Source organism: Stenotrophomonas sp. YJH_SMC_79, from assembly GCF_059367995.1.
This window is the reverse complement of record NZ_JCAFRK010000001.1, coordinates 390,731-840,935: the sequence shown is the minus strand read 5'-3', so window position 1 is coordinate 840,935 and position 450,205 is coordinate 390,731. Positions and strand designations below refer to the sequence as shown.

Sequence of the window (450,205 nt, the reverse complement as noted above, 5' to 3'; positions counted from 1 at the left end):
GGCCAGGCCTGCGCCGTAGAACGGGGCGGTATCGAAGTAGCGGGTGCCCTGTTCCCAGGCCGCGTCCACCGTGGCCTGGGCCTCGGCTTCCGGGATGTCACGGAACATGTTGCCCAGCGGCGCGGTACCGAAGCCGAGGGTCTTGCCAGCCAGCAGAGTGTTGATGCTCATGGGGTTCCCCTTGGGGAGGTTGTTGAGGTTGAGGCATAGGCTAGGCTTGCCCAATAAGACCGTCCAAGACATAATTTATCAATCTTGAGTCCCGGATGGTCTTATGCTCGATCTCCGCCAACTGCGCTATTTCGTGGCCGTCGCCGAAGATGAACACGTCGGCCGCGCCGCCGAGCGCCTTCACATTTCCCAATCCCCGCTCAGCCGCCAGATCGCCCAGCTGGAGGAACGGCTGGAGCTGCAACTGTTCGAACGCTCGCAACAGCGCATCCGGCTGACCGCCGATGGCCGCACCTTCCTCGCCGAGGCGCGCGCCCTGTTGACCCACGCCAACCGACTGGAATCGCTGGCGCGCCGGCTCGGCCGCGGCGATGAAGGCGGCCTGTGCATCGGCTATCTGGAATACGCGATGCACTCCGGCGTATTGCCCACCGCCCTGCGCGAACTGCGTGGCGACCGTCCTGCCGTGCACATCGCGCTGTACAACCAGCAATCGGACGTGCAGCTGGAAGGCCTGCGCCAACGCAGCCTGGACATCGCCCTGGTCTGCGAACCACCCGCGTTCGACGATCCGGACCTGGAAGCCACGCAGGTACTGAATGACCCGATGCTGCTGGCGCTGCCGGCCGGCCACCCACTGGCCAGCGCAGAGACCATCACGCCCGAGGATCTGGCCAGCCAGCAGTGGATCGGCGTGATGCACAAGGAAAGCGCGCTGCGCCATGACACCTTCATCGCCGCCTGCGCGAAGGCCGGTTTCACCCCGACCATCGCCATGGAAGCGACCGAACCACTGGCCGCACTTGGGCTGGTCGCCGCGGGGCTGGGCCTGACCACCATCCAGCGCAGCCTGGACCACCAGGCACCGACGGGCGTGGTGCTGCGCGAGCTGCCGTGGTTCAGCTACCGCACGCCGCTGTGGGCGGCCTGGCACCGCATCAACCTGCGTCCGCTGGTCGAGACCTTCCGCAGGACGCTGGTGCAGACCGCTACCGAGGGCAAGCCGGCCTTCGTCGACTGAACCGATCGCGCTATGCCGGGCCTGCTTCGGTGTAGCGCATCACCACAAAGCCCTCTTCTGCGGCCGGTGCAACGAAGTGGCGGGTGATCTGCTCGAATTCCTCGTCACTGGCCTGGAACGGATGCTCGCCGAGTGCATTGCGCGCGTGCAGCCGCGCCTTGCAGACCTCGTCGGCCACATCGAGGAAATGCAGTTGATGTGCAGCGCCAGCCGGCGAGAACACTTCACGTGCCCACGCGCGGCTGGCGGGCGTATTGAATGGAAAATCGAGCACCACCGAAACACCCGCCTGCAGCAATGCGCGCAGATGATCGGCCAGCACAGTGCGCAACGTGGCTGCGCGCTGCAGATAGTCGGCAATGGAATGGATTTCGCCCGGATAGAGCGCCGCCAGCCATGCGTCCTCGCTGATCAATACGTGACGCGGCTTCAACGCCAACTGCTGCGACAGAGTGGATTTGCCGGCACCGATCTTGCCGCACACCAGGTGCAGGGTCGGCACAGGGTCGTTCGATGAAAGGTCGTGCATCTGCGTTCTCCTTGGTGGATTCCATTACCCGGGAGAGTGCTGCATGCAACCCGCCTTCCCGGGCGGGTTGCATGGCCGTGATGACCGCGCGCTACCCCGCCTTCCCGTGGGGAATGCGGATAATCGACGCGATACTGTGCAGGGCCATGCCGCCAGCGTAGAGCGCAGCACGGCCGGCCGGCAATGCCCTGCGGCAGTGCAGCGCGCGCAAGGTAGTGCGGGGATCTATGCTCGGCGCCATTCCCGCATGGAATGACCACGATGCGCCCCCTGCTTCGATGCGCTCTTGCCCTCTGCCTGCTGTTGCCTTCGACGACCTTGCTGGCCGCAGCGCCCACCGCGCCGCGCACGCTCAGCGGCGAGCTGCAGGGCGCCCCCTGGCGGCTGGATGTACCGGCAGACTGGAACGGCGACCTGGTGATGCTGGCCCATGGTTATGAGCCCGTGGGCGTGCCGCGCACCACGCCGATGGCCGCCAGTGACAGCACCGCAGCACTGCTGGCTGCGGGCTACGCCGTCGCGCAGAGCGCGTATTCCAGCCAGGGCTGGGCGGTGGCCGAGGCGATCACCGACATGGAACACCTGCGACAGCATGCGCTGGGTGAACTCAAGCGCGTGCGACACGCCTGGATGCTGGGCTTTTCGATGGGCGGTGCCGTGACCATCGGCAGCCTCGAGCGCTTCCCGCAGCACTATGCCGGTGGTGTGTCGCTGTGCGGCGCCAATCTCAGTGGCGAACAGATCGCGGCCGACCTGCTGACCACACTGGTCGCGTTCGATTATTTCTTCCCCAGGGCCGAGGGGCTGCCGGGCACCGGGTTGGCATCGCGTGATGCAGCCATGCTGCCGCAGGGTGAGCTGTACCAGGGCATCGCCACTGCGCTGCAACGCGACCCAGCGCATGCCGCGTTGCTGGCGCAGCGGCTGCAGGTTTCCCCCGACGAAGTGGCCGGCACGATCAGCCTGCACGCCCTGGTCCTGCATGAACTGGCCACACGCAGCGGTGGCATGCCGGTCGGCAACATGGGCGTGGTCTACAGCGGCTTCGGCGATGACTCCGCATTCAACGCCGGGGTGCGGCGCATCGATGCTGTACCTGCCGCGCAGGCCAAGGTGCGCGCGACGCTGGCGCTGACGGGCGCACTGAAGCGACCGCTGGTGATCCAGTTCAACCACAACGACCCGACCATCGTGCCGCACATGCAGACGGTATATCCGCAGTTGGCCGCACACGCCGGTGCGCGGCCGGTGCCGCAGGTACTGCCATCGGTGGGCGAAGGGCATTGTGGCTTTTCGGAAGCACAGGTGGTCAACGCTTTGAAGGCGGTACGGCCCTGAGTCCAACGCGTGCCGCAGCGCGTCAGGACCGACCAGGAAGTGCTGCTATGGTGGACCGGCCCATTGACGGGCACACAAAGGACTGACGTGATGATCAAGATGACCTTGAAGACCGTGATGCTCCTTGGCATGGCCGTGACCGGCCTGGCCTTCGCCGCAGACTCCTGCGAGTTCTGCACCTTGCGGTACGAGCAATGCCTGCGTGCAACCCATGGACCGCTGGGCAAGACCTCCGAGCAGTGCCTGGCCGAGTACAAGCTGTGCCGTGAAACGGACTGCCCGTCGCCCTGACCGGTGTCCGGCCGGCTCCTTCGGGGGCCGGCTCGGCCCGTCACGTTGCCAAACGCTTACGATGCAGGGGCCGGTGCAACACCTGCCGCCTCCCTCCCTGCTGAAGCAATGCATACGATGGCCTTCTTCGAACGTCTGAGCGACACCCGCTACCTGCCGACCGAACACACCGGCGGCGCCTGGAACATCCGCGAACAGCACATCGCGCCTGCGATCGGACTGCTGGCCCACCATCTGGAACGCGACGCCGCCGCACGTGGCCACGGCTTCCTGATCGCGCGCCTGTCCTACGACATTCTCGGCACCATTCCGATCGAAGCGATGGAGGCCGACGTGCAGGTGCTGCGTGGTGGTCGCACCATCGAACTGGTCGAAGCCACGCTGCGCCATGACGATCGCGCGGCGCTGCGCGTACGTGCGTGGCTGATGCGCCCGAACGATACGCAGGCCATCGCCGGAACGCCGATCGCTGCCATCGCGCCACCGGAATCGATGCCGGCGTGGGACCCGGGCACGGTCTGGCCCGGCGGATTCATCAGGAGCGTGGAGATCCGCCGGCACGATCAGGGTCCCGGCCGTGCCACCTACTGGGCGCGCGCGAAGCATGCGCTGCTGGAGGGCGAACCGGTCAGTCCGCTGGCGCGTGCCGCCACCCTGTTCGATCTGTCCAATGGCATGGCCGTACGCGCCGATCCGAAGGAGATCGCCTTCCCCAACCTCGATCTGACCGCCCACCTGTTCGGCACGCCTGAAGGGGAATGGCTGGGCTTCGATACGTCAGTCTCATTCGGCCGCCAGGGGCTTGGCTTGACCAGCACGGTGCTCCACGATGCGCGCGGTCCAGTTGGCACGCTTGGCCAGGCCTTGACCGTGCGCCCGTAGCCGCAACAGGCCGGATCAGCCGCCCAGCGTGCCCATCGTGAAGGTGTAGCCGGAGCTCATCAGGAATTCGCGCATGCGCATCTCCGCGCGCCGCGGCGAGGCCAGGTTGGCCGGCGCATACAGCGCGTAGACCACGCCTGCGCCTTCGATGGCTTCGCGGCGTACGCCGCAGTGCCGGGTTTCCGAAGCGATCACCCAACCGTCCTTCAAACGGTCCGGCCCGATGGATTGGCCATTCATCAGCCGGAACGTCAGCCAGCGCACTTCCGCAGAGGATTTGCTCATTGCCCGCGTACCGGCTGCGTACCACGGTCGTTCATGTCCCTGCTCGCCATTGCAGCTCCCTAAGACTTGGAACCTGACCATAGCGCCTTGCCATGTCGTGGGTGACTGAGACTGACCGGGCGCCTCAGGTCGCCAGGTTGAACAGCCGCCACAACGCCTCGCGCCCAGGTGGCGTCAGCCGCAGTTCGCGTCGGCCCTCGACGCGCCGCAGCCAATCGTTGTTCACGAAACTGTCCAGCATCGCCTCACCGACCAGCCCTGCCAGGTGCGGCCGCCGCTCGGTGCAATCCAGGCAACCACGGCAGTAGCGCGCCGGCTTGGCCGTCACCGGCTGCTGCAGGAGCTCGCGCAACGGCAGGCCCAGCCCGGCAAGGAATCCGGCGCCCCCAGCGCTGATCTGCCAATGCCCTTCGTACGGCAGCACATGCCCCGCCTGCAGCAGGCGATCGGTGATGGCTACCGCGTGCACGCCGGCCAGGTGCCGATAGCAGGAACGTGCCTCGCGCAGCGCCGGCATGCTGCGTGAGGCCGCCGCGGTGCACGAGGGCGTGCGGTCGGCCACGCGCAGGATGCCTTCGAGCATCTCTGCCACCTCGCTTGAGGCCAGCCGGTGGTAGCGGTGGCGCCCCTGCGCGACAGCGACCAGCAGGTCGCCCTCGACCAACCTGCGCAGATGCGTGCTCGCCGTCTGCGGTGTCACCCCGGCCACGCGTGCCAGCTCCGTCGCGGTATACGCCCGTCCATCCATCAGCTGCAGCAGCATGGCCGCGCGCGCCTGGTCACCGACCAGGGCACCGACGCTGACAAGGGAACCGGAGGTGTGGACCATGCCCGCATTGTGGCACGCCGTTGCCGGCCGACAGTTCGATGCAGGCCGAAGCGTCTGCACCTGCTGCCAAGGCACAGTGCGCACCCCGATACCGCAAGGCCTGCCGTGAAAAACGCCCCGATTCCCCGCCGCCGCATCACCCCTTCGGTCCTGTACCCAGGCACGCCCGTGCTGCTGATGACCACGTTGAATGACGATGGAAGCAGCAACATCAGCCCGCTTTCTTCGTTCTGGGCGCTGGGCAACCGGGTGGTGCTGGGCCTCGGTACGCAGGGCCAGGGCTATCGCAACCTGCAGCTGCGCAACGAGTGCGTGCTGAACTTCCCCTCATCCGCCCAGGCTGCACAAGTCGAGGCCATCGCCAGAGCGACCGGCTGCAACCCTGTGCCGGCCGCCAAGCAGGCGATGGGCTACGTGCACGTGCGTGACAAATTCGCGCTGGGCGGGTTCAGTGCCGTCGCGTCGACGCACGTTGCTCCGCTGGCCATTGCCGAGTGCCCGCTGCAGGTGGAGGCCAGCGTAATGGCGATGCATCCACCCGGCGAGGATGACGGCCAGGGCTTCGTGATCGTCGAAGCCCGCATCCGCTGCGTGCATGCGCACGAAGACATCACCGTGGACGGCACCCAGCACATCGACGTGGCGCGCTGGAAACCGTTGATCTACCTGTTCCGGCACTACCTGGGTGTAGGAGAGCCGGTCGGGCGCAACTTCCGTGCGGAAATGCCCATGCGCGCGTCTGCCTCGCAGTGAGCAGTCAATTCGCAGGGGCGGTCGAACTGCTGAACTTGTCGCGCACCGTCCGCTCACGTTCGCGCCGGACCGATGCACACTGTTCGCGCGCATTCGACATCTGCGTATCTGCTGCAACACGCTCAGCGCTCAGCGACTGCTGCAGGCTGGCGATCTGCGCACGGATGCCGGAGTCCTGTGTTGCGCCGGCCAGGCTGGTGCCCGCCGCGGCCAGTTGACGGTTCAGCTCGGCGACCTGCCGGCCAACCTGCTGGCTGCGGGACTCCAGCGGACCGTAGATGCGCGAGCGCTCGCCCTGCACGCAGTTGCGCTCGGCGATGCCGGCGTCGGCCAGTTCGGTGTTCTGGTACACCGCCGCGCGGTTCGATGCCTCCCCCGCCGTTTCCGTGGAGGAACGGCTGGAACGCAGCTTCATGGGTTCAGCGCCGGCAGCACAAGGATTCTGGCTGTATACCGTTTCCCCGGAAGCACCCTTGCACTTGTAGACCTGGGCCGATGCCAGCGGGGCACACCCCAGCAGGATCATCGCCATCACTACCTTCCGTTTCATCCTGCACCGCTCCCTGGTTCATTGGACAACCGACACGATACGGTGGTTTGGGGGCGACTGCACGATGGCGCCGTTCAGACCGTTTCGCCCTGCAGATCGAGCACGGCCGTGGTCCAGCGGCGCGCCCCCAGCATGGCCACCATGCCGCCGCGATAGACGAACCGGCGTGCATGGCCGTCTTCAATGAAGCAGGTCTCGTTCTGCATCGGCACATAGCCCGCAGAGGCATAGTGCCGATGATCCAGGGCGAACAACACCGCGAAATCGATCCCGCGCTGGCGCAGTTCAGCGTGCGCAGCTTCGATCAAGCGCGAGGCAACGCCTTGCCGGCGAACGTCGGCACGCACCACCACGCCGCCGATCAAGCCGATGCGTTCCGGCTCGCCGTCCAGCAGTACATTGCGTTCGTACAGTGCGAGGTGTGCGACCACCTGATCACACTCCATTGCCAGGACCAGAGCGACCGGCCCCGGGATGGCGTAGCCCTCGCCCTGCATGTCTGGGAAAGCCTGGCGGAGCAGATCCACCGCCTGCTGACGGTGTTCCGGCGCCACACGCTCCCTGCTGGATACCTGAACGTGCATTGCCCCGTCTTCCTGGAACATGTGTCCAGCCTCATCGTGCCACGGAAACATGACCGGGCCCGCGGCAAGGTTTCACTCTCAGTGCAGTGTGATCCCGTACGAGACGATATCCGTGTAGGTGCCCTCGCGCTTGACTGCCCGCGGCTCCCTGCCGAGTACGCTGAAACCCAGCGATTCATACAGCCCGCGCGCAGCAGCATTGTCCGCCAGCACCGTCAGGGTGACCGATTCAATGCCCTCGGCGCGCGCAGACGCAAACGCAGCAAGAAACAGCTGGCGGGCGACGCCCTGGCCACGATGGCCGGTGCCCACATGGACACTGTGCACTTCCGCCGTATGCCATCGCGCCATCCGCGTCGGGCGTACGTAGCGCAGGAAGCCCGCAAGCATGCCGTCGATGAAAGCGCCGAAATAACGCGTGCCGGGATCGGCAAGCTGGGCGCGCATCACGTCTGCCGTCTCATTCTGCGCCTCGGCCAGCGTGGACAGGAACGCAGCGGGCGACTCGCGAAGCGCCTGCAACCGTGCCTGCCAGAGAATGTCGGCGTCGTCAGCACCAAGTTGCCGGATGAGCATGCGACCCACCTGCGAGGTTGTTGATGTGCAGGTGCCCAGCCTAGCGCGGGTTCGCCCGATACGGCGTGCATGCAAGAATGAAGACTGCCCTTTCTTCATTCTCCGCCATGACTGAACTGCAGATTCCCCGCGTTGGATGTGGCGCCGTCGTCCGTGATGCCGACGGCCGCATCCTGCTGATCCAGCGCGGACGCGAGCCGGAGCGCGGGCATTGGGGCCTGCCCGGTGGGAAAGTCGACTGGATGGAAACGGTGGAGGCCGCCGTGGTCCGCGAAGTCCGCGAGGAGACGGCGTTGGAAGTGACGCTGCTGCGCCTGCTGTGCGTGGCCGATCATTTCGAGCCGGCGCTTGCGCAGCATTGGGTCGCGCCGATCTACGAGGCACGGGCACCTGCCGGTGCCGAAGCCTCCGTCCAGGAGCCGGGTGTGCAGACCGGGCTGGGCTGGTTCGCGCTGGATGCCCTGCCCCAGCCGCTGACCCAGGCCACGGTGCAGGCGCTGGCAAGGCTGTAGCTGCTCAGACCACGATGAAAGTCAGCACAGCTGCCGGCCTGGCTTGCGGTTCACTCGATCGGAAGGCCATGCATCTTCAGGAACGAGAGTTTGTCCCAGTAGCCGCGCTGGAACGTGATCAACCCTCCATCAACCGTGAAGAAACCGCATCCTCGCAGGCCAAGAGGGTCGCGCCATTCCAGCGCAGCGACATTGCCGGCCTCATGGATGACTTCGGGAATGCAGACCATTTCGGCGTTGTTGAACTCACGCTCGAAGGTGGCACGGATCGCATCACGGCCCTTGATCGGGTCCTGGGTGACCTGGTGATTGATCGCGTCGGGGTGATACAGCTCCGCCAGGCCAGCAGCATCGCCTGCGTTGAAGCGCTCGATCCAGGTTTCCACGATATGCCGGGGAGTCATCCGCATGAAGTCCGCTAAGGCCCAGACCCGATCATAGCGCTCGTACAGCACATTCCAGACCGCAGAAAAACAAAAAGCCCTGACCGGAGTCAGGGCTTTTCAATTGGAGGCCTCAAGCGGAATCGAACCGCTGTAAACGGATTTGCAATCCGGTGCATAGCCACTCTGCCATGAGGCCAACGTACTGCGCGCCAGGAACGTAGCCCTGACAAGACAAAACCCCAAGATGGGGCCTGTCGGAACATGGAGCGGGAAACGAGACTCGAACTCGCGACCTCAACCTTGGCAAGGTTGCGCTCTACCAACTGAGCTATTCCCGCGTAAGCCACCATGGTACCGGAAATCCGGAACACACACCAGCGATTTCACCTTTCTGACTGCGCGTAAAGCCTTGTGGCCCAACGTGCCCCGCCTTGCCGTGGCGGGAGAAAAACAAGGCCCCTACCGGGGCCCTGTAGAATCTGGAGCGGGAAACGAGACTCGAACTCGCGACCTCAACCTTGGCAAGGTTGCGCTCTACCAACTGAGCTATTCCCGCAGATTCCGTTCGACCTGCGTCGAAGGAGCGCTATTGTGTCCAAATTCCTTCACGCCGTCAACAGTCTTCACATCATGCGGTCACGGGCGTCCGCGCTGGGGTACGCTGCCCCGCCCGGCTCCATTCGCCCATGCTCCTTCGCGGCACGCCCATGTTGATCGCCCTGCTGCTGCATCTGCTGGTGGCCCTGCTGTACTGGGCACTGATACCGCTGGGAATGAACTGGTATCGCGACCATTTCGGCTTTGCTTCACATCGTGACATCGGCCTGGGCATCGCCCAGTTCTATCTGTTCTGGATGTTCATTGGCGCCCAGCCGCTGATCGCAGTGCTGCGGCCGCTGTTCGCCAAGCTGCTGGTGCTGGCGATACCCCTGGCGTTCGCGAGCTGGACACTGATGCACAACCACCCGCTGCGCCTGCTGTACTTCACCGTCGGGCCCGGCTTGCTGGCACTGGCCGCGATCGCCACATCCGTGTGCCTTGCATCACGTAGCCGCTTGCCCAACACCCCGGACACCGCCGATGCCTAGACGCTACATCCGCCTGTTCTGGCTGCTGGTCGCGCTCACCTGGCTGGCGCTGATCGCCGCACTGGTCAATGCCGGCTTCACCCCGGACTACTGGCTGCTGCATCGCCTGGAAGGCGCCGAGCTGCCCTACCCGACCAGCACCGTCATCGTGTTCGCGCTACTGGGAACGGTCGAGCTGGTGGTGGCTGCCTTGATCGTGCGGCCCTGGAAACTGAAGCGGCTGTGGTTGCGCCTGCTGATCGCCTTCGCGCTGCTGCTGGCGTGGTCGGTACCGTGGATGCTGTCGGCAATGCACCAACCGCCGGTACATGGCACCCACCTGCTGTGGTTATTGCTGCTGGATGTGGGCCTGCTGCTGGCGCTATGCCTTGTCTCGGTGGTGAGCGCATGGCGCACGCTCCGGCATCGCAGAGCCCATGAACCAGCCCCGCCACTGGGCTGAAGTTACTTCCGGAACTCCACGCGCACGTGCTGGCCGAAGCGCGCCTTGGCCTCGCCATCGAACTCCAGCACGCACTCCACCACCTTGGCCACGCCACGCCCTGCGTCTTCAGGCAGGCGCGCCTGCGCGAACACCGGGCTGATGCGCACCACGCGTGCCGGCGGCAGCGTGCCGGTGTTCTCGGCGCCATCGCTGTCCGGCACCACGGTGGCCTGCATGCCTACCTGCACCGCGTCGGCGTAGGCGGCACTGAGTTCGGCACGCACCTGCAGCGGGCGCGCCGGCAACAACGAGATCGCCGGCTTGCCAGCCTGCACGAAGGCGCCGAGTCCCGGCACCTGGCCGACCACCGTGCCAGCCTCCGGTGCGCTCAGCGACATCTGCTGCAGTTTCAGTTTGGCGTGTTCCAGCTTGTGCTGGGCCATGTCGACCTGCGCACCGGCAACCTCGACATCGGCACGCACACCGGCCAACTGCTGCTTGGCCGCATCGGCCTGCTGGTTCGAGGACACGCCTTCGCTGGCGCCGGTAGACAGGCGGGTGGCGTTGCGCTCCAGTTCGCGCAGCTGCGCCTGGCTGCCCTTCAGGCGGTCATTGGCCAGCGTCAGATCCGCGGTGGCCATCGCCACCTCCTGCTGCAGCAGGGCGCCATCCAGCGACAACAACAGCTGCCCCTTCTTCACCGTGGCGCCCTCCTTCACCGGTGCGGCGGTGATCGAGCCATCCACCGGCGGTGCCAGCGCGATCAGGCCACCCTCGACATCGATGATGCCGCGCGCGACCGCAACCTTGCCGGCGGTGGCAGCGCTGGCCTTACCTGCAGGTGCTTGGGCAGGCGCGTCCCTGGAACAGGCGCCGAGCAGCAGTGCTGCGGACAGGGCCAGGCTGAGGGGAAGCAGGTGCGACGTCTTGGTCATGGGGCGGACTCTACAGTTTCGTTCTGGCGGCGGTCATCACGGACCATGCCGTCTTCCATGGCGATCACCCGATCGGCATGCCGGATCAGGCGCGGATCGTGGCTCACGCACAGCACGGTGGCGCCATGCGCACGTGCGTAGCGATGCAGGATGTCGATCACGCGCTGGCCGTTCTCGGCGTCCAGCGCGCTGGTGGGTTCGTCGGCGAAGATCAGCGTCGGCGACTTGGCGAAGGCGCGCGCAACGGCTACACGCTGCTTCTCACCGCCGGACAACTGCGCCGGTCGCATGTGGCTGCGATGGCTGAGGCCCACTTCTTCCAGCGCCTTGCGGGCCAGCGGTTCGCTTTCACGATTGCGCATACCGCGGTAGCCCAGCGGCAGCTGCACCTGCTCCAGCGCGGTCAGTGCCGGGAACAGGTTGAAGCCCTGGAACACGAACCCGACATGGTGCAGGCGGAAACGCTCCACTTCGCTGCGGCTCATGTGGCCCACATCCTGGCCGAGTGCATGCACGCGACCACCATCGGGTGCGGACAGGCCGGACAGCAGCGACAACAGCGTGCTCTTGCCGCAGCCGGATGGGCCGGATACCAGGGTCAGCTCGCCGGGATAGATGTCCAGCGACAGGCCACGCAGCACCGGCACCTGCACATCGCCGGACATGAAGCCCTTTTCCAGTGCGTCGGCCTGCAGGGTCGGGGCGACAGCGCGAGTAGAAGTCATCGGCCGGCCCTCAACGCAGCAGCAACGATGGATCGGAGCGGACGACACTGCGTACCGCCATGATGCTGGAGAGCATGGCCATCACCGCGACCAGCGCCACGCAGCCGAAGATCACCATCGGTGTCAGCTGCACCGGTACGCGCTGGGTCTGCGCGACCAGCAGTACCACCGTACTGAACGCGGCGGCCAGCAACATGCCCACGCCGCCGATCAGCAAGGCCTGCTCGAACACCACGCGCGCCAGCGCATAGCGACCCGCACCGAGTGCATTGAGCGTGGCGTACTCGCGCACCGAGCCGGCCACTACCGAGGCGAACGACTGGTTGGTGATCACCGCACCGACGAAGCAGACGATCACGGCCATGAACAACACCGCGATACCCGCGCCGGTATCGAACAGCCAGTACTGCTGCGAGCGGCTGGCGAATTCCGGCGCGGTCCAGAACTCGACCGGTGTGGCCTGGCCCATCGACGCCGCCAGTCGATCACGCACGCGGTCGGCCAGGTCCGACGAGCGCAGGCCGGCCACGAAATAGGTACTGCCCTCATGCGGGTCAGTGCCGGCGATGGCACGCGCGGTGTCGAGCGAAGCCAGCACGTTGACGCCACCAAGGCCACGCAGGCCTGGCTGCGCGGCAACCACACGCACGGCCTTGCCGTTGATCCAGGCACGATTGTTCTGCAGATCCACGCCCAGCGTATCCAGGTCGGCGCTGTCCACGATCACGGCGCCCGGTTCGCGCAGCTGTGCACGCAGGTCGGCGGGCAGGATGTGCGCGAACATCATCGCGTCGTCGCGGGTGGAGATGCCGGACAGATACACCGACACGTTGCCCGTACCCTGCGCGCTGGAGCGCCATTCGCCATCAACCCACTCATAGGGTTCGACGCGGGAGACATCCGGATCCATGCGCAGGTGGCTTTCGACGTCGGCGCTGATTGCATGGCCGTAGTTGACGCTCTGGGTGCCGGGGAAACCGGCCCATATATCAGCCGACGATGCTTTCACGTAGATCGCCGCGGTGCCGAAGATGCCCAGCACCAGTGCAGCCTGCACGATCAACAGCACGCCGGCGAAACACATCGCCAGCACTACCGGCAGGAACCGGCGCCACTCGTAGGCCAGGGTCTTGCGGGCCAGCGCGATCATTGCTGTTCGCCCTCACCCTCGACCGGCAGCGGTGCGCCGCCAAGCGCGCGGTACAGCGACGCAAAGGCGAGCACGCGTGCGCCCTGCGCACCGATCAGGTCGGCCTGCGAGGCCAGCGCGGCACGCTGCGTGTCCAGCCCGTCGAATTCGCTGGACAGGCCCAGCTGCACCTGCCGCGCCTGGCGCTTGACCTGCTGTCCGGCTGCATCGTTGGCCGCGCGCAGCGACTGGATGCTGCTGTCCTGGCGTGCAAGGCTGCCGAGCGCACCTTCCACTTCGCTCACGCCTTCCAGCACGGCCTTGCGGTAGCCGAGCAATGCGGCGTCCAGTTGCTTCTCATCGGCATGGAAGCGCGCGCGGCGTTGGCCCCAGTCCCACAGTGGAATATCGACGTACGGGCCGATCGACGGACTGGAATCGGAATTGGAGCGGGCGTTCTGGGTGAGGTTGTAGGCGTACAGGATCGAACCACCCAGGCTGATCCGCGGATACATCGCAGCGCGCGCCGCGCCCTTGCTGGCCGCGGCCTGCATCACCTCCGATTCGGCCAGCAGGATCTGCGGACGGTGGCGCAGCAGATCGGCGGGTACCTGCTGCAGCGAGAACGTGCCCAGCTTCGGCGGCGTGCGGTAGGCGCGCCAGGCCGGGTCCGGACCGTCACGGCCCAGCAGCAATGCCAGCGCGCGGGCCGCGTTGTCGGCGTTTTCCCGAGCCTGTGCGATTGCGGCGCGGGTGGCGGCCTGGCGTGCACGCAGGCGATCCAGCTCGCCCGGCTCATCCAGGCGCAGGCGCTGGCGGACCAGGGCCAACTGTTCGCCACGGTCATCCACGGCCTGCTGCTTGGCCAGCAGGTCCTGCTGGGCCTGTGCCACGGTCAGGTCCAGATAGCTGCGCACCACGTCGGCAATCACCGCCACCTGCGCGGCATTGCGCAGCGCCTCGGCATTGCCGGCCGAGGCCTGCGCGCTCAGCTGCGCACTCTCGGCGGCGCCGAACAGGCCCAGGTCCCAGATCGCTTCGATGCCGGCATGGAAGTAGGTATCCACTGCGGCGGCGTCCTGCACCTGCTTGGCGCTGGCCGAGATTTCCGGCAGGAAACGCGAGTCGGACGTACCGGCGACGATGCGTACGGCCTGCAGGCGAAGCGTCGCCTGCTGCAGGTCCAGGTTGCCGGCGACCGCCTGATCGACCAGGCCATCCAGCGCCGGGTCGGACAGCACTTTCCACCACTGCCTGGCATCCACCGCCACGCCCTGCCCCTGCGGCACCTGGGTCCAGGTACTGGGCGTGCGGTCAGGCAGGTCCGGCACCGGCACCGACATGCAGCCAGCCAGGGCCAGGCTTGCCAACAACGCGCCAGGGCGCAGCACTGCCTGCAGGGAAAATCCGCGCCCGGTCCTGGGCACTGCCACTGGAGTGATACGCCTGACCACCAGCCCGCCAACGTGTAGAAGGAGCATGAAGGCTACCGTGCGATTGTGGAGCGAACATGGAGAAATCGTCCGAAAAAGGTCACAGCACGCGTGCGGTTCAGGCAACGCCGACCCAGTCTTTCACTACGCTTTCAATGCGTTCCCGGCACGGAACACTGGACGACTTTTACGGCGTATTGCACATTGCAGCACTGTCCTGCTTCGATGCTGCCCGACCGTGAAACACTCCCGCCACCGGCTGCTGATTGGCTCGATCACGACAGCGACTGTCGGTGTGATCGTGCTCGTCCTGACCACCCCACTGGTCTCGAACGCCCTGCAGTTACGGATGGAGCGCAGCAACTTCATCCCCGGTGAATCCTCGATCTTCACCTTCGAGCCGTATGCCATCAACCAGGGCTCGTCGAACTACTGGTTGTACGGGAAGGACCGGAGCTACTACTACCACTTCACCTACGAAGATGACGTCCCCTACGTCTACATTCCGCAGGACAACCGCTGCCCCGGTTTCGACCGGCAGGATGCCCGGACCTGGTGCAGCGCCCTGCCCGGCAAGCCACGCTAGCGCGGCAGTGGTGCAACCGGAGTGACAAACGAAAAACGCCCCCTTGCGGGAGCGTTCTTCTTGAATCTGGAGCGGGAAACGAGACAGGCACTAGGGCGCTAAATCCTTGTTTCCCAATCACATTCTTCGCCGCCGTGAGCAGCGAAGGCCTGAATTATAGCCTTGTTCTTCGCCCTCGGCAACAAAACTCATCCAACAACTTCCATCAGCGTCCAAGGACTGCCATTTCATCCCCTGACAACCGACGCAGAATACACGGCTACCAGAGGCCCGCCCCTGCAACGCCGCTCGACACTCAGGTCTCCTTGCGTCAGGAATGGCATCAGCATCGAACGTTGAGACCGCGCTTGGTTTGATGCCGTGCGCACCACAGCCCAAGGCTGTTCGTGATGAAGGCCAAGCGGCGAGCAAGGAAAGATGGGGCGCATGTTCACATCACCTGGTCAGCTGGCGACCGTGTGGGAGCGGCGCGCAACAGCCTCAAACTGGCCACAGCCCAGGATCGCTGGATGCTATGTCGATATATCAGGATGCCAGAACAAGCATCACACGCGCGGTTTTCTCTGCGTCCCTCTGGACGTTGAGCAACGACTGCGCCCCAGCGCGACTTGTGAAACCGTAGGGATATCAGACCATAGCGAATCGGTCTTGATACGCCTGACGCACCCCATGACGCTGGCACCGTGAGCGCCATTGTCGAGCGTGCTTCTTCCTTGTTACTCGACGGGCCGGCAACTGGTCGATTCTTGCACATTGAGCAAGAGAGGGCCACCTGTGGCGGATGCCATGATCTCGTCCGCCCACGTTCCGGGGCATTCGTCCCTGGCATCCGCCACAGGCATAACGACACAACAGCCCTTGGCAGGGCGAGAAAGGAGCCGGTGATGTAGCGCTTCCGAAAGGAGACGAAAACATGCACAAGGAGCCACCATTATCAAAGGTGTTCTATCGTCCCATCGAAGCTGCCATACGGTGGGCTGGGTTGTTGCGGTACAAGGCGTCGATCCTCGCCTCGATCGCATCACCGCGGTGCCTGCCGCAGACATTGGACTGCCCGCGATGGAACGAGTGTCGGCTGTACTCGGAACGCATCTACGACGGCATCCTCAACTCGGAACTGCCCTTTGGCAAGAACGGGATCACGCTCAATGACCCAGAGTTGGTGAGTTCACCCGATCTGACCATCCGCCACGTCGATCTGAAACGCTGGATGCGCACTCACTATCCTGAGCATCGACCCGGATTCCTGTTCAGCCGCAGCGAGCGCATGGCGCATCCCTCCATCACCCTGGAAACAGGACAGGCAATCCTGCTGGAACGGCAGGCTCTGCAGGCCGCGCTGGACCATAGCCGGCGTGAGATGCGCAAACTTCAAGCGCAACACGAAGCCTTGCTCAAGCAGTCCGCGGTGCTGTTGGCATCCAAGCAGTGCGCGATCAGTGATCGAGCGGAGACCACGTACCTGAACATCATCGGTGGCATGCTGACGCTGATGCTGGGTCAATCCCCATCGGGTGTGCCGTACTCCAGCTTCAAGACGCAGGAGGCAATCGTCACCGCATTGCTCGCCCACTATGGCGGCACCATGGGCATCACGGAGCGAACCTTGAACGGCAAGTTCGCCAACGCCAGGAAGAATGTGCGTAGCGCAGCCGCGTGAATTCTTCCATCTTGTATGTGCAGTCTCGGAGATTGCATTTGCAATGTCTTTTTGCAGCCATGTCTATTGAATAGAGGTCACGCCAACAAACGCCACTGAGCGTTCAGGAGTGACCGCCATGTCGCAAGTACCTGTACTGCCACCGCACGAGCGCCGCATCCTGCGGCTCGATGAAGTTGAAGCGAAGTCCGGCTTCAAACGCGCCCACATCTACAACCTGATGAAGAAGCGCCAGTTTCCACAGGCGTTGCGCCTTGGCGTGCGCGCGGTGGGCTGGGATTCGGTCGAGATCGATCAGTGGATCGCCGAACGCCTTAACAACCGCACCTGACTCGCTCCCCCTCGGACTTCCCATCGCCAAACGGAGAGCGCCATGCAGGTCGTATCCATCATTTCAACGAAAGGTGGCGTCGGCAAGACGACCACGGCCGCCAACCTCGGCGGGCTCGCCGCGGACGCGGGGCTGCGCGTGCTGCTGCTCGATCTCGACGTGCAGCCCACCTTGTCCTCCTACTACGATCTGGCTCACCGCGCGCCCGGCGGCATCTATGAGCTGCTGGCGTTCAACGAGCGCGGTCTCGACCAGCTCGTGTCCCGCACCATCATCGCGGGCCTGGACCTGGTGCTCTCGAACGACCACCGGGGTGAACTGAACACCTTGCTGCTGCACGCGCCAGACGGGCGCCTGCGGTTGCGCCACCTGCTGCCGGCGCTGGCGCCGCTCTATGACCTGGTGCTAATCGACACCCAAGGCGCGCGCTCGGTGCTGTTGGAGATGGCGGTGCTCGCCTCCGGCCTGGCGCTGTCACCCGTGACCCCGGAAATCCTTGCGGCCCGCGAACTGCGGCGCGGCACCATGCAGTTGCTGGAGGACATCGCGCCGTATCGGCACCTTGGCATCGAACCGCCACCGCTGCACCTACTCATCAATCGTGTCCACCCCGTGTCCGCCAACGCACGCATGATCCAGCAGGCGCTGCACGACCTATTTCAGGATCACACGGGCATCCGCGTGCTGGGCACCGACGTGCCGGCCATCGAAGCCTATCCGCGCGCTGCAACCCGCGGCATGCCGGTGCATCGCGTCGAGTATCGACAGCCACCAGGCAGAGTTGCGCCCGCTGCGCTCGACACCATGCGCACGCTCGCCGGCGAACTGTTCCCGCAGTGGCAAGACAGATTCGCCCGCGTGTCCGGCCGTCCTCCACGTTCTATTGAAACCGGGAGGTCCCGTGGCGAGCGCACATGAACTGTCCCGTGGCCACAAGCGACTGCGCGCCCTGATCGAGTTTGCGGTGAGCGAAGGCTGGCACGTCAAACGTACTCGGGGTGGACACCTCAAATTCACCAAGACCGGCTGCGCCGCCATCTACACCAGCTCGACAGCGAGCGATTACCGGGCAGACCTCAATGCCCGTGCGCAGATCCGCCGAGCCGAGCGCGAGGCCCGCATGGCCCGGCCCGCCAACGCCGAGGGATGCGGCCATGGCTGAGATGACCTCCCAGGACATGGCCGGCAAGCTGCTTGCCGCCGGGTTCGAGCGCAGTGGGCCATCGGCCACGGCTTTGAGTGACCCCATCGCCGACACGCCGATGGTCGTGACGCTGGACCAGTTGCGGCCCTACGACCACGATCCCCGCAAAAAGCGCAACTCGGCCTACGATGAAATCAAGGCCTCCATCCGCGAGCGCGGCCTGGATGCGGCGCCAGCCATCACACGCCGTCCTGGCGAGGCGCACTACATCATCCGCAACGGCGGCAACACCAGGCTGGCGATCCTGCGCGAACTCTGGACAGAAACGAAGGACGAGCGCTTCTTCCGCATATCGTGCCTGTTCCGGCCGTGGCCTGCGCGCGGGGAGATCGTCGCGCTGACCGGGCACCTCGCCGAGAACGAACTGCGTGGCGGCTTGACGTTCATCGAGCGCGCCCTCGGCGTCGAGAAGGCGCGCGAGTTCTATGAAGCGGAAAGCAGCACGACCTTGAGCCAGTCCGAGCTGGCCCGTCGCTTGGGCGCCGACGGCTTCCCCGTGCAGCAGTCACACATCAGCCGCATGGCCGATGCGGTGCGCTACCTGCTGCCTGCGATCCCGACCGTGCTGTATGGTGGCCTCGGTCGCCACCAGGTCGAGCGGCTGTCGGTCATGCGCAAGGCCAGTGAGCGCACGTGGGAGCACTATGCCAAGGGCCGCTCCCTGCCGCTCGACTTCGACAGTTTCTTCCAAGAAGTGCTGTCGCAGTTCGATACCCAGGCCGACGAGTTCTCGCCGCAGCGTGTGCAGGACGAGTTGATCGGTCAGATGTCCGAGCTGCTGGGCATCGACTACGACGTGCTTGCCCTGGACCTGACCGAATCCGAGAGCCGCCACCGCGCCCTGGTCAGCGACCCAACCCCGCCATCGGCGCCGCCGGCATTGCCTGAGCCTGGGGCCATCGCACGGCCGCCGATTGAACCGGCACCGTCCCCCGCCACAGCAGCACATTCTGCAGGCCACTCTGCCGCCGCGCCGACAAGGCCCCAGGACGATGCGGCCCCGCGTGAGGCATCCGCAGCCACCCCTGCGGCAGCGGCTGGCGATCTACTTGACGAGCACATCGTCTCTCCGGCACCCACGACGCAGCGGCTCCAGTCCATCCAGCGCATGGTCGCCGACCAGTTGGGCGATGCGCTTCCGCCCGACTTCTCGGCCAACGTGCTGCAGTCGATTCCCGTGCAGGCCGGTGGCCTCTATCCCATCTCGGACATCTGGCATATCGACCCAGGTCTCGACGCACCCGGCCGCCTGCGCGTCCACATCGCGCAGTTCGCGCGCGAGATCGCGGGCGAGGTCGACCTGGACGCGTGTGTCGAGGATCGTTCAGATGGCATCGGGTTCGCGTGTCGTGCCCCGACCCAGGTTTCGTCGCCGCTCGCACGTGCCGTGCTCGCGCTGCTGGTTTCCCTGGCCGGTCAGCAGTCGGCCGACGTGGGCTTGGACGGCGGGCACTTCGTCACCGACCTGCCAGCGCTGTTGCACGGCCAAGGCCAACGTCATGCCGACGGGGCCCGGCGATTGAGCGACACCGCGCTGGTCAAGCTGTTTCGTCTGCTGCGGCTGGCCCGGCGCCTGCTGGATCTGGAAGCCGGCGCTCTCGGTCCTGGGACCTGAGCGAGGGAGGCCCGCATGTCCGCACCTAACCCACTCAACCAGGCCGTCATCGCGCAGGCGCTCTACGATCTGCGCAACGGGCAACTGCGCCGCTGCAAGGCGATGGGATTCGGTGAGGAAGAATTGGATGCGCTCAAGCATCCGGCGCTGATCAGCGTACTGGCCAATGCCAGCGTCTCGTGGTGCTCTGTCTCGGTGAACCGGGAAGTGCTCCGGCGATTGCTCAAACAGGCGCAGGACGTGGAGAAGGAGATCGCCACCGTCGATCGCATGTTGCGCCTGGGGGCCAGTACGGAAATGGCGAGCCGTTTTTATGGGCTGACGCACCAGGAAGTCGCGCTACGGCGTGAAGTTCTCGGCCTGCCCAAACGCAAGGGGCGCCATCCGGTTCTGGACGAGGAGCAGGACACCGAGCTGTGGCGACGCTGGAAGGCCGTGACCAGCAGCAGGAATGTCGAGCTGGAGGATGAGACCTCGGTTCTTGATGCGGCAATGGACCTCGCCGAAGGCATGGAACTGCCGCTGTCGGTGGTCTGGGCTGCGATCAAGAACTGGATCGATCAGGGATTGGGTTGAGTCATGGCCGTGGACGACGCTGCACCACGAGCACCACGCCAAGGCCCGGTCGCCCTCGCTGATCTGTTCGACAGCGCGCTGAAAGACCTTGCACCGAAACCTCGCCCGCCCGCGTCCGCGCCAGCTCCCGCATCCGCAACATCTCCTGTCTCCGCAACCGGCGACGGTTTTCTGTTCAGCGGCAATCGGCACGAGAGCGTGCCGCGACGGCTGTTCCTGGACCGACGCCTGACGCCGCTGGAACGCAATGCCTGGCAAGTCTTTCGGATGATGCTCAACGAGGATGGGGTCACGGCGTTTCCGACGTATGAGCAACTTCGCCCGTGGCTCGCGTCAATGCCCTGCGCCGGACAGGCCTCTCACGAGACCGTGGCACGGGCGCTGACGCTGTTGCGCCTGACTCGCTGGTTGAGTCTCGTGCGCCGCAGGCGTGACCCCAAGACCGGGCGCATCCTCGGCAACCTCTACGTCCTGCACGATGAGCCCCTGACGCCTTTCGAGGCGATGCAGCTCGACCCGGACTACTTGGAGCTCGTCAGCCAAGCCCTGGGCCATTCGGCCAAGGCCGTCCAGGTCGTGGGCTTGCACACCCTCAAGGAAATCGCCGAAGACCCGTTGTTGTCTGGCCGCACGTTGCCCTCGCGGCTGCAGGTCCTTGCCGAACGCCTCGCGAGCCAGGGCATTGGGTCGCAGGAGAGTTATCCACAGAAGGATAGGGTTCACGATTCCGAAGAAGGGGCGCCGAGCCTTCTTCGGAATTCTGATGACCCCTCTTCGGATTCCGAAGCAGGGCCGAAACCCGCGTCAGACGGCGCTCTTCGGAATCCGAAGCAGGACCGTACTGTACGTAGTAGTCGTATGAATGAAGTACGTACTACCGCGCGTGAGCGTGGGCAGGCGCGTGCGATGCCAGGAGTTCGCCTGCCTGATCGCTTTCTCGGCTTGAAGGAAGAGCAGCAGGCCGCCGCCATCGTGGCATTGCAGCAGGTCGATGCTCCGCTACGCCAGGCCGTGCTGGACGAATGGGCGGATCGCTGTCGCGGCAGCACCATCCGCAACCCGGCAGGCTACCTGTTCGGCATCATCCAGCGCGCCATCCGTGGCGAGTTCAACGCCTGGGCCAAGCAAGCCGGGTCAGCACCGCCACCTGCCCCTGCACGAGATGCACCGCCTGAACCACCGCGCAATGTGGTTCCACCCGAGGTGGCCCGGCAGCACATTGACCGGCTGCGCGACCTTCTGCGCAGTAGCTGAGCGCGACGAGCGACAAGGGCGTGAAGCAGACGTCGATGGCCGTCAGTAGAGCTATCCCCAGGGGATAGATGTACTACAAGCTGTAACGCCGACAGGCACGGCATGGCACTTCGGTCCAGGGGGGCCGTAATGGCGTCGGTTGCATGAGCGCACGCACCATTTGCGCGAGCAGCGCTCCATGGCTTTCGATGGAGCTATCCCCTGGGGATAGCTCGTGTCACAGGCCACCGCTGCCACGACAACCGGGTCCCGGTTCATTTCGGTTTGTTGACTGACTGCCTTCCGTTGCGTGCCGATCCTGACCGCTCCTTTTCCCAAGCGAGCGGACGCCATGGCAACCAACGAACCTCTGCAACTCAATCTCGGCTCTTTGCGCAGCGCGATGTCGCTGACGCTTCACACCCACCACGCCTCGCGCATCTGGCATGGCCGCGCCGCCGCCGAGGGGCGACCCGGCATCGTCGGCCTGAACGGCTACATCGCCGTGATGAACAAGATGAAGCGCGGCTCGGAGCAGGACGACCCGTACAGCGACTGGTGGATGTTGCGCATCGAGGAAAAGCTCGACCAGACCAGGACCACGTTGCAATCGCTGCGCGAGCAGGTTGACCAGGCACTGGCCGGCGTGCCTGCGGCGTTGAGCCTGGGTGAGAACCTCAACGTGCAGCCGGTGAAGCTCCCCTTGTTCGTGAACGCGCAGCTCGGCTTTGCCGCCGTCTATCTGCTGGCCGACTACGACGACATCGCCCGCAAGCTGATCCTCGCCCACCACACCGCGCTGATCGATCGCTCGACGTTGGAGCGCTGGCTCAACGAAGGTGCCCACGCGCTGCGCAGCCTGTTCAGCCTGGCCCAGCAATACCGCTACTCGGGCTGCACCCGCGACGACTTCGCGGCCAAGAACGCCGCAGCTCGGGCAGCATTGGAGAAGTTCGGCGAACTGCCGCAGGACGTGCTCGAAGGCATGCGCCGCTCGAAGTTTGCGCCGCCCGTCGTGCGCCGTGGTCTGCAACAGCGTGGTGATAGCGCTGCCGCAGCCGCATCTCCCACCGACGAAGGCGCTGCCGCCGATTCGGCCGAGGCCAAGTCCACAGCCGCCGGCGAGGACGAACCGGCATGAGCGACCCGAACCGCGAACCGCGCTACTTCCGTCGTCTGGAACAGCCAGCCTTCATGCGGCTGGAACACGCGGCCTCTCTAAAAGGCCTTTTAAAGCCTTTTAAAGGTAAAGGGGACTTCGAGGCCTGGGCCAGCCAGTGCTTCGCCATGCGCGACGAGTTGATTGCCCTGGCGCAGCGACAGGTGCTGCCACAGGCGTGCGGGCATCCCTTCCACCTGCTTCCCGTCGAGCTGGCCCAGCAGACCACTGGCGCAGGCACGACCTTTCTTCGCTGGCGCAAGCACGATCGATCGGCCATGGGCGTGGCGTTGTGGCAGGAGCTGATGGCGAGCCCCAGCACGCCGGTCAACCTGCTGCACGACCTGCACGAGATCGAACTGCAGCGCGTCATGCTGAACATGCAGATCAGCCTGCTGCACACCCTGGGCAGGCAAGCACAGGAATGCGCCAGCAAGGCCGCGCAGGCGGACAACACCTACCTGCGCCGGCTCGCGTCCGTTCCTGCCGCAGTGCGCGATCGGTGATTGCGCCTGCCATCCGAGCACGCGCCCGAGCCCAACGAGGCACGGGTATTTCAACCACCACGGAGATTCCAACATGAGCACACAATTCATCGGCGAGGGCAACATCGGATCGCCTCCCGAGTACCGCGAATTCCCCAATGGCAACGACGATCCTCGCCGGTTGCTCCGGCTGAACGTGTACTTCGACAACCCCGTCCCCACCAAGGGCGGCGAGTTCGAGGACCGCGGCGGCTTCTGGGCGCCGGTGGAACTCTGGCACCACGACGCCGACCGCTGGCAGCAGCTCTACCAGAAGGGCATGCGGGTGCTGGTCGTCGGCCGCATGGAGCGCGACCCCTGGACGGACAACGAAGATCAGCCGCGTGAGACTTGGCAGGTCAACGCGCGCAGTGTCGGCATCCTGCCGTACCGCATCGAGTCTGTGGCCCTCAGCCCGAAGCCACAGGAGGCAGAGCCGAAGCCCCAGGCCACCCAGGAATCGACGGCGCCGAAAGAGACCAAGCGCAGGAAGTGATCGGGCATGGAGGGCGGCTGCCGCAGTGCTTCGCCGCCCTCCATGCGCTGCGAATTATCCCCAGGGGATAGCTCCACCAACGTCCACCGAGTTCCACGCGCGCTCCCGGAAATCGCGGCTCTCGGCCCGCACACTTCCGGCCACGCACCTTCCCCGCACTCGCCATTTCATCGGCGTGAAAGCGGTCGCTGCCGCATGCGGCTTGTTTGCTGCTGCCAGGGGCTGCGCTCGGCATCCTCGATCCCAGCAACTCCATGAACAACAGGAATCGGGATGGACGGATATGCGGCTGTTCTTGTGCGAGAAGCCCTCCCAGGGCAAAGACATTGGCCGGATTCTCGGCGCCACGCAGCGCGGTGAAGGCTGCCTCAACGGTTCCGGCGTCACGGTCACCTGGTGCATCGGCCATCTCGTGGAGGCGGCGCCGCCCGAGGCCTACGACGAGCAGCTCAAACGATGGTCCGTTGAGCAGTTGCCCATCATTCCCCAGCACTGGCGGGTCGAGGTCAAACCGAAGACCGCCACGCAATTCAAGGTCGTCAAGGCGCTCTTGGCGAAGGCGACTCACCTGGTTATCGCCACCGATGCCGACCGCGAGGGCGAATTGATCGCCCGCGAGATCGTGGAGCTTTGCGGCTACCGCGGCCCCATCGAACGCCTGTGGCTGTCGGCGCTCAACGATGCGTCCATTCGGGCGGCACTGGGCAAGCTGCGGCCTTCGGCCGAGACGCTTTCGATGTACCACTCGGCGCTGGCGCGCTCCCGTGCGGATTGGCTCGTGGGCATGAACCTGAGCCGGCTGTTCACGGTGCTGGGGCGACAGGCGGGTTACGACGGCGTGCTGTCGGTCGGCCGCGTACAGACCCCGACGCTCAAGCTCGTTGTGGACCGCGACCGCGAGATCGCGCGCTTCGTGTCCGTACCATACTGGGCCATCGCCGTGTCCCTGTTCGCAGGCGGTTCGACTTTCGCCGCGCAATGGGTTCCACCCGATGCGTGCACCGACGACGCAGGCCGCTGCCTGCGGCAGCCGGTCGCACAGCAGACCATGCAGCAGATCCGCGCTGCGGGCAGTGCCCACGTCGTGTCGGTGGAGACTGAGCGTGTCCGCGAAGGCCCGCCGCTGCCGTTCGACCTGGGCACCTTGCAGGAAGTGTGTTCCAAGCAGCTTGGGCTGGACGTGCAGGAAACCTTGGAGATTGCCCAAGCCCTGTACGAGACGCACAAGGCCACGACGTACCCCCGCTCGGACTCCGGCTACCTGCCCGAGAGCATGTTTGCCGAAGTGCCCACCGTTCTCGACAGCCTGCTCAAGACCGATCCCTCGCTGCGCTCGATCATGGGCCAGCTCGACCGCTCGCAGCGCTCGCGCGCCTGGAACGATGGCAAGGTCACGGCGCACCACGGCATCATCCCGACGCTCGAACCGGCGAAGCTCTCCGCCATGAGCGAGAAGGAACTGGCCGTGTACAGGCTCATCCGGTCGCATTACCTGGCGCAGTTCCTCCCTCACCACGAGTTCGACCGCACTGTGGCCAAGTTTTCGTGCGGGGGGCAGAACCTGGCGGCCACGGGCAAGCAGGTTGTCATCCCGGGTTGGCGCCAGGTGCTCGCCGAGCCGCAGGCCGAAGACGGTGATGGCGAGGGCGATACTGCGGTCCGCGCCCAGGTGCTGCCCGCGCTGCCGAAACTGTATGAGGGCCTGGCATGCCAGGTGGCCGACGTCGATCTCAAGGCACTCAAGACGCTGCCGCCCAAACCGTACACGCAAGGCGAGTTGGTCAAGTCCATGAAAGGCGTCGCCAAGCTGGTGTCCGATCCCCGCCTGAAGCAGAAGCTCAAGGATACGGTTGGCATCGGCACCGAAGCGACGCGGGCCAACATCATCGGCGGCCTGATCGCTCGCGGCTACCTCGTGAAGAAGGGGCGCGCCATCCGCGCCTCGGATGCGGCTTTCACTTTGATCGATGCCGTGCCTGCGGCGATTGCCGACCCTGGCACCACCGCCGTCTGGGAACAGGCGCTCGACATGATCGAGGCCGGACAGCTCACCCTGGACGTGTTCATCGGCAAGCAGGCCGCGTGGATTTCGCAGTTGATTGCGCAGTACGGCAGCGCCTCCCTGTCCATCAAGGTTCCCCAAGGGCCGGCATGCCCGCAGTGCGGCGCACCCACGCGCCAGCGCAGCGGCAAGAGCGGCCCGTTCTGGTCGTGCAGCCGCTACCCGGACTGCAAAGGCACGCTGCCAGTCGAATCCGGCAGCTCCAAGCGCGGCGCCTCGCGCCCGCGCCGTAGCGGCCGCAAAGGCTCCTGACCGCCCCCGTTCCCCGTGAGCCGTGCCCGCCTTCGGCGGCGTGGCCCCTGTCCCGCACTCCGCCGCATGCCCTGCGGGACGCCCAGCGCGCAACGCCTTCTTGATCCGTGTGCGCGTCCCGCCCAGCCGTCCCCGGCCGCGGGACCTGAAGGTAGCTTCTCTGCGAGCCGCACCACGCGCGTTCTGTTGATCTGCGTTTCTTCCGCCCTCTGCGAAGGGTCTCCCGGTGGCTTGCCAGGCTGCACGAGCCACCGGGAGACCCTTCGTGGTCAGCGGTAATCGGTGCCGGTGCCCGCCGGTGCAAAAACGGGCTCCCTTTGTGCGCGGATGTGCGCCAGACGATGCCGGCCCCAGCCACGACATGGGCCGGGTGTGATTGCTTGATGAGCAGACGGTTCTAGCGACGACCGGGCCTGCCAATCAGCCCACGGGTGGTTCCTCTTTTCTCCCGAGCCGAAGGCCGTTGGGCCTTCGGCGCCATTCTCCTGCCCATCAACGTCCCGGCCCGGCCATTGGCCTGGGCCACACGAACAGGAGAGACGACATGCACCCTCAACCTTGCGCACCGCTGCTGTACGGCAGACGGAGGTCGAGAACGGCATGCCCGCCTATCGCGCGGCCATCGCCAATGGTACGCTCGGCTGCAGCCGAGGCCGTAGCCCAAAGGCTGGACTACCTCTTTTGCAGAGGTAAACCTCGGGATGAACTGGGCGAAAACATGCCTTATGTGCCCGCCTTACGGCGAGCTGTTTCCGATGCTTCGCGCAGGATTTCCCGCCCCCCATTCGCTGCGATTGCGGCCACGATGACGCCCAGCACCAGATCCGGGATGTTCGACCCGAACCCCATCACCAGCACCCCGGACAGCACAATCGCACCATTGACGATGGAGTCGTTGCTGGTAAAGATCGCTGACGCCTTGAAGTTCACATCTTCCCCGCGATGGCGGCGCAGTAGTCTGAGGCACACTAGGTTCAAAGCCGCGTTCAGCGCGGCCATGGCCATCATGGCTGGGCCGACAGGCTCTTCCCCTCCAGCGAAGCGGCGTAGGACTTCCAACAGCAGCAGCGCGGCCAGGCCGATTAGCAAGAAACCCGACAAGCGGGCCGCGCCCACCTTGACCGTTGCCGCACGACCGACGGCATACAGGCTAACCGCATAGACCGACGCATCGGCGAGGTTGTCCAACCCGGCGCCCATCAGCGCCGTAGAGCCAGCCCAGATGCCAAGGGCAATGCCGGCGGCGGACTGCGTCAGGTTGATCAGCAACACAGTCAGAAGAATCTTTCGGTCCTTCGCATCGCTCGCATCTAGGCGGCCCAACTCGTCGTTTTCGTGATTTCTGTGGTTTTCAGCCATGCATTGTTCCTTCCAAATCGATGGATGCTGAAGCCTGTAGCGGCTGGAGAGTCAAGGCGCAGATGCAACGAACTTGCCACAGGGTCTTCCCGGACGCCCTTGACTCTACCGTAGCTAGAAGGTTTTCCAATCCAGTCAGAGCTTTAGGACAGAACAGATGAGCACCAATGCGCCCCCTTCATTGCGACTGTCATCCGGTATGGCTGCTATCCACTGATCCGTGGCGCCACTGCGGTTGTGCTCTTCGGCGAGCTCGCGACCGGCCGGCCGTCTTTTCCGACGGAGCTACTCACAGTGATCGTCGCGCTCGCTTGTGCCGCCTTGCTAGAGGGCGGGCGGCCTTTCCACTCCCCGTTGAGCCAGTAGCGGCGTTCCAAGCTGTGGTTGGCCGTCGGCGCATGGCTCGGCTTCTTGGTCGTGCATCTGGCCTTCCAGCACTCCAATCTGGGATACCGGGTCGGGCCGTTGGGATTGTTGATCGGGGTGGCTGAAGCCCATCGCTGGCATCACAAGCGTGAGCACGAAGACGCCCAAGTCAACTACGGCGATTTCTGGATGCCCGGGGGCCACTTGTTCAGCGCTTTCCGGTCGCAAAAGCACACGCTGGGCGCCAAAGAGTGACACTCAAGAAAGATGGACTTTCCAATGGACTACGGCCCGCAGCTTGTCTATCCCTTCCGGAGCCGGCCAGCAGCGGCAAACGCTTGCGCTGCTGGCTATACGATCTTGCCCACGTCGCATTCTTGCGCGAGTCGGGCCTTGCGGCTTCTTGCGAAGCGATCGCGAGTTGCGTGGCGTGCCCATGAGTCGGGCCGCGTCGTGGCGCACTGCTACCTTGGCCTGCACCTGCACCTGCGCAGCCACGCCGCGATGCTCGGTCTGGCCTGGAGAACCCGTAAGGTGGCGGAGATTGCGGCGCGCAGGTCGTCCGGCTCGCGCTGGCTCCTGTGGGCCACGCCCTCGGTCGCACGCCGTCTCAAAACGTCAGAATCGCGCGCTTTCGCATGATGGAGCGCGGCACGTGGCTCTCAGAACTGGACCCGATCACTTCCAGCACCGATGACACGCTCGAGCTTCAGGCGGGCTCGGCCAAGCTGTTGAGAATGCCGCACTCGCGCGAGGTTCGGGCGCTATCGCAGGAGCGTCGCAGATCCATTAACTCGCGCTCCAAGGCGCGCAATTCCTTCATCTTGGTCCGCACTTGCGCGATATGAGCGTCGACCAGCGCGTTCACCTCGCCGCAGCCCAACTCTGGCCGATCCCGTAAGTTCAGCAGTTGACGGATCTCATCCAGCGTCATGTCCTTCGCCCGGCAGCGGCGGATGAACAGCAAGCGCTGCAAATGGACTTCGTCATAGAGCCTGAAGTTGCCCTCGCTACGTGCAGGCTCGGGCAGCAAGCCTTCTGACTCGTAAAAGCGCACGGTCTGCACCAAGCAATCTGCCTTCTTGCCCAGTTCACCGATCCGCATCATGGTTGCTTCCTATAAAAAACTTGACTCTATATCTACTAGAGGTTTTCTAATGATGGCATCCGGGGAAAACCTTGTCAATGAAGAGCGATCTATGAACAAAGAACCTTCCAGCCCATGCGCCTGCTCCGGCGGCAATGGCCAACAGACGGCGTGCGCCAGTGAGCAGGCCAGCACTGAAACCACCGTTTTCCACGTGAGCAACATGGATTGCCGCAATGAGGAAGCACTGGTGCGGCGAACGCTGGAGGGCATGCCCGGTGTCGAGCGGCTCCTGTTCGATCTTCCGCAGCGTTTGTTGACCATTTCGCACCGCGAAGTCTCGGCCGATGCCTTGGAGCAAGCGCTGAATTCGGTGGGCATGAAGGCTCAGGCTGTCCGAGACGCCGCCGTGTCGACCACCTACCGCATCGAGAACATGGACTGCCCGAGCGAGGAGAAACTCATCCGCTCGCACCTCGGGGCAGTCGAGGGAATTCAGGACCTCGACTTCGACCTCGCTGAGCGCACCCTGTCGGTGAAACACCTCGCTCAGGCACGCGCGCAGATGGAGCAGGTCCTGGCCTCGATCGGCATGCGCGCCAAGGAGCAGACCTTCGGCCACACGGGGCCGATCGAAGCCGCGGCTGTGATCCCATCCTCGGCCCTGCAGCAGCAACCAACCGCTGCCGTTTCCGCGCCGCCGATCGGCGAGCGGGTGACGTACCGGATCGAGAACATGGATTGCCCGACGGAAGAAGCGCTGATCCGCGACCGGCTGGGCAAGCTGCCGGGTGTGACCGCGCTCGACTTCAATCTGATGCAGCGTGTGCTGGGAGTCCAGCACACGCTGGCGACCTCAGCGCCGATCGAGAAGGCGCTTGCTTCCATTGGAATGCAGGCTGCGCGGCAGGACATGCAGACAGCCACCACGGTACTTCGCATCGCGAAGATGGACTGTCCGACCGAGGAAAGTCTGATCCGCGGCAAGCTGCAAGGCATGCCGGGCGTGCAGGGAATGGATTTCAACCTGATGCAGCGCACGCTCACGGTTCGGCACACACCCGACGCGATCAAGCCGGCAGTCGAAGCCATCGAATCGCTGGGCATGGAAGCCGAGGTCCAGAGGACTGATGAGCCGCGCGATGCCCCGGTGGCCGCGCACAAGACCAATTGGTGGCCGATGGCGGTTTCGGGCGTTGCGGCGGTGGCCGCCGAAGGCGTGTACTGGGTCAACGACGGCAATCATTGGGCCGTGATCGTGCTGGCACTGGTTTCGATCTTCACCGGCGGCCTCAGCACCTACAAGAAGGGCTGGATCGCGCTGAAGAACCTCAACCTGAACATGAACGCCCTGATGGCCATCGCGGTCACCGGCGGCATGGCGATCGGCCACTGGCCGGAGGCCGCCATGGTCATGTTCCTGTTCGCGTTGGCGGAAGTGATCGAGGCGAAGTCGCTGGACCGCGCCCGCAACGCCATTCGGGGGCTGATGGACTTGGCGCCCGAGACCGCGACCGTGCGGCAGGCCGATGGCTCATGGACAGAGCTGCCGGCCAAGGAGGTCGCAAAGGGCGCGGTGGTCCGCGTGCGTCCTGGCGAGCGCATCGCACTGGACGGCCTGATCACCTCGGGTCGATCGGCCATCAACCAGGCGCCCATCACCGGCGAGAGCCTGCCCGTCGAGAAGGCCGAAGGTGACCAGGTCTTCGCCGGAACCATCAATGAGACCGGCTCTTTCGAATACAAGGTGACCGCAGGCGCCAGCGACTCGACGCTCGCGCGCATCATCCATGCCGTGGAGTCCGCGCAGGGCAGCCGTGCGCCCACGCAGCGCTTCGTCGACCAGTTCGCCCGCGTCTACACGCCGGCGGTGTTCGCGGTGTCCGTGCTGGTTGCCGTCGTGCCGCCGCTCGCCTTCGGCGGCGCATGGTTTGACTGGGTCTACAAGGCCCTGGTACTGCTGGTGATCGCCTGCCCCTGCGCTCTGGTCATCTCCACGCCGGTCACCATCGTCAGCGGCTTGGCCGCTGCCGCCCGACGCGGCATCCTGATCAAGGGTGGCGTCTACCTGGAGGGCGGGCGCAAGCTCAAGGCGTTGGCCCTGGACAAGACCGGCACACTCACACATGGCAAGCCCGAGCAGACCGACTTCGTGCCGCTGATCGGCGAGGCGCAGGAAGTTGCCGCCTGGGCCGCAAGCCTCGCGGCACGCTCGGACCATCCTGTGTCTCAGGCCATCGCCCGCAAGGCGAACCGTGACGGCATCGCGCTGCACGAGGTCGACGACTTCGCGGCGCTGCCTGGCCGCGGCGTGCGCGGCCGCGTCGCCGGGCGCATGTTGCACATGGGCAACCACAGGCTCGCCCAGGAGCTGGGCCTGAGCGAAGCGACGCTCCAGGCTCGGCTGGAGACCCTGGAGCGCCAAGGCAAGACAGCGATCCTGCTGATGGACGATGCGACCGTGCTCGGCATTTTTGCAGTGGCCGACACCGTGAAGGAAACCAGCCGTGAGGCGGTGGCCGACCTGCAGGCGCTGGGTGTGCGCACGCTGATGCTGACGGGGGACAACCAGCACACGGCCGCGGCCATCGCTGCCCAGGTCGGAATCTCTGAAGCCCGTGGTGACCAACTGCCCGAAGACAAGCTCAAGACCATCGAAAGCCTGGTCGGCGGCGAGGGCCAGGTGGGCATGGTGGGCGACGGCATCAACGATTCGCCCGCGCTCGCCCGTGCCGACATCGGCTTCGCCATGGGCGCGGCCGGCACCGACACCGCGATCGAAACAGCCGACGTCGCCCTGATGGACGACGACCTGCGCAAGATCCCCGCCTTCATCCGGCTGTCGCGTAGCACTGCGGCGATCCTCACGCAGAACATCGTTCTGGCCCTTGGCATCAAGGCGGTGTTCCTTGCGTTGACGTTCACAGGGCATGCCACCATGTGGATGGCTGTGTTCGCTGACATGGGGGCAAGTCTTTTGGTTGTCGTCAATGGGCTGCGCCTCCTGAAGTTCAAGGCGGCATGAACAATGGATGAACCATCTCTTCGCAAGACGCAGTGGTACTCACTCGCGATCGTTATATTCGCCGGCGATCAGGCAGCTAAGAGCTACATTGACGCGACAACTCCCTTGGGTTGGTCGCACGAGGTGGCGTCATTCTTCAACCTAGTTCACGCTCTCAATCCCGGCGCGGCGTTCAGCTTCCTTGCTGGCGCGGGCGGCTGGCAGCGGTGGTTTTTTCTGGCGATCGCGTTCGCAATATCGGCATGGCTCGCATGGCTGCTCTCCCGGCCGCTGCGCAAAACGGAAGGCCTTTCGTACAGCCTCATTCTGGGCGGCGCATTGGGCAACGCGTTCGACCGCGCCACGCGCGGGCACGTTATCGACTACATCGACTTTCACCTGCACGGCTGGCACTGGCCCGCCTTCAACATCGCTGACATGGCCATCGTGGGCGGGGCGATCGCGCTGGTGGCCCAGTCGTTCATGAGCGTGGAGAACCCGGCCGCCACAAAGGAGTCCCAGTGACATTGGGACGATCCGGAAATTCGCAATGCACACGGTGCAGGACACCAATCTGAAGAGAACGGCCCCCAGCATGAGCGGCCGCGGCTTGGCCCTCATGCTAGCGCCCACCGCCGCTTTTGCTGCAACGCCCTGTTGCGATGGCGGCGATTGCTGCAACGACGTCGCAATGCCTTGCTGTGAATAAACAGCACGCAAGCCAGTTGACCTGGCAATTATGAAAGTCCATCACGGCGATGCTGGCCTTTTTCGTTCCAATGAGCCGTCACGGAGAGGTGATGATGAAGCTATGCCGGGATCCTGCAAGCTTTAGGACGGTCTTCTTTACCGCATAGCGATATGCTGATGTCACCCGTTCGCCTCGCCTGGCAAGTACAAGTAGTTCGTCGCGGTTTTCTGGCCGTGTCCGCCCGCTTCGCTGGCCCTTTTGCCCCAAACAAGCGCAATCATGCCTGCGTTACCACCAAAGTTCGCCCCCGCCAGTTGCTGTTCCTAAAGGGCATCAAGCTCAACGCCATCGCCGACCGGCCAGCGTATTTCGCATCGCTGCGTGCCCGTCGGGGCCAGCCCATCGTCATCCTCGCAGAGCTGGGACCGGACGAGGCATTCGCCCTGTGGAAGCAGCATGTACTGGGCGACAGGCCTCGCTGACCCAGTTTCGCCTCATCCTCCTGACAGCCCCGCACTTATTGCGGGGCTTTCTTTTTTCCGCGTTCGCCAATCGGGGCTGTTGCAAATGCCGATTTCCGGCTGACGCGGCTCGCCTCGCGCATGAAGCTGCCCGCATGTGTCGCTGATTCGTCAGCACCATGCCAGCAGCCAGAGTTTCCAGGCTGCCGCGGATTCTTTCCGCGCTACCCGCCAGTCCGCCATCGCATCGAGTCTGCGGACGCGCGTCACCCGTGACGCCGATGCTTTTTTCTCAACCGCGTGCGGGAGCTGCCATCCCGTGAGGGACGAGGCCCCGCTTTTTCCAAGGAGCCCGTCCATGTCCCAGCAAGCCTCTTTCGGCCAGTTGGCCTTGATCCATTGCGGCAAGTTCCTGCCGCTCGAAATCCTGCATAGCGCCGCCGGCCACTACATCGGCACGCGCGATACAGAAGGTCCCGTTTCGCGGGAATCCTGCCAGTACTTCCGCAGCTATGCCGCGGCTCAACGTGCCCTCGAAAGAGGCGGCTGGTCCCAGCTCGCCACACCCTGATCCAACTGGAGGAACCACGTCATGAACCAGCTTTTGCCCCAGGAAGTCGTCGATCAGATCATGCGGGAAGAGCAGCATTTCGCCGCCGCGCCCCAAGCCTTCTTCGAGGTCTGGAAGCGCGGCGTCGAGATCGCAGGCCCGCAATGGTTTGGCGACGGCACGCGCGAAGGCCTGAACCAGGCAAAGAGCAAGTGGGATCTGCGTCCCGACATGCTGCGTGCCAACGACGCACTCGGCGTCCTGAGCAGCGGGGAACGCATGTTCCTGTCCGCCATGTTCAGCTTCTACAACGCGCGCGAGGGCGGTGCCATGCTCAAGCGCTGCCACTTCCAAGGACTGTCGGACTTCGATGGTCTCGATCTGCAACGTCGCCAGGTGATCGCCGACCTGCTGCTGAACTACAGCGGTTGGTGAGCCGGTCCCTGGCACACCTTCATCACTGCGTTCACGGGACCCCATGAGGGACATGCGCCTCGTTCGAGGCCATGTCCCTCGCGTTTTCTCCCCGCCCAGCGCCATCCGGCATCAGGCGGTTTCCCCTGCGGATGCCATCGTCCGCAAGGGCTGGCTCCGTTCATTCATCGAAAGGAGCCTTCATGGCCAACAACTACTACGAAGCCACCGGCGTTCTCGTGCTCGACCGTGTGACGCCCGTCATCCAGGCGCTGTTCGGCGCCTTCGCGCTGGACGAGAGCCACCCCGGCAACGGGCAGGCCTACATCGCCCAGATCGCCGAGACCACCAATCCGCAATGGCCGGACGTGCTCGATGGCCTGGAAGACCTGGCCACGCAACTCGGTATTCCGATGCCGGACGACGAAGGGCTGTCGATCCCGCCGCTGCTCGAACTGCTCGCCGTGCACTTCCGTGCCGATGAGGACGAAGAGCTGGGGAACTTGATCGACCGTCATTCGTTCGAGGACACCGCCGATCTCGACGCATTGTTTCTGATCGCCACCCGGTTCGATGACGGGCACCACCTGACCGCCATCCAGTTCGAGGGCTGCTGGTACTGCAGCAAGCCGCGGCTGTTCGAGTTCGGCGGCAACGGCTGCTACCTGAGCCGCGAGGTCCGCTTCATCAGCTCCTCCTCCCAGGCCCTCCAGCTCGGCGACCAATTGCGCAAGACCATTGTGGCCGCCGACATCGAAGAGGCTTCGGCCCTGATCGCGCTGGAGACCATCAATCTGCTGGCGGGCGTCAGCGACGAGCCATTCCGCATGAATTTGCGCCGGCGCGTCGCCGAGCGATTGGCCCAAACGCCAACGATCAGCGTCACCTGACGCTGTTTCCTTTCTTTCCACCCACCGGGGTCAATTCCCGGTGGCGGGGATTTGCTCCATCATTATTCTGTTGGAGAAATCCCATGTCCCAGAATCCCAATCCCTTTCTACGCGGCTACTGGAATCTGAAAATCGTCCGCACGCTGTCCATCAGCTACGAGGACGGAAGCCCGCATGTTTGGCGAAACATCCACCCGAGCCAGCAGCACCTCTGCGACGCGGCGCTGGTTTCTTCTCCTTGCATCATCACCAGCGACTTCGCGGTGGTCAGGACTGGCACCGAACCTGTCGGCGCCGCACTGATCGCCGAATGCGACGCGGCTGAAGGGGGCAGCGGCGAAGGCATGGTGGGTGCCGTGGTGTACGCGATCCACGGCGACGACTTCGACGGCCGCCCCGTCCACATTGGCGACACCTATTCGGCCGAGGCCGCACGGGAAGTCGTGCAGCGGTTGAGCTTCGAGACCGGCTACTACAGCCGGTGCTGGGAAATCAGCAGCGCGCACATCAGCCGCGAAACCGGCCAGTACCTGGCCAACCTGGCTGACCTCGCGACGCCGGAGGCCTTTTTGTTCATCGCGTTCCGGATTCCCTACAGCCCGGCGATCGGCGTCAAGCTGATCTCCACGCCCTGGACGGACCAGCACCTGCAGGACGTCGAGGGGATCGCCGCCGAGCAGCTTCGGCAGGAGCACCGCAGCAAGGGCATGCCGGACGAGCTGGCACAGATCCTTGAACTGGCCGGCCAGGCCGACGTGCGCATCCTCATCCTCGATGCCGACGCACCCGTGTTGCCGGGCCTATCGCTGGCCGGCGAATAGCTGCCACACACATCCCCGGCCTTCCTTGTCCTCACCGCATGCCGGCCCGGTCTCCCGCCAGAGAGCCGGGCCGGCGCACTTTCACAGGAGCGATCCCATGTTCCCCGACCTCATCACACCCGCATCCGACTTCGAGCACCAACTCGGAGCCTGCGTCAACGCCATGAGCCAGGAAGATGCCATCGGCCAGATCCTGGTATTCGAGCGCATGAGCGGCACGCTGCACATGCGCCATATCGCCAGCGCCGACCTGGTGGACACCGACGTGGACGACTACGAAATGGTCGTCTTCGACGGTGGCAACACAAGCGGCGACACGTGGAAACACGTGTTCTTTCCGCGTCAGCGCGAGCACTACTTCGTGTACCAAGCCTGATTCCTCCAGCCCCTTTCGAGGGGCTTTTTCTTGCCCGCAGCACAGGAAAACGGTTGTGGTGCGGTGCCGTTTCCTGCGGGCAGGCAGACCGCCCCAGGGCCATGCTTGCCCCATGTTCGTCGGCGTTGCCGGCACATGCCCAGGCAGTCGAGACCTTCGAGGCTGCAAGCGCGGGAAACCGTGCTGGTCGTTTCTTCCTACGGACCTACCGCGTCCATCCACGCCACCCACAAGGGACCTCTCCCTTGCGGGCGGGGAATCCCTTGTTTTTCCTCAAGGAGTTTCCCCATGGATCGTTCCCTCATCAAATCCATGATGCCTTCGCTGGTCGCAGGCCATGTGCCCCGCAACGTGCGGTCGTTCAAGTACCGCGTGTTCGATGATCAGCCGCTGTCCTCAACGCTGGGCTTCGCCATCGACCCCCAACCCTTCGACGGCAAGGTGGTCGCCGCGACCGACGATGCCATCGTCGTCAAGCTCAAGCCTTCCGAGTTCGCGGTGCTCGATCCCAGCCTGGTGACCACGGTTCCTGCCGAAGGCGCCAAGGTGCATGTCCAACCCTATGCCCGTCGTCGCTTCGACGGACTGCGCGCGGACACGCCGGAGGTCATCACCGAGGAGACTTCGGACGGCACGCCGTACACCATCACGAGGCACATCCTCGGCTCGGCGCCGGCCAAGCTGCCCATTCCCACGCCGCAGTGCATGGAGTTGGGCCAGCTCATCGAGCAGTTGGAGGAGATGCCGGCCCCCGATCGCTTCCGGCGCATCACCCACATGCTGGTGGATGCCGGTGCCCGCGACTTCACCTGGGTCGATCCCACGCCCTCCAAGATCATCGAGACGCCGCCGGCGATCAGCTTCACGGTCTCGACCGCGAAGTTCGAGGGCCGGGTGACGATCCTCTACGACCGCGGCGGAGACACCTACGTGGTGGAACTGCACCGTCAGAACGGTGAATCGGTCGAACTGGTCGATCGGCACGACGAGGTGTATTTCGACATGCTCGGCGAAGTGCTGGAGAGGCTCATCGACGACGGGCGCTGGCGCCAGATCGACGTGAGCATCCTCGACGCGAAAGCGGCCCGCAAGCGCCAGGCCGTCCCGGCATGACGCCCCGCAGCGAAACCGGGCGGTCCTGCGGCTGACCCGAGGCATCCGCCACGGCGTTCCAGCCGTTCCGGCCGCGTGCACTACAGGCCCTTCATCCCATCGGATGGAGGCCTTTCTCATTCTTCCACACAGGAGATTTCATCCATGTCACTGCGATTCAAAGGCGCTGACCTGCGCCCCGTGCTGACCGAAGCCATCGCCAATCAGGGGTCGTCTCAGAAAACGGAAAAAAATCGTACGCTAAGAGCCGAAGTGGGCCCTTTAGCAGCAATGCAAAGCTGCGATCAACGGGCAGGAAACATTGCCATGGTGCGCGTTGCACTCTCTCACTAGCGTCGACAGGGCCTCTTCCATCCGCGTGAGGTCCGCCATGCGTGCGCGCACATCGGCCAGCCGGTGAGCAGCCAGTTCGGCCGCCTCGCTGCAATGGGTGCCGTCCTCCAGTTTCAGGAGCTGGCCGACTTCATCCAGGCTGAATCCCAGGCGCTGGGCTGACTTCACGAACTTCACCCGCGCCACGTCCGCCTGCCCGTAGCGGCGGATGCGACCGTAGGGCCGCTCCGGCTGGGGTAGCAAGCCCTTGAGCTGATAGAAGCGGATCGTCTCCACGTTGACCCGGGCTGCCTTGGCGAAGGCCCCGATGGTCAGATTCTCTTGAGCGTTCTCCATGGCGCTTGACTCCGTAGTTGACTACGGAAGTAACGTTACAGCATCAAGCGAAGTCCCGGAAGGAGAACCTTATGTCGGAACCCAAGAACGGCTGCGGCGCACTGGCGACCGGCGGCGTCGCGGCCGTCCTCGCCTCGGCCTGCTGCCTCGGCCCCCTTGTCCTGGTCGCGCTCGGCTTCTCTGGCGCGTGGATCGGCAACCTGACCGTGCTGGAGCCGTATCGGCCGATCTTCATCGGCGCAGCGCTCATCGCGCTGTTCTTCGCCTGGCGCAGCATCTTCCGACCAGCCCATGCCTGCAAGCCCGGCGACGTTTGCGCCGTGCCCCAAGTGCGGACTGCCTACAAGGTGATCTTCTGGATCGTGGCCGCCCTGGTTCTGGTTGCCCTCGCGTTTCCCTACGTCCTGCCGCTGTTCTACTGAAAGGAGATCACCATGAAGAAATTCACCACCCTCACCACCCTCATCGCCCTGGCCGCCGCTCTAAGCGCGCCCGCCTGGGCTGCCACCAAGACCGTCACCCTGTCGGTGCCCGGCATGACCTGCGCCGCGTGCCCGATCACGGTCAAGACGGCTCTGTCCAAGGTCGCCGGCGTCGAGAAGGCCGAAGTCAGCTTCGAGAAGCGGGAGGCCGTCGTCACCTTCGACGAGGCCAAGACCAATGCCGACGCCTTGACCAAGGCCACCGCAAACGCGGGTTACCCGTCCAGCGTCAAGCAGTGAGGGCGTAATCATGGCCGAGGCGATCACCCTCCACATCGAAGGCATGACCTGCACGTCGTGCGCCGAGCACGTCCAGCAGGCTTTGACGAACGTGCCCGGCGTGCGCGCGGCCTCGGTGTCCTATCCGCAGCGGCAGGCCGAAATCGAGGCGGATGCAGGCGTGAGCGTGGCCCCGCTGGTTGCCGCAGTGGCCACGCTCGGCTATCGCGCACGGCTTACCGACACGCCGAACAAGCCTGCCGGCCTGCTAGACAAGGCGCTGGGCTGGCTCGGTGGCGAAACGAAGCATGTTGGCGGTGAACAAGCGCTGCACGTGGCTGTGATAGGCAGCGGCGGCGCGGCGATGGCGGCTGCCTTGAAGGCCGTGGAGCAAGGCGCCCGCGTCACGCTGATCGAGCGCGGCACCATCGGCGGCACCTGCGTCAATGTCGGCTGCGTGCCGTCCAAGATCATGATCCGCGCCGCGCACATCGTCCACCTGCGCCGCGAAAGCCCGTTCGATGCTGGCCTGCCGGCCGCAGCGCCCGCTGTACTGCGCGAGCGGCTGCTGGCCCAGCAACAAGGCCGCGTCGAGGAGCTGCGCCATGCCAAGTACGAAGGCATCCTGGCAAGCACTCCGGCCATCACCGTGCTGCGCGGCGAGGCCCGGTTCAGGGACACGCGCACGCTGACCGTGGCGACCGCTGACGGCGGCACGCACGAGGTGAACTTCGACCGCTGCCTGATTGCCACCGGCGCGAGCCCGGCGCTTCCGCCAATCCCGGGCCTTGCGGACACACCCCACTGGACCTCCACCGAGGCGCTGGAAAGCAGCTCGCTCCCCGAGCGGCTGGCCGTGATTGGTTCCTCCGTGGTGGCGGTCGAGTTGGCGCAAGCCTTCGCCCGGCTGGGCAGCCAGGTCACGATCCTGGCGCGCAGCACGCTGTTCTTCCGAGAAGACCCGGCCATCGGGGAAGCCGTAACAGACGCCTTCCGCGCCGAGGGCATCGAGGTGCTGGACCACACCCAGGCGAGCCACGTTGCCTATGCGGGCGGGGAATTCGTGCTCACCACCGGGCAGGGGGAAGTGCGCGCCGACAAGCTGCTGGTCGCCACCGGTCGCGCGCCGAACACGCGCAGCCTGAACCTTGAAGCGGCAGGCGTCGAAGTCAATGCGCAGGGAGCCATCGTCATCGACCGCGCCATGCGCACGAGCGCACCGCACATCTTTGCTGCCGGCGACTGCACCGACCAGCCGCAGTTCGTCTATGTGGCGGCGGCGGCCGGCACGCGCGCCGCGATCAACATGACCGGCGGCGACGCGGCGCTGGACCTGACGGCGATGCCGGCGGTGGTGTTCACCGATCCGCAGGTGGCGACCGTGGGCTACAGCGAGGCGGAAGCGCACCACGACGGCATCGAGACCGACAGCCGGCTGCTGACGCTCGACAACGTGCCGAGGGCGCTCGCCAACTTCGACACGCGCGGCTTCATCAAGCTGGTGGCGGAAGCTGGCTCAGGGCGGCTGATCGGCGTACAGGCGGTCGCGCCGGAAGCGGGCGAACTGATCCAGACGGCCGCGCTGGCGATCCGCCACCGGATGACCGTGCAGGAGCTGGCCGACCAGTTGTTCCCCTACCTGACCATGGTCGAGGGACTGAAGCTCGCGGCGCAGACCTTCAACAAGGACGTGAAGCAACTGTCCTGTTGCGCCGGATGAGGAAAAGGGAGGTGTTCGATGAACGCCTACAGCCGCGCCAACCGCCGCATCTACGCGGCCTTGTCCAATCCCCTGTCGGCCACCCACCGGCACCGCCTCGACGATCTGCTCAAGCGCCACGACAACGGCAAGACGACCTGGCTGGCCTGGCTGCGCCAGTCGCCCGTCAAGCCGAACTCGCGCCACATACTCGAACACATCGAGCGCCTCAAAGCCTGGCAGGCGCTCGACCTGCCTTCCGGCATCGAGCGGTCGGTGCACCAGAACCGCCTGCTCAAGATCGCCCGCGAAGGCGGCCAGATGACGCCCGCCGATCTGGCCAAGTTCGAGGCACAGCGCCGCTACGCGACCCTGGTGCGCTCGCCATCGAGGGCATGGCCACCGTCACCGACGAAATCATCGACCTGCACGACCGCATCCTGGGCAAGCTGTTCAACGCTGCCAAGCACAAGCATCAGCAGCAGTTCCAGGCGTCCGGCAAGGCGATCAACGCCAAGGTGCGGCTGGCCACCTCGATCAAGCAGGGCACGGTGACGGCCTCGCTGATGCTCAGGAAACTCGGCAGCTACCCGCGCCAGAACGGCCTGGCCGTGGCGCTGCGCGAGCTGGGCCGCATCGAGCGAACGCTGTTCATCCTGGACTGGCTGCAAAGCGTCGAGCTGCGCCGCCGCGTGCATGCCGGACTGAACAAGGGCGAAGCCCGCAACGCGCTAGCCCGCGCCGTGTTCTTCAACCGGCTGGGCGAAATCCGCGACCGCAGTTTCGAGCAGCAGCGCTACCGGGCCAGCGGCCTCAACCTGGTGACGGCGGCCATAGTGTTGTGGAACACGGTCTATCTGGAACGGGCCTCAAACGCCTTACGCGGTCACGGCCAGACTGTCGATGACGCCCTGTTGCAGTACCTGTCGCCGCTGGGCTGGGAGCACATCAACCTGACCGGCGATTACCTCTGGCGCAGCAGCGCCAAGATCGGCGCGGGCAAGTTCAGGCCGCTACGACCGCTGCAACCGGCTTAGCGTACGATTTTTTCCGTTTTCTGAGACGTCCCCAATCAGTGCCGCATTGTCCTGGTCAAGGATCAGGGCGTGTACTTCCTCGCCGAGCGTGGGGAGCGTCGCCCGGATGGGCGCCAGGCACTGCTCGCCTACGCCGTCGGATGCAACCCGGACACCGACCCGTTCGATGACTGGTGGCACCTCGCCGGCCGCGAGCTGGGCGGCGATGACTTCGCGGAGTATTTCGACCCGAAGGACGGCCTGTTCACGCGCCTCCAGCACTCGGCGGACGATCTCGTGCTTTCCGCCACCGCCACGCACCTGTCCTTAGCAGTGGTGCCTCCCGCCTGACGCGGCAACCGCCTCGCAGCCCCCGCATCGGGGGCCTTCTTTTGTTCGCACCGCCGCCATCGCCGCGCGTGCGCGTTTGTCTCCAGCCGCCGAGGCACGCCCCGCCGGCCACAACGCCGGCATGCCACCGGAGACAACCGCATGAACACGCCATCGACCTCGCCGAGGCTGCACCTCCTACCGGTGTCGCTGCGCACGGCCAATGCATTCGTTCTGTCGCACCATCGCCACCACCGCCCGGTCCAGGGCGCGAAGTTCGCCCTGGCCGTCACGCTGAGCGACAGCGACCTGATCCACGGCGTGGCCATTGTCGGCCGCCCGGTCGCGCGGCACCTGGACGCTGGAAGTCACGCGGCTGTGCACCGACGGCACACCCAGCGCCTGCAGCAAGCTCTACGGCGCGGCCTGGCAGGCGGCAAGGGCGCTGGGCTACATACGCCTGCTCACCTACACCATGCCCGACGAAGGTGGCGCCAGCCTGCGCGCCGCCGGCTGGCGGCTGATCGGCGCGCGCGGTGGCGGCGCCTGGAGCCGTCCCGGCCGTCCGCGCGCCGATACCCCCGAGCACCTGCGCGGCGCCAAGTGCCTGTGACAGGCGCCGGGTGGCGCGGACAAAGGGAAGCGCCCGGGTGCCGATTGATTGCTGCCGCGCGCGCGAGGCCCCGCCATGCTGGCCCCATGCCTGCTGACGTCGTCAGCGACATGCCAGGCAACCATCGGTCTTCGAGGTTGCGGCGCAGTTCCCACTGCGTGACCGAGCCAGCTCGCACCGCATCCTTCCGCGAGCGGCCACCAGCCTCTGGTGGCGGATGCTTTCGCCTTATCAACCCACCGCGGGGTCACGCACCTTCCCCGCATGCGTGGGCCGGTGTGTCTCCGCTTCATCCCAATGGAGATTCACCATGAACACCACGTCCAACGAGAAATCGTATTTCGACCTCCACACCTCGGGCATCGGCTACATCCAGCGTGTCCGTGAAGTGCCCGTCCGGGGCGGCCGCCGTGCGCAGCCTTTCCTGGCATGCACCATCGCCGCGCTGGTCGGCCCCGCCCGGGACCCCAGCTACCGCTACTTCGACGTCAAGGTCTCGGGTGCCGAGGCCAAGAAGCTCGTTCAGCGCTACATCGGCGTTGACGATCCCAAGCAGCGCCCGCTGGTGCGCTTTCGCCTCGGTGACCTGTGGGGCGATGTGTACATCCGCGACAAGGGTGAGCAGAAGGGTCAGGCCGCCGCGTCCCTCAAGGCGCGACTGCTCAAGGCCGAACTGATCGACCGGGCCGAACTGGCTTCGATCGAGCAGCACGAGTTGATCACCCGCGGCATCGGCTATCTCAATCGTGTGAAGGACGTCACCCCAAAAGCTGGCGACTCGTTCCTCTCTTGCACCGTCGCGGCACTGGCCGGGCCTGTCGATGAACCGGAGTATCGGTACTTCGACACCATCGTCGCCACCCCGGAAGCCGAGCACCTGGTTCGCCGGTGCGTTCAGGCCGTCGAGGGTGACCGCAAGGTGCTGATCGCCTTCCGTCTGAACGACATGAAGATCGATCCGTACATCCGCACCAAGGGTGAGCACGCCGGGGAACCGGCCGCCAGCCTGGAATCGACGCTGGTCCACATCGGTCTCATCAAGATCGACGGCACCCAGGTCTATCCGACGAGCCAGGCGCAAGCCGAGGCGCCGCCGGCCGAAGACGCATCCGCGTCCGAAGCCGACGATGCCATCGACACGGCCACCGAGCCCGCCGAGCGCGAGCCCGAGGCGCAAGTCCAGGAGCAGGAGCCGGCATTGGCTGCTTCGTTCTGATCCGGCACGGCCTCTCACGGGGCCTTGTCGCTTTTCCTCCCCACGTACGCCGCGTCCCCAGGACGCGTGCTTGCGCATTTCATCCCCCGAGTTCCGCGTGGTCTCACGGCCACGCGGTTGTCGAATTTCTCAAAGGAGATCAGCCATGTCTCTGGTATCCCGCTTTGCTCCGCAATCCCCGATCCTGCGCTCTGATCGCCCACTCTCGGACGACCGCATTCGTGCCGTCGTTCCGTCGATCTTCGCCGACGCTCCACATGGGAGCCGGTCCGATCGGTATGCCTACATACCGACCTCGACCGTGCTGACCAAGCTGCGCCAGGAGGGCTTCGAGCCCTTCATGGTGTGTCAGACGCGCGTGCGCAACGAAGACCGGCGCGAGTACACGAAGCACCTCATCCGACTTCGCCATGCAAGCCAGATCAACGGCGACGAGGCGAACGAGATCATCCTGCTCAACAGCCATGACGGCACGAGCAGCTATCAGATGCTCGCCGGCATGTTCCGGTTCGTCTGCCACAACGGCCTGGTTTGCGGTGACACCACCGCAGACATCCGCGTTCCCCACAAGGGCGACGTGGCCAGCCAGGTGATCGAAGGTGCCTACGGAGTCCTCGAAGGTTTCGAGCGCGTGCAGAACGCGCGCGATGCGATGCGCACCATCACCCTCGATGAGGGCGAAGCGGAGGTCTTTGCGAACTCTGCGCTCGCACTCAAGTACGACGATCCGGCCAAGTCCACGCCTGTCACCGAGAGCCAACTGCTGGCCCCTCGGCGATGGGACGACCGCAAGAACGACCTGTGGGCCGTCTTCAACCGCGTCCAGGAGAACCTAGTCAAAGGGGGCCTGAACGGACGCACGGCCAACGGCCGCAATCAGCGCACCCGTCCGGTGCAAGGCATCGACCAGAACCTGCGCCTGAACCGGGCGTTGTGGCTGCTGGCCGAAGGCATGCGCCAGCTCAAGGCGTGATGCCACGCGGACCTCGCCCACCTCGGGCGAGGCCATTTCCTCTCATCCACCGGGTGCCGTCGGCGGCCCGTCATTCATCATCAGGAGAACCATCATGGCAACCCCATCGGCTTCCGAGAAATCTGTTGCGCCCATCGTCGTCCCCGGCCAGCTCACGCTGCGTACCATCCGCGGCAAGAACGGCCCGTTCACGGTTGGCCGCCTCGCGACGCACCTCGGTACTTTCGAGGTCAAAGACCCGGAGCTGGAGCAGTACCCCGAAGGCAAGTACGACGGGGAATTCATCATCAGGTACATCTTCCCGAAGTCCTATCCGGTCGGCGGCGGCATGCGGTTCGAGATCCGTGCCAGCCTCGACGGCATGACGCTCAACGGCATCGACAAACTCAGCCGCGACGAAGCCCGCAGCTTCGCCACCCAGGACGTCGATCCGCTCGATGAAGAGCAAGGGGCGCAGCCTGCGGCAACGCCGGCCAAGCCCACCAAAGCGTCCAGGCCCGCCAAGCCCGCACCCGTGCAGGCGTCCGCGGACCCGCTGGTCGATACCACGCCCTTCGGCGTGGATGCGCCACCGCCTGCTACGGCCGCTGCCCCCGGCAGCACCGAAGACGGTGACGCCGCGCTCTTCGGCCTGCTGTGGCCGCTGGGCGAGTCCGTGAAACTGGATTCGACCATCGACCGCCGCACCCTGCGCGCGCAGATCGCCCGCCTGGGCGAGCTGGGCTACGCGCTGGACTTCAAGACGCAGGAGTGGAGCCGCCAGGCCGAACCAAAACCTGCGTGATCGCAGACGCCGCATGCGCGGTGTTCTTCATCCACCCGCCGGGGTTCCTTTCCCATGCGGGGGAGGCCCTGGCCATTTTCTGGAGGTCTCCATCATGTCCACCATCGCTTCCGATACCCCGCGTTCAACGCTGGATGAACCCGCGTGGCGGGACCTTTGCAAAGCGGCCGCCGCACACGCCCAGCGCGGTTGCGGCTTGTCCTACGACCACTACGTGACGCTCTTCAGTTCGGCGATCGACGCACAGGCCAATCGTTTGCCGGATGAGCAACGTGCTCAGGCTCTCGAAATCGCGGCCCAGGAATGGGACTACGCAACACCTGCCGAACGGCAGGAAACCCAGGACTGGAATGCGGAGCATGGCTATTGCTCGCACGGGATCGAGTTCGGCTACTGCCCGGCCGGTTGTGATCGAGACGATGACGACTGGGATTGAGGGCGACGCATAGGTTCCTTCGCCGCAGATGCGGCATTCCATCACCCGCTGGGGGTTCTTCCCCACGGGGAGGCCTTCAGCTCAACTTTTCGAGGAGGCCTCTCATGGGCTGGTATTTCTCAAACCAATCGCGGTCCGAACTGATCGCGGAACTGATCGCACCGCAAGAGACCGAGCGCGCCAGCGTCAAGGTCATCGCTCACACCCTGCGCGGCAACGTGCTGTGGTCCGTCGCCGAAGTGACCGCCAAGGTCGAAGGCGTGCATCGTGATCTCGCACCGGGCCAGTCCCTGCGCTACATCCGCTGCGATCTGCTTGAACGAAGCGGCGGCCAGTGGGGCTACAAGTCCTTGGACGAGTCCATGCACCCGTACTACTACACGTGCCCGCTGTCCTATCTGGACCTCGCACCGGAGCAGTCCGCCGACTGGCGTGCAGGCGTTCGCGCCTACCACGCCCGGCGGCGCACACCCACGGCATCCGCGGCATCCGCCGCGGCGTCGATGGCCTGAGCCAGGAGGAACCGACATGGACCCGATCCTGGCAACGCTTCCGCCCTCGTTGCTGGCACTCGTTGAAGGGAGTTTGTCCAACGACGAAGTGTCCTCCGACGAGGAAATGCTGGCGTACTTCATCGACAACGGCCTCACCCAGGACCAGGCACGGCAGGCACTGACCTACCGCGACCAGTACCTCAACAACATCTACCTGGAAGGCTTCACGCCGATCACTTCGGCGGACGAGCCGCTTCACTTCAACCCGCACACCCGGCAGTTCGAGCCGGACTGAGCGGTTTTCTTCCACCCCCTGGGGCAGTACTTGCCCCAGCGGGCGGTGCTGTTCCCGTTCATCCGAGGACACCACCATGCCCGCAAACACTTCTTCCACGCTGTACCGCATCGACGAATGCCCGGACGTGATGGCCGACGCCTGCGTCGGCGATGACCAGGGCAACCTGATCTTCCTGTCCATCTGGGCGCGGGACACCGCCGTCCAGCAGTTCCTCGCTCGCCTGACCCTCGGGCGCGACGAGCAGGGACTGGACCAGTTCCACGTCATCACCGACCAGGGCGGCAGCGTCCCGGTATTCATCGGCAACGTCGATCGCCTGGAAAAGCGCATCACGCGCGCGTACCGGCGGACGCTGTTCGGCTCGCTGTCCAACGTGTGGCTGTTCGACCGGCGCTGCGTCAAGCCCGACAAGGCCAACGCCAGCGCATTGGCACTGCTGCCACGCGACAGCGCCCACAGGCTTGACCGCCTGTGGATGCTGGTGCGGGACACCTGCCCGTTGCCGCTGCTCGATCACTGGCGCGAGACCGTGCTGGAACTGCTGCAAACCCGCGAGATGCTGGCCCGCCTTCCGTTCGCCCTCGGGCCGCTGGAAGGCCATCGGCTCGCCATCGACGTGCCGGCGCTGACCCTGGCGCTCGGCTCCCTGATCCGCAGCGACGCGCTCACCGCCTATCCGTATCCGGCCAAGATTTGGACGCCGGAAGCGGTAGCGGCTTGACCCACCCTCGGAGGCACGCCTTGGCGTACTTCCGTGTTTCATCCCCGCCAACCAGGAGACTTCCATGGCCCTCATGTTCCCGCGGCTCGCCCGCAATTTCGTCAAGAACGGATATTTCCCGACCGACGAACCCACGCTCGAAAGAGCGCTCAACGCACTGATGCCCAGCGACGGGCCGATGTGCATCCTCGATCCCTGCGCCGGCGAAGGCGTGGCGATCGCCGAAGCCGCCCATGCCCTCGGGCGCGAGCAGGCAAAGGCGTTCGCCGTCGAGTTCGACGCGGAGCGGGCGCGCCATGCCCGCGGCCTGGTCGATCACTGCCTGCACGCGGACCTGATGGACACGATGGTCTCCAAGCAGTCCTTCGGGCTGCTCTGGCTCAACCCGCCGTATGGGGACCTGTCCAAGGACGTCAACGGCAACATCGGCTATCAGGGCCAGGGCCGTGCCCGCCTTGAAAAGCTGTTCTACCAGCGCACGCTCTCGCTGCTGCAATACGGCGGCGTGCTGGTTTTCATCGTCCCCGGCTACGTGCTCGACGCGGAGTTGGTCGGCTGGCTGACGCGCCACTACACGGACCTGCGCATCTACCGAGCGGTGGAGACGCAGTTCAAGCAGGTGGTGATCTTCGGACGCCGGGTGCGCCAGCGCGAGCAGGTGCCCGATGGCGTCAAGGCCGTGCGCAATCTGCTGTTGCAGGTAGGGCAAGGCGAAGTCGAAGCCGAGGAACTGCCGAGCGAGTGGCCGTTCCTGCCGTACATCGTCCCCGCCAGCCCGGCCGAGCCAGAGCATTTCTTCCGCGTGACGATGGAGCCCGAGCAGTTCGCCGATGAGGTTGGCAGGCTGCAAGGCTTGTGGCCATCGCAGGACACGCACCTGGGGGCTGCGCAGCAATCGCTGCGTCCACCGGCGCGGGCCTTGTCCCGCTGGCATCTCGCCCTGGCTCTGGCCGCGGGTGCGATCTCGGGGGTTGTGCGCTCCAAGACCGGGCGCGTGCTCGTCGTCAAAGGTGACACCCACAAGGACAAGACGCTCCAGCGGGAGTTCACCGAACGCGAAGACGGCTCCATCGCCGAGACCCGCATCCTCACCGACAAGTTCGTTCCCGTCATCCGCGCGTGGGACATGACACCTGGCTCCGCGACACGGGGCGAGGTGTTGACCATTCGCTGATCCACCGGACGCGCTGCCGTCCTGCTGTACCAACTCGAAGGAGAAACACCATGATCCCCAATCCGTTCAAGCGGCCTGCGCCGCACAAGCAACCGTTGTTCGCACCGAGTACGTTGAAGTTGAGCGAGAAGGTGCATTGGCTGGCCCGGCGAGGCCTGATCGACCCCTTGGCCTATGTCCAGCGCCATGTGCGCGGGGACTGGGGCGAGATCGATGAGGCCACACGCCAAGCCAACGACGTGGCGATCCAACAGGACAACCTAATGATCTCGCAGTTCAGGATCACGCCGGACCTGGCGCTGATCGTCAAGACCAGCGAGGACCACCAGACCACGGTGGTCCAGCTTCCCGAAGAGCGGGACCTGATCTGAGGCCCCACATCGTCATCCTCATCCACCTGACGGAGCCACTTCACTCCGGCAGGGGTGTCGTGGCTCAATGACTCATCAAGGAGGAGCCCATGGCATCGCATCGCATCGAAACCTACTGCCAGCGGCTGGCGTTCCCCATCGGGGCGCTCATCTTCAGCAGAGGTGTAGACCGCCTGGTCCGCGCGGGTCGCCTGGACCCGATCCCGTACTTCAGGCGCCACACCCGTGGCGACTGGGGCGACGTCAACATCCAGCAATGGCAGACGAACAGCAGCGCGCTTCAATCGGGCGCGTCGCTGGAATCGCACTACGTGATCCATCCGGGGCTCGCCATTCGCATCGTCACCGATTCGCAGCGCTGCGCAACCGTCATCGTGCTTCCGTCCGAAGACTGAGCACGGTTCACCTGCGGGCCGCCCAGGCCAGCACCTTCAACCACCCTCAGCCACGCGTCGATTCTCTTCCCACCACGGGGCATGCCATTGCCCCGCTGGGGGTGGTGCATGCCCCATTTTTCTTTGGAGCATCACCATGTCCCTCGATCTCGAAACCACTGCCGCTGAATCCGCGCCCGTACAGGGCGAACTGCTCGACGCGGAATCTTCCCCTCTGACCCTGAGCCTTCAGGATTTTGTCGGCGAGTTCGGCGACGAACTACTCGACGCCCTCAACAGCGCTAATCCGCCGGTCTATACCGGCCAACCGCAGGCGCACCGGCAACTGGTGGTCGCCAGCCTCAAGCGCAAGCTGTTCCCAGCCCAGGCCGAAGTCGTCCACGCCGCCGCCGAGCTGCTGATCGACCGTGGCGAACGTGCTGCGATCGTCAATGGCGAGATGGGCTGCGGCAAGACGACCGTCGGCATTGCCACGGCCGCCGTGCTCAACGCCGAAGGCTATCGCCGCACTCTGGTGCTGTCGCCGCCCCACCTGGTTTACAAGTGGCGGCGCGAGATCCAGGAGACGGTGGCCGGTGCCAAGGTGTGGGTACTCAACGGGCCGGATACGCTCGTCAAGCTCATCAAGCTGCGCGAGCAGTTGGGCGTGCAGCCCACGGGCCAGGAGTTCTTCGTCCTGGGGCGCGTCAGGATGCGGATGGGCTTTCACTGGAAGCCTGTCTTCACCACGCGGCGCACCCGCCACGGCGACGTGGCGGCCTGCCCGGACTGCGGCACGGTCATCACCGACCTCGACGGCGAGCCGGTCAACCCGATCGCGCTCCAAGCCGAGGAGTGCCGCAGGAAGTGCGGCCACTGCGCCGCGCCCCTGTGGACACTGATCCGCCCGCGCAGTCTGTCCGGCAGCGACCAGTCCTCGGCCGTGCTCAAAGCCTTAAAGCGCATACCGACCATCGGAGAGGTCACCGCGCAGAAGCTGATGCAAAAGTTCGGTGACGGGTTCCTGGCGTCGATGCTCGGCGACAACATCCATGAGTTCATCAACCTCATGGATGGCAACGGCGAGCTGGTGTTTTCCGACCGTCAGGCCACGCGCATGGAACGTGCGATGGCCAACATGGAGTTCGGCTTTGGCGAGGGCGGCTATCAGCCGTCCGAGTTCATCAAACGCTACCTGCCGCAAGGCACGTTCGACCTGCTCATCGCCGATGAGGCACATGAGTACAAGAACGGGGGCAGTGCCCAGGGCCAGGCCATGGGCGTGCTGGCGGCGAAGGCTCGCAAGACCTTGCTGCTGACCGGCACGTTGATGGGCGGCTACGGGGACGACCTGTTCCACCTGCTGTTCCGAGCCCTTCCGGGGCGGATGATCGAAGACGGCTACCGCCCGACCACGAGCGGCAGCATGACCTCGGCTGCGATGGCGTTCATGCGCGATCACGGGGTGTTGAAGGACATCTACTCCGAGAGCACCGGCACGGCGCACAAGACGGCCAAGGGCACCAAGGTATCGGTGCGCACGGTCAAGGCCCCGGGGTTTGGCCCCAAGGGCGTGCTGCGCTGCATCCTGCCGTTCACGATCTTTCTCAAGCTCAAGGACATCGGTGGCAACGTCCTGCCGCCGTATGACGAGGAGTTCCGTGAAGTCGCGATGGACACGGCGCAAGCCGCGGCCTACCGCGATCTGGCGGGTCGGCTGACCGCGGAGCTGAAACAGGCTCTGGCGCGACGCGATACGACCTTGCTGGGTGTGGTCCTCAACGTGCTGCTGGCCTGGCCGGATTGCTGCTTCCGGTCGGAGACCGTGGTGCATCCGCGCACGCGCAACACCTTGGCGTTTGTCCCGGCTCAGTTCAACGAGTTCGAGATCAGCCCCAAGGAGCGTGAGCTGATCGACATCTGCAAAGCGGAGAAGGCGCAGGGCCGCAAGGTTCTGGCCTACACGGTCTATACCGGCACGCGGGACACCACGTCGCGCCTGAAGGTGCTGCTGGAGCAAGAAGGCTTCAAGGTGGCGGTGCTGCGCGCAAGCGTGGATGCCAGCCGCCGCGAAGACTGGATCGCTGAGCAACTGGATCGTGGCATCGACGTGCTCATCACCAATCCCGAGCTGGTCAAGACGGGATTGGACTTGCTGGAGTTTCCGACGATCGTGTTCATGCAGTCGGGCTACAACGTGTACTCGCTCCAGCAGGCGGCACGCCGCTCCTGGCGCATCGGGCAGAAGTTGCCGGTGCGCGTGATCTACCTCGGCTACGCCGGTTCTTCGCAGATGACCTGCCTGGAACTGATGGCCAAGAAGATCATGGTCTCGCAGTCCACCTCGGGCGACGTGCCCGAATCGGGGCTGGATGTCCTGAACCAGGATGGTGATTCCGTCGAGGTCGCACTGGCCCGGCAACTGGTCGCCGCCTGAACTTCACGCAATGCCGACGACCGAGAGGTCGTCGGCTCTTTTTTCAGCGCCTCGCAGCGTCAAATTGCACCTTGCCGTACACGCCTGGACAGTGATTCAGCGCTTTCCTTGCGCTCGCTGTAACGATCCACCAGATACGGCGCCACGTCGCGCGTGAGCAGCGTGAACTTCATCAGTTCTTCCATCACGTCCACCACGCGGTCGTAGTAGGCCGAGGGCTTCATGCGTCCGGCCTCGTCGAACTCCTGGTACGCCTTGGCGACCGAGGACTGGTTCGGGATGGTCAGCATCCGCATCCAGCGGCCCAGCACGCGCATCTGGTTGACGGCGTTGAACGACTGCGAGCCGCCCGATACCTGCATCACCGCCAGCGTCTTGCCCTGGGTCGGGCGCACCGCGCCGACCGACAGCGGAATCCAGTCGATTTGGGTCTTCATCAGGCCGGTCATCGCGCCGTGGCGCTCCGGCGAACTCCACACCATGCCCTCGGCCCATTGCACCAGTTCGTGCAGTTCCTTGACCTTCGGGTGATCGGCCGGCGCATCGTCCACCAGAGGCAGCCCGGACGGATTGAACAATCGGGTCTCGCCGCCCAGCGCCCGCAAGATGCGTGCGGCTTCTTCGGCTGCGAGGCGGCTGAACGAGCGTTCGCGCAGCGAACCATAGAGCAGCAGGAAGCGCGGCGCGTGCGTGGCCCGTGCCGGCGCGAACAGATGTTCGGTGTCCGGTTGCTGGAACAGCGCCGTGTCGATGTTCGGCAGGTCGAGACGAGATTCAGACACGGCGGCCGTCCTGATCGACCACCGGCTCGCCGTCTTCCTTGTTGAACGCGCCGCGCTGCGGCTGCGGCAGCAGGTCGAGCACGGCTTCCGAAGGCCGGCACAGGCGCGTGCCTAGCGGCGTGACCACGATAGGCCGGTTGATGAGGATGGGATGCTGGAGCATGAAGCCGATCAGGTCGTCGTCGCTCCACTTCGGGTTGCCCAGGTCGAGGTCGGCATAGGGCGTGCCTTTCTCGCGCAGCACGTCTCGCACCGGCACGCCCATCGCCGCGATCAGCGCCTGGAGCGTGTCGCGGTCGGGCGGCGTTTTCAGGTACTCGATGATGGTCGGTTCCTCGCCGCTGTTGCGGATCAGGCCCAGCACGTTGCGCGAGGTGCCGCAGGCTGGGTTGTGGTAGATCGTGATGGTGCTCATGGATGCCTCTTGGAGGTTACGAAGTGGTCGCGCGGCGTTCGTACCAGCCGCGTGAGCGATTGACCACGCGCACCACCAGCAGCATGACCGGCACCTCGATGAGCACGCCGACCACTGTTGCGAGTGCTGCGCCGGAATGGAAGCCGAACAGGCTGATGGCGGCGGCCACGGCCAGCTCGAAGAAGTTGCTGGCACCAATCAACGCGGATGGCCCAGCGACGCAGTGCTTTTCGCCCACCTGGCGGTTGAGCCAGTACGCCAGACCGGAATTGAAGAACACCTGGATCAGGATCGGCACCGCCAGCATGGCGATCACCAGCGGCTGCCGGATGATGGCCTCGCCCTGGAAGGCGAACAGCAGCACCAGCGTCAGCAACAGCGCGGCGATGGACAATGGGCCGATGCGTTCCAGTGCCCTGTCGAACACGGCCTGCCCCTTGCGCAGCAGCGCCCGGCGCCAGAGCTGGGCCAGGATGACCGGAATGACGATGTACAAACCCACCGACACCAGCAAGGTGTCCCACGGCACCGTGATCGACGACAGGCCCAGCAGCAGGCCGACGATGGGTGCGAAGGCGAACACCATGATGGTGTCGTTCAAGGCCACTTGCGACAGCGTAAATACCGGATCACCGCCAGTCAGCCGACTCCAAACGAAAACCATTGCGGTACACGGTGCAGCAGCCAGCAGGATCAGGCCGGCGATATAGCTGTCGAGCTGATCGGCGGGCAGCCAGTCGGCAAAGACGTGGCGGATGAAGATCCACGCCAGCAACGCCATTGAGAACGGCTTGACGGCCCAATTGATGAACAGCGTGACCCCCATGCCCCGCCAATGCTGGCGCACCTGGCCAAGCGCGGCGAAGTCCACCTTCAGCAGCATGGGGATGATCATTACCCAGATCAGCAGGCCGACCGGCAGGTTGACCTTGGCAATCTCCATGCGGCCGATGGCCTGGAATGCGGCGGGCGCGAACTGGCCCAGAGCGATCCCCGCGATGATGCACACCGCCACCCATAGCGTCAGGTAACGCTCAAAGCCGCTCATGGCGGAGTTTGCTGGCGCGGGGCCGGCAGTATCGGTTGCGCTCATCGGGCGGGCCTCACTGGCGGCCGATGTCGCGCAGTTCACGCTGCAACGACATGGCATCGAGACTCTTGATCGGAAGCGACAGGAACAACTCGATACGTCGGCGCAGCGTCATGGCGGTATCGAAGAACGCCTTGCTTTGTCGTTCCAGGGTGCCTTCCACGGCTGCCGGGTCAGGCACGCCCCAATGCGCCGACACCGGCTTGCCCGGCCACAGCGGACACGCCTCGCCGGCTGCGTTGTCGCAGACGGTGAAGATGAAATCGAACACCGGCGCATCGGGCTTCACGAACTCGTCCCAGCTCTTGCTGCGGTAGCCCGTTGTCGGAAGGTGCAGCCGCTCCAGCGTGGCGAGTGCCAGCGGGTGAACTTCGCCTTTCGGATGGCTACCTGCCGACCAGGCGTGAAACCGCCCTTGGCCCATGTCGTTGAGGATGCCTTCGGCGAGGATGGAGCGGGCCGAATTGCCCGTACAGATGAACAAGGCGTTGTAAGTGGTATCGGTCATGGTCAGCAGCAGGTCTTGGATGGAGAAACCTCGCATACGCCACCTTGGCAGCAATGCTCGGTCAGGTAACCGATCAGACCGTCCATGCGGCCGTACTCGGCGCGATAAATCAGGTTGCGGCCCTGCTGCTCGATGCTGACGAGGCCAGCATGGGCCAGTTCCTTCAAGTGGAAGGACAAGGTGTTGCGGGCCACGTCGAGCTGGTCAGCTAGCGTGCTCGGCGTCAGTCCGCCCGGGCCAGCAACGACCAAGGCGCGGAACACGCGCAGGCGCTGGGTGTGAGCCAGGGCGTTTAAGGCGGAAATGGCTTGATCCTCTTTCATGATTCGATAATACAACATTTATAGAATTAATGTGCAAACCACAGTTGGATTTGCGGGTTGCGCTATGTGTTGGACTGCAAAAGCGGGCACCCCCCAGTTCGCATTTCTGACTGACCGCGCAGCCGCGCGCAGCCAAGGTATCGGCATCGCAACAGAAGAGCCGATGCCATGCCTGCAATCCATGTATCCCGGTGTCTGGTCGGTACCAGCCTCCTGGCCGCAGCCTTGGCCAGCGGCTGCGCGACCACGCCACCGCCGCTGGCCGCCAGCACCGTCGAGGACGTCCCACCCGCGCCCGAGGCTGCACCGCCCGAGTTCATTCCCGTCGTGCGCTATGGCCGCTACACCCTGGTGGAGCTGGCGCCGATGGCGGCGCAGCGCGATCTGCTGGTGCAGACCATCGACGTGTCCATGCCCAAGGAGGTCCGCGCCACGGTCGGCGACGGGCTGCGGCATGTGCTCAAACGCAGCGGCTACCAGCTTTGCGAGACCCCGCATGCGGTGATCGAGCTGTACGCGCTGCCGCTGCCGGCGGCGCACTTGCATCTCGGCCCCATGACCTTGCGCGATGCACTGCTCACCCTGGCCGGTCCGGCTTGGGAACTGCACGCCGATGACCGGACGCGGCAGGTCTGCTTCGAGCGGCCTGGTCGCGACACCGGTGCCGAGCCGGTGTCCGAGCCGCCTGCTGCCGAGGCCGTGCAGACGTTCCCCTTTGCGGGAGGCCAGCCATGAACGCGGCACAGCCGCTCCGGCGCCCGACCGCCGCCGTGGTGTTGCAAAGCCTGCTCTGGCTTTGGCTGCTGGGTCTCAGTGTCTTCGCGATCCTGGGCCACCAGACGATGACCGATCAGGCCGACCAGCAGCAGCTCGATGTCCGGTTGCAGCGCCTCGAAGCCCAGGTGACCGGGCTGGCCGAGACCACGCGGGCCTTGCAGCAGCAGCCCGCAGCCGCCACCGCCGCAGGCCTGCAAGACGCTCGGCAGGCAATGGAGGCGCGCATCGTTCAAGCCGAACAGGCGCTGGGTGGCTATGCCACCGCCGAGGACGTTCAGGCGCTGCGTACCGAAGTCGAGCAGATCAAGGTGCGCCAAGCGACTGCGCGTGCAGCGGCGCCTACCCAGCGGCGCACCCCGAGCCAACCGGCCACCGCCAAGTCCGAACCGCCGCCGCTGCCATTTCGTGTCGTCGGCGCTGAGCTGCGCGCGGGTCAGCGCAGCGTGTCCGTCGCCCCGAGTGCCGGAGATTTCACGCCCGATCAGCTCCAGGTGCTGCTGCCGGGTGATGCGCTGGGTCCGTGGCGCCTGCAGGCGATCGAGGGCAATGCCGCGGTGTTCCAGGCCGGCGACCAGACCCGTCGCGTGGCGATTCCTTGACCGGAGCCCACCACATGAAGCCGTCGATCATCCTGTACGCGTTCCTGCTGGGCTCCATGCAGTTGCCCGCCTGGGCGCAGCAGCCCGCCACGACCCCCGCCCGCAATGCGCAGAGCCAGGAGCGCCCGCTGGCCGCCCGCATCCTGGACGACCGGGTGGCAGGCGAATGGGGCCTGCAACCGCAGGAATGGGCGCGCTATCGCGACTTGATGGATGGGCCGCTGGGCATCTACTCGCCAAATCTGGACCCGCTGTCCGCCCTGGGCATCGAGGCGCGCACCGACGAAGAACGGCGGCGCTACGCAGAGCTGCAGGTGCAAGTCGAAGCGCGCCGCGTGGAGAAGCTGCTCGCGTACCAGCGCGCCTACGACGAGGCCTGGCAGCGCCTGAACCCCGGCATGCAGCGGGTGAACCTGTCTGACGAGAGGCCAGGCGCCGCCGCTGCGCGGGGCAGCGGTCGCACGGCAGTGTTCATCAAGGACGGCTGCGCGGCTTGCGGGCAACTCGTCCAACGCCTGCAATCCTCGGGTGCCGAGTTCGACCTTTACATGGTCGGCAGCCGCCAGGACGATGCGCGCATCCGCGACTGGGCCAAGCGCGCCCAGATCGACCCGGCCCGGGTGCGCAGCGGCGGCATCACGCTCAACCACGACGGCGGCCGCTGGCTGTCGCTGAGCCTGCCCGGCGATTTGCCTGCGGTTGTGCGCGAAGTGAACGGCCAATGGCAACGCCAGCCGTAACGGCGCTGCTGCGCGCACTGGCGCTCACTGCGGGCCTGTTCGCCTGCGCCGCCCATGCCCAGGAGGTTCCGCCACCGGCCTACCAGCTTGCCGCACAGCGCGCGGGCATTCCCTCGACGGTGCTCTACGCCGTGGCCTTGCAGGAGAGCGGCATGCGACGCAATGGACGCATCGTCCCATGGCCGTGGACCCTGAATGTCGCCGGCCAGTCGCGGCGCTTCGCCACCCGTGCCGATGCCTGCGCCGGTTTGCAGCAGGCGATGCGATCTACGCCACCCACGCGCATCGACGCGGGCCTGGGCCAGATCAACCTGGGCTACCACCCGCACCGCTACACCCATGCCTGCGACTTGTTGGACCCGTACCGCAATCTCGCCAGCGCCGCCGAGATCCTCAAGGAGCAGTACACCCCCGGTGAAGACTGGCTGCTGGCCATGGGCCGCTACCACCGGCCCGCGGGCGGTGAGCCTGCCGCCCGCTATCGACGCAGCGTATCCCGACACCTCGCCCGCGTGCAGGGCACGCACTCAATCGCCACGGCGCGAGCCGTGCGTCAGGAGTCGACCCCATGACGAAACCGCTCTGGACCCTGCGGGGCCTGCTCGCGCTGCTGGCGGCGCTGCCGTTGGTCGCGCATGCCGCCGAACCGCTGATCGTGGTCGAGGACCGCGGCGGCGCGTCGGCGCTGCCGTACTACGAAGCGCTTAACCTGCAGCCACGCGCCAACAGCGCGTTGCGGCCTCCCATTCCGACGCCGCAGATTCCCGCCACCCCCGCTGACGAGGCAGCGATGCTGCCGGTACGCAGCGCGAAGCTGATGCCCGGCTTCGTCGCGCGGCGCGTGATCGAGGCACCGGGCCTGCGGCCTTTCGTGGTCATCGGCGACGATGAGACCTCGCAAGCCTGGCTGCGCCGTCACGCGGCGTCGCTGCACGACCGCGGCGCGGTCGGCCTGGTGGTCAATGTCGAGACCGCGCAGGCTTTGGCGCGGTTGCGCGCACTGGCGCCTGGCGTGCCGATGGCCCCCGTGGCCGGCGATGATCTGGCCGAACGCCTGGGCCTGCGGCACTACCCGGCGCTGATCACGGCGACCGGCATCGAGCAATGAGGCCATGTCGGGGAAACAGCCCGTCGAAGTCCTGTTGCGCCCAGCGGTGGAGCTATACACCGTCGCGGCATGTGCGGGCGCCGCGTTTCTGTCCCTGGTGGCCCCGTGGTCGCTCGCGCTGAGCCCAGCCATGGGCGTCGGTGCCGCACTGGCGTTCGGCGCCTATGGCGCGATCCGCTACCGCGATGCGCGGGTGATCCTGCGCTACCGCCGCAACATCCGGCGCCTGCCGCGCTACGTGATGACGAGCAGGGACGTGCCGGTCAGCCAGCAGCGCCTGTTCGTGGGGCGCGGTTTCCTGTGGGAACAGAAGCACACCCACAGGCTGATGCAGACGTACCGGCCGGAATTTCGCCGCTACGTCGAGCCAACACCGGCATACCGGCTGGCGCGACGCCTGGAGGAGCGGCTGGAGTTCGCACCGTTTCCACTGTCTCGCCTCGTACGGCTCACGGGCTGGGATGTGTCATTCAACCCCGTGCGGCCACTGCCACCGGTAGGCGGCCTGCCGCGATTGCACGGCATCGAACCCGACGAGGTCGACGTCAGCCTGCCACTGGGTGAGCGCGTCGGCCATTCGCTGGTGCTGGGCACCACGCGCGTGGGGAAGACGCGGCTGGCCGAGTTGTTCGTCACCCAGGACATCCGTCGCACGAATGCAGACGGTGAGCATGAGGTCGTGATCGTCATCGACCCCAAGGGCGACGCGGATCTCTTGAAACGCATGTACGTCGAAGCCAAGCGAGCGGGTCGCGAGGGCGAGTTCTACGTCTTTCACCTCGGCTGGCCCGAGTTCTCTGCACGCTACAACGCGGTGGGGCGCTTCGGACGCATCAGTGAAGTCGCCACGCGCATTGCCGGGCAACTCTCCGGCGAGGGCAACAGTGCAGCGTTCCGCGAGTTCGCATGGCGCTTCGTCAACATCATTGCGCGCGCATTGGTGGAACTGGGGCAGCGCCCGGACTACATGCTGATCCAGCGGCACGTAATCAACATCGACGCGCTGTTCATGGAGTACGCCCAACACTACTTCGCCAAGACCGAGCCCAAGACCTGGGAGGTGATCGTCCAGATCGAGGCCAAGCTCAACGAGAAGAACATCCCAAGGAACATGATCGGGCGCGAGAAGCGTGTGGTGGCGCTGGAGCAATACCTCTCCCAGGCGCGCAACTACGACCCTGTGCTCGATGGCCTGCGCTCGGCGGTGCGCTACGACAAGACCTACTTCGACAAGATCGTTGCATCGCTGCTGCCGCTGCTGGAAAAGCTCACCAGCGGCAAGATCGCCCAACTCCTGGCGCCGAATTACTCCGACCTGTCTGACGCGCGCCCGATCTTCGACTGGATGCAAGTCATCAGGAAGCGCGCCGTGGTCTATGTCGGCCTGGATGCGCTGTCGGATGCTGAAGTCGCCGCGGCGGTCGGCAACTCCATGTTCTCCGACCTGGTGTCGGTAGCCGGGCACATCTACAAGCACGGGATCGACGACGGCCTGCCGGGTGCCTCGGCTGGCACGCGCATTCCCATCAACGTCCATGCCGACGAGTTCAACGAACTGATGGGCGACGAGTTCATCCCCCTTATCAACAAGGGCGGCGGTGCCGGGCTGCAGGTGACCGCGTATACGCAGACGCTCTCGGACATCGAGGCCCGCATCGGCAACCGCGCGAAGGCCGGCCAGGTGATCGGCAACTTCAACAACCTGTTCATGCTGCGGGTTCGGGAAACCGCCACCGCGGAATTGTTGACCCGTCAATTGCCCAAGGTGGAGGTCTATACCACCACCATCGTCTCCGGCGCGACCGATGCCTCGGACATCCGCGGGACGACGGACTTCACCAGCAACACGCAAGACCGCATCAGCATGTCGAGCGTGCCGATGATCGAGCCATCCCACGTCGTCGGCCTGCCCAAAGGCCAATGCTTCGCGCTGCTGCAGGGTGGTCAGCTCTGGAAGGTCCGGATGCCACTGCCAGCGCCTGACCCCGATGAAGTGATGCCGGCGGACTTGCAGCAACTGGCTGGGTACATGCGTCAGAGCTACAGCGAGGCCACGCAATGGTGGGAGTTCACCAGTTCCCCAGCCTTGCAGGAGGCTGCCTTGCCCGACGACCTGCTGGATGACGCCGCTCCGGCCGAGCCTGACGCGGTGGCCACCGGCGCCGACGACAGCACCGGCGAGGCCGCACCATGAAGGATGCCGCCTCGACCGCGCAGCGGGAGCAGAACCAGCGCCAGGGGCTGATCGTCGGCACCATCACCTTGCCGTTCAGGCTGCTCGGGGTGCTGATCGGTTCGCTGCTGTTCTCGATCGTGGTGGAGTGCGTCGGCATGCACCTGTTCTGGAAGGACCAGGGCTGGCGCCACTCCCAGCAGATGCTGCAGTACGAACTCGGGCACCTGTCGAACCACTTCACGCGCAGCGTGGTGGTGCAGGAGCCCGGGCGCACGGCGCACGAGCTGGTGGATACCGGGTACGGGTGGGTGTTCGTGCGCTCGGGGTTGCTGGAGCGCATGAGCCAGACCGCCGAGCGCGCCCGTGCGCCCAGCCGCGAGCCGACGCGCAACTTCCGCTATTACATCAGCCAGGCCTATGTCTGGGCCGAGAGCTACCTGATCGCCGCGGCCTTCACGACGCTCACGTTCCTCGTGCGCCTGCTGGTCCTGGTGCTCACGCTGCCGCTGATCCTCACTGCGGCATTCGTCGGCCTGATCGACGGCCTGGTGCGGCGGGACGTGCGGCGGTTCGGCGCGGGCCGGGAATCCGGCTTCATCTACCACCGCGCGAAAGCGAGCCTGATGCCGCTGGCCGTGCTGCCCTGGATCACCTACCTCGCGCTGCCGATCTCGGTGCATCCGCTGCTGATCCTGCTGCCCAGCGCAGCCTTGCTGGGACTGGCCGTGAGCCTGACCGCGGGCAGCTTCAAAAAGTACCTCTAGGCCATCAATCCGGTCGCTTCCGGGTTCCTATTGTTTGCGGCCTGAAACAGCCCTGATCTCCACGATCAACCCATTGCTGATCACACAGGAATGGCGCGATGTTGGCTTCGATCTGGCTGCGCGCCGCGCATCGCGGCGTGCCCACTTTTCTCGTGACGGCCCTCGTGCTGGGCCGGTCCCCGATGGCCTTGGCCGAGTCCCCGGCGCAGCGCCAGGAGTTGGTCGCCGCGCTGCGCCAGCTCGACGCGCTGGAACGCACCGTCGCGGACAGCGCCGCGCATACCCCCATCACACCGGGCGAGCGCTACCACTTCGATTACCCGCGGCTCCAGGCTGACTTGGCGCGCGTGCGCGCCGGCATCCAATTTCACCTGACGCCATCGCGCGCTCAACCGCGCGCCCCCTCCGAACTGGCCGGCGAATACCGCACCGAACGGGCGACCGAGCCGCTGCCGGCGACGACTGCGGAGGGCAAGCAATGAACGGCGCCCAGGTCTCGGCATTTCAAGCCAACAGCGGTATCGCGCCTTCCGCGATGGCGACCGTTCTGGTCGGCGTCGTGTTCGCGGTCCTGCTCGTGTGGGGCGTCTGGGCCATCCGAACGGCCTACGTGGGGTGGTCCGAGAGCCGCCTCAACCAGCGCCAGTTCCTCGGCGTCTGCATCCGCTTCGTCGCGATGTACCTCGTCCTGAGTTTCTTCCTTCTGTCCTGACCTGAAAGGCCCGACCATGCACAACCGCAACCTCACTTCCCGTTTTGCCCAGCGCGCCGCCGTGGCCCTGGGCGCCGCCGCGCTGCCGGCGCTGTCGTTCGCGCAAGGTCTGCCGCAATTGGAGAACCCCACGCGCGGCACCGGCAACGGCATCATGGAGACGATCCGCAACTACGGCTACGACATCATCATGCTCGTGGCCCTGCTGGTGGTGGCGTCGATGTTCATCGGCGTCTGCTACCACGCCTACGGGACCTACGCGGAGATCCACACCGGCCGCAAGACGTGGGGCCAGTTCGGCCTCACGGTCGCTATCGGCGCCGTGCTGCTTGTGATCGGCATCTGGCTGCTCACCGAAGCCACCGGCATCCTGTAAGCGAGGCCGGTATGTCCGAGCAGCAGCACGTCCGTGCGGACGGAACGGTCACCTTCCTTCCGCACCGGCTCAACCGCCATCCCGTTGTGGTGCGCGGCCTCACCGCTGACGAACTCTGGATTTGCTGCGGCCTGTCCGGTGCCGCCGGCCTGCTGGTCGGCGCGCCGCTGTCCTGGGTGTTCCGCACGATCGCGCTGGCGCCGACCTTCGTCGTCCTGGGCGTGGCGCTCGGCGTCTTCATCGGCGGCGGCATCCTGCGCCGCCTCAAGCGTGGGCGTCCCGACACCTGGCTGTATCGGCAACTGCAATGGCGCATCGCCACGCGCCATCCGCTGATGGCCGGCTGGGTGGGTGGCCATGTGCTGATCTCGCGCTCGGGCTTCTGGTCCACCCGCAGGAGCATGCGATGAGCCGCTTCAAAAACGAGATCACCCACCTGCAGGCGCACATCAAGACCTTGCGGCTGGCCGCGGGCGCGCTGGTCGTCGTCGCCCTGGTCATGGGCGGCGGCTGGTGGAGCGCGCCGCGCGACCTGACCATCCACGTCCCGCCCGACCTGCGCTCTGGCAGTACCCGCAAGTGGTGGGAAGTGCCGCCCGAATCGGTCTATGCGTTCACGTTCTACGTGTTCCAGACGCTGAACCGCTGGCCAACCAATGGCGAGGAAGACTACTCGCGCAACCTCCACACGCTCTCGCCGTACCTCACCCCGTCCTGCCAGGCCTTCCTGCGGGCGGACTATGACTACCGCCGCTCCACGGGCGAGCTGCGTCAGCGCGTGCGCGGCATCTACGAGATTCCCGGCCGCGGCTATGGCGACGACCCCACGGCGCGCGTGCGCACCGTGTCCGATCGCGACTGGGTGGTGACGCTGGACATCACGGCGGACGAGTACTACGGCGCCGAGCAGGTCAAGCGCGCCCTGGTGCGCTATCCGATCAAGGTCACGCGGGTGGACGTCGATCCCGCCCGTAACCCGTTCGGCCTGGCGCTGGACTGCTACGACGGCGCGCCCCAGCGCATCAGTGCACCGGAGCCGACGCGCCCGGCGCCGAGTGGCCTGTCTCCGCAAGCGCCTCAAGGAGGAAACACCCCATGAAGCACCCTGTACTCGCGCTGCTGGGGCTACTGGCCGTGGCCGCGGCACCCGTCGCCCATGCAGTGGAAATCCTGCGCTGGGAACGCATGCCACTGGCAGTGCCGCTGAAGGTCGGTCAGGAACGCATCGTGTTCATCGACCGCAACGTGCGCGTGGGCGTGCCCGCGGGCGTGGGCGAACGCCTGCGCGTGCAGAGTGCGGGGGGCGCGGTGTACCTGCGCGCCAGCGAGCCGATCGAGCCCACGCGGTTGCAACTGCAGGACGCCGACACGGGCGCGCTGATCCTGCTGGACATCGCAGCCGAACCACCCAAGGACGGGGAAGCCGAGCTGGAGCCGGTGCGCATCGTCGAGGGTGACAGCGCACCGGGACGCTATGGCGAGCAGGCCGACAGTGCCGAGGCCCCGGCACGCGCCCAGGGCCAAGCAGGTGCGCGGACCGCGCGGCGCGAAACTCCGGTCCCTGTCGTGCTGACGCGCTTCGCCGCGCAGAACCTCTACGCACCGCTGCGCACCGTCGAGCCGCTTCCGGGCGTCATGCGGGTCAACCTGCCCCGCGACCTCGACCTGGACACACTGATGCCAACGCTGCCCGTGCGCGCGGTCGCACTCGCGTCGTGGCGCCTGGAGGACCAGTGGGTCACTGCCGTGCGCCTAACCAACGGCAGCGGCGGCTGGATCACGCTCGACCCGCGCGTGCTGCAAGGCGATTTCCTCACCGCCACCTTCCAGCACGAGGCGCTGGGCCCGCGCGGCACGCCCGAGGACACGACCGTCCTGTACCTGGTCACGCGCGGCCGCGGTCTCGCGCAGTCGCTGCTGCCGGCGATTCACCGCTTCGACCCGGCCGTGCATCTGCCGCAGCCGGACGGCGACGAGAACACCAAGGAGGCCCGCCATGCGCAGTAACGGCCTGCTCAAGTGGCTGATGATCCCTGTTGCCATCCTGGTGCTGTTCGTCGGTATCCGGCTGTTCTCGGGTGGAGGCAGCACGGCGCCACCCGCGGCGGACAACGGCGCCCAGCTCACGCCCGATGAAATGAAGGCGCTGGGCATCGAAGGCGACACCCCGCGCGACACCGTGGCGACGCTCGTTGCCCAAGTGAAGCAGTTGCGCACCGAGCTTCAGACCGCGCTCTCGGACAACAAGTCGCAGCGTGAAGAGAACCAGCGACTGCGCCAGCGCGAGAACTCCATCGACCAGCGCATCAACTCGGCGCTCGAATCCGAGCGGTCCAACCTGCGCCGCGACCAAGAGCAGGCGGCCAGCGCGCGCCAGCAGACCGAAGGGCTGCTCGCCGACCTGCAGCGGCGTCTGGACAGCATCGGCGGGCGCGGCGGCGGCCATGCGGACCTGCCCGTGGGCCTGGGGCTGCAGGGCGGCGACGAGGCAGGCATGGAGGGCGGCGTGCGGTGGGTCGAGCCGGACGACGCAAAGCCCGCCGAGGGGCGCAACGGGGGGCGTGGCGCGAGCGGCGGCATGAGCTTCCCCACGAGCTTCGGCCCGGCGCAGAGCACGCTCGAAACCACTGCGGAAACCGTGGCCAACGCGGGCGCCCGCGCCGCCGGGGTCAAGAGTGCCAAGCCGGTCTACACCGTGCCGACCAACTCCACGCTCATGGGTTCGGTCGCCATGACAGCGCTGATCGGCCGCGTGCCGATCGACGGCACGGTCAACGATCCCTATCCGTTCAAAGTTCTGGTCGGGCCGGACAACCTGACCGCCAATGGCATCGACATTCCCGACGTGGCCGGCGCCGTGTTCAGCGGCACCGCTTCGGGCGACTGGACGCTCTCGTGCGTGCGCGGCCAGGTGCGCAGCATCACGTTCGTCTTCCACGACGGCACGATTCGCACGATCCCCGAAGACCGCGAGGGCAACCAGCAGAACAACCAACAGCGCGATGGCTTGGGCTGGATCAGCGATCCCCACGGCATTCCTTGCGTCAGCGGCGAGCGGCGCAGCAACGCCCAGCAATACCTCGGCTCGCAGGCCCTGATCACCGCGGCCGGCGCCGGTGTGGCCTCACTCATCGAGAGCGACAGCGGCCGCATGTCCTATGTCGGCTCGGACGGCTCCATCGGCACCGTGGGCATCACCGGCCAGGAAGCGGTCGGCCAGATTCTGGCGGGCGGCGTGCGGGACATGTCGGCCTGGGTCAACAAGTTGTACGGCCAGGCGTTCGCCGCCGTCTATGTCCAGCCCGGCGCCAAGGTTGCCGTCCACCTCGAAAAGCCGCTCGCCATCGACTTCGATCCCGAAGGCCGCAAGGTCGATCACCGCGCAGGAGAAAGCCATGCACTCGAACTTGACTAACCTGGCCCGTGGCCTGGCACTGGCCCTCGCCGTCGCGGTGCTTGGCGGCTGCGCCACCAGCAAGGAAAAGCTGCTGACCCACGGTGACCGCACGATGATGGACATCTGGCAGCAGGAGGCCGGCGACGGCGGTGGCGCAGCCGGACGGAACGCCGGCCGCCAGCTGCTCGATGCGCGCCAGAGCCTGCGTCGGCCCCTGACCGACGCCGACGTGCAGGTCGCACCCGTCGAGCAGATGCGCTACACGCGCACCGCGCGCAATGAGGTCCACCGCCAGTTCCAGCGTCTGCCCAATCCCGATCTCGTCATGTACGTGTATCCGCACCTGGCGGGCACGGACCCCGTGCCGGTGCCGGGCTACACGACGGTCTTCCCGCTCAACCAGCGCATCCAGTACGCCATGCCAGGCGAGCGCGTGGAGGCCTACTGATGCGGTGGAAACTTCCCTGGCCTAAGCCGGCCGCGCCGAAGCTGGCCGCATCCGGCGCTGGTGATGATGAGCAGCCGGACGGCTGGCAGCGCCACGTCGAGGCCTTGCGGCAGGTCGGCATCCCCGAACCCGGCTCGGCAGTCCGGGGCCGCAAGCCGGCGACGGAGGCCGACGAGCAGGCGCTGTACGACGTCGCACCGTCCTTCGTGGAACTGCTGCCCTGGGTGGAGTTCTTGCCCGAGTCGAAATCGATGCTCCTGGAGGACGGCCAATCGGTGGCCGCCTTCTTCGAGCTGGTGCCGCTGGGGACCGAGGGCCGGGAACCCGGCTGGCTCGCGCACGCCCGCGACGCCTTAGAAAACGCGCTCCAGGACAGCTTCGATGAACTGGACGAGAACCCCTGGGTGTTGCAGCTCTACGCCCAGGACGAACCGAGCTTCGACCAGTACATGCAGACGTTGCGCGACTACGTGCAGCCGCGCGCCCGTGGCACGGTGTTCACGGAGTTCTACCTGCGGTTCTTTGCCCACCATCTGCGCGCGGTGGCCAAGCCCGGTGGCTTGTTCCAGGACACGGTGGTCACACGCTTGCGCTGGCGCGGCCAGACGAGGCGTGTGCGCATGGTCGTCTATCGCCGCGTGACCGGACAAGGACAGGGCCAGGCAAACCGCCGGGGCCAGACACCCGAGCAGATGCTGAACATCGTCTGCGACCGCCTGTGCGGCGGGCTGGCGAACGCCGGCATCCAGGCTCGCCGCCTGGGTGCGGCAGACGTCCATGACTGGCTGCTGCGCTGGTTCAACCCGCGTCCGACGCTGCTCGGGCCTGGGGTCGAGGACCGGGAGCGCTTCTATGCGTTCGCGCGCTACCCCGCCGACACCGAGGCTGGCGAGATCGAACTGGCGAGCGGGCGGGATTTTAGCCAGCGGCTTTTCTTCAGCCAGCCACGCTCGGACGTGGAGCATGGCACCTGGCACTTCGACGGCATACCGCACCGTGTGTTGGTCACTGACCGGCTGCGCATGCCGCCCGGAACGGGACACCTGACTGGCGAAACCCGCAAGGGCGATGCGATCAACACGCTGTTCGATCAGATGCCCGAGGACACGACGATGTGTCTGACCATGGTGGCGACGCCCCAGGACATTCTCGAATCGCACCTGAACCACCTGGCGAAGAAGGCAGTCGGCGAAACACTGGCATCGGAGCAGACGCTCAAGGACGTGCAGGAGGCGCGCTCGCTCATCGGCAGCGCGCACAAACTCTACCGCGGCACGCTGGCCTTCTATCTGCGCGGACGCGACGAAGCCGAGCTTGACCGGCGCGGTCTGGACCTCGCCAACGTGATGCTCAACGCGGGGTTGCAGCCCGTTCGCGAGGACGATGAAGTCGCGCCGCTCAACAGCTATCTGCGCTGGCTACCGTGCTGCTACAACCCCGCGCAGGATCGGCGAAACTGGTTCACCCAACTGATGTTCGCCCAGCATGTGGCGAATCTCTCGCCGGCGTGGGGTCGCAGCCAGGGTACGGGCCATCCGGGCAACACGTTCTTCAACCGCGGTGGCGGGCCGATCACGTTTGATCCGCTGAACCGCTTAGACAGGCAGATGAATGCCCATCTATTCCTGTTCGGCCCCACCGGCTCGGGCAAGAGCGCCACGCTCAACAACCTGCTGAACCAGGTCACGGCCATCTACCGGCCGCGCCTCTTCATCGTGGAAGCCGGCAACAGCTTCGGGCTGTTCAGCGACTTCGCCAGGCGCCTGGGCCTGACGGTGAACCGGGTCAAGCTGGCCCCCGGATCGGGCATCAGCCTGGCACCGTTCGCGGATGCCCGCCGGCTGATCGAAACACCCAGCGACGTGCAGACGCTCGATGCCGATGCGTTGGACGAAGACCTGCCACCGGATGCCTCGGTCATGGAGGCAGACGAACAGCGTGACGTGTTGGGCGAGTTGGAGATCACGGCACGGCTGATGATCACCGGCGGCGAGGACAAGGAGGAAGCCCGGATGACGCGGGCCGACCGTTCGCTGATCCGCCAGTGCATCCTCGACGCCGCCGAACACTGCGTGGCTGAGAAGCGCACGGTGCTCACTCGCGACGTGCGCAACGCGCTGCGCGCCCGCGGTCAGGACTCGACGCTTCCCGAGATGCGGCGCATGCGGCTGCTGGAGATGGCGGACGCGATGGACATGTTCTGCCAAGGCACCGATGGCGAGATGTTCGACCGCGATGGCACGCCGTGGCCCGAGGCCGACATCACGCTGGTGGATCTGGCGACCTATGCCCGCGAGGGCTACAACGCGCAGCTCTCCATCGCCTACATCAGCCTGATCAGCACGGTGAACAACATCGCCGAGCGCGACCAGTACCTGGGTCGTCCGATCATCAATGTGACCGACGAAGGCCACATCATCACGAAGAACCCGTTGCTCGCGCCCTACGTCGTGAAAATTACCAAGATGTGGCGCAAATTGGGCGCCTGGTTCTGGCTGGCGACCCAGAACATCGACGACCTGCCGCGTGCCGCAGAGCCCATGCTCAACATGATTGAGTGGTGGATCTGCCTGTCGATGCCGCCCGATGAGGTCGAGAAGATTGCACGCTTCCGTGAACTCTCACCAGCGCAGAAAGCGCTGATGCTTTCTGCGCGCAAGGAGGGGGGGAAATTCACCGAGGGCGTGATCCTGTCGAAGTCGATGGAAGTGTTGTTCCGCGCGGTGCCGCCGAGCCTTTACCTCGCGCTTGCGCAGACCGAACCCGAGGAGAAGGCCGAGCGCTACCAGCTCATGCAGCAATACGGCTGCACCGAGCTGGAAGCCGCCTTCAAGGTGGCCGAGAAGATCGACCAGGCACGCGGCATCGAGTCGCCCGCCTTGGAACTGTCGTAAGCCGGAGAACGCCATGGAACACAAACATCCTTCCATCCCGATGCAGGTGCAGGCGTTCCGCCGTCGGCGCTGGGGGACCCGCTGGCCGTGGGCGTTGGCTGCAGTGCTGGTTGCGCTGCTGCTGATCTGGCTCGTGTCCCGTTCGCCAGGCGGGTCCACACCTCAGACTTCGGCGCCAGTCAGCGAGACACAGGTGGCAGGGCCTCCGTGGCAGATGGGCAATCCGGAAGGTCGTTTCACACTGACGCTGTACGCGGACCTCGAATGCCCGTTCTGCCGGTCCTATTTCCCTGTGCTCAAACGTTGGGTGGCCGGCAATGCCGACGTGGCCTTGCAATGGCACCACCTGCCGTTGGCCGCACATGAACCGGCCGCTTCTGCCGAAGCGCGTCTGGCGGAATGCGCCGGCGAAGCCGGCGGGCATGCCACCTTCTGGCAAGCCGTCGAGTGGGTATATGCCCACACGCGCAGCGACGGCCAGGGCTTGCCCGAGGACCTGCGCTACCCCGACCTGACGCCAGCCATCGAGCAGTGCATCGCGAGCGAGCGGCCCGACGCGGCGATTCGTACCCAAACTGCGGAAGCCACGAACAGCGGCGTGACCGCCACGCCGTCGCTGCGGCTGCACGATCGCGAAAGCGGCAAGGCGATCCTGCTGCAGGGTCCGATCGAGGGCGATGCCTTGCTGTCAGCCATGGACATGCTCGCCGCCGGCGATCCCGCCACCACACCCACATCGGAAATGCCTGCCGACGTCGTCGGCGACATGCCCAGGTAGCCCCGGTCTTCAAGGCTACGGCGCAGTCCGCTGCGCTGACCGCAACCCGTTCGCCTCGCGTCCTGGCCGCGAACGATCACCGCTACCGCGGTGATGGATGCACCTTGTTCGTTCCCCAGGAGGGCTTGCCCTCCCAGGGCGCGCGCCCTCCGATCTCACCGTCTGGAGGTTCGCCATGTCTTTCGTCGTCAATGACTCCTACCTGGAGTCGCTTTCCGCCATCGCTACCCAACACGAGGACTGGATCATCCAGCAAGCCATCGTGCTGCTGGAGAGACGGATCTTCAAAGCTGGACCGTGCCTCAGCCGACCGGCCGCTGTGCGGGACTACCTGCGTCTGAAACTGGTCGCTGAGCCCAATGAGATATTCGCCGCTGTGTTCCTGGACAGCATGCACCAGGTGCTGGCCTACGAGCCGTTGTTCAGGGGCACGATCAACTCGACATCGGTCTATCCGCGTGTCGTCGCGCAGCGTGTGCTGGAGTTGAATGCCGCCGCGGTGGTCTTCAGCCACCAGCACCCCTCGGGCATCTCCGAACCGTCGAGCGCGGATCGCATGCTGACCCAGCAACTGCAGGTCGCGCTGGCGCTCATCGATGTGCGGGTACTGGACCACATCATCGTCGGCCAGGGTGCCCCGTTCTCCTTTGCGGAGTCCGGCCTGCTGTAAAGGTTGCACTGCTTCGTTGATCAGCGCGGAGGCTTCGGCCTCCGCTTTTTCTTCGCAGCGACGCAAGCAGGTATGCGGGGTGGCCGCGATGCGCATTGTTTGTTGGGGCCGCGTGGGGTTCGGCGTTTGACTATGGCCCTGATCAACTTCCGGGGCGCATGACATGCCAGCAGCTTTTACCCGGTTCGCACCAGGCTGGCGAACCCTTGGCCTGGCCGTGGCGCTGCCGGCATCTCTGGCCGTGTTCAGCCCGGCCACCTTCGCCGCCGACGTGGTGGTCGTCACCGACAGCCGCCACCCGGTCAAGACCGCCGGCGGCGAGCGGCTGATCGAGTTGGACGAAGCGCCCCGGATCGAGGCCGAGCTTTCCGCGGATCTGCCGGCCGACCCCGAGCGGGCAGCAGCCATCGTCCGGCAACGACTGAACCAAGGCGGCACCGATCTTCAGCGCCGCATCGGCACCGCCTACCAGGGCGTCGCCGATGCATGGAGCCTGGGCGTCGCCGCCATCCCGGCCGTCGTGGTAGATCAACGCTATGTGGTCTATGGCGAGCCGGACGTGGCCCGGGCGGTGTCCCGCATCGAGCAGTACCGGAGGACGCAGCCGTGACCCATCGCCCATTCGACTTGCTGCGCCGCCTGCGCGTCGCCGTGGCCTCGCTGCTGTTGGTCAGCGCCACCGGCAGCTACGCCCTGAACACCGCCACCATCGTGTCCTCCGTCATGTCGCCGGACTGCCTGGAATACCGGGTGGTGGGCATCTGCTACTGGCTCTACTGCACCTGGACGGGCTGCACGGTGCGCACGTCCACCAAGGTCCGGCACTACGTGCCCGATGCGGTCGTCTCCAGCTACAGCAACACCGGGGAGAACCCCTGGGTCGAAGTGCAGGCGATGAGCACGCCCAACCCATCCGCACAGGCAGGTGGGGATGGGACCACGAACGAAGACCACGAAAACAACCTCGCCAAATTCAAGAACAGCGATGTCATCGGCCATCCTGGCGGCGAGGTATTCAACCAGTTCGCATCGTCGTCGGGCTATTTCTGCCAAGGCGCGGGCACGGCCTTCATGCCGTATCTACTCAGCACGCTGGACACGCTGGCTTGGCGCTACAACGTGCCTGAAATGGCCTACCCGGAGGCGTTGATTCCGGGCATGCGCGAGGTCGGTGCGCGCACCACGATGAATCTCTGGGGCAACGTCTATCCGCGCGGCGGCTTCCTGCACCAGACCGACGACCAAAAATCCGGGGCTGTGGTGGCCCAGCGCGCGGGCGATGTCGTCACGCGCCGCGGGCAGATCCACGTGTACCAGCCGCTGCTTGCCAACGCCCGCGACGGCTACTGGCCGGCCGGCGAGCTGATGGAGGGTGATGCCTCTACGGGCAAGTGGCAGGAGCTGACGCCGCGCCTGTCCAACACCTGCGTGATGTTCCCGCACAGCGGCACGCTGACCCAGGCCCAGCAAGGCGACTACGCCTGGGCGCTGTGGCGTCCCTATGCGTGCTGCGAACGCCGCGGTCAGGTGTTCCTGGGCAGCGTCGATTTCCTCTGAGGTGCCACGATGAAGCGTCCTGAACCGATGAACCTTTCCGCCAAGGCGTGCCGCCTGCTGCGCCCGACGGCGCTGGCCGGCACGCTCGCTCTGGTCTGCGGCATGGCGTGGGCGCAGGTCGGATACCAGAACAGCGGCCCCGTCCTCGGCGATGACGTCATGTACTCGATCGGCGGTGGCAGTGCGGTGTCCATGGGCCGCGCGGCCGGCATGCGTTCCATCGGGGTCGGCGTGGGGTGGAACAGCAACCTGATCTGCGGCGACATGAGCATCCAGACCACGCTGCGCAATCAGCTTAACGGCATCACGAACGGCTTTCAGCAGATCATGAGCAACGTGATCCAGAGCGCGACCAGCGCGGTTGCATCGCTGCCGGCGCTGATCATTCAGCGCGCCGATCCGGGCCTGTACAACCTGCTGACTAACGGCGTGCTGCAGGCGCGGCTGGACTTCGACCGCTCCAAGCTGACGTGCCGCGCCATGGCGGAGAAGATGGCCGAGACGGCGGGTGGCCAGCTTGGCTGGAGCCAGATGGCCGAAGGCATGGCCCTGCGTGACGCGGTTGGCAGCAACGATGCCGTATCGGCCGTCGAGCAGGCCGAGACGCGCCGCGGCAACGACGGCGTGCCCTGGGTGGGCGGCAGCAATGCCGGTGGCGCGGGCCAGTCCGCCATCCGGGTGGTCGGCGACGTCACCCGCGCGGGCTACAACCTGGTCAACGGTCGCGGCGTGACGGACACCTCCTCCATCGCGTCCACCAGTTGCGCGAGCCTGTCCTGCCAGACCTGGACGTCGCCGCAGCAGGCGACCGAATGGGCCACGCGCGCCCTCGGAGAGCAGGTGCAGCGCACGTGCGACTCCTGCACTAAGACCGAGACGGTGCCCGGCGTCGGGCTGACGCCGCTGATCCAGGAGGAGTACGAAGCCAAGCTGGAGGTCTTGCAGGAGCTGGTTTCCGGCACGCGTAATACCACCTTCGAGAACTTGCGCGAGGCCGGCAGCACGTCGCTGCCGATCACCCGCGGCGTGATCGAGGCGCTGCGCGACGAGCCGGACCAGGACCTGCTGGCGCGGCGCCTCGCGTCCGAAGTGGCGCTGTCATCGGTGCTGGAGAAGGCGCTCCTGCTCCAACGCACGCTGCTCACGGGCAAGAAGGAGCCCAACGTCGCAGCCAACGAACTTGCGGTGCAGGCCGTGAACCATGAGAGCGACACGCTCGACCGGGAGATCCGCAACCTGAAGACGGAATTGGAGCTGCGGCGCGAACTGGCGAACAACTCGCCGATGGCCATCATCCAGCGCCACGGCACGCGGGCGGCCGGCTCGCGCGGCATCTACGAGGGCGATCCGGTACCCGACCGCCTTGACCAGTTGCAGAAGGGCAATCCCGGAGCCAGGCCATGAACGCGGAGCGCATGGCCTGGCGCCCCTTGCGCTGGCTCTTCAGCCGGCGCGCGGCGACGGCGCTGCTGTGGGCGGTGGTGCTCGTCGCCGCTGCGGTGGGTGCCAACATCGCCGGCATCTACCTGGTCGGCAGCGTGGCCGGATGGGAGCGGTGGCTCGCGGCCGCATCGGGCTACTTCTTCGTGTGGCGGCTGTGTCTGTACGGGGCCACGGTTTACGGGTGGCTCTGGATGCGCCGCCGGCTGCTGGCGCGCGAAGACCAGGACGGGGCAGATGGGCAGGCACGGCGCCGCCTGATGCGCAGCGAGATCGCGGGCGTCGTCGCCATCGTCGTGCTGGAAGCCAGCTTGTTGATGCAGGCCGCTTGAGGGGATCGAGGCCATGACGCTTTTCACGACCGACTACCTGGAGTACTACCTCACACTCGTTTCCTGGATCGTCAACAACGGCATCTGGGCGGCCCTCGTATCCAGCGGGGTATTCGCGCTGCCTTTCGTCGCCATCGTCGTGCAGGAGTGGTTGAAAGCTCGTGCTGAAGGCGCCGACGAGGGCAATAAAGGCGTGCTGAGCGCCGCCCGCATCGAGAACCGGGTCTTCGTCGCCATCGTGGTGGTGATGTTCGCCGGCATTCCGTTCATCGACGTGGACCTAAACACCATCCAGTACGACAGCTCGCGCTCGGCCCAGTGCCAGGTCAGCGTGGCGCAGCCCGCGGATACCGGCTGGTCGCAGTCCTTCAGCACCATCAACAACCAGTCGGCGAAGGTGCCGGTGTGGTGGGCGTTCATGCACGCGCTCTCGCGCGCCGTCACGGGCGCTTCGGTGGCGGCAATCCCGTGCGGCACGGACCTGCGGCAGATGCGCATGGAGATCGACGCCACGCGCATCGATGATCCGGTGCTGGCTCAGGAAGTAGCGGATTTCTCTCGGGATTGCTATGGGCCTGCACGGGCCAAATTGTTCATGCAGCGCCCTCAACTTGATGAGCAGCAGATGCACGACGTGACCTGGATCGGATCGCGGTTCTTCACCGACACGAACGGGTACTACGACACGTATCGCTCCAGCACGCCGCGCGATGACTGGCCCTATGACAGCAACCGCGACGCTGGGCTGGCCCAGGTATCCAGTGGCGGTGGCTACCCGACCTGCAGGCAATGGTGGGCTGATGGCAGCAATGGCCTGCGGGCACGGCTGCTGGGACAGGTGGACCCGAGCCTGCTCAATCGCCTGGCGGGCTGGGCTGGCTTCCTGAGCCGGGCCGAGGTGGACAATTCGGTGATCCGCGCGATCGCGTCACCGCGGCAGCAGAAGCTGAACCAAGGCAGCGTCTATACCGACTACGGCGGCCAGATCGACAAGACCTTGCCAAACATCGTGACGCGGGCTACGGGAGACGTTGGAATGGCAGTTGGCGCGATTGCCTCGTTTCCCGCGATGGACGTCGTGCGGCAGGCGCTGCCGATGGTGCTCGCCTTGCTCAAGATGGCATTGGTAATCTGCATCCCGCTCGTGCTGGTCGTGGGCACCTATGACTTGAAGACGGTCGTCACGGTCAGCGTCGTGCAGTTCGCGCTGTTCTTCACGGATTTCTGGTTTCAGCTTGCGCGCTGGATCGATTCGACGATCCTGGACGCACTTTATGGCTGGGGGTTCGGCTGGAACCGGCCGCACACCAACTTCGACCCGCTGGTGGGGCTGAACAACGCCTTCGGCGACATGCTCCTGATGTTCGTCACAGGCACGATGTTTCTGGTCCTGCCGACGTTTTGGGTCGCTGCTTTGGGGTGGGTCGGAGTTAAGGCTGGGGTGATTGCTCAGAACCTTGCTGTCGGCTCCAAGGAAGCGCGTGATAGCGCCGGGTCAGGTGTAAACAAGGTAGCCGGCAAGGTTCTGTGACAAACAGGCCAAACCTCAGTCATCGAACGGATCGTTCGGGTCGTGAGGGTCGAGCCGCTGGCCATTGGAAGAATACAGGCCAAAGCCCGCCTCGCCATTGCGCAATTCATCCTGTTGCGTCCAGCGGTCTTCATCTCTAGCCGAATTGCCAGCCATCCATACCGCCGCAACGCCCAGCAGTAGCAACACCGCCAGCCAGAAGGTGGTGTACAGCAGCACCCCGAGCGCAACCAGCTTGACCACCCACACGAGCGCGGTGGCACCGGCCGCCGCCCCCCCCTTTGACACCAACCAGCTCGATGCCCGGCGTTCGCCGCGCACGTAGGCACGCCATCCGCGACCCAAGGTGCGGCCGAGTCGTTCTGCGGTACGGATGCGTGTCGTGGTGTTCATGGTCGTCTCCTGCTATTGAGCGATGCCTATTCCAGTTTGCTCCAATCCTGCTTGCTTGCCTGTATCAGCGCATGCCAGTCGTCTGGTGGGTTCCCGCGCCCGAGCATCTTCTCGAACACGACATACGGGTCCGATTTGCTACCCGAAGACCGCAGGGTCTGTTCATCGTTGACCCAGGCGTACACGATGACCTTCGCCTTCGAGTCATACCGGAAGAACAGCCGGAACCGCCGTCCGATCTTGGCCCTTCGCCAGTGGCGGTGGGCAGGTCCCAAGGTGTTGCCCTGGCGGTACTCGTCGCGTGCCGGATCGCCTGGCACCACATCCAAGATCAACTGGCTCAAGGCCCGGAAGAGCTTGACGTTGGCATTGGACTCGAAGCCCGTCGGGTCGTTCTCCTGCGCGCGCCTCGCGGTCGCATGCAGTTTCTGCAACTGCTCGATCACGCAGTCGTGGAAGAGCAGCGTCCAGCCATGCCGTTGCATCAGAGTTCCACTTTCCCGTCGATCTCCTCGTCCAGGTCCAGACCGTGGCCAGCATGCTCCAGCATGGCGCGGGCCAGATCCTCGGGCAGGCCCTGGACGTTCCGGCCAGCTTCGATGTCGCGGGCCAGCAGGCTCAGGAATGCGCCGATGGCGGGGTCCTCATGCTCGGCATCGACGCGGGTGACGACGACTTCGCTGCCCCGCAGATCGAACGCGAGCTTGCCACCGGCATCGACGCCGAGCGCCTGCCGGATGGGCTTGGGCAGCGTGATCTGGCCTTTGGAGGTCAGCGTGGCAACTTCGTGGATGGCAGGCATGGCGGCTCTCCTGATTGCGATACCCGCATGGTAAGGAAATTTCCTTACTTTGTCAACGTGAAGCCTCACGGCGTTCTCCGAGTCCAAGAATCGGCCCATCGTAGGGCGTGAACAGCCAGCCTTCCTGCATCAATCCGGCCCTGCTGCAACCCGCATTGGCGGTGGACGGTCAGCACCCGTCGCCCTATACCCAAAGGCTGTAAAGGGTCGAAATGGCAAGGGAATGGGGTGCAAGGGGAAAGGCTCTATCCCGAAAAGGCAAAAAGGCCTCCCCGCTCGGCCCGCGACAGGACACCCGCATGCTCTCTCTGTTCCAGCGAAAACGGCCCGCGGTTGCTGCTGCTCCGACGCCACCATCGGTCACCGACCTCCCGAAAGGGTTGATGCGGCCCGAGTCGGCCGCATCGCTGCTGGCCACCCCGCGCCGGCAGAAGCTGCTGGAGCACATCTGGCAGCGCACGTCGCTCTCACGTAAGCAGTTCGCCACCTTGTACCGGGCGCCACTGGAACGCTACGCCGAGCTGGTCCAGGCTTTCCCGGCTTCCGAGGCGCATCATCACGCTTACCCCGGCGGCATGCTGGACCATGGCCTGGAAATCGTCGCCTACAGTCTGAAGCTGCGGCAGTCCCATCTGCTTCCCATCGGCGCAAGCCCCGAGGACCAGGCTGCGCAGGCTGAGGCCTGGACTGCTGCAGTCGCCTATGCCGCGTTGTTGCACGACATCGGCAAGATCGCCGTCGATCTGCACGTCGAACTGGCCGATGGCTCGCTGTGGCACCCGTGGTACGGTCCGCTGCACCAGCCGTACCGCTTCCGCTACCGCGACGATCGCGAATACCACCTGCACAGCGCGGCGACGGGCTTGCTCTACCGCCAACTGTTGGACACCCAACTCCTGGACTGGCTCAGTGGCTATCCCGACCTGTGGGGACCGCTGCTCTACGTCCTGGCCGGCCAGTACGAGCACGCCGGTGTGCTGGGCGAACTGGTCGTGCAGGCCGACCGCGCTTCCGTGGCCCAGGAACTGGGCGGCGATCCGGCGCGCGCCATGGCCGCTCCCAAGCACGCGCTGCAACGCAAGCTGCTCGACGGGCTGCGCTACCTGCTCAAGGAACAGTTGAAGCTGAACCAGCCGGAAGCCTCCGATGGCTGGCTCACCGAGGACGCGCTGTGGCTGGTGAGCAAGACGGTATCGGACAAACTGCGTGCGCACCTGCTGTCCCAAGGCGTTGACGGCATTCCTGCGAACAACACCGCGGTGTTCAACGTCCTCCAGGATCACGGCATGTTGCAGCCGACGCCCGACGGCAAGGCGATCTGGCGCGCGACCGTGACCAGTTCCACCGGCTGGTGTCACTCGTTCACGCTGTTGCGCCTCGGGCCCGCGCTGATCTGGGAGCCAAGCGAGAGGCCGGCGCTGTTCGCCGGCACAGTGGCGATCGACGCGGCGGCCACGGACAAAGGGCCCGATGTGTCAGCCACTACTCCGCCGGCCGGAGCGCAGTCAGCCTCGGAGGGCCAAGAGGTTCCGCCATGGGAGGGAGGTAACCCCTCTCGTCCAGCGAAAGGTGAACCGCTGCCCGACGCCATGGAAGACATGCTTTCGATGGTGGGCATGGTGAATTCACCCGCAACCCGGCAGGACGCTGAAGCACCTTCGGAGCCGGTGTCTGCCGCGCGTACTGAAGCGACGACCTTGACCGCACCTCAGCGTTCGTCCCCAGCGCCCAAGCCCACGACAGCGCCATCCGGAGAGCACTTCATGGCGTGGCTGAAACAAGGCATCGCTTCCCGCCGGCTCATCATCAACGACGCGAAAGCGCTCGTGCATACCGCGAGCGGCACCGCCTACCTGGTCAGCCCCGGCGTATTCCAGCGCTATGCGCAGGAGCATCCGCAAGTCAGCGCGCTGGCCAAGCAGGAGAGCCAGCAAGACTGGCAGTGGATACAAAAGCGCTTCGAGAGGCTGCAGCTGCATCGCAAGCAACCGAACGGCCTGAACATCTGGACCTGTGAAGTAACCGGGCCTAGAAAATCCCGCCGTCTGCATGGATACCTTCTGGAAGATCCGAGCCCGCTTTTCTCGGAAACGCCTCCGAGCAATCCCTATCTATCCCTGTTGGGTGAGACCAGACACTGCGAACAGACTTCAGGAAAGCAAGGGGCGTCAACATGACCTCCTCAATTTCGCCGGGGCAGTCTATTGCCGCCAAAGCGCACCTTTATTCAGACAGAGCCAAAGGCCCGATGAGCGCAGCGATGATGGAACAAGGCAGCGCCTCTCCCGTCTCTGGGCTGCACTACGCCGGCAAGAAGCATAAGGTCATCGCTCCCGACCGGGAGATTGTCTTCGAGTTCTCGCAGGACTGTCTGGACTCGGGCCGATTCGCTCCTTGACACCACAAATACAGCTAACAGGAAAGAGCATTCATGAAGTCGATCAACGTTGAAGTCGGAGGGCTTGTATCGAGCCTGAGCGGTGAGGGAGTGCGCCGCAAGCTGCTGTATCTTCACGGCGTCCATAATGCGGATGCCAACTATGTTGCGGGAAGCGCAACGATTCATCTCGACGAGCGATGCCTCAGGGTCAAGGATCTGCGCCATTGCATCTCCGAATGCGGCTATCCGGCACCGAAGCTCACCCGGACTACTGCCGCAGATGGGGCAGTGCCAAGTCAAATCTTGTGACAAGCTCGCTGGAGGTCACGGCAACAGAACCACCATGCGCCTCCGCAATCGATTTCACGATGGCAAGGCCAAGACCGGCGCCCGCCGTATTTCGTTGCCGTGCCGGATCAACTCGGTAGAATCGATTGAAGAGCTTTGGTAGATCGGGCTCAGGAATTTTCTCACCGGGATTGACCACACTGATCGTTGTCCACTGCTCATCCTGCGAGAGCAAGACCGTGATGCTCTTCCCGCGAGGAGTGTGTCGAATTGCGTTCGAGAGAAGATTGTTCAGCGCCCGGGTGAGCATTTCCCGATCCGCCGCTATGCTGCCGATCGCCCCTTTAACGCCAAGCGTAATGCCGCTATCTTCTGCCAGCGCCTCGAAATAGTCGAACAGACTCCGCACCAATTCGGACAGATCAATTGTAGACAAGCGCAAGTTGCGGGGATCATTTTCCGTTTGGGCAAGAAACAGCATGTCTCCAATCATGCGTCCCATCCGATCAAACTCTTCCAAATTTGAATAGAGGATTTCTCTGTATTCCTCGTTGCTGCGCGGCTGGCCAAGCGCTACGTGAGTCTGCGTGACCAGGTTGGTGACGGGCGTGCGCAACTCGTGCGCTATGTCTGCGGAAAAGTGTGATAGCCGGGTGAAGCCTTCCTCGATTCTCGCCAACATATCGTTGAAGGCAAATACCAGTTCCGCCAGTTCGATCGGCACATCCCGAGGATCCAACCTCACATCCAGCTTTGAAGAGCGAATCGCCCGAATCTCTTCATTGACCTTGCGAATCGGCAGATGGCCCCACTGCACCGCCAGCCAAGCCACACCGAGCGCCAGACACATGACCAAGCCGGTTGCCCACCAAAGCATGCGCTTGAACTCCGCCAGGAAGTCGAGATGAAAGCCGATGTCCATGGCGGCGACGATGCGGTAGCCGGACGCCGCTGAATCGTCAGCAGGCAGTTGTACCACCACACCTCGATATGACCTCTGATCCTCGTGCCACACGATCAAATCGTCAGCGGTGATGCGGTTCACCAACTTTTTGTTACTGTCAAGTTTCGACAGGTCAGGACCGGGCGTGGCATAGATGCTATTGCCAGACCCATCGTAGACGCCGTACGTCATCCCATGATGTCCTGCGACTGCGTTGGCCAAGTGTTGCTTCAGTTCGTCGCTTGCGATGTCACTTGCAAGCTGGTGCAAGGGCTGAGCCAAAGCGGCTGTCACTGCCTCCAGTTCGTGGGCATCCTGTTGAGCAAAGTGGTGCTCCAACGACCGGAGAATGACCCAGTTGAACACAAGAAACACCAAGGTCGTGGCGATACCAACCAGGGCCGTGACCCTCAATGCAAGCGACGCTGGACGGCTTTGCCGCGGCTTATGGCGCAGGGGCATCATCGGGCGCATCGAGCGTGTATCCCATTCCACGCACGGTGTGGATGAGCTTCGGATTGAACGCATCGTCTATCTTCGCGCGTAGGCGGCGGATGGCTACATCGATGACGTTGCTGTCGCTGTCGAAATTCATGTCCCATACCTGCGACGCGATCAGAGAACGTGGAAGGACTTCCCCCTGGCGACGGGCCAGGAGCTCAAGCAACGCGAACTCCTTGCTGGTGAGATTGATGCGTTGGCCAGCGCGCGTTGCACGTCGGCGCGCCAAGTCCAGTACCAAATCGGCAACCTGGATGCGATCAGGCTGGCTCGGAGCGCTTCCGCGTCGCAGCAGCGTCCGCACCCGCGCCAGCAACTCAGAGAAGGCGAATGGCTTGACGAGGTAGTCGTCCGCTCCCAGTTCCAATCCCTTGACACGGTCGTCCACACCGCCACGCGCCGTCAGAAAGAGTACAGGGACCTGTTTACCGGCATCTCGAAGGGCACGCACGATGCGCCAGCCATCGACATCCGGCAGCATGACATCCAAGACCACCAGATCGTATGTCTCGCCCATGGCCAGGTGGTGTCCGTCCAATCCGTTGCGCGCCAGATCCACTACGAATCCCGCCTCCATGAGACCTTGGCGGACGTAATCCGCCGTCTTGTTCTCGTCTTCAACGACCAGCAGTTTCATCGCATGTCCCATGAAATCGCTGCGGCGCAGAAAAATAGCCGCTCACGATGTACGCATTCATCCACTTCAATCAGCAATTTACTGGTTGCCAGCTTCCACGAACATGACACGAACATTACATGAATGTAATTCAAGGGTCATTCGGTGGAAAGTGCCCAACCCATAGCATGACCTGCATTGCGTCGAACTGTGCCGCTCAGGATGGGGTGGCGTTTAGAACGACTTCCGAGTCATCTATGGAGGATTTCAGGCCATGCCGCCTCGTTCACCCTTTTTTATCGTGCCCCCACAGGGCCTTTCTCGTCGGCGTTTCGTCCAAGGGTTAGCCGCCGGCGGCGTTCTCGCTGGGCTGTCCACGCCGGCGTTCAAGGCATTTGCCCAGCAAGGCTCCGCGACGCGCGGTGCCGCCCCTGTGCTAAAAGGCACCGAGTTCGACTTGGTGATCGCCGAATCGCCCGTGAACTTCACGGGCAAGCCAGGCGTGGCTACGACCATCAACGGCTCGCTGCCGGCACCGACATTGCGTTGGCGCGAGGGTGACACCGTCACAATCCGTGTGACCAACAAGCTGCGTGAAGCCACATCCATCCACTGGCACGGGATCATCCTGCCGTATCAGATGGATGGCGTGCCGGGCATTAGCTTCAAAGGCATCGCTCCCGGCGAGACCTTCACGTACCGCTTCAAGGTTCAGCAAAGCGGCTCCTACTGGTACCACTCGCACTCCGGCTTCCAGGAACTCACGGGCATGTACGGGGCGATCATCATCGACCCCGCTGGCGCCGAGACCATCCGCGCCGACCGTGACCACGTGCTGCTGTTCTCGGATTGGACCGACGAAGACCCGATGCGGGTGTTCACCAAGCTCAAGTCCCAAAGCGACTACTACAACTACAACCAACCTACCGTCTTCGACTTCTTCCGGGACGCCTCGCGCGACGGCATGGCCGCTGCGATCGACAAGCGCAAGATGTGGAACGAGATGCGGATGAATCCGACGGATCTCGCCGATCTGTCCGCCGCCACGCTGACCTATCTGGCCAACGGCGTCACCCCCGCCGGCAATTGGACGGCGTTGTTCCGACCGGGGGAGCGCGTGCGGCTGCGCATGGTCAACGGTGCGGGCAACACCTTCTACGACGTACGCATTCCCGGACTGAAACTCACGGTGGTGCACGTCGATGGTGTTGACGTGGAGCCGGTGACGGTCGATGAGTTCCGATTCGGTCCGGGCGAAACCGTCGATGTGATCGTCCAGCCACGGGATGACGCTTACACGATCTTCGCCCAGGCGATGGACCGGACAGGCTACGCGCGTGCCACGCTGGCCGTGCGTGAAGGTCTTCAAGCTCCCGTGCCTGCCCTCGATCCGGTCGAATGGCTGACCATGAACGACATGATGGGCGGCATGATGGGGGGCATGGACCATGGCGGGTCCGGCCAGGCCATGGAGATGACCGGGATGACGGGCATGACGGGCATGACGGGCATGACCGGGATGACCGGGATGACCGGGATGGGCTCGGGTTCGATGTCCGGGATGGATCATGGGGCGATGGCTGGCATGAACCACGGTGGCATGGCGATGGATCACAGCCAACACGCCGCGGCTGCGGGGGGACTGGCCGTGCCCAGCACTACTGCCCGCCACGCTCGCACCGAGTATGGTGCCAGCACGGACATGCGCGTTGACATGGCGCGCACCAACCTCGATGACCCCGGCATTGGACTGCGCAACAACGGTCGGCGCGTGTTGACCCTCGCGGATCTGCATACCCCGTCGGGGCCGCTGGACAAGAGAGGCCCTGGCCGGGAGGTCGAATTGCACCTCACGGGCAACATGGAACGCTACGCATGGTCCCTGGACGGGCTGGAGTTCGGAAAGTCCACGCCGGTGCACTTCAAACACGGCGAGCGGCTGCGGGTCATTCTGCACAACGACACCATGATGACCCATCCCATGCACCTGCACGGCATGTGGAGCGAGCTGGAAAGCCCCGACGGTCGCTTCCTTGCGCGCCGCCACACCCTGCCGGTGCAGCCGGCACAACGCATCAGCTTCCTGGTGACAGCCGACGCGCTCGGCCGCTGGGCGTGGCACTGCCACCTGATGTTCCACATGGATGCCGGCATGTTCCGCGAAGTCGTGGTGTCTTGAACCCAGCGCACAAGGAAGACCAAGAATGTCCAAAGCACTCCCCACTCGCGCACTGGCCACGACGCTACTGGCCCTGGTAAGCGTCGCCGCACAGGCACAAGCACAGAACGACCATGCTGCGCACGGCCAGGCCGACTCTCAAACGGCCGCGCCATCCACTCAGACCGTGGCTCCTGCCGCCGACCCGCACGCGGGTCACGCGGCGTCGGCGAGCGGCTCGACCGCGGCCCCGGCCATGGATCACGGCAACATGCAGATGCAGGGCGGGTCGGCGCCTCCTGACGCCCGCGATCCGCATGGCTACTCCAATGGCCTGACATTGGGATCGGGCGACTACGCCGTACCCGGTGTGCCGCGGCTGATGCTGGCCGACGAACACAGGTTCTTCTCGTTGCGCGGCGAAACCCTGGAACGCCGCTTCACGCGCAAAGGGGACGATTCCACGGCCTACGACCTCCAGGCGTGGTATGGGACGACCTACAACAAGGCCGTCGTGAAGGCCGAAGGCGATATCGCCAAAGGAAAGCTCGAAGAATCGCGTACCGAGCTTCTCTGGGGGCACGCCGTCGCACCGTACTGGGACACCCAGCTCGGCATTCGGGTGGATAACGGCGAAGGCCCGAGCCGTCAATGGTTGGCTTTCGGCATCCAGGGCCTCGCCCCCTACTGGTTCGAGCTGGAGGCGACGGGCTACGTGGGAAGTGGCGGACGTACGGCGCTGCGTGTCGAAGGCAGCTACGAGCTGCTGCTGACCCAGCGACTGATTCTGGAGCCTCGCGCCGAGTTGCAGTTCTATGGCAAGGACGACCCGGAACGCGGTATCGGCAAGGGCTTGGCCGAAGCGTCTGCTGGCTTGCGCCTGCGCTATGAATTCAGTCGCCAGTTCGCCCCCTATATCGGCGTGGAACGGGCGGGCAGCTTCGGACGCACCGCGGACTATGTGCGTGCCGAAGGCGGCCGCGCGCAGCAGACGCGCTGGGTGGCTGGCGTGCGATTCTGGTTCTAGAACCTAGCGGGTTTGATCATCTGATGAGAGGCAATCTATGAACATGCACTACGACAGAAGCCAGGGCAAAGTGCCGAGACGCCAGGCATTGATCGCTGGCTTGTTGGTGATGGCACTCGCAGGACCGAGCCTGGCGCAGAGCCGACCGATTGCCAAGGTCTGGAAGGACCCGAGCTGCGGATGCTGCAAGGACTGGGTCTCACACCTGCAAGGCGCAGGCTTCGATGTGCAGGTTCTCGACACCGGGAACACGGCAGCGCGCACGCGGCTGGGCATCCCGCAGAAGTACGGTTCGTGCCACACGGCGCAGATCGGCAGCTATGCCATCGAGGGTCATGTGCCTGCCTCGGACATTCAACGCTTGCTGCGCGAAGCCCCGCAGGCCATCGGCCTTGCGGCGCCCGGCATGCCGGTCGGTTCGCCCGGCATGGATGGTCCGGCCTATGGTGGACGCAAGGACGCCTACGACGTGCTGCTGATCGGGAAAAACGGTAGCAGCACGGTCTATCAGTCGCATCGCTGACCATCCATCAACCCTTCTCCGTGGAGATATGCCATGCAGCATCAGCACACACATACCCCCAGCGATCGTCCCCGGTTCTGGCGATCGCGCTACGGCGTGGCGTTCCTCATCATCGCCGCTGTCGCCGCGTATTTCCTGCTCAAGGAGCACACGGCACATGTTGCCGGCTATCTCCCCTTCCTGCTGCTGGCGGCTTGTCCGCTGATGCACCTGTTCATGCACTGTGGTCACGGCCACGGCGGACACGATCATGCCGCGCGTCAGGGTGAGGAAGGTGCCGCAGCCTCCAAGGAGCAGAAGCAATGAGTCGAGGCACTCGCACCGTGCGAGCACGCGACGCCGCGCTTGTCTCCTTGCGCGCGTGCGGCCTGCTGCGATCACCAGACACCAACGGTTAACGGCGGAGGGCACTTGTCACTATGAATTCACCCAGCAAGTCTTCAGGACATGAGCACGCAGGCATGGCGGCGGGTGCCACAACGTCCGGCACGCATACCCACCACCATCACGCCAGCCATGCTGGAAGTGACGATGCGGGCGGGCCCTCAAGCCACTCGCAGCCCGATGCCTCGACACGAGATCCGGTGTGTGGGATGGCGGTCACGGCGGCGTCGGAGCACCGCTCCACGCACTTGGGGAACACGTACCTGTTTTGCAGCACCGGATGCAAGGCCAAATTCGACGCCGATCCGGCGCGATATGCCAGCGGTGGCGCGGGCATAGGCACAGGCAGCGGCCATGCACCGCATCACCATGCCAGCACCGCGATTTCACCGGCCCCGGCGGCATCGCCAACCGCACCCGGAACAATCTACACCTGCCCGATGCACCCGGAGATCCGCCAGGATCATCCGGGAATCTGCCCCAAGTGCGGGATGACGCTGGAGCCTCTGCTGCCCGACCTCGACGACGACAACCCGGAGTTGCGTGACTTCTCGCGTCGCTTCTGGTGGACCTTGCCGTTGACGCTCGTGGTCCTGGCGCTGGCGATGCTGGGCGAGCGGCTACACCTGATGGACATGGCTACACAGAGCTGGGTCGAGTTGGTGCTGTCGTTGCCGATCGTGCTGTGGGCCGGCTGGCCCTTCTTCTCCCGCGGCTGGCTGTCCGTGGTCAACCGCAGCCCGAACATGTGGACACTGATCGGCCTGGGAACGGGTGCGGCATTCATCTACAGCGTCGTGGCAACCGTTGCGCCGGAAGTGTTTCCAGCTTCCTTCATGTCCATGGGACGGGTCGGCGTGTATTTCGAGGCCGCCGCCGTCATCATCTCGCTGACACTGCTCGGCCAGGTGCTGGAACTCAAGGCGCGCTCCCAGACTTCGGCGGCCATCAAGTCGCTGCTGGGGCTGGCGCCCAAGACCGCGCGGCGCATCAATGCGGACGGCAGCGAGGAAGACGTGCCGCTCAGCCATGTGCACGTCGGCGATCTGCTGCGCATCCGACCCGGCGAGAAGGTGCCGGTGGATGGCATCGTGCACGAGGGCAGCAGCTCGATTGACGAATCCATGCTGACCGGCGAACCGCTGCCCGTAAGCAAGCGCGCGGGCGACAAGGTCATCGGGGCCACACTCAACACCAGCGGCGCGCTGGTCATGCGTTCGGAGCGGATCGGCTCGGACACCGTTCTGTCGCAGATCGTCCAGATGGTCGCCCAGGCGCAGCGTTCCAAGGCGCCGATGCAACGCATGGCCGATGTCGTTGCCGGCTACTTCGTGATGGCCGTCGTTGCCATTGCGGTCACGACGCTCTTTGTATGGGGATTCTTCGGGCCGCAGCCCACCTGGGTCTATGGACTCATCAATGCGGTGGCCGTTCTGATCATCGCCTGCCCGTGCGCGCTGGGTCTGGCCACGCCGATGTCGATCATGGTCGCAACGGGCCGTGGCGCCACGCAGGGCGTGCTATTCCGCGATGCCGCGGCGATCGAGAATCTTCGCAAGGTCGATACCCTCGTCATCGACAAGACAGGAACCCTGACCGAAGGCCGACCTGCTTTCGATCAGGTCGTCGCAGCACCCGGCTTTACGAACGATGAGGTGCTGCGTCTTGCGGCCAGCCTGGACCAGGGCAGTGAACACCCCCTGGCCGACGCCATCGTGCAGGCCGCGCGTGCCCAGGGCCTCCAACTCGTGAAGCCTCAGAGCTTTGAATCGGGAACCGGCATCGGCGTGCGCGGAAAGGTTGAGCACCGGCAACTCGCGTTGGGCAACACAGTGCTGATGGAACAGTCTGGCGTATCGGTGGAACCGCTCGTACCCCAGGCCGAAGCTCTGCGCGGCGAAGGGGCAAGCGTCATGTACTTGGCTGTGGACGGGCAGCTCGCGGGCTTGCTCGCCGTATCCGATCCGGTCAAGGGCAGCACCCCCGAGGCCCTGGCCGCGTTGAAGGCTGCGGGCCTGCGGGTCATCATGGCCACCGGGGACGGGCAGACCACCGCCAAAGCCGTCGGTGCACGCCTAGGCATCGACGAGGTGCATGGTGAGGTCAAGCCGGCGGACAAGCTCATGTTGATCGAGCGGCTGCAGAAAGAAGGACGCATCGTCGCCATGGCCGGAGACGGCATCAACGACGCGCCGGCCTTGGCGAAGGCAGACGTGGGCATCGCCATGGGAACGGGGACCGACGTGGCGATGAACAGCGCCCAGGTCACGCTGGTCAAGGGCGACCTGCGTGGCATCGCTGTCGCTCGCACGCTCTCGGTGAGTACCGTGCGCAACATGAAGCAGAACCTCATGTTCGCCTTCCTCTACAACGCGCTGGGCATCCCCATCGCCGCCGGGGTTCTCTATCCCCTCACGGGCTGGCTGCTGTCGCCGCTGATCGCAGCATTGGCGATGAGCCTGAGTTCGGCGTCGGTCGTTGGCAACGCCTTGCGCCTGAGAGCGAGCCGACTGTGACCGGATTTTCTTTCTGAACCTACAGGAGCCTGCTATCGCCCAGCGAACCGTTTCTTTCGTTCCACGCCGTTGCGAAGGTGCAAGCCTTATCTCGGCACTTCGTTCTTAAACCACTCCTCACACATCAAGGTAGAAATCTCTATGACCCGTTCACATTTCATCGCCAAGCTCGTCGCGCCGATCGCTGCTGGTCTGTTCGCCACCGCCGCATTCGCGCATCCTTCGCTGGTGTCTTCAACGCCAGCCGACAAGTCGCAGGTTTCCGCGCCAGCCACCATCGAGCTGAAGTTCTCCGAAACGCTGGTGCCGCAGTTCTCCGCCGCGAGCCTTGTCATGACTGGCATGCCGGGAATGGCGAGCCATGGCCCGATGAAGATCAACGCCAGCGTCGCGGGTGCCGGCGACGGCAAGACCATGGTCATCACGCCAGCACAGGCGCTCCAGCCCGGCGACTATCGCGTCGAATGGCGTGCCGTCTCCTCGGACACGCATCCGATCACGGGTAACGTCACCTTCAAGGTGAAGTAAGCCCATGGCCGGGGATTGGTTGACCATCGTCCTGCGCCTGGCGCTTTATCTGGACCTGGCGGCGGCGTTTGGCGTCGCCATGTTCGGACTCTATGCTTTGGGCAACGACGAGCGATCCTCGACGATCTCGCGCCGCTATCGCGTCCTCATTGGCGCATCCGCTGCCATCGGCATTGCCCTGTCGATGTGGGGCATGACGGTCATGGCCAAGGCCATGTCCGGCGCCCAAAGCTACGCGGAGCTGTCAACGCACGTTTTCGACATGCTCATTACGGGCACGCACATGGGCATCGCCTGGTGCATTCGCATCCTCGCGCTGTTGGTGTGTGTGCTCGTCGCAATGTTGAAATTGAACGCTACCTTGCGATTTGCAGTGATGGCGCTCTCCACCGGCGTGGCGCTGGCGACCCTTGCGTGGGCAGGCCACGGCGCCATGGACGACGGCGTTCGCGGCTACATCCATCTTGCGTCGGATATCACCCACCTCTGGGCAGCGGGCGCTTGGGTGGGCGCATTGTTGGCGTTCTTGATGCTGGCATCCCACAAGCGGGATGTCGCGCAAGACCCGGTAGCGGTCCTCAGTCGGACGTCGAATGGCTTTGCTCGCATAGGTACAGCGATCGTGGCTGCACTCGTCGTGAGTGGAACTCTCAATTACCTGTTGATCGCCGGACCATCGTTTGATCCGCTCATCTCGACGCTGTATGGCCGGCTGCTGATGGTAAAGCTCCTGCTTTTCGCAGGCATGCTGGCGTTGGCTGCTGCCAATCGGTATCGGTTGAGCCCGAGCCTGGAGGCAGCTTTGAAGGCAGGCAATCGCGCACAGGCAGTCATCAAGCTTAGGCAGAGTCTGTTCACGGAGGCAACCTTGGCCGTTTTGGTTCTGGCGAGCGTTGCATGGCTTGGCATCTTGTCTCCCACTGGAACCTAATCCTTCATGGGCGGCAGATGACAGCGCATGAATTGAATGTAATGCACGGGTAAGCCCTCTGTAGACCGCCTGCTTCTACATTTAACGACGCGGCGCAAGTTGTCGTCGTTTTTACAAAGGAGTCGATCATGAAATCGCAAATTGTCATTGCCGCCCTGTTGAGCGCTCTCTCCGTGCCAGCCTTCGCCGGTCATGCAGCAGCCCAAGCAGCCAAGGAGATGGTTCCCTTGGCTGACGGGGGAACGCTGTACATCTTCAAGGACGGAAAGATGGCACAGGAAAGCCGCTTCGGGCGCGCCGTCTATCTCAATGTCGGGGCTTCGGTGTCGACGAAGGATGGGCGCAACATCGCGATCACCAGCAATGAAGTCGCTCGCCTCGGCTCGCTGCTACAAAAAGAGCACGGCGGATGACGCCGCGGGTGTGCGGTGCTTTTCAAAGCTTCTGCACAGTGTGACAGAGACGCGCGCCCCGATTGGGCGCGCGCGATTGGGACGCGTCACGAGCAACCACGAGCGCTCAAGATGCCAGTTTTTGCGATGTCAAGCGCATCAACTTCCCTGGAATGGATCCAGCCTCCACATCCACCGTGATTCGTCCACGGGACATCTTGCGCGAATGAGAACCTGCGAGGAGCCCGATTTATGGAGTTGCGTCATCTACGATGCTTTGTCGTCTTGGCAGAGGAGTTGCATTTCACGCGGGCGGCCGAGAGGCTGCATATAGAGCAACCCCCCTTGTCTCGCGCGATCAAGGAATTGGAAGATGAGCTTGGGGTCACGCTGTTTGACCGCGACCGCAGGGGTACACGGCTGACCGTGGCGGGGGCGGCATTCTTGCAGGACACCCGCCGACTCTTCACTGTCCTGGAGCAAGCGCGTGAGAATGCCAGAGCCATTGCCGCGGGCCTGAGGGGCAGCCTGCGCATTGCAATTTCCGATGGTGCGATGGACCCACGACTATCGGCGTTCCTAGCTCGTTGCCGCGCGGAAGAGCCCGAGGTCGAGATACGTCTCTCCGAGGTACCGCTGACCGAGCAGATACGGGGCCTACGGTCTGGCGACTTCACGATCGGATTTGCACACGCGGCGGATGTTGGCGAAGGCATCGTGGCTGAACCGATCTGGCGAGACCCGATTGTGATCGCCGTGCCAGCGCGGCACTCGCTTCTTGCGCACAAGCAAGTTCCGCTCAACGAACTTCAGGGTCACCCACTGGTTCTGTGCGACAAACTGGCCTGCGAAGGCTACTGCCGAGAACTAAATCGGCTGCTACAGGTTCTGGAACACAGGCTCAACGTTGTCGAAGAAGTGTCGTCGCTGGACATGATGCTAACGCTGGTCGGCGCAGGCTATGGGATTGGTTTCATGACAGCGACCAAGATTCCCATCAGCCAGAGGCCGGACGTGGTGATTCGCCCTCTGGCGCAGGACACGGCGGTAATCACAACCTATCTGCTTCGGCCAGAAAGCAGCAACTCATCGGTTTCGCTGGATCGCTTCATGGAACGTCTGCGAGGACCTCCGGATGACTAAAGCGTCAATGCCCATCTGAATCGTGCGCCGCAGCACGAAGATTGCGTTCGGCTGCGCTGACGAGTTCCGCAGCACTAAGCTTGAGTCCGGCGGCGATTCTTAAGATCAGAGCGAGAGTGGGCATGTGCTCCCCACGCTCTATTTTGCCCATGTGCGATCGCTCGATCCCTGCTTTCGCAGCCAGTTCTTCCTGAGCAATACCTTGCGTCAGGCGGGCGACACGAACGGCCGCTCCGAATGCCAACGCTGGCTCGGCGTCGAAAGTGGTAGTGCCTGGGGGACGGCCTCGTCGGACAGTTCGCTTCTCCATCCTTGGAAGCGTCGAACAGTCCCGACAATTTAACCACGTTAAGTTTAACTCAAACTAGCTATCATGAAGACTTTCCATCCTTGTCTTATCGCTTCTTGGGGCCTCTCATGCACGACGCCACCAGCCCACGCCCACAGCTCAGGCTCGCCATAGCGCCTGGTGTGGCCTCTTCGAACCTAGCTGCATTGCTTGCCCTGCAGCGCGCGGAGGAGCCCGAAGTTTTTATGGAATTTAATGAGGTTACGACGAGCGATCTCATTACAGGCCTCTACAAACGGCGCTTCGACGTCGGCCTTTCTCTGAAGCAGGTGAGCGATTCTTCGCTGAAGAGTCTTTCTCTTTGGTTTGAGGCGACAGCTCTTGCCACGCCGCTGGGATACCCACTGCTCCGGCAGCAGTCAATCAGAATAGACGAACTTAAGGAGCACTCCGTGTTTCGATGGAAGGCCGAATATTCTCCTTCGCTGGACCAGTACCTGTCCTCCATGTCATCAACGGAAAGGCCGAATGTCCAGCATGTCAGTTCTTTTGAGATGTTGTTGCTCTGGGTCGCAGCTGGATATGGCGTAGGGATTTCTTCGCGATCACGCATCGAAACCGCTAGCCAGTGCGGAATCTGCACGCGTCCAATAGCCGATGGCCCCTACGAGGTCATTACGCACCTGCAGCGACTCTCGGGACAGACGAATCTTGTAGCTGATCGATTTGAGCTTAGAGCCTTGCGAGTTGCCGAGGCGCGTAAAGCATGACAGCCACGTGCGGTGCCCGCCCTTGCCGGTGGATTTGCAGTGGATGCCGGTTCGGGCCAAGGCGCCGTCCAGACGCATCAATTCATCCTGGAAACTGACCTTGATCAATTCAACTCCCCACAACTTCCAATAGTATGTCCACATGATCGGCTTAAGGCGCCTTCTCGCAAGATGGAGCCGCTGGATTACCAGCGGCCTAGTCGTAACCTTGCTTTTCTCGCAGGTTGCGATGGCGATGTACGTCTGTCCCAAGCCAGACCCGAGGGCATCTGTGGAAACCACGCAAATGCGTGCCACGATCTCGATGCAGCAGGCTGACAAGTTGCCAATGTCGGATTGCACCGGCATGCCTGATTCCATGGACAGCGAAGCGCCACAGTTGTGCCACGCTCATTGCAGTGGCGATCGGGAGTCGGCGCTTTCATGGCAGGGGCTGGACATTCAGTTTCTCGCGGCGCACGTGATGTGGCTCGCCAACTCGCTGCCCGGGTTGGTTCTCGACCGGGTAGCCCTCAGGCGGCACGTTACCTACATTCCTCCCAATCCCCGCGCGGGCTTTCCGCCGATCTACCTCACGTTCCAAGTCCTGCGGAATTGATTTATGTGTCCGTGCTCGCCGCGCACCGATGCGGCAGACCACGTGATTTCGTGAACACCAATTCCGAGGACAACCATGTTTACTCCCTTTTTTGGCGCCCCCGAGGGATGCTCTGAACAATTCCTCGGCGACAATAGCGCAAGGTTCGACGGATGACGACGATGCAGCTGAGCTTCGGGGACGCGGAACACACGGGCAAGCGGAAGAAGACGCGACGCGAGATCTTCCTGGCGGAGATGGAGCAGGTTGTGCCGTGGAACGCATTGCTGGCGCTGATCGCACCGCACTACCCGAAGATGGGCCAGCGTGGCCGGCAGCCGTACGCGCTGGCGACGATGCTGCGCATCCACTTCCTGCAGCAGTGGTACGCGCTCAGTGACCCGGCCATGGAAGAGGCGCTGTACGACACGGCGGTGATGCGCCGCTTCGCCCGCCTCAGCGGGCTGGACAACATTCCGGACGAGACCACGATCTTCAGCTTCCGCCGGCTGCTGGAGACGCATGATCTGGCGCCGCAGCTCCTGGAGCGCGTGAACGCGCACCTGGCGCGCAAGGGCCAGAGCTTGAAGGCCGGCACGATCGTGGACGCCACGATCATCGCGGCGCCGAGTTCGACCAAGAACAGGGACGGCAAGCGCGATCCGGAGATGCACCAGACGAAGAAGGGCAACCAGTGGCACTTCGGGATGAAGGCGCACATTGGCGTGGACGAGGAGTCGGGCCTGGTGCACCACGTGGAGTGCACGGCGGCGAACGTCAACGACGTGACGCAGGTGCACAAGCTGCTGCACGGCAAGGAAGACACAATCTGCGGCGACAGCGGCTACACGGGCGCGGACAAGCGCGAGGAGCTGCAAGGCGTGGAGGCTGCGTTCTGGATCGCGGAGAAGCCGTCGAAGCTTCGTGCGATGAAGAACAAGCGTGATCGCAAATACGCCGAACGCTGGGAGCACTTCAAGGCCAGCCTGCGGGCGAAGGTGGAGCATCCGTTCCGAGTGGTGAAGCGGCAGTTCGGTTACACCAAGGTGCGCTATCGCGGGTTGGCGAAGAACACGGCGCAGGTGTTGACGCTGTTCGCGCTGTCGAATCTGTGGATGGCGCGGCGACGTCTGTTGCTGCCGACGGGGTAAATCCGTCTGTTGGACGGGGAAAGCCGTCGAAAAGCGTCAGAAACGGCGCAAAATCCATCATATCGAGGTCGACTTGGCGCCTTGACGCTGAAATCCAAGCATCAGAGCGCTTTGATCAGACCTTCCCGAGGGGCGCCCGTCAGCGTACGGCCGAGGCACAACGCCGGCCTCGATGCGATTGCATCGTCTGAAAGCTATCAGCATCGCGTTGGCAGGCAGTGCGCTTGTTTCGCCTGTGGCCTACGCCCTCGATTTTGCTGAGGCACGCCTTATCGCGGAGCAGCAGAGCCCGCGCATAAGCGCGCAGCAGTTGCAGGTCAACGTCGCCGAATCCGTGCAGAAGGCAGCAGGCTCGCTGCCCGACCCCAAGCTCTCGCTCGGCATCGAAAACTATCCCATCAGCGGCATGGATCGCTGGAGCATGACGCGCGAATCCATGACGATGCAGCGCCTGGCGCTCATGCAGGAAGTGCCCAACAGGGCCAAGCGCGACGCCCAGGTCGCCAGTGCGCAGGCGCGTGTGGATCGAGAGCGCGCGGCGCTGGTTTTGCAGCGATTGCAGATCCGCCAGGAACTCAGCCTGGCGTGGATCGCCGCGCAGGCGGTGGAGCAACGGGAGATACTGCTGACGGAACTGCTCGCGGAGAACCAGCGCCTGCAAGACAGTCTCCCCGCTCGCGTCGCCGGCGGCACGGCCCAGACTGGCGACCTGTTGGTCGCGCAACAGGAGGCGCTGACACTCACGGACCGCCGTGACGATCTACAGCGGGACCGGGCCAAGGCCAGGGCCGCATTGCGGCGCTGGGTGGGCTCCAGGGCCGACGAAGCACTGCAAGGCGATCCAGGCCCGCTCACTCACCCCGTCGCGCAACTGCGCACAGAACTGGCGAATCACGCGGAGCTTGAACTCTATCCGGCGATGCAAAGCATGGCCCGGGCCGAGTCCCGCGAAGCCCAATCAGAGACCCGCGGCGATTGGGCCTGGGAGATTGCCTATAGCCGGCGGGATCGCCGATGGGGCGACATGGTGTCATTCCAGGTGACATTCGATCTGCCATGGCAGAAGGATCGACGCCAAGTGCCCATGATCGAGGCAAAACGGCACGAGTTGGAGCGTCTGGACGCCGAACGCGAAGACGTGGCGCGGCGTCATTTGCAGGAGCTGGACGACAGCGCCGCCGAACTCCAAGCGTTGAACAGCCAGATCGACCGCCTGCAGACCGCAGGCTTGCAGCTGGTACGGAACCGAGCGGCGCTTGCGTTGAGCAACTACCGATCCGCCAAGGGGGACCTGAGCGCTGTGCTCAGTGCACGCGCCCAGGTACTGGAGACGCGCATGCGTCTGATCGACCTCGGAGCGCAGCGCGACAGCCTCGTCGCCCGACTGAACAGCCTGATCGCGGACTGAGTGGAGACCCTCGCCATGAACACCTCTTCGAGAAACATCCTTGCCGGCTTGACGCTGATTGCTGCCGGTATTGCCGTTGGATGGAGCGTCGCCCAATGGCGCGCCGGCCACCTCAGCGGCTCCCCCGCTGCCACCATTGCAAGTGCTCCGACCGAGCGCAAGGTGCTGTATTGGTACGACCCGATGGTGCCGGCCCAGAAGTTCGACAAGCCCGGCAAATCGCCCTACATGGACATGGCGTTGATGCCGAAGTACGCAGATGAAGACACTCAGGACAGCACGGGCCTGAGCGTGTCGGCGCAAGCGGTGCAAGCCCTGGGCCTGCGTACAACCGAAGTCGTGCAAGGCAAGATCGGCGCAGATGTGAACGTCGTGGGCACCGTGCTGCTCAACGACCGCGACGTCAGCATCGTGCAGGCGCGGACCGCTGGCTTCGTCGAGCGTGTCTACGCACGGGCTGCGGGCGACGTGATCGCAGCAGGGGCACCGCTGCCTGACCTATTGCTGCCGGAGTGGATCGCCGCACAGCGCGAGTTTCTCTCGGTTCGCGCGATGGGCGACGCACCGTTGACCGCAGCTGCCCGCCAACGGCTGCTGCTGCTCGGCATGCCGCAAGCCCTGATCGCCCAGGTGGAGCGCACAGGCGAGCCCAAGGGGCTGTACACGGTCACAACACCTCAAGGCGGCTTGGTGGCCGAACTGATGGTGCGTCAGGGCATGACGGTTTCCGCCGGGGAAAGCCTGGCCCGGGTGAATGGCTTGGCCACGGTGTGGATCGAAGCGGCTGTCCCCGAAGCACAAAGCGGGCCATTGCAGGTCGGCCAAACGGCGCAGGTCCGGCTGGCGGCGTTTCCCGGTGAAGTGCTCCAGGCGCGCATCGTGAGCATCCTGCCCGAAGCCAACCGCGACACCCGTACGGTGCGAGTGCGGCTTGAAATGGCCAATCCCGGCCAGCGCCTGAAGGCCGGCATGTCCGGCCAGATCGCGCTCAAAGGCAACGAACAGCCCGCGCTGCTTGTTCCCAGCGAGGCGGTCATCCGCACCGGCAAGCGCGCACTGGCCTATGTGGTCGATGGACCCGGCAAGTTCCATCCCGTGGAGGTCCAGGTGGGCGCGGAGGTAGGCGATCAACTGGTGGTCAACGGCGGGCTCGCGGCGGGACAGCAGGTGGTGGCCTCGGCGCAGTTCCTGATCGATTCGGAAGCCAGCCTGCGGGGCGTGCTGCCTGCAGGTGCCGCGGCGTCCGCGCCTGCATCGCCGCACAACGGGCACGGCACCTCGTCGCCACCGGCCGCGGCCACCAACGCTTTCGTGGTGCGCGGCGTGATCGAGGAGATGTCGCCCACCGAGCTGACGCTGGCGCACGAGGCCGTGCCAGCCCTCCAATGGCCGGCCATGACCATGGGCTTCAAGCTGAGCAGCCCGCAGCTCGCCGCGGGTCTTTCGGTTCGGCAGCAGGTGCGATTCACCTTCTCCAAGCAAGGTGAGGACTACGTGATCACCGCCATCGAAAAGGTGCAGCCATGATCGCCAAACTGATTCGATGGTCGGTGGCCAATCGCTTCCTGGTGCTGCTGGCCACCGCCATGCTCACGGCATGGGGCGTGTGGGGCGTTCGCAGCACGCCCGTGGATGCGCTGCCGGACTTGTCAGACGTGCAGGTCATCATTCGCACCAACTACCCAGGACAGGCGCCGCAGATCGTCGAGAACCAGGTCACCTACCCGTTGGCCACCACCATGCTGTCGGTGCCAGGGGCCAAGACCGTGCGCGGCTTCTCGTTCTTTGGCGACTCGTTCGTCTATGTCTTGTTCGAGGACGGAACCGACCTGTACTGGGCCCGCTCACGGGTACTGGAATACCTGAACCAGGTCCAGGGCCGATTGCCCGCCACGGCGAAGCCGGCCCTGGGTCCGGACGCCACAGGCGTCGGCTGGATCTTCCAGTACGCGCTCGTGGATCGCACGGGCAAGAACGATCTGGCGCAACTGCGTGCGTTGCAGGACTGGTTCCTGAAGTTCGAACTCAAGAGCCTGCCCAACGTGGCCGAAGTGGCATCGGTGGGGGGCATGGTCAAGCAGTACCAGGTCGTGCTCGACCCGATCAAGTTGGCGTCCTATGGCCTCAGTCAGGCTCAAGTCCGCGATGCCCTGATGGGGGCCAACCAGGAGACCGGCGGCTCCGTCCTGGAATTGTCAGGCGCGGAGTACATGGTCCGCGCGAGCGGATACCTCAAGACCCTGGACGAGTTCCGGGAGATCCCCTTGACGGCACGCGGCGGTGTGCCGGTGCGGCTGGGGGATGTGGCGACGCTCCAGATAGGCCCGGAGATGCGGCGTGGCATTGCCGAACTCGACGGAGAAGGCGAGGTCGCCGGCGGCGTGGTGGTGCTGCGCTCCGGCAAGAATGCCCAGGAGACGATCGCTGCCGTCAAGGCCAAGCTCGCGGAGCTGCAGGGCAGCCTGCCGCCGGGCGTCGAGATCGTCACCAGCTACGACCGCAGCGCGCTGATCGAGCGGGCCATTCGCAATCTCACGACCAAGCTGGGCGAAGAGTTTCTGGTGGTGGCGCTGGTCTGCGCACTGTTCCTTTGGCATCTTCGTTCTGCGCTGGTGGCCATCATCTCGCTACCTCTGGGCGTGATGACGGCGTTCCTGGTCATGCGCTACCAGGGCATCAACGCCAACATCATGTCGCTGGGGGGGATTGCCATCGCCGTGGGGGCGATGGTGGATGCAGCGGTGGTGATGATCGAGAACGCCCACAAGAAGCTGGAGGCTTGGCAGCACGCGCACCCGGATCAACGACTGCAGGGCAAGGAACGGTGGGACGTGATCACACAGGCCGCAGAGGAAGTCGGTCCTGCGCTCTTCTTCTCGCTGCTCATCATCACGCTCTCGTTCATCCCGGTCTTCACCCTAGAAGCGCAGGAAGGCCGGCTGTTCGGCCCGCTGGCGTTCACCAAGACCTACGCGATGGCCGCGGCCGCAGGGCTGTCAGTGACGCTGATTCCCGTACTCATGGGCTACTGGATTCGCGGGCGTATCCCGGATGAGCAGAAGAACCCCATCACCCGCATCCTGATTGCAGCCTACCGGCCAGCACTGGAGTGGGTACTGCGCCGGCCTAAGGCGACGCTGCTGATCGCCGTGCTGGCCTTGGCGACCACGGCCTGGCCCTTGGCGCGGCTCGGCGGTGAGTTTCTGCCGAGGTTGGACGAAGGGGACCTGCTCTACATGCCCTCGGCCCTGCCGGGACTCTCGGCGCAGCGCGCCACGGAGTTGCTGCAGCTGAGCAACCGCATGATCAAGACCGTACCTGAAGTGGACAAGGTGTTCGGCAAGGCAGGACGGGCCGAAACTGCGACCGATCCGGCGCCCCTTGAGATGTTCGAGACCACGGTGAAGCTCAAGCCCAGGGAACAATGGCGTCCAGGCATGACGCCCGAGAAGCTCGTGGAAGAGCTGGATCGTGCCGTGAAGATCCCGGGCCTGTCCAATATCTGGATTCCCCCTATCCGCAATCGCATCGACATGCTGGCTACCGGCATCAAGAGCCCGATCGGGGTGAAGGTGACCGGCAACGACCTGGGCGTGATCGATCGCATCGCTGCAGAGGTCGAGCAGGTCGCCAAGGGCATTCCCGGCGTGACGTCATCCCTCGCGGAGCGCTTGACGGGCGGGCGCTACGTGGATGTTCAGATCGACCGCGTAGCCGCCGGTCGCTACGGCCTGAACATCGCCGATGTCCAGGCCGTCATCGCCGGCGCGGTGGGTGGCGAAAACGTCTCGGAAACGGTCGAGGGGCTTGCCCGCTTTCCGATCAATCTGCGCTACGCGCGAGAATGGCGTGATTCACCACAACGGCTGGCAGAACTACCCATCTTCACGCCGATGGGTCAGCAGATCACGTTGGGGACCGTGGCACGCATCGCGATCACCGATGGGCCGCCCATGCTCAAGAGCGAGAACGCACGGCCCTCCGGTTGGGTCTATGTCGATGTGCGCGGCCGTGATCTAGCCTCGGTGGCCAACGAACTGCGCGATGCCATCGGGCAGCAGGTCAAGCTGGAGCCGGGTGTGAGCATCACCTACTCCGGGCAGTTCGAATACATGGAGCGGGCCAATGCACGCCTGAAGGTTGTGGTGCCTGCCACCCTGTTGATCATCTTCGTTCTGTTGTACCTGACCTTCGCGCGTGTGGACGAAGCGGGCTTGATCATGGCGACCTTGCCCTTCGCGCTCACGGGGGGCATCTGGTTCCTGTACCTGCTGAACTACAACCTGTCCATCGCCACCGGCGTGGGATTCATCGCGCTGGCAGGTGTGGCGGCGGAGTTCGGCGTGGTGATGCTCATCTATCTGAAGCAGGCCTTGGCGGAACGTTGCCCCGATGGACGCGACCCGACGCGAGAAGAACTGCTCGATGCGATCCGGGAGGGTGCCGTGCTGCGCGTGCGGCCCAAGGCGATGACCGTCGCCGTCATCCTGGCGGGCCTGGTACCCATTGTCTGGAGCAGCGGTACGGGCTCGGAGGTCATGAGCCGCATCGCAGCCCCGATGCTTGGAGGGATGGTGACCGCTCCGTTGCTGTCGCTCTTCGTGATTCCGGCTGCCTACATGCTGATGCGTAAGCCGCGCTAACGTTGCAACGCGGCAGGGTCTCATAACCAAGGCCCTGCCGTTTCCGGTGCGGCCTATCGGCACCCGAGCGAATAACCATTCGACACATGCGCTTTAGCCGGCGTAAGAACTGGCCGAAGGCGCGGAGGCACGACTAACCGCTTGGCAGTGACGAGCCATATCAGGGAACAAAACCTGACCCCGGCCGTTCAGACAGAATCGTCAGCATTTCTATGACAGCCCGAACCTTGGGCTGCAGGTAACGCGATTGCGGCCACACTGCATGGATAGGCATCTCACCACCTGCCCAGTCCGGCAGCAAGGGGATCAAGCGCCCCTGCCGTATATCTTCGGCCACCAGCCATGTCGGCATCTGCATGATGCCGCAGCCGGCCAGACCCGCCGCCAACATTGCTTCACCATCACTGAATTCATGGCGCGGATAGATTTCCTGCCGACGTACGCGCTGGTCCGATACGCGGAGCAACCAAGTGGGTCTCTGCCGTCCCCGAGGACCAGTGATGCAGTCCCGATGCCTTACCCCATTACTTCTCGGTAATTACTGCGGCGCGCTCACTAATACGACCACTACATTCTGGGACGACGTAGGGGCTGACTCAGTCCGGTTGTAGGCGCTCAGAAGGCTATGGCCTTCAGGATGGCCGCACGCCTCATCGCGCCGCGCCGTATGCGCTGCGGACTGCAAAGGCCCGCATCCTGTAGCTCACTTCCGACGGCCAAAGCATCCATCTTTGGCCGTCGGCCAGCGTCAGGCACTTTCGAGCATTGCCGCATCATTTAGCAACCGTTGAATGCGCTGGCGAATCTCCTCTGGAATACCTTGCGCAGACGAATCAGGTCCGGGCCTGTTTGGCTGCTGCTGGGTGCCCGCGATGACCCGCACGACCATGCCCAAATTTCCGGGTGTCACGATGTCGATGGCCGCGCGATCACCCAGATCCGGGTGTACGCGGGTCAGCATCCGGTACAAGTCCCACGAATCCGCGTGCGGACACTGGTTCATGAGCACCTGGGCCAGTTTGTGCTTGAGCGGCACCAGTTGCCAGTCGGGCACACGTTGCCCGCGATTGCCCAAGCTGATGGACAGCAGTTTGCCCGCCTTCAGCTCGCGGTTTATCTGGTCCTTGGACTTTCCGGCCAGCTTACCGAACAGCGGAACCGGCAAACTGCTCGGCGATTCGTAGATGGCGAGCATTTCCTCGCGCTCGCGCTGGATGGCGGATACTTCCGGCGCCGGCGCCGGCGCACGCGTCGGGGGCGGTGGCACCTGCGACAGCCGCTGGAAGGTGATTCCCGCGTCGTTTGGCGTCACGACAATGGGGGTGACCACCACGGGCGGAGCCGAAGCCGCAGAAGTGCCTGCAACGATGGCGTCGGGGTTGTCCTCCCCTGCGATGGCTGGCACGCCCTCGATATGGATGGTGAGGTGGGCGCTGGCCGCTTCGACCTGGCCCTGTTCGAGTAAGTCGAGGCGATCCGCCCAGTCCTGCATCATCCGACGGCGCGGCTCAACATACTTGGCGTGGTTGTAGGCCGAACTCACCTTGTTCGGGTCCGAGTGCGAAAGCTGCGCGTCCACCCAAATCTTGGGATAGCCGATCTCGTTGAGCGCCGTCGAGATGGTTCCGCGGATGCCGTGCCCGGTCAGTTGATCCTCGTAGCCCATTCGTTTCAAGGCCGCGTTGAGGGTGTTCTCGCTGATGCGCTTCTTGAGTTCGCTGCGGTGCGTGAGCAGATGGACCTGGGCCGGCTTCATCACACCCAACAGGTAGCGCACGATCTCGATGGCCTGCACGGACAACGGCACGATGTAGGGCGGAACGTCCTGCGGGCGCTTGCCGGCCTTGCGCATCTCGTCCTGGAGTTGTTTGACAATCTGCGGCGGGATGATCCACAGGCCACGGTCGAGATCGAACTGGTCCGGGGTCGCCAGCCGCAGCTCGCCGGTACGCACGCCGGTCAGGAACAGCAGCCGGATGCCGAGTTGGGTCTGCCAACCACGAGGGTTGTAGAGCCTGAGCTTGTGCAGGAACTCGGGAAGCTCCCGAAGATGCAGGTAGGGGTTGTGGTTCACCGGGGGCTTGGGCTCGGCCACCACGTCCAGGTCGGAGGCCGGATTGGCTTCCAGCCCCTCCACGATGACGAGGGCATAGCGGAACAACTGCCCCAGCCAGGTGCGGACCTTCTCGGCAGTGGTGAACGCCTTGCGCTCCTCGATCCTCGCCAGGACGCCCAGGAGTTGGGGCCGGCGAATGTCGTAGATCGACATCTGCTTGAGGCTGGGCAGCACGTCCTTGTTGAAGATCCGCAGGATCTGCGACAGCGTGCTGTTCCTGCCCTCCTTGATTTCCTTGCGGCGATGCTCGACCCACGCATCGAAGACGGCCTTGAAGGTGTAGTCGGCCGCAAGCTTGACCGCGTGTCGCTTCTGTTTGCGATCGGTATGGGGGTTGATGCCCTTTGCCAGAAGCGCCCGGGCTTCGTCGCGCAAGGTGCGCGCTTCGCGCAAACCGATCTCGGGGTAGTTCCCCAGGGAGATGCGCTTTTGCTTGCCGAGCCAGTAATAGCGCAAATGCCACGACTTGCCGCCGGTGGGGGCGACCACCAGGCCGAGGCCATCGGTGTCGGGGATGCTGTACGTTTTCTCGGCGGCCTTGGCTTGCCGCACGGTCAGATCAGAGAGTGTCATCATCAAGCTCCTAAGTCTTGGACTTAGGCCCGATGCTGCTTGTCATCCCGATCCAACCCCAGCAACAACCCGGAACCGGCACCACCCGCATTCTTTGGCCTTGTTTTTGGCCTCAAAAACGCTGGCTGTCAGTGGATTTCCGTGGCTTTCGCTGGAATGAAAAAAGGAGCCGAAGCTCCTCTTTTCAACGACTTACAGACGTCAGTGGAAGTCCGTAGATCATAACTTGGAGCGGGAAACGAGACTCGAACTCGCGACCTCAACCTTGGCAAGGTTGCGCTCTACCAACTGAGCTATTCCCGCAGATTCCGTTCGACCTGCGTCGAAGGAGCGCTATTGTGTCGATATTGCTGCACGGCGTCAACAGGAATTTTCACGTGAAGTGAAGGGCGGCGTTCAGGCCCCCAGGACCGACACCTCAGGTCCGCAGGCCACGGCGGTGGAAGTAGACCTGTTCGGCGACGCGCCGCGTGGCCGCCGTATGCAGCAGTGCATTGAGAGGCCAGTCGGCCTGCAGATGATCCATCGCCCAGCGCAGCAGCCGCTTGCCATGGAATGCCGGCGCTACCTGCCGCGCCACCCGTTCGGCTTCCGGCCCCCGGCCACGCAGATGGCGGGCAATCGCTTCGCCGACTGCCCAGCCGTGCCGCCATGAGGAGTGGATGCCGCCCGCCGAGAGCGGCGAGACGATGCCCGCCGCGTCACCGGTCAGAATCAGGCGGCGGCCCGTGATTGGGCCAACCGGTCGGCCGCACGGGACCAGGCCGGCGCGGGTACCCGTAGGGCGCGCCGAAGGCGGAATGCCGACCACGTCGCGCACGTGGTCGAGGAAACCATCGATGTCCGGCGGCCGTACCTGTTGCGGGTCGTGACGCAGCGCCAACCCGACCTGCAGGCCGGTCGGATTCTGCGCGACCCAGCCGATGTAACCCGGCGCATAGCGCTTGCTGACGAAGCAATGCAGCGCGTCACCCTGCGGCAATTGCAGGCCGGCGAACTCGCGCTCAACGCCGTAGAGATTGTCACGCACCTGGCCGAGGCCGGCGCGCTGGGCAACGCGTGAGCGTGCGCCATCTGCACCGACCAGGTAGGCGCAGCGACCTGCCCCTTCCACCTGCCAGCCATCGCCGCTTCGATGAGCGTCGGTAAAGGACTGCTGCAGGCGCAGGTCGACACCATTCGCGCGCAGTTCGCTGGCCAGCCAGCGCATTAGGTTCGGCGTATCGGTAGTGAGGAAGAAGTAGCCCGGTGCGGCCAGCAATACGCTGCGCAGGTTGGGCGAATACAGGCGCACGTTCGCGACCCGCTGCACCAGATGCTCGGGCATGCGCCCCAGCCAGGTCTGCTCCATCGCCTCTTTCACCACGATGCCAGTGGTGTGCAGGCGCTCGCCAGGGTCGGCCTTGCGGTCAAGCACGCAGACGCGCAGGCCGTATTGGGCAGCGGCTAGGGCGCAGGCGGCACCGGCGAAACTGGCGCCGACGATGACCACGTCGTGGTCGTAGGCGGAGGGAGTGTGAGGCATTGCTGCATCGTCCTGAAGGAACGGAGATGCAGCTTCGAACTGCCGCGTGGTGAGGCGAAGGAGTGGCGGTGAAGTGGGGATGAAGCGATCAGTACGCAAACGAAAAACGCCCCCTTCCGGGAGCGTTTTTCTTGAATCTGGAGCGGGAAACGAGACTCGAACTCGCGACCTCAACCTTGGCAAGGTTGCGCTCTACCAACTGAGCTATTCCCGCTTGGGAGGCGAAATTCTACCTATTCCCAGGAGCGCGTCAAGCGCTTTTTTTCAGGGAATGCGGGATGCCTGGCGCCGCGTATCCACGCATGGCGTGGATCTACTACAGCATCCCCGCAAACCGATGGATCCGCATCATCCGTGGATGCAGCATTTCCAGTAGATCCACGCCATGCGTGGATGCCAGCATCGATGGCGTCAGAGCCCCTTGCTTCGGAAAGGGATCCGACCCCGGCGCTCAGTTGCCCAGCTTCTTCTGCCGCGCACGCTCACGCGCGGCGCGCTCGTCATCGCGCAGGCTCGGCCAGGCGGCGTGCAGGTACTGCAGGCCCGACCACAGGGTCAGCACCGCGGCAATGGCCAGGGTCCAGTCGCCGATATGGAACACCGGCCAGCCCATCCAGATGTCTTCCACCGGCACGTTCGGGGCCACCGAGTACAGCAGGCACAGCAGCGCGACCATCTGCGCGGTGGTCTTGACCTTGCCGATCATCGCCACGCGCACCTTGGCGCGCTGGCCCAGCTCGGCCATCCACTCGCGCAGCGCCGATACTGCAATCTCACGACCGACGATGACCGCCGCCCAGAACGCCATCCACGGCGTCGGGTGGCCCTGCACGATCAGGAACAGCGCCACTGCCACCATCAGCTTGTCCGCGACCGGGTCGAGGAAGGCGCCGAAGGCCGACTCCAGCTGGTAACGGCGTGCGATCCAGCCATCGAGCCAGTCAGTGATCGCGGCCAGGCCGAAGATCGCCGCCGAAGCGAAGTTGGTCCAGGTGTAGGGCAGGTAGAACACCAGCACCAGCACCGGGATCATCACGATCCGCAACAACGTCAGCCAGGTGGGCAGGGTCAACTTCATGCTTGCGTGCTTCTCTCTCTACTCGGCCGCATCAGGCGTGGCCAACCCGTGCAGGTTAGCGTAGATACGTGCCGCGAGGGCGTCATTGATGCCTTCCACCTTGGCGATTTCCGCTTCGCCAGCGGCTTTCAGCCCCACCAGGCCCCCGAAATGCTTGAGCAGGCTGGCGCGTCGGCGCGGCCCGATGCCGGGGATGTCCTCCAGCTTGCTGGTCATCCGTGCCTTCTGGCGGCGGCCGCGGTGGCCGGTGATGGCGAAGCGGTGCGCCTCGTCGCGCACCTGCTGGATGAACTGCAGCGCCGGGTTGGCCGCGCCCGGGCGCAGCTCGCGGCCATCGGGCATCACCAGCGCTTCGTGGCCCGCGCGGCGCTCCACGCCCTTGGCCACGCCCACCAGCAGCACGCCTTCCACGCCCAGGTCGGCCAGAGCGGCCTGGGCCTGCGCCAACTGGCCGGCGCCACCGTCGATCAGCAGCACGTCCGGCAGCACGCCCTGCTCTTCCACCGCACGGCGGAAGCGGCGGTCGATGGCCTGGCGCATGGCGGCATAGTCGTCGCCCGGCTCGATGCCACTGATGTTGAAGCGGCGGTACTGCGCGCGCACCGGGCCTGCCGCGTCGAACACTACACACGACGCCACGGTGGCCTCGCCCAGGGTGTGGCTGATATCGAAACATTCGACACGCTTGACCGGCTCGGCAAGACCCAGCATGTCGCGCAATGCATCGCTGCGCGCGTGCTGCGCGTTGCGGCTGTTGAGTTCGGTGGCCAGGGTCAGCTGCGCGTTGCGGCTGGCCAGCTCCACGTAGCCGGCACGCTCGCCGCGCACGTTCCACTTCAGCTGCACCTTGCGCTCGGCCGAGGCCGACAGCGCGGCGACCAGCAGGTCGGCGTCGGGAATCTCGCGGTCCAGCAGGATCTCGCGCGGCGGCTCGAATTCGATGTAGTACTGCGAGACGAACGCGGCCAGCACTTCCTCCGGGCTCTCCTCGCCATTGGTACGCGGAAAGAACGGGCGGGTACCGAGGTTGCGGCCATCACGGAAGGCCAGCAGCAGCACGCAGGCCTGCGAGCCCTGCATGGCCACTGCCAGCACGTCCAGGTCGGCGGCACGGCCGTCCACATACTGGCGGGTCTGCATGCTGCGCAGCGAGGAAATCAGGTCACGCAGGCGCGCGGCCTGTTCGAACTCCAGCGCCTCGCTGGCGGCCTGCATCTGCTCGCCCAGTTCACGGGTCAGCTCGTCGCTCTTGCCTTCCAGGAACAGCGCGGCGCGGCGCACCGATTCAGCGTACTCGGCAGGCGCCACCAGCTCCACGCAGGGCGCGCTGCAACGGCCGATCTGGTACTGCAGGCACGGCCGCGAGCGGTTGCGGAACACGCTGTCCTCGCAGCTGCGCAGCTTGAACAGCTTGTGCATCAGGTTCAGCGTTTCGCGCACCGCAGTGACGCCGGGATACGGCCCGAAATAGCGCCCGGGAATGGCACGCGGGCCGCGATGCAGGGCGATGCGGGGCCAGTCCTCGCGGGTCAGCAGCACATGCGGATAGGTCTTGTCGTCGCGCAGCGAGACGTTGTAACGCGGCGACAGCGACTTGATCAGCTGGTTTTCCAGCAGCAGCGCTTCGGCTTCCGAGCGCGTGACGGTCACGTCCATGCGCACGATCTGCGAGATCATCGACATGATCCGCGCATTCTTCGGGCTGCCGTTGAAATAGCTGCCGACACGGTTGCGCAGCGCACGCGCCTTGCCGACATACAGCAGGGTGTCGTCGGCAGCGTACATGCGATACACACCGGGGGCGGTACTGAGCTGGGCCGCGAAGGCCTTGCCGTCGAAGGCCGGGGCGGGAACGTCGGTCATTCGCTGATCGGCACTTCGCTGAGCACGCCGCTTTCGGGGTCGAATCGCAGCACGGTGTGGGCGTCGGTCTCGGCGATCCATACCGCACCGGCACCCACGGCCAGTCCGGCCGGGCCATGCAGGCGGCGCGGCAGCGGCTGGGTCGTCAGTTCGCCACCGCCCAGGCGCAGCGTGCGCAGGCGGCCATTACCGGTATCGGCAATCCACAGCAGCGGTGCATCCGGACTCAGCGCGATCGCCTGTGGGAACTGCAGGCTGGCCTGCGCGCGTGGGCCATCTTCATCGCCGAAACGCCAGGGGCCCTGCCCGACCAGCGTCTGCACCAGATCCCCACGCAGCTGCAGTGCACGGATCGAGGAGCCCAGCGCATCGGCCACGTACAGCACCTGCTGCACCACGGCCAGTGCGGTCGGCTGCGCGAACGCAGCCAGATGGCCGCTGCCATCACGCTCGTCGATGGCACCGCTGCCAGCGCGCCATTGCAGGCTGCGCTGCCCGAGGTGGTAGCTCCAGATGCGGTTGTCGCCGGCCATGGCGATGTGCAGCTGGTTATCGGCGATGGCCAGACCGACCGGGTGGTCCAGCGAGACCTGCCGCGCCTGCGCTACCGGGCCCTCCACCGGCGCGCCGGGGCGGCCATTGCCGCACAGCGTGTCGACGATGCCGGTCAGCAGGTTGATGCGGCGCACAGCATGGTTGCCGGTGTCGGCCACGTACAGCGCGTCGCGCTCCAGCACCAGCGCCTGCGGACGATGGAACGCCGCTTCGGCGAGGTTGCCGTCCATGAAATCGGCCGTCCCCAACCCGAACTGGCGCAGGATGCGCCCGCCGTGGCTGCATTCGAGGATGCGGTGATGGCCACTGTCGGCGATGTACAGGCGTTCGGTGCTGACCGCCAGGCCCAGCGGAAAACGCAGTGCCTGCCGCGGCTCCGGGTGCAGCTCGGTACCGCCGCGCGGCGGTGCCGACGGCGCGCCGTGGCACAGCGCATTCAACGCGCGCTCAAGGTCTCCCGGAGCACCCAGCCCGACAAGCCGTTGCTGTTCGCGCCCCTGCGCATCCAGCAGCACCACGGTCGGCCATGATGTGACGCCGAAGCGACGCCAACCATCCCAGTCGGCATCGAGCAGGACCGGCATTGACAGCCCTTGGCGACGCAGCAGTTTCAGTGCGGCGCCGGCGTCACGCTCGAAATCGAAACGGGGTACCTGCAACACCAGCGGTTGCAGCATGCCGGGGTGACGCGACAGCCATTGACCGAATTCGGCCAGGCGCTGCGCGCTCCAGGCAGAGGCGGCGTTGACGAACAACAGCGCCACCGGCCGACCGCGCAGTTCGGTCAGGGTGCAGGGGGCGGCGTTGAGCCAGGTGGCGAACTCGGGCAGGTCCGGGACGGGCTGGACGTTCATGGCCCGATTATGCCGGAGTCGGCGTCATGCAACAGTCGTGCCACTGCACGTTTTGCAGCATTGTCGACCAGCGTCCAGACCTGCTCGAAGTGATCGCTGCCGCCGGTATAGGGATCGGGGATCGCCACCCGCCCCTCCCCGCCCGACCAGGGCAGATACAGCGCCAGCCGCTCACGCTGCGCAGGCGTGGCCAGGCGGCCGGCGTCCCGCAGGTTCGCCTCGTCGGCGCACAGGATCCAGTCGAAGCGGTCGAAATCAGCGGCTTGCAGCTGGCGCGCACGCAGGCCGCCGATGTCCACGCCATGCCCGGCCGCACAGGCGATCGCGCGCCGGTCCGGTGGCTCGCCGACATGCCAGTCGCCGGTGCCGGCCGAATCGACCTGCACCCGCCCCGCCAGCGGCGAAGCGTCCAGGCGTGCGCGGAGCGCACCCTCGGCCATCGGCGAACGGCAGATGTTGCCGAGGCAGACGACCAGCAGCCTCATCGCGCGGCCAGCGCCTGCAGCAGCGCTTCAGCGCGTTCCAGATCTTCGGGCGTGTCGATGCCGGGCGGGAACGGTTCCGGCGAGATCGCCACACTGATCGGATGGCCCGCTTCCAGCACGCGCAGCTGCTCCAGCGATTCGACCTGCTCGAGCTGGCCCGGGGGCATCGCCGCGAACTGCTGCAGGAAACCGGCGCGGTAGCCGTAGATGCCGATGTGGCGCAGCCAGGCATGCCCTTCCGGCAGCGTGTCGCGGCTGCGCGCGAAACCATCGCGGTGCCAGGCGATCGGTGCGCGGCTGAAGTACATCGCCTGGTTGCGCACGTTGCGCACCAGCTTGACCACGTTCGGGTCGAACAGCGTCTGCGCGTCCTCGACGGAGGTGGCCAGGGTCGACATGGGCGCGTTGCCGCCGACCAGCGCTTCGGCCACCGCACGGATGCCGGCCGCAGGCGCGAACGGTTCGTCCCCCTGCAGGTTGACCACCACGGTGTCGTCTGCCCAGCCGGCGATACGCGCACATTCGGCCAGGCGGTCGGTACCGGACGCATGCGATGTGGCGGTCATCGCTACCTTCACCTCGGCCAGCCCGGACAGCGCGTCGGCAATGCGTTGATCGTCGGTAGCGACCCATACCTCGCCAGCGCCTGCCTGCAGCGCGCGGCGCGCCACGTGCAGCACCAGCGGCTCACCACCCAGCAGACGCAGCGGCTTGCCCGGCAGCCGCGAGGCGGCATAGCGGGCCGGGATGGCGACAACGAATTCAGTCATGGGGCGATACTCGGCAGGCTCGTTACAACGGGGATGCGGCCGGTGGCGCGTGAATGCAAGCGCCACCGCGCCACTCAGTTCGGTCGCAGCTTGTCCAGGCGGTCAGTCAGCGCCACCCAGAACGCGGCAGGCAGCTCGGCACGCAACGGCACCGCGTAATGCCAATCGTTGCCGAATGCGCGGCATTTCACCGCATCCTTCTCGGTCATCAGCACCGGCAGCTGGCTGCCGAAGGACAGGTCCTGCGGCTGGTAGGCCTGGTGGTCGGCGAAGGCATGCGGCACCACGCCGATGCCACGCGCGCGCAGCATGTCGAAGAAGCGCTGTGGATGGGCGATGCCGGCCACCGCGTGAACACGCTGGCCCTTGAAGTACGACAACGGGCGCGCGCGGCCACCGGCCAGCGGCTGCGCGCTGTCGATGTGCAGGGCCATCGGCCACTGGCCGAAACCGCAGGCCTGGGCCGCAGATTCCTCATCGGCCTGGCCGAGATTCACCACGCGGAAGTCGCACTCGCTGGCACGGCTGATCGGCTCGCGCAGCGGTCCGGCAGGAATCATCCGGCCGTTGCCGTAGCGACGCTGGGCATCGACCACTTCGATCTCGATGTCGCGCGCCAGCCGGTAGTGCTGCAGGCCGTCATCGCAGACGATCACATCGCATCCGGCCTGGATCAGTGCCTTGCCTGCGGCAACCCGGTCACGGTCCACGCGCACCGGCACGCCGGTCTTCCAGGCGATCAGCACCGGTTCGTCACCGCCCTTGGCGGTCGGCGTGTCGGCCTGCACCCACAGCGGCTTGTCGGCGTCTTCGCGGCCATAGCCACGGCTCGCGACGCCCGGCTTCCAGCCGGCCGCACGCAGGCGCTCGACCAGGGCAATGGTCAGCGGCGTCTTGCCGGTGCCGCCGGCGGTGATGTTGCCAACCACGATGACCGGCACCGGCAGCGCGTAGCGCTTGCGCCATCCCCGCCGATAAGCGCGGCGGCGCAGCGCGGTGACGCCGGCATACAGCGGCGCCAGCAGGCGCATCGCCCACGGAACCGGGCTGCCGTCGTACCAGTACGGCGGGGTCTGGGTACCCTTGCCAGCCATCAGTCCTGCCTTTCGCGGAACTGCATGCTGTGCAGATGCTGGTACAGGCCACCCATGGCAAGCAGCTCCTTGTGGGTACCCCGCTCAACGATGCGGCCGTGGTCCATCACCAGCACCAGGTCGGCATGCTCGATGGTCGACAGGCGGTGCGCGATGACCAGCGTGGTGCGTTCGGGCATCAGGCGCTGCAGCGCATCCTGCACCAGTCGCTCGGACTCGTTGTCCAGCGCCGCAGTGGCTTCGTCGAGGATCAGGATCGGCGCGTCACGCAGGATCGCGCGGGCGATCGCCAGGCGCTGGCGCTGGCCGCCGGACAGCAGTGCACCGTTCTCGCCGACCGGGGTCTGCAGCTGCTGCGGCATGCGCGCGATGAACTCCCACGCATTGGCCGCTTCGGCCGCCGCACGGATCTGCTCCTCGCTCGCTTCCATGCCATAGGCGATGTTGGCCGCGATGGTGTCATCGAACAGCATGACCTTCTGCCCGACCATCGCCACCTGGCGACGCAGGTCGGCCAACGGATAGTCATCCAGCGCGACGCCATCGAGGGTGATGACACCACCGCTGGGCTCGTAGAAGCGCGGCACCAGCCGGATCAGGCTGGTCTTGCCACTGCCGGAACGACCCACGATGGCGGTGACCGTGCCCGGCTTCGCCACGAAACTGATGTCGTCCAGGGCAATGCCGCTGTCCTCGCGGTAGCGCAGCATGACGTGGTCGAAGGCCAGCTCGCCGCGCACGCGCTGCACGCTGTTGCGGCCCTCGTCACGCTCGACCTGCATGTCGAGGATGCCGAACAGGCGCTCTGCGGCGGCCACACCGCGCGAGATCGAGGTCTGCACGCTGGTCAGGCGGCGCAGCGAAGGAATGATGGCCATCATCGAGGTCATCAGGCCCATGAACTGGCCGGCGTTGAGGCGACCGGCCAGCGCTTCGCGGGTCGATACCCAGACGATCACCGCCAGCGCCAGTGCGGCCAGGAACTGCACCACGCTGGACGCCGCCGCACGGGTGACTTCCACCTTCATGTTCAGCGACAGCATGCGGTTGGCCAGGCGCGAGTAGCGCGAGATCTCATGCTGCTGGGTGCCGTGCACCTTCACTTCCTGCTGCGCCGCCAGCGACTGTTCGGCGGTCTGCGCCATCGAACCCATGCCGTCCTGGATGCCGCGGCTGATGCGGCGGTAGCGCTTGCCCACGTAGGACACGATCACGCCGATCAGCGGCACCACCACCAGCATGGCCACGGTGACCTTCACGCTCATCTGCAGCATTACCGCCAGCATGGCGATGATGGTCAGAGTGTCGGCCACCACGGTCTTGAGTGCGTCGGCGCTGGCCTGGGTGACCTGCTCGGTGTCGAAGTTCAGGCGGCTGACCATCACCGGCGTCGCTTCGGTATCGAAGTGCGAGGATGGCAGGTGCAGGTACTTGGCCAGCACCTGTTCGCGCAGGTCACGCACCACGCTGCGGCCGGTCTTGGCCAGCGCGTAGTCGCTCACCCAGGTGGCGAGGCTGCGCATCAGGAACAGGCCGAGGATGGTCAGCGGCAGGATCACCGCCATGCGCGGTTCCGGGTTGACGAAACCACGGTTGACCAGCGGCTCCATCAACTTGGTGAAGTGGTAGCCCGCCAGGGCTTCGACCACCATGGCGATGACCGCGGCCACCATGAACACCCAGTAGGCGCGGGTGTACCCCAGCAGACGTTTGTAGATCGGCCACACCGGCGCGTGATTGGAACTCATGGACGCACCTCGGGTGCTGTTGCAATGGCAATACGGCGGAAACCGAGCTGACCCAGCGCATCCTGCGCGGTCACCACGGCCTGGTAGGGAGTGCGCGCGTCGGCGCGCAGCAGCACGGTCTGCTCGCGATCGCTGCCGGCCACGGCGGCGATGGTCTGCTTGACCGACTCGACGTCGCTGCGCAGCACTTCCTGGTCATTGATGAAGTAACGGCCTTCGGCGTTGATCAGCACGCTGAGCGAGCGTGGCGGCTCGTTGGTCTGCTGCTGGCTTGCGGTCGGCAGCTGCACCTGCAGCGTAGAACGCGCGTCGAAGGTGGTGGTGACCACGAAGAAGATGATCAGCACCAGGATGACGTCGATCAGCGGCACCAGGTCGATATGCGGCTCATCCTGGGATCGGTCGTTGCCGATACGCATCGATCAGGCCTTCGCCGTGGCGGCGCCGGCCTGGCGCGCGGCCGGGGCCGGGTTCATCACCCCGGGGCGGCCATCGAGCGTATCCAGCAGGGCGCTGGCTTCCTGCTCCATCTCCACCACGTAGCCGTGGATGCGGCCCTTGAAGTAGCGATGGAACATCAGCGCCGGGATCGCCACGATCATGCCGGTGGCCGTGCACACCAGCGCCTTGCCGATGCCGCCAGCCAGCTGGTTCACGTCGCCCACGCCGTGGTCGAGGATGCCCAGGAACATCTGGATCATGCCGATCACCGTGCCGAGCAGGCCCAGCATCGGGCCGGCCGAGGCAATGGTGCCCAGTGCGTTCAGGAAACGCTCCATGCGGTGCACCAGGTGGCGGCCGGTGTCTTCGATGCGCTCGCGGATCTGGTCGCGCGGGCGGTTGCGGGCTTCCAGTGCGGCAGCCAGCAGCGCGCCCAGCGGCGAATTCGCCCGCAGGGTCTGCAGGTGGGCCGGGTCGAGCTTGCCGCGAGCGGCCCAGTTGCGCACTTCCTGGCCGAGGCCGGGCGGCAGCACTTCAGTCCGCCGAAGGGACCAGAAACGCTCCAGGATGATCGCCAAAGCCAGTACGCCCAACAGCAGCAGCGGCACCATCGGCCAGCCACCGGCCTTGACCAGTTCCCACACGTTTCAACCCTCCGGCCCAACGGCCGCTTGTTCGATCGGCGATAGGATAGCAGCCGACCGCGCCCGCCCAGCGGCATCCCACCACCGGGATGCATGGATGCGCTGTTCACGCAGCTGCAGGCCTTGTGCGCCAAGCCATACGCGGATCGCCCCGGAGTCGGCCGTGGCCAGCACTTCCGCGCCTTGCGCCTGCCAGCGCTGGACCACCTCCTGGCGCGGGTGGCCGAAGCGGTTCCGGTGCCCGGCAGAGACCACCGCCAGCCGCGGCGCCACCGCCGCGACCCACGGCGCACTGGAGCTGCCGCCGCTGCCATGGTGCGGCACCAGTACCACGTCCGCCTTCAGCGCGTGCGGATACCCCTGCAGCAGCGCCGCCTCGGCCGGGCGACCAATGTCGCCGGGAAGCAGCACCACGCCGTGGCGGCTGGCAATGCGCAGCACGCAGCTGTCCTCGTTTTCGGCTTGCCGGCTGCCCGGCGCGGGGTGCAGGACCTGGAAATCGACCCCATCCCACTGCCAGCGCGTCCCCTGCTGGCACGGGGCAGCCCCGGCGATGGCGCTGCCGGGCGGCGCCAGCAGTTGCAGCCCGGCCAGCTGCCGGCGCAGGCCGGGCAGGCTGCCGGTGTGATCCAGGTGGTCATGGCTGAGCATCGCCTGCTGCGGCGGCCCCTGACCGAGCGCACGCAACGCCGGAATCAGGATCCGCTCGTTGCCGTCACCACCGGTCGGTGGCCCAACGTCGTACCAGAGCGCGTGCCGGGCCGTGCGCACCAGCACCGCCGTGCCCTGGCCGACATCGTGCACCAGCAGCTCCAGTTCGCCCTCGGCAGGGGCATGCCGGGCCAGCCACAGCAGCGGCAGGCACAACAGCAGGCCAGCGAGGCCACCGCCGGCGCCGCGCGGCAGCAGCCACCAGAACACCCCCAGCAAGGCCACCGGTACCGCCCAGCGCGGCGCCTCGGCCAGCCACCACATCGCCTGCGGATGCAGCGCCAACGGCTGCAGGGCCTCCCAGCTGAGCTCGAACAGCCAGGCCGCGGCGCGCCAGGCCCAACGCCCCGCGCCGTCATGCAGCACGTGCAGGCCGGTACCGAGCAGCGACAGCGGAACAACCAGCATTGTCCACCACGGGATGATCGGCAGATTGACCAGCGGCCCCAACCGCGCGGTCCCGCCGAACAAGGCAACGCACAGCGGCAGCAGGCCGAGGCTGGCAACACCCTGCGCGGCAAGGAACCCGCGCAGCCCACCACCGATGCCCTCCGGCCCCGTCCTCGGCAGGCACCAGAGCAACCACAGCACGCCACCGAAGCTCAGCCAGAACCCGGCCGAGAGCACCGACAGCGGCGCCGGCAACAGCATCACCATCGCGGCCAACGCCAGCCCCTGCCCTGCACCAACCGGGCGACGCCCGGCCCTGGCCAGTGCGACCAGCCCGATCATCAGCGCCGCGCGCACCGTCGGCAGTGCACCACCGGCCGCTACGGCATAGGTGGCTGCGGCCAGTGCCGCTCCCCATGTGGCCGCCTGCGGCCGCGGCCAGTACCGTCCCAGCAGCGGGCACAGCCACCACGACAGGCGGCACAGCAGCACGCCGAAGCCAGCGACCACGCCCACGTGGAAACCGGAAATGGCGACCAGATGGGTCAGGCCCAACGCGCGCAGGTGTTCCCAGTCGGCATCGGACAGACCACGGGTATCGCCCAGTGCCAACGCCTGCACGAACCGTGCGGCAGGATGTGCCACCTGCACGGCGATCGCGGCACTGCTGCGTTCCCGCCAGGCCTGCAGGCCCCGCGCCGGCAGCCACTCGCGCGCGCTGGCCGGATCACGCACCGAGGCATTGCCGGAGATGCCCCGCAGCACGGCGTGGCGTTCGCCATCGAAGCCACCGGGATTGATCCGTGAACGCGGCGCCCGCACGCGCAACGACAGTTCCCAGTACGCCCCGGCGCGAACCGCATGGCGTCCAGCGCCCAGGCCACGTTGTGGAGGCCCGCGCCACGGATCGTTCCAGGTCACCTGCAGGCGCTTGCCACGCAGCGCTGGCAGCGCGTCGGCCTCTTCGACGTGCAACACGAAACGCGTGTAGCCCGGCCCACGCTGCGGAAGGTCGGCAACCCGGCCCCGCACCTGCACATCCTGCGGCGGCGCGCCGGGCACAAGCTGGCCGTGCAGGACCCAGTGCCCGTGCAGTGTTGCCCATGCCAGGCCGAGCAAGGTCGCGGCCCACGCACGGCCGCGCCAGCGCAGCAGCCAGCCGCTGGCGCCGGCGACTGCCATCGGCGCGCTCAGCCACAGCGGCAGCAACATCGGCATCTGCACGCAGGCCAGCGCCCCCAGCACCAGGCCGGCGGCGCAGCCGGGGCCAAACAGGGCCGGGGCGGATTGTTCGGGAGCCATTCCCCCAGCCTGCCGCCGGAGGTGGCAGGCTGCCTATCGGGCCTTTCCTCGCGTCGCTGTCAGCGCCGTACGGTGCCGCGGTGGAAATTGACCCTGAAACTGGCGCCGCCGCCAGCCGCTTCACCCACGCTGACCGAGCCACCGTGGTGCTGCACGATTTCCTTCACCAGGTGCAGGCCCAGGCCGCTGCCGCTGCCGGCAGCACGCAGGCGGTGGAAGGGCTCGAAGATCGCTTCGCGGTCACCGACCGGAATGCCGGCGCCCTGGTCGCTGACCTCCAGCAGGCCACGTGCATCCAGGCGCACGCAGATGGTGCCGCGCCCGCCGCCGTGGACGATGGCGTTGTGCACCAGGTTGGCGATCACCCGCCCCAGCGCCAGGCTGTCACCATGGATCCACACCGGCATCTCGGGCGCATCCACCTCGAAGCCATAACCGGCACCGACCACCAGCGGCGCCAGATCGGCGGCCGCCTCGCGCACCAGCAACGCCAGGTCCAGCCGCTGCAGCGCGCCAACATTGCGATCGAGCCGCTGCAGGTCGAGCAGGTGCTCGGCCACGTTACCGAGGCGGGCGACATCGGTCAGCAACTGCGATTTCAGTTCACCCTGCGGCAGCTGCGACAGGCGCGCCTGCACCACCGCGATCGGTACGCGCAGCTCATGCGCGGCATCGGCGAGGAACTTGTCGCGCGCTGCATAGCCCTGCTGCACCTTGTCGATCGCATCGTTGAACGCTTCCACCAGTGGTGCGACCTCGGTCGACACCAGCTGCGCATCCAGCCGCGCGCCCGGCTGGCCGATGTCCAGTTCCTTGGCCTGCTGCGCGGAGCGGCGCACGCCGCGCATCGCGCGATGGATCACCGTCGGCATCACCAGCAGCGTCACCACGATCAACGGCAGGAAGAACCACAGGCCGATCAGGCGCAGCACCATCAGCGCGCCATCCAGCAGCCCGCCCTTCGGTGCCCCGCCCACCATCACCGTGATGCGCCGCCCATCCTCGTTGCGGATCATCACCCGCGCCACATCCAGGTACGGCGGCACCAGCGAACCGAGTTCGGTCGCGCCCAGCGTCGGCAACCGCGCCAGCAGCGGCGCGTGGATCGCCGGAATCGTGCCGCGCTCCAGCCAGCCTCCCTTGTCGTCGACTGCCGCGAACCAGAGGTTGCCGCCTGCACTGGCATCGAGTTTTTCCCAGCGCGCCTGGTCCAGCACCAACCGGCCACCCTCGCTGTGCACCGCCTTGGCCACTGCCTCGGCCATGAACATGTCCATGCCCCAGGTGTCCTTGTCACCCCAGGTCAGGATCAGCGCGACCACCGCGAACAGCACGGTGAAGGCTTGTGCAAGGAACAGGCGCCAGGCCAGGCCAAGCGTGATGGAGCGGATCGGACGGGCCATCTCAGGCCTCCGCCAGCAGGTAGCCGACGCCGCGGATCACGTGGATCTCCACACCGGCCCCGGCCTGCTGCAGCGCCTTGCGCAGCTTGGAAATGTGCGCATCGAGCGCATTGGACTGGATCTCATCATCAAAACCGTACACCGCCGCCTCCAGTGCGCTGCGGGTGACCGTGCGCCCCTGGCGCATCGCCAGCGCCTGCAGCACCAGCACCTGGCGCCGGGGCAGCGCCAGCAGCTGGCCCTCCACCTGCGCCTGCAGCGATTCGAAGTCGAATTCCAGCCGGCCCAGATGCAGGCTTGGCGTCACCATCGCCGAAGGTCGCCGCGAGACAGCCCGGATCCGCGCCATCAGCTCCTCGATCGCCACCGGCTTCACCAGGTAGTCATCGGCACCGACATCCAGGCCCTCGACCTTGTCCGACAGCGTGCCCTTGGCGGTCAGCATGATCACCGCCAGGTTCGGGCGCAGCGCACGCGCGGTGGCGACGAAAGCCACGCCATCGCCATCGGGCAGCTGGCGGTCGAGCAGCATCAGCTGGTGCACCGGCTCACGCAGCGCGACCGCAGCTTCGGCCAGGCTGCCGACCACGTCGGCGACCACGCCCTGCCGCTCCAGGCCCGATTGCAGGGCACGGGACAGATCGGGATCGTCTTCGACCAGGAGGATGCGCATCAGGGGCTCGGCTACCGGAAACGGTGCCGATCATAGTGCCTGGCGCCGGGTTTGGGCGCCTTCGCGTGCCGATTGCCAAGGCGCAATGTTCTGACAATGTTGTGCCCCCACCATGCACAGCCATCCCCCGCAAAGTGGCTGATCGATGCCGTCGCTGTCCCCGACCCTGCTGCGCCCGTTGCTGTTCTCCGCTGCCATCGGCCTGCCGTTGATCGCCCACGCCGCCGACCAGAACCCCGGGGTGCAGGCCGGTATCAGTGCCGGCGCGACCTCAGGGGCGTACGCCCACTACGACGTCAAGCCGCTGGTCGTGCCGTCCATTGCCTGGCAGGGCGAGCGCTTCTTCGCCAGCCCCGGCTCGCTAGGCATGTACCTGTACAAGCGCGAGGGCCTGCGCCTGTCGGCGGCGGTCACGCCCTACACGCTGCGCTTCAAGACCGACGACGTGAACGATCCTCAGCTGCGTCGCCTGCACAGCCGGCAGATGTCCGCCATGGCCGGCATCAATGGTGAATACAGCGCCGACTGGGGCATCGTCGAGGCCAGCGTGATGCGCGAGGTCACCGGGCACGGAGGTGGCATGGAGGCGCGCCTGCACTACAGCTATCCGATCCAGGCCGGTCGCTTCACCTGGGTGCCCAAGGTCGGCGTAGTGCACTCCAGTGCGCGCCTGCTCGACTACTACTACGGCATCACCGACGAAGAAGCGCTGCGCTCGGGACTGGCCGCCTACAACCCGGGCAGCGCGACATCACCGAGCCTGCAGATCGCGGTCAGCACGCCCCTGGGCACGAAGTGGCGCGCGACCGGCGTCGTCGCCAACCAGTGGTTCGGCGATGCCGTAAAGGACAGCCCGATGGCCCGTCGCGGTACGCAGACGTCGGCCTTCGTTTCCCTGATGCGCTCGTTCTGATCGAGCGCCCGCAACGGACAAGGACCCCCCATGGCCTCCGTCTCCCCTGCTGCTGAAGCGCACGCGATCCTGCGTGCCCCGGACCTGGACAGCGCCGAGCGCGCCTACCTGGGGCTGCTGCCCGACCTGGAACACGTGAACGCGCTGACGCGCCGCGCACTGGGCCTTTCGCGTGCTGCCGATGCGGCACGCGGCTATGCGTTGTCGATGACGCTGGTGGGATTGCGCCTGCAGGAACTTGAGATGGGCGAGGCCAGCGCGAAGGAGCATCGGCAGGCCACCCTGCGCAGCCTGCGCCAGGCCTTCAGCGCCTGAGCACAGGCCATCGGCAACGGTGCCGCAGCACCGCGCACCCGCTCAGCGGAACGTGGTCCAGGCCAGCACAGCGGACAACAGGGCGACCCAGATCACCGCCTTGAACGTACCTTCCAGCATATTGCCGCCGAACAGCAGTTCAAAGAACGGATTGGGCCTGGAAACCGGCACATGATCGCTCATGGGTGAAAGATCCTGGTGATGGGTGGAGGGAATGCACGCATGTCTGTGCGGGCACCACTCTAGTACAGGTGCGCCGTCGGCGGATGTGCCGGGAACATCCGCTTAACACCCTCCGCGCCAGTTCGGGTATGTTCAACCCAACGCTGCGTTCAAGGATGATCGATGCTCAAGCGCGTCCTGCTCCCTGTTGTCGCCCTGCTGCTGTCCGTGCTGGTCATCGCGCTCGGATGGCAGAACCGCCAGCTGCGGCAGATCAACGAGCAGATGGCCACGCAGCTGCAGGACATGCGCCTTGAAGCACATGGCCTCGAGCTGGGCAGTCGCCCGGATGCACTGGCGCTGCGCACCACGCAGCAGACCTTCGTCGATATCGGCGGTGCGCGCGAGGTTCCGCAGATCCTCTATTTCTTCTCCACTGCATGCCGCTACTGCCTGGCCTCGGTACCGCAGCTGCAACAGATCGCCGCGGCCCGCGGCAACAGCGAACTGGTCGGTGTCGGCCTGCCGCCATACGACCAGCTGGCGGACTACGCCGGCAAGCATGCACTGCGTTTCCCGATCGCCATCGACAACGAAGCCGCTGCGTCCACGCGTTATCGCGCCACCGTCACGCCGATGCTGATGGTGCTGGCCGCCGATGGCCGCGTTGCCTACAAGCATGTCGGCCAGCTCGACGCCCAGGTCGTGCAGGCCGCCGTGGCGTCGCTCGCACCGAAGCCGGCGCTGCCCTGATCCCGCATGCCGCGCATCACGTCGCGGCGCCCTGTTACTGCATTCGCGCCACAACCGGCACTCCCGTGCCTTCGGCAACTGCAACTCCACAACGCCAACCAAGGAGATACACATGATCGGAAAGAAAGTGCTTTCGTCCGTCGCCGGTATCGTCGTTGTCGCGGCCATGGCCTTCGGCGCCAGCCAGGCCTTCGCCGTCTCGCCCAAGACCGGATATGCACCGGGCTGCGAACCGCACCCGCAGTGCCCGTTCGGTAACGCTGGCAAGCACGGCCAGCTGCTGTGCTGCGACCCGCTGTAACCGGATCCGCGCATGGGGTCGGCATCGCTGACCTGCCTCACCCGCCGCGGAGCTGAGCCAGCGCCGCGGCCATGACCGGGCCACCCCGCAGTGACCCACCACGCCGGGCCGCCTTGAAGCGCGGCCCGGCACTTCCCGGCCCGGATTCATCCTTCCCGCAGCGACTTGACGCGCGCTTTACCGGCTTTCGTCGCATACCGGTTTCACACCGCAGGGGGCAGTGCCACGCTGGATTCCCTTCTCCGGAGCACCGTGCCATGCCGATGCTTGCCCTGCTGCTGTTGTGCGCTGGCCTGTTCGGCCGCGATCCCGACGCCGGGGATGCCTCCCTGCGCAGCCAGATCCTGCAGGCCGACACCGGGCATGCGGCCATGTCCCCAGCGCATGACCAGACACCGGAGCCGACGGCCCTGCAGTTGTATCGGTTGCGCCAGGACCGCGTGCTGCGCGTGGGTAACCAGCGCCTGCCTGCAGGCGGCCAGCAGCATCAGGCCGGTTCAGCACGCTTCGCGCAGGTCTGGGAACGCGTGGACGGCCACTGGCGGCTGCAGCGCATGATCAGCATCGACGAATGGGTTGCCCAGCGCTGACTCTGGGGCGCCGGCGACCGTCGCAAACGAAAAAGCCGGCCCAGGGCCGGCTTTCATCGTGATCCACCGCTGCACCGGCAATGCCGGGAGCCAGGTGGTGGGCGGTACAGGGTTCGAACCTGTGACCCCTACCATGTCAAGGTAGTGCTCTACCGCTGAGCTAACCGCCCATCTTGTTCTTGCCGCCCGAAAGCTGGCCCTGCTACGTAAAAACCCGGCGCCAGGGCCGGGCTCTTCAGTTCACGACAGCCCCCTTCCGGAGACTTCGTGGTGGGCGGTACAGGGTTCGAACCTGTGACCCCTACCATGTCAAGGTAGTGCTCTACCGCTGAGCTAACCGCCCGTTTTTTGCTTCTGAACGTCCGCGATTGCGTCGGTGCAGGCCGCGTATATTACGGATGCCGGCCGTGAAGCGCAACACTTTTGTGAAGAAGATGCTGCACCGCCGCGTTCAGCCCAGACTCGCTTCCTTCAGCTGCCGGATCTGGTCACGCACGCGTGCGGCATCCTCGAATTCCAGGTCCTTGGCGTGCTGGTACATCTGCTGTTCCAGCGCCTTGAGACGGGCCGCCAGCTGGGCCGGGCCGAGCGAACGGTAATCGGCTCCTTCCTCGGCAACACCCGCCCTGCCCTTGCCCTTGCCCTTCTTGGCCTCCTTCTCTGCGGCGTCCGAACGCGCGCCTTCGAGGACGTCGACGATCGGGCGCGCGACCGAGCGCGGCACGATGCCATGTTCTTCGTTGTACTCGACCTGCTTGGCGCGGCGGCGGTCGGTCTCGTCGATCGCTGCCTGCATCGAGCGGGTCACCTTGTCCGCATACAGGATCGCCTTGCCGCGCACGTTGCGGGCGGCGCGGCCGATGGTCTGGATCAGCGATCCGGTGGAGCGCAGGAAGCCTTCCTTGTCGGCGTCGAGGATCGCCACCAGCGACACCTCGGGCATGTCCAGGCCCTCGCGCAGCAGGTTGATGCCCACCAGCACATCGAACTTGCCCAGGCGCAGGTCGCGGATGATCTCCACGCGCTCGACCGTGTCCACGTCCGAGTGCAGGTAGCGCACGCGGATGCCGTGTTCGGTCAGGTATTCGGTGAGGTTCTCGGCCATGCGCTTGGTCAGCGTGGTGACCAGCACACGGTCACCCGCCTTGATGCGCGCATTGGCCTCGCTCATCAGGTCGTCGACCTGGGTGCCCACCGGGCGGATTTCCACCACCGGATCGATCAGGCCTGTCGGGCGCACCACCAGTTCGGTGATCTCGTCGCCGGCCTCGCGGTACTCGTACGGGCCTGGCGTGGCGGACACGTAGATCGCGCGCGGGCAGCGCTCCTCCCACTCCTCGAAACGCAGCGGTCGGTTGTCCAGTGCCGACGGCAGGCGGAAGCCGAACTCGACCAGGGTTTCCTTTCGCGAGCGATCACCCTTGAACATGGCACCGATCTGCGGAATGGTCACGTGCGATTCGTCGATGACCAGCAGCGCGTCCGGTGGCAGGTAGTCGAACAGCGTCGGTGGCGGTTCGCCGGCGTTCTTGCCGGTCAGGTGCCGCGAGTAGTTCTCGATGCCGTTGCAGAACCCGACCTCGGCCATCATCTCGATGTCGAACTGGGTGCGCTGCGCCAGGCGCTGCGCTTCGACCAGCTTGTTTTCCGCGTACAACTGCTCAAGCCGCTCCTTCAACTCCACCTTGATGGTTTCCACCGCGGCCAGCACGCGCTCGCGGGTGGTGGCGTAGTGGGTCTTGGGGTAGACGGTGAAACGCTGCATGTTGCGCATCGTCTCACCGGTGAGCGGGTCGAACATGGTGATCTTCTCGACCTCGCCGTCGAACAGCTCGATGCGCAGCGCCTCGCTGTCCGACTCGGCCGGGAACACGTCGATCACTTCGCCACGCACGCGGAACGTGCCACGCTGAAGCTCGTACTCGTTGCGCGTGTACTGCAGCTGGGTGAGGTGATTGATCAGGTCGCGCTGGTCGATGCGCTCGCCCTTGGACAGGATCAGGCGCAGCGACAGGTAGTCCTCGGGCGCACCCAGGCCATAGATCGCCGACACCGTGGCCACCACGATCGCATCCGGGCGCGACAGCAGAGTCTTGGTCGCGGCCAGCCGCATCTGCTCGATGTGCTCGTTGATCGAACTGTCCTTCTCGATGAAGGTGTCCGACGAAGGCACGTAGGCCTCCGGCTGGTAGTAGTCGTAGTAGCTGACGAAATACTCGACCGCGTTGTGCGGGAAGAACGCCTTGAACTCACCATACAGCTGCGCCGCCAGCGTCTTGTTCGGCGCCATGATCAGCGTCGGCTTCTGCACGTTCTGGATGACGTTGGCGATGGTGTAGGTCTTGCCCGAGCCGGTGACGCCCAGCAGGGTCTGCTTGGCGATGCCCGCTTCGAAGTTGCTGGTCAGCTTCGCGATGGCATCAGGCTGGTCGCCCGCCGGCGAATACGGCGAGACGAGTTCGAAACGGTCGCTCATGGTGTTGCCAGTTCCCGGGAAGGACAAGTATACGGGGCAAGGGGTGACGGCCGGCTGAGGGGTTTCCGGGCAGGCCGGCGCGGCGGTGCCTGATGGCGGCACTGCCGCCGGGGCGCGAGGCTTGAAGCCATGCACCGCATCCCCCGTCCCGATCGTTCGGCGCCACGCGGCATGCATCTGGTCGAGATGCTGGTGGTGATCGCCGTCCTTGCCGTTCTGGTGGCCGTGGGTTGGCCAGCCCTGCATCCGCTGCTGTTGCGGCATCGCGCCGACGCCCTGCAACTGGCCCTGCATGCCAGTCTTTCCAGCGCCCGAAGCGAGGCCCTGAAGCGCCGCGAACTGATCGGGCTGTGCGCCAGCGACGACGGTGAGCAGTGCTCCCGCGACTGGAGCGCCGGGTGGATCATCTATCGCAGCGGCAGGCACCGTGGGACACCGGCATCCGCCGAGGACATCCTGACCCACCACCAGGGCCGGACCGACATCGCGATCGTCGCCCAGGCCAGCAGTGGACGGCCGTTGCTCTTCTTCCAGCCTGATGGCCGCAGTCCCGGCGCCAATCTGACACTACGCATCTGCGCAGGAAACCGGCTGCATGGCAGGTTGGTCATCAACAACGGCGGCCGCATCCGCAGCGAGCGTGTCGACCGCACCCTCCCCTGCTGACAGACCAAAAAGACAAAAGCCGCGATTTCTCGCGGCTTCTGCAGTATCTGGCGCCCGAAGTTGGACTCGAACCAACGACCCCCTGATTAACAGACGGCACGAGCGCGCTTTGCCATGATTTGATTTTCGGGGCAAAAACGCGCTTACACGGTTGAAATTGCTCGACATGATGGCGTCGAGTCTGAGGGTTTGAGCGTGCACAGCTTGGCGTTGTTGTGCGCAAGAACCGTGTTCAGACGGTGTCGCAAACGTCGAGGAACCAACCCATGAAAGCGAAGATCACTCAGGCGCTCGTCGAGCGGGCGCCGCCGGTGGAGCGTGGCCGCACGGCCTTGTACGCCGACCCCGAGCTGCGGGGCTTCTACCTGATCGTCTCCAGCACCAAGCGCTCGTACTACACGCAGAGCCTCGTGCGCGGGCGGCAGGTGCGGACCAAGATCGGGGAGCACCCCGCGCTTGCGGCGAAGGACGCGAGGGCACTTGCCGCCAAGACGCTGGTCGCCATGCGTGCGGGCGTCAACCCGACCGAGGAACGCAGGAAGGCGCGTGCGCGGGGCATGACGCTCAGGCAGGCGCTGGACCTGCACATCGCGGCGAAGAAGCTGTCGGCGAAGACCGTCGAGGGCTACCGCTACAACTGCGATCAGTACCTGCCCGACTGGCTCGAAAGGCCGCTGGCCGAGCTCGGTGCGGATCGCGCCAGCGTCCGAGAGCGCCATGCGCGCATCACCAAGAAGAACGGTGCCACCACCGCGGACGCGGTGTTCCGCATCTTCCGCGCCGTCTACAACCGAGGCCTGCGCGAGCACCCGGACCTGCCCGCGAACCCGGCGATGAACGTGGACTTCCACGGCCAGAAACGCAGGAAGGTGGACGTCGATGCGGATCGACTCAAGGCGTGGGGCAAGGCGGTGCTCGGACTGTCGCCGGTGAGGCGCGACCTCAACCTCTTCATGATGCTGTCGGGGATGCGGCGCACGGCGGCGTGCGAGGCGCGGATGGAACACGCCAGCGACGATGGGCTCGCGCTGCACGTTCCATCACCCAAGGGTGGCGCAGCACGAGCATTCGACCTGCCGCTGTCGTCTGCGCTGGCTGACCTCGTCGTCCACAGAGCCGCCGCCAACCCCGCGATCAATCGAAGGAGCCCGTGGCTGTTTCCTTCGGACAGCAGGAGTGGGCACGTCGCCGAGGTGCAGCAGCCCGAGCTGGACGGCCTGACGGGGCACGCGCTCCGCCATGCCTATGCGTCGCTGGCATTGCAGGCGGGCATCCCGCTGCTGGAGTTGAAGTTCCTGCTGAACCACAGTGCGTCCAGCGGTGGCGTGACCATGGGCTACCTGCACCCCTCGCTCGACCACCTGCGCGAGCATCAGGAGAAGGCGTCGGCCTACATCCTCGACGCGCTGGGCATGGTCCACGAGCCCGGATCGTGGCCGCCGCGGCTCAAGGAATAGCCGCACGGTCTCACCAGGTGGACCGTGTCGCTTCCGGCGGCTTCGGCCTTGGTGCTGAGCAGCCCGAGGTCGTCCGGACGCGACACGGAGCCACCTGAGAAGACTGACAATGTAATGGTGTTTTTGGCATGGTTTAGTCGGTAGTATTCGAGTCAATCGGGCCAGCAACTGACCCGAGGATCGTCGGTGATAGCCCTGACGGTCAGAAGTGCTTTCGGTGGCAAGAAAAGCCGAGGCCCCCTCCGGATGACAACGGAGACAAGGGCCCTATCTGCGGAGAAAGGCCGCGGATGTCCCCGGCGACATGTCGTCGCTGCGGGAACGGCTGACGAGGATGCCACCATGAAGCCTTACGAACCCAAGACCCTCACGCCGCAGGAGCTCGCGGCGCTGCACGCACTGCCCGACGACGCCGTCGTCACGAGCACCGAGGCCGCCGCCTTCCTGCGGCTGACGCCGCGCACCATGGCGTGGAACCGCACCCAGCGCCCCGAGAATCACCCGCCGCACCACGTCGTCGGCTCTCGCACAGTCCGCTACCGGATGGGCGACCTGCGTGCCCACATGAAGCGCCGCGGCGCGAACCCGGAGGGCTGACCATGGGCGCGAAAGAAAACGCCCGCGTGCAAGGCGGGCGCAAGGTTACGACTGACCAGAGGAGTGAGCTGTCCAGGACTCACGGGGTCAATGATGCCGCGGGGTCCTCCGGCCCGACGCCATCGTTCGACGTCGACGGTCTGATCCGCGCGGGCCTCACGCTGATCCCGCTGCACAGGTGGGACGCCAAGGACGCGAGGGGCCGCGACCGCGGGAAGACCCCGCGCGACGGTGCCTGGCAGGCCAGGGACTACGACAGCCGCGAGGTGCTGGAGCAGGCCCGACGCGACGGCCGCAACGTCGGCGTGCGCCTGCCACCGACCTGGATGGTGCTGGACGTGGACCCGCGCAACTTCGGCGGGAAGGACGACCCCGACAACGTCGCCGGACGCGACCCGCTGGCCGATCTGGCGCGGGACGCGCGGCTGGACCTGTCAGCGTGCCCGCACACGCTGACAGGTTCCGGTGGGCACCACTTCTGGTTCAGGAAGCCCGCCGACGTGCAGGTGCTCGACAGCCTGGAGGACTACCCCGGCGTGGAGTTCAAGAGCCATGGCAGGCAGGTCGTCGCGCCGGGGTCGGTCCACCCGAACGGCAGGCGATACGAGTGGGATGACCTGGCACCTTTCCCCGAGGAGGCGCCGCAGGTACCCGACACGCTGCTGCGCCTGATCCGCAGGCCGACGCGGGCGCACGGCGAGGCCGCGGGCCTCGGCGAGCTGACGCCCGAGATGCTGGCCGATACGCTGGAGCAGCTCGACGCCGAGGCCTTCCAGGACCACGACAGGTGGCGCGACCTGATGATGGCCTGCCACCACGCCACCGCAGGCGAGGGACGTCAGGAGTTCATCGACTGGAGCACGCAGGACCCGAAGTACCAGGACGACGCGTGGGTCATCGGCCGCCGGTGGGACTCGCTGCACGCCACCGCAGGCAAGGGCGGGAGGCCCATCACCGCGAGGCTGCTGCACAAGGTCGTCCAGGAGGCGGGCGGCCACGTCGCAGTGGCCGACGCAGTCGACGACTTCGACGCGTACGAGGACCCCTCCGAGCTCGGCCGTGGCGTGGACGACGCGGCGCTGCGCGAGCCGCCGAAGGCGACGGGCATCGAGGCCGTGATCGACGAGCTCAACGAGAAGCACTGCGTCGTGATGGAGGGCGGCAAGTTCAGGGTGTTCACCGAGGAGCGCGACCCCGTCCTCAACCGCCCGTTCTTCCAGCGATCCACCAAGGAGGACTTCCAGAACCTTTACCTCAACCAGCTCGTCGAGCGCCCGAACGAGAAGCCCCAGCCAAAGGCGCACTTCTGGCTGAAGCACCCGAGGCGCCGGCAGTACCACGGGGTCATCTTCGACCCGAGCCAGAACCACGACGGCTGGCTCAACCTGTGGCGCGGCTGGTCCGTGCAGCCGAAGAAGGGCGACTGGTCGCTGCTGCGCCAGCTCATCCTCGACGTGCTGGTGGACGGTGACCGCGGCCACTTCGAGTACGTCATGGACTGGATGGCGCACATGGTGCAGCGTCCCGCCGAGGTGGCCGAGGTCGCACTCTGCTTCAAGGGAAAGAAGGGCACCGGCAAGGGAACCCTCGGCCGCGCACTCGCCGCACTGGCCGGATCGCACGGCCTGCACATCAGCTCGCCGGAGCACCTGGTCGGGCGGTTCAACTCGCACCTGCAGAACTGCGTGTGCCTGTTCGCCGACGAGGCGTTCTGGGCGGGCGACAAGGCAGGCGAGTCCAAGCTGAAGCAGCTCGTCACCGAGCCGACCATCGCCTACGAGGGCAAGGGCCGCGACGCCGTGATGGGCAAGAACCTGGTGCACATCGTGATGGCATCCAACAACGACTGGGTGGTCCCCGCGGGCCTCGGGGACGAGCGGCGCTTCGCGGTGTTCGAGGTGAACGACAGCAGGCGCGGGGACAAGGACTTCTTCAACGCGCTGAACCGCCAGCTCAAGAACGGCGGGCTCGCGGCGATGCTGTTCGACCTGCTGGCCCGCGACATCGACGGCTGGGCGCCGCGCGACAACGTGCCGAGCAGCGCGGCGCTCGCGGACCAGAAGATCCGCGGCCTGGACCTGGAGCACGAGTGGTGGCTGTCGCTGATCCAGTCGGGCGAGCGTCCGACTGACGACCTGGAGGGCGCACCCGCTGACGAGGCGGTGGGCGCGCCGACGGCCTGGGGCGACGAGCCGACGCGCGTGCTGTGCTCCACGCTGCGCGACTCCTACCAGGCGTACGCGAAGGACAAGCGCCGCTCCCCGAAGTCGGACGACGCCCTGGGCAAGATCCTGGCGGACCTGGGGGTGCAGCGTCGCCAGGTCGGGACGAAGCGGCACAGGAACAGGTGGTGCTACGTCCTGCCCACGTTCGGCCACGCGCTCGACGCGATGGCAGACGCCCTCGGCGTGGATGCCGACAGGCTGCTCGGCAAGCGCGGCTAACGCACCCATGCACCGAGGGAGACAGCAAACCGCAACCGGGCCTCGGTTGCGGTTTTTTCTTTGCAAGACAATCACTTAGGCTGTTCGCAATCGCTGCACTCAGAAAATCGACGTCCGAGTTGTCACCGTAAATCGTCCTGACGTTGCCCTACGAAACGCGCCTGACTCGCCCGGATCGATCTTTTTCTCTTTCTTCTTTTTTTAGTAGTTGCAGTAGTTGCAGTAGTTGCATTGAAAATAAGTCTTTGATTCAAAAAGATTATTTACGATTATTGACGCACCCGAGGGGAAGCCGACGCAATCGGCCCCTTGGGTGCAAAGCAATTTGACGGCCCAAGGCCCGAACAACCGTGGCCGACTTCACGGGCGTGGCGATCAATGCGGGGGAATGCGTTGGATTGCCCTTCCGACCGTGAGTGCCGTGTCCCTCGCGCGCGAGGCGAACAGGCCGAGCGATCCCACCGACGCGCGCCACCTAATCGAGCATCGGATGGCCGTCGCCATCCAAGCCGTTGATCCGACTACTTGAACGATGGCATGCCTGCGCACGTAAGCACGACACCATCACAACGTAAGCCACTTTTCACCCGGAGGCGACCGTGCTTTCCATCCCGAACACCTTCACGCCCGAGCGGCGCGAGCTGTTCTTCCAAGTGCTGGAGGACACGTGCTCGCCCAAGCAGGCCGCCGCCGCAGCGGGCATCAGCAGGCAGACGGCCTTCTACCACAAGGCCAACGACATCGAGTTCCGCACCCGGTGGGAGAAGGCCATCGAGGTCGCCCTGGACTCCCTGCTCGACGAGGCGTACAGGCGCGCCGCGATCGGCTACGACGAGCCGGTCATTCACCAGGGACGCCTCGCCACCACCGCGGACCCTACGACCGGCGAGGAAAGGCCGCTCACCGTCAGGAAGCACAGCGACAGGCTCCTGGAGGTCCTCCTGAAGTTCCGCTACGGCGAGCAGATGGCCGACAGGCTGCGCGTCAGGGTCGAGGACACGGGCCTCTCGGCCGACGCACTACTGGCGATGCCCGCCGACGAGCGAGCCCAGCTCGTGGCGCTGCTCTCCAAGTACAACGCGGCGCGGCCGCACGACGAGGATCAGGACGATGAGTGACAAGCTGACGGTGGCCGAGGCCCTGGCCAAGGCGGAGCAGATCGAGGTCATGCTGGGCGCTATCGAGGGCACCGCGCCCGAGGCGGTCGAGGCGATGGGCGGGCGCGACGCCCTGGCCCGCCGCAGCGAGATGACGTGCCTCGGCCCGGTGCCGCGCCTGGACGCGGACGAGTGGGAGCGCATGTCGCTGGAGTACGAGGCGCGGCGCGAGCATGGCAGCGTCAACCGGGGCCACTAACGGGCACGCGGTCGCCGTCGAGGTGGACGGGGTGCGATACCCCTCCGTCAGGCAGGCGGCACAGGCGCTCGGGGTCGGGTACAGCACCGTGACGGCGCGCTGCCACGACCCGGGCCAGCCCGACTACCGGTGGCTCGGCGCGACGCCCGGCCGGCGGGAGCTGTCGCCCGAGGACAGGCGCATCGCCAGGGCGCTGGTCGAGCCAGTCCGCCGGCCCTGCGACGGCGGCAGACGGCGCGCCGACGTGCTGGACCTCAACGAGGTTCCGCCCAAGGTGGTGCGCCGCAGCTGCATGTGCTGCGCCCGCTTCACCTTCTCCGACGACGTGGTGCGCGTGCGCATGTGCGAGGAATGCGGCAGCCTGGGCAGCGTGCCAACCAAGGACGCCTAGCCTGGGCTCCTTACTTGAACCCCGCCTTGCGGAGCATGTCCTTGAGTTGCTTCTCAACGGCGGTCTTGGCCTGCGAGGTCGCCTGCCGCATCACGTTGCCGTAAGTGCCGCTCGCTCCGCACCTGGAGCACTTGATGGTGTCCGATGCCTTCGGGTTCTTGGGCATCTCGAACTTGTCACTTCCACAAGAGCATTTGACGCCGATTTGAGTGGTGCTCATTGCAGGGTCCTGTGCAGGGTCGGCAACGGAATGTTGCAGGTGCAGTGAAGCGCGTCACCGTCGCAAATCCTGCGACCACTTCAGCCCTCCGACATTCCATCGGTGGGCGGCGAGACGCCAAGCCCATGAATCGCAAGCCGCGGTGACGGCTGCAGCTCCGAGGGAAACACGTCCGGGAAACGATGGCGTTCGCGCCCAACGCTCCGCGACACATTGCAGGCATCCGGTCAGCGCATTGGCGCGCAGACCACCCCACGGCTGGGGATGCGCTCGTGACAGGCGACCGGAGGACCAACCTCACAGGAGCCAACGAGCATGAAGATCACCCTCAGCGACACCCCTCTCCTCAGCACCCAGCAGATCGGCGAACTCGCCTCGACCCTGGACCTGCTGCACAAGCGCACCCTCGCCGCGATCGAGCGCCTGAACAAGGACATCGCGACCCGCAAGCAGCAGATCGCCGCGCGCTGGAAGACCGCCCCCGGCCTCGGCGGGGCGGACGTCGCCCGCTTCGCCGAGCACGAGACTGTCGCCACCGTCCGCGAGATCAAGGACAACTCCAAGGCCGAGCTGGACAAGATCCTGAAGGACGCGGGCGCGCCGCACGCGCAGCTGATCGGCCAGCGCCAGTTCTACGACTCCCCGGCGAAAGTCCTGGCCCGCGCGGCCCTGGGCGACCCCAAGCGCACCGAGTACCTCCAGCAGCTCCAGCACGCCGGCCCCGCCGAGCTCGGCCACATGGCCCAGGTCGCCGTCGGCACGCGCAACGTCGCCCTGGCGTCCGCCGTGCTGTCCCTGATCGACCGCATGCCCTCAAAGGACCGCCCGGTCGGCCCGGTGGAGCTGGCGTCAGCGATGAGGCAGGACGACTTCCTCAAGGTGCATGAGTACATCAAGCTGGGCGACGCGCGCCTCCAGGGCATCCTGGTCACCATCCGCGCCTGGAACTCCGGCAAGTCGAACCCGCTGAGCTCGGTCCAGCTCGCCATGCGCGAGCAGGAGATCGACCACGACCTGATCGGGGGCGACGGCGATGACTGACCGACGCACCCACTATCCACCGTGCCACCCGGCGATGCTGGCACTCGCCGCCCTGGTCGCGGCGATCCAGCACAGGTGCGATCCGTTCCCTGAGCTGGAGGCCGCCGCCGCCCGCAACGGCGTTGCCGTCGGCTCCGAGGAGTTCGACGAGGCCGCGGCACTGGCCGGGCAACCCTACTGTCGCGCGCTGGACCTGTACGTCGACCGCGAGACCAAGCGCAGGGCGAACGCCCTGGGGGCGGGGATGGCGCACCTGGCCTTCCTCCCGACCTGACCCGAGCAAACCCGGCCGGGTTGGTTAGGTGCGCAGAGGGCAACGGGTGGCCCGGCCGTGTTTCGGAGGGGATGTCGTCATGGCATCCCCTTCTTTTCATGCGCTTGTGGACCTTCGCGCTCAGACGGTCGATTAGGTGATTGGGCCTATCTTTTCAACTCGGCGACGGTCACCAGCTCCTGAACCACCACCCTCAGGTCCTGCACGAGCTTGTCAATATCCTTCCGCTGCGCGATGTAACGCCGACTGTGAGCTGAGAGATCGCCCACGTCCTTCAGGCGCGGGAGTGCTTGCTTGGTATTCCTACTCAAATTCCAAGACGTTTCCGCGAGTGTGACGGATATCAAATCGCGCAAGAACAGGAAGTCGCCGCTTGTCCCCTTGATCTTGTCCGAGATTCCGTGCCTCTCAAACGACTCAATAATGAGCGTCTCCACTAGCCTCCGAATCATCACCGCGCAAGCGTCGTACCAGCCGTTGGCGTATGCGCCATTGATCTGGTGCACAACTCGTTCAATGTACCCGCGGGTGTTCCGAACCAGCGAGAAAATGATGACGAAGTCATCTGGGCTTGGTGCCCCCTCTTCCGGAGGAGGGTTCTTTTCCCGGATTGCATCCCTCAATTGCCTGACGCTGCCCAGCGTACTCTCGATATCCATTCAACCTACCCCTTGAAAGGGAGGTGCTTCGCCATACTCTCGAAAATCTTCTCAATCTGCTCGGGGCTACTATCAGGAGAGATGTGGATTTGAATGTCCAAGTGCAGCTTCGGACTGAAAGCTGGCCTGCTCCCGGCCACGGGCATCTCAACAATGGGCTGAGGCGGTGGTGAGGTCTTCTCTGTTGGGGGTGGAGCTACCTTCTTCGCGGTAGAGGGCGTCTTCACTGCCTTAGGCTTATCTGCGCCGTTTTTCTGTTTGGAGGCCTTCTGCTCCTTCGCCTTAGACACGTCTGCCTCAAGTAGCATCGAGAACGTCGCGCCATAAGCCCTCGCTGCCGCCTGGCCCACTTTCGCATCCCTAGCAAACCAAGCCTCGACGGACTTGCTATCGATGCTCTGCGGATCGTGGAAGATGTCCCGGAGCTCCTGCGGGTAGACCTTTTCGAAGATCTTCTCGCACACACCCGCGTACTTTGTGTCATCTCTCCAGTCATAGGCGAGATCGGTTGGTTTGTTGTCCTCGCCGATCAATCCGAAGGTCCTGAGCGGCGGGATGATGTTCGCACTTGCCGACGCCTCGCTCATACCTAGGGCCGTGGCCACGTAGCTTGGCGACACCTTCTCGGGCGTCCGCTGCTTAAACTTGTCCCGCAACAGGAACCAGTTGTTACGCGGGATCTTCGGGTAACTTTTCTTCTCGTCAGCCATTCCTTGCCCCCTTGGCGTCGTGGGCCACCACGGCCCGCTAATTTCTTATTTTTATCACGTCTGCATTTTGCATGCAGGATGTCTCAATAGCTGAGAAAAATTGCCTTCTTGAGGGGGGGGCGGGGGCTCCCGAACTGGGGAAGCCGCGACCTAATGCCTACGTGCCCACCAACACGTAGGAGAACGCCATGAAGCTGGAAAAAATACCCACCAAGGAACTGCTGGCCCTGCACAACCGGATCGCCGACAAGCCCGCAGGCCCCAAGACCTTCGCGACCCGGACCAAGCTCGTCGCCCGGATCGAACAGGTCGCGGCCGACAAGAACATCGACCTGAGCTCGTTCGGGCGGCCGAAGAAGCCCAAGGCGGCCGAGCAGCGCACACAGCCGAAGGCCGAGGCCACCGAAGCGCCGGATGCGACCGAGAAGAAGTCGCGCGGCCTTGGAGTGGGCGCACTCGCCCGCGCGATTCTGATGGACCCCGCAGGTTACCCGCACGCTCTGGTGGCAGACATGGTCAACGCGCAGATCGAGGGCGCGGCGACGACGGCGAAGTCGGTTCGGTGGTATGCCAACGACATACGCAAGAAGGGCGTCGAGGTGCCGCCCCGTCAGAAACACCACCCGGCAGACATGGACGAGGAGCAGTCGGCCGAGGCGATGTCCACCATTCGGGTGGTCGGGCCCACACCATCCGACGATTAACGCCGTTCTCCCGCCGTGTATGAGAAAGGGCCACCGTGACGGTGGCCCTTTCATTTCACGCTCTTGTGTGCGATCGCGCACTGACCAACGGTCAGTAAACTTGCTCGGCACGTATCTGCTGGCTTGCCTCTATGCCGCGCTCAGCGAGATAGGTCCGCAACGCCTCATACTGTGTTCTGTAAATTGCGGCACGAACAGCAACGGGGCTGAAGTGCAACCCGATGCCCGAGACTCTTCCGTCATCATTCCTGATGAACAGTGGCGCTAGCAGGCGGAGGATTGTGTCACCTGATTGTCTCCTGGCCTCGTCACCCCTAGTGAATGCGTTGACTGCAAAGCGAAAGGAACCGAGCACGATATCGATGAGCGATCCGAAATGCGCCTGGCCGATTGCCGCGTAGTGGAAGCCAACGATGTTCTGCAATCGCATTGTCGGTGAGTAGGGCAGTCCACGGACGCCAACCGCGAATCTGTCGCGGAGTTGTTCATCGAGTTGCGCGTCTGTGAACCTATCTATCAAGACCAATCCGTGGGTTCCCCGCGCATTGAGGAAGCCATCGAAGTGATACACGATAGTGTTGATCGCAAACCTTCTCGCCTCGTCAGAGTTTCTAGCGATACTGTGTAGGGTGAGCGTTGCGATGAACTGGCAGCCATGCTCGATCGCCAACTCAACCACGGCTTGTTTTAGAGCCTTAAATTGATCGTGATTCAGCCCCGCTGGAGCTGGATTGAACTTCAGCATCGCGCCGGGAGGAAGTCCGAACCTGGTGCGAAGGGCATCCATCGCCTCGCTTAGCTGCCTCGCGCGGTCTGAGGGCACGGTTAGGCCGCCGTAGACGAAGAAATCGGACTGGGCTGGATCAAGGTTGGTTTCGTCAGTATAGAAAAGGTACACGCTAACGCTCCCTCGCAGCTATGTCGCAGCCAGCTTAGCGGTATTCATGTCGTTTTCGTATTATCCGCGTCCATGTAAAGGAAAGACTCTCCTGCCGCGAAATCAGAGACAGGCCCCTGTCCACGCATCGGCAACGTTATCCCGACCCTCAAGGATCACGCTCTTGCCGCTGGACACGAAGCGCCGGAAGCCTGTGTATCCGCCGAACTCGTTTTGGGCGTTGACCCGGCCGCAGGCGACCACACCGAACTCCTCGGTGTAGTTGGCGCGCACATCCCGGAACTGCGCGGCGTCCGGGTCCTTCATCTCGCGTCTAACGGCGCGCTCGGCCGCGACGATGGTGTCGGCGCCGAACCACTTCTCCTGCTGCGCCTTCTTCTCCGCGGCCGTCATGGGGCGCTCCGGCTCGGGCTTCGAGGTCTCAGGCTGCTGGGCCTGCCTCCGCGGCGCCTCGGCCACTGCTGCGGGTAAGGCGACGGCAGCGGGCTCGCTGCGCGGCACCAGCTTCGACCCGATCCAGGCCAAGGCCATCACAACAACCAGAAGAATCCCTATCCGCCTCATTCACTCCCCCTAAGCTTGCGTCAGCTAATAGTCTATTTTGGACTAATCCAACACGGACTCTAGCGTGCGGTGAGCTTCATGTCACCGCGCGATGGCCCAATCGACCCACAACCGCGATTACCAACTCCTGCTGGCCGTCCTGAAGGCGGCTCGTAAGCGGGCGCGCGTGACGCAGATCGAGTTGGCCGAGCGCCTGGGTAACACGCAGACCTTCGTGTCCAAGTGCGAGCGTGGGGAGCGGCGTATCGACGCCGTTGAGCTGGTGGAGTTCGCCGAGGCCATAGGCGTCGCCCCGCAGGAGCTGCTGGACGAGTACCTGACGCAGCGCGGGCGTGCGACGTCACCGAAGACGCGGAAGGGGTCTAAGCAGCGAGGGTGACGCTTCTGTGTTGCTTTCGTGTTTTCAGCAACCCACAAAAGACAAAGGCCGCGACAATGCGCGGCCTAAGTACATGCTGTATCTGGCGCCCGAAGTTGGACTCGAACCAACGACCCCCTGATTAACAGTCAAGTGCTCTAACCGGCTGAGCTATTCGGGCGGGGAGGCGCATTGTACTGGGCGTTCAGAGGAAGATCAACACCTGATTTACCAGCAATCGGAAACCGTGCCGCTGGCCGTTTTGCGGTTGGCCTGGTCCACGCTCAGCGTCCCGCAGCTGTCCTTGGTCTGGTTGCCCTGGGGCGTCGCCGTCAGCGTGAACGAGGACGCCTTGCCATCGAACGTGACTGCGTAGCGTGTGGTCCCGCCCTCGCGCGGCGACACCTTGCTGGGCAGCGCGAAGCCCGAGTAGGTGTTGTTCACCGAGTAGTAGCGCTCAGCGCGCTGCGCGTACTCCACCAGGTCCGCCTTGGCCACGCCCCGGTGTGACTGGCGGATGTACTGCTGGTAAGACGGAACGACAATCGCGGCCAGGATGCCGAGCACGATCACTACGATCATCAATTCGATGAGGGAGAAACCGTGCTGCTTGCCGGGACGACGCAGGGTGCGGGAAAGAGTATTCAGGCTCATGGGAATGTCTTCGTTACTGAATCTGGCGCCAGGATTGGCGACCGCAGGGATAAGGTACGTACATCGTCGGAGCACCCGCCACGTTGACCGCCATCCAGCAGGCGCGTCCGCCTCGATCGGCACCCTTTGCCAGGCGCGGCATCACCGAGACATTGACGTCCTTCACCGGTGCGGTGCCGCCGGTATCGAGACTGACGCCGGCCGTGCCCGCTCCATAGGGCGTGCCGGTAATGGACCCGACCCGCGCCTGCTCCAGCGATGCAACACCCGAGATCGGATTGAGGCCAAACAGCCAGTTGCTTCCCTCGGTCGAACAGCCACGGCCACCCGCGGTGGGCATGTAGGTCGGCATGAACACCGTTCCCGACGCCACTGCAGGATTACCAACAAAGCGTTCACCTGCGCCGGGCAATGCAATGCTCCACCCGCGCGCCGCCCCGGAGAAGGGGGTGGCCGTGACCGTGCGCAACTTGTTGGTGGTGGTCACCGTATAGGCCAGCAGATTGGCGGGCACGATCGTGGCCTCCGGCTGGTCCTTGCTGGTGTCGTTGACACCGTACAGCGACTGCGCGGTGAGATCCTGCGGGTCATTGTCGAAGGAGAAGCTGCCGGTACCCAGCACCAGCATCACGCCACCACCGGGTCCGGTCACTGCGGTCATGCCACCGGTAATCGGCTGGCGGTACACCTGGTTGTTGTTGTTGGTCTGGCGCGCCGTGGTGAACACCGGCGTGGTGACCGAGGTCGCCGTGCTTTCCAGATCGAACTTCCACAGCGCGCCGCGCTGGTCGGCCGCATAGATCGTGTCCGCCAGTCCGTCACGGCCACGTACACGCCCGGTCCCACCGGCGCTGTCGGCGCGCCAACGGTCGACGGCCACGATGTTGCCCAGGCCATTGTCACCGGCAGGTGCGGTTGCCGCGGCCTCGGTAGCAGTGATCATCCGCACCGCGCCCGATCCCAGGTCGACCACGAACAGCACAGCCTTGCGGCTGAGGCTGTTGTAACCGTTGCCGAAGATCGCTTTCCACGCCACCCCGGTCCCTTCCTTCACCGGCACGATCACCGGCTTGCCAAGGACATGACCGATATTCGCCTTCACGGTGCTATCGAGCCCCGGCGCCACGTCACTGATTTCCCACAGGCGGTTACCGGTGCCGAAGCTGGACGGCGTGGTTACATCCAGCGCGAACACCGAGCGCCCACCGGCGCCCGCCGTACCCACCAGCGCCGTGGCCCAGTTGCCACCGATCTGTGCGTCCGCCACCGCGATCGGTCCATCCACGTAGTAGCGATGACGGAAGCGCTGGTCGGACTTGTTGGCCGCCACGTAGGGGTACAGAAGGTTGGCCATGTGGCCCAGCGCCGTGCCAGGAACGTAGGCGAAGGTCTCGCTGCCACCGGCACTGTCACTTACGCCGTTGCCGTTCATGCCACCGTCGAAGGCATGCAGCATGCCGTCGTTGGCACCGACATAGACCATGTAGCGGCCATTGTTGCGCTTGCGGGTCAGATACGTGGCATACGAGGTCGCCATCGCGGTGCTGATGCGCTGGTAGCCATAGTCGTCGCGGGGCGAACTGATCACCGGACTGGAATTGACGATGTCGCCCAGCACGGTGGTACGGGTGCGATAGATGCCCCCCGAGTTGCGTACTTCGCGTGATGCGTCGCCGCGCAGATAAGCCATGGCCGTGGCGATGTCGCCGCCCAGCTTTTCAGCCTCGGTCGCGGAACAGCGCGCAATGCCCGGATACTGCTTCTCGTCCTTGTTGCAGAGGTCGGTGAAGGCGATGTTGGTGCTGCTGAAGTCAACCGCAGCATTGCCCTTGGTGGCGACGATGGTGCGCGAACGCTGCGCCCCCAGCTTCTCGGCCGCTTCCCATACCTGCGTGTACTCGGTCTGCTGCGTCTTGTCGTTGACCGCGAGCTTGGATGCCTTCAGGCGGCTGAACCAATCGGTTTCCTCGTTGGCCACTTCGAACTGGGGCGTGACCGCCAGCGATCCGGTACCGATACGCGCGCCGGTCAGGCCCTGGCTGCCCGAAGGCGCTGGCCCGGAGGTGACCGACGACAGCACCCGGCGCATGGCCGTGGTGATGTCTGCCGGAGTACGCGCGTTGATGTACTCACCGCGGGTATTGGTCGCGGCATGCCAGATGTCATCCACGGTACTGGGATTGTCGTTCTGGCGACTCGGCCAGTTGCTGTAGACCGCCGAATCGGTATACGGGTTCTGCTGCCTGTTCGGGTCGAACAGATTGCCACGCGCACCCAGCGTGATCCCGTAGAAGTTGATATGCAGGTCCTTGTTGCAGTCCAGCGACTTGTCGGTACTGGTCGCACATTGCTCCGGTACCGGCACCTGTCCCCGGGGCATCCGATCATCGGTTCGCAACGGGTTCACGTAGTAGTACGCGGCAATATCACCCATGGTGTTGGAATTGCCATCCGAGAAGGGAGTCCCCATGTCTCCGTCCACGTTGCCCGGGGCAGGCGCCAGGGATGACGAAAGGTTGTTGCCATTGTTGCTGTAGCCGTCGGTGAACAGCATCACCGCATTCTTCTGGCAGGACAGCTTGATGGGGGCATTGTCATCGGTCCGCATGAACTGCAGGCCCGCGGCGTTGACGGCATGTCGATTCGGCGTACCACCACTGGCCGTCAGCGCGATCATGCTGGTGTAGAGCGCGGACTTCTGCCCGATCACGCTCATGTCCCGGATCGCAAGCCGTTTGTTGGAGTCCGTCGAGCTGTTGTAATCCTGGAAATCGTTGATCCGGAAGTAGCCGACATACATGTCATTGACATTCAATGCACGCGTCATGCCGGCGATCATCGCCCGGTTGCGGTTACCGTAGTACGAGTACCAGTTGGCGAAGTTCTGCAATGCGGCAGCATCACCGGTGCCGATGACGTACTTCCACATGTCACATCCCGAACCGCAGGCGCCGGTGACCTTGGTTCGCTGGATACCTGCATACGCATTGGCAGTGCCCGGCAACTGCGGATAGGCGTCGCCCTCACTTGTGTATGGCATGTAGAACGTAGCGGGCACATAACGCAGCGACGCATAGCCCGCCGAGTTCCAGATCGCGCCTCTCGTATTGGCGTTCTCGCTGCCAAAACCACCATTGGCCCTGCTTGCAGTCCTGTAGGTCTGCCCGGCCGGTACCGTCATCCCTTCCTGCATCCTCTGGACGTCCCAGGACGAGGTACCCAGATAGCTGCTGGCGATCGCCAGTGTATCCGTCTCACGAGGATCGATGAGGGTGGCCGACGTACTCGCCACTGGATACGACTGCACTTCTTCGTTCACGATCCGCAGCCAGGGCTCGTACTTGATGGCAGGGTCGTAGTAGGTCGGGTTGTAGGCCGCCGATCGGGCAAACCCGAAGACATCCAGCGCCGGGATGCCGTTGTAGCTGTTGATCCGTGCGCCGGGCAGCACATAGAAGTAACTGCACTCACCAGTCTGGATGGCATTTCCCCACCGGTCATAGGTTACGGGCACGTCTTCAGGCGTATTGAGCACCCCGGCCGATCGGAAGAAACTCCTTCTTCCGTAGTGCCAGCACGCCGTACCATCCTGCCCCGGGAACTGGGTCTGGAAGGTCATCGAACCCGAATCATCCACCGCCATGATGAACGACGGCGGTGCGGAGACCTTCAGGTTCATCGGGTGCTGTGACAACGTTCCCTGCGCCTGCGCGGCGAACAGGTTCATCGCAAGCCAGGTACCACCCGCCACCGCCAGCAGCAGCCCGGAGCCGGCCAGGATCTTGATCTTTCGGGTCGCCATGACCGGATTCCTCAAAGCTTGAAAACAGTGTCGACAGCCGCCGAGGAGGTACCCTCGTTGCTGGTGGCGGCATCGCGATCGGAGCCGAACGCGGTGATCTGGTAGACGCGGGTGGGCTCTTCGCTTTCCGGCGTGCCCATGCCCAGCGTCGATTCGCCCTGGATGCAGGCGTCGATGCGGCGCACGCTGACCACCGGCGCCGCCGACAGCTTCTGCTCACCCACCCAGCGGGTGGGATCGAAGCCGTCGTCGCAGATGCGCTTGATGGCGTCAGCCTTCAACGCGCCGCCATCGCCGGTATTGTTGTCAATCTCCTCGATCGACCGCTCGGCATCACGTACCGCTCGTTCGCTGGCCTGGAACGCCACGTTGGCGGCCCGGTAGTTGGAGGACATGCGCTCCTGCATGCTGGCCACCTGCATGCCGACCACGCCGATCAGCGACAGCAGGATCAACAGCATCAGGGCCACGTACAGCACCGCGCCGCGCTGCTGCGCGCGCCCCTGGAATCGACGGGAGACGGAGGGCTTCATGGGTCAGTTCCCGAACAGTCGGTTGCGCAGCGCCACGGACACCTCGTAGGAGGCACGGTAGCGATCGTCGTAGGTCGTGGGCGGATTGAAGCCAACGCCGAGCACACCCAGCTGGGCCACCGCCGTATTGGCCTGCTCCGCAGCGGCCCGCTGCGGGCTGCGCACCAGCAGCCCGAACTGCACCATGCCAACCCGCCGCCACGCAGCGACAGCGGCGGCATCGGTACCGGTGCTGACCCCGCTGGCAGTCTTCTGGAAGGCGATTACCCCGGTCGGCGGCGCGGCGCTGCTGATCGCCGTCTCGGTATCCTGTCCATAGAGGAACTGCAGGCTCTCGATGCCTTCCACCAGCTCCTCACCGGTGGCGAAGGTGTTGTCGCCAGCGCCACGCGCGCGGTACAGCGCGGGTTCGCCGGCGGTATTGGTGGCCACGTAGTACGCCATCGATTCCACCCGATAGACCATGGTCACCGCGTTGTTGGCCGAATACGCCGAGAGATCGGCTTTGCTGGCCGTGATCGTGCTGCCGGCGATTTTTCCGGCGAACACGTCCACCTTGCTGCAATCGGCCACGGCAAACGCCGAGGGCGTGGTGACGGCACCGGCCGACAGGCGGGCCGCCGCGTCACTGGCGATCGTGATGTCCGGCGAAGTACCGGAACCGATGGACAGCACCGGCGAGCCTTCCGGCGCCAGGTAGCGCATCACGATGATGTCGCTGCCGCCAAGCGGTTTGGGCTTCAGATTGGTGATCGCCGACGGCGTGCTGCCGGCCGCCCCCCAGCTCGCGCCGAGGGTCAGCTTGTTGCCAGGCGCGGTACCCTGCGCCTCGTAACCCTGGATCGGCACCGAAAAGTCCATCGGGCTGCCATCACCCGACTTCACGCCGGCAATGTTGACCTTGACACTGTCCTGGGCACGCACCAGATGCGCCTGGTCGTTCACGCAGCCCATGTGCCCGGCCATCCGGATGTCGCGCTCGAGGAACTCCAGTGCGAATCGAGCGTTTTCCTGGGTGCGCGCGACACCCTCGGACAGCTGCGAGGCCGCCCGCGAGGCCATGAAGATCTGGGTCACGCCCAGCATCAGCACCAGGCCGATGACCAGCGAGATCAGCAGTTCCACCAGCGAAAGGCCTGCCGCATGGCTGGCAAGGGAAGGCGCGCGCTTCATAGACGGGTAACCAGGGTGAACGTGGTGATGCTGTCGGGATTGGCTGCGTTCCATCGCTCGTCTCCCCAGCCGATGCCCACCGTAACCAGGCCATCATTGACGGTCACGTTGGCGCTGGCCTTGCCTCCCAGCACCTTGACGACCTGGCATTGCCAGCGCGCCACGTTCGCCTTGGAGGCTGTGACGTTGGCACTGTTGGGCCAGGTGCAGGGGCCGGCAGGTGCGGTGACCGAGCCGGCGGTGAACGAGGCCTTGGTGTATTCGCCACCGTTGAGGGTTTCGCTGCGCTGCACGCGCATCAGCTCGATCAGGTCGTAGGCCAGGCTGGTGGCATGGGTGCGCTGGCTGGCGCTCTGCACGAACCGCACGTTCATGGTCTGCAGCAGCGCAAAGCCAAGCAGGCCGAACGCCAGCACCAGCAGCGCGATCAGCACCTCGATCAGGCTGAAGCCACGACTGCGGGCAGGCCCGCCCATGCCGGAACGACGACGTTTCATTTGCAGGTTCCTGCGGTGGAGCGGACCTGGCCCGAGAACAGGACGGTCAGGGTCCGCATGGGGTCACCCGCCTTGCAGCCTTGCGGCACCAGGCTCACGATCTGGTCGGCGGACGCGCGGCGGCGCCCCTGGGAATCGAAGGTTATGACGGTTGGGCTGGGAGCCTCGACCGCCAGGCTGCTGCTGCCCTTGGAGAAGCGCAGCACGCTTTCGCTGCCACTGATGGAGCCATCGCCATCGGCATCGCCCCAGGCCAGCATGCCCTTGCTCCACTCGCCGTCGCAGGACGTTCCGTTGCTGCTGCCGCAGACCCCGCCACCGTGGCGGTTGCGGATGGCCTCGCTGCGGGCGAGCGACAGCAGACCGATCACCTCGTTGTTGGTGGTGGTCAGGCGATTGGAGCGCATCGCGGTGCGGAAGCTGGGATAGGAGATGCTGGCCAGAATGACCAGGATGACCAGCGTGATCATCAACTCGACCAGCGTGAAGCCGTTTTGCCGGCGCAAAGACATTGGACGCTCCCCAGCGTGTTGATGGCCACGATGGGCCATCGTCCTGCCACCGGCAAGCGGCGGCAGGATGAACGGTCAATCCGGGGCGACGGGCGTCAACGCCTTGACGACCCGCCCTCCCCTACCTGTCCCGGCGCGATCCCCATCGCGCCGGCGCGGGCTCAGGCCAGCACCTGGTAGCAGGGCTGGTACTCGCCGGAGATCTTCATCCGGCGCTGCTCGACGAAGGCACGCAGCAGCCCGTCCAGGGCCTGCATCATGTCCGGGTCGCCATGGATCTGGAACGGCCCGAACTGCTCGATGCGACGCATGCCGTCTTCCTTCACATTGCCGGCGACGATGCCCGAGAACGCCCGGCGCAGGTCCGCCGCCAGCGCATGCGGCGCACGCCCGTGGTGCAGGTCCAGCGCCGCCATCGCCTCGTGGGTCGGCACGAACGGCTGCTGGTACTCCCACGGAATCTCGATCGACCAGTTGAAGAAGAACGAGTCCTTCTGCGCCAGGCGGTGCTCGCGCACGCGCTTGATGCCATTGGCCATCTTCTTCGCCACCGCAACCGGGTCGCCGATGATGATCTCGTAGCGCTCGGCGGCTTCATCACCCAGGGTCAGGCGGATGAAGCGGTCGATCTGCTCGAAGTACGGCGCCGCCACCGTCGGGCCGGTCAGGATCAGCGGGAACGGCAGGTCCTTGTTCTCCTCGCGCAGCAGGATGCCGAGCAGGTACAGGATTTCCTCGGCGGTACCGACGCCACCGGCGAACACGATGATGCCGTGGCCGATGCGGACGAAGGCCTCAAGGCGCTTCTCGATGTCCGGCATGATCACCAGGTGGTTGACGATCGGGTTCGGCGACTCGGCGGCGATGATGCCCGGCTCGGTCAGGCCGATGTAGCGCGTCACGGTACGGCGCTGCTTGGCATGAGCGATGGTGGCCCCCTTCATCGGGCCCTTCATCGCACCCGGGCCGCAGCCGGTGCAGATGTCCAGGCCACGCAGGCCCAGCTCATAGCCCACCTGCTTGGTGTACAGATACTCGTCGCGCGAAATCGAGTGGCCGCCCCAGCAGACCACCAGGTTCGGGTCGCCCGGATTGAGGATGCGCGCATTGCGCAGCAGGCCGAACACGGCATTGGTGATGCCTTCGGACGACTCCAGTTCGGCCGCGTAGGCCGGGCCCATCTCGATGGCCATGTAGGCCAGGTCACGCACCACCGCGAACAGCAGTTCGGCGACGCCGCGGATGATCTCGCCATCGACGAAGGCCATCGCCGGCGCGTTGACCAGGTCGATGCGCACGCCGCGATCCTGCTGCGCCACCTGGATGTCGAAATCGGGATACAGATCGCGTGCCGCGCGCGGATCGTCAGAGGCGCTGCCACTGGTCAGCACGGCCAGCGCACAGCGGCGCAGCAGCTCGTGCATGCCGCCGGCAGACGCATCGCGCAGGCGGGCCACTTCGGCCCGCGACAGCACATCCAGCCCACCGCGCGGGTAGATCCGCGCGTCCTGCACCGGCAGTGCGCGGGCTGATTTTTCGTTCGTGGTCATATCCAATTTTTCGCTTCCTTCAAGGTTTCCGACTGTACTGCCGCCCCCTTAAAAAGCAAAACGGCCGGGAAGCCCGACCGTTGGATGTGTGCTCCCCGCGTTCGCCTTTCCGGGACCGCATCGGCGGCGTTGGCACCGCGCACATTTCTGGATGCTACGCCGATGCAGAGTGGCCTGCAAGGGCTTTCGCCTGAACGGAAAACGGCCGGGTTTCCCCGGCCGTTTTCACTTACTGCGTCAGGCTCTGACGGATCAGAACTTGTACTTCAGGGTCAGCTGCATCGACCAACGCGACACGGCGGTGTTGCCCTTGTCGTTGTTGTTTTCCTGGATCGAGGAATTGTCGGTACGGCCGGTGAAGTTGTACAGGTACTTGCCGGTAGCCGGGTCGATACCCGAGTAGTTGGCAACGCGACGGGTGGCGTAGAAGCCGTAGTCGTCGATCAGGCCCCACTTCTTGTTCAGCAGGTTGCCGACATTCATGATGTCCAGGGCGACTTCACCCTTGTGACCCTTCACGAAGCCCGGGAATTCCTGGCTGATACGGACGTCGAAGCTGTTGACCCACTTGGCGCGGTGCGAGTTGGCCGGGACCACGCTGCCACGGTAGGCCTCGAGCTCCGGATTCTGCGCCAGCCATTCGAAGAACTTCTTCTCCATGTCGGCACCGCCGGTGAAGATCACGTCACCCGGGCCCTTCGGCACGTAGAACAGGTCGTTGGTACCGGCACCGTCGCCATTCACGTCGTTGTAGTAGACGTAGCTGTACGGACGGCCCGAACGGCCTTCATAGAACAGGCCAACGCGGGTGGCATTGTCACCGAAGAAGTTGTGCTTCCACTCCAGGGTGCCGGTGATGCGGTCCTTGATCGCGTAGCGCGAGTTGTACGCAACGTTGTCGTTGGCATTCAGGCTCAGCGTGTTGTTCCAGTTCGAGGTGTTCTGCGAGCTGGACAGCGGGCTCACTTCCTTGGACTGGGTGTAGGTGTAACCCAGCGACCAGCCCCAGTTCTCGGTCAGCGGCTTGGCCAGCGAGAAGGTAGCCTGCGAACCACGACCCTTGTCGGTGTTGCGCAGCAGGATCACGTCGCCGATGTCACCCGGACGGTTGACGCGGTCACCCGGGCAGGTCAGATCGGTCGCCGAGCAGGCGCGACCATTCTTCTGGCCAGCCTGCATGCCGTTCGGGCCGGCATTGGCACCGTTCATGCCGTAGTCGTTCCAGTACAGCGCGCGACCATCCTGACCGACCGAACGCTTGGCATTCGGGGACATCACGTCCAGGCGGTCGAAGTACAGACCATCCTTGACCTTGGTGAACAGCACTTCAGCCGACGCCACGATGCCGTACCACGGCAGCTCATGGTCGAACGCCAGGTTGGCCTTCCACACCGACGGCAGGCGGGTGCCCGGAGCGATCAGGTCGACGTTCTGGCGGGCCGAGGCCAGCGACGGGTTCGGGATGTACGGGTTGTCAGCGTCGAAGCTGAAGCCACCCGGGTTGCGGGTCAGGTTGTACTCGGAGTAGTTCAGGCCGGTGTTCTGGTAGGCACCTGCCAGCCACACGTTCGGAGCAGCGCCGCCGAACAGGCCAACGCCACCGCGCAGCTGGGTCGGACGATCGGTGTCGAAGGTGTAGTTGAAGCCGACGCGCGGCTGGAACAGCTTCTTGTCGACCAGCTGGGTGTTGTTGAAGCCGTACAGCTGTTCGATGCGCGGGTTGTACAGGCGCTGGGTGCTGAAGTCCGGCATGTCGATACGGATACCGAACATCAGGCTCAGGTTGTAGTTGATCGCCCAGGTGTCCTGGATGAACAGGCCGGTGTTCTTCAGGTGGAACTTGGCCGGAATGTCGTCAACGCTGCCGCCGGCGCGCGGCACGCGCACCTGGTAGGCCGACGGGGTACCGGCTTCAAACGCAGCCAGGTCGGCGAACTCGTACGCGCCGTACAGGTTGCGGCCGTAGAAGTTCATCAGGTCGTTGTCGGTATAGTCGAAACCGAACTTGACGGTGTGGTCACCGATGTACCAGGTACCGGCACCGAAGGCGCTCAGTTCCTTCGACTCGACGATGTTGGTGTGGGTGTTCTGCTCGGTACCCAGGTACAGCGAGTTGTTGCCGAAGCGCACGCGGATCTGCGGCAGGTGCGAGGCAGCAACGCGGTTGGACGAGTAGTCCTTGTGCGAAACCTTGAACTCGGTCGAGAAGTTCTCGGACCAGTCACTGAACAGTTCACCCATCCAGGTTTCGTACTGGGTCGGCTGGGTGTACCAGAAGTCGCTCAGCGAGATGGCGCTGTTGTTGACCTGCGGGAAGCGGACGACGTCCTGCTTCATCTTGTTGTAGCGCAGGGCCGCGCGGTGGTTCTCGTTGATGTTCCAGTCGAGCTTGATCGCGTATTCTTCGATCGAGGTCTTGTTGTCCAGCGCACCGATGCCGCCAACCGGGTAGCCCAGATCGGACATGCGCTTCTGCACGCGGGCGATGTCGGCGTCGCTGATGCCGTTCGGCTTGTTGTACGGGGTTTCGCCGAGGCTCACGCCGCCGCCGCTACGCTCGTACTTTTCATAGTTGGTGAAGAAGAACAGCTTGTCCTTGACGATCGGGCCGCCCAGGGTCATGCCGTAGGTCTTCTCGTCCTTGAAGCCGTTGAAGTCCGTCGTGTCACCTTCCAGGCGCGTGCGGATCATGTCCTTGTCGCGGTACGAGCCGTACACGGTGCCGTGGAACTCGTTGGTACCCGACTTGGTCACGGCGTTGATCACCGCACCGGTACCACCGGCGATGGTGGTGTCGTAGTTGGCCAGGTCGATGTTGATTTCCTGGATGGCGTCCATCGACACCGGCTGACGCTCGGTCGGCAGGTTGTTGGAGCCCAGGCCGAACGGATCGGAGGCGCTGATACCGTCGATGCGGATGGCGTTGTAGCGGGTGTTCTGGCCACCGGCCGAGATCGCGCCGTCAGCCTTGCTGACCTGCGAGATGCGCGGGTCCAGGCGGATGTAGTCCTGGATGTTGCGGTTGGCCGACGGCAGCGCGTCCATCGTTTCGCGGGTCACGTTGCTGCCGGTGCCCATCTTGTTGGCGCTGAACAGGTCCAGGCCGCCAGCGGTCGCAACAACGTTCACCGCGTCCAGGTTGGTCGCAGCCAGGTCACCGCCCAGGTTGGCGTTGACGGTGTTGACCTGGTTCAGGTTCAGGTAGACACCCTCTTCGGTCTTGGTGCCTTCACCGGACTTGGTGATGGTGATGGTGTACGGACCACCCACGCGCAGGCCGCGCGCGTTGTATCGACCCGACGCATCGGTGGTGGCACGCGAAACAGTGCCCGACTCGGTGTGGGTGATGGTGACTTCAGCGCCGGCGACAGGCTGGCCTGCGGCGGACATCACCTGGCCGCCGACACCGGCAGAGGTGCTCTGGGCGAAGGCGGGAGCGGCGGCGAGCGCAGCCACGAGACCAAGGGTGAGCTTGGACATCCGGAGTGGGTGGGTCATTTTTCGGTAGCCTCGATGCGAGTTGGCGATGGCGGAAAAAAAGCGCATCCAAACAGCCCTGCGGGTGGCTGGTCGGAGATTTATCTGGGGTTCCCTACCGCTTGGCTGAAGGCAGCCACAACGGTTAACACTAGATTAACACGCTACGCCATCAATGTGACGGTTGTGCGACAAACGGCACCGGATCGCAACGCAATCGTGACGGGTTCTTCACTCCGTCTTTCCCCGGGGCTCACTCGCCGGGAATTGCCCCGCTGGCATCGAGAATCTGGCCCCGCCAGGCGCTGCCAGCACTGGACAGCAGCGCCACGGCCGCAGCGGCGGCCACCTCCGGGCCCTGCGCGGCCGGGTCCTGGTCGACGGAATAGGCGCGGGCGCGCAGCGCCGTGCGCAGGGGGCCCGGATACAGGCCGCTGACCCGCACCGGGCTGCGGCCGAGTTCGTCATGCAGGCTGGTGATCAGCCCGCGCAGGCCATGCTGGGCCACACCGTATCCCCCCCAATAGGCCTGCCCCACCCGTTCGGAGGCATCGACCGCAAACACCAGGGCCGCGTCCTCGCGCTGCCGCAGCAGCGGCAGGCAGGCCTGGGCCAGCCACGCCGGGGCAGTGAGGGTGACGTGCACCGCGCGGGCGAAACTGGCCGGGTCGGCCAGTTCGAACGGGGTCAGGCCCGGGAAGTGAGCGGCACAGACCAGCAGGCCGTCCAGCCGCCCGAGCTCGCGCTGCAGGGCCTGGGCCAGTTCGGCATAGTCGTCGGGTCCCGCGCCTTCCAGGTCCAGCGGATACAGCAGGGGCTCCGGGCCGACCGCCTGGACCTGGGCGTAGACCCGGTCCAGGCGGCGCGGCTTGCGGCCCAGCAGGACCACGGTGGCCCCGGCGGCGGCGGCGGCAACGGCCGCCGCACTGCCCAGCCCACCGCCGGCGCCGGCAACCAGCACCACGCGATCCTGCAACGGGCGGCCATCGAGCGCCCCGTTGGTCGGTGACGTCGATGGCCAGGCACTCATCCCTGGGTCGCCTCTTCGACGATGCGCTTGAGCTCGCCGGCTTCAAACAGTTCCAGGACGATGTCGCAGCCGCCGATCAGCTCTCCATTGATGAACAGCTGCGGGAAGGTCGGCAGGTTGGAGAACCGCGGCAGGTTGGCGCGGATCTCGGGTTCTTCCAGCACGTTGACGGTGCGCAGGGTGACCGCGCCGGCTGCCATCAACGCCTGTACGGCGCGGCTGGAGAAGCCGCACATCGGGTATTGCGGGGTGCCCTTCATGAACAGCACGAGCGGGTAACGATCGACCTCGGCCTGGATTTGCTGCATTACCGCCACAACCTCACTCCTTGCTTCGCCGGACAAACCGACCGCGGTGGTCGGCTAGACTGCCCACGGTAGCCGCCATTGTAAGCGGATGGAACCGGCTGCCGCCGCCCCTCTGGCCACGAACCTGTCCATGCCTGTCGAATTGCCTGCCCTGCCCTACCTTTCCGGCTCCCTGCAGCCGCACCTGTCCGCACAGACCCTGGAACTGCACCACGGCCGCCACCATCGCGCCTATGTGGATGCAGTCAATGCCGGCATCCTCGGCACCGAGTGGGAAGAAGCGTCACTGGAGGAGATCGTCCGCCAGGCCCAGGGAAAGCTGTTCGATGCGGCCGCCCAGGCGTGGAACCACGGCTTCTACTGGCAGTGCCTGCGGCCCCGTGGCGGCGGCGAACCGCAGGGCCGCCTGGGCGAGCTGGTGAAGCGCCAGTTCGGCGACGTGCAGCGCCTGCGCGAGGAATTCAACCGCACCGCGCTGGGCCTGTTCGGCTCGGGCTGGGTGTGGCTGGTGCAGCATCCTGGCGGGCAGCTGGGCATCCAGGCCACCCGCAATGCCGGCACGCCGCTGACGGGTGAAAGCACGCCGCTGCTGTGCTGCGATGTCTGGGAGCACGCCTACTACACCGACTACCAGAATGACCGCGCGCGTTACCTGGACGCGTTCTGGCAGCTGGTCAACTGGGAATTTGCCGAAAGCCAGCTGCGCTGAGGCAGGAACCCGAGCGCGGGTAGTGCCGGCCGCTGGCCGGCAACCCCGGCATCGTTGGTACGCCCAGAGGGTTGCCGGCCAGCGCCCGGCACTACCGGGAAGCAGAGCGTGGCATCACGCGCTTTCGTGTGCGGCCACTGCGTCCATCACCCGTGCCGAGTACACCAGCGCGGCGCCGGCGTTGAGCGACACCGCCACGCCCAGCGCCTCGGCGATTTCCTCGCGGCTGGCACCATGCTTCAGCGCCGCGTCGACGTGCACGGTGATGCAGCCGTCGCAGCGGGTGGTCACCGCCACCGCCAGCGCGATCAGCTCGCGGGTCTTCGCATCGAGGTGGTTGGTCTGCGCGCCAGCGTTAGCCAGGGTTGCGTAGCCCTTGACCGTGTCCGGCGAGAGCTTGCCGATCTCACCGATGCGGCCCTTCAGTTCCTTGCGGTAGGCATTCCAGTCGAGCATGGGGGTGACTCCTGAGAAAGGAGCTCCACGCTACCACCGGGAATGTTGCGCCGATGCCTGCACCGGCGCGTCACAGCGTTGCACTGCCGGCCAGCGGCCGGCACTACCGGGCTCAGCGGTTGCGCAGCGCGTGCACCGCCGGCGCCACCTGGGCCTGGCGGTCCAGCTCCAGGCCAACCTGGTCCAGCGCATCGGCCAGTGCAGCGGCATCATCGTCGCGCAGGGTGGCGTGGCCGACCTTGCGGCCTTCGCGCGCTTCCTTGCCGTAGTCGTGCCAGTGACCGCTGGCCTGGGCCAGCACCGGCAACGGGTCGGGCATCTCGCCCAGCCAGTTCAGCATGCAGGCATGACCGAGCATGCGGGTGCTGCCCAGCGGCAGGCCCAGCACGGCGCGCAGGTGGTTTTCGAACTGCGAGGTCTCACTGCCTTCGATGGTCCAGTGGCCGGAGTTGTGCACCCGCGGCGCCATCTCGTTGGCCAGCAGCTCGCCATCGCGGCAGAACAGCTCCAGCGCGAACACGCCGACGTACTGCAGGTGTTCGGCGACACGGCGGGCATAGCCGATCGCGGCCTGCTGCTCGGCATCGGCCAGCACGGCCGGGGCCACGCTGGCCGACAGCACGCCGTCGACATGCCAGTTGCCAGTGACCGGCCAGGCCTCGAAGCTGCCATCGCGGCCACGCACAGCGACCACACTGACCTCGCGCTGGAACGCCACGAAGCCTTCCAGGATCAGGCCGGTACGCTCGACCTGCGCACCCAGTGCATCCCACGCGGCGTCGATGTCGGCCTCGCTGCGCAGGCGGAACTGGCCCTTGCCGTCGTAACCAAGGCGGCGGGTCTTGAGGATGCACGGCAGGCCGAACTCAGCCGCCTTCGCAGCCAGCTCGTCACGGCTGCGGATATCGGCAAAGGCCGGCAGCGGGATGCCCAGCTGCTGGAACAGGGTCTTCTCGCTCAACCGGTCCTGGGCCACCGCCAGTGCGGCCGGCGGCGGATACACCGGTACGCGGTCGGCCAGGAACTGCGCGCTGTCAGCGGGCACGTTCTCGAAATCGAAGGTGACCACATCGACCTTGGCAGCGAACTCCGCCAGCGCCTGGCGGTCATCGAAGGCACCGACGGTAAGCGGCGCCAGCGGGCCGCTGCAGGCGTCGGCTGCCGGGTCGTACAGTTCGAAGCGCAATCCCAGCGGCGCACCGGCCAGGACCATCATGCGGGCGAGCTGGCCGCCGCCCAGGATGCCGACGGTCAGGCTCATTGGCGCGGATCGTCGTGGGCCATCACGTCTTCGGTCTGGCGCGCACGGAACGCGTCGAGCGCCTGGCCGATCGCCGGCTGGTCGCTGGCCAGCATCGCAGCGGCGAACAGCGCGGCGTTGGACGCGCCGGCATTACCGATGGCGAAGGTGGCGACCGGGATGCCGGCCGGCATCTGCACGATCGACAGCAGCGAATCCATGCCGTTGAGGGCCTTGGACTGCACCGGCACGCCCAGCACCGGCACGGCGGTCTTGGCGGCGATCATGCCCGGAAGGTGCGCGGCCCCGCCGGCACCGGCGATGATGGCGCGCAGGCCACGCGGGCCCGCCTGCTCGGCGTAACTGAACAACACATCCGGCGTCCGATGCGCGGACACCACCTTCACTTCGAACGGAACACCCAGGGCTTCAAGCTTCTGGGCGGCGTGCTGCATGGTTTCCCAGTCGGAACGGGAACCCATGACGATGCCGACAAGCGGCGCGATCGGGTTGGGGGTCATTGGCCGTCACCTGCCTTAAAGACGTATTCTAGCCATCTTCCACGCAAGACGAAGAACCATGGATCGCAAGCTGCTCGACCTGCTGGTGTCGCCGGACACCCGCCAGCCCCTGTCCCTGCTGGATGGCAAGGGTCTGGAAGCCCTCAACAAGGCCATTTCCGCCGGCGCGGTGAACAAGGCCGATGGCAACCCGCTGGCGCAGCCGCTGCGCGAAGCGCTGGTCACCCGCGACCGCAAGCAGGTGTTCCGCGTTGACGACGGCATTCCGGTGCTGCTGGCCGAGGAAGCCATCCCGACCGCCCAGATCACCGACTTCCCGGCCGCATGAGCGCGCTGCCGACGCCGGATGCGGCCGTTGTCGCCGCCGATGTCGCGCGTGCGCTGGCCGAGGACCTGGGCAGCGGCGACGTCACCGCCGCCCTGCTGCCCGACCAGGCCGACAGCGCTTACCTGCTGTGCAAGCAGGATGGAGTGATCGCCGGCCGCCCATGGTTCGACGCCACCCACCGCGCGCTCGACCCGGACGTGCGCATCGAATGGCGTGTCTCCGAAGGTGACGCGGTCACTGCCGGCACCGTGCTGGCCCTGCTGCACGGCCGCAGCCGCAGCCTGGTCAGTGCCGAGCGCACCTCGCTGAATTTCCTGCAGACGCTGTCCGGCACCGCCACCACTACGGCCCGCTACGTGGCCGCCGTGGCCGGTACCGGCACGCGCATCCTCGACACCCGCAAGACCCTGCCCGGCCTGCGCCTGGCGCAGAAGTACGCAGTGCGCTGTGGCGGCGGCGAGAACCACCGCTTCGGCCTCTACGACACGGTGATGCTGAAGGAAAATCACATCCGTGCCGCCGGTTCGCTGGCCGCGGCGGTGGCCGCCGCGCGCCGGCAATGGCCCGCGCTGCCGCTGGTGGTCGAGGTCGAGGACCTGGCCCAGCTGCGCCAGGCGCTGGAAGCCGGTTGCGAGCGCATCCTGCTGGATGACTTCAGCCCCGACCTGCGCCGCGAGGCAGTGCGCATCACGGCGGGCCGCATTCCGCTGGAAGTCTCCGGCAGCGTGGGACTGGGTGGCCTGCGTTCGATCGCCGAAGACGGCGTGGACTGCATCTCCATCGGTGGACTGACCAAGCACGTGCAGGCCATCGATCTTTCCCTGAAGCTGGGCCCGCCGCCGGGTTGAGGCCTGGCCCGGGGTCGGATCCCTTTTCCCGTGGAAAAGGAATCTGACCCCGTTCTCACACCCGGCGTTCACGACGGCGCTGCGACGCTGCGGTCATCCCCCACAGGAGCCGCGCATGCGCCGGATGCTCTTGCCTGCCTGCCTGCTGCTGGCCGCGACCCCGCTGTCTGCGGCTGCCGCCGAAGCCTGCGATGTGCCACCGCGCTTCGGCCTGAGTCCGTTGGCGGTGGCCATCCGCAACACCGCGTGCAACGAGCACCGGTTGTGGTTCCGCCCCTTCATCGATCGTGATGGCCGTGCGGCCAGCCTCAGCGTCACCGAAGCCGAAAGCGATCACCTGGCCGACAACGGCCTGATCGCCTGGCGGCGAGTGGCCGGCTACTGGCGCGACAGCGGCACGCTCAATGCAATGGGCAGCATCGCCGGTGCCAGCAGCTGCCTGGCCCCCTTGGGCACGCGCTACACCGACAGCGACTGCCGGGCCTTCCTGGTCGACAACCCGTGGTCGGCCGCCTTCATTTCCTGGGTGATGGTGCGTGCCGGTGTTCCGGGCTTCAACACCTCGCCACGCCATATCGACTACATCCGCGCGGCCTACCAGGGCGGCCCCTCGGGCGTACCTTACCGGCTGGTCGACCCGGCCACCGCCAAACCCGCGCCCGGCGACCTGCTGTGCTTCCTGCGCGACCGCAGCACCACGCTCAGCTACAGCGGGCTGGTGCAGGCACTGGGCAATGGCTCGGTGGGCCACTGGAAATCGCATTGCGAAGTGGTGGTGGCCGCCAACCTCGGTGGCGACCAGACGCTGTATCTGGTTGGCGGCAACGTGATGAACACGGTGGCGATGCGGTTGCTGCAGCTTGATCGTACCGGGCTGATCAAGCTGCCACCGGCGCGCGAACGCAACAGCACCGGCATCGACCCCAGCTGCACCCCGGGGCGTGAGGAAGAATGCAGTTTCAACCGCCAGGACTGGGCCGCCCTGCTGCAGCTGACTGCAACCTCACCGCTGGTAATGCCCTCGCCCACTGCCACGCCGTTGCAACCCACTCCTTCACCGCAACCGGTCATCGTGCCCGCGCAGCCGATGTCCAGCGAACCGCAGACGCGGCGGTGAATGCAGCGCTTGATCCAGCGCGCGTTCGCCGCCATCTTTGCGGGATCGACCTCTGACGGCTGACGCCATGCCCACCCTGCTGCTGTTGCTGATTGCCGGCGGAATCATCTATTTCTTCTGGAACGCGGCGCGTTCGGCCGCCGAGCGCGCGGTCGAGCTGGGGCGCAATGCCTGCCGCGCAGCCGACGTGCAATGGCTGGATCAGGCGGTACATGCCACCGGCCTGAGACTGTCGCGTGGCGAGGATGGACGGCTCGGATTCGAGCGCACCTTCAAGTTCGAGTACTCCTACGATGGCATCGATCGCCATGTAGGCCGCATGGTGCTGCGCGGCGACCAGCTGATCTCGTTCACCGGCCCGGGGGCGGCGCGGATCAGCCAGATCCGGCCGGATGTGGATGATGCCGAGGATGTGTAAGGGCTTTGAGTGCCGACCAACGGTCGGCACCCACCGGTAAATCCTGCAAAGGAAAACGCCGCCCATCGGGGCGGCGTCGGAAACATTACTTGACCACGCGCAGGTTCGGGCGGCCCTTGGGCGGCGGATTGGCCGGCGGCGTATCGTCCGGCGGCGTACCTTCATCGTGCAGCAGCTCGTCGCTGGTCGGCGCGGTGTCGTTGCCTGGAATATCGTCCGGCAGCGCCATGCCCTGCCCGGTCTCGCGGGCGTAGACGGCCAGCACGGCGCTGATCGGTACCTGTACCGGATAGCTGGTGCCGGAGAAGCGCGCCGAGAAGCTCACCATCTCGTTGTCGATCATCAGCCGTACGACAGCACGTTCGGCGATGTTGAGCACGACCCGGCCATCCTTGACCGCCGAAGGCGGGACCTGCACGCCGGGAACGCCGGCGTCGACCAGGATGTGCGGGGTCAGCTGGTTGTCGTTGATCCATTCCACCAGCGCCCGCAGCAGGTACGGGCGGTGGCTGGTCATGTGGAAGAAGTCTTCGGTCATGCGTGAAGTGTACGCGCCCGGCGGCCCGCCGGGGCGGATCGCCTGCACGCCGGTCGGCGTGCAGACGGGTAACGCGTGGCTGGATCAGACCGGCAGATCGCGTAGTTTCTTTTCCTGATCGGTCAGGCTGCGGACGAAGCCGGGGTGGCGGAAGATGCGGTTGCCATAATCCTCGATCGCCTTGCCGTCCTTCGGCAGCGGTACATCCAGCGACTGCAGGCGCCAGATGATCGGCGCCATCGCGCAGTCGGCCAGGCTCATTTCCGGATTGAGGAAGAACTTGCTGGCCTTGAACAGCGGCAGCGAGGCGGTCAGCAGCTCCTTCAGGCGCTTGCGACCGGCCTCGGCCTGGGTCTTGTTGCCCAGCTGGATGGCCTGCACCTGCGGCACCCAGTCGTGCTCGATGCGCAGCATCGCCAGGCGGATGCGTGCACGCGAGAGCGGATCGACCGGCATCAGCGGCGGATGCGGATAACGTTCGTCCAGGTACTCGCTGACCACCGATGCGGCGTACAGCACCAGCTCGCGTTCGACCAGGGTCGGCACCGAATGGTACGGATTGAGGTCGATCAGGTCTTCAGGCGGGTTCTGCGGATCGACCGGAACGAAGTCGAACGTGACCCCCTTGGCCGCCAGGACCAGACGTACACGGTGGCACAGTACATCGTCGTTCGAGGAAAACAGCGTCAGTGTATTGCGCATGCGTACGCTCGCCGCCATCAAAGGCTCTCCCACGACAGGAGACCGCCTGCCGCATCGGCGCCGCCGGCACCGTGCCGGCGATCGACTCCTCCCCGAGTGTGCAACCGACCATCACAAAAGCCAATAGGCCCATGCGATGGCCGGCAGCAGAATCAGTGAACGTCCTTCCAGTATTCCTTCTTCAACAGGTACAGTAGGAAGGTCAGCAGGGCCAGGAACAGGATCACCCACACGCCCAGCTGCTGGCGCTTGAGCGCGGCCGGTTCACCGGCATATTCGAGGAAGTTGGTGATGTCCCGCACGGCCTGGTCGTATTGCCCGGCATCGACCGAACCCGGCGTTTCGATCCTCAGGCCGGTCACCGGCGGGTCCATCCCCGGCGCTTCAGGCTTGCCATGCACGGCATGCTGCAGGCCCTGCATCTCCCACAGCGGGTTGGGCATGGAAGCGTTGGCGAACAGCGCGTTGTTCCAGCCCAGCGGCCGGCTGCTGTCCAGGTAGAACGACTTGAGATAGGTGTAGACCCAGTCACTGCCGCGCACGCGCGCGATCAGGCTGAGGTCCGGCGGCATCTTGCCGAACCACTTCTCCGCGTTCTCCTTGGGCATCGCCACCGGGATCGGGTCGCCGATCGCCGAGCCGGTGAAGTTGAGGTTGTTCATCACCTCCTCTTCGGTCAGGCCCAGGTCCTGCGCCATCCGCGAATAGCGCAGGTACTTCAGCGCGTGGCAACCGGAGCAGTAGTTCATGTACAGCTGAGCGCCGCGCTGCAGCGAGGCACGGTCACCCAGGTCGTTGCCGGCCTGCAGAAGCTTGGTGCCACCTTCGGCGGCGGAGGCCAGGAAACTGCCCAGCATCAGGGCGGCCGTCAGGGCCAGCCGGACCATCCAGCGATCAGTCATGGGTGGTCACCCTCTCCGGTACCGGTTTGGTCTTGTCCAACCGTGTCCATAGCGGCATGGTGATGAAGAACGCGAAGTACAGGAAGGTCAGCACCCGCCCGATGTAGGTTTCGTGCACGTCGGTGCCCGGACCGGAGCCGATCACGCCCAGCCACACGAAGCACACCGCCAGCACGCCCAGCATCACCTTCGAGATCCAGCCGCGGTAGCGCACCGACTTCACCCGCGCCTTGTCCAGCCACGGCACCAGGAACAGGATCGCGATGGCCGAGAACATCACCAGCACGCCGCCCAGCTTGTTCGGCACCACCCGCAACATCGCGTAGTACGGCGTGTAGTACCAGACCGGCTTGATGTGTTCCGGGGTCACCAGGCGGTTGGCCTCGGTGAAGTTGTCATGCTCCAGGAACAGGCCACCGAAACCGGGCGCGAAGAAGATGATGAAGGCGGCGATGATCAGCAGGAAGCCCGCACCGACGCCATCCTTGAGCGTGTAGTACGGGTGGAACGGAATGCCGTCGGCCGGCGCGTTCGGCGACCAGCGGTTGCCCTTCGGCCCCTTCTTGATCTCCACGCCATCGGGGTTGTTCGAACCCACTTCGTGCAGCGCACCCAGGTGCAGTACCACCAGCAGCAACAGCACCAGCGGCAATGCGATGACATGCAGCGCGAAGAAGCGGTTGAGCGTGGCGTCACTGGGCAGGTAGTCGCCCATGATCCATTCGGTCAGGCCGTTGCCGATCACCGGTATCGCGCCGAACAGCGAGATGATCACCTTGGCGCCCCAGAACGACATCTGGCCCCACGGCAGCACGTAGCCCATGAAGGCTTCGGCCATCAGCACCAGGTAGATCAGCATGCCGAGGATCCACACCAGCTCGCGTGGCTTCTGGTAACTGCCGTACAGCAGGCCGCGGAACATGTGCAGGTAGACCACGATGAAGAACAGCGAGGCCCCGGTGGAGTGCATGTAGCGGATCAGCCAGCCCCACTCCACATCACGCATGATGTATTCAATGGAGCCGAACGCCTCGGCGGCGTTGGTCTTGTAGTGCATCGTCAGGAAGATGCCGGTGACGATCTGGTTGACCAGCACCAGCAGCGCCAGCGAACCGAAGTAGTACCAGATGTTGAAGTTCTTCGGCGCGTAGTACTCGCTGACGTGCTTGCGGTAGACCGGCATCAGGCCGGGCGCGCGGGCGTTGACCCAGTCGGCCACGCCGCTGGCGGTACGGCTGAGGATATTGGCCATCAGGCAGCCCCCTGCGGATCGACACCGATGATGATGGTGTTGTCGTCCTGGTAATGGTGCGCGGGCACCTTCAGGTTGATCGGCGCCGGCACGTCCTTGAAGACGCGGCCGGACATGTCGAAGCGCGACTTGTGGCAGGGACAGAAGTAGCCGCCCTTCCACTGCGGGTCGTAGGGTTCAGGCCGGATCTCGGCGACCATTTCCGGCGAGCAGCCCAGGTGCGTGCACAGGCCGACCAGTACGGAGATGTCCGGCTTGATCGAGCGCAGCTCGGGGTTCTGCTTCAGCACGTAGTCCGGCTGCTGGTCCTTCTCGCCGGACTCGGGGTCCTTGAGACGGCCATCCAGCCCATGCAACGCATCGAGGATGGCCTTGGACCGCTTGACGATCCAGATCGGCTGGCCACGCCATTCCACGATCAGGCGTTGGCCTTCCTGCAGGGCGCTGATGTCGGCCACCACCGGTGCGCCGGCAAGCTTGGCGCGGGCACTGGGGTTCCAGGATTTGATGAAAGGAACTGCGGTGAATCCGACGCCGACGGCACCCACCACGGCTGTGGTGGCAGAAAGAAAACGCCGACGTCCGGTGTTGACTGGATCGTGTACCCCATCGTTGGCCATCCGGCACTCCGATATTGATTAGGTAGCTTTAAGGCTGCCAGCGGATCCGGTGGGGGCCAGAGCCGCATTGAATCACGGTCGAGTGTAGCGGAACCGTCGCGCGCCACACAACGCATTGCAACAACATTGATTGCGGGGTTGCCGGCCAGCGGCCGGTCAGTACCGGCCATTGCCCTGGGATTGCCGGCCAGCGGCCAACACTACTGGTGCGTCAATGCGGTGCGGTAACGTTCGGCCAGCTGCCCGACCCGGCGTACGTAGTACTGGGTCTCGCTGTAGGGCGGCACGCCACCGTGGCGGTCGACCGCGCCTTCGCCGGCGTTGTAGCCGGCCGCGGCCAGGGTCAGGTCACCATTGAAGCGTTTCAGCAACCACGCAAGATACTGCACGCCACCACGGATGTTCTGCCCGGCATCGTAGGAATCGCTGACCCCGAAGCGGGCTGCGGTTGGCGGCATCAGCTGCATCAGGCCCTGCGCGCCGGCACGGCTGAGCGCGGTCGGGTTGTAGGCCGACTCGGCATGGATGATGGCGCGTACCACGGCTTCGTCGACGCCGAACTCGCGTGCGGCCGAGGTGATCTCGGTCTGGAACGCGGTAGTGTTCAAGCGCACCGAACCGAAGTCCACACGCGGGTTGACGCCGCAGGCGTAGCAGCGCTCCATGAAACTGTAACGGATGGTGCGCACCGGGCCGAGGTTGGCCACCTGGGTCGGCCGCGCACTGGTGTAGTGGCGCACGCCATCCTTCATGAAGGAATAGACCTGGCCGCTGACCATGCGACCGGCCCGCGAGGCCGCCGGTGCCGCGACCGGGGCTGGCGCAGCCGGCGTCGGTGCGACCGGGGGCGGCGCAGCGGCGCTGGCCGCCACGGCGACCGGATTGCGTTCGATGCTGGCGACAGTGGTCGGCGCAGGCTTCGGTGCAGCCACAACCGGGCGCGGCGCCGGGCGGGTGTCACGGCTGTAGCTGATGGTGCTGCAGCGCGCGCCGACCACCCGCTTGCTCACATAACTGGTGACGCCGTCCGCCCCCTGGCACTTGTACAGGGTTCCAGCGCTGGCCGGCGCAGCGGTCAGCGCAGCGATGATGATCGCCGTTGTCCCCAGTATCCCCTTCATGGCGGCGAGTGTCCCAGCTTCGCCGGGGCTTGCCAAGCGATGTGGCTCAGCCTGTGACCGGCGGCACAGCCAGCAGCTGGCCGAGGCCTGCCAGGCGCTGTGCCAGTTCGTCGCGCAGCCCCGGCGGGGTGGTCCAAAGCGCCACAGGTATGCGGTCCAGGCTGAGAATCTGCGCCAGCATCATGCCGCGGCTCTCGGCGCCCATGCGCAGCAGGCAGTGGTCGGGGCCATCCGCTTCCAGTACTCCACACCACGGCGGGATGCGGCCTTCCAGCTCGGCGTGGCTGCCGGCCAGGCGGAGGATGGCCTGCAACGCGAACGGCGCCTGGCTGACTGCCTGCCGCACCATCACGTCCGGGGGCGCTGGCGTGCGCCGATGCAGGCCCGGCCCGGTGCATTCGCGCACCGCGCCCATCCGGTCCACGCGCAGGGTGCGCCAGTCCTGCCGTCCCAGGTCCCAGGCCAGCAGGTACCAGCGCCGGCCATAGTTGACCAGGTGCTGGGCCTCCACCTCGCGCTGGGTGACCGCGTCCTGCGCACTGCGGTACTCGAAGGCCAGCCGCGACGCCTGCCGGCAGTGCTGGGCCAGCCGCCCGAGCAGGCGTGCATCGGTGGACGGAAGATCGGACAGGGTGGCCGTCGCCGCATGCACCTCGCCGGCCTGCTGGCGGCGACGGGTCGGCACCAGCGGGTCGAGCTTGGACAACAGGCCACGGGCGGTGTCGTCGATGCCGGCGACGGTCGCGGACGCGGCACGCAGCGCGATCGCCAGAGTGGTCGCCTCCTCCTCGTCCAGCAGCATCGGCAGTACCGGTGCCCCGGCCCCCAGCTGGTAGCCGCCCCCTACCCCGGCCGAGGCCTGCACCGGATAGCCCAGTTCGCGCAGTCGCTCGATATCGCGACGGATGCTGCGCCGGTCCACACCCATGCGCTCGGCCAGCTCGGCCCCCGACCACTGGCGGCGGGCCTGCAGCAGGGCGATCAGGCGCAGCAGTCGATGGGCGGTATGGCGCATGAAGGATCGAGGACAGAAGTCGTCCGCAATAGTGCCCCAGGATGGCCTCCAGTTCACCACCCACCGCAAGGAGCAATGCCATGAATTCCCGTCAGATCACGCTGTACCACGCCGCCCGTTCCCGCTCGAGCGGCGCCGTGGCCCTGCTCGAAGCGCTGGGTGCCGACTACCGCATGCAGGTGCTGGACCTGAAGGCCGGCGCCAACCTGGCCCCGGCCTATCTGGCCATCAACCCGATGGGCAAGGTGCCGGCCATCGTCCACAACGGCGCGCTGGTGACCGAACAGGTGGCCATTTATCTGTACCTGGCCGACCTGTATCCGGAAGCCGGACTGGCCCCGCCGATCGGCGACGCCCTGCGCGGGCCCTACCTGCGCTGGATGGCCTTCTATGGTGCTTGTTTCGAGCCGGCAATGATCGACAAGGCGATGCACCGCGAGCCGCCGCCGCGCCTGATGTCGCCGTACAACGACGCCGAAACCGTGCTGCAGGTGGTCGAGGCCCAGCTGGCGCAGGGCCCCTACCTGCTCGGCGAGACGATGAGCGCCGCCGATGTGCTGTGGGGCAATGCGCTGGCCTGGACCACGGCCTTCGGCCTGGTGCAGCCTGCGCCGGCCACGGCTGATTACATTGCACGGATGAGCGCGATGACCGCCTTCGACCGTTCCCGGCAGATCGATGCGGAGCTGGCGGCGGCGTAAGGGCGCCCACCGGGCACCGCCCGGCGCTACCGGGGCCGGCGGGATGCGGGTAGCGCGGGGCCGTGCCCCGCGAGCGCACAGCGCGGCGGGTGGCGCGGGATGCGGGTAGAATTGCCGGCTTTCCCGCCACCCGAATGGATTAAGCGCCATGACCGGGACGCCAGACGTCTTTCCGCCCGCCACGCCGGGCGGTACCCCGCTCGTTGCCCTGCCCGCTGGTCCGCGCAAGCCCGACCAGGTCAAGGGCAAGCTGTACATCAAGACCCACGGTTGCCAGATGAACGAGTACGACTCGGCCAAGATGGCCGACGTGCTCGCCGCCAGCGATGGCCTGGAACTGACCGACAGCCCGGACGACGCCGACGTCATCCTGGTCAACACCTGCTCCATCCGCGAGAAGGCGCAGGAGAAGGTGTTCAGCCAGCTCGGCGTGTGGAAGGGCCTGAAGAACAAGGGCCGTGAGGTCATCATCGGCGTGGGCGGCTGCGTCGCCTCGCAGGAAGGCGAAGCGATCATCAAGCGCGCGCCGTTCGTCGACCTGGTGTTCGGCCCGCAGACCCTGCACCGCCTGCCGGAGCTGATCCGCGCCCGTCGCGAGCAAAAGCGCCCGCAGGTGGACATCAGCTTCCCCGAGATCGAGAAGTTCGACCGCCTGCCGGAACCGCGCGCCGATGGCGCCTCGGCGTTCGTGTCGATCATGGAAGGCTGCTCGAAGTACTGCTCGTTCTGCGTGGTGCCCTACACCCGCGGCACCGAAGTCAGCCGCCCGTTCGAGGACGTGGTGGTGGAAGTGGCCCAGCTGGCCGCGCAGGGCGTGCGCGAGATCAACCTGCTCGGCCAGAACGTCAACGCCTATCGCGGGCCCTATGGGGATGGCGAATTCGCCGACCTCGGCCTGCTGATCCGCACCATCGCCGAGATTGATGGCGTTGGCCGCATCCGCTTCACCACCTCGCACCCGCTGGAGTTCAGCGATTCGCTGATCGATGCGTTCCGCGACGTACCGCAGCTGGCCAACTTCCTGCACCTGCCGGTGCAGGCCGGCAGCGACCGCGTACTGTCGGCGATGAAGCGCGGCTACACCGCGCTGGAATTCAAGTCGAAGATCCGCAAGCTGCGCGCGGTGCGCCCGGACATCTCGATCAGCTCGGACTTCATCGTCGGCTTCCCCGGCGAGACCGATGCGGACTTCGAGAAGACCATGAAACTGATCGAAGACATCGGCTTCGACCACAGCTTCTCCTTCATCTATTCGCGTCGTCCGGGCACCCCGGCTGCGGATCTGGAGGACACCATCAGCGATGCCGAAAAGCATGCGCGCCTTTCGCGCCTGCAGGAGCGCATCAATGCACACGCCGCCGGCATCTCCGAGAAGATGGTCGGCACCGTGCAGACCGTGCTGGTGGAAGGGCCCTCGCGCAAGAACCCGAACGAGCTGACCGGCAAGACCGAGAACATGCGTTCGGTGAACTTCCCGGCGCCGGCGCGGCTGATCGGCCAGTTCGTGGATGTGGTGATCACCGAAGCGCTGACCAATTCGCTGCGCGCGCGGGTGGTGGCGGAGTAAGGTCTGGGTGTGCCGACCATTGGTCGGCATGCCTCAATCCAGCCGCTTGCGGAAACGCAGGATCGCCAGCGTCATCATCACCACGATGAAGGCCAGCAGCGCCAGTGCGTCGTGCCATAGCTCCCACAACGAGGCGCCGCGCAGCATGATGCCGCGTACCAGCCGCAGGAAATGGGTCAGCGGCAGTACTTCGGCCAGCCACTGCACCGGCCGCGGCATGCCGGCGAACGGGAACATGAAACCCGACAGCAGGATCGACGGCAGGAACAGGAACAACGTCATCTGCATCGCCTGGAACTGCGAGCGCGCGCGCGTGGAGATCAGCAGGCCCAGCGCGAGGTTGGCCAGCACCAGCAGCACCGCGGCCAGGTAGATGTCCAGCAGGCTGCCGCGGATCGGCACCTGGAACAGCCAGGTGCCCAGCACCAGCACCAGCGTGGTCTGCAGCAGGCCAATCGCTGCGTAAGGGAGCACCTTGCCCACCATCAGTTCGCTGCGCGATACCGGCGTGGCGATCAGCAGCTCCATGTTGCCGCGCTCGCGTTCGCGCACCACCGCCACCGCCGTGAACATCACCAGGGTCATGGTCAGGATCACCCCGATCAGGCCCGGCACGATGTTCACCGCCGAGCGCCGCTGCGGGTTGTAGAAGCTGGTCACGCTGACCTGCCCACTGGCGATGCTGCCTTCGCGCAGCGGCCGGGCATTGCTGGTCGGGCGCGTATCCAGCGGCACCTGGGCCAGCTGGATCGCCGCGCTCTGCACCACGGTGTCGCTGCCATCGACCAGCACCTGTACCGCTTCGCGCCCATCGAAACGGCGACGCTCGAAATCGGCCGGCACCACGATGCCAACGCTGATCTCGCCCCGGCGCAGCGCCTGCATCAGCTGGTCAGGCGTATAGGCTTCGCTGCGCGGCGTGACCACGCCGGTGGCGACCATGTCCTGCACCAGCGCGCGCGAGGCCGCACTGTTGGCCTGGTCGGCGACACCGGCATCGAGGTGGCGCAGGTTGAGGTTGATCGCATAGCCGAACAACAGCAACTGCATCACCGGAATGCCGACGATCATCGCCAGCGTGATGCGGTCGCGGCGCAGCTGGCGCAGCTCCTTGAGCATGATCGCCCACAGCCGGCGCAGGTTCATGCTGCTGGCTCCCTGCCACGGCCGCGGGTGGCAGCGACGAACACGTCTTCCAGGTTCGGGGCCACCGCATCGATGCGGGCCCGCGGATCGGCACCAGCCAATGCGTGCTGCAACGTGGGCATGTCGGCCGCGCCTTCACTGCACAGTACGCGCAGCTGCGTGCCGATCTGTGCCACGCTCAGCACGCCAGGCAGTTCGGCCAGCGCGCGGCTGGCCTGGCGCGGCTGAGAAGATGTCACCTGCAACGTGCGCCCTTGCAGCCGGGCACACAGTTCGGCCGGCGTGCCATCGGCCACCAGCGCGCCACGATCAAGGATCGCCAGCCGGTGGCAGCGCTCGGCCTCATCCATGTAGTGGGTCGAGACCAGCACGGTGGTGCCCGCATCGGCCAGTTCGAACAGGGCCTCCCAGAAATCGCGGCGCGATTCCGGATCGACCGCGCTGGTCGGCTCGTCCAGGAACAGCAGCTCTGGCGCATGCACGACGGCACCGGCCAACGCCAGGCGTTGCTTCTGCCCCCCACTGAGCGTGCCAGCCAGCTGCGGCTGCCGATCCTGCAGCCGGTACTGTTGCAGCAGTGCATCGACGCGCTGCCGCGCCTGCGTGCGCGGCATGTCCTGGATGGCGGCGAGGAACTCCAGGTTCTCGCGCACCGACAGGTCTTCATACAACGAGAAACGCTGGGTCATGTAGCCGATGCGCCGGCGCAGCGCTTCGGCCTGCTCCGGCACGGCCAGGCCCAGCACCTCGATCTGGCCGGCACTCGGTTCCAGCAGGCCGCACAGCATGCGGATGGTGGTCGACTTGCCCGACCCGTTCGGACCCAGGAAGCCATACACCTGTCCGCGCGGTACGGTCAGGTCGACGTTGTCCACGGCCAGCAGGTCGCCAAAGCGGCGGGTCAGGCCCTGCGCATGCACCGCAATGTCGTCACCGGTGTTCAGAAGCTCACCTGTACCGGCATTCCCGCCGGCAGCTTCTGCATGTCGGCGGCGCCGTCCACTTCGATCTCGGCGAGGTAACTAAGGCGTGCGGCATCGTCACCGGTCAGTGCGTAGTACGGAGTAAACGAAGGCTCGCTGCGGATCGAGCGCACATGCCCCTTAAACGCAACACTTTGCCCTTCCAGATGCACCTGCGCGGCCTGCCCGACCTTGACCTGCAACCGCAATGGCTGCGGCAGGTAGACGCGCGCATAGGGGCGCTCGCCGACCAGCATCACCGCCAGCGGTGCGCCGATCGGCGCCTGGTCGCCCTGCCGGTAGGGCAAGGCATCGACGACGCCATCGCGGGGCGCGCGCAGCTGCAGCTTCTGCAGGTTGACGCCCTGCACCACCTGCTGCGCCTGCGCAGCGTCAGCCGCAGCCTTGCCCTGGGCGATGTCCTGCGCCCGGCTGCCATGCACCAGCTCCAGCCAGGCCTGCTCGGCGGCACGCGCACTGGCTTCGGCATTGCCGGCCGCAGCCCGTGCGCGGTCCAGCTCGGCGGCGGCGACCAGGCGCTGGCGTGCCAGCGGTTGCACGCGGCGGTAGTAGGCACTGGCTTCGGCAGACTGCGCCCGTAACGCGGCCAGCTGTGCCTGGGCCTGTGCGATCTGTTCCGGGCGCGGCCCGATCTTCAATTCCTCCAGCTGCGCCTGCGCGCGCACCGTGTCGGCCTGGGCGGCGACAAACTGCGCATCGCCGCGCGCCGGGTCGAGCTGCATCAGCACGGCACCGGCCGTGACCTGCTGGCCCTCGCGCACATCCACCGTAGCGATCACCTCGGCCGCCGGTGCCGGCACTGTGATCCGGTCCCACTCCAGTGTCCCCAGTGCAACCGGAGGCGCCTTGCCACAGCCTGCCAGCAGGGCAAGGCCTGCCAGTCCGATCCCACGTGTCCAGCTACCGGTGTCCATGCCATCCCCTCCTGCGACGGCGCCACGGTGCCATGCGCCCCGTGCACCCACAATGATTGCAATCAGCCATGGTGTTTTTTTCACCACCGGCTGCCCGGCCTTTTACCGCAAGGCTCTGCGCCACCTATCCACAGCTTGGTTCAGCATCATTCCACAGCCGGTGTGGAAAACCGGCAGGCGGTGTCCGTGTTGGGTGCCTGGCAGCGGAACATGCGCTGCCGTCACACGGGCCGACCGACCGTGACGGTTTTTTCACCACCACCTCATGGTCCTTGTGGCACAAGCACTGCGAGGGCCTATCCACAGGTTTTCGCGCACCCCGTCCACACCGGGTGTGGAAAACCGCGTATCGGCCCGCTGCTGGCCGCGCGCCCCGTGTGCGCGCTACCCTTGTCTCCCCTGAATACACTGCGGTGGAAGGCGTCCGCCCCACCCGAAGCAATGAAAAGCATCGAGCATCGAGACTTCACCCTGTCGCCGGAAGACAACGAACGGCTGGCCAACCTGTGTGGCCCGTTCGACGGTCATCTGCGGCAGATCGAACTGAAACTCGGCGTGGAAATCGCCAACCGTGGCTTCGTGTTCCGCATCAGCGGGCCGAACGAGGCCATCGTCGAGGCGCAGAAGCTGGTCGAGGCACTTTACGCCGAGACCACCGAGACCACCTTCGACAACCACGCCATCCACCTGCGCCTGGCGCAGGCCAATGTCGAGCAGATCGCCGAGCGCTCCTACGAAGCACAGGAGGTGGCGATCAAGGTCAAGCGCGGCACGGTACGTGGGCGCGGTGCCAACCAGGCCCGCTACCTGCACCAGATCGCTACCCACGACATCAACTTCGGCATCGGCCCGGCCGGCACCGGCAAGACCTTCCTGGCCGTGGCCAGCGCAGTCGAAGCACTGAACGAATCGCGGGTGCAGCGGCTGATCCTGGTCCGCCCCGCAGTGGAAGCCGGCGAGAAGCTGGGCTTCCTGCCCGGCGACCTGAGCCAGAAGGTCGATCCCTACCTGCGACCGCTGTACGACGCCCTGTACGAGATGATGGGCGTGGAGAAGGTGGTCAAGCTGCTGGAGAAGAACGTCATCGAGATCGCGCCGCTGGCCTACATGCGCGGCCGCACGCTCAACGATGCGTTCGTGATCCTGGACGAAGCACAGAACACCACCATCGAGCAGATGAAGATGTTCCTGACCCGCCTGGGCTACGGCTCCACCGCGGTGGTCACCGGCGACCTGACCCAGACCGATCTGCCCAAGCACGTGAAGTCCGGCCTGCGCGACGCCATCGACGTGCTGCGCGAGGTCGAGGGCGTCAGCTTCACCTTCTTCGAATCCCGTGACGTGGTCCGCCACCCGCTGGTCGCGCGCATCGTCAGCGCCTACGACCGCCGCGACCTGCATCAGATCCAACCTGGAGCAACTCCATGACCCGTGGTCCCGTGCGACTGGACGTCGCCGTCAGTTATGCCCTGCCGCGTGCCGGCCTGCCGGCGGCAGTGAGTTTCCGCAAGTGGGTGGCCGCCGCGTTGAAGGGCCGCATCCGCGAGGCCGATCTGGCCATCCGCGTGGTCGATGCCAAGGAAGGACAGTCGTTGAACCGCCATTACCGCGGCAAGGACTACGCCACCAACGTGCTCAGCTTCCCGGCCGAAGTGCCCGAAGGCCTGCCCAAGGGCGTCAAGTTCCCGCTGCTGGGTGACCTGGTGATCTGTGCTCCGGTCGTGGCACGGGAGGCCGACGAACAGGGCAAGGCGCTCAATGCCCATTACGCGCATCTGACCGTACACGGCGTGCTGCACCTGCTTGGCTGGGACCACGAGGACGACAAGGAAGCCGAGGCTATGGAGCAGCTGGAACGGGAGATCCTGGCCGAGCTGGGCATCGCCGACCCCTACGCCGGCGAGCGCTGACACCGGGCCCTGTTCCGAGCCCACGCACTCACGGAAGAGGAGCGCAGCATGACCCTGCCCGCACTTGTGCTTGCCGCGCTACTGCAGTCCGGGGCAGGCCTGATGCCCGATCCTGACCGTCCCTCACCGTTCCCCACCAGCGACAGCGAGGCCGACATCGCCGCAAAGATCGCCGAACTACGGGCGTTCTTCGGCAGCAGCGAGCGCGACACCCGCAACATCGTCGCCACTGCCCAGCAACGGGCACTGATCGAGCGCTTGGAAGCGCGGCACGCGGCACGTCTGGCCGGCATCTGGGTGGACAATGCGAGGGGCTGGAACGTTGTCGTGCGACTGGCAGGCGCCGCACCCGAGGCGGATGAGACACATCCAGGGGCGGATGGCCCGCAACGTGTGCGCTACATCACCGGCGCCGCGATGACCGAAGCGGAGATGACGCGCCGCCTGCGCGCACAGCGGGACTGGTTGCGGGCCCAGCTGCCTGACCTGTTCGGCTATGGCCTGGATGTCACGACCGGGGAGCTGGAGGTGGAGCTGCGGGATACCCCAGCCAACCGCGCGACGGCGGCGGCCGTGCGTGACCACCTGCAGGCGCGACTGGGCTACCCGGTCAGGCTGCGCTGGTACCCGGCGGCCACGCGCTGGAATCCGCCCTGACTGCGCCACGGCTGGAGTGCCATGAGCTACTGTTCAACACCGGCCAGGACGCGGAAGGAAAAAGGATGAACCCAGGGAACAGCTTCACGACGTTTGCGATGGGCGCCGGCCTGTTCGCCACCCTGCTGGTGCTGGGCGCTTACACCGTGCGCCGCCTCAGCGCCCGCGACCCGAGCGGCAGGCACTGGCTGCTGCGTAGCCTGGCCCTGCTCTCGCCCGTGTGCCTGCTGGCCGGGCTGGCGATCGGCATGATCGGCCCCCACCTCACAGATAGAGCGGAACCCGCCCACCTGCCCGGGCTGTGGGAAACGTCGATGGTACTGGTACTGGTCGGTGCCTTGACCCTGCCGGTGCTGTGGCGAACGCTGCTGCAGCAGCGGCTTGGCAGGCCGGTCAACGCGCTCCCGTTCTTCCATGCCAGCCGCACCTCGCTGCTGGTGCTGTTCGTGCTGGCCGTGATCTACATGAAAGTGGGCAGGACCGCCGCAGCGGAACTGATGCCCTGGCTGACCAGCCCGGGCCTGTGGCCGGCGGTGGCGCGCATCGCGGGGCAATCGATGCAGGTCGCCATGCTTGCGGTCGTGCTGACCCTCTCACTGATGGTCGTGCGGCTGGCGATGACCGGTTTCCTGCGCCTTCTCAGCGGGCTGTTCAGGCGCTCGCCGGGGCTATGATGGCGGCCCTTCGCCTGCGGAAACCGACCGTGTCACTGCGCTGCTGCCTGCCCCTGCTCTGTGCCCTCGCCGCTCCCTCCGCCTTCGCCTCCAGCCTGGACCTCCCGGCCCTGATCGAATGCCGCCAGGGCGTGGCCGACCAGGCCGCGCTGGCACCATTGCTGTCCGACCCGCTGAAGGCCGTGGCCCAGGGCCTGCAGCCGCTGCCGCAGGGCAACCAGTTCATGAGCGAATACCGGTTGGCCCAGCCGATCAGCGTATTCGGCGTGAACACCGAGCGGGTGGCGGTGGCGGGTGCCAGCGTCATGGCCGTCCTCGACCAGGCCGACCCACGCCCGCTGGCCAAGCGCCTGGCGCTGGAGACGGGCTACGACCAGGACGGCAAGTTCATGGCCGGCCGCGAGGTGGTCAGCCGCGATGTGACCGACCCGAGGACCGGCGAGGCCCAGATCGAGTCGATCATCCTCAGTGTCTCCACCGTGGCCTCCCACCCCGGCAAGACCCTGGCCGGCTGCACCTACAGCCTGGACCTGCCCGAAGAGGAGCCGGCCACGGCCGCCCCAGGCCCGGCCACCGGCAGTCACTGACAGGCCGTCACATCCTGCTAGACTTGGGTCAACGCCCGGCCTGCCGGGTGCCTTTTTTCCAGAGATGTCAGAAGACGACAGTAGTAGCTCCCCTGCGGAGCACAGTGAAAAGAAGCGCGGCTGGCTTGAACGCCTGACCTCCGCCTTCTCCGGCGAACCCCATACCCGCGACGAGCTGGTCGCTGTCCTGCACACCGCGCAGGAGGAGGGCCTGATCGCCGCCGATACCCTGAAGATGATGGAAGGCGCCATTTCGGTGGCCGAGCTGACCGTGGGCGACGTGATGATTTCGCGCTCGCAGATGGTCTCGCTGCCGGTCGAAGCACCCTTCCTGGAACTGATGAAGCAGGTGGTCGAATCCGGCCATTCGCGCTTCCCGGTGCACGGCGAGAACAAGGACGACATCCTCGGCATCCTGCTGGCCAAGGACCTGCTGCGCGGCGTGGTTGCCGACAACGGCCCGGCCAACGTGCGTGAGCTGCTGCGCCCGGCGGTACTGATCCCGGAGGCGAAGAAGCTCAACGTGCTGCTGAAGGAATTCCGCCTGTCGCGCAACCACATGGCCATCGTGGTGGACGAGTACGGCGGTGTCGCCGGCCTGGTCACCATCGAGGACGTGCTGGAACAGATCGTCGGCGAGATCGACGACGAGCATGACGAGGCCGAGGATCCGTCGGCGCAGATCGCGATCCAGTCCGACGGCCAGTACGTGGTCGACGCACTGACCCCGATCGGCGACTTCAACGAACGCTTCGGTGCCACCTTCTCCGACGAGGACTACGACACCATCGGTGGCCTGGTCACCGAGGCCGTGGGCCACCTGCCGGAAGTCGGCGACGAACTGGCGCTGGACCGCTTCATGTTCCGCGTGGCCCGCGCCGATGCGCGCCGGGTGCAGGCCTTCCATGTGACCGTGCTGCCGCCGGACGCGCAGGACGACGCTTGAAGCGCCGCGGTCTGATCCTGACGCTGTGGCTGGCACTGTGGGTGCTGGCCATGGCCCTGCCGCTGGCCGCGTTCGCGCAGCCGGCGGCGGCCACACCTGCAGCGTCCATCGCAAGCGTCGAGTCCCCTGCGCCTCGTATCGGCGTGGTGACCATGCAACCGGGCACGGTGTTCTTCGAGCGATTCGGCCATGACGCCATCGTCGTGGTCGATCCGCTCAGCGGTGAAGCGACCTCGTACAACTTCGGCTACTTCGATCCGTCCGAAGACGATTTCATCAGCCGCTTCGCACGCGGCGACATGATGTACTACCTGGTGGCGCTGCCGCTGCAGCAGGACCTGTCCTACTACGACGAGACCGGCCGTGGCGCCAGCGTGCAGTGGCTGGACCTGCGCCCGGACCAGGCCCGCTCGCTGGCCGCCGACCTGGCCGAACGGGCCAAGCCGGAAAACGCGCGGTACCACTACGATTACTACACCGCCAACTGCGCCACGATGGTGCGCGACACGGTGGACAAGGCACTGGGTGGCGGCCTGCAGTCGCAGCTGGCCGGTCGCTCGCGCGGCAACACCTACCGCAGCGAGTCGGTGCGCCTCGCCTCGCCGGCCCCGTGGATGTGGCTGGGCTTCGACGTCGGCCTGGGGCCGTTCGCCGACCAGCCACTGTCGCGCTGGCAGGAGGCGTTTGTGCCGATGCGCCTGGCCGATGCCCTGCGCCAGGCGCGCAACAGCGATGGCCGGCCGCTGGTGCAGTCCGAACAGGAACTGCTGCCGCACCGCATCGCCCCGGAGCCGAAGGAGTTCGCGCGCCGTTGGTGGCCGTGGCTGCTGTGCGGCCTGGTGATCGCCGCCGGCGTGCTGGCGCTGCGCCGCCGTCCGCGCCTGCTGGCCGGGCTGGCGTTGCCGTTCTGGCTGTTGTGTGCCCTGTTCGGCGGCGTGCTGGTGTTCCTGTGGGGCTTCAGCATCCACTACGCCGCGTGGGCCAACCGCAACCTGCTGCTGCTTTCGCCACTGGCCGTGCTGCTGCTGCCGGGTGCGATCGCCCTGCTGCGCCGGCGCGTGCCGGGCCGCATGTTCAGGGTGGTGCTGTGGCTGCTGGCAGTGCAGGCCGTGGCCGCGCTGGTGCTGCACTGGCTGAGCCTGCAGGCGCAGTACAACGTGCAGTGGATCGTGCTGCTGCTGCCGGTGCACGTCGCCCTGGCGTGGGTGCTGGCGCGTCGTCCTCACTTGTCCGAAACACGGCCCTGACGCACGATGGCGGGCATGTCATTGCCCGCCTCCGCTTCCGCCCCGGCTTCGGCCAACCCTACCTGCGTCATCAACTGCGTCCACTACGATGACGAAGGCAAGCGCCACGACATCAGCCTGGACGCCATCAGCGATGTCATTGCCAGCGGCAACGGCTTCGTCTGGGTCGGCCTGTACGACCCCAATGAAGACGTGCTGTTGAAACTGCAGGAAGAATTCTGCCTGCACGACCTGGCCATCGAGGATGCGCGCAATGCGCACCAGCGGCCCAAGGTCGAGACCTACGGCAATTCGCTGTTCGTGGTGGTGACCACCGCGCAGATGGTCGACGAACGCATCCAGTATGGCGAAACCCATGCCTTCCTCGGCCCGCGCTTCCTGGTGACGGTGCGCCACGGTGCCTCGTTGTCCTACGCCCCGGTACGTGCGCGCGTGGAGCGCGAGCCGCAGCTGCTGAAGATGGGCCCGTCGTACTGCCTGTACGCGGTGACCGACTTCGTGGTCGACAACTACCTGCCGATCGTGCACCGCTTCCGCGACACCCTGGACCTGCTGGAAAAGGACATCTTCGCCGACACCTACAAGCGCAGCACGGTGGTGCGGCTGTACGAGCTCAAGCGCGAACTGAACAAGATGCGCATGGCGGTGGCACCGCTGCAGGATGTGCTGGCCCAGATCCGCCGCTACCAGGGCGATCTGATTCCCGACGAAGTGAAGCTGTACGTGCGTGATGTGCATGACCATGCGGTACGCATCAGCGATGTGATCGACACTCTGCGCGAGATGCTGGGCACCGCGCTGAGCGTGAACCTGTCGCTGGTGACACTGGCGCAGGGCGAGACGGTGAAACGACTGGGTGCCTGGGCTGCACTGCTGGCCGCGCCGACGCTGATCACCAGCTGGTACGGCATGAACTTCAGCCACATGCCGGAGCTGAGTGAGCCGTGGTCGTACCCGCTGATGATCGTTGGCGTGGGCGGTGTGTGCGTGGGGTTGTACCGGCTGTTCAAGCGCGCGAAGTGGTTGTAGCGCGTTTTCTGTAGAGTCGAGCCATGCTCGACTGCTCTGGCAGGCAGCAGTCGAGCATGGCTCGACTCTACAGAAGCGGGATCAGGCCACGTAGACGGTCTTGATGTTCATGAACTCATGGATGCCGTGGTCGGCCAGTTCGCGACCGAAACCCGACTGCTTGCTGCCACCGAACGGCAGCCGCGCATCGCTCTTGACGATGGCGTTGACGAATGCCGCACCGCATTCCATGCGCTGGGCAAACCCTTCGCCGCGCACCGGGTCGCCGGTCCACACGCTGCCGCCCAGGCCGAAGCGGGTGTCGTTGGCCACGTGCAGCGCTTCGGCTTCATCCTTGACCCGGATCACCGCCGCAACTGGTCCAAACAGTTCCTCGTCGTAGGCCGGCATGCCAGGACCCACCTGGTCGAGCACCGTGGCCGGATAGCCGGCATGGGTGCCGGCAATCGGCTCGCCGCCGATCAGCACCCGCGCGCCCTTGGCCACGCTGGCCTGCACCTGCTTGTGCAGTTCGTCGCGCAGGTCGGCGCGCGCCATTGGCGCCAGCGTGGTGCCCCGCTCATCAGGATCGCCGTACTGGCGCTCTGCCGCCGCTTCCACAAAGCGACGGGTGAATTCATCGGCCACCGCCTCGACCACGATGAAGCGCTTGGCCGCGATGCAGGTCTGGCCGCTGTTGTCGAAACGTGACTTCACTGCCGCCGCCACGGTCTTGTCGAGATCGGCATCGTCGAGTACCACGAAGGCGTCACTACCACCCAGCTCCATCACCGACTTCTTCAACTGGCTGCCGGCGTTGGAAGCGATCGAGCGCCCTGCCCGCTCGCTGCCGGTCAGCGTCACCGCCTTCACCCGTGCGTCGCGCAGCACCTCGGCAGCCTGGTCGTTGTCGATGTGCAGCACGTCGAACACACCATCGGGTAGACCCCCGTCACGGCACACGGCCAGGATCAGGTCGGCGCACTGCGGTACGTTGCTGGCGTGTTTCAGCAGGGCCACGTTGCCGGCCATGAACGCCGGGGCCAGGAAGCGGAACACCTGCCAGATCGGGAAATTCCATGGCATCACCGCGAACACGCAGCCGATCGGTTCGTAGCGCACGTAGCTGCGCTGGGCTTCGGTGTCGATCAGCTGCGGCTTGAGATAGTCGGCTGCGTGGTCGGCGTAGTACTCGCAGGCGGCAGCGCACTTGTCGACCTCGGCCAGCGCCTCGGCCTTGAGCTTGCCCATCTCGTGGGTCATCGCCTGCTGCAGATCGTCGCGGCGCGTGCGCAGCTGCTCGGCGATCCGGCGCAGGATGGCACCACGATCCTGCAGCGAGTGGTCGGCCCAGCCGGGGAAGGCATCGGCAGCGGCCTGCAGGCGCTGCTCGATATCGGCAGCGCCCATCAGTTCATGGCGGTAGGTCACCTGGCCGGTGGCCGGGTCGATGATCTCGACGGTCATGGGGGATCTCCCTCTGGAAGACCCCCATTGTGCGCCGCCGGCCGTGAGCCGGGTGTTGCCGGCGCTGTCGCCAAGCCGTGTGCTCAGCCGTTGTCCTGCCTCGCCAGCTGCAGGTCGCGCTGGCGCCGCTTCTCCGCCCGCGCATTGATGTACCAGCCGATCACTGCGGCGATCGACACCGCCGACACCAGCAGCGTGGCCAACGCGTTGATCTTCGGGCTGATGCCCATGCGCACCGAGGCGAACACCTTCATCGGCAACGTGGTCGAGCCCGGCGTGGCCACGAAACTCGCCACCACCACGTCATCCAGCGACAGGGTGAAGGCCAGCAGCCAGCCCGCCACCAGCGCCGGCGCGATGATCGGCAGGGTGATGCGGCCGAACACGGTCAGCCGGCTCGCGCCCAGGTCCATCGCCGCTTCTTCCAGCGACAGGTCCATTTCCTGCAGGCGCGAGGACACCACCACCGTGACGAAGCACAGGGTGAAGGTGACGTGGGCGATCCAGATGGTGGTCAGGCCGCGTGCCGGGAAGCCGGGAATCGCGCCCATCGAGGCCAGCAGCGCCATGAGCGAGAAGCCCAGGATCACATCCGGCATCACCAGCGGCGCGGTCACCAGCGCACCGAACAGCGGCTTGCCGCGGAAGCGCTTGAAGCGGGTCATCACCATCGCCGCCAGCGTGCCCAGCACGGTGGCGGTGCAGGCGGTCCAGAACGCCACCACCAGGCTGGTCCACATCGCGTCCATCAGCGCGCGGTCGGCGAACAGGTCGCTGTAGGCGCGGGTGGAGAACCCGGCCCAGACCATCGCCAGCCGCGAGCTGTTGAACGAGTAGAACATCAGCAGCAGGATCGGCAGGTACAGGAAGGCGAAGCCGAGCAGCAGCACGCCCAGCCCCAGGCCCTTGGCGGTACGCGGGCTCATGCCTGCTTCCCTTCCAGCAGGCGCTGCTGGGAACGGTTGAACAGCAGAATCGGCACCAGCAGCAACAGGATCATCGCCACCGCCATCGCCGAGGCGCCCGGCCAGTTGCGATTGTTGAAGAACTCGTTCCACAGCTGGCGGCCGACCATCAGCGTTTCCGACCCGCCCAGCATTTCCGGGATCACGAATTCACCGATGGCCGGAATCATCACCAGCATGCAGCCGGCGATGATGCCCGCCTTCGACAGCGGCAGGGTAATGCGCAGGAACGCCTGCCACGGCTTGGCACCGAGGTCGTAGGCCGCTTCCAGCAGCCGGTGGTCATGCTTGACCAGGTTGGCGTACAGCGGCAGCACCATGAACGGCAGGTAGCAGTAGACGATGCCGATATAGGCGGCGGTCGGCGTATCGATCAGCTGCAGCTTGGGCAGGCCCAGGCTGGTCATCAGCGTCTGCAGGCCGGTGAACTGCAGGAACTGGTCGAGCAGGCCGTTGCGGTCCAGGATCGCCTTCCACGCATACACGCGGATCAGGAACGAGGTCCACGAAGGCAGCACCACCAGCATCATCGCCACATTGCGCGCGGCCGGTGACAGGCGGGCGATGGCATAGGCCATCGGGTAGCCGATCAGCAGCGTCAGGAAAGTCGAGATCGCCGCGATCCTGATCGAGCTCAGGAAGGCCTGGGCATAGATCGAATCGCGGAACAGCGCCAGGTAGTTTTCCAGGTTCAGCTTCAGCGAGAAGCCGCCGTCCACGTACTGCAGCAGCCAGGTGTACGGCGGCGAGCCGACCCGGCTGAGCGAGAAGCTGATCATCAGCACGATCAGGAACGGCACTGCGAAGAACAGCAGCAGCCACAGGTACGGAATGCCGATCACCGTGGCACGCAGCCCCGGCAGCCAGCGCTTCAGGCCGGCCGTGCTCATGAGGTCAGCACCACGCCGTCGTTGTCGCGCCAGTGCACCCACACCTCATCGCCCCAGGTGAGGCCATCGCTGGCCCAACGCTGCGAATTGGCGAAGTTGGCCAGTACCTTGGCGCCGCTGGGCAGGCGCACGTGGTAGACCGAATGGCTGCCGAAGTAGGCGATGTCCTCGATCACGCCCTGCGCTTTGTTGGTGTGCCCTTCCGGCTCGTCCTTGCCGATCATCACCTTCTCCGGGCGCAGCGCGAACGCGACCGGCTGACCTTCATAGCCGGTGATGCCATGGGCGATGTAGATCGGCGCCGGGAACAGCGGCGAGCGCACGGTGACGTACTCGGGCAGGTCCTCGTCGATCACACCGTCGAACAGGTTGACCGAACCGATGAACTCGGCGACGAAGCGGTTGGCCGGCTGCTCGTAGACCTCGTCGGGCTTGCCGACCTGCTGGATCCAGCCGGCATCCATCACCGCGATGCGGGTGGCCATGGTCATCGCTTCTTCCTGGTCGTGGGTGACCATCACGCAGGTCACGCCCGACGATTCGATGATGCTGACCAGTTCCAGCTGCATCTGCGAGCGCAGCTTCTTGTCCAGCGCGCCCATCGGCTCGTCCAGCAGCAGCAGCTTCGGCCCCTTGGCCAGCGACCGCGCCAGCGCCACGCGCTGCTGCTGGCCGCCGGACAGCTGGTGCGGCTTGCGCTTGCCCAGGTGTCCCATCTGCACCAGGTCCAGCATCTCGCCGACACGCTTGCTGATCGCGTCCTTGCCCAGGCCGTCCTGTTTCAGGCCGAAGGCGATGTTCTGCTCGACCGTCATGTGCGGGAACAGGGCATAGGACTGGAACATCATGTTGACCGGCCGCTGGTACGGCGGCAGCGCGTCCAGGCGCTGGCCATCAAGGGTGATGCTGCCCTTGGTGGGTGTCTCGAAGCCGCCGAGGCAGCGCAGCAGGGTCGATTTGCCGCTGCCGGAGCCACCGAGCAGGGCAAAGATCTCGCCCTTGCGCACGTCCAGATTGACGTCGTCGACGGCGACAAAACCGTCGAATTCCTTGCGCAAATCACGAATGGAGAGATAGCCGGGCGCACCGGTCGTGTCGACGACGGCGGCTACCGGCTGGGCTTCAACGGGCATGGGGGCTCCGGGAGCGGGCGGTGGACAGCGGCCGCCATTCTAACGGCCGGGGGCCGCAGGGGATATGACGGCGACGGGCGGAAGCCGCCAGCGGCCCGCTCCCGGGCCGGAAGGGGTGTCGGCTTTACCCCGCCATCAGGGCCCGTCCGCGCAAAAGGCCGGGGCTGCCCGGTCGAGCCTACGGCGTCCCGGCCAGACACCACGGGCAACGACCCGATCTGCAACGTTTTTCGGAGCGGGATCTGTTGAAGGCCCCGGGGCATTCCCCGCGCAATGCCTCCGATCAAGGCCTTGCATGGACCCATCCCGTTGATTCCCCCCGTCAGCCCCTCCCCTCTCCCTTCCCGTCCGTCGTCATCCGTGCCCCCAGGGCTGCCGCTGGCCATCATCGGCGCCGGCCAGGCCGGGTTGTCCCTCAGCGCACTCCTGCAGGAGGCCGGCGTCGAGCATCGCGTGCTGGAGGCCGAAACCGTGGGTGCCAGCTGGCAGCGGCGCTGGGATTCGTTCCAGACCAACACCGCCAACGCGACCATGGCCCTGCACGGTCATGCCTATGCGGGCGATGACCCGGAAGGCTTCATGGGCGCCCCGGAGGTGATCCGTCGGCTCCGCGACTATGCCGACGAGCGCGTGTTGCCGATCAGCGAGGGGTGCGCGGTACATCGGGTCGCACCCGAGTGCGGCGGCTATGCCATCGACAGCAGCGAGGGGCTGATCCATGCCCGCGCGGTGGTGGTCGCGACCGGTGAGTACCGCCGTGCGCGGATGCCCCGGGTCCCCTTCGCGCCCGCGCCCGGCCTTGCCGTGCTGCACTCGGGCAACTACCGCAGTGCCCACCAGCTGCCCGATGGAGCAGTGCTGGTCATCGGTGGTGGGCAGTCCGGTGCGCAGATCGCCCAGGACCTGCGCGACAGCGGTCGCAGCGTGCACTGGTCACTGGCCCAGCGTCATTCGCATACCCGCCGGCTGCGCGGCAAGGACTCGATGACCTGGTGGGACATGGCCGGGCGCATCCACCAGCATGTGAGTGAAGCGGCCGCCGTACTGGCCGGACAACCGGATGCGCTGCGCAAGGCCCGCACCGCGGAGTTCCCGCTGATCTCCGGCAAGGGAAGTGCCGGCCTGGGCAGCTCTATCAGCCTGCTGGCGATGCACCGCGCAGGCATCAGGTTGCTGGGCCGGTTGCAGGAATTCAATGGAAACATCGCCCGCTTCGCCGATGTCCGCCCGCAGCTGCGCACCGCGATCGAGGCGACACGGACCGAATACGACTATCTCGATTCGCTGGCCAGCGCGTACTACGCCACGCGTCCCGAGCCACGCACCGACGATGCCCGCTACATTCCGGAGGAGGTCTATCTGCACTGGGAACCGGACGCATCCCCGCGCGAACTGGATCTGCAGGCCGCGGGCATCCGCTCGGTGGTGCTGGCCACCGGCTTCGTCGCCGAATGGCCCTGGCTCGACGTACCGGGCGCGCTGGATGCACACGGCTACCCGCTCGGCGAATTCGGTGTTTCACCACAACCGGGGCTGTTCTTCATCGGCATGCACAACCTGCAGCGGATGAGTTCGTCATTCCTGTGCAACGGCGGTCGCGATGCACGCGACCTGCTGCCTGCCATCCTGCATCACCTTGGCCGGAGCGACAGGGCCGACTCCGACGCAGGGTAAGGCAGCCGCCGGGCATGGCCCGGCGCTACCCGGGCCGCTTACCGGCCGGTCTTCACCTCGGTCCACAGCCGGGTGTAGAGCTTGTCGGTCTCCGGCGTGTTGATCGAGTACGTGAACATCTTCTCGGCCACATCGGCCGGCGGGTAGATGGTCGGGTCGGTACGGATCGCCTCGTCCACCAGCGGGGTCGCGGTCGGCACCGGGTTGGCGTAATGGATGAAGTTGGTGTTGGCCGCGGCAACCTTCGGCTGCAGCAGGTAGTTGATGAACGCGTACGCGGCTTCCGGATGCTTGGCGTCCTTCGGGATGGCCAGCATGTCGAACCACTGCGGTGCACCTTCCTTCGGGATCGAATAGGCCACGTGCACGCCATTGCTGGCTTCCTCGGCACGGTCACGGGCCTGGATGATGTCACCCGACCAGCCGACCACCAGGCAGGTACCGCCGTTGGCCAGCGAGCCCACGTACTGCGAGGAGTGGAAGTTCTGCACGTACGGGCGGATCGACTTCAGCAGGTCGGCCGCCTTCTGCAGCTCGGCCGGATCGCCGCTGTGCGGGTCCAGGCCCAGGTAGTGCAGCGCGATCGGGATCATGTCCGCCGGCGTGTCCAGGATGGTCACGCCGCAGTCCTTCATCTTGCTGATGTTCTCCGGCTTGAACACCAGGTCCCAGCTGTTGGCGATGTCGGTGCTGCCACCGAAACGCTGTTTCAGCATCTCCACGTTGTAGCCGATGCCGGTGGTGCCGATCATGTACGGCACGCCGTACTGGTTGCCAGGGTCCTGGGTGGCAATGCGCTTCATCACCGCCGGATCGAGATTGGCCAGGTTCGGGATCTTGCTCTTGTCCAGCGGCAGGAACACGCCGGCCTGGATCTGGCGGCCGAAGAAGTTCAGGGTCGGCACCACCACGTCGTAGCCGCTGTTGCCGGCCAGCAGCTTGGTCTCGACCATCTCATCGCTGTCGAACACATCGTAGGTCACCTTGATGCCGCTCTCCTTCTCGAAAGTCGGGATGGTGTCCTCGGCGATGTAATCGCTGTAGTTGTAGACGTTCAGGACCTGGCTGTCCTGCGCGCCGCCGTTGCCACCGCCACAGGCGGCAAGCATGGCGGAGGCCAGGCCGAGCGTGAGGATACGCAGCTTCATCGGGTGCTCCAGAATGCGGGAAGGGGGGCCGGCGGGAGCCGGCGACGGGTGCCAGCCTACCCCCCGGCGGCGGATTTTTCTATTCCAGATGCTCAGACGTTCAGCAGCAGGAACTCACGCTCCCACGAGCTGATGACACGGAAAAAGGTCTCGTATTCCTTGCGCTTCACCGAGATGTAGGCCCGGCAGAAGCGCTCGCCCAGCAGGGCCTGCAGCTCGCTGCACTGCTCCAGCCCGTCCAGCGCCTCGCCCAGCGAGCGCGGCAGGTTGTAGCCCAGTTCCTTGGCACTGCCGGTCACCGGCGCATCCGGTGCCAGCCGCTCGCGGATGCCCAGCAGGCCGCAGGCCAGGGTCGCCGCCATCGCCAGGTAGGGGTTGGCGTCGGACCCGGCGAAACGGCTTTCCACGCGCATGTTCTCCGGCGTGTCCAGCGGCACGCGCAGCCCGCAGGTGCGGTTGTCATAGCCCCAGTGCACGTTGCTCGGCGAGACCTCGCCGAACACCAGTCGCCGATAGGAGTTCACGTTCGGCGCGAAGAAGGCCATCGCCTGCGGCACGTACTTCTGCAGGCCGCCCAGGTAGTGGCCGAACACCGGACTGAACTCGCCCTCGGCATCGGTCTCGCCAGCGAACACATTGCTGCCGTCGCTCACCCGCACCAGGCTCTGGTGGATGTGCATGGCGCTACCCGGCTCGTTCTCCATCGGCTTGGCCAGGAACGTGGCATACACGCCGTGGCGCATCGCGGCCTCGCGCATGGTGCGCTTGAACAGGAACACCTGATCGGCCAGGTCCATCGCATCGGCGTGGGTGAAGTTGACCTCCAGCTGCGCCGCGCCGGATTCGTGGATCAACGTGTCCACGTCCAGCTTCATCGCATCGGCGTAGTCGTACATCAGGTCGAGGATCGGGTCGAATTCGTTGACCGCGTCGATCGAGTACGACTGCCGCGCGGTCTCCGGGCGCCCGGAGCGGCCGGCCGGTGGCAGCAGCGGGAAGTCCGGGTCGGTGTTCTTCTGCACCAGGAAGAACTCCAGCTCCGGCGCCACCACCGGGCGCAGGCCGAGCTCGGCGTAGGCCGCCAGCACGCGGCGCAGCACGTTGCGTGGCGCCAGCTCGTGCGGCTCGCCGTTCTTGGTGTAACAGTCGTGGATGACCTGCGCGGTGGCGTCGGCCGCCCACGGCACCATGCGCACCGTGTCCGGATCGGGGCGCAGCATCATGTCCGAGTCCGACGGCGAGGTCAGCTCGTAGTAGTCATCAGGGAACTCGCCGGTGACGGTGGTGGCGAAGATGCCTTCGGGCAGCCGCGTACCATAGTCGTGCGAGAACTTGTCGGCGGGAATGATCTTGCCGCGCGCGTTGCCGGTGATGTCCGGCACCAGGCATTCGACCTCGGTGATGCGTCGCTCCTTCAGCCAGCGCAGCAAGCTGCTTTCCTGCGGTGCGGGGGGCGTGGCCGTCTTGCGCGGGCGCGTTCGGGAACTCATCGGGAATCCAGTCGGTTCTGTTGGTGCTGCCGGCAAGCTTGGCCGAACGCACGGAAAATAGCGTGATAGAACGGCGAATCCATGACACGCCACTCCGGGTGCCACTGTACGCCGAGCACGAAACGATGGCGTGTGCTGCGCGCCGCCTCGACCAGTCCATCATCGGCCACGGCCTCGACCTGCAGCCCGTGTGCCAGTCGATCGATGCCCTGCCCGTGAACCGAATTGACCTGTGCGCGATCACCACCCTGCCACTGCGCCAGCCAGCCATCCGCCGCCAGCGCGACCGCATGGGCCGGCCCATACTGCACCTCAACCGGCGCCTGTGGGTCTTCACGATGATCCGACAGGCCCGGCACCGCGTGAACCTGCGGATGCAGCATGCCACCCAGCGCAACGTTCAGCTCCTGGAAGCCGCGGCAGATCGCCAGCACCGGCAGGTCCAACGCCAGCGCCTCGTGCAGCAGTGCGAAGGCGCTGGCATCACGGGCCGGATCATGCGGGTTCCCCGGCCAGCTGCGGCCACCTTCGTAGTGCTGCGGTTCGATGTTGCTGACCGCACCGGTCAGCAGCAGGCCATCGAGCCCGCGCAACCACTCCGCAGCCGGCAACGGCGGCTGCAGGCTGGGCAGGACCACCGGGGTTGCTTCGGCCGCCACCACCAGCGCGCGCACGTACTTCTCGCCGACCACCGCGAAACGATGATGGCCGAGTACGGTGCTGTCGGTGGGCAGGCCCACCCAGGGCAGGCGGCGCATGGGAAAACTCCTTGGCGTGCCGCCACGTTACCCGTCGCCCGGCGAATGCGGCAAGTCGTCACCGTCACGCCACGGCCGTCGCGCATCGGCGAAACTAGACGCGTGAACGCTGATCGTCCTGCCCCGCACCGTCCTGCCGCCCTGTGCCCGCGAGGCCCGCAGTGAGCGCCGCCTTCCCGCCCAGCTGGTACGTGGCCAGCCTGCCCGAGCCACCCGCACTGCCTCCGTTGCAGGGTGATGTGCAAGCCGATGTCGCGGTGCTCGGCGCCGGCTATACCGGCCTTACTGCTGCCCTGGAACTGGCCGCGCGCGGCCAGCGCGTGGTGCTGCTGGAAGCGCAGCGGATCGGCTGGGGCGCCTCCGGCCGCAACGGCGGCCAGGCACTGGTCGGCTACGGCTGCGAGGTGGACGAACTGGAGCGGCAGCTGGGTCGCGACGATGCACGCCATCTGTTCGACTGGTCGCGCGACGCGGTGCAGGCGATGCGCACGCGCATCGATCGCCACCGCATCGACTGCCATTGGGTGGAAGGCCACGCCAGCGTCGCCATCCGTGAACGCCACGAGCGTGACCTGCAGGCCAACTGCGAGCACCTGCAACGCCATTACGATTACCCCATGCAGTGGTGGAGCCGAGACGCCCTGCGCGCGCAGCTGGACAGCCCGCGCTATCGAGCCGCGATGTTCGACCCGCTCAGCGCGCACCTGCACCCGCTGGCGTATGCACGTGGCCTGGCCGATGCGGCGCGCGCGGCGGGGGTGGTCATCCACGAGGATTCGCCCGTGGTGCGCATCCAGCGCGGAGCGCAGCCAACCCTGCACACTGCACAGGGTCGCGTGCACGCCGCGCATCTGGTGGTGGCCGGCAATGCCTGGCTGCAGGGCCTGCTGCCCGAGCTGGAGCGGCGGATCATGCCGGTGGGCACCTACATTGGTGCCAGTGAGCCACTGGGCGCCGAACGCGCCCGTGCCCTCATCGGCAACAACATGGCCGTGGCCGACACAGCCTGGGCACTGGACTACTTCCGCCTCAGCCACGACCACCGCCTGCTGTTCGGCGGCCGCGCCAGCTACTCGGCACTGCCCCCGCCCGGCCTGCGCGGGGTGATGCAGCGACGCATGCACGACGTCTTCCCGCAGCTGGCCGACGTGGTACTGGACCAGGTCTGGGGTGGCTACGTGGACATCACCCGCAACCGCGCCCCGCACTGGGGCCGGCTGGACGGCAACCTGTACTTCGCGCAGGGATTCTCGGGGCATGGCGTCGCTGCCGCCGGATTGGCCGGCGAGGTGATCGCCGCCGCCATCGCCGGCCAGAGCGAGCGCCTGGACGTGTTCCAGCGCCTGCGCCATGCGCCCTTCCCCGGCGGCCGGCTGCTGCGCACGCCCCTGCTGGTGGCGGCGATGTCGTGGTACAAGCTGCGGGATGCGTTGTGGTAGCGGGACCCTTCCCAGCCACATAATCGGCGCAGGAGCTGGGGAGCACGTGGATGCAGTGGTGGAAGGACGGCCTGCAGGTGAGGATACGCGTCAGCCCCGAGGGGCTGGTGCTGGCGCTGCTCTATGCCTTCGCCTGCTGGGGCGCGCGCAAGCTGTCATTGGACCAGTTCTTCCTGCCTGCCGGCGTGCGGGTGGCCGCGCTGCTGCTGTGCCCGCCCCGTCTTTGGCCCTACCTGCTGATCGGTGAATACGCCTACTTCGCGCATCTGCGCATCCCCCTGATCAGCAAATACAACCTGACCTGGGTGATCCTCGCCTCGGTGTTCCTGATGCCTGCCGTGATGCTGATCGTGCGCCTGCACCGGAAGCTGCTGGCGCGCACCACGGTCGTCGGCGTGATATCCATTGCGGTATGCGCCGCCACGGTCATCAGCCTGCTCAACCTGGGGATCTCGTACCTGATCTGGGAACCGTTGCATGAAGAGACATTTCTCACCAACGTGCTGCGCTATGCGCTGGGCGACTTCACCGGCATCCTGATCCTGGCGCCTCTGGCACTGCTGTGGATCCGCCGCGCCGAAGAAAAATGGACAACCCGGTCTGTAGTGGCCACGGTCGCAGCACTTGGCACCATGCTGGTCATTGGCCTGCAGGCAACGCCGGTACCTGCCTCGATCACGGCCCCTGGCTCGCTGCAGCTGTTGCTGATCCTGCCTATTCCCGCGATCGCCCTGACCTGCCTGCTGGGATGGCGCGGTGCGGCCATCGGTGTCGCCGCCGTGAACATGATCCTTGGCCTGAGCGCCCCGGCCGACCATCCGACGGCATTCGACCCGGCCACTTTCGCCACCCAGCAGGCCATGGCCGTCGCCAGCATCGCCCTGCTGCTGCTGGGCGCGCGCATCACCCACTTCCAGAGCCAGCACCGGTTGCGCGAGGAAGATGGCAAAGCGGCCCTTCAGCTTGCCCGCAATTCGCACCTGGCCGGCGAGATGGACCTGCGTGAACGGGCGGCTCACCTGCGCCAGCTGGGCGATGGCATGGACCTGTCCCTGAACGAGATGGTGAACTGGCTGCATGCCCAGGGTCATCACGCCGTGGCCGACAGCCTGCGGCATACCTCGGAGGTGCATTCACGCTTGTTCCGGGCCCAGGCCAGCATGATCTATCCCGCCGCCCTGGAACAACTGGGCCTGTACGTGGCGTTGCAGGCAGGCGGGGTGCGCGAGGCGTGGAATGCTACGCATCGAATCGGCCAGCCGAGGTTGACGGGTGACCCCTGCGCGCTCGGGGTCGGCCTGCAGCTTGCTGCCTATCGACTCGTGGTCGATGCGGTCTCGCTTCTACTGAAATGCGAGGCAGGGCAGATCTCGGTCAGCATCCGCTGCGGAAGTTCCATCCGGAAGCGTGGTGCCTTCATCTGCGTGGCTCTTCTGGACCGCCACGAATCACTGGGAAGCAGGGCGAAGGAACTGGCGAACGAGCAGCTGCTGGGCCGGGTCCTCGCACACGCGGGCCACATGGACGTGAGTGGCAACAGGCTCAGGATGGTGTTGACCGAAGCACGGGATGCTCCCCGCCAGGCAGGCGCTACTGAAGCGTTGAGGGAACGCACACGTTCCATTGACCCAGGCGCCCCCCGGGCCGCGATCTGACTTTCCCGATGAAAGGAGATGCAGATCACTACTCGAAAGTAATCCCTGGTCGATGCCGAACCCACCCCGTCAGGATCTGGCGCCGGCGTGCAATTGCGCCCCCATGCTTCTATCGATACTGTCCATCCAATGGCGCGTCATGGCGCGTTCAAGCAACCCGCACGGCCGCTGCCATGTCACGAGCAAGGGAGGCTCGGGTTTGGACCGATTCAAAAAGGCAGTTGAACTGAGCTTCCGTATCCGGCCAGCCGGGATCGCACTCGCGGCCGTCTATGCGCTGAGCTGCCTCGGCTCGCGTCAGTTCTCGCTGGATCAGTTCTTCCTGCCGGCGGGCATCCGCGCAGCGGCACTGCTGATCGTCCCGACCCGCCTGTGGCCCTACCTGCTGCTGGGCGAGTACGCGTACTTCGCAACGCTGCGCATCCCCATGATCGACACCTATGGCCTGGATTGGGTCATCCTGGCTTCGACGCTGCTGATGCCGATGGCGATGCTGGTGGTCTACCTGCATCGGTTGAGAATGCCGTCCGAAGCAGCCACCGGTCTCTGGCTGCTGTCGCTGTCCTTCTGCACGGCCCTGTTCGTCCCGGGTCTCAACCTGGGCATTTCATATGTCCTATGGTCGAACCCACCACCCAGCAATCTGCTGGACGCGGCCGACCGGACGATCTTTGGTCACTTCGCCGCCATCATCACCCTGGTGCCGTTGGCATTCCTCTGGTCGCGACGGCAGGCCGATCCCGGTTGGACCGACCGTTTCGTCGCCCCTACCGCATCGGCGATCCTGGTGATGCTGGTGCTGGGCCTGTGCATGCAGTTGACAAGCGCCGGCGCCCACACGACGCGGACGCACATGGTGCTGCTGGCCGCCCTGCCCGCCATCGCCCTGACCTTCATGCACGGGTGGCGTGGCGCAGCCATCGCGATTCCGTTGTTGAACCTCCCCCTGCACGGTGCAACGCCCAGCACCGGCCTGCCGTCCTCATTCGACCTGGGCACGTTCGCCACCCAACAGAACATGGCGGTGATGAGTGTCGCACTGCTGGCACTCGGTTCCAGCATCAGCTATCACCATCAGCGCGCCCGGTCCCGCGGCCTGGCCGAGGCAACCACGCTGCGCCTGGCACGCGGCTCGCATCAGACCAGCGAGCGCGAGCTGCGTGAACGGGCCGTCCACCTGAAGCACCTGGGCGAGGGCATGGACAGTTCGCTCGGCGAGATGGTCAGCTGGCTGAAGTCCCAAGGCCACCATGCGGTCGCAAACAGCCTGCAGCACGCGTCGTCGGTACATTCACGGCTGTTCCGTGAACAGGCCAGCCTGGTCTATCCCACTGGACTGGAGCAGGTCGGGCTCTACATCGCGCTGCAAGCCGGCGGTGCATGCGAAATCTGGAACAACACGCATCGTGTCATTCCGCCCCGGCTGGCGGGCAATCCCTGCCTGCTGACCGTGGATCTGCAACTGGCCATCTATCGCTCGCTGATCGAGGCGGTTTCACTTCTGCTGGAACTGGAGACCGGGCAGGTCTGCGTGCGCGCCCGAAGCGGCCGGGCAGGCAAACGTCGCGGCATTGTTGCTGTGGTGAGCCTGCTCGACCGTGGTTGCACGCTGTCCACGCGCACTACCCACCAGGCCGTCGAGCGCCTGGCCGGGCGGATGCTTGCCTACGGCGGAACGGTCCACTGCCGCGGCAATCGGCTGCGGCTGGTCCTGCATGAACCAATCACCCACGCGTCGCCCGCGGTGGCCTGACACGCAATCCCACCCGGCCAGTGGCGTTCGCAGCTAAAGTTGCAGCCGAAACCGCCGCTATCCGTGCCGAGCCCCTCCCTCGTGAGCCACCGCATCATGCCCGTCCTGCCGCAGGCCGCCGTCGATGGCGACCTGGCCGATCCGCTGCCGCAGCGGATCCTGCTGGTCGAAAACTCCCGTGCCTTCACCGGCATGCTGCGCGAGGCCATCGAACAGCGCCTGGAGCTGCCGGTGGTGATCGCCTCCACCCTGGCCGAGGCCGACCGCCTGCTGAGCGAAGGTGGCGGCTGGTTCCTGGTACTGACCGGACTGGTCCTGGCCGATGGCGACCGCGACGCGGTGGTCGAGTTCTTCCTCAAGCGCGATCTGCCCACCGTGGTGGTCAGCGGTGTCTACGACGAGGACCTGCGCAAGCGCGTGCTGCAGCAGCAGATCATCGACTACGTGCTGAAGAACACGCCCGGCAGCATCGATTACCTGGTGTGGCTGGTGCAGCGGCTGGAGCGCAACCGGCGCATCGCCGCGCTGGTGGTGGACGACTCACCGTCCGCGCGCGGTTATGCCGCAGCCTTGCTGCGCATGTATGGGCACGAGGTACATGAGGCGGCCGATGGCAATGAGGGCCTGGCTGCGATCGAAGCGCATCCTGCGATCCGCCTGGCGGTGGTCGACCAGGAGATGCCGGGCATGCAGGGCGTGGAGTTCACCCGGCGCCTGCGCACCCTGCGCTCGCGCGACAAGGTGGCGGTGATCGGCATCTCCAGCAATACTGATGCGTCGTTGATCCCGCGCTTCCTGAAGAATGGCGCCAACGATTTCCTGCGCAAGCCGTTCTCGCGCGAGGAATTCTTCTGCCGTGTCTCGCAGAATGTGGACCAGCTGGAGCTGATCGGCACGCTGCAGGACCTGGCCACCCGTGACTTCCTCACTGGCCTGCCCAACCGCCGCTGCTTCCTGGAGCAGAGCCAGCGCCAGCTGCCGCAGCTGCAGCTGCATGGCCAGTGCGTGGCGGTGGCGATGATCGACATCGACCACTTCAAGCACATCAATGACACCCATGGTCATGAAGCCGGCGACGATGCACTGCGGGCGGTGGCCGGCGCGGTGGCCGCACACGCGCGCAGCCAGGACCTGATCGCACGCTTCGGCGGCGAGGAGTTCTGCCTTCTGGTGCCGGACATGGAGCAGGACGAGGCGCTGCTGTACTTCGAGGAACTGCGCCAGCGCATCGCCGCGCTGGAGGTCGACATCGGTACCGCGACTCTGCGCATGACCGTCAGCATCGGCCTGTGCTGCCTGCGCCCGCAGCGCGATGCACTGCACCGGCTGATCTCCGAGGCCGACCGCCAGCTGTACCTGGCCAAGGCCGGTGGCCGCAACCGGGTCAGCTGCACCATGGTGGCCAGCCCGCTGCGCCCACGCGAGCCTGCCCTGCCCTGACCGCGGCGCCTTGATCCAGATCAACGCCATCGAGGGGTGGCGGTCCTACAGTCGGCCCCGACATACGCATGAAGGGGAGCCGGGATGGCACTACTGGTCTGGCAGGACGATCTGAACATCGGCATCGATGTGATCGACCAACAACACCGCCGCATCATCGAGATGCTCAACCACCTGCACGTGGCCCAGGCCAGCATGCAGCGTGCTGCGGTGGGTGAAGTGATCGACGAGGTGGTGGACTACACCATGTCGCACTTCGCGTTCGAGGAAGAGTTGATGGAGGAAGCGGGCTACCCATTCTGTGCGGCGCACAAGCGCGTGCATGAGGTCTTCATCAAGCGGGTATCGGAGTACCGCATGCGCTTCCAGGCCGGAGAGGACATCAGCGACGAACTTCGCACCATGCTCTCGCGCTGGCTGTTCAACCACATCCGCGGCGACGACCAGGCCTATGCCGAGCAGGTCAAGGCGCACCTGAACCAGTTCGCCCGCGAACACCAGGGCGGTGGCTGGCTGGGTCGCACGCTCAAGCGCTTCTTTGGTTGAGCCTCAGCGCGCGCCGGTGCAGTGCGACCAGCGCGCAGAGGGTCGCCACCGCGGTCAGGCACAGGTAGTAGCCGACCGCGACCAGGCCGAAGCGTTCGGCCAGCCAGGTCGCCAGGTACGGGGCCGGTGCCGCACCGAGGATGCCGGCCAGGTTGAATGACAGCGATGCACCGGTGTAGCGCACCTCCACCGGGTAGATCTCGGCCAGGAAGGTGCCGCAGGGGCCGTAGGTCAGGCCCATCAGGAACAGGCCCAGGCACAGGAAGGCGGTGACCAGCCATGGGCTGTGCGGCTGGAACAACGGCGCGAACAGAACGCCGAAGCCGACGATCAGCACGCTGGCGACGATCATGGTGCGACGCGTGCCCCAGCGGTCGCCATAGCGTGCCGACAGCGGGATGCCCAGTGCGAAGAACAACATGCCGACCATCTGCATCAGCAGGAACTGCTCGCGGCTGTAGCCCAGCACCGCAGTGCCGTGGCCAAGGCTGAACACCGTCATCAGGTAGAACAGCACGAAGGTGGCGAACGCGCCCAGGGTGCCCAGCAGCATCGGCACCGGATGGTCACGCAGCACCGTCCACATCGGCAGCCGCACTGGCGCCTTGCGCTCCAGCGCCTTCTTGAAGTCGGGCGTCTCGTGGATGTTCAGCCGCACCCACAGTCCCAGACCCACCAGCAGCGCGCTGGCCACGAACGGAATGCGCCAGCCCCACTGCAGGAAGTCGTCCTGGCTCAGGCAGCGGCCCAGCACCAGGAAGATGCCGGCCGACAGCAGGAAACCGATGGGCGCGCCCAGCTGCGGGAACATGCCGTACCAGGCGCGCTTGCCCGGTGGGGCGTTCTCGGTGGCCAGCAGCACCGCCCCCCCCCATTCGCCACCCAGCCCCAGCCCCTGGCCGAAGCGGCACAGCGCCAGCAGCGCCGGTGCCCACAGGCCAATCTGAGCGTGGGTAGGCAGCAAACCGATCAATACCGTGGACAGGCCCATGGTCAGCAACGCGGCGACCAGGGTGGCCTTGCGGCCGATGCGGTCGCCGAAATGACCAAACACCGCCGAGCCGACCGGCCGGGCGATGAACGCCACCGCGAAGGTCGCCAGTGACTGCAGCAGGGCCGCCTGCTCGCTGCTGTCCGGGAAGAACAGATGCGGGAACACCAGCACGGCGGCCGTGGCGTAGATGTAGAAATCGAAGAATTCGATGGTGGTGCCGATCAGGCTGGCCAGCAGGACACGACGGGGGGAATTCACGGGTGGCGCGGCAGCAGCGATCGTCGACATCGGCAGGACGGATAACGGTAGATCGGCCGATTCTGCCACGTGACGGTGGCCACACGGGGCGATGGTTTCAGCCGACACCGATGCCAACGGAATTTTTCTGGTCACCCGCCAGGCTGCGCCACCGGTCCCTGCTTGGATGCTTTGCCGATGGCTGCAGTTGCGTTGTCGTGGTCCGATTCGCCGAAGCTGCCGCGCATTGCGGCGTGGCTGGTGGTGCTGCTGGTACATGGCCTGATGGCGCTGTGGTTGCGGGGCAGTGGCCGGGTCGTGCGATGCATCCCGCGTTCGCACCGCGCCGCAACTACTTCCGCATCCGCCGGCAGATGACCCCGGAGCAGATCGTGCATGGCGTGGCGCAGCTGCTGGGGCTGTGGCCGCCGGGGTACATCGTCGACCCGTGCGAACTGGGTAGACAGGACATGGATCATTTCCAGAATGCCGTCGATGAAGCCGACCGGGATATGCTGCGTGCGGCGGTGCTGCAGGTGAGCGCACGCTGCAGGTAGCTCGACGGCTGTCTGCCTTCTAGCGAAGGCAGCCGAGCATGGCTCGGCGCCACAAAGAGCGAATGGCCGTCCAGCAAGCTCGTCGTTACAACTGAATCCAGGTGGCCTTGATCTCGCTGTATTTGTCGAACGCGTGCAACGATTTGTCGCGCCCGTTGCCGGACTGCTTGTAACCACCGAACGGGGCGGTCATGTCACCACCGTCCCAGCCGTTCACCCAGACACTGCCGGCGCGCAGCTGGCGTGCGACACGATGGGCGCGACCCAGATCACGTGTCCACAGGCCCGCCGCCAACCCATAGCGGCTGTCATTGGCCACGCGCACCGCTTCGGCCTCGTCGTCGAAACCAAGCACGGCCAGGACCGGCCCGAACACTTCCTCGCGTGCCAACGCGTGGTCCGGACGCACCCGGTCGAACACCGTGGGCTGCACGTAGCAGCCGCCGGCCTCCACCTCGGCCCGATGGCCGCCGAGCAACAGGCGGGCGCCGTCGCTTTCGGCCCGTGCGATATCGGCCAGCACCTTGTCCACGTGCGCGGCATCCACCAGCGCGCCCATCGGTGCATCGGCGTCCAGTGGATGCCTGGGCTGCATGTGCTGGCCATAGGCAATCACCTGGTGCACGAAGTCCTCACGGATCGAACGCTGTACCAGCAGCCGCGAACCGGCGGTGCAGACTTCGCCCTGGTTGAAGAAGATGCCCTGCGCCACGGCCTTGGCCGCTGCGTCCAGGTCCGGGGCGTCGGCAAACACCACGTGCGGGCTTTTGCCACCGCATTCCAGCCAGACCCGCTTGAGGTTGGACCGACCCGCATGCTCCAGCAGCTTCGCGCCGGTGGCGGTGGAACCGGTAAAGGCCAGCACGTCCACATCCATGTGCAGCGCCAAGGGCTCGCCCACGCGCGCGCCATGACCGGGCAGCACGTTCAGCACCCCGTCCGGCAGGCCTGCCTCGGCCGCCAGCGCCGCCAGCCGCAGCGCGGTCAGGGGCGATCGCTCCGAGGGCTTGAGGACCACCGAATTGCCCATCGCCAGTGCCGGCGCGATCTTCCAGCAGGCCATCAGCAGCGGGAAGTTCCACGGCACGATTGCGGCCACCACGCCGGCCGCTTCCCGCGTGACCAGGCCCAGCTCGTGCGGCCCGGTGGGTGCGATCTCGCCGTACAGCTTGTCCACCGCTTCGGCGGTCCAGGCCAGGCAGCGCACCACGCCAGGCAGGTCGATGCGGCGTGCATCGCGTACTGGCTTGCCCATGTCCAGGGTTTCCAGCAGGGCCAGCTCGTCGGCGTATTTTTCCACCAGCCCCGCCAGCGCCAACAGCACGCGCTTGCGATGGGCCGGGCTGGCCTGCGACCAATGGCCCACATCGAAGGCACGCCGTGCCGCCCGCACCGCGCGCTCCACGTCCTGTGCATCGCAGTCGGCGACCGCCCCCAGCACGCGGCCATCAATCGGGCTGATGCAGTCGAAGCGGGCGCCGCTGGCAGCGTCGGTGTAGCGGCCATCAATGAATGCCTGTCCGGGCATCGAAAGCTGCTGGGCCAGTGCCTGCCAGTGGCTGCGGTCGGGAAAGTCGGCCATGTCGGGCTCCTCGGAACAGTTTCCCCGGTTATACCGGCGTGGCCGCGACTCCGCCGTGACGTGGCTGCGCTACATTCTCCCCATCGGACCTGATGGAGCTGGCATGAAGCGTCCCGCGAGCGACCTGCACGATCTGGCTACCCAACGCCCGCAGTCACTGGAGGCGTACTGGATGCCGTTCACCGCCAACCGCCAGTACAAGGCAGCGCCGCGTGTACTGGTGCGTGCCGAGGGCATGCACTACGAGGATGTCGACGGCCGCCAGATCCTCGATGGCACGGCCGGCCTGTGGTGCTGCAACGCCGGCCACGCGCGTCCCCGCATCGTGGAAGCCATCGTCGAGCAGGCGCGCACGCTCGACTACTCGCCGGCCTTCCAGATGGGCTCGCCGCCCGCATTCGCGCTGGCGCAGCGGCTGGCCGCATTGGCACCAACGCCACTGAACCATGTGTTCTTCACCAGCTCCGGCTCGGAGGCGGTGGATACCGCGATGAAGATCGTGCTGGCCTACCACCGCCAGCGCGGCGAGGGCCAGCGCACGCGCTTCATCAGCCGCGAGAAGGCCTACCACGGCGTCGGCTTCGGCGGCATGGCACTAGGCGGCTTGCCCAACAACCGCAGGGCGTTCGGCCTGCAGCTGGGCGGCGTGGACTACCTGCGCCACACCCTGGACCTGCAGCGCAATGCGTTCAGCAAGGGCCTGCCGCGCCAGGGCGCTGAACTGGCCGACGACCTGGAGCGGCTGATCGCGCTGCATGACGCCTCGACCATCGCGGCGGTCTTCGTCGAGCCCATCGCTGGGTCCGCCGGGGTGATCCTGCCGGCGCCGGGCTACCTGCAGCGCCTGCGCGAGCTGTGCGATCACCACGGCATCCTGCTGGTGTTCGATGAGGTCATCACCGGCTTCGGCCGGGTTGGCATGCCCTTCGCCGCACAGCGCTTCGGGGTCACACCGGACCTGCTGACCTTCGCCAAGGCGGTCAGCAACGGCGCGGTGCCACTGGGGGGTGTGCTGGTCAGCGATGCGGTGCACGCTACGCTGATGCAGGCGCCGCCGCAGGCCATCGAGCTGTTCCACGGCTATACGTGCTCTGGCCACCCGCTGGCCTGTGCGGCCGCGCTGGCCACGCTGGAGGTCTACGCCGAGGAGCGCCTGTTCGAGCGGGCCATCGAACTGGGCGAATACTGGCAGGAACGGCTGCATGCGCTGCAGGGTCTGCCCAACGTGATCGACATCCGCAACTTCGGGCTGGTCGGCGCCATCGAACTGGCACCACGTCGCGATACCCCAGGCAGCCGCGGCTACGAGGTATTCCGGCGCTGCTTCCACGACGGCGGGCTGCTGGTGCGCTGTACCGGCGACATCATCGCGCTGTCGCCGCCGCTGATCGTGGACAAGGCGCAGATCGACCAGATCACCGGCACGCTGGGCGAGATGATCCGGGCCACCGCCTGAGCCCGGGCCGGCGGCGGCGAGCGGGTACAATGGGCGGTTCCGCTCCTGCTCGCTGCCGTGCCCATGGATATCGTCGTCAAAGAAGAACTCAAGGCCTATATCGACCCGCTGACCGCGGACGAACATGACGCGCTGGAGCGCAGCATCCTTGCCGAAGGCTGCCGCGATGCACTGGTGCTGTGGGGCGACGTACTGGTCGATGGCCATAACCGCTTCGGTATCTGCCAGAAGCACGGACTGCCCTTCAACACCGTGCAGAACACCCGCTTCCAGAGCATGGAAGACGTGCACCTGTGGATGATCGAGCAGCACCTGGGCCGCCGCAGCGTATCCGACTTCCAGCGCGGCGTGCTGGCGCTGCGCAAGCGCGACATCCTGGCCGCCCGCAAGCAGGTCGAGCAGGCCCAGCTGCAGCGCGAGAGCGATGGCACGGCCGAGATGGCCGATGAGGCTGGTGAAGACGGCCCGCCGTGGGAGCCGGCACCGAAGGTCAGCCGCGCCGAACTGGCCCGCGAAGCCAAGCTGAGCACCAGCCAGGTCGGCATGATCGAACGCATCCATGCCCAGGCCGCGGCCGAGGTGGTGGAAGCGGTGAAGGCCGGCATGATCTCGATCAGCGCCGCCGCGGCCGTGGCCGACCTGCCCGAAGAAGAACAGCGCGCCGCCGCCGCCGGTGGCAAGGACGAGCTGAAGCAGGCCGCCAAGCGCGTGCGCGAGTCCAAGCGCAAGCCGCGCGCGCCGAAGCCTGAACCGGCCGAGATGGATTTCGAGGAAGCGGATGAGGACGAGATCGCCAGCCGCGATGCCGAAGTGCTGTCGGCACTGGAACAACTGGGCGAGGATGCACCGGCGCTGCGCCGTCGCGTGGTCGCCCTGACCCGCGAGAACGACACCCTGCGCGCGCAGCTGGCCGCGCTGCGCAAGCAGCTCGAAGCGCTCTGAACCAACGGGTAGTGCCGGCCGCTGGCCGGCACCCCCATGAACGTTCCGGGTGCGTTGAGGATGCCGGCCAGCGGCCGGCACTACCAGATGCTCATGCCGTGCCGGTTAGACTCCCCGCATGACGTCTGCCATCGATCCGCGCCGCGCTCAGCTGCGGCGCCTGAAAGCCCTCGCGCTGGGCCTGCTGCTGTTGATGCTGGCCGGTTTCGCGGTCAGCCACTGGCAGGGCGAGCGCGGCATCTGGGCCTGGGTTTCGGCTTTCTGCGAAGCCGCGGCCGTGGGCGCGCTGGCCGACTGGTTCGCCGTGGTCGCGCTGTTCCGGCGGCCGATGGGCCTGCCGATTCCGCACACCGCGATCATCCCGCGCAGCAAGGAGCGCATCGGCGACAGCCTGGCGCTGTTCGTGCGCGACCAGTTCCTGGAGCCGGGCGTGCTGCTGGCCAAGCTGCAGGTATTCGATCCGGCCAGCCGCCTTGGCAGCTGGCTGGCCGACCCGGCACGCTCGCGCATGCTGGCCGACATGGCCCGCGGCTGGGCGCTGCAGGCGCTGGATTTCTTCGACGAAGCCGCCGTGCGCCGGCAACTGCACGGCTTCGTGGTACAGCAGCTGCGGCAGTGGAATGCAGCTGCCACTGCCGGTGAACTGCTGGCCCTGCTGACCGCCGATGGTCGCCATCAACGCGTGCTGGACGAGGGCCTGCAACGGCTGGGCCGCTGGCTGGAGCAGCCTGAGGTGAAAGAACGCGCCTCGCAGCTGATCGTGCGCTACATCCAGCGCGAATGGCCGACGCTGTCGAGCACGGTGAACTGGGTCAAGCCGATCGATGAGATCGGCGACAGCCTGGCCGAACGCCTGGCCCGCGCGGTGCTGGAAGAGCTGCAGCAGGTGCTGGCCGAGCCGCAGCACCCGCTGCGCCAGGACTACGAGACCTGGTTGCAGAACTACGTGCAGCGCCTGCGCGAGGATCCGGCGCTGGCCGAGCGCATCGAGCAGCTCAAGCAGGAAATGATCGACCACCCGGCCCTGCAGGAGTACGTGCAGGGGCTGTGGGCGCGCATCCACGCCAGCCTGCGAGCGAACCTGCAGCGCGAGGATTCGGCGCTGGTCGGCCACCTGCAGCGCAGCCTGGGTTCGCTCGGTGCCAGCCTGCAGGCCGACCCGGCGCTGCGCGAGGCACTGAACCAGCATCTGATGGAAGGTGCGCAGCGCCTGACCGGGCGCCTGCGCGAAGGCGTGACCACGCATATCGCGCAGACTGTGAAGGGCTGGGACGAGCGGCACCTGGTCGAACAGCTGGAACTGAGCGTGGGCCGTGACCTGCAGTTCATCCGCTTCAACGGCACCCTGGTCGGCGGGCTGATCGGCCTGCTGCTGCACGCTGCGACGGTCCTTTTCCGCTTCTGAAGCCTCCCTGCACGGGAGCGGGCGCCGTCACGCTTGATTAACGAAATGCGAATGCCTATCATTTGCTAATCGGTTGTACGCTTAGCCAAGCGGGGCACGGAAGCACGCACCCACCCGCCCCTTCGCCCGTGTACATCCCCCGACTACCGGGTCACCCGCATTGCGCGGGTGGCGCACCGTCGATGGGACTCGCTGGGCGACGTGCGCGGAGCGCACGGCTGCTGCGTCCGCGCATTCCATCGCCTGTTTCGTCCTGCATGGAATCGCACCGATGGCAATGCCGCTGAACCTCCCTCGTCCCTCTCTGCTGGCCCTGGCCGTGACTGCACTGATGATCGCTCCGCTGGCACACGCCGACGGCACCGCCGAATCTTCCGCGCGCACGCTGGACACCGTAAAGGTGACCGCCGATGGCGAGATCCCGAACAGCTACACGGTAAAGAACGCGCGCAGCGCGACCAGGCTGGACCTGTCGTTGCGCGAGACGCCGCAGTCGGTGACGGTCATCACCCGCCAGCGCCTGGACGACATGGGCCTGTTCTCGCTGTCGGACGTGATGGGCCAGGTGACCGGCGTCAGCGTGTCGGTCACCGACAGCGAGCGCATCAACTATGTCTCGCGCGGCTACACCATCGACAATTTCCAGATCGACGGCATGCTCAACACGTTCGGTGGCTCGGTCAAGACCAATACCGACAACGTGATCTACGATCGCATCGAGGTGATCCGTGGCGCCACTGGCCTGACCACCGGCGCCGGCGATCCCTCCGGCACCATCAGCATGATCCGCAAGCGCCCCACCGATACCTTCCAGATGGGCGCCAACCTCACCGTGGGACGCTGGGGCAACCGCCGCCTGGAAGCCGACCTCGGTGGTCCGGTTGCCTGGGACGGACGCATCCGTGCGCGCGTGGTCGCGGCCAAGCAGCAGAGCGATTCGTTCCGTGATGTCTATTCGCTCGACAAGGATGTGTTCTACGGCATCGTGCAGGCCGACCTGAGCGACAACACGCTGTTCGAAGTGGGCTACGAATACCAGTCGCCCCGTACCACCGGCGTGACCTGGGGCGTGGTGCCGTACTGGGGTGCCGATGGCACGCCAGCCAACCTGCCACGCTCGACCAACCTGTCGGCCTCGTGGAGCGCCTGGCCGATCGTGGAGAAGACCAGCTTCGCGCGGCTGGAGCAGCAGCTCGGCAACGGCTGGTCGGTGAAGGGCAATATCAGCCACGCCGTGCGTGATACCGACGGCAGCGTCTGGTACGGCGCAGCCGGCAATCCGCGTGCCGATGGAACCGGCGTCACCGCCTACATCTCGCACTTCAACGAGCACAGTACGATGGACGTGTTCGACGTCAACGTCGGTGGCCCGTTCCAGCTGTTCGGTCGCGAGCATGAACTGGTGTTCGGCCTGGGCCAGTCGGTGCGCAAGGGCGAGTCGGAAGGCATGGACTTCGACTACGACGATGCCTATGCCATGGTGCCGGACTGGCGCCACTGGACCGGCAATGTGCCGGTGCTTCCGGTAACCCGGCTGGGCAGGCTGTCGTCGCAGAATGAACTGCGCCAGCGCGCAGCCTACGTTGCCGCGCGCCTGCGCCTGGCCGACCCGCTGCTGGCGGTGGTCGGCGCGCGCTACGGCAGCTGGGAAACCCGCAGCTGGGCTTATGGCTACGATGCCAATGGCAACCGCAACCGCACCACCCGCACCGGCTACAGGCCGGACGACATGCTCACCCCGTATGCCGGCCTGGTCTACGACTTCAATTCGATCTTCAGCGGCTATGTCAGCTACACCGACATCTTCAAGCCGCAGAACTACCGCGACCGCAATGGCAACTACCTGGAGCCGGTGGTTGGCAACATGTACGAAGCGGGCGTCAAGGCCGAGTTCTTCGGCGGCCTGCTCAATGCCTCGGCCGCCGTATTCGAGGGCAAGCAGGACAACGTCGCCGAGATCGATGATTCGGTGCCGGTGAACTCGCTGCCCGATGGCAGCCAGGCCTACCGCTCCACCGGCAAGGGCAACAAGGTCAAGGGCTGGGAGATCGAAACCCAGGGCAGCATCGGCGAGCAGTGGAACGTCTCGGCCGGTTTCGCCCATACCGTCATCCGCAACAAGGACGGCGTCCTGCAGCGGACCACCGCCCCACAGGACACCTTCCGGCTCAACAGCAGCTGGCGCCCCGGCGGTATCGACGGTCGCTTCTGGCTGGGTGGTGGCGTGACCTGGCAGAGCAGCATCTGGAACAACAGCACCAAGGCCGATCGCAGCAAGGCCAGGATCACCCAGGACGCGTTCTACCTGGTCAACCTCGCCGGCGGCTACCGCTTCAACGAGAACTTCAGCGCCCAGCTGAACATCAACAACCTGCTGGACAAGAAGTATTTCAACAACGTCGGTTTCTACAACGGCGTGTACTGGGGCGAACCACGCAATGTCACCGTGACGCTGCGCTGGAAGCTCTGACCCTGATGGATGGCACCGGTTCTGCGACCAGTGCCAGGCCAGGGATGGCCTCCTCCGGCGCACAGTGGTGCGCCGGCCTTCTTCCACTGAAACCTGCAGGAATGCCGTGGACCGCTCGCCCGCAACCGCCAGCCCCCGCACCTTCTTCTCCAACCCGCGCTGGGGCGTGCTGTCACGTTCGTTGGCCGCGATCTTCGGCGGCTATGCGCTGGCCTCGGTGACCAGCGTGTTCTGCGCGGTGGCGCTGCCCGGCGCGCGCGGGCAGACCGTGCTGACCGGCATGCTGCTGGCGATCCTGGTCGCCGCCTGTGCCGCACTGTGGGCATTCGCCACCCGCAGCGCGCTGCGCGCATGGGTGGGCATCCTCGTCCCGGCCCTGCTGATGGCAGGCATTGCGCGCCTGATGGGGGCCTGGGCATGAAGAACGGATTCCGCCAATCGATGGCCTGGCTGCACACCTGGACCGGACTGCTGGTCGGCTGGTTGCTGCTGCTGATCTTCATGGCCGGCACAGCCAGTTACTACCGCGAGGAAATCAGCCGCTGGATGCGCCCGGAGCTGCCGGCCAACAAGGTCAGCATCGATGTGTCCGCGCAGCGCGCGGTGGACTACCTGCAGGCCAATGCCGGCCAGGCCGAGAACTGGTTCGTCACACTGCCGCAGCCGCGCAACCCGGCCATGCAGATGTTTTGGCGGTTGCCACCGGAGCTGGCCGACCCCAGCCGTGGCCGCCGCGGTGGCTTCGGCGACGCCACGCTGGACCCGAACACCGGCCAGGAGTTGAAAGCGCGCGAGACCCGCGGCGGCGACTTCTTCTACCGCCTGCACTTCGACCTGCACTACATCCCGGTGCTGTGGGCGCGCTACCTGGTCGGCTTCTGCGCGATGTTCATGCTGGTGGCGATCATCACCGGCGTCATCACCCACAAGAAAATCTTCAAGGACTTCTTCACCTTCCGCAAGGACAAGGGCCTGCGCTCCTGGCTCGACTTCCACAACGTCAGTGCGGTGATGGCGCTGCCGTACCACGCGATGATCACCTACACCGGCATTGTGACGTTGATGATCATGTACCTGCCGTGGGGGGTGAAGGTGGCCTACCCGCAGGATGAGGACAAGTTCTTCTTCGAGGCCTTCGGTGGCATGCCGGAGGTGACCGCACCGGCCGAAGGCCGCGCCGCGCCGCTGCCGATCGCACAGCTGCTGGACAGCGCACGCGCGCATTGGCACGGCGTGGAAGTGGCCGGCTTCACCGTGTCCAATCCGGGCGCGGCCAATGCGGTGATCGATATCCGCCAGCGCGACGGCAAGCGACTGTCCACCGACACCCCGGCCGTGCGCTACAACATGGTCAGCGGTGCGCTGCTGGAAGAAACACCGCCCTCCGGTGGCGCCACCGCCACCCGTGGCGTGCTGTACGGCCTGCATCTGGCACGTTTTGCCGACTGGGGCCTGCGCGCGTTGTTCTTCCTGTCCGGCCTGGTCGGCTGCCTGATGGTGGCCAGCGGCGTGGTGCTGTGGGCGGTGAAGGAACGGCCGAAGCATGCCAAGAGTGGACACACCGGCTTCGGCCTGCGCCTGGTCGATGCGCTGAACATCGGCACCGTCGCCGGCCTGCCAATCGCCTTCGCAGCCTACTTCTGGGGCAATCGCCTGCTGCCGCTGGACATCGCCGAGCGCTCCAGCGCCGAGGCCAACGTGTTCTTCTATGCCTGGGGCGCGGCACTGCTGGCGGCCTTCATCTGGCCCAAACGGATGATGTGGGCGTGGCAGCTGTACCTCGGTGCGGCGGCGTTCGCGCTGGTGCCAGTGGTCAATGCCCTGACCACGCACGCCCACCTGGGCGTCACGCTGCGCAGCGGTGATTGGGTGCTGGCCGGCTTCGACCTGTCGATGATCGCCTTCGGCGCGATGCTGGCACTATGCGGCTGGCGCATGCAGCACTGGACGCCACCGCTGTCTGCGGCCGAGAAGAAGAAGCGCGCCGCTGCAGCAGCAGCGCCGAAGGCATCAGTCGAAGCGACCGAAGCGGAGGCCAGCGCATGATGCTGCTCGCTCTGACGCTGTCGTTCTCTGCGTTCACCGCCCTGTCGCTGGCGATGGAAAAGCACCAGCACGACCTGCATGGCAAGGCCGCTGCCGCACCCGCACGGCGGATGCAGTGGCGGGTGCTGGGCTGGGCGCTGCTGACGGCGGCGTTCGCACTGTGCGTGGCCGACCACGGCTGGGCGATGGGCCCGGTGCTGTGGCTGGGCGCGATGACCGTGGCCGGCGTGGCACTGTCGTTCGGGCTGTACCCGTACCGCCCGAAATGGATCGCGGTGTTGGCGATCGTGCTGCCGGTGTTGGGGCTGGTGGTGGCGGTGCTGTAGCCGCCATCCACGCATGGCGTGGATCTACTGAACAACCATCCACGCGTGGCGTGGATCTACCGGCCAGATATGGGTAGTGCCGGCCGCTGGCCGGCATCCCATGAACCCTCTGCGGATCTGACACCGTTGCCGGCCAGCGGCCGGCACTACCGGAATTACCCCAACCGCTTCAGCTCCCACGCGCGGTGGATGCGCGCGTTGCGCTCGAAGTCCGGACCAATCGTGCGCGCGGTGATCTCGCGGCACTGGGCGAACTCGGCGATGGCGTTCTCTTCCAGCTTGAAGCGTCGGAAGTTGTTGGAGAAGTACAGCACGCCGCCCGGCGCCAATCGTGCCACCGCCGCGCGCAGCAGCTTCAGCTGCTCGCGCTGCACGTCGAAGTCGTCGGCACGGGCGGAGTTGGAGAAGGTCGGCGGATCGCAGAAGATCACGTCGTACTGCCCACGGTCGCCCTCCAGCCAGGCCATTGCATCGGCCTGCACCAGCAGATGCTGGTTGCCGCCCTGCCCGTTCAAGGCCAGGTTGTCGTAGCACCACTGCAGGTAGGTCGCCGACAGGTCGACGCTGGTGGTGCTGGCGGCACCGGCCACGGCGGCCTGCACGCTGGCCACGCCGGTGTAGCAGAACAGGTTGAGGAAGCGCTTGCCGCGCACCTGCTCGGCCATCATCCGGCGCAGCGGGCGATGGTCGAGGAACAGGCCGGTATCGAGGTAGTCGAACAGGTTCACCTGCAGCAGCGCGTTGTTCTCGCGCACCACGATGAATTCGTCGCGCTGCTCGAAGCGGCCGTACTTGCTGCCGCCCTTGCCGCGCTCGCGCGACTTCATCGAGACCTGCTCCGGCGGTACGCCGAACACTTCACGCGCGGCGGCCAGCAGTTCGTTGCGGCGACGGCGCACGTCGTTCTCCGGAATCGCGGCCGGTGCGGCGTACTCCTGCACATGCAGGAAGGTGCGGCGCTTGCCACCCTCTTCCTCGTAGACATCAATGGCGGCCGCGTATTCCGGCAGGTCGGCGTCATAGGCACGGAAGCAGGTGATGTCTTCACGGGTGCGCCAGCTCTTGAACTTCTTCAGGTTCTTGCGCAGGCGGTTGGCCACCATCTGCGCACCTTCGCTCAGTTCGCGTGGCTGCGCCGGGTCGCGGCCCGGCACAGCGATCGGGTCGCAGACGATCAGCGCGCATTCCAGCGCACCGTTGAACATCTGGTACTTCTTGCCGGCGCGCAGGCCGGTGGCAAAGGCCAGTTCGTCGTTGCCACACAGCAGGCTGGCGCGCCACTGCGGCACGGCCTTCTGCAGGGCATTGCCCAGTGCACGGTAAAGCGCCGGATCGGCGGCCAGGCGTTCGTCGTACGGCGGATTGCAGACCACCGCGCCGATCTCCTGTTCGGGCGCAGCCAGGTCGGCCACGTCGGCGCGGGTGAAGCGGATCGCATGAGCGACGCCCGCGACCTCGGCGTTCTCGCGCGCCGCCTGGATGGCGGCCGGGTCGATGTCGCTTCCGTGGATGACCGGCTTCAGCGCGGCCAGGCCAGCGGCTTCGCGATCACGCGCTTCGCTCTGGATGGCCTTCCAGGCGGCCTTGTCGAAGCCCAGCCAGCGGCTCGGCGGCAGGCTGCCATGGCGCATCAGGCCGGGAGCGACGTCGGCGGCCATCAGCGCGCCTTCGATCAGCAGCGTGCCGCTGCCGCACATCGGGTCCAGCAGGCCACCGCCGGCGGCATGCAGGCGCGGCCACTGCGCGCGCAACAGCAGCGCGGCGGCCAGGTTTTCCTTCAGCGGTGCCTCGTGGGCGGCGCCACGCCAGCCACGGCGATGCAGCGGGCCACCGCCGAGGTCGATCGACAGCGAGGCACGGCCCTTGCGCAGCGACAGGTTCACGCGCACGTCCGGCAGGTCGGTGTTGACCGACGGGCGCTCCAGGCCTTGGTCACGCATGCGGTCGACGATGGCGTCCTTGATCCGCTGCGCGGCGAAACGCGCATGGGTGATCTTGTCGCCGGACACGTGCGCGTCCACCGCCAGGGTCATCTCCGGCTTGATGTGCTCCTGCCAGGGCAGCGCACGCACGCCGTCGTACAGGGCCTGTTCGTCCGGGCATTCGAATTCGTCGATCGGCCACAGCACGCGGCTGGCCAGGCGCGACCACATCACGATCCGCAGCGCCTGCTCCAGTTCGCCCTCGGCGTTGACGCCGGCAATGGTGGCAGTGGCCTTGCCAAGGCCCAGGGCCGACAGTTCATCGGCAAGCAGGTATTCCAGGCCCTTGGCGCAGGAGACGTAGAATTTCACGGGATCGGTTCGCAGGTGGTCGGGCGCGGCACAGGGGCCGGGCCGGTCGGAAAGGAGGGCCGCAAGCACGGCCAGCAGGCCCGCGCCGGGGGCGGCGGGGCTGCCATTGTAGTCAAAGCGGGCGGGCGCGCCGTGCGCCCGGGCTTCACAGTTGCCGTAGCAGGCGCTCGAAGGCCTGCGCGGAGGCCTCCACATGGTGTTCCAGGCGGTGGCCGTCATCGACCAGCAGCAGCTGCGCGGCGCGCGCCTGTGCCCAGGCGATGACCCCGGCGGCCGGGACCACATCGTCATGCCAGGCCTGCACCACCGTGGTCGGCACCGCGGCGGCATCCAGTGCCGGCATCGGGCCCATGGTGGTCGGCGGCACCATCAGGAACAGGCCGGCCACCGGCACCTGCAGCGAGGCGATGGCGGAGATGTAGGCGCCCAGGCTGGAGCCGGCCAGCACCACCGGGCCCTGCCGGGCGGCAAGGGCGGTGCGTTCGACCAGGCGGCGCAGGCGGGTCGGCACGTCGCCTACCCGGCTGACCTCGCTCATGGCGTCCAGGTCGGTGTAGTCGGGGCGCTCGTGGGTCCAGCCCAGGCGCTGCGCCACCTCCGCCAGCGCGGTGACCTTGGTCGCTTCCGGGCCGCTCTCGAAGCCGTGGGACAGGATGCAGTGGCCGCGGCTCACGCGCAGGCTCCGTGCGCGCGGTTCGACAAGGAAAGGGAAGGCAGGTTCATGCCGCAATGCTAGCATCGCCGGATGCCCAACCCGCTCCTGCCCGGCCTGCAGCTGCAGCCCCTGCCCTACGAAGACCGTCTGCCGCTGCGCGACCCGGCCACGCTGGAGATGGTGGTGATCCACTGCACCGAGCTGCCCGATCTGGTGATGGCGCGGGAGTACGGGCAGCGCGTGCTGTACGACAGTGGCGCCGGCAACAGCGGCCATTTCTACATCGACCGTGATGGCCGCGTGGTGCAGTACGTGGCACCGGAACGCGTGGCCCACCACGTACGCGGCATGAACGCGCATTCGCTGGGCATCGAGCTGGTCAACACCGGGCGCTACCCGCACTGGTTCGACAGCCGTCACCAGGCGATGGACGAGGCCTACACCGAGGCGCAGCTGGTAGCGCTGGAGGCGCTGCTACTGGCGCTGGTGGCGCGCTATCCGTCGCTGCGGCGGATTGCCGGGCACGACCAGCTGGATCTGGAGCAGGTGCCGGCCAGCGACGACCCGACGCTGATGGTGGCGCGCAAGCGTGATCCGGGGCCGTTGTTCCCATGGGCGCGGGTGCTGGCGAAGGTGCCGTTGCAGCCTGTTGGGTAAGCGGCAGGGCTGCGCCCTGCACCCGCAGAAGCAACGTCAACGTCAAAAGCCGGCATTCGGTGGGATGGCGGGGTGGATCCGGTTGCGGGGGACGCCGTAAACCCGTCCCTGGGGCTTGGCCGCGGCATCCATGCCGCGGACACCCCCGCAACCGGACCCACCCCGCCTTCGACAGTTTCCCGCTGCTGTTGGTGGGTGCCGACCGTTGGTCGGCACGGGGTCGAATCGATCGGAGGGTGCCTTTGTAGAGTCGAGCCGCGCTCGACTGCGTTTTGCCCGGATCGCTCAGGCGCCGGTCGCCACCGGGCGGCTGCTGTCGCTGACCCACCCGCTCCACGAATCGGCGTAGACACGCGCGCCGGACAGGCCGGCCGCTTCCATCGCCAGCAGCAGATGGCAGGCGGTCACGCCGGAGCCACACATCAGCACCACCTGCTGCGGATCACGGTTGCCGATCACGCCCTGCAGTTCGGCGCGCAGCGCCTGTGCGTCGCGCAGGCGGCCGTCGAGTACGTTCAATGCGAACGGGCGGTTGACCGCGCCAGGCACGTGGCCGGCGACCGGGTCCAGCGGCTCGACTTCACCGCGGAAGCGCTCACCCGCGCGCGCGTCGACCAGCCAGCCCTGCGCATGCTTCAGCCGCGCGGTGATTTCATCGGCATTGGCGATCTGTGTGGTGTCGAAGCGGCCCGGGTAGGCAGGCAACGCCGTCACTTCAGTCTGGCCGCTCGCCAGCGCGTGACCAGCCGCCTGCCAGGCGGCGATGCCGCCGTCGAGCACGGCGACCCTGCTGTGACCCATCAGGCGCAGCAGCCACCACAGGCGCGAGGCGGCCATGCTGCCGTCGCTGCCGTCGTAGACCACCACCTGGGTGTCGGGGCCGATGCCCCACTGCCCCAGCTTTGCGGCAAAGGCATCGCTGTCCGGCAGTGGATGGCGACCATGGCCGACGCGCGACAGATCGGACAGGTCACGATTGAGATCGGCATACACCGCACCCGGGATATGACCTGCCAGATACTGGCCGCTTCCCGCCTGCGGGTCGGCCAGCGAGGAACGCGCATCAACCACGCGCACCGCGGTGCTGGCGGTGGCGCGTGCGTCGACCACGCGGATGCCCTCGCCCAACGTGGCAGCCAGGGGGGCGACATCGACCAGGGTGGTCCACGGCGGATCGATCAGGTTCATTGCACTTGCTCCAGGCGGCGACGCAGGTTGTAGAGAATGGCCGCGGTGGCGCCCCAGATGCGCTGGCCGGGCCAGCCGTACTCAAGGACGTGGCGGATGCGGCCGCGATGGTTGATTTCGACCTGACGCAGGTTGTCGGCCGCCATCAGGTAGTCCAGCGGCACCTCGAACACCTCGGCCACTTCGCTGGGCTGCGGCACCGGCACGAAGTCCGGATCGACCACCGCCACCACCGGGGTGACCCGATAGCCGGTGATCGTCACGAAGGGATCCAGGTAGCCCAGCGCCTGCACCTGGCCGGGCGCCAGTGCGATTTCTTCCTGGCTCTCGCGCAATGCCGCCGCCAGTGCGTCGCGGTCGTCGGGCTCGGTGCGGCCGCCGGGGAATCCGACCTGGCCACCGTGCGTGCGCAGGGTTTCGGTGCGGCGGGTGAGGATCACCTGCGCGCCATTGGCACGCGGCACGATACCCGCGAGCACGGCCGCCTCCACCGGAGGGCCGGACGGCAACAGGTCGATCAGCTCGCTGCGGTTCCAGCCGTCGCCGGCCGGCGGTTCGGCCAAGGGGTGCAGCGCGCGCATCAGTCGTTCGTGGTCGGCCAGCGAGCCGCGCAGTGATTGCTGGAGTTGCGCGCGCAGCGGCTGCACGCGATGCAGGATGCGACTGCGTTCGTCGTGGCTCATCGACGACCACCGTGCGATTTCATCGATATGCCGCCCGCAGCCGGTGCACTGCCGGTGCGGATCCAGCGTGCACACTCCGATGCAGGGACTTGCGACAACACGCGCCGATTCTTCCATTGTTTGCACCCGCCAACAGTAGCGCGAATGGGCTGGATTTGTGCGGGTGGCCCGGCCGGACGGTAGAGTCGACTGTCAGTCGACGCGCGCGCAGCGCGGGCGTCTTCTTGATGTGACCCAAGTGCAGTCGACTGACAGTCGACTCTACCGTCAGGAACTGCGCAAACAAAAACGCGCCGGTGGAATCACCGGCGCGTTTCGTTTACGACTTCGATTTACTTGACGCTGACCAGCTTGATCTCGAACTGCACAGCCACGTTCGGCGGGAACGGGGTGCGCGGGTCGGCACCGTAGGCCTGGTCCGGCGGCAGGGTGACTTCCCACTTCGAGCCTGCCGGCATCTGCAGCAGGGTCTCGCGCATGGCCTTCATTTCGACTTCGCTGACCTTGATCGACGGGATCTGCTGGGCCGGGCGGGCTTCGGTCGGGCGCTGGCCGTACGGGAACGGACCGGCCACTTCCAGCTGCACGGTGCTGGCCTGGGTCGGCTTGGCACCCTTGCCGGCCTCGATCACGCGGTACTGGACGCCGCTCGGCAGCGACTGCACACCGGCCTTGGCCTTGTTCGCCGCGATGAACTGATCGCTCTTGGTCTTGTTTTCGGCAGCAGCCTTTTCGTACTCGGCCTTGGCAGCCTGGGCACGGCCCTGCTCGCGCTTCTGGAACGCTTCAACGGCCGGCTTCAGCTGCTCGGCGGTGATCGCCGGCTGCTTCTTGGCGTAGGCATCCTGCAGGCCCTTCACCACCGAGTTGATGTCCAGCTGCTCACCACGACCGGTCAGCTCCGCCAGGTTGTTGCCGTAGTCGTAACCGAAGTAGTAGCTCAGCTTGCCCTTTTCGGACGAAACGTCCTGGGCGAAGGCATTGCCCGTCAGGGCCAGGGCCGCGACGGCGACCGCGATAGAACGCAACTTCATCAAACAGTTCTCCAGGGGTGGTAACTCAGGGACGTTCTGCGCCGCCCTGAGGCGACGGGTTAGGATAACGGGCGCAACGTGTAACCGCTACTCACGATGCAGGCTATGACCCGTCTGCGTTCGCGGAGTTCAATATCACTTTTTTTTAACGTTCCAGGAGTTTCCCCGTGGCCGATGCCCTGATCGCTGTCACCGACGACGGTGCCATCCGCACCGTGACCGTCCAGCGCCCGGACAAGCTCAACGCCCTCAATGCCGCGACCCTGCAGGCCCTGGCCGAGGCCTTCAGTGCTGCCGCCGCAGACCCGGGGGTGCGCGTGGTGGTGCTGACCGGCGCAGGCCCGAAGGCGTTCGTGGCCGGCGCCGACATTGCCGAGATGAACACACTCAGCGCGGTTCAGGGACGTGATTTCTCGCTGCTGGGCCAGGCCCTGATGCGCCAGATCGAGCGCATGCCCAAGCCGGTCATCGCCCGCGTGAACGGTTTTGCCTTGGGTGGCGGCCTGGAACTGGCCATGGCCTGCCACCTGCGCATCGCCGCCGATACCGCCAAAGTCGGCCAACCGGAAATCAATCTCGGCCTGATTCCCGGCTTCGGCGGCAGCCAGCGCCTGCTGCGCCTGTGCGGCCGCGCCGCCACCCTGGAGCTCTGCCTGCTGGGTGCACCGATCAACGCCGCACGTGCGCTGGAACTGGGGATTGTCAACGAGGTGGTGCCGGCCGACGCGCTGGACAATCGCGTGAATGACGTCGCCCGCCAGCTGGCGCGCTCGGCGCCGCTGGCCCTGCGCGGCCTGCTGGACGCGGTGCACGTGGGTGGCGAATGCAGCCTGGAAGCCGGGCTGGAATACGAAAGCGCGCAGTTCGGCCTGCTGTTCGCCACCGAGGACATGCGCGAGGGAACCAGCGCCTTCCTGCAGCGCCGTCCGCCGGCCTTCCAGAACCGCTGACGCCATGGCATCCCGACCCAACCCCGCGCAGCTGTTCGCCCGGGTCCAGGCAGACGATCTCGATGGCGCCCTGCAGGCCGGTCTGATGGACTATGTCGCCCGCGCCGACGACGCGCAGTTGCTGCCCGGCCACCCGGAACTCCCGCAGCGGTTGCAGCAGGCCCAGCAGCTGCTTCAGGCCGCCTGGGCGGCACGCGAACGCTACCGCGCCCGTGCGGTGCGACTGGCCCGCCGGGAAGCCGAACGCGACGCGCGGCGCACGCCGGCCCCGGCGCCGGACGTGAAGCCCGCCCTGCCCGCTGCGGCGGCCGCCATCCTCGCCCGGGCCAAGGCCCGCGCCAGCGGCAAGGAGCAGTAATGGCCACCACGAAGAAGACCCCACGCGCCCCGGCGCTGCGTGGCGGCACGATGCCGCGCGCCGACGTGGTGGAAATGTTCACCCGCCTGCGTGAACTCAATCCGCACCCCAAGACCGAACTGGAGTACAGCTCGCCGTTCGAGCTGCTGGTGGCGGTCGCGCTGTCGGCGCAGGCCACCGACGTCGGCGTCAACAAGGCCACGCGCCGTTTATTCCCGGTCGCCAACACGCCGGCGAAGATCCTTGCGCTTGGCGAGGACGGGCTGAAGCAGTACATCGCCACCATCGGCCTGTTCAACGCCAAGGCCAAGAACGTGATCGCCACCTGCGCGATCCTGCTGGAAAAGCATGGTGGTGAAGTGCCGCGCGATCGCGATGCGCTGGAAGCGCTGCCGGGCGTGGGCCGCAAGACCGCCAACGTGGTGCTCAACACCGCGTTCGGCGAGCCGGTGATGGCGGTGGACACGCATATCTTCCGCGTCTCCAACCGTACCGGCCTCGCCCCGGGAAAGAATGTGCGCGACGTGGAAGACAAGCTGGTGAAGGTGATTCCCGCCGAGTTCCTGCTCGACGCGCATCACTGGCTGATCCTGCACGGTCGTTATGTGTGCAAGGCGCGCAAGCCGGATTGCCCGGGGTGCGTGATCGCCGATCTGTGCCGGTTCAAGGAAAAGACCACAGCCGAGGCATGACGCAGTCTCTGTTGTGACCAAACGAAGACGGCGGGCACGAGGCCCGCCGTCTGTGTTTCAGGACAAGCGTGCTTCAGGAGATCAGAACGACAGGTCGCCCCATACGCCGAATTCCTTGGTCTTGTCGTTCTTCTTGTCGCCTGCGTTGGCCAGGTGCGTGTACTTGTACACGGTCGACAGCTTGAGGTTCTTCATGACCGGGAACTCGACGCCGACGTTCCAGTACTTGTCGCTCAAGGTCGGGTCCAGGGTCTTGCTGACGTCGGTGTCATCGTAACGACCGAACACGTTGATGCCGCCATCGGTCACGCGCACGCTGCCCCACACCGACCAGCCGCTGGACTTGTCGGTGGCAACGGTCATCACGTTGTTGAGGTTCTTGGCCTGGAAGTACTCGCCACCGACGCGGAAGTCGCTGCTGGCGTAGGCCACCATCGCGTTGGCGCGGGTGTAGGTGTTCTCGGAACTCTGGATGTCGGTTTCCTTGCCCAGCTTGCCGCTGTAGCCACCGACGGCAACCACGAAGTTCTCGTTCGGGGTGTAGGCCACGCGGCCTTCCACGTCCATGCCCTTGCTGCGGGTCGGGTTCTTGTAGCCGGCGCCGGACACCACCGAGACGGCGTAGTTGAAGTTGTTGCCCAGGTTGCCGAAGCCATGCAGGCCCCAGTCGGACGAGTTGCCATACTTCAGGCGGTCGGTCAGGGTGTTCTCGACATAGCGCATGCCGTAGAACTTCTCGACGTACGGGATCCACGGCATGTCGGCGGCACCGACGCGCAGGTTGAAGGCCGGGTCGAAGCTGCCCTGCACGTAAGCCTTCTTGACGAACAGTTCGGTGTTGCCGATGGCCGAGCTGTACTGGAAGTCGGTGGTCAGGTTCGCCGACCAGATGTCGTTGAACTTGTGGTCGACGGTCAGGTAGAAGCGCTTGACGTCCAGACCGGTGCCGCTGGCGGCGGTGTCCTTGCCGTTGCTGGTCTTGTCGATGTTGGTCAGGTCGAAGAACATGCGACCGCCGATCTTGTTGTCATTGACCAGCTTGGCCAGCTTGTCGACGCTGGTCTGGGTCTTCTGTGCACCTTCCAGCGCCTGCGCCTGGGTGATGTTCACTTCGGACTGCGCGTCGGACTGCGCCTGCAGCGCCTGCGAATCGTTCTGCAACTGCTGGACCTGGGCCTGCAGCGCGGCGATCTGTGCCTGCAGCTGCTGCAGCTGTGCCTGGGATACGCCCGAGCTGGCGGGGGCTGCGAAGGCGTCGGCGGAAACCAGACCGAGGCTTGCAACGACCGCGGCGGCGAGCAAATGGGAACGCATTTTGGATCTCTCCAGAGGGTTGGAATGGCTTGGGCAGAACGCCACGCCGGCAGGCCGGTCAAGCGTTTTGCGAACGTTCCGTTAAAACCATGACAGTCGAATGACAAACTGCGCACCAAACACAGGTTTCTTCGTGCGGTCATGCGGACGACGCATTTGCGCCGGCATCTGTGTCGAGGCCTTGCGGCACATGGCGTGATGTATCCGCTTCAACGCGCAACGCGGCACCATGCATCCCGGTGCGGGACATGGCATCGCTGCCGGATGCCCATTCCCGGGATGCGTGCGCGTCAGCGTGGAGGCTCCGACAGCGACATATAGAGGATGGCGGCGCGCCCCCCTGCCGCCCCTCGACCGCGCGCCAATCCTTCACGGACACCGCCGCAGCTGCAACGGCCAGCGCTGTAACGGTTGCGTCATACAACGGTCCCTGCGCTGTCATCGAACCGTTATGGAATGTGCGCCGGGCGGGTAACCCCGCATCCCAATCAACCCAGGAGCCACCCCGTGATCCACGCCTTCAAGTCGCGCGTTGCCGTTGCCGTCTTCGCAGCGTCGTCCGTGTTCGCCGCCAACGCCGCTGAAATCACCGGCGCGGGCGCCTCGTTCATCTACCCGGTGATGTCGAAGTGGTCGGCCGACTACAACGCCGCCACCAGCAACAAGGTCAACTACCAGTCGATCGGCTCCGGCGGTGGTATCGCCCAGATCAAGGCCAAGACCGTTGATTTCGGCTCCTCCGACGCCCCGCTGAAGCCGGAAGAACTGGCCGCTTCGGGCCTGGCGCAGTTCCCGTCGGTGATCGGCGGCGTGGTGCCGGTGGTCAACGTGGCCGGCATCGCCCCGGGCGCACTGAAGCTGGACGGCACCGTGCTGGCCAATATCTTCCTGGGCAAGATCAAGACCTGGAACGACCCGGCCATCGCCGCGCTGAACCCGGGCGTGACCCTGCCGAGCGCCAAGATCACCGTCGTGCACCGTTCGGACGGCTCGGGCACCACCTTCAACTTCGTCAACTACCTGTCCAAGGTCAGCCCGGAGTGGAAGAGCTCGGTCGGTGAAGGCACCTCGGTCCAGTGGCCGGCCGGCATCGGCGGCAAGGGCAACGAAGGCGTTGCTGCCTACGTGAAGCAGATCAAGGGCGGCATCGGCTACGTCGAACTGTCCTACGCGCTGCAGAACAAGCTGTCGTACACCGCGATGAAGAATGCCGCCGGCCGCTTCGTGCAGCCGAGCGATGCGTCGTTCGCCGCCGCCGCTGCCAGCGCCGACTGGGCCAGCGCCAAGGACTTCTACCTGGTGATGACCAACGCCCCGGGCGCCGAGTCCTGGCCGATCACCGCCACCAACTTCATCCTGGTGCACAAGAAGCCGAAGAACGCTGCCAACGGCAAGGCCACCCAGGAGTTCTTCCGCTGGGTCTACAAGAGCGGCGACGCCCAGGCCCGCCAGCTGGACTACGTACCGCTGCCGGACAGCCTGGTCCGCCAGATCGAGACCTACTGGTCGCAGAACCTGAAGTAAGCGTTCCCCCCGCAGGAACGGGGTCGGCGGGTCCTCTCTCCCCCGCCGGCCCCAACCGGGCGCGAGATCCTCGAGATCTCGCGCTCTTCTTGTTTTTGGGGGTTGATCGTGAAGAGCGCTGCGCTTCCAATCTACTGCCCGGAGTCGGCGCAGGGCCCAGCCCGGGACACGCCGTAAACCCCGCTCCGCGGTCCGGCCCAGCCGCTGGCGGCTGTGCGTTCGGGCGCTTGCGAGGCAGTGCCTCGCAGGCAAACGGCCCTCACCCTTGGGGGCTCGGCCACGGCATCCATGCCGTGGACGTTCCTGCACGCCCTGGCCCACCGCCTCTCGACAGTTCATCGGGGGCGCGGTGGGGTCATGGAAGGCAGGAGCAAAGGCAGGAGCGTTTGTAGAGCCGAGCCCATGCTCGGCTGGGTGCTGGAGCGTGCGGACCAACGGTCCGCACCTACCGAGGGCAGGGAGCAGTCGAGTATGGCTCGACTCTACAAGGGCCAACCGACCGTCATATCGGTGCGCAGATCGGGGGTTTCCCGGCACCTGCCGGATCGGCGCCAACCCCGTGAAACCCTTGTCAGAACGTGATCCAGGACACCTCTGTCATGGTCGTAATACGGCTGTAACAAAAACATCATTTCATAGCCGCATCCGCCGACCACGTCGGCTCTTCCCCGCTATGGAGTGACCATGAAACTGCACTCGGCCGGCCTTGCCGCCCTTTCCCTGGCCATCGCCCTGGGCCTGTCGGCCTGCGGTGGCGACAAGCAGGCCGCGCAGCAGCCGGCTGCCGACGGTGCCGCTGCCCCGGCCGCTGCCGGTGCCAAGGTGACCGCCGAAGTGTCCGGCGCGGGCGCGTCCTTCATCTTCCCGCTGGTCTCCAAGTGGTCGGCTGACTACAACACCAGCACCGGCGCCAAGATCAACTACCAGTCGATCGGCTCGGGCGGCGGTATCGCCCAGATCAAGGCCGGCACCGTCGACTTCGGTTCCTCCGACAAGCCGCTGAGCAGCGAAGAGCTGGCCCAGGCCGGCTTGGCGCAGTTCCCGTCCGCCATCGGCGGCGTGGTGCCGGTGGTCAACATCGAAGGCCTGGAAGCCGGCAAGCTGCGCCTGAGCGGCGCCCTGCTGGCCGACATCTTCCTGGGCAAGGTCAAGACCTGGAACGACCCGGCCATCGTCGCCGCCAACCCGGGCGTGAAGCTGCCGGACGGCAAGATCACCCTGGTCCACCGTTCGGACGGTTCGGGCACCACCTTCAACTTCTCCAACTACCTGTCCAAGGTCAGCCCAGAGTGGAAGAGCAAGGTCGGCGAAGGCACCTCGGTGCAGTGGCCGGACGGCGTTGGTGGCAAGGGCAACGAAGGCGTTGCTTCCTACGTGAAGCAGATCAAGGGTTCGATCGGCTACGTCGAACTGGCCTACGCGCTGCAGAACGGCATGCCGTACACCGCCATGCAGAACGCGGCCGGCAACTGGGTCGAGCCGAGCGCGGAAACCTTCGCCGCTGCAGCCGCCAGCGCCGACTGGGCCAGCGCCAAGGACTTCAACCTGGTCATCACCAACGCACCGGGCGAGCAGGCGTGGCCGATCACCGCCACCAACTTCATGCTCATGCAGAAGCAGCCGAAGGACGCCAAGCGCAACCAGGACACCCTGGCCTTCTTCAAGTGGGCCTTCGAAAACGGCCAGGCCCAGGCCAACGAGCTGCACTACGTGCCGCTGCCGGCCGAACTGGTCAAGCAGATCGAGGCCTACTGGGCGTCCGACCTGAAGTGATGGACACGACGGTGCCCGCCCCGCGCGGGCACCGCCGCTTCCACGCCGTGCCGCCCCGCCCCTTCCTGGCCCTGCCGTCCCCATGAATGCCATCGCCCAGCCTGTAGCCGCCCCGTCCACGCGTGATGCGCGTGATGCCCGCAACGACAAACTGTTCCGATGGGTGCTGGTCGGCACCGTCATCTTCGTCCTGATCGCCCTGGCCTGCGCCGCGCTGTCGATGCTGTGGGGCGGCCGCCATGCCCTGCAGATGCAGGGCCTGAGCTTCTTCTTCTCCGCCGACTGGAATCCGGTCGAAAACAAGTTCGGCGCCCTCGCCCCGATCTACGGCACCCTGGTCACCGCGCTCATCGCGATGGTCATCGCCGTGCCAGTCAGCTTCGGCATCGCCTTCTTCCTCACCGAAGTCGCGCCGCGCTGGCTGCGTGGCCCGGTCGGTACCGCCATCGAACTGCTGGCCGGCATTCCCTCGATCATCTACGGCATGTGGGGCCTGTTCGTGCTGGTGCCGGTGATGACCGAGTACGTCACCCCGTTCCTCAACGAAACCCTGGGCGAATGGCCGATCATCGGCCCGATGTTCCAGGGCCCGCCGCTCGGCATCGGCATGCTCACCGCCGGTTTCGTGCTGGCCATCATGGTCATTCCGTTCATCTCCTCGGTGATGCGCGAAGTGTTCCTGACCGTGCCGACCCGCCTGAAGGAATCGGCCTACGCGCTGGGCTCCACCAAGTGGGAAGTGAGCTGGGACATCGTCCTGCCCTACACCCGCTCGGCGGTGATCGGCGGCATCTTCCTCGGCCTCGGCCGCGCCCTGGGCGAGACGATGGCGGTGGCCTTCGTGATCGGCAACAGCGTGCGCCTGTCGCCGTCGCTGCTGGAACCGGGCACCACCATCGCCGCGCTGATCGCCAACGATTTCGGCGAAGCCACTGAAACCTACCGCTCGGCCCTGCTGCTGCTCGGCTTCGTCCTGTTCATCGTCACCTTCGTGGTGCTGGCCATCGCCCGCCTGATGTTGATGCGCCTGTCCCGCAAGGAGGGCAACTGATGTCCACCACCGCTGATTCCTTGTACCTGCGCCGCCGCATCGGCAATGTCGTTGCGATCACCGCCTCCTGCGCCACTGCGCTGTTCGGCCTGTTCTTCCTGGGCTGGATCCTGTTCACCCTGGCCTCCAAGGGCCTGGCCGGCATCAACTGGGATCTCTTCACCAAGATGACGCCGCCGCCGATGCAGGAAGGCGGCCTCGCCAACGCCTTCTTCGGCAGTGCGGTGATGTGTGCGCTGGCGATCGGCATCGGCACCCCGCTGGGCGTGCTGGCCGGCACCTGGCTGGCCGAGTACGGCAACGCCCGCAAGGCCGGCACCGTGGTCCGCTTCGTCAACGACATCCTGCTGTCGGCCCCGTCCATCGTGCTGGGCCTGTTCGTCTACACCCTGTACGTGATGCAGACCGGCGGCAACTTCTCGGCGTTTGCCGGTGCCCTGTCGCTGGCCTTCATCGTGCTGCCGGTGGTGGTGCGCACCACCGACGAGATGCTGCGCCTGGTGCCCTCGCAGATGCGTGAGGCGGCCCTGTCGCTGGGCATCCCGCAGTGGAAGGTGATCGTGCAGGTGCTGTACCGCAGTGCCTCGGCCGGCATCATCACCGGCATCCTGCTGGCGCTGGCCCGCATCTCCGGCGAAACCGCGCCGCTGCTGTTCACCGCCTTCGGCAACCAGTACTGGAACAACAACATCTTCCAGCCGATGGCCTCGGTGCCGGTGGTGATGAACCAGTTCGCCGGCAGCCCGTATGAATCCTGGCAGGTTCTGGCCTGGGCCGGTGCCCTGGTGCTGACTGTCTTCGTGTTGCTGGTCAGCCTTGCCGCCCGCGGCATCCTGCTGCGCAACCGTATCTCCCATGACTGACCTTTCCGTGGATAACGCCATGAACGACCTTTCCAACGCCGTGCCGATGCAGCGCATCGCCGTGCCGTCCTCGCACGAGAGCCTGCACACGCCGTCGCCGGTGAAGCTGGCTGCGCGTGGACTGGACTTCTACTACGACAAGTTCCACGCCCTGAAGGGCATCAACCTGGAGATTCCGGAAAAGCGCGTGACCGCGCTGATCGGTCCCTCCGGTTGCGGCAAGTCGACCCTGCTGCGCATCTTCAACCGCATCTACGCGCTGTACCCGAAGCTGGAAGCGCGCGGTGAGGTGCTGCTGGACGGCGAGAACATCCTGTCGCCGAAGTACCCGATGAACCGCTTGCGCAGCAAGGTCGGCATGGTGTTCCAGAAGCCGGTGCCGTTCCCGATGACCATCTTCGAGAACGTGGCCTACGGCATCCGCCACCACGAGAAGCTGAGCAAGGCCGACATGGCCGACCGCGTCGAGCAGGCGCTGCGCCAGGGCGCACTGTGGGACGAAGTGAAGGACAAGCTGGGGCAGAGCGCACTGGGCCTGTCCGGTGGCCAGCAGCAGCGCCTGTGCATCGCCCGCGCCGTGGCCCTGCGCCCGTCGGTGCTGCTGCTGGACGAGCCGACCTCGGCGCTGGACCCGATCTCGACCAGCCGCATCGAACAGCTGGTGGAAGAGCTCAAGCACGAGTACACCATCGTCATCGTCACCCACAACATGCAGCAGGCCGCGCGCGTGTCCGACTACACCGCCTTCATGTACCTGGGCGACCTGATCGAGCACGACCGCACCGAAGTGATCTTCTCGCAGCCGTCGCAGCGGCAGACCGAGGACTACATCACCGGTCGCTTCGGCTGATCGACGCTGTTTCTTCGCCATATGTCCCAGCCAGGCATGGCCTGGCTCTACCCGGATTGCAGACCATGAACCTTCCCAACGACCACATCGTCAAGAGCTACGACGAAGAGCAGCAGCGCCTGGTGGCCGAAATCGTGCGCATGGGCGAGATGGCCGTCGCCCAGCTCGAAGCGGCGATGGACGTGATCGAGAAGCGCGACGAGAACGCCGCCCATCGCATCATCGCCAACGACGAAGCGATCGATGCGCTTGAGCAGCAGATCAGCCATGACGTGATGCGTCTGGCGCTGCGTGGGCCGATGGCGCGCGACCTGCGCGAGATCCTGGCCGGCCTGCGCATCCCGGCCGACATCGAACGCATCGGCGACTATGCAGCGAACGTGGCCAAGCGTTCGATCGCGCTGGGCAAGGTGCCGCCGCTGCCGCAGATCCAGGGCCTGCGTGCGCTGGGCCGCCTGGCCGCGCAGCAGGTGCGCCGCGCCATTGCCGCCTACCGCGACAACGACGCCGACGCCGCGCTGGAACTGCGCGAGGACGACGCCCGCCTGGACGCGCAGTACACCGCGTTGTTCCGCGAGCTGCTGACCTACATGATGGAAGACCCGCGCAACATCACCCCGTGCACCCACCTGCTGTTCATGGCCAAGAACCTGGAGCGCGTGGGTGACCACGCCACCAACATCGCCGAGAACGTGTGGTTCCTGGTGCACGGCGAGCAGCCGCTGCCGCCGCGCGAGAAGCGCGACGAGACCTCCAGCACCGGCCAGCCCTGACGCTGCACTGCAACACCGGAGTCCACTCCAAGGTGGCCGCTGTCCTGGTGACAGCGGCCTTCTTTTTTGGGTTTCTCCGTGAATTCATCCACGCATGGCGTGGATCTACCGGGCCGCGCGTGGCGTGGATGCGCTGCCGCGGCTACCGTTCTCCGCTTCTGTAACAAATCTCACGAAAATTTGAGTTCTTGGCGAGGATTCGTTGAGTAGGATCGCTGCACCATCGATTCACCCCGGGCACCTGCCCACCACCCAGGAGTAAGACCGATGAGCAGTTCCAACAAGACCCTGTCCCTGCTGACTGCTACCGCCCTGGCCGCCGGCCTGGGCATGACCGCCAGTGCCTCGGCCCTGAGCATGAGCGACCTCGCCCAAGGCTACCTGGTGGCCGGACAGGCAGCCAAGGCCAGTACCGACGCCAAGGCCGCCGACACCAGGATGGCCGCTGACGCGACCAAGCATGCCGAAGGCAAGTGTGGTGCCGACGGCAAGACCGCCGAAGGCAAGTGCGGTGCTGACAAGGGCAAGGCTGCCGGTGCGGCCGCTGGCGCCAAGGCCAAGACCGGCGACAAGAAGGCGGCCGAAGGCAAGTGTGGCGAAGGCAAGTGCGGTGGCAAGCACTGAGGTCCGCGCCAGCGCCGTCAACCCGCGGTCGCCGCTTCGTGCGGCGGCCGCCGGGTTGGGGCTGCGCCGGGCGCTGCTGCAGGACCTGCGTGATGCACCGGCGGACGACTTCGATTTCCTCGAATGCGCGCCGGAAAACTGGATCAATGTCGGCGGCCCCGCCGGGGATGCGCTGGCCGAGCTGGCACAGCGCCATCCGCTCAGCTGCCACGGCCTGTCCCTGTCGCTGGGCGGTAGTGCGCCGCTGGATACCCGGCTGCTGGAGCAGGTCGGCCAGTTCCTGGAGATGCACCGCGTGCCGCTGTACAGCGAACACCTGAGCTACTGCAGCGACGACGGCCACCTGTACGACCTGCTGCCGATTCCGTTCACCGATGAAGCAGTGCGCCACACCGCCGCACGCATCCGTCAGGTGCAGGATCTGCTGGGCCGCCGCGTCGCGGTGGAGAACGTGTCCTATTACCTGGCGCCGGAGCCGGCGATGGACGAACTGGCCTTCACCAATGCCGTGCTCGCCGAGGCCGACTGCGATCTGCTGCTGGACGTCAACAACGTCTACGTCAATGCCTGCAACCACGGTTACGACGCCGACGCGTTCATCGCCGGCCTGCCCGCAGACCGCATCGTCTGCCTGCACGTGGCCGGGCACCTGGATGAAGCGCCGGACCTGAAAATCGATACCCATGGCAGTGCGGTGATCGACCCGGTCTGGGAGCTGCTGGCACGCACCTATGCGCGCATCGGCGCTCGCCCCACCCTGCTCGAGCGCGATTTCAATTTCCCACCCTACGCCGAACTGCGCGGCGAACTGCAGACCATCCGCCGCCTGCAGGCCGCGCACGCGGAGGCCCCGCATGGCTGATGCCCCCGCCACGCTGCGTGCGCAGCAGCACGCGTTCACCGCACACCTGCGCGATCCACAGGCGGTGGCCTCACCCGCCGGGCTCGAACCGCGCCGCGTGGCGGTGTACCAGCGGCTGCTGTTCAACAACCTGCTCGGTCTGTTGAGCAACGGCTTCCCGGTCTGCGTGCGCCTGCTCGGTGAACCGACCTGGAGCGCGCTGGTCCGCCACTACTTCAGCATGCACCGCTGCCAGACCCCGCTGTTCACCGAACTGGCCGCTGAGTTCGTGCAATGGCTGCAGGCGCAGCCGCAGCTGCCACACCCGGCGCTGGCCGAGCTGGCCCACTACGAGTGGGTGGAAACCGCGCTGTACCAGCTGCAGGCCGAGCCACTTCCTGCGCCTGGCGGCATCGACCCGCTGCGGGTGCCGCTGCAGCGCTCGCCGCTGGCGTGGCCGCTGCTGTACCAGTGGCCGGTGCACCGCCTCGGCGCCGAGGATGCACCGACCGAGCCACCCGCCGAGCCGACGGGCCTTCTTGTGCGCCGCGATGCCGACGGCGAGGTGCGGTTCGCCACGCTCAGCCCGCTGGCGGTGTACCTGCTGTCCAGCATCGGTGAACAGCCTGGCCAGGAAGGGCATATCTACCTGCAGCAGCTGGCTGCTGCACATGGGCTGGCCGAGGATGCGCTGGCCGAACCCGGTGCCGCGCTGCTGCAGCAGTTCCTGCAGGCCGGTGTGATCGGCCCGCTTGCATCCCCACCCTGACGCCCCTTCCACCGGAGATCCACCGATGAACCTTCCGCTCCTGGCCGCCGCGCGCGGCCAGCTGGACCGTCTCGCCCCCTGGTTGGCCCCGCTCGGCCTGCGCCTGCTGCTGGCCTGGGAATTCTTCGAATCCGGCCGCGAGAAGCTGCACGGGCAGAACTGGTTTGCCGACCTGCAGGACGCCTTCCCGTTCCCGTTCGACCAGCTGCCGGCCGGCCTGAACTGGCAACTCGCCACCTGGTTCGAACTGATCGGGGCGGCCTGCCTGCTGGTCGGCTTCGGCACCCGTTTTGCCGCCGCCAGCCTGCTGGTGCTGACCGTGGTGGCGACGTATGCAGTGCATTGGCCGATGGAATGGCATTCGCTGGGCGACCTCGCCATGGGATATGCCATCAGTGACCAGGGCTTTGGCAACTTCAAGCTGCCGGTACTGTTCATGGCGATGCTGCTGCCGCTGCTGTTCACCGGTGCCGGCAGGCTGAGCGTGGATGCGTGGCTGGCACGGTGGCAGCCATCGGGCACGACGGCACGGCCCGCAGTCCGGTAGATGCCGACCTTGGTCGGCGCGTCGTGTGCCAACCAAGGTTGGCACCTACCGGGTGCCACCACGGTGGCTGGCATGGGCTGCGTGGCCGGGCGCTCAGGATCGCTCTGCTAGAATTCACGCATGACTGACCCCACTCCCGCACCTGCCGCCGCTCCCGATTCCGCAGTACCCCAGGCGCAGCGCGCGATGTCACAACGCTTCCGCGGGTTCCTGCCGGTAGTGGTGGATGTGGAAACCGGCGGCTTCGACAGCCAGCGCAACGCGCTGCTGGAAATCGCTGCGGTACCGATCGAGATGGACGAGAACGGCCTGCTCTACCCCGGCCAGACCGCCAGTGCCCACGTGGTCCCGGCCGAGGGCCTGGAGATCGACCCGAAGTCGCTGGAAGTGACCGGCATCATCCTCGACCACCCGTTCCGGCTGGCCAAGGAAGAGAAGGCCGCGCTGGACCACGTCTTCACCCCGGTCCGCGCAGCGATGAAGAAGTACGGCTGCCAGCGCGCGATCCTGGTCGGGCACAACGCCCATTTCGACCTGGGCTTCGTCAACGCCGCCGTGGCCCGGACCGGCCACAAGCGCAATCCGTTCCATCCGTTCAGCGTGTTCGACACCGTCACCCTGGCCGGCATCGCCTACGGGCAGACGGTGCTGGCGCGTGCAGCCACGGCTGCCGGGCTGGGCTGGGATGCGAACGAAGCGCACAGCGCGGTGTATGACACCGAGCAGACCGCGCGGCTGTTCTGCACCATCGCCAACGCCTGGCCGCGGTAACGCAGCCAACGGCGGAGCCCCTCGTGGCGTGAAGCGAATCATCGGTTGGGCCGGACGGGTGGACTGCGCAGGGGACGCTGCAAGTACGTCCATGTAAGCTCGGTCGCCGCATCCATGCGGCTCACGCCCCTGCGCAGCCCACCCGTCCAGCCACGGACACGTTGCTGGGCGCCACGGAAAGATCAGAAAAGCAGGAGCAACAGCGGGTCGCTGCGCTCGTTGGGGGGCTGCCGACGACCTCTGTGGTGGGTCACTTCTTTGGTGGGTGCCGACCATTGGTCGGCACCGCCAGTTGGTACGGCACTCCAGTAGATCCACGCCACGCGTGGATGTGATCAACCGATGCTCGTGCGGTCGCGGCCGTCACTCTTGGCGCGGTACAGCGCACGGTCGGCGCGCTGGTACAGCAGCGCCGGGGTGCGGTCATCGGCATCCAGTTCCACCAGCCCTGCACTGAAGGTCACGCGCAGGCCCGCCACGCCGGCCCAGTCGGGGTGGTCATGGAACAGGCCGCGCAGGCGCGCGCACAGCTGCGCGGCTTCTTCCAGGCGGGTGTCGTTGAGCAGCAGCGCGAACTCCTCGCCTCCGGTGCGCGCGGGCAGGTCCGAGTCGCGGCTGGCGGCGGCGATCAACCGCGCCACCTGCACCAGCACGGCATCGCCGATGCTGTGGCTGTGGCGGTCGTTGACGTCCTTGAAGTGGTCGATATCCAGCACCACCAGGCACAGCGGGTGGCCACTGCGCTGCGAACGCGCGAAGTCGCGGGCCAGGGTTTCATCAAAGGCACGGCGGTTGGCCAGGCCGGTCAGCGCATCCTCGCGGGCCTGCCGTTCGAATGCCTCGGCCTGGCGTGCCAGGCGCTCGGCCAGTTCGGTCTTTTCCTGGTTCAGCGCCTGCAGGTGCACGGTCTTGGCCTGCAGGTCAAAGGTGGCTTCATCCACCCGCCGTGCCAGGCGCAGGTTGCTGGCCTTCAGCTGCTGCAGCAGCAGGCGGTACAGCACAACCAGCCCGACCAGCAGCAACAGCCCGCCCAGCAGCTGCACGCTGCGGCGCTGCCACCAGAACGGCTCCACCGTGAAGCTCCATACGGCTTCCTGCTGGCCCCAGGCCCCACCTGGATGCGCCGCCGACACGTGCAGGGTGTAGTCACCCGGCGGCAGGCCGACGAACTCGACACTGCGCTGCGGGCCACGCTCGACCCAGCCCGCATCCAGGCCATCAAGCCGCGTGCGGTAGCGGATCCGGTCGGACATCAGGTAGCTCAGGCCTACATAGCTCACCGCCAGACGTCGGCCGCCGGGGATGTAGTTGCGATCAGGGCCTTCCCAATGCACGGGTGCGCCATCCACCTGCACGCTCTCGATCGCTGCCGGCGGTGATGGGCGCTCACGGAAGCGCTGCAGGCGCTGCGGGTCGACGGTGCTCAGGCCACCGGCGGTGACCACCCAGAACGTGCCGTCCTGGCGCAGGATCGCCGATGGTCCGGAGCTGCCGTTGGCCTGTGCGTTGGCCATGCCGTCGATCTCGTTGTAGCGCTCCACCACTACGCGCGGTGCGCGGCCATCGGCCACGGCGTTGAGGGTGGCCATGTCGGTGCGCAGCACGCCGCGGTTGCTGCTGATCCACACATTGCCCAGGCGGTCCGGCACCAGCTGGAACACCGCATCCACCGGCATGCCCTGCTCCAGGCCGACGCGTGCCAGCTTTCCGTCGCGCCAGCGGTACAGGCCGCGGTCGCTGCTGACCCACATCGCATCGCCCAGCTGATGGAAGCCGAACACGCTGCGCCCCCCGCCCATCGGTGCCAGGTCGATCGACTGCACGTGGTCGCCACGCAGCACGCGGATGCCCTCGATGGTGCCGATCCACAGGTTGCCCTGGTGGTCATGCTCGAGTGCGGTGATGAGACCACCGGGCATGCCCGGGGCATTCGGCACCTGCACCCGGTCGCCGTCGATGCGTACCACGCCCTTCTGCGTACCCGCCCAGACCCTGCCCCGCGGGTCGACACTGATCGCGCGGATGTTGCCACCCGGCATGCCGTCGGCCGCCGCATAGTTGTGGCGGAGACTGCCATCGCGGCCCAGCCGGTAAACGCCATCGCCGAACGTACCGACCCACAGGTCGCCGTCCGGCCCCTGCGCCAGGCTCAATACCGATGGCGCCTTGCCACCGCGGTTGTGCAGGGGAACCGCGCGGAAGCGGCCATCAGGCGTCTGCAGATCGAGGCCACTGGCACTGCCGACCCACAGCTGGCGGTCGCGGTCCTCCAGCACCGTGCGCACATAGTCGCCACTGAGGCCATCGCGCTCGGTGTAGCTGCTGAACAATGTTTCGCGCAGGCGGTACAGGCCACCGTTGGCCCCCACCCAGATGCTGCCTTCGGCATCCTCGCGCAGACTGACCACGCGCCCGCCTGGCAGGTTCAGGCCGGCCGGCAATCGTTCCAGACCATGCGCCGAGATCCGCAGAAGGCCCTGGTTCTCGGTTCCCAGCCACAGGTCGCCGTGCCGGTCCTGCAGCATCGAGGTCATGTGCAGCTGTCCCGGCAACCGGTGCACAAGCACCAGCTGATCATCCTCCACGCGGTACAGGCGCTCGCCAGCGACGATCCACAGCGCGCCATCCGGAGCCCGGTACGGCCATGACAGGCCGGTGCCGGCCCCCAGGCCCCACGCGGCGGGCGCGCGCTTGAGCACGCCGTCGTTGTCGCGCAGCACCAGCCCGTCAAGCGTGCCGACCCACACCCGGTCCTGCGCATCGACCACCAGCTTGGTGAAGCTCATCGCCATCGGCAGGTCGGCGGCCGGGGCCTGGTAGACGATGCCGGTGTCCGGCGTCAGATAGCCGATGCCCTTGCCTTCATACAGCAGCCACAGGCGGCCCTGGCTGTCCATCTGCATGGACTGGATCAGTACCTGCGGGGTATCGGCCTGGTGCTCCCAGACACGCCACTGGCCGTCGTTGCCGCGGTGGCTGACGTTGCCGCGCGAATCACTGATCCACAATCCGCCCTGGCGGTCGACGAACAGCGCGCCGATGCCGTTGTCGCGCAGCCCCGGGCGGGTGCTGCGGTCGAACACGGTGAAATCGAGGCCGTTGTAGCGCACCAGGCCTTCCCAGGTGGCAAACCACAGGTGCCCCTCGGGGGTCTGCGCGATGTCGCGCAGCGAGTTGTGCGGCAGGCCATTGCGCGAGGTCCACACATCGATGGCGTAGTCGCGCAGTGGCGGTGCCCCCTCCTGCGCTGCCGCCGGCACTGCAAGTGCCAGCAGCAGCCACAGCAGGCCCTGTCGCAGCCATCGACCGATATCTGATCCGCAGCGCTCCGCCCAGCGCCCGATGTCCCCCTGTCCGGCCATCAGTGCAGCGGCGGCGGCCAGGCAGGGCTGCCGGGCCTGGCAGCATGCGGGAACTGCCGGGCAGCGCGGAACGGCATGCCGGCGGGAACGGGCTGGCTCATCGGGGGGAAACTGGGAAGATGCGCAGATGATAGGCCAAACCCGGCCCACGGCGTCACCATCGCCAGCCGCGAAGACTCAGCCCGCGCGCCCCGGCGGCGTCACCTGTGCACTGGCCGGCCACTGCACGACCGCCTCCAGTCCGCCTTCGGCCCGGTTGCGCAGCCACAGCCGCGCCCCATCCTTCTCGGCCAGCGCGCGCGCGATGGTCAGGCCCAGCCCGGCGCCGCCGGTTTCCCGCGAACGCGAGGTTTCCACCCGCACGAACGGGTCGAACACGGCCTCCAGCTGATCTTCCGCCAGGCCCGGGCCATCGTCGGACACCATCGCCGTGATCGCGCCGCCGCTGCGCTCCACCCGCACGCGCACGCGGTGGGCATACATCACGGCGTTGTCCACCAGGTTGGAGAACAGCCGATGCATGGCCAGCGGGCGCAGCATCAGCACCGCACCGGTGCCGCCTTCAAAGACCACATCCGCACCGCCCTCGGCGGCGTCTTCCACGATGCTTTCCAGCAGTGAATCCAGATCCAGCGCGGCGCGCTGCTCGGCGCTCTCGGCGCTGCGGGCCAGCTCCAGGCCTTCGCGCACCAGTGCCTGCATCGCCGCCAGATCGCCGATCAGGCGTTCGCGCAGCACCTCGTCGCTGACGTTCTCCAGGCGCAGGCGCAGGCGGGTCAACGGGGTCTGCAGGTCATGGGTGATCGCCGCCAGCATCTGCGTGCGTTCGGCCAGGTGCCGCTGCAGGCGGTGCTGCATGGCATTGAAGGCCTCGGCGGCGCGCTGCACCTCGCGCGGCCCGCGCAATGGCAGTGGATCGCGCTGCAGATCGTCGCCGAGATCCTCGGCGGCGGCCGCCAGCTCCTGCAGCGGCGCGCTGGCCATGCGCGCGACGATGTAGGCCAGCACCGCGATGGCCAGCACCAGCAGGGTCAGGAACCACGGGTCCACGGCCAGAATGCCGTTGTGGGCCACCGCCGGCGAATCCAGCGCCAGCTTCAGCAGCGTACCGTCGTTGAGCGTCACATCGACCGCGCGGCACTTGGGCGGAATGAAGGCCGGATCGCGCTCGCGCGGATGCCGCCGGTGCCCCGGCGGCGGTGGCGGCAGCAGGTCCTGCAGCTTGGGAATGCAGGAACGGAACGAGGTGAAGTGCACATGCGCGCGCGACACCGGGCCGGGCCGGTCATCCAGGACTTCCATCAGTGCGGTATCCGCCCGCCCCAGGCGCGCGCCGGGCTGCAGCGCACGCACGCTGGGCCCGCCGACCTCGAGCAGGCGCTCGCGCAGTTCGGGATTGCCATCGAGCAGGTTGACGTAACCCTGCAGGCGGTCGGCAATGCGGTTCAGGTTCTGCCGCTCGAACTCCTGCTGGCGTTTGGAGGTGGCCAGCATGGTTGCGCCGATCGCAGCCACGCTCATGCCCAGCAGCAGGATGACGAACAACCGCCCGACCATCGAGGACAGGAAATGGCGCAGGCGCTTCATGACGGCCTATTCCAGGTTCACCGAGGAGGCCAGCACGTAGCCTTCGTTGCGCACGGTCTTGATCAGGCCATCCGGACCACCATCATCGCCCAGCTTGTTGCGCAGGCGGCTGACCTGCAGGTCGATCGCGCGGTCCTGCGCCTCGTAGTTGCGGCCACTGCTGAGCGCCACCAGCTGCTCGCGCGACAGCACCTTGTTGGCATGGGCGATGAACACCCGCAGCAGGCGGAACTCGGCGCCGGACAGCACCACCACGCGATCGTCCGGGTCCACCAGGTGGCGATGCTCCAGGTCGAACACCCAGCGCGAGAACCGCGCGCGGCGCACCGCCAGCGGCTCCAGGTTGGCCGGCAGCGCCTCGGTCCGGCGCAGTACGTTGCGGATGCGCGCCAGCAGCTCGCGCGGTTCGAACGGCTTGGCCAGATAGTCGTCGGCACCCATTTCCAGGCCCAGCACGCGATCGATCGGCTCGGCGCGCGCGGTCAGCATGATCACTGGCGTGTTCGAGCGCGCGCGCAGGTCGCGGCACAGGGTCAGGCCATCTTCGCGCGGCAGGTTGAGGTCGAGCACGATCAGGTCCACGTGCTCGCGGTCCAGCAGCTGGCGCATGGCGGTGCCATCGGCGGCCGTGCTCACCTGGTAGCCGGCACGGCCGAGCTGTTCGGCCAGCAGGGTGCGGATGTCGTTGTCGTCGTCGACGATCAGCAGTCGATGCATCGTGTTTTCAGTCTCCATGTCGCGATCATCCCGTGTCGGCAGCTGAACCGCATCCGGGGCAATGCGTACCAGTGTATCCAGCCGCGGGCGGGATACCCGTGGTTACGCGTATTCACCGACAGTGTTACATAGAGACATACCCCGAGGATTGAGCGGCCCATCGCCCGGTCTTCACAATGCCCACCAACGCCGCCCGTGCGGCCCCGAGAGTGAAGCCACGACGTGACGTTCCGCCTGTTGCCCGCGACCCGCCGGGGTCGCCTGATACTGATCGCCCTGCTTGCCCTGATTGTTGCCGTGGCCGCCTGGTGGCTGCTGCGCAGGCCCGCCGCCCCGGCCGTAGCGACCACGCCGGTCAGCCGCGGCGACATCGAGCAGACCGTGGACGCCACCGGCGTGATCGACGCCTACAAGCTGGTCAGCGTCGGTGCGCAGGCCTCCGGCCAGATCAAGTCGCTGAAGGTGCAGCTGGGCGACACGGTGAAGGAAGGCGACCTGATCGCCGAGATCGACGCCACCACCCAGCAGAACCAGGTGCTCAACGCGCAGGCCTCGCTGGACCAGGTCACCGCCCAGCGCGCCGTGCAGCAGGCCACCCTGCGCCAGGCCGAACTGGAGTTCGCGCGCCAGCAGCAGATGCTGGCCGCCGAGGCCACCTCGCGCCAGGAATTCGATGCCGCCGAGGCGCAGCTGAAGACCGCCCGCGCCCAGCTGCAGTCCTACGAGGCGCAGATCAAGGGCCGCGAAACCGAGCTGGGCACCGCCCGCGCCAACCTGGCCTACACCCGCATCACCGCGCCGATGGATGGCACGGTGGTCGCGGTGGTGGCCGAGGAAGGCCGCACCGTGAACGCCAACCAGACCGCGCCCACCATCGTGATGCTGGCGCGGCTGGACGTGGTCACGGTCAACGCCGAGATCTCCGAGGCCGACGTGGTCAAGATCAAGGCCGGCATGCCGGTGTACTTCACCACGTTGGGCGACCCGGACCGCAAGTACCACGCCACCCTGCGCCAGATCAATCCGGCGCCGGCCTCGATCGCCAACGAGAATTCGTCCAGCTCCAGCAGTTCGTCCAGCTCCAGTTCCAGCAGCGCGGTCTACTACAACGCGCTGTTCGACGTGGAAAACCCGGACGGCACGCTGCGCATCGACATGACCGCGCAGGTCTCGGTACTGCTCAAGCAGGCCAAGGGCGTGCTGATGGTGCCAGCGGTGGCGCTGGGGCCGAAGCGTCGTGGCGATGAGCGCATGGTGCGGGTGCTGGACGACAAGGGCCAGCCGCAGCCGCGCAAGGTCACCGTCGGCATCAACAACGGCGCCTCGGCCGAGATCCTGTCCGGGCTGAAGGAAGGCGAGCGCGTGGTGGTCGGCGAGGCCAACGCGGCTGCGGCCGGTGCCGGTGGCGGGACCCGTGGCGGCATGCAGATGCGGGTCGGCGGCCCGGGCATGGGTCCGCGCCGATGAGCACGACGGCGCCGCTGCTGCGCCTGCGCGACCTGCGACGCGAATTCCCGGCCGGCGACGATGTGATCGCCGTGCTGCGTGACGTCAACCTCGACATCCACGCCGGTGAGATGGTGGCGATTGTCGGCCAGTCCGGCTCGGGCAAGTCGACGCTGATGAACATCCTCGGCTGCCTCGACCGCCCTACCCGCGGCAGCTACCAGGTGGCCGGCCGCGAAACCGGCAGGATGGAGCCGGACGAACTGGCTGAACTGCGCCGTGAGCATTTCGGCTTCATCTTCCAGCGCTACCACCTGCTGGGCGACCTGGACGCGCGTGGCAACGTGGAAGTACCCGCGGTGTATGCCGGCAGCCCTGGCCCGGTGCGCAACGCGCGCGCCGAGCAGCTGCTGCAGCGGCTGGGCCTGGGCGATCGCATGCACCACAAGCCGGGCCAGTTGTCCGGCGGCCAGCAGCAGCGCGTCTCGATCGCGCGTGCGCTGATGAACGGCGGCGAGGTGATCCTGGCCGATGAGCCCACCGGTGCGCTCGACACGAAATCCGGCGAGGAAGTGATGGCGATCCTCGGCGAACTGCATGCCGAAGGCCACACCATCATCATCGTCACCCACGACATGAGCGTGGCCCAGCACGCGCAGCGCATCATCGAGATCCGCGATGGCGAGATCATCGCCGACCGCGCCAACCCGGAGGCGCCGACCTACCGTGCGCAGCGCGAAGCCAGCACCGGCGTTGCCCACGGCAACAGCTGGCGGGCGGCCCGGGATCGTTTCACCGAGGCCTTCCGCATGGCCCTGCTGGCCATGAACGCGCATCGGCTGCGTACCTTCCTGACCATGCTCGGCATCATCATCGGCATCGCCTCGGTGGTGTCGGTAGTGGCGCTGGGCAATGGCTCGCAGCAGCAGATCCTGCAGAACATCAGTGCGCTGGGCACCAACACCATCGACGTCTATCCCGGCCGCGGCTTCGGCGACATGCGGTCGGCGCGCGTGCAGACCCTAAAGGCCAGCGATGCCGATGCCCTGGCCAAGCAGAGCTACGTGGACAGCGCCACCCCGAGCGTATCGACCTCGGTCACCGCGCGCTACCGCAACCAGTCGTCCACCGCGCAGGTCAGCGGTGTCGGCGAGCAGTTCTTCCGGGTCAAGGGCGTGACCCTGCTCAGTGGCAGCTTCTTCGACAGTGACGCAGTGAAGGGCCTCGGCCAGGTGGCGGTGATCGACGAGAACACCCAGACCCAGTTCTTCCCCGATGTCGATCCGGTCGGCCAGGTGATCCTGCTCGGCAACGTGCCGGCACGCGTGGTCGGCGTGGCCAAGCGCCAGAGCTTCGGCTTTGGTGGCAGCACCAGCCTCAGCGTATGGGTGCCGTACACCACGGTGATGTCGCGCATGCTCGGCCAGAGCCACGTCTCCAGCATCACCGTGCGCGTGGACGACAGCACGCCGATGGATGCGGCACAGGAAGCGATCACCCGCCTGCTGACCCTGCGCCACGGCACCGAGGATTTCTTCCTCAGCAACAGCGCCGAGATCCGCGAGACCATCGAACAGACCACGCGCACGATGACCCTGCTGATCGGCGCCATTGCCGCCATCGCGCTGCTGGTCGGCGGCATCGGCGTGATGAACATCATGCTGGTGTCGGTGACCGAGCGTACGCGCGAGATCGGTGTGCGCATGGCCGTGGGCGCGCGGCAGAGTGATATCCGCCAGCAGTTCCTGATCGAAGCGGTGCTGGTGTGCCTGCTCGGCGGCGTGCTCGGCATCGGCCTGGCCTTGCTGCTGGGCTCGATGATCGGCCGCTTCGCCAGTGACTTCCAGGTGCTGTTCTCCACCGCCTCGATTGTTGCCGCATTCGCTTGCTCGACGCTGATCGGCGTGGCGTTCGGCTTCCTGCCCGCGCGCAATGCCGCGCAGCTCGACCCGGTGGAGGCCCTGGCCCGCGAATGAAGATGATGACCCGACTACCCTTCCCTGCTCCCTCGCGCCTGCTGCTGGCCGGCGCCGTCCTGCTCGCGCTGTCCGGTTGTGCGTCGGTCGGCCGCTATCCCGTGCACGATCCCGATGTGGCGGCCACCTACGGGCGTGGTGATGCCACGCTCAATGCACCGGCCGACGACCCGCGCAGCAGCCTGGATACCCCCGGCCGCGACATTCGCCAGGACAGCTGGTGGACCGGCTTCGGCGATGAGCGGCTGGACCGCCTGGTAGCGCAGGCATTGGCCGCCAACAGCGACCTCGCTGCCGCCGGCCTGGCCGTGCAACGCTCGCGCCTGCAGGCCGGGCTGGCCAGCAACGCGCTGTGGCCACAGCCTTCGTCGTCCGGCATCAGCGGCAATACCAGCCGCGCCACCGACCAGGCCGACGACTGGCGCCGCAGTTATTCCACTGGCGTCTCGCTGGGCTGGGAGGTCGATCTGTGGGGCCGCCTGCGCACCCAGCGTGACATCGCCCGCTGGGAAGCCGAGGCCAGCGAGGAAGACCGGCAGAACACCGCGCTGCTTGTGATCGGCGACACCATCACCCAGTACTGGAACCTGGCCTACCTCAATCAGTCGATCGCCACCGGCCAGGCCAACCTGGAGCGCCTGGAGCGCACCCGCGAACTGGTGCAGGCCCGCTTCGAGGCCGGCGCGGTATCGCGCCTGGAAGTTCGCCAGGCATTGCAGAACCTGCAGTCGCAGCGCTCGGCGCAGAGCGCGCTGGAACAGCAGCGGGTGGAGGTGCGCAACGCCCTGACTGTGCTGCTGGACGGCACGCCGTGGCCGCAGCAGGACGAACCGCAGGACCTGCTGGGCGCACACAGCCCGGGCATCAGCGAAGGCCTGCCGACCGACCTGCTCGGCCGCCGTCCCGACCTGCGCGCGGCCGAACTGCGCCTGCGCAACAGCCTGAAGACCATCAAGGTGACCGCCACCCAGTACTACCCGGCCCTGAGCCTGACCGGCAGCCTCGGCTCCAGTGCGACCTCGCTGGGGGATGTGCTGCGCAACCCGGTGGCCACGCTGGGCGCGGGCCTGTCGCTGCCGTTCCTCAACCTGCAGCGCGCGCAGCTGGATACCGATATCGCCGGCACCGCCTACCAGATCGCCGCCACCAACTTCCGCAAGACGCTTTACACCGCGCTCTCGGAAGTGGACAACGCGCTGTCGGCCCGCGAGCAGCTGGTGCGCCAGGTAGCCGCCTCGCAGGCGTCGTATGACGAGGCGGTGGAAGTGGAGCGCGCACAGGAAGTGCGTTACCGCGTGGGTGCCACCGATCTACGGACCTGGCTGGAAGCGCAGCAGACCCGGCGCGACGCCGAGCTGTCGCTGGCACGCGTGCGCCAGGGGCAGCTGAACAACGACGTCACCCTGTTCAAGGCGCTGGGCGGCAGCGCGGGGTAAGGCGATGCGGGGCAGCGCCCCGCACCCGCCGAAGCGACGGCAACGGCAACGTCAACGTCAAAAGCTGGCTTCCTGTGGGACGGCGAGGCGGGTCCGGTGGCAGGGGACGCCGTGAACCCGTCCATGGGGGCTTGGTCGCCGCATCCATGCGGCTCACACCCCTGCCACCGGACCCACCCCGCCCTCGACCGTCTCCGCGAGCTGTCGGAATCTGCTGCTGATGCTTGGTGCCGGCCGTTGGTCGGCACGGGCCCTGATCCGGTTCTGCTCTGGTAGGTGTCGACCTTGGTCGACACGATCCTTCCGATCAAAAAAATGGGTCAGATCCCTTCTTCCGTAGGAGAGGGATCTGACCCCGATCACGTCGCGCCAGCCGATCAACCGCGCTGTCGCACGGCCTCGAACAGGCTGACGCCGGCGGCGACGGACACGTTCAGGCTCTCGATCTCGCCCGGCATCGGGATCTTGACCAGGCCATCGCAGTTTTCGCGGGTCAGACGGCGCAGGCCATCGGCCTCGCCACCCAGCACCAACGCGATGTTGCCCTTCAGGTCCAGCTGGTACAGCGAGGCGGTCGCTTCACCGGCCAGGCCATAGATCCAGACGCCCTGCTTCTGCAGGTCCTTCAGGCAGCGCGACAGGTTGGTCACCGCCACCACCGGGATCAGATCGGCGGCACCGGCCGAGGTCTTGCGCACGGTGGCATTGACCGTGGCCGACTTGTCCTTGGGAATGATCACTGCGGTCGCACCGGCCGCAGCGGCCGAGCGCAGGCAGGCGCCGAGGTTGTGCGGGTCCTGTACCTCATCCAGCACCAGCAGCAGGGCCTTGCCCTCGGCTGCAGTGACCAGGCCTTCCAGCTCGTTCTCGCTGTAGGTACGGGCGGCGGCATAGCGCGCGGCCACGCCCTGGTGGCGCACCGAACCGCCCACGCCATCCAGCGCCTGGCTGTTCACCTTGCGCACGTCAATGCCCTTGCGGCGGGCGTTTTCCTCGATCTCGGTCAGGCGCGGGTTCTTCGCACCGGCCTCGACCAGCACTTCGCGGACGTTCTCGGCGTCGTTCTCGATGGAGGAGGCGACGGCGTTGACGCCGACGATCCACTGGCTGTTCTTGCTCATGCGGGCGGGGACCGGAAAGGGGGTGGCTATGGTAGAGCATCGGCGGGCCGGGTGCTGCGGCAGCCCAACGGCCGCCGGGCATGGCCCGGCGCTACCCGCGCGTGCGCGGCGGCCAGTGCGGGGTGTCGTGGTCGGGGTGCTGGTGGGACACGATCGTGGCCAGGAAGTCCAGGGCCGCGATGTCCTCCTCGGTACGACGGGCCGGCAGGCTGGACAGCGTATCGACGAAAGGCAGCTTGCGCTCGACTCCGTACTGGATCGTCGGCGGCAGCCGCTCGGGTTCGTCAAAGGCACCGGCGGCCACCGCCACGCCGTCCGGGGCCTCGTAGGTCAGCGGCGTACCGCAGTCGGCGCAGAAGCCCCGGCGTACCACGTTGGACGACTGGAAATAGCGCGGCTGGCCGCGTGTCCAGCTGAACTGCACGCCGCGCACCGAGACCAGCGGAGCGTAGTAGGCACCGAAGGCTTTCTGGCACATCCGGCAGTGGCAGATCGAACTGTCGGTGAGCGCGCCGCGCGCCTGGAAGCGGATCGCGCCGCACTGGCAGCCGCCGCTGTATTCGGGTTGGCCCTGCATTGCTGCTTTCCTCCGGAAGATCGTGTCGACCAAGGTCGACACCTACCTGATGAGCGGTGCCGATACGGTGGGTGCCAACCTTGGTTGGCACACCGCGAATGTTCAGCCGAGCATGGCTCGGCCCTACCGATCAATACTGCTTCTTGGTGCGCTTGGCCGGCTTGCCACGCTCGGGCAGCGGCGGCAGGTCATCGCCTTCGTCCTCGCCCTTGTGTTCGACCAGGCGGAAGTCGATCTTGCGCTCTTCCATGCTGGCCTTCAGCACCAGGATGCGCACGCGGTCGCCCAGCCGGTAGCTGCTGCCACGGCGTTCGCCGGTCAGCGTCTTGCGGGTGGCGTCGAACTTGTAATAGTCCTGCGGCAGCTGGGTCACGTGCACCAGGCCCTGCACCTTCGACTCGTCCAGTTCGACGAACAGGCCGAAGCTGGTCACGCCGCTGATCACGCCGTCGAACTGCCCGCCCACGTGCTTTTCCATCCACGCGGCGCGGTAGCGCTCGTCCACCTCGCGCTCTGCCTCGTCTGCCCGACGCTCGCGCTCGGAACACTGCAGCGCCAGCGCAGCCATTTCGCGGGCGTTGTAGGTGAACTTGTCCAGCGACTTGCCGGACAGCGCGTGCTTGATCGCGCGGTGCACCAGCAGGTCGGGATAGCGGCGGATCGGCGAGGTGAAGTGCGCGTACGCCTCCAGTGCCAGGCCGAAGTGACCGTGGTTTTCCGGGCTGTAGATCGCCAGGCTCTGGCTGCGCAGCAGCACCGATTCCAGCAGCGTGGCATCGGGGCGGTCACGGATCTTCTTCAACAGCTTGGTGTAATCGCCCGGGCGCACCTTCGACCACGGCGGCAGGCTCAGCTTGAACTCCTTGAGGAATTCCAGCAGGTCGGCGTACTTGGTTTCCGGCGGCTTCTCGTGGATGCGGTACGGGGCCGGCACGTGGCGCGACAGCAGGTACTTCGCCGCCTCGACGTTGGCCGCGATCATGCATTCCTCGATCAGCTTGTGCGCATCGTTGCGCACCAGCATGCCGGCCTGGGTGACTTCACCGCGGTTGTCCAGCACGAAGCGCACTTCGCTGCTTTCGAACTCGATGGCACCCCGCTTGGCGCGTGCCTTGGACAGCACCTTGTACAGCTGGTGCAGGCGCTGCACCTGCGGCAGCAGGTCACCCATCCAGGCCTTGGTATCGGCATCGTCCTCGCCCACCGCCTTCCACACCTGGGTGTAGGTCAAGCGCGCGTGCGAGTTCATCACCGCTTCGTAGAAGCGGGAATGCGTGACCAGGCCGTCGCGGTCGATCTGCATGTCGCAGACGAAGCACATGCGGTCGACCTTCGGCATCAGCGAGCAGATGCCGTTGGACAGCGTCTCCGGCAGCATCGGCACCACGAAGCCCGGGAAGTACACCGAGGTGGCGCGCTTCTGTGCTTCCTCGTCCAGCGGCGTGCCCGGACGAACGTAGTTGGAGACATCGGCAATCGCCACCACCAGGCGGAAACCATCGGCATTCGGCTCGCAGTACACCGCGTCGTCGAAGTCCTTGGCATCCTCGCCATCGATGGTGACCAACGGCGTGCTGCGCAGGTCGACGCGGCCGCCGATCATCGCCGGCTCGACCACCAGCGGCACCGAGGCGGCTTCGTCCAGCACCTCCTGCGGGAACTCGAACGGCAGCTCGTGGCCATGGATGGCGGTCTCCACCACCAGCGAGGCGGTCAGCTTGTCGCCGAGCACGGCGATGATGCGGCCGATCGGCGGGCGGCGGCTGTCCGGCGCCTGGGTCAGCTCGCAGACCACCAGCTGGCCGTCACGCGCGCCGCCGGTCTGGTCTGGCGGCACCTGCACGTTGCGCTGCACGCGCTTGTCGTCGGGCACCACGTAATTGATGCCCATCTCGATGCTGAAGCGACCGATCAGGCGGGTCATGCCGCGTTCGAGCACGCGGGCGATGCTGCCTTCGCGACGGCCACGGTGGTCGATGCCGGTCACGCGGGCCAGCACCTTGTCGCCGTGCATCACCTTGCGCATTTCATACGGCGGCAGGAACAGATCGTCGCCACCCTCGACCGGGCGCAGGAAGCCGAACCCTTCCGGGTTGGCGATCACCACGCCGGTCACCAGGTTCAGGGTCTGGATCGGGGCGAAGCCGCCACGGCGGTTCTGCACCAGCTGGCCATCACGGACCATGGCGCCGAGCCGGCGCGACAGCGCCTCGGCACGGTCCGGTGCGGTCAGTCCCAGGCGTGCGCCCAGTTCCTCGGCGGTCTGCGGCCCTTCGCAGCGCTCCAGCAGGGCCAGGATGGCCTCGCGGCTGGCGATGGGTTGTTCGTATTTCTCCGCTTCGCGCGCGGCGTAGGGATCGTCGATCACCTTGCCGGTCGGCGGCAGCTTGCGGCCCGGGGCCGGGCCCGGTGCGTCGCTACTGCGGACCTTGCGGCCACGCGGTGGTGCGCCGCCTTCATTCAATTCAGGGAACCAGCCCGGCAACGGCTTGCCCGGCTTGGTGGCGCGGGCTGTGCCCGCCTTGGCGCCCTTCTTCGGGGCCTGGCTGCGGGAGGTGCTCCCGCCCTTGCTTGGTTTTTTGGTAGTCATCGCCCTACATGGTAGCCGTTGACGGCGTGCAGAACGGGTCAGCGGCCGTCTTGAAGGCCTTGCGTGAAAAATGTTCAGGAAGTCGTTGACAGCCTGCGGATTCATCTTCACAATTGCGCCTCTGGAACGCCCAGGTGGCGGAATTGGTAGACGCACTAGTTTCAGGTACTAGCGGGTAAAACCGTGGAGGTTCGAGTCCTCTCCTGGGCACCAACGAAAAAACTCCTCGCTTCGGCGGGGATTTTTTTTGCCTGTAATCCAGCAATGGGGTCGGATCTCTTTCCAAAGGAAAGGGCCCTGACCCCAAGCAGGTTGGATGGGGTCGGAGCCCGTTCCGCACGCGAAACGGAATCAGACCCCGGATCCAGAAAAAGTGTTGACACCTCCATAACAACACCCCATAATCTCGCTCCTCGACGCCCAGGTGGCGGAATTGGTAGACGCACTAGTTTCAGGTACTAGCGGGTAAAACCGTGGAGGTTCGAGTCCTCTCCTGGGCACCACGTCGAGAATGAGAAAAGCCCGCGAAAGCGGGTTTTTTCATGGCCGGAATCCAGCATCAGAACAGCGGCCGCAGCACCAGCTCCAGCCCGAGCAGCAGCAGGAACCCAAGGAAACAGGCGCGGAACACCCGCGCACTGATCCGCTGCCGGATCACCTGCCCCAGCCACATGCCCAGCAATGCCGGCAGCACCGCCAGCGCACTCAGCCCCAGCTGCTGGATGCCGAATGCGCCGTGCAGCACCAGGCCGGTGGTCAGCGAAATCGTCGACACGGTGAAGGCCAGTCCCAGCGCCTGCACCAGCTCCTCGCGCTGCAACCCCAGCGACTGCAGGTACGGCACCGCCGGCATCACGAACACGCCGGTGGCGCCGGTCACCACGCCCGACAACGCGCCCACCAGCGGCCCCAGCCAACGCTCGCGCCGCTGCGGCACGCGGAACACCGGCGCAAGCAGGGCATAGGCCGCATAGACCACCAATGCCACGCCCAGTGCAACGCGCGACCAGGTGCGATCCACCCGTACCAGCAGCGCGGCCGAACCCAGCGTCACCACCACCACCGCCAGCATCATCGGCCACAGGCGCCGCACGATGTGGCCCAGCGATGGCCCGGACAACAGCTGCCATGCATTGGTGACAAAGGTGGGGATGAACAGCATCGATGCCGCCGCCACCGGCGACAGCGTACTGCCGAGCAACCCCATCGCCACGGTCGGCAGGCCCATGCCGGTCACGCCCTTGACCACGCCGGCCAGCACGAACACCACTACCAGCAGCACGTAGAAGTACATCGATTCATTCATACCTTCATTGGATCGACCGACCACCCGGCGCACAATGCGGTCTTCCCGGCCACGCCTTCGGCTGATCCGAAGGCTCAGGCGTTGCAATGAGGGCATCACATGCGGATGGATATCGCCGACCTGCGCCTGTTCCTGGCCATTGCCGAAGCCGGCAGCATCACGGCCGGCGCGGCCCAGGCGAACCTGGCACTGGCTTCGGCCAGCGAACGCCTGCGCACGATCGAAGCCGATGCCGGCACCCCGCTGTTGAACCGGCATCCACGTGGCGTCAGCCTGACCGAAGCCGGTGCCGCCCTCGCCCACCATGCACGCCTGATCCTGCAGCAGCAGGCACAGCTGCGCGGTGAACTGCAGGCGTTCGCACACGGTGCGCGCGGCACCCTGCATCTGTATGCCAACACCGCAGCGCTGACCAACTACCTGCCCTCGCGGCTCGCGCCATGGCTGGCCGAACGCCCGCGCCTGCACGTGGAACTGCTGGAGCGCACCAGCCCTGAAGTCGTGCGTGCGATCAGCGCTGGCCAGGCCGAGGCCGGCATCATCAGTGATGCGGTCGACGCCGCCGGCCTGCACCAGCATGTGGTCGCGGAAGACCCGCTGGTGATGCTGCTGCCTGCAGACCACCGCTTCGCATCGCGGCCAAGCGTGGCCTTCGCCGATGCTGCCGGCGAGACCTTCGTTGCCCTGGCCGATGGCAATGCACTGCAGACCTACATCGAAGACCAGGCGCGCGACATCGGGCGTCGCCTGGACGTGCGCATCCGCATGAAGACCTTCGAGGGAGTCTGCATCATGGTCGGCCACGGCATTGGTGTCGGCATCGTGCCGCGTACCATTGCGCGCCAGCATCGACGCAGTACGCGTACCGTTGCGGTGCCGCTTGCAGATGCGTGGGCACAACGCCGCCTGTGCGCCTGTTTCGCCGAGTGGGCACAGCTGTCACCGGCGATGCGCAGCCTGCTGCATCACCTGGGCGTGCAGCCGCAGAAAAAAGTGTGAAATGTTGTTGACACACTCTCTGCCGTACCGCACAATTCATCTCCTGAGTCGCCCAGGTGGCGGAATTGGTAGACGCACTAGTTTCAGGTACTAGCGGGTAAAACCGTGGAGGTTCGAGTCCTCTCCTGGGCACCACGACTCAAGATGATCAAACCCGCGAAAGCGGGTTTTTTCGTTTCCGGTGTTCGGCGAACCTGGCATCGCATCTACCGCTCGGACTGTCGTATCTCGCACCACCCGGGAGTCGCCTGCTGGTGCATACATCCTCTCAGCGCGTCGTTACCCGACCTTGAACGGCCCCCTTTTGGGCCGCACTTCACGTTACCCGTTCAATTCGTACTTTTCCTAGTCGAGATCCACCCGATTTCTTTTCGGTGGGAGGCAGATTTACGGGAGCCGGTTGCAGGTGTATCGCCACGACCTGACCAGCGCCCCCTTCCCCCAAGGACGCACCAATGCAGCGCAGCATCATCTGCCCTCACTGTCATACCGTCTCGAACCACGGCGTACGCGTATGCGTGGGATGCCAGGCCGAGGCCCACTACGGCGCATCGAAGGAGGCCGTAATGCTTGTCGTTGTCGCCGCCATCATCTGCGGCGCACTGGTCGGCAGCCGATTGCAGGCCACTGCCGGCTGGGTCACATGCGGCGCCGTACTTGTGGCGGGAATGTGGGCCATTTCCCGATTGTTCTGCGACCGGGTGGTGTTCAAACGCGTCTATCGCACACGCTGAGCCTGCGCCGTTGCACTACCCCATCGACATGGCCCGTACGACCCGCGTTGCACAAACAAAAACCCCGCCTTGCGGCGGGGTCAAAATACAGCACGTGTTTCCAGGGAGTTTTCAGTGCCCGCCACCGGCGGCCGCACCCGCACCCGCGCCGAACGGCGGCTTGGCCAGCCACAGGAACGCGATGATCGCCAGGAAGATCCAGCCCAGCAGGAAGAAGATGTCGTTGAAGCCCATCTGCGATGCCTGGTGGTTGATCATGTTGTTCAGTACCGCCGCGCCATGTTGCAGGTCGCCCTGCCCCATCGCCGTCACCTGGTCCTGCATGCCCGGCTGATAGGCCGAGATGTGCTCGGTCAGGTCGGCATGGTGCACCTGGGTACGCCGCGCCCACAGCCACGTTGTCAGCGACGCCGCGAAACTGCCGCCCAGCGTACGCAGGAAGGTGGCCAGGCCGGAGCCCGCCGCGATCTCGCGCCCATCCAGGTCCGACAGCAGGATCTGCAGCACCGGCATGAAGAACAGCGCGACGCCGATGCCCATGATCAGCTGTACGCCCGCTACATGGGTGTAGTCCACCTGCAGGTTGAAGTTCGAACGCAGGAAGCTGGTCATCGACAACACGATGAACGCAATCGTAGCCAGCATCCGCATATCGAAGCGCGAGGCGTACTTGCCCACGAACGGGGTCATGATCACCGGCAGGATGCCGATCGGCGCCGTCGCCAGGCCCGCCCAGATCGCGGTGTAGCCCATGTCACGCTGCAGCCACTGCGGAATCAGCAGGGCCACGCTGAAGAACGCCGCGTAGGCCACCACCATCGCCAACGTACCGGCGCGGAAGTTGCGGTGCCGGAACAGCTTCAGGTCGACGATCGGATCCTTGTCGGTCAGCTCCCAGATCAGGAACACCGTCAGCGTCACCACCGCCACGCAGGCCAGCACCACGATCTTCATCGACGAGAACCAGTCCTCGTCGTTGCCCAGGTCGAGCACCAGCTGCAGCGCACCGACACCGATCACAAGGGTGACCAGGCCGACGTAGTCCATCTTCGGCTTCTCGATGTGCTCCGGGCGCCCCTTCAACTGGTTGCCTACCACCAGCGCGGCAAAGATGCCCAGCGGCACGTTGATCAGGAAGATCCATTCCCAGCTGTAGTTGTCGGTGATCCAGCCACCGAGGATCGGGCCGCAGATCGGCGCCACCACCGTGATCATCGCCAGCAGCGCCAAGGCCTGCCCACGTTTCTCGCGTGGATAGATCGAGACCAGCAGCGACTGCGTGATCGGGTACATCGGGCCGGCCACGAAGCCCTGCAGCGCACGCGACAGCACCAGCATGCCCATGCTCTGTGCCAGGCCGCACAGCAACGAAGTGATGACGAAGGCCAGCGTGGCCCAGACGAACAGCTTGCGTTCGCCGAAACGGCGGCTGAGCCAGCCGGTCAGCGGCAGCGCGATGGCCGTGCTGACCGCGAACGAGGTGATGACCCAGGTCGCCTGCTGCGAACTGGCACCGAGGTTACCGGCGATGGTCGGCAGCGAGACGTTGGCGATGGTGGTGTCGAGCACCTGCATGAACGACGCCATCGCCAGGCCGACGGTGCACAGGGCGACGCTGGGCGGCAGGAACCCGGAGGCCGCACCCGGCGCCGCCGGTGCGCCCGGAGCGCCGGGCGCGGCTGGAGCTTGTGCGGACATGGCGACCTCAGCCCACCTTCGCCTGCTGCGGCAGGTTGCCCTGGATGATCGTATGGATCACCTCATCGGCATCATGCAGCTGCTTGGCATACACGTCGGTGTCGAACACCGTGCCCTTGGCCGGCGTGCTCGGCAGCACTTCGCCCTTCTGGTCGCGCAGGCTCACTTCAGCCTTCATCGACAGGCCGATGCGCAGCGGGTGTTCGGCCAGCTGCTTGGCATCGATGGCGATGCGCACCGGCACGCGCTGCACGATCTTGATCCAGTTGCCGCTGGCGTTCTGCGCCGGCAGCAGCGAGAACGCCGAGCCGGTGCCCAGGCCCAGGCTCTGGATGCGGCCCTTGTACTTCACGTCGCCGGCGTACAGATCCGACTTCAGCTCCACTTCCTGGCCCAGGCGCATGTGGCGCAGCTGGGTTTCCTTGAAGTTGGCCTCGACCCACATCTGCTCGGTCGGCACCACCGCCATCAGGGCATTGCCCGGCTGCACGCGCTGGCCGACCTGCACCGAACGACGGGCAACGTAGCCGGTCACCGGCGCGACGATGCCGGCGCGGGCGTTGTTGAGGAAGGCCTGGCGCAGCTGCGCGGCGGCGGCCTGCACGTCCGGCTGGGTGGCGATCACGGTGTCGTCGACCAGCGCGCGGTTGCGCTCGACGGTCTCGCGCGAACCGGCCACGGCGGCTTCGGCAGCGGCCAGCTCGTCACGGGCATGGGCCAGTTCTTCATTGGAGATGGCACCGGTGGCGGCCAGGTCCTTGCGACGGGCGAAATCTTCGCGCACGCGCTTCAGGGTCACCTGGCGGGCGTTCAAGTCCGCCTGCGCGCCCTCCACGCTGCGGTACAGGCCACGGGTCTGGCGCACGGTCTTGGCCAGGTTGGCTTCGGCCTGCTGCAGTGCCACCGAGGTGTCGGACGGATCCAGCTGTACCAGCAGCTGGCCGCGCTCCACGCGCATGCCGTCATCGGCGTTGATGGCGACCACGGTACCGGCCACCAGCGGGGTGATCTGCACCTGGTTGCCCTGCACGTAGGCGTCGTCGGTCTCTTCGAACCAACGGCCGAACATGAAGTACCACAGCGCCAGTGCTGCAAGCAGCAGCACGACGATCACGAACAGGCCGCGCAGCAGGTTGCCGCGGCGGTTGGGGGCGGCCGGGGCCGCGGTGTCTTGGGTCTGGCTCATGGCAGGCGTCTTCAGGAATGCGAGGAATTGGAATGGGAGGCGATCGGTGCGAGGTCGGCTTCAGCGGGCTGGAAACCACCGCCCAGCGCCTTGCTCAGGCGCACCGAGGACTGCACCTGCTGCGACTGCAGCCCGGCCAGCTGCTGCTGCGACTGCAGCAGGGTGGACTGCGCGGTCAGCACGTCCAGGTAGCTGCCGATGCCGGCGCGGTAGCGCTGCTGGGCCAGATCGAAGGCCGAGCGCGCGGTGTCCACCGCCTGCTGCTGCGAGTGCGCCTGCTGCGCCAGCGAACGCACTGCATTGACCTGGTCGGCAACGTCGCGCAATGCGTCGAGCACGGCCTGGTTGTAGTTGGCCACCGCCAGGTCGTACTGCGCATCGGTGTTGGCCAGGTTGGCGCGCAGCTTGCCCCCCTCGAAGATCGGCAGGCTCAGCGCCGGGCCGATGTAGGCGAAGGTGGAGCTGCTCTTCAGCAGGTCGCCCACGTTCGGGGCGACCACGCCGGCCAGCGCGGTCAGGTTGAAGCTCGGGTAGAACTTGGTCTTCGCAACCTTGATCTGCTTGTCGGCCGCTTCCACGCGCCAGCGTGCGGCGACGATGTCGGGGCGACGACCCAGCAGTTCGCTGGGCAACACGCCCGGCAGTTGCAGGGCCATCGGATTCAACGGCTGCGGGCGCTGGATCGACAGGCCGCGGTCCGGCCCCTTGCCGACCAGCGCGGCCAGCGCGGTGCGGGCGGCATCGATGCGCTGCTGCGCGGCCTGCACCTGCTGCTGCGCGGCGGGCACGCGGGCCTCGGCCTGGCGCACCTGCAGATCACTGTCGATACCGGCGCTGCGACGCTGGCGGGTCAGTTCCAGCGACTTCTGCGAACGGGCCAGCTCTTCCTCGGCCACGTCGTTGAGCTGCCACGCATAGGCCAGGTCGGCATAGGCCTGGGTGATGCCGGTGGACAGGTTCAGGCGTGCAGCCTGGGCTTCGACAGTGGCGGCATGGGCGCCGTCCACGGCCGCTTCCCAGGCAGCGCGCTTGCCACCCCACAGGTCCACGCCATAGCTGAAGTCGAAGGCGACCTGGCTGCTGCCGGCGTAGTGGCCACCCATCTCGCTGCCTGCCATCGACTCAGGCAGGCGCAGGCCGGTATAGCCACCGGACACCGACAGGCTCGGCAGTCGATCGGCACGCGCGGTACCCACCTGGGACTGGGCCTGGCGCAGGCGCGCATCGGCGGCGGCCAGGCTCGGGTGACCGGCCAGGCCTTCGGCAACCAGGGCGTCCAGCTGTGCATCGCCCAGCGCCTTCCACCAGTCCTGCGCCGGGAAGCCGGTGGCGCTCAGGTCGGTGTCGGCCAGGGTGCGTTCGCTGTGCAGGCTGTCCACGTCGAGCACGTGGCCCTGCGGGTTGAGGCCACGACTGCTGGCGCAGGCGGCCAGGGCCAGGGCCAGCGCTGACACCAGCAGCGCGCGCCCGGACCGGCGGAGAGTGGAATGCGGGATCGGGTTCATGGGGTCGTCAGGGAATCGCGGATTCGGGTAAGGAGGGACAGCAGCAGCGTGCGCTCGTCGGCGGAAAGATCACGCAGGGCGTAATCCATCACCGCGTCGCCGCGCAGCTTCAGCCGCGCCCACAGTGCGCGGCCTTCATCGGTCAGCACGATCTGCAGCGCACGCCGGTCCTGGGCATGCGGTTCGCGGCGGACGCAGCCCAGCGACTCCAGCTTGTCCAGCAGGCGGGTCACCGCACTGGGCACCTGGTCGATGGCCTGGGCCAGCTCGTTGGCCGTGCACGGGGCCATGTTGGAAAGCACCTTCAACCCGATGTAATGGGTGAAGCCGATACCCAGGTCTTCTTCAGCCATGGATGCGTCGAGTTGACGGACCAGGCCGTCGCGCACCTGGCGCAGCAGCAGGCCGAAGCTGGGGGGAGTGGTTGCAGGACAGATCATGGGGGAGCATTCTCTTCCAAAAAAAATATTTCTCAATGGAAATATTCGATCTGGCATCGAATGCTGTGTTGCAGCAGCGGGCTGGATCAATGAAGGCGCCTACCTTAATGATCTGGTCAGGTGGCCCGGTAGTACAATTCAGCCAATGGATGACACATTTCAGCCAGCGGATATGATGAACAAGGCAGAAATCCCCCCTTCCAAGCGGTTGTTGCGCGACGACGCGCTGGATTGGTTCGAGCGCAATGACGGGCCACCGGTTGTCGCTTTCCGCTTCGACAGCCCCTTGGGCCTGGTCCGTGAAGTGGACTGGCACCACCACCAGCGCGCGCAGCTGATCTGCGTCGAACGCGGCCTGCTGACCACCCGGACCTCGCACGGCACGTGGTCACTGGCGCCGGGCTCGGCCGGCTGGATGCCGCCGCTGGAGCCGCATACGGTCACCCTGGACGGCCCGCTGCGCGGCTGGGGCATGGCACTGGCCGCGCCAGCCTGCGCCACCCTGCCCGCCGATCCCTGCGTGCTGGGCCTGTCTAAGCTGGCGCAGGCGCTGGCCGACCGCATCTGCGAATGGCCGCTGGGCTATGACACCACGCCCGAGCGCCAGCACATCATCGAGGTGCTGCTGGATGAGATCCGCACCGCGCCGCGCCAGCGCATGCATCTGCCGATGCCGCATGACCGGCGCCTGCTGAAGATCGCCTCGCAGCTGCTGGCCGACCCGTCCGACGAGCGCAGCCTGGCCGAGTGGGCGCACTGGGCCGGGCTGTCGCCGCGCAGCCTGACCCGCCACTTCCGCGACGAGACCACGCTCAGCTTCGCCCAGTGGCGGCAGCAGGCCCGGCTGTCCGAAGCCCTGCGCCAGCTGACCGACGGCCGCAGCGTCGCCGACATCGCCCATGCACTGGGCTTCAGCAGCGCCAGCGCCTTCGTCACCGTGTTCCGCCGCCACTTCGGGCTGCCGCCGGGGCGCTACCTGGCGCGGGCCGGACATGGCCTGGAAACCGGGCTGGACCCTGCGCGCGGCTTGGCATCCCCCGCCGCATCCGGATAATCACAGGATTGCGAGCGGCGACCGCCGTCGCCGCCTCCCGACAACAGGTAACAACGCCGCATGACCGAACTTGCCCGCCCCGTGTTCCACGGATTCGAACAACTGCCGCTGCGCGAGTACGCCGAACGCGCCTACCTCGACTACTCGATGTACGTGGTCCTGGACCGCGCCCTGCCGTTCATCGGCGACGGCCTGAAGCCCGTGCAGCGCCGCATCATCTATTCGATGAGCGAGCTGGGCCTGAATGCCGCGTCCAAGCCGAAGAAGTCCGCGCGCACCGTCGGTGACGTCATCGGTAAGTACCACCCGCACGGCGACAGCGCGTGCTACGAGGCGCTGGTGCTGATGGCCCAGCCGTTCTCGTACCGCTACCCGCTGATCGAGGGCCAGGGCAACTTCGGCTCCAGCGACGACCCGAAGTCGTTCGCCGCGATGCGTTACACCGAATCCAAGCTGACCCCGATCGCCGAAGTGCTGCTGGGCGAGCTGGGCCAGGGCACCACCGACTGGGCACCGAACTTCGACGGCACCCTGCAGGAACCGACCTGGATGCCGGCGCGGCTGCCGCACCTGCTGCTGAACGGCACCACCGGCATCGCCGTGGGCATGGCCACCGACGTGCCGCCGCACAATCTCAACGAGATCGTCAGCGCGCTGCTGCACCTGCTGGACAACCCCGATGCCAGCGTGCGCGACCTGTGCGAGCACGTGCAGGGCCCGGACTACCCCTCCAGCGCCGAGATCATCACCGCCGCCAACGATCTGCGGAACATGTACGAGACCGGCAACGGCAGCGTGCGTGCGCGTGCGACCTTCACCAAGGAAGCCAACAACATCGTGGTGACGGCGCTGCCGTTCCAGGTGTCGCCGTCGAAGGTGATCGAGCAGATCGCCGCACAGATGCGTGCCAAGAAGCTGCCGTGGCTGGAGGACATCCGCGATGAGTCCGACCACGCCAACCCGGTGCGCGTGGTGCTGGTGCCGCGCTCCAACCGTGTCGACGCCGAGCAGCTGATGGGCCACCTGTTCGCCACCACGGACATGGAGCGCAGCTACCGCGTCAACCTCAACGTGATCGGGCTGGACGGCCGTCCGCAGGTGAAGAACCTGAAGATGCTGCTCAGCGAATGGCTGACCTTCCGCAGCAACACCGTCACCCGCCGCCTGCAGCACCGCCTGCAGAAGGTCGAGCGCCGCCTGCACCTGTTGGAGGGCCTGCTGGTCGCCTTCCTCAACCTGGACGAGGTGATCCACATCATCCGTACCGAGGACGAACCGAAGGCCGCGCTGATCGCGCGCTTCGGCCTGTCCGACGACCAGGCCGAGTACATCCTGGAAACCAAGCTGAAGCAGCTGGCCCGCCTGGAGGAGATGAAGATCCGTGGCGAGCAGGACGAGCTGGCCAAGGAGCGCGAGAAGATCCTCGGCATCCTCGACAGCAAGGCCAAGCTGAAGAAGCTGATCCGCGACGAACTGACCGCCGACGCCAAGAAGTTCGGCGACGCACGCCGCTCGCCGCTGGTGCAGCGCCAGGCCGCGCAGGCCATCGACGAGACCGAGCTGGTGCCGAGCGAGCCGATGACCGTGGTGTTGTCAGAGAAGGGCTGGATCCGCGCGGCCAAGGGCCACGACGTCGATGCATCCGCGCTGTCCTACCGCGACGGTGATGCGCTGCAGGGCGCGGTGCGTGCGCGCAGCACCCAGCAGGTTGCGTTCCTCGACAGCGAGGGCCGCGCCTACTCCACGCCGGTGCACACCCTGCCCTCGGCGCGCGGCAACGGTGAACCGCTGACCGGCCGCTTCTCGCCGGCACCGGGCACCAGCTTCGTGACCCTGGCCAGTGCCGAGCCGGATGCCCGCTTCGTGCTGGCCTCCAGTCATGGCTATGGCTTTGTCACCCGCTTCGAGAACCTGATCGGTCGCAACAAGGCCGGCAAGGCGATGCTGAACCTGTCGTCCGGTTCCTCGGTGCTGACCCCGTCGGTGCTCGCCAACGTGGCCACCGACCGCATCGTGGCGGTGACCAGTTCGGGCAACCTGCTGGCGATTGCTGCCAACGACCTGCCGGAACTGGACAAGGGCAAGGGCAACAAGATCATCGAGATCCCGAAGGCCAAGCTCGCCACCGAACGCGTGGTCGCCATCGTGGCGATCAGCCCGGGGCAGACCCTGCAGGTACGCAGTGGCCAGCGCACCATGGGCCTGAAGTTCAATGAGCTGGACGCCTACCTCGGCGCCCGCGCCACCCGCGGCCACCTGCTGCCGCGCGGCTGGCAGAAGGTGGAAGGGTTGTCGGTGGAGTGAGGGCTGGGGGTCGGACCCCGTTCCAACGGAACGGGCTCTGACTCCGGACACGAAAAAGCCGGGGAATTCCCCGGCTTTTTCGTTGTCGGCTGGCGGGCGGTGGAGCAGCTGGCGGGCGAAGGCTGGCTGGCGGTGCTCCGGTGCTGGCGGGCGACAGAACGCTGTGCTTCGTCTGGTAGATCCGACCGCTGGTCGGCTGCCTTTTGAAGTGCAGCCGACCAGCGGTCGGCTCTACCGGGTGGTCGCCGGGAATTGCCCGGCGCCCCCTGCGGCTCAGTGCGCCGGGGCGCCGTTGCCGTCGATCTTGCTCAGCTGGTACAGCTCCAGGCCGATGCGCTTGATCAGGCCCAGCTGCTGCTCCAGCCACCAGGCGTGGTCTTCCTCGGTGTCCTTCAGCTGCGCCAGCAGGATGTCGCGGCTCACGTAGTCGCCGTTCTCTTCACACAGCTTCATGCCGGCGGCCAGATTGTTCCGAACGGCGTATTCAGTATCGAGATCCTTCTGCAGCATCTCTTCCACGGTCTTGCCCGGCTCGGTGGCATGCGGGCGCATGTCCGGGTCGCCGCCGAGGAACAGGATCCGGCGCAGCAGCGCATCGGCGTGCTGGGTTTCCTCTTCCATCTCGTGGTTCAGGCGTTCGTACAGCGCGAACAGGCCCTGGTCCTCGTAACGGCGGGAATGGATGAAGTACTGGTCGCGGGCAGCAAGCTCGCCGCGCAGCAGTTCCTTCAGGCAGGCGATGACGTCCGGGTTGCCTTTCATGGGGGGGCTCCTGTGAATCGATGCGGCATAGGGTGCCCCATTTCAGAATACGGTGATCTAATCGGAATCAGTCGCAGTTGCGCCTGCGGCTACAATCGCCCCTCGAGTGCTGGAAGGACCTGCAATGCGACGTAGATGGCGTTGGATACTGGCTCTGCTGATCGCCATCGTGATGGCTGCGGTCCTGACAATCTGGCTGCTGCTGCGTGGCAGCCTGGCCGACCTGGACGGCGAGCATGCCCTGCCGGGGCTGGCCAAGACGGTCACCGTCGAGCGCGATGCGCTGGGCGTGGTCACCATCACCGCCGGCAGCCAGGCCGACGCCATGCGCGCATTGGGTCGCGTGCATGCGCAGGAACGCTATTTCGAAATGGACCTGATGCGCCGCAGTGCCGCCGGCGAGCTGTCGGCGCTGTTCGGGCCGAAGGCCATCGACGCCGACAAGCGCATGCGCGTGCATCGGCTGCGCGCGCGCACCGAGGCGAACATGCGGGCTGCGCTGGGCGACAACATCGAAGCCGTGAGCGCCTATGTCGGTGGGGTCAATGAGGGCCTGGCCGATCTCTCCGTGCGCCCGTGGGCCTACCTGCTGCTGCGGCAATCACCACAGCCCTGGCAGGCCAGCGACAGCGTGCTGGCCGGGCTGGCCATGTATGCCGACCTGCAGGATCCGGGCAACCAGACCGAGCTTGCGCTGAGCCGCATCCGCGCGGTGGTGCCACCGGCGCTGTATGCGCTGATCGCCCACGACGGCACCGAATGGGATGCACCGCTGTTCGGCGAACCCACCGGCAACGCCGCCCTGCCCGATGCCAGCCAGCTTGACCTGCGCACATTGAAGGCAACATCCGGCACCGCGCAGGAAGAGGCGGACGCCGTCGGCAGCAACAACTTCGCGGTGGCCGGGGCGCTTACCGCCGATGGCCGCGCGATCGTCGCCGACGACATGCACCTGGGCCTGCGTGCACCGGGCCTGTGGTTCCGCGTGCGTCTGCGCTACCCGGACCCGCAGGCTGCCGGCGGCCAGGTCGATGTCACCGGTTTTTCGCTGCCCGGCCTGCCCGCGGTGATCGTCGGCAGCAACGGTCACGTGGCCTGGGGCTTCACCAACAGCTACATCGACACGGCGGACTACCGCACTGAACCGGCCAACGCCCCGGCGACCGTACATGAAGAACGCATCACCGTAGCCGGCCAGGCCGATGTGGTGTTCCCGGTGCGCGAAACCGCCTGGGGGCCGGTCCTGCATACCCACGCCGATGGCAGCGGCGACGCGCTGCGCTGGGTCGCCCAGCTGCCCGGCGCGGTGCGTCTGGACTTCGGTGACCTGGCCCGCGCCGGTGACCTGGACACTGCCCTGCAGTTCGCCGACCACGCCGGCATCCCCGCACAGAACCTGGTGGTCGGCGACCGCAGCGGACGCATCGCCTGGCGCCTGATCGGCGCCCGCCCGGACCGCGGCCCCGGCTGTGCGCCTGCGGGCTTCACCGCCGCCAACAACCAGGACTGCGCACCTTGGCCGATCCGCAGCGATGCCTCACCGGCACTGATCGACCCACCCAACCATCGCCTGTGGACCGCCAACGGCCGCGTTCTGGACGGCGAGGCACTGGCCGCCGCCGGCAACGGTGGCTATGACCTCGGTGCACGGGCGCGGCAGATCCGTGACCTGCTGGCGATCCAGGAGCGCTTCGACGAGCACGATCTGCTGGCGATCCAGCTCGATGACCGCGCCGTGTTCCTGCAGCGCTGGTGGGCCCTGCTGCACGACGTCATCGAACGCAGTGACGACCCTGCGCTGAAGCGATTGAAGGCGGTCAGCCATCAGTGGGGCGGGCGCGCTTCAGCCGACTCGGTCAGCTACCGGGTGGTGCGCGAGTTCCGCACGCAGGTGATGGAGACGCTGTCCGATGCGCTGCTGGCACCGGCCAATGCGCAGCTGGGTGAGGACTACCTCGATCCGCGCCTGGCGCAGCTGGAAGGCGTAGCCTGGCCGATGCTGCAGCAGCGCCCGGCCAACCTGCTGCCGCCGGCGTTCGACAGCTGGGATGCGCTGCTGATCGATGCAGCACGCCGCACGGAAGCCGAGCTCTCCAGGCAGGGCCCACTGGCCAGGCGCACGTGGGGTGAACGCAACACCGCGGCGATCTGCCATCCCATTGCTCGCGCACTGCCGGACATCGCCAAGCGCTGGCTGTGCATGCCCGCCGACCGGCTGCCTGGTGACCGCGACATGCCGCGCGTACAGACGCCGAACTTCGGTGCTTCCGAGCGCATGGTGGTGTCGCCCGGCCACGAGGCCGACGGCTTTGTGCATATGCCCGGCGGCCAGAGCGGGCATCCGCTGTCACCTTACTGGGGTGCCGGCCACGAGGACTGGGTGCATGGACGCCCGACCCCGTTCCTGCCTGGCAAGGCACAGCACGTGATGACGCTGGTGCCGGCGCGTTGACGGCCGGGGTCAGATCCCTTTTCCAGAGGAAAAGGGATCTGACCCCACCTCCACGCCTGCATGGATGCCCCCCAGCGCTCAGGCCCTGCGCCGCTCGATCAGGTTCAGCAGCGGCCCGGTCATCGCCGTGGTCACCAACGCCATGATCACCAGCACCGCGAACAGGCGGTCGCCGAGCAGGCCCAGCTCGTAGCCCAGGTTGAGCACGATCAGCTCCATCAGGCCACGGGTGTTCATCAGTGCACCCAGCCGCCACGCCTCGCGCGTGGGCATGCCGGCGCTGCGTGCAGCACTGAAGGTGCCCAGCAGCTTGCCGGCCGTGGCCACCACGATCACCACCGCGCACAGCACGATATCGCTGGCCTGCAATGCATCGGCGCGCATGCGCAGACCGGTCATGGCGAAGAACAGCGGCAGCAGCAGCGTCACTGCGAACGGTTCGACGCGGGCCATCAGCAGCTCGCGCAGCTGCACGTTGGACGACACTGCCACGCCCGCAGCAAAGGCACCGAACAGCGCATGGATGCCGAGCATCTCGGTGACCAGCGCACTGGCCAGCGACAGCAGCAGGATGCCCAGCAGCCAGCGCCCCTCACGGCCCGGTGCGATCTGCTGGCGGGTGAACCAGGGCTTCACCAGCCCCAGCATCAACGCCACGAACGCAACCACGCACAGCAGGTTGAGGCTGGCCGGTAGCCAGCCACTGGCCTGGGCCGCTGCGACGATCAGCGCCAGCAGGCACCACGCAGTGGCGTCGCCCAAGGCGGCGCAGGCGATGGCGGTCTGGCCCAGCGATGTCTGCGTGATGCCGCGGTCGGCGAGGATGCGCAGCAGCACCGGGAACGCGGTGATGCTCATCGAGATGCCGACAAACAACGCGAACGCGGTGAAGCCCACACCTTCGGGGCCGTGCTGCGGATACAGCCAGATCGCCAGGGCGACGCCGAGCACGAACGGCACCGCGATGCCAGCATGGCTGACCGTGAAAGCAAAACGCCGGCGGCCACGCAGTGCCGCCAGGTCCAGCTCGGCACCGGCTACCAGCAGGAACATCAATACGCCCAGCTGGCTGAGCATGCCCAGCGGGCCAAGCGAGCTGGCCGGGAACAGGGCGCCATGCAGCTGCGGCAACAGGCTGCCGAGCACCAGCGGCCCCATCATCAGGCCGGCGGCCATCTCGCCGATCACCGCCGGTTGCCCAAAGCGCTTGAGCAGCGCACCTGCGCCCTTGGCCACCAGCAGCAGCACCAGCAGCTGCAGCAGGAACAGGCCCAGCGGTGACGCCAGATGCTGCGCCCAGCTGCCTTCGGCAGCAGCCGTGGCACGGGCGACCGCCTCGGGCGCCGCCGGCCCGGCATACCGCGCCAGCAGCACGCCGACCAGCAGCGGGACACCGGCCCAGGCCAGATAACGCCATCCCCAATTCGTGGGCGGCGCGTTGCCGCCTGCCTGTACGTCCATGAACATTCCCCAATGCGCAGGGGGGCGATGATACAAAAAGGGGACGGAGGGGATTAAGTCGTTTGTGCCACTAACGACTTAATCCCCTCCGTCCCCTTTTTGGGGCTTAGGCCAGGGCCTGCGCGTGCACGCCGGCAATCGCGCGTCCGGAAGGGTCGGCAGCTGCGGCGAAGCTGGCATCCCAGGCGATCGCCGCCGGCGACGAACAGGCGATCGACTTGCCGCCCGGCACGGTCTCCGCCGCCGCGCGGCTCGGGAAGAACTGCTCGAACAGGTGGCGGTAGTAGTACGCCTCCTTGGTCTGCGGCGGGTTGTGCGGGAAGCGCTTGTCGGCCGCCGCCAGCACACGGTCGCTCACCTGCGCCTCGGCATGCGCTTTCAGCCCGTCGATCCAGCCGTAGCCGACGCCATCGCTGAACTGCTCCTTCTGACGCCACAGGATGCTGTCCGGCAGGTAGCCATCGAATGCCTCGCGCAGCACCGCCTTCTCGATGCGGCGGCCACCGAACCCGGCACCGACCATCTTGTGCGCGGCATCGAAGCGCATCGCCACGTCGAGGAATTCACGATCCAGAAACGGCACGCGCGGCTCCACGCCCCAGGCCATCATCGACTTGTTGGCACGCAGGCAGTCGTAGTTGTGCAGGGCGTCGAGCTTGCGCACCAGCTCATCGTGGAATTCGCGCGCGTCCGGCGCCTTGTGGAAGTACAGGTAGCCACCGAAGATCTCATCGCTGCCCTCGCCGGACAGCACCATCTTCACCCCCATCGCCTTGATCCGCCGCGCCAGCAGGAACATCGGTGTCGATGCACGGATGGTGGTGACGTCGTAGGTTTCGATATGGCGGATCACTTCCGGCAGTGCATCCAGGCCTTCTTCGAAGGTGTATTCGAACCCGTGGTGCACCGTACCCAGCGCTTCGGCGGCGATCGCAGCGGCGGCCAGATCGGGCGAGCCCTTCAAGCCGATCGCGAACGAGTGCAGGCGCGGCCACCAGGCTTCGGTCTGCCCGCCGTCTTCGATGCGGCGGCGTGCATAGCGCGCGGCCACCGCCGCCACCAGCGACGAGTCCAGGCCACCGGACAGCAGCACGCCGTACGGCACATCGCTCATCAGCTGGCGTTCCACCGCATGCTCGAAGGCCTGGCGCAGTTCGGCCAGATCCGCCTGGCGGCCCTGCACGTCGGCGTAGTCACGCCACGGTTGCTGGTAGTAGCGCACCAGCTCACCGCTGGCGCTGTCGAAATAGTGGCCCGGCGGGAACTGCGCGACATCGGCGCAGGAATCGACCAGCGCCTTCATCTCCGAAGCCACCCGCAGGCGCCCCTGCGCATCGTGGCCCCAGTACAGCGGCACCACCCCGATCGGATCGCGCGCAACCAGCACCCGGCCGGCATCACGGTCCCACAGCGCGAAAGCGAAGATGCCGTTGAGCTGTTCCAGCCACTGCGCCGGCGCGCCGCCCTGGCGGTACAGCGCGTTGATCACCTCGCAGTCCGAGCCGGTCTGGAAGTCGTAGGTGGTGGTCAGCGCGGCCTTCAGCTGCTGGTGGTTGTAGATTTCGCCGTTCACTGCCAGCGCCAGCTGCCCATCGGCCGACAGCAGCGGTTGCGAGCCGCCGGCCGGATCGACGATGGCCAGCCGCTCGTGGACCAGCAGTGCGCCTTCGTCCAGGTACACGCCGCTCCAGTCCGGACCCCGGTGGCGCTGGCGCTGCGACAGTTCCAGCGCATGACGGCGCAGGGCGGGAAGATCGTCACCGGCCTGCAGGCCGAAGATTCCGAAGATCGAACACATGGCGGAGCTCCTGTTGGGGAATTTCACGAGGGGAAGGTGTTCGACCGGCCATCCAGGCCCGGGAAGGCTGCGCCCGGGCACAAAAAAACCCGCATCGGCCGATGCGGGTTCTCTGGTGTCCGGGCGTGTATTGCTGTCTATCTACCCAGGGCGCAGTCCCGCATCGGCCGCGCACGATTATTCGCGCGCAGATTATTGCGGTTGTTGTTATTGACGGCGGTGGCCAGGCGGATCGACATGTGATCGACCGTACCCCGGTTTCCGGCGCGACGCAACAGTTGCGTTGGCAACCACACGTGAGGCGCATAATGGCGCGCCCCGCAATGTGTAATGGAAATGCAACACCGCACTGGATGCACCGCCGTACTGGCCGCCCTGCTCTGCCTGGGCCTGACGGCGTGCCAGACCCTGCCCCCGCCGTCCAGGCTGCCACCGGCACAGCAGCAGGCCCTGGAACAGCGCGGCAGCGACGGCAGCTTTGACGGCGCCTGGGATACCGCAGAGACCTTCGAGCGCTTCAACGATCCGCGCGCGCTCGCCTACTACGAGCGTGCCGCTGCGATCACGCCATGGACCTTCCACAACACCAAGGCGGAAGAGGCACTCGGCCGGATCTGGACCTCCGGCATGCTGCGGCATGCCGACAGCCCCCGCATCGATCCTGCACCGGTGCTGCGTGCGTCCTGGCGACGTGGCGAACGCGCCTATCTGGCGGCCGCCAACCACGGCAATCCCTATGCGTTCTACGGGCTCGCCAAGGCCTATCGCCAGCGGGGCGACGCGCAACAGGCGCTGCGCTGGGACCTGCGCGCGATGATCTACCAGCGCTATCCAAGCCGTTCCTCGCAACTGCCGGATGCAGTGGCCGCGCAGGGCGACACCGTGCATCCGCTGGTTGCGCGCATCCAGCGTCGCGCGGCGCGTGGCGATGCCGAAGCGCAAGTGGATCTGGGCGCACTGCTGGAGAAAGGCATGGGACTGCCGCGCGATCCGGCACGTGCGTTGCAGCTGTACCAGCGTGCCGGGGAACAGGGCAATGTCTTCGGCCAGTACTTCGCCGGGCTGCTGCTGGGCCGGAGTGCGCCGGGCGTGGAGAAGGACACCGAGGCGGCGGCACGCTGGTTCGCGAAGGCCGAGGCACAGCGCTTCTACAATGCAGCGCCGAGTTACTGGAAGAAGGCGGTCGAGCCGCCGTTCTTCATTTTTTCGGAGTAGTGCCGGCGGGCGGCGTGCCGACCAACGGTCGGCACCCACCGTCGCAGGCTCACACCAGCAGCCGTTCCACCAGCCGCTGGTACAGCCCGGGCAGTGCTTCCAGTTCGTCCACGCGCACGTTCTCGTCCACCTGGTGGATGCTGGCGTTGACCGGGCCTACTTCGATGCACTGCGCACCCAACGGCGCGATGAAGCGCGCATCGGACGTGCCGCCGCCGGTGCTTTCCTCCGGCGCACGGCCGATGTGCTCGGCCAGCACCGCCCGTGCGGCGGCGCGAAGCGTGCCTTCCGGGGTGTAGAACGGCTCGCCGCTGCGGTGCCACTTCAGCGTGTACTGCAGGCCATGCCGGTCCAGCAGTGCGGCGATCTCTGCTTCCAGCTTCGGCGCGTCCCAATGCGGGTTGTAGCGGAGGTTGAAATCCACTTCGAGCTCGCCGGGAATCACGTTGTTGGCACCGGTGCCGGCGTGGATGTTGGAAATCTGCAGGCTGGTCGGCGGGAAGCTCTCGTAGCCATCGTCCCAGCGTCGCGCACTCAGTTCGGCCAGTGCCGGCGCCGCCTGGTGGATCGGATTGCGCGCCTTCTCCGGGTACGCCACATGCCCCTGCACCCCCTGCACGCGCAGCTTGGCGGACAGGCTGCCGCGGCGACCCACGCGCAGCAGATCGCCCAGCGCCGCGGTCGACGACGGCTCACCGGTGATGCACCAGTCGATGCGCTGCCCGCGTGCGGCGAACAGGCGTGCAACGTGGCGCACCCCATCGATGGCATCACCCTCTTCGTCGCTGGTCAGCAGCACCGCCAGCGTGCCGGGATGGTCGGGATGGGCGGCGACGAACTGCTCGGCGGCGACCACGAACGCAGCCACGCTGCCTTTCATGTCGGCGGCACCGCGCCCGTACAGCACGCCATCGCGGATCTGTGGGGTGAACGGGTCGCTGGTCCAGGCTTCGCGCGGGCCGGTTGGCACCACGTCAGTGTGGCCCAGCAGGACCAGCACCGGTGCGCCCTGGCCATGGGTTGCCCACAGATTGTCGACCTCGCCCAGGCGCAGGTGGTCACAGTGGAATCCAGCCTGCTTCAGCCGCGCCGCCAACAGCGCCTGGCAACCTGCATCGTCCGGCGTCACCGAAGGCCGTGCGATCAGCTCGCAGGCCAGGTCGAGGACGGCACTCATGCGTCGCCCACGCCGAAGCGTGCCTTGAAGCCATTGTCACTGAAACCCTGGCTGGCCCTGCCATCGGCGGTGACCACCAGCGGGCGCTTGATCAGCTGCGGGTACTCGCGCAGCAGCAGCTTCCACTCGGCCTCGGAATCGGCGGCCTTGCGGTTGTCGGGCAGCTGCCGCCAGGTGGTGGAGGACCTGTTGACCATCGCCGCCAGCCCCCCCAGCTGTTCGGCCCATTCCAGCAGCATTTCCGGGCTGGGTTTGTTCTCGCGGTAGTCGACAAAGGTGTACGGCACGCCGAAGCGGTCCAGCCACTTGGTCGCCTTCTTGCAGGTATCGCAGTTCTTCAAACCGTAGACAGTGGTGCTCATGGCCATCTGTGATGCTGGAAAACAGGGGGCCAGAATCTCACAACAGACGCTCGGACACGACCCGGAACGGCACCCTCGGCAAACGGAAGGCGAGGCCCGATTCAAGCGCCACGCCCATCGCCTGCAGGCGCGGGCAATGCAGTTCGCCTTCCAGGCGCAGCGGCTGCAGGCTGTCGACGTCCACCGGCAGCGCGATACGGGTGCTGGCCCAGCGGCGATCACAGGTGCGGGCGATGGCTTCGTCCTGGCAGGTCAGGAAGCGTAGCAGGGCCTGCTGGCCACCGAAGGCCGCCGCCCACGCGGCATCCGCGCAGTCGGCAGCAACCCGCCACTGCAGGCGAAGGTCTGGTGCACTGCCCTGTCCGCCTTCGATCAGCGTGTGGCCACGACCGGCGGCATCCAGCACATGTTCGAAGCGGGTGGAAAGATGCGGCTGCATGGCATCACTGAACGCACGCGCCCCGGCGACGAAGGCCAGTTGGTCCATCACGTTGCGATCAAACAGCACCACCGGCGTGGCGTCCGGATCGTCGTCACGGCACAGGTACCAGCGCCAGTTGCTCTGCTGCGGCGACGGCATCAGCGCGCGCAGCGGCCCGGCCAGCGCGGGCCCGAAGTGCCCGTGACGGTAGCTGAGGATGGTGTACGGCGTGCGCCCGGCATGCACCACGTAATGATGGCCCGGTGGCGGCGTTGGTGCGTGACGCACGTCGACCCACCAGCTCGCGTAGACCACGTCGCGCACATCGCTGGCCAGTGCCGGCATCGGCCAGCGCCGCGACAGCGCGCGACGCAGCCGGCTCCAGCGGGATGCATGCAGCAGGCGCGGCAGCATCCGCCCGAACGCGTTGTCGGACGGATGCCGGTAGATCGCGGACTGCGCCAGGTCTTCCGGCGCAGCCACCTTCAGTCGGCCAGGCCGCGCAGCAGGTCGTTGACGCTGGTCTTGCTGCGGGTCTTGGCATCGACCTGCTTGACGATCACTGCGCAGTACAGCGAGTGGGTGCCGTCCTTGCTCGGCAGCGAGCCGGACACCACCACGCTGTACGGCGGGATGTAGCCGTAGCTGATCTCGCCGGTGGCGCGGTTGTAGATGCGGGTGCTCTGGCTGAGGAACACGCCCATGCCGATCACGCTGTGGTGGCCAACCACCACGCCTTCCACCACTTCCGAACGCGCGCCGATGAAGCAGTGGTCTTCAATGATGGTCGGGCTGGCCTGCAGCGGTTCCAGCACGCCGCCGATGCCGGCGCCGCCGGACAGGTGGCAGTGCTGGCCGATCTGCGCGCAGGAACCCACGGTAGCCCAGGTATCGACCATGGTGCCTTCGCCGACGTAGGCGCCGATGTTGGTGAAGCTCGGCATCAGCACCACGTCCTTGCCGAAGTACGTACCACGGCGGGCAATCGCACCCGGCACCACGCGCACGCCACCACGGCGGAACCTGGCTTCGTCATAACCGGCAAAACGCGATTCGACCTTGTCCCAGAACGGCGCCGGGCGCGCATCGACCACAGCCATGTCGTTGACACGGAAGTACAACAGCACCGCCTTCTTCAGCCACTCGTTGACCTTCCAGCCACCGTGGCCGTCCGGTTCGGCAACGCGGAATTCGCCGCTTTCCAGGCCATCGATCACACGGTTGACCAGCGGCTTGGTCGAGCCTTCCAGTTCGTGCAGGGTCAGCGTGGCGCGGCGTTCGAAGGCACTTTCGATACCGAACTTCAGTTCTTCCACGCCCGGCGCGGCCGGCTTGCGCAGCGACTTGCGGGCGATGGTTTCGGCGCGTGCGGCTTCTGCACTCTTGGCCGGGGCCTTCTTGGGTGCCGCCACCTTCTTCGCCGGCGCCTTCACCGCTGCGGCTTTCTTCGGCGTGGCAGCCTTCTTCACGGCCGGCACGGCGGCAATTTTCCTGGCCGCTGCGCTCTTGGCGGTGGCAGCAGTCTTCTTAACGGGCTTGGTGGCCATCAGGCGGGGTCTCCGGCGTTTCGATCAGGGTCCAGGCAGGCCAGCATCGCGTCATGCAGCTGCTGCCGGGCAGGTTCAGTCAGGGGGAGGTCGTGTTCGTCACTGATCACGAAGGTGTCTTCGGCGCGTTCGCCGAACGTGGCAATGCGCGCATCATGCACGCGCAGGCCCTGGTTGCGCAGCACGAACGCCACGTCGGCCAGCAGGCCGGGGCGGTCGGGCGCGACCAGGGCAAAACGGGTTGCGCCCGGTTCATCGCGGAACTCGATGCGCGGGGCGAAACGGAAATGGCGCAGCTGGCGTGGCACCACCCGGCGCGACGGGCGCAGGCGCGACAGGTCACCACTGAGTGCCTCGCGCAGCGCGGCCTCCAGGTTGGCGCTGCTGCCATCGGCGAAGCTGTCGGCCGGGTTCACTTCGAAGGTATCGAAAATGGTGTCGGCCGGACCATCCAGCACCCGCGCGCGATGGATGCCGTAGCCCTTGCGGTCCAGGGTCATCACGATGGCAGCGAACAGGCCGTCGCGGTCCGGCGAATGCACGAACACTTCCAGTGCCGGGTCGTCGACGCTGATGCGGCGCACCTTCACCAGCGCCTGGCCCTGTTTCACCGGTACCAGTGCGGCAGCCTGCCAGGCCAGCTGCTCCGGGCGCAGGCGGATGAAGCCTTCGTCGGGCATCACGGCGAACTGGCGGTCGATGGTGGCATCGTCATACCCCTGCTCGCGCACCAGCGCACGCACGCTGTCACGCGCCTCGGCCACGCGCTCGGCGGCAGGCACCGGGTGCTCGAGGCCTTCACGCAGCGCGCGCCGGGTCGCGAAATACAGGTCGGCCAGCAGGCGGTCCTTCCACGCGTTCCACAGCTTCGGGCTGGTGCCGGCGATATCGGCGCAGGTCAGCAGGTACAGATAGTCGAGGCGGTCGCGACTGCCGACCAGGGTCGCAAAGCGATGGATCACCACCGGATCGGCGATGTCCTGCTTCTGCGCGGTCACCGACATGCGCAGGTGCTGTTCGACCAGCCAGGCCACCAGTTCGGTGTCGGAGATGCTCAGGGCATGCGCCTGGCAGAACGCGCGTGCATCGACCGCGCCCAGTTCGGAGTGGTCGCCACCGCGACCCTTGGCAATGTCATGGAACAGGCCGGCCAGCAGCAGCAGCTCCGGCTTGCGCAGGCGCGGCCACACCTCATGTGCGATCGAGAAGCGCTCGTCGGCACGGCTGCTGGCGAACTGGCCGATGTTGCGCAGGACCATCAGCGTGTGCTGGTCCACCGTATAGACATGGAACAGATCGAACTGCATGCGCCCGCTGACCTGGGCGAATGCCGGAATCCACTGGCCGAGCACGCCCAGCCTGGCCATGCGCGAAAGCGTATCGACCGGGCGCTGGCCACGCAGCAGGGCCAGGAACTGCTCGCGCGCGTCGGCGTCGGCCTGGTCGTAGGCCGGCAGCAGCGGCAGCGATTCGGCCAGCGCGCGCGCGGTCAGCGAATGCAGGCCGCGCACCTGCGGGTTGTTGGCCCAGCTGGAGAACAGCGCGAACACCTGGCCGATATCGCCACGCGGCCAGTCGGCATCATTGGCCGCCAGGTAGCCGCGTCGCAGGGAAAAACCCACGGTCAGCGGTTCCGGCTGCGCCTCGCCATCGAACTGTTCCTCGAAGCGCTGCAGCAGGCGGTCACTGATCCGGCGCACCACCAGAGCGGCGCGGTAGAAGCCCTGCATCATCTTTTCGACACCGAGATTCTCGGCATCGTCTTCGAAGCCCAGGCGCGCGGCCAGGGTCTTCTGGTAATCGAAGCGCAACCGTTCTTCCGGGCGCCGCGCCACCAGGTGCAGGCCAAAGCGCAGACGCGCCAGCACCGCACGCTCGCGCTTCAGCGCGGCCGCTTCGTCGGCACCCAGGTGGCCCAGGCCGACCAGCGCTTCCAGGTCGCGCACGCCGAAGGCGCGCAGCGCCATCCAGCCCAGCGTGTTGAGATCGCGCAGGCCGCCAGGGCCATCCTTGAGATCCGGCTCCAGGTTGTCGGCGGTGTCACCGAAACGCTGGTGGCGGTTGCGCAGCTCTTCCAGCTTGGCCAGGAAGAAGGCACGTGCAGGCCACAGCTCCCGGTCGTCGATGGCCTCGCGCAGCGCGCGTCGGGCAGCGTCCTCAGCCAGGATCGGACGCGCCTCGATCAGCGCGGTCAACACGGTCTGGTCGGCAGCAGCCTCGCGGCACTGCGCGGCACTGCGCACCGCATGGCTGACTGCCAGCCCGCAATCCCACAGCAGCGCGAACAGGCGCGCCAGTGCGGATTCGTGCGCCAATTGTGCCGGCGGATCGCCGAACACCAGCAGGTCGATGTCCGAGCGCGGGAACAGTTCACCGCGCCCATAACCACCCACTGCGAACAGCGACAGGCCGCTGTCGACCGGCAGGCAGCGCTGCCAGGCCAGGCGGATCAGATGGTCGGCGGCACGCGCGCGCAGCGCCAGCAGGCGCTCGATGTTGTCGCCCTGGTCGAAGCGGCGGTACAGGCGCGCGTCGGCCTGCTGCAGCGCCTGGCGCGCGGCAGCAGCCCAATCCGGGTCGTTGAGCGACGCGGCCGGCGTGTCCAGCAGCGAACTCGCCGGCAGCATCCTCAGGAGACCTGCGACTCGCCCGGCGACAGGGTCAGCACGTCGACGCCGGTCTCGGTGACCGCGATCATGTGCTCCCACTGCGCCGACAGCTTGCGGTCCTTGGTCACCACGGTCCAGCCATCCGGCAGCACCTTGTTGTAGCGGGTGCCCTCGTTGATCATCGGCTCGATGGTGAAGGTCATGCCGGGCTGCAGCACCAGGCCCTGGCCCGGGCGGCCGTAATGCACCACCTGCGGCTCGTCGTGGTAGACCTTGCCGATGCCGTGGCCGCAGTACTCGCGCACCACGCTGAAACGCTCGCCTTCGGCATAGCTCTGGATGGCATGGCCGATGTCACCCAGGGTTGCGCCCGGACGCACCGCACGGATGCCGCGCCACATGGCTTCGTAGGTGGTTTCCACCAGACGGCGGGCCATTACCGACGGGGTGCCGACGAAGTACATGCGGCTGGTGTCGCCGTGCCAGCCGTCCTTGATGACGGTAACGTCGATATTGATGATGTCGCCATCCTTGAGCACCTTCCCTTCGCTGGGAATGCCGTGGCAGATGACGTTGTTGACCGAGGTGCACACGGTCTTCGGGAAGCCGCGGTAGCCGACGTTGGCCGGAATCGCGCCCTGCACGTTCACGATGTGGTCGTGGCAGATGCGGTCCAGCTCCTCGGTGGTGACACCGGGCTTGACGTGGGGGGTGACGATGTCGAGCACTTCGCTGGCCAGGCGGCCGGCGATGCGCATCATCTCGATTTCCTGCGGGGTTTTCAGATTCACGCTCATGGCGCCCATTATCGCCGATCCGGCTGCAATCTGAACGAACGCCACCCAACTGGCGATCCGGGGCATGCACGGTTCCGGCAAGGAAAGTGAAAGCGTGACGACCTCCACCCTTTCGCATGCCTATTTATCACGGATTACAGACACTTACCCCCACAAGCTGGCCATGACTGTCGTCAAAGCGGCCCCGAATGCGCCGCCTTCGCCTTGTTCAACAGACCTTCGGGTCAGGGAGGTTGTCCATGCGATCCACGCTCCGCTCACCGCTCGCCTGGGCCCTGACCGGACTGTTGCTGGCCGGCCCCGCACTGGCGGCCGATACCACGACCTTCAACGTCACCCTGGTGGTCACCAAGGCCTGCACGATCACGGCAGCGGCCGCCACCAACGTTGACTTCGGCACGGCGGCCTCGACCACGGCGACCCCCACCCTGGGCCAGGGTACAGTGACCGCCCAGTGCTCGGCCCTGACCCCGTACACGATTTCGCTGAACGCGGGCGCCAATGCCAGCACCGCCAACGACGTCACCACCCGCCGGATGAAGAACACCAATGCCGCGGTGACCGCCAACAATTTCGTCGGCTACCAGCTCTACCAGGACGCCGCGCATACCCTGGTCTGGGGTGCCACCTCAGGCACCAACACCCAGGCCGGCATCGGCACCGGCCTGGCCGTGCCCTACATCGTCTACGGCCAGATCCTGAACCTGAGTACCAACAACCCGGCCACCGGTAACTACCTGGATACGGTCACCGCCACGATCACCTATTGATGGAGCACGCCCGCATGGCCGGACCCCGCCCGTGGCGCGCCACCGGCGTGGCGCTGCTCGCGCTTTTCCTGCTGGCCACCGCCGCTGCCAGTGCCACCAGCCTCCAGGTCGCCCCCACCAGCCTCCAGCTTGAGGCCCGCCAGCGCGCCGGCGAACTGTGGCTGACCAACAGTGGTACCTCGCCGGTCAGGCTGCAGGTGCGGGTCTTCCGCTGGGTGCAGCAGGATGGCCAGGAACAACTGCTGCCCACTGATGAACTGCTGGCCACCCCGCCGATGCAGGAACTGGGCGCTGGCCAGCAGCAGCTGGTACGGGTGATGCGCCCGAACCACGAACCGCCTGCGGCACAGCAGTACTACCGGCTGATCGTCGACGAGGTGCCTGATCTGGCGACCCGTGCCAACGGCATGCAGTTCGTGCTGCGCTATTCGATTCCGGTGTTCGTGCAACCCTCGGGCGGCAAGCTGGCGCCGCGCCTGCAGGCCAGCCTGGTCCGGCTGGAGGACGGACGCAACGGCGTGGAGGTGGCCAACACCGGCAACAGCTATGCACAGATCGCCGACCTCGCACTGGGCAGCGTCCAGCGTCCGCGCATCGTGCACCCCGGCCTGCTGGGGTATGTACTGCCCGGGCAGGTGATGCGCTGGCCGATCGAGCGCACGGCCATCGACCGCGACAACGACCAGATCACGGCCAAGCTCAATGGCGAGTCGGAACAGACGCCGCTGTCGCCACCACCGGCTCGCTGAGGCGTTGATGGGCGCGCTGTTGGCTGCCCTGGCTCCTGCGGCGACCGAGGCCGCCGATGTGCCCGGCATGGCTGCTGCCGGGGCTGCGGATGTCTCCGGGGTGTCGGCCGATGCGATCCTGCCTGCCCCCACGCCCCTGACCGCCAGCCAGACGCTGTACCTGGACGTCTCGCTCAACAGCACGCCGCGCGGCCTGCTGCCGTTCACCGAAAACCATGGCCGGCTGCAGGCCAGTCCGGAAGTGCTGCGCCAGCTCGGCTTCAGCGCCCGCGGCGATGCGCCGGTCTATCTGGACCAGATCAGCGGGGCCGTGGTGCGCTACGACGCGCATATGCAGACCCTGGCCCTGGACGTGCCACTGGACCAGTTGACCCTGCCGACCACCGTGCTCAGCCAGCCACAGACCCGCGCGCTGGCCGGAAGCGCCTCGCCCGGCCTGCTGCTGAACTACGACGTGTATGGCAGCCGGGTCGACACACTCGGCAACCTCAGCCTCAGCTCGGAGCTGCGCCTTTTCGGGATCGGCAACGGCACCTTCGAAAACACCGCGATCAGCCGCCGCTACCAGCAATCCGGTGACCGCCGCTGGCGTGGCGAGAGCGTGCGCCTGGACACCCGGTGGAGCCTGGACTTCCCCGACAGGGCGATGACCCTGGACGTCGGCGACTTCTACAGTGGTTTCGTCGACTGGACCCGGCCCGTGCGCATGGGCGGCGTGCAGATCGGCCGCAACTACGGCCTGCAGCCCTACCGTGTGCTCACGCCTACCCCCAGCTTCCTCGGCCAGGCGGTGGTGCCGTCCACGGTCGAGCTGTACGTCGATGGGCTGCGCCAGTACAGCGGGCAGGTGCCGGTCGGTCCATTCCAGCTGGCCGCGCAACCCGGCATCAGCGGCACCGGCAGTGCGCAGGTGGTGGTGACCGATGCGTTCGGCCGCATGCAGACGCTGGATTTCAGCTTCTACGGCACCCAGCAACTGCTTGCCAAGGGCCTGTCGGACTGGTCGGTCGGTGTTGGCCGCCTGCGTGAGGATTTCGGCCAGCGCTCCTTCGCCTACGACGATCGCACCGTGGCCAGTGCCAGCTGGCGCGGCGGCGTCAGCGACGCCTTCACCGGCGAAGCACATGCCGAAGGCGGCGGCGGTCTGGCCCAGGCCGGCATCGGCGGCTGGTGGCTGCTCGGCGGCGCGGGCGTGTTCAACGCCGCCTATGCGCACAGTGACTATCACGGCCTGCAGGGCGGGCAATGGGCACTGGGCTACAGCTGGAACAACCGCCGGCTCAACTTCAATCTGCGCACCGTGCGCAGCCATGGTGATTACCGCGACCTGGGCGCACTGCAGGGCAACCTGCCGCCGAGCATCAGCGAACAGGCCACGGTCGGCGCCGATCTGCTGCGGCTGGGCACACTCAGCGCCAGCTACCTGCGCCTGCGCTATCCCGACGGCGAGGACAACCGCTACGCCAGCCTCTTCTGGTCGCGCACCTGGAGCCAGCGCTGGTCGGCTTACCTGTCGGTGAACCAGAACCTGGACAAGAGCGATGACCGCAGCATCTACCTGTCGGTCACCGCCAGCCTGGGCAACAACCGCCAGGCCAGCCTGTCCAGCCAGCGCAATGGCGACAGCCAGAGCTGGGTGGCCGATGTCACCCAGCCGGTGCCCGGCGACGGCAGCGCCGGCGGCGTCGGTTGGCGTGCGCAGGTGCGCCATGGCGAGGATGGCAATGGCGGCCTCGCCGAAGTCGGCATCCTCAATGCTATCGGTCGCTACTCATTCGGCGCCTCGCGCCAGGGCGGCCTGAACTACGCCTACGCCAGCGCCAGTGGCAGCCTGGTGTGGATGGGCGGGCATGCCTTCGCCACCCGCGAGGTCTCCGATGCATTCGCGGTGATCAGCACCAATGGCATCGGTGGCGTGCCGGTGCGACTGGAAAACCGGCTGATCGGCGTGACCGATGATCGCGGCCTGCTACTGGTCAGCCCGTTGCTGTCCTGGCAGCGCAACCGCGTCTCCATCGATACCCTGGACCTGCCCGAGGACATGCGCGCCGACCGCATCGAAGACTGGGTGACACCACGCCAGCGCGCCGGTACCCACGTGACCTTCGCACTGCGCTCGCGGCCCTCGCTGAGCCTGACCCTGCACGGCATGGACGGGCAACCGCTGGAGGTCGGCAGCGAGGTGCAGCTGCCGGACGGGCGCCAGGCGCTGGTGGGCTATGACGGCCTGCTGTACCTGGAAGACGTGGCCGCCGGCAGCGTGCTGTACATCACCACCAGCCGCGGCCAGTGCCGGGTGAAGGTGCCGGACCTGCCCAAGGTGGTGGCCACCGGTGCACGCCCCAAACCGGCGCCGCTGCAGTGCATTCCGGAGGTGGCGCCATGAAGGTGCTGCTGCTCGGATTGCTGCTGATAGCCGGCCTGCTGGCGGCGGCACCGGCACGTGCCACCGCGGTCTGCACCGCCATCGCCGATCCGACGCTGCCGTTCGGCAACGTGAACAGCAATGCGCCAGGCGCAACCACCGGCACGCTCAACATCACGGTGTCCTGCACCACCGCTGCGTTGAGCCTGCTGGCCACCACCGGCGTGCGGGTCTGCGTGGGCATCGGCGCCGGCAGCGGCGGCGGCAGCAGCTCCAGCTGGCGCACGATGAAGACCAGCGCCAGCGACAGCATGAATTTCCAGCTCTACAACACCTCCAACTTCAGCCAGGTAACCGGGCTGACCCCGCGTGGCACTCCGCCGGCACAGGAACTGGCCATGACCTACAGCGTGCCGTTGCTGACCGGTGGCAGCGGTGCGCAGTCGACACAGCTGTTCGCGCAGATCCCGGCCAACCAGATCCTGGCGTCGGGCGCCTACAGCAGTACGTTCAGCGGTGCGAACGTGGTGCTGACCTGGGCCTGGAACGAAGTGCTGCTCGGCACGGCCACCGTGCCCGCCACCTGCAACGGCGGCGCCACCGGTACCAACAGCGCCAGTGCCGCCTTCAGCTTTACCGCCACCGCCAACGTGTTGCCGCAGTGCGGAAGCTATGTCACCACCAACATGAACTTCGGCAACGTCACCGGCAGCATTCCCGCCAACATCGACCAGACCGCCACCTTGACCCTGACATGCCTTAAGAACACGGCCTACCAGGTCAGCCTCAACAACGGCCAGAACAACCCCACCGCCACCAGCACGCGGCGCATGGCCACCACCATCGGCGCCAGCACCTACTACCTCACCTACGAGCTGTACCGCGATTCCACGCGCACCCAGCGCTGGGGCAACACGCTGACCGTCGATACCGCCAGCGGTACCGGCACTGGCAGCGCGCAGCAGCTGACAATCTATGGCCGGGTGCCGCCGGTCACGGGCCAACCACCGGCCGGCACCTACAACGATGTGGTGCAGGTGACGATCACCTATTGACCTGCGTGCCGACCAACGGTCGGCACCCACCAGGCAGGTTTCGGACGATCGACGCCCACCGGGGCGGGTTTCCGTAGATCCACGCCATGCGTGGATGCGCGCATCACGCCTGCGCCAGGAGCAGCCGACTGACAGTTCTACAGATTCGGCCGATCCAGCCGATACCGCGCAGCGATATCTTTCAGCACGGTGGTTTGCAGGTGGTTCGCGCAATTCTGATCGGGGCGATGCTGGTCGCCAGCACGCCGGCGTGGGCTGAACCCAGTCCCGCGCCGCTGCAGATTCGCCTGACCGTGGTCGAAGCCTGCCGCGATGATCCCGGCAGCGCCCACTGCCCCGCCCCCCACCAGCGCAGCGACGCACCGCAACTGCCTCCCCAGGTCCGCGAGCTCGCACCTCCCGCCGACGACGAAGACTCGACGTCCGCCGTGACCGTCATCTACTGATGCGGGCACTTCTGACTCTGCTGGCGATGCTGCTGGCGTTGCCTGCCGCGGCACTGGACCTGTTGCCGACCACACTGCAACTGCCCGCCGAAGGTGGTCAGGGCGAACTGTGGCTCTACAACCCCGGTCCCGGCCGCTGGCAGGGCCGGGTGCAGATCATGGCGTGGGAACAGCAGACCGACGCCGAAGTGCTGCGTCCCACCGACCAGGTTGTCGCCAGCCCGACCCAGCTCGACATCCCACCCGGCATCCGCCAGCGCATCTGGCTGCTGCCACGCCAGCCGGCACCCGCTGTCGGTGAACAGGCCTATCGGATCGTCCTGGCCCCCACCACGCCAGGCCTGCAGCGTTATTCGCTGCCGTTGTTCCGCGGGCACGCCACACCAATGACCCAGCCGCGGCTGCATGCATGGATTGAACCTGGCCAGTCGCATACCGTCCTGCGAATGAACAACGCCGGTACCCTGCACGCACGCCTGAACGATCTCGCCTACATCGCCAGCGACGGCCGACGCACCCTGCTGCTGCCGGGGCTTGCCGGCTATCTGCTGGCCGGCCGTGAGCGCCGCTGGGCCCTGCCCGCCCACCCTGATGGCTACGCCGGCGGTCATTTCCAGGCCCTGCTGCAGGATGGCCGCGTGGTCGATCTGGTCGCTCCAGACCCGGCAATTGCAGCCAGCGCACCGAGCGGGCTATAATCGACCGGATTCCTGCCGCCTGCGTGCGCGGGAGCCCGTCCACACCGGACGTCACCGGTGAATCCACACCTGCTGCCCCCATCCGTGCCGGGGTGCTCCGCAAGGAGTTCGGCCACGGAGGCAACAGGGAAGCCCAACCCCGGAACCGATCGCGCTTCCACGCGTCCCGCATACCTATCCCCGCGGGCGGAATCGCTGGTTCCATATCAGGAGTATTGCAATGCCCCAGGTCACCATGCGTCAGATGCTGGAAGCCGGCGTCCACTTCGGCCACCAGACCCGCTACTGGAACCCGAAGATGGCTCCGTACATCTTCGGCGCCCGCGGCAAGATCCACATCATCAACCTGGAAAAGACCGTCCCGCTGTTCAACGACGCGATGAACTTCATCTCGTCGGTGGCCCAGAAGCGCGGCACCGTCCTGTTCCTGGGCACCAAGCGCAGCGCCCGCGAAACCATCAAGGAAGAAGCCGAGCGTTGCGGCATGCCGTTCATGAACCAGCGTTGGCTGGGCGGCACCCTGACCAACTTCCGTACCGTCAAGCAGTCGGTTGCCCGCCTGAAGGAACTGGAAGCCGGTGAAACCGACGGCACCTTCGAGAAGCTGGTCAAGCACGAAGTGCTGGGCCTGCGTCGCGAGCGCGACAAGCTGGAAGCCTCGCTGGGCGGCATCAAGGACATGAACCGTCTGCCGGACGCCATCTTCGTGATCGACATCGGCCACGAAGACATCGCGATCAAGGAAGCCAAGAAGCTGGGCATCCCGGTCATCGCCGTGGTCGACACCAACTACAACCCGGAACTGGTGGACTACGCCATCCCGGGCAACGACGACGCCATCCGCGCTGTGCAGCTGTACGCCCGCGCCGCTGCCGATGCCGTGCTGGAAGGCAAGGCCGCTGCCCCGCACGCCGCTTCGGTGCGCGAGGAAGAGTTCGCTGAAGCCGCTGCCGAAGGCGAAGAGAAGCCGGCCCGCCGCGCTCCGGCCAAGAAGGCTGCCAAGAAGGGCGACGACGCCCAGGCCTGATCCAGGCCCCGGGGTGGACGCCCGGCGTCCACCCTCCCTGCGCGCAGCCCTTGGCGCGTGACAGGACCGTGTCACACGGGCCGGCCACCATGCCGGCCCTACCCCTTTCTTTCGTGAGGTAATCCCGTGGAAATCACTGCTTCCCTGGTCAAGGAACTGCGCGAGCGCACCGGCGCCGGCATGATGGAATGCAAGAAGGCGCTCACTGAAGCCAACGGCGACATCGACGCTGCTGCTGAAGCCATGCGCAAGTCCGGCGCCGCCAAGGCCGACAAGAAGGCTGACCGCGTGGCCGCCGAAGGCCGTCTGGGCCTGGCCCAGGACGGCGGCAAGGCCGTGCTGGTCGAAGTCAACTCGGAAACCGACTTCGTCGCCAACGATGACAACTTCAAGTCCTTCGTCAACGCCGTCGCCGCTGCCGCCCTGGCATCGGGCGCCAGCGACGTCGAAGCCGTGAAGGCTGCCAAGCTGGCCGATGGCCGCACCGTTGAAGAAGCCCGCGCCACCGCCGTGCAGACCCTGGGTGAGAACATCCAGATCCGTCGCATGGTGAAGGTTGATGGCAACAACACCATCGGCGCCTACGTCCACACCAACGGCAAGGTTGGCGTGCTGGTCGACCTGGTCGGCGGCGACGTCGAGCTGGCCCGTGGCCTGGCCATGCACGTGGCTGCCCTGAAGCCGCCGCACAACAAGGCTGCGGACGTCCCGGCCGAGTTCGTCGAGAAGGAAAAGGAAATCGAGCTGGCCAAGATGTCCGAAAAGGACAAGGCCAAGCCGGCCGAGATCCTGGAAAAGATCATCAGCGGCAAGATCAACAAGATCGTCAGCGACGTGACCCTGTACGGCCAGACCTACGTGCTGGGCGACACCACTGTCGAGCAGGTGGTCAAGGCCGCCGGTGCCGACGTGGCCGGCTTCCAGCTGCTGATCGTCGGCGAAGGCATCGAGAAGGTGGTGGAAGACTACGCCGCCGAAGTTGCCAAGGCGATGCAGGTCTGATTCCAGCCCTCGGGCCGTGAAACGACCAGAAGGAGCCGCGGGAAACCGCGGCTCTTTTTTTATGCCCGGGACAATGGGAGGCCCATGCTCCAACCGTGGGTGCGCACGCTCGGTGCGCACGCCGGCGCCGGGCACACCGGCACCTTTGCGTTGCGCGCGAATCAAGCCGATACTCGGCACAGGGAATCAACAGTCATTTAGCAGGAACGAAAATCGCGGACTGTGATGCATTCCTAGGTATTCTTGTCCCAATGGAATTGAACGACCCGACATGCCTCCCGAGCTGACAGCTGCCCTGGCGCTCTGCCGCAACCTGCCCTCGCCACCCGGTATTGCCCTGCGCATCATCGAACTGGCACAGGACCCGGAAGCGGATATCGCCACCGCCGCCGACATCATCGCCATCGACATGGCGCTGAGTGCTCGCATGCTGCGCATCGCCAATTCGCCGCTGTACGCCAGCCGCCGCCGGATCGAGAACCTCGGCCAGGCACTGACCATGCTCGGGCTGAATGCCACGATCAGCCTGGCCCTCGGCTTCACCGTCACCCAGGGACTGACCGGCGGTACCGGCGCCGACCACGACCTGCGCCAACGCGCCTGGAAGCGCAGCATCCTCAGCGCACTGGCCGCCAGCCAGCTGGGCCAGGCCCGCGGCCTGCGCCGGCTGGAAGAACTGATGCTGGCCGGCCTGCTGCAGGACCTGGGCGTACTGTGCCTGGCCCAGGCCGAATCGGAGCGCTACCTGCCGTTGCTGCGCGAAGCGCGCGACAACATCGATCTGGTCGCGCGCGAGCGTGACGAACTGGGCTGCAGTCACGCCGAGGTGGGCGCCTGGGTGGCCGAGCAGTGGGGCCTGCCGCGCTACCTGGTGGAAAGCATCAGCCACAGCGAAGACCTGGACGCCGCAGAATCGCCGTTCCAGGCCTGCGTGCAGCTGTCCGGCGCGGTGGCCGACATCTGGCTGGATGATGACGCCGATGCCGCCCGCGAACGCGCCCTGCAGCAGGTGCATGACCGCCTTGAACTGGACAGCGCCCGTTTCGACCAGGTCCTGACCCGCATCAGCGAGGCGCTGCCGGACATCGCCAGCCTGTTCGAGGCCGGCCTGAATTCCCCCTCGCGGGTGCGCGAACTGATCGACCATGCGCAGGAGCTGGCAACCCTGCGCAACCTGCGCGAGCTGCAGGATGCCGACCAGGCCCGTCGCCGCGCCGACGAATTCGAAGCCCGGGCCAAGCGACTGGCAGACCAGGCCCATCGTGACGCCCTCACCGGCGTGCTCAACCGGCGCCAGCTGGAAGCGGTGCTGGAGCAGGAGTTCCTGCGCGCCGGGCGCCAGGGTTGGCCGCTGTCGGTGGCCTTCATCGACCTGGACGACTTCAAGAAAATCAATGACGCCCACGGCCACCTGACCGGCGACGAAGTGCTGCGCGCCTTCGCCGGCAAGCTCCAGGGCCAGCTGCGCAACAGCGACACCGTGGCCCGCTTCGGCGGCGAGGAGTTCGTCGCGCTGCTGCCCAACACCAGCGAAACGGTGGCACTGGACGTGATCCGCCGGGTGCTGGCCAACATCGTCGCCACGCCGATGGCCGAGCTGGAAGGCGGCCCGCTGTTCGTCACCTTCTCCGCCGGCGTCGCCACCCAGGGCGGCTACGAACGCTTCGCCGACGTGCAGGACCTGCTGCGCGCCGCCGACGACGTGCTGTACCGCTCCAAGAACCTCGGCCGCAACCGGGTGATCGCGCGCTCCCCCGGCGCCCTCGGCCACGACGAGCTGTCAGCGACCGCCGGCGCCGAGCTGGGCTGAACGGGAAGCCCCGGATGACCGGGGCGAACGCCGGGATTTTACGCCGCAGTGCACAAAACACTATGGCCTGACGCCGCATGCGCGTAGAATCGCCCGCGATTTCCACGCACCCGAGGTCCCCATGTCCAAGCTCGCCTATCGCCGCATCCTTCTGAAACTGTCCGGGGAGGCGCTGATGGGAGATGAGGACTACGGCATCGACCCGAAGATCATCAACCGCCTGGCCCGTGAGGTCATCGAAGCCCAGCAGGCCGGTGCCGAAGTGGCGCTGGTGATCGGCGGCGGCAACATCTTCCGCGGCGCTGGCCTGGCCGCGGGCGGCATGGACCGGGTCACCGGCGACCAGATGGGCATGCTGGCCACCGTCATCAACGCCCTGGCCATGCAGGACGCCCTGGAGAAGCTGGGCGCCAAGGCCCGCGTGATGAGCGCGATCAAGATCAACGACGTGTGCGAGGACTACATCCGCCGCCGCGCCATCCGCCACCTTGAAAAGGGCCGACTGGTCATCTTCGCCGCCGGCGTCGGCAGCCCGTTCTTCACCACCGACTCCGGTGCCGCCCTGCGCGCGATCGAGATCGGCGCCGACCTGCTGCTGAAGGCCACCAAGGTCGACGGCGTGTACGACAAGGACCCGAACAAGCACAGCGATGCGGTCCGCTTCGACAGCCTGAGCTACGACGAAGTGATCCGCCGCGGCCTGGAAGTGATGGATACCGCCGCCTTCGCACTGGCCCGCGACAGCGACCTGCCGATGCGCGTGTTCGACATGGGCCAGCCGGGCGAGCTGCTGAAGATCCTCAACGGCGAGAACATCGGCACCCTCGTCCAGGGCCGCGATCCGGCCTGAGCCTGAGCGCGCGGCGACAACCGGGCCGATTCAGGCCCGGCAGCGTCCCGTATTCGCCTATAATCGCCCGATTCCAGATACATCCAGGACCGGGCGATGCTCAACGACATCAAGAACAACGCGCAGACGCGCATGGCCAAGAGCATCGACGCTCTGAAGCACACCCTCACCTCCATCCGGACCGGGCGTGCCACGCCGGCCCTGCTGGACCGCGTGACGGTCAATGCCTACGGCAATGCCAGCACCCCGCTGAACCAGGTTGCCTCGATCTCCAATGCCGACGCGCACTCGCTGCTGGTCACCCCGTTCGACAAGGGCATGATCAAGGAGATCGAAAAGGGTCTCTACAACGCCGAGTTCACCCCGAACACGCTGGGCACCGCGATCCGCATCAACATGCCGCCGCCGACCGAAGAGCGCCGCAAGGAACTGGCCAAGCAGGTGCAGAAGGAAGGCGAAGGCGCCAAGATCGCGATCCGCAACATCCGTCAGGACGCGAACAAGGAAATCGCCAAGCTGGTCAAGGACAAGGCGATCAGCGAAGACGAAAAGAAGCGCGGCGAAGACGACATCCAGAAGCTGACCGACGCCAACATCAAGGACGTCGACAAGGTCGTCGCCGACAAGGAAAAAGAACTGCTGTCGGTCTGAAGTCGATGCCTTCAGTCCCGCCTCCGTTGCCGGCCGCCCTGCCCCGCCACGTTGCCATCATCATGGATGGCAACGGGCGCTGGGCACAGCAGCGCCGCCGCCCGCGCGTGATCGGCCACCGCGCCGGCGCGCGCGCGGTCAACCGCACCATCGAGCGCTGCCTTGAACTGGGCATTCCGGCGCTGACCCTGTTCGCGTTTTCCAGCGAGAACTGGGGCCGGCCGCAGGAAGAAGTCGACGCCCTGATGAAGCTGTTCCTTGGCGCGCTCGATCGCGAAGTGGACGAACTGCACCGGCGCGGCGTGCGCGTACGCTTCATCGGCGAACGCGAGCGCTTCGGTGCCGGACTGGTCAGCCGCATGCAGCTGGCCGAGCAGCGCACCGCCGACAACACCACTCTGACCCTGTCGATCGCCGCCAGTTACGGCGGGCGCCAGGACATCGCCCGTGCCGCGCGCGCGCTGGCCGCTGAAGTCGCCGCAGGCCGCCTGCTGCCCGAACAGATCGACGAATCGCTGCTGGGCAGCCAGGTGGCCCTGGCCGACCTGCCGCCGCCGGATCTGTTCATCCGCACCGGTGGCGACACCCGCATCAGCAACTTCCTGCTGTGGCAGCTGGCCTACACCGAGCTGTGGTTCACCGAGGCGCTGTGGCCGGACTTCGATGCCGACCTGCTGCAGCAGGCGCTGGATGCCTATGGCAGCCGCGAGCGTCGTTTCGGCCTGACCAGCGCCCAGATCGCCGCACTGGCCACCGAGACCTCCAGCCCATGACCAAGACCCGAGTCCTCGCCGCGCTGATCATGGCGCCGGTCGCCATTGCCGCGATCCTGCTGCTGCCGACGCAATGGCTGGCCGCCGCCGCCGCCGCCGTACTGCTGATCGGCCTGTGGGAATGGCTCAAGCTGGCCGGCATCGAAGACACCCTCGCGCGCACCGTGCTGCTGGTGCTGAACCTGCTGTTGATGGTGCTGCTGGTGTGGGCCGATGGCAGCACGCTGGTGCTGTTCCAGATCACCACATTGGCGGGGGTCGCCTGGTGGCTGGCGGCGCTGGTCTGGCTGCGCTTCTTCAACTTCGGCGCCCAGCCGACGGCCCCCTCCCGTATCGTGAAGATGCTGGCCGGCACCCTGGCCATCGTTCCTGCCTGGGCTGCGCTGGTGCTGATCCACGCCGGCGGTGACCCGCCGGGCAAGCAGGGCCACCTGTGGCTGCTGGCGGCACTGGCACTGGTCTGGGCAGCCGATTCGGGCGCCTATTTCGCCGGCCGTCACTTCGGCAAGCACAAGCTGGCGCCGCGGATCAGCCCCAACAAGACCTGGGAAGGCCTGTTCGGCGGCCTGCTGGCTGGTGTCGGCGTGGCCCTCGGCCTGGGCTGGCTGGCCGGCATCGACATCGCGCACCTGCCGGGCCTGCTGATCACCTCGGTGGTGGCCGTATTCGCGTCTGTGCTGGGTGATCTGTTCGAAAGCCTGATCAAGCGCCACGCCGGTGCCAAGGACTCGGGCAACCTGATTCCGGGCCATGGTGGCGTGCTCGACCGCGTCGACGGCGTCCTCGCCGCCGTGCCGGTGTTCGCGCTGGGCAAGGAAATCTTCGGGTTCTGACCATGAATGCTGTCGCAGACCTGCGCCGGGTCGCCGTATACGGCGCCACCGGCTCGATTGGTGCCTCCACGCTGGACGTGATCGCCCGCCACCCGCAGCGCTACCAGGCCACGGTGCTGGCCGCCGGCCGCCAGGTGCAGGCGCTGCTGGCGCTGTGCCGCCAGCACAAGCCCGCGCACGCGGTCATCGCCGACGAAGCGCTGTTCACCGAACTGCGCGACGGCCTGCGCGATGCCGGGCTGTCCACCGAGGCCCACGCCGGTCATGCCGCACTGGACCAGCTGGCAGCAAGCGATGCCTGCGACACCGTCGTCGCAGCCATTGTCGGTGCTGCAGGGCTGTCCTCGACCCTCGCCGCCGCTGCGGCCGGCAAGCGCATCCTGCTGGCCAACAAGGAATCGCTGGTCCTGGCCGGTGAACTGCTGACCCGCACCGCCGAGCGCGCCGGCGCCGAGATCATTCCGATCGACAGCGAGCACAGCGCGATCTTCCAGTGCCTGCGTTCGCGCGACGCCAGCATCGACGGCGCCGGCGTGCGCCGGATCCTGCTGACCGCGTCGGGTGGCCCGTTCCGCGGCCGCAGCCGCGCCGAGCTGGCCGAGGTCACCCCGGCCCAGGCCGTGGCCCACCCGAAGTGGTCGATGGGCCCGAAGATCTCGGTCGATTCGGCGACGTTGATGAACAAGGGCCTTGAAGTGATCGAGGCCCATCACCTGTTCGCGGTGCCCGGCGAGCGCATCGAGGTACTGGTGCACCCGCAGAGCCTGGTGCATTCGCTGGTCGAGTTCGTCGACGGCTCCACCCTGGCCCAGATGGGCCTGCCGGACATGCGCACCACCCTGGCGGTCGGCCTGGGCTGGCCGCAGCGCATCGAATCAGGCGTGGCCGGGCTGGACCTGCTGGCGCAGGGCCGGCTGGATTTCGAGGCGCCTGACACCGACGCCTTCCCCTGCCTGGCGCTTGCGTGGCAGGCGATGCAGGCCGGTGGCACCTCCCCGGCGGTGCTGAACGCCGCCAATGAAGAGGCGGTTTCAGCATTTCTTCAGGGCCGGATCGGTTTCCTGACCATCCCGGAGCTGGTTGCTAACGCTCTTTCAACACTGCCGACGCAAGCAGCCGATACACTGGAGGTCCTGTTGTCCGCCGACCAGCGGGCACGCCAGCTCACCCTGAACGCCATCGACGCCGCCTGAACGACCGCCTCGCCCAGCATGACGCCGCCGCCCCTGCCCGCCACTGTGAGCCTGCATGACTGACTTCATCGGATCGGTCTGGTGGATGATTGTCAGCCTCGGGCTGCTGGTCACGTTCCACGAGTTCGGGCATTACTGGGTCGGCCGCCTCTGTGGGGTCAAGATCCTGCGCTTCTCGGTCGGCTTCGGCCGCCCGCTGTGGTCGCGCCGCGACAAGCACGGTACCGAGTTCGCCGTTGCCGCCATCCCGCTGGGTGGCTACGTGAAGTTCCTCGACGAGCGCGAGGTCGAGGTCCATCCCCACGAGCGCGGCCAGGCCTTCAACCACAAGACCGTGTGGCAGCGCATCGCCATCGTTGCTGCAGGGCCGATCGCCAATCTGCTGCTGTGCATCCTGCTGCTGTGGGCGATGTTCGTGATCGGCAAGCAGGACTACTCGCCGACGATCGGCCGGGTTGACGGCATCGCCGCCAGTGCCGGCCTGGTCAGTGGTGACCGCGTTCTGCGGGTGGATGACCGCCAGGTCGCCACGCTGGGCGAGGCCAGCATGGCGCTGACCGCCGCCGCGATGGATCGCCGCGACGTCACGCTTGAAGTACTCGACCCCGCGGACCAGGTACGCGTGCGCACCCTGCCGCTGTCGCAGCTGCCCGCCGGTTTCGATGAACGACGGGTGCCGATCCTGGCCGGCCTGTATTGGCAGTCGTGGCTGCAGCCGGCGCTGGTCGACTCGCTCACCGCCGATTCGGTGGTCACCGGGCTGCTGCAGCCGGGCGACCTGATCGTGGCGATCGACGGCCAGCGCATCGACAGCGTCGACCAGGTGATCGGCGAGATCCAGGCCCTCGGGCGTGCCGGAGGCCCTGGCATGATCGAGGTCCTGCGAGGCGGTGAACGCCTTGCACTGGAAGTCACGCCCCGCCAGGGCAAGGATGGCAAGGGCAACCCGGTCTGGCAGATCGGCGTCGGCTTCCCCACCACCTACAGCCCCTCCTACGACACCCTGCTGCGCTATGGGCCGCTGGATGCAGTGACCGTCGCCGTGCGTGAAACCGGCCGGCTTGCCGCCGATTCGCTGGGCATGATGGGCCGCATCGTCACCGGCAAAGCCTCGCTGCAGAACGTTTCCGGGCCCGTCACCATCGCCCGCGTGGCCAATGTCTCGGCCAAACGCGGCCTCGACTGGTTCCTGCAGTTCCTTGCCCTGCTGTCACTCAGCCTGTGCATCATCAACCTGTTGCCGATCCCGATCTTGGACGGCGGGCACCTGCTGTATTACCTTATCGAGTTGGTCAAGGGCAGCCCGCTGAGCGAGCGTGCCATCGCCGCCGGCCAATACATCGGCCTGGCGTTGCTGGCCGGGCTGATGGGGTTGGCGTTCTACAACGACATCCTCGGCCTGGTCCCGCGATGAACTTTTCCACGTTGTTGCCGTCTACAGCGTCGGCATCCCGCACCAATGAAATCGACCTTCCTACCGGACGTGACATGACGCGACTCCCCAATCGCCGCCTGCTGGCCCTCGCCCTCGCCGCCGTCACCGGCGCTCCCGCCCTGGCCCAGGCAGCCGAGCCCTTCACTGTCAGCGACATCCGCGTCGATGGCCTGCAGCGCATCAGCTCGGGCACGGTGTTCACCTACCTGCCGGTGGAACGTGGCGAGACGATCACCGACAACAAGGTCGGCGAGACCATCCGCGCCCTGTACAAGACCGGCTTCTTCGAAGACGTGCAGCTGGACCGCCAGGGCAGCATCCTGGTGGTGACCGTCAAGGAACGCCCGGCGATCAACAAGCTGACCGTGACCGGCAACAAGGACATCAAGTCCGAGCAGCTGCTCAAGGGCCTGTCCGACATCGGCCTGACCGAGGGTGGCACCTTCGACCGCCTGAGCCTGGACCGCGTGACCCAGGAACTGCGCCGCCAGTACAACGACCGTGGCAAGTACACCGTCGAGATCACCCCGACCGTGAGCCCGCTGGACCGCAACCGCGTGGACATCGCGATCGCGATCAAGGAAGGCAAGGCGGCCAAGATCCGCCACGTCAACCTCGTCGGCACCGAGAAGTTCGAGAGCAAGGACATCCTGGAGACCTGGGAGTCCAAGGAGCACAACTGGGCGTCGTGGTACCGCCGTGACGACCAGTACTCCAAGGAAAAGCTGTCCGGCGACCTGGAAAAGCTCAACTCCTGGTACCTGGACCGCGGCTACGTCGACTTCAGCATCGATTCCACCCAGGTCTCGATCAGCCCCGACAAGCGCGACATGTTCCTCACCGCGGGCGTGACCGAGGGTGCGCAGTACAAGATCTCCGAGATCAAGGTCAGCGGCGACACCATCCTCCCGCAGGAGGACGTCGAGCGCATGGTGATCCAGAAGTCCGGCGACACGTTCTCGCGTGCCCTGCTGGAATTCAGCTCGGACACCATCACCAACTCGCTGTCCAACATCGGCTACGCGTTCGCCAAGGTGAACCCGATCCCGACCACCAACCGCCCCGACCAGACCGTGGCCATCAACATGCAGGTCGTTCCGGGCCCGCGCGTGTCGGTGCGCCGCATCCTGTTCCGTGGCAACACCCGCACCTCCGACGAAGTGATGCGTCGCGAAATGCGCCAGTTCGAGAACAGCTGGTACTCGCAGGCCGCGATCGACCGCTCCAAGATCCGCCTGCAGCGCCTGGGCTACTTCGAATCGGTGGACGTGGAAACCCCGGCCGTCAGCGGCAGCAACGACCAGGTCGACGTCGTCTACAACGTCAAGGAAACCACGTCCGGCAGCTTCGTGTTTGGCCTGGGCTATTCGCAGTCCTACGGCATGACCACCTCGGTGCAGCTGTCGCAGAACAACTTCCTCGGCGGCGGCAACCGCGTGTCGGTCGAAGCCTCGCGCAGCAGCTACCTGCAGCGCTACGGCTTCAGCTACACCAACCCGTACTTCACCGATGACGGCGTGTCGCTGGGCTACAACCTGTCCTGGCGTGAACTGGACTACTCCGACTTCAACACCGCCCAGTACAACAGCACCAATGGTTCGGCGCAGGTGGTGTTCGGCGTGCCGCTGACCGAGACCGACACCGTCTCGCTGATGTTCGGCATCGACAGCAACCAGATCACGACCTACCGTGGCTCGACCCCGGCCTCGATCATCGATTACATCGATGCGGTCGGTTCGCGCACCTTCCATGCCTGGCGTACCGAGCTCGGCTGGGCGCGCGACTCGCGCAACGATTACTTCATGCCGACCCGCGGTACCTACCAGCGCGTCGGCCTGGAAACGACCCTGCCAGGTTCGACCATCGAGTACTACAAGCTGAACTACCAGATCAGCAAGTACTGGCCGATCATGCCGTCGCTGGTGATCAACACCCGCGCCGAAGTGGGCTACGGCGATGCCTACGGCAAGGACTACACCCGCACGATCACCGACGCCGACGGCAAAACCCGTACCGTCACCGCCAGCGGCCTGCCGTTCTTCGAGAACTTCTACGCCGGCGGTACCAACTCGGTACGCGGCTTCGAGGACAACACCCTCGGTCCGCGCGAAGTGACCCAGGGTTACCCGGAAGGCCAGCCGCTGGGTGGCTCGCTGAAGACCGTCGGTTCGGTCGAAGCCTACTTCCCGCGCCTGTTCGACAGCCCGTCGGCCCGCGTGTCGGCCTTCGTCGACTTCGGTAACGTCTACAACGGCACCAAGAACTTCAAGGCCAACGAGCTGCGCGTGTCCTCCGGTGTCGCCCTGTTGTGGCGTGCTCCGGTCGGCCCGATCTCGATCAGCTACGCGTTCCCGCTGAAGAAGGAAGACGGCGACAAGATCGAACGCCTGCAGTTCACCTTCGGCGGCCAGTTCTGAGGAACGACGTTCCTCAGAACTGATCCACCTCCGGTGAATTGCCCGCGCATTTCACCTATCCCCCGCGCCGCTGGCGCGCCCCCCTTAACAAAAGGGGGGCTCTCCACCAGACGGGGCGCGAAGCGCCGGGCTCTGCCCGGCGTTTTCGTTTGGCCTGGACGCCGGAAGCGCCCGCTCTGCTTTTGATCTTTTCTGTTTTTCCGTGGCTGGCACTCGCGCCAGGCCGTCGGAGGTCGGACGGGGCGGGGCTGCGGGGGTGTGAGCCGCATGGATGCGGCGACCAAGGCTACATGGACGTACTTGCGCCGCCCCCCGCAGCCCCGCCCCGTCCGACCCAGCCCATGACACTCGCTCTGCCGGCCGCGAGGGGCCCTGCCGTTGGCTGCATGTGCCCCCCGCATGACCGCAATGGCGTCACACGTTAAACTCCCGCCGTGAATACTCCCACCTACACCGCCCAGCAACTCGCCGAGCAGTTCGGCCTGCAGGTCCATGGCGACCCCGCCACCGCCATCCATGGCGTGGCCACCCTCGCCCATGCCGGCCCTGGCCAGCTGACCTTCCTCGCCAACCCCCGCTACCGCGCCCAGCTGGCCGACAGCCAGGCCTCGCTGGTGGTCCTGCGTGCCGACGACGCCGAGGCCGCCCCCGGCGCCGCGCTCGTGGCCAAGGACCCGTACACCACCTTCGCCAAGATCGCCGCGCTGTTCGACATCGCGCCGACGCGCCCGCCGGGCATCCACCCCAGCGCCGTCATCGATCCCAGCGCCCAGGTCGCCGCCAGCGCCCATATCGGTCCCTTCGTCTCCATCGGCGCGCGCAGCGTGGTCGGTGAGAACTGCATCATCGGCACCGGCAGCGTGATCGGCGAAGACTGCAGCCTGGACAACGGCTGCGAACTGATCGCGCGGGTCACCCTGGTCACCCGGGTCAAGCTCGGCAAGCGCGTTCGCGTGCATCCCGGTGCCGTGCTCGGCGCCGATGGCTTCGGCCTGGCCATGGATGCCGGCAAGTGGATCAAGGTGCCGCAGCTCGGCGGCGTGCGCATCGGCGATGACTGCGAGATCGGCGCCAACACCTGCGTCGACCGCGGTGCGCTGGAAGACACCGTGCTGGACGACGACGTGCGCCTGGACAACCTGGTGCAGATCGCGCACAACGTGCAGATCGGCGCGCACTCGGCCATCGCCGGCTGCACCGGCATCGCCGGCAGTGCCAGGATCGGCCGCTACTGCCTGCTCGGCGGCCACGTCGGCGTGGTCGGCCACCTCGAGATCTGCGACAAGGTCGTGATCACCGGCAAGTCGGTGGTCCGCAATTCCATCCATGAGCCGGGCGAGTACTCGTCCGGCACCCCGTTGACCGACAACCGCACGTGGCGCAAGAACGCCGCGCGCTTCAAGCAGCTGGACGCATTGGCTCGCCGCGTCCTGGCTGCTGGCAAGGAGAAAGAATGAACGACACGCTGCAGCTTCCTATCGACGTCTGCCAGATCCAGGAACTGCTCCCGCACCGTTACCCGTTCCTGCTGGTGGACCGGGTGCTTGAACTCGACATCGAAGCCAAGCGCATCCTTGCGCAGAAGAACGTCAGCATCAACGAGCCGTTCTTCCAGGGCCACTTCCCGGGCCGCCCGATCATGCCCGGTGTGCTGATCATCGAAGCGCTGGCCCAGGCCGGTGGCGTAATGACCCAGCTGACGCTTGGCCGCGATGCGCAGTCCAAGCTGTTCTACATGGTCAAGGTGGAAAACGCCCGCTTCAACAAGCAGGTCGTCCCCGGCGACGTGCTGATGCTGCATGTGCAGATGAAGCGCCTGATCCGCAACATGGGCTGGTACTACGGCGAAGCCAAGGTCAACGGTGAAGTCGTCGCCTCGGCCGAGGTCATGTGCGCCAGTGCCAAGGGCTGATCCACGGGAGGCAGGAATGACTGACAACGCACCGCGGATCCACCCGACCGCCGTCATCGATCCGGCCGCGCGCCTGGCCGACGACGTCCAGGTCGGCGCGTTCACCCTGATCGGTGCCGATGTCGAAATCGGTGCCGGCACGGTGGTGGGCCCCCACTGCAGCATCCACGGCCCGACGAAGATCGGCCGTGACAACCGCTTCGTGGGCCACGCAGCGGTCGGTGGCGAGCCGCAGGACAAGAAGTTCGCTGGCGAACGCACCGAACTGGTGATCGGCGACCGCAACGTGTTCCGCGAGTTCGTCACGCTGAACCGTGGCACCGGCGGCGGCGGTGGCATCACCACCATCGGCGACGACAACTGGATGCTGGCCTACACACACGTGGCGCATGACTGCCATGTCGGCAACTTCTGCGTGTTCTCCAACAACACCACACTGGCCGGCCACGTGACCGTGGGCGACTACGTGATCATCAGCGGCTTCGCCGGTGCCCACCAGTTCTGCCGCATCGGTGCGCATGCCTTCCTCGGCATGGGCGCGCTGACCAATGGCGACGTACCACCGTTCACCATGGTCGGCACCGATTCGCTGGGCCGCCCGCGTGGTATCAACAGCGAAGGCCTGAAGCGCCGCGGCTTCGATGCCGAGCGCATCTCCGCCATCAAGCGCGCCTACCGCACCCTGTACGTGGCAGGCCTGCCGCTGGCCGAAGCCAAGGTGCAGCTGACCGAACAGGCGCGTGACAGCGATGACGTCAAGGCGATGCTGGACTTCATCGAGCACGCCGAGAGGCCCTTGCTGCGATGAGCAGCACGACCGGCCAGGCGCCGGCCGGCGCCGCCGTGATTCCGCTGGCCTCCATGGCTGGCAGCGTCCCTGCCCAGCGGGTGCTCAGCGAGCGCCCGTTGCGGATCGCCCTGGTGGCCGGTGAGGCCTCCGGCGATCTGCTCGGTGCGGGCCTGGTGCGCGAACTGAAAGCGCGCTTCCCGAATGCCGAATTCGCCGGCATCGGCGGCGACGCCATGCGCAGCGCCGGCTGCCAGACCTGGCACGACGCCAGCGAACTGGCGGTGATGGGCCTGACTGAAGTACTGCGCCATCTCCCACGCCTGTTGAAACTGCGTTCGGCGTTCCGCCAGCGTGCACTGGAATGGCAGCCGGACGTGTTCATCGGCATCGACGCGCCCGACTTCAACCTGGGCATCGAGCGCTGGCTGAAGCAGCGCGGCGTGCGCACCGTGCACTACGTCAGCCCCTCGGTCTGGGCCTGGCGCGAGAAGCGGGCGGAGAAGATCGGCAGCAGCGCCGACCTGGTGCTGTGCCTGTTCCCGATGGAACCGCCGATCTATGCCAGGCACGGCATCGACGCGCGCTTCGTCGGCCACCCGATGGCCGATGACATTCCGCTGCAGGGCAACCGCGAGGAGGCCCGTGCCGCACTTGGCCTGCCGACCTCGGCCAAGGTACTGGCAGTGTTGCCGGGCAGCCGCCTGGGCGAGATTTCGCGCTTGGGCGAACCGTTCTTCGAGGCCGCCTGGCAGGTCTCCGAACGCATCCCCGGCCTGCACGTGGTGGTGCCTGCGGCCAACCCGGCCTGCAAGCGCCTGATCGAAGAGCAGCTGTCACGCTCGGCGTTGCCGGTGGCTTTTTCGCACGTTCTCGACGGCGAGGCACGCAACGCGATGATCGCCGCCGATGTGGTGGTGCTGGCCTCGGGCACCGCGACGCTGGAGGCGATGCTGGTCAAGCGGCCGATGGTGGTCGGTTACCGCGTCAACGAGCTCACCTACCGTCTGGTCAAGGCGCTGGGCCTGATCAAGGTCGATCGCTTCGCCCTGCCCAACATCCTGGCGGGCCAGGACCTGGCACCGGAACTGATGCAGCACGACTGCACACCAGACAAGCTGGCGGCAGCCATCCAGCAGTGGTTCGACCACCCGCAGCGGGTGATCGACCTGCAGGACACCTATGCCCGCCTGCATGAGCGCCTGCGCCGCAATGCCTCGGCCCGTGCGGCCGACGCGGTGGGCGAGCTGCTGATGCGCGACCAGGCCCAGGCATGAGCCGCCGCCACGCCGCAGCGGCCAGCCTGGCCCTGTTCGACGCCGCCGCCGTGGTCGAGCCGGAGCGTCTGGTCGCCGGCGTCGACGAAGCTGGCCGCGGTCCGCTGGCCGGACCGGTGGCGGTGGCAGCAGTGGTGTTCGATCCATCCCGGCCGCGAATCAACGGCCTGGACGATTCCAAGCAGCTGACCGCAGCCCGCCGCGAGCAACTGCATGACCGCATCATCGAACGTGCCCTGGCCTGGCAGGTGGTGCTGGTGGACGTGGACACCATCGACCGCCTGAACATCTACCAGGCCACCCTGCAGGGCATGCGCGACGTGGTTGCGGCAGTGGCCCACGTCGCCGGCTTCGCCCGCATCGACGGCAACGTCGTGCCCAAGGGCCTGGTGCTCCCCGCACAGGCGCTGGTCGGTGGCGACGGCATCGACCGGTCGATCATGGCCGCTTCGATCCTGGCCAAGGTCTCGCGCGACCGCTACATGCAGGACGTGCACGCCCGCTACCCTCAGTATGGGTTCGAGCAGCACAAGGGCTACGGCACCCCGGCCCACCTGGCAGCCCTGCGCGAGCACGGCCCCTGCGAGGAACACCGCCGCAGCTTCGCCCCGGTGCGTGAGTGCCTGCAGGCCGAGCAGGCCGTCACGATCGCCTGAACAGCCGTCGGGCATGGCCCGGCGCTACCACGGTATTGTGAACGCATCCGGTAGCGCCGGGCCATGCCCGGCGGTATTCGCGCAATCGACGTACCGTCAAGTCCTTGTCGCCTCCCCCTGCCCTCGCTACCCTGACCGGGCACTCCAGCGCTTCCCGACCCCGGCGACGATTCCCCCGTCAGCACCCGGGGCCCGCGCGCTCCAACCTGGTCCGGCATGTCCAACTCCCGCTTCGTACATCTCCACGTCCACACCGAGTTCTCGCTGGCGGACTCCACCATCCGTGTACCGGCCAAACCGGACCAGGCGGACCCGAAAAAGGCCAAGCAGGCCAACCTGCTGTCGCGCTCGGTCGAGCTCGGCCTGCCCGCGCTGGCGGTGACCGATCTCAACAACCTGTTCGCGCTGGTCAAGTTCTACAAGGCCGCCGAAGGCGTGGGCATCAAGCCGATCGCCGGCGCCGACGTGCTGATCGCCGAAGAGGGCCAGGACCCGTGGCGGATGACCTTGCTGTGCCGCGACCGCGAAGGCTACCTGAGCCTGTCGCGGCTGCTGACCCGCGCCTGGATGGAAGGCCATCGCCCGGAAGGCGGTGTGGCCATCCATCCGGACTGGCTGAAGGCCGGCAATGCCAACCTGTTCGCGCTGGCCGGCCGGCAGAGCCTGGCCGGGCGCCTGGCGCTGGACGGCAAGCATGAACTGGCCGAGCAGCAGCTGGCCGACTGGCAGCGCGTGTTCGGCGATGGCCTGCACCTGGAACTGACCCGTACCGGCCGCGAGGGCGAGGAAACCTTCAACCAGTTCGCGCTGATGGCGGCCGGCCAACGTGGCCTGCCGGTGGTGGCCAGCAATGATGTGCGCTTCCTGTCGCCCACCGATTTCAGCGCGCACGAAGCGCGCGTGTGCATTTCCACCGGGCGCGTGCTGGACGACCCCAAGCGCCCGCGCGAGTACAGCGACCAGCAGTACCTGAAGTCGGCCGAGGAGATGTGTGCGCTGTTCGCCGACATCCCCGATGCGATCGACAACACGCTGGCGCTGGCCGAGCGCTGCAACATCGAGATGCGGCTGGGCACCTACTTCCTGCCCAACTACCCGGTGCCCGACGACGAGACCCTGGACACCTGGATCCAGAAGATGTCGCGCGATGGCCTGGAAGAGCGCCTGGAGAAGAATCCGCTGGCGCCGGGCAAGACCCGCGAAGAATACTTCGAGCGCCTGGAATTCGAGCTCAACACCATCATCAAGATGGGCTTCCCCGGCTACTTCCTGATCGTGGCCGACTTCATCCAGTGGGGCAAGAACCAGGGCATCCCGATCGGCCCGGGCCGTGGTTCGGGTGCCGGTTCGCTGGTGGCGTGGGCACTGAAGATCACCGATCTGGACCCGCTGCCGTACAACCTGCTGTTCGAGCGCTTCCTGAACCCGGAACGCGTGTCGATGCCCGACTTCGACATCGACTTCTGCATGGACCGCCGCGACGAGGTGATCGACTACGTCGCGCGCAAGTACGGGCGCGAGCGCGTCAGCCAGATCATCACCTACGGCACCATGGCCGCCAAGGCGGTGGTGCGCGACTCCGGCCGCGTGCTCGGCTTCCCGTACGGCCTGGTGGATGGCGTCTCCAAGCTGATCCCGAACATCCTGGGCATCCACTTGAAGGATGCACTGGGCAAGGGCAAGGAAGGCCCCAGCTCGGAAATGGCCTCGCCGGAGCTGATCCAGCGCTACGAGACCGAGGACGATGTCCGCGACCTGATCGACCTGGCGCTGCAGCTGGAAGACCTGACCCGCAACGCAGGCAAGCATGCCGGTGGCGTGGTGATCGGTCCCGAACCGCTGAGCGAGTTCTGCCCGCTGTACGCCGAACACGACGAGAACGGCCTGGGCAAGAACCCGGTCACCCAGTTCGACAAGAACGACGTGGAAGAAGTCGGCCTGGTGAAGTTCGACTTCCTCGGCCTGCGCACGCTGACCATCATCGACTGGGCGGTGAAGGCGATCAACAAGCGCCATGAGCGCGCCGGCATCCCGCCGGTGGACATCGCCGCGATCCCGCTCGACGACACGCCCACCTACAAGGACATCTTCGCCAACGGCAACACCGGCGCGGTGTTCCAGTTCGAATCCTCGGGCATGCGCCGCCTGCTGAAGGACGCGCGCCCCGACCGTTTCGAAGATCTGATCGCGCTGGTGTCGCTGTACCGCCCCGGCCCGATGGACCTGATTCCTTCGTTCAACGCGCGTAAGCACGGCCAGGAAGAAATCATCTATCCCGATCCGCGCACCGAAGCGATCCTGAAAGACACCTACGGCATCATGGTGTACCAGGAGCAGGTGATGCAGATGGCGCAGATCGTCGGCGGCTACTCGCTGGGTGGCGCCGACCTGCTGCGCCGTGCGATGGGCAAGAAGGTGCCGGCCGAAATGGCCAAGCACCGCGAGATCTTCCGCGAAGGTGCGGCCAAGGACGGCGTGGACGAAGCCAAGGCCGATGCGATCTTCGACCTGATGGAGAAGTTCGCCGGCTACGGCTTCAACAAGTCGCACGCCGCCGCCTACGCGCTGGTCAGTTACCAGACCGCGTGGTTGAAGCGCCATTACCCGGCCGAGTTCATGGCGGCCACGCTGTCGTCCGACCTGGACAACACCGACAAGGTGGTCGGCTTCCTCGACGAGGTGCGCAACCTCGGCCTGACCGTGCTGCCACCGAAGGTGAACCAGTCGGCCTTCATGTTCGAAGCGGTGACCCCGGACACCATCCAGTACGGCCTGGGCGCGATCAAGGGCGTTGGCCAGGGGGCCTGCGAAGCGGTGGTGGACGAGCGCCTGAAGGGCGGCAGGTACAAGGACCTGCTCGACTTCTGCACCCGCGTCGGCTCGGCCAAGCTCAACCGGCGCACGCTGGAAGCGATGATCAACTGCGGCGCGCTGGACGAGCTCGGTCACAACCGCGCCTCGCTGATGCTGCAGCTGCCGGAAGTGATCAAGGCCACCGACCAGATGGCGCGCGAGCGCGCCTCGGGCCAGAACTCGCTGTTCGGCGGCCCCGACCCGAGCACGACCACGATCCAGCTGGACCTGCCCGAAGCCGAGGAATGGCCGCTGCTGCAGCGCCTGAACGGCGAGCGCGACACGCTGGGCTTCTACCTCAGCGGGCACCCGTTCGATCCCTGGCGCGACGATGTGCGCGACCTGGTCGGCAACGACCTGGGCGCGGTGGAGAAGATCTGGAGCGCCAACAGTGGCGGCGGTGGCGGTGGCGAGAAGCGCTGGCGCCCCGAAGTACAGACCGTGCTGGCCGGCCAGGTGGTCGGCGTGCGCCGCAAGGGCGAGAGCCAGATCTTCATCCAGCTCGAAGACGGCCGTGGCCGCGTCGAGTGCAGCGCGTTCTCCGACGCGATGGCCGAGTTCGGCCACCTGATGACCAAGGACCGCATCCTGGTGGTCAAGGGTGGCCTGCGCGAGGACGAGTTCAACGGCGGCTACGCACTGCGCATCCGCCAGTGCTGGGACTTCGACGAGGTCTGCGCCAACTACGCCACGCGCCTGTCGCTGCGCCTGGACCTGCGCCAGCAGCGCCCGGTCTGGGAGCGCATCGACGCCCTGCTCGACCGCCACCGCCCGGGGCGTACCCCACTGCGCCTGGACCTGCTGCTGAAGGGCCCGCAGGGCGGCGTCGCCGGCATGCTCGATGTGTCCGGGCAGAGCGCCGTACGCATCGATTCCAAGCTGATGGAGGCGCTGCGCGCCGACCCGGCCGTGCGCACGCTGAAGGTGCGCTACAGCCCACCGTGGGCCAGCTGAGGCTGGCGCCATCGTTTTCCTGCACTCCCCGTTCCAGATATCAAGGACGATTTTCCGATGAAGACCCTGCTGTTCCCGTTCGCTGCCGCTCTGGCCCTGGCCGCCTGTTCGCCCTCGAAGGTCGAGTTCCAGATCGACAACCCCACCGACACGCCGCTGGCACTGAGCATCGATGGCAAGGACCTGCCGGTCGCCGCACAGGGCTCGCGCCCGATTTCGCTGGCCGTGGGCGAGCATCGCCTGCACACCGAAAAGCTCGGCGACGTGCGCTTCATCGTCTACACCGACGGGCGTGGCGGCCTGATCAACCCGACCCTGAGCGAATACGTGGTCGCCCGCGAGATCTACGTCACCGACGAGAGCAAGCTGAAGAACTTCGGCACCGGCAAGGCCGGCATCGAGCTGGGTGGCGTCGACTTCGAAGGCCCGTTCGAGAAGCACCACGACCTGTTCATCGACAAGACCTGGACCTACGGCGTGCGCGAGCCCTTCCCGAAGGAAAAGGTGGTGGCGCACGTCGACGCCAGCGGTGGCCAGATCGTGGCCAAGGTGTTCACCGCCCCCGACTTCATTGCCTACGTCGAAGAAGGCATGGGCGAGCCGGGTGCGTTCAAACGCGAGCAGCCGGCCGGCTACGTGGCCCCGGCGTACAGCCTGGAACCGGCCCCGGCCAGCCTGCCGGCGCTGGTGCCGGCCTTCGAGGCCCACGCCGCGCCGCTGCGCGAGGTCTATGCGCGCTGGCTGAAGGCCACCACCGCCGAGGAACAGAAGGCCCTGCGCAAGCAGGACTTCGCCGCGCAGATGGCCTTCACCTCGGCCACCGCCAGCCTGGGCAGCGGGCTGGGCCGGGAGGCCAACGAGGCCTACAACGACTTCGTCTCCCAGCGCAGCCAGCTGATGGGCCGCAGCGCCCTGGTGGTGCCCTGAACTGACTGGCGCCCCCTGCCCGGCTGCGCTACCGTCGCCTTCCAGACGAGGGCGTACGGGTGGTTTGCACGCATTCGGCTAGAATTCCCCTCTTCTTTACACGACGGCTTCCGATGAATCCGAACTACCTCGACTTCGAGCAACCCATCGCCGACCTGGAAGCCAAGATCCAGGAACTGCGCAACGCCAGTGCCGGGCCGGCGGTCAATGTCGAGGCGGAAGTGCACGCGCTGCAGGACAAGCTGCGCATGCGCACCGCGCAGATCTTCCGCAACCTGACCTCGTGGCAGGTGCTGCAGCTGGCCCGTCATCCGTCGCGCCCGTACACCGCCGACTACCTCCGCGTCATGTTCGATGAGTTCCAGGAGCTGGCCGGTGACCGTGCCTTCGCCGACGACAAGGCCATCATGGGTGGCCTGGCCCGCATCAACGGCCGTGCAGTGATGGTGATCGGCCACCAGAAGGGCCGTGACACCAAGGAAAAGATCAAGCGCAACTTCGGCATGCCGAAGCCGGAGGGCTACCGCAAGGCCCTGCGCCTGATGAAGATGGCCGAGCGCTTCGGCCTGCCGGTGCTGACCCTGATCGACACCGCCGGCGCCTGGCCGGGCATCGACGCCGAATCGCGCGGCCAGTCCGAAGCGATCGCACGGAACCTGATCGAGATGGCCGAACTGAAGGTGCCGATCATCTGCACCGTGATCGGTGAAGGCGGCTCCGGCGGCGCGCTGGCGCTGGGCGTGGGCGACCGCACCGTGATGCTGGAGTATTCGGTGTACTCGACCATCACCCCGGAAGGCTGCGCCTCGATCCTGTGGAAGGACGCCGGCAAGGCCAAGGATGCCGCCGAACAGCTGGGCCTGACCGCCCCGCGCCTGAAGAGCCTGGGCCTGGTCGACAAGGTCGTGCGCGAGCCGACCGGTGGCGCCCACCGCAACCCGACGCAGATGGCCAAGCGCCTGAAGGCGGTGCTGCTGAACGAACTGGACGCGCTGGACAAGCTGTCCACCGAACAGCTGCTGGAACAGCGCTACACCCGCCTGCGCAGCTACGGCACGTACGAAGCAGCCTGATTCATCGGCTTGTTACTTTCTTGCTCGTGCAAGAAAGTAACCAAAGAACACGCCGCCGAACGCGAGCCGGTGCTGTGCACCGGTTCCCTGCGCTTCTCGGTGAATCAGGGGACGGCGCCGAACTCGCTGCGCTCAGACATCGGCACCTCTTCGCCCCTGTTTCACCTGCGATGCTCGGCTCGCTCATGGCGGACCTGGACATCAAAAGCCACAGCTGCACCCAGTAGATCCACGCCATGCGTGGATGCATCTGTGCGATGCGCCGCGCGCGCAGCGCGCCCCGTTCAGAACGGCTTGGCCAGCACCAGCCATACGATCGGAATGAAGGCCAGCAGCGGGATCTCGTTGATCCAGCGCAGCGCGCGCGACGACGGCAGCGCCCTGCCCTTGGCGACGCCCTTGAGCAGGCGGCCGATCCAGCTGAAGTACACCAGCAGCAGCACCACCAGCCCCAGCTTGGCATGCAGCCAGCCGGCGCCACCGGGCGCGACCATGGTCGGGAAATCGGGAATGACCTTGTAGCCCAGCCACAGCACCAGGCCCAGCAGGAAGGCCAGGCCGAACATCGAGTGGCCGAAGCGGTACAGGCGCAGCCCCATCAGCTGCAGGCGCTCGGTCACCGCCGGCTGGCCTGCGGTCTCGGCCAGGTTCACCAGGATGCGCGGCAGGTAGAACACCGTGGCCATCCACGCCACCACGAACACGATGTGGAAGGTCTTGACCCAGTAGTAGCTCTGCATGCGCTCGCTCCGGCGGCTGGCGTAGGTGGATACCTATTGTCGCAGTAGAGCCACCCCATGGGTGGCTGCCGCGTCCAATCGCCGCACCATGGCAGCCACGCATGGCGTGGCTCTACTGCAGGTCCGCCACACCCGGGGGCACAACACCGTACGATAGACGCCGTTTTCCCCGATCGTGCACCGCCCCATGGACAAGACCTACGACGCCGCCTACTTCCAACGCTGGTACCGCCGTGCCGACATCGGCGGCAGCGCCCGCCTGGCGCGCAAGGTGGCATTGGCCGTGGCCAGCGCCGAGTACTACCTGGAGCGGCCGATCCGCAGTGTGCTGGATATCGGCTGTGGTGAAGGCGCCTGGCGCGCGCCGCTGCTGAAGCTGCGTCCGAAGGTCGAATACCTCGGCTTCGACAGCAGCGAGTACGCTGTGCGCCGCTACGGCAGGACCCGCAACCTGCACATGGCCCGCTTCGGCGATTTCGCCTGGCTGCGGCCCTGTGCCCCGGTCGACCTGCTGATCTGCTCGGACGTGATGCACTACGTGCCCGACCGCGAGCTGCGTGCCGGACTGGCCGGCGTGGCCGAGCTGAACGGCGGCGTGGCCTTCCTGGAAACCTTCGTCGCCGAGGACGAGTTCGACGGCGACCACGACGGCTTCCAGCCCCGCCCAGCGCGCTGGTACCGCCGCACGCTGGCCCGGCACGGCCTGCAGCCGGTGGGGTCGCACTGCTGGCTCGGCCCCGCCCTGGCAGGCGATGCGGCCGCGCTGGAACGGATGTGAATCCGGATTCATTATTTTCAGCCGACTTAACCTGCGGGACACCCGGATGGGATATGCTGCGCGGCAACATATGACCATACATATTCGGTCGTCATGCTCTATCAACTGCACGAACTGACCCGCAACCTGCTCGCCCCCTGGGTGCACCAGGCCCAGGCCAACGCCAGGTTCTTCGCCAACCAGGGCCACTGGTGGTCGCAGATGCCCGGCGCTGATCGCCTGGCGGCGGTCAATGAACTCTTCCATCGCATCGGCAAGGATTACGAGAAGCCCGAGTGGGGCATCAACGAAATCGACGTCGATGGCGAACGCGTGCCGATCGTCGTGCACGAGGAAGTGAGCAAGCCGTTCTGCAAGCTGCTGCGCTTCAAGCGCCACAGCAATGAAGCCGACCAGCTGCACACGATGCTCAACCAGCCGTTCGTGCTGGTGGTGGCGCCGCTGTCCGGCCACCACGCCACGCTGCTGCGCGATACCGTGCGCACGCTGCTGCGCGACCACCGCGTGTATGTGACTGACTGGGTCGACGCGCGCATGGTGCCGTCCAGCGAAGGCGAATTCGGCCTGGACGACTACATCGCCTACATCCAGGAATTCATCCGCCACCTCGGCGTCGAGCGCCTGCACGTGGTGAGCGTGTGCCAGCCGACCGTACCGGTGCTGGCCGCGGTTTCGCTGATGGCCAGCCGTGGCGAGCCGACCCCGCGCACCCTGGTGATGATGGGGGGCCCGATCGATGCGCGCTGCAGCCCGACCGCAGTGAACAACCTGGCCACGCAGAACCCGTTGTCGTGGTTCGAGAACAACGTCATCCACACCGTGCCGGCCAGCTACCCCGGTGCCGGCCGCCGCGTGTATCCGGGCTTCCTGCAGCACGCCGGCTTCCTGTCGATGAACCCGAGCCGCCACTTCAGCTCGCACTGGGACTTCTACACCGACCTGGTCAAGGGCGATCTGGAAGACGCCGACGCGCACCGCCGTTTCTACGACGAGTACAACGCGGTACTGGACATGCCGGCCAAGTACTACCTCGATACCATCCGCGTGGTATTCCAGGACTTCCTGCTGCCGCGTGGCGAGTGGGTGGTCAATGGCGAGAAGGTCGATCCGTCGGCGATCCGCGATACCGCGCTGCTGAGCATCGAAGGCGAGCTGGACGATATCGCCGGCCTCGGCCAGACCGAAGCCGCGCAGGCGCTGTGCACCGGTATCACTGCGGACCGCCGCGAGCATTTCATCGTCGAAGGTGCCGGCCACTACGGGATCTTCAGCGGTCGTCGCTGGCGCGAAGTGGTGTACCCGAAGGTGCGCGACTTCTTCGCAGCGCATGCCGAAGCACCGGCGGCGAAGGCTACGAAGAAGAAGAGCAACGTCACCCCGTTGCGTCGAAAGGCGGGGTAACCCGCCGGTGGTGGGTGCCGACCTGGGTTGGCGCCATGCCATGAATCCCGGTATCTGATGGAGCGTGCCAACCAAGGTTGGCACCTACCAAAGCGAAGTCCGCCAAACGCCCCGACGCTGATGGAGCGTGCCAACCAAGGTTGGCACCTACCAAAGCGAAGTCCGCCAAACGCCCCGACGCTGATGGATTGTGCCAACCAGGGTTGGCACCTGCCGAAGCGTGGATTCCCGCTTACAACCGCACCAGCAGGTTCTTCGCGATCAACCCATGCAGCTTGCCGATGCCGCGTGCCAGATGCATCGTCAACAGCAGCAGCAGCACGCCCACCGCGGCGACCGCGATCGCCACCAGCGGCGAGGCCGCCATCGGCAGTACATTCACGCCATCGACGTACACGCCCGGAATCTCGCCACTGAAGATCGCCGCGACCGGCGCCCAGATCAGGCCCAGCGACAGCGACAGCAACGTCACCGCGATGGTGAAGTAGATGACGCCCAGCGGCAGCATCAGCACGAAGTACAGCAGGGTCAGCCAGGTGCGGCCATCGGTGAACATGTCGCCGATGCGTTGCAGCCAGGTACGGCTGCGGTCGGTGTAACGCGGACGACGCGGCATGCGCTCGCCCAGCAGCGCTTCCACCAGCCGTCCTTCCAGCAGCGCCAACCCGCGCACCGAGCCGAAGAACAGCACGGTCAGCGGAATGCCGACGATCAGGATCAGCAGGCCCAGCGACAGCGACAGGCCGGTCACCACCCAGGTGAAGAAGAAGATGCCGGTGGCGAGCGACAGCAGCATGTAGAACAGCGCACCGTAGGTGTGCGGATCGGTCACCACGCCGAAGAAGCGCGCCAGCAGCGAACGCTGCACCGGCGCCGGCGGCGGTGCGGCCGGCTCGACGCCACTGGCTTCCGCCGCCGCGCGCAGCACCGGCGCGGTATCCGCGCGCGGCGTACGCAGCGCGCGGTTCACCGTTACTTCGGTCTCGCGGTAGATGTCGGCCACTTCGTCCGGCGCACCGTAGCTGCCGGCCACGTCAGCGATCACCTCGGCCTCGCTGCGGCCGGGCTGCGCGGCCAGCTCCGAGCGCAGGTACTCCTCGGCGTCGTACAGCGCGTCCTGCACCATCGCCAGGTCGGCGCCTTCCAGCGCCGCGCGCAGCTGCGCCAGGTACTGCGGGATGGTCGTGGGCAGGGCGCGGCCTGCCAGGCTCGGGTCGTTCATTGCGGTACCCCCTCCAACACGGAATCGACGGAATCGCGGGTGGCCTGCCAGGCCTGGCGCCACTGCGCCAGCACCCCGTGGCCGCGTTCATTGATGCGGTAGTAGCGCCGCGGCGGCCCGCTGCTGGACGGCTCCACATGGCTTTCCAGCAGGCCGGCTCCCTCCAGGTTGCGCAGCACCGGGTACAGCGCGCTCTGCTTGCCGCTCAGCACGCCCTCGCCCACCCGCTCCAGTTCCTTGGCGATCAGGTAGCCGTACAGCGGCTCCCCGGCCCGGGCCAGCACCGCCAGCAGGGCCAGCGACACCGTTCCTGCGCTGAGCTCCTTCTGGAACTTCTTCAGGTGGACATCGTCCTCGGACATGACCGGCCCTCCACTACGTTGAAGTCCACAGTAGTGCGAAGTTCGGTATAGCGAATGTGTCGTTAGTCACTCTGCCGGTTGGCGAGGGTCGGCCGACCATCTGGCGGGCAGGCCCGTTGGCTTGCTTGCCCCTCTGCGAGCCGCGGCATACCGTCGGCTTCCAAGAACGCAGCGTCTGATCCAGCCTCTGCAAGCAAGATGATCCCGGGAATGCCCACTTATGACTGAGCTTCACTATTGCGACTTCTGGTTTTCTGCGAAGAAGTCCGCGCGAAACATAATCAGTGAATCCGAGGCTAAATCGAGACATGAGAGCCAGGCTCGCTACACGGTTCTCGTTGGCTCCCCCACCACGCCATCAGCGATCGTCGATGTGCTGTTGGACAAAGACATGATTGGCGTCGACTTTCTGGATGAACACCTAAGGAAGCGCCTGTCGTATCAGTTTCAGCAGGTGGCACCGGACAAGCTGTTCCTGAGCATGGTGGTGTACACGGAATTCACTGGAAAGAGCGACAACGTTGCTGAAGGAACCTGCTATATCTTCAACGAAGATGGTCGGCTCACCATAATCAAGGAAGCTTTTTCGCCCCATCATCTGGAAGAGTGTTCGACTACGCACGACCCAATAGGCAACTACGAGCCTGTTCCTGTCTTCGGCCATTACTCCGGTCTAATTGCAGAAGAAAGATAGACGTTGATGCCGGACCGATTGGATCGGCCAAGAGGCGGCGCGCAGGCTGACGGGATTGCCCTATATACCGCTTGGCGATGCAGTCCCTAGTCGCGCAGAATCGAAGCCTCGTTCATGTTCCGGGGATCCCATGCCGCACCGTCGCCGTCTTGCCCTGACCGCCCTCGCCCTGGCCTGCCTGCTGCCCTCGCTGGCCAGCGCGGCAACGCCCTACCGCAGCCCGCAGCAGATCCTTGATGCCTCCGCGGCCAGCGACTGGCGTACCCCGGACCCGGCCAACCTGCTGTACATGGACCTGCCGGCCGGGCGGGTGATCATCGAGCTGGCGCCGCAGTTCGCCCCGCGCCATGTCGCCAACATCCAGACCTTCGCCCATGAGCACTTCTGGGACGGCACCAGCATCTACCGCTCGCAGGACAACTTCGTTGTGCAGTTCGGCGATGCCGACGCCGATGACGCGGCCAAGGCCAAGCCGTTCGGCAGCGCCGTGCGCAAGCTGCCGGCCGAGTTCGAACGTGCCAGCACCGGCCTGAAGGTGAGCGTACTGCCGGATCGCGATGGCTGGGCGGCACAGACCGGCTTCGTCGACGGCTTCCCGGTCGGCCAGGACCCGCAGGCGGGCAAGGCCTGGCTGGCGCATTGCTACGGCATGCTCGGCGCCGGCCGCAGCAACGAGGAAGACAGCAGCATCGGCGCCGAACTGTACGTGGTGACCGGCCAGTCGCCGCGCCAGCTGGACCGCAACATCACCCTGGTCGGCCGCGTGCTGAAGGGCATGGAACTTCTCAGCGCAACACCGCGCGGGCCCGCGCCGATGGGCTTCTACACCGACCCGAAGCTGCGTACGCCGATCGTGTCGATCCGCCGCGCCAGCGACGTGCCGGCGGCCGAGCGCACGCCGATCCAGGTGCTGCGTACCGATTCGAAGACCTTCGCCGATACGGTGGAGGCGCGGCGCAATCGCGTGGACGATTTCTACAAGCGCCCGGCCGGGCATATCGATCTCTGCAATATTCCGGTGCCGGTGCGCTGATGGTTTCCTGCGCGTGACGCGTGCTGAAGGTGCTTCACTGTTCATGGGCGTCACTTTTCTTTTCGCGCGAAAAGAAAAGTAACCAAAAGAAACGCGCCGCCAGGTCGCGAGCCGCCGTGCTTCGCACGTCGGTCCCCTGCGCTTCTCGGTGAATCAGGGGACGGTGCCGAACTCGCTGCGCTCAGACATCGGCACCTCTTCGCCCCTGATTCCCCTGCGATGCTCGGCTCACTCAAGGCGGACCCAAGGTCAAGAGCCACAGCTGCACGACGATGCATGGTAGTGCCGGGCCGGGCCCGGCGAGCGAAGCGACCGCTTCTGCCTTTGATCTTGGATCCGCCTTGAGCGAGCCGAGCACCGCAGGTCCGGCGAGGGCGAAGAGGCGCGGGTGTCTGAGCGCAGCGAGTTCCCGCGCCGTCCCTCGACGGGCCGAGGAGCGCAGGGCACCGGTGCGCAGCACCGGCTCGCGGCCGGCGGAACGTTTCTTTTGGTTACTTTTCTTTGCGTACAAAGAAAAGTAACGCCCATGAACAGTGAAGCGCCTTCAGCACGCGCCACGTGCAAAACACCTCAGCCCTTCTGACTCACCGCCACGCTACCCAGAATCAGCACACCGGCAATCAGCATCTGCACCGTCACCGCCTCACCCAGGAACAACCACGCAAACGCCGCGCCGAACAGCGGAATCAGATAGGTCACCGTCGACGCCCGTGACGGGCCGATGCGGCCGATCAGGCGGTAGAACATCAGGAACGCCAGCCCGGTGCAGGCTACGCCCAAGGCGATCGCCGCGCCCCAGGCCTTCAGCGGAATCGCCGCCTGCGGCCAGTGGCTCACCGCCATCGGCAGCATCCACAGCGAGGCACACGACAGCGTGGCTGCCGCAGCCGCGGCCGACGGCAGGCCGGTCATGTGCCGCTTCACCAGGTTCACGCCCAGGCCGTACAGCAGCGAAGCCGCCGCGCCGGCCAGCACCGCGGTGCCGATGCTCAGGCCCGAGACCTTGGCGGTGGCCAGCACCACCACGCCGGCAAAGCCGACCAGCAGCGCACCGGCACGGCGCATGCCGATCTTTTCACCGAAGAACAGGAAAGCGATCAGCGCGGCGAACAGCACCGTCATCGCATTGCAGATCGCACCGATCGCGGCCGGCGCCTGTTCGGCGGCATAGGCAAACAGCACGAACGGCAGCGCCGAGTTGATCAGGCCGATCGGTGCCAGCCACAGCCAGCGCCGCGGCGGGAACTGCGCGCGGGCACGCCACAGGAACGGCAGCAGTACCAGCGCACCCAGCACCAGCCGCACCTCGACCAGCGCGAACGGGCCGAACGACGGCACTGCCACGCGCATGAACAGGAACGAGCAGCCCCAGATGGCGCCCAGCAGGGTCAACTCCAGCGGTGTGCGCCAATCGCGCTCGGCCGCCTGTGGGACTGCATTCATGCCTTGCCTCCGTCCATCGTCAATTCCTCGCCAAGGCGAACAGGATCGAGCGCAGACGCCCGCCGCACAAGCGCGTAGTATCGCTGCCAGCCACAAATATGGTTTGAGGCTGGACATGCAGCTACGCCCTTCCCTGCTCCCCGCACTGGCCGTGTTCGCGGTCGCCGCACGCCACCAGAACTTTGCCCAGGCCGCACAGGAACTGCACCTGACCGCCAGCGCGGTCAGCCACCATGTGCGTCGCCTGGAAGAGGTGCTGGAGACCCGGCTGTTCCTGCGCCACGCCCGCGGCGTGCGCCTGACCGCCGAAGGCCGGCAGCTGGCCGACGCCGCCAGCGCCGCGTTTACCGACGTCGCAGCGGTTGCCCACCATCTGCACCCCGATGCCGACAGCGTGCCGCTGCGGATCACCACACTGCGCTCGCTGTCCTACTGCTGGCTGTTGCCACGCCTGCCGCGCTTCACCCAGGCGCATCCGCATATCCGCATCGAACTGCACACCGGTAGCGGGCTTGATCGCTACGATGACAACGGCCCAGAGGTCGGCATACGCTACGGACTGGGCCAGTGGCCCGGCCTGCGCGCGCAGCACCTGATGGACGACTATCTGTTCCCGGTGGCCTCACCCGCGCTGGCCGGCGTCGAAACCCTGGACGACCCGGCGCGCATCGCCGAGCTGCCGCTGCTGACCGACCTGTCGCCGCAGGGGTGGCGCGACTGGTTCCGCCATGCCGGCGTGCGCCCGCCCTCACCGCTGCCACCGATGCACACCTTTGCCGACAGCACCGATGCGATGCGTGCGGCGGTGTACGGCATGGGCGCGGTGCTGGCACGCACCCACGTCGCCCAGCCCTACCTGCAGCGCTATGAAGTGGTGCGCCTGCCCGGCCCTGCGCTGAAGGCCCGTTACGCCTACTACGTGGTGCATGCCGAAGGGCAGCCGCCGAGCCCTGCGGCACGCCTGTTCATCGACTGGTTGCTGGAGCAGGCGCAGGACGAGCGCACGCCGATTCCCGCGCTGCCGGACAGTCTGTTGGGGCGCCCTGCCACGCGCGGCTGACTGCGCCCTCACCCGCTCTTTTCTTCACGCTGGCTAGGCTGCTGGCGAACCCACAACGTACCTATGCCATGGCCATGCTGCGACTGCGCATCACCGGAACCGAAGACGACGCCCGCGCCATCAGCGATCTGCTGCTCGGCCTGGAAGGCATCGAGCATGTCGAGGAAACCGACGACCTGATGCCGCACATGGACGACGACGACTCCAGTTCGGCCGGACTGTCCGATGACATCGGTCCGGGCATCCACGAACTGGAAGTGGAAGTCGGCAATGAAAGCACCGCGCAGAAGGTGCGCGACGCGGTGCAGGAACTGGCGCTGGAGCTGGATGTGTTCGTCGAGTACGAGACCGACGAGGGCTGATGCCGGCTGGCTGCCGGCATCAGCCTTCACCTCAGAGGTTGGGCGGCAGCTTGCGACGGCGGCGACGCCACCACGCCCGCACGCCCCATCCTGCAATCAACGCCAGTACCGCGACCGGCAGCAATGCGGCCGCCGCACGGATCAGGAACGCGATACTGGTGCTGAGGATGCTGCCCGATTCGCTCAGTGCCTCACCGATCTCGCTGCGGCTGCGCTGCCCCGAGGTGGTGCCGAAGTGCATCGTCACCAGCTGGGTATCGATGCGCCGGCGCTGCTGCGCCGAATCCTTGTTGGCCTGTTCGACGCCCGCCTCGATCTCCGAAAGCCGCGTGGTGATCGCCATCAGGTCTTCGATCTTCAGGTCCTTGCGGTCCTGGTAGGACAGCAGCCGCGCGTGTTCCTTCTCCAGCCGTGCCTTGGTCAGGGCGGTATCGGCCACCTGCTGCGCGAGGTCTTCGGCGCGCGTGCTGCGCGATTGCAGCTTGCCGCCTTCGCCCGCCATCGCGATCAACGGTTCGGTGCCCTTCGGTGCAATGCGGACCTTGACCTCGCCGCTGGGCTGCTCGCCACTGCGCTGATCAACCTGCAGCACCGCACAATCCCCGAACTTCGCGCTTTGGCAGGCCTGCGCCACCTGCTGGATGCGCGGTGCGATCTGCGCAGCGTCCAGCTGTATCTGCACGTCATGCTCGTAGGCCAGGAACGCACCTTCCGGCGAAGCGACCGCGGCTTCGGCACCGCCTCCGGCATCGGCCGCGACGTCGCCGTGCTTTCCGCACGCTGCCAGCGCCAGCAGCAGCACCGGCATTGCTGCCATGCGCGTCCACGCGCACACCGGCCTCACAGTGCGGCTCCGTCGTAAGAACTCACCGCCAGCGTGGCCAGATCCACTGCAGGCACACAGCGCACATTCACCGCCACCATCGGCGTGCCGGTGCGCGGGTCGACCGCTTCGCTGTAGGGAGCGATGCCGCATTCGCGGCAGTGGTGATGGTCGATGTGGGCCTTGTTGAAGTGGTAGGTGGCCACGTCCGCCGGATCGGTAGTCAGATGGAATGCCTCGCGCGGGGCGAACCACAGCAGGCTGCCACGGCGGCGGCACATCGAGCAGTTGCAGTCGATGACGTCGCTGATCGGCGCCTCGGCCTGTACGGTGAATGCGATCCTGCCGCAATGGCAGCTTCCCTGGTATTCCATGTCCTGTTCTCCGCTGGAGGGTCCGTGTCTGCGCCATGGTAATCCTATGGCACGGGGACAAAGCAGCTCCGGGGCCCTATGCTCGGGGTTTGACCCCGTACAGGAACGCCGATGCGCCCGCATCTTCTTGCCCTTGCCCTGGTCGCTGCCCTGGCCGGTTGCCAGCCGGCCGACGCCCCGACCAACGCTTCCACCCCGACCGCCAGCCAGCAGGCCGGTGACGCGGCGGTCGATGCGGCCTTCGCCGATCTGTCCAAGCGCGCCCTGGACACCTGGATGCAGCTGTCCCCGGTCAGCGCCACCCAGATCGGCGACCACCGCTACGACAGCGAGCTGGACGACCTCAGCGCCGCCGGCCAGCAGAAGACCGTGGCCGCCTACAAGGCGCTGCTGGGCGAGCTGGACAAGATCGAGGTGGCCAAGCTGGGCCGCGAGAACCAGGTGGACGCGGCGATCCTGCGCAACCAGCTGCAGTCGGAAATCTGGAATGCCGAAGTGCTGCAGTCCGGCAAGTGGGACCCGCAGCTGTACAACGGCATCGCCGGCAGCGCGATCTACGGCCTGATGGCGCGGGAATTCGCACCGCTGCCGGAACGCCTGAAGTCGGCCACCGCTCGCATGGAGAAGCTGCCGGCGATCTTCGCCCAGGCACGCGAGAACCTGGATCCGGCGCGCGTGCCGAAGATCCATGCCGAGACCGTGGCCAAGCAGAACAAGGGCATCCTCAGCATCGTCGATACCTTCATCACCCCGCACATCGGTGAACTGCCGCAGGCCGACCAGCAGCGCCTGCAGGCTGCCATCGACGGGCTGAAGAAGGCCGTGGACGAGCAGCAGACCTGGCTGGACAAGACCCTGGTGCCGAACGCCAAGGGCGACTTCCGCATCGGTGCGGAAAAGTACGACCAGAAGCTGAAGTTCGCGCTGAGCTCGTCGCTGTCGCGCCAGGAGATCGGTGAACGTGCACGCGCCGAACTCAAGCGCGTGCGCGAAGACATGTACGGCATCGCGCAGACCGTGCTGAAGGACAAGCCGGGTGCGCCGGAAATGCCGGCCCAGCCGACCGAAGAGCAGCAGCAGAAGGCGATCGAAGCCGCGCTGGAACTGGCCTACGCCGACAAGCCGGCACGCGACAAGGTGGTCGACGATGCCAAGGCCGCGCTGGAGCAGTCCACCGCCTTCGTGCGCGAGCACGACCTGGTGACCCTGCCCGATGCGCCGGTGGACATCATCCTGATGCCGGAATTCCAGCGTGGCGTGGCCGTGGCCTACTGCGATTCACCGGGCCCGCTGGACAAGAACCTGAAGACCTTCTACGCCGTGTCGCCGATTCCGGACGACTGGAACGACAAGCAGGTCGACTCGTTCCTGCGTGAATACAACTCGCGCATGATCCACCTGCTCAGCATCCACGAAGGCACCCCGGGCCACTACCTGGAGGGCTGGCACTCGGCCAAGTTCCCCTCCACCCTGCGTGCGGTGCTGCGTTCGGGCCTGTTCGCCGAAGGCTGGGCGGTCTACACCGAGCGCATGATGCAGGAGCAGGGCTACCTCAACAACGACCCGTTGTTCCACCTGGTACAGCTGAAGTTCTACCTGCGCACGATCTCCAACGCGATCCTCGACCAGGGCGTGCACGTGGACAACTGGGATCGCGAGAAGGCGATGCACCTGATGACCCACGACGCGTTCCAGCAGGAAAGCGAAGCCTCGGGCAAGTGGGTGCGCGCACAGCTGACGTCGGCGCAGCTGCCGACCTACTTCGTCGGTGCGCAGGAACACTTCGACACCCGCAAGGCGGTGCAGGAGAAGCTGGGCGACAAGTTCAACCTGAAGGCCTACCACGACCAGATGCTGTCCTACGGCGCACCGCCGGTACGTTTCGCCCGCCAGCTGATGCTGGACCAGCCGATCGAATGATCGGGGTGGTGTAAGTTGCAAACGGAACGGCCCGGGCAAACCCGGGCCGTTTCTACATGCGGTGGCGGGAGCCGCGGCTGCATCACGCACCGGCAACATGCACGGGCGCATCGTTCGCCGGGTTCCCCCTTCCACCAGCGTCCATGTCTCTCCCCCTGTTCCGTCTTGCACTGCTGCCCACGCTGCTGGCCAGCGCCTGTGCCTTCGCCGCCTGCCCTCCACCACCGCCCGGCCAGCCCGACATCCGTGCCCTGGGCTACTACACCGACCAGGCCGGCTCGGTGATCGACCCGGCACTGCACCAGCAGAACAAGGGCGCCACTGCGCCGCTGGACCGCTATGCCGCCGACGTGGCGCGCATGAGCGACGACTATCTGCGCAACGGTGACCCGGCAGCGGCGCAATGCACGCTGGCATGGCTGGGTGCATGGGCAGACGGAGGCGCGATGCTCGGGCAGATGATCCGGGTCAACAACGACCAGTCGTACTACATGCGGCAGTGGATGCTCGATGCCGTGGCGATGGCCTACCTGAAAGTGCACGACCAGGCCGACCCGCAGCAGCGCGCGCGCATCGATCCGTGGCTGCAACAGCTGGCACGCGCCAACCTGGCCTACTGGGACAACCCGAAACGGCGCCGCAACAACCACTACTACTGGGGCGGCCTGGGCGTGTTGGCGACCGGCCTGGCCACCGACGACGACGCCCTGTGGCAGGCCGGCCACGCCGCCTTCCAGAAGGGCATCGATGACATCCAGGACGATGGCAGCCTGCCGCTGGAAATGGCCCGCGGGCAGCGTGCCCTGCACTACCACGACTACGCACTGGCGCCACTGGTGATGATGGCCGAACTGGCGCGGCTACGCGGGCAGGACTGGTATGCCAGCAGGGATCACGCCATCGACCACCTTGCCCGTCGCGTCATCGAAGGCAGCAAGGACCCTGCATGGTTCAACCAATACACCGGCGTTGCACAGCTGCCGCTGCAGGCCAGCGGCTGGGTTGAGTTCTACCGGTTGCGATCACCCGATGGCGGTCTGTTCGATGCCGCGCATGCACGCGGCCCGTTCCACTCGCCACGGCTGGGGGGCGACCTTACGCTGATGGCCACCCATGGCATCGTGCGCACGCCGCTGCGATAGCACTCTGTTTCAGTGACGGGCCCGCTGCAGCAGCTGCTGCAACTGCGCGCGGCTGCAGCCCTGCCGGTCGCAGCCCGGCAACGGCAGTGCGACGCGCCCCGGCGGCTGCGCCTCGGTCAGCGGCAGCGCATCGCGCAGCTGCCCGGTGGCGGGATAGACGTAGGACACGCGGAAACGCTCCAGGCCACTGCGACGCTCGCGCCAGCGCTCGAACTGCAGCAGGCCTCCGATCGGCGTCTTCTCGTACTGGCCCGGCAGCGTGTAGTCAGCGATTCCCAACGCGGCCAGCACGGAGCCGATGTTGGAGTCGTGGCCGACCAGCAGGGTCACCTTCGGTGACGCCGGATCCTTGAACAGCGCTTCTACCCTTGCCAGCAGCGGCGCGGCTACATCACGAGCAACTTCAGGAGTACCGAACAGGATGTCCTGGTAGCGATTGCGGATCTGCGCCAGCGCCTGCCATTGCGCCTCGTTGTTCAAGCGGCCCCAGCCTTCGCGCGGAATGCCACTTCCCTGGTAGTGCTCCATCAGCAGCGCATCCACCACCCCGCTGGCCAGCGCCAGTGAACCCGAAGCGCGCGGCTCGTTGCCCGGATCCGCACTGAAGGTGATATCGGCCAGCGTCAGATGGCAGTCGCCGCGGCCGGTACACGCCGCCGACTCCGGGTAGCGGGTGAGCTGCTCCACCACGGACAGTGCCGGTGCCATGTCCACGTCGGTCAGCGCTTGCTGCATTGCCGACAGCGCGCGCTCGCGGAAGACCGTGTCTCTGTTATGGATTACCGGATTGAACAAGGGATCCATCGTGCCCAGCGGCATGCGCTGCTCGATCGCAACGTGGCAGCCCGGGAAGGCACCGGCAACGAAGAACTGCGCGGTGGCCTGGGTACGTTGCAGGCTGTTGGCATGGGCGTGGAAGTCAGCGGGCTGCGGGCAACCCGACGCCGGCAACAGTCGCGCCTGGCGCAGCCACTGGCCGATGTAGCGGCCCATGTAGACCTCCAGCACGCCGCCCTTGGTGGTCAGCTCGCCCGGTGCCACCTCCCAGCGCGGCCAGGTCTCGGGTGTCGCGTTGGCGAGCGCGCCGGAGGCCACCACCGGCGCGCGCAGGTTATGGCGGCTGAGCAGGATGACCTGCTCAAGCTGCTCGCCTGCGGCGGGTGCGGCCATCGCGGTTGCAGTGCTCATGGCCAGCGCGAGCGCCAGCAACAGGGAGCGCAGGGGGAGGATCATGCAGGTCTCCAGAAGCACGCTGGGGTCAGAGCCCTTTCCTGCGGAAAGGGATCCGACCCCGATCCCATCATTGATCGGCAGCCACGAAACCACCGGTCTGCCGCGCCCACAACCGTGCGTACAGTCCACCGGCCGCAATCAGTTCCGCATGGCTGCCGGTTTCGACGATGCGGCCCTGGTCCATCACCACCAGCCGGTCCATGCGCGCGATGGTCGACAGCCGGTGCGCGATCGCGATCACCGTCTTGCCACCCATCAGTTCGTCCAGGCTGTCCTGGATCGCCGCTTCCACTTCCGAATCCAGCGCCGAGGTCGCCTCGTCCAGCACCAGGATCGGTGCGTCCTTCAGCAGCACGCGGGCAATGGCGATACGCTGGCGCTGGCCACCGGACAGCTTCACGCCGCGCTCGCCGACGTGCGCGTCGTAGCCGCGACGGCCCTGCCCGTCCACCAGCGTATCGATGAAGGCTTCGGCACGTGCTTTGGCTACTGCTGCGCGCAGCTGCTCATCGGTGGCGTCCGGACGGCCGTACAGCAGGTTGTCGCGGATCGAGCGATGCAGCAGCGAGGTGTCCTGGGTGACCACGCCGATCTGCTGGCGCAGGCTTTCCTGGGTGACGTAGGCAATGTCCTGGTCGTCGATCAGGATGCGGCCGCTCTCCAGGTCGTACAGGCGCAGCAGCACGTTGACCAGGGTCGACTTGCCCGCACCGGAGGGGCCGACCAGGCCGATCTTCTCGCCGGGTTTCACCACCAGGTCCAGGCCGGCGATCACGCCGCCCTTCTTGCCGTAGTGGAAGTGGATGTCCTGGAAGTGCACGCCACCACGGGTCACCTGCAACGGCACTGCATCCTCGCGGTCCTGCACGGTCAGCGGCTGGGCGATGGTGGTGATGCCATCCTGCACCGTGCCGATGTCCTCGAAGATGCCGTTGATGGTCCACATGATCCAGCCGGACATGTTGTGGATGCGGATCACCAGGCCGGTGGCCAGCGTGATCGCGCCGACGGTGATGTGGCCGCCATTCCACAGCCACAGCGCCAGCCCACAGGTGCCGGCAATCAGGAAGCCGTTGACGATGGCGATGGTCAGGTCCATGCCGGTGGTGATGCGGGTCTGCGCGCGGTGCTTGACCGCCAGTTCTTGGATCGACTCGGCCACGTAGGCCTGCTCGCGCCCACCATGGGCGAACAGCTTCAGCGTGGGAATGTTGGTGTAGCCATCGACGATGCGGCCCATCGCCTTCGAACGCGCTTCGGAGGCGATCCAAGCGCGTTCCTTCGCCCGCGGAACGAAGTAGGCCAGGATCACCGCGTAGGCCAGCAACCACAGGATCAGCGGCACCATCAGCCGCCAGTCGGCCTGCGCGAACAGGTACAGCGCAGTGCCGGTGTAGACCACGATGTACCAGAGCGAATCGACCATCTGCACCGCCGATTCGCGCAGCGACGTGCCGGTCTGCATCACCCGGTTGGCGACGCTGCCGGCGAAATCGTTCTGGAAGAAGCTCAGGCTCTGCCGCACCACGTAGTTGTGCATCAGCCAGCGCGAGCGGTTGCTCAGGCCGGGCACGATGGCCTGGTTGACCAGCAGGTTGTGCAGGCCGACCAGGATCGGCCGTGCGATGACCGTGATGAACAGCATCCAGCCCAGTTCATTGGCGTGGCGCTGGAAGAAACCGGCACCCGGCTGCTCGGCGACCATGTCGACGATACGGCCCAGGTAATCGAACATCGCCACTTCCACCAGCGCCAGCAGCAGGCCGGCGATGAGCGTGGCCAGCAGCACCGGCCACACCGGGCGCAGGTAGTGCAGGTAGAACGGCAGCACCTTGCGCGGTGGCATGCGCCCATCCACGGGCGGGAACACAGGGATCAGGGATTCAAACCAACGGAACATCGCATTCCCTCGCCATCATTAGCCGGCGGAGTATCCCACGCCGCATGTGTACACCGGCCGACGATCGCCGCGGCTCCGGTAGTGCCGGCCGCTGGCCGGCACCCTTGCGACGCATCCGGGGAACATGAGGTTGCCGGCCAGCGGCCGGCACTATCCATCGGATTCGTCAAACGTTGGCGCCGGGCCACGTCCGGCGGCGTCACTTCACCGGAGTGAACAGCAGGTCCTGGAAATCGAAACTGAAATCGGTCAGGTCGGAAATCGGCTGCATGCGCACCTCGCGCACCTTGCCATCCGGGTCCAGGCTGAAGTTCACGAATGCGTCGGCGTTGAGCGAACGGTCGTCCCAGCGCACGATGAAGGTGTCGTGCTGCCAGTGCTCCAGGCGACCGCTCAGCTGCGCGGTCTTGGCAAAGCGCAGGCGCAGGCCCTTGCCCTCGCTGCTGACCTGCATATCACCGTACCAGCGGTCACGGAAGGTGCCGGTGTAGCCGGCCAGCGCCAGCGACGGCCTGCTGCCCTTGTCGCGCGCGCTCTGGTGCTTGGCCCAGGCCTCGTCGGCCTTGTCCTGGCCCTTGGCCACGGCCTTGGCATAGGCATCCACCCAATCGTGCTTTTCTCCACCCAGGTAGGCGTCAAGCACGCTCAGGGTGATCGCGTTGAACGCCGCACCCACCTCCTGGTTGGTCAGCACCACCACGCCCAGCTTCTCGCCCGGCACCAGGGTCAGCCGCGAGACCATGCCCGGCCAGCCACCGGTATGCCAGACCAGCTTCTGCCCGCGATAGTCGCTCAGGCTCCAGCCCTCGCCATAGCCGGCGAAATTGGCCCGCGCCGGTGCCAGTTCCGGCACGCTTGGCGCCGGAATCGACTGCGGCGTGATCATCCGCCACATCTGCTGCTGGCTCTTCTCGGTGAACAACGGCGTGCCATCGGCCAGCTTGCCTTCGGCCAGCTGCACCTGCATCCAGCGCGCCATGTCATGCGCGCTGGAATAGATGCCACCGGCGCCTGCGTTGTTCGACCAGGTCAGCGGCGCAACGGTGCGCAGATCCTTGAAATCGTACTTGGCGTGTCCGACCGCGGCCTTGTCACCGGGCTTCAGGTGATCGGCGTTGTAGCGCGTGCCGGTCATGCCCACCTTGTCGAAGATGCGCGCCTGCAGGAACTGCTGGTAGCTCATGCCGGAAACGTGCTCGATCACCTGCTGGGCGACCGCGTACAGGATGTTGTCGTAGGCATAGCTTTCGCGGAAACCGCCCTTCAGCGGCACCTTGCCCAGGCGCTCCACCACTTCGGCATTGCTGTAGGACGTGGTCGGCCAGAACAGCAGGTCACCGGCGCCCAGGCTCAGGCCACTGCGATGCGACAGCAGGTCGCGGATCGTCATCTGCCCGGTAACGAACGGATCGGACATGCGGAACGACGGCAGGTGGTCGATCACCTTGTCATCCATCTTCAGCTTGCCGTCCTCGGCCAGCAGGTTCAGCGAGGTTGCGGTGAACGCCTTGGTATTGGAGGCAATGGCGAACAGGGTGTCGGCCTGGACCGGCTCCGGCCTGCCCTGTTCACGCACGCCCCAACCGCGCTCGAGCACGACCTGGCCGTCCTTGACCACGGCCACGGCGATGCCGGGCACGTCGAACTGCGCGCGCACGCGCTCGACGGTCGCATCCAGGTCCTGCAGCTGCGCCGGGGTGCCCGCGCTTGCCATGGTCGTGCATGCCAGCAGCACGGCTCCTCCAATCCAGGGTTTCATCCAGCACGATCTCCGAACAGGGGTGGCGGCCATGTGCAGGCCGTCATCAAGGGTTCGCGCGATGGTAACGGTCATCGGCGCAGGCTGGCCTGTGCCATAGGAGGGGTGTCATGGACGGGAACGGCCAACCGAGCAATGGATCCACCATCATTCCTTGCCTGCGCTACCGCGATGCGCAGGCGGCGATCGACTGGCTGCAGCGCGCCTTCGGCTTTCATGCCCAGGCGGTGTATGCCGATGGCGATACCGTGTTCCACGCCCAGCTGACCTTCGGCAACGGCATGATCATGCTCGGCTCGGCCGTCAAGGAAAGCGCCTGGAGCCAGCATGCCGCGATGCCGGACGAGGTGGGCGGCCGCCAGACCCAGAGTGCCTGCGTGATCGTCACCGATGCCGACGCGCACTACGCCCGGGCCAAGGCGGCCGGGGCACGCATCGTCATCGACATCGCCGACCAGGACTACGGCGGCCGTGGCTATGCCTGCGCCGATCCGGAAGGCTACCTGTGGTGGTTCGGCAGCTACGATCCCTGGCGCGCGGACCACGGCCAGTGACCGCAGGAGCGATCCGCTGCGGCATCGGCGGCTGGGTGTTTTCGGAATGGCGCGGCGGCGTGTTCTATCCCGCCGGCCTGCCGCAGCGGGAAGAGCTGGCACACGCCAGCCGTGCGCTGCGCTGCATCGAGATCAACGGCACCTTCTACCGCACGCCGACCGCAGTGCAATGCGCGCAATGGGCCGCGCAGACCCCTGAAGGCTTCCGTTTCTCGCTGAAGGCGCCGCGCTACCTGGTACAGCGCCGCGACCTGTCCAGCACGGTGGATGCCGCGGCGCCGTTCCTGCAGGCCGCACTCGCGCTCGGTGACCGGCTGGGCCCGCTACTGTGGCAGTTCGATCCACGGCATCCGGCCGACGCCGAAGCGCTGGAACGGCTGATGGCGCAGCTGCCGAAGCAACTGGACGGCGTGCCGTTGCAGCACGCCCTGGAAGTCCGCAATGCCGAGGCGCACGGCCCGGAACTGGTTACCGCTGCGCGCGCGCACGGCGTGGCCCTGGTGATCGAGGACAGCGACGAGGCACCCCTGCATGGCGATGTCAGCGCCGGCTTCGTCTACGCACGGATCAAGCGCAGCCAGGCACGTTTGAACGAGGGCCTGCCGGCACCCGTGCAGCAGCGCTGGGCCGAACGGGCCCGGCGCTGGTCGCGCGGCGAGCCGGTGGACGACCTGCCCTGCCTGGCAGCGCCCGCCCCTGAAACCCCGCGCGAGGTCTACCTGCTGTGCATCGGCGCAGGCAAGGCGCGCAACCCGGCGGCAGCGATGGCGCTGCAGCGGCAGGTTGACCGGGGCAACAATTCCACACGCGGGTAGCGCTGCGACGTTCGCCTTGCCTCACAATAGGCGGATGAGCACACCCGACACCCGCAAAGCGCTGTGGCAGATCCACTTCTGTGTCCTGCTGTGGGGCGTCACCGCCATCCTCGGCAAACTGATCACCCTGCCCGCATTGCCGCTGGTGTGGTGGCGCATGCTGCTGGTGACGGCGATGCTGGCCCTGCTGCCGCGGGTCTGGCGCGGGCTGCGCACCCTGCCCCTGCGGCTGGTGGCTGGTTACGCCGGCATCGGTGCGCTGGTCGCCCTGCACTGGCTGACGTTCTACGGTGCGGTGAAGCTGGCCAATGCGTCGGTGGCCGCCACCTGCATCGCGCTGGCGCCGGTGTTCACTTCAATCATCGAACCGTGGGTAGCCAAGCGGCCGTTCCAACTGCGTGAACTGGCCTTCGGCCTGGCAGTACTGCCGGGCGTGGCGCTGGTGGTCGGTGGCGTGCCCGATGGCATGCGCCTGGGTGTATTGATCGGCGCGATCTCGGCATTGCTGGTGGCGGTGTTCGGCTCGCTCAACAAGCGCATGGTCAGCCACGCCGATCCGCTTACGGTCACGGCGCTGGAGCTGGGTGCCGGCACCCTCACCCTGACCCTGCTGGCACCGCTGATGCCCTACCTGCTGCCGGCGCTGGCCAGCCCGCTGTGGGTGGTTCCGGACCTGCACGACGGCATCCTGCTGCTGGTACTGGCCGGGTTCTGCACGCTGCTGCCGTTCGCCCTGGCCCTGGTCGCGCTGCGCCACCTGAGCGCCTACACCGTACAGCTGGTGACCAACCTGGAACCTGTCTACGCAGTGGTGCTGGCGGTGGTGCTGCTGCGCGAGCAGCACGAGGTCACGCCATGGTTCTACCTGGGCGTGGCGATCATCGTCGGAGCAGTGTTCCTGCATCCGCTGCTCAATCGCCGCAAGCCGGTGCAGCATCCGGAAATCCTTGGCACGGCCGAGGCACGCAACATCGCCGATTGAGTGCATCCACGCACGGCGTGGATCTACCGCGCGTGGAGCGACGTTTCAGCGCTGCGGCCAGTGCCATGCCGGGGCATCCAGCAGCCCCTGCCCACTCAACAACGTGCGGCCCTGCTCCTTGTGCAGGTGCAGCGAGTGGCAGCCCGGCGCCTGCTCCAACGCAGCGATCAGCCGGCTGGCGTGAGACACCACCCATACCTGGCTGCGTGCACTGGCGGCGATGATCAGCCGCGCCAGCGCCGGCAGCAGGTCTGGATGCAGGCTGGTCTCCGGCTCATTGAGCACCAGCAGCGGCGGCGGGCGCGGTGTGTGCAGCGCGGCAGCCAGCAGCAGGAAACGCAGGGTGCCATCGGACAGCTCGGTCATCGACAAGGGCCGCAGCAGCCCGGGCTGGTGGAAGCGCAGGGCCAATCGGCCATCCAGTTCCTCGAAGCCGATCGTGGCACCTGGGAAGGCATCGTCCACGCTGCGTGCCAAGGCAACCGGATCTCCGATCTCGAGGATGGTCACCCAGGCCGCCGCCAGATCGCGGCCGTCGTGATGCAGCACCGGCGTGCGCGTGGCCATCGCCGGCTGCCGCGCCGGCGCATCGGCATCGCTGCGGAAATGATCGTAGAAGCGCCAGCGACGGATGTACTCACGCAGGGCGATGGTTTCCGGCATGCGCTGCGGATCGCCGACCTGGGTGAACAGGCTGTCGAACGATGACAGCCGGTCGTCGACCCGATCCCAGCCGTGCGCATGGCGTTGCCGCACCATCGCCCCGCGGCGATCGACCAGCAGGTTGGCGCTGCGCAGGAACGGCCCGGCCCAGATCGCCTCGGCCTTGATCTGCGGGTCCAGTGCGAACGCTGAACGGCTGGGCGGTGGATAGCCCAGGTCGATCGCATAGCCGAACTGGTCAGTGGCGAAGCCGAGCTTCAGGCCCACCGCTTCCTGGCGCGGGCCACCCTGCAGGGGAATGTCGCCCGCCGTGACCCGGCGGTCGATCTTTTCCGGGCCGGCCCACAACGCCGAGCCGAGTCCACCTTCGCGCGCCAGCACTGCGGCCACTCCGCCCTGCGCGGTTTCCGCCAACAGGCGCAGCGCGCGGTACAGACTGGATTTTCCACTGCCGTTGTCGCCGGTGACCACATTCAACGGCTGCAGCGGCAGCACCAGTCCATGCAGTGAACGGTAGTGGGCGATGGCCAGGGTCTGCAGCATGGTCGGCGTCCGCGGGAACAGATGCACCATGCTGGCCGGTCGTGGTCGCAGGGATTGCGACGCGACGGTGTTGAATCGGGAACGGCATCCACGCGTGGCGTGGGCCTACCTGAGTGGCATCGAATCATCCGCACGTCGCATCCATTCGACGGGGGGGCGATTCAGTCGGCCCGTTCCACCCGGTTGCGGCCATTGCCCTTGGCCCGGTACAGCGCCTTGTCGGCACGTGCCAGGGTCTCGTCCACGCTCTCGCCAGTGAGGTGCTGGGCGACACCGATACTGATCGTGACCGGGAAACCCAGCGGAAGGTCGGCCACCGCCAGGCGCAGGAACTCGCATTGCAGCTCCGCGGTGCGCAGATCGGTACCGGGCATCACCGCCACGAACTCTTCGCCGCCATAACGCGCGGCCATGCCGCGGCCGGCGAAGTGCGAGCGCAGCAGCGCTCCCAGCTCGGCCAGTACCCGGTCGCCGGTGGCGTGACCCTGGAAGTCGTTGATGTGCTTGAAATGGTCGATGTCCAGCAGCGCCACGCAGGCCGCACTGGGCGGATTCCCGGCCACCGCCTCTTCCAGCGCGGCCGCCATCGCACGGCGGTTGGGCAGGCCGGTCAAGGCATCGGTACGGCTCTGTGCGGCCAGGTCGGCATTCTGCGCCAGCAGTACGTCCTGGTATTCCGACAACAGGCGCTCGTAATCGTCGCGCTCCAGCATGTGCTTCTGGATGTCGAGGGCGAAGCGGCGCAGTTCCATCACCAGCATCACCTGCCGCGACAGAGCAGCCAGCGCCTCGGCCTTGTCGCTGGCCAGGTGCTGCGGATGCGCGTCGAACACGCATAGCGTGCCCAGCGGCAGGCCATCTGAACTGATCAGCGGCGCACCGGCATAGAAGCGGATGTGCGGATCGCCGGTCACCACCGGGTTGTCGTGGAAGCGGATGTCCTGCAGCGCGTCCTCCACCACCATGATTTCCTGCGGCTGCAGGATGGCGTGGCCGCACATCGATTCGCTGCGCAGGTTCTCCGCCGCATCGATGCCCTGGATCGACTTGAACCATTGCCGTTCGACGTCGATCAGGGTCACCGCCGCCATCGAAGTGCCGCAGACCGCCTTGGCGATCACTACCAGGTCGTCGAAGGATTTCTCACGCTCCGAATCCAGGATGCGGTAGCGGTACAGCGCCTCAAGCCGAAGGGCTTCGTTGGCGGGCTTGTCGGGCTTGATCATGCAGCGTCACGTTCCGGCAGGTCACCGCCAAGTCTAGCGGATGCCGGTGCGTAAACCGCACAACAGGTAGCGCCGGCCACTGGCCGGCATCCCGTAGTCATTCGATGACTGGTGCAGCCGGCCAGCGGCCGGCACTACCGCGCGTTACCAGTCCAGCTGCTTCGGCAGCAGGCCCTGCAGTTCCTGCTCGGTCAGGTTGCGCCACTGGCCCGGCTTCAGCGCGCCGATCTTGATGTTGTCGATGCGCACACGGCGCAGCTGGGTCACGCGGTAGCCGAATTCAGCGGCCATCAGTCGGATCTGCCGGTTCAGGCCCTGCTGCAGGGTAATGCGGAAACCGAACTTGGCGATGCGCGAGGTCTTGCACGGCAGGGTCATCTGATCGTGGATGCGCACGCCGCGCGCCATGCCACGCAGGAATTCATCGGTAACCGGCTTGTTCACCGCCACCAGGTACTCCTTCTGGTGGCCGTTCTCAGCGCGCAGGATCTGGTTGACGATGTCGCCGTTGCTGGTCATCAGGATCAAGCCTTCGGACTCCTTGTCCAGTCGGCCGACCGGGAAGATGCGCTGTTCGTGGCCGACGAAGTCGACAATGTTGCCCTTGACCGATGTTTCGGTGGTGCAGGTGACGCCGACCGGCTTGTTCAGCGCGATGTAGACGTGGCGGCGGGTCCCGGGCTTGCGGGCGACGCGGGCGCGCAGCGGCTGGCCGTCGACCAGTACCTGGTCTTCTTCGCCCACCACCGCACCGGTGCCGGCCGGGTGGCCGTTGACGGTGACGCGGCGGGCGGCGATCAGGCGATCGGCCTCGCGGCGGGAGCAGAAGCCGGTGTCGGCGATGTGTTTGTTGAGTCGGGTGGTCATCGCCCTATTATCCGGCATCGCCGCCCGCTGCGCCTCATGCCGGGCCGGGCGGATCGAGCTCTTCACCGTCGAACACACGGTTGCGGCCTGCGCGCTTGGCCACGTACATGGCATGGTCGGCCCGCCGCAGCAGTGCCGCCAGGTCATCCTCGCCCGGCCGCCACTGTGCCAGGCCGATGCTGGCCGTCACTTCCAGCCCCGCTACCTGCAACGCCAGGCCGGCCTCGGTGATGCGCTGGCGAAGGCGGTCCAGCCGCGCCGATGCCGCCTCACGCGGCATGCCCGGCATCAGCAGCAGGAACTCCTCGCCACCCATCCGTACCACTTCGTCCTGGCTGCGCACCGCCGTGCGCAAGGCCCGCGCGACGGCCACCAGCACCTGGTCGCCCACCGCGTGGCCATGACGGTCGTTGATGTCCTTGAACAGGTCGATGTCGAGGAAGCCGATCACCAGCGGCCCTCCTTCACGGTTGACACGCTCCAGATGCCGCGCCAGCTGCTGCAGGCCGGCACGACGGTTGGGCAGGCCGGTCAGGCCATCGGTCTCGGCCAGCTGGCGCAGCTCGTCACGCTGCTGGCGCAGGCGGCCAAGCCGCTGGTTCAGGGCGTAGGCAGCCATCATCAACAACCAGGTCACCGCCAGCTGCAGCGCCTCCACCCGGTATTCCAGCAGCCACTCCGCACCACAGGCATCGGCGATGATCAGTACCAGCATCGGTGCCAGCGCTGCCAGACCCGCCTGCGCCCAACGGTCACCGCGCCAGCGTGCCCACAGGCCGACCAGCAGTGCCAGGCCACACCCGGACAGATAGGACACCTGCAGGCCCTGTGCGACCCAGGCCAGATGCTCCCAGCGCAGCCACGGCACCAGCGTGGCCAGCGCCATCAGGGTCCACAACACCAGCAGCTGCGCAGAGCGCGATCGAGGCAGCACGCGGTCGCCTCCGTTCAGCCGCCACAGTGCCGGCAGCACCAGCGCCTGCGAGGCCGCGGTCAACGACAGCAGCCACCTCGCGCCATGCTCCCCCACCGGCAGCCAGGGTTCCGGGTAGCCACTGAGCCCGCCGAGGATGGCCTGCCACAACACCAGTATGGTGGTGCAGGCGATATAGACCAGGAAGCTTCGGTCGCGCGTGGTCAGGAACGCCATCAGCGCCGACAACGCCAGCGCGATCGCCACCGCGATGCAGGCGGCACGTACCAGCAGGCGCGCGGTATCGTTCTGCTGCACCGGGCTGGGTGCGCCCAGCCGCAGGGTCGGTACCCAGCGTGTTTTCAGCGGCGTCTGCCAGGAAACCAGGAAAGGCTCGTGGCTGCCTGCCGGCGGTACGGCCACCATGCCGATACCTGCGCGGAAACGCGAATCGCGGGTACGGGCATCATGCATGTCGCCGCAGATTTCGCGGTCGCCATGCTGGACGCGCACTTCACCGGCAAAGACGTTGAACACATCCAGTGCCTGCGGCTCGCCCGACCAGCCAGTGGGCGGTGCGGGCACCTCGGCCTGCTGGCGGGCGCCGGACAGCATCTGCGGCGTGCACGCTCGGTGCGGCGTCGGCTCGTCGGTAGCACCGCCGACCAGAAGATAATCACGGCCCGACACGGCCTCTGCAGCCAGAAGCGGCCACGGCAACGCCAACCACACCATCAGGACGGCCAACACCGCTCCTGTTCCATACCGCCACTGCCTGCCGCCCACGCCACGTCCTGTTCCTGCTTACGTCCGCGCCCACTGCGCGTCGCCCCTGGCGCGCATTATCGCAGCCGGGCACGCCGCGCATGTGTAGACCAAAGTCGGCGTCCGCGGTTCAGCCTGCGCTGGGCGGTCCCTTCACGGCCACCAGCCGGAACGGCCTCAGGTCAGCCAGGGTCATCCGCTCCAGCGGCTGCGGCCGCTCGACCGCATAGCCCTGCAGGCCCTGCACCCCAAGCCGGGTCAGTGCGGCGGCGACTTCGGCGGTCTCCACCCATTCGGCCACCACCTCCATCTGCAGCTCGCGCCCCAGTTCACTGATCGCGCGCACGGTGGCGTGGCTGACCGGGTCGGTGTCCATGTCGCGGACGAAGGCGCCGTCGATCTTGAGCATGTCGGCCGGCAGCTGGCGCAGATAACCGAACGAAGAGAGGCCGGACCCGAAGTCGTCCAACGCCATCCGGCAGCCGCGCGCCTTCACCGCGTCGATGAACGCACGGGCCTGGCTGAGGTTGCTGATCGCGGCCGTTTCGGTGATCTCGAAACACAGCTTGGACGCCAGCGCACGGTTGCGTTCGAGCAGGTCGCAGACGAAGGAGAGGAAACCCGGTTCGGCAATCGACTGGGCAGATACATTGACGTTGCACAGTCCCAGCTGGCGGACATGCACCGGGCAGACCTGCAGGTGGCGGAACAGCAGTCCGAGCACGTGCCGGTCCAGCGCTACCGCCATGCCATAGCGCTCCACCGCAGGCATGAACTGTCCGGGCAGGTGCAGGTTGCCGTCGGTGCCCCGCATGCGCACCAGCACTTCATAGTGCAGGTAGGACGGATCGCCAACCCGGGCGATGCGTTGCGCATACAACAGCATCCGGTTCTCGGCCATCGCCAGGCTGACACCCTGCAGGCGCTCGGCCTCCTGCCGCCGCTCCTCCAGTGCCATTCGGTTCTCGTTGAAGCAGTGCACGCGGTTGCGGCCGGCCTGCTTGGCGGCATAGCAGGCACTGTCGGCAGCGCTCATCAGCCAGTTCACATCGGGTGCGTCGGCGCTGACTTCGACCACGCCGATGCTGCAGCTCAGCTGCGGGCGGCCTTCACTGATGGGGAAGGTCGCCTGCCCCAGGTTGCGGATCACCCGCTGCAGCACCCGCTTGGCTTCGTCCTGGCTGGCATGGGCAAGAAATACCGCGAACTCATCGGCGCCAAGTCGCCCGACCCAGTCGCCATCACGCACCGCAGCCACCAGGTAGTCGGCAAAGCTGGGCAGCATCTGATCGCCGGCGGCGTGGCCGAAACTGTCGTTGACCAGCTTGAAGTGGTCCAGATTGATGTAGCACAGCGCATGCGTTCCACCATCGCTGCGCACCTGCAGCAGTGCGCGTTCCAGCAGGCGTTCGATCTCGCGACGGTTGATCAGGCCGGTCAACGGATCATGGCTGGCGTGGTGCTCGATCTCGCGTGCCAGCGCATGGTTCTGGCTGACGTCCTCGATGATCGCGAACACCGACAGGCCACCGCCGGCGCTGCGCACACCGGTACCGCTCCAGCGCCCCCAGACCAGGCTGCCGTCACGCCGGCAGAAGCGCAGTTCGCTCGGCCGCAGCTGGCGGTCCCAGTCGATGCGGCCGACGCCGTCGATGACCAGCTCGCCTTCCATCAGCAGATCGCCCAGCGACATCTGCAGCAGCACCTCACGCCGGTAATCGAGGATATCGGCCATCGCCTGGTTGGCTTCGACCACCCTGCCTTCGGTGTCAAGCTTGAGCATGCCGACGTTGGCCTGGTAGAACGCCGCGCGGAAGCGGCTCTCGTGTTCGGTCAGGTCCTTGCCCACGCGGCGCGCGAGAGCCACCGCCATCAGGCTGATCGCCAGCACCGACAGTCCTCCCACCACCAGCGTCGCGATGCGCACCATGGTGGCCATCCGCAGCAATGCCTGCGAGAACGCCTGCGCCTGCACCTGCAGGCGACGGTCGAGATCACGCAGCTGTTGAAGGTAGCGGTCACGCGCAGCGACCGGCAGCCCGCCCTGGCCGTGCCGCTGCTGCAGCTCATCCACCAGCCGCTGCACGGCCATCAGGTCGCCGTCGGTCTGCCGCCACAGGGCGGTCGCTTCACGGAATGCGCCGATGTCGCGTGCATACCGGAACGAGAACACCAGTCGTGGAATATCGGCGCGCGCGTTACCGCCCCGCAGGAAGCCCTGCCGGGCCTTGGCCTCGTCCGGTTCGGCCTGCTCCAGTGCCAGCCGCGCCTGCAGATCCCCCATGGGCACCTGCAGGGCCCGGCGTGCATCGTCCAGGTCCTGGGCATCACCACGCGCCAGGTAGCGGCTGAGTGCGGCGGTCGCGTCCTGCTGCCCCCGCGACCAGTACCCCTGGCCGGCAATCCAGGCGGTGGAAGCCGCCTGCAGTTCCTGGATCAAGGCGGACAGTGCGACCAGGCCAATCGCCATGCCTGTCAACAACGCAAACCGAAGTCCCAGGCCGCGGGTCATCGGCACCCGCCGGCTCTGTTGGTCCGTGCCACTCCTACCCATCCCGGATCCCCCCGAATGTGATGCGGTGACAACCTCCTTTGGAACCAGCTCAGCCTAGGACCGGGAATGTGTTGGCCATGCGAAAAAGGGGACGGAGGGGATTAAGTCGTTTTCGGCATAAGCCCCCTGGCCAGCCATTTACGACTTAATCCCCTCCGTCCCCTTTTCCAGCCCCATAACGGACAACGCCAGCCCGAAGGCTGGCGTTGTCATGGCTGCGGTACGACTCAGTAGCTGCGCGGACCGCGCGGCTTGAAGCCGTCACGACGCGGCGCGCGGCTGTCGCGGTCACCACCACGGTCGCCGCCGTGGCCACCCGGACCACCCGGACCACCACGGCGCGGGCCACCCGGGCCGCCCGGACCACGCTTGTCGAAGCGCGGCTTGAACGGACGCGGTGCCGGGTTGGTGTCTTCACCCGGGGCCAGCGCGCGCATCTGCAGCTGCTGGCCGGACACCCAGACCTTCTGCAGGTGCGACAGCACGTCCGACGGCATCTGTGCCGGCAGGTCCAGCAGCGAGAAGTCGTCATGGATGTCGATACGGCCGATGAAGCGGCTTTCCAGGCCAGCTTCGTTGGCGATGGCGCCCACGATGTTGGCCGGCTTCACACCATGCTGGTGACCGACCGAAATACGGTAGGTCTCCATGCCCTGCTCCGGCGCACCACGCGGCGGAACCTCACGGCGCGGACGCTGCTCGAAACCACGTTCGGCGTCATCGCGACGCGGGCCACGCTCGAAGCGCGGACCACGCTCGTTACGGTCGAAGCGATCGCCACGCTCCGGACGGTCGCCACGGTCGAAGCGTTCGCGCGGCGCGCGCTCTTCACGCGGGGCCCGCACCGGCGGCTGCAGCAGGAACGGGGTATCGCCCTGCAGCATCTTCGCCAGCGCGGCTGCCACTTCAATGGCGGGCACGTTCTGCTCGTTCTCGAAGCGCTCCAGCAGCTGGCGGTAGAAGTCCAGGCCACCGGCACCCAGGGTTTCGGTGATGCGCGAGGTGAACTTGCTGATGCGGGTGTCGTTGACCGCTTCCACGCTCGGCAACTGCATTTCTTCGATCGGCTGGCGGGTGGCGCGCTCGATCTGGCGCAGCATGCCCTTCTCGCGCGGGGTGGCGAACAGGATCGCCTCACCGCTGCGGCCGGCACGACCGGTACGGCCGATGCGGTGCACGTAGCTTTCGGTGTCGTACGGGATGTCGTAGTTCAGCACGTGGCTGATGCGCTCCACGTCCAGGCCGCGCGCGGCCACGTCGGTGGCGACCAGGATGTCCAGCTTGCCTTCCTTCAGCATGGCGATGGTGCGCTCACGCTGGGCCTGCTGCATGTCACCGTTGATGGCGGCAGCGGCCAGGCCACGGGCCTGCAGCTTGCTGGCCAGTTCTTCGGTGCCGGCCTTGGTACGCGCGAAGATGATCATCGCGTCGAACGGCTCGACTTCCAGGATGCGGGTCAGCGCATCCAGCTTGTGCATGCCGCTCACCCACCAGTAGCGCTGGCGGATGTTGGCCGAGGTGGTGGTCTTGGCCGCGATGGTCACTTCCACCGGGTCCTGCAGGTAGGTCTGCGCGATGCGGCGGATCTGCGGCGGCATGGTGGCCGAGAACAGGGCTACCTGGCGCTGCTCCGGCAGCTTCTTCAGCACGGCTTCGACGTCGTCGATGAAGCCCATGCGCAGCATTTCATCGGCTTCGTCCAGCACCAGCGTCTTCAGCTCGGACAGGTCCAGGGTGCTGCGGTCGAGGTGGTCGATCACGCGGCCGGGGGTGCCGACCACGATATGCACGCCACGGCGCAGGGCCGACAGCTGCTGGCCGTACGGCTGGCCGCCGTACACCGGCAGCACGCGGAAGCCCGGGATCTTCGACGAATACGACTGGAACGCCTCGGCGACCTGGATGGCCAGTTCGCGCGTCGGCGCCAGGATCAGGGCCTGGGGCTTGATCTGCTGCAGGTCGATGTTGGACAGTACCGGCAGTGCGAACGCTGCGGTCTTGCCGGTACCGGTCTGGGCCTGGCCCAGTACGTCGCGGCCTTCCAGCATCGCCGGGATGGTGGCAGCCTGGATCGGCGACGGGGTTTCATAGCCGATGGCGGTGACCGCCTGCATCACGGGCTCGGACAGGCCGAGCTGCGCAAACTGCAGCGGCGCTTGGGAATCTTGGGACATGGGGAACTCCGAAGGCACTGCCGTCTTCCTGGCAGTGCGATAAAAAGGTGATGGTCCGCGCTTTGGGCGCCCTTCTTATCGCGTGCCCTGGCGCTGCTCGGTCGGAGGAGATTTCACTCGCTCAGAGCGGAATGATACCGCATTGATCCTGAACGAGGCGTACAGCTTTCCGTGCGCGTGCCGTCATGCCCCGCGCTGGCGCACAATACGCGCCCTCTTCCCGGCCCGGCCGCTGGCCCGCGCCCTCTTTCCAGGAACCCCGCTCCATGCAGATTCTCGAATTCGACCTCGACGGCGACTACGTCGAACTCAAGCAGCTGCTCAAGCTGGCCGACCTGGTCACCAGTGGCGGCGAGGCCAAGATGGTCATCAGCGACGGCCAGGTGCGGGTCGACGGCGAAGTCGAACTGCGCAAGGCCTGCAAGATCCGCGCAGGCCAGGTGGTCGAGTTCGCCGACAGCCAGATCCGGGTGCTGGCCGCCGGTTGATCTGAAGCTGTTCAGGCCACGCGCTGGGTCAGGTGCGAGGCAATCAGCTGCCTGAACGGTGCCACGCCCTGCGCCAGGCGCAGGCCCGCCGCCCGCAGCAGGCGCGCCGGACGGCGATCGTCGGTGTACAGGCTGGCGATCGCGTTGGTGGCCTCGTACAGAGGCCGCGACGCCAGCCGATGACCGCGCTGGTAGCTGGCCAGCATGCCGGCGGCGGCGATGTCGGCACCGCGGCGCTGCTGTGCGACGATACCCTGCGCCAGCCGCTGCGCGCTGGCCAGGCCCAGGTTGAAGCCATGCGCGGTGACCGGGTGCATGCCGACGGCGGCATCGCCGATCAGCGCCGAACGCTCGCCGACAAAACGGTGCGCGTACACACCGACCAGCGGATACGCCTGCGGCGTGGCCACCGGCTGCATCCGGCCAAGGCGGTGTTCGAAGCAAGCACTGACGGCCTCGCCAAAGGCCACCTCATCCATCGCCAGCAGCTCCTCGATCTGCCGCGGCAGCAGCGTGATCACCGCCGATGCCTGGCCCTCGTTGAGCGGCAGCAACGCCATCGTGCGGCCGTAGCCGAACCACTCCCAGGCAGTGTGGTGATGGTCGCGCTCGACCTGCATGCGGCACACCAGCATCGACTTGCCAAAGTCGCGCATCTGCGCCCCGATGCCGAGCATGCGGCGGGTGGCGGAGAAGCGGCTGTCAGCGGCCACCAGCAGCCGCGCATGAAGTTGGCTGCCGTCATCGAGTTTGACCACGTGGCCCTGCGCATCGGCGTGCACGCCCAGCACCTTGCGCCCGTCAAACAGCTCCAGGCCGTCCTGGCCCTGCACGGCATCCCATGCAGCACGGCGGATCAGATGGTTGGGTACCAGCCAGCCCAGCGGCTGGCCGTCAACCTGGCTGCTGGCGAAGGTCAGCGCGAACGGCGAGCCGCCGTTCATCACCCTGGCATCGCGTAGCTCAGCGACTTCGGCCTGCGGCAGGCGCTGCCACAGCCCCAGCTGCTCCATGCTCTGCCGCGAGGCATGGGTCAACGCGATCTCGCGGCCATCGAAGGCGGCCTCGGCCAGCGCCTGGCGCGGCTGCACTTCGACCAGCCCGACCTGCAGCCCGCTGCCGGCCAGCGCACGCGCGAAGCACAGACCCGCCGGTCCGGCGCCGACCACCACCACGTCCATTCTGCGCATGCGCGCCTCCTGCCGTTGATTCAGTCCGGGCCAGCATAGCGCCACGCACCTGACCGGCCTTGATCTGGATCAGGCCCGGGTCACAACAACGCGAACACCAGCGCCAGGATCGACAGCAGCGACACCGCCCACACCAGGCTGCGCACGTAGGGCACGCCTGCAGCATACAGCGGCAGGTAGGCCACGCGCGCCCAGAAGTAAGCGTGCGCGGCCAACGCTGTGGTGTCGTTGCTGCGCCCGGCCACGACCACTGCGATGGCGGCGACGGCGAAGAACGGGAAGGTTTCCAGGAAGTTGGCCTGCGCACGCTGCAGGCGACCGGCCAGCGCACTGACCGGCCTGGCCTCGCCATCACGTGCCGAAGCATTCCACTTCATCCCGCGCTCGCGGGTGACCACGGTGGAGGTGGCGAAGATGTAGACGAAGCCCAGCAGCACCGACCAGGCCAGCATCGTCAGTTCAGTTGCCATCATTCATCTCCTCAGGGTGCCGACGCACGCAGGCTGTAACCGGCCAGGCGCCACACCTGGTCCTCGTCGAAACGGAATGAGACCAGTTCGCGCACCGGCTGTGCGCTGTTGGCGAAACGGGTCGGGAAGCTGACGTTGATGTACAGCCCTTCCGGCACCGCGGCACCGGCGCTGTACTTGACCCGGGTGATGGTCGGCTGGCCACGCCCGGCCAGCGCACCCAGGCGCGTGCGCTCGGCGGTCAACTGGCTGACGAAAGCGGCCTTCGGTACTGCACGGCGCGCGACGGCCGAAGCGCCGTCCCACAAGTCGCCGGCGCGGTTGGCATCAACCAGCTGCGCCGCCTTCACTGCGGCCGCGCCCATTTCCGCATCCTGTTTCTGCACCTGTGCCTGCTGCGCGGCGGTCAACGCCGGAGCGCCGGCGGTGGCCGGTTTTGCAGCCGACGGCGAGGCCGGTGCCGGGCGCGCGGGCGCCGGGGCGGGCGTGGCGGGCGCAGGCGTCTGCGCCAACGCGAGCATGGGCATCAGGGACAGCAGCAGGAGCACGCGTTTCATGAACACCGCCGGTTCTCGGGAAAGAACCGCAGTCTACGCCAGCGCGGTGAGCTGTCCGTCAGCGCGCGTGGGCGCTGCCTTCCACCGCTGCTGCATCAGCCTGAGCGGCAGGTGTGCCGGTGTCTGCTGGCGCCTGTTCGGCCACCGGCGGCGGCTCCGACGGTGCCGGTGGCAGCGTTGCCACATCGATCTCCGACAGCGGGCTTTCTTCCGGGCACACCGCATCCGGGAAGCCGAAGCGCTGCTTCAGTGCCTGGCCGCAGCTGTTGATCGATTCCATGTCGGCGCCTTCGCGCTTGCACTGCTGGTCGAAGGCGATCAGGAACGCATCTTTGCGCTGCACGAAATCATCGCCGCAGGCCCGCATCTGCTTGATCCGTTCCAGATCGTCCTGCACCGCGTTGGTGCCATCCAGGCCGTACTGGCGCAGCTCGTCCGGCGTCAGCAGGCGCAGGCTGCGATTGGGCACAGTCATCATCAGGTCGGCCACGCCCACCGCCACGCCGTTGCGCTGCAGGTAGTCCTTCACGTTGTCGTAGACCTCGTGCAGCTCGCGGTTGAGTTCCGCGCGCGAGGTGGCCTTGGAACTGATGCGCATCATGCGGTGGATGCCGACCTTGCCCGACAGCAGGCGGTTGTCACCGGCGGCCAGCACGAACACGCAGGCGCTGTGGCAGATCGAGCCTTCGCGCACCCAGATGGTCCAGCCGGATTCACCGATGCTGTCACCGGCGACGATCGCCGATTCCACCTGGCCGCCGCTGGAATCCAGATCGAGGATGCGCTTGTGGATCTTCTGTTCGTCCGCGACGACGGCCAACCGCCACATCATTTCGGCGAAGCCCGGATTGATCTTGCCGGCGTAGCGCACGCGCATCAGGCCACGTTCGGCGCACGGCGCCAGGGCCTGGGTGATCTGCTCGCGCTGCAGGCCCTCCAGCTCGACGCCGTCGCCGGCATCGCCAGCATATTCCGTGCTGCAGCTGACCCAGGCGCGACCATTCTCCAGCTGCGCCTGTGGCCACGGCCGATCCGCCCGGCTGCGCGGCGGCGCCGGCGGCGGTGGTGCGTCAGCCGCATTGATCGACACCATGTTCTCGCCATCGCTGGCCGGTGCCCTCGCCGCCTTGTCGGCAGCAGTCACATTGCCTGGATTTTCCAGCTGACTGCAGCCCGCCAGGGCCAGGCACAACAGGGGCAACCAGCGGAATTTGGCGGACATCGGGCAACCGGGATTCATGGGAGCAAGAGCCACAGTCTAACCGTCCGGGGCGCGCATTCAGCGCGTGGCACTGAACCCCTTCTGACCCTTGGGAAAGCGTGTCGACCAAGGTCGACACCTACCAACAGCAAAGCGTGCCGACCAACGGTCGGCACCCACCAACTGCAGCGACCAACTGACAGAGGTGGGCGATGTGGGCTGGCAGGACCGTTGGCGCCATGGATGGCGCCATCGAGCCCCCATGGGTGAGAGCGCTTTGCTTGCGAAGCACTGCTTCGCAAGCGCCCGAACGCCCAGCCGCCAGCGGCTGGGCCGGCCTGGGGGTTCACGGCGTCCCCTGCCACCGGACCCACCACGCCATCCCAAAGGAATCCCGCTTCTGCTGTTGCTGTTGCTGTTGCCGGCCAGCGGCCGGCACTACCGCGGGTGCCGGGCGCAGCCCGGCCTGACCCCCTTCAGCATCCATGTCCGAATGTGGCGAGTATCCCTACCCGCACACGCCTAGACTGGCGCCATGGACACCGCCCTCGCCCTCGACACCGCCGCCTGCGACCGCGCCCGCCTGGCCCGCGACGCACGCTTCGACGGCGTGTTCTTCACCGCCGTGCGCAGCACCGGCATCTACTGCCGCCCTGTCTGCCCGGCGCCACCGCCGAAGCCACGCAACATCACCTACTACCCGACTGCGGCCGCGGCCGCCGCTGCCGGCTACCGCCCCTGCCTGCGCTGCCGCCCGGAACTGGCGCCACAGGCCCAGCAGGCCCTCGCCGGGCAGACCGTACAGCGCGCCTTGGCCATCATCCACGGCGGCTTCCTGCAGGAGCAACCGGTAGCGGACCTGGCGCAGAAGATTGGACTCAGCGCGCGCCAGCTGCAGCGCCTGTTCGTCGAACATCTCGGCGCCACACCCGGGCAGATCCATGCCACCCACCGCCTGCTGCTGGCCAAGCAGCTGCTGACCGAAACCACCCTGCCGGTGACCGACGTCGCGCTGGCCGCCGGCTACAACAGCCTGCGACGTTTCAATACCGCGTTCCTGCAGGGCTGCGGCATGGCGCCGACCGCGCTGCGCCGCCAGCATCAACCGTTGGCAGCCGATGATGGCGGCCTGGTGCTGCGCCTGGTGTATCGCCCGCCGCTGGATTTCCCACGCATGCTGGCGTTCCTGCGCAAGCGCAGCCTGCCCGGCATCGAACTGATCGGCGAGGACAGCTACCAGCGCGTGCTGGGCACCCCCGAGCGCCCCACCCTGCTGCGTGTCACCGCCGACCCGAAACGGCCGGAGCTGCGCCTGCAGCTGGGCGCGGTGGATCCGCGCCTGATCCCGGACATCGTGCGCCGCGTGCGTCGCGTGTTCGACCTCGATGCCGATCTGCAGCAGGTCCACGCAGCCCTCGGCGAAGAACCACTGCTGGCGCGCGGCATCGCCGAACGCCCAGGCCTGCGCGTTCCGGGCGGCTGGGATGGCTTCGAGGTCGGCGTACGCGCCGTACTCGGCCAACAGGTCAGCGTCGCCGCCGCCACTACCTTTGCGCGGCGTCTGGTGGATGCGTACGGTGCGCATCTGCCGGGCATGCCGTCCGAGTTCGATCGCCAGTTTCCGGCACCAGAGGTACTGGCCGAGGCGCCACTGGAATCGATCGGCCTGCCGCGCAGCCGAGCCTCAACCGTGCGTGCGCTGGCCGCTGCGTGTGCCAGTGGCCAGCTGGACTTCGAACCCGGGCAGGCTCTGGAGGAGTTTGTTGCGCGCTGCGTTGCACTGCCCGGCATCGGCCCGTGGACCGCACAGTACATCGCCCTGCGCGGACTCGGCCAGCCCGATGCATTCCCGGCCGGTGATCTTGTGCTGCAGCAGGTCCTCGGCCACGCGCAGGGCCAGCGCCTGAGCGAACGCGCGACCGAAGCACGCTCGCAACCCTGGCGCCCGTGGCGCGCCTATGCCGTGCTGCACCTGTGGCACCTGTCCGGAACCTTCGTTGGAGAACCGACATGACCCTGTTGTTCGATCGTTTCGACAGCCCGATCGGTGTGCTGACCATCGCCGGTGACGAACGTGGCCTGTCACATGTGCTTTTTCCCGAAAACCGCCATCCGGCACGCGGACGCGATGACTGGCACTACGCACCGGATGCGCTGCCGGAAGCGCGCGAACAGCTGCTGCAGTTCCTGCACGGCGAACGCAGCAGCTTCGACCTTGAACTGGCGCCACGCGGCACGCCGTTCCAGCTGCGGGTGTGGCAGGCGCTGGCGCTGATCCCATTCGGCCAGACCTGGAGCTACCTGCAGCTGGCGCAGCACCTCGGCCAGCCCAGTGCGACCCGCGCGGTCGGCGCCGCGAACGGCCGCAACCCGCTGCCGATCATCCTGCCCTGCCATCGCGTGATCGGCAGCAATGGCGCGCTCACCGGATTCGGCGGCGGCCTGGAAACCAAGGCGGCGCTGCTGCGGCTGGAACAACGCCAGGCCCCGCTGTTCGCCTGAGAGGGCTGGCCGGGCGGCGCCCGGCACCCGCAGAGGCAACCGCAACGGCCGAAGCAACAGCAGCATTCCGAGGCATGGCGTGGTGGGGCCGGTTGCGGGGGACGCCGTAAACCCGTCCATGGGGGCTTGGCCGCGGCATCCATGCCGCGGACACCACCGCAACCGGCCCCACCACGCCTTCGACAGATTCCTGCGATCTGTCGGGGTGGTGCACTGCGCAACTGTTGGTAGGTGTCGACCTTGGTCAACACGGTAGATCCACGCCATGCGAGGATGGAAGCATCAGGAATATGTCTGGAGAAAAGCCCCCTTCTTGTTGAAGGGGGCGCGCCGACAGGCGCGGGGATAGGGAAAAATGCGTGGACAGGGCACGCGATAGCGCGCCCTGTCTTGGGCACGTCATTGCCGCCGCTTATGATGTTGCGATGACTTCCGTACGCCTGACCTGCGCGCTGGCGCTGCTGCTGCCATTGGCCGCCTGCACCACCGCGCCCGCCCCTTCCGCCTCCGTTCCCACACCCGTCGCTTCGGCTGCGCCGCCCAAGCTGCTGTTGATCTCCATCGACGGCCTGCGCGCCGATGCACTGGACCGTGGGCTCACTCCGAACCTGCAGCGACTGATCGACGGAGGCGTACGTGCGCGCTGGATGACACCGTCCTATCCGTCGCTGACTTTCCCCAACCATTACACCATCGTCACCGGCCTGCGTCCGGACCACCACGGCATCGTCAACAACAGCATGGACGATGCAACCCTGGGCCGTTTCGAACTGAGCAACCGCGAGGCCGTCACCACCAGTGCCTGGTGGGGCGGCGAACCGATCTGGGTCGGCGCCGAGAACGCCGGCGTCCGCTCGGCCACCACGTCGTGGCCGGGCAGTGAATCGGAAATCCGCGGCGTGCGCCCGAGCCAGTGGCGCATCTACGACGGCAAGGAACCGCTGGAGCAGCGCGCCGGCATCGTGCTCGACTGGCTGGCCCAGACCGATGCTGATGCACCGCGCCTCACCACGCTGTACATGGAACACGTGGACAAGGCCGGTCACAACTACGGCCCCGAGTCGAAGCAGTACGCCGACGCCATCGTGCGCGCCGACCAGATCGTCGGCCAGGTGCTCGACGGACTGCAGCAGCGCGGCCTGGCTGCGACCACCAACGTCATCGTGGTGTCTGACCATGGCATGGCCAGCGTGGCCGATGGCCACGTGATCGCGACCGAATCGATGGCCGATCCGGCCATCGCGCGCAATGTCAGCCAGGGCCAGTCGGTGGGTTTCGCGCCGGTCGCAGGCCGCCAAGCAGAGGCCGAGCGCGCCCTGCTCGGCCGCCATGCGCATTACGAATGCTGGAAGAAAGAAAACCTGCCACCGCGCTGGCACTACGGCACGCACCCGCGGGTTCCGGCCATCGTCTGCGCCATGGATGAAGGCTGGGATGCACTGCACCGCGAAAAGATCGCCAAGCGCGCCAAGCAGGACCGGGGTTCTCATGGCTACGACAACGCGCTGCCGTCCATGCGTGCGGTGTTCGTGGCCGGTGGCCCGTCGTTCCGCCAGGGCCTGGTGATCGATGGCTTCGACAATGTCGACGTCTACCCGCTGCTGGCCCACCTGCTGCAGGTGCCGGCCGCGCCGAACGACGGCAATCCGGAAACGCTGAAGAAGACCCTGCGCTGATCGAATGTCTCTGTCGGGCATGGCCCGGCGTTACCGCGCCAATGTGGGTAGCGCCGGGCCATGCCCGGCGAACGCGGCGGCCAGGACGACACGCATAAAAAAACGCGGCGCCAGGCGCCGCGTTTTTCCTTGAACCGGTCGTTCGGCCGGATCAGGCCTTGGCGACGGCCTTCTTCGCCACAGCCTTCTTCGCCGGAGCCTTGGCCACGGTCTTCTTGGCAACCGGAGCAGCGGCGCCTACGGCGACCTTGCTCGCGGTGTGCGAACGGGCGTTGCCGTAGCTGGCGTTGTAGCGCTTGCCCTTGGCGGTCTTGCGGTCACCCTTACCCATGTCTTCAACTCCTCAAATGTGAAATCTGGTTACCCCGTACTGACACGGGTTCGGCGGGGCCGCCTTGCTGGGCGCCCCCGCGCACGATCGAAAATCCTATCACGGAGCGCCTAGTGCGCGCAGCTGGCGTCGTGCACGTGACCGTGGTTGAGGCGCAGGTTGACCAGATGGGCCACACCCACCAGCAGGCCGCCGACGGTCATCACCACCGCGTGCGGCACCGCATTGTGGTGCAACGGGTCGTACAGCACGCCGGCCCACAATGCGACCAGGCCGGGAATCAGGAAGCCCAGCGCACGCAGCGCGCCGTGGCGACGGTAGCCCCAGACCAGGCTGAACAGCCCCAGCAGGGTCACGAACACCACAAGCGCCTGTTCCACGCCGTCGCTCAGCCAGAACGACAGGCCCAACGAAGGCGCTGCGGCCAGCAGCACCGGAATCACCGCGCAATGCACCGCGCACAGCATCGAACCAGTGGCGCCGAAACGGTCGAGCAGGTGGCGCAGGCGTGAGGACAGGGACATGACTTCCAGCAGGGTCGGCGAATCGTTATGGAATAATATAACATCCCTCCCCGACCCGCACGGTTTCCCTCCCCCCCTGTCCCGCTGACGGGATTCGTGCGCCCAGCGATTGATACAGTGTAACAAAGGACCCACCGATGCCCGCCCGTACCCCGCGGTTGAAGCCGCATTCCCTCGCCCTGGCCCTCACCGCCCTGCTTCCGACCGTTGCCTTCGCCGCCAGCGAAGACGATTCCCATCGTGACCGCCACCTGACTGAACTGTCGTCGGTGCAGGTCACCGCCTCGCCGCTGCAGGGCGACGCCGAATCGCTGGCGCGCCCGGTGGAGGTACTGGCCGGTGAACGCCTGGACGAGCAGAAGGCCGGCACCCTCGGCGATACCGTGGCCAAGCTGCCCGGCGTACAGAGCACCTTCTTCGGTCCCGGCGTCGGCCGCCCGATCATCCGCGGCCAGGAAGGCCCGCGCGTGGCCGTGCTGTCCAACGGCATGGGCAACATGGACGCCTCCACCGTCAGCGCCGACCATGCCACCAGCATCGAGCCGTTCCTGGCCGACCAGATCGAGGTCCTGAAAGGCCCGGCCACCCTGTTGTTCGGCAGCGGCGCCATCGGTGGTGCGGTCAATGTGGTCGATGGCCGCATCGCGCGCGAACTACCGGAGCGCCCGCTGAGCGGCCGCGCCGAGCTGCGCGGCAATTCGGTGAACAACGAACGCAGCGGCATGTTCCGCCTCGATGGCGTCAGCGGCAATGTCGTGCTGCACGTGGATGGCCTGGTCCGCAATGGCGATGACTACCGCATTCCCGGTTATGCAGTGATCGACAGCCTTGAAGATCATCACGATCACGACCATGACCACGCGGGCGAGCAAGGCGAAGAACCGCGCCGCGGCCGCCTCGACAACAGCTCGATCCGCACCCGCGCCGGTGGCGTCGGCGCAACGTGGCTGGGCGACGGCGGCTACTTCGGCGTATCGGCCAGCACCTACCGCACCAACTATGGCATTCCCAATGGCGCGCACGTGCACGCCGATGGTGATGATCATGGCCATGACCACGGTCACGACCATGGCGACGAAGAGGAAGGCGGCGACGAGCATGACGTGCGCATCGACATGGTGCAGAACCGCTTCGAGACCAAGGCCGGCATCTACAACCCGGTCTCGTTCCTGAAGAACATCAACGCACGCGTGGCCTACACCGATTACGAACACGTGGAGCTGGAAGCCGGCACGCCGTCGACCCGCTTCACCAACCGCGGCATCGAAGCGCGCCTGGAAGCGGTGCAGCAGCAGATCGGCGGATGGGACGGCGCCTTCGGCCTGCAGTTCGGCAACAGTGATTTCGGCGCCAAGGGCGAAGAGGCGTTCGTGCCGGATACCGGCACCAGGAACATCGGCCTGTTCGTGCTGCAGGAAAAGCAGTTCGGCCCGTTCAAGCTGGAACTGGGCGGCCGCCACGACCAGGTCAAGCTGGACCCGACCGGTGACTACCGCCGTCGCACGTTCGGCGCCACCAACCTGTCTGCCGCTGGCATCTGGAAGCTCAACGATGCCGTTGACCTGCGCATCGGCGTGGACAGCTCCGAGCGCGCACCGACCAACGAAGAGCTGTATGCCGCCGGCGCGCACATCGCCACCCGTTCGCTGGAAATCGGCGACGGCAACCTGAAGACCGAGCGCGGCCAGCGCGTGGAACTGGGCATCCATACCCACAGCGAACGCCTGGACTTCTCCGCGTCGGTCTATCAGACGAAGTTCAAGGACTTCATCTACCTGGCCGAAACCGGCATCACCGAGGGCCTGCCGGTGCGTACCTGGACGCAGCAGGACGCGGTGTTCCGCGGTGCCGAGGCCGAAGCGCTGGTGCACCTGTTCGAAGGCGGCGCCGGTGACTGGGATCTGCGCCTGTTCGGTGACTACGTGAAGGCCAAGCTGGATGGCAGCGGCAGCCGCAACCTGGACATCGCCGTGCCGCATGGCGACCACAACCACAACTACACGGTGGAGCTGGCCAACACCGGCTACCTGCCGCGCATTGCCCCGGCCCGTGTCGGCGCCGACCTGCGCTGGTCGAAGGACGGTTGGCGCGCTTCGGTCGGTGCGGTGCGCTACAGCCGCCAGAAGGATGTCGCCCAGAACGAGGCACCGAGCGACGGCTACACCCTGGTCGACGCGCATCTGGCCTACCGCTGGGACCGCAACGCCAGCAACAGCTACGAGGTGTTCCTGGATGGCAGCAACCTGACCAACCGCGAAGTGCGCCCGCATACCTCGCTGCTGCGCGACTACTCGCCGCTGCCGGGCCGTGGCGTCGCATTCGGCATCCGCGCGTTCTTCTGACGCTCCTCCATCCACGCATGGCGTGGATCCACTGCACCACGCCGGGGTCGGATCCCATTCCGCAGGAATGGGCTCTGACCCCAGCCTGAGACCAGGCATGGCGTGGATCTCCTTGCCACTCCTTCCACATGTACGCAGCGGGGGCCTCCGGGCCCCCGTTTTCATTTCGACCCCGCCATCACGCATCCGTCACAAAGATGTGCGTACGACAACAACCGGACAATCCCGTCACCCAATGTCTCGCCATCCGGACACTAATGTCCGAAAATGAAGCCATGACCGCCCAACGTGCCGATGCCGCTGCCCGCCGTGCCCTCATCCTCGACGCCGCCGATCATGTCTTCGGCCAACACGGCGTCACTGCCCCGCTGGACCTGGTGGTCGAACGCGCCCAGGTGGGCCGCGCCACCCTGTATCGCAACTTCCCCGACCGCACCGCGCTGATCCAGGCGCTGCTGCAGCGTACGGTCGACCGTATCCGGCGCCAGGTCGAACAGCTCGGCGACCGTGACGACGCCCTGTTCGAGGTGTTCGAGGGCATGGCCCAGCGCATCATCGACTCACCGGCACTGGCCGATTACTGGCGCGCGGTGGATTCGGACGTGCCAGCCATGCGCACCGCACGCGAAACCGTGCGCGACCTGCTGGAGGAGCCGATCGCCCGCGCCAAGGCGGCCGGCCTTTGCCGGGCCGATCTGGAAAAGACGGATATTTCACTGATCTCGGGCATGCTGGGGGCAGCCCTGCGCGGCAAGACCCGCGACGAGCGCGCCCAGTTGGCCGGGCGTGCCCTGCAGCTGCTGCGCGGGGGTCTCCAGGGAGCAACCAGCGAGGCCCGCTGATGGTCCAGCCGTATCTGAAGCCGGTTCCGGATTGGGAGGAGCACGAGAAGCCGACCATGCCCGGTTCGGCTTCGATGCCCTGGCACCCACCGTACCGTCGGTTGGCCTATGCACTGGTATCGCTGCTGGTGGCGATCACCGGCGGCCTTGGCAATGCGCTGGTCACCGCCAACCTGCCGTTCCTGCAGGGCCAGCTGGCACTGACCCCGACCCAGGGCAGCTGGCTGGTGGCCGCGTATGCAATGGTCAACGTCACGGCCAACCTGCTGGCCTTCAAGTTCCGCCAGCAGTACGGCATCCGCCTGTTCGCCGAGATCGGGCTCGGCCTGTACGCAGCGCTGGCGGTGCTGCACCTGTTCGTCGGCAGCTTCGAGACCACGATGCTGACCCGCGCCGCCAGCGGCTTCGCCGGCGCGGCCTGTTCGACACTGGGCACGCTGTACATGCTGCAGGCGCTGCCGCGGCGGTTCACCGGCAATCTGCTGGTGGTCGGCGTCGGCCTTTCGCAGCTGGCGGTGCCGATCGCCTGGATCGTGTCGCCAGGCCTGGTCGATACCGGCCAGTGGCACCAGCTGTATTCCTTCGAAGCCGGCCTGGCGCTGTGTGCGTTTGCCGCCGTAGTGGTGCTGAAGCTGCCGCCCGGCATCCAGGTGAAGGCGTTCGAGCCGCTGGACTTCCTTACGTTCGCCCTGCTTGCACCAGCCGTCGCGCTGCTGGTGATCGTGCTGGCACAGGGTTACACGCGCTGGTGGCTCAACACTCCGTGGCTGGGCTGGGCATTGGTTGCCTCGATCGTGCTGTCCACCGCCGCCTTCATCATCGAGCACTACCGGCGCAATCCGCTGCTGCAGATCCGTTGGCTGTCGAAGCTGCCGGTGCTGCACTTCATCGTCGGCGCGTTCCTGATCCGCTTCCTCACCACCGAGCAATCCTACGGCGTGGTCAACCTGATGCGCACGCTGGGCATGGGGCCTGACCAGATGCGCCCGCTGTTCGTAGTGATCCTCGCGGGCGTGGTCACCGGCATCGCCGGTGCATCGCTGACCTTCGGCCCGAAGCGGCTGATCGCCCAGCTGCTGATGGCGATCCTGCTGCTGGGTGCCGCCGCGTTCTTCGACCAGCACCGCACCAGCATGGATCGGCCGCACGACTTCTACGCCAGCCAGTTCCTGGCCTCGGTCGGTGCCGGTATGTTCATGGGACCGTTGATCATGCTCGGCATTTCCGCCGCGCTGAAACAGGGGGTGGACCACATGATCACCTTCCTGGTGACGCTCTCGATCACGCAGACACTGGGCGGCCTGGCCGGCTCGGCGGTGCTGGGCACCTTCCAGCTGCATCGCGAGCAGTTGTACTCCAGCGCGCTGACCAGCCAGCTCGACCCGGCCGACCCGGTGGTGGCACAACGCCTGCGCATCCAGCAGCAGCTGTACGCCGCCCAGATCACCGATCCGGTGCTGCGCAGCGCGCAGGGCAGCGCGCAGCTGGCGCAGACCACGCGCCGCGAAGCCAACGTACGCGGCTTCAATGATGTGTTCACGCTGAGCGGCTGGTTGGCCATCGGCTTCCTGTGCTGGTTGCTGCTGCTTTCGCTGCGCACCGCCGTGCTCAAGCAATGGCGCAAGCGCCATCCCGCCCTTCCCACTGTGGCCGCGCCGGCCGCGTCCCGTTGAGTCCCTCCATGCCTCCCGTCCCGCCCCGCCCCGACGACACCGACAACGTTTCCCCTCCGCCGCCGACGGACGCGGCCCCCGCGCCCACGCCAGTCGAACCCGCCGTGGCGCCGAAGTACCTCAAGCCCAGCGCACGCAGCGTGGTGGTGATGGTAGTGGTGGCACTGCTGGGCATCGCGCTGATTCTGCGCGCGTGGCATCTGTGGCCGTTCACCAGCACGGTGATGGTGACCGACAACGCGTATGTGCGCGGGCAGATCACGGTGATGGCGCCACAGGTGAACGGCTACGTGACAGAAGTGCTGGTGAAGGACTTCCAGCACGTAAGGGAGGGCGAGCCGCTGCTGCGCATCGATGATCGCATCTACGCGCAGCGTGTCGCCCAGGCGCAGGCGACGCTGGACAGCGCACGCGCAGCACTGGCCAACTCCGACCAATCGCAGGCGCAGAACCGTGCGCAGATTGCCTCCGCGCAGGCTACGCTGTCGGCCGGGCAAGCCGAACTGCAGCGCTCGCGCAACGAGACCAGGCGCTACGAGGAGCTGGCCGCGCAACAGCTGGTATCGATCAACGACCGCGACAAGTTCCGCACCACCCAGGCCTCGGCGCAGGCCAGCGTGCAGCAGTCGCAGGCGCAGATCCGCATCGCCGAGGAAACGCTGGTGTCGACCCAGGTGGCGCGCAAGAGCCTGGAGGCCCAGGTGGAAAGCGCGCAGGCGCAGCTGGAACTGGCGCGCATCGACCTTGCCAACACGGTGATCCACGCGCCGCGCGACGGCCAGATCAGCGAAGCCAGCGTGCGCGTGGGCCAGTACGTCGCCGCCGGTTCGCAGCTGCTGTTCCTGGTACCTGACACGCTGTGGGTGGTGGCCAACTACAAGGAAGGCCAGACCTGGGGCATGGCGATCGGCCAGCCGGCCACGTTCTCGGTGGACGCGTTCCAGGGCCAGGTGTTGCGGGGTCGCGTGCAGGAGATCGCGCCGGCTACCGGGTCGGAATTCAGCGTGCTGCGCCCCGACAATGCCAGCGGCAACTTCACCAAGGTGGTGCAGCGGCTGCCGGTTCGGATTTCAATCAATGGGAATCAGGAGCTGGCAAAGCAGCTGCGGCCCGGCATGTCGGTGATCGTGCGGGTGGATACCCGCTCCAAGCCGATGGACTAGGACGCGGGCCCTGTCGCGCCGATATGAAACGGGGTCAGATCCCTTTGCCAATGGCAAAGGGATCTGACCCCGTTTCCAAAATGCCGGCCAGCGGCCGGCACTACCATTGCGCTAGCCGGCGCAGCGCGCGCAGAGGCCGTGTACTTCCAGGGTCTGCGCCTGCGGCTGGAAACCCAGCTCCTTGGCGCGCTTCTCCAGCTGGGTGACGATCTCGCGGTCTTCCAGTTCCACCGCGCTGTGGCAGCTGTTGCAGATCAGGAACGGCACCGAATGCGCGGCGCTGCTGGGATGGTGGCAGGCCACGAAGGCATTCACCGATTCCAGCTTGTGCACGAAGCCATTGGCCATCAGGAAATCCAGCGCGCGGTATACGGTGGGCGGGGCATCAGCGCCCACGCCCTTGCCGTTGCGCACCCATTCCAGCAGTTCGTAGGCCTTGACCGGCTTGCCGGCCTCGGCGATCAGCTTCAGCACATTGGCGCGGATCGGGGTCAGGCGCAGCCCGCGTTCGCGCGAGACGCGCTCGACCACCGCCACGAAATCCGATGCGTCGTGGACGTGGTGGTGCGGGGCGGTACAGGCAGTGGCGGTCTTGGCGGGCATGCGTGTTCTCCGGTTCGGGCCTGGCAAGGATGCCTCAGGCCGTTGCTACCTTGGTGATGGCCACATCAATGCGTTTCAAGGCCTGCTCGCGGCCGGCCAGGTAAACGGTATGGGAAATGTCAGGACTGACCTGGGTGCCGGTGATGGCCACGCGCAGCGGCTGGGCGACCTTGCCCATGCCGATTTCCAGCGCTGCGGCCGCATCGTGCAGGGCCACGCCCACCGACTCGGCGGTCCATTCCGGCAGGGCGGCCAACAGCTCGCGGGCCTTGCCCAGCGCTATCTCGGCACCGGCCTTGAAGTGCTTGGCCACGGCGGCTTCGTCGTACTCGGTCAGCGGCTGGTACCAGACCACGGCCTTCTCAGCCATTTCCTTCAGGGTCTGCACGCGTTCACGCAGGGCGATCACCACGTCCGCCGGAGCCGGGCCAGCGGCCACGTCCAGGCCCAGCTTCTGCAGCTGGTAGACCAGGTGCGGCACGATCGCGGCCACGTCCTCGGTCTTCAGGAAGTGCTGGTTGACCCAGCCCAGCTTGGCCATGTCCAGGCGCGAGGCCTTGGAATTGCAGTCCTTCACGTCGAACAGGTCGATCAGCTCCTGGCGGCTGAACAGCTCCTGGTCACCGTGCGACCAGCCCAGGCGGGCCAGGTAGCTCAGCAGCGCGTCCGGCAGGTAGCCGGCATCCTTGTACTGCATCACATCGGCGGCACCGGTGCGCTTGGACAGCTTGGCGCCCTGCTCGTCCAGGATCATCGGCATGTGGCCGAACTTCGGCACCGGCGCGCCGATGCCCTCGTACAGGTTGATCTGGCGCGGGGTGTTGTTGATGTGGTCGTCGCCGCGGATGACCTCGGTGATGCCCATGTCCCAGTCGTCCACCACCACCGCGAAGTTGTAGGTGGGGTAGCCGTCCGGGCGGAAGATGACCATGTCATCCAGCTCGCTGTTGGCGATCTCGATGCGGCCCTTGATCAGGTCGTCGAACACCACCGTACCTTCCAGTGGGTTCTTGAAGCGGATGACGCGGTTCGGGTCGTCCTTGCGCGGCAGGCCCAGTTCGCGCGCAGCGCCGTTGTAGCGCGGCTTCTCCTGCTTGGCCATGGCGGCCTCGCGCATCGCGTCCAGCTCTTCGCGGGTCTCGTAGGCGTAGTACGCCTTGCCGTCGGCCACCAGCTGCTCGGCCACTTCCAGGTAACGGGCGACGCGGTCGGTCTGGTAGATCGGGCCCTCGTCGTAATCCAGGCCCAGCCACTCCATCGCCTCCAGGATGGCGTCGATCGCGCCCTGGGTGCTGCGCTCACGGTCGGTGTCCTCGATGCGCAGCACGAACTCGCCGCCACGGTGGCGGGCCTCCAGCCAACAGTACAGCGCAGTGCGGGCACCACCGATGTGCAGGTAGCCGGTGGGACTGGGGGCGAAGCGGGTGCGGCAGGTCATGGACGGCTCGAGGAACGGGAATTCCCCGATTTTACCAGCCCTCCGCCCCCGACGGAAAAAGGGGACGGAGGGGATTAAGTCGCGATTGCCCAGCCTCTGGGCGTGGCAACCGGGAAACGGAGGGGAGAAACGACTTAATCCCCTCCGTCCCCTTTTACGGTTCTACCTTGCGCGGGAACGACTGCTCGCGCGTTGCGGCGTTGTAGGCAAACGAGGCGACGATGGCCGCGGCCTGCTTCAGGTCTTCCGGTTCGGCGTGGTCCCAGGTGTCCAGGTGGCTGTGGTGGACGTTGGTGAAGTAGTCCAGCCGGTCCTGGATGAACTGGAAGCCCGGCAGGCCGATGCGGTCGAAGCTGATGTGGTCGGTGCTGCCGGTGTTGCGGGTCGCCACGGTAGTGGCGCCCACGTCATGGAACGGCGCCAGCCAGGCTTCGAAGATCGGCATCGCCGCCAGGTTTTCCTGCGCGTAGATGCCACGGAAACGGCCCGAGCCGTTGTCCATGTTGAAGTAGACCTGGAACTTGCTGTAATCGCGGGTCTTCTGCAGCGCGCCGGTGGGCTCGCGCAGCGAGGCCGGCAGCGCCTTCTGTGCCGGGTCGGTGGGTTCGGGGAAACGACCGAAGTGCTTGGCCACATAGGCCTGCGAGCCGATCAGGCCCTGTTCCTCACCACTCCACAGCGCCACGCGGATGGTGCGCTTGGGCTTGGCGCCGGTCGCCTTGAGGATGCGCATCGCCTCCATCATCACCGCCACGCCGGCCGCGTTGTCGGCCGCACCGGTACCGCTGTGCCAGGAATCCAGGTGCGCGCCGATCATCACCACTTCATCGGGCTTGCTGCTGCCACGGATCTCGGCCAGCGTGTTGTAACCCGGCTGGTCGGCCTCGTCGGTGAAACGCGCGGCCACATCCACGCGCAGGCGCACGGTCTGCTTGGCCTCCAGCGCGCGCGCCAGCGGATTGAAGTGCTCGCTGATCATCGCCAGCTCGGGGATGCCCACTGACTCACCGGACTTGCGCGAACCGCCACCGGCAACCCGGATGATGCCGTTGTCCCAGCTGCTGATGCTGATCGAGGCCAGCGCGCCCTCTTCGACGAAGAACGCATTGACCTTGGCTGCCAGCTGCTGGCGTTCCTGGTACTCCTTGACCCGCTTGGCACGCTCGGCGGTGGCGTCCTTGTCCTTGGGCAGGGTGAATTCCTGCAGGCCCTCCAGCGAGGTGGCGTCGTGGCGATGCGAATCCGCCTCGGTGCCGCGCTTGTACTCGCGCGCCTCGCCCAGCAGCAGGATCCTGCCACGCAGCTTGCCGCGGTACTTCTCGATGTCTTCGGGCTTCTTGATCTCGACCTGGACCAGCTCGCCTTCAACCGGGCCCTTGGTGCCCGGCGTCCAGGCCTTGGGCAGTGCATGCAGCGGCTGCACGCGGTCACCCAGCATCTCCACGCTGGCCGAGGTGAACTCCCAGCCGCGCCCGAAGTCGTCGAAGGCTTCGTCGTGGACGTTGTCCAGCTTCCATTCGTTGAACTTGCCGCGGGTCCACGCGTTGGCGCGGCCCATCGCCGGCGAGTTGGTCAGGCGCGGGCCGATGCGCTCGGTGAGATAGCTGAAAGTGTCCATCACCTGCGAACGGTGGAAGGCCTCCTGGCGGATGCGGCTGACCATGTCCAGATCCACCGTCTCGCGCTGCTGCGCCCCTGCGTTGCCACCCATCGCCAGCGCTGCGGCCAGCATGCCCCACTTCAACACATCGCACCCCTGCCCTTCGGCTCGATCATCAACCCATCGAGTCTAGCCAGCAGGGGCGCGGCGATACCGTCCCATCGGTCATGGACAACAGTAGATCCACGCCATGCGTGGATGAACAGCCGAATCACCCATTCCACCCCAACCACAACTGCGCCCGCTCGGGCAGCAGCAGCAACCAGTGCCGCCGGTCGATGCTGCTGCAGCCGTACACCGCGGCGTGTGCGGGCCAGTCATCGGGCAGGCCACCGATACCGATCTCGGCCAGCGCCTCTGCCCCGGCCTTCCAGGGCCGGTAGCGAGGCACCTTGCCCGCCAGCGCACCGCGTCCCTGCCGTGCGCCCTGCAGCCAGCCCAGCCCCTTGCCCTGCAGTCCCTCGCAGGTCACCGCGGCCAGCTGGAAGCGGGCCAGACCGGGGGCGATCCGTGCCCCCGGCAGGGCCGCCAGCACGCCATGTGCCTGCAGCAGTGCATCCACTTCCAGCAGGGCCGGAATGCCCTGCCGTGCCCGTTGCCGCAATCCCTGGCGCCAGCCCATGGCGTGCTCCTTACTTCAGTTCTGCGCCAAGCGCGTACCAATCCACCCGGCGGGTCACCCACATCGCCAGCGCCAGGATCACGAACAGCAGCAGCGAACCCATCAGCAGCGCGTTGTTCTCCGACACCAGCAGGCCATACAGCGCGCCGTACAGCACGGTCAGCAGCGCCGCGAAGCCGAGGCCGCGCTTCCAGTGGCCCAGCACATTGGCCAGGTACACCGCCTGCAGGCCGATACAGGCCACGGCCGAAACCAGGTAGGCCTTCCAGAACGCGATGTGCTCGGACAGGCTGATCAGCAGCAGGAAGAAGATCGCCAGCGCCAGGCCCACCATCAGGTACTGCAACGGGTGGATGCGCAGCGACTTGATCAGCTCGAACAAGATGAAGCCCACGAAAGTCAGCAGCACGAACAGCACGCCGTACTTCGAGGCACGATCGGCCTGGGTGTAGGTATCGACCGGATCGACCAGCGACACCGTCACCGCCTGCGATTCGACCGCACCGTCACTGCGCAGCTGGCGCTGTGCGTCGGAGGCCAGCGAGGACACCGCCCAGCGCGCATCGAAGCCCTGCGCATCGACGCGGCGCTCGTTGGGCAGGAACGCACCGCTGAACGACGGATGCGGCCAGCTCGAACGCAGCGCGATGTGGGTGTCATCGCCCACCGGCACCACCGACAGCATGCGGCTGCCATCCAGGCGCAACTCCAGTTCAACGGTGCTGGCAGCCAGCGTGCCGCCCTGATCCGCAGCAAAACCGGCTACCGGTGCATGCAGGCCTCGCCCCACTTCGCTGGCCGCGCCAACGCCCGGCAGCAACCGAAGCTGCTTGCCATCCACGCGCAGGTTCGGCGTACCGACCAGGCCGCGCACATCGGAAATGCCCACCGCCACATACGGCTGGCCATAGCTGCGGCCGGCCTTCACCGGATAATCGTCCGCGGCAAAGGTCGCCTTCAGCTGGCCGTTCCAGCTGTACACCGGCACCTTGAACAAGCCGACTTCGCGCTGGCTCGGCAGCATCTCGCCGCCCACCTCCAGCGACGCCGGCATCTGCAGCCAGTGCCCTTCGGTGACCTGCACCTCGGTCTTCTTGACGCCCAGCGGGTCAACCAGTTCAACCTGCTTGCGTTCCACCCATGGCACCACCCGTACCGGGCCCACCAGCTGCTGTGCACCGGCGCGGCTGTCGGCCACCCGCGAGAAGGCCTCGTCACGGTACGCGCTGCGTTCGTTGATGACCCCGCGGATCATCGTCAGCGGAACCAGCAGCAGCAGGATCAGCCCACCGACAATGGCGAACCTCAGCAGCATCTTCAGGGATTTCATGGTCCATCCTCGTTGGAGAGGGCTGCAGGATGGACCGCCGTGGTGAGCAGGGTTTGTGGCGAATTTGAAGCGAGTGTGAAGTCAGCGGCGCGGGCGCTGGCCCGGCGCACCCAAGGGCAGCCACAGACTGGCCACGGTACCGCCGCCCTCGCGGACGTCGACACTGGCGCGTCCATCGTGCAGGCGCGCGACTTCCTGCACGAACGGCAGGCCCAGGCCGGAACTGCGCCGACCACTGCCCGGGCGGGCCAACGAATAGAAGCGTTCGAACACCCGCTCACGTGCGTAGTCGGGAATGCCTGCACCGCGGTCGGCCACCTGCAGGCGCACGCCCTGCCCGTCCACCTCGGCCTGCAACGCGACCTCCGCGCCGGCCGGGGAGAACGCAATCGCGTTGTCGATCAGGTTGTGCAGCGCCTGCCGCAACAGATAGCCGTCGCCCTGCACCTGCAGGTCGGGCACGCTGCCGATGCGGACCTGCACGCCCGCCGCCTGCGCGCGCACCTGCGCGGCCGCGGCCGCATCGGCCAACAAGGTTGGCAGCGCGATCGGATCACGGGTCTGCAGCCAACCGTGCTGTTCCACTTCAGCCAGTGCCAGCAGCTTGTCGATGGTCTCGGTCAGCCGCTCCTGCTGGTCGACAATGCTGCGTGCGAAATGCACGCGATCGGCTTCGGGCAGCGGCTCCTGCAGCAGCTCGGCAGCACCACGGATGGCCGCCAGCGGGCTTTTCATCTCATGCGTCAGCGACTGCACGTACTGCTCGACGTAGGCCTTGCCCTCCAGCTTGCGGCGCATCGTTTCCAGTGCCTGGCCGAGATCGCCGATCTCGTCGCGACGGCGCCGTGGCGGCGGCACCGGTTCGCCGGCGCTGACCGCGCGTGCATAGCGGCTGAGCTGGCCCAGGCCGGTGGTCAGCCACATCGTCACCAGCACGCCGACCAGCGCCGACAACCCGATCAACCAGGCGCCGCGCTCGATGATGGCGCGCTGGCTGGCGGCGATGAACGGATCGATGCTGCGGTTGGGCTGCGCCAGGCTGAGCACGCCGATCAGGGTGCGCCCATCGACCGGGTCGTACACCGGCGCCGCCACATGCATCACCGTATCGCCCTCTTCGCCAGCGATTTCAGGGCTGGAACGGGCGCCGTACTCACCACGCAGGGTGCGGTAGACGTCGTTCCAGCGCGAGTTGTCGCGCCCCAGGTCGCGGCCCAGCGAGTCGTAGATGACGATGCCCTTGGCGTCGGTGATGGTCACCCGGTAGTCCAGCGAACGCTTCGGGAAACGCCAGACCATCGCCTTCAGGTCGCGCTGCCGCGCCTTGGCCAGGTTGCGGGTGAAGCTGCCGCTGCGGATGGTGCCCGCCTTGACGTCGGCGGCGGCCATCTCGGCCAGCACGTTGGCGGCATCGACCAGGGTCGATTCCATCGCCTGGCGCACACCCGGCTTCACTTCGTTGACGAACACGCGCATCACGAAGAAGGCCGCGATGCCGGTGATCAGGAAGAAGCCCAGGAACAGCTTCAGCACCAGGCGCATCGGCTAGACCTCCAGCGCGTAGCCAAGGCCACGGTGGGTGCGGATCGGGTCGTCGCTGGCACCGGCCGCGCGCAGCTTGGCGCGCAGCGTCTTTACATGGGTATCAACGGTGCGGTCGGCACTGTCGGCGCTGCTGTCCCAGCCACGGTCCATCAGCTGGGCACGGCTGAGAATGGCGCCGGGGCGCTGCAGCAGCGCCTCCAGCAGCGCGTACTCGTAGCGGGTCAGGTCCAGTGCCTGGCCACGGAAGCGGATGCGCCGGCCTTCGCGGTCGATGGCGAAGGTGCCATGTTCCTGCCACCCCGCATCGGCGCTGGGCGCTGCCACGACCGGTGCCGCACGGCGCAGGCGCGCGCGCACCCGCGCCACCAGCTCGCGCGGCGAGAACGGCTTGGTCATGTAGTCATCGGCGCCCAGCTCCAGGCCGAGCACGCGGTCCACTTCGTCGTTGCGGGCGGTCAGGAAGATCACTGGCAGCTGGGCCGCCGGTCCGGGCTGCGCGCGCAGCCGCCGGCACACCTCGAAGCCGCCCAGGTCGGGCAGGCCCACGTCCAGCACCACCACATCGATATCCCCGGCCTGCAGCCGCTGCAGGGCCTCGCCGCCCAGCAGGCAGTGGCTGGCGGCATAGCCCTCACTGCGCAGCGCATAGAGCACGGTTTCGGCGATGGCGGCTTCGTCCTCGACTACCAGGACATGGGCAACGGGAGCTGTCATGGCGCGCAGCATAGCCGCTGCGGCCGCCGCCCCGTACACTGCCGCCCATGAACTATCGCCACGCCTTCCATGCCGGCAACCACGCCGATGTGCTCAAGCACATCGTGCAGCTGGCCCTGATCGACAGCTTCAAGCGCAAGGACAGCCCGTTCTTCGTGCTCGACACCCACGGCGGTGCCGGCCGCTACCTGCTGGCCAGCGAAGAGAGCCGCAAGACCCTCGAGGCCGAATCCGGGATCATGCGGCTGATGGCCCAGCCCAAGCTGCCGGAGGTGGTCGAGCGCTATCTGAAGGCGGTACAGGCCGACAACCCGGTGGGCGCGATGACCAACTACCCGGGCTCACCGCTGCTGAGCGCACAGGCCATGCGTGCGCAGGACCGCATGGCGGTGTGTGAGCTGCAGGAAGCCGAAACGGCCACGCTGAAGGCCCTGTTCGCCCATGACAGCCGCGTCGATGTGCGCCCGGGCGATGGCTATGCCCTGCTGCGCTCGCTGCTGCCGCCGAAGTTCAACGGCAGCAAGATCGGCCGTGGCCTGGTCCTGATCGACCCACCCTACGAGGCCCAGGACGCCGAATACCAGGCTGTTCTGGCCGCCCTGGCCGAAACCCTGGCGCGCTGGCCGCAGGCCACCTGTGCCGTCTGGTTCCCGATCAAGCAGCGCCGCACCATCCTGCATTTCCTGCGCAAGGCCAGCGCCCTGCCAGTGAAATCGGCGATGACGATCGAGTTCCTGGTGCGACCGGACGACTCGCCGCTGCGCCTCAATGGCAGCGGCATGCTGCTGCTCAACCCGCCCTGGCAGTTCGACCGGGTGGTCGGCCCGGCCCTGCCGGCACTGCGCCAGCACCTGGGTGAACCCGGTGCCAGCACCCGCCTGGATTGGCTCAAAGCACCCGAATAACGGCCTTCACGAGGCTGTACCGCCGTGAGCCTTTCGTTCACGGAATGCAGCCCCGGTGATGCCACAATCGATGGACCACCAAGGAATCACCCGGTATGGCCACTCGCAACCGCATGCCGCCCTGGCATGAGATCTTCAAGGCTCCCAGCGGCCACGAGCTGCTGATCCGCCCCATCCGCCCGGAAGATGGCGCACCGCTGCAAGCGGCGTTCAGCCTGTTCGGGCCGGAAGAAATCCGTGATCGTTTCCTGCAGGCGGTGACCGAGCTTTCGCCGGAAACCACCCAGCGCCTGACCCACCCCAATCCCAAGACCGAGATCACCCTGGTCGCAGCCGAATCCCTGCCCGCTGGCGAAGCGGTGGTCGGCGCGGTCGCCCGGGCCTCGATCATCCCCGGTACCCGTGAAGCCGAGTACGCGATCCTGATCAGCCGCTTCCTCATTGGCCAGGGCCTGGGCCGGCAGCTGATGCGCAAGCTGGTGAAGTGGGGCCGCGGCAAGTACCTGGACCGCCTGTACGGCGACGTTGCCGCCGAGAACGAGCCGATGAAGCAGCTGGCCGCCTCGCTGGGCTTCAAGCCGGTGCCGCACCCGACTGGCGCCGAAGGCCTGGTGCGGATGGTGCTGGAGCTGGACAACTGACGGATGCGCCGGGCCCCGCCCGGCGACGCTTTCCGGTAGTGCCGGCCGCTGGCCGGCATTGCGTTACCCCAACGGCACATGAGGCTGCCGGCCAACGGCCGATACGACCCACCGGGCTTCGATCGGGCTTCTGCTAAAATCCGGGGTCCATGTCGCGTACCTCATACCCCGCCCCGCCGCTGCCGCGCGCCGGCCAGCTCCGCGCCTGGTGGCGCGCCCCCGCCTCGCCGACCGCCCTGGCCTGGTACCTGGCCCAGGCCGCGCGTGCGCACGATGCCCCGCTGCTGGTGATCGCCCGTGACAACCACGGCGCCAATCAGCTCGAAGCCGACCTGCAGACCCTGCTGGGCAGCGACCCGTCACTGCCGGTGGTCGCCTTCCCGGACTGGGAAACCCTGCCCTACGACCGCTTCAGCCCGCATCCGGACATCATCTCGCAGCGCCTGGCTGCCCTGCACCGCCTGCCCGCGCTGAAGCGTGGCCTGGTGATCGTGCCGGTGCAGACCCTGCTGCAGCAGCTGGCCCCGCGCAGCTACGTGATCGGTGGCAGCTTCGACCTGAAGGTCGGCCAGCGCCTGGATCTGGAGGCCGAGAAGCGCCGCCTGGAAAGCGCCGGCTACCGCAACGTGCCGCAGGTGATGGACCCGGGCGACTTCGCCGTGCGCGGTGGCCTGCTGGACGTGTACCCGATGGGTGCCGACGAGCCGCTGCGCGTGGAGCTGCTGGACGAAGACATCGACTCGATCCGTGCCTTCGACCCGGAAAGCCAGCGTTCGCTGGACAAGGTCGAGTCCGTGCACATGCTGCCCGGCCGCGAAGTCCCGATGGACGAGGCCAGCATCGCTCGCGTGCTGGCCACGCTGCGCGAGCGCTTCGATGTGGATACCCGGCGCAGCGCGCTGTACCAGGACCTGAAGTCCGGGCTGGCCCCGGCTGGCGTCGAGTACTACCTGCCGCTGTTCTTCGAACGCACCGCAACCCTGTTCGACTACCTGCCCGACGGCAGCCTGCCGGTGGTCTGTGCCGGTGCCGGCGAAGCCGCCGAGGCGTTCTGGGCGCAGACCGGCGAGCGTTACGAACAGCGCCGCCACGACGTCGAACGGCCGCTGCTGCCGCCGTCGGCGCTGTACCTGTCGCCGGAGCTGCTGCGCGAGCGCCTGAACGATGCCCCGCGCATCGAGGTGTGGTCGGCTGACCACGCGCGCATCGCCGATGCCCATGCGTTGGGTGACCAGCCGCTGCCGCCGCTGCCGGTGGCCGCACGCGAGGCCCCCGCTGGCGACGCGCTGAAATCCTTCCTCGGCCACTATCCGGGCCGGGTACTGATTGCCGCCGATTCGCCCGGGCGTCGCGAGGCCCTGCTGGAAGTGCTGCAGGCCGCCGAGCTGAAGCCACCGGTAGTGGCCGACCTGCCCAGCTTCCTCGCCGACGATGCGCGCTTCGCGATCGCGGTGGCGCCGCTGGAGGATGGCTTCGCACTGGACGACCCGCGCATCGCGGTGCTGACCGAGCGCCAGCTGTTCCCCGAGCGCGCCGGCAGCACCCGCCGCACGCGCCGTGCCGGCCGCGAGCCGGAAGCGATCATCCGCGACCTCGGCGAACTGACCGAGGGCGCGCCGATCGTGCACGAGGACCATGGCGTCGGCCGCTACCGTGGCCTGATCGCGATGGACGTCGGCGGCATGCCCGGCGAGTTCCTCGAAATCGAATACGCCAAGGGTGACCGCCTGTACGTGCCGGTCGCCCAGCTGCACCTGATCAGCCGCTACTCCGGTGCTTCAGCGGAAACCGCGCCGCTGCATTCGCTCGGTGGCGAGCAGTGGAGCAAGGCCAAGCGCAAGGCCGCCGAAAAAGTACGCGACGTTGCTGCCGAACTGCTGGAGATCCAGGCCCGGCGCCAGGCACGTGCCGGCCTGGCACTGCAGGTCGACCGCGCGATGTACGAGCCGTTCGCGGCCGGCTTCCCGTTCGAGGAAACCCCGGACCAGTTGGCCGCGATCGATGCCACCCTGCGCGACCTGGCCAGCAGCCAGCCGATGGACCGCGTGGTCTGCGGCGACGTCGGCTTCGGCAAGACCGAGGTGGCCGTGCGTGCGGCATTCGCCGCTGCCAGTGCCGGCAAGCAGGTGGCCGTGCTGGTGCCGACCACGCTGTTGGCCGAGCAGCACTACCGCAACTTCCGCGACCGCTTCGCCGACTATCCGATGAAGGTCGAAGTGCTGTCGCGCTTCAAGACTGCCAAGGAAATCAAGGCCGAACTGGAGAAGGTGGCCGCCGGCACCATCGACGTCATCGTCGGCACCCATCGCCTGCTGCAGCCGGACGTGAAGTTCAAGGACCTGGGCATGGTCATCGTCGACGAGGAGCAGCGTTTCGGCGTGCGCCAGAAGGAAGCCCTGAAGGCGCTGCGCGCCAACGTGCACCTGCTGACGCTGACCGCCACGCCGATCCCGCGCACCTTGAACATGGCCATGGCCGGCCTGCGCGACCTGTCGATCATCGCCACGCCGCCGCCGAACCGGCTGGCGGTGCAGACCTTCATCACCCAGTGGGACAACGCGCTGCTGCGCGAAGCCTTCCAGCGCGAGCTCGCTCGCGGTGGCCAGCTGTACTTCCTGCACAACGACGTGGAAAGCATCGGCCGCATGCAGCGCGAGCTGTCCGAGCTGGTGCCCGAGGCACGCATTGGCGTCGCCCACGGGCAGATGCCCGAGCGCGAGCTGGAAAAGGTGATGCTGGATTTCCAGAAGCAGCGCTTCAACGTACTGCTGTCGACCACGATCATCGAGTCGGGCATCGACATCCCCAACGCCAACACCATCATCATCAACCGCGCCGACCGCTTCGGCCTGGCCCAGCTGCACCAGCTGCGTGGCCGTGTCGGTCGTTCGCACCACCGCGCCTACGCCTACCTGGTCGCGCCCGACCGCCGCTCGATCACTCCGGACGCCGAAAAGCGCCTGGAAGCCATCGCCTCGATGGACGAGCTCGGTGCCGGCTTCACCCTGGCCACGCACGATCTGGAGATCCGCGGTGCCGGTGAACTGCTCGGCGAGGACCAGAGCGGGCAGATGGCCGAGGTCGGCTTCAGCCTCTACACCGAGCTGCTGGAACGCGCGGTGCGCAGCATCAAGCAGGGCAAGCTGCCCGACCTGGATGCCGGCGAGGAAGTGCGCGGCGCCGAAGTCGAGCTGCATGTACCGGCACTGATCCCGGAAGACTACCTGCCGGACGTGCACACCCGCCTGACCCTGTACAAGCGCATTTCCAGCGCGCGCGACAGCGATGCGCTTCGCGAGCTGCAGGTGGAGATGATCGATCGTTTCGGCCTGCTGCCGGATGCAGCCAAGCATCTGTTCGCCATCGCCGAGCTGAAGCTGAAAGCCAACACGCTGGGCATCCGCAAGCTGGACCTGGGCGAAAACGGCGGCCGCATCGTGTTCGAGTCCAAGCCGAACATCGATCCGATGGCGGTGATCCAGCTGATCCAGAAACAACCGAACCTCTACGCCATGGAAGGGCCCGACAAGCTGCGCATCAAGCACCCGCTGCCGTTGCCGGAAGACCGCTTCAACGCGGCCCGCGCCCTTCTGACCACCCTCGCCCCGGGTTGATCGCCCCCGAACACCCCGCACCGGTCCCCACCCGGTGCGGGCGGATGACCATGTTCCCTGACGCCGTACCCGCCCCCGACCTGCTGCACGCGCAGGCCTGCCTGATCGATGCCCTCTCGATGTCGCTGCAGATGCGCGACGCTTACACCCGCCACCATTGCGACCGCGTTGGCCTGCTCGCGCAGCGCCTGGCCACGCACTGCGATCTCGATCACGATGCCTGTTCGCAGATCGGCCTGGCCGCGCGCTTCCACGACATCGGCAAGATCGGCATTCCCGACGATGTACTGCTGACACCGCGCCGGCATAGCGACGAAGAACGCGCGATCATGCGCGAGCATCCGGTGCGCGGCGAACACATCTTCCTCGCCACCGGCCGCAGCGACGCGGCACCGGTCGCACGCCTGATCCGCGCCCATCACGAGGCCTTCGATGGCAGCGGCTATCCCGATGGCCTGCGTGGCGAGAGCATTCCGCTGGGCTCACGCATCGTCACCGTTGCGGATGCCTACGATGCCATGACCAGCGTACGCCCCTACCGCGCGGCGATGGAACGCGAGACTGCGTTGCGCATCATCGACGAGCAGTCCGGCGGACTGATCGATCCCTACGTGCTGCAGCGCTTCCATCGCATGCTGGCACGGGAACCGGAGCTGGCCTGACTGATGCTCTGGCCGGCTCGTCGGTAGAGTCGACTGCTAGTCGACTGCTCTTCGTACCGATCGCGAAAACCCCGCGCTGCGCGCGATAGTCGACTAGCGGTCGACTCTACCGATCCGGCGCCACCGGGTCGACAAACAAAAGGCCCGGCGTTCGCCGGGCCTTTCGCATCACGCATCACGTGCGATCGATTACCAGATCACCACGCGCTTGTCGTCGGCACGCACCATCGCGTCGCCGGCCTTGCACTGGAATGCAGCGGCATAGGAGGGCATGTTCGACGGTGCACCGTTGGCACGGAAGTTGGCCGGCGCATGCGGGTCGGTGTTCAGGCGGACGCGCAGCTCACCGTCGGTGAAGTTGCGGCGCCACACTGTGGCCCAGTTCATGAAGAAGCGCTGGTCCTGGCTGTGGCCATCGACCTCGACATTCGCCTTCGGATCTTCCTTCAGCGCCATCTGCAGCGCGTCGTAGGCCACGGTCAGGCCGCCCAGATCACCGATGTTCTCGCCCAGGGTCAGCTTGCCCTTGACGAACACGCCCGGCACCGACTCATAGCCATCGAACTGTGCGACCAGCTGGTCGGTACGCTCGGTGAAGGCCTTGCGGTCGGCGTCGGTCCACCAGTTGTCGAAGTTGCCGTTGGCGGCGAACTGGCTGCCCGAGTCGTCGTAGCCGTGCATCATCTCGTGGCCGATGACCGCACCGATGCCGCCGTAGTTCAACGCCGGATCGGCCTTGGCGTCGAAGAACGGCGCCTGCAGGATCGCCGCCGGGAACACGATCTCGTTCTTGGTGGCGTTGTAGTACGCGTTGACGGTCTGCGGGGTCATGCCCCACTCGGTCTTGTCCACCGGCTTGCCGATCTTGTCCAGCATGTAGCGGTAGTTGAACGCACGTGCCGCCTGCATGTTGCCCAGGTAGCTGTCACCGTTGGTCTGCAGGCCGGTCCACTCACGCCACTTGTCCGGGTAACCGATCTTCGGGGTGAAACTGGCCCACTTTTCCAGTGCCTTCTTCTTGGTTTCTTCGCCCATCCACGGCAGCTGCTCCAGGCGCGCCTTCAGCGCCACCGAGAGGTTCTCCACCAGGTGCTGCATGGCCACCTTGGACTCGGCCGGGAACACGGCGTCGACGTACAGCTGGCCCAGGGCTTCACCCATGCCACCGTTGACCGACTCCAGCACGCGCTTCCAACGCGGCTGCATCTCCTGCTGGCCGCGCAGGGTCTTGCCGAAGAACTCGAAGTTGGCCTTCTCGAACTGGCTGCTCAGGTAGGGCGAGGCGTCGTCGATGGTGTGGAAGCGCAGGTAGGCCTGCCAGGTGCTGGCCGGCACATCGGCGAGCATCTTGTCCATTTCACCGAAGAAGCCCGGCTGCGCCAGCGAGAACTTCTGCGCGGCCGGCACCTTCAGGGTGTCAAACAGCGCGGTCCAGCTGAAGTTCGGGGTCAGCTTGTCGGCGTCGGCGGCGCTGAGCGGGTTGTAGCGCTTGGCCGGGTCACGCATTTCGATGCGCGACATCGAGGCCTTGGCCAGGCGGGTTTCGAAGGCCATCACGGCCTTGGCCTGCTCGGCGGCCTGTGCCGCGTCCACGCCGGACAGGGTCAGCACCTGTGCGATGTAGGCCACGTAGGCGTCGCGGATCTTGGCCTGCGCATCGTCGAAGTAGTAGCCCTTCTCCGGCAGGCCCAGGCCGCCCTGGCCGACGTAGGCGATGACGTTGGCCGAATCCTTGTAGTCGGCATTGGCGAACAGCGAGAACAGCACGCCCTTGCCCTCGGCCTGGCTGTCGCGCAGGTACTGGGTGATGGCGGCGGTGTCGTTCAGCGCGGTGATCTTGTCCAGCTGCGGCTGCAGCGGCGCCAGGCCGGCGGCTTCGATCTTGGCTTCGTCGTTGCCGGTCTTCCAGATGTCACCGATCTTGGCTTCCACCGAGCCGGCCTTGGCCTGGCTGGCGGCGGCCTGCTGGACCAGCGCGTGCTGCACTTCCAGCGAGCGCTCGCGCAGGATCTCGAAGCTGCCCCAGGTGGTCTGGTCGCCCGGCACCGGATTGGCCTTCAGCCACTTGCTGTTGACGAAGCCATTGAGGTCGGTACAGGCCGAGATGGCCGGATCCAGATCGGCACTGTTGAGGCTGATCAGCGCGGTCTTGATCTGCGACTGGTCGAAGGCCGGCTTGGCGTCGGCGCTGGCGGCCGGTGCAGTTTCATTCTTGCCACAGGCGGCCAGCGAGGCAGCGATGGCGAGGGTCAGGCCCAGCGGGACCAGGTTGCGGACGTTCATGAGGCTCTCCTGCGGGTAATTTCACAGGGTAGCCGGGGAGGCCTGCGGTGGGACCGGCCAAAGGTCACAGGGGGAACGCCCGTGGCCGCAATCGGGCACGTGCGGACCGTTGGTCCGCACAACCCGCCAGAGCAATACCCACCAGCGGTGGGTATCTACCGCGCCTTGCCCTGGTTGGCTACGGCTTCAGCAGCCTTGCGCGCCGCTTCCGGGTCACCCAGGTAGCGGAACGACTGCACGGTCAGATCATCGTTCAGTTCGAACAGCAGCGGGATGCCGGTCGGGATGTTCAGCTCGAGGATTTCCTCGCGCGAGACATTGTTGAGGTACTTGTATAGCGCGCGCAGCGAGTTGCCGTGGGCGGTGACCAGCACGGTCTTGCCGTCCTTCAGCTGCGGCGCGATGGCGTCGTGCCAGTACGGCAGCACGCGGTCCAGGGTGGTGGCCAGAGATTCGGTGCCCGGCAGCGCGTTGCGGTCCAGGCCGGCGTAGCGGCGGTCATGGATCGGGTGGCCCGGATCTTCCAGGTCCATGGCCGGCGGCGGGATGTCGTACGAACGACGCCACACCTTGACCTGGTCCTCGCCGTGCTTGGCGGCGGTCTCGGCCTTGTCCAGGCCCTGCAGGCCGCCGTAGTGGCGCTCGTTGAGGCGCCAGGACTTGTTCACCGGCAGCCAGTCCTGCTCCAGCTCGGCCAGCGCCCCCTGCAGGGTGTGGATGGCGCGCTTGAGCACGGAGGTGTGGGCAACGTCGAACTGCAGGCCTTCCTCGCGCATCAGGCGACCGGCGGCGGCCGCTTCCCGGCGCCCCTGCTCGGTCAGGTCGACATCGACCCAGCCGGTGAAGCGGTTGTCCAGGTTCCACTGGCTCTGGCCATGGCGCAACAGTACGAGTTTACGGGTCACTGCAGGGTCTCCAACGCGAGGAAAGGCAGGCGGCCATTGTAGCCCCGGGCGCCACTCACCGGGCCGTGGCACCGCGCATGCGATGCTGCGGCCAATGAATACGGTGATCGACCCCGGGCGCTGGGAAGGCAGCGTCGCCGCCGCCCGCGAGCAGCAGATCCGGCTGGCTGGCCGCGTGGAGCGCCAGGACCGCCTGCCGCGCAACGTGCGCTGGCTGGCCGGGCTGGATGTCGGCTTCGAAGACAACGGCGCCATCACCCGCGCCGCGGCGGTGCTGCTGGATGCGAAGACGCTGCAGCCCGTAGCGCAGGAAATCGCGCGGATTCCTACGGTGATGCCTTACATCCCCGGCCTGCTCAGCTTCCGCGAACTGCCGGCACTGCTGGCCGCGCTGGCGCTGCTGCCGCGCACGCCGGACCTGGTGTTCGTCGACGGCCACGGCATCAGCCATCCACGCCGGTTGGGCGTGGCCGCGCATCTGGGTGTGGTGACCGACCTGCCGAGCATCGGCGTGGCCAAGTCGAAACTGGTGGGCCGGTTCGTCGAACCGGGCGCCGAGGCCGGTGCGCATACGCCGCTGCAGGATGGTGATGAACAACTTGGCTGGGTGCTGCGCAGCAAGCTGCGCTGCAAGCCTCTGTTCGTGGCCGGCGGCCATCGGGTCAGTGCTGATACCGCGCTGGACTGGGTGCAACGCACGCTGCGTGGCTACCGGCTGCCGGAGCCGACCCGGCTGGCGGATCGGCTGGCCTCGCGACGGGACGAATGACCGCACCGGGCATTCCCCGGTGCGGCCTTCATTTTCATTCAACGATGCACGTGACCGCGATGGCCCTGCGCGTCCTCGCCGTGGTCGTGGCCCTCATGGCCTTCGTGCTCGCCGCCCTTGGCCGGCGCCGGCTCACCACAGGCTTCGCCGCAGTGGTCCGCTTCGAGCTGCAGTGTCACGTGCTCGATGCCGAAGTCATCGTGCAGGCGCCCGCCCAGCTCACGGCGCAGCGCATCGGCATCGGTGCCGTCGCGCATCACAATGTGCGCGGTCAGCGCCGGGGTGCTGGAGGCCAGCGCCCATACATGCAGGTCATGCACGTCCAGCACCGCAGCGTGGCCGGACAGGCTGTCACGCACCTTGGCCACGTCCATGCCCTTGGGCACGCCTTCCAGCAGCACGTTGATCGCCTCTCGCATCAGTACGTAGGTGCGCGGCAGCACCCACAGGCCGATCAGTACCGCCAGGATCGGATCGATCGGCTTCCAGCCGGTCCACTTGATCAACAGCGCGCCAGCAATCACTGCCACCGAGCCGAGCATGTCCGCCCACACTTCCAGGTAGGCGCCCTTCACGTTGAGGCTCTCGCCGCTGCCGGCCTGCAGCAGGCGCATCGAGATCAGGTTGATGACCAGGCCCGCCGCCGCGATCACCAGCATGCCCGACGAGGCAATCTCCTGCGGTTCACGGAAACGCCCAATGGCTTCCCACAGGATGTAGCCGGCAACCACGAACAGCATCGCGCCGTTGATCATCGCGCCCAGCGCTTCCAGGCGCGCATAGCCGTAGGTGCGACGCGCGTCCGGCGGGCGCCGGCTCAGCCGCACCGCGACCAGCGCGATCATCAATGCCAGAGCATCGGTGGCCATGTGCGCCGCATCGGACAACAGCGCCAGGCTGTTGGTCCAGAACGCGCCCACCACTTCGACGACGAGGAAGGTGGAGGTCAGGCCGAGCGCCCACCACAAGGGTTTCTCGTGGCGGATCTCGGATGGCAGGTGATCGTGGTCGTGGCCCATGGCAACAGCTCCTTTGCGATGGAGGCAGGCTACGCCGGCGGCCGTGGGGAAACTATCACGGTGTTTATAACATTGCAGACTGCACGCCGCGGCTCGCCGCAGCTTGCGCCCGTGCCGGGCCACACTATGATGGCCGCATCCCCTCTGGATGGGGAACGGGCAGCCGGATCGCTTCGGCGTTGCTGCCCGCAATGGACACCCAAGCACAAGGAATCCGGAACATGTGGACTACCAAGACCCCCTGGGTCGCCGTCGCCGTGGCCTGCGCGCTGGGCACGGCCGCAAGCGCCTCGGCCAAGACCTGCCAGCAGAACTTCCAGGCGGTAGGCGACCCCCGCAATGGCCAGTTCTTCACCTCCGAGGTCACCCTTCCCGGCCTGAAGCCCCGCAGTGCGCTGGGCCAGCTGCGCAAGGCAGCGCTTGATGAGGGCAACAACTTCGTCAGCGGTGACGTCATCACCGAGACCGAAGGCCAGATGTACGTGCTGCAGACCGACACCAAGATGCCACTGGTCAGCATCATCACCGCCTCCAATGGTGGCAACGTGGTGGTCGGCACCAAGCTGTCGCGCGGGCAGACCGCCAAGGAAGAGGACGCACGCAGCGCGCTGTGTGGCTGGCTGGACAAGCTCAAGACCGGCCCGGAAGGCGAGGCGATCGCCGAAGCCGTGCGTGTTTCCAGCGGTTTCGACAAGCCGATCCAGGCCACCGCGGTCGGCATGTCCACCGAAATGGGCAAGGACTCCAAGCGGCTGCAGCGGGAAATCAACACCGCACCGCTCAGGGCGCTGTTCTCCGGCACCAGCACCCCGCCGGATACCGATGCGATGTACCAGCCGTTGCTCGTCAAGTATTTCGGCCGTCGTTTCGTCATCGATGGCCAGGTCTACACCGCCCAAGCCAACCGCTTTGCCAAGACCTTCGAGGTGGGCTATCTGGTCACCAGGATGAAGGGCATCGGTGGCATCGGCGGGCGCCAGTCGAACGACGACAACAACGCCAACTTCACCGTGCACTGTGCGCTGGCCCCGGATCAGATGGCACTGGGCGCCACCCTGCGCGAGAACGACTGGGTGAAACTGGAAGGCGTGGTCGACAAGATGGACACCGGTGGCGTCCACCTGCGCGATTGCCGGCAGGTGAAGTAACCCCCAGGCTGCGCCGGGGAACGCCCCGGCGCAGTTCTCATCGGATCAGAACCCGAAACGCAGGCTGGCCCAGTACGCGCGGCCCGGCTCGTTGTAGGTTGCCGCGCCGGCATCGCTGCTGTTGGCCTCGCGGAACAGGCGCTTGTCGGCCAGGTTGTTGACGCCGAAACCGAAGCTGACCGTCTCGGTCACCTTGTAGCGCGCGCTCACGCCCCAGATGTTGTACGCACCACGGTCCTGCAGCGCGAGCGACGGATCGCAGGTACCGGTGCAGCGCGGATCATTGTTGATGTTGGTGGTGGCCGGCTTCTGCTTGCCGTAGAACGTGCCGGTCAGCAGCAGCGACAGCTTGTCGGTGGCCTGCCAGTCCAGCATCGTGTTGACGGTGTACTTCGGAATCACCGACAGCGGCTGGCCGGTGCTCTTGTTCTCGTTTTCCACCATGTAGGTGAAGTTGTTGCTCCACTTCAGGCGGTTGCCCTGCTCGCCCAGCAACGGGATCACCAGGTTGCCTTCAAGCCCCTGCACGATCGCCTTCGGTGCGTTCTCCCAGCGGAAGATGCGGCCCCTGGTGTCGGCAGTCAGGCCGATCTGGGTGTAGCCGGCCTGGATCTTGTCCTTGTAGTCGTTGTGGAAGTAGGTCAACGACGCCTGCCAGCCGCTCTGCGGTGCCCACTCGATGCCCAGTTCCTTGTTCAGGCTGGTTTCCGCCTTCAGGTCCGCGTTGCCGCGCATGTAGCAGCCGGCGCCCAGGCTTGGCAGTGCATTCGGGCAGCCATTGCCACGGGTGTAGTACAGATAGTCCGGATTCGACTGGTACAGGTTCGGCGCCTTGAACGCGCGGGCGATGCCGCCCTTTACCACCCAGTCGCTGTTGATGCGGAACTGCGCATTGAGGCTGGGGCTGGTGTTGTTGCCGAACTGGCTGTGGTGGTCGAAGCGCAGGCCCGGGGTAACGATCCAGCGCTCACCCAGGTAGATGTTGTCTTCCACGAACACGGCCGTGGTCTGCGCGTCGGACTTGCCGCGTGCGCGATCGGCCGACAGCCCCGGGATGCCGCCGCCGCTGGTACTGGACTGGCTCATCGAATACGGGTCGGTCAGGCGGCTGTCCAGGTACTCGAAGCCCAGCGTCCAGATGTTCTCGGCGCCGCCCAGCGTGGTCGGGAAACTCACTTCGCCATCCAGCTGGTAGTTGCGCAGGCGCGAGGTCGACCAGTCGGTACCGTTGAAGCTGCCTTCCGGGCCACCGGCCAGGCCTTCGTTGATGCGCGAGTTGTTCACCGCTTCCACCGCGGCGGTCACCCGCGAGGTCACGTCGCCCCAGCGGCCACGATGGGTGATCGCGCCGGTGTTGCGGTACATGCGGTTGGTTTCCGCCTTGTTGTCGGCCAGGGCGGCCAGATCGATGCCGGTCGAAGTGCCGGTGGTGCTGACCGCACGGTCGCCGGCGTAGATGTTGCCCTGGCGGCTGGTGCCGGCTTCGAACTCCACCACCTGGTTGGCGGTCACGTCCCAGCGCAGCAGCGCGTTGACATCGCGGTTCTTGACGCCCTCGCGGCCGGCCGGCGGCACCGCGTTCGGATTCGTCGCGAAGTCACGGTTGAGTTCCAGCGAATCGGCGTCGGTCTTGTTGAGATTGCCGTACAGGCGGAACGACAGGGTGTCGGTCATCGGCCCGCTCAACTGCAGGCCGACGCGCTCGCTGCCGCCTTCGGCGCTGTGCTCGGGCACCAGGCCGTACAGGTCGACCGCACCGGTCAGGTCGCCGGTCGGGCGCTTGGTGATGATGTTGACCACGCCGCCAGAAGCACCGGAGCCATAGCGTGCCGCCGCCGGGCCGCGCAGCACTTCGATGCGCTCGATCATTTCCGCCGGCACCCAGTTGGTGTCACCGCGGGTATTGCGCTCACCGCTGCGCCCCATGCGCACGGCATCGCGTGCGCCGATGCGCTTGCCATCGACCAGGATCAGGGTGTTTTCCGGGCCCATGCCACGCAGATCGATCTGGCGGTTGTTGCCGTACTGGCCCGAGGCACTGTTGCCGGTCAGGTTGACGCCGGGCATGGTCCGCAGCAGCTCGGCGATGTCATTGGCTGGCGGGCGCCGGGCGATGTCCTCGGCGGTGATGGTCGAGGTACCCAGTGCCTGGCGCGCGATCTGCGAGGCGGTGACGTGCACCGTGTCGATATCGGTAGCGTCGGTTTCGGCCTGGGCGGTCAGGGCACTGCCGGCCAGCAGGGCGGCAACAGCAAGCGCCAGCGGGCGCGGCGATAGGACAACGGCAGGAGACATGATCAGGACCTTCTGGCAGGGCTACGGGGCCTCTGGCAAAGGGCTTGAGGCAGCGACGAGGGGGAGGCGGAGCAGTGCTGCAGGCACCTGCAGCCCGTTCCGTGCGCGCATTCTCCCACCAATGCGATTGATTCTCAAATGCGTTCACTCATTGCCGCAGCGGCGCCGATGTGGTTTGCGCACCGTGCAACCCTGCACGGCGCGTAAACTGGCCGGCTAACCCGCCATCAACCGCACGCCTCCGCGGCCGATACCCGTGGTTTGTCGTACGCAGTCAGAGATCGACGTGGAAACACCCCAACTGGACGATGCCAGCCAGCCGCTGGCCGAGGCGTGGCAGCTGTGCCTGCAGCAGGCCGGCCCAGCCGCTACCGCGCTGCTGCATGCCGCTGCCGCCGATGCCCCACCGGCGCTGGCCCAACGCTTCTACGAAGTGCTGCTGCAGGACGCGCGTGCACGCCGCTTCCTGTCCCATGACCAGGTCAAGCAGCGCCTGCAGCCGGCCATGCAGCGCTGGCTGGTGCAGCTGCTGACCACCGACGCCGCCGGCGTCGTCGCCACCGTTGCCTCGCAACGGGTGATCGGCGATGTGCATGCACGGGTCGGTATTCCCGTCGACCTGGTCACCCGCGGCGCGCGCGTGCTCAAGCACGCGCTGTTCGTGCGCCTGCGTGACGACGCGCCCGACAGTGCCACCGCATTCGCCGCCATCGACTGCCTCAGTGCGATCATGGACATCGCCATGGAAGGCATGACCCTCGCCTACACCCATGCGCGCGAGCGCTCCAGCCGCGCCGACGCGGCATACCGGCTGTTCTCGCTGGTGCAGAACGTCAGCACCGAACGCGAGCGCCAGCGTGCACTGCTGCTGGACTGGGAAAACGCCCTCCTCTACGCGTTGGCCGGCCATATGCAGGGAAGCGACAGCGCCAGCCTGGCCACCTCCGAATTCGGCCTGTGGTTCACCCACAAGGGTATTCCCAGCTTTGGCGAAAGCAGCGAGACCCAGCAGGTCGGCCGGCTGATGGCCCGCATCGACGGATGCCTGCAGCGCGCCACGGACGATGACCCTGCGCAACGCCTGGCAGCCCTGCCGTCGATCCGCGAGGACCTGGCCAGCATCCGTACCCTGATGACGCTGCTGTTCGAACGCATCGGCGAACTGGATGCCGGCAGCGACGCGCTGACCAACCTGCTCAACCGCCGCTTCCTGCCCACCGTGCTGCGCCGGGAAATCGAGCTGGCCACACGCAACCGCACGCCGTTCTCGCTGCTGCTGCTCGACCTGGATCATTTCAAGGCAATCAACGACGGCCACGGCCACGATGCCGGCGACCGCGCGTTGCAGCACGTCGCCGGCCTGCTCGGCCAGCTGACCCGCGGCAGTGATTACCTGTTCCGCTATGGCGGCGAGGAGTTCGTGGTGGTGCTGGTCGCGGCCAGCGAATCACAGGCCGCGGTGATCGCCGAGAGCCTGCGCCGGCAGATCGCACAGTCGCCGGTAGCACTGGCCAATGGCCAGGTGCTGGAGCTGACCGCCAGCATCGGCGTGGCCGGTCACGATGGTCATCCGGATTACGAGCGGCTGATGGCACGTGCCGACGCCGCGATGTACGAGGCCAAGCGCAGCGGCCGCAACCGCGTGGTGGTGGCCAGCGCGGACCTGCAGGAAGCCCCGGGACGGCGTGCACTGCAGCGATGACGACAGGACAGGTAGAGTCGACCGCTGGTCGACTATCGCGCGCAGCGCGGGATTTTTCGCACGCGGGGCGAAGAGCAGTCGACTGACAGTCGCCTCTACCGACAGCCGGCTCGACCAATACGGCCGCCAGCTGCTGCTTTCACCGCCACCACCCGCCACGCCGCCCACCACAGCAGCGCGAGCACCGCGATGCCGGCGCCCAGCAGGCACACCGCAGGCCAGCCATGCCGGGCCTGCATCCAGGGCCCAGCCGCCGCACCGGCACCGCTACCCACGGCATAGAACAGCATGTACAAGGCCACCAGGCGTCCATGCTGCTCACCCGGCGCGCCCAGCAGCAGCGCCTGGTTCGATACATGCAGCGCCTGCCCACCCAGATCGAGCACGATCACACCCAGCAGCAGCAACGACAGCGACTGCGGCAGGCCCAGCAGCGGCCACCACGCGACCAGCATCAGCAGCAACGCGCCAAGACTGACCCGATCGGCAAAACCGCAGTCCATCCAGTGCCCGACCCGCGCTGCCATCAATGCACCCACCACCCCGGCCAGGCCCAGCGCACCGATGGCCGCGGTGGACCAGTGCAGCGGCGGTGCCGACAGCGGCAACGGGGCGGCGGCCCAGAACACGTTGAGCCCCGCAAACAGCAGCAACGCCAGCGGCCCGCGCTCGCGCAGCGTTCGGTCCTCGCGCAGCATGCCCAGCATCGAGCCCAGCAGTTCGCCCCAACGTGGCGGCAACGCCGGTATCGGCACGGCCGGCAGGCGCCGCCACAGCAGTATGGACAGGGCCGCCATCACCGCTGCCGACAACAGGTAGACCGCTTGCCAGCCGGCGATGGCCGCCACCGTGCCGGACAGCACCCGCGCCAGCAGCAGCCCGATGAACACCCCGCCCTGCACCACCCCCACCACGCGCCCGCGCTGCGTGGCCGGGGCCATCGCTGCCGTGTAGGCGATCAAGCCCTGGGTCAGCGCGGTGCCCAACAGCCCGGCCAGCAGCATGCCCGACAACAGCCAGCTGGCCGTGCGTGCCGCCGCCAGCCACAGCAGAGCCACCACCAGTGCCGCCAACTGCAGCCGCAGCAGGCGCCGCCGATCACCGCGATCAGCCAGCGGCAGCAATCCGATTAATGCCAGCACGCTGCCGGCCTGGGTCGCGGCCAGCACCGCACCGGCTACTGCCCGCTCCAAGGCAAAGGCCTGCGCCAGCCGATCCAGCAGCGGTTGTGCGTAATAGACATTGGCAACGCTGGCACCGGCGGCAACCGCAAGCAGCACCAGCAGGGAGCGTGGAATCGGCATGGCATTCATTATCTGGTTGCATATTGAAACCGGATGCAGGCTAGCGCCATTGGTTTTAAACTGCAACCACATCGGACGGAGACCGCCATGCACGCAGACAGCCCCTGCCCCGTTGCCCGCAGCGCCGATCTGCTCGGTGATCGCTGGGCACTGCTGGTGATCCGCGATGCCTTCGACGGCGTCAGCCGCTTCGGCGACTTCCAGCGCAGCCTGGGCGCCGCCCGCAACATCCTCAGTGATCGCCTGCGCAGGCTGGTCGAGGCCGGCATCCTGCAACTGCAACCGGCCTCCGACGGCTCGGCCTACCAGGAATACGTGCTCACCGCCGCAGGCCTGGAACTGTTCCCGCTGCTGGTCGCACTGCGCCAGTGGGGAGAGCGCCATCGCTTCGGTGCAGGCGAAGCCCATTCACAGCTGATCGAATCGGCGACGCGGCGGCCGCTGCCCTACATGCAGCCGCGCGGGCGTGACGGCCAGCCCCTGCAGGCCGCCGCAACACGTGTGCGCAAGCTCAAGGACGACGGGCACGGCGCCTGACCCGCCCATTCGCGCACACCACGATCCGGTCGTGCCGGTTAGCATCGGATGTTTCCGCCGCCGGACACCGCCGATGTCGCGCTATCGCCGTTCCCTGATGACCGCCCTGCTGCTGCCGCTGCTGGCCTGCAGCGCCGGAGCCACACAGGCCCGCGAGGTTGCCGCGCCCGCCGACCACGTGCAGGCCGATGGCCCCTATGTGTTCCGCGAGGGCGACCGGCTGCAGGCCAGATGGATCTGCGACGACAAGATCGAGTCGCACACGCTTGCCACGCAGGCCGCAGGTACCGATATCGCCCCGCGCTGCGGCTACGAACACACGGTGCATGTGGCTGCCCCGAATGCACCGTCGATCTCGGTGCTGCCGGCCGTGCCACGCATCGTCGCGCTGTCCGACATCCACGGCCAGTACGGACTGCTGGTGCGCCTGCTGCGCGCCCACCAGGTCATCGACGCACAGGATCGCTGGGCGCTGGGCAAGGACACCCTGGTCATCGCCGGCGATGTATTCGATCGCGGCCCGCAGGTGACCGAAGCCTTCTGGCTGCTGTATGGCCTGCAGCAGCAGGCGGCTGCGGCCGGCGGCGCGGTGCACTTCGTGCTCGGCAACCACGAGACCATGGTGCTGTACGACGACCTGCGCTATGTCAACCCGAAGTACCTGCGCAGCGCCCAGCTGCTCGGTCGCAGCTACCCGCAACTGTACGGTCCCGACTCGGTGATCGGGCAGTGGCTGCGCACCCGCCCGGTACTGCTGAAGATCGGTGACACCCTGTTCCTGCACGGCGGCATTTCGCCCGAAGCCGTCGAGCTGGCGCTGGACCCGGCGCGCACCAACGCGGCCTACCAGGCCTCGCTCGGCCTGCCCAGGGCCGAAGTGAAGGCCGACCCGGCCACCGCACCGCTGTATGACGGCAAGACCAGCCCGATCTGGTACCGCGGCTACTTCGATGGGCGCCTGGACACCGCAGGGGTGCAGAACGTGCTCGACCGCCTGCAGCTCTCGCGCATCGTGGTCGGCCATACCTCGATGCCGCATGTCAGCAGCTTCCATGGCGACCGTGTGATCGCCATCGACAGCAGCATCAAGAACGGCGAGAACGGCGAACTGCTGTTCATCGAAGATGGCAGGCTCAGCCGTGGCCTGCTGGACGGTTCGCGGGTGCCGCTGGCGCAGGGCGAGCCCGGCCTGCAGGACTGAATGGCGGGACAGCGCGACGGCACCCGGCGGTAGCGGCGCGCTCCACCTTCACCCGGTTTGCGGCTACCCTCGGCAGCCGAGAGAGGCCCACCCCGTCCATCCGGTGGGCCTGACCGTTACAGGAGCCCCCGCGCATGCGCGTTCTGATTGCTGAAGACGACCCGGACATCGCCTCCGGCCTGTGCGCCTCGCTGCGCCGGCAGGGGCACGTGGTCGACCACGTCGACAATGGCGCACATGCCGACGCCGCCCTGGGCTCGACCCAGTACGCACTGCTTGTGCTGGACCTGGGCCTGCCGCAGCTGGATGGCCGCGACGTGCTGCAGCGCCTGCGCCTGCGCGGAGATGGCCTCGCAGTGCTGGTGGTGACCGCCCGTGACGGTCTGGCCGAGCGCGTGCGTGTGCTCGACCTGGGTGCCGACGACTACCTGGTCAAGCCGTTCGCGCTGGACGAATTCGAAGCACGCGTGCGTGCCCAGCTGCGCCGGGTCACCAGCAATGGCAACCCGGACCTGCGCATCGGCCGCCTGCGCATCGACCTGGCCGGGCATCGGGTGTGGATCGACGACCAGTCGCTGGAACTGACCGCGCGCGAATTCGGCCTGCTGTCGGCACTGGCGGTACGCGCCGAGCGCATCGTATCGCGCGCGCAGCTGGTGGAAGCGCTGTGCGACTGGGGCCAGGATCTGACCGACAACGGCCTGGACATCGCCCTGCACCGCCTGCGCCGCAAGCTGCAGCCCGGCGGCATGGGCATCCGCACCGTGCGCGGGCTGGGCTACATGCTGGAAGACGCGCAGGACGAAAGCGCCTCGTGATCAGTGGCCCCCCCAGCCTGCGCCGGCGCCTGCTCGCCTTCCTGGCGCTGCCGATGCTGGGCCTGCTCACCTTCAACACGATCCTGGCCTATTACGTTGCGCTGGACTATTCCAACCGCATCCACGACCGCAACCTGATCGACGACACCCACTCGTTCGCGCAGATGCTGAGCACCATGCCGGTGACCAGCGACCTGTCTCCGCAGGCGCGCTTCCTGATCGAGTACGACCCCGACGGCCATCGCTACTTCAACGTCGACAGCAGCCGCAAGGGCACCCTCAGCGGCAACGCCGACTTCAGCCCCTATGCCCCCTCGCAGGACTGCACCGGCGTGCATCCGGCGCTGTACGACGGCAACCTCAATGGCCAGCAGGTGCGCATGGCCACCGTCTGCACGCAGGCGATGAACGATCCGCAGGACCAGCTGGCGGTGACGGTGGCCGAGAGCATGGCCGACCGCCGACAGCGTGCGCGCGAGATCCTGATGATCATCATCCCGCTGATGACCATGCTGGCGCTGGGCACTGCCGCGCTGGTCTGGTTCGGCGTGACCTACGGCCTGCGCATCCTGACCCCGCTGAGGACCCGCCTGGCGCAGCGCCGCGGCGAACTGGCACCGATCTCCGATGCCGACGTGCCGGAGGAGATCCAGCCACTGATCAGCACCATCGACGATCTGTTTGCCCGCCAGGCGGAAATGATCACCCTGCAGAACCGCTTCATCGCCGATGCCGCGCACCAGCTGCGTTCGCCGCTTGCGGGCATGGCCCTGCACGTGGACCAGGCGCTGGCACATGGTGACCCCGATACGGTGCGCGAGGCACTGCAGCACATCCGCCGGCTCAACCAGCGCACGGCCCGGGTCAGCACCCAGCTGCTGGCGCTGAGCCGGGCGCAGACCGTGCCCGATACCGTGGAGGCACTGGACCTGTGCGAGCTGGTGCCGCAGTGGGTCGGCACGCGCGTTCCGGAGGCGATCCGTGATGGCATCGACCTGGGCTACCGCGGCAGCCCCCATCCGCTGCGTGTACTCGGCAACGGCGCCATGCTGCAGGAAGCGCTGGACAACCTGATCGACAACGCCCTGCGTTATGCCGGCCGCAATGCGACCGTCACGGTCGGCGTGCACGCGCTGGACGACAATGATGTCGAACTGTATGTGGAAGACAACGGCCCCGGCGTGCCCGACGACGTGATGCCACGGCTGGGCGAGCGCTTCTTCCGGGCACCGGGCACCAATGCCAGCGGCACCGGCCTCGGCCTGGCCATCGCGCACGAGGCGGTGGAGCACTTCGGCGGCCGCCTGAGCTTCCTGAACCGCCCCGATGGCGGACTGAAGGTCGCCATCACACTGCCGCTGCTGAAGGCGCCCTGACCCGGCCCGGGGCGCTGAAAGGCTGGCGAAAATCGCGCTTGCGATCCTGCCATCCCCACTGCCGTCCCGGAGCCGCCAGGTGACCGAATCGCACGACTTCTTCCTCCCCGGTGGCCCACAGGGCGTGCTGCTGGTCCATGGCCTGACCGGCACCCCGGCGGAAATGCGCATGCTGGGCAAAGGGCTGAACAACGCCGGTTTCACCGTGCACGGCGTGCAGCTGCCCGGCCATTGCGGCAGCGTGGATGACCTGCTGGCGACCACCTGGGAACAGTGGTACCAGGGCGTGGAAGATGCGGCGGCAACCCTGCGCGGCAAGGTCGACCAGCTGTTCGTCGGTGGCCTGTCGATGGGCGCGGTGCTGTCGCTGGCCCTGGCTGCACGTCGCCCGGAGTGGGTGTCCGGGGTCGGCGTATACGGCGCCACTTTCCGCTACGACGGCTGGAACATCCCCGCCGTGGCCCGCTTCTCGTTCCTGCTGCCGTGGTTCAAGCGCTTCAACATCGGCCGCGACCGCATGTTCATGGAAGAGCCGCCCTACGGCCTGCGTGACGAGCGCCTGCGCGCGCAGGTCAGCGCCGCCATGCTGTCCGGCGACAGTGCCGCCGCCGGGCTGCCGGGCAACCCCTGGCATGCGCTGGCCGAGATGCGTGCGCTGAGCAACTGGACCCGCCGCCATCTGCACCAGGTCACCGCACCGTGCCTGGTGATGCACGCCCGCGAAGACGACGTGGCCAGCATGGGCAACGCCGAGCTGGTGATGTCGCGGGTCAGCGGCCCGAAGGAACTGGTGGTACTGGAAGACAGCTACCACATGATCACCATCGACCGCGAACGCCGCGATGTGATCCGTCGCAGCGCGCGCTTTTTCACCGAGATCGGTGAACGCACGGGCGTACTCAAGGCGGTGGCCTGAGATGGGGGCACTCGCCACGCTGCTGTGGCTGGCCAACGTGGTGCTCGATACCGGTGGCCAGCTTGCCTTCAAGGCCGCCGCCAGCGACCCGCAGGACGGCGAAGGCCTGCAGCGCTGGAAACACATGCTCAGCCGGCCCTGGCTGTGGATCGGCATCGCCTGCTACGTGCTTGAGTTCGTCGCCTGGATCGCCTTCCTGTCGCTGGTGCCGCTGTCCAAGGGCGTGCTGCTGGGCTCGATCAACATCGTCGCGCTGATGATCGCCGGCCGTTTCCTGTTCCGCGAGAAGCTCACCCCGCTGCGGGTGACCGGCATGCTGCTGGTCACTGCAGGCGTGGCGGTGGTGGGGGCCGGCTCATGAGGCGTCTGTATGTGATCGGCTTCCCGCTGCTGATGGCCTTCGACACGCTGGCCCAGCTGTGCTTCAAGTATGCCGGTGATGCCGCGCTGCCGGTCGAGGCCAACACCGCCTGGCTGCTGCGTGTGCTGTCGCAGCCGTGGGTGTACGGCGCCATCCTCGGCTACGTGGGTGCGTTCTTCACCTGGATGAGCCTGCTGCGCCATGCGCCGATCGGCCCTGCATTTGCCGCATCGCACCTGGAAGTGATCAGCGTTCTGCTGCTGTCGGCGTGGCTGTTGAACGAACCGCTGACCCTGCATCACCTGGTCGGCGCGGTACTGATCGTGGCCGGCATCGTCTGCCTGGGCCGTGCCGAAGCGGACGATCCGCACAGCCCTGCCGAAAGCACCGCATGAGCACGTTGCGATGAGCCTGTTCGCGCGCGAGCTGCCGCCCACCGCCGGCCTGCCGATGCAGGCCAGCGACTTCCTTCCTGGCGGTGGCGACCTGCGCGCGGTCCTGGCCAGCCAGCTCGGCACACCGCCGCTGCAGTTGACCTGTTCCGGCACGCACGCGCTGCTGATCGCGCTGCGAACGCTGCGCAGGCGCGCGCCCCAGCGCGACACCGTGATCCTGCCGGCCTACACCTGCCCGCTGGTGCCGATCGCGGTGCACAGCCTGGGCCTTCGCGTACAGCTGTGCGACACCCGTCATGGCCACTTCGATTTCGACCCTGGCCAGCTCAAGCGCCTGGCCGATGCACGCACGCTGGCGATCCTGCCCACTCACCTGGGCGGGCGCATCGCCGATGTCGAGCTGGCCTGCGAGGTTGCGCGCGGCGCCGGCGCCTGGGTGATCGAGGATGCCGCGCAGGCGCTCGGCGCACGCGTTGGCAACACCAGTGTCGGCCTGCGCGGCGATATCGGATTCTTCAGCCTGGCCGCCGGCAAGGGCCTGAGCCTGCACGAAGGCGGCCTGCTGGTCAGCCGCGATGACGAACTGCGTGCCGCGCTGGCCGGACATGCCGCCGAACAGGTGCGCTTCAACCTGCGCTGGGAACTGCTGCGCAGTGTGCAGCTGCTCGGCCTGGCCGCCTGCTATCGGCCGTCGCTGCTGTCGCTGGTGTACGGAAATCCGCTGCGCAGCGCATTGCAGCGTGGCGACCTGGAAGAAGCGGTCGGTGACATTTTCCCGCTGGAGATTCCGCAGCACCGGGTCAGCCAGTGGCGGCAGAACATCGGTGCACATGCCGCGCGGCGCCTGCCGGCCTTCCTGCAGGCAGGGCGCCTGCGTGCATTGCAGCTGCGCGTGCAGTTGGCAAAGCTGCCGGCGGTGGAAGTGGTCGATGGGCTGGCCGGTACCGGCGGCACCTGGCCGATGCTGATGCTGCTGCTACCCAGCCAGCGGGCCCGCGATGCCGTGCTGAAAGAGCTGTGGCCACGCGGTCTCGGCGCCAGCCGCATGTTCATCCATGCCCTGCCCGACTACGCGTACCTGCGCGGCATCGTGCCGCAGGACGACATGCCCAACGCGCGCGACTTCGCCGCACGCATGCTCACCCTGGGCAACAGCGCCTGGCAGACCCGTGAAGACACGGCCGAAATCCTGCAGGTCCTGGCCCGCGCCTGACCCGTACGTGCACGCGTGGCCTGCGCTCCGCGCATTCATCCATGCACCTTCCTGAACGCTTTCCCAGCCCGTCAATAGAGCCTTTCAACAGGAAAGGAACGAGAAAGGCTGCCTACCTACATTGAGCCTGCCCCGGCATCGGGCCGGGCGTTTCTTTCATCGACGGACCTGCCCATGCACTGGAGCATCCTGTGTGACTTCGATGGCACCATCAGCCTCGAAGATGTCATCGACTCGCTGCTGGAAAAGTACGGCCAGCCGGGCTGGCAGGAACTGGAAGACCAGTGGAAAGCGGGAAAGATCGGCTCGCGTGAATGCATGCAGGGCCAGGTGCGGCTGCTGAAGCTGGACCCGGCCACGCTTGACGCGCACCTGGACCAGGTGCAGATCGATCCGGGCTTCGTCGCCTTCGTCGCCCGCGCCGAGCAGCTGGGCCTGCCGCTGCGCATCGTCAGCGACGGCCTGGACTATGCGATCCACCGCATCCTCGCCAACCACGGCCTGTCGCGGCTGCCGGTGGTGGCCAACCACCTGCGCTGGTGCGAAGACCACTGGGAACTGGAATCGCCCTACCAGGCCGAAGGCTGCCGCAGTGGCACCTGCAAGTGCACCTGCGCCGCGCAGGCACGTGCCAACGAAGCGCCGCGCGTGCTGATGATCGGCGACGGCAGCTCGGATTTCTGCGTGTCCGAAGATGCCGACTTCGTATTCGCCAAGCGCCGCCTGATCACCCATTGCACGAAGGCCGGCATCGAGCATGCCGCGATCGACACCTTCCACGATGCCATCGCGCTGTTGCCGCGCCTGCTCGATGGCAGCCTGCTGCAGCCGCGTCGCATCGACGCCACCCCGCAGCCCGCCGTACCGCCCCTGCTGCTGGCCACCGCCTGAGCACTCCCTTCCAGCCACGCTCCCCCGTTGCCCCCTTTCGAACGTCCTTCACGGAACCGAACTGCATGAACATTTTTGACAAGAATGCCGACGCCGCTGCCTCCGATGCGCAGCTGCTGGCCGACGAAGCCCGCTACAGCTCCTTCGGCGACACCGTCCACTACGTCGACCCGCCGAAGATCTTCCAGCGCGGCGAAGGCAGCTACATGTTCGACGGTGCGGGCGTGCCCTACCTCGACCTGCAGATGTGGTACTCGGCCTGCAACTTCGGCTACAGCAACAAGCGCCTGAACGACGCGCTGAAGGACCAGATCGACACCCTGCCGCAGGTCGCCAGCCAGTACCTGCACCCGACCCGCGTGCAGCTGGCCAAGACCATTGCCGTGGATATGCATGAGAAGTTCGGCCTCGATGGCCGCGTGCACTTCAACGTGGGCGGCGCGCAGGCCATTGAAGACTCGCTGAAGATCGTGCGCAACGCGCGCGGCGGCAAGAGCCTGATGTTCGCCTTCGAAGGCGGCTACCACGGCCGTACCCTGGGTGCCTCGTCGATCACCTCCAGCTACCGCTACCGCCGCCGCTACGGCCACTTCGGCGAGCGCGCGATGTTCATCCCGTTCCCGTACCCCTTCCGTCGCCCGAAGGGCATGACCCCGGACGAATACTCCGACCACTGCGTGTGGCAGTTCGAACGCCTGTTCGAAAGCGAATACAACGGCGTGTGGGATCCCAAGGTCGGCCAGGCCGAGTACGCTGCGTTCTACGTCGAGCCGATCCAGGGCACCGGCGGCTATGTCATCCCGCCGCGCAACTTCTTCACCGGCCTCAAGCGCGTGCTGGACAAGTACGGCATCCTGATGGTCGTCGATGAAATCCAGATGGGCTTCTGGCGCACCGGCAAGTTGTGGTCGATCGAGCACTTCGGCGTCACCCCGGACGTGCTGGTGTTCGGCAAGGCGCTGACCAACGGCCTGAACCCGCTGTCGGGCCTGTGGGCGCGCGAAGAACTGATCAACCCGACCGTGTTCCCGCCAGGTTCCACCCACTCCACCTTCAACTCCAACCCGCTGGGCACCCGCCTGGGCCTGGAAGTACTGAAGCTGGGCAAGGAAATGGACTACGAGCGCACCGTGCCGGAAAAGGGCGCGTACTTCCTCGACGGCCTGCGTGGCCTGCAGAAGCGTCACCCGGAAATCGGCGACGTCGACGGCCTGGGCCTGGCCCTGCGCGCCGAGATCTGCCAGACCGACGGCTACACCCCGAACAAGGAACTGCTGGACCGCATGGTCGACATCGGCCTGGCCGGTGACCTCCTGCACGACGGCAAGCGCATGGGCCTCGTGCTGGACGTGGGTGGCTGGTACAAGAACGTGATCACCTTCGCGCCGTCGCTGGACATCAGCTACGAAGAGATCGACCTGGCGATCACCCTGCTCGACCAGGCACTGACCAAGGCCAAGGGCTGAGGTTCGATGCGCTGCCGGTTCCCGTGCCGATGGACATGACGTCACGTGCATCCAGCACTGCGCTGGAACCGGCCGCGCTGCTGGAGGGCTTCCTGGCCCACCCGCCGCTCGGATTCGAGGCAGGCCGCCTTCCCAGCGGCCTACCGACCTTCCGTGCGCCGCTGGACCTGACCACGACGATGGACGACGAACTGCGCGGCAGGCTGCTCGGCCTGCCGCTGTCGCGCCTGTGGCGGCCGTGGATCACCTGGAAGACCCGTTTCGTCGGTGCCACCAGCACCGAGTACACCCCGCTGCCGGCACACATCGCGCCTGAGGCGCTGGCCGAGGACGTGACGCGTCACGCGATCGGCGATACGCGCCTGCTGGTGGTCAAGGACCTGGCGATCGATTCACCGCTGCTGGACGACGCCGCCAACGCACACAGCGGCGCCTTCCTGCAGGCATTGCTGGAACGCGGCTTCGTTGAACTGGAAGGCATGCCACTGGCCTGGGTGGCGATCGATTTCGATTCGCTCGATGGCTATCTTGGCCGCCTGTCGTCCTCGCGCCGCAAGAACATCCGGCGCAAGCTCCGTTCGCGTGATGACCTGCAGATCGACTGCATCGCCACCGGTGATCCGGCCCTGGCCGACCCGCAGTTGCAGGCCGAACTGTATGCGCTGTACCTGGGCGTATATGCGCAGAGCGCGGTGCATTTCGACCAGCTCGGCCTGCCCTACTTCCAGCATCTGCTGGCCGACAGCCAGGGCCAGGGACGGATGTTCCTGTATCGCCACCAGGGCCAGCTGATCGGCTGGAACCTGTGCTACATCCACGCCAGAAAGCTGGTGGACAAGTACATCGGGCTGGCCTATCCGCAGTCGCGCGAGCACAACCTGTACGCGGTCAGCTGGATGCACAACCTTGAGTACGCGCTGCAGCACGGCCTGAGCCACTATGTGGCCGGCTGGACCGACTCGCGGATCAAAGCCGAGCTGGGCGCCCGCTTCACCTCCACCCGGCACGCGATCCACGCACGCTCCCCGCTGCTGCGTGCCGCCCTGCGCCGCCTGGCCCCGTACCTGCAGGGCGAACCTGATGGAGGCGGCTGAGCGATGCCGTTGCGTTCCCCGCTGATCCTCGACCTGGACGGTGGTGTGCTGCCACTGTCCCAGGCACAGACCCTGGCGCTGCCGCAGTGGCACGACCCGCTGCGCTTCGCCTGCAGCAACAGCACCCTGGATCGCTTCGGCGCCGAAGTGCTCGCGTCGCTGCCCGCGCAACCCGGCACGGTCATGCTCGGCAGTGGTGACTTCCACCATCTCAGCCTGCCGCTGCTGCGCCGCATGCGTGCACAGGCGCCGTTCCAGCTGGTGGTGCTGGACAACCATCCGGACAACATGCGTTTTCCGTTCGGCATGCATTGCGGTTCATGGGTGAATGCCGCCAGCAAGCTGCCGCAGATCTCGCACATCCATGTGCTCGGCATCACCTCCAGCGACATCGGCCTCGGCCATGCCTGGGAGAACCACTGGCGCCCGCAGCTGGGCGGCCGCCTGACGTACTGGTGCATGGACGTGGATGTCGGCTGGGGCCATCGCCTCGGCATGGGCCACGCGTTCCGCCGCTTCGAGCACCCCGAAGCGCTGGTGGCTGCGTTCGCTGCCGAACAGGCCAAGTCGCCACAACCCACCTACCTGTCGATCGACAAGGATGTGTTTGCCGAGGACGTCGCCCGCAGCAACTGGGACCAGGGCCGTTTCCAGCTGGAAGACGCGCTGGTGGTGATCGAAGCGCTGCGTGCCGGCGGCCTGGTCGGCAGTGACATCACCGGCGAGGTGTCGCTGGCCAACTACCAGAGCCGCTTCAAGCGCTGGCTGTCGTCGCTGGATGGCCAGCCGGACATCAGCGCCGATGATCTTCCCGCCTGGCAGGCCCGGCACCAGCAGGTGAACCGCGAACTGCTGGCCGCGATGGCCGCGGTACCGACGGCCGGTTGAGCGCTGGTGCCGGCCGCTGGCCGGCATGGCTTCGGTAGTGCCGGCCGCTGGCCGGCAATGCCAACCAAGGTTGGCATCTACCAGACCAATGCCGGCCAGCGGCCGGCACTACACTGGACTCCCGTCCCGGAGCTCTCGCCATGCCCCAGACCGTCATCCCGCAGCTGCGCATGCGCCACGCCGATACCACCCTGCCGTTCTACGTGCAGGGGCTGGGTTTCGTGGTCGACTGGGAACACCGCTTCGAACCCGGCTTCCCCCTGTTCGCCCAGCTCACCCGCGACGGCCAGACGCTCTTCCTCACCGAGCACAGCGGCGACTGCGAGGTCGGCGGTGCGGTGTATTTCATTGTCGACGACGTCGACAGCCTGCACCGCGCCTTCAGTGCGGCCAACGTGCCGATCGAGCAGCCCCCGCATGACACCGAGTGGGGCAGCCGCGAGATGCTGCTGCGCGACCCCGACGGCAACCGCCTGCGCTTTGCCACCCACATGGACTGAATCGGACGGACTTGAGGCGGATATACGGAACATATATGCTTCGTATATCCACTCCACCAGGACCGCCCATGGGCATCGTCAACATCGATGACACCCTGCACGACCAGCTGCGCCGTGCCTGCACCGTCTCCAGCCGTTCGATCAACGCCCAGGCCAACTTCTGGATCCGGGTCGGCATGCTGTGCGAGATGAACCCGACGCTGAGTTTCCAGGACATCGTCGCCAGCGAGCTGCGCGCGGCCGGCGTGCAGCCGCCGTTGTTGCCTCCGGGCCAGGTCTGAGCCGATGGGCATCATCAAGCGCCCCGACGAAATCGCGTTGATGGCCGAATCCGGGCGCCTGCTGGCGCAGGTGTTCGCCGCGCTCGACCAGCTGCCGCTGCAGGGCCGCAGCACGATGGAGATCAACGAATTCGTCGAGCGCATGATCGTCGATGAGCTGCAGGCACGGCCGGCCAGCAAGGGCCAGTACGGCTTCCCGTATGTGCTCAATACCTCGATCGACAACGTCATCTGCCACGGCGTGCCCAGCACCACCGACGTGCTGCGCAACGGCCAGATCGTCAACCTCGACATCACCCTGGAAAAGAACGGCTACATCGCCGACTCCAGCACCACCTACCTGGTCGGCGAGGTCGACTACGCCGCGCGCAGGCTGGTGCAGACCGCCTACCAGGCGATGTGGAAAGGCATCGCTGTGGTGCGCCCCGGTGCACGCCTGGGCGATATCGGCCATGCCATCGCCCGCCACGCACGCAGCCACGGCTACAGCGTGGTGAAGGAGTACTGCGGCCACGGCATCGGCCAGGAGATGCACGAGGAACCGCAGATCCTGCACTACGGGCATCCCAACACCGGCATGGTGCTGGAAGAAGGGATGTTGTTCACCATCGAGCCGATGCTCAACCAGGGCAAGCCGGCCATCCGCCAGCAGCCGGACGAATGGCCGGTCTACACGCGCGACGGCAAGCTGTCGGCGCAGTTCGAACACACCGTGGCAGTCACCCGCAATGGCGTGCGCGTCCTGACCCTGCGCCCCGGCGAGACACCGTTGTGCGCCATCGACCGGATGGCGACCGGCTGACCTCAGCACCTCCGCGCCTTGATGTGCCTCTTGCATGGCGTGCGACATCTGTCGCACACTCACGACATCAATCGCACGCACAGGTCTGACCATGCCCCGCGTCCCAACACCTTCGAACGCCGAACTGGAGTTGTTGAAGTGCCTGTGGCGCGACGGCGCCTGCAGCGCGCGTGAATTGCACAACGCGGCAGCTGCCGCACTGGACTGGTCGTACTCGTCCACGCGCAAGACGCTGGAACGGATGGTCGACAAGGGCCTGGTGAAAGAGGGCAGCCAGCACGGTCTGAATGTCTACAGTGCCAAGGTCGGCAAGGTGGCCACCCTGGCCGCACTCAGTGCCGACTTCGCTCGTCGCGTACTGGAGATCGACGGGCCGCTGCCGACCCAGGCATTCGCCGAAAGCCGCCTGCTGAGCGACAAGGAAATCGAGCAACTGCAGGCGCTGCTGCTCCAGGATGACGAGGACCAGCCATGAGCCTGTCATCAACCGCGCCGTGGATGATCAGCCTCGCTGCGAGCCTGCTGGGGGCTGGCCTGGCCTGGTACGGCGCGCAATCGCTGCAGCGGCTGCTCAGGCTTTCACATGCGTCGACACGCTTTTGGCTGGGGGCGTGGTTGTGTGCCGTGCTGCCCCCCTTGCTTGCGCTGTTGCTGCCGGTGCAGGCGGCACCGTTGCAGAAGCTGGCCAGCGCATTGCCCGTTGCGCTGGACAGCGGCACCGCCGTACTGCGGCCAGTGCAACAACTGCCTGCACTCGCGGCGACCGAGCCATTGATGGCTTGGCTGACGCCACTGCTGCTGACCGTCTATATCGCGGGGGTCATGCTGGCCCTCGTTCGTTGGGCATTGGCCAGCGGCCGGCTGCGGGCCCTGCTACGCCGTAGCCACCCGCTGCAGACTGCGCAGTTGCCTGGCCCGCAATCGCACCACGCTGTGCAGGGGCTTCAGCAGGAAGGCGTCGCGTTGCGCATTGTAGAAGGCAGCGGCACGCCGTTCGCCCTGTGTAGGCCGCAGCCGCAGATCATCCTGCCCACGGCATGCCTGGCCCTGCCTGATCGTACGCTTCGCCTGGTCATCGGCCACGAGGCGGCCCACCTGCAGCGCCGCGACCCCCAGCGCGCTGCGCTGATGCGGTTTGTTGGTGCGCTGTACTGGTTCAATCCCTTCGTTCGACGCATTGCCGCGCGCATGCAACTGGCCGCCGAACTGCAATGCGATGCGCGAGCACTGGCAGAGGGTGGCGCCGCCAACGACGGCCGTCTGTTGGCCCACGCCTATGTCCAGACCCTTCGCTACGCGATGGCCGTGCAGCCGACCAGCGCCCTCACCCATCGCGATCTCGGCGGCCACCAGGTGCGCCTGCAGCACATGCTGAAGGGTGACAACGGTCGCCGCCCAGGCCTCACCAGCGTCCTGCTGCTGCTCGCACTGGGCTCTGCCTGCACAGTCGGCGTGGCCACCGTACAGGCGACCGTGGTGGCAGGACCGACGCCCGTGACGCTGCCACTCCCCATCGCATCGGTAACACTGGTGGAAGCCACGCTGCCACCTCCGTCATTCTTCATGCCACTGTCCAATGCGCGGGTCACCAGCGTGTTCGGGCACGTCGCCGACTTCCGCCAGAGCGCCCACCACGGCACCGACTTCGCCGCGCGCCGTGGCACCGCCGTGCTCGCCCCCGCCGACGGCACCGTGATCGCTGCCACGCACGCCTATCCCGATGGTGCGAACTACGGCACGGTTGTCGTGATCGATCACGGCGGTGGCTGGCAGTCGCTGTTTGCACACCTGCAGGACTTCGCGGTACAGCCAGGCCAGCAGGTGCGCAGGGGCGATCCCATCGCCCGCAGCGGCAACACCGGGCGCACTACCGGCCCACACCTGCACATGGAACTGCTGCGCAACGGAACACGAGTGGACCCGCAGCACTGGTTGCAGTAATGCACTGACCGGCGCCCTGCCGCCGCGCTCCATGCATCGTTTCGATACCCGGCCGCGGGAGGACCTGCTGCGGCCCGCTGTCCCGCCGTGACAAAGGAACCGCACGACTATGCGTCGATCTTCGCCCTCCCCGACAACACTGCGGCCACACGCGGGCGTGTGGCTCACCATTGGCTGCCTGATGGGACCAGCGAATGCCATGGCCCTTCCACCAACGACACCCTCCCCTTCAAACACGACCGATCTGGATGCAGTGCACGTCCAGTCCGAGCGCTACGACGCTCGCCGTGACGACACTGCGAGCCGCATCGTGGTGGACCGCGAGGCGCTGCAACGGCATGGCGATACCGACCTGCTGGAGGCACTCAAGCGCTTGCCCGGTGTCAGCGTTTCGAACAGCGCACCGGGCCGTCCAGGCACCGTGTCACTACGCGGCCTGGGCGCGGGCTACACGCAGATCCTGTTGAACGGCCAGCGCACACCCGCCGCTTTCAGCCTGGACTCACTGGCCACCGATCTGATCGAGCGCATCGAAATCCTGCGCGCGCCCTCCGCTGATCAGGGCATGGGTGCCATCGCCGGCACACTCAACATCGTCACCCGTGCACCGGTTGCAAAAGACAGTCAACGGCTGACGGTTTCATGGACGGATACCCAAGGGCGCATGACCCCATCAGCGAGCTGGCGGCAGGCCCGTTCCAATCTCGACCGTGATGTTTCACTGACCGCCACGGCAACCGCCCGCGCATTCCTGGCAGAGGAACGCAGTAGAGAGGACGCCTGGGATGGTGTTGGTACGCCGTTGCTGCATCGACAATCGCGCCTGCGTGCCACCGGCCAACGCAACAGCGTTTCGCTCTCGCCCTCACTGACGTTCAGAACCAGCGATGACACCACCCTTTCGCTGCAGGCCCTGGTGGACGCGTCCGACTTCCGTCGCGACATGACCATTGATTGGGACACGCTGCTGGGCCCGGCACTACGCACTCCCCATTACCGGCAACGCACGCACCTGCGCCTTGACCAGGGCCAGGTCAGTGCAGAGTGGGAGAAAAAACTGTCGGATGGAGGCAGCCTGAACCTGCGCCTGGCAATGGACGGAAACCGGGAGGACTACCGCTTTCGCGAACAAGGACAGGATGAGGCACAGCAGGATAATCTTTTCGATCGCACCGATGCGAAGCTGCACGTGCTGGGTGGCACCACCCGCGTGAAGTGGACCCTGCCGGCGTGGGGCCGCCATACACTGCAGGTCGGTGCCGAAAGCAGCATGGACTCGCGGCGTGAATCCCGAGTGCAGCAATTGCATTCTTCCCCCAGCGAACCATCGACGGTCAGCGACCTCTCCTTCGATGCGCGGCTGAATCGTGTGGCGCTGTACGCGCAGGATGAGTTTCCTTGGGGCGCGCGCAGTGCCTTCTACGTCGGCGGTCGCTGGGAACAACTGCAGACCCGCAGCGAAGGTCGGAATTTCGCCACCACGCGTCACCGTGCCAGCGTGTTCACGCCGGTCCTGCAGGGCCTGTGGAAGCGTGCAAAGGGCAAGGACCAGCTACGGGTCTCATTGAGCCGCAGCTTCCGCGCACCAGCGCTGCGCTCGCTGGTCCCGCGTCCGTACACCTCTACCAACAACCGTCCACTGAACCCCGACGAGATCGGGAATCCATCGCTGCGTCCGGAACTGGCGTGGGGTCTGGATGCGGCTTGGGAAATGCACGGCGGTGAAGGTACTCAAGGAAGCATCGGCGGCTACCTGCGTCGCATCGATGCACCGATCCGCAATGAAACGGTGCTACGTGACGGGCGCTGGGTATCGACGCCGGTCAACGGTACCCGCGCCATGGCCTGGGGAATCGAGATGGATGGCAGGATGCCGCTGGCACGCCTGTACCGCAGAGGGCCGGATATCGAGCTGCGCGGCAACGCCACCTGGAACCACTCCCGGGTCAGGGATCTTCCCGGGCCTGACAATCGGATTGAAGACCAGGTGCCATTCACCGCCAATGCGTCGCTCGATTACCGCATCTCATCGCGCTGGAGCAGCGGCCTGGCCTACACCCATCGCAGCGGAGGCAGAATACGCTACAGCCTGAGCGAGCTGGACATCACGTCCTATCGACGCGAACTGGAAGCCTGGGCACAGTACGCGACCGAGCGGCACGGCAAGCTGCGCTTGACCGCCTCGAACCTGTTGGCGCAGGACATCGAGACCGGCCAGTGGCGTTTCGACGAAGGCGGGTCGCAGGTACTTCGCAACACCCGACGTTCCGTACCCAGCCTTCGCCTGCAATGGGAGCTCCCGCTGTGATCGATGTATGCACGAAGTACGACTCAAGCGCGCGGTACCCGACCGCGCACTCATGGCGATAGAGGACGCAACAGCAACAACGTCGCAAGGCAGAACATGAACATCGCCATGCCAGCATCCAGCACCCGCCACGCAGACGGCCTGCGGAACACCGGCTGCAACAGGCGCGCGCCATAGCCCAGCGTGCAGAACCAGATGACGCTGGCTGTGCAGGCGCCGGCAGCAAACGCCCAGCGCAGATCGCCCGGATAGCGCGTGGACAGGCTGCCCAGCAGCACCACGGTGTCCAGATAGACGTGCGGATTGAGCAGGGTGAAGGCCAGGCAGGTCAGCAGCACCTGCCGTCGATCGCCACCGTCCACGTCACCCGCCGCCAGTGCACTGCCACCTCGCCACGCGCGCAGCCCGGCCTGCAGGCCATACCAGAGCAGGAAGGCCGCGCCACCGAAACGCAGCACCTGCAGCAGCAGCGGCCACTGCAGCACCAGCGCACCCATGCCGCCAACGCCGGCAAGGATCAGCGCGATGTCCGCACCTGCGCAAGCCAGCACTACCCTCCCCACATGGCGCTGCTGCAGGCCCTGGCGCAGCACGAAGGCGTTCTGCGCGCCGATGGCGATGATCAGGCCGGCACCTGCGAACAGGCCGGCGGCGGTAGCAGCAATCCACATCGGGACAGGCCAGGCAGCGGGGGGACGCGCAGGGTGCGGCCAACGGACACGTTAAGACAAACTGATTTTTCTTTATCCTGTGCAGAAATACTGAAGAGGTGCCGGTGTGGACCTGGTACATCCACAACTGTCCGCATTTGCTGCAGTGCTGGAAGAAGGCAGCTTCGAGGCCGCCGCACGCCGGCTGTCGATCAGCCCGTCGGCACTGTCGCAGCGGATCAAGGCCCTGGAGGACCGACTTGGCCAGGTGCTGGTGGTGCGCCAGGCACCGTGCCGGCCCACCGCCGCCGGTGAGGCACTGCTGCGGCGTGTGCGGCCGATGCAGGCGCTGGAGGCCGAGGCAGTGGCCGAACTGCTGCCCGAACGCGGCAGTGACGCCGCGCGCACGCCAATCCCGCTGGCGGTCAACGACGACTCGCTCGACACCTGGTTCGTGCCGGCCATCGCCGACCTGCACCAGCGCCATGGCTATCTGTTCGACCTGCGCATGGACGACCAGGACCACACCCTGCAGCTGCTGCGCGATGGCAGCGTGCTCGGCGCGGTCACCGCCGAAAGCCAACCGGTGAAGGGCTGCAACGTGCATCCGCTTGGCGCGATGCGTTACCACGCCATCGCCTCTCCCGGCTTCGCGCGTCATTACTTCAGCGACGGCATGCAGGCCGCGGCACTGGCGCGCGCACCGATGCTGGTGTTCAACCGCAAAGATGAACTGCAATGGCGCTTCGTGCGGCGCCTGACCCGCGCGCACCTGCAGCCGCCGCTACACTACCTGCCCTCCTCCACCGGCTTCGTCGAGGCCGCCGCGTGCGGACTCGGCTGGGGCATGGCCCCGGAAACGCTGGTCGCGCCCGCCGTGCGCGCCGGCCGCGTGGTGGTACTGGAACCCCGCCGCTGGCTCGATGTGCCGCTGTACTGGCAGCATGCCGCCGTGCGTTCAAGCACGCTGCAGCACATCACCCAGGCGCTGCGCACTGCGGCCAGCGGCACCCTTCGTTGAGGACAGACCGATGACCGCAGACCCGGGCTTCACGCCGCGCGCACTACCGTTTGCGCACTTCTTCACCATTGGGACGGCATGGGCGTGATCGGCCGACGTACAAGGATGCACTGCGCGAAGGCCGCGCTGGCGCTCGCGCTGGCAACCTGCCTGCCACCCGCTGCGCTGGCGCAGACCACCGGCGATACACCCGCATTGGACTGGGAACAGGCGCGGCAACGCCTTGAACAGGTCTCCGATGCACTGGCCGCCGCCGATGCAGCGGTGCGCAACAAGCAGGACCTGCAGGAAGCCACCCGCCTGCTGCGCCTGCCGGAAATCACCGGCGAAGTGCGCCGCCTGCAGTTCCAGAAGACCCTCACGCTGCCACTGGGTTCACTGGCGCCGGTGGCCGAGGCCTATGGCATTGACTCGCCGCTGTCGTTCACCGAACGCGACTGGCGTACCCGCCCGGTGGTGACCGCGGTGCTGCCGCTGTACACCGGCGGCGTGATTCCGGCCGCTCAACGTGCCGCCAGCGCCGCCCACGAGCAGGCCAGCGCCGAGCGCGAAGCACAGCGCCAATCGCTGACCGTGCAGCTGGCCCAGGCCTATTTTGGCCAGCGCCTGGCCGAGCAGGCGGTGGACGTGCGCCGCGATGTGCGCGATGGCCTCAACCGTCACCTGTCCGACGCGGAGAAGCTGGAACGCGAGGGCTTCGCCACCCGCGCGCAGCGCCTGCAGGCCACCGTAGCCCGCGACAAGGCCGAGCGCGAATTCCAGAAGACAGTGAACGACCTGGCCACGCTGAAGGCAGCGCTGGCCACGCTGCTGCGCAGTGGCGGTGAGGTGCAGCCGGTATCACCACTGTTCGTGCAGCGCGTGCCACTGGAACCGGTGGCCAGCTTCGAGCGCACCGCGCAGGCGCGCCAGCCGCAGATCGCACGCCTGCGGGCGATGGTGGCGCAGGCCGAACAGGGCGTGCGCGTGCAGCAGGCCAAGCTGAAGCCGCAGATCTTCGCCTTCGGCCAGTACGACTTCCGCCGCCGCGACGAGATGCTGACCGATCCGGACTGGGCATTCGGCATCGGCCTGAAGTACACGTTCCTGTCGCCGAACTCGCGGCCGGCGCAGATCAGCGCCGCGCGTGCGCAGCAGGACCAGGCAGAAGCCGGCCTGCGCGAGGCTGAGAACCAGGTCGCACTGGGCGTGCGCAAGGCCTGGAACGAGCTGGAAACCGCGCGCCAGCAGTATGTGCTGCTCGACAGCAGCATCGCCCAGGCACAGGAAAACCTGCGCCTGCAGGAACTGGCGTTCCGCGAAGGCCAGGCGACTTCGCTGGATGTGATCGACGCGCGGCTCGGCCTGGGCGGCGCACGTGTCGAGCGCGCGCAGGCCGCCTACCAATACGATATTGCGCTGGCACAGTTGCTGGAGGTCAGTGGACAGATGGACCGTTTCGAAGAGTTCCGGCGGCGTGCGGACGAGGTGATCGACCATGAGTGATGTGCTGCACGACGATGCGACGACGCCCCCGGCCAAGCGCCGTCTGGGCCCGATCCTGATAGTGGTGCTGCTGGTCGTGGTGGTGCTTGGCCTGTGGCTGGCCTGGCGCAGCCCGGCCGACCAGATCCAGGGCATGGCCGATGCGGACACCATCAACGTGGCCGCCAAGATCACCGCGCGCGTGGCCGAACTGAAGGTGCGCGAGGGCGACCGTGTGCAGCCCGGGCAGGTGCTGTTCCTGCTCGACAGCCCGGAGGTAGCCGCCAAGGAACAGCAGGCCCACGGCGCATTGGCCGCCGCACAGGCGGTGGCCGACAAGGCCGACGAAGGCGCGCGGAGCGAAGATATCCGCGCCGCCGAAGCGAACTGGAAGCGGGCCGAAGCCGGCGCGACGCTGGCCGAAGCCACCTACCAGCGCGTGCAGAACCTGTTCAACGAAGGGGTGATGACCCGGCAGAAGCGCGATGAAGCGCATGCCCAGGCCACCAGCTCGCGCGAACTGGCGCGTGCCGCCCGCGCGCAGTACGACATGGCATTGGCAGGCGCACGCGAGCAGGACAAGCGCGCCGCGCAGGGCCAGGTGCAGCAGGCGCAGGGCGCGGTGGCCGAAGTCAATGCCGCGCGTGTCGAAGTGGAAGGGCGCGCGCCGGTCGCCGGCGAGATCAACAAGCGCATGGCCGACCCGGGCGAACTGGTGCCGGCCGGCTACCCGGTGTTCACCCTGGTCGACATCGACCGCATGTGGGTGGCGATGAACCTGCGCGAATCGCAGATGCAGGGCCTGAAGGTCGGCAGCAAGCTTCAGGGCAGCGTGCCGGCACTCGGCCTGGACGGCGAATTCGAGGTCTACTTCATCAACCCCGCCGGCGACTATGCAACCTGGCGTACCACCCGCCAGTCGTCCGGCTACGACGTCCGCAGCTTCGAGGTGCGGGTGCGCCCGGTACGCCGCATCGAGGGCTTCCGCCCCGGCATGAGCGTGCTGTTCGCATGGCCCCAGCACTGAGCCCCGGCCGCGGCGGCTTCGCCGCAAGCTGGCGGCGCGAGCTGCAGTCGCTGCGCGGCAACCGCGCCGACCTGCTGCTGGTCACCGTGCTGCCGCTGCTGATGCTGGCGGTGATGGCGTGGATGTTCACGCCTTCAGTGATGCGCGACATCCCGATCGCCGTGGTCGACCTCGACCACAGCAGTGACAGCCGCCTGCTGCTGCGCATGCTCGATGCCAGCCCCGGCGTGCGCATCGCCAGCCAGCCTGCGGATATGGAAGACGCACGTTCGCAGCTGCGCCGCCTGGATGTGTTCGCCATCGTGCTGGTGCCGCGCGATGTCACCCGGCAGGCGTTGCGTGGCCGCCAGGGCACGCTGTTCGCCTATTACAACGCCACCTACATGACGACCGGCCAATCTGCGGCGCGCGATATCGGCGACGCGGTCTCGGCCTGGAACGCGCGCCTGCTGCGTGAGCGTATTGGCCTGCAGGTCGGTCCGGGCAAGCTGCGTGCGGCGCCGATCGCGGTGCAGTCGGACATTCTGTACAACCCGGCGCGCAGCTACGAATTGTTCCTGCTGCCACTGATCTTCCCGGCAGTGCTGTCGCTGGTACTGGCGCTGGCAGTGGCCGGCAGCCTTGGCCGCGAGATCCGCGACGGCACCCTGCCCGCCTGGCTGGATCGCACGCCGTGGTCGGCGATTGCCGGCAAGGTCGCGCCGTACATCCTGCTGTTTTCGCTGTATGGCGCGCTCGGCATCGGTTACCTGGCCTGGCTGCGCGGCGATGGTGTGGCCGGCAGCGTGCTCGTGCTGCTGCTCGCACAGCCACTGTTCTACCTGGCAACGGCCGCCTACGCGTTGTTCTTCGTCGGCGTCACCCGCGACATGGGTACCGCGCTGTCCGCGGTCGGCCTCAGCATCGGCACCGCACTGGCATTTTCCAGTGCCACCTTCCCGGTGCTGGATGGCCCCCTGTTCACCCGCATCTGGCATCAGCTGCTGCCACTCAGCGCCTACATCAAGCTGCAGACCCAGCAGCAGTTCATCGGTTCGCCGCTGCAGGTTTCGATATGGCCGCTGACCACGCTGTTGTTGATGACGATGGTGGCCGGTGGCATCGGCGGCCTGCGCCTGATCGCCTTTGCGCGTACACCTGAAGCCGCGCAGCCTGCGGGAGCCGACGCATGAGCGCACTCTGGCGCAGCCTGCGGCAGACGCTGATGGCAGTGCTGTGCGACCGCTACGCGATCGTGGTGATGGTCGGCGCGGTGATCCTGTACTCGTTCTTCTACCCGGCCGCGTATCGCCACCAGGTGGCGGGCAACCTGCCGGTGCTGGTGGTGGACGAAGACCACAGCGCGACCAGCCGCGAGCTGCTGCGAAAGCTCGATGCACTCCGCGTTGCACGCGTGGTCGGGCAACCGGCGGACATCGACAGTGCGCGCCAGCAGCTGGAAGCCGGCCACGCAGAAGGGATCGTGCTGATTCCGGCCAACCTGGAGCGCGACATCCTGCGCGGCCATCCGGCCAAGCTGGTGCTGCTCGGCAACGGCGCCTACCTGGGCCGTGCCAGCTGGGTACTGGGCAGCGTGGCCGATGCACTGGGCGCGTTCGGGCGTGAGGCGGTAGTCGGCCAGGCCGCCTTCATGGGCGCGCCGCAGGCACCGCCGGTCACCCTGGTGCAGCGCCCGCTGTACAACACGCAGGAAGGCTATGGCAGCGCCATCGTGCCCGGCGTGGCCGAACTGATCGTGCACCAGACGCTGCTGATGGGCATCGGCGTCCTGCTCGGCGGCCGCCGCCTCGCACTCGGCCGGCGCCTGCGCTTCGACCTGCCGACCCTGGCCGGCATGGCGATGGGCTTCGGTCTGATCGGCCTGTTCGGCCTGTTCTACTACGCTGGTTTCACCGCCTGGGTGCAGGACTATCCGCGTGGCGGCAACCCACTGGGCCAGCTGCTCGGCGGCACCCTGTTCATCGCCGCCACCGTGGCTTTCGGCCTGTTCGTCGGCAGCTTCTTCCGCACCCGCGAACGCGCCTTCCAGTACATCATCGCCACCTCGATCCCGCTGTTCTTCCTGGCCAGCCTGTCGTGGCCGGCGGTGATGACGCCGCCACCGCTGGTCTGGCTGGCGCAGTTGCTGCCCACCACCTCGGGCATCAACCTGATGGTGCGCCTGAACCAGATGGACGCCAGCCTGGCCGAAGTCAGCCACGAACTGATCACCCTCAACGTCCTGCTGCTGCTCTACGGCAGCCTCGCCACCTGGCGCCTCCTCGCAAAAAAGGGGACGGAGGGGATTAAGTCGTAAACGGCCGGTTGGGGGAATTGCGACTTAATCCCCTCCGTCCCTTTTTCCTGCAACGAAGAACGCCGGCGCGGGGCCGGCGTTCGGGTACTGCGGTGTGGAAGGGGAAACGAGGTATGGCTGTGAGCGATCAGCGGTAGACGCGTTCGCAGCGGCGTTCAACGACGCGGTCGCCGTTCTTCTGCTGGCTGTTGCCTTGGATCTGGCGACCGGCCGCACCACCGGCAACAGCACCGGCCACCGTAGCGAGCTTCTTGCCATTGCCGCCGCCCACCTGGTTGCCCAGCAGGCCACCGATCACTGCGCCGGTGGCGGTACCCGTGATGCGGTTCGGATCGCGCGAGTTGCGCTGCACTTCCACGTTCTTGCAGACCACGCGACTGCCGTCGTTGAACTTGCGTCCCTCATCGCGCGGCCCATACGTCTGCGCACCGGCCACCGACGAAGCCGCCAGCAGCGTGCCCAGCACAAGCAATCGGGTCGAGGTCTTCATGGCCATCTCCTGAGTTCCGGTATGGCGCAAGTGTCCTCCTGCGGTTGGCAACCGGAAGTGAAATGCGCGTGTCCGCCGCCTCATCGGCCATCGCGCGTTCAGGAAGAAAGTTGCGCCCATCGCGATCAACCATCGCGATGGGCGCCGTCTCCCTGCCGGCACGCGCTGTTGCTAGAACTCTTCCCAACCACCCGCGTTGGCAGCCAACGTCGGCTCGATGCGCGGCGACAGCACCGCCGGGCGTCTCACTGGCGTGACCGAGGCGGCTACTGCAGCAAGCGCGCGCGGGACCGATACGGCTGCCGCGGCCGCACCGGTGCGGAACACCGACACCGCCTCGGTCAGCAGGTTGGCCTGCTCTTCCATGGACCGCGCTGCGGCGCTGGCTTCTTCCACCAGCGCCGCATTCTGCTGCGTGGTCTCGTCCATCTGCACCACCGCCTGGTTCACCTGTTCGATACCCGAGCTCTGCTCCTGCGATGCGGCGGAGATATCAGCCATGATGTCGGTGACGCGCTGCACCGACGCCACGATCTCGCCCATCGTGGTGCCTGCCTGGCGGACCAGCGCCGAGCCGTCAGCGACCTTGCCGACCGAATCCTCGATCAGGCCCTTGATCTCCTTGGCCGCACCGGCCGAGCGCTGTGCCAGCGTACGCACCTCACTGGCCACCACCGCAAAGCCCCTGCCCTGCTCGCCGGCACGCGCGGCTTCCACCGCCGCGTTCAACGCCAGGATGTTGGTCTGGAAGGCGATGCCGTCGATGACGCTGATGATCTCGGCGATCTTCTTCGACGAGGCTTCGATGGCCGACATCGTGGTGACCACCTGGCCCACCACCTCGCCGCCCTGCGAGGCGACGCCATGCGCGCCGATGGCAAGCTGGTTGGCCTGGCGTGCGTGCTCGGCGTTCTGCTTCACAGTGGAGGTCAGTTCCTCCATCGACGCAGCCGTCTCTTCCAGGTTCGCCGCCTGCTGCTCGGTGCGCCGCGACAGATCGGTGTTGCCCGAGGCGATCTCGCCTGCCGCCAGGTTGATGCTGGACGCGCTGGACTGGATGCGGCCGACAATCTGCTTGAGCTGATCGACGGTGGCATTGCAGTCATCGCGCATGCGGGCGAACACGCCGTGGAAGTCACCCTGCATGCGTACGGTGAGGTCACCGCGCGAGATCGCCTGCAGCAGGGTCGACACCTGCACCAGGTTCTCGTCGGTGGTCTGCATCAGGCGATTGAGCCCGGCCACCATGTCGCGGAAATCATAGGCGAAGCGATCTTCATCGCCGCGCAGGCTGAAGTCGCCTGCCGCCGCGGCCGTCGCCAGCCGGCGGATCTCGCTGTTGATCGCCGACAGGCTGGTCTTGGTCTCGTCCATTGCCTGGGTGATCGCCGCCTTCTCGCCCGGCAACGGATCCATGTCCACCGACAGGTCGCCACGGGCATAGTGCTTCATCACCTCGATCAGCCGGTTCTGCACCTGCACGTGCGAACCGACCAGCGCATTGGTCTCATGTACCATGCGCCCGTAGTCGCCGGGGAAGGCACTCTCGTCCATGCGATAGCTGAGGCTGCCCGCATCGTGCTGGCGGGCCAGCTCGCCCTGCGCCGCCATCACCGACTGCAACTGCGCCTGCATGCGCTGCATCGACCTGAGCAGCTGCGTCACCTCATCGTTGCCGGACGCGTCGATGCTGTTGTCCAGCCGCCCGTTGGCGATGCCGTCGGCCAGCTTCACCGCACCCTCCAGCGGGCGGGTCAGGCTGCGGGTGATGGCCCACGCGGCCAGCGAGCCCAGTACCAGGCTCAACGCACCGAACACGATCGACAACGTGCCGGTCCAGGATTCGGTTGAACGGTATTCCTCGCGGCTGCGCTCGGTCAGCGCTTCCTGATGCCGCAGCAATGTCGAGATGGCCTCGTTCCAAGCGGTTGCCAGCCCATGCTCGGCGAGCAGTTCCTTGGCCGCGCCGTCGAAATCACCGGCCTTCATGCGCTCGTGCAGATGCTGGGTGGAGGCATCGGTGGCCTTGCGTGCCGCGTCGATCTTCGCAACCAGGGTATCGCCGGTGGCATCACGCGGAATCTTGATGTATTTGGCCCAGATGCCGTCGTAGGTCCGCGACAGCTCCTGCGCCTTCTGATAATCCTTGTCGAAATCCTCGCCACGCTTGATCACCATCAGCCGGCGGTGCATCAACACTGCGTTGTTGGTATCCAGCATGTCGTTCAACAGCCGCATCTTCACCATGTTGACGTCCACCACTTTCTCGAACTGGGCAGACTTCAGGTGATTTCCGTACAGCGCCAGGCCGACGATGGCCACGATGAACAGCAGCAGCAGACCAAACCCGGCACCCAGCCGGGATCCCACTCGGAGGTTGCGTAAGGCGAGCATCTCAATTCCCTTGATCATGGCCGTACGATCGATGGCGGCGCAGGCAGGGGAAACTTTATGGGTCGATATTATTATATCGATCCAAAACTCTGGAACTGTGCAGACAGGTGTGAAACGCACCCGGAACGGCAAGCGCTATATCTTTCAGGAATATCGGAATGACGAGGGACTGGTGATTATCGTCACGCGCAGCTCACGAAACCGGCTGTGGGAACCGCATTTCGATGAATCAATGCAACAGAATGCATGTACCGTCCGAACATCGCACACATACCCGCATGAGACCCGCCTCTGCAGTGGCCGGGTGAGCAACGTGCCCCCCTGAAGTTTCCATTGGATGCCACAGACATCCTCAGGAGCACACTGCCGCAGCGGCATCAGGCATTTCAGCTCCAGACGTCGCCTTCAGGTGACATCCAGACCAATCCAAACGGCGCATCCGAAAGGAACCAGAACCCGTGCTCATCGAGATCCGCCTGATCTCTGGCGGCCGGCCATGCGCGGCGAAGCGCACCCAACTGCCCATCAACATCCCCATCGGCGAAGACGCCTTGCGAAGCCAGCTTCAGCTTACCTTCCATCATCAGCAACTTCAGCATCGAAAAGAACGCTTCCGTCTGCTGCTCGAAGGTGACGTCACGCCCCTCCAACTCAACGTTCATGTTGATCCACAGTGACCCCATGGAATAGCCATAGGAGTAATGAAGAACATTCCTGACAACCTCAGGCATCATTGCAGCGCGCTCCTCCGCAACGCCATCTCCATCAACAATGGAACGCCAGGAACAGCTCTCCCATGCGGAGGACGACATGTTCGCCCGCGAACTGGGCGAATCTCCCTCTGCTCATCGTGAATGGTCGCAAGCCTTTCAGAGAGCCAAGCCACTCCCTCGCAGGACAGCGATCCCCGGCCTGAATCAGGCACCGGTGCCCCCCAAGGGACCGCACTCATCGTCAGTGAAGAATCTGGTCTCCAGATCCTGAGCGGGCTCCATGCCACCGTATACGGTTCGCGATCCACTCAGCGTCTTCAATTCCAGAAAATGCCGTTGGAGTTCCGACATCGCGACACCGATATCCGCCCACTCCATATCGAATGACAGTTCGATGCTCACCATTCCTTCAAACCTGATGACACGAATCAACAGCATGGGAATATGAACAGCCGAGCCCAATCGGAAGCCCTTTACTTGTTGGGCCATGCATGAGCCATACGGAAACTCATGGAAACGTCCTGCAGAGTGCTCGCCAGCCGCGATGGGTTCACCTTCCCACCCGGTCGACGAAACGGACTCAGCCATGCGGGCCATCTCCTCCAGCAGCGTGGACACATGAACCGATGGGACCGCCTCCATGACAATCTCAAACGCGTCACTCATCAATAGGCTCCTTGGGATGCCGCTTGCGGCCGATCGGGCGCAACCGCCCTGCGCTGGATAGCGAAGACATCCACCTTCAGACGGATAGTTCCTTCGCCAGCACTTCGCGGCTGGCGGCCATCTTCGCCCACTCACTCACGTGCATCAAAGCATCACCGGCGCTCATCCACGGAAATTGACTCCCAAAATGGAGCAATCGAATTCTCCTCAAGATACGTCTCAAGATCCCTGAACGGAGAAACGCCGATATCCATCAAAGAAAACCAGAAGGCATCACATTCGTCGCAGACAAATATCTGAACACCACTCTCCTTGACGTGAGCCTCAAGCATCTCACCTTGCTCACAACGTGGACAGATCACCAACACCTCACCGTACAGTGACACCCGAATTTTATTTTGCTGGCACCAGGTTCAACAATAGTTCTCGCGTTGTTCCCGCCAGCAAGGCTGATCACTCGCCCCGTTGGGCCGATGTGTGCTCCCGAATCTCCAGGCATCGCCGTTCCCTTCATTCTCCCGGTCTCGGCAACGAGAGAAATCAACCAGGCTCCATCCGCAACGAAAAAAACGGCATGCGTCGACGTTGCGGGGTTTGGAAGCGCATGTGTCATTGCATGCTTGACACGCTTTCCAGTCGTAGAACCGATTCCATGATCAAGGCCGCCCGGACTATTCCGGGTCCTGGTTCCTGTGTTGAAGGCCAGCGGAGGGCCGCAGGCAACGCTACAGTGGCGCATGAAACTCGTCCTGCAGATCGAAGGCAGCGCCATCAATGACATCGCCAGCCTGTACGCGGAGATCAACCGCGTGTTCATGGCCGGCGAGGACTGGCAGCTCGGACCGAGCCTGGATGCTCTGGACGATCTGTTGCATGGCGGCTATGGCGCGTTGGCCGGCCAGGCGCAGGCCACGCTGATCTGGCGCGATATCGCCCACAGCCGCACGGCCCTGGGCGTGGAGACCACCCGCCAATGGCTGCAGGCCAAGCTCGACACACCGGGCAGCTTCAATACGCAGGCCATTGCCCGCCAGCTGGACACGCTGCAACGGGGCGAAGGCCCGACCTACTTCGAGATCGTGATGGAGATCTTCGCCAGCCACCGGCAGATCACCCTGGTTCCGGCCTGACTGCGTGCCCTGCACGGGGAGTGCCCGCCAACCGCAGCGGCGTCCACCGGCCCCAGCAGTTACCATGGACGGCCCTGTACCTGCTCCGCTGCCGCCGCCCTCCGGCGCGGCCGGACGCCCAGATCCACGAGTCCCATGTCCAAAGACAAGTCCGCCGAACACACCCCGCTGATGAAGCAGTTCTTCGCAGCCAAGTCCGACTACCCGGACCTGCTGCTGTTCTTCCGCATGGGCGACTTCTACGAGCTGTTCTACGACGACGCGCGCAAGGCCGCGCGCCTGCTCGACATCACCCTGACCCAGCGTGGCAGCTCCGGCGGCGCGCCGATTCCGATGGCCGGCGTGCCGGTACATGCCTATGAAGGCTACCTGGCCCGGCTGGTGGCGCTGGGCGAGTCGGTGGCGATCTGCGAGCAGATCGGCGACCCGGCGCTGGCCAAGGGCCTGGTCGAGCGCAAGGTGGTGCGCATCGTCACCCCCGGCACGGTCACCGACGAGGCGCTGCTGGACGAGCGCCGCGACACCCTGCTGATGGCGCTGTCGCGCACGAAGCAGGGCTACGGCCTGGCCTGGGCCGACCTGGCCGGTGGCCGCTTCCTGGTAAATGAAGTGGAAACCGACGACGCGCTGGAAGCCGAGCTGGCCCGACTGGAGCCGGCCGAGCTGCTGGTGCCCGACGAAGAAAACTGGCCGGAATTCCTGCGCCAGCGCACCGGCGTGCGCCGTCGTGCGCCGTGGCTGTTCGACGCCGACAGTGGCCGCCGCCAGCTGTTGAACTTCTTCAAGCTGCATGACCTGAGCGGCTTCGGCATCGATGACAAGCCGCGCGCGACCGCTGCCGCGGGCGCCCTGCTCGGCTATGTCGAGGAAACCCAGAAGCAGCGCCTGCCGCACCTGACTTCGATCGCGATGGAAACCGCCGGCGAGGCGATCGCGATGAACGCCGCCACCCGCCGCCACCTGGAACTGGATACGCGCGTCGACGGCGATACCCGCAATACCCTGCTGGGCGTGCTCGACAGCACGGTGACGCCGATGGGCGGCCGCCTGCTGCGGCGCTGGCTGCACCGCCCGCTGCGCCTGCGCGAGGTGCTGGTGCAGCGCCACCATGCGGTGGAAACCCTGATCGATCGCGGCAGCGACGCCGACATCCGCGAACAGTTCCGTCGCCTCGGCGACCTGGAACGCATCCTCACCCGCGTCGCACTGCGTTCGGCGCGCCCGCGCGATTTCTCCACCCTGCGCGATGGCCTGGGCCTGCTGCCGGCGGTGCGCGAGGTGCTGGCGCCGCTGGATTCGCCGCGCCTGCAGGCCCTGCATGCCGCGCTGGGCGAACACGATGAGTGCGCGCAGCTGCTGGCCAGCGCCATCGCTGAGATGCCGCCGCTGAAGCTGAGCGATGGCGGTGTGCTGGCCGACGGCTTCGATGAAGAGCTGGATGAACTGCGACGCCTGTCCACCCATGCCGACCAGTTCCTGGTCGACCTGGAACAGCGCGAACGCGAAAGCAGCGGCATTGCCACCCTGAAGGTGGGCTACAACCGCGTGCATGGTTATTACATCGAAATCAGCAAGGGCCAGTCCGACCGTGCGCCGGTGCACTACACCCGCCGCCAGACGCTGACCAATGCCGAGCGCTACATCACCGAGGAACTGAAGGCGTTCGAAGACAAGGTGCTGTCCGCGCGCGACCGTTCGCTGTCGCGCGAGAAGTACCTGTACGAACAGCTGCTGGATACCCTTGGCGGGCAGCTGGAACCGCTGAAGCAGTGCGCCGCTGCACTGAGCGAACTGGACGTGCTGGCCGCCTTCGCCGAACGCGCGCAGGCGCTGGACTGGGCGCGTCCGGAGCTGCAGGCCGAGCCGTGCCTGAAGATCGAGCGCGGTCGCCATCCGGTGGTCGAGGCGGTACGCGAGCAGCCGTTCGAACCCAATGATCTGGACCTGCATCCGGACCGTCGCATGCTGGTCATCACCGGCCCGAACATGGGCGGTAAATCGACCTACATGCGGCAGAACGCACTGATCGTGCTGCTGGCCCACATCGGCAGCTTCGTGCCGGCCAGCCGTGCGCTGATCGGCCCGATCGACCGCATCCTGACCCGCATCGGCGCCGGCGACGACCTCGCCCGCGGGCAGTCGACCTTCATGGTCGAAATGGCCGAGACCAGCTACATCCTGCATCACGCCACCGCGCATTCGCTGGTGCTGATGGACGAGATCGGTCGTGGCACCTCCACCTACGATGGCCTGGCGCTGGCCGACGCGGTGGCCCGTCACCTGGCCTACCAGAACCGCTGCTATACGCTGTTCGCCACCCACTACTTCGAGCTGACCGCGCTGGCCGACGAGCAGCACGAGGGCGGCCGCAGCGGCATCGCCAACGTGCACCTGGATGCCGTCGAGCACGGTGAGGCGCTGGTGTTCATGCACGCGGTGAAGGACGGCCCGGCCAACCGCAGCTTCGGCCTGCAGGTGGCCGCGCTGGCCGGCCTGCCGCGTGCCACCGTGGCGCAGGCCCGCCGCCGCCTGGCCGAGCTGGAGCAGCGCGGTGGTGAAAGCCATGCCGCCGAACTGGCGCCACAGGCACTGGATGCGCCGCAGCAGTTCGGCCTGTTCAGCGCACCGGCCAGCAAGGCGCAGGAAGCGCTGGCGACGATCGATCCGGACGAGTTGACCCCGAAGCAGGCACTGGAAGCCCTGTACCGGTTGAAAGCGCTGCTGTAACCGCAGCAAACGGCAAGGGCCTCCCGCTACCGTGCGGGAGGCCAGTCGAAAGATTCCGCAAATCCGATTCTGCATTTCAATTGACAGAATCTATCAACCTGAACGAATCATTCGATTATTCATTTCATCTGGCCATAGCTAAAGTCGAGTGAAGATGTTTCTCCCACGTCTTCACCGCCACCAGGAGCCAGCCGATGAGCCAGTCCGACAACAACAACGCCAAGTGCCCGTATCACACCGCCCCGTCGCCGGAGCAGGGCGCCGAGCAGCAGCGCGAGCTGAGCACCACGCCCAAGCAGAAGCACGGCGATGACCCGGTCACGCCGATGACCACGGCCTTCGGCGCACCGGTGGTGGACAACCAGAACAGCAAGACCGCCGGCCCGCGCGGCCCGCTGCTGATGGAAGACGTGTGGCTGCTGGAGAAGCTGGCCAACCTCAACCGCGAGATCATTCCCGAGCGCCGCATGCACGCCAAGGGCTCGGGCGCGTTCGGTACCTTCACCGTCACCCACGACATCAGCAAGTACACCCGCGCCAAGCTGTTCGAGAAGGTCGGCAAGCAGACCGAGATGTTCGCCCGCTTCACCACCGTGGCCGGCGAGCGTGGCGCCGCCGACGCCGAACGCGACATCCGCGGCTTCGCACTGAAGTTCTACACCGAAGAAGGCAACTGGGACCTGGTCGGCAACAACACGCCGGTGTTCTTCCTGCGCGACCCGCGCAAGTTCGCCGACCTCAACAAGGCGGTCAAGCGCGACCCGCACACCAACCTGCGCAGCGCGCGCAACAACTGGGACTTCTGGACGCTGCTGCCCGAAGCGCTGCTGCAGGTGACCGTGGTGATGAGCGACCGCGGCATTCCGCGCAGCTTCCGCCACATGCACGGTTTCGGCTCGCATACCTACAGCTTCACCAACGCCGACAGCGAGCGCTTCTGGGTGAAGTTCCACTTCGTCAGCCAGCAGGGCATCGAATCGCTGACCGACGCGCAGGCGCAGATCCTGGTCGGCCATGACCGCGAAAGCCACGGCCGCGACCTGTTCGCTGCGATCGAGAAGGGCGACTTCCCGAAGTGGAAGCTGTTCATCCAGGTCATGCCGGAACTGGATGCGGAAACCTACCGCGTGCACCCGTTCGACCTGACCAAAGTGTGGCCGAAGAGCGACTATCCGCTGATCGAAGTGGGCCAGTTCGAACTGAACCGCAACCCGGTCAACTGGTACCAGGACGTAGAGCAATCGGCATTCGCACCGAGCAACCTGGTGCCGGGCATCGGTCCGTCGCCGGACAAGATGCTGCAGGCGCGCCTGTTCGCCTACTCCGATGCGCAGCGTTACCGCCTGGGCGTGAACCACCACCAGATTCCGGTGAACGCCGCGCGCTGCCCGGTGCACAGCAACCACCGCGACGGTGCGATGCGCGTGGACGGCAACTACGGTGGCCTGCCGCACTACGAGCCGAACAGCTACGGCCAGTGGCAGGAGCAGCCGGAGTATCGCGAGCCGCCAATGAAGATCCGCGGTGACGCCGACTTCTGGAACTTCCGTGAGGACGACGCCGACTACTTCAGCCAGCCCGGTGCGCTGTTCCGCAGCTACAACCAGGCGCAGAAGGACCGCTTGTTCGCCAACACCGCCCGTGCCCTGGGCGATGCGCCGGACTTCATCAAGCAGCGCCACATCGACAACTGCAGCAAGGCCGACCCGGCCTATGGCGCCGGCATTGCCGCGGCCCTGAAGGCGCTGGCCAGCCAGCCGTCGGATCCGTTCAAGCCGGCCCAGCCGGAAAGCGACTTCCCGGCCGCTACCCCGGGTGCGGAAGACATCGAGCTCTGATCGCCCCTCCGCGCGTACGGCACGCCGCCTCCCTGTGGGGCGGCGTCGCCGTTTTAACGGTCCGCGTCGTATCGTCTGCACGCCCAAACCCAATCAAGGATCTCCCTGATGAGCCTGACCGATGAACTTCTCTCCAAACTGCAGGGCGCCCCGCTGCAGCAGGTGTCGCAGCAGCTCGGCATCAGCGACACCCAGGCCTCCGGTGCGATCAGCGCCGCGCTGCCGGTGCTGATGGGCGCGCTGGGCAACAACGCCTCGCAGCCGCAGGGCGCGCAGGCGCTGCTCGGCGCATTGCAGAACAACCACAGTGGCCTGGACCTGGGCAGCGTGCTCGGTTCGGTGCTGGGCGGCGGTGGCGGTGGTGCCGCCAGCGACGGCGCCGGCATCCTCGGCCACATCTTCGGCGGTAGCCAGCAGAAGGTGGAAACCGGCCTGGCCCAGGCCACCCAGCTCGACAGCGGCCGCACCAGCCAGCTGCTGCAGATCCTCGCCCCGATCGTGATGGCCTTCCTTGCCCAGCGCCTCGGTGGCGGCCAGGCCGATGCCGGCTCGCTCAGCCAGGCGCTCGGCCAGGAAAAGCAGCAGGTGCAGCAACAGGGCGGTCTTGCCGGTGGCCTGCTCGGCAGCCTGCTGGACCAGGACGGCGATGGCCAGCTGGGTGTGGGCGACCTGCTGAAGCTGGGCGGCAACCTGCTGGGTGGCAAGCGCTGACGGAAGGTGTCGCCGGGCATGGCCCGGCGCTACCGGGCGTCGCGTTCATCGATATCCGCCGGGCGAGACCGGCATCTCCGTGGGTAGCGCCGGGCCATGCCCGGCGTCCTACCGGTTGCCCGCCTTCAGCCGCTCCAGAACCGGCGCGAACAACGGCGCCTGCATCGAACGCGGCGGCGCCACGGTCTTCCCCTTCTCCTGCGCCTGCCAGTACGACCACGGCAGCGGCCCGTCGCCCAGCTCGTAGTCCATGCCATCCCACCCATCCTCGCGGAAGGCGTAGAAGGCCCAATGCACCTTCTCCTGCTCCAGCACCTGCAGCACATCCTGCAGGTAGCGCTGGCAGTCGGGCCAGCGCCGCATGCAGCCGAACTCGCCAACCACCATGCGGTTGGCCCCCACGCCATGCGTCTTCGCCCAGTCCATCGGCTGCTGCAGGTAACTGCGGACACGCGTGGCATCCCAGCGTTCGCTGTGCTCGCCAAACGGCACCACGCCCGGGTAGCGGTACGGCGCGGTGCGCTTCTGGTTCGGCGCGCTGGTTGCGGCATACGGCTCATACATGTGCACGCTGTACAGCAGTTTCGGGTCCGCCAGCGGCGCCGGCCAGTAGTTGAAGCCATCGGCAGCGGCGTACCAGCCGGCATCCAGCATCAACGGCATGTCCGCATCGACCGCGCGGATGCTGGCGATCAGTTCCGAGTAGAAGCGGCGCAGATCGCGCGGCCCGTCCTGCACACCGGTGTACCACTGGCGCATGGCCTCTGCCGAAGCATGCTCGGCCATGCCAGCACCGTATTCGGGAACCGGTTCGTTGATCAGGTTGTAGGCGGCCAGTGCGGGATGGCCCTTCAATGCCGTGGCGAGGTCGCTCCAGAAGCGCCGGGCCGGCGCGTGGTTGTCGAAGGACTGCCACAGGCGCGGGTCGACCTTGTCGCCGTTGTGCTGCTTCCAGCGCAGCAGTGGCAGCGACAGCGGGGTCAGCACCACTTTCAGCCCAGCCGCGTCGGCATCATCCAGCACCCGGCGCAGCGTGGCCAGATCGGCCGGAACCAAGCCGCGGTAGTCATCGGCATTGCCGATCAGGAAGTCACGACCGCCCTGCCCCTTCCACTTGTCTGGTACCAGGCGCACCCAGGTCGCGCCGGTCGCGCGCAGGGCGTCGAAGTAGGCCCGGTCCGGCGGCGACATGTTCATGCTGTTACCGCCGCGTTGCGGAGCATCCCAGAAGGTGATGTCAGCGGCGTACACCGGGGCGGCGGCGAGGGTCAGGCACAGCAGGCTGTGGCGCAGGCGCATTGCGATCTTCCATGACAGGATGTTCCGACCCTGCAGGAGGTCAACCCAACAGCGGCTGACCGGAACCTTGCACGCCGGGCATGGCCCGGCGTTGCCGACGGTGTTCCGTACGCACGGCATCCGCCATGCATTGCGGATGCGTCACAACGCGTCGATGTCTCCCAGCGCACGGATCAGCCGCCGCGCTCGCTTGTCCGGCTTGTGCTCCGGCGGCTGGAAGCCGTCGCGCGCCGCGATGCGCAGCGCACGCTGTTCCGCGCGACGCGCCTTCGAGGCCTCGCTCTCGGCATACAGCTGCTGCGCCGCCGGTGCCGGCCCGCGCTGATCGCTCAGGCCCAGCACCTGGATCTCGAAATGCTCCTCGCCACGATCCACCTGCAGCTGCTCGCCCACGCGCACCGCGCGCGAGGATTTCGGACGCTGGCCGGCGACGCTGACCTTGCCGGTTTCGATGGCCTGCTTGGCCAGGCTGCGCGTCTTGAAGAAACGGGCCGCCCACAGCCAGATGTCCAGGCGGACACTGGGCGACAGCGGGGGAAGTTCATGCATCGATCTGGACTACTCCGGTGGCTTGTTCAGGGGACGCGGATGATCGGGGTCGGTCCGGCAGCCGGTGCCGCCGATCAGGGTCGGCACACCCGCGGACAGATCCTGCCGCTGGCTGCCGACCAGGCACTCGGCGCGGTCGGTCGGCCGCACCTGGGTATCGCCCAGCCGGTCACCTGTCGAACATGCGGCCAGTGCGGCGCCGATCAAGGCCAGCGCCAGGGCCCGCGTCACCCGCAGTCGTTGATGCATTGCCACATCCCGCAAACCGGCTTGGTGCTAGTGTGCGCCTCCCGGGATTCGATCACCACTCCATGGCCAAAGCGCCGCTTGACCTGACCTCCGGCCCGATCGGGCGCAATCTTCTGCTGTTTTCACTGCCGATCCTGGCAGGCAACATCGCGCAGTCGCTGAACGGTTCGGTGAATGCGGTCTGGGTCGGGCGCTTCCTCGGCGAGGCGGCACTGACCGCCACCGCGAACGCCAACAACATCATGTTCTTCCTGATCGGCTCGGTGTTCGGCTTCGGCATGGCCTCGACCATCCTGATCGGCCAGGCCATCGGCGCGCGCGACATCGCGCAGGCGCGGCGCGTGGTCGGCACCAGCGCCACCTTCTTCATCGGCCTGTCGGTGATCATCGCCATCGCCGGCTGGTTCATGGCCCATCCGCTGCTGGCAGCGATGGGCACGCCGGCCGCTTCGCTGCCGCTGGCCGAGGCCTACCTGCAGATCATCTTCCTGGCGATGCCAACGCTGTATGCGTTCGCCTTCCTCACCGCCGCGCTGCGCGGTGCGGGCGACTCGCGCACGCCGTTCCGCTTCCTGATGGTCTCGGTGGCGCTGGACATCGTGCTGAACCCGGTACTGATCTTCGGCATGGGCCCGTTCCCTGCGCTCGGCATTGCCGGCTCGGCCTGGGCCACGCTGGTCGCGCAGACGCTGTCGCTGGCCGGCCTACTGCTGTACATGCGGCACAAGCGCCACACCTTGTGGCTGGGCCGTGCCGACATGCGGCTGTTCAAGCTCGACCTGGCCATCCTCAAAGCCCTGGTGATCAAGGGCGTGCCGATGGGCCTGCAGATGGTGCTGATCTCGCTGTCGGTGATCCTGCTGATGACCATGGTCAACCAGTACGGCACCGACACCGGCGCGGGTTATGGCGCATCGCTGCAGCTGTGGAACTACCTGCAGATGCCGGCGATGGCGATCGGCGCGGCGTGCTCGTCGATGGCGGCGCAGAACGTCGGTGCTCAGCGCTGGGACCGGGTGCGCGGCACCGCGCGCCAGGGCGTGCTGTTCAATTTCCTGCTGACCGGCGCGCTGATCCTGCCGCTGGTGGTGTTCGACCGCCAGCTGCTGGCCCTGTTCCTGCCACCGGCCAGCCAGGCGCTGGACATCGCCCGCCACCTCAACCACGTGGTGATCGGCTCGTTCCTGTTCTTCGGTGTCAGCTTCGTCATCTCCGGCGTGGTGCGCTCCACCGGCGCGGTGATTCCGCCGCTGCTGATCCTGGCCGGTTCGCTGTGGGGCGTGCGCGTGCCGTTCGCCGAACTGCTGCAGCCGTACTGGGGCGCCGATGCGATCTGGTGGAGTTTCCCGGTCAGCTCGTTCGTGTCGATGCTGCTGTCGCTGGCGTATTACCGCTGGGGCGGCTGGCGCAAGGCGAAGATGATGGGCAAGCCCTCGCACGCCGAGGAACTGGCCACCCCGTCGGAGATCCCGGCCTGCCCGCCGTCGCCGGTGGCCGACCCGGATGCCGCACCACCACGGTAGTGCCGGCCGCTGGCCGGCAACTTCACACCTCTCCAGAAGCACCGCGCAACAGCCAGCCAGCGGCCGGCTCTACCGTTTCTTCTTCGCCGCGTTGAACGTGGCCGCTGCGCGCAGCAACGCCTTCAACGCCGCGCCATTGGGCATCGCACCTTCATGGATATCGATCGCGCGCCGCGTGTTGCCCTCCAGGCTGGCGTTGAACAGGCCCTTCGGATCGGCCAGCGCCGCACCGTTGGCGAAGGTGAGCTTCACCGCCTGCTTGTAGGTCTCGCCGGTGCACAGGATACCGTTGTGCTCCCACACCGGCGTGCCACGCCACTTCCAGGTTTCCCGCACGTCAGGCAACGCCTCATGGATCAATGCACGCACGCGCGCCAGCGTTTCGCCGCGCCAGTCGCCCAGTTCGGCGATGCGTGCATCGATCAGTTCAGCCGCCGGGGTTCCGGCATCGTCAGGGTTCGGTGCGTGCGTGGCCATCAGCGGTTCTCGTCGGCAAGGAGATCGTAACGGTGGACTTACATGCGTTCGCCGGGCAACGCGGCGGCCTGGCGCACCCAATCGAGGAACTGTGCCTCATCCTGCACGCCATCCTGCGCAATGTGCAGGTAGCGCGTATCGGCGCTCCGGGACGGCTCGGGTGGCACCGGCGTCAGCGCCGCGCCGCGGAAAAACGCCACCTTGATGTAGCGGGTAAAGCAATGGAAGCTGAGAAACCAGCCTTCGCCCGGCGCTACCGCATACATCGGCGAGTTCCACTTCACCGCCTTGTGCACGCCGGGTACAGCCTGTTCGATCAGCGCATCCAGCTGTTCGCCGATCGGACGTTTCCAGTCCGGCATGGCGGCGATGTACGCCTGCACCGGGGCATCGCCCTCGCCCTTGGCGATCTGTGGGTTGCCGCCGGACAGCAACGTAGGCGCGGCGGAAGGTGCGGTTCGCTTGGCAGGCATCGCACGGTACGACCATCGGGATGACGCTGCAGCCTAGCGCGGCCCGTAGCCGGTGGTCACGGCGCAGTGCGCCATCGGCTCAGTCCGCCTGCCGCGCCCGGAACTGCCGCCAGTCCGGCAGCTTGCGGTGCCGGCGCAGCGAGCGCATCAGCGCCGCCATCACCATGCCGAACAGCGCACCGGCCACCAGGCCGGCAACCAGCAACAGCGCCAGCGGGCGCTCGCTGCCCTGCCACAGCATCAGCCACATCAGCGCGGTCCAGAACAGCCCGAACAACAGGCCCTGCACCAGCGCATTGATGCCGAAGCCCGCCAGGATCGGTGGCGGCAGGGCAATGCCCAGGCGCCACAGCAGGCGGTGCAGCAGCGGCGCCGACTGCACGCGCGCCAGCCCCTTGCCGTCGAGGAAGCGCAACGCCGACTGGATCACGGCCGGATAACGCGGGTTGATGTCGTTCATCACCTGATCGTGGCCGATGCGATGCCGGAAACGCAAACGGCCACCCGAAGGTGGCCGTCGCGGCAACAACCGAAGTTGTTTATCAGGCCTTTTCGGCCAGACGGGCAGCCTTGGCGGCAGCAGCGGCAGCCAGGTCTTCCTTGATGCGGGCAGCCTTGCCTTCCAGGCCACGCAGGTAGTACAGCTTGCCGGCGCGGACCTTACCACGACGCTTCACTTCGACCGAGTCGATGATGGCGCTGTGGGTCTGGAAAACGCGCTCGACGCCGTAGCCGTGCGAAATCTTGCGGACGGTGAACGAGGAGTTCAGGCCGGCGTTCTTGGTGGCGATGACGACGCCTTCGTAGGCCTGCACGCGCTCGCGGCTGCCTTCCTTCACCTTCACGTTGACGACAACGGTGTCGCCCTGGCTGAACTTCGGCAGTTCACGGGTGATCTGGGCGGATTCGAATTCCGCGACGATGGACTTGTTCAGCTTGCTCATGGGTTACACCGATTCTTGTTCGGGTGGGCGTGTCGTGTCGACAACGTAGGCTCATGCAGTCACCGGACTGTGCTGCACGTTTGTTGTGGGTACTGCGCGCGCCGGCCGGGGCTGGCGGTAATTGGCCATGATAGCCGATAAAGCCAGCCCTGCGCTAGGGGTCAGCCTTCTGTTTCGGGGCCTGGCGGGCCTGGTCCAGCAGTTTGCGGTCGGCCTTGCCCAGCGCCTGTTCATCCAGCAGGTCCGGGCGCCGCTGGGCGGTACGGACCAGCGACTGCTGGCGGCGCCAGGCGGCGATGGCCGCATGGTTGCCCGAGCGCAGTACGTCCGGCACGTCACCCAGCGGGTGCTGGGCCGGCTGGCTGTAGTGCGGGCAGTCGAGCAGGCCGAGGTCGCCCTCGAAGCTGTCCTGCGCCGCCGATTCCGCGTCATTCAGGGCACCGTCCTGCAGGCGGGCCACGGCGTCGATGATGACCGCCGCACCCAGCTCGCCACCGGACAGCACGTAGTCGCCGAGGGAGATTTCCTCGTCGACATTGGCCTCCAGGAAACGCTCGTCGATGCCCTCGTAGCGGCCGCAGAGCAGGACCATGCGCGGCAATGCCGCCAGTTCCCGCACCTTGGCCTGGGTCAACGGCGCCCCTTGCGGGCTGAGATGGATCACCCGCGCCGGGGTCGGATCAGCATCCCGGATCGCCTGCAGGCAGGCCTGCAACGGCTCGATCAGCATCACCATGCCCGGGCCACCACCGAACGGACGGTCGTCCACCCGGCGGTAGTTGCCTTCGGCGAAATCACGGGGATTCCAGCCATGCAGGCTGAACAGTCCCTTTTCCTGCGCACGCCCGACCACGCCCAGTCCGGCGGACTGGGCGAGGAACTCGGGAAACAGGGTGATGACGTCGAAACGCATGCTCACACTCAGAACTCGGGATCCCAGTCGACCACGACCAGGTTGGCCTCGAAGTCGACCGATTTGACGAAGTCCGGCTGCAGGAACGGAATCATCCGCTCGCGGTCACCCCGGACCACCACCACGTCGTTGGCGCCAGTGCTGAACAGGTGCGAGACCTGGCCCAGGGCAACGCCCTCGGTGGTCTTCACGTCCAGGCCTTCCAGGTCCACCCAGTAGTACTCGTCGGGCTTCGGCGGCGGCAATGCACTGCGGGCCACGTAGATCTCGGTGCCGTGCATCGCTTCGACGGTATCGCGGTCCTCGACGCCGGGGAAACGGGCGACCAGGTGCTTGCCGCTGTCGCGGCCACGCACACCTTCAATCGTGGTTTCCACGCCGGACGGGCTGCGCACGATCCACGGCTGGTAACGGAAAATGGCGGAACGTGGCTCGGTCCAGGACTCGAGCTTGATCTCGCCGCGCACACCAAAAGCGCCGACAACCCTGCCCAGCAGGATGCGGCGCTCGATATCTTTCATCTGCTTCAACCAAGAGGGCCACGCCGAAGCGTGGCCCGTCAGGATCAGGCCGCAGCGGCCTGGGACTTGGTCGCTTCCTTGATCAGGTTGCGGACCTTGTCGGTCGGCTGGGCGCCGTTCTTGACCCAATGGTCAACGCGGGCCAGGTCCAGCTCGATGCGCTTCTCGCCGCCCTGGGCGACCGGGTTGTAGAAACCAACGCGCTCGATGTTGCGGCCGTCGCGCGCGCTGCGCACGTCGGTGACGATGATGTGGTAGAACGGACGCTTCTTGGCGCCGCCGCGGGTCAGTCGAATCTTGACCATGGTGTTTTTCCTGTTGCCCAGTCGCCAGGATGGCGAGGTAAGCGGGCGATTATAGCGGCAGAGCCCGGCCGAGCCAACCCCGGGGATGAACTCCCGGGGTCAGATCCCTTTTGCGGCGCAAAAGGGATCTGACCCCAATCTGTCCCAAGCCACCGCCGCCAGCACCGCCCTGCCCTGTTCAGCCAGCGCCTTCGACCCCGGCAACACCTGCCCATCGATGGCGTCCAGCGCCCACAGGCCACTGGCATTGCAGGCAAAAGCCGCCTTCACAGCGCCCAGCCCGGCCAGCGGCAAGGGCTGCGTGGCCTGTGCGCCCGGCCAATGCCGCTGCAGCAGCGCTTCGGCGGTCCCGCGCAGCGCCGGCGCCTGTGGCCAGAGCAGCCGTTCACCATCGTGCACGGCCAGGTTCCAGGTGCTGCCCTCGCTGATCTCGCCGCGGGCGGTCACGAACAGGGCGTCGTCAAAGCCGGCCGCCATCGCCGCGCGGCGCTCGGCGAACAGGCCGAACGTACCCACGTGCTTGATCTGCGGCAGCTCGCGCTGCCAGACCACACTGCGCACACGCTTGGGCGCAGCCAGCGCCACCGGCGCGGACACCGCCACCAGCACGTCCACCGGCACAGCCGCCATTGGATTGCGGAAGTCGAAACGGCGCGAATACACGGTCACCCGCAGCGAGGCATCACCCTGCCCCGCCTGCTGCAGCGCCTGCGCCATCCAGGCCTGCACCTGGCCGACATCCAGTTCGCTGCCGAACAGTTCGCGCGTGGCCTGCGACAACCGCGCCAGATGCAGATCCAGCCCCTGCACGGCATGGCCGCGCACCTGCAGCGAGGTGAAGTGGCCGTAGTTGACCAGGGCCGGCAGCAGATCCTCTACCTGTGCCGGCTGGCCGTTGCAGAACACCGTCATCGCAGCAGGGCCTGCGCCTGTTGCCACATGTCGCGCAGCACGTCGGCGGCGGGTGCTGCCGGCGCCATCCAGGCTGATTGGCCGGCCCAGGCCTGCATCGCGGCCAGGCGATTTTCCTGCACGGCCTGCTTGCGCATCGGCGCGGTCAGGCCGCGCTGCACCGGGTACGGGCGTGGCGCCGGGGCACCTTCCGCGGCGGCGGTGCGCACATACGGCGTGGCCAGGCCACGCCCCAGGCGACCACTGAACGCACGGGTCGGCCAGGTGTCTTCGGGTTCGCTGGCGGCCAGCCCATCAGCCCACGCCGAGGCGATCGCCGCTTCGGGCGTGCGCAGGAACGCAGTACCAATCTGCACGGCGCTGGCCCCCAGGGTGAGTGCGGCAGCGATGCCACGGCCATCGGCGATACCGCCAGCGGCAATCACTGGAATCTGCAGGTGATCGGCCAGGCGCGGCAGCAGCGCGAACAGGCCGACCAGCTGGCGCTCGGCCATCGCCGGATCGAATGCACCGCGATGGCCACCGGCCTCCATGCCCTGCGCCACCACGGCGTCGGCGCCGGCATCCTGGGCAGCGCGTGCTTCAGACAACGTGGTCGCGCACGCGATCCAGGCGATGCCGGCATCCTTCAACTGCTGCACGTGGCGCGGCAGAAACACACCCATGATGGTCGAGGCCACTGCCGGGCGTGCGGCCAGCAGCGCGGCGAACTGTTCTTCGAAATCGGCGGGCGTGGCGTCGGCGGCACTGGCCGGCACGTCCGGGCCCCACTGCGCGAGGAAGGCGCGGCTGGCGGCTTCGGCGGCAACGTCACGGGTCGGTGCGGGATCCGGCAGCCACAGGTTCACCTGCGCCGGACCGCTGGAGGCCGTGCGGAAGTCGTCCATCCAGCGACCGATGTCGGCCGCTGACGACAGCACCGCGCCCATCGCGCCCATGCTGCCGGCATTGGCCAGCGCGGCCGATAGCGGCACCGGGCAGGCACCGGCCATCGGTGCCAGCAGGATCGGAAGCTGCAATGAAAAACGCCGACAGAAGGTGTCGGCGCGTTCAAGAATCGGCGATGCGTTCACGCGACATACCTGTTGGAGAAGTCGCCATCCAGCATACGCCAGTCATTGTGACCGGGGCCGGGTCGCAATGCGCGCCGGCCCCGTCGCTGCATCAACGGAACGGCATGCCGCGGCCGCCCATGGCGCCCATCATGCCCTTCATGCTGCGCAACATGCCCTTCATGCCGCCGCCGGCCATCTTGCTCATCATCTTTTCCATCTGCATGTACTGCTTCATCAGCTTGTTGACGTCGGCCGGGGTCACGCCCGAGCCCTTGGCGATACGCGCGCGGCGCGAGCCGTTGAGCAGGTTCGGATTGCGCCGTTCCTTCTTGGTCATCGAGCCGATGATGGCGATCATGCGCGGCACTTCCTTGCCCTGGCTGACCTGCTGCTTCAGATGGTCGGGGATGTTGCCCAGGCCCGGCAGCTTGTCCATCAGGCCGCCGATGCCGCCCATGTTCTGCATCTGCTCCAGCTGGTCACGCATGTCGTTCAGGTCGAACTTCTTGCCCTTGGCGACCTTCTCGGCCAGCTTGGCCGCCTTGTCCTTGTCGACCTGCTGCTCGACCTGCTCGACCAGCGACAGCACGTCGCCCATGTCGAGGATGCGGCTGGCGATACGGTCCGGATGGAACACGTCCAGGCCTTCCGGCTTCTCGCTGACACCGACGAACTTGATCGGCTTGCCGGTGATGTAGCGCACGCTCAGCGCGGCACCGCCACGGGCGTCACCGTCGGTCTTGGTCAGCACCACGCCGGTCAGCGGCAGGGCGTCGCCGAAGGCCTTGGCGGTGTTGGCCGCGTCCTGGCCGGTCATGGCGTCGACCACGAACAGGGTTTCGGCCGGGTTCACCGCAGCGTGCAGGGCCTTGATCTCGGCCATCATCGCTTCGTCGATGGCCAGGCGACCGGCGGTATCGACCAGCAGCACGTCGACGAAGGACTTGCGCGCATCGTCGATGGCGGCACGGACGATGGCTTCCGGCTTCTGGTCGGCGCTGGACGGGAAGAACAGCACGCCGACCTGCTCGGCCAGGGTCTTCAGCTGCTCGATCGCAGCCGGACGGTAGACGTCGGCCGAGACCACCATCACCTTCTTCTTGCGCTTTTCCTTCAGGTGCTTGGCCAGCTTGCCCACCGTGGTGGTCTTGCCGGCGCCCTGCAGGCCCGCCATCAGGATGATGGCCGGCGCGGGCACATTGAGGTTCAGGTCGCTGGCTTCGGCGCCCATCACCGCGGTCAGCTCGTCGCGCACGACCTTGATCAGGGCCTGGCCCGGGGTCAGCGACTTCAGCACTTCCTGGCCGACCGCGCGCACCTTGATGCGCTCGATCAGGGCCTGAACCACCGGCAGCGCGACGTCGGCTTCGAGCAGCGCGATGCGGACCTCACGGGTCGCCTCGCGGATGTTCTCCTCGGTCAGGCGGCCACGGCCACGCAGGCGCTCGATGGTGCCGGAAAGGCGCTGGGTCAGGGACTCGAACATGCGGCGCAACCTGTCTGAAAGCGGGGGACAATAAGACAGACAGTATAACGGGTCCGCTCCCCTCCCCGGACTGCGACCACGGGGCCGTCGCCACCATCGCAGGGGTATGCGAAACTGCAACGATGTTAATCGTTCTCATCGCCGCCCTGCTCTACCTGGCCGCCAGCGCCCTGCTGGTGCGTGCGCTTGGCCGCGATGAAAGCACCGGCTCCCCCGCCTGGCTGTGGCCCGCCCTGCCGGCGATGCTGCTGCACGGCGGCTACCACGTGATGGTGGCGATGCGCACCAACGGCGGGCCGGACATGCACTTCTTCGCCGCGCTGTCGCTGGTCGGCCTGGGCATGGCCTGGCTGACCTCGCTGGTCGGCGCGCGCGGGCGGATGTCGGCGCTGGGCGTGGTGGTGTTCCCGCTGGCTGCCGTACTGCTGCTGGCCTACCACGGCTACGGCCACGAACCAAGCAAGGTGCTGGGCTGGCGCCTGGCCAGCCACGCCTGGCTGGCCCTGCTGGCCTACGCCACGCTGAGCATCGCCGCGCTGCTGGCGATCATGCTGTGGCTGCAGGAACGTGCCCTGCGCCGTCGTGAATTCCGCCCGTGGCTGCGCGCACTGCCGCCACTGGCTGACCTGGAATCGCTGCTGTTCCGGGTGATCACCGTCGGCTTCGCGCTGCTCACCCTGACCTTGGTCACCGGCGTGCTGTTCGTCGATGACCTGCTGGCGCAGAAGCTGGTGCACAAGACCGTGCTGAGCGTGCTGTCGTGGATCGTGTTCGGCGTGCTGCTGATCGGCCGCCGCCGCTACGGCTGGCGTGGCATGAAGGCGGTGCACTGGACGCTGGCGGCGATGCTGTTGCTGCTGCTGGCCTTCTTCGGCAGCCAGTTCGTGATCGAGCTGGTGTTCGGGCATACGCGATAGGCGGTGTGCCGACCAACGGTCGGCCCCCACCCTGGTAGTGCCGGCCGCTAGATGGCGTGGAACCACGCCCTGCGAGGATGCCGCAGGCGATCAGGGCACCGGCTGGGCCAGGATCTTCCGCACCGAACGGCCGCTGTTGGTGAGGATGTCATCGACCTGCCAGCAACCCTGGCCCTGGCGCACCATCGGCAGCCGGGTCACGTAGGCCTTCTTCCAGACCGAATAGCGCATCTCGACCTGGCCGGCGGTGGCCGAGACCTCTTTCCAGCTGTAGCGCACCGGGGTTTCGATGTCGCCGTCCTGCGCATCCAGCCACGGGTCCGAATCGATCGTGCAGATGCCTTCCTCGCGCTGCTGGCAGGCACGCTCATCACGCAGTGCCTTGCCGAAGTCCGGGCTGACCAGTGCCGGCGGTGGTTCCAGCAGATCGCCATTGCCGGTGGTCGCCTCGAAGAAGGCGCGGGCAATGGCAGTGGGCTCCTGGCAGGCCGGTGCGGCCTGCACGCTGGCGGCCAGCAACAGCCCGGCGATCACGAACATCCCTGTCTTTCGCATGGTTCTCTCCTTGAGGTAGTGCCGGCCGCTGGCCGGCAACACAGGATCTCATGGCGTTGCCGGCCAGCGGCCGGCACTACCCGATACCGGGCTTACAACCCGTAGCGCTCGATCACGTCCAGGTGCGGCTGCCGGTCCTGGTCACAGGCCTCGGCCAGGCGCAGCCAGCAATGCGGATGTGGCCACGCTGCGGTCTCCTGCTGCAGGAAGCGGTGCAGCGCCAGCGGCGCATGATCCTGCGGCTGGGCAACGGTGAACAGCACGCCCGGCAGGGTGCCCTCCTCCACACCAGGGTCTGTCACGGTGTAGTCCGCGCGGCTATGCGACCACACCTGCCAGCCCTGCGCCTCGGCAGCTTCGACAAAGGCATTCCAGGCCTCTTCGCCCGGGTGCGCGCCATCGATCAGCCAACTGCGCGCGAAGCCGCCGCGTTCCAGCACATGTACCTGCGCATAGGTCGGAATGAAGTGCTCGCGAGCCTCCTCCTCCTCCGGCGCCGGGTGCACCAGCGCGGCATCGAACACCACCCAGTCGCCGACCTGCTGAGCACGGTTGGCCGGTGCGTTCTCGACGATGCGCGCGGTCACCGGGCCACTGCGCCGGGCGTAGTACTCCATCGGCTCGCCATTCTCTTCGCTGCGGATGATCACCCAGCCCCACGGCTCTTCGACCACGCCGTCCTGGCTGGACAGCTCCATGCCGATCGCCGCCGCCGAGCGACGCACCGCGTCCCAATCCCGCGCCGCGCTGGCGGCACTCATGTGGTCCCAGTGCGCGGCGTTGGGTTCTTCCAGCAGCTCCACCAGCTGCGCATAGCAGGCCTGTGCTTCGCTGAAGCGGCCGGTTTCCATGTACATCCGCGCCAGCGTGCCACGTGCGCCGTGCGAACCCGGCGAGGCGGCCAGCAGCGCCTGTGCGGCCTGCTCCAGCGCCGGCCAGTCGGATACGCGACGGGCGCGCTGCACTTCGCACCAGTGCGCGAACACCGGCACGCTGCCGCGGTAGAGTTCAGCCAGTTGGCGCAGCCCATCGTCGTCGCCCTGCTCGGTCAGCCAGCGCATCAGCGTGTACGCGGCCGGACCATCATCCTGCGTGTGCGCACGCACGAAACGCCACAGCAATGCACGCGCTTCCGCCTGCGCACCACAGGCGCTCAATGCCGAGGCAGCCATCTCGGCCAGTGCTTCATCATCCGGCAACTGCATCTGTGCCTGCAGCAGCCACTGCGCCTCGCGCTCAGGATCACGCGACTGGTTCTGCTCGCCCTGTACCTCCAGCCAGGCCAGCAGTTCCGGTGCCGGCACCGGCAGCGGTGCGACATCCGGCAAAGCATCGATGCGAGCGGCCAGGCCGGCCACCAGCGCTGCGGCACCGCGGTCCTGGCGCAGCTGCGCCAGATGGGTCCGTGCCAGCTCCAGCTGGCGCTGTGCCACCCAGCGTGCGCCGCGCTGCAGGGCCAGCTCCAGGCTCAGCGCGGCCACTTCGATCAGCAGCCGGTGCGAGCCGACCTTCGCGAAGTGCTCGATGATGGTGGTGTAGCGCGTACCCAGGTCCCAGGTGTTGCGCGACGGATCACGCTGGCATAGCGCGGCGGCCGTGTTGGCCCACAGCCGCCAATAGGTCGGGGTCAGTTCGTTCCACGGCACCAGCTGCTGCAGCGCTTCTTCGTCGCGGCCGAGCTGCGCCAGCGCCCAGGCCTTGGACAGGCGGCGCGGCACCGTGCAGTTGGCCGGCTCGTACTCGCCGGACGCGGCGACTTCGGCCTCACGCGTCTCGATCAGCGCCAACGCTTCTTCGGCGCGGCCCATGCCGAGCAGGATCTTGATCTGCATCTCCGGGAAGCTGTCGAACACTTCCTTGCCGCAGGCCTCGATCGCATCGGACTGCACCTGCAGGTAATCCAGCGCATCCTGGCCGCGGCCATCGTCGAGCAGTGCATCAGCCTTCTCGCAGCTCAGGCACTGGAAGCACGCCCAGCTCGGGTCGATGCGTGCCAGCGTTTCATCACACACCTCGACGCGCTCGGGAACCCAGCCCGGGCCATCGATGTTGCCGTAGCAGGCAGCCAGATCCTGGGTCACGCAGATCGACTGTGGGCACTCCAGCGTGTCATCACGATGCGCGCGTTCGAACAGCGCCACGGCTTCGCCCAGCGCGCTCTCGCCTTCCACACGGTTGCCGACGCGGTTGCGCAGCGCCCAATGGCCGACGTAGACGTCGACCCAGGGGTTGTCGAGCGCTTTGCCCAGTGCACGCGCTTCGGGCAGCAGCGCGTCGACGCGGTCGACACGCAGTTCGCTCACCTCGTCGGCGAGGCGGTTCAGCAGCTGCGCGTTCTGCGCCTGGCCTGCCTGGCGCAGGTCGCCCTGCAGTTTTTCGACCCAGTTCCAGATGTCCATGGGGTAAGTGCTCCTGTCTAGCGAAGGCTGGATGAGAGGGGGGCGGTGCTCAGCGCAGCATCTGCTGCAGGGCACCGGCGATATCAGTGAAAGCGCCGTTGAGGTCCGGCCCCGGCGTGGCGGTCGCACGGGCCAGCGGGCGGCCCTGCGCTGCGACGATGATCTTCAGTGAGCGCAGCAGGCGTGCTGCGGCTTCGGCCTGCGGGTGGCCATCGCGTTGGGCGCGCAACAGCGCCTGCACGGCCGGATTGTCGAGGTTGAGGTACAACCGCGACGGCGCACGCGATTCGATGCGCGCCGTGAACTGCCGGGCCAGGCGCAGCGCCGCCATTGAAACGCGCTTGTCGTTCTCGTCGTCTTCCAGGCGCTGCTTCAGCTCAGCCTCGCGGTCGGGCACCACCACCACGGGCAGCGACTCGGGGCTGAAGCGTGCCGGCAGCAGCTGTTCGCCGTCACCCAGCTGCTCGCGCAGCCACGCCAGCTGCGCCTCGTCGAGGCTGTCGTCAGTGCGGAACAGCGCGCGGTTGCCCTGCTCCGTGCCGAGTTCAACCAGACGCAGGCCCTTGGCCTGGGCCCAGCGACGCAGGAACGGCACCACCGCATAGCGATGGCCATGCGCGACCGGCACGCCCATCGCGCGGAACAGCATTTCCTCGAAGCCGCCGCCATTGTCGAGGATCACGTGCACGGCACCGCGTGCCGGCAACGCACTGGCCGGCAGGTCGCCCTGCGAAGTCGGCACGCGCACGTGTTCCAGCAGCAGGTCGAACAGGCGGTCATCGCACAGCGCTGCGCCCAGCAAGGCCTCATTGTGGCGCGTGAGAACGCGCCGCCAGGCTTCCGGCTGCTGCCGCGCGACGTCGGCCAGGCCGTCGATCAGCGCTTCCAGAAGTGCATGCTGCACGGCGCGGTACTGGTCGTCGCGCTGCAGGTCTTCGCGGCTGGCGGTGGGCGTCAGCCGCGAGGATTCAATCACCCCACCAATGAAGCCCGCCCACGGCGGCAGCAGGTCGCGCGCATCGTCGTCCAGCAGCATGCCGCGCACGAACACCGACAGATTGCGGTTGTCGCTGGTGCCGTAGGTAGCGCCGTCCTGCACCCACAACAGGCCGGTGGCATCGCTGCTGCCATCCGCGCGCAACGGCACGGTGACGATCGGCTCGAAATCATGTTCGAAACGCGCGGCGAACTGCAGCGCCTGGCGGCGCGCCTGCACCGGATGCAGGGCAACATCACCCTGCCCGCGCCACGGCGGCGGCTCGGGGTTGAGCGCTTCGGCCGCGGCACCGATGAAGATCGGCTCGGACAGCAGGGCACAGTAGCGGCCCAGTACCTCATGCAAGCGCGCTTCGTTGGCCAGCGGCAGGAAATCCGGATGCAGCTCCAGCTCCACCTCGGTGCCGACCGCGCGCGCCGGCATTTCGCTGACGGTGTATTGTTCGGCGTTGCTGGATACGTACAGATGCCCCAGTTCCGGCGTCTGGTACGAGGTGGTACGCACGCTGACCCTGCGCGCCAGCACGAATGCCGACAGGAAGCCGAGGCCGAACATGCCGATCAGCCCCTCATCGTCCTCGCCGCCCTGACGCAGGCCACGGGTGTAGCCGACGCCCACGGTAGCCAGGTAGTCGTGGATTTCCTGGCGGGTCAGGCCAGCACCGGTATCGGTGATGCGCAGCACGCCGGCAGCGGCATCGACCTGCACTGAAATGCGCGAAGGCACTTCGATGCCGGGCTGTTCGATGCGACGACGGATGATCGAGTCGTGCGCGTTCTGCACCAGCTCACGCAGCGCCACCACCGGAGTGGAGTACAGGTGCTTGCCCAGCACCGTCATCAGTCCATTGAGATCGACCCCGGCACGACGGATCTCGGCGTTGGGGGCGGTGAGCGCGGTGTCCTGCATGTAATCGTTTACTCCTGGGCACGGAAAGACGCCGGAGGGCGCCTTCGTCGAGCGGGAAAAACTAGCACAGGCAGGCTGACCGTTGCCGTGTCGGCTGCCGTATTCCAAGTGTGCAGTGGCAACGCCGGGCCATGCCCGGCGCGATCACGCCGCGTCGATGGCCTCGGACAGGCGTTCCACCGCAATCACTTCCATGCCCTTCACCGAACCGCCCTTGGGCGCGTTGGCCTTGGGCACGATGGCGCGCTTGAAACCATGGGTGGCGGCCTCGCGCAGGCGATCCTCGCCATTGGGTACCGGGCGGATCTCGCCGGACAGGCCAACCTCGCCAAAGGCAATCGTCTTTTCCGCCAACGGCCGGTCCTGCAGCGAGGACAGCACCGCCAGCAGCACTGGCAGATCGGCCGCGGTCTCCTGTACGCGGATACCCCCGACCACATTGACGAACACGTCCTGGTCGCCGACCAGCACGCCACCATGACGGTGCAGCACTGCAAGCAGCATGGCCAGGCGGTTCTGCTCCAGGCCGACCGCGACGCGGCGCGGATTCGACAGCGGCGAGGCATCCACCAGTGCCTGCACCTCCACCAGCAGCGGCCGGGTGCCCTCGCGGGTGACCATCACGCAGCTGCCGGGTTGGTGGGTGCTGCCACCGGACAGGAAGATCGCCGACGGATTGGAGACTTCCTTCAGGCCCTTGTCGCCCATTGCGAACACGCCCAGCTCGTTCACCGCGCCGAAGCGGTTCTTGAACGCGCGCAGCAAACGGAAGCGGCTGCCGCTCTCGCCTTCGAAATACAGCACCGCGTCGACCATGTGCTCGAGCACGCGCGGGCCGGCGATGCCGCCCTCCTTGGTCACGTGGCCGACCAGGAACACGGCGGTGCCGGTCTCCTTGGCAAAGCGCACCAGCCGCGCGGCACTCTCGCGCACCTGGCTGACCGAACCCGGCGCGGCGGTCAGGCTCTCGGTCCACAGGGTCTGCACCGAATCGGCCACGATCAGCCGCGGGCCCGCCCTGGAGGCATGCTGCAGGATCGACTCGACGCCGGTCTCGGCCAGCGCGTTGACCCCATCCAGCGGCAGTTCCAGCCGGTGCGCGCGGCCGGCCACCTGCGCCAGCGACTCCTCGCCGGTGACATACAGCACAGGCAGTTCGGCCGCCATCTTCGCCACCGCCTGCAGCAGCAGGGTCGACTTGCCGATGCCCGGGTCGCCACCGACCAGCACCACCGCGCCCTCGACCAGGCCGCCGCCGAGCACGCGATCAAACTCGCCGATGCCGGTCGAGACCCGGCGATGCTCGGTCTGCTCCACGTCCTTCAGGGAGGTGATCTTCGGTGGATCGATCTTGCCCGCCCAGCCCGCCCGCCGCGACGCCGGCGCCTTGGCCGCCGCCGCGCTCTCCAGCACGATTTCCGACAGCGAGTTCCAGGCGTTGCACTCGGTGCACTGGCCCTGCCACTTGCTGAATTCGGCGCCGCATTCATTGCAGACGTAGGCGGTGCGGGCTTTTGCCATTGGATGATTTCCAGCAACAGGAACAGGCGTGGCAGGATAGCCGAGCCGGGTCGCAGGTGCTGCGACCGCTCAAGTCCCGCCTGCCCGCGCCGATAGCTGTCGCGGGCGTGCGCCTTGCGGGCGCCCCCTCCCTCCCCCTCTGGATTCAACATGACTGGCAGTTACAGTCAGAGCCTGGTCGCCATCTCCCTGCTGGTGGCCATTCTTGCTTCGTACACGGCGCTGGACATGGCCGGCCGCCTGGCCACGGCCGAGGGCCGCGTGGCCCGCTGGTGGCTGGCCGGGGGCGCGGCGGCGATGGGCCTTGGCATCTGGTCGATGCACTTCATCGGCATGCTGGCCTTCGACCTGCCGATCCCGGTCGGCTACGACCTCGGCATCACCCTGTATTCGCTTGCAGTGTCGATCGGCGCCTCGGCCTACGCACTGTGGCTGGTGTCGCGGCCCAGCCTGCCCTGGCGCCGGCTGCTGGCCGGCGCCGTACTGATGGGGCTGGGCATTGCCACCATGCACTACCTGGGCATGGCCGCGATGCGCATGCAGCCGGGCATCGACTACCACCCCGGCTGGTTCGCCGCCTCCATCGCGGTGGCCATCGGTGCCGCAGGTGCCGCGCTGTGGATCGCCTTCCGCCTGCGCACCGAACAGCGCAACACCATCCTCCTGCGCGCGCTGGCGTCGCTGGTGATGGGCCTGGCCATCGTCGGCATGCACTACACAGGCATGGCGGCCGCGCGCTTTCCCGAAGGCAGCATCTGCGGCGCGGTCGGCAGTGGCGGCATCGACACGCGCTGGTTGGCGGTGCTGGTGATCGTCACCACCGTTGCCACCCTGGGTATCGCCCTGGTCGCCTCGCTGTTCGACCGGCAGATGCGCGTGCGCACCGGGTTGCTGGCCGATTCACTGGCACACGCCAACGACAAGCTGATCCAGGCCGCCCTGCACGACCCGCTGACCCAGCTGCCCAACCGCATGCTGCTGCAGGACCGCATCGAGCAGGCCATCGAGAAGGCGCGCCGCCGCAACCACGCGGTGGCGGTGATGTTCTGCGACCTGGACGGCTTCAAGGCGGTCAATGATGCCTATGGCCACCAGCTCGGTGACCGCCTGCTGGTGGCGGTGGCGCAGCGTATCGGCAGCCTGCTGCGGCCGCAGGACACCTTCGCCCGCCTCGGCGGCGACGAGTTCGTGATGGTGCTGGCCATCGATATTCCCGACGATGCCGTGGTGGTCGCCGAGCGGATCATCGCGGCGGCGGGCGAACCGTTCACCCTGGATGCCGCCGAACTTCAGGTCAGCGCCAGCCTCGGCATCGCCCTGTATCCGGATGATGCCGGCAACGAACGCGAGCTGATGGCACACGCCGATGCGGCGATGTACCACACCAAGGAAACCGGCAGGAACGGCTATACCTTCTTCACGCCGTCGATGCAGCTCAGTGCCAACCGCCAGCTGCGCCTGCTGCAGGACCTGCGCAAGGCCATCGCCCGCGACGAGCTGGTGCTGCATTACCAGCCCAAGTTCCCCGCGGCGGGTGCACCGGCCACCGGCGCCGAGGCCCTGCTGCGCTGGCAACACCCGGAACTGGGCCTGCTGGCACCGGATGTGTTCATTCCCATCGCCGAACGCAGCGGCCTGATCCTGCCGATCGGCGACTGGGTACTGGACCGCGCCTGCGCACAGCTGCGTGCGTGGCACGATGCCGGGCACACGGAATGGTCGATGGCGGTGAACCTGTCGCCGCTGCAGTTCTCCTCGCCAGCCCTGTTGGACAGCGTGCGCGATGCATTGGAGCGGCACCGCATCGAACCGGCGCGCCTGACCCTGGAGATCACCGAAACCACTGCGATGAAGGACGTCGACGCCAGCCTGGCGATCCTCAACGACCTGACCGCGATGGGGGTGCACATTGCCATCGACGACTTCGGCACCGGCTATTCCAGCCTGCTCTATCTCAAGCGCATGCCCGCCACCGAACTGAAGATCGATCGTGCATTCGTGCACGATCTGGAGTGCAACGCCGAAGATGCCGCCATCGTCTCGTCGATCATCGCGCTGGGCCGCACCCTGCAGCTGCAGGTGGTGGCCGAAGGCGTGGAGACGCAGGCGCAGCGCGAATACCTGAGCGAGCTGGGCTGTGATCAGTTGCAGGGTTACCACCTGGGCCGGCCGATGGAGGCCGAGGAGTTCCTGCGCCAGGTGGGCTGACGCCCCGGTTTCGGGGGCGGCCCCCTTGCCGCAGGCAAGGGCTCTGACCCCACAGGCGTCGCGCGTGCCGCCATCCACGCGTGGCGTGGATCTACTGGCTGCCGGCCAGCGGCCGGCACTACCGGACAACGGAAAAAGGGGTACCACCTGGGCCGGCCGATGGAGGCCGAGGAGTTCCTGCGCCGGGTGGGCTGACGCCCCGGGGTCAGAGCCCTGTCCTGCGGACAGGGATCCGACCCCATCCATCCGAATCCGCACTGCAAACAAAAAGGCCGCCCGAGGGCGGCCTTTCTGCGTGGCAACGTCGCGAAGACGTCAGTGCATCATGTGCACGTTCATGTTGTGCATGACCCACAGGGTACCGACCACGATGATGCCGATCACCACCACGGTGAAGGCCGCAGCGTTGACGTTCCAGCGGCTTTCCGAGGAGCGGTCCAGGTGCAGGAAGAACACCAGGTGGACCAGCATCTGCAGCACCGCGGTGATGGCGATGACCACACCGTTGACGGTACGCGAGAAATCGCCCGACATCACCATCCAGAACGGGATGACGGTCAGCACCACCGCCAGCACGAAGCCGATCAGGTACGACTTCACGGTGCCATGGCTTTCGCCGCCAGTGCCGTGGTCGTGTGCATGGTTGTCATGTGCCATTACAGGGCTCCATTGAGGTAGACGACGGAGAACACACCGATCCAGATCAGGTCCAGGAAGTGCCAGAACAGGCTCAGGCACGCCATGCGGGTCTTGTTGGTCGGGGTCAGGCCGTACTTCTTCAGCTGCACGAACATCACCAGCAGCCACAGCAGGCCGGCGCTGACGTGCAGGCCGTGGGTACCGACCAGGGCGAAGAACGCCGACAGGAAGGCACTGCGGTCCGGACCGTAGCCCTGGTGGATCAGGTGCTGGAACTCCCACACTTCCATGCACATGAAGCCGAAGCCCAGCAGCCAGGTGATGGCCAGCCACAGGTACATCTGGCCCATCTGCTTGCGGTGCATGGCAATCATGCCCAGGCCGAAGGTCAGCGAGGAGGTCAGCAGCAGCGCGGTTTCCCACGCCACGAACGGCAGCTCGAACAGGTCCTTCGCGGTCGGGCCACCATCGGTACCGCCTGCCAGCACCACATAGGTGGCGAACAGCGAGGCGAAGATGAGGCAGTCGCTCATCAGGTACACCCAGAAACCGAAGACGGTGTTGCCGCCGGTGTCGTGGTGCTCGTGGTCGTCATGGCCATGGGCCGCCGCTTGCGCGGCGTGCCCGTGGCTCAGGGTCGAGGTATTGGTGCTCATGCCTTCAGCTCCGACTTCACCAGGCCCTGGGATTCCAGGTGCTTGCGGTGTTCGTTCTCGATGCGTTCCACCTCGGCGGCCGGGACCCAGTAGTCCACGTCCTGGTCGAAGGTGCGGTAGATGAACGTGGCGATCATGCCGACGAAGCCGACGATGGCCAGCCACCAGATGTGCCAGATCATCGCGAAGCCGAACACCAGGCTGAAGGCACCGATGACAACGCCCGTGCCGGTGTTGCGCGGCATGTGGATGTCGGTGTACTTGGCCGGCTTCGGCCAGGCTTCACCACGCTGCTTGCGCTCCCAGAAATCGTCCAGCTCGGTGACTTCCGGCAGGCTGCCGAAGTTGTAGAAAGCCGGCGGCGAAGAGGTTTCCCACTCCAGCGTACGGGCGTCCCACGGGTCGCCGGTCAGGTCGGCGGTCTTCTTGCGGTCGCGGATCGACACGGCCACCTGGATGATCTGGCACAGGATGCCGGCACCCACGATGAAGGCACCTGCAGCAGCCACCAGCAGCAGCGGCTCGTAGGCCGGGTTGACGGTGCTCTGCAGGCGACGGGTCATGCCCATGAAGCCCAGCACGTACATCGGCATGAAGGTCACGTAGAAGCCGATGAACCAGCACCAGAACGCGCACTTGCCCCAGAACTCATTGAGGCGGAAGCCGAACATCTTCGGCCACCAGTAGGTGATGCCGGCGAACATGCCGAACACCACGCCGCCGATGATGACGTTGTGGAAGTGGGCGATCAGGAACAGGCTGTTGTGCAGCACGAAGTCGATGGCCGGGATCGCCAGCATCACGCCGGTCATGCCGCCGATGGTGAAGGTGACCATGAAGCCGATGGTCCACAGCACGGGCGTGGTGAACTGCACGCGGCCGCGGAACATGGTGAACAGCCAGTTGAAGATCTTCACGCCGGTCGGGATCGAAATGATCATCGTCGTGATGCCGAAGAAGGCATTGACGTTGGCACCCGAGCCCATGGTGAAGAAGTGGTGCAGCCACACGATGAACGACAGCACGCCGATGCAGGCGGTGGCGTAGACCATGCCCTTGTAGCCGAACAGCGCCTTGCGCGAGAAGGTCGCGATGACTTCGGAGAACACGCCGAACGCCGGCAGGACCAGGATGTACACCTCCGGGTGACCCCAGATCCAGATCAGGTTGATGTACAGCATGGCGTTGCCGCCACCGTCATTGGTGAAGAAGTGCGTGCCCAGGTAACGGTCCAGGGTCAGCAGCACCAGGGTGATGGTCAGCACCGGGAAGGCGGCGACGATCAGCACGTTGGTCACCAGGGCGGTCCAGGTGAACACCGGCATCTGCATCAGCTTCATGCTGGGGGTACGCATCTTCAAGATGGTGATGAAGAAGTTGATACCGCTCAGCGTGGTACCCAGGCCTGCGACCTGTAGACCCCAGATGTAGTAGTCCATGCCGACGCTTGGACTGTATTCGATGCCCGACAACGGCGGGAACGCCAGCCAGCCGGTGGCAGCGAACTCACCGATCCACAGCGACAGCATGATCAGCACCGCGCCCGACACGAACAGCCAGAAGCTGAGCGAGTTGACGAACGGGAACGCAACGTCGCGCGCACCGATCTGCAGCGGCACGGCCAGGTTCATCAGGCCGGTGATCAGCGGCATCGCCACGAAGAAGATCATGATCACGCCATGGGCGGTGAAGATCTGGTCGTAGTGGTGCGGCGGCAGGTAACCCTCGGACCCGCCGACGGCGAGCGCCTGCTGGGTACGCATCATGATGGCGTCGGAGAAGCCGCGCAGCAGCATGACGAAGGCGACGATGAGGTACATCACGCCGATCTTCTTGTGATCCACCGAAGTGAACCACTCCTTCCACAGATAGCCCCACAACTTGAACTTGGTGATCAGGGCCATGACGCCCAGGCCACCCAGCACCGCGCCGACCAGGGTGGTCAGCACGATCGGATCGTGGGGGATCGACTCAAGAGAGAGTTTTCCCAGCATGTTCATTCTCCCGAACCCGCGTGGCCGGCGTGACCGGCGGCGGCGTGCTCGTCAGCAGTGTGTCCGGCGTGTTCAGCCGGAGCGGCGGCAGCGTCGGTATGGCCCTGGTGGCCCTCGTGACCTGCGTGGGCATCGTGGCCTTCGGCAGCAGCACCATCGGCCGGGGCCTTGTGCTCGTGCTTCATGCCGTAATGCTTGTTGTCGCCCATGTGCTTGGCGATGACCCAGTCGAACAGGCCTTCTTCGGTCTTGCCGAAGTAGGTGACCGGATACCACTCGGCGTTGCGTGCTTCACCCAGGGCCTTGAACGAGGCCTTGTCCAGGGTCTGCTCACCGGCGCGGACCTGGTCCAGCCACTGGCGGTATTCAGCATCGGTGACCGAGTAGGCGGTGAAGTGCATCTTGGCGAAGCCCGCGCCGCTGTAGTGCGAGGACATGCCCGGGAATTCACCGGTCTCGTTGGCGATCAGGTGGAGCTTGGTCTCCATCGCAGCCATCGAGTAGATCATGCTGCCCAGGTGCGGAATGAAGAAGGCATTCATCACCGAATCGGACGTGATCTTGAAGTTCAGCGGCGTGTTGACCGGGAACTTGATTTCGTTGACGACCGCCACCTTCTCTTCCGGATAGATGAACAGCCACTTCCAGTCCAGCGAGATCGCCTCGATGGTGACCGGCTTGACGTCCGAATCCAGCGGCTTGTACGGGTCCAGCGCGTGCGACGAACGCCAGGTCAGGACCGCCAGCACCAGCACGATCATGCAGGGAATGGACCACACCACCACCTCGATCGCCGTCGAGTGGGACCACTTCGGCTCGTAACGGGCCTTGGTGTTGGAGGCGCGATACTTCCACGCGAAGGTCAGGGTCATGATGATGACCGGGATGACGACCAGCAGCATGAGCACGGTGGCCGTGATCAGCAGGGTCTTCTCATCCTGGCCGATCTGGCCCTTCGGACTGAGGATGGCCACGGCATCGCAGCCGGTGAGCATCACCAGCAACGACAGCAGCAGGCCCGGGCGCAACCAGCGCCCAAGGGTTTTCAACGGAATCATCGGTCGATCCAATTGCGAGGGAATGCCGTTCCCCGTCCTGCCTGATCCGGCAAAAGCCGGTCCCGCCGGTCCGGAAGACAGGCAGGGAGGTGGGGTCGAGTCAGCCTTTCAATTTTAGGCCGTCACCCACCATTTAAGAAAGGCATTGACAATGATCAGGCGCAGGAAAGGCCCGTTTCAGGCTGCGACACGTTGTCGCAGTGCGCGACCACGGCGGGCAGAACGCCCGAGGGCGGCATCCTGGCATAGGGCAATGGCGGGTGCTCCGCCCGCGTTCGGCAAAGTCGCCTGAACGGGTTCAGGCATGCCTGCGCGGGCAATGCGTGGGATGCTCGGCGGCGGAGGAAGCCCCATGGACAAGATCGACTTCAAGAAGCGCGATCGCGCGCTGTACCAGCCCCCGGCGGGCCGGTTCGTGACGGTGGACGTACCGCCCCTGCCCTACCTGATGATCGACGGCCGCGGTGACCCGAACACCGCCCCGGCCTACCTGCAGGCGGTGCAGTGGTTGTACGCGGTGAGCTATGCACTGAAGTTCGCACTGAAGAGCGAAGGCCAGGACTACGTGGTGCCGCCGCTGGAAGCGCTGTGGACCGCCAGGGATCCGTCGAGCTTTGTGGCACGCCGCAAGGATGAGTGGAGGTGGACGGTGATGATCCGTACGCCGGGCGGGATCAGTCCAGAGCAGTTGGAGGCTGCCATCGCCAAGGCGGGAAAGAAACTGAGCAACGTTCCGGCCAGCCTTCGCCACGACATTCTTGAAGAGGGCCTCTGCCTGCAGACCCTGCATATTGGAGCCTACGATGACGAGGGCCCGATCCTGGCGAAGTTGCACGATGAACTGATGCCCTCTCTGGGGTATGCCTTTGCCGGCCCCCACCATGAGATCTACCTGAGCGACCCGCGCAGGACCGAAGCCGCTCGATTGAAGACAGTGCTGCGGCAGCCCGTCCGCGCGGAATGACCGCCTGCATGCACCGCTCTGACAAGGACCCGTAGATTCATGCCCCTGGTTGATCGTTTGCTGCGCTGGACCACCCTGCCGACCAGCCGCCGGACCATTGCGCTGCTGTGCAGCGTGTTGTTGCTTGTACTGGCCTGCAATCCCGACCTGCTGCCGCTGCTGTCGCTGGTCGATGCACTGGGGCTGGATGTAGTGGTGTTGCTGCTGGCTGCACAGGTAACGGCGGTATTGCCCTGGTTGCGGGAACGCACCGGGCGATGGGTCCGGCTGGCCATGCGGATCGCGGCCGGGGTGCTGGCCGGGGTAATCGGCGGCTTTCTGCGGCAACTGATGATGCTCGTGCTCATCAGATCCGGCACGTACTGCGCTATATATAGGGTTTGATCACCCGGGCCTGCAGGGAAGACATGAAACAGCTCGCTATCACGCTCGGCGCACTGCTGCTGTCCGGCAGCGCATGGGCCGATACACACCAGACCGGAAAAATCACCAAGCTGGTGGTCGAATCCACGTTCGTTTCCGTATGGCTGGAAGGCCAGCCCACCAACAACGAGTGTGTTTCCGACGGGCGCTGGGTAATCGATCTGTCCAGCGACAAATCCGGACGGGAAAAATACGCGGCCATCCTGTCGGCGGCGTCATCGCGGACACCGATCGGCTTCCACGCCCTCACCAGCGAAGGATGCGGCGTGTTCGGAGCAAAGAAGATCTACTATTCCGACCTTGCCTATTGAGGCAGCACTCCGCGCAGACGTGCTGCTCAGCGCCTCGGGGCCGGATCTGCGATGCAGACCTTGGACCTCTGCAAGCTGGATAAAAAGTCCATGACACAGCATGGATAGTCGTCGCCACTGAAGGCGAGGGACTTGGGCTCATACATCATTTGACTTACAGTTCCACCAGCTTGGCGGTACAGATCCCTGCCGGCCATTTTTCCAGATGGCCTTGCAATCGGGAATCGAATATCCCTGTCACCGAAACTCTTCGCCCCCGGGATGAGTAAAATGGCGACATACCTCCCAGCCATAATCCCAACTCCGGCTTTGAGTAGCAATCAGGCGTTTCGTAGAGTGCATTCATCTCGAAAGCCGCGCAATAGTAGCCCTCCAGGGAGACGAGTTTTCCATTAAAAGCTGCGGGATCCGCTATGGCGTCCGCAATTGTGATTGCCATCGGCGTTTCCGCAGGCAGCTGGCAGGCTTCCGAGTTCAGAGCCTCCACAACAGCTACTGGCTCATCCACTGCGGACGAACAACTCGCCAGCAGCACGAGGACTAAACCCGCAATTCGAGCATCCACTCACAGCCCTCCCAAAGCTACCTTCCACAGCCAGAAGACATATCAGAGCTACACTTCACACCCTTGTCGTAGTCACGATAATACTGTCTGGTAGGCTCTCCGAGTTCCCTACCTACTTGACGCTCGAAGGAGCTCGCACGATTTTCCTCACGGTCTACACCGTTCTTCTGGACGTCCCGCTTAGACTTTGTAAACTCCATTGTACCCACGCGATCATGTTCGGCAGCATGCGAAATCTCATGAGCGCTATTCACAGCAGGAGGCTGCACCTCGCCCGTGGAGCTAATCTTGATCCCCAAAGATGGATTCAACTTTATGGTCCTCGTGTCGGTTACGTACCCCGGCTCCAAATCACTCCCCATCACAATAGTGTAGATTTCCGCAGACCTTTCGAGTTGCTGTAGTTCCGAGTGAGCGGAAGGCGACATTACGACTCCCATCATGTGCAGACGGCCCCGTCTTTCACTGACGCCTTCCAGGTACTGATACACGACCTCTCTTCCATCCGGATCCGTGAACCTGTACGGATTCCCGTCCGCATACCTATACCGATTGAACTGCGCAACAGGCTGCTCGTACGCTGTCACCGGATCAACCGACAGGAACACCCCCAACTGCGGGTCCATGTATCGCTGCTGCATGTAACTCAGCCCGGTAGCCGAGTCGCTCACATGCCCGGTATACCCCGGCCCGTCCGTGACCTGACCACCGACCACGGCCCCGTAGGGCTCGTAGTCATAGCGCTTGATCACATTGCCATTGGCATCGCTCTCAGCCACGACCGAGCCCAGGGCGTCAGTGTGGATGTACGTCACCGTGGTCTGGGCGATTGCGGTTGGTGACAGGCCAAGGCCGATCAGCAGCACACCACGCAGCCAGGCGCCTGTTGCGTCCAGCTTCCGAATTAGATCCTCGAATTTCCTGAGGCGGCTGGACACACCGCCTGCAGTCCCCCCGAACCTGCGCATCCCTGCAACTCCTGAAAGAGCCTCGAAGCAAGGCTGTGCATTCATAGCACAGGAAGGGACTCGGGAAATCGACCTGTAGTTTCGAGGGTGAACAACGTCCCCGGATCCTTGCGCAAGCAGGCTGGCACGCGAGAAACGGGACATGCCTCGTGAGCAATGCCAGACGCACGGCAATTCTGGGGTTGCCGGCCAGCGGCCGGCACTACCAGAGCACAAAAAAGCCCCGACCAAGGCCGGGGCTTTTCATTGCAACTGGTGCCGGAAACAGGAGTCGAACCTGCGACCTACGCATTACGAATGCGCCGCTCTACCAACTGAGCTATTCCGGCGGAGCCCGCGATTTTACGGGTTGGGCGCCCCGGCGGTCAATCCACCCGGCTCAGCCCGCCTCGACCCGGTTGGCGCAGGGCCGCCCGGCGGCGAAATCGGCCAGGTTGCCCAGCGTGATCGCCGAGATCTCCTGCAGCGCCTCCACGGTGAAGAAGCCCTGGTGGCCGGTCACCAGCACGTTGGGGAAGGTCATCAGGCGCTGGAAGGCCTCGTCGTCGATGATCTCGCCGGACAGGTCCTGGAAGAACAACGCGCTTTCCTGCTCGTACACGTCGATGGCCAGGTGGCCGAGCCGGCGCGACTTCAGCGCGCGGATCACCGCGTGGGTATCGACCAGCCCGCCGCGCGAGGTATTGACCAGCATCGCGCCCGGCTTCATCCGCGCCAGTGACGCGTCATTGATCAGGTGCTGGGTATCGGGCATCAGCGGGCAGTGCAGCGAGACGATGTCAGCCCGCGCCAGCAGTTCATCCAGCGCCACCATCTCGCCGACGCCCGCGAAGGCGGCCGACGGATACGGGTCATGCCCCAGCACGGTGCAGCCCATGCCGTTGAAGATACGCGCGGTGGCCAGGCCGATCTTGCCGGTACCGACGATGCCGACCGTGCGGCCGTGCAGGGTGCGGCCAAGCAGTCCATCGAGCATGAAGTTGCCTTCGCGCACGCGGTTGTAGGCGCGATGGGTCTGGCGGTTGAGGGTCATCACCAGCGCCAGCGCGTGCTCAGCCACCGCTTCGGGCGAATACGCAGGCACCCGGGCGACGAACAGGTCCAGTGCTTTCGCCGTGGCCAGGTCCACATTGTTGAAGCCCGCACAGCGCAGCAGCACCGCACGCACGCCCAACGCGTGCAGCGCACGCAGCACCGCCGCATCCAGCCGGTCGTTGACGAACACGCAGACGGCGGCGCAGTCCTGCGCCAGTGCGGCGGTATGCACATCCAGCGCGGCATCGAAGTAGACGAACGTACAACCCTGCCCCGCAGCATCGCGCTGGTTGGCTTCGTCGAGGAAGCGGCGGTCGTAGGGTCGGGCGCTGAAGACGGCGATCTGCATGGAAGGACCTGGGTGGAATGCCCTGCCGACCATACCGCAGCCACGCGTCCGTGGGGATGGCACCGGCGATGCGAACATCGCCGGTGCCCTGTACCACTTAGAACCGGTAGCCCAGGCCCAGCATCACGCCGTTCTGGATCTGCCCGTCGCGGCGCTCGCCCACGTAGTCGGCCATGATCGACAGGCGTTCGCTGGCGCGGCTGGTCACGCCCAGGTTCCAGGCCAGCACCTGCTCGCCCACGGCCTGGCTGCTGGCGCCGAACACCAGGTCAGGTGCGGCGGCGAAGCCGGTGCTGTAGCGGGCCTGCGAATCGCCCAGTTCCTTCTGCCAGACCACACGGGCGCGCGGGGTGATGCGCTCGCCGTTGTTGCCCTCGAAGGTCCTGAACAGCTGCAGGCCGGCACCAACGCGAATGCTTTCCAGGCTGCCGCTGCGACCGACCAGTGCACCCGCGCCCTGCCCTTCATTGAAGCGCGTGGCCGAGGTCCGCGCGTAGTCCACCACCGGCAACAACGGCTGGATCACCAGGCCCTTGCCGGTGGTGAACGAGAACGCGTGTTCCACCCGTGCCGAGATCGCATCGTTGTTGTACTTGGCGCGCAGCGGCTGCTGCAGGCCATCGATACCGCTGACGCTGCGCCGGGTGTCATGACGCAGGTCGGTATAGCGCACCGCCGCCGACAGATAGCCGCGCGAATAGGTCGCGTCCAGGTAGCCGCCCACGTCCAGCGCGCGCACGTCACCGCTGAAGTCGGAGCCGTCGCGGCCCTTGGTCGACATATCTGCCGCTGCCACGCTGACGCCCAGGGTGACGCGGTCATCGGCAACGCGGGTATCGGCACCGACGACGATGCCGCCGATGTTGTGGCTCAAGCCGGCCACGCCACCGTCAGCATCAATGCGGCCGTGGCTGGCGAAACCTCGCGCCCACAGGCCATGGCTGCGGCCAGAGCCACTGCCTTCACCGCCACCCACCGCCGGCTCGACCAGATGCATGGCCAGCTGGTTGAACAGGCTGCCGTGCCGCATCCCGGGCTGCGCCGACACCGACTGCGCGGCCTGCGAGGCCAGGCCGTCGGCATCACCGCCACTGCGCATCGCAGCCTGGTGCTGCTGCACCACATTGCCGATGCTGCCCACCAATGCGGTGTCGGCCAGGCGCAGGCTCGCGTGCGCGTCACCGCGCAGGGCACCGGCCTGCCGTGCGATCACATCACGGTCAGCGAACTGCAGAGCGCCGAGCAGCGACTTCAGGCCACCATCCTTGCGATCGGAAGCGGTCGCCAGCGCACGGCCAAGGGCATCTCCCGAAGCACCATTGGCAAACAGCCCCAACTGGTCGAAGCCCGGGTTGGCGGTCAACCACAGGCCGTCCGCGGTCTGTTTCACGTTGAAACTCAGCAGCGAGTTGTGGCGTGGGCGGAACACTTCACCGCCGATGATGCTGGCGCTGTAGCCGGTGTCGCCCAGGCGCACGACGTCTTCGAAGCCGCCCTGGTAGATCGGGCCCTGCACGAGATCGCGACGGAAATCCTGGCCGTAGTAGCCCTGCGCCACGTTCAGTTCAAGGAAGGCACCCTTGGAGATCACCAGCGCGCCGTCGGTCTGCTTGCTGTCGAAGAAGCTGCCTACGCGCAGGCGGCCACTGCCAGCGCCGCCGTTCTCGGTCACATCAAACAGCACCTTGCCGCCCGGCATGATGTTGACGTAGCCGTGGGTGACCAGATCGCCGCCGCGCGGCATCAACGTGCCATAGACGCGCAGGCGGTTGAAGCCGTCCTCTCGCCAGGACGGGCGGGTGCCGCTGGCCAGCGCACTGAGATCCATCGCGGTGCCGGCCACGTCACCATTGCCGACCAGCATGCCTGCGCCCATTACCCGCACCTCCGAAGCACGCAGGGCGCCGCCCTCCAGTGCAATGGTGCCGTTGTCGACCAGCATGAAGTCGGCACCGGTGGTGGCGGAGGTACGCCAGGTGGCGCCGTTGGTCACGCGGATCACGCCCATCGAATTGTCCAGCGTGGACACGTCCAGGTCGCCCAGGCGCAGCCTGGAGAGCAGCGCAGCCCTGTAGATCGGATCGTTCTGATAGCTCTGCACCGACCTCGGGCCGATGCCCTGCGGACCATTGCCGGATGCGTTGTAGATGCCCTGTGCCAGGCTGATGTAGGTCGACGACGCATTGGTGTTCCAGCGCGCGAAATCATCATCGACGAAGGTCTGCAGCTGGCGACCGGTGCGCAGGTAGCCCGGGTTGATGTCGCCGCTCACGTTGGCGGTGACATTCAACGTATCGCCCGGATCGCGGTAGCCCTTCGCGGTGATGATCCTGTTGTTGTAGATGTCCTGGCCCGGGAACGACTCCAGCTTGCTGCCGCTGCCATCAGGATCGAAAGTGACCGAGGCACCCGTGGTGCGCGCCGGATCGCGGAACACCAGCAGGCCGTTGGGCTGCACGACTTCATACATGGCCTTGTGCAGCAGCCCGGCATCGATGCCGCCGCCGTAGTTGCCGGTGTAGATCTGGGTCATCCGCGGCGACGGCGTGTAGATCACTTTGCCGCTGTTGCTGGCCGCGTGGATCTGTACCGAATCGACGATTGGCAGATCACCGGCCAGATAGCGTTCGACGCCACCGGACTGCATGATCGAGCAGGACGAGATGCAGTTGCCGGACACGATGGTGTTCAGGCCGGCGGTGCGGATGATGCCCTGCAGCCACTCGCCGGCGATCAACGCGCCACCATTGGAGGTGCGCAGCACCACTTCGCGGATCGGCCGGCCCTCGGCCTGCGCCTTGGCCAGCAACGCCGGCAGCGACACCACGTCGGCGTAGGTGACGCCGCCGCTCAGGAAGATGCGATCCCCCTGCACGTGATAACTCATTGCCATGACGTCATCAGCCGCCGCGATGGCGCCAACGCCGATCAGCCCGGCCAGGGCCAGGCTCAACTTCGAATGCTTCATACGTTCTCTCTCCACCCGCAACACGCGGGTAAAGAGTCAAACGGCAGAACGCCGGAATCTCCCCCAGCGCGGCCGGCAGGGAAAAATGAATGCATTCACAATGAGAGAGGGGGCACCCTGCACTCTTCCCCATCCGGTCATCGTCGCGTAAAACTCGAAGGCGCATCCACCAACGTCAGCCGAGGCCAGCCCTGTCCGTTCCGTCCCCCCTGATCCACCACGCGCCGGAGCCATCCGCGCCTGCGGACGCCTTCATCGCGTTCGTACGCGAGGAACGCGCGCCACTGTGCGCGTTCCTGCGCACACGGGGCGTGGGGCCGGAGGATGCGGAGGACATCGCGCAGGACTGCATGGAGCGGCTGATCCGCTATCGCGCGCACGGCACCGACGAACTGCGCCTGCTGCTGTATCGTATTGCGCGCAATCGCCTGGCCGATCGCGGCCGATCGCCGCAGTCGCGACCGCACCTGTCACTGGCCGAGCATGATGGTCACGACGAGCCCACCAGCCCGTCGCCGGACCCCTTGCGCCAGGCAGAGTCCGGGCAGATGTTGTCCCTGCTGCGGCAGGCCCTTTTCAAACTGCCCGAGCGCGCGCGCGAGGTGTACCTGCTCAACCGGATCACCGGCATGAGCTATACGCAGATCGCACGGCACTGTGGAATTACAGCCAAGACCGTGGAAAAACATATCGCCCGCGCCCTGCAGGGCCTGCGCCAGGAGTTGGGACCGGATCCGCTGCACAACGACAGGGATGCCGAATGAGCAGCCACCGACACATGGAAGACGCCTCGCTGTTCGCACGCGCCAGCACCTGGGTGGCGCGTCTGGAAGCTCCGGACTGCACCGCAGCCGAACGCGAGTCGTTCGAAGACTGGCTTGCTGAAGACCCTGCCCATGTCAAAGCCTGGGTGCAGGCCGAAGACCTTTTCCAGCAGGGCCAGGGCCTGGCTGCGGACCCGTGGCTGCGGACGGCTGCGGCGCGTGCGGCACGGCCTGCCCGACGCCGCTGGCTGCCTGCGGTGGCCGCGGCCGCGGGTATCTGCCTGGCCATCGGCGTGGGCTGGATGGTAGCGGTGGATGGCAACCCTGCCCCGCAGCGCTTTGCCAATGACACGCATCAGGCACAGCGGCTGACCCTGCCCGATGGCAGCGTGGCCATGCTCGATGCCGGCACGACGCTGCACGCCCGCTTCGGCTGGCGCCACCGCGATCTGGACCTGGAACGCGGCCGCCTGCAGTTGCAGGTCGCGCCATCGAACAAGGCATTGCAGCTGCGCGCCGGCACCAGCACGATCCGCGATATCGGCACGACCTTCCAGGTCGAGCGCCTGCACGATGGCCTGGTCGAGGTCGCGCTGCTGGAGGGTGCGGTGGAAGTCAGCAACGGCGCCGCCCAGCACACGCTGGCCCCTGGCCAGCAACTGCAGGTACTGCCCTCCGGGCGCATCCAGCCTGGTCCAGCGCTGTCCTCCACGGCAGCCGCCGAGGGCTGGCTGCATGGGCAGCTGGTCTTCGATGCCACCCCGCTGTCGATCGTGGTCGAACGCATGAACCGCTATGGCCATGCACCGCTGGTGATCGCTGACCCGGAGATCACTGATCTGGCGGTCAGCGGCACGTTCCGCGCAGGCGACGCACAGGAGTTGCTGTCCGCGCTGGAACTTGGCTGGTCCATTGCTGGCCAGACGCGCCCGGATGGCGCGCTGGAACTGCGCCGCACGTACTGAGGAGGCCTGCGGTGATGGCAGGACCAGGCGCGCTGCAGTGGGGGCTGCTCCGCCCCCTGCTGTGCCTGGCGCTGCTGGTCGCCGCGCCGCCTGCCGCCATCGCAGGCGGTCCGGCTGCCACCCACGACTACCACATCAACGCTGGCCCGTTGACTTCGGCACTGCAGCAGTGGGCACGGCAAAGCGGCATCGCACTGGTGTTCGATGCCCGGGAGCTCGCGGGGCTCCATGCCAACGGCACCCATGGCCTGGCCGATCCGGCATCGGCCCTGAAACAGCTGGTTGCCGGCATGCCGGTGACCATCCTTCGAACACCGTCCGGAGGCTTCGTGGTCCGTCGCATCCGCGTCGCGCCCGTCGTCGCGCCGCCGGTTCCGGCAACGGTGGCGCCGCGCCCGCGCACGCCTCCGCCATCCCCGCCCCAGGTAGACCTAGCGCCGATCCATGTCACCGGCAGCAGGTTGCCACGCACCTCCGTGCAGACCACCCTGCCGGTGACCACGATCGACCGCGCGGACATCCTGCGCAGCGGCTACGGCAGCCTGTTCGACCTGCTGCGACACCTGCCCGGCATGAACGGGCTGCCTGCGATGAGCAGCGCACGCAGTGGCGATTCGCAGTACCTGCCTGTTGGTGCGGCCGCCACCACCAGTCTGGATGGCATGGGACCGCGCGCCACCCTGTTCCTGGTCAATGGCCGGCGCCTGCCCCGCTACCCGATGGTGTCCCTGGAACAGGGCGGACTTACCGACCTGGGCGGCATTCCACTCAGCTTCGTCGAACGCATCGAACTGGTGCGCGGTGGCGCCTCGGCCATCTACGGCGCCGATGCCATGTCCGGCGTGGTCAACATCATCCTGCGTGACCAGGCCGACGGCCCGGAAGCCACGCTGCAGACCGGCCTGAGCAGCCGTGGCGACGCCGGCCAGTACCGCGTGCAGGCCGCCACTGGAGGCCTGCGCGGGAACGGCGACCGCTGGTTCGCCGGTGTCGACCTGCATCGCGTCGACCATCTGGCGGGGAACCAGCGTGACTGGCACGCAGAAACGTCGCAGTATCTGATCGGCGCCTTCCGCGAGGGCGACTACTGGCCCGCCACGCGCTGCGACGGACCCTTGAAACGACGCAATGGCGCCTGCTGGTTCGACAGCTCGCGCCCACGTTCGCTTCAACCCGCCTCTGATACCGCCTCTGCCTATCTGCGCTATCGGCATGAGCGTGGCGAGGGCCGTTACGTCTACGCCGAGGCCCGTGCCAGCCACAACAGGCAGCGCTTTGATCTGGGCCCGACCGCCGTGGCTCTCAATCTGTACGGCTACACCTTCAACAGCGTCCTGCGCGAAGCCGGCAATGTGCGTCCCCAGGTACGTGCCACGGATGCCGATCTCACCCTTGGCATCGGCCGGGACCAGGGCAGCCACAGCTGGGACGCCGGCATCAGCGCGCAGCGCAGCGACGTCACCCTGTCCACGCCAGGCACCGTGCGCGCCGCCCCCTTCGTCGAGGCCGCGCAGTCACTCAGGTTCCTGCCAGGGTTCAATGCATTGCCCGCCGATGAAGCCAAGTCGTTGTTCCCGGCGATCCGAAACCGTGGACTTACCGAGCAATGGCAGGGCTGGTGGGGCATACAGCGCGCACTGATGCCGATGCGGGGTGGCAATGCGCAGCTGGCCACCGGCATCGACCTGCGCCATGAACGCTGGACGTCCCACCCGGACACCCTGCTGAGCCAGGGCGATCTGGCACTGGGGCTGCCGCAGCAGCAGCGGCGCCTGTCGCGGCAGAGTGGCGGCGCGTATGCGGAACTGGGCCTGCCACTGACATCGGAACTGCGCATGGACCTGGCCGCGCGCTGGGACTACGACGGCGACTACACGGCATTCTCGCCCCGTGCCGGCCTGCGCTGGACGCCAACACCGCACTGGTCGTTCCTGCTGGCCAGCGGTCGCGGCTATCGCGCGCCCAGCCTGTTCGAACAGCGCCGTCCGCCAGGACAGTTCGGCACCCTCACTCTGCCCGCCTCAAGCGCACTGCCGCCCTGTGCACAGAGCGGGCCCGACGGCCGCTGCGTGGTCACTGCGGATGTGGAGGAGAACACCACGCTCAAGGCCGAAAGCTCACGCAGCCATTCGCTGGCGGCGACCTGGTCACCCAGCGATGCGTTCTCGCTGTCACTGACCCACAACATCGTCGAGCTGCGCAACGAAATCCTCGCGCTGCAGCCGGTCGATGCCGTGTGGAACCGTGATACCTGGCAGCTGGATGAGGATGGCAACCTGAGCAGCCTGCGGCTGTCGTTCGACAATATCGGCCGTACCACCTCCCGCAACTGGGTGCTGCGTGGCGAATACCGGATCGACACCGGCAGCAGCGGCCAGTGGATGTTCTCGCTGGACGCGCTGAAGCAGCAGGAGCTGCGCCGCCGTCGCGACCACGAACCGGCGATCGACCTGCGCGGGCACGTCACGCCCGAGATGGCAGCGGTCCTGAACGTGCAATGGCAGAACAGCAACTGGGACATCGCCCTGCGCGGCAACCAGGTGGGCCGCACCCGTGCATGGCTGCCCGGCGACGAGTGCCCGCAGCGGCAGATCGACCGGAACCACTGCATGAATCCGCGCCAGCTGCGCTGGAACCTGCACCTGGCGCGCCGCCTGGGTCCGCGCGTCATCGCGGCACTGGACGTGCACAACGTGCTTGATGCGCAACCGGTGAACTACCTGGTCGGCAATGGTGGGCAGATGCCGGGACTGGACGATCCACTGGGCCGCTACTACCTGCTTACCCTGCAGTTCCGCTGAGCGTAGTACGCTACGCGGCCTGTTCCACCGGCCCGCCACCTCCCCCATGAAAGCCTATCTCTGGTTCTGGGGCGCGTTCCTGCTGTTCTTCGCGTTGCCTTTTCCCTGCATTCTCTATTTCGGCACCTCGTGGCCGGTGGCCCTGGTCGACCGCAGTGCACCATGGCTGGCACTGCTGCTGCTCGCCCTGTCACTGAGCGCATGGCTGGCCCTGCTGCTCGCCTTCCTGCATACCCTGCTGCTCGGACCACCGCGCGCCCTGCATCGCGTGCATTCGATCCTCGCCGATGGCGAACCTCGTGATGCGCTGATCGAACACGCCGAACAGACCGGCGTGCAGGTGCGTGGCTTCGCGCAATGGAAACTGCAGTTGTCCTTCCAGAATCTGTCGGGCACCCCGATCCGCGAACAGCTGCTGGTGGTCGACAGCAAACCCCAGCTGCATCGATTCGAGGTGGGCAGGCACATCGATGCGCGCCTGAACCGGATGCCGGGCGCGTTCCCGAACGTGGTACTGGACGGTGCCCAGCCCGAACTGAACGTCGCCAGCCTGTGGCGGCGAAGCATCGGCGCTGCGATCGGCATCGTCCTGGTGGCCGCCGCCTATGTGGCGGCCTACCGCCTGCAGAGCGAGGGCCTGGGCTGGACCTTCCTGTCCTTCGGCCACCCGCTGCTGGTGTGCCCGCTGGTGCTGTGCGGGTACATATTGGGGTTGCGCCTGCTCGGCCGCCTTTTGCAGGCTGATGCCCGCGGCGATGCGCTGAAGTATCGCGGCATCGGCGTGGAGGCCAGGGTACTGAAGGTGCGCCAGACCGGCACCTACCTCAACGAGCAGCCGCAGGTGGAGTTCCAGCTGGAGTACACCGATCGTGACGGCGATGTGCAGCGCGCCAGCGTGCGTCGCTTCATTCCACTGATCGACCTGGCCAACATCCCGCGCGAACACGTGACCCTGCTGTACGACCCGGATGACCATGGCAACGTGCGCCTGGAGGGCATGTGAAGCAGCCTCCTTCCACCCGACGGGCGTTTTCGCTGGTGCTGCTGGCGCTGGCTGGCGTGGCCGTTGCCGGCGGTGCATTGGGAACCATCGCCGAGACACTGGGACATCCGGTGCGGCCCGACCTTTCGCCAAGGCCACTTGCCTCGCAGCCACCGCGCGAGCAGGCCGACTCACTGGCAACGGCACCCGGACTGCAGCCCGCCCTGATGCCCGAACGCAGCAACCGGCTGTTCGATTCGGAATACCTGCAGGGCGCACGCCAGGCACTGGAGCAGTTGCCCGCATTGTCCGGACACCGGCTGACGGTATTCCACAGCATCCACTTCTACGACGATGGCCGCATCAACCTCGATCTGGTCGATCCGCAACAGCCGGGTCACGTCGACAGCTATCACTTCGAACGTGGCCAGTGGCGCAAGGGCAACCCGGTGAACCCCCAGCAGTTCGCACCCACCATCAGCCTGCAGCGCAGCAGCACGCCGCTGGCCAACATCGATTTCGATGCTGTACCACGCGTGGCCAAGGCACTGCAGGAACAACGCAACGCATTGCAGAACCCGGCCTCGGAAGTCGGCCACGTCTACGTAATCGTCCGCAAGGCCGGCAGGCTGGCATGGCTGCCGGACGAGGTCGCCGGCGACCGCGAATCGGCCCGCCTGCAGTTCGACGCACGGGGCGTCGCACGCAGCGTCAAAAAAGGGGACGGAGGGAATTAAGTCGCCATCGGCATCAAGGCAATTACGACTTAATCCCCTCCGTCCCCATTTTCTCTTTTACGGAGCGGGCGATGGCGTACTGCGCGGCGTAGTAGGTGGACAACACCAGCAGGCTGGCCAGCGGCAGGCCACCGGCAAAGCGGTCCCAGGCCAGCAATGAATCGCTGGCCACGAACAGCACGGCACCGGTTGCCGCCCAGCGTGCACTGCACGGTTCCGGTGCGACCGCCTGAGGACGCGCCCATGCGCGTGCAAGCGCCAACACCGCCATCGACGCCAGCACCACCACGTAGGCCAGCACCGGGATGCGCATAGGCACCGGCAGGTACGGCCACAGGCCAAGCACGTTGAGCGTGGCGAAGGCACCCAGCAGCACACTGGCGCCAACCAGGCCACGACCGGCACGCAGGCCAGCGCGGAAGGCGACGATGTAGCAGACGTGGGCCAGCAGGAACGCGACCAGGCCCGGCACGAACGCGTCGATCGGGAGCATCAGCGCAATATCGCCCACGCACGACAGCAGCATGCCGGCCAGTACTGCGCGGCGGTAGAACGGCTGCGCCGGATCATGCACGCGCCAGGCGATGGCGGCGATCAGCAGCGTGGTGGTCGGCTTGGCCAGCCAGTGCAGCCAACGCCCATCGCCGTGCAGGAATGCGCCCACGATGGCGAGGATCGCCATCAACAGGATCACGCCATCGCGGGCGCGCGGCTTCATCGTGCCTTCCACAGGTCCGCAAGGCGGTCAGGCTTGCCGGTGATGCGCTCCAGCATCGGGTACTGCAGGCCACCGTGGTAGGCGATGTTCATCGCTTCAATGCGGTCGAACTGCTTCACCAGCAGCACGATCGGCGCCTTGTCCTTCGCTGCCGCAGCCACCGCGTCCTTCAGCCGCTGGCTGCTGTATTCGCGGCCGCCAACCGCGATCACCTTCATGCCCGGCGCCAGCCCTGCGTTGAACGCCGGGCTGTCCCAGATCACATCACCGACCGAACCGCTGTCGAGCACGGTGGCACCCAGCGAGTAGGCCAGCAATGCCGCCTTGGCACGCTTTTCCTGCGCCTTGTAGGCGTCGTTCGGGGTATCGCGGTAGACCAGCTTCCAGCCGGCCAGCTCCAGGCCGCCAGTCAACGAACCGTGCCCGTCCAGTCGCCCGCGCAGGAACGTGGCCCAGTCATACGGCGCGATGCCGTTCAAGGTCGCGACCACGTCATCAAAGGTGTACGGGTTGACGTCCCAGTCACCATTACCGACGCCGAAGAATGCACGTGCGAAGTCGTCCAGGCTGCGACGGTTGCCGCTCAGTTCGCGCAGCTTGCCCTCCACTTCCAGCCACAGCATCTGGCCGCCGGAGTAGTAGTCCTCGCTCATCTGGTAGTTGCGGTAAGGCAACGTGCGGCGCTGGGCGATGGTCGGGTCGTTGGTGGTGTCCTGCAGCGGGCGCCAGGCAAGGCCCGGGCGACCACGGTCATAGGTCGCGGCCACGTTGGCCAGCATGTCGCGCGCCTGCGCCGTCGACCACAGGCCTGAGCGTGCGGCCAGCACCTGGCCCCAGAACTGGGTCTGGCCCTCGTACACCCACAGCAGGCTGTCGCCCATCGGCACGTTGAAGTTGGCGGTGGCCAGATCGGCGCCACGGCGGTACTTGCCGTTCCAGGAATGGGTGTATTCGTGCGGCAACAGGTCACGCATCCAGGCGTTGCTGTCCCACTCGGTGAAATAGCCCGGGTCGGCACTGTTCTCGCTGGAGCGGTGATGCTCCAGGCCGATGCCGCCGAGGCGGTCGGTCAACGCCAGCAGGAATTCATAGTGGTTGTAGTGACGCGCGCCATAGAGCTTGTCGGCCTGCTGCACCAGCGCGCGATGCATCGTGATCTGCGCCTCGCTCGGCTTCAACGATTTGGCGTCGTCAGCGAACACGTTGAGGTGCACCGGCACCTTCGCGCCCGGGTCGAGATCGATGCGCTGGTAGTGCTCGCCCGCGAACAACGGCGAATCGACCAGATGGTCATAGGAGATCGGCTTGAACACCACGGTGTCACCGTCGCGACGCGCGGTCTCCAGCGCAGTGGCGAACGACCAGCCCTTGGGCAGGGTCACGCTGGCCTGCGCCTGCAGGTTGCGCGCATCGACGCCGGCCGGATACAACGAGTTGGCGTTCCACTGCAGGTTGAGCATTTCCGGGGTCATCACCACCCGGCCCTGGCTGCCGCCCTGCGAGGACAGGAAATCGAAGTGGGCGACGATCTCGCTCACGCCCTCGGGCACGTCCACCTTGAACGCATAGACGTTGAACTGGTCACGCTGCCAGGCCAACGGTTTGCCGTTGGCAGTCACGCGCAGGCCGGCCAGCTTGTCGATCGGGCCGGTGGGCGAATGGTTGCCGGGAATCCACTGCGGGTACAGCAGGGTCATCGGGCCCGGCTTGGCCGGCACGGTGGCGGTCACCTTGAAGATGCGCCGGGCCAGGTCGCGCGCGTCCACGTCGATGCGCAGCAGGCCGGGAGCCGCCGCGTCCGCCGGTGGCGAGATCTGCGCAAGTGCAGGCGTGGCCGCCAGCGCGAACAGCAACGACATGGCCAGGGCTCGGGTCTTCATCGGCAGCATCCAACAACGGAGAATCTTCCGATGCTAGGCCTGTAAAGTGCCCCGCCCCATGGCCAAAGGTCATGGGCGGTGCGCCCATCCGCGCATGCCCGAAAGCGTGCGAACCAAGGTTCGCACCCACCGTGTGCAGGTTCGCACCCACCAGAGCGGTTTCAGTAGATCCACGCCATGCGTGGATGAGGCCTTCCCGGTCAGTCGACCAGACGCAGGCGCAGTTCCTTCGGCAGCGCGAACACCATCGATTCCGGTTCGCCATCCAGCTCGCCCACGCCGCTGGCACCCAGCTCGGCCAGGCGTGCCAGCACGCCATCGACCAGTACCTGCGGTGCCGAGGCACCGGCAGTGACGCCGATGTGCTGCTTGCCCACCACCCATGCCGGGTCGATTTCATGCGCACCGTCGATCAGGTAGCTTTCCACGCCTTCACGACGGGCCAGCTCGCTCAGGCGGTTGGAATTGGAGCTGTTCGGCGAACCGACCACCAGCACCAGATCGCAGCGCTTGGCCAGGTCGCGCACAGCGTCCTGGCGGTTCTGCGTGGCGTAGCAGATGTCGTCGTTCTTCGGGCCCTGCATCGCCGGGAAGCGCTCACGCAGCGCATCGATGATGCCGCGCGTGTCGTCCACCGACAGCGTGGTCTGGGTCGTGTAGGCGAAATTCTCCGGCTGGTTGATGTGCAGCGTGGCAACCTGCTCCACGTCCTCCACCAGGTAGATCTGGCCCGTACCGGCTTCGCGGTTCCACTGGCCCATGGTGCCTTCCACTTCCGGGTGACCGGCGTGGCCGATCAGCACCACGTCACGGCCGGCACGGCAGTGGCGGGCGACTTCGAAGTGGACCTTGGTCACCAGCGGGCAGGTGGCGTCGAACACCTTCAGGCCGCGGCGTTCGGCTTCCTGGCGCACGGCCTGGGAGACGCCGTGTGCGCTGAAGATGACCGTGTTGTTGTCCGGCACTTCGTCCAGTTCCTCGACGAAGATCGCACCGCGCTGCTTCAGGTCGTCCACCACGAAGCGGTTGTGCACCACTTCATGGCGGACATAGATGGGCGCGCCCAGCGTTTCGATCGCGCGCTTGACGATCTCGATCGCACGATCGACACCGGCACAGAAACCACGCGGGTTGGCGAGCAGCACATCCATCAGTTCAATCTCCCGGCAGCGGCCGGCTTACGGTTTCGGGTTGGCATTATCCGCCTTTTTGGCGGACTTGCCTTCGAACAGGCCAAACAGGGCGATGCCGATGGCACCGACCACGATGGCCGAATCGGCGATGTTGAACGAGGGCCAGGTATAGCTGCCCACGTACCACTGGATGAAATCGACCACGTGACCATGCACCTGGCGGTCGATCACGTTGCCGATCGCACCGCCGATGATCAGCGCATACGGCACGGCCGCCTTCCAGTTGCCTCGGGCAGTGCCGCGCAGCCACCAGGCCATCAGGCCGCTGATGGCGATCGCCAGCGCGGTGAAGAAGTACTTCTGCCAGCCACCGGCGTCGCTCAGGAAACTGAACGCGGCGCCGGTGTTGTAGGTGCGGTACCAGTTCCAGAAGCCGTCGATGACCACCACCGGCTGGAACTCCGGCAGGCTCGACAGGACCCAGGCCTTGGACCACTGGTCCAGCCCGATGATGGCCGCCGACAGCAGCAGCCAGACCAGGGCGTTCGGGTGCGGACGGGGCGCGGCCATCAGAACCAGCTCCGCACTTCACCGGCGCCGGTGATGTTGCTCACGCAGCGGCCACACAGTTCCGGATGGTCGGCGTTGCTGCCGACATCGGCACGGTGGTGCCAGCAGCGCACGCACTTGGCCTTGGTGGTCGGCTGGGCGCTGACGAACACCTCGTCGGTGGTCGCCGGGCGCACCTGCACGTCGCCGCTGATGAACAGGAAACGCAGTTCATCGGCCAGCGGCTGCCAGCGCGCTGCCTGCTCTTCGCTGGCAGCGATGGTGATCTCCGCTTCCAGTGCGGCACCGATCGCGCCGTTGGCACGCATCGGCTCGAGCACCTTGGCCACCTGCTCACGCACGGCCAGCAGCTGGTCGAAGTCGGTGGCGTTGAGCTGGGCATCGGCCGGCAGCGGCGCCAGGCCGTCGTACCAGGTGGTGAACAGCACGTGGCCAGCACGTTCGCCCGGCAGGTAGCCCCACAGCTCGTCGGCGGTGAAGGTCAGGATCGGTGCGACCCAGCGGGTGAACGCTTCGGCGATGTGGTACATCGCGCTCTGTGCCGAACGACGACCGTGCGAATCGGTCGGCATCGTGTACAGGCGGTCCTTGGTCACGTCCAGGTACAGCGAGCCCAGGTCCACGCTGCAGAAGTTCAGCAGCAGCTGCACGATCTCGGCCATGTTGTAGCCGTCGTAGGCGGCCTTGATCTTCTCCTGCAGCTCCCACGCGCGATGCACGATCCAACGGTCCAGCGCGACCATCTGGTCGAGCGGGCGCAGGTGCTGGGCCGGATCGAAGCCGTCCAGGTTGCCGAGCAGGAAGCGCGCGGTGTTGCGCAGGCGACGGTAGGCGTCGGCGTTGCGCTTGAGGATCTCCTGCGACAGCGACATCTCGTTGCTGTAGTCGGCCGAGGCGATCCACAGGCGCAGGATGTCCGCGCCCAGCTTGTTCATGATGTCCTGCGGCTCAATGCCGTTGCCCAGCGACTTGGACATCTTGCGGCCCTGCTCGTCCACGGTGAAGCCGTGGGTCAGGCACTGCTTATACGGCGCGCGCTTGTCGATCGCCACGCCGGTCAGCAGCGAGGACTGGAACCAGCCGCGATGCTGGTCGGAACCTTCCAGGTACAGGTCGGCCGGCTTGCCGAAGCCACGCGCGGCAAGCACGCCCTCATGGGTCACGCCCGAATCGAACCAGACGTCGAGGATGTCGGTGACCTTTTCGTAGTCGGCCGCTTCGGCGCCCAGCAGTTCGGCGGCATCCAGCGAGTACCACACGTCGATGCCCTCGGCTTCGACACGGTCGGCGACCTGCTGCATCAGCTCCACCGAGCGCGGGTGGATCTCGCCGGTCTGGCGATGGGTGAACAGTGCGATCGGCACGCCCCAGGTGCGCTGGCGCGAGATCGTCCAGTCCGGGCGACCGTCGACCATGCTCTGGATGCGCGCCTTGCCCCAGCTCGGGAACCAGCCGACGGTGTCGATGGCGGCCAGCGCATCGTTGCGCAGGTTGGCCTTGTCCATCGAGATGAACCACTGCGGGGTGGCGCGGAACACCACCGGCTTCTTGTGACGCCAGCAGTGCGGGTAGCTGTGGCGGATCGGATGGAAGGCCAGCAGCGCACCGTTGTCACGCAGCACGCCGACGATGGCCTCCTGCGCCTGCCATAGATGTTGGCCAGCCAGCACCACGTCACCGGCCGGCGGGGTCGATTCCAGGTATACGCCACGGCCGTCGATCGGGGTGATCTGGCCGGCGTTGTACTTGTCCAGCAGGCCGTACTTCTGGCTGACCACGAAGTCTTCCTGGCCGTGGCCGGGGGCGGTGTGCACCGCACCGGTACCGTCCTCGTCGGACACATGGTCGCCGTTGAGCACCAGGATCTCGCGTTCCGGGTAGAACGGATGCGCCAGCAGCTGGTTTTCCAGCGCCGCACCGGTGGTTTCACCGTGCAGCACCACCTCGTCCACGCCATAGCGCTGCAGCGCGCGCTCGGCCAGGGCCACGGCCAGCACCAGCCAACGGCGCTTGCCGTTGTGGGCCGGGCCTTCGGCCAGCACATAGTTGATCTCCGCACCCAGCGACACCGCCAGCGAGGCCGGCAGCGTCCACGGGGTGGTGGTCCAGATCGGCACCGCCACCTCGACGTCAGCCGGCACGCTCACGCCGAACGCCTGGCCGATGGCCTGTGCGTCACGCGCGGCGTAGGCCACGTCGATCGCCGGCGATTCCTTTTCGTGGTACTCGATCTCCGCCTCGGCCAGCGCCGAACCGCAGTCGAAGCACCAGTACACCGGCTTGGCGCCGCGCACCAGGTGACCGTTGGCCACGATCTTGGCCAGCGCACGGATCTCGTTGGCTTCGAAGTCGAAGCTCAGGGTCTTGTACGGGTTGTCCCAGTCACCGGTCACGCCCAGGCGCTTGAAGTCCACGCGCTGGATGTTGATCTGCTCTTCGGCGAACTCGCGGCACTTCTGGCGGAACTCGACGGCGTCGAGCTTCACGCCCACCTTGCCCCACTTCTTTTCGACCGCGATCTCGATCGGCAGGCCATGGCAATCCCAGCCCGGCACGTAGGGCGCATCGAAGCCGGCCAGGTAGCGCGACTTGACGATGATGTCCTTCAGGATCTTGTTGACCGCGTGGCCCAGGTGGATGCGGCCGTTGGCGTACGGCGGGCCGTCATGCAGCACGAACAGCGGGCGGCCGGCGGCGTTGTCGCGCAGCTGCTGGTAGAGCCCCTGCGCCTCCCACTGCGCCAGAATGCCCGGCTCGCGCTTGGGCAGGTCGCCGCGCATCGGGAATTCGGTGGCTGGCAGGTTCAGGGTGGTCTTGTAGTCCTGGCTCACGCAGTGGCTCGCAATCTATGTTCGGAAAGGATGGCGCGCGCCTGTTCGGCGTCGCGGTGCATCTGGTCGGTCAGGGCCGCCAGATCATTGAATTTCTCTTCGTCGCGCAGCTTGGCGACGAACTCCACGTCGATGTGGCGCCCGTACAGGTCGCCCTGGAAATCGAACAGGTGGGCTTCCAGCAGCGGCTCCACGCCCTCCACCGTCGGCCGCGTGCCGAAGCTGGAGACCGACGGCCACGGCTGGTCGAACACGCCGTGCACCCAGGTCGCGTAGATGCCCGACAGCGCCGGCGTCTTCGGGAAGCGCAGGTTGGCAGTAGGGAAGCCCAGCGTGCGGCCGAGCTGGCGCCCGCGCACCACCCGGCCGCTGATCGCGTACGGACGGCCGAGCAGGTCGTTGGCACGGGCGAAGTCGCCCTCCTGCAGCAGCTGGCGGATGCGGGTGCTGGAAATGCGTTCGCCATGCAGGTCGACCGCTTCGATTTCGCCGGCGCTGAACCCCAGCTCGGCGCCCATCGCCTGCAGCAGGGCCAGGTCGCCACGGCGGCGGTTGCCGAAGCAGAACTCCGGGCCGATCCAGACTTCGCGGGCGTTCAGGCGCTGCACAAGCAGCTGGCGTACGAAGGTCTCGGCCGGCATCGCTGCCATTGCCGCGTCGAAGCGCAGCAGGCCGACCGCATCGACGCCCAGCTCGCGCAGGATCTCGACCTTGCTGCGCGCCAGGGTCAGCCGCGGCGGCGGCGTGCCCTGGGCGAAGAATTCACGCGGCAACGGCTCGAAGGCCACGGCCACGGCGGCCACGCCCAAGGCGCGCGCGCGGGCAACCGCATGGCGCACCAGCGCACGATGGCCCAGGTGGAGGCCGTCGAATGCACCGATACAGACCACGCTTCCGTTGGGGAACAGCTCCCCGCCCTCGACGCTTCTGAACAGCCTGCTCATCAACTCTCGTTCCGGCCCGACCGGGGCCGCCGCTTCAATGGTGTAACCCTGAAGTATAGCCGCCACGGGCCGCGATCAATGCCCGCGCAGGTCGCGCGGGCGGAAGCCCATCGCCAGCATGGCCACCGCGTAGGTCGCACCACCGCCGCCGACCAGCAGCGACAGGCTGCCGATCCGCTCCCACACGCCCATCGCCGAGAATGCCGGCAGCCAGTGCAGCAGGGCCAGCAGCGCGGCAACCATCGCCACGCAGGCCAGCAGCAGGCGCAGCAGATAGCCGCCCCACCCCGGTCGGCGCTGGTAGACATCGGTCTTGCCCAGCCAGTACCACAGCAGGCCCAGATTCAGGTAACTGGACAATGCGCTGGCAATGCCCAGCGCCAGATGCAGGCCGGGCTGCTTGCCGATGGCCGCCATCACGCCCTGCGCTTTCAGTTCGTCCGGCACCATTACCTGGTACAGCACCGCCAGCAGGGCGAAGTTGAACACCATGTTGGCCACCAGCGCGGCCACACCGGCGCGCACCGGGGTCTTGGTGTCCTGCCGGGCGTAGAAAGCGGGCAACACCACCTTCAGCAAGGCGAACGCCGGCAGGCCGAAGCTCAGGCCGTACACCGACAGCGCGGTCATGCGGGTATCGAAGGCACTGAACTGGCCGTGCTGGAAGATGGTGGCGATCAGCGGCTCGGCCAGCAGCAGCAGGCCCAGCATCGCCGGCACCGAGATCAGCAGGGTCATGCGCAGGCCCCAGTCCAGCGAGCGCGAGAAGCCCTCGCGGTCGGTGCTGACGTGGTGACGGGCCAGCGCCGGCAGGATCACCGTGCCCAGCGCCACGCCGAACACGCCCAGCGGCAGCTCCAGGAAGCGGTCGGCCAGCGACAGCCAGGACTGCGAGCCGTCGGTCAGCTTGGCCGCGATCACCGTATCCAGCAGCAGGTTGATCTGCGCCACCGAGGAACCGAACAGGGTCGGCACCATCAGCGTCATCACCTTGCGCACACCCGGATGGCTCCAGCCCCAGCGCGGCAGGGTCAGCAGGTTGATGCCCTTCAGCGAGGGCAGCTGGAACAGCAGCTGCAGGAGGCCGGCAGCCAGCACCGCCCAGCCCAGCGCCAGGATCTGCTTCTCTGGAGTGCCGCCCAGCCGCGGGGCCAGCCAAAGCGCGCCGGCGATCATGCACAGGTTGAGAATGACCGGGGTCAGCGCCGGCATGGCAAAGCGCTGGAAGCTGTTCAGCGCGCCGCCGGCCAGGGCGGTGAGCGAGACGAATAGCAGGAACGGGAAGGTCAGGCGGAACAGGTCGACCAGCAGGCCCTGCTTGACCGGGTCGGTATCAACGCCGCTTGAGAAGACCGAGGCCAGCTGCGGCGCGAAGATCAGCGCCAGCGCGGTGACCAGCATCAGCACCCCACCCAGGGTGCCGGCGGTCCGGGCCATCAGTTCGCGCAGCTCGGCGTGGCTGCGGGTTTCCTTCACTTCCGTGAACACCGGCACGAAAGCGGTGGCGAAAGACCCTTCGGCGAACAACCGGCGCAGGAAATTGGGTACCCTGAAGGCGACCCAGAAAGCATCAGTGATGGCGTTGGTGCCGAACGTGGTGGTCACCACGAAGTCCCGGACAAGTCCGAGAACGCGCGAGACCATGGTCATGCTGCTGAACGACAGCAGGCCCCGCAACAACTTGGGTGAACTCACTCAGCGTCCCTCTTGACAATCGACTTGACGTGCATTTCTTACGCCATCATACTAGCTAGCTTGCTGTTCCCATAACACCGATTTTTTCAGGAAACCACCACCGTGGCCAATATCAAGTCCGCCAAGAAGCGCGCCAAGCAGACCGTCGTGCGCAACGCGCGCAACGTGGCTCAGCGCTCGATGCTGCGCACCGCTGTCAAGAAAGTGATCAAGGCGTTGGACGCCAACGATGCCGCCGGCGCCGAAGCCGCCTTCGCCGTTGCCCAGCCGATCCTGGATCGCTTCAGCGCGCGTGGCCTGATCCACAAGAACAAGGCTGCTCGCCACAAGAGCCGCCTGAACGACCGCATCAAGGCCCTCAAGGCCGCCTGATACGGCGTTGCCGCCCTGCCCTTCGGGGCGCGGGCAGCAGACAAAAGCCCGGCCCCGGCCGGGTTTTTTGTTGCCTGCGATCCGGGCGATCCTCGGGGTCCGCGCGGCCGGCGCTACCGGAAGATGAAAAACCCGGCCGAAGCCGGGTTTTTCGTGCGGAACCACAACGGCATCACTGCGCGTTGCGGGCTTCCAGCTCGTCTTCCTTCTGGCGATCGAAGAACGCCATGATCCGGCTCATGATCGGGAAGGTCCCTTCGCGGCCCAGCGCGGAAACCAGGAACCACGGCTCCTTCCAGCCCAGCTCGGCGACGATCTGCTCGGCGGCGGCCTTGGCCTCGTCCTCGAACATCAGGTCAGCCTTGTTCAGCACCAGCCAGCGCGGCTTGTTCAGCAGTTCCGGATCGTGCTTTTCCAGTTCGCGTTCGATCGCACGCACCTGCTCAACCGGGGAAATACCTTCCACGCCACCTTCCATCGGCGAGATGTCCACCAGGTGCAGCAGCAAGCGGGTGCGCTGCAGGTGGCGCAGGAACTGCGCGCCCAGGCCGGCACCGTCGGCCGCGCCCTCGATCAGGCCCGGAATATCGGCGATCACGAAGCTGCGGTAGTTCTCCACCTTCACCACACCCAGGTTCGGGTACAGCGTGGTGAACGGGTAATCAGCCACCTTCGGCGTCGCCGCAGAAACGGCGCGGATCAGGGTGCTCTTGCCGGCGTTGGGGAAGCCCAGCAGGCCGACGTCGGCCAGCAGCTTCAGCTCCAGCTTCAGCGTGCGCTCTTCGCCCGGCTCGCCCGGCAGCGCCTGGCGCGGCGAGCGGTTGGTCGAGCTCTTGAAGTGCATGTTGCCCAGGCCACCACGGCCGCCCTTGGCCACCAGCAGGCGGTCGTTGTGCTGGGTCAGGTCGCCGATGACTTCATCGGTGGCAACATTGATCACCACGGTGCCGACCGGCACGGTGATGGTCAGGTCTTCGCCGCCCTTGCCATAGGCCTGGCGGCCCATGCCGTTCTCGCCGCGCTGCGCCTTGAAGATGCGGTCATGGCGGAAGTCGACCAGGGTGTTCAGGTTCTCGTCGGCGCGGATGTACACGCTGCCGCCCGCACCGCCGTCGCCGCCGTCCGGGCCGCCGAGCGGAATGAACTTCTCGCGACGGAAGCCAATGCAGCCGTTGCCGCCGTTGCCGGCGAACACTTCGATTTCTGCTTCGTCTACCAGTTTCATTGTTTCGATGCCTGCGATGGGCGAGGCCTGCGGGCCGCCGCCTTGAATGTCATGCCGGCCGCGGGCCGGCAACCCGGCATGGCCGGTCTTGCGTTCACTCTAACGAAAAGCCCCGCCGAAGCGGGGCTCTCCATGCAGCGTGCTCTTCATCCAGCACGGCCATGCCAAGGCATGGGCGCCGGCGATGCCTGGATCAGGCGTCGGCCGAGACGATGCTGACGGTACGACGCTTCTTGGCGCCCTTGACCGAGAACTCCACCTTGCCGTCCACGAGGGCGAACAGGGTGTGGTCACGGCCCAGGCCAACGCCCGAACCCGGGTGGAACTGGGTGCCGCGCTGACGCACGATGATGTTGCCGGCTTCGATGGCCTGGCCGCCGAAGATCTTGACGCCCAGGTACTTCGGGTTGGAGTCGCGACCGTTGCGCGAGGAGCCTACGCCCTTTTTATGTGCCATGACTGCTTCTCCTGATGCTTAGCCGGCGATGCCGGTGATCTCGATTTCGGTGTAGTACTGACGGTGACCCTGACGCTTCATGTGGTGCTTGCGGCGACGGAACTTGATGATCCGGACCTTGTCAGCACGACCCTGGGACAGGACCTTGGCGGTGACGGCAGCGCCCTTCAGCGCATCGCCCAGCTTCACGCCGTCGCTGTCACCCAGCATCAGGATGTTGTCAAACTTGATCTCGCTGCCGACTTCGACTTCGAGCTTTTCAATGCGGAGCTTTTCGCCCTGCGCCACGCGGTATTGCTTACCGCCGGTGACCAGTACTGCGTACATGACCAGGCCTTCCTCTGTAGTTATTGTGGTCTGAGCTGCCGCCATCGAGGGCGGACAGGAGCGGGATTGTACGCAGATCAGTGCGCGTGGGTCAAGTCAACCCCTGAACGGTCCGGGGGGCCCGGTCGGAACGGGGTCAGATCCCTTCTCACACTGTGAAAAGGGATCTGACCCCTGCCTGACGGCCTGTCTCACAAGGTGAGACACCGGACTGGCATTGTCGCCCATTGCCCCCATCTGGTCACCTCGGTAGGCTGACCGATTGCCGTTCCCTGCTGGCCCGGCACCCAGCCAACGCCCCCACAACCGGATCCCCCATGGCGATGGATTTCATCCGCATCCGCGGCGCGCGGACGCACAACCTGAAGAACCTCGACCTCGACCTGCCCCGCGACAAGCTGATCGTGATCACCGGCCTGTCCGGCTCGGGCAAGTCCTCGCTGGCGTTCGACACCATCTATGCAGAAGGCCAGCGCCGCTACGTCGAGTCGCTGTCGGCCTATGCACGCCAGTTCCTGAGCGTGATGGAAAAGCCGGACCTGGACCACATCGAGGGCCTGTCCCCGGCCATCTCGATCGAGCAGAAGTCGACCTCGCACAACCCGCGTTCGACGGTCGGCACGATCACCGAGATCTACGACTACCTGCGCCTGCTGTACGCCCGCGTCGGCACTCCGCGCTGCCCGGACCACGGTTACCCGCTGGAGGCGCAGACGGTCAGCCAGATGGTCGACCAGGTGCTGACCCTGGACCCGGAACAGCGCTACATGCTGCTGGCGCCGGTCATCCGCGACCGCAAGGGCGAACATGCCCAGGTGTTCGATCAGCTGCGCGCGCAGGGCTTCGTGCGCGTGCGCGTGGACGGCGAGCTGCATGAAATCGACGCGGTGCCGCCGCTGGCGCTGCGCCAGAAGCACACCATCGAGGCGGTGATCGACCGCTTCCGCCCGCGCGAGGACATCAAGCAGCGCCTGGCCGAGAGCTTCGAGACCGCGCTGAAACTGGGCGACGGCATGGCCTCGGTGCAGAGCCTGGACAACGCCGAGACCGCGCCGACGCTGTTCTCTTCCAAGTATTCCTGCCCGGTCTGCGATTACTCGCTGCCGGAACTGGAACCACGCCTGTTCTCGTTCAATGCACCGATGGGCGCCTGCCCCGGCTGCGATGGCCTGGGCATGGCCGAATTCTTCGATCCCTCACGCGTGGTGGTGCACCCCGAGCTGTCGCTGGCCGCCGGTGCGGTGCGCGGCTGGGACCGCCGCAACGCCTACTACTTCCAGCTGATCGCCTCGCTGGCCAAGCACTACAGGTTCGACGTCGACGCGGCGTGGAACTCGCTGCCGGAGAACGTGCAGCAGGCCGTGCTGTACGGCAGCGGCGATGAGGCGATCACCTTCACCTACTTCACCGAAGCCGGTGGCCGCACCCAGCGCAAGCACCGCTTCGAGGGCATCATTCCCAACCTCGAACGCCGCTACAAGGAAACCGAATCGCCGGCGGTGCGCGAGGAGTTGTCCAAGTACATCAGCGAACAGCCGTGCCCGGAATGCCATGGCGCCCGCCTCAACAAGGCCGCGCGCAACGTGTTCGTGGCCGATCGCCCGCTGCCGGACCTGGTGGTGCTGCCGATCGACGAGGCGCTGAAGTTCTTCAGCGAACTGAGCCTGCCGGGCTGGCGAGGCGAAATCGCCTCGAAGATCGTCAAGGAAATCGGCGAACGCCTCGGCTTCCTGGTCGATGTCGGCCTGGATTACCTGACCCTGGAACGCAAGGCCGACACCCTGTCCGGTGGCGAGGCACAGCGCATCCGCCTGGCCAGCCAGATCGGCGCCGGCCTCGTCGGCGTGATGTACGTGCTCGACGAGCCGTCCATCGGCCTGCACCAGCGCGACAACGAACGCCTGCTCGGTACCCTCACCCGCCTGCGTGACCTCGGCAACACGGTCATTGTGGTCGAGCATGACGAGGATGCGATCCGCCTGGCCGACTACGTGCTGGACATCGGCCCGGGGGCGGGCGTGCATGGCGGCGAGATCGTCGGCCAGGGCACCCTGCAGGACATCCTGGAGGCACCGCGCTCGCTGACCGGCCAGTACCTGTCGGGCAAACGCGCGATCGAGATTCCGGCGCGCCGGCACAAGCCGAACCCGAAGATGACCCTGCACCTGCGCGGGGCCAGCGGCAACAACCTGAAGGGCGTGGACCTGGCGATTCCGTCGGGCCTGCTGACCTGCGTGACCGGCGTGTCCGGCTCGGGCAAGTCGACCCTGATCAACGACACCCTGTTCTCGCTGGCGGCCAACGAGATCAACGGTGCCTCGCACCCGATCGCCCCTTACAAGGAGATCGATGGCCTGGACCTGTTCGACAAGGTGGTGGACATCGACCAGTCGCCGATCGGCCGCACCCCACGTTCGAACCCGGCCACCTACACCGGCCTGTTCACCCCGTTGCGCGAGCTGTTCGCGCAGGTGCCCGAAGCACGTGCGCGCGGCTATTCGCCGGGCCGCTTCAGCTTCAACGTGCGTGGCGGCCGTTGTGAGGCCTGCCAGGGCGACGGCCTGATCAAGGTCGAGATGCACTTCCTGCCCGACGTGTACGTGCCGTGCGATGTCTGCCACGGCAAGCGCTACAACCGCGAGACGCTGGAGATCCTGTACAAGGGCTTCAACATCAACGACGTGCTGGAAATGACCGTCGAAGATGCGCTGAGGCTGTTCGAACCGGTGCCGTCGATCGCCCGCAAGCTGGAAACGCTGGTGGACGTAGGCCTGAGCTACATCAAGCTGGGCCAGAGCGCGACCACGCTGTCCGGTGGCGAGGCGCAGCGCGTGAAGCTGTCCAAGGAACTGTCGCGCCGCGATACCGGCCGGACCCTGTACATCCTCGACGAGCCGACCACCGGCCTGCACTTCCACGACATCGAAGCGCTGCTGGGCGTGCTGCACAAGCTGCGCGACGAGGGCAACACGGTGGTGGTGATCGAGCACAACCTGGACGTGATCAAGACCGCCGACTGGATCGTCGACCTGGGCCCGGAAGGTGGCCATCGCGGTGGCACCATCCTGGTGACCGGCACGCCGGAAGATGTGGCAGCCTGCCCGCAGTCGTACACCGGCCAGTTCCTGGCCCGCATGCTGCCCTCCACCAGCGCGCGCCCGGACCAGCCGGCCGCCGTGGCCAACAAGCCCGACGCCCGCCCGCCGCGCAAGGTGAAGCCTGAAAAGCCCGCCAAGGCGACGAAGAAGGCCGTGGCCGCCACGAGTACCGGCAAGGCCAGCAAGACCGCCACGGCCAGCAAGAAGAAGAAGGACGCCTGATGAGCAGCGAACACAAGATCCTGGCCCGCATCCCGATCAGCGTGCGCTGGCGTGACATGGACAGCATGGGCCACGTCAACAACGCCAAGTACATTTCCTACCTGGAAGAAGCGCGCGTGCGCTGGATGCTGGGCGTGGAAGGCGTGTCGATGACCGACCGCATCGCACCGGTGGTGGCCGCGACCAACGTCAACTACCGGCTGCCTATCGTGTGGCCCAACGACATCCTGGTCGAGCTGTTCGTCGAGCGCCTGGGCAACAGCAGCGTGACCATCGGCCACCGCATCGTCGACCAGCAGGACGAGTCGAAGCTGTACTCGGATGGCAACGTCGTGGTGGTCTGGATGGACACCCAGACCGGCAAGAGCGCGCCGCTGCCGGAGGCGATCCGCAACGCCTCTACCTGACGCGCCCTGGTAGGTGCCGACCTTGGTCGGCACGCTTCGGCGGCAATGAGGTTGCCGGCCAGCGGCCGGCACTACCGACACCATTCAAAGGACTGAGATGATCCACCACACCGAACTGCGCGACCTGCTGCCCGGCATGGTCCCCTTCCCCGCCGATGTCTTTCCTGCCGATCAGGCGTGGCTCGGTCAGCACCTGCTGCCGCTGCTGAAGATCGACCTGGGTGTGCTGCGCCCGGAACTGGCCGGCCAGGTGGCAACGATGCTGTGCCCGATCGAGCCGTATGACGGCTGCATCGGCGAGACCACCGAGGCGCACCACAACGATTTCACCGGCACCAACTGGATCGCCTTCGAGCTGACTGCCGGCAACGAGATGCGCTTCCTCGGCAACGAGGGCTATTTCATCGGCGACGCTGCGCAGGACAAGGACGCGCAGGACCACATCGCGCAGATGCGTGAGAGCTACGCCAAGGCCCGCGACTACCATGCCGCGCACGGTCGCCTCGCCTGTTACTCGCGCTATGGCAAAGGTGAGGCCAGCGAGCGCGATTACCTGGATGCGCTGGGGGG

Annotated in this window: 426 protein-coding genes, 12 tRNA genes and 4 pseudogenes (2 of these 442 cut by a window edge); 254 read left to right on the top strand and 188 right to left on the bottom strand. The window is 66.3% G+C overall.

All coding sequences use genetic code 11. The annotated features are described in order from the left end of the window. Positions 1 to 171, bottom strand: the start of a protein-coding gene (locus AC5P57_RS04165; protein ID WP_262236353.1) for an aldo/keto reductase. The gene continues 849 nt to the left of window position 1, outside the view; 171 of the gene's 1,020 nt are visible here — the first part of the coding sequence; the start codon lies at positions 169 to 171; its stop codon lies beyond the left edge, outside the window. Between the two features lie 103 nt (positions 172 to 274). Between AC5P57_RS04165 and AC5P57_RS04160 the strand changes: the two genes are divergently transcribed. Further along, positions 275 to 1,192, top strand: coding sequence for a LysR family transcriptional regulator (locus AC5P57_RS04160; protein WP_257470799.1), 918 nt, complete (start codon positions 275 to 277; stop codon positions 1,190 to 1,192). Between the two features lie 10 nt (positions 1,193 to 1,202). Here AC5P57_RS04160 and AC5P57_RS04155 read toward each other — a convergent pair whose 3' ends face one another. Beyond that, on the bottom strand, positions 1,203 to 1,721 hold the full coding sequence (locus AC5P57_RS04155) for a P-loop nucleotide/nucleoside kinase family protein (RefSeq protein ID WP_262236351.1): 519 nt from the start codon (positions 1,719 to 1,721) through the stop codon (positions 1,203 to 1,205). 261 nt (positions 1,722 to 1,982) lie between these two features. On the opposite strand from AC5P57_RS04155, the gene AC5P57_RS04150 reads away from it, so the two are divergent. From AC5P57_RS04150 to AC5P57_RS04140, 3 genes are all read left to right on the top strand, one after another. Then, entirely contained in the window at positions 1,983 to 3,059 is a 1,077-nt protein-coding gene (locus AC5P57_RS04150) for an alpha/beta hydrolase family protein (protein WP_099552657.1), read from the top strand. 90 nt (positions 3,060 to 3,149) lie between these two features. Continuing rightward, positions 3,150 to 3,350: a hypothetical protein gene (locus AC5P57_RS04145; RefSeq protein WP_099552658.1), complete on the top strand. Its 201-nt coding sequence runs from the start codon at positions 3,150 to 3,152 to the stop codon at positions 3,348 to 3,350. A 117-nt stretch (positions 3,351 to 3,467) separates the two neighbouring features. Continuing rightward, positions 3,468 to 4,232, top strand: a complete 765-nt coding sequence (locus tag AC5P57_RS04140) for a thioesterase family protein (RefSeq protein ID WP_142807674.1) — start codon at positions 3,468 to 3,470, stop codon at positions 4,230 to 4,232. 15 nt (positions 4,233 to 4,247) lie between these two features. Here AC5P57_RS04140 and AC5P57_RS04135 read toward each other — a convergent pair whose 3' ends face one another. Both AC5P57_RS04135 and AC5P57_RS04130 read right to left on the bottom strand, forming a co-directional pair. Next, positions 4,248 to 4,517 (bottom strand): hypothetical protein, encoded by a 270-nt coding sequence (locus tag AC5P57_RS04135; protein ID WP_099552660.1) that lies wholly within the window; start codon positions 4,515 to 4,517, stop codon positions 4,248 to 4,250. Positions 4,518 to 4,641: 124 nt separating this feature from the next. Further along, entirely contained in the window at positions 4,642 to 5,346 is a 705-nt protein-coding gene (locus AC5P57_RS04130; RefSeq protein ID WP_262236349.1) for an ArsR/SmtB family transcription factor, read from the bottom strand. A 105-nt stretch (positions 5,347 to 5,451) separates the two neighbouring features. Here AC5P57_RS04130 and AC5P57_RS04125 point away from each other — a divergent pair, with 105 nt between their 5' ends. After that, positions 5,452 to 6,099 carry a flavin reductase family protein gene (locus tag AC5P57_RS04125; protein ID WP_262236348.1) on the top strand — a complete coding sequence of 216 codons (648 nt, stop codon included), beginning with the start codon at positions 5,452 to 5,454 and terminating at the stop codon, positions 6,097 to 6,099. A 4-nt stretch (positions 6,100 to 6,103) separates the two neighbouring features. On the opposite strand, the gene AC5P57_RS04120 is transcribed toward AC5P57_RS04125, so the two are convergent. The 3 genes from AC5P57_RS04120 to AC5P57_RS04110 all read right to left on the bottom strand — a co-directional run bounded on the left by AC5P57_RS04120 (position 6,104) and on the right by AC5P57_RS04110 (position 7,809). Continuing rightward, entirely contained in the window at positions 6,104 to 6,631 is a 528-nt protein-coding gene (locus AC5P57_RS04120) for a DUF4124 domain-containing protein (protein ID WP_260678131.1), read from the bottom strand. Between the two features lie 92 nt (positions 6,632 to 6,723). Next, positions 6,724 to 7,233 (bottom strand): GNAT family N-acetyltransferase, encoded by a 510-nt coding sequence (locus AC5P57_RS04115; RefSeq protein WP_239503701.1) that lies wholly within the window; start codon positions 7,231 to 7,233, stop codon positions 6,724 to 6,726. A gap of 78 nt (positions 7,234 to 7,311) precedes the next feature. Further along, positions 7,312 to 7,809, bottom strand: coding sequence for a GNAT family N-acetyltransferase (locus AC5P57_RS04110; RefSeq protein WP_262236347.1), 498 nt, complete (start codon positions 7,807 to 7,809; stop codon positions 7,312 to 7,314). 107 nt (positions 7,810 to 7,916) lie between these two features. On the opposite strand from AC5P57_RS04110, the gene AC5P57_RS04105 reads away from it, so the two are divergent. Continuing rightward, positions 7,917 to 8,321: an NUDIX hydrolase gene (locus tag AC5P57_RS04105; protein ID WP_262236345.1), complete on the top strand. Its 405-nt coding sequence runs from the start codon at positions 7,917 to 7,919 to the stop codon at positions 8,319 to 8,321. A gap of 50 nt (positions 8,322 to 8,371) precedes the next feature. On the opposite strand, the gene AC5P57_RS04100 is transcribed toward AC5P57_RS04105, so the two are convergent. From AC5P57_RS04100 to AC5P57_RS04085, 4 genes are all read right to left on the bottom strand, one after another. Then, on the bottom strand, positions 8,372 to 8,776 hold the full coding sequence (locus tag AC5P57_RS04100; protein WP_260678128.1) for a nuclear transport factor 2 family protein: 405 nt from the start codon (positions 8,774 to 8,776) through the stop codon (positions 8,372 to 8,374). A 53-nt stretch (positions 8,777 to 8,829) separates the two neighbouring features. After that, a tRNA-Cys gene (locus AC5P57_RS04095) sits at positions 8,830 to 8,903 on the bottom strand. A gap of 66 nt (positions 8,904 to 8,969) precedes the next feature. Next, a tRNA-Gly gene (locus AC5P57_RS04090) sits at positions 8,970 to 9,045 on the bottom strand. A gap of 142 nt (positions 9,046 to 9,187) precedes the next feature. Further along, positions 9,188 to 9,263 (bottom strand) — tRNA-Gly (locus AC5P57_RS04085). Positions 9,264 to 9,393: 130 nt separating this feature from the next. Between AC5P57_RS04085 and AC5P57_RS04080 the strand changes: the two genes are divergently transcribed. Further along, on the top strand, positions 9,394 to 9,795 hold the full coding sequence (locus AC5P57_RS04080) for a hypothetical protein (protein WP_099552668.1): 402 nt from the start codon (positions 9,394 to 9,396) through the stop codon (positions 9,793 to 9,795). Further along, positions 9,788 to 10,237, top strand: a complete 450-nt coding sequence (locus tag AC5P57_RS04075; protein ID WP_262236277.1) for a hypothetical protein — start codon at positions 9,788 to 9,790, stop codon at positions 10,235 to 10,237. The genes AC5P57_RS04080 and AC5P57_RS04075 overlap by 8 nt, the downstream gene beginning before the upstream one ends. A 2-nt stretch (positions 10,238 to 10,239) precedes the next feature. Here AC5P57_RS04075 and AC5P57_RS04070 read toward each other — a convergent pair whose 3' ends face one another. From AC5P57_RS04070 to AC5P57_RS04055, 4 genes are read right to left on the bottom strand one after another with little or no spacing between them, the layout of a single operon-like run. Further along, positions 10,240 to 11,154 carry an HlyD family secretion protein gene (locus AC5P57_RS04070; protein ID WP_495219435.1) on the bottom strand — a complete coding sequence of 305 codons (915 nt, stop codon included), beginning with the start codon at positions 11,152 to 11,154 and terminating at the stop codon, positions 10,240 to 10,242. Then, positions 11,151 to 11,879 (bottom strand): ABC transporter ATP-binding protein, encoded by a 729-nt coding sequence (locus AC5P57_RS04065; RefSeq protein WP_142807664.1) that lies wholly within the window; start codon positions 11,877 to 11,879, stop codon positions 11,151 to 11,153. The genes AC5P57_RS04070 and AC5P57_RS04065 overlap by 4 nt, the downstream gene beginning before the upstream one ends. 10 nt (positions 11,880 to 11,889) lie before the next feature. Next, on the bottom strand, positions 11,890 to 13,029 hold the full coding sequence (locus tag AC5P57_RS04060) for an ABC transporter permease (RefSeq protein WP_262236275.1): 1,140 nt from the start codon (positions 13,027 to 13,029) through the stop codon (positions 11,890 to 11,892). Continuing rightward, the gene (locus AC5P57_RS04055) at positions 13,026 to 14,489 is read right to left on the bottom strand and encodes an efflux transporter outer membrane subunit (RefSeq protein WP_262236274.1); all 1,464 of its coding nucleotides are present in this window, start codon (positions 14,487 to 14,489) and stop codon (positions 13,026 to 13,028) included. Before AC5P57_RS04055 ends, AC5P57_RS04060 begins: the two co-directional genes overlap by 4 nt. A gap of 190 nt (positions 14,490 to 14,679) precedes the next feature. Here AC5P57_RS04055 and AC5P57_RS04050 point away from each other — a divergent pair, with 190 nt between their 5' ends. The 12 genes from AC5P57_RS04050 to AC5P57_RS03995 all read left to right on the top strand — a co-directional run bounded on the left by AC5P57_RS04050 (position 14,680) and on the right by AC5P57_RS03995 (position 26,139). Beyond that, complete coding sequence (locus AC5P57_RS04050; RefSeq protein WP_262236273.1) at positions 14,680 to 15,027, top strand: hypothetical protein; 348 nt, start codon at positions 14,680 to 14,682, stop codon at positions 15,025 to 15,027. Positions 15,028 to 15,940: 913 nt separating this feature from the next. After that, complete coding sequence (locus AC5P57_RS04045) at positions 15,941 to 16,687, top strand: hypothetical protein (RefSeq protein ID WP_012112309.1); 747 nt, start codon at positions 15,941 to 15,943, stop codon at positions 16,685 to 16,687. A gap of 118 nt (positions 16,688 to 16,805) precedes the next feature. After that, complete coding sequence (locus AC5P57_RS04040) at positions 16,806 to 17,018, top strand: AlpA family transcriptional regulator (protein ID WP_012112310.1); 213 nt, start codon at positions 16,806 to 16,808, stop codon at positions 17,016 to 17,018. A gap of 42 nt (positions 17,019 to 17,060) precedes the next feature. Next, positions 17,061 to 17,936 (top strand): ParA family protein, encoded by an 876-nt coding sequence (locus AC5P57_RS04035; protein ID WP_012112311.1) that lies wholly within the window; start codon positions 17,061 to 17,063, stop codon positions 17,934 to 17,936. Then, on the top strand, positions 17,920 to 18,180 hold the full coding sequence (locus tag AC5P57_RS04030; RefSeq protein ID WP_012112312.1) for a hypothetical protein: 261 nt from the start codon (positions 17,920 to 17,922) through the stop codon (positions 18,178 to 18,180). Before AC5P57_RS04035 ends, AC5P57_RS04030 begins: the two co-directional genes overlap by 17 nt. After that, positions 18,173 to 19,837, top strand: a complete 1,665-nt coding sequence (locus AC5P57_RS04025) for a ParB family protein (RefSeq protein ID WP_012112313.1) — start codon at positions 18,173 to 18,175, stop codon at positions 19,835 to 19,837. The genes AC5P57_RS04030 and AC5P57_RS04025 overlap by 8 nt, the downstream gene beginning before the upstream one ends. Positions 19,838 to 19,852: 15 nt before the next feature. Beyond that, on the top strand, positions 19,853 to 20,413 hold the full coding sequence (locus tag AC5P57_RS04020; RefSeq protein ID WP_012112314.1) for a DUF2857 domain-containing protein: 561 nt from the start codon (positions 19,853 to 19,855) through the stop codon (positions 20,411 to 20,413). Between the two features lie 3 nt (positions 20,414 to 20,416). Further along, the gene (locus AC5P57_RS04015) at positions 20,417 to 21,667 is read left to right on the top strand and encodes an STY4528 family pathogenicity island replication protein (protein WP_012112315.1); all 1,251 of its coding nucleotides are present in this window, start codon (positions 20,417 to 20,419) and stop codon (positions 21,665 to 21,667) included. A 331-nt stretch (positions 21,668 to 21,998) separates the two neighbouring features. Next, on the top strand, positions 21,999 to 22,787 hold the full coding sequence (locus AC5P57_RS04010) for a PFL_4669 family integrating conjugative element protein (RefSeq protein WP_012112316.1): 789 nt from the start codon (positions 21,999 to 22,001) through the stop codon (positions 22,785 to 22,787). Further along, complete coding sequence (locus AC5P57_RS04005; protein ID WP_003098978.1) at positions 22,784 to 23,311, top strand: DUF3158 family protein; 528 nt, start codon at positions 22,784 to 22,786, stop codon at positions 23,309 to 23,311. Before AC5P57_RS04010 ends, AC5P57_RS04005 begins: the two co-directional genes overlap by 4 nt. Before the next feature lie 73 nt (positions 23,312 to 23,384). Then, positions 23,385 to 23,825 carry a single-stranded DNA-binding protein gene (locus tag AC5P57_RS04000; protein WP_003098976.1) on the top strand — a complete coding sequence of 147 codons (441 nt, stop codon included), beginning with the start codon at positions 23,385 to 23,387 and terminating at the stop codon, positions 23,823 to 23,825. Positions 23,826 to 24,108: 283 nt separating this feature from the next. After that, positions 24,109 to 26,139 carry a DNA topoisomerase III gene (locus AC5P57_RS03995; RefSeq protein ID WP_003116834.1) on the top strand — a complete coding sequence of 677 codons (2,031 nt, stop codon included), beginning with the start codon at positions 24,109 to 24,111 and terminating at the stop codon, positions 26,137 to 26,139. A gap of 723 nt (positions 26,140 to 26,862) precedes the next feature. On the opposite strand, the gene AC5P57_RS03990 is transcribed toward AC5P57_RS03995, so the two are convergent. Further along, a complete protein-coding gene (locus AC5P57_RS03990) occupies positions 26,863 to 27,498 on the bottom strand; it encodes a cation efflux transmembrane domain-containing protein (protein WP_003098972.1) in 636 nt (211 codons plus the stop codon). Positions 27,499 to 27,909: 411 nt separating this feature from the next. Between AC5P57_RS03990 and AC5P57_RS03985 the strand changes: the two genes are divergently transcribed. Together AC5P57_RS03985 and AC5P57_RS03980 are read left to right on the top strand one after the other, a co-directional pair. Beyond that, a complete protein-coding gene (locus AC5P57_RS03985; protein ID WP_014747696.1) occupies positions 27,910 to 28,119 on the top strand; it encodes a sterol desaturase family protein in 210 nt (69 codons plus the stop codon). A 12-nt stretch (positions 28,120 to 28,131) separates the two neighbouring features. Beyond that, positions 28,132 to 28,506, top strand: coding sequence for a DUF3703 domain-containing protein (locus AC5P57_RS03980; RefSeq protein WP_011516992.1), 375 nt, complete (start codon positions 28,132 to 28,134; stop codon positions 28,504 to 28,506). Positions 28,507 to 28,573: 67 nt separating this feature from the next. On the opposite strand, the gene cadR is transcribed toward AC5P57_RS03980, so the two are convergent. Continuing rightward, positions 28,574 to 28,972 carry a Cd(II)/Pb(II)-responsive transcriptional regulator gene (gene cadR / locus AC5P57_RS03975; protein ID WP_003098965.1) on the bottom strand — a complete coding sequence of 133 codons (399 nt, stop codon included), beginning with the start codon at positions 28,970 to 28,972 and terminating at the stop codon, positions 28,574 to 28,576. Between the two features lie 91 nt (positions 28,973 to 29,063). On the opposite strand from cadR, the gene AC5P57_RS03970 reads away from it, so the two are divergent. The 9 genes from AC5P57_RS03970 to AC5P57_RS03930 all read left to right on the top strand — a co-directional run bounded on the left by AC5P57_RS03970 (position 29,064) and on the right by AC5P57_RS03930 (position 37,271). After that, positions 29,064 to 31,976: a heavy metal translocating P-type ATPase gene (locus tag AC5P57_RS03970; RefSeq protein WP_003098961.1), complete on the top strand. Its 2,913-nt coding sequence runs from the start codon at positions 29,064 to 29,066 to the stop codon at positions 31,974 to 31,976. 3 nt (positions 31,977 to 31,979) lie between these two features. Beyond that, on the top strand, positions 31,980 to 32,480 hold the full coding sequence (lspA, locus tag AC5P57_RS03965; RefSeq protein WP_003098955.1) for a signal peptidase II: 501 nt from the start codon (positions 31,980 to 31,982) through the stop codon (positions 32,478 to 32,480). A gap of 336 nt (positions 32,481 to 32,816) precedes the next feature. Then, the gene (locus AC5P57_RS03960; RefSeq protein ID WP_003108988.1) at positions 32,817 to 33,128 is read left to right on the top strand and encodes a hypothetical protein; all 312 of its coding nucleotides are present in this window, start codon (positions 32,817 to 32,819) and stop codon (positions 33,126 to 33,128) included. Positions 33,129 to 33,465: 337 nt separating this feature from the next. Beyond that, positions 33,466 to 33,678 (top strand): hypothetical protein, encoded by a 213-nt coding sequence (locus AC5P57_RS03955; protein ID WP_003116833.1) that lies wholly within the window; start codon positions 33,466 to 33,468, stop codon positions 33,676 to 33,678. A gap of 21 nt (positions 33,679 to 33,699) precedes the next feature. Next, on the top strand, positions 33,700 to 34,092 hold the full coding sequence (locus AC5P57_RS03950) for a hypothetical protein (protein ID WP_003116832.1): 393 nt from the start codon (positions 33,700 to 33,702) through the stop codon (positions 34,090 to 34,092). Between the two features lie 182 nt (positions 34,093 to 34,274). After that, on the top strand, positions 34,275 to 34,961 hold the full coding sequence (locus tag AC5P57_RS03945) for a hypothetical protein (RefSeq protein ID WP_003116830.1): 687 nt from the start codon (positions 34,275 to 34,277) through the stop codon (positions 34,959 to 34,961). An 83-nt stretch (positions 34,962 to 35,044) separates the two neighbouring features. Further along, entirely contained in the window at positions 35,045 to 35,782 is a 738-nt protein-coding gene (locus AC5P57_RS03940; protein ID WP_003116829.1) for a DUF5983 family protein, read from the top strand. 97 nt (positions 35,783 to 35,879) lie between these two features. Continuing rightward, positions 35,880 to 36,158 carry a hypothetical protein gene (locus AC5P57_RS03935; protein ID WP_003116828.1) on the top strand — a complete coding sequence of 93 codons (279 nt, stop codon included), beginning with the start codon at positions 35,880 to 35,882 and terminating at the stop codon, positions 36,156 to 36,158. A 288-nt stretch (positions 36,159 to 36,446) separates the two neighbouring features. Further along, positions 36,447 to 37,271, top strand: a complete 825-nt coding sequence (locus tag AC5P57_RS03930) for a hypothetical protein (protein ID WP_003098941.1) — start codon at positions 36,447 to 36,449, stop codon at positions 37,269 to 37,271. A 261-nt stretch (positions 37,272 to 37,532) separates the two neighbouring features. On the opposite strand, the gene merR is transcribed toward AC5P57_RS03930, so the two are convergent. Beyond that, complete coding sequence (gene merR, locus AC5P57_RS03925) at positions 37,533 to 37,940, bottom strand: mercury resistance transcriptional regulator MerR (protein ID WP_003098939.1); 408 nt, start codon at positions 37,938 to 37,940, stop codon at positions 37,533 to 37,535. A 71-nt stretch (positions 37,941 to 38,011) separates the two neighbouring features. Between merR and merT the strand changes: the two genes are divergently transcribed. From merT to AC5P57_RS03835, 18 genes and pseudogenes are all read left to right on the top strand, one after another. Beyond that, a complete protein-coding gene (gene merT / locus AC5P57_RS03920; protein WP_003116827.1) occupies positions 38,012 to 38,362 on the top strand; it encodes a mercuric ion transporter MerT in 351 nt (116 codons plus the stop codon). A gap of 12 nt (positions 38,363 to 38,374) precedes the next feature. Beyond that, positions 38,375 to 38,662, top strand: a complete 288-nt coding sequence (gene merP, locus AC5P57_RS03915) for a mercury resistance system periplasmic binding protein MerP (RefSeq protein ID WP_495219434.1) — start codon at positions 38,375 to 38,377, stop codon at positions 38,660 to 38,662. A gap of 10 nt (positions 38,663 to 38,672) precedes the next feature. After that, positions 38,673 to 40,361, top strand: a complete 1,689-nt coding sequence (gene merA / locus AC5P57_RS03910) for a mercury(II) reductase (protein WP_003098932.1) — start codon at positions 38,673 to 38,675, stop codon at positions 40,359 to 40,361. Between the two features lie 18 nt (positions 40,362 to 40,379). Beyond that, the gene (locus AC5P57_RS03905) at positions 40,380 to 40,895 is read left to right on the top strand and encodes a hypothetical protein (protein ID WP_495219433.1); all 516 of its coding nucleotides are present in this window, start codon (positions 40,380 to 40,382) and stop codon (positions 40,893 to 40,895) included. Next, positions 40,859 to 41,377 (top strand): annotated as a pseudogene (locus AC5P57_RS03900) (Tn3 family transposase); the annotation flags it as partial. The gene AC5P57_RS03905 and the pseudogene AC5P57_RS03900, both read left to right, overlap by 37 nt. Positions 41,378 to 41,422: 45 nt before the next feature. Beyond that, positions 41,423 to 41,707 (top strand): DUF3085 domain-containing protein, encoded by a 285-nt coding sequence (locus AC5P57_RS03895; RefSeq protein ID WP_031629745.1) that lies wholly within the window; start codon positions 41,423 to 41,425, stop codon positions 41,705 to 41,707. Between the two features lie 141 nt (positions 41,708 to 41,848). After that, a pseudogene (locus tag AC5P57_RS03890) lies at positions 41,849 to 42,299 on the top strand (XF1762 family protein). 310 nt (positions 42,300 to 42,609) lie between these two features. After that, a complete protein-coding gene (locus tag AC5P57_RS03885; RefSeq protein WP_003116825.1) occupies positions 42,610 to 43,515 on the top strand; it encodes a DUF3577 domain-containing protein in 906 nt (301 codons plus the stop codon). Between the two features lie 145 nt (positions 43,516 to 43,660). Then, a complete protein-coding gene (locus AC5P57_RS03880) occupies positions 43,661 to 44,488 on the top strand; it encodes a DUF932 domain-containing protein (RefSeq protein ID WP_013391792.1) in 828 nt (275 codons plus the stop codon). Between the two features lie 94 nt (positions 44,489 to 44,582). Next, a complete protein-coding gene (locus AC5P57_RS03875; protein ID WP_003116823.1) occupies positions 44,583 to 45,272 on the top strand; it encodes a DUF3275 family protein in 690 nt (229 codons plus the stop codon). 94 nt (positions 45,273 to 45,366) lie between these two features. Beyond that, positions 45,367 to 45,708 (top strand): hypothetical protein, encoded by a 342-nt coding sequence (locus AC5P57_RS03870; RefSeq protein WP_495219432.1) that lies wholly within the window; start codon positions 45,367 to 45,369, stop codon positions 45,706 to 45,708. 104 nt (positions 45,709 to 45,812) lie between these two features. Continuing rightward, positions 45,813 to 46,220: a hypothetical protein gene (locus tag AC5P57_RS03865; RefSeq protein ID WP_003116821.1), complete on the top strand. Its 408-nt coding sequence runs from the start codon at positions 45,813 to 45,815 to the stop codon at positions 46,218 to 46,220. Positions 46,221 to 46,236: 16 nt separating this feature from the next. Next, on the top strand, positions 46,237 to 46,497 hold the full coding sequence (locus AC5P57_RS03860; RefSeq protein WP_495219431.1) for a hypothetical protein: 261 nt from the start codon (positions 46,237 to 46,239) through the stop codon (positions 46,495 to 46,497). 76 nt (positions 46,498 to 46,573) lie between these two features. Beyond that, positions 46,574 to 47,221 carry a hypothetical protein gene (locus AC5P57_RS03855; RefSeq protein ID WP_003116820.1) on the top strand — a complete coding sequence of 216 codons (648 nt, stop codon included), beginning with the start codon at positions 46,574 to 46,576 and terminating at the stop codon, positions 47,219 to 47,221. A 40-nt stretch (positions 47,222 to 47,261) separates the two neighbouring features. Continuing rightward, on the top strand, positions 47,262 to 48,395 hold the full coding sequence (locus AC5P57_RS03850) for a DUF6094 domain-containing protein (protein WP_223224654.1): 1,134 nt from the start codon (positions 47,262 to 47,264) through the stop codon (positions 48,393 to 48,395). Positions 48,396 to 48,445: 50 nt separating this feature from the next. Then, on the top strand, positions 48,446 to 48,766 hold the full coding sequence (locus AC5P57_RS03845) for a hypothetical protein (RefSeq protein ID WP_003116818.1): 321 nt from the start codon (positions 48,446 to 48,448) through the stop codon (positions 48,764 to 48,766). 89 nt (positions 48,767 to 48,855) lie between these two features. Next, a complete protein-coding gene (locus AC5P57_RS03840) occupies positions 48,856 to 49,161 on the top strand; it encodes a hypothetical protein (RefSeq protein ID WP_003116817.1) in 306 nt (101 codons plus the stop codon). Positions 49,162 to 49,297: 136 nt separating this feature from the next. Further along, positions 49,298 to 51,577, top strand: a complete 2,280-nt coding sequence (locus tag AC5P57_RS03835; RefSeq protein WP_013391793.1) for a helicase-related protein — start codon at positions 49,298 to 49,300, stop codon at positions 51,575 to 51,577. Between the two features lie 59 nt (positions 51,578 to 51,636). On the opposite strand, the gene arsH is transcribed toward AC5P57_RS03835, so the two are convergent. The 5 genes from arsH to AC5P57_RS03810 are packed head-to-tail and all read right to left on the bottom strand — an operon-like array spanning position 51,637 to position 54,695. Then, a complete protein-coding gene (gene arsH / locus AC5P57_RS03830; RefSeq protein WP_013391794.1) occupies positions 51,637 to 52,359 on the bottom strand; it encodes an arsenical resistance protein ArsH in 723 nt (240 codons plus the stop codon). Continuing rightward, positions 52,352 to 52,774: an arsenate reductase (glutaredoxin) gene (arsC, locus tag AC5P57_RS03825; protein ID WP_013391795.1), complete on the bottom strand. Its 423-nt coding sequence runs from the start codon at positions 52,772 to 52,774 to the stop codon at positions 52,352 to 52,354. Before arsC ends, arsH begins: the two co-directional genes overlap by 8 nt. Positions 52,775 to 52,790: 16 nt before the next feature. Further along, positions 52,791 to 53,822 carry an ACR3 family arsenite efflux transporter gene (arsB, locus tag AC5P57_RS03820; RefSeq protein ID WP_425483440.1) on the bottom strand — a complete coding sequence of 344 codons (1,032 nt, stop codon included), beginning with the start codon at positions 53,820 to 53,822 and terminating at the stop codon, positions 52,791 to 52,793. A gap of 55 nt (positions 53,823 to 53,877) precedes the next feature. Further along, positions 53,878 to 54,372 carry an arsenate reductase ArsC gene (locus AC5P57_RS03815; RefSeq protein WP_013391797.1) on the bottom strand — a complete coding sequence of 165 codons (495 nt, stop codon included), beginning with the start codon at positions 54,370 to 54,372 and terminating at the stop codon, positions 53,878 to 53,880. A 2-nt stretch (positions 54,373 to 54,374) separates the two neighbouring features. After that, positions 54,375 to 54,695 carry an ArsR/SmtB family transcription factor gene (locus AC5P57_RS03810; RefSeq protein WP_016445103.1) on the bottom strand — a complete coding sequence of 107 codons (321 nt, stop codon included), beginning with the start codon at positions 54,693 to 54,695 and terminating at the stop codon, positions 54,375 to 54,377. Between the two features lie 168 nt (positions 54,696 to 54,863). Between AC5P57_RS03810 and pilL2 the strand changes: the two genes are divergently transcribed. The 23 genes from pilL2 (at position 54,864) to AC5P57_RS03695 (ending at position 74,994) form a co-directional block, all read left to right on the top strand. After that, a complete protein-coding gene (gene pilL2, locus AC5P57_RS03805; RefSeq protein WP_016445102.1) occupies positions 54,864 to 55,430 on the top strand; it encodes a PFGI-1 class ICE element type IV pilus protein PilL2 in 567 nt (188 codons plus the stop codon). Further along, the gene (locus AC5P57_RS03800) at positions 55,427 to 56,071 is read left to right on the top strand and encodes a hypothetical protein (protein ID WP_013391800.1); all 645 of its coding nucleotides are present in this window, start codon (positions 55,427 to 55,429) and stop codon (positions 56,069 to 56,071) included. Before pilL2 ends, AC5P57_RS03800 begins: the two co-directional genes overlap by 4 nt. A 14-nt stretch (positions 56,072 to 56,085) precedes the next feature. Continuing rightward, positions 56,086 to 56,811 carry a TIGR03759 family integrating conjugative element protein gene (locus AC5P57_RS03795; protein ID WP_013391801.1) on the top strand — a complete coding sequence of 242 codons (726 nt, stop codon included), beginning with the start codon at positions 56,086 to 56,088 and terminating at the stop codon, positions 56,809 to 56,811. After that, positions 56,793 to 57,383 carry a transglycosylase SLT domain-containing protein gene (locus AC5P57_RS03790; RefSeq protein WP_013391802.1) on the top strand — a complete coding sequence of 197 codons (591 nt, stop codon included), beginning with the start codon at positions 56,793 to 56,795 and terminating at the stop codon, positions 57,381 to 57,383. The genes AC5P57_RS03795 and AC5P57_RS03790 overlap by 19 nt, the downstream gene beginning before the upstream one ends. Next, positions 57,380 to 57,919, top strand: a complete 540-nt coding sequence (locus tag AC5P57_RS03785; RefSeq protein ID WP_013391803.1) for an integrating conjugative element protein — start codon at positions 57,380 to 57,382, stop codon at positions 57,917 to 57,919. Before AC5P57_RS03790 ends, AC5P57_RS03785 begins: the two co-directional genes overlap by 4 nt. Before the next feature lie 4 nt (positions 57,920 to 57,923). Then, the gene (gene traD / locus AC5P57_RS03780) at positions 57,924 to 60,113 is read left to right on the top strand and encodes a type IV conjugative transfer system coupling protein TraD (protein WP_013391804.1); all 2,190 of its coding nucleotides are present in this window, start codon (positions 57,924 to 57,926) and stop codon (positions 60,111 to 60,113) included. Next, positions 60,110 to 60,859 (top strand): TIGR03747 family integrating conjugative element membrane protein, encoded by a 750-nt coding sequence (locus tag AC5P57_RS03775; protein ID WP_013391805.1) that lies wholly within the window; start codon positions 60,110 to 60,112, stop codon positions 60,857 to 60,859. The genes traD and AC5P57_RS03775 overlap by 4 nt, the downstream gene beginning before the upstream one ends. Before the next feature lie 98 nt (positions 60,860 to 60,957). Next, on the top strand, positions 60,958 to 61,341 hold the full coding sequence (locus tag AC5P57_RS03770; RefSeq protein ID WP_013391806.1) for an integrative conjugative element protein, RAQPRD family: 384 nt from the start codon (positions 60,958 to 60,960) through the stop codon (positions 61,339 to 61,341). After that, on the top strand, positions 61,338 to 61,571 hold the full coding sequence (locus AC5P57_RS03765) for a TIGR03758 family integrating conjugative element protein (RefSeq protein WP_003050225.1): 234 nt from the start codon (positions 61,338 to 61,340) through the stop codon (positions 61,569 to 61,571). The genes AC5P57_RS03770 and AC5P57_RS03765 overlap by 4 nt, the downstream gene beginning before the upstream one ends. A gap of 16 nt (positions 61,572 to 61,587) precedes the next feature. Further along, complete coding sequence (locus tag AC5P57_RS03760; protein WP_003090173.1) at positions 61,588 to 61,947, top strand: TIGR03745 family integrating conjugative element membrane protein; 360 nt, start codon at positions 61,588 to 61,590, stop codon at positions 61,945 to 61,947. An 11-nt stretch (positions 61,948 to 61,958) separates the two neighbouring features. Further along, positions 61,959 to 62,357: a TIGR03750 family conjugal transfer protein gene (locus tag AC5P57_RS03755; RefSeq protein WP_003050133.1), complete on the top strand. Its 399-nt coding sequence runs from the start codon at positions 61,959 to 61,961 to the stop codon at positions 62,355 to 62,357. Then, the gene (locus tag AC5P57_RS03750) at positions 62,354 to 63,046 is read left to right on the top strand and encodes a PFL_4703 family integrating conjugative element protein (protein WP_003116810.1); all 693 of its coding nucleotides are present in this window, start codon (positions 62,354 to 62,356) and stop codon (positions 63,044 to 63,046) included. The genes AC5P57_RS03755 and AC5P57_RS03750 overlap by 4 nt, the downstream gene beginning before the upstream one ends. Next, positions 63,043 to 63,954, top strand: a complete 912-nt coding sequence (locus AC5P57_RS03745; RefSeq protein WP_003116809.1) for a TIGR03749 family integrating conjugative element protein — start codon at positions 63,043 to 63,045, stop codon at positions 63,952 to 63,954. The genes AC5P57_RS03750 and AC5P57_RS03745 overlap by 4 nt, the downstream gene beginning before the upstream one ends. Next, positions 63,944 to 65,362 (top strand): TIGR03752 family integrating conjugative element protein, encoded by a 1,419-nt coding sequence (locus AC5P57_RS03740; protein ID WP_003116808.1) that lies wholly within the window; start codon positions 63,944 to 63,946, stop codon positions 65,360 to 65,362. Before AC5P57_RS03745 ends, AC5P57_RS03740 begins: the two co-directional genes overlap by 11 nt. Further along, entirely contained in the window at positions 65,343 to 65,792 is a 450-nt protein-coding gene (locus AC5P57_RS03735; RefSeq protein ID WP_003116807.1) for a TIGR03751 family conjugal transfer lipoprotein, read from the top strand. Before AC5P57_RS03740 ends, AC5P57_RS03735 begins: the two co-directional genes overlap by 20 nt. Then, on the top strand, positions 65,792 to 68,686 hold the full coding sequence (locus tag AC5P57_RS03730; RefSeq protein ID WP_013391807.1) for a conjugative transfer ATPase: 2,895 nt from the start codon (positions 65,792 to 65,794) through the stop codon (positions 68,684 to 68,686). The genes AC5P57_RS03735 and AC5P57_RS03730 overlap by 1 nt, the downstream gene beginning before the upstream one ends. Before the next feature lie 13 nt (positions 68,687 to 68,699). Beyond that, positions 68,700 to 69,464 carry a DsbA family protein gene (locus AC5P57_RS03725; RefSeq protein ID WP_003116805.1) on the top strand — a complete coding sequence of 255 codons (765 nt, stop codon included), beginning with the start codon at positions 68,700 to 68,702 and terminating at the stop codon, positions 69,462 to 69,464. Positions 69,465 to 69,639: 175 nt separating this feature from the next. Then, complete coding sequence (locus AC5P57_RS03720) at positions 69,640 to 70,134, top strand: JAB domain-containing protein (protein WP_003116804.1); 495 nt, start codon at positions 69,640 to 69,642, stop codon at positions 70,132 to 70,134. A gap of 163 nt (positions 70,135 to 70,297) precedes the next feature. Continuing rightward, positions 70,298 to 70,744, top strand: coding sequence for a TIGR03757 family integrating conjugative element protein (locus AC5P57_RS03715; RefSeq protein ID WP_003116803.1), 447 nt, complete (start codon positions 70,298 to 70,300; stop codon positions 70,742 to 70,744). Continuing rightward, positions 70,741 to 71,691, top strand: a complete 951-nt coding sequence (locus AC5P57_RS03710) for a TIGR03756 family integrating conjugative element protein (RefSeq protein WP_495219430.1) — start codon at positions 70,741 to 70,743, stop codon at positions 71,689 to 71,691. Before AC5P57_RS03715 ends, AC5P57_RS03710 begins: the two co-directional genes overlap by 4 nt. 9 nt (positions 71,692 to 71,700) lie before the next feature. After that, positions 71,701 to 73,095: an integrating conjugative element protein gene (locus AC5P57_RS03705; protein ID WP_013391809.1), complete on the top strand. Its 1,395-nt coding sequence runs from the start codon at positions 71,701 to 71,703 to the stop codon at positions 73,093 to 73,095. Next, complete coding sequence (locus AC5P57_RS03700; protein WP_013391810.1) at positions 73,092 to 73,463, top strand: hypothetical protein; 372 nt, start codon at positions 73,092 to 73,094, stop codon at positions 73,461 to 73,463. The genes AC5P57_RS03705 and AC5P57_RS03700 overlap by 4 nt, the downstream gene beginning before the upstream one ends. Positions 73,464 to 73,476: 13 nt before the next feature. Then, positions 73,477 to 74,994, top strand: a complete 1,518-nt coding sequence (locus tag AC5P57_RS03695) for a conjugal transfer protein TraG N-terminal domain-containing protein (protein ID WP_013391811.1) — start codon at positions 73,477 to 73,479, stop codon at positions 74,992 to 74,994. 15 nt (positions 74,995 to 75,009) lie between these two features. Here the strand turns inward: AC5P57_RS03695 and AC5P57_RS03690 are convergent, their stop codons facing one another. The 3 genes from AC5P57_RS03690 to AC5P57_RS03680 are packed head-to-tail and all read right to left on the bottom strand — an operon-like array spanning position 75,010 to position 76,189. Next, positions 75,010 to 75,387 carry a DUF3742 family protein gene (locus tag AC5P57_RS03690; protein ID WP_013391812.1) on the bottom strand — a complete coding sequence of 126 codons (378 nt, stop codon included), beginning with the start codon at positions 75,385 to 75,387 and terminating at the stop codon, positions 75,010 to 75,012. Between the two features lie 26 nt (positions 75,388 to 75,413). Next, the gene (locus AC5P57_RS03685) at positions 75,414 to 75,872 is read right to left on the bottom strand and encodes a type II toxin-antitoxin system YhaV family toxin (protein WP_013391813.1); all 459 of its coding nucleotides are present in this window, start codon (positions 75,870 to 75,872) and stop codon (positions 75,414 to 75,416) included. Continuing rightward, positions 75,872 to 76,189: a type II toxin-antitoxin system PrlF family antitoxin gene (locus AC5P57_RS03680; protein ID WP_013391814.1), complete on the bottom strand. Its 318-nt coding sequence runs from the start codon at positions 76,187 to 76,189 to the stop codon at positions 75,872 to 75,874. The genes AC5P57_RS03685 and AC5P57_RS03680 overlap by 1 nt, the downstream gene beginning before the upstream one ends. A 299-nt stretch (positions 76,190 to 76,488) precedes the next feature. Between AC5P57_RS03680 and mobH the strand changes: the two genes are divergently transcribed. From mobH to AC5P57_RS03665, 3 genes are read left to right on the top strand one after another with little or no spacing between them, the layout of a single operon-like run. Next, positions 76,489 to 78,366 (top strand): MobH family relaxase, encoded by a 1,878-nt coding sequence (gene mobH, locus AC5P57_RS03675; protein ID WP_495219429.1) that lies wholly within the window; start codon positions 76,489 to 76,491, stop codon positions 78,364 to 78,366. Continuing rightward, a complete protein-coding gene (locus AC5P57_RS03670; RefSeq protein ID WP_034012201.1) occupies positions 78,363 to 78,587 on the top strand; it encodes a hypothetical protein in 225 nt (74 codons plus the stop codon). Before mobH ends, AC5P57_RS03670 begins: the two co-directional genes overlap by 4 nt. 33 nt (positions 78,588 to 78,620) lie before the next feature. Next, entirely contained in the window at positions 78,621 to 78,878 is a 258-nt protein-coding gene (locus tag AC5P57_RS03665; protein ID WP_013391817.1) for a heavy-metal-associated domain-containing protein, read from the top strand. On the opposite strand, the gene AC5P57_RS03660 is transcribed toward AC5P57_RS03665, so the two are convergent. After that, positions 78,838 to 80,265: a heavy metal sensor histidine kinase gene (locus AC5P57_RS03660; protein WP_425483442.1), complete on the bottom strand. Its 1,428-nt coding sequence runs from the start codon at positions 80,263 to 80,265 to the stop codon at positions 78,838 to 78,840. The genes AC5P57_RS03665 and AC5P57_RS03660 overlap by 41 nt on opposite strands. Continuing rightward, complete coding sequence (locus AC5P57_RS03655) at positions 80,246 to 80,938, bottom strand: heavy metal response regulator transcription factor (RefSeq protein ID WP_003097513.1); 693 nt, start codon at positions 80,936 to 80,938, stop codon at positions 80,246 to 80,248. Before AC5P57_RS03655 ends, AC5P57_RS03660 begins: the two co-directional genes overlap by 20 nt. A gap of 253 nt (positions 80,939 to 81,191) precedes the next feature. Here AC5P57_RS03655 and AC5P57_RS03650 point away from each other — a divergent pair, with 253 nt between their 5' ends. The 9 genes from AC5P57_RS03650 (at position 81,192) to AC5P57_RS03610 (ending at position 90,519) form a co-directional block, all read left to right on the top strand. Next, entirely contained in the window at positions 81,192 to 83,096 is a 1,905-nt protein-coding gene (locus tag AC5P57_RS03650; RefSeq protein WP_013391820.1) for a copper resistance system multicopper oxidase, read from the top strand. Positions 83,097 to 83,121: 25 nt separating this feature from the next. Then, positions 83,122 to 84,102, top strand: a complete 981-nt coding sequence (locus tag AC5P57_RS03645; protein WP_013391821.1) for a copper resistance protein B — start codon at positions 83,122 to 83,124, stop codon at positions 84,100 to 84,102. 37 nt (positions 84,103 to 84,139) lie between these two features. Then, positions 84,140 to 84,625 carry a DUF411 domain-containing protein gene (locus tag AC5P57_RS03640; protein ID WP_013391822.1) on the top strand — a complete coding sequence of 162 codons (486 nt, stop codon included), beginning with the start codon at positions 84,140 to 84,142 and terminating at the stop codon, positions 84,623 to 84,625. 33 nt (positions 84,626 to 84,658) lie between these two features. After that, the gene (locus tag AC5P57_RS03635; protein WP_016445096.1) at positions 84,659 to 84,931 is read left to right on the top strand and encodes a DUF2933 domain-containing protein; all 273 of its coding nucleotides are present in this window, start codon (positions 84,659 to 84,661) and stop codon (positions 84,929 to 84,931) included. 155 nt (positions 84,932 to 85,086) lie between these two features. After that, positions 85,087 to 87,525, top strand: a complete 2,439-nt coding sequence (locus tag AC5P57_RS03630; protein WP_425460460.1) for a heavy metal translocating P-type ATPase — start codon at positions 85,087 to 85,089, stop codon at positions 87,523 to 87,525. A 141-nt stretch (positions 87,526 to 87,666) separates the two neighbouring features. Further along, a complete protein-coding gene (copC, locus tag AC5P57_RS03625) occupies positions 87,667 to 88,053 on the top strand; it encodes a copper homeostasis periplasmic binding protein CopC (RefSeq protein WP_008063308.1) in 387 nt (128 codons plus the stop codon). Positions 88,054 to 88,072: 19 nt separating this feature from the next. Then, the gene (gene copD, locus AC5P57_RS03620) at positions 88,073 to 88,984 is read left to right on the top strand and encodes a copper homeostasis membrane protein CopD (protein ID WP_425483444.1); all 912 of its coding nucleotides are present in this window, start codon (positions 88,073 to 88,075) and stop codon (positions 88,982 to 88,984) included. A 128-nt stretch (positions 88,985 to 89,112) separates the two neighbouring features. Further along, on the top strand, positions 89,113 to 89,397 hold the full coding sequence (locus AC5P57_RS03615) for a CopK family periplasmic copper-binding protein (RefSeq protein WP_003090336.1): 285 nt from the start codon (positions 89,113 to 89,115) through the stop codon (positions 89,395 to 89,397). A gap of 231 nt (positions 89,398 to 89,628) precedes the next feature. After that, the gene (locus AC5P57_RS03610) at positions 89,629 to 90,519 is read left to right on the top strand and encodes a LysR family transcriptional regulator (RefSeq protein ID WP_013391826.1); all 891 of its coding nucleotides are present in this window, start codon (positions 89,629 to 89,631) and stop codon (positions 90,517 to 90,519) included. Between the two features lie 4 nt (positions 90,520 to 90,523). Here AC5P57_RS03610 and AC5P57_RS03605 read toward each other — a convergent pair whose 3' ends face one another. After that, the gene (locus AC5P57_RS03605; protein ID WP_013391827.1) at positions 90,524 to 90,829 is read right to left on the bottom strand and encodes a helix-turn-helix domain-containing protein; all 306 of its coding nucleotides are present in this window, start codon (positions 90,827 to 90,829) and stop codon (positions 90,524 to 90,526) included. 107 nt (positions 90,830 to 90,936) lie between these two features. On the opposite strand from AC5P57_RS03605, the gene AC5P57_RS03600 reads away from it, so the two are divergent. From AC5P57_RS03600 to AC5P57_RS03575, 6 genes are all read left to right on the top strand, one after another. Next, positions 90,937 to 91,578 carry a LysR substrate-binding domain-containing protein gene (locus AC5P57_RS03600; RefSeq protein ID WP_013391828.1) on the top strand — a complete coding sequence of 214 codons (642 nt, stop codon included), beginning with the start codon at positions 90,937 to 90,939 and terminating at the stop codon, positions 91,576 to 91,578. Positions 91,579 to 91,864: 286 nt separating this feature from the next. Then, positions 91,865 to 92,176 (top strand): hypothetical protein, encoded by a 312-nt coding sequence (locus AC5P57_RS03595; RefSeq protein ID WP_006226245.1) that lies wholly within the window; start codon positions 91,865 to 91,867, stop codon positions 92,174 to 92,176. A 161-nt stretch (positions 92,177 to 92,337) separates the two neighbouring features. Beyond that, entirely contained in the window at positions 92,338 to 93,306 is a 969-nt protein-coding gene (locus AC5P57_RS03590) for an IS5 family transposase (protein ID WP_016445093.1), read from the top strand. 172 nt (positions 93,307 to 93,478) lie between these two features. Further along, positions 93,479 to 94,714 carry a TolC family protein gene (locus AC5P57_RS03585; RefSeq protein ID WP_013391831.1) on the top strand — a complete coding sequence of 412 codons (1,236 nt, stop codon included), beginning with the start codon at positions 93,479 to 93,481 and terminating at the stop codon, positions 94,712 to 94,714. Between the two features lie 15 nt (positions 94,715 to 94,729). Continuing rightward, positions 94,730 to 96,241 carry an efflux RND transporter periplasmic adaptor subunit gene (locus AC5P57_RS03580; protein WP_013391832.1) on the top strand — a complete coding sequence of 504 codons (1,512 nt, stop codon included), beginning with the start codon at positions 94,730 to 94,732 and terminating at the stop codon, positions 96,239 to 96,241. Further along, positions 96,238 to 99,357: an efflux RND transporter permease subunit gene (locus AC5P57_RS03575; protein ID WP_016445091.1), complete on the top strand. Its 3,120-nt coding sequence runs from the start codon at positions 96,238 to 96,240 to the stop codon at positions 99,355 to 99,357. The genes AC5P57_RS03580 and AC5P57_RS03575 overlap by 4 nt, the downstream gene beginning before the upstream one ends. Positions 99,358 to 99,517: 160 nt before the next feature. On the opposite strand, the pseudogene AC5P57_RS03570 reads toward AC5P57_RS03575, so the two are convergent. From AC5P57_RS03570 to AC5P57_RS03490, 17 genes and pseudogenes are all read right to left on the bottom strand, one after another. After that, a pseudogene (locus tag AC5P57_RS03570) lies at positions 99,518 to 99,862 on the bottom strand (LysR substrate-binding domain-containing protein); the annotation flags it as partial. Between the two features lie 243 nt (positions 99,863 to 100,105). Continuing rightward, the gene (locus AC5P57_RS03565; protein ID WP_034012210.1) at positions 100,106 to 102,049 is read right to left on the bottom strand and encodes a tyrosine-type recombinase/integrase; all 1,944 of its coding nucleotides are present in this window, start codon (positions 102,047 to 102,049) and stop codon (positions 100,106 to 100,108) included. Between the two features lie 224 nt (positions 102,050 to 102,273). Next, a tRNA-Gly gene (locus AC5P57_RS03560) sits at positions 102,274 to 102,349 on the bottom strand. A 115-nt stretch (positions 102,350 to 102,464) separates the two neighbouring features. Next, the gene (locus tag AC5P57_RS03555) at positions 102,465 to 103,571 is read right to left on the bottom strand and encodes an NAD(P)/FAD-dependent oxidoreductase (protein ID WP_262236272.1); all 1,107 of its coding nucleotides are present in this window, start codon (positions 103,569 to 103,571) and stop codon (positions 102,465 to 102,467) included. 138 nt (positions 103,572 to 103,709) lie between these two features. Next, positions 103,710 to 103,785, bottom strand: a tRNA-Gly gene (locus AC5P57_RS03550). A gap of 237 nt (positions 103,786 to 104,022) precedes the next feature. After that, positions 104,023 to 104,649: a CDP-diacylglycerol--glycerol-3-phosphate 3-phosphatidyltransferase gene (pgsA, locus tag AC5P57_RS03545; protein WP_012510614.1), complete on the bottom strand. Its 627-nt coding sequence runs from the start codon at positions 104,647 to 104,649 to the stop codon at positions 104,023 to 104,025. An 18-nt stretch (positions 104,650 to 104,667) separates the two neighbouring features. Next, positions 104,668 to 106,512: an excinuclease ABC subunit UvrC gene (uvrC, locus tag AC5P57_RS03540; protein ID WP_099552679.1), complete on the bottom strand. Its 1,845-nt coding sequence runs from the start codon at positions 106,510 to 106,512 to the stop codon at positions 104,668 to 104,670. Continuing rightward, the gene (locus AC5P57_RS03535; RefSeq protein WP_099552680.1) at positions 106,509 to 107,921 is read right to left on the bottom strand and encodes a hypothetical protein; all 1,413 of its coding nucleotides are present in this window, start codon (positions 107,919 to 107,921) and stop codon (positions 106,509 to 106,511) included. The genes uvrC and AC5P57_RS03535 overlap by 4 nt, the downstream gene beginning before the upstream one ends. Then, complete coding sequence (locus tag AC5P57_RS03530) at positions 107,918 to 108,406, bottom strand: low molecular weight protein-tyrosine-phosphatase (RefSeq protein WP_142807660.1); 489 nt, start codon at positions 108,404 to 108,406, stop codon at positions 107,918 to 107,920. Before AC5P57_RS03530 ends, AC5P57_RS03535 begins: the two co-directional genes overlap by 4 nt. After that, positions 108,403 to 109,176 (bottom strand): 3-deoxy-manno-octulosonate cytidylyltransferase, encoded by a 774-nt coding sequence (gene kdsB / locus AC5P57_RS03525; protein WP_262236271.1) that lies wholly within the window; start codon positions 109,174 to 109,176, stop codon positions 108,403 to 108,405. The genes AC5P57_RS03530 and kdsB overlap by 4 nt, the downstream gene beginning before the upstream one ends. 74 nt (positions 109,177 to 109,250) lie before the next feature. Continuing rightward, positions 109,251 to 110,270 (bottom strand): tetraacyldisaccharide 4'-kinase, encoded by a 1,020-nt coding sequence (gene lpxK, locus AC5P57_RS03520; RefSeq protein WP_262236270.1) that lies wholly within the window; start codon positions 110,268 to 110,270, stop codon positions 109,251 to 109,253. Then, complete coding sequence (msbA, locus tag AC5P57_RS03515) at positions 110,270 to 112,018, bottom strand: lipid A export permease/ATP-binding protein MsbA (RefSeq protein WP_099552684.1); 1,749 nt, start codon at positions 112,016 to 112,018, stop codon at positions 110,270 to 110,272. The genes lpxK and msbA overlap by 1 nt, the downstream gene beginning before the upstream one ends. After that, positions 112,015 to 112,437 (bottom strand): ExbD/TolR family protein, encoded by a 423-nt coding sequence (locus AC5P57_RS03510; protein WP_004152323.1) that lies wholly within the window; start codon positions 112,435 to 112,437, stop codon positions 112,015 to 112,017. Before AC5P57_RS03510 ends, msbA begins: the two co-directional genes overlap by 4 nt. Before the next feature lie 3 nt (positions 112,438 to 112,440). Next, entirely contained in the window at positions 112,441 to 113,103 is a 663-nt protein-coding gene (locus AC5P57_RS03505; RefSeq protein WP_495219428.1) for a MotA/TolQ/ExbB proton channel family protein, read from the bottom strand. Positions 113,104 to 113,106: 3 nt separating this feature from the next. Beyond that, entirely contained in the window at positions 113,107 to 115,506 is a 2,400-nt protein-coding gene (locus tag AC5P57_RS03500) for a DNA internalization-related competence protein ComEC/Rec2 (RefSeq protein WP_262236268.1), read from the bottom strand. Between the two features lie 59 nt (positions 115,507 to 115,565). Next, complete coding sequence (locus AC5P57_RS03495; RefSeq protein ID WP_142807657.1) at positions 115,566 to 116,909, bottom strand: sensor histidine kinase; 1,344 nt, start codon at positions 116,907 to 116,909, stop codon at positions 115,566 to 115,568. Position 116,910: 1 nt separating this feature from the next. Then, positions 116,911 to 117,582, bottom strand: a complete 672-nt coding sequence (locus tag AC5P57_RS03490) for a response regulator transcription factor (RefSeq protein WP_057503598.1) — start codon at positions 117,580 to 117,582, stop codon at positions 116,911 to 116,913. 145 nt (positions 117,583 to 117,727) lie between these two features. On the opposite strand from AC5P57_RS03490, the gene AC5P57_RS03485 reads away from it, so the two are divergent. Together AC5P57_RS03485 and AC5P57_RS03480 are read left to right on the top strand one after the other, a co-directional pair. Beyond that, positions 117,728 to 118,495 (top strand): MipA/OmpV family protein, encoded by a 768-nt coding sequence (locus tag AC5P57_RS03485; protein WP_142807656.1) that lies wholly within the window; start codon positions 117,728 to 117,730, stop codon positions 118,493 to 118,495. A 30-nt stretch (positions 118,496 to 118,525) separates the two neighbouring features. Then, complete coding sequence (locus tag AC5P57_RS03480; protein ID WP_088025549.1) at positions 118,526 to 118,810, top strand: hypothetical protein; 285 nt, start codon at positions 118,526 to 118,528, stop codon at positions 118,808 to 118,810. Positions 118,811 to 118,852: 42 nt separating this feature from the next. Here the strand turns inward: AC5P57_RS03480 and AC5P57_RS03475 are convergent, their stop codons facing one another. Then, positions 118,853 to 118,993, bottom strand: coding sequence for a hypothetical protein (locus AC5P57_RS03475; RefSeq protein ID WP_005408867.1), 141 nt, complete (start codon positions 118,991 to 118,993; stop codon positions 118,853 to 118,855). Positions 118,994 to 119,155: 162 nt separating this feature from the next. On the opposite strand from AC5P57_RS03475, the gene AC5P57_RS03470 reads away from it, so the two are divergent. The 3 genes from AC5P57_RS03470 (at position 119,156) to AC5P57_RS03460 (ending at position 120,616) form a co-directional block, all read left to right on the top strand. Next, on the top strand, positions 119,156 to 119,725 hold the full coding sequence (locus AC5P57_RS03470; RefSeq protein ID WP_142807655.1) for a TlpA family protein disulfide reductase: 570 nt from the start codon (positions 119,156 to 119,158) through the stop codon (positions 119,723 to 119,725). 112 nt (positions 119,726 to 119,837) lie between these two features. Continuing rightward, positions 119,838 to 120,026 carry a hypothetical protein gene (locus tag AC5P57_RS03465; RefSeq protein ID WP_005408865.1) on the top strand — a complete coding sequence of 63 codons (189 nt, stop codon included), beginning with the start codon at positions 119,838 to 119,840 and terminating at the stop codon, positions 120,024 to 120,026. A gap of 257 nt (positions 120,027 to 120,283) precedes the next feature. Further along, positions 120,284 to 120,616, top strand: a complete 333-nt coding sequence (locus AC5P57_RS03460; protein WP_262236267.1) for a hypothetical protein — start codon at positions 120,284 to 120,286, stop codon at positions 120,614 to 120,616. A gap of 95 nt (positions 120,617 to 120,711) precedes the next feature. On the opposite strand, the gene AC5P57_RS03455 is transcribed toward AC5P57_RS03460, so the two are convergent. The 3 genes from AC5P57_RS03455 to uvrB all read right to left on the bottom strand — a co-directional run bounded on the left by AC5P57_RS03455 (position 120,712) and on the right by uvrB (position 123,092). Next, positions 120,712 to 120,786: transfer RNA gene (locus AC5P57_RS03455), tRNA-Val, on the bottom strand. 98 nt (positions 120,787 to 120,884) lie between these two features. Next, positions 120,885 to 120,959 (bottom strand) — tRNA-Val (locus AC5P57_RS03450). Positions 120,960 to 121,067: 108 nt separating this feature from the next. Next, positions 121,068 to 123,092, bottom strand: coding sequence for an excinuclease ABC subunit UvrB (gene uvrB, locus AC5P57_RS03445; RefSeq protein ID WP_099552690.1), 2,025 nt, complete (start codon positions 123,090 to 123,092; stop codon positions 121,068 to 121,070). 129 nt (positions 123,093 to 123,221) lie between these two features. Between uvrB and AC5P57_RS03440 the strand changes: the two genes are divergently transcribed. The 7 genes from AC5P57_RS03440 (at position 123,222) to AC5P57_RS03410 (ending at position 130,003) form a co-directional block, all read left to right on the top strand. After that, complete coding sequence (locus tag AC5P57_RS03440; protein ID WP_430542894.1) at positions 123,222 to 123,758, top strand: GspH/FimT family protein; 537 nt, start codon at positions 123,222 to 123,224, stop codon at positions 123,756 to 123,758. A gap of 266 nt (positions 123,759 to 124,024) precedes the next feature. Continuing rightward, complete coding sequence (locus tag AC5P57_RS03435; RefSeq protein WP_253078663.1) at positions 124,025 to 125,215, top strand: tyrosine-type recombinase/integrase; 1,191 nt, start codon at positions 124,025 to 124,027, stop codon at positions 125,213 to 125,215. A 342-nt stretch (positions 125,216 to 125,557) separates the two neighbouring features. Continuing rightward, a complete protein-coding gene (locus AC5P57_RS03430) occupies positions 125,558 to 125,812 on the top strand; it encodes a helix-turn-helix transcriptional regulator (protein ID WP_253078664.1) in 255 nt (84 codons plus the stop codon). Between the two features lie 2 nt (positions 125,813 to 125,814). Next, positions 125,815 to 128,256, top strand: a complete 2,442-nt coding sequence (locus AC5P57_RS03425; RefSeq protein WP_313033862.1) for a bifunctional DNA primase/polymerase — start codon at positions 125,815 to 125,817, stop codon at positions 128,254 to 128,256. A gap of 599 nt (positions 128,257 to 128,855) precedes the next feature. Next, positions 128,856 to 129,374 carry a hypothetical protein gene (locus tag AC5P57_RS03420; protein ID WP_242877947.1) on the top strand — a complete coding sequence of 173 codons (519 nt, stop codon included), beginning with the start codon at positions 128,856 to 128,858 and terminating at the stop codon, positions 129,372 to 129,374. Continuing rightward, a complete protein-coding gene (locus AC5P57_RS03415; RefSeq protein WP_226690071.1) occupies positions 129,367 to 129,612 on the top strand; it encodes a hypothetical protein in 246 nt (81 codons plus the stop codon). The genes AC5P57_RS03420 and AC5P57_RS03415 overlap by 8 nt, the downstream gene beginning before the upstream one ends. 31 nt (positions 129,613 to 129,643) lie before the next feature. After that, the gene (locus tag AC5P57_RS03410) at positions 129,644 to 130,003 is read left to right on the top strand and encodes a hypothetical protein (RefSeq protein WP_253078666.1); all 360 of its coding nucleotides are present in this window, start codon (positions 129,644 to 129,646) and stop codon (positions 130,001 to 130,003) included. A 10-nt stretch (positions 130,004 to 130,013) separates the two neighbouring features. On the opposite strand, the gene AC5P57_RS03405 is transcribed toward AC5P57_RS03410, so the two are convergent. Then, complete coding sequence (locus AC5P57_RS03405; RefSeq protein ID WP_009582329.1) at positions 130,014 to 130,223, bottom strand: ECs_2282 family putative zinc-binding protein; 210 nt, start codon at positions 130,221 to 130,223, stop codon at positions 130,014 to 130,016. A gap of 315 nt (positions 130,224 to 130,538) precedes the next feature. On the opposite strand from AC5P57_RS03405, the gene AC5P57_RS03400 reads away from it, so the two are divergent. Continuing rightward, positions 130,539 to 131,264, top strand: a complete 726-nt coding sequence (locus tag AC5P57_RS03400) for a hypothetical protein (protein ID WP_253078667.1) — start codon at positions 130,539 to 130,541, stop codon at positions 131,262 to 131,264. Between the two features lie 34 nt (positions 131,265 to 131,298). After that, on the top strand, positions 131,299 to 131,538 hold the full coding sequence (locus tag AC5P57_RS03395) for a hypothetical protein (protein ID WP_253078668.1): 240 nt from the start codon (positions 131,299 to 131,301) through the stop codon (positions 131,536 to 131,538). 146 nt (positions 131,539 to 131,684) lie between these two features. On the opposite strand, the gene AC5P57_RS03390 is transcribed toward AC5P57_RS03395, so the two are convergent. Both AC5P57_RS03390 and AC5P57_RS03385 read right to left on the bottom strand, forming a co-directional pair. After that, positions 131,685 to 132,197 carry a hypothetical protein gene (locus AC5P57_RS03390; protein WP_253078669.1) on the bottom strand — a complete coding sequence of 171 codons (513 nt, stop codon included), beginning with the start codon at positions 132,195 to 132,197 and terminating at the stop codon, positions 131,685 to 131,687. Positions 132,198 to 132,202: 5 nt separating this feature from the next. Next, entirely contained in the window at positions 132,203 to 132,907 is a 705-nt protein-coding gene (locus AC5P57_RS03385; RefSeq protein WP_253078670.1) for a DUF5343 domain-containing protein, read from the bottom strand. 188 nt (positions 132,908 to 133,095) lie between these two features. Here AC5P57_RS03385 and AC5P57_RS03380 point away from each other — a divergent pair, with 188 nt between their 5' ends. Beyond that, positions 133,096 to 133,611 carry a hypothetical protein gene (locus AC5P57_RS03380; RefSeq protein WP_253078671.1) on the top strand — a complete coding sequence of 172 codons (516 nt, stop codon included), beginning with the start codon at positions 133,096 to 133,098 and terminating at the stop codon, positions 133,609 to 133,611. A gap of 91 nt (positions 133,612 to 133,702) precedes the next feature. On the opposite strand, the gene AC5P57_RS03375 is transcribed toward AC5P57_RS03380, so the two are convergent. Both AC5P57_RS03375 and AC5P57_RS03370 read right to left on the bottom strand, forming a co-directional pair. Beyond that, on the bottom strand, positions 133,703 to 134,509 hold the full coding sequence (locus tag AC5P57_RS03375; RefSeq protein ID WP_253078672.1) for a DUF3800 domain-containing protein: 807 nt from the start codon (positions 134,507 to 134,509) through the stop codon (positions 133,703 to 133,705). A 102-nt stretch (positions 134,510 to 134,611) separates the two neighbouring features. After that, complete coding sequence (locus tag AC5P57_RS03370) at positions 134,612 to 135,040, bottom strand: hypothetical protein (protein WP_253078673.1); 429 nt, start codon at positions 135,038 to 135,040, stop codon at positions 134,612 to 134,614. A gap of 124 nt (positions 135,041 to 135,164) precedes the next feature. On the opposite strand from AC5P57_RS03370, the gene AC5P57_RS03365 reads away from it, so the two are divergent. Further along, complete coding sequence (locus AC5P57_RS03365; RefSeq protein WP_253078674.1) at positions 135,165 to 135,452, top strand: helix-turn-helix domain-containing protein; 288 nt, start codon at positions 135,165 to 135,167, stop codon at positions 135,450 to 135,452. Between the two features lie 83 nt (positions 135,453 to 135,535). Here the strand turns inward: AC5P57_RS03365 and AC5P57_RS03360 are convergent. The 11 genes from AC5P57_RS03360 to grxD all read right to left on the bottom strand — a co-directional run bounded on the left by AC5P57_RS03360 (position 135,536) and on the right by grxD (position 148,976). Next, positions 135,536 to 135,612 (bottom strand) — tRNA-Asn (locus tag AC5P57_RS03360). A 47-nt stretch (positions 135,613 to 135,659) separates the two neighbouring features. After that, entirely contained in the window at positions 135,660 to 136,085 is a 426-nt protein-coding gene (locus AC5P57_RS03355; protein WP_099552691.1) for a type IV pilin protein, read from the bottom strand. 13 nt (positions 136,086 to 136,098) lie between these two features. Next, entirely contained in the window at positions 136,099 to 139,887 is a 3,789-nt protein-coding gene (locus AC5P57_RS03350) for a pilus assembly protein (RefSeq protein WP_099552692.1), read from the bottom strand. Between the two features lie 11 nt (positions 139,888 to 139,898). Then, positions 139,899 to 140,420 carry a pilus assembly PilX family protein gene (locus AC5P57_RS03345; protein WP_099552693.1) on the bottom strand — a complete coding sequence of 174 codons (522 nt, stop codon included), beginning with the start codon at positions 140,418 to 140,420 and terminating at the stop codon, positions 139,899 to 139,901. 3 nt (positions 140,421 to 140,423) lie between these two features. Continuing rightward, positions 140,424 to 141,593: a PilW family protein gene (locus tag AC5P57_RS03340; protein ID WP_099552694.1), complete on the bottom strand. Its 1,170-nt coding sequence runs from the start codon at positions 141,591 to 141,593 to the stop codon at positions 140,424 to 140,426. After that, the gene (pilV, locus tag AC5P57_RS03335) at positions 141,590 to 142,090 is read right to left on the bottom strand and encodes a type IV pilus modification protein PilV (protein WP_262236265.1); all 501 of its coding nucleotides are present in this window, start codon (positions 142,088 to 142,090) and stop codon (positions 141,590 to 141,592) included. The genes AC5P57_RS03340 and pilV overlap by 4 nt, the downstream gene beginning before the upstream one ends. Next, a complete protein-coding gene (locus tag AC5P57_RS03330) occupies positions 142,087 to 142,602 on the bottom strand; it encodes a GspH/FimT family pseudopilin (protein ID WP_099552696.1) in 516 nt (171 codons plus the stop codon). The genes pilV and AC5P57_RS03330 overlap by 4 nt, the downstream gene beginning before the upstream one ends. Positions 142,603 to 142,763: 161 nt before the next feature. Beyond that, positions 142,764 to 144,152 (bottom strand): nucleotide 5'-monophosphate nucleosidase PpnN, encoded by a 1,389-nt coding sequence (ppnN, locus tag AC5P57_RS03325; protein WP_099552697.1) that lies wholly within the window; start codon positions 144,150 to 144,152, stop codon positions 142,764 to 142,766. A 252-nt stretch (positions 144,153 to 144,404) separates the two neighbouring features. After that, positions 144,405 to 147,650, bottom strand: a complete 3,246-nt coding sequence (locus AC5P57_RS03320) for a TonB-dependent receptor (protein ID WP_099552698.1) — start codon at positions 147,648 to 147,650, stop codon at positions 144,405 to 144,407. Positions 147,651 to 147,882: 232 nt separating this feature from the next. Then, positions 147,883 to 148,659, bottom strand: a complete 777-nt coding sequence (locus AC5P57_RS03315; RefSeq protein ID WP_099552699.1) for an SDR family NAD(P)-dependent oxidoreductase — start codon at positions 148,657 to 148,659, stop codon at positions 147,883 to 147,885. After that, the gene (gene grxD / locus AC5P57_RS03310) at positions 148,656 to 148,976 is read right to left on the bottom strand and encodes a Grx4 family monothiol glutaredoxin (protein WP_005408852.1); all 321 of its coding nucleotides are present in this window, start codon (positions 148,974 to 148,976) and stop codon (positions 148,656 to 148,658) included. Before grxD ends, AC5P57_RS03315 begins: the two co-directional genes overlap by 4 nt. Positions 148,977 to 149,097: 121 nt before the next feature. Between grxD and AC5P57_RS03305 the strand changes: the two genes are divergently transcribed. Further along, positions 149,098 to 149,676 (top strand): superoxide dismutase, encoded by a 579-nt coding sequence (locus tag AC5P57_RS03305; RefSeq protein WP_099552721.1) that lies wholly within the window; start codon positions 149,098 to 149,100, stop codon positions 149,674 to 149,676. A gap of 114 nt (positions 149,677 to 149,790) precedes the next feature. Here the strand turns inward: AC5P57_RS03305 and AC5P57_RS03300 are convergent, their stop codons facing one another. The 3 genes from AC5P57_RS03300 to purE all read right to left on the bottom strand — a co-directional run bounded on the left by AC5P57_RS03300 (position 149,791) and on the right by purE (position 151,893). Continuing rightward, positions 149,791 to 150,132 carry a carboxymuconolactone decarboxylase family protein gene (locus AC5P57_RS03300; protein WP_004152082.1) on the bottom strand — a complete coding sequence of 114 codons (342 nt, stop codon included), beginning with the start codon at positions 150,130 to 150,132 and terminating at the stop codon, positions 149,791 to 149,793. Between the two features lie 112 nt (positions 150,133 to 150,244). Continuing rightward, the gene (locus tag AC5P57_RS03295) at positions 150,245 to 151,393 is read right to left on the bottom strand and encodes a 5-(carboxyamino)imidazole ribonucleotide synthase (RefSeq protein ID WP_099552700.1); all 1,149 of its coding nucleotides are present in this window, start codon (positions 151,391 to 151,393) and stop codon (positions 150,245 to 150,247) included. Next, a complete protein-coding gene (gene purE, locus AC5P57_RS03290; RefSeq protein ID WP_005412808.1) occupies positions 151,390 to 151,893 on the bottom strand; it encodes a 5-(carboxyamino)imidazole ribonucleotide mutase in 504 nt (167 codons plus the stop codon). The genes AC5P57_RS03295 and purE overlap by 4 nt, the downstream gene beginning before the upstream one ends. A gap of 58 nt (positions 151,894 to 151,951) precedes the next feature. Between purE and AC5P57_RS03285 the strand changes: the two genes are divergently transcribed. The 4 genes from AC5P57_RS03285 (at position 151,952) to AC5P57_RS03270 (ending at position 154,604) form a co-directional block, all read left to right on the top strand. Continuing rightward, complete coding sequence (locus tag AC5P57_RS03285) at positions 151,952 to 152,221, top strand: Trm112 family protein (RefSeq protein ID WP_049432560.1); 270 nt, start codon at positions 151,952 to 151,954, stop codon at positions 152,219 to 152,221. Then, entirely contained in the window at positions 152,218 to 153,069 is an 852-nt protein-coding gene (gene nadC, locus AC5P57_RS03280) for a carboxylating nicotinate-nucleotide diphosphorylase (RefSeq protein ID WP_099552701.1), read from the top strand. Before AC5P57_RS03285 ends, nadC begins: the two co-directional genes overlap by 4 nt. A 115-nt stretch (positions 153,070 to 153,184) precedes the next feature. Further along, positions 153,185 to 154,186 (top strand): DUF2272 domain-containing protein, encoded by a 1,002-nt coding sequence (locus tag AC5P57_RS03275; RefSeq protein WP_262236263.1) that lies wholly within the window; start codon positions 153,185 to 153,187, stop codon positions 154,184 to 154,186. 67 nt (positions 154,187 to 154,253) lie between these two features. Then, positions 154,254 to 154,604 (top strand): DUF3301 domain-containing protein, encoded by a 351-nt coding sequence (locus tag AC5P57_RS03270; RefSeq protein WP_049436544.1) that lies wholly within the window; start codon positions 154,254 to 154,256, stop codon positions 154,602 to 154,604. A gap of 85 nt (positions 154,605 to 154,689) precedes the next feature. Here AC5P57_RS03270 and AC5P57_RS03265 read toward each other — a convergent pair whose 3' ends face one another. The 7 genes from AC5P57_RS03265 to AC5P57_RS03235 all read right to left on the bottom strand — a co-directional run bounded on the left by AC5P57_RS03265 (position 154,690) and on the right by AC5P57_RS03235 (position 160,754). Continuing rightward, positions 154,690 to 155,142 (bottom strand): ClpXP protease specificity-enhancing factor, encoded by a 453-nt coding sequence (locus tag AC5P57_RS03265; RefSeq protein ID WP_099552703.1) that lies wholly within the window; start codon positions 155,140 to 155,142, stop codon positions 154,690 to 154,692. A gap of 84 nt (positions 155,143 to 155,226) precedes the next feature. After that, positions 155,227 to 155,862, bottom strand: a complete 636-nt coding sequence (locus AC5P57_RS03260; RefSeq protein WP_005408842.1) for a glutathione S-transferase N-terminal domain-containing protein — start codon at positions 155,860 to 155,862, stop codon at positions 155,227 to 155,229. A gap of 134 nt (positions 155,863 to 155,996) precedes the next feature. After that, complete coding sequence (locus AC5P57_RS03255) at positions 155,997 to 156,746, bottom strand: cytochrome c1 (RefSeq protein ID WP_099552704.1); 750 nt, start codon at positions 156,744 to 156,746, stop codon at positions 155,997 to 155,999. Next, positions 156,739 to 157,998, bottom strand: a complete 1,260-nt coding sequence (locus AC5P57_RS03250; protein WP_006429450.1) for a cytochrome b — start codon at positions 157,996 to 157,998, stop codon at positions 156,739 to 156,741. Before AC5P57_RS03250 ends, AC5P57_RS03255 begins: the two co-directional genes overlap by 8 nt. After that, complete coding sequence (gene petA / locus AC5P57_RS03245) at positions 157,998 to 158,618, bottom strand: ubiquinol-cytochrome c reductase iron-sulfur subunit (RefSeq protein WP_004151998.1); 621 nt, start codon at positions 158,616 to 158,618, stop codon at positions 157,998 to 158,000. Before petA ends, AC5P57_RS03250 begins: the two co-directional genes overlap by 1 nt. 200 nt (positions 158,619 to 158,818) lie before the next feature. Next, entirely contained in the window at positions 158,819 to 159,739 is a 921-nt protein-coding gene (locus tag AC5P57_RS03240) for a lytic transglycosylase domain-containing protein (RefSeq protein ID WP_262236262.1), read from the bottom strand. Positions 159,740 to 159,785: 46 nt separating this feature from the next. Continuing rightward, entirely contained in the window at positions 159,786 to 160,754 is a 969-nt protein-coding gene (locus AC5P57_RS03235; RefSeq protein WP_262236260.1) for a helix-turn-helix transcriptional regulator, read from the bottom strand. Between the two features lie 80 nt (positions 160,755 to 160,834). On the opposite strand from AC5P57_RS03235, the gene AC5P57_RS03230 reads away from it, so the two are divergent. Both AC5P57_RS03230 and miaB read left to right on the top strand, forming a co-directional pair. Continuing rightward, positions 160,835 to 161,455 carry a glutathione S-transferase family protein gene (locus AC5P57_RS03230; protein ID WP_005415942.1) on the top strand — a complete coding sequence of 207 codons (621 nt, stop codon included), beginning with the start codon at positions 160,835 to 160,837 and terminating at the stop codon, positions 161,453 to 161,455. A gap of 148 nt (positions 161,456 to 161,603) precedes the next feature. Then, the gene (miaB, locus tag AC5P57_RS03225) at positions 161,604 to 163,022 is read left to right on the top strand and encodes a tRNA (N6-isopentenyl adenosine(37)-C2)-methylthiotransferase MiaB (protein WP_004151967.1); all 1,419 of its coding nucleotides are present in this window, start codon (positions 161,604 to 161,606) and stop codon (positions 163,020 to 163,022) included. Positions 163,023 to 163,055: 33 nt separating this feature from the next. On the opposite strand, the gene AC5P57_RS03220 is transcribed toward miaB, so the two are convergent. Genes AC5P57_RS03220 through AC5P57_RS03210 form a run of 3 tightly spaced genes read right to left on the bottom strand, consistent with a single transcriptional unit; the run spans position 163,056 to position 166,065 of the window. Beyond that, positions 163,056 to 164,168: an ABC transporter permease gene (locus tag AC5P57_RS03220; protein WP_142807640.1), complete on the bottom strand. Its 1,113-nt coding sequence runs from the start codon at positions 164,166 to 164,168 to the stop codon at positions 163,056 to 163,058. Further along, positions 164,165 to 165,088 carry an ABC transporter ATP-binding protein gene (locus tag AC5P57_RS03215; RefSeq protein ID WP_142807639.1) on the bottom strand — a complete coding sequence of 308 codons (924 nt, stop codon included), beginning with the start codon at positions 165,086 to 165,088 and terminating at the stop codon, positions 164,165 to 164,167. Before AC5P57_RS03215 ends, AC5P57_RS03220 begins: the two co-directional genes overlap by 4 nt. Positions 165,089 to 165,108: 20 nt before the next feature. Continuing rightward, complete coding sequence (locus tag AC5P57_RS03210; RefSeq protein WP_262236258.1) at positions 165,109 to 166,065, bottom strand: HlyD family secretion protein; 957 nt, start codon at positions 166,063 to 166,065, stop codon at positions 165,109 to 165,111. A gap of 441 nt (positions 166,066 to 166,506) precedes the next feature. On the opposite strand from AC5P57_RS03210, the gene AC5P57_RS03205 reads away from it, so the two are divergent. The 8 genes from AC5P57_RS03205 to AC5P57_RS03170 all read left to right on the top strand — a co-directional run bounded on the left by AC5P57_RS03205 (position 166,507) and on the right by AC5P57_RS03170 (position 173,115). Then, a complete protein-coding gene (locus AC5P57_RS03205) occupies positions 166,507 to 167,493 on the top strand; it encodes a PhoH family protein (RefSeq protein ID WP_099552710.1) in 987 nt (328 codons plus the stop codon). Further along, complete coding sequence (ybeY, locus tag AC5P57_RS03200; RefSeq protein ID WP_032130232.1) at positions 167,490 to 167,975, top strand: rRNA maturation RNase YbeY; 486 nt, start codon at positions 167,490 to 167,492, stop codon at positions 167,973 to 167,975. The genes AC5P57_RS03205 and ybeY overlap by 4 nt, the downstream gene beginning before the upstream one ends. A 48-nt stretch (positions 167,976 to 168,023) precedes the next feature. Beyond that, entirely contained in the window at positions 168,024 to 168,632 is a 609-nt protein-coding gene (locus AC5P57_RS03195) for a hypothetical protein (protein WP_099552711.1), read from the top strand. 65 nt (positions 168,633 to 168,697) lie between these two features. Next, positions 168,698 to 169,306 carry a hypothetical protein gene (locus AC5P57_RS03190; protein WP_262236256.1) on the top strand — a complete coding sequence of 203 codons (609 nt, stop codon included), beginning with the start codon at positions 168,698 to 168,700 and terminating at the stop codon, positions 169,304 to 169,306. Then, a complete protein-coding gene (locus AC5P57_RS03185) occupies positions 169,306 to 169,893 on the top strand; it encodes a hypothetical protein (RefSeq protein ID WP_262236255.1) in 588 nt (195 codons plus the stop codon). Before AC5P57_RS03190 ends, AC5P57_RS03185 begins: the two co-directional genes overlap by 1 nt. Positions 169,894 to 169,957: 64 nt before the next feature. Beyond that, on the top strand, positions 169,958 to 170,839 hold the full coding sequence (locus AC5P57_RS03180) for a CorC family transporter (RefSeq protein WP_005408827.1): 882 nt from the start codon (positions 169,958 to 169,960) through the stop codon (positions 170,837 to 170,839). Further along, positions 170,836 to 172,086 (top strand): DUF4105 domain-containing protein, encoded by a 1,251-nt coding sequence (locus AC5P57_RS03175; RefSeq protein WP_262236254.1) that lies wholly within the window; start codon positions 170,836 to 170,838, stop codon positions 172,084 to 172,086. The genes AC5P57_RS03180 and AC5P57_RS03175 overlap by 4 nt, the downstream gene beginning before the upstream one ends. 6 nt (positions 172,087 to 172,092) lie before the next feature. After that, positions 172,093 to 173,115: a magnesium and cobalt transport protein CorA gene (locus AC5P57_RS03170; protein ID WP_049431296.1), complete on the top strand. Its 1,023-nt coding sequence runs from the start codon at positions 172,093 to 172,095 to the stop codon at positions 173,113 to 173,115. Positions 173,116 to 173,196: 81 nt separating this feature from the next. Here AC5P57_RS03170 and AC5P57_RS03165 read toward each other — a convergent pair whose 3' ends face one another. From AC5P57_RS03165 to AC5P57_RS03150, 4 genes are all read right to left on the bottom strand, one after another. Next, positions 173,197 to 174,561 carry an NAD-dependent succinate-semialdehyde dehydrogenase gene (locus AC5P57_RS03165; protein ID WP_262236253.1) on the bottom strand — a complete coding sequence of 455 codons (1,365 nt, stop codon included), beginning with the start codon at positions 174,559 to 174,561 and terminating at the stop codon, positions 173,197 to 173,199. 83 nt (positions 174,562 to 174,644) lie between these two features. Next, positions 174,645 to 175,487 carry an ABC transporter permease subunit gene (locus tag AC5P57_RS03160; protein ID WP_004151945.1) on the bottom strand — a complete coding sequence of 281 codons (843 nt, stop codon included), beginning with the start codon at positions 175,485 to 175,487 and terminating at the stop codon, positions 174,645 to 174,647. Next, a complete protein-coding gene (locus tag AC5P57_RS03155) occupies positions 175,484 to 176,416 on the bottom strand; it encodes an ABC transporter permease subunit (RefSeq protein WP_142807633.1) in 933 nt (310 codons plus the stop codon). Before AC5P57_RS03155 ends, AC5P57_RS03160 begins: the two co-directional genes overlap by 4 nt. Then, positions 176,413 to 177,549, bottom strand: a complete 1,137-nt coding sequence (locus AC5P57_RS03150; protein ID WP_019337141.1) for an ABC transporter ATP-binding protein — start codon at positions 177,547 to 177,549, stop codon at positions 176,413 to 176,415. Before AC5P57_RS03150 ends, AC5P57_RS03155 begins: the two co-directional genes overlap by 4 nt. Positions 177,550 to 177,822: 273 nt before the next feature. Here AC5P57_RS03150 and AC5P57_RS03145 point away from each other — a divergent pair, with 273 nt between their 5' ends. Next, positions 177,823 to 179,223: a flavin-containing monooxygenase gene (locus AC5P57_RS03145; protein WP_099603917.1), complete on the top strand. Its 1,401-nt coding sequence runs from the start codon at positions 177,823 to 177,825 to the stop codon at positions 179,221 to 179,223. Positions 179,224 to 179,261: 38 nt separating this feature from the next. Here the strand turns inward: AC5P57_RS03145 and AC5P57_RS03140 are convergent, their stop codons facing one another. The 3 genes from AC5P57_RS03140 to AC5P57_RS03130 all read right to left on the bottom strand — a co-directional run bounded on the left by AC5P57_RS03140 (position 179,262) and on the right by AC5P57_RS03130 (position 182,619). Next, positions 179,262 to 180,371, bottom strand: coding sequence for a polyamine ABC transporter substrate-binding protein (locus AC5P57_RS03140; RefSeq protein WP_071228406.1), 1,110 nt, complete (start codon positions 180,369 to 180,371; stop codon positions 179,262 to 179,264). A 92-nt stretch (positions 180,372 to 180,463) separates the two neighbouring features. Continuing rightward, entirely contained in the window at positions 180,464 to 181,861 is a 1,398-nt protein-coding gene (locus tag AC5P57_RS03135) for a glutamine synthetase family protein (RefSeq protein ID WP_099555094.1), read from the bottom strand. After that, entirely contained in the window at positions 181,858 to 182,619 is a 762-nt protein-coding gene (locus tag AC5P57_RS03130) for a gamma-glutamyl-gamma-aminobutyrate hydrolase family protein (protein WP_262236252.1), read from the bottom strand. Before AC5P57_RS03130 ends, AC5P57_RS03135 begins: the two co-directional genes overlap by 4 nt. Before the next feature lie 161 nt (positions 182,620 to 182,780). Between AC5P57_RS03130 and AC5P57_RS03125 the strand changes: the two genes are divergently transcribed. The 5 genes from AC5P57_RS03125 to AC5P57_RS03105 all read left to right on the top strand — a co-directional run bounded on the left by AC5P57_RS03125 (position 182,781) and on the right by AC5P57_RS03105 (position 189,452). Continuing rightward, positions 182,781 to 184,058, top strand: coding sequence for an NAD(P)/FAD-dependent oxidoreductase (locus tag AC5P57_RS03125; protein ID WP_099555098.1), 1,278 nt, complete (start codon positions 182,781 to 182,783; stop codon positions 184,056 to 184,058). Positions 184,059 to 184,108: 50 nt separating this feature from the next. Beyond that, complete coding sequence (locus tag AC5P57_RS03120) at positions 184,109 to 185,713, top strand: MASE1 domain-containing protein (RefSeq protein ID WP_262236251.1); 1,605 nt, start codon at positions 184,109 to 184,111, stop codon at positions 185,711 to 185,713. Between the two features lie 199 nt (positions 185,714 to 185,912). Continuing rightward, positions 185,913 to 187,466, top strand: coding sequence for an MASE1 domain-containing protein (locus AC5P57_RS03115; protein WP_262236287.1), 1,554 nt, complete (start codon positions 185,913 to 185,915; stop codon positions 187,464 to 187,466). 96 nt (positions 187,467 to 187,562) lie between these two features. Then, the gene (locus AC5P57_RS03110) at positions 187,563 to 188,906 is read left to right on the top strand and encodes a diguanylate cyclase (protein ID WP_262236250.1); all 1,344 of its coding nucleotides are present in this window, start codon (positions 187,563 to 187,565) and stop codon (positions 188,904 to 188,906) included. A gap of 84 nt (positions 188,907 to 188,990) precedes the next feature. Continuing rightward, entirely contained in the window at positions 188,991 to 189,452 is a 462-nt protein-coding gene (locus tag AC5P57_RS03105) for a bacteriohemerythrin (protein ID WP_004151683.1), read from the top strand. Here AC5P57_RS03105 and AC5P57_RS03100 read toward each other — a convergent pair. After that, positions 189,433 to 190,734, bottom strand: a complete 1,302-nt coding sequence (locus tag AC5P57_RS03100) for an MFS transporter (protein ID WP_197577875.1) — start codon at positions 190,732 to 190,734, stop codon at positions 189,433 to 189,435. The genes AC5P57_RS03105 and AC5P57_RS03100 overlap by 20 nt on opposite strands. A 147-nt stretch (positions 190,735 to 190,881) precedes the next feature. On the opposite strand from AC5P57_RS03100, the pseudogene AC5P57_RS03095 reads away from it, so the two are divergent. Further along, a pseudogene (locus AC5P57_RS03095) lies at positions 190,882 to 191,240 on the top strand (hypothetical protein). A gap of 85 nt (positions 191,241 to 191,325) precedes the next feature. Here AC5P57_RS03095 and AC5P57_RS03090 read toward each other — a convergent pair. Further along, complete coding sequence (locus AC5P57_RS03090; RefSeq protein WP_099552619.1) at positions 191,326 to 192,822, bottom strand: aldehyde dehydrogenase; 1,497 nt, start codon at positions 192,820 to 192,822, stop codon at positions 191,326 to 191,328. 103 nt (positions 192,823 to 192,925) lie between these two features. On the opposite strand from AC5P57_RS03090, the gene aptA reads away from it, so the two are divergent. From aptA to AC5P57_RS03055, 7 genes are all read left to right on the top strand, one after another. Further along, positions 192,926 to 194,278: an omega-aminotransferase AptA gene (gene aptA, locus AC5P57_RS03085; protein ID WP_262236249.1), complete on the top strand. Its 1,353-nt coding sequence runs from the start codon at positions 192,926 to 192,928 to the stop codon at positions 194,276 to 194,278. 63 nt (positions 194,279 to 194,341) lie between these two features. Further along, positions 194,342 to 195,220, top strand: a complete 879-nt coding sequence (locus tag AC5P57_RS03080) for a ParB N-terminal domain-containing protein (protein ID WP_099552617.1) — start codon at positions 194,342 to 194,344, stop codon at positions 195,218 to 195,220. A 118-nt stretch (positions 195,221 to 195,338) separates the two neighbouring features. Next, entirely contained in the window at positions 195,339 to 196,625 is a 1,287-nt protein-coding gene (locus AC5P57_RS03075; RefSeq protein WP_495219427.1) for a DUF445 domain-containing protein, read from the top strand. A gap of 271 nt (positions 196,626 to 196,896) precedes the next feature. Next, positions 196,897 to 199,095: a TonB-dependent siderophore receptor gene (locus AC5P57_RS03070; protein ID WP_262236247.1), complete on the top strand. Its 2,199-nt coding sequence runs from the start codon at positions 196,897 to 196,899 to the stop codon at positions 199,093 to 199,095. Between the two features lie 106 nt (positions 199,096 to 199,201). Beyond that, a complete protein-coding gene (locus tag AC5P57_RS03065; RefSeq protein WP_099552614.1) occupies positions 199,202 to 199,516 on the top strand; it encodes a DUF3649 domain-containing protein in 315 nt (104 codons plus the stop codon). After that, entirely contained in the window at positions 199,513 to 201,141 is a 1,629-nt protein-coding gene (locus AC5P57_RS03060) for a PepSY-associated TM helix domain-containing protein (RefSeq protein ID WP_262236246.1), read from the top strand. The genes AC5P57_RS03065 and AC5P57_RS03060 overlap by 4 nt, the downstream gene beginning before the upstream one ends. Beyond that, complete coding sequence (locus AC5P57_RS03055; RefSeq protein WP_262236245.1) at positions 201,138 to 201,467, top strand: DUF3325 domain-containing protein; 330 nt, start codon at positions 201,138 to 201,140, stop codon at positions 201,465 to 201,467. Before AC5P57_RS03060 ends, AC5P57_RS03055 begins: the two co-directional genes overlap by 4 nt. 155 nt (positions 201,468 to 201,622) lie before the next feature. Here the strand turns inward: AC5P57_RS03055 and rlmKL are convergent, their stop codons facing one another. Together rlmKL and AC5P57_RS03045 are read right to left on the bottom strand one after the other, a co-directional pair. Next, the gene (gene rlmKL, locus AC5P57_RS03050) at positions 201,623 to 203,761 is read right to left on the bottom strand and encodes a bifunctional 23S rRNA (guanine(2069)-N(7))-methyltransferase RlmK/23S rRNA (guanine(2445)-N(2))-methyltransferase RlmL (protein ID WP_262236243.1); all 2,139 of its coding nucleotides are present in this window, start codon (positions 203,759 to 203,761) and stop codon (positions 201,623 to 201,625) included. A gap of 145 nt (positions 203,762 to 203,906) precedes the next feature. Beyond that, positions 203,907 to 204,434 carry an alpha/beta hydrolase gene (locus AC5P57_RS03045; RefSeq protein WP_142807621.1) on the bottom strand — a complete coding sequence of 176 codons (528 nt, stop codon included), beginning with the start codon at positions 204,432 to 204,434 and terminating at the stop codon, positions 203,907 to 203,909. Between the two features lie 72 nt (positions 204,435 to 204,506). On the opposite strand from AC5P57_RS03045, the gene AC5P57_RS03040 reads away from it, so the two are divergent. Beyond that, positions 204,507 to 205,073, top strand: coding sequence for an N-acetylmuramoyl-L-alanine amidase (locus AC5P57_RS03040; protein ID WP_099552609.1), 567 nt, complete (start codon positions 204,507 to 204,509; stop codon positions 205,071 to 205,073). Between the two features lie 285 nt (positions 205,074 to 205,358). On the opposite strand, the gene AC5P57_RS03035 is transcribed toward AC5P57_RS03040, so the two are convergent. The 3 genes from AC5P57_RS03035 to AC5P57_RS03025 form a co-directional block, all read right to left on the bottom strand. After that, entirely contained in the window at positions 205,359 to 206,261 is a 903-nt protein-coding gene (locus AC5P57_RS03035) for a sulfurtransferase (protein ID WP_262236242.1), read from the bottom strand. Further along, positions 206,258 to 207,061 (bottom strand): CoA pyrophosphatase, encoded by an 804-nt coding sequence (locus AC5P57_RS03030; RefSeq protein ID WP_099552607.1) that lies wholly within the window; start codon positions 207,059 to 207,061, stop codon positions 206,258 to 206,260. Before AC5P57_RS03030 ends, AC5P57_RS03035 begins: the two co-directional genes overlap by 4 nt. Before the next feature lie 215 nt (positions 207,062 to 207,276). Then, a complete protein-coding gene (locus tag AC5P57_RS03025) occupies positions 207,277 to 207,978 on the bottom strand; it encodes an FKBP-type peptidyl-prolyl cis-trans isomerase (protein ID WP_005408797.1) in 702 nt (233 codons plus the stop codon). 167 nt (positions 207,979 to 208,145) lie between these two features. On the opposite strand from AC5P57_RS03025, the gene AC5P57_RS03020 reads away from it, so the two are divergent. The 3 genes from AC5P57_RS03020 to nth are packed head-to-tail and all read left to right on the top strand — an operon-like array spanning position 208,146 to position 209,978. Continuing rightward, positions 208,146 to 208,928 carry an enoyl-CoA hydratase/isomerase family protein gene (locus AC5P57_RS03020; protein ID WP_099552606.1) on the top strand — a complete coding sequence of 261 codons (783 nt, stop codon included), beginning with the start codon at positions 208,146 to 208,148 and terminating at the stop codon, positions 208,926 to 208,928. Between the two features lie 4 nt (positions 208,929 to 208,932). Beyond that, positions 208,933 to 209,286, top strand: coding sequence for a hypothetical protein (locus tag AC5P57_RS03015; RefSeq protein WP_262236241.1), 354 nt, complete (start codon positions 208,933 to 208,935; stop codon positions 209,284 to 209,286). Next, on the top strand, positions 209,286 to 209,978 hold the full coding sequence (nth, locus tag AC5P57_RS03010; RefSeq protein ID WP_099552604.1) for an endonuclease III: 693 nt from the start codon (positions 209,286 to 209,288) through the stop codon (positions 209,976 to 209,978). Before AC5P57_RS03015 ends, nth begins: the two co-directional genes overlap by 1 nt. A gap of 81 nt (positions 209,979 to 210,059) precedes the next feature. Here nth and AC5P57_RS03005 read toward each other — a convergent pair whose 3' ends face one another. Continuing rightward, entirely contained in the window at positions 210,060 to 211,292 is a 1,233-nt protein-coding gene (locus tag AC5P57_RS03005; protein WP_099552603.1) for a porin, read from the bottom strand. 507 nt (positions 211,293 to 211,799) lie between these two features. Here AC5P57_RS03005 and pstS (AC5P57_RS03000) point away from each other — a divergent pair. From pstS (AC5P57_RS03000) to rnt, 11 genes are all read left to right on the top strand, one after another. Continuing rightward, positions 211,800 to 212,816, top strand: a complete 1,017-nt coding sequence (gene pstS, locus AC5P57_RS03000; protein WP_014646540.1) for a phosphate ABC transporter substrate-binding protein PstS — start codon at positions 211,800 to 211,802, stop codon at positions 212,814 to 212,816. A gap of 684 nt (positions 212,817 to 213,500) precedes the next feature. Next, entirely contained in the window at positions 213,501 to 214,589 is a 1,089-nt protein-coding gene (pstS, locus tag AC5P57_RS02995) for a phosphate ABC transporter substrate-binding protein PstS (protein WP_099552602.1), read from the top strand. Positions 214,590 to 214,671: 82 nt separating this feature from the next. Then, complete coding sequence (gene pstC / locus AC5P57_RS02990; protein ID WP_008267250.1) at positions 214,672 to 215,640, top strand: phosphate ABC transporter permease subunit PstC; 969 nt, start codon at positions 214,672 to 214,674, stop codon at positions 215,638 to 215,640. After that, on the top strand, positions 215,640 to 216,503 hold the full coding sequence (gene pstA, locus AC5P57_RS02985; RefSeq protein ID WP_032127902.1) for a phosphate ABC transporter permease PstA: 864 nt from the start codon (positions 215,640 to 215,642) through the stop codon (positions 216,501 to 216,503). The genes pstC and pstA overlap by 1 nt, the downstream gene beginning before the upstream one ends. Positions 216,504 to 216,522: 19 nt before the next feature. Further along, positions 216,523 to 217,353: a phosphate ABC transporter ATP-binding protein PstB gene (pstB, locus tag AC5P57_RS02980; RefSeq protein WP_005408788.1), complete on the top strand. Its 831-nt coding sequence runs from the start codon at positions 216,523 to 216,525 to the stop codon at positions 217,351 to 217,353. Positions 217,354 to 217,418: 65 nt separating this feature from the next. Then, complete coding sequence (gene phoU / locus AC5P57_RS02975; protein WP_014036547.1) at positions 217,419 to 218,126, top strand: phosphate signaling complex protein PhoU; 708 nt, start codon at positions 217,419 to 217,421, stop codon at positions 218,124 to 218,126. Between the two features lie 267 nt (positions 218,127 to 218,393). Beyond that, on the top strand, positions 218,394 to 218,750 hold the full coding sequence (locus tag AC5P57_RS02970; RefSeq protein WP_099551943.1) for a hypothetical protein: 357 nt from the start codon (positions 218,394 to 218,396) through the stop codon (positions 218,748 to 218,750). After that, a complete protein-coding gene (locus AC5P57_RS02965) occupies positions 218,737 to 219,612 on the top strand; it encodes an HvfB family MNIO-type RiPP peptide maturase (RefSeq protein ID WP_262236238.1) in 876 nt (291 codons plus the stop codon). The genes AC5P57_RS02970 and AC5P57_RS02965 overlap by 14 nt, the downstream gene beginning before the upstream one ends. Continuing rightward, positions 219,605 to 220,360: an HvfC family RiPP maturation protein gene (locus AC5P57_RS02960; protein WP_142807617.1), complete on the top strand. Its 756-nt coding sequence runs from the start codon at positions 219,605 to 219,607 to the stop codon at positions 220,358 to 220,360. The genes AC5P57_RS02965 and AC5P57_RS02960 overlap by 8 nt, the downstream gene beginning before the upstream one ends. A gap of 25 nt (positions 220,361 to 220,385) precedes the next feature. Next, positions 220,386 to 220,907 (top strand): HvfX family Cu-binding RiPP maturation protein, encoded by a 522-nt coding sequence (locus AC5P57_RS02955; RefSeq protein WP_142807616.1) that lies wholly within the window; start codon positions 220,386 to 220,388, stop codon positions 220,905 to 220,907. A gap of 120 nt (positions 220,908 to 221,027) precedes the next feature. Beyond that, a complete protein-coding gene (gene rnt, locus AC5P57_RS02950; protein ID WP_430542893.1) occupies positions 221,028 to 221,678 on the top strand; it encodes a ribonuclease T in 651 nt (216 codons plus the stop codon). 335 nt (positions 221,679 to 222,013) lie between these two features. On the opposite strand, the gene AC5P57_RS02945 is transcribed toward rnt, so the two are convergent. The 3 genes from AC5P57_RS02945 to AC5P57_RS02935 form a co-directional block, all read right to left on the bottom strand. Continuing rightward, entirely contained in the window at positions 222,014 to 225,040 is a 3,027-nt protein-coding gene (locus tag AC5P57_RS02945; protein ID WP_262236237.1) for a ligand-binding sensor domain-containing diguanylate cyclase, read from the bottom strand. Positions 225,041 to 225,217: 177 nt separating this feature from the next. Then, positions 225,218 to 226,627: an ATP-binding protein gene (locus AC5P57_RS02940; protein WP_262236236.1), complete on the bottom strand. Its 1,410-nt coding sequence runs from the start codon at positions 226,625 to 226,627 to the stop codon at positions 225,218 to 225,220. 6 nt (positions 226,628 to 226,633) lie between these two features. Beyond that, the gene (locus tag AC5P57_RS02935) at positions 226,634 to 227,362 is read right to left on the bottom strand and encodes a response regulator (RefSeq protein ID WP_005408779.1); all 729 of its coding nucleotides are present in this window, start codon (positions 227,360 to 227,362) and stop codon (positions 226,634 to 226,636) included. A 204-nt stretch (positions 227,363 to 227,566) separates the two neighbouring features. On the opposite strand from AC5P57_RS02935, the gene AC5P57_RS02930 reads away from it, so the two are divergent. Genes AC5P57_RS02930 through AC5P57_RS02920 form a run of 3 tightly spaced genes read left to right on the top strand, consistent with a single transcriptional unit; the run spans position 227,567 to position 232,202 of the window. Continuing rightward, entirely contained in the window at positions 227,567 to 228,811 is a 1,245-nt protein-coding gene (locus tag AC5P57_RS02930) for an efflux RND transporter periplasmic adaptor subunit (RefSeq protein ID WP_099551948.1), read from the top strand. Next, complete coding sequence (locus tag AC5P57_RS02925; protein ID WP_099551949.1) at positions 228,808 to 230,766, top strand: MacB family efflux pump subunit; 1,959 nt, start codon at positions 228,808 to 228,810, stop codon at positions 230,764 to 230,766. Before AC5P57_RS02930 ends, AC5P57_RS02925 begins: the two co-directional genes overlap by 4 nt. Next, a complete protein-coding gene (locus tag AC5P57_RS02920; protein ID WP_262236234.1) occupies positions 230,763 to 232,202 on the top strand; it encodes a TolC family protein in 1,440 nt (479 codons plus the stop codon). The genes AC5P57_RS02925 and AC5P57_RS02920 overlap by 4 nt, the downstream gene beginning before the upstream one ends. A gap of 377 nt (positions 232,203 to 232,579) precedes the next feature. Here the strand turns inward: AC5P57_RS02920 and rlmB are convergent, their stop codons facing one another. The 3 genes from rlmB to rnr form a co-directional block, all read right to left on the bottom strand. Further along, on the bottom strand, positions 232,580 to 233,323 hold the full coding sequence (gene rlmB / locus AC5P57_RS02915; protein WP_005408775.1) for a 23S rRNA (guanosine(2251)-2'-O)-methyltransferase RlmB: 744 nt from the start codon (positions 233,321 to 233,323) through the stop codon (positions 232,580 to 232,582). Between the two features lie 91 nt (positions 233,324 to 233,414). After that, the gene (locus tag AC5P57_RS02910; protein WP_099551089.1) at positions 233,415 to 233,900 is read right to left on the bottom strand and encodes a GFA family protein; all 486 of its coding nucleotides are present in this window, start codon (positions 233,898 to 233,900) and stop codon (positions 233,415 to 233,417) included. A gap of 130 nt (positions 233,901 to 234,030) precedes the next feature. Continuing rightward, positions 234,031 to 236,490 (bottom strand): ribonuclease R, encoded by a 2,460-nt coding sequence (gene rnr / locus AC5P57_RS02905; RefSeq protein ID WP_262236233.1) that lies wholly within the window; start codon positions 236,488 to 236,490, stop codon positions 234,031 to 234,033. Between the two features lie 128 nt (positions 236,491 to 236,618). Here rnr and AC5P57_RS02900 point away from each other — a divergent pair. Both AC5P57_RS02900 and AC5P57_RS02895 read left to right on the top strand, forming a co-directional pair. Beyond that, a tRNA-Leu gene (locus AC5P57_RS02900) sits at positions 236,619 to 236,703 on the top strand. 205 nt (positions 236,704 to 236,908) lie between these two features. Next, positions 236,909 to 236,993: transfer RNA gene (locus AC5P57_RS02895), tRNA-Leu, on the top strand. A gap of 56 nt (positions 236,994 to 237,049) precedes the next feature. Here the strand turns inward: AC5P57_RS02895 and AC5P57_RS02890 are convergent. Then, the gene (locus tag AC5P57_RS02890) at positions 237,050 to 237,796 is read right to left on the bottom strand and encodes a sulfite exporter TauE/SafE family protein (protein WP_099551087.1); all 747 of its coding nucleotides are present in this window, start codon (positions 237,794 to 237,796) and stop codon (positions 237,050 to 237,052) included. A 99-nt stretch (positions 237,797 to 237,895) separates the two neighbouring features. Here AC5P57_RS02890 and AC5P57_RS02885 point away from each other — a divergent pair, with 99 nt between their 5' ends. From AC5P57_RS02885 to AC5P57_RS02875, 3 genes are all read left to right on the top strand, one after another. Next, positions 237,896 to 238,795 carry a LysR family transcriptional regulator gene (locus AC5P57_RS02885; protein ID WP_262236232.1) on the top strand — a complete coding sequence of 300 codons (900 nt, stop codon included), beginning with the start codon at positions 237,896 to 237,898 and terminating at the stop codon, positions 238,793 to 238,795. Between the two features lie 50 nt (positions 238,796 to 238,845). Continuing rightward, positions 238,846 to 238,930 (top strand) — tRNA-Leu (locus AC5P57_RS02880). Between the two features lie 320 nt (positions 238,931 to 239,250). Further along, complete coding sequence (locus tag AC5P57_RS02875; protein ID WP_099551085.1) at positions 239,251 to 239,529, top strand: hypothetical protein; 279 nt, start codon at positions 239,251 to 239,253, stop codon at positions 239,527 to 239,529. Between the two features lie 111 nt (positions 239,530 to 239,640). Here the strand turns inward: AC5P57_RS02875 and emrB are convergent, their stop codons facing one another. The 4 genes from emrB to emrR are packed head-to-tail and all read right to left on the bottom strand — an operon-like array spanning position 239,641 to position 244,358. Further along, positions 239,641 to 241,227, bottom strand: a complete 1,587-nt coding sequence (gene emrB / locus AC5P57_RS02870; RefSeq protein WP_099551084.1) for a multidrug efflux MFS transporter permease subunit EmrB — start codon at positions 241,225 to 241,227, stop codon at positions 239,641 to 239,643. Positions 241,228 to 241,234: 7 nt separating this feature from the next. After that, a complete protein-coding gene (gene emrA, locus AC5P57_RS02865; protein WP_099551083.1) occupies positions 241,235 to 242,413 on the bottom strand; it encodes a multidrug efflux MFS transporter periplasmic adaptor subunit EmrA in 1,179 nt (392 codons plus the stop codon). A gap of 11 nt (positions 242,414 to 242,424) precedes the next feature. After that, positions 242,425 to 243,918: a multidrug efflux transporter outer membrane subunit EmrC gene (emrC, locus tag AC5P57_RS02860; protein WP_262236231.1), complete on the bottom strand. Its 1,494-nt coding sequence runs from the start codon at positions 243,916 to 243,918 to the stop codon at positions 242,425 to 242,427. Beyond that, positions 243,915 to 244,358, bottom strand: a complete 444-nt coding sequence (emrR, locus tag AC5P57_RS02855) for a multidrug efflux system transcriptional regulator EmrR (protein ID WP_126928107.1) — start codon at positions 244,356 to 244,358, stop codon at positions 243,915 to 243,917. Before emrR ends, emrC begins: the two co-directional genes overlap by 4 nt. 172 nt (positions 244,359 to 244,530) lie before the next feature. Here emrR and AC5P57_RS02850 point away from each other — a divergent pair, with 172 nt between their 5' ends. Continuing rightward, positions 244,531 to 245,412, top strand: a complete 882-nt coding sequence (locus AC5P57_RS02850; RefSeq protein WP_185959191.1) for a helix-turn-helix domain-containing protein — start codon at positions 244,531 to 244,533, stop codon at positions 245,410 to 245,412. Between the two features lie 60 nt (positions 245,413 to 245,472). After that, positions 245,473 to 247,716 (top strand): DNA topoisomerase IV subunit A, encoded by a 2,244-nt coding sequence (gene parC, locus AC5P57_RS02845; protein WP_099551079.1) that lies wholly within the window; start codon positions 245,473 to 245,475, stop codon positions 247,714 to 247,716. A 273-nt stretch (positions 247,717 to 247,989) separates the two neighbouring features. On the opposite strand, the gene bfr is transcribed toward parC, so the two are convergent. Continuing rightward, a complete protein-coding gene (gene bfr / locus AC5P57_RS02840) occupies positions 247,990 to 248,478 on the bottom strand; it encodes a bacterioferritin (protein ID WP_010486279.1) in 489 nt (162 codons plus the stop codon). A 124-nt stretch (positions 248,479 to 248,602) separates the two neighbouring features. Between bfr and AC5P57_RS02835 the strand changes: the two genes are divergently transcribed. Beyond that, positions 248,603 to 250,930: a penicillin acylase family protein gene (locus AC5P57_RS02835; protein ID WP_262236229.1), complete on the top strand. Its 2,328-nt coding sequence runs from the start codon at positions 248,603 to 248,605 to the stop codon at positions 250,928 to 250,930. A gap of 78 nt (positions 250,931 to 251,008) precedes the next feature. Here AC5P57_RS02835 and AC5P57_RS02830 read toward each other — a convergent pair whose 3' ends face one another. Further along, positions 251,009 to 252,397: a cation:proton antiporter domain-containing protein gene (locus AC5P57_RS02830; protein ID WP_262236228.1), complete on the bottom strand. Its 1,389-nt coding sequence runs from the start codon at positions 252,395 to 252,397 to the stop codon at positions 251,009 to 251,011. 100 nt (positions 252,398 to 252,497) lie between these two features. Next, positions 252,498 to 254,189: an asparagine synthase B gene (gene asnB / locus AC5P57_RS02825; RefSeq protein ID WP_262236227.1), complete on the bottom strand. Its 1,692-nt coding sequence runs from the start codon at positions 254,187 to 254,189 to the stop codon at positions 252,498 to 252,500. Positions 254,190 to 254,519: 330 nt separating this feature from the next. On the opposite strand from asnB, the gene AC5P57_RS02820 reads away from it, so the two are divergent. After that, entirely contained in the window at positions 254,520 to 255,404 is an 885-nt protein-coding gene (locus AC5P57_RS02820) for a tetratricopeptide repeat protein (RefSeq protein ID WP_262236225.1), read from the top strand. Between the two features lie 49 nt (positions 255,405 to 255,453). On the opposite strand, the gene dapE is transcribed toward AC5P57_RS02820, so the two are convergent. From dapE to map (AC5P57_RS02790), 6 genes are read right to left on the bottom strand one after another with little or no spacing between them, the layout of a single operon-like run. Then, positions 255,454 to 256,581 carry a succinyl-diaminopimelate desuccinylase gene (gene dapE / locus AC5P57_RS02815; protein ID WP_142807600.1) on the bottom strand — a complete coding sequence of 376 codons (1,128 nt, stop codon included), beginning with the start codon at positions 256,579 to 256,581 and terminating at the stop codon, positions 255,454 to 255,456. After that, the gene (locus AC5P57_RS02810; RefSeq protein WP_197577866.1) at positions 256,578 to 256,949 is read right to left on the bottom strand and encodes an arsenate reductase; all 372 of its coding nucleotides are present in this window, start codon (positions 256,947 to 256,949) and stop codon (positions 256,578 to 256,580) included. The genes dapE and AC5P57_RS02810 overlap by 4 nt, the downstream gene beginning before the upstream one ends. A gap of 31 nt (positions 256,950 to 256,980) precedes the next feature. Then, complete coding sequence (locus AC5P57_RS02805) at positions 256,981 to 257,847, bottom strand: hypothetical protein (RefSeq protein WP_142807597.1); 867 nt, start codon at positions 257,845 to 257,847, stop codon at positions 256,981 to 256,983. Between the two features lie 2 nt (positions 257,848 to 257,849). Further along, on the bottom strand, positions 257,850 to 258,911 hold the full coding sequence (gene dapD / locus AC5P57_RS02800) for a 2,3,4,5-tetrahydropyridine-2,6-dicarboxylate N-succinyltransferase (RefSeq protein ID WP_262236224.1): 1,062 nt from the start codon (positions 258,909 to 258,911) through the stop codon (positions 257,850 to 257,852). Continuing rightward, positions 258,911 to 261,520 carry a [protein-PII] uridylyltransferase gene (locus AC5P57_RS02795; RefSeq protein WP_447385576.1) on the bottom strand — a complete coding sequence of 870 codons (2,610 nt, stop codon included), beginning with the start codon at positions 261,518 to 261,520 and terminating at the stop codon, positions 258,911 to 258,913. The genes dapD and AC5P57_RS02795 overlap by 1 nt, the downstream gene beginning before the upstream one ends. Before the next feature lie 20 nt (positions 261,521 to 261,540). After that, the gene (gene map, locus AC5P57_RS02790; protein ID WP_005408754.1) at positions 261,541 to 262,383 is read right to left on the bottom strand and encodes a type I methionyl aminopeptidase; all 843 of its coding nucleotides are present in this window, start codon (positions 262,381 to 262,383) and stop codon (positions 261,541 to 261,543) included. A 173-nt stretch (positions 262,384 to 262,556) separates the two neighbouring features. On the opposite strand from map (AC5P57_RS02790), the gene AC5P57_RS02785 reads away from it, so the two are divergent. From AC5P57_RS02785 to AC5P57_RS02670, 24 genes are all read left to right on the top strand, one after another. Continuing rightward, the gene (locus tag AC5P57_RS02785) at positions 262,557 to 263,087 is read left to right on the top strand and encodes a Csu type fimbrial protein (RefSeq protein WP_099551070.1); all 531 of its coding nucleotides are present in this window, start codon (positions 262,557 to 262,559) and stop codon (positions 263,085 to 263,087) included. Continuing rightward, entirely contained in the window at positions 263,087 to 263,836 is a 750-nt protein-coding gene (locus tag AC5P57_RS02780; protein WP_099551069.1) for a fimbrial biogenesis chaperone, read from the top strand. The genes AC5P57_RS02785 and AC5P57_RS02780 overlap by 1 nt, the downstream gene beginning before the upstream one ends. 7 nt (positions 263,837 to 263,843) lie before the next feature. Further along, a complete protein-coding gene (locus tag AC5P57_RS02775) occupies positions 263,844 to 266,222 on the top strand; it encodes a fimbria/pilus outer membrane usher protein (protein ID WP_262236223.1) in 2,379 nt (792 codons plus the stop codon). After that, positions 266,219 to 267,256, top strand: coding sequence for a Csu type fimbrial protein (locus AC5P57_RS02770; RefSeq protein WP_099551067.1), 1,038 nt, complete (start codon positions 266,219 to 266,221; stop codon positions 267,254 to 267,256). The genes AC5P57_RS02775 and AC5P57_RS02770 overlap by 4 nt, the downstream gene beginning before the upstream one ends. A gap of 227 nt (positions 267,257 to 267,483) precedes the next feature. Continuing rightward, complete coding sequence (locus AC5P57_RS02765) at positions 267,484 to 267,702, top strand: hypothetical protein (RefSeq protein WP_185959189.1); 219 nt, start codon at positions 267,484 to 267,486, stop codon at positions 267,700 to 267,702. Continuing rightward, positions 267,702 to 268,400, top strand: a complete 699-nt coding sequence (locus AC5P57_RS02760) for a fimbrial biogenesis chaperone (RefSeq protein ID WP_164145925.1) — start codon at positions 267,702 to 267,704, stop codon at positions 268,398 to 268,400. Before AC5P57_RS02765 ends, AC5P57_RS02760 begins: the two co-directional genes overlap by 1 nt. A 220-nt stretch (positions 268,401 to 268,620) precedes the next feature. Continuing rightward, a complete protein-coding gene (rpsB, locus tag AC5P57_RS02755; RefSeq protein ID WP_005408748.1) occupies positions 268,621 to 269,427 on the top strand; it encodes a 30S ribosomal protein S2 in 807 nt (268 codons plus the stop codon). A 126-nt stretch (positions 269,428 to 269,553) separates the two neighbouring features. Beyond that, a complete protein-coding gene (tsf, locus tag AC5P57_RS02750; RefSeq protein ID WP_099551341.1) occupies positions 269,554 to 270,429 on the top strand; it encodes a translation elongation factor Ts in 876 nt (291 codons plus the stop codon). A 271-nt stretch (positions 270,430 to 270,700) separates the two neighbouring features. Next, positions 270,701 to 272,239 carry a GGDEF domain-containing protein gene (locus tag AC5P57_RS02745; RefSeq protein ID WP_164136387.1) on the top strand — a complete coding sequence of 513 codons (1,539 nt, stop codon included), beginning with the start codon at positions 270,701 to 270,703 and terminating at the stop codon, positions 272,237 to 272,239. Positions 272,240 to 272,360: 121 nt separating this feature from the next. Continuing rightward, positions 272,361 to 273,089 carry a UMP kinase gene (pyrH, locus tag AC5P57_RS02740; protein WP_005408745.1) on the top strand — a complete coding sequence of 243 codons (729 nt, stop codon included), beginning with the start codon at positions 272,361 to 272,363 and terminating at the stop codon, positions 273,087 to 273,089. A gap of 96 nt (positions 273,090 to 273,185) precedes the next feature. Next, positions 273,186 to 273,740 (top strand): ribosome recycling factor, encoded by a 555-nt coding sequence (frr, locus tag AC5P57_RS02735; protein ID WP_049427358.1) that lies wholly within the window; start codon positions 273,186 to 273,188, stop codon positions 273,738 to 273,740. A 5-nt stretch (positions 273,741 to 273,745) separates the two neighbouring features. Beyond that, on the top strand, positions 273,746 to 274,513 hold the full coding sequence (uppS, locus tag AC5P57_RS02730; protein WP_099551343.1) for a polyprenyl diphosphate synthase: 768 nt from the start codon (positions 273,746 to 273,748) through the stop codon (positions 274,511 to 274,513). After that, complete coding sequence (locus AC5P57_RS02725) at positions 274,510 to 275,346, top strand: phosphatidate cytidylyltransferase (protein ID WP_099551344.1); 837 nt, start codon at positions 274,510 to 274,512, stop codon at positions 275,344 to 275,346. The genes uppS and AC5P57_RS02725 overlap by 4 nt, the downstream gene beginning before the upstream one ends. Before the next feature lie 2 nt (positions 275,347 to 275,348). Next, on the top strand, positions 275,349 to 276,539 hold the full coding sequence (locus tag AC5P57_RS02720) for a 1-deoxy-D-xylulose-5-phosphate reductoisomerase (protein ID WP_099551345.1): 1,191 nt from the start codon (positions 275,349 to 275,351) through the stop codon (positions 276,537 to 276,539). Positions 276,540 to 276,594: 55 nt separating this feature from the next. After that, positions 276,595 to 277,953, top strand: a complete 1,359-nt coding sequence (gene rseP, locus AC5P57_RS02715; protein WP_099551346.1) for an RIP metalloprotease RseP — start codon at positions 276,595 to 276,597, stop codon at positions 277,951 to 277,953. A 74-nt stretch (positions 277,954 to 278,027) separates the two neighbouring features. Then, positions 278,028 to 280,391 (top strand): outer membrane protein assembly factor BamA, encoded by a 2,364-nt coding sequence (gene bamA, locus AC5P57_RS02710; RefSeq protein WP_099551347.1) that lies wholly within the window; start codon positions 278,028 to 278,030, stop codon positions 280,389 to 280,391. A 434-nt stretch (positions 280,392 to 280,825) separates the two neighbouring features. Beyond that, positions 280,826 to 281,848 carry a UDP-3-O-(3-hydroxymyristoyl)glucosamine N-acyltransferase gene (lpxD, locus tag AC5P57_RS02705; RefSeq protein ID WP_099551348.1) on the top strand — a complete coding sequence of 341 codons (1,023 nt, stop codon included), beginning with the start codon at positions 280,826 to 280,828 and terminating at the stop codon, positions 281,846 to 281,848. Beyond that, positions 281,845 to 282,303: a 3-hydroxyacyl-ACP dehydratase FabZ gene (fabZ, locus tag AC5P57_RS02700; RefSeq protein ID WP_262236221.1), complete on the top strand. Its 459-nt coding sequence runs from the start codon at positions 281,845 to 281,847 to the stop codon at positions 282,301 to 282,303. Before lpxD ends, fabZ begins: the two co-directional genes overlap by 4 nt. Before the next feature lie 16 nt (positions 282,304 to 282,319). Beyond that, a complete protein-coding gene (gene lpxA / locus AC5P57_RS02695; RefSeq protein WP_099551349.1) occupies positions 282,320 to 283,111 on the top strand; it encodes an acyl-ACP--UDP-N-acetylglucosamine O-acyltransferase in 792 nt (263 codons plus the stop codon). Positions 283,112 to 283,164: 53 nt separating this feature from the next. Then, positions 283,165 to 284,367: a lipid-A-disaccharide synthase gene (gene lpxB / locus AC5P57_RS02690; RefSeq protein ID WP_239503756.1), complete on the top strand. Its 1,203-nt coding sequence runs from the start codon at positions 283,165 to 283,167 to the stop codon at positions 284,365 to 284,367. Further along, complete coding sequence (gene rnhB, locus AC5P57_RS02685) at positions 284,364 to 285,023, top strand: ribonuclease HII (protein WP_142807585.1); 660 nt, start codon at positions 284,364 to 284,366, stop codon at positions 285,021 to 285,023. Before lpxB ends, rnhB begins: the two co-directional genes overlap by 4 nt. Before the next feature lie 216 nt (positions 285,024 to 285,239). Next, entirely contained in the window at positions 285,240 to 288,830 is a 3,591-nt protein-coding gene (gene dnaE, locus AC5P57_RS02680; RefSeq protein ID WP_262236220.1) for a DNA polymerase III subunit alpha, read from the top strand. 57 nt (positions 288,831 to 288,887) lie between these two features. Continuing rightward, positions 288,888 to 289,757, top strand: coding sequence for a hypothetical protein (locus AC5P57_RS02675; RefSeq protein WP_262236219.1), 870 nt, complete (start codon positions 288,888 to 288,890; stop codon positions 289,755 to 289,757). Positions 289,758 to 289,870: 113 nt separating this feature from the next. Further along, entirely contained in the window at positions 289,871 to 290,830 is a 960-nt protein-coding gene (locus tag AC5P57_RS02670; RefSeq protein WP_054171326.1) for an acetyl-CoA carboxylase carboxyltransferase subunit alpha, read from the top strand. Positions 290,831 to 291,114: 284 nt separating this feature from the next. Here the strand turns inward: AC5P57_RS02670 and AC5P57_RS02665 are convergent, their stop codons facing one another. Beyond that, positions 291,115 to 291,570, bottom strand: a complete 456-nt coding sequence (locus tag AC5P57_RS02665) for a CopD family protein (protein ID WP_049433848.1) — start codon at positions 291,568 to 291,570, stop codon at positions 291,115 to 291,117. 187 nt (positions 291,571 to 291,757) lie between these two features. On the opposite strand from AC5P57_RS02665, the gene AC5P57_RS02660 reads away from it, so the two are divergent. Further along, complete coding sequence (locus AC5P57_RS02660) at positions 291,758 to 292,348, top strand: class I SAM-dependent DNA methyltransferase (RefSeq protein ID WP_262236218.1); 591 nt, start codon at positions 291,758 to 291,760, stop codon at positions 292,346 to 292,348. Positions 292,349 to 292,441: 93 nt separating this feature from the next. Next, positions 292,442 to 293,749, top strand: coding sequence for a polyhydroxyalkanoate depolymerase (locus tag AC5P57_RS02655; protein WP_099551355.1), 1,308 nt, complete (start codon positions 292,442 to 292,444; stop codon positions 293,747 to 293,749). Between the two features lie 232 nt (positions 293,750 to 293,981). On the opposite strand, the gene AC5P57_RS02650 is transcribed toward AC5P57_RS02655, so the two are convergent. Together AC5P57_RS02650 and AC5P57_RS02645 are read right to left on the bottom strand one after the other, a co-directional pair. Then, entirely contained in the window at positions 293,982 to 294,971 is a 990-nt protein-coding gene (locus AC5P57_RS02650; protein WP_262236215.1) for a sensor domain-containing protein, read from the bottom strand. Then, positions 294,968 to 295,333: a PadR family transcriptional regulator gene (locus AC5P57_RS02645; RefSeq protein WP_262236214.1), complete on the bottom strand. Its 366-nt coding sequence runs from the start codon at positions 295,331 to 295,333 to the stop codon at positions 294,968 to 294,970. Before AC5P57_RS02645 ends, AC5P57_RS02650 begins: the two co-directional genes overlap by 4 nt. Before the next feature lie 220 nt (positions 295,334 to 295,553). On the opposite strand from AC5P57_RS02645, the gene AC5P57_RS02640 reads away from it, so the two are divergent. Next, positions 295,554 to 296,027, top strand: coding sequence for a hypothetical protein (locus AC5P57_RS02640; RefSeq protein ID WP_024956307.1), 474 nt, complete (start codon positions 295,554 to 295,556; stop codon positions 296,025 to 296,027). A gap of 130 nt (positions 296,028 to 296,157) precedes the next feature. Beyond that, positions 296,158 to 297,060 (top strand): peptidylprolyl isomerase, encoded by a 903-nt coding sequence (locus AC5P57_RS02635; RefSeq protein ID WP_262236213.1) that lies wholly within the window; start codon positions 296,158 to 296,160, stop codon positions 297,058 to 297,060. A gap of 570 nt (positions 297,061 to 297,630) precedes the next feature. On the opposite strand, the gene AC5P57_RS02630 is transcribed toward AC5P57_RS02635, so the two are convergent. Continuing rightward, positions 297,631 to 298,503: a DMT family transporter gene (locus AC5P57_RS02630; protein ID WP_049454681.1), complete on the bottom strand. Its 873-nt coding sequence runs from the start codon at positions 298,501 to 298,503 to the stop codon at positions 297,631 to 297,633. Between the two features lie 115 nt (positions 298,504 to 298,618). Between AC5P57_RS02630 and AC5P57_RS02625 the strand changes: the two genes are divergently transcribed. Both AC5P57_RS02625 and AC5P57_RS02620 read left to right on the top strand, forming a co-directional pair. Continuing rightward, on the top strand, positions 298,619 to 299,563 hold the full coding sequence (locus AC5P57_RS02625) for a LysR substrate-binding domain-containing protein (RefSeq protein WP_106550373.1): 945 nt from the start codon (positions 298,619 to 298,621) through the stop codon (positions 299,561 to 299,563). Positions 299,564 to 299,631: 68 nt separating this feature from the next. Continuing rightward, on the top strand, positions 299,632 to 299,925 hold the full coding sequence (locus AC5P57_RS02620; protein ID WP_005408721.1) for a hypothetical protein: 294 nt from the start codon (positions 299,632 to 299,634) through the stop codon (positions 299,923 to 299,925). Between the two features lie 31 nt (positions 299,926 to 299,956). Here the strand turns inward: AC5P57_RS02620 and AC5P57_RS02615 are convergent, their stop codons facing one another. Both AC5P57_RS02615 and AC5P57_RS02610 read right to left on the bottom strand, forming a co-directional pair. Next, positions 299,957 to 300,742, bottom strand: a complete 786-nt coding sequence (locus AC5P57_RS02615) for a DUF4349 domain-containing protein (protein WP_262236212.1) — start codon at positions 300,740 to 300,742, stop codon at positions 299,957 to 299,959. A 23-nt stretch (positions 300,743 to 300,765) separates the two neighbouring features. Further along, complete coding sequence (locus AC5P57_RS02610) at positions 300,766 to 301,122, bottom strand: GFA family protein (RefSeq protein WP_106550376.1); 357 nt, start codon at positions 301,120 to 301,122, stop codon at positions 300,766 to 300,768. Between the two features lie 111 nt (positions 301,123 to 301,233). Here AC5P57_RS02610 and AC5P57_RS02605 point away from each other — a divergent pair, with 111 nt between their 5' ends. Next, complete coding sequence (locus tag AC5P57_RS02605) at positions 301,234 to 303,042, top strand: DUF885 domain-containing protein (RefSeq protein ID WP_262236210.1); 1,809 nt, start codon at positions 301,234 to 301,236, stop codon at positions 303,040 to 303,042. 143 nt (positions 303,043 to 303,185) lie between these two features. Beyond that, positions 303,186 to 304,184, top strand: a complete 999-nt coding sequence (locus AC5P57_RS02600) for a polysaccharide lyase (RefSeq protein WP_262236208.1) — start codon at positions 303,186 to 303,188, stop codon at positions 304,182 to 304,184. 9 nt (positions 304,185 to 304,193) lie between these two features. Here the strand turns inward: AC5P57_RS02600 and agp are convergent, their stop codons facing one another. From agp to AC5P57_RS02585, 3 genes are all read right to left on the bottom strand, one after another. Continuing rightward, positions 304,194 to 305,417: a bifunctional glucose-1-phosphatase/inositol phosphatase gene (gene agp, locus AC5P57_RS02595; protein ID WP_262236207.1), complete on the bottom strand. Its 1,224-nt coding sequence runs from the start codon at positions 305,415 to 305,417 to the stop codon at positions 304,194 to 304,196. A 67-nt stretch (positions 305,418 to 305,484) separates the two neighbouring features. Further along, positions 305,485 to 307,317 (bottom strand): multidrug efflux ABC transporter SmrA, encoded by a 1,833-nt coding sequence (gene smrA, locus AC5P57_RS02590; RefSeq protein ID WP_099551364.1) that lies wholly within the window; start codon positions 307,315 to 307,317, stop codon positions 305,485 to 305,487. A 199-nt stretch (positions 307,318 to 307,516) separates the two neighbouring features. Beyond that, positions 307,517 to 309,076 carry a serine hydrolase gene (locus AC5P57_RS02585; protein ID WP_099551365.1) on the bottom strand — a complete coding sequence of 520 codons (1,560 nt, stop codon included), beginning with the start codon at positions 309,074 to 309,076 and terminating at the stop codon, positions 307,517 to 307,519. A gap of 110 nt (positions 309,077 to 309,186) precedes the next feature. Between AC5P57_RS02585 and AC5P57_RS02580 the strand changes: the two genes are divergently transcribed. From AC5P57_RS02580 to AC5P57_RS02570, 3 genes are read left to right on the top strand one after another with little or no spacing between them, the layout of a single operon-like run. Then, the gene (locus tag AC5P57_RS02580) at positions 309,187 to 309,630 is read left to right on the top strand and encodes a VOC family protein (protein ID WP_099551366.1); all 444 of its coding nucleotides are present in this window, start codon (positions 309,187 to 309,189) and stop codon (positions 309,628 to 309,630) included. Next, entirely contained in the window at positions 309,627 to 310,445 is an 819-nt protein-coding gene (locus tag AC5P57_RS02575) for a DUF72 domain-containing protein (protein ID WP_262236206.1), read from the top strand. Before AC5P57_RS02580 ends, AC5P57_RS02575 begins: the two co-directional genes overlap by 4 nt. 34 nt (positions 310,446 to 310,479) lie before the next feature. Beyond that, the gene (locus AC5P57_RS02570; protein ID WP_032128349.1) at positions 310,480 to 311,427 is read left to right on the top strand and encodes a DMT family transporter; all 948 of its coding nucleotides are present in this window, start codon (positions 310,480 to 310,482) and stop codon (positions 311,425 to 311,427) included. A gap of 45 nt (positions 311,428 to 311,472) precedes the next feature. On the opposite strand, the gene AC5P57_RS02565 is transcribed toward AC5P57_RS02570, so the two are convergent. The 6 genes from AC5P57_RS02565 to AC5P57_RS02540 form a co-directional block, all read right to left on the bottom strand. Beyond that, positions 311,473 to 312,633, bottom strand: coding sequence for an AAA family ATPase (locus AC5P57_RS02565; RefSeq protein ID WP_099551383.1), 1,161 nt, complete (start codon positions 312,631 to 312,633; stop codon positions 311,473 to 311,475). A 161-nt stretch (positions 312,634 to 312,794) separates the two neighbouring features. Continuing rightward, a complete protein-coding gene (locus AC5P57_RS02560; RefSeq protein ID WP_099551368.1) occupies positions 312,795 to 313,859 on the bottom strand; it encodes a sensor domain-containing diguanylate cyclase in 1,065 nt (354 codons plus the stop codon). Between the two features lie 144 nt (positions 313,860 to 314,003). Continuing rightward, positions 314,004 to 314,726, bottom strand: coding sequence for a pseudouridine synthase (locus AC5P57_RS02555; protein WP_099551369.1), 723 nt, complete (start codon positions 314,724 to 314,726; stop codon positions 314,004 to 314,006). 34 nt (positions 314,727 to 314,760) lie between these two features. After that, the gene (locus AC5P57_RS02550) at positions 314,761 to 316,425 is read right to left on the bottom strand and encodes a sensor domain-containing diguanylate cyclase (RefSeq protein ID WP_262236205.1); all 1,665 of its coding nucleotides are present in this window, start codon (positions 316,423 to 316,425) and stop codon (positions 314,761 to 314,763) included. Positions 316,426 to 316,534: 109 nt separating this feature from the next. Next, on the bottom strand, positions 316,535 to 318,958 hold the full coding sequence (locus tag AC5P57_RS02545; protein ID WP_495219426.1) for a putative bifunctional diguanylate cyclase/phosphodiesterase: 2,424 nt from the start codon (positions 318,956 to 318,958) through the stop codon (positions 316,535 to 316,537). A gap of 227 nt (positions 318,959 to 319,185) precedes the next feature. After that, a complete protein-coding gene (locus AC5P57_RS02540; protein ID WP_262236204.1) occupies positions 319,186 to 321,132 on the bottom strand; it encodes a DEAD/DEAH box helicase in 1,947 nt (648 codons plus the stop codon). A gap of 266 nt (positions 321,133 to 321,398) precedes the next feature. Between AC5P57_RS02540 and AC5P57_RS02535 the strand changes: the two genes are divergently transcribed. After that, positions 321,399 to 321,620, top strand: a complete 222-nt coding sequence (locus AC5P57_RS02535; protein ID WP_012479588.1) for an RNA-binding S4 domain-containing protein — start codon at positions 321,399 to 321,401, stop codon at positions 321,618 to 321,620. 11 nt (positions 321,621 to 321,631) lie between these two features. On the opposite strand, the gene ubiM is transcribed toward AC5P57_RS02535, so the two are convergent. The 4 genes from ubiM to AC5P57_RS02515 form a co-directional block, all read right to left on the bottom strand. Beyond that, positions 321,632 to 322,810 (bottom strand): 5-demethoxyubiquinol-8 5-hydroxylase UbiM, encoded by a 1,179-nt coding sequence (gene ubiM / locus AC5P57_RS02530; RefSeq protein ID WP_262236202.1) that lies wholly within the window; start codon positions 322,808 to 322,810, stop codon positions 321,632 to 321,634. 80 nt (positions 322,811 to 322,890) lie between these two features. Further along, positions 322,891 to 323,280 (bottom strand): MAPEG family protein, encoded by a 390-nt coding sequence (locus AC5P57_RS02525; protein ID WP_262236201.1) that lies wholly within the window; start codon positions 323,278 to 323,280, stop codon positions 322,891 to 322,893. An 11-nt stretch (positions 323,281 to 323,291) separates the two neighbouring features. Beyond that, positions 323,292 to 323,837 (bottom strand): DUF4019 domain-containing protein, encoded by a 546-nt coding sequence (locus AC5P57_RS02520; RefSeq protein ID WP_126929667.1) that lies wholly within the window; start codon positions 323,835 to 323,837, stop codon positions 323,292 to 323,294. Between the two features lie 58 nt (positions 323,838 to 323,895). Then, positions 323,896 to 325,059, bottom strand: coding sequence for a COG3904 family protein (locus AC5P57_RS02515; protein ID WP_262236199.1), 1,164 nt, complete (start codon positions 325,057 to 325,059; stop codon positions 323,896 to 323,898). Positions 325,060 to 325,573: 514 nt separating this feature from the next. Between AC5P57_RS02515 and AC5P57_RS02510 the strand changes: the two genes are divergently transcribed. From AC5P57_RS02510 to AC5P57_RS02500, 3 genes are all read left to right on the top strand, one after another. Further along, positions 325,574 to 327,052 carry a DNA-3-methyladenine glycosylase 2 family protein gene (locus AC5P57_RS02510; RefSeq protein ID WP_262236198.1) on the top strand — a complete coding sequence of 493 codons (1,479 nt, stop codon included), beginning with the start codon at positions 325,574 to 325,576 and terminating at the stop codon, positions 327,050 to 327,052. Beyond that, positions 327,049 to 327,540, top strand: coding sequence for a methylated-DNA--[protein]-cysteine S-methyltransferase (locus AC5P57_RS02505; RefSeq protein WP_012510484.1), 492 nt, complete (start codon positions 327,049 to 327,051; stop codon positions 327,538 to 327,540). Before AC5P57_RS02510 ends, AC5P57_RS02505 begins: the two co-directional genes overlap by 4 nt. Before the next feature lie 425 nt (positions 327,541 to 327,965). Then, entirely contained in the window at positions 327,966 to 329,216 is a 1,251-nt protein-coding gene (locus tag AC5P57_RS02500; RefSeq protein ID WP_262236197.1) for an alkaline phosphatase family protein, read from the top strand. A gap of 151 nt (positions 329,217 to 329,367) precedes the next feature. On the opposite strand, the gene AC5P57_RS02495 is transcribed toward AC5P57_RS02500, so the two are convergent. Together AC5P57_RS02495 and AC5P57_RS02490 are read right to left on the bottom strand one after the other, a co-directional pair. Then, positions 329,368 to 329,547, bottom strand: a complete 180-nt coding sequence (locus AC5P57_RS02495) for a 30S ribosomal protein THX (RefSeq protein WP_004150462.1) — start codon at positions 329,545 to 329,547, stop codon at positions 329,368 to 329,370. A 110-nt stretch (positions 329,548 to 329,657) separates the two neighbouring features. Continuing rightward, on the bottom strand, positions 329,658 to 330,071 hold the full coding sequence (locus AC5P57_RS02490) for a MerC domain-containing protein (RefSeq protein ID WP_019338435.1): 414 nt from the start codon (positions 330,069 to 330,071) through the stop codon (positions 329,658 to 329,660). Positions 330,072 to 330,208: 137 nt separating this feature from the next. Here AC5P57_RS02490 and AC5P57_RS02485 point away from each other — a divergent pair, with 137 nt between their 5' ends. From AC5P57_RS02485 to AC5P57_RS02470, 4 genes are all read left to right on the top strand, one after another. Further along, the gene (locus AC5P57_RS02485) at positions 330,209 to 332,413 is read left to right on the top strand and encodes a TonB-dependent receptor (RefSeq protein ID WP_495219425.1); all 2,205 of its coding nucleotides are present in this window, start codon (positions 330,209 to 330,211) and stop codon (positions 332,411 to 332,413) included. A 275-nt stretch (positions 332,414 to 332,688) separates the two neighbouring features. Beyond that, complete coding sequence (locus AC5P57_RS02480; protein ID WP_099551380.1) at positions 332,689 to 333,255, top strand: TetR/AcrR family transcriptional regulator; 567 nt, start codon at positions 332,689 to 332,691, stop codon at positions 333,253 to 333,255. After that, entirely contained in the window at positions 333,255 to 334,928 is a 1,674-nt protein-coding gene (locus AC5P57_RS02475) for an MFS transporter (RefSeq protein ID WP_099551381.1), read from the top strand. Before AC5P57_RS02480 ends, AC5P57_RS02475 begins: the two co-directional genes overlap by 1 nt. Positions 334,929 to 334,936: 8 nt before the next feature. Further along, entirely contained in the window at positions 334,937 to 336,091 is a 1,155-nt protein-coding gene (locus AC5P57_RS02470; RefSeq protein WP_142807557.1) for an HlyD family secretion protein, read from the top strand. 111 nt (positions 336,092 to 336,202) lie between these two features. Here the strand turns inward: AC5P57_RS02470 and AC5P57_RS02465 are convergent, their stop codons facing one another. The 7 genes from AC5P57_RS02465 to creB form a co-directional block, all read right to left on the bottom strand. Further along, positions 336,203 to 336,694 (bottom strand): Fur family transcriptional regulator, encoded by a 492-nt coding sequence (locus AC5P57_RS02465; protein WP_004150412.1) that lies wholly within the window; start codon positions 336,692 to 336,694, stop codon positions 336,203 to 336,205. A 34-nt stretch (positions 336,695 to 336,728) separates the two neighbouring features. After that, positions 336,729 to 338,132, bottom strand: a complete 1,404-nt coding sequence (gene gltX / locus AC5P57_RS02460) for a glutamate--tRNA ligase (protein WP_262236195.1) — start codon at positions 338,130 to 338,132, stop codon at positions 336,729 to 336,731. A gap of 154 nt (positions 338,133 to 338,286) precedes the next feature. Further along, the gene (locus AC5P57_RS02455; RefSeq protein ID WP_262236194.1) at positions 338,287 to 339,864 is read right to left on the bottom strand and encodes a M20/M25/M40 family metallo-hydrolase; all 1,578 of its coding nucleotides are present in this window, start codon (positions 339,862 to 339,864) and stop codon (positions 338,287 to 338,289) included. Positions 339,865 to 340,003: 139 nt separating this feature from the next. Next, on the bottom strand, positions 340,004 to 340,414 hold the full coding sequence (locus AC5P57_RS02450; RefSeq protein WP_099554748.1) for a hypothetical protein: 411 nt from the start codon (positions 340,412 to 340,414) through the stop codon (positions 340,004 to 340,006). Positions 340,415 to 340,424: 10 nt separating this feature from the next. Continuing rightward, entirely contained in the window at positions 340,425 to 341,744 is a 1,320-nt protein-coding gene (creD, locus tag AC5P57_RS02445; protein WP_099554746.1) for a cell envelope integrity protein CreD, read from the bottom strand. Positions 341,745 to 341,825: 81 nt separating this feature from the next. Beyond that, positions 341,826 to 343,286 carry a two-component system sensor histidine kinase CreC gene (gene creC / locus AC5P57_RS02440; RefSeq protein ID WP_099554744.1) on the bottom strand — a complete coding sequence of 487 codons (1,461 nt, stop codon included), beginning with the start codon at positions 343,284 to 343,286 and terminating at the stop codon, positions 341,826 to 341,828. Between the two features lie 3 nt (positions 343,287 to 343,289). Beyond that, complete coding sequence (gene creB / locus AC5P57_RS02435; RefSeq protein WP_099554742.1) at positions 343,290 to 344,015, bottom strand: two-component system response regulator CreB; 726 nt, start codon at positions 344,013 to 344,015, stop codon at positions 343,290 to 343,292. A 35-nt stretch (positions 344,016 to 344,050) separates the two neighbouring features. Between creB and AC5P57_RS02430 the strand changes: the two genes are divergently transcribed. The 4 genes from AC5P57_RS02430 (at position 344,051) to AC5P57_RS02415 (ending at position 349,825) form a co-directional block, all read left to right on the top strand. Further along, on the top strand, positions 344,051 to 344,908 hold the full coding sequence (locus AC5P57_RS02430) for a 23S rRNA (adenine(2030)-N(6))-methyltransferase RlmJ (protein WP_099554740.1): 858 nt from the start codon (positions 344,051 to 344,053) through the stop codon (positions 344,906 to 344,908). 95 nt (positions 344,909 to 345,003) lie between these two features. Next, positions 345,004 to 345,549: a GNAT family N-acetyltransferase gene (locus AC5P57_RS02425; RefSeq protein WP_004150340.1), complete on the top strand. Its 546-nt coding sequence runs from the start codon at positions 345,004 to 345,006 to the stop codon at positions 345,547 to 345,549. 149 nt (positions 345,550 to 345,698) lie between these two features. After that, positions 345,699 to 349,163, top strand: coding sequence for a transcription-repair coupling factor (gene mfd / locus AC5P57_RS02420; protein ID WP_099554738.1), 3,465 nt, complete (start codon positions 345,699 to 345,701; stop codon positions 349,161 to 349,163). A 44-nt stretch (positions 349,164 to 349,207) separates the two neighbouring features. After that, a complete protein-coding gene (locus AC5P57_RS02415) occupies positions 349,208 to 349,825 on the top strand; it encodes an HD-GYP domain-containing protein (protein WP_262236192.1) in 618 nt (205 codons plus the stop codon). A gap of 189 nt (positions 349,826 to 350,014) precedes the next feature. On the opposite strand, the gene AC5P57_RS02410 is transcribed toward AC5P57_RS02415, so the two are convergent. Beyond that, positions 350,015 to 352,108, bottom strand: coding sequence for a M13 family metallopeptidase (locus tag AC5P57_RS02410; RefSeq protein ID WP_262236190.1), 2,094 nt, complete (start codon positions 352,106 to 352,108; stop codon positions 350,015 to 350,017). 155 nt (positions 352,109 to 352,263) lie between these two features. Next, positions 352,264 to 353,013 carry a 2,3-diphosphoglycerate-dependent phosphoglycerate mutase gene (gpmA, locus tag AC5P57_RS02405; RefSeq protein ID WP_033830680.1) on the bottom strand — a complete coding sequence of 250 codons (750 nt, stop codon included), beginning with the start codon at positions 353,011 to 353,013 and terminating at the stop codon, positions 352,264 to 352,266. A 94-nt stretch (positions 353,014 to 353,107) separates the two neighbouring features. On the opposite strand from gpmA, the gene nfi reads away from it, so the two are divergent. Continuing rightward, positions 353,108 to 353,782 (top strand): deoxyribonuclease V, encoded by a 675-nt coding sequence (gene nfi, locus AC5P57_RS02400; protein ID WP_099554732.1) that lies wholly within the window; start codon positions 353,108 to 353,110, stop codon positions 353,780 to 353,782. Positions 353,783 to 353,820: 38 nt separating this feature from the next. Here nfi and AC5P57_RS02395 read toward each other — a convergent pair whose 3' ends face one another. Then, positions 353,821 to 354,801, bottom strand: coding sequence for a cation diffusion facilitator family transporter (locus tag AC5P57_RS02395; protein WP_099554730.1), 981 nt, complete (start codon positions 354,799 to 354,801; stop codon positions 353,821 to 353,823). Between the two features lie 221 nt (positions 354,802 to 355,022). On the opposite strand from AC5P57_RS02395, the gene AC5P57_RS02390 reads away from it, so the two are divergent. Beyond that, a complete protein-coding gene (locus tag AC5P57_RS02390) occupies positions 355,023 to 355,949 on the top strand; it encodes a hypothetical protein (RefSeq protein WP_099554728.1) in 927 nt (308 codons plus the stop codon). Between the two features lie 45 nt (positions 355,950 to 355,994). Here the strand turns inward: AC5P57_RS02390 and AC5P57_RS02385 are convergent, their stop codons facing one another. Further along, on the bottom strand, positions 355,995 to 358,244 hold the full coding sequence (locus AC5P57_RS02385) for a TonB-dependent siderophore receptor (RefSeq protein WP_099554726.1): 2,250 nt from the start codon (positions 358,242 to 358,244) through the stop codon (positions 355,995 to 355,997). Positions 358,245 to 358,530: 286 nt separating this feature from the next. On the opposite strand from AC5P57_RS02385, the gene AC5P57_RS02380 reads away from it, so the two are divergent. Beyond that, complete coding sequence (locus AC5P57_RS02380; RefSeq protein ID WP_099554724.1) at positions 358,531 to 359,946, top strand: GGDEF domain-containing protein; 1,416 nt, start codon at positions 358,531 to 358,533, stop codon at positions 359,944 to 359,946. Positions 359,947 to 360,041: 95 nt separating this feature from the next. Here AC5P57_RS02380 and AC5P57_RS02375 read toward each other — a convergent pair whose 3' ends face one another. Further along, a complete protein-coding gene (locus AC5P57_RS02375) occupies positions 360,042 to 361,259 on the bottom strand; it encodes an MFS transporter (RefSeq protein ID WP_262236187.1) in 1,218 nt (405 codons plus the stop codon). Between the two features lie 78 nt (positions 361,260 to 361,337). On the opposite strand from AC5P57_RS02375, the gene AC5P57_RS02370 reads away from it, so the two are divergent. From AC5P57_RS02370 to AC5P57_RS02285, 18 genes are all read left to right on the top strand, one after another. Continuing rightward, positions 361,338 to 361,787, top strand: coding sequence for a winged helix-turn-helix transcriptional regulator (locus tag AC5P57_RS02370; protein WP_099552400.1), 450 nt, complete (start codon positions 361,338 to 361,340; stop codon positions 361,785 to 361,787). Between the two features lie 73 nt (positions 361,788 to 361,860). Next, complete coding sequence (locus tag AC5P57_RS02365) at positions 361,861 to 362,988, top strand: metallophosphoesterase (RefSeq protein WP_262236185.1); 1,128 nt, start codon at positions 361,861 to 361,863, stop codon at positions 362,986 to 362,988. A 134-nt stretch (positions 362,989 to 363,122) separates the two neighbouring features. Then, positions 363,123 to 363,806, top strand: a complete 684-nt coding sequence (locus AC5P57_RS02360; protein ID WP_099552402.1) for a response regulator — start codon at positions 363,123 to 363,125, stop codon at positions 363,804 to 363,806. Beyond that, a complete protein-coding gene (locus AC5P57_RS02355) occupies positions 363,803 to 365,182 on the top strand; it encodes a sensor histidine kinase (protein WP_262236183.1) in 1,380 nt (459 codons plus the stop codon). Before AC5P57_RS02360 ends, AC5P57_RS02355 begins: the two co-directional genes overlap by 4 nt. Before the next feature lie 79 nt (positions 365,183 to 365,261). Further along, positions 365,262 to 366,098, top strand: a complete 837-nt coding sequence (locus tag AC5P57_RS02350; RefSeq protein WP_010483180.1) for an alpha/beta hydrolase — start codon at positions 365,262 to 365,264, stop codon at positions 366,096 to 366,098. 1 nt (position 366,099) lies between these two features. Beyond that, positions 366,100 to 366,459: an EamA family transporter gene (locus AC5P57_RS02345; RefSeq protein WP_006425769.1), complete on the top strand. Its 360-nt coding sequence runs from the start codon at positions 366,100 to 366,102 to the stop codon at positions 366,457 to 366,459. After that, positions 366,456 to 366,854, top strand: coding sequence for a DMT family transporter (locus AC5P57_RS02340; protein WP_049429588.1), 399 nt, complete (start codon positions 366,456 to 366,458; stop codon positions 366,852 to 366,854). The genes AC5P57_RS02345 and AC5P57_RS02340 overlap by 4 nt, the downstream gene beginning before the upstream one ends. Positions 366,855 to 366,864: 10 nt before the next feature. Continuing rightward, positions 366,865 to 368,067, top strand: a complete 1,203-nt coding sequence (locus AC5P57_RS02335) for a DegT/DnrJ/EryC1/StrS family aminotransferase (protein ID WP_262236181.1) — start codon at positions 366,865 to 366,867, stop codon at positions 368,065 to 368,067. Between the two features lie 174 nt (positions 368,068 to 368,241). Then, positions 368,242 to 368,958 (top strand): MtnX-like HAD-IB family phosphatase, encoded by a 717-nt coding sequence (locus AC5P57_RS02330; RefSeq protein ID WP_142807541.1) that lies wholly within the window; start codon positions 368,242 to 368,244, stop codon positions 368,956 to 368,958. A gap of 65 nt (positions 368,959 to 369,023) precedes the next feature. Then, a complete protein-coding gene (locus AC5P57_RS02325) occupies positions 369,024 to 370,424 on the top strand; it encodes an aspartate aminotransferase family protein (RefSeq protein WP_006425764.1) in 1,401 nt (466 codons plus the stop codon). A gap of 29 nt (positions 370,425 to 370,453) precedes the next feature. Next, positions 370,454 to 371,518 (top strand): GNAT family N-acetyltransferase, encoded by a 1,065-nt coding sequence (locus AC5P57_RS02320; RefSeq protein WP_262236180.1) that lies wholly within the window; start codon positions 370,454 to 370,456, stop codon positions 371,516 to 371,518. 3 nt (positions 371,519 to 371,521) lie between these two features. After that, positions 371,522 to 372,406: a hypothetical protein gene (locus tag AC5P57_RS02315; RefSeq protein WP_495219424.1), complete on the top strand. Its 885-nt coding sequence runs from the start codon at positions 371,522 to 371,524 to the stop codon at positions 372,404 to 372,406. 140 nt (positions 372,407 to 372,546) lie between these two features. Further along, positions 372,547 to 372,906: a bleomycin resistance protein gene (locus tag AC5P57_RS02310; protein WP_099552410.1), complete on the top strand. Its 360-nt coding sequence runs from the start codon at positions 372,547 to 372,549 to the stop codon at positions 372,904 to 372,906. A 68-nt stretch (positions 372,907 to 372,974) separates the two neighbouring features. Further along, positions 372,975 to 373,187, top strand: coding sequence for a ParD-like family protein (locus AC5P57_RS02305; RefSeq protein WP_005408659.1), 213 nt, complete (start codon positions 372,975 to 372,977; stop codon positions 373,185 to 373,187). A 10-nt stretch (positions 373,188 to 373,197) separates the two neighbouring features. After that, positions 373,198 to 373,989, top strand: coding sequence for a type I methionyl aminopeptidase (gene map, locus AC5P57_RS02300; protein ID WP_262236285.1), 792 nt, complete (start codon positions 373,198 to 373,200; stop codon positions 373,987 to 373,989). A 91-nt stretch (positions 373,990 to 374,080) separates the two neighbouring features. Next, positions 374,081 to 374,464 (top strand): BlaI/MecI/CopY family transcriptional regulator, encoded by a 384-nt coding sequence (locus AC5P57_RS02295; RefSeq protein ID WP_005408657.1) that lies wholly within the window; start codon positions 374,081 to 374,083, stop codon positions 374,462 to 374,464. After that, entirely contained in the window at positions 374,461 to 375,930 is a 1,470-nt protein-coding gene (locus AC5P57_RS02290) for a M23/M56 family metallopeptidase (protein ID WP_262236178.1), read from the top strand. The genes AC5P57_RS02295 and AC5P57_RS02290 overlap by 4 nt, the downstream gene beginning before the upstream one ends. Before the next feature lie 109 nt (positions 375,931 to 376,039). Further along, complete coding sequence (locus AC5P57_RS02285) at positions 376,040 to 378,238, top strand: TonB-dependent receptor plug domain-containing protein (RefSeq protein WP_495219423.1); 2,199 nt, start codon at positions 376,040 to 376,042, stop codon at positions 378,236 to 378,238. Between the two features lie 50 nt (positions 378,239 to 378,288). On the opposite strand, the gene AC5P57_RS02280 is transcribed toward AC5P57_RS02285, so the two are convergent. Further along, positions 378,289 to 378,909 (bottom strand): LysE/ArgO family amino acid transporter, encoded by a 621-nt coding sequence (locus tag AC5P57_RS02280; RefSeq protein ID WP_262236175.1) that lies wholly within the window; start codon positions 378,907 to 378,909, stop codon positions 378,289 to 378,291. Between the two features lie 106 nt (positions 378,910 to 379,015). On the opposite strand from AC5P57_RS02280, the gene AC5P57_RS02275 reads away from it, so the two are divergent. From AC5P57_RS02275 to AC5P57_RS02255, 5 genes are all read left to right on the top strand, one after another. Then, entirely contained in the window at positions 379,016 to 379,909 is an 894-nt protein-coding gene (locus AC5P57_RS02275) for a LysR family transcriptional regulator ArgP (protein ID WP_099552415.1), read from the top strand. Positions 379,910 to 379,987: 78 nt separating this feature from the next. Further along, positions 379,988 to 381,394 (top strand): TolC family protein, encoded by a 1,407-nt coding sequence (locus AC5P57_RS02270; RefSeq protein ID WP_262236174.1) that lies wholly within the window; start codon positions 379,988 to 379,990, stop codon positions 381,392 to 381,394. Further along, entirely contained in the window at positions 381,387 to 382,400 is a 1,014-nt protein-coding gene (locus tag AC5P57_RS02265) for an HlyD family secretion protein (protein WP_075674992.1), read from the top strand. The genes AC5P57_RS02270 and AC5P57_RS02265 overlap by 8 nt, the downstream gene beginning before the upstream one ends. Then, positions 382,385 to 383,572: an ABC transporter permease gene (locus AC5P57_RS02260; RefSeq protein ID WP_262236173.1), complete on the top strand. Its 1,188-nt coding sequence runs from the start codon at positions 382,385 to 382,387 to the stop codon at positions 383,570 to 383,572. The genes AC5P57_RS02265 and AC5P57_RS02260 overlap by 16 nt, the downstream gene beginning before the upstream one ends. Further along, complete coding sequence (locus AC5P57_RS02255; RefSeq protein WP_262236172.1) at positions 383,569 to 384,696, top strand: ABC transporter permease; 1,128 nt, start codon at positions 383,569 to 383,571, stop codon at positions 384,694 to 384,696. Before AC5P57_RS02260 ends, AC5P57_RS02255 begins: the two co-directional genes overlap by 4 nt. Before the next feature lie 127 nt (positions 384,697 to 384,823). Here AC5P57_RS02255 and AC5P57_RS02250 read toward each other — a convergent pair whose 3' ends face one another. From AC5P57_RS02250 to AC5P57_RS02235, 4 genes are all read right to left on the bottom strand, one after another. After that, a complete protein-coding gene (locus AC5P57_RS02250; RefSeq protein WP_032127541.1) occupies positions 384,824 to 385,192 on the bottom strand; it encodes a glycine zipper 2TM domain-containing protein in 369 nt (122 codons plus the stop codon). Between the two features lie 165 nt (positions 385,193 to 385,357). Beyond that, positions 385,358 to 387,580 (bottom strand): methyl-accepting chemotaxis protein, encoded by a 2,223-nt coding sequence (locus tag AC5P57_RS02245; protein WP_142807532.1) that lies wholly within the window; start codon positions 387,578 to 387,580, stop codon positions 385,358 to 385,360. A 386-nt stretch (positions 387,581 to 387,966) separates the two neighbouring features. After that, positions 387,967 to 388,314 carry a DUF596 domain-containing protein gene (locus AC5P57_RS02240; protein WP_185959187.1) on the bottom strand — a complete coding sequence of 116 codons (348 nt, stop codon included), beginning with the start codon at positions 388,312 to 388,314 and terminating at the stop codon, positions 387,967 to 387,969. A gap of 183 nt (positions 388,315 to 388,497) precedes the next feature. Further along, on the bottom strand, positions 388,498 to 388,959 hold the full coding sequence (locus AC5P57_RS02235) for a Cdi1I family immunity protein (RefSeq protein ID WP_262236171.1): 462 nt from the start codon (positions 388,957 to 388,959) through the stop codon (positions 388,498 to 388,500). 737 nt (positions 388,960 to 389,696) lie between these two features. On the opposite strand from AC5P57_RS02235, the gene AC5P57_RS02230 reads away from it, so the two are divergent. From AC5P57_RS02230 to AC5P57_RS02215, 4 genes are all read left to right on the top strand, one after another. Beyond that, positions 389,697 to 390,089: a barstar family protein gene (locus AC5P57_RS02230; protein ID WP_099552422.1), complete on the top strand. Its 393-nt coding sequence runs from the start codon at positions 389,697 to 389,699 to the stop codon at positions 390,087 to 390,089. A gap of 135 nt (positions 390,090 to 390,224) precedes the next feature. Continuing rightward, positions 390,225 to 392,816, top strand: coding sequence for a DNA mismatch repair protein MutS (mutS, locus tag AC5P57_RS02225; RefSeq protein ID WP_099552423.1), 2,592 nt, complete (start codon positions 390,225 to 390,227; stop codon positions 392,814 to 392,816). A gap of 194 nt (positions 392,817 to 393,010) precedes the next feature. Further along, a complete protein-coding gene (locus AC5P57_RS02220; RefSeq protein WP_099552424.1) occupies positions 393,011 to 394,654 on the top strand; it encodes a catalase in 1,644 nt (547 codons plus the stop codon). Between the two features lie 108 nt (positions 394,655 to 394,762). Beyond that, positions 394,763 to 395,365, top strand: a complete 603-nt coding sequence (locus AC5P57_RS02215; RefSeq protein ID WP_049429956.1) for a DUF937 domain-containing protein — start codon at positions 394,763 to 394,765, stop codon at positions 395,363 to 395,365. 108 nt (positions 395,366 to 395,473) lie between these two features. Here the strand turns inward: AC5P57_RS02215 and AC5P57_RS02210 are convergent, their stop codons facing one another. The 3 genes from AC5P57_RS02210 to AC5P57_RS02200 form a co-directional block, all read right to left on the bottom strand. Beyond that, positions 395,474 to 396,664 (bottom strand): glycoside hydrolase family 5 protein, encoded by a 1,191-nt coding sequence (locus AC5P57_RS02210; protein WP_262236170.1) that lies wholly within the window; start codon positions 396,662 to 396,664, stop codon positions 395,474 to 395,476. Between the two features lie 141 nt (positions 396,665 to 396,805). Next, entirely contained in the window at positions 396,806 to 397,213 is a 408-nt protein-coding gene (locus tag AC5P57_RS02205; protein WP_099552426.1) for an RNA-binding S4 domain-containing protein, read from the bottom strand. Between the two features lie 9 nt (positions 397,214 to 397,222). Then, entirely contained in the window at positions 397,223 to 397,462 is a 240-nt protein-coding gene (locus AC5P57_RS02200; protein ID WP_099552427.1) for a hypothetical protein, read from the bottom strand. 62 nt (positions 397,463 to 397,524) lie between these two features. Here AC5P57_RS02200 and AC5P57_RS02195 point away from each other — a divergent pair, with 62 nt between their 5' ends. Continuing rightward, positions 397,525 to 398,985: an MATE family efflux transporter gene (locus AC5P57_RS02195; protein WP_262236169.1), complete on the top strand. Its 1,461-nt coding sequence runs from the start codon at positions 397,525 to 397,527 to the stop codon at positions 398,983 to 398,985. A gap of 69 nt (positions 398,986 to 399,054) precedes the next feature. Here AC5P57_RS02195 and AC5P57_RS02190 read toward each other — a convergent pair whose 3' ends face one another. From AC5P57_RS02190 to ffh, 10 genes are all read right to left on the bottom strand, one after another. Next, complete coding sequence (locus AC5P57_RS02190; RefSeq protein ID WP_262236168.1) at positions 399,055 to 399,462, bottom strand: DUF1801 domain-containing protein; 408 nt, start codon at positions 399,460 to 399,462, stop codon at positions 399,055 to 399,057. Between the two features lie 38 nt (positions 399,463 to 399,500). Further along, complete coding sequence (locus AC5P57_RS02185; RefSeq protein WP_262236167.1) at positions 399,501 to 399,935, bottom strand: DUF1801 domain-containing protein; 435 nt, start codon at positions 399,933 to 399,935, stop codon at positions 399,501 to 399,503. Between the two features lie 79 nt (positions 399,936 to 400,014). Next, the gene (locus tag AC5P57_RS02180; RefSeq protein WP_262236166.1) at positions 400,015 to 400,395 is read right to left on the bottom strand and encodes a DUF6404 family protein; all 381 of its coding nucleotides are present in this window, start codon (positions 400,393 to 400,395) and stop codon (positions 400,015 to 400,017) included. Positions 400,396 to 400,477: 82 nt separating this feature from the next. Then, complete coding sequence (gene rplS / locus AC5P57_RS02175; protein WP_005408597.1) at positions 400,478 to 400,879, bottom strand: 50S ribosomal protein L19; 402 nt, start codon at positions 400,877 to 400,879, stop codon at positions 400,478 to 400,480. 154 nt (positions 400,880 to 401,033) lie between these two features. Further along, positions 401,034 to 401,792, bottom strand: a complete 759-nt coding sequence (trmD, locus tag AC5P57_RS02170) for a tRNA (guanosine(37)-N1)-methyltransferase TrmD (RefSeq protein ID WP_099552432.1) — start codon at positions 401,790 to 401,792, stop codon at positions 401,034 to 401,036. Positions 401,793 to 401,800: 8 nt separating this feature from the next. Beyond that, positions 401,801 to 402,313 carry a ribosome maturation factor RimM gene (gene rimM / locus AC5P57_RS02165; protein ID WP_414554971.1) on the bottom strand — a complete coding sequence of 171 codons (513 nt, stop codon included), beginning with the start codon at positions 402,311 to 402,313 and terminating at the stop codon, positions 401,801 to 401,803. Between the two features lie 44 nt (positions 402,314 to 402,357). Next, positions 402,358 to 402,618, bottom strand: a complete 261-nt coding sequence (rpsP, locus tag AC5P57_RS02160; RefSeq protein ID WP_005408594.1) for a 30S ribosomal protein S16 — start codon at positions 402,616 to 402,618, stop codon at positions 402,358 to 402,360. A gap of 99 nt (positions 402,619 to 402,717) precedes the next feature. After that, positions 402,718 to 403,530, bottom strand: coding sequence for an aminotransferase class IV family protein (locus AC5P57_RS02155; protein WP_142807526.1), 813 nt, complete (start codon positions 403,528 to 403,530; stop codon positions 402,718 to 402,720). Further along, positions 403,527 to 404,603, bottom strand: coding sequence for an NAD(P)H-dependent flavin oxidoreductase (locus AC5P57_RS02150; protein WP_262236165.1), 1,077 nt, complete (start codon positions 404,601 to 404,603; stop codon positions 403,527 to 403,529). Before AC5P57_RS02150 ends, AC5P57_RS02155 begins: the two co-directional genes overlap by 4 nt. Before the next feature lie 91 nt (positions 404,604 to 404,694). After that, the gene (gene ffh, locus AC5P57_RS02145; RefSeq protein ID WP_014036403.1) at positions 404,695 to 406,071 is read right to left on the bottom strand and encodes a signal recognition particle protein; all 1,377 of its coding nucleotides are present in this window, start codon (positions 406,069 to 406,071) and stop codon (positions 404,695 to 404,697) included. A gap of 122 nt (positions 406,072 to 406,193) precedes the next feature. Between ffh and AC5P57_RS02140 the strand changes: the two genes are divergently transcribed. Further along, complete coding sequence (locus AC5P57_RS02140; RefSeq protein ID WP_099552435.1) at positions 406,194 to 406,988, top strand: cytochrome C assembly family protein; 795 nt, start codon at positions 406,194 to 406,196, stop codon at positions 406,986 to 406,988. Positions 406,989 to 407,078: 90 nt separating this feature from the next. Here the strand turns inward: AC5P57_RS02140 and AC5P57_RS02135 are convergent, their stop codons facing one another. The 4 genes from AC5P57_RS02135 to radA form a co-directional block, all read right to left on the bottom strand. Continuing rightward, positions 407,079 to 407,543 (bottom strand): YqhG/Tai3 family protein, encoded by a 465-nt coding sequence (locus tag AC5P57_RS02135; protein WP_142807524.1) that lies wholly within the window; start codon positions 407,541 to 407,543, stop codon positions 407,079 to 407,081. Between the two features lie 92 nt (positions 407,544 to 407,635). Next, a complete protein-coding gene (locus AC5P57_RS02130) occupies positions 407,636 to 409,942 on the bottom strand; it encodes a tetratricopeptide repeat protein (protein ID WP_099552437.1) in 2,307 nt (768 codons plus the stop codon). Between the two features lie 49 nt (positions 409,943 to 409,991). Next, entirely contained in the window at positions 409,992 to 411,848 is a 1,857-nt protein-coding gene (locus tag AC5P57_RS02125; RefSeq protein ID WP_262236164.1) for an ATP-binding protein, read from the bottom strand. Between the two features lie 144 nt (positions 411,849 to 411,992). Then, on the bottom strand, positions 411,993 to 413,369 hold the full coding sequence (gene radA, locus AC5P57_RS02120) for a DNA repair protein RadA (protein ID WP_262236163.1): 1,377 nt from the start codon (positions 413,367 to 413,369) through the stop codon (positions 411,993 to 411,995). Positions 413,370 to 413,519: 150 nt separating this feature from the next. On the opposite strand from radA, the gene AC5P57_RS02115 reads away from it, so the two are divergent. Next, positions 413,520 to 415,577 carry a putative bifunctional diguanylate cyclase/phosphodiesterase gene (locus AC5P57_RS02115; protein WP_262236162.1) on the top strand — a complete coding sequence of 686 codons (2,058 nt, stop codon included), beginning with the start codon at positions 413,520 to 413,522 and terminating at the stop codon, positions 415,575 to 415,577. Between the two features lie 315 nt (positions 415,578 to 415,892). Here AC5P57_RS02115 and cyoD read toward each other — a convergent pair whose 3' ends face one another. From cyoD to cyoA, 4 genes are read right to left on the bottom strand one after another with little or no spacing between them, the layout of a single operon-like run. After that, positions 415,893 to 416,234 carry a cytochrome o ubiquinol oxidase subunit IV gene (gene cyoD, locus AC5P57_RS02110; protein ID WP_005408584.1) on the bottom strand — a complete coding sequence of 114 codons (342 nt, stop codon included), beginning with the start codon at positions 416,232 to 416,234 and terminating at the stop codon, positions 415,893 to 415,895. Next, a complete protein-coding gene (gene cyoC / locus AC5P57_RS02105; protein ID WP_099554400.1) occupies positions 416,234 to 416,872 on the bottom strand; it encodes a cytochrome o ubiquinol oxidase subunit III in 639 nt (212 codons plus the stop codon). Before cyoC ends, cyoD begins: the two co-directional genes overlap by 1 nt. After that, positions 416,869 to 418,866, bottom strand: a complete 1,998-nt coding sequence (gene cyoB, locus AC5P57_RS02100) for a cytochrome o ubiquinol oxidase subunit I (protein ID WP_142807521.1) — start codon at positions 418,864 to 418,866, stop codon at positions 416,869 to 416,871. The genes cyoC and cyoB overlap by 4 nt, the downstream gene beginning before the upstream one ends. Positions 418,867 to 418,868: 2 nt before the next feature. Then, positions 418,869 to 419,924, bottom strand: a complete 1,056-nt coding sequence (cyoA, locus tag AC5P57_RS02095) for a ubiquinol oxidase subunit II (protein WP_099554396.1) — start codon at positions 419,922 to 419,924, stop codon at positions 418,869 to 418,871. A 352-nt stretch (positions 419,925 to 420,276) separates the two neighbouring features. On the opposite strand from cyoA, the gene AC5P57_RS02090 reads away from it, so the two are divergent. The 3 genes from AC5P57_RS02090 to AC5P57_RS02080 are packed head-to-tail and all read left to right on the top strand — an operon-like array spanning position 420,277 to position 421,622. Beyond that, positions 420,277 to 420,888 carry a GyrI-like domain-containing protein gene (locus AC5P57_RS02090; RefSeq protein WP_262236161.1) on the top strand — a complete coding sequence of 204 codons (612 nt, stop codon included), beginning with the start codon at positions 420,277 to 420,279 and terminating at the stop codon, positions 420,886 to 420,888. Between the two features lie 39 nt (positions 420,889 to 420,927). Next, positions 420,928 to 421,272, top strand: coding sequence for a hypothetical protein (locus AC5P57_RS02085; protein ID WP_099554392.1), 345 nt, complete (start codon positions 420,928 to 420,930; stop codon positions 421,270 to 421,272). 23 nt (positions 421,273 to 421,295) lie between these two features. After that, positions 421,296 to 421,622, top strand: a complete 327-nt coding sequence (locus AC5P57_RS02080) for a hypothetical protein (RefSeq protein WP_262236160.1) — start codon at positions 421,296 to 421,298, stop codon at positions 421,620 to 421,622. A 154-nt stretch (positions 421,623 to 421,776) separates the two neighbouring features. Here the strand turns inward: AC5P57_RS02080 and AC5P57_RS02075 are convergent, their stop codons facing one another. The 5 genes from AC5P57_RS02075 to AC5P57_RS02055 all read right to left on the bottom strand — a co-directional run bounded on the left by AC5P57_RS02075 (position 421,777) and on the right by AC5P57_RS02055 (position 427,507). Continuing rightward, positions 421,777 to 422,187, bottom strand: coding sequence for a hypothetical protein (locus AC5P57_RS02075; protein ID WP_262236159.1), 411 nt, complete (start codon positions 422,185 to 422,187; stop codon positions 421,777 to 421,779). Positions 422,188 to 422,204: 17 nt separating this feature from the next. After that, the gene (locus tag AC5P57_RS02070; protein ID WP_430542889.1) at positions 422,205 to 423,125 is read right to left on the bottom strand and encodes an RHS repeat domain-containing protein; all 921 of its coding nucleotides are present in this window, start codon (positions 423,123 to 423,125) and stop codon (positions 422,205 to 422,207) included. 283 nt (positions 423,126 to 423,408) lie between these two features. Next, positions 423,409 to 423,484: transfer RNA gene (locus AC5P57_RS02065), tRNA-Thr, on the bottom strand. Between the two features lie 50 nt (positions 423,485 to 423,534). Beyond that, positions 423,535 to 424,539 carry a 2-hydroxyacid dehydrogenase gene (locus AC5P57_RS02060; protein WP_099554388.1) on the bottom strand — a complete coding sequence of 335 codons (1,005 nt, stop codon included), beginning with the start codon at positions 424,537 to 424,539 and terminating at the stop codon, positions 423,535 to 423,537. Between the two features lie 97 nt (positions 424,540 to 424,636). Continuing rightward, a complete protein-coding gene (locus tag AC5P57_RS02055; protein WP_099554386.1) occupies positions 424,637 to 427,507 on the bottom strand; it encodes an autotransporter outer membrane beta-barrel domain-containing protein in 2,871 nt (956 codons plus the stop codon). A gap of 254 nt (positions 427,508 to 427,761) precedes the next feature. Here AC5P57_RS02055 and AC5P57_RS02050 point away from each other — a divergent pair, with 254 nt between their 5' ends. From AC5P57_RS02050 to AC5P57_RS02030, 5 genes are read left to right on the top strand one after another with little or no spacing between them, the layout of a single operon-like run. Continuing rightward, positions 427,762 to 428,271: an RNA polymerase sigma factor gene (locus tag AC5P57_RS02050; RefSeq protein WP_099554384.1), complete on the top strand. Its 510-nt coding sequence runs from the start codon at positions 427,762 to 427,764 to the stop codon at positions 428,269 to 428,271. Then, complete coding sequence (locus AC5P57_RS02045; RefSeq protein ID WP_495219422.1) at positions 428,268 to 429,236, top strand: FecR family protein; 969 nt, start codon at positions 428,268 to 428,270, stop codon at positions 429,234 to 429,236. The genes AC5P57_RS02050 and AC5P57_RS02045 overlap by 4 nt, the downstream gene beginning before the upstream one ends. A 14-nt stretch (positions 429,237 to 429,250) precedes the next feature. Further along, the gene (locus AC5P57_RS02040) at positions 429,251 to 432,037 is read left to right on the top strand and encodes a TonB-dependent receptor plug domain-containing protein (protein ID WP_262236154.1); all 2,787 of its coding nucleotides are present in this window, start codon (positions 429,251 to 429,253) and stop codon (positions 432,035 to 432,037) included. A gap of 46 nt (positions 432,038 to 432,083) precedes the next feature. Then, positions 432,084 to 433,040 (top strand): hypothetical protein, encoded by a 957-nt coding sequence (locus AC5P57_RS02035; protein ID WP_262236153.1) that lies wholly within the window; start codon positions 432,084 to 432,086, stop codon positions 433,038 to 433,040. Continuing rightward, a complete protein-coding gene (locus tag AC5P57_RS02030) occupies positions 433,037 to 433,756 on the top strand; it encodes a hypothetical protein (RefSeq protein ID WP_262236152.1) in 720 nt (239 codons plus the stop codon). The genes AC5P57_RS02035 and AC5P57_RS02030 overlap by 4 nt, the downstream gene beginning before the upstream one ends. A gap of 22 nt (positions 433,757 to 433,778) precedes the next feature. Here AC5P57_RS02030 and AC5P57_RS02025 read toward each other — a convergent pair whose 3' ends face one another. The 7 genes from AC5P57_RS02025 to murJ form a co-directional block, all read right to left on the bottom strand. Beyond that, positions 433,779 to 434,474, bottom strand: coding sequence for a lysoplasmalogenase (locus AC5P57_RS02025; protein ID WP_262236150.1), 696 nt, complete (start codon positions 434,472 to 434,474; stop codon positions 433,779 to 433,781). Continuing rightward, positions 434,471 to 436,354 carry a M61 family metallopeptidase gene (locus AC5P57_RS02020; RefSeq protein ID WP_262236149.1) on the bottom strand — a complete coding sequence of 628 codons (1,884 nt, stop codon included), beginning with the start codon at positions 436,352 to 436,354 and terminating at the stop codon, positions 434,471 to 434,473. The genes AC5P57_RS02025 and AC5P57_RS02020 overlap by 4 nt, the downstream gene beginning before the upstream one ends. Positions 436,355 to 436,554: 200 nt before the next feature. After that, complete coding sequence (ispH, locus tag AC5P57_RS02015; RefSeq protein ID WP_049428543.1) at positions 436,555 to 437,505, bottom strand: 4-hydroxy-3-methylbut-2-enyl diphosphate reductase; 951 nt, start codon at positions 437,503 to 437,505, stop codon at positions 436,555 to 436,557. 27 nt (positions 437,506 to 437,532) lie between these two features. Continuing rightward, entirely contained in the window at positions 437,533 to 438,057 is a 525-nt protein-coding gene (gene lspA, locus AC5P57_RS02010; protein ID WP_049428546.1) for a signal peptidase II, read from the bottom strand. Further along, positions 438,057 to 440,888, bottom strand: coding sequence for an isoleucine--tRNA ligase (gene ileS / locus AC5P57_RS02005; RefSeq protein ID WP_262236147.1), 2,832 nt, complete (start codon positions 440,886 to 440,888; stop codon positions 438,057 to 438,059). The genes lspA (AC5P57_RS02010) and ileS overlap by 1 nt, the downstream gene beginning before the upstream one ends. After that, positions 440,885 to 441,832, bottom strand: coding sequence for a bifunctional riboflavin kinase/FAD synthetase (locus AC5P57_RS02000; RefSeq protein ID WP_099554366.1), 948 nt, complete (start codon positions 441,830 to 441,832; stop codon positions 440,885 to 440,887). Before AC5P57_RS02000 ends, ileS begins: the two co-directional genes overlap by 4 nt. Positions 441,833 to 441,907: 75 nt before the next feature. Further along, a complete protein-coding gene (gene murJ, locus AC5P57_RS01995; RefSeq protein WP_099554364.1) occupies positions 441,908 to 443,512 on the bottom strand; it encodes a murein biosynthesis integral membrane protein MurJ in 1,605 nt (534 codons plus the stop codon). Between the two features lie 117 nt (positions 443,513 to 443,629). Here murJ and rpsT point away from each other — a divergent pair, with 117 nt between their 5' ends. After that, positions 443,630 to 443,899 carry a 30S ribosomal protein S20 gene (gene rpsT, locus AC5P57_RS01990; protein ID WP_005408560.1) on the top strand — a complete coding sequence of 90 codons (270 nt, stop codon included), beginning with the start codon at positions 443,630 to 443,632 and terminating at the stop codon, positions 443,897 to 443,899. A 172-nt stretch (positions 443,900 to 444,071) separates the two neighbouring features. On the opposite strand, the gene cgtA is transcribed toward rpsT, so the two are convergent. The 3 genes from cgtA to rplU all read right to left on the bottom strand — a co-directional run bounded on the left by cgtA (position 444,072) and on the right by rplU (position 445,908). After that, the gene (gene cgtA / locus AC5P57_RS01985; RefSeq protein WP_006424789.1) at positions 444,072 to 445,124 is read right to left on the bottom strand and encodes an Obg family GTPase CgtA; all 1,053 of its coding nucleotides are present in this window, start codon (positions 445,122 to 445,124) and stop codon (positions 444,072 to 444,074) included. Between the two features lie 193 nt (positions 445,125 to 445,317). Further along, on the bottom strand, positions 445,318 to 445,581 hold the full coding sequence (gene rpmA / locus AC5P57_RS01980) for a 50S ribosomal protein L27 (RefSeq protein WP_005415704.1): 264 nt from the start codon (positions 445,579 to 445,581) through the stop codon (positions 445,318 to 445,320). An 18-nt stretch (positions 445,582 to 445,599) separates the two neighbouring features. Further along, positions 445,600 to 445,908 carry a 50S ribosomal protein L21 gene (rplU, locus tag AC5P57_RS01975; protein WP_005408557.1) on the bottom strand — a complete coding sequence of 103 codons (309 nt, stop codon included), beginning with the start codon at positions 445,906 to 445,908 and terminating at the stop codon, positions 445,600 to 445,602. Between the two features lie 317 nt (positions 445,909 to 446,225). Between rplU and uvrA the strand changes: the two genes are divergently transcribed. From uvrA to AC5P57_RS01960, 3 genes are all read left to right on the top strand, one after another. Then, positions 446,226 to 449,228: an excinuclease ABC subunit UvrA gene (gene uvrA / locus AC5P57_RS01970; protein ID WP_142807506.1), complete on the top strand. Its 3,003-nt coding sequence runs from the start codon at positions 446,226 to 446,228 to the stop codon at positions 449,226 to 449,228. Then, the gene (locus AC5P57_RS01965) at positions 449,228 to 449,635 is read left to right on the top strand and encodes an acyl-CoA thioesterase (RefSeq protein ID WP_142807505.1); all 408 of its coding nucleotides are present in this window, start codon (positions 449,228 to 449,230) and stop codon (positions 449,633 to 449,635) included. The genes uvrA and AC5P57_RS01965 overlap by 1 nt, the downstream gene beginning before the upstream one ends. Positions 449,636 to 449,732: 97 nt before the next feature. Further along, positions 449,733 to 450,205 carry the 5' portion of an enolase gene (locus AC5P57_RS01960; protein ID WP_262236146.1) on the top strand. Its footprint extends 253 nt past the window's final position, so only the first 473 of its 726 coding nucleotides appear in the window; it begins with the start codon at positions 449,733 to 449,735; its stop codon lies beyond the right edge, outside the window.

Bases quoted from the DNA above. Each gene is read 5' to 3' on its own strand.
- AC5P57_RS04160 (WP_257470799.1), top strand. From the start codon at position 275: ATGCTCGATCTCCGCCAACTGCGCTATTTCGTGGCCGTCGCCGAAGAT.
- AC5P57_RS04155 (WP_262236351.1), bottom strand. From the start codon at position 1,721: ATGCACGACCTTTCATCGAACGACCCTGTGCCGACCCTGCACCTGGTG.
- AC5P57_RS04150 (WP_099552657.1), top strand. From the start codon at position 1,983: ATGCGCCCCCTGCTTCGATGCGCTCTTGCCCTCTGCCTGCTGTTGCCT.
- AC5P57_RS04145 (WP_099552658.1), top strand. From the start codon at position 3,150: ATGATCAAGATGACCTTGAAGACCGTGATGCTCCTTGGCATGGCCGTG.
- AC5P57_RS04140 (WP_142807674.1), top strand. From the start codon at position 3,468: ATGGCCTTCTTCGAACGTCTGAGCGACACCCGCTACCTGCCGACCGAA.
- AC5P57_RS04135 (WP_099552660.1), bottom strand. From the start codon at position 4,517: ATGAGCAAATCCTCTGCGGAAGTGCGCTGGCTGACGTTCCGGCTGATG.
- AC5P57_RS04130 (WP_262236349.1), bottom strand. From the start codon at position 5,346: ATGGTCCACACCTCCGGTTCCCTTGTCAGCGTCGGTGCCCTGGTCGGT.
- AC5P57_RS04120 (WP_260678131.1), bottom strand. From the start codon at position 6,631: ATGGCGATGATCCTGCTGGGGTGTGCCCCGCTGGCATCGGCCCAGGTC.
- AC5P57_RS04115 (WP_239503701.1), bottom strand. From the start codon at position 7,233: ATGCACGTTCAGGTATCCAGCAGGGAGCGTGTGGCGCCGGAACACCGT.
- AC5P57_RS04110 (WP_262236347.1), bottom strand. From the start codon at position 7,809: ATGCTCATCCGGCAACTTGGTGCTGACGACGCCGACATTCTCTGGCAG.
- AC5P57_RS04105 (WP_262236345.1), top strand. From the start codon at position 7,917: ATGACTGAACTGCAGATTCCCCGCGTTGGATGTGGCGCCGTCGTCCGT.
- AC5P57_RS04080 (WP_099552668.1), top strand. From the start codon at position 9,394: ATGCTCCTTCGCGGCACGCCCATGTTGATCGCCCTGCTGCTGCATCTG.
- AC5P57_RS04075 (WP_262236277.1), top strand. From the start codon at position 9,788: ATGCCTAGACGCTACATCCGCCTGTTCTGGCTGCTGGTCGCGCTCACC.
- AC5P57_RS04070 (WP_495219435.1), bottom strand. From the start codon at position 11,154: ATGACCAAGACGTCGCACCTGCTTCCCCTCAGCCTGGCCCTGTCCGCA.
- AC5P57_RS04065 (WP_142807664.1), bottom strand. From the start codon at position 11,879: ATGACTTCTACTCGCGCTGTCGCCCCGACCCTGCAGGCCGACGCACTG.
- AC5P57_RS04060 (WP_262236275.1), bottom strand. From the start codon at position 13,029: ATGATCGCGCTGGCCCGCAAGACCCTGGCCTACGAGTGGCGCCGGTTC.
- AC5P57_RS04055 (WP_262236274.1), bottom strand. From the start codon at position 14,489: ATGCTCCTTCTACACGTTGGCGGGCTGGTGGTCAGGCGTATCACTCCA.
- AC5P57_RS04045 (WP_012112309.1), top strand. From the start codon at position 15,941: ATGCACAAGGAGCCACCATTATCAAAGGTGTTCTATCGTCCCATCGAA.
- AC5P57_RS04040 (WP_012112310.1), top strand. From the start codon at position 16,806: ATGTCGCAAGTACCTGTACTGCCACCGCACGAGCGCCGCATCCTGCGG.
- AC5P57_RS04035 (WP_012112311.1), top strand. From the start codon at position 17,061: ATGCAGGTCGTATCCATCATTTCAACGAAAGGTGGCGTCGGCAAGACG.
- AC5P57_RS04025 (WP_012112313.1), top strand. From the start codon at position 18,173: ATGGCTGAGATGACCTCCCAGGACATGGCCGGCAAGCTGCTTGCCGCC.
- AC5P57_RS04020 (WP_012112314.1), top strand. From the start codon at position 19,853: ATGTCCGCACCTAACCCACTCAACCAGGCCGTCATCGCGCAGGCGCTC.
- AC5P57_RS04015 (WP_012112315.1), top strand. From the start codon at position 20,417: ATGGCCGTGGACGACGCTGCACCACGAGCACCACGCCAAGGCCCGGTC.
- AC5P57_RS04010 (WP_012112316.1), top strand. From the start codon at position 21,999: ATGGCAACCAACGAACCTCTGCAACTCAATCTCGGCTCTTTGCGCAGC.
- AC5P57_RS04005 (WP_003098978.1), top strand. From the start codon at position 22,784: ATGAGCGACCCGAACCGCGAACCGCGCTACTTCCGTCGTCTGGAACAG.
- AC5P57_RS04000 (WP_003098976.1), top strand. From the start codon at position 23,385: ATGAGCACACAATTCATCGGCGAGGGCAACATCGGATCGCCTCCCGAG.
- AC5P57_RS03995 (WP_003116834.1), top strand. From the start codon at position 24,109: ATGCGGCTGTTCTTGTGCGAGAAGCCCTCCCAGGGCAAAGACATTGGC.
- AC5P57_RS03990 (WP_003098972.1), bottom strand. From the start codon at position 27,498: ATGGCTGAAAACCACAGAAATCACGAAAACGACGAGTTGGGCCGCCTA.
- AC5P57_RS03980 (WP_011516992.1), top strand. From the start codon at position 28,132: ATGGACTTTCCAATGGACTACGGCCCGCAGCTTGTCTATCCCTTCCGG.
- cadR (WP_003098965.1), bottom strand. From the start codon at position 28,972: ATGATGCGGATCGGTGAACTGGGCAAGAAGGCAGATTGCTTGGTGCAG.
- AC5P57_RS03970 (WP_003098961.1), top strand. From the start codon at position 29,064: ATGAACAAAGAACCTTCCAGCCCATGCGCCTGCTCCGGCGGCAATGGC.
- lspA (WP_003098955.1), top strand. From the start codon at position 31,980: ATGGATGAACCATCTCTTCGCAAGACGCAGTGGTACTCACTCGCGATC.
- AC5P57_RS03960 (WP_003108988.1), top strand. From the start codon at position 32,817: ATGCTGATGTCACCCGTTCGCCTCGCCTGGCAAGTACAAGTAGTTCGT.
- AC5P57_RS03955 (WP_003116833.1), top strand. From the start codon at position 33,466: ATGTCCCAGCAAGCCTCTTTCGGCCAGTTGGCCTTGATCCATTGCGGC.
- AC5P57_RS03950 (WP_003116832.1), top strand. From the start codon at position 33,700: ATGAACCAGCTTTTGCCCCAGGAAGTCGTCGATCAGATCATGCGGGAA.
- AC5P57_RS03945 (WP_003116830.1), top strand. From the start codon at position 34,275: ATGGCCAACAACTACTACGAAGCCACCGGCGTTCTCGTGCTCGACCGT.
- AC5P57_RS03940 (WP_003116829.1), top strand. From the start codon at position 35,045: ATGTCCCAGAATCCCAATCCCTTTCTACGCGGCTACTGGAATCTGAAA.
- AC5P57_RS03935 (WP_003116828.1), top strand. From the start codon at position 35,880: ATGTTCCCCGACCTCATCACACCCGCATCCGACTTCGAGCACCAACTC.
- AC5P57_RS03930 (WP_003098941.1), top strand. From the start codon at position 36,447: ATGGATCGTTCCCTCATCAAATCCATGATGCCTTCGCTGGTCGCAGGC.
- merR (WP_003098939.1), bottom strand. From the start codon at position 37,940: ATGGAGAACGCTCAAGAGAATCTGACCATCGGGGCCTTCGCCAAGGCA.
- merT (WP_003116827.1), top strand. From the start codon at position 38,012: ATGTCGGAACCCAAGAACGGCTGCGGCGCACTGGCGACCGGCGGCGTC.
- merP (WP_495219434.1), top strand. From the start codon at position 38,375: ATGAAGAAATTCACCACCCTCACCACCCTCATCGCCCTGGCCGCCGCT.
- merA (WP_003098932.1), top strand. From the start codon at position 38,673: ATGGCCGAGGCGATCACCCTCCACATCGAAGGCATGACCTGCACGTCG.
- AC5P57_RS03905 (WP_495219433.1), top strand. From the start codon at position 40,380: ATGAACGCCTACAGCCGCGCCAACCGCCGCATCTACGCGGCCTTGTCC.
- AC5P57_RS03885 (WP_003116825.1), top strand. From the start codon at position 42,610: ATGAACACCACGTCCAACGAGAAATCGTATTTCGACCTCCACACCTCG.
- AC5P57_RS03880 (WP_013391792.1), top strand. From the start codon at position 43,661: ATGTCTCTGGTATCCCGCTTTGCTCCGCAATCCCCGATCCTGCGCTCT.
- AC5P57_RS03875 (WP_003116823.1), top strand. From the start codon at position 44,583: ATGGCAACCCCATCGGCTTCCGAGAAATCTGTTGCGCCCATCGTCGTC.
- AC5P57_RS03870 (WP_495219432.1), top strand. From the start codon at position 45,367: ATGTCCACCATCGCTTCCGATACCCCGCGTTCAACGCTGGATGAACCC.
- AC5P57_RS03865 (WP_003116821.1), top strand. From the start codon at position 45,813: ATGGGCTGGTATTTCTCAAACCAATCGCGGTCCGAACTGATCGCGGAA.
- AC5P57_RS03860 (WP_495219431.1), top strand. From the start codon at position 46,237: ATGGACCCGATCCTGGCAACGCTTCCGCCCTCGTTGCTGGCACTCGTT.
- AC5P57_RS03855 (WP_003116820.1), top strand. From the start codon at position 46,574: ATGCCCGCAAACACTTCTTCCACGCTGTACCGCATCGACGAATGCCCG.
- AC5P57_RS03845 (WP_003116818.1), top strand. From the start codon at position 48,446: ATGATCCCCAATCCGTTCAAGCGGCCTGCGCCGCACAAGCAACCGTTG.
- AC5P57_RS03840 (WP_003116817.1), top strand. From the start codon at position 48,856: ATGGCATCGCATCGCATCGAAACCTACTGCCAGCGGCTGGCGTTCCCC.
- AC5P57_RS03835 (WP_013391793.1), top strand. From the start codon at position 49,298: ATGTCCCTCGATCTCGAAACCACTGCCGCTGAATCCGCGCCCGTACAG.
- arsC (WP_013391795.1), bottom strand. From the start codon at position 52,774: ATGAGCACCATCACGATCTACCACAACCCAGCCTGCGGCACCTCGCGC.
- arsB (WP_425483440.1), bottom strand. From the start codon at position 53,822: ATGAGCGGCTTTGAGCGTTACCTGACGCTATGGGTGGCGGTGTGCATC.
- AC5P57_RS03815 (WP_013391797.1), bottom strand. From the start codon at position 54,372: ATGACCGATACCACTTACAACGCCTTGTTCATCTGTACGGGCAATTCG.
- AC5P57_RS03810 (WP_016445103.1), bottom strand. From the start codon at position 54,695: ATGAAAGAGGATCAAGCCATTTCCGCCTTAAACGCCCTGGCTCACACC.
- pilL2 (WP_016445102.1), top strand. From the start codon at position 54,864: ATGCCTGCAATCCATGTATCCCGGTGTCTGGTCGGTACCAGCCTCCTG.
- AC5P57_RS03800 (WP_013391800.1), top strand. From the start codon at position 55,427: ATGAACGCGGCACAGCCGCTCCGGCGCCCGACCGCCGCCGTGGTGTTG.
- AC5P57_RS03795 (WP_013391801.1), top strand. From the start codon at position 56,086: ATGAAGCCGTCGATCATCCTGTACGCGTTCCTGCTGGGCTCCATGCAG.
- AC5P57_RS03790 (WP_013391802.1), top strand. From the start codon at position 56,793: ATGGCAACGCCAGCCGTAACGGCGCTGCTGCGCGCACTGGCGCTCACT.
- AC5P57_RS03785 (WP_013391803.1), top strand. From the start codon at position 57,380: ATGACGAAACCGCTCTGGACCCTGCGGGGCCTGCTCGCGCTGCTGGCG.
- traD (WP_013391804.1), top strand. From the start codon at position 57,924: ATGTCGGGGAAACAGCCCGTCGAAGTCCTGTTGCGCCCAGCGGTGGAG.
- AC5P57_RS03775 (WP_013391805.1), top strand. From the start codon at position 60,110: ATGAAGGATGCCGCCTCGACCGCGCAGCGGGAGCAGAACCAGCGCCAG.
- AC5P57_RS03770 (WP_013391806.1), top strand. From the start codon at position 60,958: ATGTTGGCTTCGATCTGGCTGCGCGCCGCGCATCGCGGCGTGCCCACT.
- AC5P57_RS03765 (WP_003050225.1), top strand. From the start codon at position 61,338: ATGAACGGCGCCCAGGTCTCGGCATTTCAAGCCAACAGCGGTATCGCG.
- AC5P57_RS03760 (WP_003090173.1), top strand. From the start codon at position 61,588: ATGCACAACCGCAACCTCACTTCCCGTTTTGCCCAGCGCGCCGCCGTG.
- AC5P57_RS03755 (WP_003050133.1), top strand. From the start codon at position 61,959: ATGTCCGAGCAGCAGCACGTCCGTGCGGACGGAACGGTCACCTTCCTT.
- AC5P57_RS03750 (WP_003116810.1), top strand. From the start codon at position 62,354: ATGAGCCGCTTCAAAAACGAGATCACCCACCTGCAGGCGCACATCAAG.
- AC5P57_RS03745 (WP_003116809.1), top strand. From the start codon at position 63,043: ATGAAGCACCCTGTACTCGCGCTGCTGGGGCTACTGGCCGTGGCCGCG.
- AC5P57_RS03740 (WP_003116808.1), top strand. From the start codon at position 63,944: ATGCGCAGTAACGGCCTGCTCAAGTGGCTGATGATCCCTGTTGCCATC.
- AC5P57_RS03735 (WP_003116807.1), top strand. From the start codon at position 65,343: ATGCACTCGAACTTGACTAACCTGGCCCGTGGCCTGGCACTGGCCCTC.
- AC5P57_RS03730 (WP_013391807.1), top strand. From the start codon at position 65,792: ATGCGGTGGAAACTTCCCTGGCCTAAGCCGGCCGCGCCGAAGCTGGCC.
- AC5P57_RS03725 (WP_003116805.1), top strand. From the start codon at position 68,700: ATGGAACACAAACATCCTTCCATCCCGATGCAGGTGCAGGCGTTCCGC.
- AC5P57_RS03720 (WP_003116804.1), top strand. From the start codon at position 69,640: ATGTCTTTCGTCGTCAATGACTCCTACCTGGAGTCGCTTTCCGCCATC.
- AC5P57_RS03715 (WP_003116803.1), top strand. From the start codon at position 70,298: ATGCCAGCAGCTTTTACCCGGTTCGCACCAGGCTGGCGAACCCTTGGC.
- AC5P57_RS03705 (WP_013391809.1), top strand. From the start codon at position 71,701: ATGAAGCGTCCTGAACCGATGAACCTTTCCGCCAAGGCGTGCCGCCTG.
- AC5P57_RS03700 (WP_013391810.1), top strand. From the start codon at position 73,092: ATGAACGCGGAGCGCATGGCCTGGCGCCCCTTGCGCTGGCTCTTCAGC.
- AC5P57_RS03695 (WP_013391811.1), top strand. From the start codon at position 73,477: ATGACGCTTTTCACGACCGACTACCTGGAGTACTACCTCACACTCGTT.
- AC5P57_RS03690 (WP_013391812.1), bottom strand. From the start codon at position 75,387: ATGAACACCACGACACGCATCCGTACCGCAGAACGACTCGGCCGCACC.
- AC5P57_RS03685 (WP_013391813.1), bottom strand. From the start codon at position 75,872: ATGCAACGGCATGGCTGGACGCTGCTCTTCCACGACTGCGTGATCGAG.
- AC5P57_RS03680 (WP_013391814.1), bottom strand. From the start codon at position 76,189: ATGCCTGCCATCCACGAAGTTGCCACGCTGACCTCCAAAGGCCAGATC.
- mobH (WP_495219429.1), top strand. From the start codon at position 76,489: ATGCTCTCTCTGTTCCAGCGAAAACGGCCCGCGGTTGCTGCTGCTCCG.
- AC5P57_RS03670 (WP_034012201.1), top strand. From the start codon at position 78,363: ATGACCTCCTCAATTTCGCCGGGGCAGTCTATTGCCGCCAAAGCGCAC.
- AC5P57_RS03665 (WP_013391817.1), top strand. From the start codon at position 78,621: ATGAAGTCGATCAACGTTGAAGTCGGAGGGCTTGTATCGAGCCTGAGC.
- AC5P57_RS03660 (WP_425483442.1), bottom strand. From the start codon at position 80,265: ATGATGCCCCTGCGCCATAAGCCGCGGCAAAGCCGTCCAGCGTCGCTT.
- AC5P57_RS03655 (WP_003097513.1), bottom strand. From the start codon at position 80,938: ATGAAACTGCTGGTCGTTGAAGACGAGAACAAGACGGCGGATTACGTC.
- AC5P57_RS03650 (WP_013391820.1), top strand. From the start codon at position 81,192: ATGCCGCCTCGTTCACCCTTTTTTATCGTGCCCCCACAGGGCCTTTCT.
- AC5P57_RS03645 (WP_013391821.1), top strand. From the start codon at position 83,122: ATGTCCAAAGCACTCCCCACTCGCGCACTGGCCACGACGCTACTGGCC.
- AC5P57_RS03640 (WP_013391822.1), top strand. From the start codon at position 84,140: ATGAACATGCACTACGACAGAAGCCAGGGCAAAGTGCCGAGACGCCAG.
- AC5P57_RS03635 (WP_016445096.1), top strand. From the start codon at position 84,659: ATGCAGCATCAGCACACACATACCCCCAGCGATCGTCCCCGGTTCTGG.
- AC5P57_RS03630 (WP_425460460.1), top strand. From the start codon at position 85,087: ATGGCGGCGGGTGCCACAACGTCCGGCACGCATACCCACCACCATCAC.
- copC (WP_008063308.1), top strand. From the start codon at position 87,667: ATGACCCGTTCACATTTCATCGCCAAGCTCGTCGCGCCGATCGCTGCT.
- AC5P57_RS03615 (WP_003090336.1), top strand. From the start codon at position 89,113: ATGAAATCGCAAATTGTCATTGCCGCCCTGTTGAGCGCTCTCTCCGTG.
- AC5P57_RS03610 (WP_013391826.1), top strand. From the start codon at position 89,629: ATGGAGTTGCGTCATCTACGATGCTTTGTCGTCTTGGCAGAGGAGTTG.
- AC5P57_RS03605 (WP_013391827.1), bottom strand. From the start codon at position 90,829: ATGGAGAAGCGAACTGTCCGACGAGGCCGTCCCCCAGGCACTACCACT.
- AC5P57_RS03600 (WP_013391828.1), top strand. From the start codon at position 90,937: ATGCACGACGCCACCAGCCCACGCCCACAGCTCAGGCTCGCCATAGCG.
- AC5P57_RS03595 (WP_006226245.1), top strand. From the start codon at position 91,865: ATGCGTGCCACGATCTCGATGCAGCAGGCTGACAAGTTGCCAATGTCG.
- AC5P57_RS03590 (WP_016445093.1), top strand. From the start codon at position 92,338: ATGCAGCTGAGCTTCGGGGACGCGGAACACACGGGCAAGCGGAAGAAG.
- AC5P57_RS03585 (WP_013391831.1), top strand. From the start codon at position 93,479: ATGCGATTGCATCGTCTGAAAGCTATCAGCATCGCGTTGGCAGGCAGT.
- AC5P57_RS03580 (WP_013391832.1), top strand. From the start codon at position 94,730: ATGAACACCTCTTCGAGAAACATCCTTGCCGGCTTGACGCTGATTGCT.
- AC5P57_RS03575 (WP_016445091.1), top strand. From the start codon at position 96,238: ATGATCGCCAAACTGATTCGATGGTCGGTGGCCAATCGCTTCCTGGTG.
- AC5P57_RS03565 (WP_034012210.1), bottom strand. From the start codon at position 102,049: ATGATGACACTCTCTGATCTGACCGTGCGGCAAGCCAAGGCCGCCGAG.
- AC5P57_RS03555 (WP_262236272.1), bottom strand. From the start codon at position 103,571: ATGCCTCACACTCCCTCCGCCTACGACCACGACGTGGTCATCGTCGGC.
- pgsA (WP_012510614.1), bottom strand. From the start codon at position 104,649: ATGAAGTTGACCCTGCCCACCTGGCTGACGTTGTTGCGGATCGTGATG.
- uvrC (WP_099552679.1), bottom strand. From the start codon at position 106,512: ATGACCGACGTTCCCGCCCCGGCCTTCGACGGCAAGGCCTTCGCGGCC.
- AC5P57_RS03535 (WP_099552680.1), bottom strand. From the start codon at position 107,921: ATGAACGTCCAGCCCGTCCCGGACCTGCCCGAGTTCGCCACCTGGCTC.
- AC5P57_RS03530 (WP_142807660.1), bottom strand. From the start codon at position 108,406: ATGAGGCTGCTGGTCGTCTGCCTCGGCAACATCTGCCGTTCGCCGATG.
- kdsB (WP_262236271.1), bottom strand. From the start codon at position 109,176: ATGACTGAATTCGTTGTCGCCATCCCGGCCCGCTATGCCGCCTCGCGG.
- lpxK (WP_262236270.1), bottom strand. From the start codon at position 110,270: ATGGCTGGCAAGGGTACCCAGACCCCGCCGTACTGGTACGACGGCAGC.
- msbA (WP_099552684.1), bottom strand. From the start codon at position 112,018: ATGAGTTCCAATCACGCGCCGGTGTGGCCGATCTACAAACGTCTGCTG.
- AC5P57_RS03510 (WP_004152323.1), bottom strand. From the start codon at position 112,437: ATGCGTATCGGCAACGACCGATCCCAGGATGAGCCGCATATCGACCTG.
- AC5P57_RS03500 (WP_262236268.1), bottom strand. From the start codon at position 115,506: ATGGCTCCCGAACAATCCGCCCCGGCCCTGTTTGGCCCCGGCTGCGCC.
- AC5P57_RS03495 (WP_142807657.1), bottom strand. From the start codon at position 116,909: ATGGCCCGTCCGATCCGCTCCATCACGCTTGGCCTGGCCTGGCGCCTG.
- AC5P57_RS03490 (WP_057503598.1), bottom strand. From the start codon at position 117,582: ATGCGCATCCTCCTGGTCGAAGACGATCCCGATCTGTCCCGTGCCCTG.
- AC5P57_RS03485 (WP_142807656.1), top strand. From the start codon at position 117,728: ATGCCGTCGCTGTCCCCGACCCTGCTGCGCCCGTTGCTGTTCTCCGCT.
- AC5P57_RS03480 (WP_088025549.1), top strand. From the start codon at position 118,526: ATGGCCTCCGTCTCCCCTGCTGCTGAAGCGCACGCGATCCTGCGTGCC.
- AC5P57_RS03475 (WP_005408867.1), bottom strand. From the start codon at position 118,993: ATGAGCGATCATGTGCCGGTTTCCAGGCCCAATCCGTTCTTTGAACTG.
- AC5P57_RS03470 (WP_142807655.1), top strand. From the start codon at position 119,156: ATGCTCAAGCGCGTCCTGCTCCCTGTTGTCGCCCTGCTGCTGTCCGTG.
- AC5P57_RS03465 (WP_005408865.1), top strand. From the start codon at position 119,838: ATGATCGGAAAGAAAGTGCTTTCGTCCGTCGCCGGTATCGTCGTTGTC.
- AC5P57_RS03460 (WP_262236267.1), top strand. From the start codon at position 120,284: ATGCCGATGCTTGCCCTGCTGCTGTTGTGCGCTGGCCTGTTCGGCCGC.
- uvrB (WP_099552690.1), bottom strand. From the start codon at position 123,092: ATGAGCGACCGTTTCGAACTCGTCTCGCCGTATTCGCCGGCGGGCGAC.
- AC5P57_RS03440 (WP_430542894.1), top strand. From the start codon at position 123,222: ATGCACCGCATCCCCCGTCCCGATCGTTCGGCGCCACGCGGCATGCAT.
- AC5P57_RS03435 (WP_253078663.1), top strand. From the start codon at position 124,025: ATGAAAGCGAAGATCACTCAGGCGCTCGTCGAGCGGGCGCCGCCGGTG.
- AC5P57_RS03430 (WP_253078664.1), top strand. From the start codon at position 125,558: ATGAAGCCTTACGAACCCAAGACCCTCACGCCGCAGGAGCTCGCGGCG.
- AC5P57_RS03425 (WP_313033862.1), top strand. From the start codon at position 125,815: ATGGGCGCGAAAGAAAACGCCCGCGTGCAAGGCGGGCGCAAGGTTACG.
- AC5P57_RS03415 (WP_226690071.1), top strand. From the start codon at position 129,367: ATGAGTGACAAGCTGACGGTGGCCGAGGCCCTGGCCAAGGCGGAGCAG.
- AC5P57_RS03405 (WP_009582329.1), bottom strand. From the start codon at position 130,223: ATGAGCACCACTCAAATCGGCGTCAAATGCTCTTGTGGAAGTGACAAG.
- AC5P57_RS03400 (WP_253078667.1), top strand. From the start codon at position 130,539: ATGAAGATCACCCTCAGCGACACCCCTCTCCTCAGCACCCAGCAGATC.
- AC5P57_RS03395 (WP_253078668.1), top strand. From the start codon at position 131,299: ATGCTGGCACTCGCCGCCCTGGTCGCGGCGATCCAGCACAGGTGCGAT.
- AC5P57_RS03390 (WP_253078669.1), bottom strand. From the start codon at position 132,197: ATGGATATCGAGAGTACGCTGGGCAGCGTCAGGCAATTGAGGGATGCA.
- AC5P57_RS03385 (WP_253078670.1), bottom strand. From the start codon at position 132,907: ATGGCTGACGAGAAGAAAAGTTACCCGAAGATCCCGCGTAACAACTGG.
- AC5P57_RS03380 (WP_253078671.1), top strand. From the start codon at position 133,096: ATGAAGCTGGAAAAAATACCCACCAAGGAACTGCTGGCCCTGCACAAC.
- AC5P57_RS03370 (WP_253078673.1), bottom strand. From the start codon at position 135,040: ATGGCCTTGGCCTGGATCGGGTCGAAGCTGGTGCCGCGCAGCGAGCCC.
- AC5P57_RS03365 (WP_253078674.1), top strand. From the start codon at position 135,165: ATGGCCCAATCGACCCACAACCGCGATTACCAACTCCTGCTGGCCGTC.
- AC5P57_RS03355 (WP_099552691.1), bottom strand. From the start codon at position 136,085: ATGAGCCTGAATACTCTTTCCCGCACCCTGCGTCGTCCCGGCAAGCAG.
- AC5P57_RS03350 (WP_099552692.1), bottom strand. From the start codon at position 139,887: ATGGCGACCCGAAAGATCAAGATCCTGGCCGGCTCCGGGCTGCTGCTG.
- AC5P57_RS03345 (WP_099552693.1), bottom strand. From the start codon at position 140,420: ATGAAGCCCTCCGTCTCCCGTCGATTCCAGGGGCGCGCGCAGCAGCGC.
- AC5P57_RS03340 (WP_099552694.1), bottom strand. From the start codon at position 141,593: ATGAAGCGCGCGCCTTCCCTTGCCAGCCATGCGGCAGGCCTTTCGCTG.
- pilV (WP_262236265.1), bottom strand. From the start codon at position 142,090: ATGAAACGTCGTCGTTCCGGCATGGGCGGGCCTGCCCGCAGTCGTGGC.
- AC5P57_RS03330 (WP_099552696.1), bottom strand. From the start codon at position 142,602: ATGTCTTTGCGCCGGCAAAACGGCTTCACGCTGGTCGAGTTGATGATC.
- ppnN (WP_099552697.1), bottom strand. From the start codon at position 144,152: ATGACCACGAACGAAAAATCAGCCCGCGCACTGCCGGTGCAGGACGCG.
- AC5P57_RS03320 (WP_099552698.1), bottom strand. From the start codon at position 147,650: ATGACCCACCCACTCCGGATGTCCAAGCTCACCCTTGGTCTCGTGGCT.
- AC5P57_RS03315 (WP_099552699.1), bottom strand. From the start codon at position 148,659: ATGAGTGCCTGGCCATCGACGTCACCGACCAACGGGGCGCTCGATGGC.
- AC5P57_RS03305 (WP_099552721.1), top strand. From the start codon at position 149,098: ATGCCTGTCGAATTGCCTGCCCTGCCCTACCTTTCCGGCTCCCTGCAG.
- AC5P57_RS03300 (WP_004152082.1), bottom strand. From the start codon at position 150,132: ATGCTCGACTGGAATGCCTACCGCAAGGAACTGAAGGGCCGCATCGGT.
- AC5P57_RS03295 (WP_099552700.1), bottom strand. From the start codon at position 151,393: ATGAGCCTGACCGTCGGCATCCTGGGCGGCGGCCAGCTCGCCCGCATG.
- purE (WP_005412808.1), bottom strand. From the start codon at position 151,893: ATGACCCCCAACCCGATCGCGCCGCTTGTCGGCATCGTCATGGGTTCC.
- AC5P57_RS03285 (WP_049432560.1), top strand. From the start codon at position 151,952: ATGGATCGCAAGCTGCTCGACCTGCTGGTGTCGCCGGACACCCGCCAG.
- nadC (WP_099552701.1), top strand. From the start codon at position 152,218: ATGAGCGCGCTGCCGACGCCGGATGCGGCCGTTGTCGCCGCCGATGTC.
- AC5P57_RS03275 (WP_262236263.1), top strand. From the start codon at position 153,185: ATGCGCCGGATGCTCTTGCCTGCCTGCCTGCTGCTGGCCGCGACCCCG.
- AC5P57_RS03270 (WP_049436544.1), top strand. From the start codon at position 154,254: ATGCCCACCCTGCTGCTGTTGCTGATTGCCGGCGGAATCATCTATTTC.
- AC5P57_RS03265 (WP_099552703.1), bottom strand. From the start codon at position 155,142: ATGACCGAAGACTTCTTCCACATGACCAGCCACCGCCCGTACCTGCTG.
- AC5P57_RS03260 (WP_005408842.1), bottom strand. From the start codon at position 155,862: ATGGCGGCGAGCGTACGCATGCGCAATACACTGACGCTGTTTTCCTCG.
- AC5P57_RS03255 (WP_099552704.1), bottom strand. From the start codon at position 156,746: ATGACTGATCGCTGGATGGTCCGGCTGGCCCTGACGGCCGCCCTGATG.
- AC5P57_RS03250 (WP_006429450.1), bottom strand. From the start codon at position 157,998: ATGGCCAATATCCTCAGCCGTACCGCCAGCGGCGTGGCCGACTGGGTC.
- petA (WP_004151998.1), bottom strand. From the start codon at position 158,618: ATGGCCAACGATGGGGTACACGATCCAGTCAACACCGGACGTCGGCGT.
- AC5P57_RS03240 (WP_262236262.1), bottom strand. From the start codon at position 159,739: ATGAAGGGGATACTGGGGACAACGGCGATCATCATCGCTGCGCTGACC.
- AC5P57_RS03235 (WP_262236260.1), bottom strand. From the start codon at position 160,754: ATGCGCCATACCGCCCATCGACTGCTGCGCCTGATCGCCCTGCTGCAG.
- AC5P57_RS03230 (WP_005415942.1), top strand. From the start codon at position 160,835: ATGAATTCCCGTCAGATCACGCTGTACCACGCCGCCCGTTCCCGCTCG.
- miaB (WP_004151967.1), top strand. From the start codon at position 161,604: ATGACCGGGACGCCAGACGTCTTTCCGCCCGCCACGCCGGGCGGTACC.
- AC5P57_RS03220 (WP_142807640.1), bottom strand. From the start codon at position 164,168: ATGAACCTGCGCCGGCTGTGGGCGATCATGCTCAAGGAGCTGCGCCAG.
- AC5P57_RS03210 (WP_262236258.1), bottom strand. From the start codon at position 166,065: ATGGACACCGGTAGCTGGACACGTGGGATCGGACTGGCAGGCCTTGCC.
- AC5P57_RS03205 (WP_099552710.1), top strand. From the start codon at position 166,507: ATGAAAAGCATCGAGCATCGAGACTTCACCCTGTCGCCGGAAGACAAC.
- ybeY (WP_032130232.1), top strand. From the start codon at position 167,490: ATGACCCGTGGTCCCGTGCGACTGGACGTCGCCGTCAGTTATGCCCTG.
- AC5P57_RS03195 (WP_099552711.1), top strand. From the start codon at position 168,024: ATGACCCTGCCCGCACTTGTGCTTGCCGCGCTACTGCAGTCCGGGGCA.
- AC5P57_RS03190 (WP_262236256.1), top strand. From the start codon at position 168,698: ATGAACCCAGGGAACAGCTTCACGACGTTTGCGATGGGCGCCGGCCTG.
- AC5P57_RS03185 (WP_262236255.1), top strand. From the start codon at position 169,306: ATGGCGGCCCTTCGCCTGCGGAAACCGACCGTGTCACTGCGCTGCTGC.
- AC5P57_RS03180 (WP_005408827.1), top strand. From the start codon at position 169,958: ATGTCAGAAGACGACAGTAGTAGCTCCCCTGCGGAGCACAGTGAAAAG.
- AC5P57_RS03170 (WP_049431296.1), top strand. From the start codon at position 172,093: ATGGCGGGCATGTCATTGCCCGCCTCCGCTTCCGCCCCGGCTTCGGCC.
- AC5P57_RS03165 (WP_262236253.1), bottom strand. From the start codon at position 174,561: ATGACCGTCGAGATCATCGACCCGGCCACCGGCCAGGTGACCTACCGC.
- AC5P57_RS03160 (WP_004151945.1), bottom strand. From the start codon at position 175,487: ATGAGCCCGCGTACCGCCAAGGGCCTGGGGCTGGGCGTGCTGCTGCTC.
- AC5P57_RS03155 (WP_142807633.1), bottom strand. From the start codon at position 176,416: ATGAGCACGGCCGGCCTGAAGCGCTGGCTGCCGGGGCTGCGTGCCACG.
- AC5P57_RS03150 (WP_019337141.1), bottom strand. From the start codon at position 177,549: ATGCCCGTTGAAGCCCAGCCGGTAGCCGCCGTCGTCGACACGACCGGT.
- AC5P57_RS03145 (WP_099603917.1), top strand. From the start codon at position 177,823: ATGCCTCCGATCAAGGCCTTGCATGGACCCATCCCGTTGATTCCCCCC.
- AC5P57_RS03140 (WP_071228406.1), bottom strand. From the start codon at position 180,371: ATGAAGCTGCGTATCCTCACGCTCGGCCTGGCCTCCGCCATGCTTGCC.
- AC5P57_RS03135 (WP_099555094.1), bottom strand. From the start codon at position 181,861: ATGAGTTCCCGAACGCGCCCGCGCAAGACGGCCACGCCCCCCGCACCG.
- AC5P57_RS03130 (WP_262236252.1), bottom strand. From the start codon at position 182,619: ATGCGCCGCCTGCCCTGGGTGGGCCTGCCCACCGACAGCACCGTACTC.
- AC5P57_RS03120 (WP_262236251.1), top strand. From the start codon at position 184,109: ATGCAGTGGTGGAAGGACGGCCTGCAGGTGAGGATACGCGTCAGCCCC.
- AC5P57_RS03110 (WP_262236250.1), top strand. From the start codon at position 187,563: ATGCCCGTCCTGCCGCAGGCCGCCGTCGATGGCGACCTGGCCGATCCG.
- AC5P57_RS03105 (WP_004151683.1), top strand. From the start codon at position 188,991: ATGGCACTACTGGTCTGGCAGGACGATCTGAACATCGGCATCGATGTG.
- AC5P57_RS03100 (WP_197577875.1), bottom strand. From the start codon at position 190,734: ATGTCGACGATCGCTGCTGCCGCGCCACCCGTGAATTCCCCCCGTCGT.
- AC5P57_RS03090 (WP_099552619.1), bottom strand. From the start codon at position 192,822: ATGGCCGACTTTCCCGACCGCAGCCACTGGCAGGCACTGGCCCAGCAG.
- aptA (WP_262236249.1), top strand. From the start codon at position 192,926: ATGAAGCGTCCCGCGAGCGACCTGCACGATCTGGCTACCCAACGCCCG.
- AC5P57_RS03080 (WP_099552617.1), top strand. From the start codon at position 194,342: ATGGATATCGTCGTCAAAGAAGAACTCAAGGCCTATATCGACCCGCTG.
- AC5P57_RS03075 (WP_495219427.1), top strand. From the start codon at position 195,339: ATGACGTCTGCCATCGATCCGCGCCGCGCTCAGCTGCGGCGCCTGAAA.
- AC5P57_RS03070 (WP_262236247.1), top strand. From the start codon at position 196,897: ATGGCAATGCCGCTGAACCTCCCTCGTCCCTCTCTGCTGGCCCTGGCC.
- AC5P57_RS03060 (WP_262236246.1), top strand. From the start codon at position 199,513: ATGAAGAACGGATTCCGCCAATCGATGGCCTGGCTGCACACCTGGACC.
- AC5P57_RS03055 (WP_262236245.1), top strand. From the start codon at position 201,138: ATGATGCTGCTCGCTCTGACGCTGTCGTTCTCTGCGTTCACCGCCCTG.
- AC5P57_RS03040 (WP_099552609.1), top strand. From the start codon at position 204,507: ATGCCCAACCCGCTCCTGCCCGGCCTGCAGCTGCAGCCCCTGCCCTAC.
- AC5P57_RS03035 (WP_262236242.1), bottom strand. From the start codon at position 206,261: ATGAACCTGATCGATCCGCCGTGGACCACCCTGGTCGATGTCGCCCCC.
- AC5P57_RS03030 (WP_099552607.1), bottom strand. From the start codon at position 207,061: ATGGAAGAATCGGCGCGTGTTGTCGCAAGTCCCTGCATCGGAGTGTGC.
- AC5P57_RS03025 (WP_005408797.1), bottom strand. From the start codon at position 207,978: ATGAAGTTGCGTTCTATCGCGGTCGCCGTCGCGGCCCTGGCCCTGACG.
- AC5P57_RS03015 (WP_262236241.1), top strand. From the start codon at position 208,933: ATGGCATCCCGACCCAACCCCGCGCAGCTGTTCGCCCGGGTCCAGGCA.
- nth (WP_099552604.1), top strand. From the start codon at position 209,286: ATGGCCACCACGAAGAAGACCCCACGCGCCCCGGCGCTGCGTGGCGGC.
- AC5P57_RS03005 (WP_099552603.1), bottom strand. From the start codon at position 211,292: ATGCGTTCCCATTTGCTCGCCGCCGCGGTCGTTGCAAGCCTCGGTCTG.
- pstS (WP_099552602.1), top strand. From the start codon at position 213,501: ATGAAACTGCACTCGGCCGGCCTTGCCGCCCTTTCCCTGGCCATCGCC.
- pstC (WP_008267250.1), top strand. From the start codon at position 214,672: ATGAATGCCATCGCCCAGCCTGTAGCCGCCCCGTCCACGCGTGATGCG.
- pstA (WP_032127902.1), top strand. From the start codon at position 215,640: ATGTCCACCACCGCTGATTCCTTGTACCTGCGCCGCCGCATCGGCAAT.
- pstB (WP_005408788.1), top strand. From the start codon at position 216,523: ATGAACGACCTTTCCAACGCCGTGCCGATGCAGCGCATCGCCGTGCCG.
- phoU (WP_014036547.1), top strand. From the start codon at position 217,419: ATGAACCTTCCCAACGACCACATCGTCAAGAGCTACGACGAAGAGCAG.
- AC5P57_RS02970 (WP_099551943.1), top strand. From the start codon at position 218,394: ATGAGCAGTTCCAACAAGACCCTGTCCCTGCTGACTGCTACCGCCCTG.
- AC5P57_RS02960 (WP_142807617.1), top strand. From the start codon at position 219,605: ATGGCTGATGCCCCCGCCACGCTGCGTGCGCAGCAGCACGCGTTCACC.
- AC5P57_RS02955 (WP_142807616.1), top strand. From the start codon at position 220,386: ATGAACCTTCCGCTCCTGGCCGCCGCGCGCGGCCAGCTGGACCGTCTC.
- rnt (WP_430542893.1), top strand. From the start codon at position 221,028: ATGACTGACCCCACTCCCGCACCTGCCGCCGCTCCCGATTCCGCAGTA.
- AC5P57_RS02945 (WP_262236237.1), bottom strand. From the start codon at position 225,040: ATGGCCGGACAGGGGGACATCGGGCGCTGGGCGGAGCGCTGCGGATCA.
- AC5P57_RS02940 (WP_262236236.1), bottom strand. From the start codon at position 226,627: ATGAAGCGCCTGCGCCATTTCCTGTCCTCGATGGTCGGGCGGTTGTTC.
- AC5P57_RS02935 (WP_005408779.1), bottom strand. From the start codon at position 227,362: ATGGAGACTGAAAACACGATGCATCGACTGCTGATCGTCGACGACGAC.
- AC5P57_RS02925 (WP_099551949.1), top strand. From the start codon at position 228,808: ATGAGCACGACGGCGCCGCTGCTGCGCCTGCGCGACCTGCGACGCGAA.
- AC5P57_RS02920 (WP_262236234.1), top strand. From the start codon at position 230,763: ATGAAGATGATGACCCGACTACCCTTCCCTGCTCCCTCGCGCCTGCTG.
- rlmB (WP_005408775.1), bottom strand. From the start codon at position 233,323: ATGAGCAAGAACAGCCAGTGGATCGTCGGCGTCAACGCCGTCGCCTCC.
- AC5P57_RS02910 (WP_099551089.1), bottom strand. From the start codon at position 233,900: ATGCAGGGCCAACCCGAATACAGCGGCGGCTGCCAGTGCGGCGCGATC.
- rnr (WP_262236233.1), bottom strand. From the start codon at position 236,490: ATGACTACCAAAAAACCAAGCAAGGGCGGGAGCACCTCCCGCAGCCAG.
- AC5P57_RS02890 (WP_099551087.1), bottom strand. From the start codon at position 237,796: ATGAATGAATCGATGTACTTCTACGTGCTGCTGGTAGTGGTGTTCGTG.
- AC5P57_RS02885 (WP_262236232.1), top strand. From the start codon at position 237,896: ATGCGGATGGATATCGCCGACCTGCGCCTGTTCCTGGCCATTGCCGAA.
- AC5P57_RS02875 (WP_099551085.1), top strand. From the start codon at position 239,251: ATGCAGCGCAGCATCATCTGCCCTCACTGTCATACCGTCTCGAACCAC.
- emrB (WP_099551084.1), bottom strand. From the start codon at position 241,227: ATGTCCGCACAAGCTCCAGCCGCGCCCGGCGCTCCGGGCGCACCGGCG.
- emrA (WP_099551083.1), bottom strand. From the start codon at position 242,413: ATGAGCCAGACCCAAGACACCGCGGCCCCGGCCGCCCCCAACCGCCGC.
- emrC (WP_262236231.1), bottom strand. From the start codon at position 243,918: ATGAACCCGATCCCGCATTCCACTCTCCGCCGGTCCGGGCGCGCGCTG.
- emrR (WP_126928107.1), bottom strand. From the start codon at position 244,358: ATGATCTGTCCTGCAACCACTCCCCCCAGCTTCGGCCTGCTGCTGCGC.
- AC5P57_RS02850 (WP_185959191.1), top strand. From the start codon at position 244,531: ATGATGAACAAGGCAGAAATCCCCCCTTCCAAGCGGTTGTTGCGCGAC.
- parC (WP_099551079.1), top strand. From the start codon at position 245,473: ATGACCGAACTTGCCCGCCCCGTGTTCCACGGATTCGAACAACTGCCG.
- bfr (WP_010486279.1), bottom strand. From the start codon at position 248,478: ATGAAAGGCAACCCGGACGTCATCGCCTGCCTGAAGGAACTGCTGCGC.
- AC5P57_RS02835 (WP_262236229.1), top strand. From the start codon at position 248,603: ATGCGACGTAGATGGCGTTGGATACTGGCTCTGCTGATCGCCATCGTG.
- AC5P57_RS02830 (WP_262236228.1), bottom strand. From the start codon at position 252,397: ATGTTCATGGACGTACAGGCAGGCGGCAACGCGCCGCCCACGAATTGG.
- asnB (WP_262236227.1), bottom strand. From the start codon at position 254,189: ATGTGTTCGATCTTCGGAATCTTCGGCCTGCAGGCCGGTGACGATCTT.
- AC5P57_RS02820 (WP_262236225.1), top strand. From the start codon at position 254,520: ATGGAAATGCAACACCGCACTGGATGCACCGCCGTACTGGCCGCCCTG.
- dapE (WP_142807600.1), bottom strand. From the start codon at position 256,581: ATGAGTGCCGTCCTCGACCTGGCCTGCGAGCTGATCGCACGGCCTTCG.
- AC5P57_RS02810 (WP_197577866.1), bottom strand. From the start codon at position 256,949: ATGGCCATGAGCACCACTGTCTACGGTTTGAAGAACTGCGATACCTGC.
- dapD (WP_262236224.1), bottom strand. From the start codon at position 258,911: ATGGCCACCAAGCCCGTTAAGAAGACTGCTGCCACCGCCAAGAGCGCA.
- map (WP_005408754.1), bottom strand. From the start codon at position 262,383: ATGCCCCGGATCGCCAGTTGGGTGGCGTTCGTTCAGATTGCAGCCGGA.
- AC5P57_RS02785 (WP_099551070.1), top strand. From the start codon at position 262,557: ATGCGATCCACGCTCCGCTCACCGCTCGCCTGGGCCCTGACCGGACTG.
- AC5P57_RS02780 (WP_099551069.1), top strand. From the start codon at position 263,087: ATGGAGCACGCCCGCATGGCCGGACCCCGCCCGTGGCGCGCCACCGGC.
- AC5P57_RS02775 (WP_262236223.1), top strand. From the start codon at position 263,844: ATGGGCGCGCTGTTGGCTGCCCTGGCTCCTGCGGCGACCGAGGCCGCC.
- AC5P57_RS02770 (WP_099551067.1), top strand. From the start codon at position 266,219: ATGAAGGTGCTGCTGCTCGGATTGCTGCTGATAGCCGGCCTGCTGGCG.
- AC5P57_RS02765 (WP_185959189.1), top strand. From the start codon at position 267,484: ATGCTGGTCGCCAGCACGCCGGCGTGGGCTGAACCCAGTCCCGCGCCG.
- AC5P57_RS02760 (WP_164145925.1), top strand. From the start codon at position 267,702: ATGCGGGCACTTCTGACTCTGCTGGCGATGCTGCTGGCGTTGCCTGCC.
- rpsB (WP_005408748.1), top strand. From the start codon at position 268,621: ATGCCCCAGGTCACCATGCGTCAGATGCTGGAAGCCGGCGTCCACTTC.
- AC5P57_RS02745 (WP_164136387.1), top strand. From the start codon at position 270,701: ATGCCTCCCGAGCTGACAGCTGCCCTGGCGCTCTGCCGCAACCTGCCC.
- pyrH (WP_005408745.1), top strand. From the start codon at position 272,361: ATGTCCAAGCTCGCCTATCGCCGCATCCTTCTGAAACTGTCCGGGGAG.
- frr (WP_049427358.1), top strand. From the start codon at position 273,186: ATGCTCAACGACATCAAGAACAACGCGCAGACGCGCATGGCCAAGAGC.
- uppS (WP_099551343.1), top strand. From the start codon at position 273,746: ATGCCTTCAGTCCCGCCTCCGTTGCCGGCCGCCCTGCCCCGCCACGTT.
- AC5P57_RS02725 (WP_099551344.1), top strand. From the start codon at position 274,510: ATGACCAAGACCCGAGTCCTCGCCGCGCTGATCATGGCGCCGGTCGCC.
- AC5P57_RS02720 (WP_099551345.1), top strand. From the start codon at position 275,349: ATGAATGCTGTCGCAGACCTGCGCCGGGTCGCCGTATACGGCGCCACC.
- rseP (WP_099551346.1), top strand. From the start codon at position 276,595: ATGACTGACTTCATCGGATCGGTCTGGTGGATGATTGTCAGCCTCGGG.
- bamA (WP_099551347.1), top strand. From the start codon at position 278,028: ATGACGCGACTCCCCAATCGCCGCCTGCTGGCCCTCGCCCTCGCCGCC.
- fabZ (WP_262236221.1), top strand. From the start codon at position 281,845: ATGAACGACACGCTGCAGCTTCCTATCGACGTCTGCCAGATCCAGGAA.
- lpxA (WP_099551349.1), top strand. From the start codon at position 282,320: ATGACTGACAACGCACCGCGGATCCACCCGACCGCCGTCATCGATCCG.
- lpxB (WP_239503756.1), top strand. From the start codon at position 283,165: ATGGCTGGCAGCGTCCCTGCCCAGCGGGTGCTCAGCGAGCGCCCGTTG.
- rnhB (WP_142807585.1), top strand. From the start codon at position 284,364: ATGAGCCGCCGCCACGCCGCAGCGGCCAGCCTGGCCCTGTTCGACGCC.
- dnaE (WP_262236220.1), top strand. From the start codon at position 285,240: ATGTCCAACTCCCGCTTCGTACATCTCCACGTCCACACCGAGTTCTCG.
- AC5P57_RS02675 (WP_262236219.1), top strand. From the start codon at position 288,888: ATGAAGACCCTGCTGTTCCCGTTCGCTGCCGCTCTGGCCCTGGCCGCC.
- AC5P57_RS02670 (WP_054171326.1), top strand. From the start codon at position 289,871: ATGAATCCGAACTACCTCGACTTCGAGCAACCCATCGCCGACCTGGAA.
- AC5P57_RS02665 (WP_049433848.1), bottom strand. From the start codon at position 291,570: ATGCAGAGCTACTACTGGGTCAAGACCTTCCACATCGTGTTCGTGGTG.
- AC5P57_RS02660 (WP_262236218.1), top strand. From the start codon at position 291,758: ATGGACAAGACCTACGACGCCGCCTACTTCCAACGCTGGTACCGCCGT.
- AC5P57_RS02655 (WP_099551355.1), top strand. From the start codon at position 292,442: ATGCTCTATCAACTGCACGAACTGACCCGCAACCTGCTCGCCCCCTGG.
- AC5P57_RS02650 (WP_262236215.1), bottom strand. From the start codon at position 294,971: ATGAACGACCCGAGCCTGGCAGGCCGCGCCCTGCCCACGACCATCCCG.
- AC5P57_RS02645 (WP_262236214.1), bottom strand. From the start codon at position 295,333: ATGTCCGAGGACGATGTCCACCTGAAGAAGTTCCAGAAGGAGCTCAGC.
- AC5P57_RS02640 (WP_024956307.1), top strand. From the start codon at position 295,554: ATGACTGAGCTTCACTATTGCGACTTCTGGTTTTCTGCGAAGAAGTCC.
- AC5P57_RS02635 (WP_262236213.1), top strand. From the start codon at position 296,158: ATGCCGCACCGTCGCCGTCTTGCCCTGACCGCCCTCGCCCTGGCCTGC.
- AC5P57_RS02630 (WP_049454681.1), bottom strand. From the start codon at position 298,503: ATGAATGCAGTCCCACAGGCGGCCGAGCGCGATTGGCGCACACCGCTG.
- AC5P57_RS02625 (WP_106550373.1), top strand. From the start codon at position 298,619: ATGCAGCTACGCCCTTCCCTGCTCCCCGCACTGGCCGTGTTCGCGGTC.
- AC5P57_RS02620 (WP_005408721.1), top strand. From the start codon at position 299,632: ATGGCCATGCTGCGACTGCGCATCACCGGAACCGAAGACGACGCCCGC.
- AC5P57_RS02615 (WP_262236212.1), bottom strand. From the start codon at position 300,742: ATGGCAGCAATGCCGGTGCTGCTGCTGGCGCTGGCAGCGTGCGGAAAG.
- AC5P57_RS02610 (WP_106550376.1), bottom strand. From the start codon at position 301,122: ATGGAATACCAGGGAAGCTGCCATTGCGGCAGGATCGCATTCACCGTA.
- AC5P57_RS02605 (WP_262236210.1), top strand. From the start codon at position 301,234: ATGCGCCCGCATCTTCTTGCCCTTGCCCTGGTCGCTGCCCTGGCCGGT.
- AC5P57_RS02600 (WP_262236208.1), top strand. From the start codon at position 303,186: ATGTCTCTCCCCCTGTTCCGTCTTGCACTGCTGCCCACGCTGCTGGCC.
- agp (WP_262236207.1), bottom strand. From the start codon at position 305,417: ATGATCCTCCCCCTGCGCTCCCTGTTGCTGGCGCTCGCGCTGGCCATG.
- smrA (WP_099551364.1), bottom strand. From the start codon at position 307,317: ATGTTCCGTTGGTTTGAATCCCTGATCCCTGTGTTCCCGCCCGTGGAT.
- AC5P57_RS02585 (WP_099551365.1), bottom strand. From the start codon at position 309,076: ATGAAACCCTGGATTGGAGGAGCCGTGCTGCTGGCATGCACGACCATG.
- AC5P57_RS02580 (WP_099551366.1), top strand. From the start codon at position 309,187: ATGGACGGGAACGGCCAACCGAGCAATGGATCCACCATCATTCCTTGC.
- AC5P57_RS02570 (WP_032128349.1), top strand. From the start codon at position 310,480: ATGAGCACACCCGACACCCGCAAAGCGCTGTGGCAGATCCACTTCTGT.
- AC5P57_RS02565 (WP_099551383.1), bottom strand. From the start codon at position 312,633: ATGCTGCAGACCCTGGCCATCGCCCACTACCGTTCACTGCATGGACTG.
- AC5P57_RS02560 (WP_099551368.1), bottom strand. From the start codon at position 313,859: ATGATCAAGCCCGACAAGCCCGCCAACGAAGCCCTTCGGCTTGAGGCG.
- AC5P57_RS02555 (WP_099551369.1), bottom strand. From the start codon at position 314,726: ATGACCACCCGACTCAACAAACACATCGCCGACACCGGCTTCTGCTCC.
- AC5P57_RS02545 (WP_495219426.1), bottom strand. From the start codon at position 318,958: ATGGGTAGGAGTGGCACGGACCAACAGAGCCGGCGGGTGCCGATGACC.
- AC5P57_RS02540 (WP_262236204.1), bottom strand. From the start codon at position 321,132: ATGTCCCAAGATTCCCAAGCGCCGCTGCAGTTTGCGCAGCTCGGCCTG.
- AC5P57_RS02535 (WP_012479588.1), top strand. From the start codon at position 321,399: ATGCAGATTCTCGAATTCGACCTCGACGGCGACTACGTCGAACTCAAG.
- ubiM (WP_262236202.1), bottom strand. From the start codon at position 322,810: ATGCGCAGAATGGACGTGGTGGTGGTCGGCGCCGGACCGGCGGGTCTG.
- AC5P57_RS02525 (WP_262236201.1), bottom strand. From the start codon at position 323,280: ATGGCAACTGAACTGACGATGCTGGCCTGGTCGGTGCTGCTGGGCTTC.
- AC5P57_RS02520 (WP_126929667.1), bottom strand. From the start codon at position 323,837: ATGAAACGCGTGCTCCTGCTGCTGTCCCTGATGCCCATGCTCGCGTTG.
- AC5P57_RS02515 (WP_262236199.1), bottom strand. From the start codon at position 325,059: ATGTCCGCCAAATTCCGCTGGTTGCCCCTGTTGTGCCTGGCCCTGGCG.
- AC5P57_RS02510 (WP_262236198.1), top strand. From the start codon at position 325,574: ATGGACACCGCCCTCGCCCTCGACACCGCCGCCTGCGACCGCGCCCGC.
- AC5P57_RS02505 (WP_012510484.1), top strand. From the start codon at position 327,049: ATGACCCTGTTGTTCGATCGTTTCGACAGCCCGATCGGTGTGCTGACC.
- AC5P57_RS02500 (WP_262236197.1), top strand. From the start codon at position 327,966: ATGACTTCCGTACGCCTGACCTGCGCGCTGGCGCTGCTGCTGCCATTG.
- AC5P57_RS02495 (WP_004150462.1), bottom strand. From the start codon at position 329,547: ATGGGTAAGGGTGACCGCAAGACCGCCAAGGGCAAGCGCTACAACGCC.
- AC5P57_RS02490 (WP_019338435.1), bottom strand. From the start codon at position 330,071: ATGTCCCTGTCCTCACGCCTGCGCCACCTGCTCGACCGTTTCGGCGCC.
- AC5P57_RS02485 (WP_495219425.1), top strand. From the start codon at position 330,209: ATGCCCGCCCGTACCCCGCGGTTGAAGCCGCATTCCCTCGCCCTGGCC.
- AC5P57_RS02480 (WP_099551380.1), top strand. From the start codon at position 332,689: ATGACCGCCCAACGTGCCGATGCCGCTGCCCGCCGTGCCCTCATCCTC.
- AC5P57_RS02475 (WP_099551381.1), top strand. From the start codon at position 333,255: ATGGTCCAGCCGTATCTGAAGCCGGTTCCGGATTGGGAGGAGCACGAG.
- AC5P57_RS02470 (WP_142807557.1), top strand. From the start codon at position 334,937: ATGCCTCCCGTCCCGCCCCGCCCCGACGACACCGACAACGTTTCCCCT.
- AC5P57_RS02465 (WP_004150412.1), bottom strand. From the start codon at position 336,694: ATGCCCGCCAAGACCGCCACTGCCTGTACCGCCCCGCACCACCACGTC.
- gltX (WP_262236195.1), bottom strand. From the start codon at position 338,132: ATGACCTGCCGCACCCGCTTCGCCCCCAGTCCCACCGGCTACCTGCAC.
- AC5P57_RS02455 (WP_262236194.1), bottom strand. From the start codon at position 339,864: ATGCTGGCCGCAGCGCTGGCGATGGGTGGCAACGCAGGGGCGCAGCAG.
- AC5P57_RS02450 (WP_099554748.1), bottom strand. From the start codon at position 340,414: ATGGGCTGGCGCCAGGGATTGCGGCAACGGGCACGGCAGGGCATTCCG.
- creD (WP_099554746.1), bottom strand. From the start codon at position 341,744: ATGAAATCCCTGAAGATGCTGCTGAGGTTCGCCATTGTCGGTGGGCTG.
- creC (WP_099554744.1), bottom strand. From the start codon at position 343,286: ATGCGCCTGGTGCTGAAGCTGTTCCTGGGCTTCTTCCTGATCACCGGC.
- creB (WP_099554742.1), bottom strand. From the start codon at position 344,015: ATGCTGCGCGCCATGACAGCTCCCGTTGCCCATGTCCTGGTAGTCGAG.
- AC5P57_RS02430 (WP_099554740.1), top strand. From the start codon at position 344,051: ATGAACTATCGCCACGCCTTCCATGCCGGCAACCACGCCGATGTGCTC.
- AC5P57_RS02425 (WP_004150340.1), top strand. From the start codon at position 345,004: ATGGCCACTCGCAACCGCATGCCGCCCTGGCATGAGATCTTCAAGGCT.
- mfd (WP_099554738.1), top strand. From the start codon at position 345,699: ATGTCGCGTACCTCATACCCCGCCCCGCCGCTGCCGCGCGCCGGCCAG.
- AC5P57_RS02415 (WP_262236192.1), top strand. From the start codon at position 349,208: ATGACCATGTTCCCTGACGCCGTACCCGCCCCCGACCTGCTGCACGCG.
- AC5P57_RS02410 (WP_262236190.1), bottom strand. From the start codon at position 352,108: ATGAACGTCCGCAACCTGGTCCCGCTGGGCCTGACCCTCGCCATCGCT.
- nfi (WP_099554732.1), top strand. From the start codon at position 353,108: ATGAATACGGTGATCGACCCCGGGCGCTGGGAAGGCAGCGTCGCCGCC.
- AC5P57_RS02395 (WP_099554730.1), bottom strand. From the start codon at position 354,801: ATGGGCCACGACCACGATCACCTGCCATCCGAGATCCGCCACGAGAAA.
- AC5P57_RS02390 (WP_099554728.1), top strand. From the start codon at position 355,023: ATGTGGACTACCAAGACCCCCTGGGTCGCCGTCGCCGTGGCCTGCGCG.
- AC5P57_RS02385 (WP_099554726.1), bottom strand. From the start codon at position 358,244: ATGTCTCCTGCCGTTGTCCTATCGCCGCGCCCGCTGGCGCTTGCTGTT.
- AC5P57_RS02375 (WP_262236187.1), bottom strand. From the start codon at position 361,259: ATGAATGCCATGCCGATTCCACGCTCCCTGCTGGTGCTGCTTGCGGTT.
- AC5P57_RS02370 (WP_099552400.1), top strand. From the start codon at position 361,338: ATGCACGCAGACAGCCCCTGCCCCGTTGCCCGCAGCGCCGATCTGCTC.
- AC5P57_RS02365 (WP_262236185.1), top strand. From the start codon at position 361,861: ATGTCGCGCTATCGCCGTTCCCTGATGACCGCCCTGCTGCTGCCGCTG.
- AC5P57_RS02360 (WP_099552402.1), top strand. From the start codon at position 363,123: ATGCGCGTTCTGATTGCTGAAGACGACCCGGACATCGCCTCCGGCCTG.
- AC5P57_RS02345 (WP_006425769.1), top strand. From the start codon at position 366,100: ATGGGGGCACTCGCCACGCTGCTGTGGCTGGCCAACGTGGTGCTCGAT.
- AC5P57_RS02340 (WP_049429588.1), top strand. From the start codon at position 366,456: ATGAGGCGTCTGTATGTGATCGGCTTCCCGCTGCTGATGGCCTTCGAC.
- AC5P57_RS02335 (WP_262236181.1), top strand. From the start codon at position 366,865: ATGAGCCTGTTCGCGCGCGAGCTGCCGCCCACCGCCGGCCTGCCGATG.
- AC5P57_RS02330 (WP_142807541.1), top strand. From the start codon at position 368,242: ATGCACTGGAGCATCCTGTGTGACTTCGATGGCACCATCAGCCTCGAA.
- AC5P57_RS02325 (WP_006425764.1), top strand. From the start codon at position 369,024: ATGAACATTTTTGACAAGAATGCCGACGCCGCTGCCTCCGATGCGCAG.
- AC5P57_RS02320 (WP_262236180.1), top strand. From the start codon at position 370,454: ATGGACATGACGTCACGTGCATCCAGCACTGCGCTGGAACCGGCCGCG.
- AC5P57_RS02315 (WP_495219424.1), top strand. From the start codon at position 371,522: ATGCCGTTGCGTTCCCCGCTGATCCTCGACCTGGACGGTGGTGTGCTG.
- AC5P57_RS02310 (WP_099552410.1), top strand. From the start codon at position 372,547: ATGCCCCAGACCGTCATCCCGCAGCTGCGCATGCGCCACGCCGATACC.
- AC5P57_RS02305 (WP_005408659.1), top strand. From the start codon at position 372,975: ATGGGCATCGTCAACATCGATGACACCCTGCACGACCAGCTGCGCCGT.
- AC5P57_RS02295 (WP_005408657.1), top strand. From the start codon at position 374,081: ATGCCCCGCGTCCCAACACCTTCGAACGCCGAACTGGAGTTGTTGAAG.
- AC5P57_RS02290 (WP_262236178.1), top strand. From the start codon at position 374,461: ATGAGCCTGTCATCAACCGCGCCGTGGATGATCAGCCTCGCTGCGAGC.
- AC5P57_RS02285 (WP_495219423.1), top strand. From the start codon at position 376,040: ATGCGTCGATCTTCGCCCTCCCCGACAACACTGCGGCCACACGCGGGC.
- AC5P57_RS02280 (WP_262236175.1), bottom strand. From the start codon at position 378,909: ATGTGGATTGCTGCTACCGCCGCCGGCCTGTTCGCAGGTGCCGGCCTG.
- AC5P57_RS02270 (WP_262236174.1), top strand. From the start codon at position 379,988: ATGGGCGTGATCGGCCGACGTACAAGGATGCACTGCGCGAAGGCCGCG.
- AC5P57_RS02265 (WP_075674992.1), top strand. From the start codon at position 381,387: ATGAGTGATGTGCTGCACGACGATGCGACGACGCCCCCGGCCAAGCGC.
- AC5P57_RS02260 (WP_262236173.1), top strand. From the start codon at position 382,385: ATGGCCCCAGCACTGAGCCCCGGCCGCGGCGGCTTCGCCGCAAGCTGG.
- AC5P57_RS02255 (WP_262236172.1), top strand. From the start codon at position 383,569: ATGAGCGCACTCTGGCGCAGCCTGCGGCAGACGCTGATGGCAGTGCTG.
- AC5P57_RS02250 (WP_032127541.1), bottom strand. From the start codon at position 385,192: ATGGCCATGAAGACCTCGACCCGATTGCTTGTGCTGGGCACGCTGCTG.
- AC5P57_RS02245 (WP_142807532.1), bottom strand. From the start codon at position 387,580: ATGCTCGCCTTACGCAACCTCCGAGTGGGATCCCGGCTGGGTGCCGGG.
- AC5P57_RS02240 (WP_185959187.1), bottom strand. From the start codon at position 388,314: ATGATGCCTGAGGTTGTCAGGAATGTTCTTCATTACTCCTATGGCTAT.
- AC5P57_RS02235 (WP_262236171.1), bottom strand. From the start codon at position 388,959: ATGAGTGACGCGTTTGAGATTGTCATGGAGGCGGTCCCATCGGTTCAT.
- AC5P57_RS02230 (WP_099552422.1), top strand. From the start codon at position 389,697: ATGAAACTCGTCCTGCAGATCGAAGGCAGCGCCATCAATGACATCGCC.
- mutS (WP_099552423.1), top strand. From the start codon at position 390,225: ATGTCCAAAGACAAGTCCGCCGAACACACCCCGCTGATGAAGCAGTTC.
- AC5P57_RS02220 (WP_099552424.1), top strand. From the start codon at position 393,011: ATGAGCCAGTCCGACAACAACAACGCCAAGTGCCCGTATCACACCGCC.
- AC5P57_RS02215 (WP_049429956.1), top strand. From the start codon at position 394,763: ATGAGCCTGACCGATGAACTTCTCTCCAAACTGCAGGGCGCCCCGCTG.
- AC5P57_RS02210 (WP_262236170.1), bottom strand. From the start codon at position 396,664: ATGCGCCTGCGCCACAGCCTGCTGTGCCTGACCCTCGCCGCCGCCCCG.
- AC5P57_RS02205 (WP_099552426.1), bottom strand. From the start codon at position 397,213: ATGCATGAACTTCCCCCGCTGTCGCCCAGTGTCCGCCTGGACATCTGG.
- AC5P57_RS02200 (WP_099552427.1), bottom strand. From the start codon at position 397,462: ATGCATCAACGACTGCGGGTGACGCGGGCCCTGGCGCTGGCCTTGATC.
- AC5P57_RS02195 (WP_262236169.1), top strand. From the start codon at position 397,525: ATGGCCAAAGCGCCGCTTGACCTGACCTCCGGCCCGATCGGGCGCAAT.
- AC5P57_RS02190 (WP_262236168.1), bottom strand. From the start codon at position 399,462: ATGGCCACGCACGCACCGAACCCTGACGATGCCGGAACCCCGGCGGCT.
- AC5P57_RS02185 (WP_262236167.1), bottom strand. From the start codon at position 399,935: ATGCCTGCCAAGCGAACCGCACCTTCCGCCGCGCCTACGTTGCTGTCC.
- AC5P57_RS02180 (WP_262236166.1), bottom strand. From the start codon at position 400,395: ATGAACGACATCAACCCGCGTTATCCGGCCGTGATCCAGTCGGCGTTG.
- rplS (WP_005408597.1), bottom strand. From the start codon at position 400,879: ATGAGCAAGCTGAACAAGTCCATCGTCGCGGAATTCGAATCCGCCCAG.
- trmD (WP_099552432.1), bottom strand. From the start codon at position 401,792: ATGCGTTTCGACGTCATCACCCTGTTTCCCGAGTTCCTCGCCCAGTCC.
- rimM (WP_414554971.1), bottom strand. From the start codon at position 402,313: ATGAAAGATATCGAGCGCCGCATCCTGCTGGGCAGGGTTGTCGGCGCT.
- rpsP (WP_005408594.1), bottom strand. From the start codon at position 402,618: ATGGTCAAGATTCGACTGACCCGCGGCGGCGCCAAGAAGCGTCCGTTC.
- AC5P57_RS02155 (WP_142807526.1), bottom strand. From the start codon at position 403,530: ATGACGGTGTTCTGCAACGGCCAGCCGGCACAGGTAGAGGATCTGCTG.
- ffh (WP_014036403.1), bottom strand. From the start codon at position 406,071: ATGTTCGAGTCCCTGACCCAGCGCCTTTCCGGCACCATCGAGCGCCTG.
- AC5P57_RS02140 (WP_099552435.1), top strand. From the start codon at position 406,194: ATGTTAATCGTTCTCATCGCCGCCCTGCTCTACCTGGCCGCCAGCGCC.
- AC5P57_RS02135 (WP_142807524.1), bottom strand. From the start codon at position 407,543: ATGCGAAAGACAGGGATGTTCGTGATCGCCGGGCTGTTGCTGGCCGCC.
- AC5P57_RS02130 (WP_099552437.1), bottom strand. From the start codon at position 409,942: ATGGACATCTGGAACTGGGTCGAAAAACTGCAGGGCGACCTGCGCCAG.
- AC5P57_RS02125 (WP_262236164.1), bottom strand. From the start codon at position 411,848: ATGCAGGACACCGCGCTCACCGCCCCCAACGCCGAGATCCGTCGTGCC.
- radA (WP_262236163.1), bottom strand. From the start codon at position 413,369: ATGGCAAAAGCCCGCACCGCCTACGTCTGCAATGAATGCGGCGCCGAA.
- AC5P57_RS02115 (WP_262236162.1), top strand. From the start codon at position 413,520: ATGACTGGCAGTTACAGTCAGAGCCTGGTCGCCATCTCCCTGCTGGTG.
- cyoD (WP_005408584.1), bottom strand. From the start codon at position 416,234: ATGGCACATGACAACCATGCACACGACCACGGCACTGGCGGCGAAAGC.
- cyoC (WP_099554400.1), bottom strand. From the start codon at position 416,872: ATGAGCACCAATACCTCGACCCTGAGCCACGGGCACGCCGCGCAAGCG.
- cyoB (WP_142807521.1), bottom strand. From the start codon at position 418,866: ATGCTGGGAAAACTCTCTCTTGAGTCGATCCCCCACGATCCGATCGTG.
- cyoA (WP_099554396.1), bottom strand. From the start codon at position 419,924: ATGATTCCGTTGAAAACCCTTGGGCGCTGGTTGCGCCCGGGCCTGCTG.
- AC5P57_RS02090 (WP_262236161.1), top strand. From the start codon at position 420,277: ATGGACAAGATCGACTTCAAGAAGCGCGATCGCGCGCTGTACCAGCCC.
- AC5P57_RS02085 (WP_099554392.1), top strand. From the start codon at position 420,928: ATGCCCCTGGTTGATCGTTTGCTGCGCTGGACCACCCTGCCGACCAGC.
- AC5P57_RS02080 (WP_262236160.1), top strand. From the start codon at position 421,296: ATGAAACAGCTCGCTATCACGCTCGGCGCACTGCTGCTGTCCGGCAGC.
- AC5P57_RS02060 (WP_099554388.1), bottom strand. From the start codon at position 424,539: ATGCAGATCGCCGTCTTCAGCGCCCGACCCTACGACCGCCGCTTCCTC.
- AC5P57_RS02055 (WP_099554386.1), bottom strand. From the start codon at position 427,507: ATGAAGCATTCGAAGTTGAGCCTGGCCCTGGCCGGGCTGATCGGCGTT.
- AC5P57_RS02045 (WP_495219422.1), top strand. From the start codon at position 428,268: ATGAGCAGCCACCGACACATGGAAGACGCCTCGCTGTTCGCACGCGCC.
- AC5P57_RS02040 (WP_262236154.1), top strand. From the start codon at position 429,251: ATGGCAGGACCAGGCGCGCTGCAGTGGGGGCTGCTCCGCCCCCTGCTG.
- AC5P57_RS02035 (WP_262236153.1), top strand. From the start codon at position 432,084: ATGAAAGCCTATCTCTGGTTCTGGGGCGCGTTCCTGCTGTTCTTCGCG.
- AC5P57_RS02025 (WP_262236150.1), bottom strand. From the start codon at position 434,474: ATGAAGCCGCGCGCCCGCGATGGCGTGATCCTGTTGATGGCGATCCTC.
- AC5P57_RS02020 (WP_262236149.1), bottom strand. From the start codon at position 436,354: ATGAAGACCCGAGCCCTGGCCATGTCGTTGCTGTTCGCGCTGGCGGCC.
- ispH (WP_049428543.1), bottom strand. From the start codon at position 437,505: ATGGATGTGCTGCTCGCCAACCCGCGTGGTTTCTGTGCCGGTGTCGAT.
- lspA (WP_049428546.1), bottom strand. From the start codon at position 438,057: ATGGCCGCGCCCCGTCCGCACCCGAACGCCCTGGTCTGGCTGCTGCTG.
- AC5P57_RS02000 (WP_099554366.1), bottom strand. From the start codon at position 441,832: ATGAGCAGGCTGTTCAGAAGCGTCGAGGGCGGGGAGCTGTTCCCCAAC.
- cgtA (WP_006424789.1), bottom strand. From the start codon at position 445,124: ATGAAACTGGTAGACGAAGCAGAAATCGAAGTGTTCGCCGGCAACGGC.
- rpmA (WP_005415704.1), bottom strand. From the start codon at position 445,581: ATGGCACATAAAAAGGGCGTAGGCTCCTCGCGCAACGGTCGCGACTCC.
- rplU (WP_005408557.1), bottom strand. From the start codon at position 445,908: ATGTACGCAGTACTGGTCACCGGCGGTAAGCAATACCGCGTGGCGCAG.
- uvrA (WP_142807506.1), top strand. From the start codon at position 446,226: ATGGCGATGGATTTCATCCGCATCCGCGGCGCGCGGACGCACAACCTG.
- AC5P57_RS01965 (WP_142807505.1), top strand. From the start codon at position 449,228: ATGAGCAGCGAACACAAGATCCTGGCCCGCATCCCGATCAGCGTGCGC.